Origin of the sequence: Streptococcus sp. CF8_Ac1-9 (assembly GCF_024295565.1) — a bacterium.
Taxonomy (GTDB): domain Bacteria; phylum Bacillota; class Bacilli; order Lactobacillales; family Streptococcaceae; genus Streptococcus; species Streptococcus parasanguinis_X.
Genome location: NZ_JANCOY010000002.1, coordinates 1 through 461,373, shown reverse-complemented (window position 1 = coordinate 461,373; position 461,373 = coordinate 1). Strand labels below are relative to the sequence as shown.

The 461,373-nt window shown below is 42.5% G+C and carries 399 protein-coding genes, 3 tRNA genes, 8 pseudogenes and 3 riboswitches (1 of these 413 only partly in view); of the genes and pseudogenes, 87 read left to right on the top strand and 323 right to left on the bottom strand.

Going from position 1 to position 461,373, the window contains the following annotated elements; all coding sequences use genetic code 11:
• A protein-coding gene (locus tag NML76_RS05635) for an FtsX-like permease family protein (protein WP_254732936.1) crosses the window boundary here: on the bottom strand, positions 1 to 320 show its beginning. The gene continues 2,404 nt to the left of window position 1, outside the view; the window shows 320 of its 2,724 coding nt (coding positions 1-320); the start codon lies at positions 318 to 320; the stop codon falls past the left edge of the window.
• 13 nt (positions 321 to 333) lie between these two features.
• Entirely contained in the window at positions 334 to 1,035 is a 702-nt protein-coding gene (locus tag NML76_RS05630) for an ABC transporter ATP-binding protein (RefSeq protein ID WP_195623471.1), read from the bottom strand.
• 169 nt (positions 1,036 to 1,204) lie between these two features.
• Between NML76_RS05630 and NML76_RS05625 the strand changes: the two genes are divergently transcribed.
• Together NML76_RS05625 and NML76_RS05620 are read left to right on the top strand one after the other, a co-directional pair.
• Positions 1,205 to 2,551: an Nramp family divalent metal transporter gene (locus tag NML76_RS05625; protein ID WP_003013089.1), complete on the top strand. Its 1,347-nt coding sequence runs from the start codon at positions 1,205 to 1,207 to the stop codon at positions 2,549 to 2,551.
• A gap of 493 nt (positions 2,552 to 3,044) precedes the next feature.
• Entirely contained in the window at positions 3,045 to 3,587 is a 543-nt protein-coding gene (locus NML76_RS05620) for a TetR/AcrR family transcriptional regulator (protein WP_070595249.1), read from the top strand.
• A gap of 416 nt (positions 3,588 to 4,003) precedes the next feature.
• On the opposite strand, the gene tehB is transcribed toward NML76_RS05620, so the two are convergent.
• The 15 genes from tehB to NML76_RS05545 all read right to left on the bottom strand — a co-directional run bounded on the left by tehB (position 4,004) and on the right by NML76_RS05545 (position 17,431).
• Entirely contained in the window at positions 4,004 to 4,864 is an 861-nt protein-coding gene (tehB, locus tag NML76_RS05615; protein ID WP_045759711.1) for an SAM-dependent methyltransferase TehB, read from the bottom strand.
• Between the two features lie 130 nt (positions 4,865 to 4,994).
• Positions 4,995 to 5,462, bottom strand: coding sequence for an SsrA-binding protein SmpB (smpB, locus tag NML76_RS05610; RefSeq protein WP_129824036.1), 468 nt, complete (start codon positions 5,460 to 5,462; stop codon positions 4,995 to 4,997).
• On the bottom strand, positions 5,425 to 7,785 hold the full coding sequence (rnr, locus tag NML76_RS05605; RefSeq protein ID WP_254732934.1) for a ribonuclease R: 2,361 nt from the start codon (positions 7,783 to 7,785) through the stop codon (positions 5,425 to 5,427). The genes smpB and rnr overlap by 38 nt, the downstream gene beginning before the upstream one ends.
• Before the next feature lie 96 nt (positions 7,786 to 7,881).
• Positions 7,882 to 8,115 (bottom strand): preprotein translocase subunit SecG, encoded by a 234-nt coding sequence (gene secG / locus NML76_RS05600; protein WP_003008189.1) that lies wholly within the window; start codon positions 8,113 to 8,115, stop codon positions 7,882 to 7,884.
• Between the two features lie 41 nt (positions 8,116 to 8,156).
• Entirely contained in the window at positions 8,157 to 8,306 is a 150-nt protein-coding gene (gene rpmG, locus NML76_RS05595; protein ID WP_003005699.1) for a 50S ribosomal protein L33, read from the bottom strand.
• Positions 8,296 to 9,495: a multidrug efflux MFS transporter gene (locus NML76_RS05590; protein ID WP_277612641.1), complete on the bottom strand. Its 1,200-nt coding sequence runs from the start codon at positions 9,493 to 9,495 to the stop codon at positions 8,296 to 8,298. The genes rpmG and NML76_RS05590 overlap by 11 nt, the downstream gene beginning before the upstream one ends.
• A 16-nt stretch (positions 9,496 to 9,511) precedes the next feature.
• Positions 9,512 to 10,108 (bottom strand): dephospho-CoA kinase, encoded by a 597-nt coding sequence (gene coaE, locus NML76_RS05585; RefSeq protein WP_023918753.1) that lies wholly within the window; start codon positions 10,106 to 10,108, stop codon positions 9,512 to 9,514.
• Positions 10,109 to 10,933: a DNA-formamidopyrimidine glycosylase gene (gene mutM / locus NML76_RS05580; RefSeq protein ID WP_254732932.1), complete on the bottom strand. Its 825-nt coding sequence runs from the start codon at positions 10,931 to 10,933 to the stop codon at positions 10,109 to 10,111.
• A 48-nt stretch (positions 10,934 to 10,981) separates the two neighbouring features.
• Positions 10,982 to 11,881: a GTPase Era gene (era, locus tag NML76_RS05575; protein ID WP_003004993.1), complete on the bottom strand. Its 900-nt coding sequence runs from the start codon at positions 11,879 to 11,881 to the stop codon at positions 10,982 to 10,984.
• 29 nt (positions 11,882 to 11,910) lie between these two features.
• Positions 11,911 to 12,309 (bottom strand): diacylglycerol kinase family protein, encoded by a 399-nt coding sequence (locus NML76_RS05570; RefSeq protein WP_021153635.1) that lies wholly within the window; start codon positions 12,307 to 12,309, stop codon positions 11,911 to 11,913.
• Positions 12,290 to 12,787, bottom strand: a complete 498-nt coding sequence (gene ybeY / locus NML76_RS05565; RefSeq protein ID WP_003005431.1) for an rRNA maturation RNase YbeY — start codon at positions 12,785 to 12,787, stop codon at positions 12,290 to 12,292. The genes NML76_RS05570 and ybeY overlap by 20 nt, the downstream gene beginning before the upstream one ends.
• 96 nt (positions 12,788 to 12,883) lie before the next feature.
• Positions 12,884 to 14,620, bottom strand: coding sequence for a tetracycline efflux ABC transporter Tet(46) subunit B (gene tetB(46) / locus NML76_RS05560; RefSeq protein ID WP_254732930.1), 1,737 nt, complete (start codon positions 14,618 to 14,620; stop codon positions 12,884 to 12,886).
• Position 14,621: 1 nt separating this feature from the next.
• Positions 14,622 to 16,346 (bottom strand): tetracycline efflux ABC transporter Tet(46) subunit A, encoded by a 1,725-nt coding sequence (gene tetA(46) / locus NML76_RS05555; RefSeq protein ID WP_254732928.1) that lies wholly within the window; start codon positions 16,344 to 16,346, stop codon positions 14,622 to 14,624.
• Positions 16,347 to 16,738: 392 nt separating this feature from the next.
• Positions 16,739 to 16,811, bottom strand: a tRNA-Thr gene (locus tag NML76_RS05550).
• A gap of 50 nt (positions 16,812 to 16,861) precedes the next feature.
• Positions 16,862 to 17,431, bottom strand: coding sequence for a GNAT family N-acetyltransferase (locus NML76_RS05545; RefSeq protein ID WP_254732926.1), 570 nt, complete (start codon positions 17,429 to 17,431; stop codon positions 16,862 to 16,864).
• Between the two features lie 200 nt (positions 17,432 to 17,631).
• Between NML76_RS05545 and ald the strand changes: the two genes are divergently transcribed.
• A complete protein-coding gene (gene ald / locus NML76_RS05540; RefSeq protein WP_254732924.1) occupies positions 17,632 to 18,744 on the top strand; it encodes an alanine dehydrogenase in 1,113 nt (370 codons plus the stop codon).
• A 47-nt stretch (positions 18,745 to 18,791) separates the two neighbouring features.
• Here ald and NML76_RS05535 read toward each other — a convergent pair whose 3' ends face one another.
• The 7 genes from NML76_RS05535 to rplK all read right to left on the bottom strand — a co-directional run bounded on the left by NML76_RS05535 (position 18,792) and on the right by rplK (position 23,731).
• Positions 18,792 to 19,787: a PhoH family protein gene (locus tag NML76_RS05535; protein WP_049490841.1), complete on the bottom strand. Its 996-nt coding sequence runs from the start codon at positions 19,785 to 19,787 to the stop codon at positions 18,792 to 18,794.
• Between the two features lie 79 nt (positions 19,788 to 19,866).
• On the bottom strand, positions 19,867 to 20,082 hold the full coding sequence (locus tag NML76_RS05530) for a YozE family protein (protein ID WP_003005127.1): 216 nt from the start codon (positions 20,080 to 20,082) through the stop codon (positions 19,867 to 19,869).
• A 10-nt stretch (positions 20,083 to 20,092) separates the two neighbouring features.
• A complete protein-coding gene (gene cvfB, locus NML76_RS05525; RefSeq protein WP_254732922.1) occupies positions 20,093 to 20,947 on the bottom strand; it encodes an RNA-binding virulence regulatory protein CvfB in 855 nt (284 codons plus the stop codon).
• A gap of 99 nt (positions 20,948 to 21,046) precedes the next feature.
• On the bottom strand, positions 21,047 to 21,604 hold the full coding sequence (frr, locus tag NML76_RS05520; RefSeq protein WP_003005165.1) for a ribosome recycling factor: 558 nt from the start codon (positions 21,602 to 21,604) through the stop codon (positions 21,047 to 21,049).
• A 19-nt stretch (positions 21,605 to 21,623) separates the two neighbouring features.
• Positions 21,624 to 22,355, bottom strand: a complete 732-nt coding sequence (gene pyrH / locus NML76_RS05515; protein ID WP_003005706.1) for a UMP kinase — start codon at positions 22,353 to 22,355, stop codon at positions 21,624 to 21,626.
• 163 nt (positions 22,356 to 22,518) lie between these two features.
• The gene (rplA, locus tag NML76_RS05510; RefSeq protein WP_003005355.1) at positions 22,519 to 23,208 is read right to left on the bottom strand and encodes a 50S ribosomal protein L1; all 690 of its coding nucleotides are present in this window, start codon (positions 23,206 to 23,208) and stop codon (positions 22,519 to 22,521) included.
• A gap of 97 nt (positions 23,209 to 23,305) precedes the next feature.
• Complete coding sequence (rplK, locus tag NML76_RS05505) at positions 23,306 to 23,731, bottom strand: 50S ribosomal protein L11 (RefSeq protein WP_003005369.1); 426 nt, start codon at positions 23,729 to 23,731, stop codon at positions 23,306 to 23,308.
• A 160-nt stretch (positions 23,732 to 23,891) separates the two neighbouring features.
• On the opposite strand from rplK, the gene NML76_RS05500 reads away from it, so the two are divergent.
• Positions 23,892 to 24,236 carry a DUF3397 family protein gene (locus NML76_RS05500; protein WP_195487778.1) on the top strand — a complete coding sequence of 115 codons (345 nt, stop codon included), beginning with the start codon at positions 23,892 to 23,894 and terminating at the stop codon, positions 24,234 to 24,236.
• A 298-nt stretch (positions 24,237 to 24,534) separates the two neighbouring features.
• Here NML76_RS05500 and NML76_RS05495 read toward each other — a convergent pair whose 3' ends face one another.
• The 7 genes from NML76_RS05495 to NML76_RS05465 all read right to left on the bottom strand — a co-directional run bounded on the left by NML76_RS05495 (position 24,535) and on the right by NML76_RS05465 (position 32,971).
• The gene (locus NML76_RS05495) at positions 24,535 to 26,853 is read right to left on the bottom strand and encodes an HAD-IC family P-type ATPase (protein ID WP_254732920.1); all 2,319 of its coding nucleotides are present in this window, start codon (positions 26,851 to 26,853) and stop codon (positions 24,535 to 24,537) included.
• 8 nt (positions 26,854 to 26,861) lie between these two features.
• Positions 26,862 to 27,248, bottom strand: coding sequence for a VOC family protein (locus tag NML76_RS05490; RefSeq protein WP_195487780.1), 387 nt, complete (start codon positions 27,246 to 27,248; stop codon positions 26,862 to 26,864).
• A gap of 66 nt (positions 27,249 to 27,314) precedes the next feature.
• On the bottom strand, positions 27,315 to 29,675 hold the full coding sequence (locus tag NML76_RS05485) for a DNA translocase FtsK (RefSeq protein ID WP_254732918.1): 2,361 nt from the start codon (positions 29,673 to 29,675) through the stop codon (positions 27,315 to 27,317).
• A 151-nt stretch (positions 29,676 to 29,826) separates the two neighbouring features.
• Positions 29,827 to 30,330, bottom strand: a complete 504-nt coding sequence (locus NML76_RS05480) for a hypothetical protein (protein WP_227038054.1) — start codon at positions 30,328 to 30,330, stop codon at positions 29,827 to 29,829.
• Positions 30,323 to 31,189, bottom strand: a complete 867-nt coding sequence (locus NML76_RS05475) for a hypothetical protein (RefSeq protein ID WP_254732916.1) — start codon at positions 31,187 to 31,189, stop codon at positions 30,323 to 30,325. Before NML76_RS05475 ends, NML76_RS05480 begins: the two co-directional genes overlap by 8 nt.
• A 69-nt stretch (positions 31,190 to 31,258) precedes the next feature.
• Positions 31,259 to 32,023 (bottom strand): hypothetical protein, encoded by a 765-nt coding sequence (locus NML76_RS05470; protein ID WP_201089564.1) that lies wholly within the window; start codon positions 32,021 to 32,023, stop codon positions 31,259 to 31,261.
• 42 nt (positions 32,024 to 32,065) lie between these two features.
• A complete protein-coding gene (locus tag NML76_RS05465; RefSeq protein ID WP_201089562.1) occupies positions 32,066 to 32,971 on the bottom strand; it encodes a hypothetical protein in 906 nt (301 codons plus the stop codon).
• A 222-nt stretch (positions 32,972 to 33,193) separates the two neighbouring features.
• Between NML76_RS05465 and NML76_RS05460 the strand changes: the two genes are divergently transcribed.
• Positions 33,194 to 34,039, top strand: a complete 846-nt coding sequence (locus tag NML76_RS05460) for a peptidylprolyl isomerase (RefSeq protein WP_201089560.1) — start codon at positions 33,194 to 33,196, stop codon at positions 34,037 to 34,039.
• Positions 34,040 to 34,350: 311 nt separating this feature from the next.
• Here the strand turns inward: NML76_RS05460 and NML76_RS05455 are convergent, their stop codons facing one another.
• The 8 genes from NML76_RS05455 to tmk all read right to left on the bottom strand — a co-directional run bounded on the left by NML76_RS05455 (position 34,351) and on the right by tmk (position 40,407).
• Complete coding sequence (locus tag NML76_RS05455) at positions 34,351 to 35,892, bottom strand: ABC-F family ATP-binding cassette domain-containing protein (protein ID WP_227038056.1); 1,542 nt, start codon at positions 35,890 to 35,892, stop codon at positions 34,351 to 34,353.
• Between the two features lie 363 nt (positions 35,893 to 36,255).
• Complete coding sequence (locus NML76_RS05450) at positions 36,256 to 36,609, bottom strand: arsenate reductase family protein (RefSeq protein WP_070595289.1); 354 nt, start codon at positions 36,607 to 36,609, stop codon at positions 36,256 to 36,258.
• A 5-nt stretch (positions 36,610 to 36,614) separates the two neighbouring features.
• A complete protein-coding gene (locus tag NML76_RS05445) occupies positions 36,615 to 37,106 on the bottom strand; it encodes a methylated-DNA--[protein]-cysteine S-methyltransferase (RefSeq protein ID WP_254732914.1) in 492 nt (163 codons plus the stop codon).
• Positions 37,090 to 37,671, bottom strand: a complete 582-nt coding sequence (locus NML76_RS05440; RefSeq protein ID WP_061590779.1) for a GNAT family N-acetyltransferase — start codon at positions 37,669 to 37,671, stop codon at positions 37,090 to 37,092. The genes NML76_RS05445 and NML76_RS05440 overlap by 17 nt, the downstream gene beginning before the upstream one ends.
• Before the next feature lie 17 nt (positions 37,672 to 37,688).
• Entirely contained in the window at positions 37,689 to 38,546 is an 858-nt protein-coding gene (rsmI, locus tag NML76_RS05435; protein ID WP_201036727.1) for a 16S rRNA (cytidine(1402)-2'-O)-methyltransferase, read from the bottom strand.
• Positions 38,547 to 38,548: 2 nt separating this feature from the next.
• Positions 38,549 to 38,869 (bottom strand): DNA replication initiation control protein YabA, encoded by a 321-nt coding sequence (gene yabA / locus NML76_RS05430; RefSeq protein WP_014713697.1) that lies wholly within the window; start codon positions 38,867 to 38,869, stop codon positions 38,549 to 38,551.
• A 9-nt stretch (positions 38,870 to 38,878) separates the two neighbouring features.
• On the bottom strand, positions 38,879 to 39,772 hold the full coding sequence (locus NML76_RS05425; protein ID WP_254732912.1) for a DNA polymerase III subunit delta': 894 nt from the start codon (positions 39,770 to 39,772) through the stop codon (positions 38,879 to 38,881).
• Entirely contained in the window at positions 39,769 to 40,407 is a 639-nt protein-coding gene (tmk, locus tag NML76_RS05420) for a dTMP kinase (RefSeq protein WP_205011643.1), read from the bottom strand. The genes NML76_RS05425 and tmk overlap by 4 nt, the downstream gene beginning before the upstream one ends.
• 149 nt (positions 40,408 to 40,556) lie before the next feature.
• Between tmk and NML76_RS05415 the strand changes: the two genes are divergently transcribed.
• Positions 40,557 to 41,444, top strand: a complete 888-nt coding sequence (locus NML76_RS05415) for a YitT family protein (protein ID WP_254732910.1) — start codon at positions 40,557 to 40,559, stop codon at positions 41,442 to 41,444.
• A gap of 366 nt (positions 41,445 to 41,810) precedes the next feature.
• Here NML76_RS05415 and NML76_RS05410 read toward each other — a convergent pair whose 3' ends face one another.
• From NML76_RS05410 to NML76_RS05350, 13 genes are all read right to left on the bottom strand, one after another.
• Positions 41,811 to 42,467: a CBS domain-containing protein gene (locus NML76_RS05410; RefSeq protein WP_254732908.1), complete on the bottom strand. Its 657-nt coding sequence runs from the start codon at positions 42,465 to 42,467 to the stop codon at positions 41,811 to 41,813.
• A 174-nt stretch (positions 42,468 to 42,641) separates the two neighbouring features.
• Entirely contained in the window at positions 42,642 to 43,352 is a 711-nt protein-coding gene (locus tag NML76_RS05405; RefSeq protein WP_003005434.1) for an ABC transporter ATP-binding protein, read from the bottom strand.
• Positions 43,352 to 44,116 (bottom strand): ABC transporter ATP-binding protein, encoded by a 765-nt coding sequence (locus tag NML76_RS05400; RefSeq protein ID WP_003005595.1) that lies wholly within the window; start codon positions 44,114 to 44,116, stop codon positions 43,352 to 43,354. The genes NML76_RS05405 and NML76_RS05400 overlap by 1 nt, the downstream gene beginning before the upstream one ends.
• Complete coding sequence (locus tag NML76_RS05395; RefSeq protein ID WP_003008278.1) at positions 44,116 to 45,063, bottom strand: branched-chain amino acid ABC transporter permease; 948 nt, start codon at positions 45,061 to 45,063, stop codon at positions 44,116 to 44,118. The genes NML76_RS05400 and NML76_RS05395 overlap by 1 nt, the downstream gene beginning before the upstream one ends.
• Before the next feature lie 3 nt (positions 45,064 to 45,066).
• A complete protein-coding gene (locus tag NML76_RS05390; protein WP_021153669.1) occupies positions 45,067 to 45,936 on the bottom strand; it encodes a branched-chain amino acid ABC transporter permease in 870 nt (289 codons plus the stop codon).
• A gap of 81 nt (positions 45,937 to 46,017) precedes the next feature.
• Entirely contained in the window at positions 46,018 to 47,175 is a 1,158-nt protein-coding gene (locus NML76_RS05385; RefSeq protein ID WP_003008282.1) for an ABC transporter substrate-binding protein, read from the bottom strand.
• Positions 47,176 to 47,283: 108 nt separating this feature from the next.
• Positions 47,284 to 47,562: a DUF2129 domain-containing protein gene (locus NML76_RS05380; RefSeq protein ID WP_003013098.1), complete on the bottom strand. Its 279-nt coding sequence runs from the start codon at positions 47,560 to 47,562 to the stop codon at positions 47,284 to 47,286.
• A 278-nt stretch (positions 47,563 to 47,840) separates the two neighbouring features.
• A complete protein-coding gene (locus NML76_RS05375; protein WP_003008286.1) occupies positions 47,841 to 48,431 on the bottom strand; it encodes an ATP-dependent Clp protease proteolytic subunit in 591 nt (196 codons plus the stop codon).
• 128 nt (positions 48,432 to 48,559) lie between these two features.
• On the bottom strand, positions 48,560 to 49,189 hold the full coding sequence (gene upp / locus NML76_RS05370; RefSeq protein ID WP_003005574.1) for a uracil phosphoribosyltransferase: 630 nt from the start codon (positions 49,187 to 49,189) through the stop codon (positions 48,560 to 48,562).
• A gap of 219 nt (positions 49,190 to 49,408) precedes the next feature.
• Positions 49,409 to 52,069, bottom strand: coding sequence for a magnesium-translocating P-type ATPase (mgtA, locus tag NML76_RS05365; protein ID WP_150906416.1), 2,661 nt, complete (start codon positions 52,067 to 52,069; stop codon positions 49,409 to 49,411).
• 207 nt (positions 52,070 to 52,276) lie between these two features.
• A riboswitch (M-box (ykoK) riboswitch) is annotated at positions 52,277 to 52,434 on the bottom strand.
• Between the two features lie 35 nt (positions 52,435 to 52,469).
• Positions 52,470 to 53,633: a MalY/PatB family protein gene (locus NML76_RS05360; RefSeq protein ID WP_254732906.1), complete on the bottom strand. Its 1,164-nt coding sequence runs from the start codon at positions 53,631 to 53,633 to the stop codon at positions 52,470 to 52,472.
• Position 53,634: 1 nt separating this feature from the next.
• On the bottom strand, positions 53,635 to 54,732 hold the full coding sequence (locus NML76_RS05355; protein ID WP_254732904.1) for a cystathionine gamma-synthase: 1,098 nt from the start codon (positions 54,730 to 54,732) through the stop codon (positions 53,635 to 53,637).
• A gap of 407 nt (positions 54,733 to 55,139) precedes the next feature.
• Positions 55,140 to 56,768, bottom strand: a complete 1,629-nt coding sequence (locus tag NML76_RS05350) for a polysaccharide biosynthesis protein (RefSeq protein ID WP_254732902.1) — start codon at positions 56,766 to 56,768, stop codon at positions 55,140 to 55,142.
• An 87-nt stretch (positions 56,769 to 56,855) separates the two neighbouring features.
• Between NML76_RS05350 and NML76_RS05345 the strand changes: the two genes are divergently transcribed.
• Complete coding sequence (locus NML76_RS05345) at positions 56,856 to 58,301, top strand: UDP-N-acetylmuramoyl-L-alanyl-D-glutamate--L-lysine ligase (RefSeq protein WP_134974246.1); 1,446 nt, start codon at positions 56,856 to 56,858, stop codon at positions 58,299 to 58,301.
• A 38-nt stretch (positions 58,302 to 58,339) separates the two neighbouring features.
• Here NML76_RS05345 and NML76_RS05340 read toward each other — a convergent pair whose 3' ends face one another.
• The 7 genes from NML76_RS05340 to NML76_RS05310 all read right to left on the bottom strand — a co-directional run bounded on the left by NML76_RS05340 (position 58,340) and on the right by NML76_RS05310 (position 65,688).
• The gene (locus tag NML76_RS05340) at positions 58,340 to 58,990 is read right to left on the bottom strand and encodes a DUF1803 domain-containing protein (protein ID WP_254732900.1); all 651 of its coding nucleotides are present in this window, start codon (positions 58,988 to 58,990) and stop codon (positions 58,340 to 58,342) included.
• A 190-nt stretch (positions 58,991 to 59,180) separates the two neighbouring features.
• Positions 59,181 to 59,759, bottom strand: a complete 579-nt coding sequence (locus NML76_RS05335; protein WP_254732898.1) for a TetR/AcrR family transcriptional regulator — start codon at positions 59,757 to 59,759, stop codon at positions 59,181 to 59,183.
• Entirely contained in the window at positions 59,759 to 60,460 is a 702-nt protein-coding gene (locus NML76_RS05330; protein ID WP_049472484.1) for an MBL fold metallo-hydrolase, read from the bottom strand. The genes NML76_RS05335 and NML76_RS05330 overlap by 1 nt, the downstream gene beginning before the upstream one ends.
• Positions 60,461 to 60,730: 270 nt before the next feature.
• The gene (locus NML76_RS05325) at positions 60,731 to 61,243 is read right to left on the bottom strand and encodes a YiiX/YebB-like N1pC/P60 family cysteine hydrolase (protein WP_049472483.1); all 513 of its coding nucleotides are present in this window, start codon (positions 61,241 to 61,243) and stop codon (positions 60,731 to 60,733) included.
• Between the two features lie 63 nt (positions 61,244 to 61,306).
• Positions 61,307 to 62,242: a manganese-dependent inorganic pyrophosphatase gene (locus tag NML76_RS05320; protein ID WP_003005572.1), complete on the bottom strand. Its 936-nt coding sequence runs from the start codon at positions 62,240 to 62,242 to the stop codon at positions 61,307 to 61,309.
• Positions 62,243 to 62,366: 124 nt separating this feature from the next.
• The gene (gene pflA / locus NML76_RS05315) at positions 62,367 to 63,161 is read right to left on the bottom strand and encodes a pyruvate formate-lyase-activating protein (protein WP_003005017.1); all 795 of its coding nucleotides are present in this window, start codon (positions 63,159 to 63,161) and stop codon (positions 62,367 to 62,369) included.
• Positions 63,162 to 63,375: 214 nt separating this feature from the next.
• Positions 63,376 to 65,688 carry an endonuclease/exonuclease/phosphatase family protein gene (locus NML76_RS05310; RefSeq protein WP_254732897.1) on the bottom strand — a complete coding sequence of 771 codons (2,313 nt, stop codon included), beginning with the start codon at positions 65,686 to 65,688 and terminating at the stop codon, positions 63,376 to 63,378.
• 111 nt (positions 65,689 to 65,799) lie between these two features.
• On the opposite strand from NML76_RS05310, the gene treR reads away from it, so the two are divergent.
• Positions 65,800 to 66,510 (top strand): trehalose operon repressor, encoded by a 711-nt coding sequence (gene treR, locus NML76_RS05305; protein ID WP_049514292.1) that lies wholly within the window; start codon positions 65,800 to 65,802, stop codon positions 66,508 to 66,510.
• A 180-nt stretch (positions 66,511 to 66,690) separates the two neighbouring features.
• Here treR and NML76_RS05300 read toward each other — a convergent pair whose 3' ends face one another.
• The 6 genes from NML76_RS05300 to NML76_RS05275 all read right to left on the bottom strand — a co-directional run bounded on the left by NML76_RS05300 (position 66,691) and on the right by NML76_RS05275 (position 74,004).
• Positions 66,691 to 67,494 carry an ABC transporter ATP-binding protein gene (locus NML76_RS05300; RefSeq protein WP_014713718.1) on the bottom strand — a complete coding sequence of 268 codons (804 nt, stop codon included), beginning with the start codon at positions 67,492 to 67,494 and terminating at the stop codon, positions 66,691 to 66,693.
• Between the two features lie 9 nt (positions 67,495 to 67,503).
• Entirely contained in the window at positions 67,504 to 68,397 is an 894-nt protein-coding gene (locus NML76_RS05295; RefSeq protein ID WP_003005682.1) for an ABC transporter permease, read from the bottom strand.
• A gap of 10 nt (positions 68,398 to 68,407) precedes the next feature.
• Positions 68,408 to 69,385 carry an ABC transporter substrate-binding protein gene (locus tag NML76_RS05290; RefSeq protein WP_214259958.1) on the bottom strand — a complete coding sequence of 326 codons (978 nt, stop codon included), beginning with the start codon at positions 69,383 to 69,385 and terminating at the stop codon, positions 68,408 to 68,410.
• A 407-nt stretch (positions 69,386 to 69,792) separates the two neighbouring features.
• Entirely contained in the window at positions 69,793 to 71,142 is a 1,350-nt protein-coding gene (locus tag NML76_RS05285; RefSeq protein WP_214259957.1) for a hemolysin family protein, read from the bottom strand.
• 115 nt (positions 71,143 to 71,257) lie between these two features.
• The gene (locus tag NML76_RS05280; protein WP_254732895.1) at positions 71,258 to 72,739 is read right to left on the bottom strand and encodes a M protein trans-acting positive regulator PRD domain-containing protein; all 1,482 of its coding nucleotides are present in this window, start codon (positions 72,737 to 72,739) and stop codon (positions 71,258 to 71,260) included.
• Between the two features lie 137 nt (positions 72,740 to 72,876).
• Positions 72,877 to 74,004: an AI-2E family transporter gene (locus NML76_RS05275; protein WP_003008322.1), complete on the bottom strand. Its 1,128-nt coding sequence runs from the start codon at positions 74,002 to 74,004 to the stop codon at positions 72,877 to 72,879.
• Between the two features lie 74 nt (positions 74,005 to 74,078).
• Between NML76_RS05275 and NML76_RS05270 the strand changes: the two genes are divergently transcribed.
• Complete coding sequence (locus tag NML76_RS05270; protein WP_254732893.1) at positions 74,079 to 74,870, top strand: ABC transporter ATP-binding protein; 792 nt, start codon at positions 74,079 to 74,081, stop codon at positions 74,868 to 74,870.
• 211 nt (positions 74,871 to 75,081) lie between these two features.
• Here NML76_RS05270 and NML76_RS05265 read toward each other — a convergent pair whose 3' ends face one another.
• The 7 genes from NML76_RS05265 to trmL all read right to left on the bottom strand — a co-directional run bounded on the left by NML76_RS05265 (position 75,082) and on the right by trmL (position 81,136).
• Positions 75,082 to 77,136, bottom strand: coding sequence for a sodium:proton antiporter (locus tag NML76_RS05265; protein WP_254732891.1), 2,055 nt, complete (start codon positions 77,134 to 77,136; stop codon positions 75,082 to 75,084).
• A 12-nt stretch (positions 77,137 to 77,148) separates the two neighbouring features.
• Entirely contained in the window at positions 77,149 to 77,403 is a 255-nt protein-coding gene (locus tag NML76_RS05260; RefSeq protein ID WP_254732889.1) for a hypothetical protein, read from the bottom strand.
• Complete coding sequence (locus NML76_RS05255) at positions 77,396 to 77,953, bottom strand: class I SAM-dependent methyltransferase (protein ID WP_125826897.1); 558 nt, start codon at positions 77,951 to 77,953, stop codon at positions 77,396 to 77,398. Before NML76_RS05255 ends, NML76_RS05260 begins: the two co-directional genes overlap by 8 nt.
• The gene (locus NML76_RS05250; RefSeq protein ID WP_254732887.1) at positions 77,937 to 78,896 is read right to left on the bottom strand and encodes a TIGR01212 family radical SAM protein; all 960 of its coding nucleotides are present in this window, start codon (positions 78,894 to 78,896) and stop codon (positions 77,937 to 77,939) included. The genes NML76_RS05255 and NML76_RS05250 overlap by 17 nt, the downstream gene beginning before the upstream one ends.
• A 53-nt stretch (positions 78,897 to 78,949) precedes the next feature.
• The gene (locus tag NML76_RS05245) at positions 78,950 to 79,600 is read right to left on the bottom strand and encodes a phosphatase PAP2 family protein (protein ID WP_254732885.1); all 651 of its coding nucleotides are present in this window, start codon (positions 79,598 to 79,600) and stop codon (positions 78,950 to 78,952) included.
• Positions 79,590 to 80,162 carry an ECF transporter S component gene (locus tag NML76_RS05240; RefSeq protein ID WP_324252899.1) on the bottom strand — a complete coding sequence of 191 codons (573 nt, stop codon included), beginning with the start codon at positions 80,160 to 80,162 and terminating at the stop codon, positions 79,590 to 79,592. Before NML76_RS05240 ends, NML76_RS05245 begins: the two co-directional genes overlap by 11 nt.
• Before the next feature lie 201 nt (positions 80,163 to 80,363).
• A riboswitch (FMN riboswitch) is annotated at positions 80,364 to 80,513 on the bottom strand.
• Between the two features lie 80 nt (positions 80,514 to 80,593).
• Positions 80,594 to 81,136 (bottom strand): tRNA (uridine(34)/cytosine(34)/5-carboxymethylaminomethyluridine(34)-2'-O)-methyltransferase TrmL, encoded by a 543-nt coding sequence (trmL, locus tag NML76_RS05235; protein ID WP_254732883.1) that lies wholly within the window; start codon positions 81,134 to 81,136, stop codon positions 80,594 to 80,596.
• A gap of 333 nt (positions 81,137 to 81,469) precedes the next feature.
• Here trmL and trkA point away from each other — a divergent pair, with 333 nt between their 5' ends.
• Entirely contained in the window at positions 81,470 to 82,825 is a 1,356-nt protein-coding gene (trkA, locus tag NML76_RS05230; protein WP_003008340.1) for a Trk system potassium transporter TrkA, read from the top strand.
• Between the two features lie 5 nt (positions 82,826 to 82,830).
• Positions 82,831 to 84,270, top strand: coding sequence for a TrkH family potassium uptake protein (locus NML76_RS05225; protein ID WP_049474017.1), 1,440 nt, complete (start codon positions 82,831 to 82,833; stop codon positions 84,268 to 84,270).
• Between the two features lie 75 nt (positions 84,271 to 84,345).
• Here NML76_RS05225 and yidD read toward each other — a convergent pair whose 3' ends face one another.
• The 14 genes from yidD to NML76_RS05155 all read right to left on the bottom strand — a co-directional run bounded on the left by yidD (position 84,346) and on the right by NML76_RS05155 (position 93,789).
• On the bottom strand, positions 84,346 to 84,588 hold the full coding sequence (gene yidD / locus NML76_RS05220; RefSeq protein ID WP_024056192.1) for a membrane protein insertion efficiency factor YidD: 243 nt from the start codon (positions 84,586 to 84,588) through the stop codon (positions 84,346 to 84,348).
• Complete coding sequence (locus NML76_RS05215) at positions 84,585 to 85,316, bottom strand: pseudouridine synthase (RefSeq protein ID WP_003005375.1); 732 nt, start codon at positions 85,314 to 85,316, stop codon at positions 84,585 to 84,587. The genes yidD and NML76_RS05215 overlap by 4 nt, the downstream gene beginning before the upstream one ends.
• A complete protein-coding gene (gene scpB / locus NML76_RS05210) occupies positions 85,306 to 85,875 on the bottom strand; it encodes an SMC-Scp complex subunit ScpB (protein ID WP_254732881.1) in 570 nt (189 codons plus the stop codon). Before scpB ends, NML76_RS05215 begins: the two co-directional genes overlap by 11 nt.
• Positions 85,859 to 86,578 carry a segregation/condensation protein A gene (locus NML76_RS05205; RefSeq protein ID WP_024055478.1) on the bottom strand — a complete coding sequence of 240 codons (720 nt, stop codon included), beginning with the start codon at positions 86,576 to 86,578 and terminating at the stop codon, positions 85,859 to 85,861. The genes scpB and NML76_RS05205 overlap by 17 nt, the downstream gene beginning before the upstream one ends.
• Positions 86,578 to 87,309: a site-specific tyrosine recombinase XerD gene (gene xerD / locus NML76_RS05200; RefSeq protein ID WP_254732879.1), complete on the bottom strand. Its 732-nt coding sequence runs from the start codon at positions 87,307 to 87,309 to the stop codon at positions 86,578 to 86,580. Before xerD ends, NML76_RS05205 begins: the two co-directional genes overlap by 1 nt.
• Positions 87,306 to 87,767: a cyclic-di-AMP-binding protein CbpB gene (cbpB, locus tag NML76_RS05195; protein WP_003008353.1), complete on the bottom strand. Its 462-nt coding sequence runs from the start codon at positions 87,765 to 87,767 to the stop codon at positions 87,306 to 87,308. Before cbpB ends, xerD begins: the two co-directional genes overlap by 4 nt.
• On the bottom strand, positions 87,764 to 88,285 hold the full coding sequence (locus NML76_RS05190; protein WP_254732877.1) for a metallophosphoesterase: 522 nt from the start codon (positions 88,283 to 88,285) through the stop codon (positions 87,764 to 87,766). Before NML76_RS05190 ends, cbpB begins: the two co-directional genes overlap by 4 nt.
• Entirely contained in the window at positions 88,258 to 89,238 is a 981-nt protein-coding gene (locus NML76_RS05185) for a nucleoside-triphosphate diphosphatase (RefSeq protein ID WP_049488452.1), read from the bottom strand. Before NML76_RS05185 ends, NML76_RS05190 begins: the two co-directional genes overlap by 28 nt.
• The gene (gene racE / locus NML76_RS05180) at positions 89,235 to 90,029 is read right to left on the bottom strand and encodes a glutamate racemase (protein WP_254732875.1); all 795 of its coding nucleotides are present in this window, start codon (positions 90,027 to 90,029) and stop codon (positions 89,235 to 89,237) included. Before racE ends, NML76_RS05185 begins: the two co-directional genes overlap by 4 nt.
• A gap of 77 nt (positions 90,030 to 90,106) precedes the next feature.
• Positions 90,107 to 90,352 carry a YneF family protein gene (locus tag NML76_RS05175; RefSeq protein ID WP_049492475.1) on the bottom strand — a complete coding sequence of 82 codons (246 nt, stop codon included), beginning with the start codon at positions 90,350 to 90,352 and terminating at the stop codon, positions 90,107 to 90,109.
• A gap of 55 nt (positions 90,353 to 90,407) precedes the next feature.
• The gene (locus NML76_RS05170) at positions 90,408 to 91,658 is read right to left on the bottom strand and encodes a diaminopimelate decarboxylase (RefSeq protein ID WP_003008367.1); all 1,251 of its coding nucleotides are present in this window, start codon (positions 91,656 to 91,658) and stop codon (positions 90,408 to 90,410) included.
• Positions 91,659 to 91,753: 95 nt separating this feature from the next.
• The gene (locus tag NML76_RS05165; protein ID WP_003008369.1) at positions 91,754 to 92,440 is read right to left on the bottom strand and encodes a Bax inhibitor-1/YccA family protein; all 687 of its coding nucleotides are present in this window, start codon (positions 92,438 to 92,440) and stop codon (positions 91,754 to 91,756) included.
• Positions 92,441 to 92,468: 28 nt separating this feature from the next.
• Complete coding sequence (locus NML76_RS05160) at positions 92,469 to 92,960, bottom strand: HD domain-containing protein (protein ID WP_151190822.1); 492 nt, start codon at positions 92,958 to 92,960, stop codon at positions 92,469 to 92,471.
• A gap of 82 nt (positions 92,961 to 93,042) precedes the next feature.
• Positions 93,043 to 93,789, bottom strand: coding sequence for an RNA methyltransferase (locus tag NML76_RS05155; protein ID WP_151190821.1), 747 nt, complete (start codon positions 93,787 to 93,789; stop codon positions 93,043 to 93,045).
• Positions 93,790 to 93,862: 73 nt separating this feature from the next.
• Here NML76_RS05155 and NML76_RS05150 point away from each other — a divergent pair, with 73 nt between their 5' ends.
• Both NML76_RS05150 and yidC read left to right on the top strand, forming a co-directional pair.
• Positions 93,863 to 94,141, top strand: a complete 279-nt coding sequence (locus NML76_RS05150; protein ID WP_023918900.1) for an acylphosphatase — start codon at positions 93,863 to 93,865, stop codon at positions 94,139 to 94,141.
• A 77-nt stretch (positions 94,142 to 94,218) separates the two neighbouring features.
• A complete protein-coding gene (gene yidC / locus NML76_RS05145; protein WP_003008377.1) occupies positions 94,219 to 95,136 on the top strand; it encodes a membrane protein insertase YidC in 918 nt (305 codons plus the stop codon).
• 160 nt (positions 95,137 to 95,296) lie between these two features.
• Here yidC and greA read toward each other — a convergent pair whose 3' ends face one another.
• The 18 genes from greA to NML76_RS05055 all read right to left on the bottom strand — a co-directional run bounded on the left by greA (position 95,297) and on the right by NML76_RS05055 (position 116,759).
• Positions 95,297 to 95,779, bottom strand: a complete 483-nt coding sequence (greA, locus tag NML76_RS05140) for a transcription elongation factor GreA (RefSeq protein WP_003005389.1) — start codon at positions 95,777 to 95,779, stop codon at positions 95,297 to 95,299.
• 57 nt (positions 95,780 to 95,836) lie between these two features.
• Entirely contained in the window at positions 95,837 to 97,354 is a 1,518-nt protein-coding gene (gene mltG, locus NML76_RS05135; protein WP_173018901.1) for an endolytic transglycosylase MltG, read from the bottom strand.
• Positions 97,355 to 97,425: 71 nt separating this feature from the next.
• On the bottom strand, positions 97,426 to 97,935 hold the full coding sequence (locus NML76_RS05130; RefSeq protein WP_173019408.1) for a GNAT family N-acetyltransferase: 510 nt from the start codon (positions 97,933 to 97,935) through the stop codon (positions 97,426 to 97,428).
• Between the two features lie 12 nt (positions 97,936 to 97,947).
• Positions 97,948 to 98,364: a GNAT family N-acetyltransferase gene (locus NML76_RS05125; RefSeq protein ID WP_118227890.1), complete on the bottom strand. Its 417-nt coding sequence runs from the start codon at positions 98,362 to 98,364 to the stop codon at positions 97,948 to 97,950.
• Positions 98,365 to 98,445: 81 nt separating this feature from the next.
• On the bottom strand, positions 98,446 to 99,780 hold the full coding sequence (gene murC / locus NML76_RS05120; protein WP_118227889.1) for a UDP-N-acetylmuramate--L-alanine ligase: 1,335 nt from the start codon (positions 99,778 to 99,780) through the stop codon (positions 98,446 to 98,448).
• 9 nt (positions 99,781 to 99,789) lie between these two features.
• Entirely contained in the window at positions 99,790 to 100,440 is a 651-nt protein-coding gene (locus tag NML76_RS05115; RefSeq protein ID WP_118227888.1) for a cystathionine gamma-synthase, read from the bottom strand.
• A 55-nt stretch (positions 100,441 to 100,495) separates the two neighbouring features.
• Positions 100,496 to 103,594, bottom strand: a complete 3,099-nt coding sequence (locus NML76_RS05110; RefSeq protein WP_118227887.1) for a DEAD/DEAH box helicase — start codon at positions 103,592 to 103,594, stop codon at positions 100,496 to 100,498.
• Positions 103,595 to 104,192: 598 nt separating this feature from the next.
• On the bottom strand, positions 104,193 to 105,503 hold the full coding sequence (gene der / locus NML76_RS05105; protein ID WP_031575509.1) for a ribosome biogenesis GTPase Der: 1,311 nt from the start codon (positions 105,501 to 105,503) through the stop codon (positions 104,193 to 104,195).
• 57 nt (positions 105,504 to 105,560) lie between these two features.
• Positions 105,561 to 106,274 (bottom strand): nitroreductase family protein, encoded by a 714-nt coding sequence (locus tag NML76_RS05100; RefSeq protein ID WP_049492441.1) that lies wholly within the window; start codon positions 106,272 to 106,274, stop codon positions 105,561 to 105,563.
• The gene (dnaI, locus tag NML76_RS05095; RefSeq protein WP_003008404.1) at positions 106,271 to 107,170 is read right to left on the bottom strand and encodes a primosomal protein DnaI; all 900 of its coding nucleotides are present in this window, start codon (positions 107,168 to 107,170) and stop codon (positions 106,271 to 106,273) included. Before dnaI ends, NML76_RS05100 begins: the two co-directional genes overlap by 4 nt.
• A complete protein-coding gene (locus tag NML76_RS05090) occupies positions 107,171 to 108,349 on the bottom strand; it encodes a DnaD domain protein (RefSeq protein WP_049492437.1) in 1,179 nt (392 codons plus the stop codon).
• Positions 108,350 to 108,823 (bottom strand): transcriptional regulator NrdR, encoded by a 474-nt coding sequence (gene nrdR, locus NML76_RS05085; RefSeq protein ID WP_003005476.1) that lies wholly within the window; start codon positions 108,821 to 108,823, stop codon positions 108,350 to 108,352.
• Positions 108,824 to 108,987: 164 nt separating this feature from the next.
• Positions 108,988 to 109,800 carry an endonuclease/exonuclease/phosphatase family protein gene (locus NML76_RS05080; protein ID WP_049492433.1) on the bottom strand — a complete coding sequence of 271 codons (813 nt, stop codon included), beginning with the start codon at positions 109,798 to 109,800 and terminating at the stop codon, positions 108,988 to 108,990.
• Positions 109,801 to 109,885: 85 nt separating this feature from the next.
• Entirely contained in the window at positions 109,886 to 112,078 is a 2,193-nt protein-coding gene (locus tag NML76_RS05075) for a PTS transporter subunit IIBC (RefSeq protein ID WP_049492508.1), read from the bottom strand.
• A 236-nt stretch (positions 112,079 to 112,314) separates the two neighbouring features.
• Positions 112,315 to 113,013, bottom strand: coding sequence for a response regulator transcription factor (locus tag NML76_RS05070; protein ID WP_049492430.1), 699 nt, complete (start codon positions 113,011 to 113,013; stop codon positions 112,315 to 112,317).
• Positions 113,014 to 113,022: 9 nt separating this feature from the next.
• On the bottom strand, positions 113,023 to 114,447 hold the full coding sequence (gene gndA, locus NML76_RS05065; RefSeq protein ID WP_003004949.1) for an NADP-dependent phosphogluconate dehydrogenase: 1,425 nt from the start codon (positions 114,445 to 114,447) through the stop codon (positions 113,023 to 113,025).
• Positions 114,448 to 114,616: 169 nt separating this feature from the next.
• Positions 114,617 to 116,095 carry a flotillin family protein gene (locus tag NML76_RS05060; RefSeq protein ID WP_003008427.1) on the bottom strand — a complete coding sequence of 493 codons (1,479 nt, stop codon included), beginning with the start codon at positions 116,093 to 116,095 and terminating at the stop codon, positions 114,617 to 114,619.
• A 124-nt stretch (positions 116,096 to 116,219) separates the two neighbouring features.
• Positions 116,220 to 116,759 carry a DUF177 domain-containing protein gene (locus NML76_RS05055; RefSeq protein ID WP_156671850.1) on the bottom strand — a complete coding sequence of 180 codons (540 nt, stop codon included), beginning with the start codon at positions 116,757 to 116,759 and terminating at the stop codon, positions 116,220 to 116,222.
• Between the two features lie 204 nt (positions 116,760 to 116,963).
• Between NML76_RS05055 and NML76_RS05050 the strand changes: the two genes are divergently transcribed.
• The 3 genes from NML76_RS05050 (at position 116,964) to NML76_RS05040 (ending at position 119,326) form a co-directional block, all read left to right on the top strand.
• On the top strand, positions 116,964 to 117,824 hold the full coding sequence (locus NML76_RS05050; RefSeq protein WP_254732873.1) for a helix-turn-helix domain-containing protein: 861 nt from the start codon (positions 116,964 to 116,966) through the stop codon (positions 117,822 to 117,824).
• 111 nt (positions 117,825 to 117,935) lie between these two features.
• A complete protein-coding gene (locus tag NML76_RS05045; protein WP_254732871.1) occupies positions 117,936 to 118,112 on the top strand; it encodes a hypothetical protein in 177 nt (58 codons plus the stop codon).
• Complete coding sequence (locus NML76_RS05040) at positions 118,109 to 119,326, top strand: MFS transporter (RefSeq protein ID WP_049492423.1); 1,218 nt, start codon at positions 118,109 to 118,111, stop codon at positions 119,324 to 119,326. The genes NML76_RS05045 and NML76_RS05040 overlap by 4 nt, the downstream gene beginning before the upstream one ends.
• Positions 119,327 to 119,355: 29 nt before the next feature.
• Here the strand turns inward: NML76_RS05040 and htpX are convergent, their stop codons facing one another.
• Both htpX and NML76_RS05030 read right to left on the bottom strand, forming a co-directional pair.
• Positions 119,356 to 120,252 carry a zinc metalloprotease HtpX gene (gene htpX, locus NML76_RS05035; RefSeq protein ID WP_118095475.1) on the bottom strand — a complete coding sequence of 299 codons (897 nt, stop codon included), beginning with the start codon at positions 120,250 to 120,252 and terminating at the stop codon, positions 119,356 to 119,358.
• A 1-nt stretch (position 120,253) separates the two neighbouring features.
• Positions 120,254 to 120,814: a LemA family protein gene (locus tag NML76_RS05030; RefSeq protein ID WP_023918932.1), complete on the bottom strand. Its 561-nt coding sequence runs from the start codon at positions 120,812 to 120,814 to the stop codon at positions 120,254 to 120,256.
• 70 nt (positions 120,815 to 120,884) lie between these two features.
• On the opposite strand from NML76_RS05030, the gene rsmG reads away from it, so the two are divergent.
• Positions 120,885 to 121,598: a 16S rRNA (guanine(527)-N(7))-methyltransferase RsmG gene (rsmG, locus tag NML76_RS05025; RefSeq protein WP_049492417.1), complete on the top strand. Its 714-nt coding sequence runs from the start codon at positions 120,885 to 120,887 to the stop codon at positions 121,596 to 121,598.
• Positions 121,599 to 121,814: 216 nt separating this feature from the next.
• On the opposite strand, the gene NML76_RS05020 is transcribed toward rsmG, so the two are convergent.
• The 29 genes from NML76_RS05020 to NML76_RS04880 all read right to left on the bottom strand — a co-directional run bounded on the left by NML76_RS05020 (position 121,815) and on the right by NML76_RS04880 (position 150,055).
• Positions 121,815 to 122,717 (bottom strand): carbohydrate kinase family protein, encoded by a 903-nt coding sequence (locus tag NML76_RS05020; protein WP_118227886.1) that lies wholly within the window; start codon positions 122,715 to 122,717, stop codon positions 121,815 to 121,817.
• An 83-nt stretch (positions 122,718 to 122,800) separates the two neighbouring features.
• Positions 122,801 to 123,553, bottom strand: coding sequence for an SDR family oxidoreductase (locus NML76_RS05015; RefSeq protein WP_049492410.1), 753 nt, complete (start codon positions 123,551 to 123,553; stop codon positions 122,801 to 122,803).
• Between the two features lie 153 nt (positions 123,554 to 123,706).
• Complete coding sequence (locus tag NML76_RS05010; protein WP_049492406.1) at positions 123,707 to 124,480, bottom strand: nucleoside phosphorylase; 774 nt, start codon at positions 124,478 to 124,480, stop codon at positions 123,707 to 123,709.
• 162 nt (positions 124,481 to 124,642) lie between these two features.
• Positions 124,643 to 125,548, bottom strand: a complete 906-nt coding sequence (locus NML76_RS05005) for a DUF4299 family protein (protein ID WP_254732869.1) — start codon at positions 125,546 to 125,548, stop codon at positions 124,643 to 124,645.
• 99 nt (positions 125,549 to 125,647) lie between these two features.
• Complete coding sequence (locus tag NML76_RS05000; RefSeq protein WP_254732867.1) at positions 125,648 to 126,631, bottom strand: rhodanese-related sulfurtransferase; 984 nt, start codon at positions 126,629 to 126,631, stop codon at positions 125,648 to 125,650.
• A 150-nt stretch (positions 126,632 to 126,781) separates the two neighbouring features.
• Positions 126,782 to 127,273: a DUF6773 family protein gene (locus tag NML76_RS04995; protein WP_254732865.1), complete on the bottom strand. Its 492-nt coding sequence runs from the start codon at positions 127,271 to 127,273 to the stop codon at positions 126,782 to 126,784.
• A 10-nt stretch (positions 127,274 to 127,283) separates the two neighbouring features.
• A complete protein-coding gene (locus tag NML76_RS04990; RefSeq protein WP_049492393.1) occupies positions 127,284 to 127,766 on the bottom strand; it encodes a DUF6773 family protein in 483 nt (160 codons plus the stop codon).
• 28 nt (positions 127,767 to 127,794) lie between these two features.
• Entirely contained in the window at positions 127,795 to 127,989 is a 195-nt protein-coding gene (locus NML76_RS04985) for a helix-turn-helix transcriptional regulator (protein WP_254732976.1), read from the bottom strand.
• Between the two features lie 125 nt (positions 127,990 to 128,114).
• Positions 128,115 to 128,702, bottom strand: coding sequence for an MptD family putative ECF transporter S component (locus NML76_RS04980; RefSeq protein WP_049492390.1), 588 nt, complete (start codon positions 128,700 to 128,702; stop codon positions 128,115 to 128,117).
• A gap of 12 nt (positions 128,703 to 128,714) precedes the next feature.
• Positions 128,715 to 129,407: a methionine ABC transporter permease gene (locus NML76_RS04975; RefSeq protein ID WP_003008487.1), complete on the bottom strand. Its 693-nt coding sequence runs from the start codon at positions 129,405 to 129,407 to the stop codon at positions 128,715 to 128,717.
• Positions 129,404 to 130,471: a methionine ABC transporter ATP-binding protein gene (locus NML76_RS04970; RefSeq protein ID WP_045759787.1), complete on the bottom strand. Its 1,068-nt coding sequence runs from the start codon at positions 130,469 to 130,471 to the stop codon at positions 129,404 to 129,406. The genes NML76_RS04975 and NML76_RS04970 overlap by 4 nt, the downstream gene beginning before the upstream one ends.
• Positions 130,464 to 131,837 carry a M20/M25/M40 family metallo-hydrolase gene (locus NML76_RS04965; RefSeq protein ID WP_003013394.1) on the bottom strand — a complete coding sequence of 458 codons (1,374 nt, stop codon included), beginning with the start codon at positions 131,835 to 131,837 and terminating at the stop codon, positions 130,464 to 130,466. Before NML76_RS04965 ends, NML76_RS04970 begins: the two co-directional genes overlap by 8 nt.
• A 72-nt stretch (positions 131,838 to 131,909) precedes the next feature.
• On the bottom strand, positions 131,910 to 132,773 hold the full coding sequence (locus NML76_RS04960; RefSeq protein ID WP_254732864.1) for a MetQ/NlpA family ABC transporter substrate-binding protein: 864 nt from the start codon (positions 132,771 to 132,773) through the stop codon (positions 131,910 to 131,912).
• Between the two features lie 24 nt (positions 132,774 to 132,797).
• Positions 132,798 to 133,625 carry an amino acid ABC transporter substrate-binding protein gene (locus NML76_RS04955; RefSeq protein ID WP_003008501.1) on the bottom strand — a complete coding sequence of 276 codons (828 nt, stop codon included), beginning with the start codon at positions 133,623 to 133,625 and terminating at the stop codon, positions 132,798 to 132,800.
• 120 nt (positions 133,626 to 133,745) lie between these two features.
• Positions 133,746 to 134,891: an amidohydrolase gene (locus tag NML76_RS04950; protein ID WP_254732862.1), complete on the bottom strand. Its 1,146-nt coding sequence runs from the start codon at positions 134,889 to 134,891 to the stop codon at positions 133,746 to 133,748.
• A gap of 145 nt (positions 134,892 to 135,036) precedes the next feature.
• Positions 135,037 to 136,125 carry a DUF4352 domain-containing protein gene (locus NML76_RS04945; protein WP_254732859.1) on the bottom strand — a complete coding sequence of 363 codons (1,089 nt, stop codon included), beginning with the start codon at positions 136,123 to 136,125 and terminating at the stop codon, positions 135,037 to 135,039.
• Positions 136,126 to 136,280: 155 nt separating this feature from the next.
• Positions 136,281 to 137,192: a DMT family transporter gene (locus tag NML76_RS04940; protein WP_049492378.1), complete on the bottom strand. Its 912-nt coding sequence runs from the start codon at positions 137,190 to 137,192 to the stop codon at positions 136,281 to 136,283.
• Positions 137,193 to 137,287: 95 nt separating this feature from the next.
• Entirely contained in the window at positions 137,288 to 138,331 is a 1,044-nt protein-coding gene (locus NML76_RS04935) for a 2,3-butanediol dehydrogenase (RefSeq protein WP_021153756.1), read from the bottom strand.
• 133 nt (positions 138,332 to 138,464) lie between these two features.
• Positions 138,465 to 138,848 (bottom strand): hypothetical protein, encoded by a 384-nt coding sequence (locus NML76_RS04930; protein WP_118095490.1) that lies wholly within the window; start codon positions 138,846 to 138,848, stop codon positions 138,465 to 138,467.
• Positions 138,849 to 138,947: 99 nt separating this feature from the next.
• Positions 138,948 to 140,390, bottom strand: coding sequence for an Asp-tRNA(Asn)/Glu-tRNA(Gln) amidotransferase subunit GatB (gatB, locus tag NML76_RS04925; protein ID WP_003005611.1), 1,443 nt, complete (start codon positions 140,388 to 140,390; stop codon positions 138,948 to 138,950).
• Positions 140,390 to 141,856: an Asp-tRNA(Asn)/Glu-tRNA(Gln) amidotransferase subunit GatA gene (gatA, locus tag NML76_RS04920; protein WP_254732856.1), complete on the bottom strand. Its 1,467-nt coding sequence runs from the start codon at positions 141,854 to 141,856 to the stop codon at positions 140,390 to 140,392. Before gatA ends, gatB begins: the two co-directional genes overlap by 1 nt.
• On the bottom strand, positions 141,856 to 142,158 hold the full coding sequence (gene gatC, locus NML76_RS04915) for an Asp-tRNA(Asn)/Glu-tRNA(Gln) amidotransferase subunit GatC (protein WP_002884769.1): 303 nt from the start codon (positions 142,156 to 142,158) through the stop codon (positions 141,856 to 141,858). The genes gatA and gatC overlap by 1 nt, the downstream gene beginning before the upstream one ends.
• 119 nt (positions 142,159 to 142,277) lie before the next feature.
• Positions 142,278 to 143,771, bottom strand: coding sequence for a glycosyltransferase (locus NML76_RS04910; protein WP_254732853.1), 1,494 nt, complete (start codon positions 143,769 to 143,771; stop codon positions 142,278 to 142,280).
• Complete coding sequence (locus NML76_RS04905) at positions 143,768 to 145,051, bottom strand: accessory Sec system glycosyltransferase GtfB (protein ID WP_254732851.1); 1,284 nt, start codon at positions 145,049 to 145,051, stop codon at positions 143,768 to 143,770. The genes NML76_RS04910 and NML76_RS04905 overlap by 4 nt, the downstream gene beginning before the upstream one ends.
• Positions 145,052 to 145,077: 26 nt before the next feature.
• A complete protein-coding gene (locus NML76_RS04900; RefSeq protein WP_201036764.1) occupies positions 145,078 to 145,965 on the bottom strand; it encodes a glycosyltransferase family 2 protein in 888 nt (295 codons plus the stop codon).
• Positions 145,952 to 147,175 carry a glycosyltransferase family 8 protein gene (locus NML76_RS04895; protein ID WP_254732849.1) on the bottom strand — a complete coding sequence of 408 codons (1,224 nt, stop codon included), beginning with the start codon at positions 147,173 to 147,175 and terminating at the stop codon, positions 145,952 to 145,954. Before NML76_RS04895 ends, NML76_RS04900 begins: the two co-directional genes overlap by 14 nt.
• A gap of 112 nt (positions 147,176 to 147,287) precedes the next feature.
• Entirely contained in the window at positions 147,288 to 147,866 is a 579-nt protein-coding gene (locus tag NML76_RS04890) for a cysteine hydrolase family protein (protein ID WP_049490805.1), read from the bottom strand.
• A complete protein-coding gene (codY, locus tag NML76_RS04885) occupies positions 147,866 to 148,654 on the bottom strand; it encodes a GTP-sensing pleiotropic transcriptional regulator CodY (RefSeq protein WP_024054997.1) in 789 nt (262 codons plus the stop codon). The genes NML76_RS04890 and codY overlap by 1 nt, the downstream gene beginning before the upstream one ends.
• A 186-nt stretch (positions 148,655 to 148,840) precedes the next feature.
• Positions 148,841 to 150,055 (bottom strand): pyridoxal phosphate-dependent aminotransferase, encoded by a 1,215-nt coding sequence (locus NML76_RS04880; protein WP_021153766.1) that lies wholly within the window; start codon positions 150,053 to 150,055, stop codon positions 148,841 to 148,843.
• A 208-nt stretch (positions 150,056 to 150,263) separates the two neighbouring features.
• Here NML76_RS04880 and NML76_RS04875 point away from each other — a divergent pair, with 208 nt between their 5' ends.
• Positions 150,264 to 150,716, top strand: coding sequence for a universal stress protein (locus NML76_RS04875; RefSeq protein WP_003008541.1), 453 nt, complete (start codon positions 150,264 to 150,266; stop codon positions 150,714 to 150,716).
• 304 nt (positions 150,717 to 151,020) lie between these two features.
• On the opposite strand, the gene NML76_RS04870 is transcribed toward NML76_RS04875, so the two are convergent.
• Positions 151,021 to 152,421: a Cof-type HAD-IIB family hydrolase gene (locus NML76_RS04870; protein ID WP_049473128.1), complete on the bottom strand. Its 1,401-nt coding sequence runs from the start codon at positions 152,419 to 152,421 to the stop codon at positions 151,021 to 151,023.
• A 62-nt stretch (positions 152,422 to 152,483) separates the two neighbouring features.
• On the opposite strand from NML76_RS04870, the gene NML76_RS04865 reads away from it, so the two are divergent.
• Positions 152,484 to 153,446: an asparaginase gene (locus NML76_RS04865; protein WP_049473127.1), complete on the top strand. Its 963-nt coding sequence runs from the start codon at positions 152,484 to 152,486 to the stop codon at positions 153,444 to 153,446.
• 198 nt (positions 153,447 to 153,644) lie between these two features.
• Here the strand turns inward: NML76_RS04865 and recG are convergent, their stop codons facing one another.
• The 8 genes from recG to manA form a co-directional block, all read right to left on the bottom strand.
• Positions 153,645 to 155,660, bottom strand: a complete 2,016-nt coding sequence (gene recG, locus NML76_RS04860) for an ATP-dependent DNA helicase RecG (protein ID WP_254732847.1) — start codon at positions 155,658 to 155,660, stop codon at positions 153,645 to 153,647.
• Between the two features lie 58 nt (positions 155,661 to 155,718).
• Complete coding sequence (alr, locus tag NML76_RS04855) at positions 155,719 to 156,831, bottom strand: alanine racemase (protein WP_118396579.1); 1,113 nt, start codon at positions 156,829 to 156,831, stop codon at positions 155,719 to 155,721.
• Positions 156,818 to 157,183 carry a holo-ACP synthase gene (gene acpS / locus NML76_RS04850; RefSeq protein ID WP_003005615.1) on the bottom strand — a complete coding sequence of 122 codons (366 nt, stop codon included), beginning with the start codon at positions 157,181 to 157,183 and terminating at the stop codon, positions 156,818 to 156,820. The genes alr and acpS overlap by 14 nt, the downstream gene beginning before the upstream one ends.
• 86 nt (positions 157,184 to 157,269) lie before the next feature.
• Complete coding sequence (locus tag NML76_RS04845; protein WP_118095502.1) at positions 157,270 to 158,298, bottom strand: 3-deoxy-7-phosphoheptulonate synthase; 1,029 nt, start codon at positions 158,296 to 158,298, stop codon at positions 157,270 to 157,272.
• Between the two features lie 52 nt (positions 158,299 to 158,350).
• Complete coding sequence (gene secA / locus NML76_RS04840; protein WP_021153773.1) at positions 158,351 to 160,870, bottom strand: preprotein translocase subunit SecA; 2,520 nt, start codon at positions 160,868 to 160,870, stop codon at positions 158,351 to 158,353.
• 174 nt (positions 160,871 to 161,044) lie between these two features.
• On the bottom strand, positions 161,045 to 162,889 hold the full coding sequence (locus NML76_RS04835; RefSeq protein ID WP_155198784.1) for an APC family permease: 1,845 nt from the start codon (positions 162,887 to 162,889) through the stop codon (positions 161,045 to 161,047).
• Positions 162,890 to 163,264: 375 nt separating this feature from the next.
• On the bottom strand, positions 163,265 to 164,005 hold the full coding sequence (locus tag NML76_RS04830; protein WP_254732845.1) for a MerR family transcriptional regulator: 741 nt from the start codon (positions 164,003 to 164,005) through the stop codon (positions 163,265 to 163,267).
• A 279-nt stretch (positions 164,006 to 164,284) separates the two neighbouring features.
• Positions 164,285 to 165,229: a mannose-6-phosphate isomerase, class I gene (gene manA, locus NML76_RS04825; RefSeq protein WP_003005297.1), complete on the bottom strand. Its 945-nt coding sequence runs from the start codon at positions 165,227 to 165,229 to the stop codon at positions 164,285 to 164,287.
• 115 nt (positions 165,230 to 165,344) lie between these two features.
• On the opposite strand from manA, the gene queG reads away from it, so the two are divergent.
• The gene (gene queG / locus NML76_RS04820) at positions 165,345 to 166,484 is read left to right on the top strand and encodes a tRNA epoxyqueuosine(34) reductase QueG (RefSeq protein ID WP_070675223.1); all 1,140 of its coding nucleotides are present in this window, start codon (positions 165,345 to 165,347) and stop codon (positions 166,482 to 166,484) included.
• A 21-nt stretch (positions 166,485 to 166,505) separates the two neighbouring features.
• Here the strand turns inward: queG and NML76_RS04815 are convergent, their stop codons facing one another.
• The 8 genes from NML76_RS04815 to NML76_RS04780 all read right to left on the bottom strand — a co-directional run bounded on the left by NML76_RS04815 (position 166,506) and on the right by NML76_RS04780 (position 176,213).
• A complete protein-coding gene (locus NML76_RS04815) occupies positions 166,506 to 167,132 on the bottom strand; it encodes a GNAT family N-acetyltransferase (RefSeq protein WP_070505233.1) in 627 nt (208 codons plus the stop codon).
• Positions 167,133 to 167,215: 83 nt separating this feature from the next.
• Positions 167,216 to 167,731 carry a phosphatase PAP2 family protein gene (locus NML76_RS04810; RefSeq protein ID WP_049506491.1) on the bottom strand — a complete coding sequence of 172 codons (516 nt, stop codon included), beginning with the start codon at positions 167,729 to 167,731 and terminating at the stop codon, positions 167,216 to 167,218.
• Between the two features lie 710 nt (positions 167,732 to 168,441).
• On the bottom strand, positions 168,442 to 170,202 hold the full coding sequence (locus NML76_RS04805) for an ABC transporter ATP-binding protein (protein WP_070662686.1): 1,761 nt from the start codon (positions 170,200 to 170,202) through the stop codon (positions 168,442 to 168,444).
• Positions 170,195 to 171,997 (bottom strand): ABC transporter ATP-binding protein, encoded by a 1,803-nt coding sequence (locus tag NML76_RS04800; RefSeq protein WP_129823961.1) that lies wholly within the window; start codon positions 171,995 to 171,997, stop codon positions 170,195 to 170,197. Before NML76_RS04800 ends, NML76_RS04805 begins: the two co-directional genes overlap by 8 nt.
• Positions 171,994 to 172,440: a MarR family winged helix-turn-helix transcriptional regulator gene (locus NML76_RS04795; RefSeq protein WP_070505237.1), complete on the bottom strand. Its 447-nt coding sequence runs from the start codon at positions 172,438 to 172,440 to the stop codon at positions 171,994 to 171,996. The genes NML76_RS04800 and NML76_RS04795 overlap by 4 nt, the downstream gene beginning before the upstream one ends.
• Before the next feature lie 135 nt (positions 172,441 to 172,575).
• Entirely contained in the window at positions 172,576 to 172,986 is a 411-nt protein-coding gene (locus tag NML76_RS04790) for a peptide deformylase (protein ID WP_070505238.1), read from the bottom strand.
• A gap of 247 nt (positions 172,987 to 173,233) precedes the next feature.
• Entirely contained in the window at positions 173,234 to 174,133 is a 900-nt protein-coding gene (gene scrK, locus NML76_RS04785; protein ID WP_003016958.1) for a fructokinase ScrK, read from the bottom strand.
• 160 nt (positions 174,134 to 174,293) lie between these two features.
• The gene (locus NML76_RS04780) at positions 174,294 to 176,213 is read right to left on the bottom strand and encodes a sucrose-specific PTS transporter subunit IIBC (protein ID WP_151378715.1); all 1,920 of its coding nucleotides are present in this window, start codon (positions 176,211 to 176,213) and stop codon (positions 174,294 to 174,296) included.
• A 377-nt stretch (positions 176,214 to 176,590) separates the two neighbouring features.
• On the opposite strand from NML76_RS04780, the gene NML76_RS04775 reads away from it, so the two are divergent.
• Positions 176,591 to 178,045, top strand: coding sequence for a sucrose-6-phosphate hydrolase (locus tag NML76_RS04775; RefSeq protein ID WP_134974208.1), 1,455 nt, complete (start codon positions 176,591 to 176,593; stop codon positions 178,043 to 178,045).
• Positions 178,026 to 178,991, top strand: coding sequence for a LacI family DNA-binding transcriptional regulator (locus tag NML76_RS04770; protein ID WP_049471835.1), 966 nt, complete (start codon positions 178,026 to 178,028; stop codon positions 178,989 to 178,991). The genes NML76_RS04775 and NML76_RS04770 overlap by 20 nt, the downstream gene beginning before the upstream one ends.
• 70 nt (positions 178,992 to 179,061) lie before the next feature.
• Here NML76_RS04770 and nusB read toward each other — a convergent pair whose 3' ends face one another.
• The 7 genes from nusB to uvrA form a co-directional block, all read right to left on the bottom strand.
• A complete protein-coding gene (gene nusB / locus NML76_RS04765) occupies positions 179,062 to 179,493 on the bottom strand; it encodes a transcription antitermination factor NusB (RefSeq protein WP_003008602.1) in 432 nt (143 codons plus the stop codon).
• The gene (locus NML76_RS04760; RefSeq protein WP_003005404.1) at positions 179,486 to 179,875 is read right to left on the bottom strand and encodes an Asp23/Gls24 family envelope stress response protein; all 390 of its coding nucleotides are present in this window, start codon (positions 179,873 to 179,875) and stop codon (positions 179,486 to 179,488) included. Before NML76_RS04760 ends, nusB begins: the two co-directional genes overlap by 8 nt.
• A gap of 36 nt (positions 179,876 to 179,911) precedes the next feature.
• Entirely contained in the window at positions 179,912 to 180,472 is a 561-nt protein-coding gene (gene efp, locus NML76_RS04755; protein WP_003005479.1) for an elongation factor P, read from the bottom strand.
• A gap of 165 nt (positions 180,473 to 180,637) precedes the next feature.
• Positions 180,638 to 181,744, bottom strand: a complete 1,107-nt coding sequence (locus NML76_RS04750; protein WP_003008607.1) for an SPFH domain-containing protein — start codon at positions 181,742 to 181,744, stop codon at positions 180,638 to 180,640.
• 8 nt (positions 181,745 to 181,752) lie between these two features.
• Positions 181,753 to 182,700, bottom strand: coding sequence for a TIM44-like domain-containing protein (locus NML76_RS04745; protein ID WP_129823959.1), 948 nt, complete (start codon positions 182,698 to 182,700; stop codon positions 181,753 to 181,755).
• Between the two features lie 56 nt (positions 182,701 to 182,756).
• Positions 182,757 to 183,824: a Xaa-Pro peptidase family protein gene (locus tag NML76_RS04740; RefSeq protein ID WP_049482983.1), complete on the bottom strand. Its 1,068-nt coding sequence runs from the start codon at positions 183,822 to 183,824 to the stop codon at positions 182,757 to 182,759.
• Positions 183,821 to 186,646: an excinuclease ABC subunit UvrA gene (uvrA, locus tag NML76_RS04735; RefSeq protein ID WP_254732843.1), complete on the bottom strand. Its 2,826-nt coding sequence runs from the start codon at positions 186,644 to 186,646 to the stop codon at positions 183,821 to 183,823. Before uvrA ends, NML76_RS04740 begins: the two co-directional genes overlap by 4 nt.
• A 121-nt stretch (positions 186,647 to 186,767) precedes the next feature.
• Between uvrA and NML76_RS04730 the strand changes: the two genes are divergently transcribed.
• Both NML76_RS04730 and NML76_RS04725 read left to right on the top strand, forming a co-directional pair.
• Complete coding sequence (locus NML76_RS04730; protein WP_031576884.1) at positions 186,768 to 187,712, top strand: magnesium transporter CorA family protein; 945 nt, start codon at positions 186,768 to 186,770, stop codon at positions 187,710 to 187,712.
• 28 nt (positions 187,713 to 187,740) lie between these two features.
• Positions 187,741 to 188,418: a DUF1129 domain-containing protein gene (locus NML76_RS04725; RefSeq protein ID WP_031576885.1), complete on the top strand. Its 678-nt coding sequence runs from the start codon at positions 187,741 to 187,743 to the stop codon at positions 188,416 to 188,418.
• A gap of 34 nt (positions 188,419 to 188,452) precedes the next feature.
• Here the strand turns inward: NML76_RS04725 and NML76_RS04720 are convergent, their stop codons facing one another.
• The 4 genes from NML76_RS04720 to rpsF form a co-directional block, all read right to left on the bottom strand.
• Positions 188,453 to 188,974 carry a GNAT family N-acetyltransferase gene (locus NML76_RS04720; protein ID WP_129823956.1) on the bottom strand — a complete coding sequence of 174 codons (522 nt, stop codon included), beginning with the start codon at positions 188,972 to 188,974 and terminating at the stop codon, positions 188,453 to 188,455.
• A gap of 230 nt (positions 188,975 to 189,204) precedes the next feature.
• Complete coding sequence (gene rpsR, locus NML76_RS04715; protein ID WP_000068664.1) at positions 189,205 to 189,444, bottom strand: 30S ribosomal protein S18; 240 nt, start codon at positions 189,442 to 189,444, stop codon at positions 189,205 to 189,207.
• A 41-nt stretch (positions 189,445 to 189,485) separates the two neighbouring features.
• Positions 189,486 to 189,983, bottom strand: coding sequence for a single-stranded DNA-binding protein (locus NML76_RS04710; RefSeq protein ID WP_129823955.1), 498 nt, complete (start codon positions 189,981 to 189,983; stop codon positions 189,486 to 189,488).
• 20 nt (positions 189,984 to 190,003) lie between these two features.
• Complete coding sequence (rpsF, locus tag NML76_RS04705) at positions 190,004 to 190,294, bottom strand: 30S ribosomal protein S6 (protein WP_003005040.1); 291 nt, start codon at positions 190,292 to 190,294, stop codon at positions 190,004 to 190,006.
• Positions 190,295 to 190,593: 299 nt separating this feature from the next.
• On the opposite strand from rpsF, the gene NML76_RS04700 reads away from it, so the two are divergent.
• From NML76_RS04700 to NML76_RS04690, 3 genes are read left to right on the top strand one after another with little or no spacing between them, the layout of a single operon-like run.
• Positions 190,594 to 191,646: a bifunctional glycosyltransferase family 2/GtrA family protein gene (locus NML76_RS04700; protein ID WP_254732841.1), complete on the top strand. Its 1,053-nt coding sequence runs from the start codon at positions 190,594 to 190,596 to the stop codon at positions 191,644 to 191,646.
• Positions 191,633 to 192,535, top strand: coding sequence for a phosphodiester glycosidase family protein (locus tag NML76_RS04695; protein WP_254732839.1), 903 nt, complete (start codon positions 191,633 to 191,635; stop codon positions 192,533 to 192,535). Before NML76_RS04700 ends, NML76_RS04695 begins: the two co-directional genes overlap by 14 nt.
• Positions 192,516 to 192,923: a hypothetical protein gene (locus NML76_RS04690; RefSeq protein WP_129824127.1), complete on the top strand. Its 408-nt coding sequence runs from the start codon at positions 192,516 to 192,518 to the stop codon at positions 192,921 to 192,923. Before NML76_RS04695 ends, NML76_RS04690 begins: the two co-directional genes overlap by 20 nt.
• 64 nt (positions 192,924 to 192,987) lie before the next feature.
• On the opposite strand, the gene NML76_RS04685 is transcribed toward NML76_RS04690, so the two are convergent.
• The 5 genes from NML76_RS04685 to hutI all read right to left on the bottom strand — a co-directional run bounded on the left by NML76_RS04685 (position 192,988) and on the right by hutI (position 208,616).
• A complete protein-coding gene (locus tag NML76_RS04685) occupies positions 192,988 to 197,484 on the bottom strand; it encodes an SGO_0316/SGO_0317 family LPXTG-anchored serine peptidase (RefSeq protein WP_129823952.1) in 4,497 nt (1,498 codons plus the stop codon).
• Positions 197,485 to 197,569: 85 nt separating this feature from the next.
• Complete coding sequence (locus NML76_RS04680; protein ID WP_129823951.1) at positions 197,570 to 201,958, bottom strand: SGO_0316/SGO_0317 family LPXTG-anchored serine peptidase; 4,389 nt, start codon at positions 201,956 to 201,958, stop codon at positions 197,570 to 197,572.
• A 226-nt stretch (positions 201,959 to 202,184) separates the two neighbouring features.
• Positions 202,185 to 204,302, bottom strand: coding sequence for a bifunctional metallophosphatase/5'-nucleotidase (locus NML76_RS04675; protein ID WP_195189377.1), 2,118 nt, complete (start codon positions 204,300 to 204,302; stop codon positions 202,185 to 202,187).
• 390 nt (positions 204,303 to 204,692) lie between these two features.
• Positions 204,693 to 207,077, bottom strand: a complete 2,385-nt coding sequence (locus NML76_RS04670) for a phosphoketolase (protein ID WP_195189376.1) — start codon at positions 207,075 to 207,077, stop codon at positions 204,693 to 204,695.
• 291 nt (positions 207,078 to 207,368) lie between these two features.
• Entirely contained in the window at positions 207,369 to 208,616 is a 1,248-nt protein-coding gene (gene hutI / locus NML76_RS04665; protein WP_037608072.1) for an imidazolonepropionase, read from the bottom strand.
• Between the two features lie 199 nt (positions 208,617 to 208,815).
• Here hutI and NML76_RS04660 point away from each other — a divergent pair, with 199 nt between their 5' ends.
• The 8 genes from NML76_RS04660 (at position 208,816) to hutG (ending at position 218,973) form a co-directional block, all read left to right on the top strand.
• Positions 208,816 to 210,846 (top strand): urocanate hydratase, encoded by a 2,031-nt coding sequence (locus tag NML76_RS04660; RefSeq protein ID WP_049490357.1) that lies wholly within the window; start codon positions 208,816 to 208,818, stop codon positions 210,844 to 210,846.
• A gap of 83 nt (positions 210,847 to 210,929) precedes the next feature.
• Positions 210,930 to 211,829: a glutamate formimidoyltransferase gene (ftcD, locus tag NML76_RS04655; protein ID WP_254732837.1), complete on the top strand. Its 900-nt coding sequence runs from the start codon at positions 210,930 to 210,932 to the stop codon at positions 211,827 to 211,829.
• A gap of 12 nt (positions 211,830 to 211,841) precedes the next feature.
• Positions 211,842 to 212,471 (top strand): cyclodeaminase/cyclohydrolase family protein, encoded by a 630-nt coding sequence (locus NML76_RS04650; protein ID WP_024054843.1) that lies wholly within the window; start codon positions 211,842 to 211,844, stop codon positions 212,469 to 212,471.
• Positions 212,472 to 212,506: 35 nt separating this feature from the next.
• Positions 212,507 to 214,180, top strand: a complete 1,674-nt coding sequence (locus tag NML76_RS04645) for a formate--tetrahydrofolate ligase (RefSeq protein WP_155172492.1) — start codon at positions 212,507 to 212,509, stop codon at positions 214,178 to 214,180.
• Positions 214,181 to 214,195: 15 nt separating this feature from the next.
• On the top strand, positions 214,196 to 214,774 hold the full coding sequence (locus NML76_RS04640) for a HutD family protein (RefSeq protein ID WP_155172494.1): 579 nt from the start codon (positions 214,196 to 214,198) through the stop codon (positions 214,772 to 214,774).
• A gap of 21 nt (positions 214,775 to 214,795) precedes the next feature.
• A complete protein-coding gene (locus NML76_RS04635) occupies positions 214,796 to 216,139 on the top strand; it encodes an APC family permease (protein ID WP_155172496.1) in 1,344 nt (447 codons plus the stop codon).
• Between the two features lie 217 nt (positions 216,140 to 216,356).
• Complete coding sequence (hutH, locus tag NML76_RS04630; protein ID WP_155172498.1) at positions 216,357 to 217,898, top strand: histidine ammonia-lyase; 1,542 nt, start codon at positions 216,357 to 216,359, stop codon at positions 217,896 to 217,898.
• 82 nt (positions 217,899 to 217,980) lie between these two features.
• Entirely contained in the window at positions 217,981 to 218,973 is a 993-nt protein-coding gene (gene hutG, locus NML76_RS04625; protein ID WP_155172500.1) for a formimidoylglutamase, read from the top strand.
• Between the two features lie 143 nt (positions 218,974 to 219,116).
• Here hutG and NML76_RS04620 read toward each other — a convergent pair whose 3' ends face one another.
• The 10 genes and pseudogenes from NML76_RS04620 to NML76_RS04575 form a co-directional block, all read right to left on the bottom strand.
• Entirely contained in the window at positions 219,117 to 222,053 is a 2,937-nt protein-coding gene (locus tag NML76_RS04620; RefSeq protein WP_254732835.1) for an AAA family ATPase, read from the bottom strand.
• A gap of 132 nt (positions 222,054 to 222,185) precedes the next feature.
• Positions 222,186 to 223,061 (bottom strand): methylenetetrahydrofolate reductase [NAD(P)H], encoded by an 876-nt coding sequence (gene metF / locus NML76_RS04615; RefSeq protein ID WP_118227861.1) that lies wholly within the window; start codon positions 223,059 to 223,061, stop codon positions 222,186 to 222,188.
• A 113-nt stretch (positions 223,062 to 223,174) separates the two neighbouring features.
• Entirely contained in the window at positions 223,175 to 225,424 is a 2,250-nt protein-coding gene (gene metE, locus NML76_RS04610; protein WP_118227860.1) for a 5-methyltetrahydropteroyltriglutamate--homocysteine S-methyltransferase, read from the bottom strand.
• Positions 225,425 to 225,729: 305 nt separating this feature from the next.
• Entirely contained in the window at positions 225,730 to 227,337 is a 1,608-nt protein-coding gene (locus NML76_RS04605) for an alpha-glucosidase (RefSeq protein ID WP_254732833.1), read from the bottom strand.
• A 68-nt stretch (positions 227,338 to 227,405) separates the two neighbouring features.
• A complete protein-coding gene (locus tag NML76_RS04600) occupies positions 227,406 to 229,637 on the bottom strand; it encodes a glycoside hydrolase family 31 protein (RefSeq protein WP_254732831.1) in 2,232 nt (743 codons plus the stop codon).
• Between the two features lie 120 nt (positions 229,638 to 229,757).
• A pseudogene (locus NML76_RS04595) lies at positions 229,758 to 229,853 on the bottom strand (CPBP family intramembrane glutamate endopeptidase); the annotation flags it as partial.
• Positions 229,854 to 230,028: 175 nt separating this feature from the next.
• Entirely contained in the window at positions 230,029 to 230,694 is a 666-nt protein-coding gene (locus tag NML76_RS04590; protein WP_155172508.1) for a TrkA family potassium uptake protein, read from the bottom strand.
• 9 nt (positions 230,695 to 230,703) lie between these two features.
• Complete coding sequence (locus NML76_RS04585; protein ID WP_155172510.1) at positions 230,704 to 232,086, bottom strand: TrkH family potassium uptake protein; 1,383 nt, start codon at positions 232,084 to 232,086, stop codon at positions 230,704 to 230,706.
• 31 nt (positions 232,087 to 232,117) lie between these two features.
• Positions 232,118 to 232,882 (bottom strand): nucleoside phosphorylase, encoded by a 765-nt coding sequence (locus NML76_RS04580; RefSeq protein WP_254732829.1) that lies wholly within the window; start codon positions 232,880 to 232,882, stop codon positions 232,118 to 232,120.
• Positions 232,879 to 233,448 carry a sugar O-acetyltransferase gene (locus NML76_RS04575; RefSeq protein WP_031574556.1) on the bottom strand — a complete coding sequence of 190 codons (570 nt, stop codon included), beginning with the start codon at positions 233,446 to 233,448 and terminating at the stop codon, positions 232,879 to 232,881. The genes NML76_RS04580 and NML76_RS04575 overlap by 4 nt, the downstream gene beginning before the upstream one ends.
• A 177-nt stretch (positions 233,449 to 233,625) precedes the next feature.
• Here NML76_RS04575 and NML76_RS04570 point away from each other — a divergent pair, with 177 nt between their 5' ends.
• Both NML76_RS04570 and NML76_RS04565 read left to right on the top strand, forming a co-directional pair.
• Positions 233,626 to 234,369: a DeoR/GlpR family DNA-binding transcription regulator gene (locus tag NML76_RS04570; protein WP_070588684.1), complete on the top strand. Its 744-nt coding sequence runs from the start codon at positions 233,626 to 233,628 to the stop codon at positions 234,367 to 234,369.
• Positions 234,370 to 234,381: 12 nt separating this feature from the next.
• Complete coding sequence (locus NML76_RS04565) at positions 234,382 to 235,191, top strand: Cof-type HAD-IIB family hydrolase (RefSeq protein WP_070588681.1); 810 nt, start codon at positions 234,382 to 234,384, stop codon at positions 235,189 to 235,191.
• Between the two features lie 100 nt (positions 235,192 to 235,291).
• On the opposite strand, the gene NML76_RS04560 is transcribed toward NML76_RS04565, so the two are convergent.
• Both NML76_RS04560 and NML76_RS04555 read right to left on the bottom strand, forming a co-directional pair.
• Complete coding sequence (locus tag NML76_RS04560) at positions 235,292 to 236,239, bottom strand: AEC family transporter (RefSeq protein ID WP_049506358.1); 948 nt, start codon at positions 236,237 to 236,239, stop codon at positions 235,292 to 235,294.
• Positions 236,240 to 236,321: 82 nt separating this feature from the next.
• Positions 236,322 to 237,947: a malolactic enzyme gene (locus NML76_RS04555; protein WP_070466726.1), complete on the bottom strand. Its 1,626-nt coding sequence runs from the start codon at positions 237,945 to 237,947 to the stop codon at positions 236,322 to 236,324.
• 392 nt (positions 237,948 to 238,339) lie between these two features.
• Between NML76_RS04555 and NML76_RS04550 the strand changes: the two genes are divergently transcribed.
• The 4 genes from NML76_RS04550 (at position 238,340) to NML76_RS04535 (ending at position 244,258) form a co-directional block, all read left to right on the top strand.
• Positions 238,340 to 238,690 (top strand): helix-turn-helix domain-containing protein, encoded by a 351-nt coding sequence (locus NML76_RS04550; protein WP_070595451.1) that lies wholly within the window; start codon positions 238,340 to 238,342, stop codon positions 238,688 to 238,690.
• A 111-nt stretch (positions 238,691 to 238,801) separates the two neighbouring features.
• Positions 238,802 to 239,677, top strand: coding sequence for a LysR family transcriptional regulator (locus NML76_RS04545; protein ID WP_129823942.1), 876 nt, complete (start codon positions 238,802 to 238,804; stop codon positions 239,675 to 239,677).
• 301 nt (positions 239,678 to 239,978) lie between these two features.
• Positions 239,979 to 241,397: a VWA domain-containing protein gene (locus NML76_RS04540; RefSeq protein ID WP_238676484.1), complete on the top strand. Its 1,419-nt coding sequence runs from the start codon at positions 239,979 to 239,981 to the stop codon at positions 241,395 to 241,397.
• A 149-nt stretch (positions 241,398 to 241,546) separates the two neighbouring features.
• Positions 241,547 to 244,258: a DEAD/DEAH box helicase family protein gene (locus tag NML76_RS04535; protein WP_254732827.1), complete on the top strand. Its 2,712-nt coding sequence runs from the start codon at positions 241,547 to 241,549 to the stop codon at positions 244,256 to 244,258.
• A gap of 53 nt (positions 244,259 to 244,311) precedes the next feature.
• Here the strand turns inward: NML76_RS04535 and NML76_RS04530 are convergent, their stop codons facing one another.
• Positions 244,312 to 245,349, bottom strand: a complete 1,038-nt coding sequence (locus tag NML76_RS04530) for an alcohol dehydrogenase catalytic domain-containing protein (protein WP_254732825.1) — start codon at positions 245,347 to 245,349, stop codon at positions 244,312 to 244,314.
• Between the two features lie 78 nt (positions 245,350 to 245,427).
• Positions 245,428 to 246,333 carry a cation diffusion facilitator family transporter gene (locus tag NML76_RS04525; protein ID WP_254732823.1) on the bottom strand — a complete coding sequence of 302 codons (906 nt, stop codon included), beginning with the start codon at positions 246,331 to 246,333 and terminating at the stop codon, positions 245,428 to 245,430.
• Positions 246,334 to 246,465: 132 nt separating this feature from the next.
• Between NML76_RS04525 and NML76_RS04520 the strand changes: the two genes are divergently transcribed.
• From NML76_RS04520 to NML76_RS04510, 3 genes are read left to right on the top strand one after another with little or no spacing between them, the layout of a single operon-like run.
• Positions 246,466 to 247,005 carry a TetR/AcrR family transcriptional regulator gene (locus NML76_RS04520; protein ID WP_254732821.1) on the top strand — a complete coding sequence of 180 codons (540 nt, stop codon included), beginning with the start codon at positions 246,466 to 246,468 and terminating at the stop codon, positions 247,003 to 247,005.
• Positions 247,006 to 247,020: 15 nt separating this feature from the next.
• On the top strand, positions 247,021 to 247,491 hold the full coding sequence (locus NML76_RS04515) for an HXXEE domain-containing protein (RefSeq protein ID WP_254732819.1): 471 nt from the start codon (positions 247,021 to 247,023) through the stop codon (positions 247,489 to 247,491).
• 44 nt (positions 247,492 to 247,535) lie between these two features.
• Positions 247,536 to 247,868: a glucuronide permease gene (locus NML76_RS04510; protein WP_254732817.1), complete on the top strand. Its 333-nt coding sequence runs from the start codon at positions 247,536 to 247,538 to the stop codon at positions 247,866 to 247,868.
• A 48-nt stretch (positions 247,869 to 247,916) separates the two neighbouring features.
• Here NML76_RS04510 and NML76_RS04505 read toward each other — a convergent pair whose 3' ends face one another.
• The gene (locus tag NML76_RS04505; protein WP_195189366.1) at positions 247,917 to 248,855 is read right to left on the bottom strand and encodes an AEC family transporter; all 939 of its coding nucleotides are present in this window, start codon (positions 248,853 to 248,855) and stop codon (positions 247,917 to 247,919) included.
• A 214-nt stretch (positions 248,856 to 249,069) separates the two neighbouring features.
• Here NML76_RS04505 and NML76_RS04500 point away from each other — a divergent pair, with 214 nt between their 5' ends.
• Both NML76_RS04500 and NML76_RS10235 read left to right on the top strand, forming a co-directional pair.
• Positions 249,070 to 249,231 (top strand): hypothetical protein, encoded by a 162-nt coding sequence (locus tag NML76_RS04500; RefSeq protein ID WP_001062367.1) that lies wholly within the window; start codon positions 249,070 to 249,072, stop codon positions 249,229 to 249,231.
• Between the two features lie 14 nt (positions 249,232 to 249,245).
• On the top strand, positions 249,246 to 249,374 hold the full coding sequence (locus NML76_RS10235; RefSeq protein WP_002878297.1) for a hypothetical protein: 129 nt from the start codon (positions 249,246 to 249,248) through the stop codon (positions 249,372 to 249,374).
• Between the two features lie 81 nt (positions 249,375 to 249,455).
• Here NML76_RS10235 and NML76_RS04495 read toward each other — a convergent pair whose 3' ends face one another.
• The 6 genes from NML76_RS04495 to NML76_RS04470 form a co-directional block, all read right to left on the bottom strand.
• Positions 249,456 to 250,256, bottom strand: coding sequence for an energy-coupling factor ABC transporter ATP-binding protein (locus NML76_RS04495; RefSeq protein WP_214254591.1), 801 nt, complete (start codon positions 250,254 to 250,256; stop codon positions 249,456 to 249,458).
• On the bottom strand, positions 250,243 to 251,079 hold the full coding sequence (locus NML76_RS04490) for an ABC transporter ATP-binding protein (RefSeq protein ID WP_254732815.1): 837 nt from the start codon (positions 251,077 to 251,079) through the stop codon (positions 250,243 to 250,245). Before NML76_RS04490 ends, NML76_RS04495 begins: the two co-directional genes overlap by 14 nt.
• Positions 251,055 to 251,846 carry an energy-coupling factor transporter transmembrane component T gene (locus NML76_RS04485; protein ID WP_192832128.1) on the bottom strand — a complete coding sequence of 264 codons (792 nt, stop codon included), beginning with the start codon at positions 251,844 to 251,846 and terminating at the stop codon, positions 251,055 to 251,057. Before NML76_RS04485 ends, NML76_RS04490 begins: the two co-directional genes overlap by 25 nt.
• Positions 251,846 to 252,448: a hypothetical protein gene (locus NML76_RS04480; protein WP_003008715.1), complete on the bottom strand. Its 603-nt coding sequence runs from the start codon at positions 252,446 to 252,448 to the stop codon at positions 251,846 to 251,848. The genes NML76_RS04485 and NML76_RS04480 overlap by 1 nt, the downstream gene beginning before the upstream one ends.
• Positions 252,449 to 253,051: 603 nt before the next feature.
• Positions 253,052 to 257,884, bottom strand: a complete 4,833-nt coding sequence (locus NML76_RS04475) for a Cna B-type domain-containing protein (RefSeq protein WP_254732813.1) — start codon at positions 257,882 to 257,884, stop codon at positions 253,052 to 253,054.
• A 302-nt stretch (positions 257,885 to 258,186) separates the two neighbouring features.
• On the bottom strand, positions 258,187 to 259,242 hold the full coding sequence (locus NML76_RS04470) for an acyltransferase (protein WP_049490427.1): 1,056 nt from the start codon (positions 259,240 to 259,242) through the stop codon (positions 258,187 to 258,189).
• A gap of 118 nt (positions 259,243 to 259,360) precedes the next feature.
• On the opposite strand from NML76_RS04470, the gene pabB reads away from it, so the two are divergent.
• The 4 genes from pabB to NML76_RS04450 all read left to right on the top strand — a co-directional run bounded on the left by pabB (position 259,361) and on the right by NML76_RS04450 (position 263,837).
• Positions 259,361 to 261,088: an aminodeoxychorismate synthase component I gene (pabB, locus tag NML76_RS04465; protein WP_254732811.1), complete on the top strand. Its 1,728-nt coding sequence runs from the start codon at positions 259,361 to 259,363 to the stop codon at positions 261,086 to 261,088.
• A complete protein-coding gene (locus tag NML76_RS04460; RefSeq protein ID WP_254732809.1) occupies positions 261,088 to 261,702 on the top strand; it encodes an alpha/beta fold hydrolase in 615 nt (204 codons plus the stop codon). Before pabB ends, NML76_RS04460 begins: the two co-directional genes overlap by 1 nt.
• A 419-nt stretch (positions 261,703 to 262,121) precedes the next feature.
• Entirely contained in the window at positions 262,122 to 263,030 is a 909-nt protein-coding gene (locus NML76_RS04455) for an ABC transporter ATP-binding protein (protein ID WP_049497968.1), read from the top strand.
• Positions 263,031 to 263,084: 54 nt separating this feature from the next.
• Positions 263,085 to 263,837, top strand: a complete 753-nt coding sequence (locus NML76_RS04450; protein WP_254732807.1) for an ABC transporter permease — start codon at positions 263,085 to 263,087, stop codon at positions 263,835 to 263,837.
• 20 nt (positions 263,838 to 263,857) lie between these two features.
• On the opposite strand, the gene NML76_RS04445 is transcribed toward NML76_RS04450, so the two are convergent.
• Together NML76_RS04445 and NML76_RS04440 are read right to left on the bottom strand one after the other, a co-directional pair.
• The gene (locus NML76_RS04445; RefSeq protein WP_049497969.1) at positions 263,858 to 264,745 is read right to left on the bottom strand and encodes a sensor histidine kinase KdpD; all 888 of its coding nucleotides are present in this window, start codon (positions 264,743 to 264,745) and stop codon (positions 263,858 to 263,860) included.
• Positions 264,745 to 265,434 carry a response regulator transcription factor gene (locus tag NML76_RS04440; RefSeq protein ID WP_254732805.1) on the bottom strand — a complete coding sequence of 230 codons (690 nt, stop codon included), beginning with the start codon at positions 265,432 to 265,434 and terminating at the stop codon, positions 264,745 to 264,747. Before NML76_RS04440 ends, NML76_RS04445 begins: the two co-directional genes overlap by 1 nt.
• 204 nt (positions 265,435 to 265,638) lie before the next feature.
• On the opposite strand from NML76_RS04440, the gene NML76_RS04435 reads away from it, so the two are divergent.
• Positions 265,639 to 266,172: a hypothetical protein gene (locus tag NML76_RS04435; RefSeq protein WP_023919090.1), complete on the top strand. Its 534-nt coding sequence runs from the start codon at positions 265,639 to 265,641 to the stop codon at positions 266,170 to 266,172.
• A 114-nt stretch (positions 266,173 to 266,286) separates the two neighbouring features.
• Here NML76_RS04435 and NML76_RS04430 read toward each other — a convergent pair whose 3' ends face one another.
• The 16 genes from NML76_RS04430 to NML76_RS04355 form a co-directional block, all read right to left on the bottom strand.
• The gene (locus tag NML76_RS04430) at positions 266,287 to 267,726 is read right to left on the bottom strand and encodes a 6-phospho-beta-glucosidase (RefSeq protein ID WP_023919092.1); all 1,440 of its coding nucleotides are present in this window, start codon (positions 267,724 to 267,726) and stop codon (positions 266,287 to 266,289) included.
• Positions 267,727 to 268,358: 632 nt separating this feature from the next.
• Positions 268,359 to 268,706: a VOC family protein gene (locus tag NML76_RS04425; RefSeq protein WP_195623411.1), complete on the bottom strand. Its 348-nt coding sequence runs from the start codon at positions 268,704 to 268,706 to the stop codon at positions 268,359 to 268,361.
• A 154-nt stretch (positions 268,707 to 268,860) separates the two neighbouring features.
• A complete protein-coding gene (spxB, locus tag NML76_RS04420) occupies positions 268,861 to 270,636 on the bottom strand; it encodes a pyruvate oxidase (protein WP_195623412.1) in 1,776 nt (591 codons plus the stop codon).
• 630 nt (positions 270,637 to 271,266) lie between these two features.
• Positions 271,267 to 273,489, bottom strand: coding sequence for a heavy metal translocating P-type ATPase (locus NML76_RS04415; RefSeq protein ID WP_254732803.1), 2,223 nt, complete (start codon positions 273,487 to 273,489; stop codon positions 271,267 to 271,269).
• Positions 273,490 to 273,499: 10 nt separating this feature from the next.
• Entirely contained in the window at positions 273,500 to 273,871 is a 372-nt protein-coding gene (locus tag NML76_RS04410) for a cupredoxin domain-containing protein (RefSeq protein ID WP_009731652.1), read from the bottom strand.
• Between the two features lie 18 nt (positions 273,872 to 273,889).
• Positions 273,890 to 274,285, bottom strand: coding sequence for a CopY/TcrY family copper transport repressor (locus NML76_RS04405; RefSeq protein ID WP_073949806.1), 396 nt, complete (start codon positions 274,283 to 274,285; stop codon positions 273,890 to 273,892).
• A gap of 421 nt (positions 274,286 to 274,706) precedes the next feature.
• Positions 274,707 to 275,339: an SGNH/GDSL hydrolase family protein gene (locus NML76_RS04400; RefSeq protein ID WP_254732801.1), complete on the bottom strand. Its 633-nt coding sequence runs from the start codon at positions 275,337 to 275,339 to the stop codon at positions 274,707 to 274,709.
• The gene (locus tag NML76_RS04395; protein WP_254732799.1) at positions 275,340 to 276,188 is read right to left on the bottom strand and encodes an HAD family hydrolase; all 849 of its coding nucleotides are present in this window, start codon (positions 276,186 to 276,188) and stop codon (positions 275,340 to 275,342) included. It abuts the gene before it with no gap.
• Between the two features lie 607 nt (positions 276,189 to 276,795).
• Entirely contained in the window at positions 276,796 to 277,512 is a 717-nt protein-coding gene (locus tag NML76_RS04390; RefSeq protein ID WP_254732795.1) for a DUF554 domain-containing protein, read from the bottom strand.
• A 23-nt stretch (positions 277,513 to 277,535) separates the two neighbouring features.
• Positions 277,536 to 279,200 carry a hypothetical protein gene (locus NML76_RS04385; RefSeq protein WP_254732792.1) on the bottom strand — a complete coding sequence of 555 codons (1,665 nt, stop codon included), beginning with the start codon at positions 279,198 to 279,200 and terminating at the stop codon, positions 277,536 to 277,538.
• Positions 279,201 to 279,203: 3 nt separating this feature from the next.
• On the bottom strand, positions 279,204 to 280,547 hold the full coding sequence (locus NML76_RS04380) for a CapA family protein (RefSeq protein ID WP_254732789.1): 1,344 nt from the start codon (positions 280,545 to 280,547) through the stop codon (positions 279,204 to 279,206).
• A gap of 193 nt (positions 280,548 to 280,740) precedes the next feature.
• Entirely contained in the window at positions 280,741 to 280,944 is a 204-nt protein-coding gene (locus tag NML76_RS04375) for a hypothetical protein (protein ID WP_080976658.1), read from the bottom strand.
• A gap of 196 nt (positions 280,945 to 281,140) precedes the next feature.
• Complete coding sequence (locus tag NML76_RS04370) at positions 281,141 to 282,025, bottom strand: XRE family transcriptional regulator (protein ID WP_024054557.1); 885 nt, start codon at positions 282,023 to 282,025, stop codon at positions 281,141 to 281,143.
• Positions 282,026 to 282,412: 387 nt separating this feature from the next.
• Positions 282,413 to 283,348: a peptide-methionine (R)-S-oxide reductase MsrB gene (gene msrB / locus NML76_RS04365; protein WP_254732786.1), complete on the bottom strand. Its 936-nt coding sequence runs from the start codon at positions 283,346 to 283,348 to the stop codon at positions 282,413 to 282,415.
• A gap of 273 nt (positions 283,349 to 283,621) precedes the next feature.
• A complete protein-coding gene (locus NML76_RS04360) occupies positions 283,622 to 283,978 on the bottom strand; it encodes a helicase BlpT (RefSeq protein ID WP_368077138.1) in 357 nt (118 codons plus the stop codon).
• Positions 283,979 to 284,256: 278 nt separating this feature from the next.
• The gene (locus NML76_RS04355) at positions 284,257 to 285,192 is read right to left on the bottom strand and encodes a dihydroorotate oxidase (RefSeq protein WP_003016837.1); all 936 of its coding nucleotides are present in this window, start codon (positions 285,190 to 285,192) and stop codon (positions 284,257 to 284,259) included.
• A 299-nt stretch (positions 285,193 to 285,491) separates the two neighbouring features.
• On the opposite strand from NML76_RS04355, the gene gdhA reads away from it, so the two are divergent.
• Entirely contained in the window at positions 285,492 to 286,838 is a 1,347-nt protein-coding gene (gdhA, locus tag NML76_RS04350; protein WP_003004977.1) for an NADP-specific glutamate dehydrogenase, read from the top strand.
• 278 nt (positions 286,839 to 287,116) lie between these two features.
• Positions 287,117 to 287,437 (top strand): hypothetical protein, encoded by a 321-nt coding sequence (locus NML76_RS04345; protein ID WP_254732782.1) that lies wholly within the window; start codon positions 287,117 to 287,119, stop codon positions 287,435 to 287,437.
• Between the two features lie 193 nt (positions 287,438 to 287,630).
• On the opposite strand, the gene NML76_RS04340 is transcribed toward NML76_RS04345, so the two are convergent.
• Positions 287,631 to 288,479 carry a mechanosensitive ion channel family protein gene (locus NML76_RS04340; protein WP_254732779.1) on the bottom strand — a complete coding sequence of 283 codons (849 nt, stop codon included), beginning with the start codon at positions 288,477 to 288,479 and terminating at the stop codon, positions 287,631 to 287,633.
• A 137-nt stretch (positions 288,480 to 288,616) separates the two neighbouring features.
• Here NML76_RS04340 and NML76_RS04335 point away from each other — a divergent pair.
• A pseudogene (locus NML76_RS04335) lies at positions 288,617 to 288,775 on the top strand (serine/threonine transporter SstT); the annotation flags it as partial.
• An 89-nt stretch (positions 288,776 to 288,864) separates the two neighbouring features.
• Here NML76_RS04335 and NML76_RS04330 read toward each other — a convergent pair.
• From NML76_RS04330 to NML76_RS04310, 5 genes are all read right to left on the bottom strand, one after another.
• A complete protein-coding gene (locus NML76_RS04330; protein ID WP_254732776.1) occupies positions 288,865 to 290,196 on the bottom strand; it encodes a sodium:alanine symporter family protein in 1,332 nt (443 codons plus the stop codon).
• A 102-nt stretch (positions 290,197 to 290,298) separates the two neighbouring features.
• Positions 290,299 to 290,393: riboswitch (glycine riboswitch) on the bottom strand.
• Positions 290,394 to 290,522: 129 nt separating this feature from the next.
• Complete coding sequence (locus NML76_RS04325; protein ID WP_254732774.1) at positions 290,523 to 291,941, bottom strand: C69 family dipeptidase; 1,419 nt, start codon at positions 291,939 to 291,941, stop codon at positions 290,523 to 290,525.
• A 159-nt stretch (positions 291,942 to 292,100) separates the two neighbouring features.
• Positions 292,101 to 294,440: an endonuclease MutS2 gene (locus tag NML76_RS04320; protein WP_254732772.1), complete on the bottom strand. Its 2,340-nt coding sequence runs from the start codon at positions 294,438 to 294,440 to the stop codon at positions 292,101 to 292,103.
• 73 nt (positions 294,441 to 294,513) lie between these two features.
• Entirely contained in the window at positions 294,514 to 295,068 is a 555-nt protein-coding gene (locus NML76_RS04315; protein WP_049506576.1) for a CvpA family protein, read from the bottom strand.
• A 10-nt stretch (positions 295,069 to 295,078) separates the two neighbouring features.
• Positions 295,079 to 295,369: a hypothetical protein gene (locus NML76_RS04310; RefSeq protein WP_049471900.1), complete on the bottom strand. Its 291-nt coding sequence runs from the start codon at positions 295,367 to 295,369 to the stop codon at positions 295,079 to 295,081.
• A gap of 136 nt (positions 295,370 to 295,505) precedes the next feature.
• On the opposite strand from NML76_RS04310, the gene rnhC reads away from it, so the two are divergent.
• The 3 genes from rnhC (at position 295,506) to NML76_RS04295 (ending at position 299,556) form a co-directional block, all read left to right on the top strand.
• Positions 295,506 to 296,402, top strand: coding sequence for a ribonuclease HIII (gene rnhC / locus NML76_RS04305; protein ID WP_254732770.1), 897 nt, complete (start codon positions 295,506 to 295,508; stop codon positions 296,400 to 296,402).
• A 3-nt stretch (positions 296,403 to 296,405) separates the two neighbouring features.
• The gene (gene lepB, locus NML76_RS04300; protein WP_014713905.1) at positions 296,406 to 297,056 is read left to right on the top strand and encodes a signal peptidase I; all 651 of its coding nucleotides are present in this window, start codon (positions 296,406 to 296,408) and stop codon (positions 297,054 to 297,056) included.
• Between the two features lie 67 nt (positions 297,057 to 297,123).
• Positions 297,124 to 299,556, top strand: a complete 2,433-nt coding sequence (locus NML76_RS04295) for an ATP-dependent RecD-like DNA helicase (RefSeq protein ID WP_254732768.1) — start codon at positions 297,124 to 297,126, stop codon at positions 299,554 to 299,556.
• Between the two features lie 231 nt (positions 299,557 to 299,787).
• On the opposite strand, the gene dinB is transcribed toward NML76_RS04295, so the two are convergent.
• Positions 299,788 to 300,894 carry a DNA polymerase IV gene (gene dinB, locus NML76_RS04290; RefSeq protein ID WP_049486357.1) on the bottom strand — a complete coding sequence of 369 codons (1,107 nt, stop codon included), beginning with the start codon at positions 300,892 to 300,894 and terminating at the stop codon, positions 299,788 to 299,790.
• Between the two features lie 261 nt (positions 300,895 to 301,155).
• Here dinB and pflB point away from each other — a divergent pair, with 261 nt between their 5' ends.
• From pflB to NML76_RS04260, 6 genes are all read left to right on the top strand, one after another.
• Complete coding sequence (pflB, locus tag NML76_RS04285) at positions 301,156 to 303,471, top strand: formate C-acetyltransferase (protein ID WP_003005386.1); 2,316 nt, start codon at positions 301,156 to 301,158, stop codon at positions 303,469 to 303,471.
• 418 nt (positions 303,472 to 303,889) lie between these two features.
• Positions 303,890 to 304,648 carry a threonine/serine exporter family protein gene (locus tag NML76_RS04280; RefSeq protein WP_254732766.1) on the top strand — a complete coding sequence of 253 codons (759 nt, stop codon included), beginning with the start codon at positions 303,890 to 303,892 and terminating at the stop codon, positions 304,646 to 304,648.
• 4 nt (positions 304,649 to 304,652) lie between these two features.
• Positions 304,653 to 305,120: a threonine/serine exporter family protein gene (locus NML76_RS04275; RefSeq protein ID WP_003005049.1), complete on the top strand. Its 468-nt coding sequence runs from the start codon at positions 304,653 to 304,655 to the stop codon at positions 305,118 to 305,120.
• A gap of 106 nt (positions 305,121 to 305,226) precedes the next feature.
• The gene (locus NML76_RS04270; protein WP_101770620.1) at positions 305,227 to 305,457 is read left to right on the top strand and encodes a hypothetical protein; all 231 of its coding nucleotides are present in this window, start codon (positions 305,227 to 305,229) and stop codon (positions 305,455 to 305,457) included.
• Between the two features lie 186 nt (positions 305,458 to 305,643).
• Positions 305,644 to 306,816, top strand: coding sequence for a hydroxymethylglutaryl-CoA synthase (locus tag NML76_RS04265; RefSeq protein WP_254732764.1), 1,173 nt, complete (start codon positions 305,644 to 305,646; stop codon positions 306,814 to 306,816).
• A complete protein-coding gene (locus NML76_RS04260) occupies positions 306,816 to 308,078 on the top strand; it encodes a hydroxymethylglutaryl-CoA reductase, degradative (protein WP_254732762.1) in 1,263 nt (420 codons plus the stop codon). Before NML76_RS04265 ends, NML76_RS04260 begins: the two co-directional genes overlap by 1 nt.
• Before the next feature lie 307 nt (positions 308,079 to 308,385).
• On the opposite strand, the gene NML76_RS04255 is transcribed toward NML76_RS04260, so the two are convergent.
• The 9 genes from NML76_RS04255 to NML76_RS04215 form a co-directional block, all read right to left on the bottom strand.
• Positions 308,386 to 309,213 (bottom strand): PrsW family glutamic-type intramembrane protease, encoded by an 828-nt coding sequence (locus NML76_RS04255; protein ID WP_254732760.1) that lies wholly within the window; start codon positions 309,211 to 309,213, stop codon positions 308,386 to 308,388.
• Positions 309,206 to 310,867 carry a C69 family dipeptidase gene (locus tag NML76_RS04250; protein WP_045759881.1) on the bottom strand — a complete coding sequence of 554 codons (1,662 nt, stop codon included), beginning with the start codon at positions 310,865 to 310,867 and terminating at the stop codon, positions 309,206 to 309,208. Before NML76_RS04250 ends, NML76_RS04255 begins: the two co-directional genes overlap by 8 nt.
• 411 nt (positions 310,868 to 311,278) lie before the next feature.
• Positions 311,279 to 312,283 (bottom strand): type 2 isopentenyl-diphosphate Delta-isomerase, encoded by a 1,005-nt coding sequence (fni, locus tag NML76_RS04245; RefSeq protein WP_003008820.1) that lies wholly within the window; start codon positions 312,281 to 312,283, stop codon positions 311,279 to 311,281.
• Positions 312,280 to 313,287 carry a phosphomevalonate kinase gene (locus NML76_RS04240; RefSeq protein WP_003008822.1) on the bottom strand — a complete coding sequence of 336 codons (1,008 nt, stop codon included), beginning with the start codon at positions 313,285 to 313,287 and terminating at the stop codon, positions 312,280 to 312,282. The genes fni and NML76_RS04240 overlap by 4 nt, the downstream gene beginning before the upstream one ends.
• Complete coding sequence (gene mvaD / locus NML76_RS04235) at positions 313,277 to 314,227, bottom strand: diphosphomevalonate decarboxylase (RefSeq protein WP_049522756.1); 951 nt, start codon at positions 314,225 to 314,227, stop codon at positions 313,277 to 313,279. The genes NML76_RS04240 and mvaD overlap by 11 nt, the downstream gene beginning before the upstream one ends.
• Positions 314,209 to 315,087 (bottom strand): mevalonate kinase, encoded by an 879-nt coding sequence (mvk, locus tag NML76_RS04230; RefSeq protein ID WP_049498558.1) that lies wholly within the window; start codon positions 315,085 to 315,087, stop codon positions 314,209 to 314,211. The genes mvaD and mvk overlap by 19 nt, the downstream gene beginning before the upstream one ends.
• A 172-nt stretch (positions 315,088 to 315,259) precedes the next feature.
• Positions 315,260 to 316,201 (bottom strand): serine hydrolase domain-containing protein, encoded by a 942-nt coding sequence (locus NML76_RS04225; RefSeq protein WP_037613944.1) that lies wholly within the window; start codon positions 316,199 to 316,201, stop codon positions 315,260 to 315,262.
• A 10-nt stretch (positions 316,202 to 316,211) separates the two neighbouring features.
• Positions 316,212 to 316,979 carry a CppA N-terminal domain-containing protein gene (locus NML76_RS04220; RefSeq protein ID WP_024055030.1) on the bottom strand — a complete coding sequence of 256 codons (768 nt, stop codon included), beginning with the start codon at positions 316,977 to 316,979 and terminating at the stop codon, positions 316,212 to 316,214.
• Positions 316,980 to 317,085: 106 nt separating this feature from the next.
• On the bottom strand, positions 317,086 to 318,366 hold the full coding sequence (locus NML76_RS04215) for an HdeD family acid-resistance protein (protein WP_037599405.1): 1,281 nt from the start codon (positions 318,364 to 318,366) through the stop codon (positions 317,086 to 317,088).
• 98 nt (positions 318,367 to 318,464) lie between these two features.
• Here NML76_RS04215 and NML76_RS04210 point away from each other — a divergent pair, with 98 nt between their 5' ends.
• The 4 genes from NML76_RS04210 (at position 318,465) to NML76_RS04195 (ending at position 323,898) form a co-directional block, all read left to right on the top strand.
• Complete coding sequence (locus NML76_RS04210; protein ID WP_251457492.1) at positions 318,465 to 320,753, top strand: Xaa-Pro dipeptidyl-peptidase; 2,289 nt, start codon at positions 318,465 to 318,467, stop codon at positions 320,751 to 320,753.
• Positions 320,754 to 320,842: 89 nt separating this feature from the next.
• Positions 320,843 to 321,352, top strand: coding sequence for a DUF536 domain-containing protein (locus NML76_RS04205; protein ID WP_255309074.1), 510 nt, complete (start codon positions 320,843 to 320,845; stop codon positions 321,350 to 321,352).
• Positions 321,353 to 321,405: 53 nt separating this feature from the next.
• The gene (locus NML76_RS04200; RefSeq protein WP_251457495.1) at positions 321,406 to 321,999 is read left to right on the top strand and encodes a 3'-5' exonuclease; all 594 of its coding nucleotides are present in this window, start codon (positions 321,406 to 321,408) and stop codon (positions 321,997 to 321,999) included.
• A 324-nt stretch (positions 322,000 to 322,323) separates the two neighbouring features.
• Positions 322,324 to 323,898 carry an ABC transporter ATP-binding protein gene (locus NML76_RS04195; protein WP_251457498.1) on the top strand — a complete coding sequence of 525 codons (1,575 nt, stop codon included), beginning with the start codon at positions 322,324 to 322,326 and terminating at the stop codon, positions 323,896 to 323,898.
• A 292-nt stretch (positions 323,899 to 324,190) separates the two neighbouring features.
• Here NML76_RS04195 and NML76_RS04190 read toward each other — a convergent pair whose 3' ends face one another.
• The 17 genes from NML76_RS04190 to NML76_RS04110 form a co-directional block, all read right to left on the bottom strand.
• Positions 324,191 to 324,490, bottom strand: coding sequence for a YbaB/EbfC family nucleoid-associated protein (locus NML76_RS04190; protein ID WP_003005613.1), 300 nt, complete (start codon positions 324,488 to 324,490; stop codon positions 324,191 to 324,193).
• Positions 324,491 to 324,568: 78 nt separating this feature from the next.
• Entirely contained in the window at positions 324,569 to 325,720 is a 1,152-nt protein-coding gene (locus NML76_RS04185) for a site-specific integrase (RefSeq protein ID WP_254732758.1), read from the bottom strand.
• 1 nt (position 325,721) lies between these two features.
• A complete protein-coding gene (locus tag NML76_RS04180; protein ID WP_003005186.1) occupies positions 325,722 to 325,970 on the bottom strand; it encodes a DUF3173 family protein in 249 nt (82 codons plus the stop codon).
• 16 nt (positions 325,971 to 325,986) lie between these two features.
• Complete coding sequence (locus NML76_RS04175) at positions 325,987 to 327,099, bottom strand: CHAP domain-containing protein (RefSeq protein WP_254732756.1); 1,113 nt, start codon at positions 327,097 to 327,099, stop codon at positions 325,987 to 325,989.
• Positions 327,100 to 327,115: 16 nt separating this feature from the next.
• The gene (locus NML76_RS04170) at positions 327,116 to 327,340 is read right to left on the bottom strand and encodes a hypothetical protein (RefSeq protein ID WP_006149326.1); all 225 of its coding nucleotides are present in this window, start codon (positions 327,338 to 327,340) and stop codon (positions 327,116 to 327,118) included.
• A gap of 1 nt (position 327,341) precedes the next feature.
• Positions 327,342 to 329,228 (bottom strand): conjugal transfer protein, encoded by a 1,887-nt coding sequence (locus tag NML76_RS04165; RefSeq protein ID WP_254732754.1) that lies wholly within the window; start codon positions 329,226 to 329,228, stop codon positions 327,342 to 327,344.
• An 11-nt stretch (positions 329,229 to 329,239) separates the two neighbouring features.
• The gene (locus tag NML76_RS04160) at positions 329,240 to 331,744 is read right to left on the bottom strand and encodes an ATP-binding protein (protein WP_254732752.1); all 2,505 of its coding nucleotides are present in this window, start codon (positions 331,742 to 331,744) and stop codon (positions 329,240 to 329,242) included.
• Between the two features lie 13 nt (positions 331,745 to 331,757).
• Entirely contained in the window at positions 331,758 to 332,168 is a 411-nt protein-coding gene (locus NML76_RS04155) for a conjugal transfer protein (RefSeq protein ID WP_006149323.1), read from the bottom strand.
• A gap of 2 nt (positions 332,169 to 332,170) precedes the next feature.
• Positions 332,171 to 332,395, bottom strand: coding sequence for a TcpD family membrane protein (locus NML76_RS04150; RefSeq protein ID WP_003005585.1), 225 nt, complete (start codon positions 332,393 to 332,395; stop codon positions 332,171 to 332,173).
• Positions 332,396 to 332,404: 9 nt separating this feature from the next.
• Positions 332,405 to 333,400 carry a conjugal transfer protein gene (locus tag NML76_RS04145; protein ID WP_254732750.1) on the bottom strand — a complete coding sequence of 332 codons (996 nt, stop codon included), beginning with the start codon at positions 333,398 to 333,400 and terminating at the stop codon, positions 332,405 to 332,407.
• 11 nt (positions 333,401 to 333,411) lie between these two features.
• The gene (locus tag NML76_RS04140; RefSeq protein ID WP_049522778.1) at positions 333,412 to 333,969 is read right to left on the bottom strand and encodes a conjugal transfer protein; all 558 of its coding nucleotides are present in this window, start codon (positions 333,967 to 333,969) and stop codon (positions 333,412 to 333,414) included.
• A 1-nt stretch (position 333,970) separates the two neighbouring features.
• Positions 333,971 to 334,204, bottom strand: coding sequence for a hypothetical protein (locus NML76_RS04135; protein ID WP_000456042.1), 234 nt, complete (start codon positions 334,202 to 334,204; stop codon positions 333,971 to 333,973).
• A gap of 14 nt (positions 334,205 to 334,218) precedes the next feature.
• Positions 334,219 to 335,451, bottom strand: a complete 1,233-nt coding sequence (locus NML76_RS04130) for a replication initiation factor domain-containing protein (RefSeq protein ID WP_254732748.1) — start codon at positions 335,449 to 335,451, stop codon at positions 334,219 to 334,221.
• 207 nt (positions 335,452 to 335,658) lie between these two features.
• The gene (locus NML76_RS04125; RefSeq protein WP_254732746.1) at positions 335,659 to 337,347 is read right to left on the bottom strand and encodes an FtsK/SpoIIIE domain-containing protein; all 1,689 of its coding nucleotides are present in this window, start codon (positions 337,345 to 337,347) and stop codon (positions 335,659 to 335,661) included.
• A 13-nt stretch (positions 337,348 to 337,360) separates the two neighbouring features.
• Positions 337,361 to 337,822, bottom strand: coding sequence for a hypothetical protein (locus tag NML76_RS04120; RefSeq protein ID WP_006149314.1), 462 nt, complete (start codon positions 337,820 to 337,822; stop codon positions 337,361 to 337,363).
• A 21-nt stretch (positions 337,823 to 337,843) separates the two neighbouring features.
• The gene (locus NML76_RS04115; protein WP_254732744.1) at positions 337,844 to 338,140 is read right to left on the bottom strand and encodes a cytoplasmic protein; all 297 of its coding nucleotides are present in this window, start codon (positions 338,138 to 338,140) and stop codon (positions 337,844 to 337,846) included.
• A 34-nt stretch (positions 338,141 to 338,174) separates the two neighbouring features.
• The gene (locus NML76_RS04110) at positions 338,175 to 338,357 is read right to left on the bottom strand and encodes a hypothetical protein (protein ID WP_006149311.1); all 183 of its coding nucleotides are present in this window, start codon (positions 338,355 to 338,357) and stop codon (positions 338,175 to 338,177) included.
• A gap of 652 nt (positions 338,358 to 339,009) precedes the next feature.
• Here NML76_RS04110 and NML76_RS04105 point away from each other — a divergent pair.
• The 5 genes from NML76_RS04105 to NML76_RS04085 all read left to right on the top strand — a co-directional run bounded on the left by NML76_RS04105 (position 339,010) and on the right by NML76_RS04085 (position 344,696).
• Positions 339,010 to 339,351 carry a helix-turn-helix domain-containing protein gene (locus NML76_RS04105; protein WP_215194940.1) on the top strand — a complete coding sequence of 114 codons (342 nt, stop codon included), beginning with the start codon at positions 339,010 to 339,012 and terminating at the stop codon, positions 339,349 to 339,351.
• Positions 339,352 to 339,357: 6 nt separating this feature from the next.
• Positions 339,358 to 340,959 carry a Rib/alpha-like domain-containing protein gene (locus NML76_RS04100; RefSeq protein ID WP_215194939.1) on the top strand — a complete coding sequence of 534 codons (1,602 nt, stop codon included), beginning with the start codon at positions 339,358 to 339,360 and terminating at the stop codon, positions 340,957 to 340,959.
• A gap of 85 nt (positions 340,960 to 341,044) precedes the next feature.
• Complete coding sequence (locus NML76_RS04095) at positions 341,045 to 341,905, top strand: ImmA/IrrE family metallo-endopeptidase (protein WP_215194938.1); 861 nt, start codon at positions 341,045 to 341,047, stop codon at positions 341,903 to 341,905.
• Between the two features lie 8 nt (positions 341,906 to 341,913).
• Positions 341,914 to 342,600, top strand: a complete 687-nt coding sequence (locus NML76_RS04090; RefSeq protein WP_215194937.1) for an XRE family transcriptional regulator — start codon at positions 341,914 to 341,916, stop codon at positions 342,598 to 342,600.
• A 512-nt stretch (positions 342,601 to 343,112) separates the two neighbouring features.
• Positions 343,113 to 344,696 carry an ABC transporter ATP-binding protein gene (locus tag NML76_RS04085; protein ID WP_013904653.1) on the top strand — a complete coding sequence of 528 codons (1,584 nt, stop codon included), beginning with the start codon at positions 343,113 to 343,115 and terminating at the stop codon, positions 344,694 to 344,696.
• A 9-nt stretch (positions 344,697 to 344,705) separates the two neighbouring features.
• Here the strand turns inward: NML76_RS04085 and NML76_RS04080 are convergent, their stop codons facing one another.
• Positions 344,706 to 345,569 carry a helix-turn-helix domain-containing protein gene (locus tag NML76_RS04080; RefSeq protein WP_041818440.1) on the bottom strand — a complete coding sequence of 288 codons (864 nt, stop codon included), beginning with the start codon at positions 345,567 to 345,569 and terminating at the stop codon, positions 344,706 to 344,708.
• Positions 345,570 to 346,723: 1,154 nt separating this feature from the next.
• Here NML76_RS04080 and NML76_RS04075 point away from each other — a divergent pair.
• Positions 346,724 to 346,792, top strand: a pseudogene (locus NML76_RS04075) (peptidylprolyl isomerase); the annotation flags it as partial.
• 244 nt (positions 346,793 to 347,036) lie between these two features.
• Here the strand turns inward: NML76_RS04075 and NML76_RS04070 are convergent.
• The 5 genes and pseudogenes from NML76_RS04070 to NML76_RS04050 form a co-directional block, all read right to left on the bottom strand.
• A pseudogene (locus NML76_RS04070) lies at positions 347,037 to 347,321 on the bottom strand (hypothetical protein); the annotation flags it as partial.
• Between the two features lie 22 nt (positions 347,322 to 347,343).
• Positions 347,344 to 347,811 carry a hypothetical protein gene (locus NML76_RS04065; RefSeq protein WP_254732742.1) on the bottom strand — a complete coding sequence of 156 codons (468 nt, stop codon included), beginning with the start codon at positions 347,809 to 347,811 and terminating at the stop codon, positions 347,344 to 347,346.
• A 269-nt stretch (positions 347,812 to 348,080) separates the two neighbouring features.
• Entirely contained in the window at positions 348,081 to 349,130 is a 1,050-nt protein-coding gene (locus NML76_RS04060) for a crosslink repair DNA glycosylase YcaQ family protein (protein ID WP_254732740.1), read from the bottom strand.
• A 517-nt stretch (positions 349,131 to 349,647) separates the two neighbouring features.
• Positions 349,648 to 350,010, bottom strand: coding sequence for a hypothetical protein (locus tag NML76_RS04055; protein WP_254732738.1), 363 nt, complete (start codon positions 350,008 to 350,010; stop codon positions 349,648 to 349,650).
• 301 nt (positions 350,011 to 350,311) lie between these two features.
• Positions 350,312 to 350,674: a MerR family transcriptional regulator gene (locus tag NML76_RS04050; protein ID WP_215194932.1), complete on the bottom strand. Its 363-nt coding sequence runs from the start codon at positions 350,672 to 350,674 to the stop codon at positions 350,312 to 350,314.
• Positions 350,675 to 350,955: 281 nt separating this feature from the next.
• Between NML76_RS04050 and NML76_RS04045 the strand changes: the two genes are divergently transcribed.
• Positions 350,956 to 351,711 (top strand): SDR family oxidoreductase, encoded by a 756-nt coding sequence (locus NML76_RS04045; protein ID WP_023919441.1) that lies wholly within the window; start codon positions 350,956 to 350,958, stop codon positions 351,709 to 351,711.
• Positions 351,712 to 351,890: 179 nt separating this feature from the next.
• Here NML76_RS04045 and NML76_RS04040 read toward each other — a convergent pair whose 3' ends face one another.
• The 6 genes and pseudogenes from NML76_RS04040 to NML76_RS04015 form a co-directional block, all read right to left on the bottom strand.
• Positions 351,891 to 352,502, bottom strand: a complete 612-nt coding sequence (locus NML76_RS04040; protein ID WP_023919439.1) for a Fic family protein — start codon at positions 352,500 to 352,502, stop codon at positions 351,891 to 351,893.
• Positions 352,495 to 352,683, bottom strand: a complete 189-nt coding sequence (locus NML76_RS04035; RefSeq protein WP_000171299.1) for a hypothetical protein — start codon at positions 352,681 to 352,683, stop codon at positions 352,495 to 352,497. The genes NML76_RS04040 and NML76_RS04035 overlap by 8 nt, the downstream gene beginning before the upstream one ends.
• 408 nt (positions 352,684 to 353,091) lie before the next feature.
• Positions 353,092 to 353,724 carry an ABC transporter ATP-binding protein gene (locus NML76_RS04030; protein ID WP_023919434.1) on the bottom strand — a complete coding sequence of 211 codons (633 nt, stop codon included), beginning with the start codon at positions 353,722 to 353,724 and terminating at the stop codon, positions 353,092 to 353,094.
• A gap of 1 nt (position 353,725) precedes the next feature.
• Positions 353,726 to 355,741, bottom strand: a complete 2,016-nt coding sequence (locus NML76_RS04025) for a bacteriocin-associated integral membrane family protein (protein WP_215194931.1) — start codon at positions 355,739 to 355,741, stop codon at positions 353,726 to 353,728.
• A 102-nt stretch (positions 355,742 to 355,843) separates the two neighbouring features.
• The gene (locus NML76_RS04020) at positions 355,844 to 356,140 is read right to left on the bottom strand and encodes a lactococcin 972 family bacteriocin (protein ID WP_215194930.1); all 297 of its coding nucleotides are present in this window, start codon (positions 356,138 to 356,140) and stop codon (positions 355,844 to 355,846) included.
• Between the two features lie 314 nt (positions 356,141 to 356,454).
• Positions 356,455 to 356,550: pseudogene (locus NML76_RS04015) on the bottom strand (PhrA family quorum-sensing system peptide); the annotation flags it as partial.
• A 919-nt stretch (positions 356,551 to 357,469) separates the two neighbouring features.
• Here NML76_RS04015 and NML76_RS04010 point away from each other — a divergent pair.
• The 4 genes from NML76_RS04010 to NML76_RS03995 all read left to right on the top strand — a co-directional run bounded on the left by NML76_RS04010 (position 357,470) and on the right by NML76_RS03995 (position 361,672).
• Positions 357,470 to 358,318 carry a helix-turn-helix domain-containing protein gene (locus NML76_RS04010; RefSeq protein WP_215194929.1) on the top strand — a complete coding sequence of 283 codons (849 nt, stop codon included), beginning with the start codon at positions 357,470 to 357,472 and terminating at the stop codon, positions 358,316 to 358,318.
• A gap of 484 nt (positions 358,319 to 358,802) precedes the next feature.
• Positions 358,803 to 359,693: a C39 family peptidase gene (locus NML76_RS04005; RefSeq protein WP_215194928.1), complete on the top strand. Its 891-nt coding sequence runs from the start codon at positions 358,803 to 358,805 to the stop codon at positions 359,691 to 359,693.
• 161 nt (positions 359,694 to 359,854) lie between these two features.
• On the top strand, positions 359,855 to 360,526 hold the full coding sequence (locus tag NML76_RS04000; RefSeq protein WP_061455979.1) for a YiiX/YebB-like N1pC/P60 family cysteine hydrolase: 672 nt from the start codon (positions 359,855 to 359,857) through the stop codon (positions 360,524 to 360,526).
• Positions 360,527 to 360,538: 12 nt separating this feature from the next.
• Positions 360,539 to 361,672, top strand: a complete 1,134-nt coding sequence (locus tag NML76_RS03995) for a hypothetical protein (protein WP_070505544.1) — start codon at positions 360,539 to 360,541, stop codon at positions 361,670 to 361,672.
• 104 nt (positions 361,673 to 361,776) lie between these two features.
• On the opposite strand, the pseudogene NML76_RS10230 reads toward NML76_RS03995, so the two are convergent.
• Positions 361,777 to 362,010: pseudogene (locus NML76_RS10230) on the bottom strand (AAA family ATPase); the annotation flags it as partial.
• Positions 362,011 to 362,192: 182 nt separating this feature from the next.
• The gene (locus NML76_RS03985) at positions 362,193 to 362,555 is read right to left on the bottom strand and encodes a hypothetical protein (RefSeq protein ID WP_049472622.1); all 363 of its coding nucleotides are present in this window, start codon (positions 362,553 to 362,555) and stop codon (positions 362,193 to 362,195) included.
• A 1,368-nt stretch (positions 362,556 to 363,923) separates the two neighbouring features.
• Between NML76_RS03985 and NML76_RS03980 the strand changes: the two are divergent.
• Positions 363,924 to 364,270 (top strand): annotated as a pseudogene (locus NML76_RS03980) (IS3 family transposase); the annotation flags it as partial.
• A gap of 95 nt (positions 364,271 to 364,365) precedes the next feature.
• Here NML76_RS03980 and NML76_RS03975 read toward each other — a convergent pair.
• The 5 genes from NML76_RS03975 to NML76_RS03955 all read right to left on the bottom strand — a co-directional run bounded on the left by NML76_RS03975 (position 364,366) and on the right by NML76_RS03955 (position 367,285).
• Positions 364,366 to 364,803: a protein-export chaperone SecB gene (locus NML76_RS03975; protein WP_215194927.1), complete on the bottom strand. Its 438-nt coding sequence runs from the start codon at positions 364,801 to 364,803 to the stop codon at positions 364,366 to 364,368.
• Positions 364,800 to 365,090, bottom strand: coding sequence for a hypothetical protein (locus tag NML76_RS03970; RefSeq protein WP_215194926.1), 291 nt, complete (start codon positions 365,088 to 365,090; stop codon positions 364,800 to 364,802). Before NML76_RS03970 ends, NML76_RS03975 begins: the two co-directional genes overlap by 4 nt.
• Positions 365,084 to 365,638, bottom strand: coding sequence for a hypothetical protein (locus tag NML76_RS03965; RefSeq protein ID WP_215194925.1), 555 nt, complete (start codon positions 365,636 to 365,638; stop codon positions 365,084 to 365,086). Before NML76_RS03965 ends, NML76_RS03970 begins: the two co-directional genes overlap by 7 nt.
• 578 nt (positions 365,639 to 366,216) lie before the next feature.
• Complete coding sequence (locus NML76_RS03960) at positions 366,217 to 366,912, bottom strand: LrgB family protein (RefSeq protein ID WP_003008843.1); 696 nt, start codon at positions 366,910 to 366,912, stop codon at positions 366,217 to 366,219.
• The gene (locus tag NML76_RS03955; protein WP_041818372.1) at positions 366,905 to 367,285 is read right to left on the bottom strand and encodes a CidA/LrgA family protein; all 381 of its coding nucleotides are present in this window, start codon (positions 367,283 to 367,285) and stop codon (positions 366,905 to 366,907) included. The genes NML76_RS03960 and NML76_RS03955 overlap by 8 nt, the downstream gene beginning before the upstream one ends.
• 236 nt (positions 367,286 to 367,521) lie before the next feature.
• On the opposite strand from NML76_RS03955, the gene NML76_RS03950 reads away from it, so the two are divergent.
• Positions 367,522 to 368,694 (top strand): NAD(P)/FAD-dependent oxidoreductase, encoded by a 1,173-nt coding sequence (locus NML76_RS03950; protein ID WP_195623435.1) that lies wholly within the window; start codon positions 367,522 to 367,524, stop codon positions 368,692 to 368,694.
• 121 nt (positions 368,695 to 368,815) lie between these two features.
• A complete protein-coding gene (gene gla, locus NML76_RS03945) occupies positions 368,816 to 369,688 on the top strand; it encodes an aquaglyceroporin Gla (protein WP_195326997.1) in 873 nt (290 codons plus the stop codon).
• Positions 369,689 to 369,737: 49 nt separating this feature from the next.
• Here gla and NML76_RS03940 read toward each other — a convergent pair whose 3' ends face one another.
• The 10 genes from NML76_RS03940 to tsaB all read right to left on the bottom strand — a co-directional run bounded on the left by NML76_RS03940 (position 369,738) and on the right by tsaB (position 376,840).
• Positions 369,738 to 370,400: a hypothetical protein gene (locus NML76_RS03940; RefSeq protein WP_195623436.1), complete on the bottom strand. Its 663-nt coding sequence runs from the start codon at positions 370,398 to 370,400 to the stop codon at positions 369,738 to 369,740.
• Positions 370,401 to 370,503: 103 nt separating this feature from the next.
• Entirely contained in the window at positions 370,504 to 370,830 is a 327-nt protein-coding gene (locus NML76_RS03935) for an AzlD domain-containing protein (protein ID WP_229099265.1), read from the bottom strand.
• Positions 370,817 to 371,512, bottom strand: coding sequence for an AzlC family ABC transporter permease (locus NML76_RS03930; protein WP_195623437.1), 696 nt, complete (start codon positions 371,510 to 371,512; stop codon positions 370,817 to 370,819). The genes NML76_RS03935 and NML76_RS03930 overlap by 14 nt, the downstream gene beginning before the upstream one ends.
• A 109-nt stretch (positions 371,513 to 371,621) precedes the next feature.
• Positions 371,622 to 372,206, bottom strand: a complete 585-nt coding sequence (locus tag NML76_RS03925) for a hypothetical protein (RefSeq protein WP_195623438.1) — start codon at positions 372,204 to 372,206, stop codon at positions 371,622 to 371,624.
• Positions 372,207 to 372,212: 6 nt separating this feature from the next.
• Positions 372,213 to 372,881, bottom strand: coding sequence for a DUF443 family protein (locus NML76_RS03920; protein WP_195623439.1), 669 nt, complete (start codon positions 372,879 to 372,881; stop codon positions 372,213 to 372,215).
• A gap of 118 nt (positions 372,882 to 372,999) precedes the next feature.
• On the bottom strand, positions 373,000 to 373,557 hold the full coding sequence (locus NML76_RS03915) for a hypothetical protein (RefSeq protein WP_195623440.1): 558 nt from the start codon (positions 373,555 to 373,557) through the stop codon (positions 373,000 to 373,002).
• A gap of 45 nt (positions 373,558 to 373,602) precedes the next feature.
• Positions 373,603 to 374,583 carry a hypothetical protein gene (locus tag NML76_RS03910; protein WP_195623441.1) on the bottom strand — a complete coding sequence of 327 codons (981 nt, stop codon included), beginning with the start codon at positions 374,581 to 374,583 and terminating at the stop codon, positions 373,603 to 373,605.
• A 136-nt stretch (positions 374,584 to 374,719) separates the two neighbouring features.
• Complete coding sequence (gene tsaD, locus NML76_RS03905) at positions 374,720 to 375,730, bottom strand: tRNA (adenosine(37)-N6)-threonylcarbamoyltransferase complex transferase subunit TsaD (protein ID WP_118396417.1); 1,011 nt, start codon at positions 375,728 to 375,730, stop codon at positions 374,720 to 374,722.
• Positions 375,720 to 376,160: a ribosomal protein S18-alanine N-acetyltransferase gene (rimI, locus tag NML76_RS03900; protein ID WP_155170335.1), complete on the bottom strand. Its 441-nt coding sequence runs from the start codon at positions 376,158 to 376,160 to the stop codon at positions 375,720 to 375,722. The genes tsaD and rimI overlap by 11 nt, the downstream gene beginning before the upstream one ends.
• On the bottom strand, positions 376,157 to 376,840 hold the full coding sequence (gene tsaB / locus NML76_RS03895) for a tRNA (adenosine(37)-N6)-threonylcarbamoyltransferase complex dimerization subunit type 1 TsaB (RefSeq protein WP_155170271.1): 684 nt from the start codon (positions 376,838 to 376,840) through the stop codon (positions 376,157 to 376,159). Before tsaB ends, rimI begins: the two co-directional genes overlap by 4 nt.
• A 292-nt stretch (positions 376,841 to 377,132) precedes the next feature.
• Between tsaB and NML76_RS03890 the strand changes: the two genes are divergently transcribed.
• Together NML76_RS03890 and NML76_RS03885 are read left to right on the top strand one after the other, a co-directional pair.
• Positions 377,133 to 377,363, top strand: a complete 231-nt coding sequence (locus NML76_RS03890; RefSeq protein ID WP_003008866.1) for a DNA-directed RNA polymerase subunit epsilon — start codon at positions 377,133 to 377,135, stop codon at positions 377,361 to 377,363.
• 3 nt (positions 377,364 to 377,366) lie between these two features.
• Positions 377,367 to 379,049 carry a ribonuclease J gene (locus NML76_RS03885; RefSeq protein WP_003003107.1) on the top strand — a complete coding sequence of 561 codons (1,683 nt, stop codon included), beginning with the start codon at positions 377,367 to 377,369 and terminating at the stop codon, positions 379,047 to 379,049.
• Positions 379,050 to 379,301: 252 nt separating this feature from the next.
• Here the strand turns inward: NML76_RS03885 and glnA are convergent, their stop codons facing one another.
• The 16 genes from glnA to rsgA form a co-directional block, all read right to left on the bottom strand.
• Positions 379,302 to 380,648: a type I glutamate--ammonia ligase gene (gene glnA, locus NML76_RS03880; protein WP_003008870.1), complete on the bottom strand. Its 1,347-nt coding sequence runs from the start codon at positions 380,646 to 380,648 to the stop codon at positions 379,302 to 379,304.
• Between the two features lie 39 nt (positions 380,649 to 380,687).
• Positions 380,688 to 381,047 (bottom strand): MerR family transcriptional regulator, encoded by a 360-nt coding sequence (locus NML76_RS03875; RefSeq protein WP_014713966.1) that lies wholly within the window; start codon positions 381,045 to 381,047, stop codon positions 380,688 to 380,690.
• Between the two features lie 67 nt (positions 381,048 to 381,114).
• The gene (locus tag NML76_RS03870; protein WP_070676019.1) at positions 381,115 to 381,648 is read right to left on the bottom strand and encodes an aromatic acid exporter family protein; all 534 of its coding nucleotides are present in this window, start codon (positions 381,646 to 381,648) and stop codon (positions 381,115 to 381,117) included.
• A gap of 268 nt (positions 381,649 to 381,916) precedes the next feature.
• Positions 381,917 to 383,116, bottom strand: coding sequence for a phosphoglycerate kinase (gene pgk / locus NML76_RS03865; RefSeq protein ID WP_031573909.1), 1,200 nt, complete (start codon positions 383,114 to 383,116; stop codon positions 381,917 to 381,919).
• Between the two features lie 204 nt (positions 383,117 to 383,320).
• Positions 383,321 to 388,084, bottom strand: a complete 4,764-nt coding sequence (locus NML76_RS03860; protein ID WP_080980946.1) for a bacterial Ig-like domain-containing protein — start codon at positions 388,082 to 388,084, stop codon at positions 383,321 to 383,323.
• 233 nt (positions 388,085 to 388,317) lie between these two features.
• Positions 388,318 to 389,328 (bottom strand): type I glyceraldehyde-3-phosphate dehydrogenase, encoded by a 1,011-nt coding sequence (gene gap / locus NML76_RS03855; protein ID WP_003003093.1) that lies wholly within the window; start codon positions 389,326 to 389,328, stop codon positions 388,318 to 388,320.
• A 278-nt stretch (positions 389,329 to 389,606) separates the two neighbouring features.
• On the bottom strand, positions 389,607 to 391,688 hold the full coding sequence (gene fusA / locus NML76_RS03850) for an elongation factor G (RefSeq protein ID WP_003003071.1): 2,082 nt from the start codon (positions 391,686 to 391,688) through the stop codon (positions 389,607 to 389,609).
• Between the two features lie 415 nt (positions 391,689 to 392,103).
• Positions 392,104 to 392,574, bottom strand: coding sequence for a 30S ribosomal protein S7 (gene rpsG / locus NML76_RS03845; protein WP_003003105.1), 471 nt, complete (start codon positions 392,572 to 392,574; stop codon positions 392,104 to 392,106).
• A gap of 19 nt (positions 392,575 to 392,593) precedes the next feature.
• The gene (gene rpsL, locus NML76_RS03840; protein ID WP_003003125.1) at positions 392,594 to 393,007 is read right to left on the bottom strand and encodes a 30S ribosomal protein S12; all 414 of its coding nucleotides are present in this window, start codon (positions 393,005 to 393,007) and stop codon (positions 392,594 to 392,596) included.
• Between the two features lie 205 nt (positions 393,008 to 393,212).
• On the bottom strand, positions 393,213 to 393,782 hold the full coding sequence (locus NML76_RS03835; protein WP_247923765.1) for a hypothetical protein: 570 nt from the start codon (positions 393,780 to 393,782) through the stop codon (positions 393,213 to 393,215).
• A 23-nt stretch (positions 393,783 to 393,805) separates the two neighbouring features.
• Positions 393,806 to 394,621, bottom strand: a complete 816-nt coding sequence (purR, locus tag NML76_RS03830) for a pur operon repressor (RefSeq protein ID WP_049491697.1) — start codon at positions 394,619 to 394,621, stop codon at positions 393,806 to 393,808.
• Positions 394,622 to 394,756: 135 nt separating this feature from the next.
• Complete coding sequence (locus NML76_RS03825) at positions 394,757 to 395,701, bottom strand: 3'-5' exoribonuclease YhaM family protein (protein ID WP_037608119.1); 945 nt, start codon at positions 395,699 to 395,701, stop codon at positions 394,757 to 394,759.
• On the bottom strand, positions 395,688 to 396,938 hold the full coding sequence (locus NML76_RS03820; protein ID WP_049497101.1) for a DNA recombination protein RmuC: 1,251 nt from the start codon (positions 396,936 to 396,938) through the stop codon (positions 395,688 to 395,690). Before NML76_RS03820 ends, NML76_RS03825 begins: the two co-directional genes overlap by 14 nt.
• Position 396,939: 1 nt before the next feature.
• Positions 396,940 to 397,572 carry a thiamine diphosphokinase gene (locus tag NML76_RS03815; protein ID WP_247923764.1) on the bottom strand — a complete coding sequence of 211 codons (633 nt, stop codon included), beginning with the start codon at positions 397,570 to 397,572 and terminating at the stop codon, positions 396,940 to 396,942.
• A complete protein-coding gene (rpe, locus tag NML76_RS03810) occupies positions 397,565 to 398,224 on the bottom strand; it encodes a ribulose-phosphate 3-epimerase (protein ID WP_003002958.1) in 660 nt (219 codons plus the stop codon). The genes NML76_RS03815 and rpe overlap by 8 nt, the downstream gene beginning before the upstream one ends.
• A 14-nt stretch (positions 398,225 to 398,238) precedes the next feature.
• Positions 398,239 to 399,117 carry a ribosome small subunit-dependent GTPase A gene (gene rsgA / locus NML76_RS03805; RefSeq protein WP_254732736.1) on the bottom strand — a complete coding sequence of 293 codons (879 nt, stop codon included), beginning with the start codon at positions 399,115 to 399,117 and terminating at the stop codon, positions 398,239 to 398,241.
• Between the two features lie 248 nt (positions 399,118 to 399,365).
• On the opposite strand from rsgA, the gene NML76_RS03800 reads away from it, so the two are divergent.
• Together NML76_RS03800 and NML76_RS03795 are read left to right on the top strand one after the other, a co-directional pair.
• Positions 399,366 to 399,448 (top strand) — tRNA-Leu (locus NML76_RS03800).
• Between the two features lie 4 nt (positions 399,449 to 399,452).
• Positions 399,453 to 399,541, top strand: a tRNA-Ser gene (locus tag NML76_RS03795).
• A 173-nt stretch (positions 399,542 to 399,714) separates the two neighbouring features.
• On the opposite strand, the gene NML76_RS03790 is transcribed toward NML76_RS03795, so the two are convergent.
• From NML76_RS03790 to NML76_RS03775, 4 genes are read right to left on the bottom strand one after another with little or no spacing between them, the layout of a single operon-like run.
• Positions 399,715 to 400,797 carry a DUF6287 domain-containing protein gene (locus NML76_RS03790; RefSeq protein WP_021153979.1) on the bottom strand — a complete coding sequence of 361 codons (1,083 nt, stop codon included), beginning with the start codon at positions 400,795 to 400,797 and terminating at the stop codon, positions 399,715 to 399,717.
• A gap of 8 nt (positions 400,798 to 400,805) precedes the next feature.
• Positions 400,806 to 401,840 carry a hypothetical protein gene (locus tag NML76_RS03785; RefSeq protein WP_021153980.1) on the bottom strand — a complete coding sequence of 345 codons (1,035 nt, stop codon included), beginning with the start codon at positions 401,838 to 401,840 and terminating at the stop codon, positions 400,806 to 400,808.
• Positions 401,841 to 401,852: 12 nt separating this feature from the next.
• A complete protein-coding gene (locus NML76_RS03780; protein ID WP_021153981.1) occupies positions 401,853 to 403,031 on the bottom strand; it encodes a hypothetical protein in 1,179 nt (392 codons plus the stop codon).
• A gap of 1 nt (position 403,032) precedes the next feature.
• Complete coding sequence (locus NML76_RS03775; protein WP_021153982.1) at positions 403,033 to 403,449, bottom strand: hypothetical protein; 417 nt, start codon at positions 403,447 to 403,449, stop codon at positions 403,033 to 403,035.
• Between the two features lie 317 nt (positions 403,450 to 403,766).
• On the opposite strand from NML76_RS03775, the gene NML76_RS03770 reads away from it, so the two are divergent.
• The gene (locus NML76_RS03770; protein WP_021153983.1) at positions 403,767 to 404,084 is read left to right on the top strand and encodes a helix-turn-helix domain-containing protein; all 318 of its coding nucleotides are present in this window, start codon (positions 403,767 to 403,769) and stop codon (positions 404,082 to 404,084) included.
• A 477-nt stretch (positions 404,085 to 404,561) separates the two neighbouring features.
• Here NML76_RS03770 and rsmA read toward each other — a convergent pair whose 3' ends face one another.
• The 33 genes and pseudogenes from rsmA to NML76_RS10255 form a co-directional block, all read right to left on the bottom strand.
• Positions 404,562 to 405,437, bottom strand: coding sequence for a 16S rRNA (adenine(1518)-N(6)/adenine(1519)-N(6))-dimethyltransferase RsmA (gene rsmA, locus NML76_RS03765; protein WP_021153984.1), 876 nt, complete (start codon positions 405,435 to 405,437; stop codon positions 404,562 to 404,564).
• 19 nt (positions 405,438 to 405,456) lie between these two features.
• Positions 405,457 to 406,170: a hypothetical protein gene (locus NML76_RS03760; protein WP_024055120.1), complete on the bottom strand. Its 714-nt coding sequence runs from the start codon at positions 406,168 to 406,170 to the stop codon at positions 405,457 to 405,459.
• Positions 406,171 to 406,258: 88 nt separating this feature from the next.
• The gene (locus tag NML76_RS03755) at positions 406,259 to 407,668 is read right to left on the bottom strand and encodes an SseB family protein (protein WP_254732734.1); all 1,410 of its coding nucleotides are present in this window, start codon (positions 407,666 to 407,668) and stop codon (positions 406,259 to 406,261) included.
• Positions 407,669 to 407,800: 132 nt separating this feature from the next.
• On the bottom strand, positions 407,801 to 408,391 hold the full coding sequence (rnmV, locus tag NML76_RS03750) for a ribonuclease M5 (RefSeq protein WP_254732732.1): 591 nt from the start codon (positions 408,389 to 408,391) through the stop codon (positions 407,801 to 407,803).
• A complete protein-coding gene (locus tag NML76_RS03745; protein ID WP_195623450.1) occupies positions 408,363 to 409,133 on the bottom strand; it encodes a TatD family hydrolase in 771 nt (256 codons plus the stop codon). The genes rnmV and NML76_RS03745 overlap by 29 nt, the downstream gene beginning before the upstream one ends.
• A gap of 125 nt (positions 409,134 to 409,258) precedes the next feature.
• A complete protein-coding gene (rpmH, locus tag NML76_RS03740; protein WP_003003086.1) occupies positions 409,259 to 409,393 on the bottom strand; it encodes a 50S ribosomal protein L34 in 135 nt (44 codons plus the stop codon).
• A 147-nt stretch (positions 409,394 to 409,540) separates the two neighbouring features.
• Positions 409,541 to 410,170 (bottom strand): ribonuclease P, encoded by a 630-nt coding sequence (locus tag NML76_RS03735; RefSeq protein ID WP_150906605.1) that lies wholly within the window; start codon positions 410,168 to 410,170, stop codon positions 409,541 to 409,543.
• A 75-nt stretch (positions 410,171 to 410,245) separates the two neighbouring features.
• Entirely contained in the window at positions 410,246 to 411,193 is a 948-nt protein-coding gene (gene jag / locus NML76_RS03730) for an RNA-binding cell elongation regulator Jag/EloR (RefSeq protein ID WP_023919242.1), read from the bottom strand.
• A 15-nt stretch (positions 411,194 to 411,208) separates the two neighbouring features.
• A complete protein-coding gene (locus NML76_RS03725) occupies positions 411,209 to 412,024 on the bottom strand; it encodes a YidC/Oxa1 family membrane protein insertase (protein WP_247923771.1) in 816 nt (271 codons plus the stop codon).
• A gap of 1 nt (position 412,025) precedes the next feature.
• The gene (gene rnpA / locus NML76_RS03720; RefSeq protein WP_070449427.1) at positions 412,026 to 412,367 is read right to left on the bottom strand and encodes a ribonuclease P protein component; all 342 of its coding nucleotides are present in this window, start codon (positions 412,365 to 412,367) and stop codon (positions 412,026 to 412,028) included.
• Between the two features lie 78 nt (positions 412,368 to 412,445).
• Positions 412,446 to 413,123 carry a CPBP family intramembrane glutamic endopeptidase gene (locus tag NML76_RS03715; protein ID WP_247923758.1) on the bottom strand — a complete coding sequence of 226 codons (678 nt, stop codon included), beginning with the start codon at positions 413,121 to 413,123 and terminating at the stop codon, positions 412,446 to 412,448.
• Between the two features lie 85 nt (positions 413,124 to 413,208).
• Positions 413,209 to 414,102, bottom strand: coding sequence for a TDT family transporter (locus NML76_RS03710; RefSeq protein WP_247923757.1), 894 nt, complete (start codon positions 414,100 to 414,102; stop codon positions 413,209 to 413,211).
• A 546-nt stretch (positions 414,103 to 414,648) separates the two neighbouring features.
• Positions 414,649 to 414,873, bottom strand: coding sequence for a preprotein translocase subunit SecG (locus NML76_RS03705; protein ID WP_003003038.1), 225 nt, complete (start codon positions 414,871 to 414,873; stop codon positions 414,649 to 414,651).
• 1 nt (position 414,874) lies between these two features.
• Positions 414,875 to 415,066, bottom strand: coding sequence for an accessory secretory system protein Asp4 (gene asp4, locus NML76_RS03700; protein WP_003003066.1), 192 nt, complete (start codon positions 415,064 to 415,066; stop codon positions 414,875 to 414,877).
• Positions 415,059 to 416,414: an accessory Sec system glycosylation chaperone GtfB gene (gene gtfB / locus NML76_RS03695; RefSeq protein WP_254732730.1), complete on the bottom strand. Its 1,356-nt coding sequence runs from the start codon at positions 416,412 to 416,414 to the stop codon at positions 415,059 to 415,061. The genes asp4 and gtfB overlap by 8 nt, the downstream gene beginning before the upstream one ends.
• Positions 416,398 to 417,912 (bottom strand): accessory Sec system glycosyltransferase GtfA, encoded by a 1,515-nt coding sequence (gtfA, locus tag NML76_RS03690; protein ID WP_134974401.1) that lies wholly within the window; start codon positions 417,910 to 417,912, stop codon positions 416,398 to 416,400. The genes gtfB and gtfA overlap by 17 nt, the downstream gene beginning before the upstream one ends.
• 11 nt (positions 417,913 to 417,923) lie before the next feature.
• Positions 417,924 to 420,308 (bottom strand): accessory Sec system translocase SecA2, encoded by a 2,385-nt coding sequence (gene secA2, locus NML76_RS03685; protein WP_080674705.1) that lies wholly within the window; start codon positions 420,306 to 420,308, stop codon positions 417,924 to 417,926.
• 25 nt (positions 420,309 to 420,333) lie between these two features.
• A complete protein-coding gene (gene asp3, locus NML76_RS03680) occupies positions 420,334 to 420,804 on the bottom strand; it encodes an accessory Sec system protein Asp3 (RefSeq protein ID WP_023919257.1) in 471 nt (156 codons plus the stop codon).
• Complete coding sequence (gene asp2 / locus NML76_RS03675) at positions 420,801 to 422,345, bottom strand: accessory Sec system protein Asp2 (RefSeq protein ID WP_254732728.1); 1,545 nt, start codon at positions 422,343 to 422,345, stop codon at positions 420,801 to 420,803. Before asp2 ends, asp3 begins: the two co-directional genes overlap by 4 nt.
• Positions 422,338 to 423,927 carry an accessory Sec system protein Asp1 gene (asp1, locus tag NML76_RS03670; RefSeq protein WP_254732726.1) on the bottom strand — a complete coding sequence of 530 codons (1,590 nt, stop codon included), beginning with the start codon at positions 423,925 to 423,927 and terminating at the stop codon, positions 422,338 to 422,340. Before asp1 ends, asp2 begins: the two co-directional genes overlap by 8 nt.
• A gap of 8 nt (positions 423,928 to 423,935) precedes the next feature.
• Entirely contained in the window at positions 423,936 to 425,153 is a 1,218-nt protein-coding gene (secY2, locus tag NML76_RS03665; protein ID WP_070594466.1) for an accessory Sec system protein translocase subunit SecY2, read from the bottom strand.
• A 224-nt stretch (positions 425,154 to 425,377) separates the two neighbouring features.
• Positions 425,378 to 426,382, bottom strand: coding sequence for a sugar transferase (locus tag NML76_RS03660; RefSeq protein WP_070594465.1), 1,005 nt, complete (start codon positions 426,380 to 426,382; stop codon positions 425,378 to 425,380).
• 187 nt (positions 426,383 to 426,569) lie between these two features.
• On the bottom strand, positions 426,570 to 430,685 hold the full coding sequence (locus NML76_RS10260) for an LPXTG cell wall anchor domain-containing protein (protein WP_254732724.1): 4,116 nt from the start codon (positions 430,683 to 430,685) through the stop codon (positions 426,570 to 426,572).
• Between the two features lie 39 nt (positions 430,686 to 430,724).
• Positions 430,725 to 431,375 (bottom strand): accessory Sec-dependent serine-rich glycoprotein adhesin, encoded by a 651-nt coding sequence (locus tag NML76_RS03650; RefSeq protein ID WP_254732722.1) that lies wholly within the window; start codon positions 431,373 to 431,375, stop codon positions 430,725 to 430,727.
• A gap of 197 nt (positions 431,376 to 431,572) precedes the next feature.
• Positions 431,573 to 439,096: an accessory Sec-dependent serine-rich glycoprotein adhesin gene (locus NML76_RS03645; protein WP_254732974.1), complete on the bottom strand. Its 7,524-nt coding sequence runs from the start codon at positions 439,094 to 439,096 to the stop codon at positions 431,573 to 431,575.
• Between the two features lie 181 nt (positions 439,097 to 439,277).
• The gene (locus tag NML76_RS10220; protein ID WP_302851180.1) at positions 439,278 to 445,391 is read right to left on the bottom strand and encodes an accessory Sec-dependent serine-rich glycoprotein adhesin; all 6,114 of its coding nucleotides are present in this window, start codon (positions 445,389 to 445,391) and stop codon (positions 439,278 to 439,280) included.
• Positions 445,392 to 445,627: 236 nt separating this feature from the next.
• Positions 445,628 to 447,085: a glutamate--tRNA ligase gene (gene gltX / locus NML76_RS03625; RefSeq protein ID WP_045759959.1), complete on the bottom strand. Its 1,458-nt coding sequence runs from the start codon at positions 447,083 to 447,085 to the stop codon at positions 445,628 to 445,630.
• Positions 447,086 to 447,471: 386 nt separating this feature from the next.
• Positions 447,472 to 448,254, bottom strand: coding sequence for an alpha/beta hydrolase family protein (locus NML76_RS03620; RefSeq protein ID WP_045759960.1), 783 nt, complete (start codon positions 448,252 to 448,254; stop codon positions 447,472 to 447,474).
• Positions 448,255 to 448,324: 70 nt separating this feature from the next.
• Complete coding sequence (locus tag NML76_RS03615; protein WP_003008950.1) at positions 448,325 to 449,986, bottom strand: ribonuclease J; 1,662 nt, start codon at positions 449,984 to 449,986, stop codon at positions 448,325 to 448,327.
• Positions 449,987 to 450,189: 203 nt separating this feature from the next.
• Entirely contained in the window at positions 450,190 to 450,732 is a 543-nt protein-coding gene (locus NML76_RS03610; RefSeq protein ID WP_045759961.1) for a hypothetical protein, read from the bottom strand.
• A gap of 791 nt (positions 450,733 to 451,523) precedes the next feature.
• Entirely contained in the window at positions 451,524 to 452,288 is a 765-nt protein-coding gene (locus tag NML76_RS03605) for an ABC transporter ATP-binding protein (protein WP_021154011.1), read from the bottom strand.
• A complete protein-coding gene (locus NML76_RS03600) occupies positions 452,285 to 453,151 on the bottom strand; it encodes an ABC transporter permease (protein ID WP_003008955.1) in 867 nt (288 codons plus the stop codon). The genes NML76_RS03605 and NML76_RS03600 overlap by 4 nt, the downstream gene beginning before the upstream one ends.
• Before the next feature lie 162 nt (positions 453,152 to 453,313).
• A pseudogene (locus tag NML76_RS10255) lies at positions 453,314 to 453,388 on the bottom strand (LPXTG cell wall anchor domain-containing protein); the annotation flags it as partial.
• A gap of 458 nt (positions 453,389 to 453,846) precedes the next feature.
• Here NML76_RS10255 and NML76_RS03595 point away from each other — a divergent pair.
• Positions 453,847 to 457,734 (top strand): glycoside hydrolase family 66 protein, encoded by a 3,888-nt coding sequence (locus tag NML76_RS03595; RefSeq protein WP_254732720.1) that lies wholly within the window; start codon positions 453,847 to 453,849, stop codon positions 457,732 to 457,734.
• A 435-nt stretch (positions 457,735 to 458,169) separates the two neighbouring features.
• Here the strand turns inward: NML76_RS03595 and NML76_RS03590 are convergent.
• The coding region (locus NML76_RS03590) for an SspB-related isopeptide-forming adhesin (RefSeq protein WP_254732718.1) at positions 458,170 to 461,373 on the bottom strand (3,204 nt) is incomplete at its 5' end.

Below are 461,373 nucleotides of genomic sequence, written 5' to 3'. Positions count from 1 at the left end.
GCAGAAAAGAGTCGAATTGCCTTTCCTGTTCCTTTCACTGTCAAATCCAGCAGGGAACCAAATTCGACACGCGCTCCTTTGACTCCTAAAAGTTCCTCTTGGTCTGCCTGGTCTAATCCCAAGTCCCCCATGACAGCAAGATCTAGCATTTTTTGTTGCTGAATAAACTGGTTAGCCGTTCGGTGCATATTTGGAGTAGTCACCTTTAAGCCAACCAAGGCCAAGCTTCCCAATAACATCAAGGTTAAGATGGAGAGAAAACGTCCTTTTGAATGTGTAAAGGAAGCAAATAGATCCTTCCAATAGACTTTTCGTTTCATGCTACCACCTCTTCTAATATTCTAGCGTAGCAATATCTTGAGGAAGCTCATTGATTTCTACCGACTTGACCTTGGCATCATGCATGCGAATCACACGGTCTGCAATCGGAGCTAGGGCACCATTATGGGTTACGATGATGACCGTCGCTCCCTTTTTTCGAGACATATCCTGTAAAATCCCCAATACTTGCTTACCCGTCTGGTAATCCAAGGCTCCCGTCGGCTCATCACAAAGGAGAATTTTAGGGTTTTTAGCCACTGCCCGAGCGATCGCCACCCGTTGTTGCTCTCCCCCTGACAATTGGGCAGGAAAATTATCAAGACGATTGCCAAGTCCTACTTCTTTCAAAACAGCTTCCGGATCTAGAGCATCAGAAACAATTTCTGAAGCCAACTCAACATTCTCCTTAGCTGTCAAATTAGGGACCAAATTATAAAATTGAAAGACAAAGCCAACGTCATCTCGTCGATAATCCGTTCGTTGATGGGAATTGAGCTTAGAAATATCCACCCCATCAATCAGGACCTGTCCTTCGTCATTCGTGTCCATCCCTCCTAAGATATTGAGAACTGTTGATTTTCCAGCTCCTGACGCCCCTAAAATAATGACCAATTCGCCTTTTTCAATCTCAAAAGAAACATCCTGATTAGCGAGAATCTCCGTTTCTCCACTCGTATAGCGCTTGTAACAGTGCTGCATTTCGATGTAGGCCATTTTCTCTCTCCTCCCTCCTATTTCCTATCTATATTATAGTCCTTTTCGAATTGATTACAAAGAAATCGAGGCATCAACAATAGTAATTCTTCCTCATTATCATGAAATATCATAAATTTTATGCTATAATTGGAGACAAATTGATTTATTCTTAGAAAGAAGGCTCATCATGAGTTTACAACAGTTTGAAAGGAAATCACTTCAAGAAATTAACCAGTCTATTGACGTGCCAAAAGGCATCCCCTTTTGGAAGACTCTTCTACTCTTTTCAGGACCAGGAAGTCTGGTAGCTGTCGGCTATATGGATCCGGGAAACTGGATTACCAGTGTGGTCGGAGGGGCCCAATACCGCTACCTCCTCTTATCAGTGGTTCTTCTCTCGTCTTTGATCGCCATGCAGTTGCAACAAATGGCTGGGAAACTAGGGATTGTCCATCGTAAGGACCTGGCCCAAACAACCGCCCATCATTTGCCAAAATGGCTTCGCTATACCCTTTGGATTGTGATTGAGCTTGCCTTGATGGCGACAGATTTAGCAGAAGTCATCGGATCAGGGATTGCCCTTCACCTCCTCTTTGGCTGGCCCTTGCTCTTTTCCATCCTGATCACCATCTTTGATGTCTTCCTATTACTAGGACTCATGCATCTAGGATTTCGAAAGATCGAGGCCATCGTATCAACCTTGATCCTCACGATCCTTGCAATTTTTGGCTATCTGGTATTCCTATCGAAACCAGATATCGGAGGAATCTTCGCTGGCTTCCTCCCTCAAAAAGAAGTGCTGGGAATCGGTCTTCCAAAAGGAAATGAAGCCTTGACCTTGGCGCTTGGAATCATCGGGGCAACCGTAATGCCCCACAACCTCTATCTCCACTCTTCCATTTCGCAAACGCGAAAGGTGGACTACAAAGATCCAGCAGATATCAAACGGGCAGTGCGCTTTATGACCTGGGATTCAAATATTGAATTGAGTTTGGCCTTCGTCGTCAACTCCCTCCTCTTGATTCTTGGAGCGGCCCTCTTCTTCGGTCACGGGGATAAGATCGGTGCTTTTTCTAGCATGTACAATGCCCTCAAGGATAACCACATTGCCGGTGCTATCGCTAGTCCCTTCTTGTCCACCCTCTTTGCCATCGCTTTGTTAGCCAGTGGTCAAAATTCAACCATAACTGGGACCCTAACTGGTCAAATCGTTATGGAAGGTTTCTTACGATTCCGACTGCCACAATGGGTGGTGCGTCTCATGACTCGGATCATCGCCCTTCTTCCTGTCATCATCGTTGCGATCTTATTTGGAGACCAAGAACATGTCCTTGATGACCTTCTAGTTTATTCTCAAGTCTTTCTATCAGCGGCTCTTCCTTTCTCCATTTTCCCTCTTGTTTATTTCACCTCCAACAAGGAAATCATGGGAGAACATGTCAATGCGAAATGGAATACTTTCTTAGGCTATCTCGTTGCGATTGTCTTAACTATCTTAAATTTCAATTTGATCGTGACAACTTTTATCAAATAAAGAGAGAGTGGGACAGAAATCGGTAATTCGTTAGAATTCGATTTCGTCGTCCCACCTCCGCACAGTTGAGTAGGGCTGTAAAAGCTGATGAAATCAGTGTAGTAGAGCCCACTCAACCACTGCGTCTTGCTCGACAATCCAAAAACAATTGAGAGGCTAGGACTTGTGTCCCAGCCTCTTTTTGTTTATTACACTCCCTTTTCCATCTTGCTCCTCCATTTCCTAAAAATTTCCTGACCATTTTTTTAGGAGGGAATTATTTTAAATCACTAATTATTGTGAGATTTTCACAAAATCTTGTCAGGGCCCGTCATTCATAAACTTGTAAATTTTTTGTACACTTTTCGTTATCTGTACAAAAATGAGAATTGTTGTCTAATTTATTCTTTTGGAGTATAATGCTATTTGTTAGTGTCGTGAAATTATTTAACAGATAAATTATTTTAACGTCAAATAAATAAGAATAAATTTATACAACTACAGAAAGGAACATATGGTACGCCAAAGACAAACAACAACCAAGTCAGACTTACGAAATGCGCTCTCAAAACTCCTCTTGCAACAACCTTTTGAAAGCATCACTATTCGACAATTAACCGAAACAGCTGGCATCAATCGAGGGACCTTCTACTTGCACTATGTCGATAAATACGACATGTTTGAGCAAATGAAAATGGACATGATGCAAGAATTGGATAGCCTCTTCGTTGAGGGAAGCCCTGTCAAGGTGAACTTTCTCAATGTCTTGACTGCTATTAAAGACAATTATGATTTTATTTATGCATTGTCCCAATCCTGTTGCTCGGACTTCCGTAAATTGGTAAGAAGTTTTACTCTCCATGCACTAGACGATACTCCTCATTCTAAAGAACACATCATTTCAGACTTTCAAGTTCCATACAAGTATGGGCTAGAAATTTTCATCGCTACGATTGAATCTGTGATTGTGACCTGGTTAGAATCCGGTGCCAAGGAAGAGCCAATCGAAATCGGTACGATCATTCTTAGCGTCTGCGACTTTGCTAACTGGAACTAAATTCCCCAACCTTTTCCTTCCTTTATGGAGAAGGTTTTTCTTTTTGGCAAATAAACAACATTCAGATCACCTTGTCCAACTTGTTTGTAGAAAGCAAAAAGGCAGGATCCTAACATCCTACTTTTAGAATGTAGACAAATTACTTTAAAGTAAAATAAGTTAAGCGATTTTGCAAAAAAAAATAAAAATGAGTTCCAATTTTTAAATCGATTCAAGAAAATACCGAAACTTTCCGCTGTGAGAAAAGTGCCTGAAACAATAACATTTCAGGCACTCGGGAGTTTTGAGACCCTAGGCTCAAAACTAAGTCTTGGAACTTCGAAGAAGTTCACTGACGTCCGTACTCACCTAAGGAAAGTTTTTTATATGACTTTGTCTTCAATCTGAAGGCAGGATCTTAACATCCTGCTTTTTCTTTATTTTTTCTTTGCCAACATGGTTGCAAATCGAAGTTGAATCCGATGGCCATTTTCATCTCGACGATGGAGATGGCCTGGATTTTCATTGTACTTGACCAACTCCCAATCCTTGTAATACTCCGCCAATTCTCCTTCTTTAAAGGTGAACGAGAAGGGCATCTGGCAGGGATAATCTTCCGTATCCATGGCACAGACAATGAGATTGTAGCCACCTGGATTGGTATGCTCTTGCATATTGCGGATAATCGCTGGAATCCGATCAGCCTCTAAAAACATGAGGACCACAGTCGATATGATGAAGTCATAGTTTTGGGTAAGAGCTGCAGCATTGATATCATAGAGTCCCACTGGCATCTCTAGATCTTCCTCAGCGACAATACTTTGTAAGATCTCAAGAGCCAGTTCATTTTGATCCACTGCTGTCACGTCAAAGCCATGTTGGGCCAAAAAGAGGGCGTTGCGGCCTTGCCCGCATCCTAGATCCAGCGCCTTTCCAGCTGGGACAATTCCCACTGCTTCTAGCACTTCTGAATGGACAGGATTGGTGTTGTATTTTTTGGGGAAATAGTCTTTTGGCTCACAGTAAAATTCTAGGTACCACTCCACATCGTCAGTCGCCGCTTCGACACGATGCCAGGCCTGGGGCTCGGCCATGGGGTTCTCTGCTCCTGCTTCAAAGAGGTGGCTCGCGATTTCTTCCCCCTCTTCGGTCAATTCAATAAATCGTAACTGACCCTTTAAAACAGTAATCTTTCCCCAGGTTCCTACCTTGGTATTGTGCTTTCTTTGAAGAGCTTCTGGCATGGTATCCTTGGTCCAGATAGGCATGCGCTTGTAAGCAATCAATTTTTGTGTCATGCTGCTTCTCCTTTTTCTTTCTGTACCCTTATCATACAGAAAAAAATTCCTTTTTACAAGTTGGAAAAAGGAGAGCCCATCTCCAAGAAAAAAGACAGATCTGAAACGAGTTTCAAAACTGCCTTTTTCTTTAACGTGTATTGTATTGTTTCATGACCCGTGCGATGTCTCGGTTTTGTTCCCGACGTTTGATGGATTCACGCTTGTCATAATCATGTTTCCCTTTAGCAAGCCCCAAAAGCAATTTGGCATAGCCGTCCTTGAGATAGACCTTCAAAGGCACCAAGGTCATTCCGGTCCCTTTGGTGTCTTGGTCCAGCTTTTGGATTTGCTTTTTATGAAGAAGGAGCTTGCGACGACGGTCTGGATCTTGGTTCCAGATATTGCCTTCCTCATAAGGGGCAATGTGGACATTGCTAAGCCAAACTTCGCCATTTTTTACTTGTGCAAAGCCATCTTTCAAGTTAATGTGTGCTGCACGGACACTTTTGATCTCTGTCCCCGTCAGCACCATCCCTGCTTCAATCGTATCCACGATGGTGTAGTCATGTCTCGCCTTTTTATTTTGCGCGACTACCTTTCCTTCGCCCTTTGCCATGTTTGGCTCCTTTCTTTGCTACTTCCTTGTAAAATGGTTTCTTCCCTTTTTTCTTTTTGGATTTAGAGGAAGAATCTTTCCGCTTGTCATCTTTTCTAGCAGTTGATCCCTTAGAAACTTTTTTGTCCTTGCGTCTGCGATCCCGGCGATTGCCATCTCGGTCACGTCCTTTAGACTTGAGGCCTTTTTCAACGACATCCCATTCACTTGGAATATAAGAGAAATCAATCTCTCCGGTCATCTTGTCGGCTCTTTCTACCTTGATTCGGATTTGCTGACCGACACGGAAGGTCACTCCGGATTTTTCCCCGCGAAGGGTTAGATCTCGTTCGTTAAAATGGTAGAATTCAGGGAGATTGGTAATATGGATCAAGCCTTCAACCGTATTTGGCAACTCCACAAAGAGGCCAAATTTTACCACACTGGAAACCACGGCATCGTACTCTTCCCCAACATAGTCTTCCATGTATTCTGCCTTCTTCATGGCTTCTACTTCGCGCTCCGCATCAATAGCTCGACGTTCCCGACTAGAGGATTGGCTGGCAATGTCCGGAAGGACTTGTTCAAAGTGTTCAGCTACTTCTTGGGATTTTCCATATTCGCGCACCATTCGATGAACCATCAGGTCCGGATACCGACGGATGGGACTGGTAAAGTGGGTATAATACTCAGCAGCAAGCCCATAGTGGCCATGGTTATGCTCTGAGTAGCGAGCCTGCTGCATCGAGCGCAACAACATCATCGAAAGGACATCTGCATAGGGTTCCCCTTCGACCTTGCGCATAATTTCTTGCAGGGCTTCTTGGCTCATCTCACTAGCCGTTCCGTAGATTTGGATCCCGAAGCTAGAAGCATAATCGATAAACTTCTGTACTTTTTCTGCCTTTGGATCTTCGTGGATCCGGTAGATGAACGGCAGTTCTAGTCGTGTAAAGTGCTCCGCCACTGTTTCATTGGCAATCAGCATAAAGGACTCGATCATCCGCTCAGCAATTCCTCTTTGACGAAGGACGATATCGACCGGTTTTCCTTCTTTATTGACCAGGATTTTAGCCTCATTGGTATCAAAATTAAGGGCGCCGCGACGAATCCGCATGCTTTCTAGAATGCCATGCAAGGTGGCCATTTGATGAATACTTGGGACAATTTTCTTAAAGGTTTGAGCCTTTTCTTCGTCGCCCGCTAAGATATCATTGACGTCGCTATATGTCATTCGGAAGGTTGTATTGATCACTGTTTGGGTAATGGTATGCTTGACGACCTTGCCATGAGGATCGATCTCCATGATGGCAGACTGGGTCAGGCGGTCCACATTCGGATTTAAAGAACAGATCCCATTGGAGAGACGCTCTGGCAACATGGGTACTACTCGGTCGGTCACATAGACAGAAGTCGCCCGATTAAGAGCTTCCTTGTCGAGTGCTGAACCTTCTGTAACATAATAAGAAACATCTGCGATGTGAACACCCAGCTCAAAGTTGCCGTTCTTGAGTAGCTTGATATGGACTGCATCGTCCAAGTCTTTGGCATCTGCCCCATCGATGGTAAAGGTGATCTCCTCTCGCAGATCTAACCGTCCCTCTAAATCCTTTGCAGACGGTGCATCTGGAACATTCTCGGCCTCTTTCAGCACTTCTTCTGGAAATTCTGAGACAATGTCCATGGATTCTAACACTTCCAAGACATCGATTCCTGGATCTGTCACATGACCGACCACATCCCGCACAGTCGCCACAAAATAATTGTGCTTGCGGCTCGGGTATTGATCAATTTCGACCTTGAGGATTTCGGTCCCTTCCAATTGAATGGCTGGCTTCTTCACATAGATCAGCTGGCTGATCTTTTGATTTTTCGAACGAATGTAGCCGGCATATTTAGGTTTTTCCTCATCCAGAACGATTTGTCCAACTACCGTTTTGATGCTATGCTCCAAAACATCAATAATCTTAGCTTCTGCTGCTGTTCCTTTGTTTCGGTCTGCCACCTTGGTAATGACGATCTCAACGGTGTCACCATCGATAGCGTGGTTGACATCATTTCGGCCAACAAAGAGGTCCTCTTCTTCGCCTTCTAAACTGACAAAGCCAAAGCCATTCTTATGCGCATGAAAGATCCCCTTGAGGGTAATAGCTGGGGCCTTCTTTTGAGCCAAACGAAGAGAGCCATCATCTTCGAATTTCAACTCATGACGGCGTTCCATCAGAGAGATGGTTTTGACCAAGTCACGGAAATCCTTAGACCCTTCCTTTCCTAGAGCTGCTGCCAGATCATTGATCTGGGCCTTGTCATGCTCTTGTAAATATTCTTTAATACTTGTTTTCATTGATTTATTTGCTGGTTATCCAGCCTCCTTTTTTCTATCCACTTGTGTCTTTGTTTTACAAAATAAAAATAGGCAAAGACATTGTCTGAGCCTATCTTATCTACTAGAAAGTACCATTAAGATCATCGCGATCAATAACCAAAAGAAGATCATAATAGCTGTTAAACGCTGCATCACGGCTTCAAACCCGCGCGCTTTTGAACGTTCAAACAAGTCATTTGAGCTTGCGTCAAAGACGTTGCTCGATTGGTTTTTTGTTGGTTGCATAAAAATTGCGATAATAATCAATACTGATAATACTAGTAAAATAGTTGTTAATGCTCCGCTCATATTCAAAACTCCTTAAAATCTTCACTATTATACCATGAAAATCATTTTGATTCAATATGTAAGGTTACTTTTCTTTCCTTGGGACAATACTTCAAGACCTCGATCTTTTCAGGATGGGTTTTGGTATTTTTACTGGTCAAATAATTCTGACTCCCACAGCTGGTGCAGGTCAATTGAACTTTAATTCGCACGTACGTCTCTCACTTTCAAATACTTTCTAAATAAGAATAAGAGGAACATCAAATCGGTAAAAGCCAAAAGGGCTGTACCGTAAAATACCCAATGATAGCCAAAATGCATGAAAATACTCGACCCCATCATTGGCCCTAATACACCACCTAAGTAATAAAAGAGCTGGTTGTAGCTAAAGATCCGAGAAATCCCTTCAGGAGGGGTTAAACGATTCAATAATGCAGAAACTCCAGGTAGTAGGGCTCCTGTCCCGATCCCAAAGAGGAAGCGTAAAATCCCTAATTGAAGGGGTGATTGCGCTTGGGCACAAAGGATATAGAGACAGCCACTATAGAGAAGGGCGATTAATAAGAGCCGGTGATTCCCGATTCGGTCTCCGAGTTTTCCCATCCAACCTGAAAAGAGCATACTAGAGACTCCCATAGCTGAAACAATCATCCCCGATACAAAGATCAGGTTATCTCTTTGTCCCAAAGCTCGCACATAAAGAGGCAGGATCGGAGAAATAGATTGGGCGATCATTTGAATGGTCATGCTGGTCAAAAAGAGGCCCAAGAGAATATCCTTCTGCTGAATGGACATGAGCAACTCCCAACTGGATTTTTGTTCTTCTTTTGGAAGGGGCTCATAGTCTTCCTCAATGCCCCAGAAGGTTAAGAGGGAAACCAAAAATAAGAAGAAGCCGACCAAGAGAAAGACATTGCGCATGCCTAGATTTTCAGCAATGAGTCCCCCAATCAAAGGCCCCATCAAGGTTCCAGCCACGACACCAGTCGATAAAGTCCCTAGAGCGTAGCCAGATTGGTCCTTTGGAACTTGACTGGCAATCAGGGCTGTACTATTGGGGACAAAGCCTGAAAAGACCCCATTGAGCAAGCGTAGGACCAAGAGCCAAAAGACGGATGGTACAAAGGCAATGCCTCCCATGGTCAGTGTCATGGCAATGGAGGCTCTAAGCATCATGGGTTTTCGACCATAGCGGTCGGCTAAGCTCCCCCAGATGGGAGACATGATCGCAGAGGTCACAGAAGAACTCGCAACGGCTATGCCAGCATAAAGGGGAACAGCCTTGCCCGTAACACCCAACTCTTCCACAAAGAGGGCCATAAAAGGAACGACTAAAGAAAGGCTGGCTCCGATGAAAAAGCAGCCGATCCAGGCAATATATAGATTTTTACGCCAATTGATTTCTCTTGTGATAAGATCATCTTCTTTCTAATTGTTGTAGGGCTGCATCTAATTGGGCATAGAGGGCCGTTAGATCGTCATTATTGTCTAAGACCAGATCTGCATGGGCGCTTTTTTCATCTAGCGGCATTTGAGACGCAATGCGTTCTTGGGCCTGCAGTTCTGATAAGTGGTTGCGTTCCATCAGGCGTTTGAGCTGGGTTTCTTTTGATACAGCTACCAACCAGACAGATTCAAACCACTCTTCATAGCCTTGCTCGATTAAGAGTGGAATATCCATAAAAAAGAGATCGGATTGTGCAGCTTGTCTATCTCTTACCTCAGCTAGAGCCTCACGAATAAGCCTGCCTTGGACGCGATTGGACCAGTTTCTTTCACTAGGATTTGAAAAGATCCGCTGACCCAAAGCGACGCGGTCCAGCTCTCCTTCTTTGGTAAGGATCTCTCTCCCAAAATGATCTACTAAGACACGGTAGAGAGCTCCTCCTGGTGCTTGCAAGTCATGGACCACTCGATCAGCATCAATGACAGGATAGCCTTTTTCTCTCAAATAGGAGGTGACAGTGGACTTTCCTGAAGCAATCCCTCCTGTTAATCCGATGATTCTTGCCATCTAGTTCTCCTTTTGGCAGTGAGGGCAAAAATGGGTTCCACGTCCCCCCAGCTGAATTTTTTCAATCGGTGTTCCGCAGCGCAAACAAGGCTGGCCTGTTTTCCCATAGACCTGGTGTTCTTCCTGCATGGTGCCATCTTCTCCAAAAGCATTGCTGTAGGAGCGAATGGTAGAGCCACCCTTTTCAACAGCCTGAGCAAGCACGGCAATCGTTTCTTTGCGAACGGCTTTGGCTTCTCTAGCAGTCAAGCTTTGACCCAAACGGGCTGGATGAACCTTGGCTCGATAAAGGACCTCATCCACATAGATATTGCCCAGACCAGCCACTAATTTTTGGTCTAAAAGAGCTGATTTAATGGGTTTCTTTGATTTTTTAAGAGCTGCTTGAAAGGCTGGTTCTTTAAAATCCACTTCCGTCGGCTCTGGACCAATTTTTTTCGCCAAAAAATAGCTGTCGACAAGCTCAGGTGTGAGGACTTCCATGGTCCCAAACTTGCGGACATCTTCATAGACCAGAGTGCTACCATCTGTAAAATGAAAGAAGACATGGGCATGCTTGCGAAGAGGAACCTCGTCTGGATAAAAGAAATACTTACCTTCCATTCGCAAATGCGAGATGAGTACCAGATCCGTCAGATAAAATAAAAGGTATTTCCCACGGCGCCCCATGACCCGAATTTCTTGACCTGGAAGATCTTGACAAAAAGCATCCAGATCCGTCTGAATCATCTTAGGATACTTTACTTCCACGGACTGGATGGTTTTTCCAAGAATTAATTTCTCAAGACCGCGTCGAACGGTCTCTACTTCTGGTAATTCAGGCATAGCTTCTCCTTCTCTAAAAACAAGAAGCAGGCTTCTGCCCACCTCTTCTTAATATTCTTTTTCGTTGTAGCCGAAATCGGCAAGATCCAATTTCTTATCCCGCCAATTTTTCTTGACCTTAACCCATGTTTCTAAGAAGACCTTGTCCCCTAGCATGAGTTCGATATCCTTACGCGCGAGGGTTCCGATCTTCTTAAGCATAGCCCCGCCTTTTCCGATGACAATGCCTTTTTGGCTATCGCGCTCGACCATGATGGTTGCACGGATATGAACCTTATCGGTTTCTTCATCCCGCTTCATGGAATCCACCACTACAGCAACAGAGTGAGGAATTTCTTCCCGCGTCAAGTGCAAGACCTTTTCTCGTATCATTTCAGAGACCAAGAAGCGCTCTGGGTGGTCAGTGATTTGGTCGGCAGGGAAATATTGGAAACCTTCTTCTAAGTTTTCACTTAAAATATCAATCAAACGCGAAACATTGTTTCCTTGAAGGGCTGAAATCGGCACGATTTCCTTGAAATCCATCTGACTACGGAAGTCATCGATTTGCGCCAAGAGTTGGTCAGGGTGCACCTTGTCGATCTTGTTGACCACCAGAATAACCGGCACCTTAGCAGCCTTGAGGCGCTCGATGATCATGTCATCGCCCTTCCCACGTGGCTCATCTGCTGGCACCATAAAGAGAACGGTATCCACTTCTCGAAGGGTGCTATAGGCCGACTCCACCATGAAGTCTCCAAGCGCTGTCTTGGGTTTGTGAATCCCTGGGGTATCGATAAAGACGATCTGTTCCTTATCCGTCGTATAAATCCCCATAATCTTATTGCGCGTTGTCTGCGCCTTGTCACTCATGATGGCAATCTTTTGCCCCATGACGTGGTTCAAAAACGTTGACTTCCCAACATTGGGACGTCCTAAAATGGCTACAAAGCCTGATTTAAATGTCATATTATCCTTTCACGAGGGCATACTCCCTCTTATCCAAATACCAAGGCCCAGAATTTGGGCACAAAAATCACCAGTCCTGTTAGTAGGGCAAAACCTGATACGACAAGGACTGCTCCAGCCGCCATGTCTTTGGCATTCTTTGCCAACATGGAGAAATGGTAGTTACTAGCTAAATCCACCACATTTTCAATGGCTGAATTCATAATCTCAAAAGCAATCACCAAGGTGATGCTGAGCAATAAAAAGAGCCATTCTGTCGCAGAAATCCTAAATACCAAACCAGCAAGAATTGCTGCAAGGGCTGATAAGGCATGCTTGCGCATATTGCGCTCTTCCTTGATCGAAGTAAAAATTCCTGTTATCGCAAACTCCAGGCTTGAAGTGAAGTCCCGATTTTTCCATTTTCGCTTATTGTCTTGTGAGTCCATAGGCTGTCAAAATCTCTTCCTGTAAGCCAAACATTTCCTTTTCTTCCTCCGGCGTATAGTGATCATAGCCATTGATGTGAAGAAAACCATGCACTGCTAAAAATCCCATTTCGCGCTCAAAGCTGTGGCCATATTCTTCGGCTTGCTCACGCGCCTTGTCAATTGAAATAAAGAGCTCCCCAATATAGGTATCGAATTCAGCCATCATCTCTGCCAATTCTGGATTTTCTGCAAGGTCTTCTTCGTCAAAAGAAATCTCCATCTCTGGCTTGTATTCTAAACTGATGACATCCGTCGGACGATCCGTATCACGGTATTCAAGATTTAGTTCATGACTGCGTTCATTGGTCACAAAAGTCACAGCCATTTCCTTGTCTTCTTTCCCAATTTTTTGAGCAGCAAATTCTAAAATTTCTTGCGTTTGTTTTAAGATTTCGTCAGAGACTTGACCAGTCTCATCTACCATTTCAATATACATCTGGATCACCTCACTATTATCACTTCATTATAGCATAAAACCAGCCTATATACTAGATACAGGCTGGTTTTCAATCTTTTTCTTTGCAGGACAATCTTACACCACTGTTTGCTGGATGGCATTCATCTGGGCATAGATCCCGCCTTGTGCGACCAGTTCCTCGTGTCTACCACGTTCCACAATGCGTCCTTCAGATAAGACAAAGATCTGATCCGCATCTTGGATAGTGGACAAGCGATGGGCAATGATAAAGGTGGTCCGGCCCTTTTGCAGGACTGCCATAGCCTTCTGAATGATTTCTTCTGTTTCTGTATCAATGTGAGAGGTTGCCTCATCTAAAATCAGAATTTGCGGATTCATATAGAGCGTCCGCGCAAAGGATATCAATTGGCGCTCACCACTTGAAAAGGCGGATCCTTTTTCTACGACTGGATGGTCGATCCCCTTTTCAAGGCGCTCTACAAAGGGCCAAGCTCCGACTTTTTTCAAGGCATCTTGGACCGCATCCCGATTAATGTGATCCTGACTCATGGCCACATTACTAGCAATGGTCCCTGTAAATAGATAAGGATCCTGCAGAACAATCCCCATATGGCTTCGTAGGCTCTCACGAGAGACTTGGCGAATATCTTGACCATCGATCAAAATCGCCCCTTCTTGAGGATCATAAAAACGATAGAGCAGGTTCATAATCGAAGACTTACCCGATCCAGTATGGCCCACCAGAGCGATGGTTTGACCTGGACTAGCCTGAAAGGCAATATCCCGCAGAACTGGCTTGCCTTCTTCATAGGCAAATTGAACGTCGTCAAACACGACTTCTGCCTTTTCTATCTTCAGTTCCGATGCACCATCGGCCTCTAAGGGTTGGTCTAAGAAAGCAAGGACGCGGCTCCCCGTTTCTAAGGATCGCCGAATATTTGGGAATTGACGACTGAGATTGGCCATGAGATCAAATAGATTAATGACATAGTTAATATTGATAAATAAGAAACCAGCCGTCACACCGATATTACCCTCTAGGAAAGAAATCCCAGCGATGGTCAAAATGCCTGCAATCACTAAAAACTTGAGCAATTCCGTCAAGGTCCAAGAAGCAATAGAATCGGCTAAGAGGATTCGATCATTGGCTCCTAACATCTTCTGGGTAGTGGCTTCAAACTCCTCTACCACACCAGGCTCTTGATGATAGAGCTGAATCATACTGGCACCATGCAAGAGTTCATTGACCTGGGTATTGACCTCGCTTCGCGCATCAAAGAAATCCTTCATCGGCTGGTCCGTCATGACCTTGTAGAGATACTGAATCCCATAGAAAATTGGAAAGACCAAACACAAGAGAAGGCCCATCATAGGACTTAGGTAAAAGAGAATCCCTAGGATAAAGAGAAAGCGAACCAAATAAATGACTAAAATCATACAAGAGTTATAAAACTGGGTCCGCAAGGTCTCCGTATCATTGACAATTCTTGTCGCGATCTTCCCAGCCGGTTTATCATCAAAATAAGAAATAGGCAGCCCTTGCATGACTTGAAAGGCTTGATCTCTCAGACTAGCGGTTACTTGATTACTTCCATGTAGCAAGATCCGATTTCCCATGTAGCTAATCAGCTGCCCCAGGCTCAAGACCAAGAGATAAAATCCTCCCATCTGAAGCAAGTCACCTTGCCCGCCACCGTGGGTCAGTGCGGTCAAAGGCCCATCGATCATCTTTTGGAGAAGAAAGGGTGACAATTCAGAAAAAATAGTGGCTAGTAAGAGGCAAATAAAGCCAGCAAGAAAGACAGTTGGATAAAGCGTGATCCTAGATAATAATCGTTTCAAAACTTTCATCTTATTCTCCTTCCTGTTTTTGTTGCCGTTGGTATTGTTCATAATACCAGCCTTCTTGAGCCAATAAATCACTAGCTCTGCCTTCTTCTACAATCTGTCCTTGATCCAAGACGATGATCCAATCCGCCTGATGAACAGCAGACAAGCGATGAGAAACAATAATGGTCGTCTTGTCTTTTCGTTCCTTTTGAAGCGTGTCAATAATGGCCTGTTCAGTCTTAGCATCTACTGCCGAAAGGGAATCATCTAACAGCAAGAGCTCTGCATCTCTTAAGAAGGCACGTGCCAGAGAAATCCGCTGTTTTTGACCTCCTGATACAGAGACCCCTTTCTCACCGATCAAGGTGTCCATTCCATGAGACATCCGCTCGAGATCATCCGCAAAAGCAGCCTGGGCTATTGCTTCTACCAAGTCTTCTTGGCTGGCTCCTTTTTTACCAAGCGCTATATTCTCACGGATAGACTTGGAAAATAAAATATGTTCTTGGGAAACATAGCCAATTTTATCTTCAATGGAGTGTCGGTTGTAGTCCACGATCGGTTGCTGGTTGATCAAGAATTCTCCCTCACCAACTGGGTACTGCCGCAAGAATTGTCGAACCAGGGTAGTCTTTCCTGCACCGGTACGACCAACAATTCCAACCGTCTGTCCTTTCTGAATGGTCCAATCAATGCCTGACAGGCTCTTTCGCTCAGCACCAGGATAGCTGAAAGAATAGTCCTTAAACTGCACCAAATCAATCTGTTCTAGGTAGTGAGAACCATCTGGCTCCAGATCATCTGTCTCATCAATCACTTCTTTTAATTTTTTATAGGACATTTGCCCTGTCTGGTAGACCAAGATCAGGTCCGCCATCATCCACATAGGCTCAATTAAAAAGACCAAATACAGCTGTAAAGCCAATAATTTACCAAGGCTCAACTGCCCGCTTGCCAGGGACTGGCCTCCAAATAGCAGGAGCAAGACCGTCGAGAATCCAATAAACAACAGAGCTAAAGGTCCAAAAGAATACTGGATAGAAGCAATTTTGTCTCCTGTTTTGGAGAGACTGGCTGTTTTCTTCTGAAACTGTTTGACCTGCTGATCCCGTCTACTATAGGCCCGCATGACCCGGATCCCTTCGATGGACTCCAAAACTTCATCGTTCAACTGAGCGACCGCTTCTCGGTTTTGCTCAACATACTCCTCCTGCTTTCTACTCAAAAAATAGGTAGAGACGACGAGGAAGATCATGGGAATAAAGGAAATCAAGGTTAATTGCCAAGAAATGAAAAACATGGTCGGAATAATAAAGGCAAACAAGCCACCGCCAAACAGGAGCACCATCATCCCGTAACCAGCCATATCAGCCATGCCATCCACATCTGTCGTGAACCGCGTCAAGAGATCTCCTGAACGGAATTTCTCAAAAAAGGGACGCCGCATAGCTACTAGCTTACGAAACGCTTGTCCCTGAAGGGTCGCCTTGAAATGGACTGACGACTGAAAAAGTCGCAACTGCCAATAAAAAGCCGTCAGGTAATTGAGGATAGCTGATCCCACCAAGAGGACCATATCCCATACAAAGTTGGATTGCGTCAGCGTCTGCTGACTCAAATGATCCACTAAGCGCTGGATGACTTGCGTCGGGATCAATAAGGTGTAATCATAAAGAATCAGGACCATAGCGATCTTCACATATCGCCACTTGCGCTCCCTGATATACTCCCAAATAGCTCTGATCATATATTCTCCTTTTCAAAATGGCACAGAAAAACCCAAGCAAGGAGCTGAGAGCAGTCTCAGTCCACACTTGGGCCTTCTGATGCCTATCACCAATTCAGTTAAGGCAGGCAAAAATGCATACAAAAAACCCAAGACAGACTCCTCCATCTTGGGTTCCATTTATAGTTTACATCGAACTCAACTGAGATTGGAGAAGCTGTGTATTCAATTGTGTCATCAAAACATCTACTTTGTTCATGATGGTTTTCTCCTTTCTCTTTGTTGTTCTAACTTTACCACGTATTTCTGTGCTTGTCAACGTTTTTTTGAAAATTGTTGAAAAAACCGGACTTTTAAAGATGGACTCGCAAAAAAAGAAGCCTAGATCTTCTCTAAGCTTCTCTCTTCTGATATGCTAGTTGCCGGGATTGAACCGGCGACCTCATCCTTACCATGGATGCGCTCTACCGACTGAGCTAAACCAGCAGTACCTATCTACTATATCATGGAGATAGGCCTTTTGTCAATATCCTGACTCATTTTTCTGACAAATATTCTTCCTTAGTGAGGACATAATGAACTCTTGTCACCATTCTCCCTTCTTCATGCAGGTCTAGCATCGCGTAGGGCTCCTCGTGAGAATATTTCATCCCTGATTTGGCCATCACCCGTCCAGAAGCTGGGTTGTCCTGATCATGAACAGCAATTAGCTTGTTCATCCCTAACTGTTCAAAAGCCAAGGCAATGACTGCCTTGGCAGCCTCTGTCGCAAGACCTTGGTTCCAATAATCTTTATTCAGAACATAGCCGATACTCCCCTTCTTCAGACAAAGATCCAAATCCAGCAAATCAATCGTCCCGATAAATTTTCCATTTTCTTTGAGTTCGATCCCCCATCTTCCAAGTGGGCTCGCTAGGTAAAAGAGGGCAATATTATTACGCGTCTCTTCTATACTTTGATTGGTTGCAAAGGTATAGCGCGTAACTGTCTCATCAGAAGCATACTCAAACATAGCCGGTGCATCATCAAGAGTGACCGGACGCAAGTGCAAACGCTCTGTCTCCACTTCACGATAAGCCGCTAACTTCACATATAAATTTTCCATTTGACACTCCTTCTTTAGGAATTAGTTTAGCAAATAACCTAAAGGAAGGCAAGCTCAAATTTTTCTTGCTTTTTAACCCACTTTTCTATACAATAAAATCAATCAAAACAATCAGATAAGGAGTGAAAAGGTCATTGAGTCAAGAGAGCCATCTCACACCAATGGCCTTTTTACACCTAAATCTGAGCAAGGAGGCAAAAATGCTCATTGGAATTCCTAAAGAAATTAAAAACAACGAAAATCGGGTCGGTTTGACACCTGCAGGCGTACAAAGCTTGGTGAAGAAAGGTCATCACGTTTTGGTGGAAACAAATGCTGGACTTGGTTCTGGCTTTGCGGATGAAGATTACACGAAGCAAGGGGCAACCATTGTTGCGACTGCTACAGAAGCTTGGGCCGCTGAGATGGTGGTCAAAGTCAAAGAACCCCTCGCTGAAGAATATGGCTTCCTTCGCGAAGACCTCTTGCTCTTCACTTACTTGCATATGGCCGCTGCACCAGAATTAGCGGACGCTATGGTCTCAGCTAAAACAACTGGGGTGGCCTACGAAACCGTTCGTGACTTAGATGGACAGTTGCCACTCTTGGTGCCAATGAGTGAGGTGGCTGGACGGATGGCCGTGCAAATCGGTGCTCACTTCCTGACCAAACAAGAAGGTGGATCAGGAGTCCTCCTAGGTGGGGTGCCAGGTGTTCCCAAAGGAAAAGTTACCATCATCGGAGGCGGGGTCGTTGGAACCCACGCAGCTCGTATCGCCCTTGGACTCGGTGCCCAAGTGACCATCTTAGATATCAGTGCTAAACGTTTGGCTGTTCTGGAAGATGTCTTTGGTCACCAAATCCAAACCCTTATGTCCAATCCATTTAACATTGAAGCCAGCGTCCGTGATGCCGATGTTGTCATCGGAGCTGTCTTGATTCCTGGTGCGAAAGCTCCTAAATTAGTGACAGACGATATGGTTAAACAAATGCGTCCCGGTTCAGTCATCGTCGATGTGGCCGTTGACCAAGGTGGTGTTATCGAAACAGCAGACCGTGTCACAACGCATACGGAACCAGTTTACGAAAAACATGGCGTGCTCCACTATGCCGTTGCCAATATCCCAGGGGCTGTCGCACGTACCTCTACTATCGCCCTTACCAATGTGACCCTTCCTTATGTTGAATCCCTGGCTGACAATGGCTTCCACAAGGCAATTGCCCTCGATGAAGGCTTGCGCCAAGGTGTCACTACTTACCAAGGCCATATCACAAGCCAACCTGTTGCTACTGGTTTAGAGCGCGACTTCACACCAATCGATGAATTGGTTTAATTTCTAACATAAAAAAGGCAAAGATCTGATGATCTTTGCCTTTTCTTTTATTCTTCTTCTTCCACATCCGGTTTTTCTTTGAGGACTGGATTTGGAATGGGCTCATAGGCCCGAATAATCTCTGCTACTACTGGATGGCGAACGACATCCTTGGCAGAGAAATGCACAAAGTCAATTTGAGAAATGTTCTTCAATTTCTCCTGAGCATCAATCAAGCCGGATTTGACATTTCGAGGAAGGTCAATCTGGCTAGTATCTCCATTGACAATCATCTTAGAGTTAAAACCAAGACGGGTCAAAAACATCTTCATCTGCATGATGGTGGTATTTTGCGCTTCATCGAGGATGACAAAGGCATCGTCCAAGGTCCGCCCCCGCATATAAGCCAAAGGCGCAATCTCGATAATCTCCCGCTCCATCATCCGAGTGGTTTGGTCTTTCCCTAAAATCTGGTAAAGAGCATCATAGACCGGACGTAGATAAGGGTCTACTTTTTCTTTAAGATCCCCTGGTAGGAAACCAAGGCTCTCTCCAGCTTCTACAGCAGGACGGGTCAAAATGATCCGCTTGACCTGACCACGCTTGAGGGCAGTCACGGCCAAAGTCACTGCTAGGAAGGTTTTCCCAGTCCCCGCTGGTCCAATCCCAAAAGTGACATCATGGTTCTTGACACTATCGACATAGATCTTTTGACCAAGCGTTTTAACCCGAATGGGCTTGCCGTAACTATCCTTAATAATCTCTTCTTCATAGAGAGCGATGAACTTATCCAATTCCCCATTTCTCACCATGGTAATGGCGGTCACCACATCTGGCGTACCAATGGTCATACCACGGTTAACGAGGACCAAAAGAGCCTGGATGACTTGACGAACTTGCTCGCAGGTTTCTTCTTCCCCAATGATTTGGACGATTTCTGTCCGGGCGTGAATAGTTACCCCAAATTCTTGCTCCATCAAACGGAGATGGCGTTCGTTAGATCCAAACAAATGAAAGAGATCGTCTGGATGCGTTAATGTAATTTCAACTGAATGTTCTTGCAAATAAAGAACCTCTCTACTTGTGTTTTTCTATTATTATAACAAAGAGGCCGAGAAAAAACCATCCTCGACCTGTCCTTTTCTAGTGGGCTTGGTATTCTTCCCAAATCGCATCAAAATCGCCAAGATTAAAGGAAAAGCTCGCATGCTCTTCTAGATAGCGACTGACCTCGTCAAAGTCATCTGTATGCTTGGGAAAAGCAGACTCGTGAAAAGCAAGATCTGCTAGAATGGCCTTAGGAGCATTGCTTTTAGGATTACGCTCCGTCATCAACCAAGTATAAAATGATTTTCGCATAAGCCTCCTCTTAGATCAACTCTGTTCCAAACTGGTCTTGCTTGATTTTTTTGGCCTTCATCAAACCACCCAAAGCCTTTTTGAACTGACCTTTTGAAATCCCAAAAGTTGCCTTGATCTCTTCTGGAGATGACTTATCATTCAGGGTCATAAAGCCACCATTGGCTTCCAAATAGGTCAAAATCATTTGGGCATCGTTTTCCAACATTTCAAACGAGCGTGGCTTCAAAGATAGATTCAAGGTCCGGTCTACCTCCCGAAATCCGATGACGCGAGCATTTAAGACCTCTCCCAAACGAGGTTCTGCATAGCGCTCACTTGGGTGGATAAAGCCCAGCATATTGTTCTCTGGAAGGTAAACAAAGGTTCCAGACAATTTCAAGCGGTAGACAATAGCTGGCCAGTTTTGGTTTTGCATATTGTTATAGGCTGGACGAGCCAAACGCTGGAAATCTTCCTGGTAGGCTAAGATTCCCCAAATCCGATCTTTCTTATCAACTTCTAAGCGAATATAGAGACGATCGCCCTTTTTAGGCCATAGATCTTTGATCTCCGGTAGGATATCTAGTGAGACAACAATCTGCTTATCTGGAAGCCCTGTGTCCACAAAGACTCCCAAATCCTTGCGCACTTCCGTAACCGTTCCCCAGCCAAAGCTTTCTTGAGTTGCTGTGACTTCAAGTGTGGTGAGTCGGAGCTTTTGCTTCATATCTGTATAGGCAAAGCCCTTGACACATTCTCCGACTTTGTGTGGGCCTTCTGCTTTATCAAGCGCGTAGGTCTGGCCATCTTTTTGAACAAAATAGAAGTGATCATTTTCATCGATGACCATTCCCATGATGTAGCTTGCTAGATTCGTATTCATGTTTCCTTCTTTCCTCTTGCCTCTTCACAAGAATAATGGAAATAAAACCCAGCCAGCAGTGCCAACTGAGTCTTTCTTTCCTGTAATGGTTGGGATGGATTAAACTTCCATCAATTCTTTTTCTTTGTGCGCTGTCATTTCATCCACATGTTTGACAGCATCATCCGTAACTTTTTGGATCTCTTTTTCAAGACCTTTCAATTCATCTTCTGTGATTTCTTTTGCTTTTTCTTGTTTCTTCGCTTCATCCATAGCATCACGACGGATGTTACGGATCGCTACTTTAGCATTTTCACCAACTTTTTTCACTTCTTTTGCTAAGTCACGACGAGTTTCTTCTGTCAAAGCTGGGATGACCAAGCGGATAACAGATCCATCGTTGGCTGGAGTGATTCCAAGGTCAGAAGCATTGATGCTGTGCTCGATGTCTTTCAAAGATGATTTATCAAATGGTGTGATCAACAAGACACGCGCTTCTGGAATTGTGATAGATGCCAATTGGTTCAATGGTGTTTCTACTCCGTAGTATTCTACAAAAATACGATCCAAAAGACTTGCATTTGCACGTCCAGCGCGGATGCTACCAAATTCACGTCCCAAACTTTGGTGAGACTGAGTCATTCTTTCTTTTGCTTTTTCTACGATTGGGTTTGCCATAATCTTCCTCTATTTTCTATTATTTTTCTACGTTATTTGATACGGTTGTACCGATATTTTCACCAAAGACAACGCGTTTGATATTGCCTGGTTCATTCATATTAAAGACAACCAAATCAATGTCGTTGTCCATGGAGAGAGTAGAGGCTGTTGAGTCCATGATGCGAAGACCTTTATTGATCACATCGCGGTGAGTCAATTCCTCAAATTTCACAGCTGAAGCATCTTTTTTCGGATCGGCATTGTAAACACCATCGACCCCATTTTTAGCCATGAGAATGGCATCTGCTTCAATCTCAGCTGCACGAAGGGCTGCGGTCGTATCTGTTGAGAAGTAAGGAGAACCGATCCCTGCACCAAAGATCACGATCCGATCTTTTTCAAGGTGACGAAGGGCACGACCACGGATATATGGTTCTGCAACTTGTTGCATAGCAATCGCAGTTTGAACACGGGTATCCACGCCAACTTGTTGAAGCGAATCAGCCATCACAAGGGCGTTCATGACAGTACCAAGCATACCTGTGTAGTCTGCTTGAACACGATCCATCCCTGCTTCAGCAGCAGGTTCTCCACGCCAAAGGTTTCCCCCTCCAATCACCAAGGCAATTTCAATTCCAAGTTCATGAACTTCCTTGATTTCTTGGGCCATATTTTGGACAGTTTTGATATCGATTCCGACACCACGTTCGCCAGCAAGAGCCTCACCAGATAGCTTGATTAAGATACGTTTATACTTAGGTTCTACCATTTTCTCTCTCCTTTTTTGATCTGTATTATTTTACCATAAATTACGTTTTTTATATAGTCATATCCATCAAAATTTTCTTTTTTCCATCCGATTAGTTTTACCAACTGTAGCAAATAAAAATGGAGTACAAAAAAAGCTACCCGAAGGCAGCTTTTCATTTCAATTAAAGTGAGTTAACATCCACTTTGATACCAGGACCTTGAGTTGTAGTCAAAGTCAAGCTAGTTACGTAAGTACCTTTAGCTGTAGCTGGTTTTGCTTTTTGGATTGTGTCGTTGAAAGCTTTAAAGTTTTCAACCAATTTAGTATCATCGAATGAAACTTTACCGATGATCGCTTGAACGATACCTGCTTTATCAGCACGGTAAGTGATTTTACCACCTTTAGACTCTTCAACTGCTTTCGCAACATCCATTGTTACTGTACCAGTTTTAGGGTTTGGCATCAAGTTACGTGGTCCAAGGACACGTCCAAGACGTCCAACAAGAGCCATCATGTCAGGTGTAGCGATAACAACGTCGAAGTCCAACCAACCATCGTTGATTTTCGCAACAAGGTCATCTTCACCTACGAAGTCTGCACCAGCAGCTTTTGCTTCTTCAGCTTTTGCACCACGTGCAAATACAAGTACGCGAGCTGTTTTACCAGTTCCGTTTGGCAATACCATTGCACCACGGATTTGTTGGTCAGCTTTTTTCACGTCGATGTTCAAGTTGTAAGCAACTTCTACAGTTGCGTCAAATTTTGCAAAGTTAGTTTCTTTTGCAAGAGCTACAGCTTCTTCTACGCTGTAGACTTTTGTGCTGTCGATTTTTTCAAGAGCAGCACGAAGTTGTTTGCTTTTTTTAGCCATTTTATCTTTCTCCTTGTAATGTGGTCATATCGATTTTCATCTCCCACGTCACTCGTCATTTGATCAAGTGTATTGCGGGCAAATAGGATTGTTACAATTAGTCAGTAACAGTGAATCCCATAGAACGAGCAGTACCTTCGATCATACGCATTGCAGACTCAATGTTTGCAGCGTTCAAATCTGGCATCTTAGTTTCAGCGATTTGTTGTACTTGTGCACGAGTTACAGTTGCAACTTTCGTTTTGTTCGGTGTACCTGAACCTTTTTCAACACCTGCAGCTTTTTTCAAAAGAACAGCAGCTGGTGGTGTTTTTGTAACGAAATCGAATGATTTGTCTTCATAAACAGTGATAACAACTGGGATGATCATACCAGCTTGATCAGCTGTACGAGCGTTAAACTCTTTAGTGAATCCCATGATGTTGATACCTGCTTGACCAAGCGCTGGACCAACCGGTGGAGCTGGAGTAGCTTTACCAGCAGGGATTTGCAATTTTACAAGTTTTTCGACTTTTTTAGCCATTTCTTAAATCCTCCTTTGTGGTTTTGGCGGTAATTACAGATTTTTACCTCCCACAAGTATGCTTTGTGCATACCTTTCTATTATACACGATTTCTCTTTTTTTGCAAGAAAAAATTAAAATATAGTAAACTTTTTTTTCATTTTATGATAGAATGAAGCTATGTTAATCAAAGTTGCTTCTGTATTATTTATTTTTTTAACGCTGATTCTGAGCGGCATCATTGTTCACCTCTTTAAACTCCAAAAAAGAGGATGGCGATCTACCGATATTGCCTTTCCTTTATTTGCCTTGGAGTACTACCTGATCTCAGACAGCGCCTTTTACCACAGCCTCTTACCACTATTAGCCTTGAGCCTTTCGCTTTTGGCCTTGGGGCTAACGATTTATTTCTTAAAAAAGAAAAAGTGTTTTTATTATCCTAAATTTATCAAATACTTCTGGCGCGCTGGGTTTCTGATCACCTTCTTGCTCTATCTGATCCTAACCGCTAGTTTATTTATCTAATACCAAAAGACAACTCTATCTTTGGAGTTGTTTTTTTATAAATAACCCTGATGATACTGCATAGACTGAAGTCATTTTAATTTTAAATTCTCCAAATATTTACTGAAACTTTTCGACGTGAGAAAAGTGCTAGAAACACGATTGTTTCTAGCACTCGGGAGTTTTGAAACTTTAGGTTCAAAACTAAGTCATGGAACTTCGTGGAAGTTCGCTGACGTCCGTACTCACCTAAGGAAAGTTTCAAAATTATCTTTTTCTTCAATCTGAGACAACTCTATCTTTAAGAGTTGTCTTTTTTTTATTTCTTTCGATGAAAGAACCAGCCCACTAGTTTCTTGAATACTTGAATCAAGAAGAGAGCAAGAACTGCCATGATAGCGCAGATAACCAGCGTTTGAAGCCTCAAGGGGCTCATGTTAAAGAATCTCCCTAAGATACTACTTGAAACCAGGAAGGCTAGGATATTTCCTAGAAGAACCAGTCTCTTGTAGTGATTGAGAGGCTGGGATTCTTGATAGATGATGGTAAAGCCAACGAAGGCCATCAAGCAGATGGCTGCACTTGAGAGTTCTTCCGACCTCATGCCAAATGTTGAAGAGAGCAATACCAAACTAAAGATCAGTATAAAATCCGTCAAGGCAGCAGGTAGCGCATTTTTAAAGACCGTTTCGATAAAGCGTCCTTTGATGCGCTCGCTATTGGGCTCAAGCGCTAGAAAGAAACCTGGAATCCCAATCGTAAAACCACTGATCAAAGACATCTGCGACGGCATGATGGGATAGGTAAAGGCTAAGAGCGTCACTGAAATAGCCAACAAAATAGAAAAGATATTCTTGATCAAAAAGAGACTGGCTGATCGTTGAATATTATTGACCACACGCCGACCTTCTGCCACGATGGACGGCATCTTCCCAAAGTCAGAATCCAGTAAGACCACTTGCGCCATCTTCTTGGTCGCATCATTTCCAGATTCCATCGCAATACTACAATCCGCTGTTTTGAGGGCCAGAATATCGTTGACGCCATCTCCGGTCATCGCTACCTTATGCCCCTTTGCCTGCAAGCCTTCAACAAGGCTTTTCTTTTGCTCTGGGGTCACCCGACCAAAGACCGTATATTGGCTCGCTGCTTGGTGCAAGTCTTCTTCCGTCAGTAAGCTTCTGGCATCGATTAGATTCTCTGCTCCTTCAATGCCTGCTTTTTGTGCAATAGCTGAAACCGTAGCTGGGTTGTCCCCTGAAATGACCTTAATGGTCACTCCTTGTTGTTTAAAGTAGGCGAAGGTTTTTTTGGCATTTTTTCTCAAAGGATTGGAGAGAATGATCCAGGCCACCAAGTCTACAGGAGCCTCTAAAGTCTCTCCCAGGTGTTCTCCCTTATATTTCCCAAAGGCCAAGACCCGATTGCCTGCCTGAGTAGCAGGAGCTATCTCTTGTTCAAGCTCAGAGAAGCCCTCTCGTAAGACAAATTCTGGTGCCCCTAATACATAGATCCCAGATTCAAAGATAATCGCCCCATACTTTTTCTTAGACGTAAAGGGCTGAATGTCTTTAGCCTTCCAAGGCTGGCTGACTGGAGTCTTGTGAAATTTTCGGATGGCATCCATGGTATCGTTTTGATCCATACTAGCCTTGACATACTGAGCTAGTGCTTCCAAGTCTTGAGCGTCTTTAACTGGACGAATCTCTGTCACTTCCATCCCCGGCTCTGTAATGGTCCCTGTCTTATCGACACAAAGAACATCCACGCGAGATAAGGTCTCAATCCCCTTCATACTATTGAGCAGGACCTTTTCCTTGGCTAATCTGACAGCACCCAGAGCCAGCGCCAAGGTCATCAATAGATACAAGCCTTCCGGAATCATCCCGATCAAGGCCCCGACTGTTGAAGTCACACTGAGCTTGAGACTATCGCCTAGGCTGATATAGCTGCGAAGAAAAAGGAGCGAACCTAGCGGAATGATGAGAAGGCCGATGATCCCCACGATTCGGTTGACCGCATGGACCATATCAGACTCCTCATGAGACTTGACCTGCTTGGCTTCCAGGCTCAATTGGTTGATGTAGGAGTCGTTCCCAACTTTATCCAATCGCGCCAGTCCTTGACCAGCGATCACAAAACTACCTGACATGAGTTCGTCTTGTGCTCCTTTTTTGACCTCATCGGCTTCACCTGTCAATTGCGACTCATCGACTTTTAGCTCGCCCTCCAGCAAGACCCCATCCGCATAGATCTGATCTCCAGCTTGAAAGCGAACCAGATCGCCCTCCACCAGCTGATCGATAGGTAGAGCGACTTCTTTTCCTTCTCGAAGAACGATCGCCTCACTCATATGCAGAAATTGCATCTGACGCAAGATCCGTCTAGAGCGGACTTCCTGCACAATTCCTACCAAGGAGTTGACCACGACGACCGGGACAAACAAGAGATTGTTCCAAGACTTCACCGCTACCAGCAAGACCGCCAAGACCAGGAAAATCAGATTAAAGTAAGTAAAGACATTGTCTCGAATGATCTGCCCAATACTTTTTTCTGTCTTAATCGTGACCTTATTTTGCTTGCCCTCTTGGATCTTTTTCGCTACTTCTTCCTGACTGAGTCCTTCTAATCTAACCATTGCTTTCCTCACTCATGTATTTCCAAGGGCAATCCTTCTGGATCGAAGAAAAATGCCATCTTCTTACCATCAAAGTCATCATAGCGAAGGCCTGTATTTGCAATACCTAGCTGATCCAATCTAGCTAGATACGCCTCGACATCGTCCACTTTAAAGGCCAGATGACGTAGTCCCGCATGCTCGGGCAAGGGGAGCTTTGGACGTTCTGGGGCCGTCGGTTTGATAAAGAGTTCTAAAGTCAATTCCCCTTGGCGGAGATTGATCAAGATATCTCCGCGTTCGGGACGGTCATACTCACTGACAATCGCAAAGCCCAACTGGTCCACATAAAAATGCAACATAGCGTCGCGATCCCGTCCAATGATGGCAATATGATGAATCGTGTCTAACTTCATCTGGTCCTACTTTCTATTTTCTATAAAAAGAAAAGGGAGTGGGGCATATGCCCTTTTTCCCTATCCTTATGATTGTTGCAATACTTTTCGAGGCTTGGTCCCTTCAGCTGGTCCAATCACACCCGCTGCTTCCAACTCTTCCATGAGGCGAGTCGCTCGGTTAAAACCAACCGATAAGCGGCGCTGAATCATCGAAGCACTGGCTTTTTGGGTCTCGATGACGAGCGCTTTGGCCTCTTCAAAGAGAGGATCACCCTCGTCTGAGCCACCCATACCTCCATCAAAGTCTGACTCCGATACTTCTCCTGGATCAAAGGCATCATCATAATCTGCTTCTGCCTGCTCTTTGACAAAGTTGACAATCCGCTCCACATCGTCATCTGAGATAAAGGATCCTTGTAGACGGATTGGATGATTTTCATCGATCGGTTTAAAGAGCATGTCCCCACGACCGAGCAGTTTCTCAGCTCCATTTTCATCCAAGATGGTCCGTGAGTCGGTCCCAGATGATACCGCAAAAGCAACACGGGAAGGCACATTGGCCTTGATCAAACCTGAGATAACGTCAACCGATGGCCGTTGGGTTGCAAGGATCATGTGGATCCCTGCTGCACGAGCCTTCTGTCCAAGGCGGATAATGGCATCTTCCACTTCTTTACTTGCGACCATCATCAAGTCTGCCAACTCATCGACAATGACCACAATCAATGGAAGGGGCACTTGCTTCATCTCAGACTGGGCATTGTACTCCACCACCTTGGCATTAAAGCCAGCAATATTACGAGCACCCACTTTCGAGAAGAGCTCATAGCGATTTTCCATCTCATCAACGACCTTCTGCAGGGCCCGACTGGCCTTGCGTGGGTTGGTCACCACTGGAATCAAGAGGTGAGGAATATCATTGTAGACAGAAAGCTCCACCATCTTTGGATCGACCATCATAAACTTGACTTCGTCCGGACGGGCCTTCATCAAGATACTCGAAATAATCCCATTGACCGCTACCGACTTACCAGATCCGGTAGAACCCGCTACCAAGAGGTGGGGCATCCGAGCCAAATCAAAGGTTCGTGCCGAGCCATCTACAGCCTTCCCAAGAGGAATCTCAAGGAGTTTAGCTGGATCTGTTTTGGACTGCTCCCACAATTCACGGAAGGAAACGGTCGCAATCTCTGAGTTAGGCACTTCAATCCCGACCAGAGACTTCCCTGGAATCGGTGCTTCAATCCGCACATCCTTAGCAGCTAGGGCCAAGGCCAAATCATCTGCTAGGTTCGAAATGCGATTGACCCGCACACCGACAGCTGGCTTGACTTCATACTTGGTAACAGAAGGACCGATTTCTGCCCGCTCCACTGTCGCCTTGATATTGAAGCTTGCAAAGGTCTCTTCCAAAATGCGGATATTCTGACGAACGATGTTTTTCTCTTTGGATTGATTTTTGGGCTTGTCAGGTGCGAAGAGATCAATGGTTGGAAGCTTGTACTGGAGCAATTCCTTAGGTGTAAAATCCACTTGAACTTCTTCCCCATCGTCTTCGAATTCTTCGGCTACCGGAAGCTCTTCATATTCTTCAGGCTCTTCCGGCCATTCTTCATCTGGCAGGTAGATTTCTGGTGTTGCTGGTGCAACAATCTCAGCTTCTGGGAAGGACTCTGTAAAGGGCTCTTCCGCCAACACTTCTCCTGTTTCAGGATCTACAGGGTGCCCTTCCATAGAAAGGGGAGTTGAAAGAGCAGCTCTTGCTTCTTCTTGCTCTCTTTCAGCTGCAGCAGCTTCCTCAGCAGCTCTCGCTTCCTTTTCAAGGAATTTCTGCTCGCGACGTTCTTTGCGTTTTTCCATAGAAGCATGGAAAGCTTCGGACCCCTTTTCAAACAAATCATAGATGGAGTAAGGGCTTATCAAGAGGATCCCCAATCCGATAAAGAGAAGACCGATAAAATAAGAGCCAATATTTGAAAACAGGAAGGAAATCGGAGCATAAAGAAGGGCACCGATCATACCACCACCGGCAAAACTCTCCACCCGCAGATGAATCAAGTCTGCCATGATTCTTGAAAAAGTGACCTTGATTCCATTATTGTCTAAATGAAGGGAGGATACAAAGAAGGCCTGAAACATCAAAAGAACCCCAACAAAGAAGCTTAGGAATCCTGAAATCACCCCTTCGTGTTTATCCAGCCATTTAAAGGCATAAAGGTAGAAGAAGGTCGCTAAAATAGCCAAATAAGCCAAACTTCCGACAAAAAGACGGATCAAATTATAGGCTAAGACCCCTACTGCCCCCAATTTCAAGGCCGCAAAAATTAAGACCAGACTAATCAGAATGGTCGCAATCATGCGATGAATTGCTTTTTTTCTTTCTAATTCTGCTTTGGACAGTCGTCTTGTCGACCGTGTTTTTTTTGATTGATTATTGTTTGCCATAACCTTTATTATATCACATTTCCAAGCTAGTTCTCTAGTAAAATCATTTCCTCAATTTTGCAGTATAAAGTAAAAAACAGCACCGAGTAGGCACTGTTCTTTAGAGCTGTTTAGAACGATATTCAATGATGTTCAAATTCCAAAATGGATCTTACTCAGATTTTTTATCCTCCGGTGTGATGGTATCTAGAACTTGATCGACTTTTTGCTCTCTTTCCAATTCGTTATCCATTTGAATGATATCGATTTGATCTTGTACATTTGTTTGTTGGACTTGAGGTTTGAATGACGAGGCAAATCCTACTCCAATCACCAAGAGACTCGCTCCAAGGACACAAAGCCTTTTGACATGCCAAGCCATTGGCAAAGGAATTTTCGCTCGGAAACCTGATTTCTTGACCCAATCCGGATGGTCTAACATCACGCGATTTGCTGCTATCAGAGGCTTCATGTAGCCAAAGAGCGCAATGACCGTTGTCAAACCAATACCCCGAAAACGATTCTGATTCGATGGAGAAACATGGTTCACTTCCATCAGAACCATACCCGTAATCACTAAATTAATGACCAGTAATAAGCCCAAAGATCTCCATAGACCTTCTCTACGGTAGCATTTCAATTCATCAAACGACATCTCTTCAAAATGTTTATTCATGTTTCAAGTACTCCTGGTGTTTCTTCAAATACTTTTTGCCATACCATTCTTCCAGCGATTTCCCTTCGAACTCGCGATATTCCTCTGAATATTTATTTCGATAATAACCATACAGTGAATAGGGTAACATCATCACTACTTCCATACTCAAAACAATAATATTTGCAAAAAATACCATTCCTATAAATGAGATGGTTCCTAAAAAATCACCTTTTACTTCTCCAATTTTGGGGAAAAGAAATTTCAGAACCATCCAACCTGCTACAATTATTCCACCTAGTCCAGCAATGACTTCTATGATCTTTTGCTGTCTAGCAGTTACACTAGGATCCTGCACTCCATAAAGACGAATTTTTAGCGATTTCATTCTAAATTGGACAATCATAAACAATATGATTCCGGTAAGAACATAGAAAAAAACCCAACCCAAAATCGTAAGGTATCTACCTATGACGGTGATAAAAAACAAATTCAGAGCAAGCACCATCCAAATCAGATACAGATTCAAATTCAAGATACTAGTATAAGGAATCTTTGCATCATATTTTCTACGCAGATTTTTTCTACAAACAAGAAACCATAAAAACCAACACAAGAAAAACAGCCAGAGTGGATAGAAATTGATCCCCCAGGTTTCAACTGGTGCATCTGGATCAGGGTGATGAGTTTGCGACTCCATTAATGCAGAAAATCCAAACATGAACAGTATCCCCATAAATGAAAATAGTTTCCTCGCAATACTAAATGGCTTTGTGTAGATTTTTCGGCTATTTGTGTCCTTGACCATATAATCGATAAAGCCATCATGACGCAAACGACGGCTCTCATAAAAATTGGCCCTAAAGATTGATTTTTTCATTCTTATCTTCCAATAACTCCTTATATTTTTTCAGGCTCTTTCAATTAATGTCTATTTCGATTGTAGGACTTACAGATGACTGAATTCATCCTTCAAGTATCGTTTAGCCTTTCGAACGATATAGAGCGACTCATCTTCTGAAACCAACTTGCGAAAGAGCTCTTCAGCTCTAGACTGATCTCCTTTGAGAGCAGCATTCAAGGCTTGGTAGTAGATGATTTCCAACTGCTGGTACTTGAAGTCATTGCTTAAGTCTTCGAAATAATCATTGCTTTGGTGCGCAATGGTTAAATCATAAAGAGCGAGACAGACCTCTTTTGTTTTCTCAGCCAGTGTAGGGTCTGTAATGGTCAATTCATTTAACTGAGCCTCTAGCTCTTCTCTAGTCAAATCAGGATCTGTCAGGACAGTCGATCGCATGAGGTAACTCTCAAAAAAGTTCTTATATTTCTGCGGTAGTTCCTTCTGACTAAGTGCCTCCCTAGCTTCCTCTATAACAGCATCGAAATCTCCCATCATAAAAGAATAGGCGACCGATGTTAGCTTCATATCTATCTGTAAAATGGGCTTTTTCACATTCTTGTTCAACTGAAGGTATTGCTGCCAAAAAGCTAAATCTAAGTCTACATGGAGAATGGTGTTACACTTGTTGGTGTAGCTCTTCTTGAGCAAGTGGATGAATAAAAACAAGCCTGCAAGGACCAATAAGAGGCCCGCAGTCTGAAGAAGGGGATCTCTGACCAATAATCCTATACAAACAATCAGAAGCATTGCCAACAAGCCAGCAGATCTAATATAGAGTCTATAGTTTTTGCGCATTTGACCATAATTCATACACATCACTCTTTTCTATTCCTGTTTTCAATGTGGCTAGATTCAATCCTGTAATTCGCCATCTTTTCCATTGTAGTATTGTTTAAACTCTTCATAAGAATGGATTTCATGCTCCTGTCCATCTTTTGAGTAGTAAGCATCTATCTTTACTCCAGAGATTCGATCTTGACCGATATAAGCAAACCAGTGAAGTAGTTGGTCAAAATATTCCGCATTAGACATAGAGTCTTGACGTGGGTATAAGATGTAACCTTCCTTTGAAAGCTTTTCTTTCAATTCAGGATGTTCTTTAAAAATATTTAGATTTACGCTATTCTTATCTCTATACTCATTAAGCTCTATTCTTGACCCAATACGATACCCTGAATTTTTCACTACCAAACCACCTAAATTAGTATAGGAAGTAAGGATTGCGTCAATAGTTGACACTTCTGTATCTATACTTTCGGATTCAATAAATTCATGATGATCTAAATCATAAAATAATTCATATGATTTTTCTGAATCCTTTGACTCATAATAGCGAAACCATACAAGACTTTGACCTTTATTATTTATCACATCGAAATTTTTCGAGTAAGCCTTTGGAAATTTTTTTCGAATATCTTTTATGAAATCAACTTTCGTTTCTGCCATATCTCTACTTATATCATAATATCGAAATCCAGTATATTCTTTCTGTAAATTGTTTTTGTCTTGTTTTTCATTATAATTAAAACTGACCAAATAACGATTCCCTACAAAATAAAAATCTTTAGCTAGAATATACTCGTTATGATCGCCCCAGTATGATACATTCTTAATATCCCCTGCTTCTACATATGTTGAAGCAGATTCAGTTTTCTTGTGATGATTCGATTTTGGATAAATCAATACGAGTACACACCCAAAAATAAGTAGCAAACTAAATATCACTCCTGCCATCTTACTCTTTAAACATTTTTTCATTCTTTTCCTCTACAAAACCTATCGTTTTTTTCTTAAACCAATCAACTTATCTCCCATCATACCGAATTTTCTATCTCAACGCAACTTCCTTTTTAACTAGTGATTTATCAACCCTTGTCAATCTTGAAATAACTCTAGTGAATAGAGATTTCCATCTAAATTTGAAAGTATCGCAAAATTAAGGTACAATAGAGAAAGACAACTATGTTGGAAAGGAAGAATATGAAAAAATTAATCGCACTACTATTATTTTCCGGCTTGGCTTTAACAGCTTGTTCGTCCAATAAGACAGACGCTAACTCTTCAAGCTCAAGCAAAGAAAAGACAGAGCAGACAGCAACTTCTAGCTCTAGTGAAAAAGATCAAAAGAAAATTGAAGAAGATCAAAAGAAATTAGAACAACTGCGCAAAGATTTTAACGACGCCATGACCAATGAAAATGCCGTCTTCCCACAACTTTCAACTGACGTGGCTGAAGACGAAGCGGAGGTTAAAATCACAACGACAGAAGGCGACATCACTGTGAAGCTCTTCCCTAAATATGCCCCACTTGCAGTTGAAAACTTCTTGACCCATGCAAAAGAAGGCTACTACAATGGCTTACTTTTCCATCGTGTCATTAACAACTTTATGATCCAAACTGGGGATCCTAAGGGAGATGGTACTGGTGGTGAATCCATCTGGAAGGGCAAAGACAAATCCAAAGATTCAGGTACTGGTTTTGAGAATGAGTATTCTCCATACCTTTACAACCTTCGTGGAGCCCTAGCCATGGCCAATTCTGGTCCAAATACCAACGGTAGTCAATTCTATATCAACCAAAATAAGGAAGATATTTCTAGCAAGCTCCCGACTGATCGCTTCCCAGCTAAGATTATCGATGCTTATAAAAATGGTGGAAATCCAACCCTTGATGGTGGCAACTACACTGTCTTTGGGCAAGTCATCGATGGCATGGATGTGGTGGATAAAATTGCGTCTGCCGAAACTGATGATAAGGACAAACCAAAAACAGACATCAAGATTGAAAAAATCGAGATTTTAAAAGACTATAATTTCAAAAAATAATGAAAAGAGAACCGCACGGTTCTCTTTTTAAAATATTGATAAACATTTTACATAAAATTACCTAATAGATTCATTGGTAAATAAAATGAATTCTAATTATTTAAGACATTCATCTACTGAAACTTTCCGCTGTGAGAAAAGTGCCTGAAACAATACAGTTTCAGGCACTCGGAATTATTGAGACCTTAGGCTCAATAATTAGTCATGGAACTTCTACGAAGTTCGCTGACGTCCGTCCTCACCTAAGGAAAGTTTCTAAGAAGTATGTAACGTCAATCTAAAAAGAGAACCGCATGGTTCTCTTTTTGTGTTTACGTTAATTCATTAAAGTCCCAGATTTGGTCCATCCAGCCTTCATAGAAGTCTGGCTCGTGGCAAACCATGAGGATCGATCCCTTGTATTCTTTCAGGGCCCGTTTCAATTCTTCTTTGGCATCTACATCCAAGTGGTTGGTTGGTTCGTCTAGTACCAAGACATTGTTTTCACGGTTCATCAAGAGACAGAAGCGTACCTTGGCTTGCTCTCCACCGGATAATACCTGAATTTGGCTCTCGATATGTTTAGTGGTCAACCCACAGCGGGCAAGAGCTGCACGGACCTCTGCTTGGTTGAGAGCTGGAAAGGCATTCCAAACTGCCTCTAGCGGTGTCTGACGATTGCCCCCTTCGACCTCTTGCTCGAAGTAGCCAAGTTCTAGGTAATCTCCACGCTCTACTTCTCCAGCGATAGGTGGGATGATTCCCAGCAAGCTCTTCAAGAGAGTGGTTTTCCCGATCCCGTTGGCACCGATGATGGCTACCTTTTGATTGCGCTCAAACGTTAGGTTCAAAGGCTTGGTCAAAGGACGGTCATACCCAATCTGGAGACCCTTGGCCTGGAAGATAAAGCGTCCCGGAGTACGGGCATTTTTAAAGTCAAAGGATGGCTTTGGTTTCTCACTTTGCAACTCAATGAGTTCCATCTTGTCCAGCTTCTTCTGACGAGACATAGCCATATTCCGTGTAGCCACACGCGCCTTATTACGGGCTACGAAATCTTTCAAATCAGCAATTTCTTTTTGCTGACGCTCATAAGCCGCTTCCAATTGCGATTTCTTCATTTCATAGACTTCAAGGAATTGGTAGTAATCTCCTGAATAGCGGGTTAACTGCTGATTTTCCACATGGTAGACGATGTTGATCACATCGTTCAAGAAAGGAATATCGTGGGAAATAAGGACAAAGGCATTTTCATAGTTCTGCAAGTAACGTTTGAGCCAATCGATGTGCTCCGCATCCAAGTAGTTGGTTGGCTCGTCCAAGAGAAGGATATCTGGTTTTTCAAGGAGCAATTTAGCCAAAAGGACCTTGGTCCGCTGCCCACCTGAAAGGGTCGTCACATCGGTCTCCATGCCAAAGTCCATGACCCCAAGAGCACGCGCCACTTCATCAATCTTGGCATCCAAGGTATAGAAATCCCGACTCTCTAACCGATCCTGGAGCTCTCCGACTTCTTCCATGAGAGCATCCATATCCGCTCCATCCTCAGCCATTTCCATATAGAGGTCATTGATGCGAGCCTCTGCTTTAAAGAGTTCATCAAAGGCTGTCCGCAAGACATCGCGCACCGTTTGCCCTTCTTTTAGGACAGCATGCTGGTCCAGATAGCCCGCGGTCACATACTTAGACCACTCAACCTTCCCTTCGTCGGGTTGCATTTTGCCGGTCACGATGCTCATGAAGGTGGATTTCCCTTCACCATTGGCTCCAACCAAACCGATATGCTCTCCCTTTAACAAGCGGAAGGACACATCCTCAAAAATAGCCCGGTCTCCAAAGCCATGGCTTAAATTTTTCACCTCTAAAATACTCATGATTGACTCTCTTTCATTGATTTCACTCGTATGATTATATCATCTTCAATACAAAATTAAAAGGGAGTCCAACTCCCTTTAGAATATATAAAAATAAATTATAAGTAAGATAGGTTACGCGATTTTGTCAAGAAATCAAAATAAGTTCTAACTTATGAATCTCATAAAGAATATACCGAAACTTTTCGCCGTGAGAAAAGTGCTAGAAACATTATTGTTTCTAGCACTCGGGAGTTTTGAGACCTCAGGCTCAAAACTAAGTCATGGAACTTCTTCGAAGTTCGCTGACGTCCGTACTCACCTAAGGAAAGTTTCTGGCATACTTTTATTATAGTTCTAAAGAAAATCCAACTCCCTTTTCTTTTACAAATCTAAGTCTGCGTATGGTTTCCGGTAACCTACTTGAACCACTTTTCCGTCTTTGACAAGTAGGGGGCGCTTGATCAGCATACCGTCGCTAGCCAAAAGATCCGCTGCTTCTTCTATTGTCAGTTGATCTACCTTATCTTTCAAGCCAAGTTCCCGGTATTTCATCCCGCTGGTATTAAAGAAAGATTTGATCGGTAGGCCAGACGCTGCCATCCAGTCTTGCAATTCTTGACTAGTCGGTGTTTCGGTTACAATATTTTGGCTCTGAAACTCACATTGGAGACCGTCCAATTCTGATTTAGCCTTTCGACAAGTCGAACATTTTGGGTATTCAATAAAGGTATACATCGATTTCATTTCTCCTTCCAGGTAATTCCTTCGTGTTGTAAGAGCCAGCGTTTACGATCGAGTCCAGACGCATAGCCTGTCAATTCTCCATTTTTTCCCATCACGCGGTGACAAGGGACTAGAATTGTCAAGGGATTGCGTCCAACAGCCTGTCCTACGGCCTGGGCTGAACCACAAGAAAGATCCTGGGCAAGCTGCCCATAGGTCTTAGTCTCACCATAGGGGATCTCTTGCAATAACTGCCACACCCGCTCTTGGAAGGCTGTCCCTTGCGGCGCTAGTGGAAAGCTGATCGCAATTGGGGCCCCAGCAAAATAATGGTCCAACCACTCTATTACCTTCTCATGGTAGGGATGGAACTGCTCCAGCGCCCCATAGGGATCAGGCGCCTCTTCTTTCGGATCATAAAAATCAAGCTCTACAAGGCCTTCCTTACTGACAATGATCGAAAGAAGTCCCATAGGGCTCTCATAGAATTGTTTAAGATAGAGTGTCATTGTAGGCCGCTTCTGCTCTTTGGTCCCAGCGGTCCTCTTCTGAGACCACTTGGAATAGACTAGTTTCTGCTTTTCGTTTGATCTTTTGATATGCCAAACGGACGCCATCAATTGGGACTTTTCCACAATAATGGTAGCCCAATTTTTCAAGCAAATGTTGCATGACTAGATTATCCGGGTGCGTATCGCAACGGAAATCCGGCCCTTTTTCTCCTTCGATTAAACCTTGAAGGAAGGTCTGAGCCACCCCTTTGCCAGCAGCTTCTTTAGCTACAGCGACACGATGAAAGGTAACATACATATAGTTGTCATGCTCCCACTTGCCATCGTAAATCTCATGATAGGCCGCTTCATTTCCCTTGTGGACGGCAGCATAGGCGACGATTTCCTGATCTTCAACGGCTACATAACCACGACTTTCTAGAATATCCTCAAAAATGATCTCTTCATCTGGATAACCATCCTGCCACTGATCGACCTGTCTTTGAGCCAGACTTTCCTTAGCATCTTGGATGATTTCCATAATTCGCTGGATCTCATTTGGATAAGCCATTCTAATTTCCATCCTGCTTCCAACCTTTCCTAGTCTTGATGGTAACGAGCATAGAGCTCACTCTTTTGCAGGCCATATTGTTTGGCGACCTGTTTAATTGCTTGATTTTTCTTCATGCCCTCTTGGACCAAGGTGTCGATCTCTTGAATCAAGTCGACCTCTTCTAGGTCTAGCTCTTCTTCCTTGGCTCCTTCGACGATCAAGAGACACTCCCCTTTGAGGGGATTTTCTTCAAGAAATGCGACTAACTCAGAAATACTGCCACGAGTATATTCCTCGTAGATCTTGGTCAATTCACGAACCAGGACGACCGAACGATCCCCATAGACAGCCAACATATTCTCTAAGGTCGCCTTCACCCGATGGGGCGACTCATAAAAGATCTGAGTCTCAGGGTAGGCCACTTTTTCTTGGAAAAAGGCCTTTTGTTGCCCCTCTTTGCGAGGCAGAAATCCATAAAAAATATGAGGTTGAGGGGCTAGGCCACTGGCAATCAAACCCGTTATACCTGCACTAGGACCAGGCACAGCTACGACAGGAATCTCGCGTTCAATCGCTGCCTTGACCAAATCATGACCAGGGTCAGAAATACTAGGGAGTCCTGCATCTGAGACTTGCGCTAAGTCTTTTCCAGATTCTAAATGGGCGATCAGATCAGGAATTTTCTCCATGGCATTGTGCTCATGAAAGCTAGTCTGGGGTGTCGTAATCTCAAAATGCTTGAGCAAGAGGCCTGTATTTCTAGTATCCTCAGCTGCGATCAAGTCCACATCCTTTAAGGTCTGGACCATGCGGTAACTCATATCCTCCCGGTTACCGATCGGTGTTGGGACCAGGTAGAGGACCCCTGTTTTCTTTTCCCCTTTAAAACTTCGTTGGATCTGCATGCTTACTCCCTAAATAACAACTCGTCACAAAACATACACTCTTCATCGTTCTCACGGCGTTGGCCGTAGGAATAGGTGCAAATATGAAAGCCGTCGTTGTAAATTCGTTGCAAATTTTCACGACCATGGTGTTGTGACTTTGCGGATGCGGTCTTCTCAACTTCCCCCAAACGCTCTCTCAATTTATCATTTTCTAAGCGAAGAGCTGTATTTTCTTCGATGACTTGTTTCAAATTTTTCTTGATGGCTTCGACTTCAGCCAAGGTGACCAACAAATTCTGAGAAAAGCCGTCTAAAGCATCAAATAATTCTTTTTTATTCATTCTGACTCCTTAACTTTCTAAGCTCAAAACCATATATTCTAGAGCATTTTGAAAAGAAACATTGGCCTTCCACATGGTGCGAGCAAGACTCAATTTTTCCAGCAGCTGCTGGGATCTGCTCAAGCGCAACTGCTCTTCTAAAGCCAACTCCATCAATCGAAAGGCTTGGCTTTGTTTTTCCTTATCATCTGCTAAGCTCACCAATCGAGTCACTTCCAAATAGGCGCTATTCAAATTGGAGTGACAACGTTCGATGAACTGATTACAAACTTTCGCCAACTCAAAAAAAGTAGCATTCTTTTTTTGCTGCTCTGCCTCTTCAAGACTAAAACTAAATCGAGCTACTAGACTTGCCTGCGATTTAATCAAACCTTCTTTTTCTAGACGTTCGGTAAGGTAGGCTTGCTTTTTAGGAAAATGGACCTGCTGGGCCCGACTCTTGATGGTCGGTAAGATCAAGTTTTCATCGGAAGTCAACAAGAAGAGATAGATCTCACTCTGGGGTTCTTCCATAACTTTTAAGAGAGAATTGGCCGCATTGGTATGCATCTTATCCGAATCTTGGACGATAAAGACCTGCCGACTGCCTTCAAATCCTGATTGAGAAAAGTCTTGAACCAGCGAGCGAATACGGTCAGTCTTTATGATCTGGTTGATTGGACGCACGATCTTTACGTCTGAGAATTCTTCTTCAGCAATCAAGCGACAGGATCGGCATTTGCCACAAGGCCAGACTCCCTGCAAATCTTCGCAAAACTGACTTTGAGCTAGCAAGAGGGCCATCTCAAAACTGGCAAACGAACCTGTAAAGAGATAAGCATGACTGAGCTGTTTGTGTTCTAGGATCTGGGTGAAGCGCTCCACCAATTCTGGCTGGAGTTGTTGGATCTCTTCTAGATTCATTTCAATGTCCCCAAGCGATTTTCTAAAACAGCCAAGACATCCGTAAAGACTGCTTCAAAAGATTGACTGGCATCGATTTTCACGATGCGCTCTGGTTCCTTTTCATACAAGGCCAAATAACCTTGTCTGACTTTTTGGTGAAGCTCCAATCCTTCCAAATCCAAACGATTGACTTCCCTCTCTTGGTTTTTCGCAATTCGTGCGAGCCCTTCTTCGACATCCAGATCAAAGTAAAGGGTTAGGTCTGGCTTTAAGCCATCTGTTGCGAATTGATTGAGCCACTCGATGTCTTCCACACTCAGACCGCGACCATACCCTTGATAAGCTACCGAGCTATCAATAAAGCGGTCCATCAAGACAACCTTCCCAGCTGCAAGGGCTGGCAAGACACGTTCCACCAAATGCTGCCGGCGACTAGCAATATAGAGCAACAACTCGGTCTTGGCATCCATACTAGTATGGTCTGGATCCAAAATGACTTGGCGGATCTTTTCGGCAATGTCGACACCACCTGGTTCACGGGTTGTAATAAAAGGAATTCCTTTTTCTTCAAGTAGAGGCAAAATGGCTTCTAGGACCGATGATTTTCCCGCTCCTTCTGGACCTTCAAATGAAATTAATGTACCGTTTACCATAGTATCCTCTTTCTGTTTTTCTTCTTTTTATTTTACCAAAAATAAGGGTAAAAATCTTGTATTTTAGGAGAGAAAATTTTTCAAAGTCATTTTCATTTTTTCACTTTTTTGTTACAATATTCTTATAAAGTTTTAGGAGACAACCTATCATGTTTAAATTTAAAGATATTCTGGCTATCATTTTTGGGGCCGGCATTTTTTCATTTGGGATCTATTTTTTGGTCATTCCCTTTCACTTCTATGAAGGAGGAGCGACAGGGATTACCTTGATCACCTATTACCTCTTAAAAGTCCCCGTATCCCTGATGAACTTACTGATCAATATCCCTCTCTTCATTCTGGCTTGGAAACTGCTGGGTAAGAAATCTCTTTATCTGAGCTTACTGGGGACCTTTTCAGTTTCGGCATGGATGGCAATTTTTGAAGCTATGCCCCTCAGCCACCACTACCATCACTTCATCTTTGAAGCCTTTAAAGGAGATATTCTGCTTGCCTGTATCGCCTCAGGGGTTGTGCTTGGTTTGGGTCTAGGGATCATCTTCAATGCTGGAGGAACCACGGGAGGAACAGATATCCTCGCTCGCATCTTTAACAAATACACTTCCCTCAGTATGGGAAAGCTCATGTTGATTGTAGATGCCATTGTTCTGACAACTGTGGTCATTGTCTTCCAAGATGTCCGTACAGCTATGTATACCCTCTTCTTTATCCTGATTGACACCCTTGTGATCGACTTGATTGGAGAAGGTGGTTTTGCTGGAAAAGGCTTCCTTATCGTTACCTCTAAACCAGAAGAAATTGCCAAAAAGGTTTCTGACGATCTGGGTCGCGGGATTACCTTTATCCGCGGGATGGGCTATTACAGCCGTAAGGACCTGGATATCGTCTACTGTGTCGTTTCACGGAATGAGATGAAACAAATGAAAGACATCATCAATCAGATCGATCCATTCGCCTTCATCACCATTTCTGAAGCCCATGAAATTCTCGGCGAAGGCTTTACTTTAGATAAAGAAAAACAACCCATTACCCGTTAATAGAAATAAGGCTAGATTTTCATCTAGCTTTTTTTCTATTTACGATTTTCCTTAGGTGAGTACGGATGTCAGCGAACTTTTACAAAGTTCCATGACTAAATCAAGATACAATCCGCGACCCGTATTCAATTAGTTTTGAGCCCCTTCGCTTTTTAATTTCTAAGCTCAGGCTAAAACAGTTCCCCAAACTGTTTTACTCTCAAAAATTCCGAGAGCATGAAACAAGTATGTTTCATGCTCCTTTCTCACGGCGGAAAATCTTAGAATACACGTCATAATTAATAAAATCATAATTATTTTTACAGAATTTATTAAGTTACTTTATACAAAAATCAGACTGGATTGTCATCCAGCCTGATTTTTTTATTAAATAGCTTTTGCGATTGTTCGAGTGATTTCATCAACTTTCAAACCGTTGGCTTCAAATTTACTACGGATTCCTTCTAGATCTGTCACCCCATCAATTTGGACTTCGATAACGACACGATCGTCTTTGGTTGGGATATTGACTGTATTGGCGATGTTATACCCCTCTTCTACAATCAAGTGAATGATTTGTTCTAGAACGCCAACCTTATCTTCTGTCACAAAGCGAACACGAACTCCTTCTTCTCCATAGCCCGATACTTCAAGGAAGGCACGGAAAATATCACGGTCTGTGATGACACCAGATACTTGGTCATTGTCCACGACTGGAAGAATTCCCACCTTGTTCTTATACATGAGGTAGGTCGCATCTTCTAAGCTGGCAAATTTAGAGACGGTAATGACATCGCGAAGCATGACATCTTTAACCTTGGTCTTGTTCAACAGATAGTTCATCTCGAAAATAGACAAGCTTGTTGCTTTAGATGGACTTGCTTCTGCAATCGTACCTTCTGTCACCAACCCAACCAATTTATCGTTTTCAATGACTGGCAAACGGTGCAAACCTTGTTCGCGCATCAAATCTGCCGCATGGGCAATTGTAGTATCTGGACTAATGTAAACCACTTTACGTGTCATAAAATCTTTAACAGCCATAACAAGTTCTCCTATGCTTTTATTAGTTTTATTATACTTGATTTTAAGAATGATTTCAAACGCTTTCAGCAGTTTTCTCTTGTTTTCAAAATTTAGAAAAATCAAACAAGAGGGATGAAAAAAGAAAGGTCTTCAGGACCTTTCTTTTTAATATTCTAGTGAACTTTAGAAATCTTATCCACCAAGGTAGGCCTTGCGGACTTCTTCTGAGGCTAAGAGTTCTTTTCCTGTTCCAGTAAGAACGACTTTCCCTGTTTCCAAAACATAACCGCGGTCTGCGATGGCAAGAGCCTTGTTGGCATTTTGCTCGATCAAGAGAACAGTTGTCCCTTGTTTTTGGATATCTTGGATGATATCAAAAATTTCTTGGATAAAGATTGGGGCCAATCCCATAGAAGGTTCATCCAGAAGCAAGAGTTTTGGCGTTGACATAAGTGCACGACCCATTGCAAGCATTTGTTGTTCCCCACCAGATAGGGTTGCTGCATCTTGGTTCTTCCGTTCTTCCAAACGTGGGAAACGAGAAAAGACTTTCTTCAAGTTAGCTTGATTTTCTTCTCGATCTTTTTTCAAGAAAGCTCCCATCTCCAAGTTTTCCATAACGGTCAAGCCTGGAAAGACGTGGCGGCCTTCTGGAACTTGAGAGAGTCCTGCTGCTACAATCTTTTGAGCCGGAACCTTTTGAATCTCCTGACCCAAAAATTCGATTTTCCCAGCACTTGGACGCACCAAACCTGAAATGGTACGAAGAATAGATGTTTTCCCAGCACCGTTAGCACCGATAAGAGAAACAACTTCCCCTTCGTTTACCTCGAAACTGACATCACGGACAGCCTGGATCATGCCATAGTGTACAGAAAGATTTTCAACTTTTAACATAGACATTAGGCTTCACCTCCTAGATAGGCTTCGATTACGCGTTTGTTGGTCTTGATTTCATCTGGCGTACCATGGGCAATCAAGCGACCATATTCCAATACATAAATCCGTTCTGTTACTTCCATGACCAAGCTCATATCGTGCTCGATCAACATGATCGTAATATTGAATTCTTTTTGAATGCGACGGATCAATTGGGTCAATTCTGCTGTTTCTTGAGGGTTCATCCCTGCAGCAGGTTCATCCAAGAAGAGGATTTTTGGCTCTGTAGCAAGGGCACGAACGATCTCCAAGTGACGTTGTTGTCCGTAAGCTAAGTTTTTGGCCAAGGTATCTGCTTCTTTTTCCAAACCAAAAATCGCTAACAATTCAAGAGCTTTCGCTTTCAAAGCTTCTTCATTCTTGTAATAGCTTGGCAAGCGGAAAAGACTCGCAAAGACATGTGGTTTATGGTGATTAGCAAAGGCAATCAAGACATTGTCCAAAACGCTCAAATCTTTAAAGAGACGAATATTTTGGAAAGTACGTCCCAGACCACCTGCAGCGATTTTATAGGGTGCTTTACCATTTAGCAACTGACCATCTAAGGTAATGGTCCCTTCACTTGGTTCATATACCCCTGTTAGGAGGTTGAAGAGGGTTGTTTTCCCGGCACCGTTGGGTCCGATCAAACCAACCAATTCCCCTTCATTAAGTTCCATGGTCACATCCCCAACGGCTGTCAAACCACCAAAGTTTTTTGTTAAATTTTTTACTTCAAGAAGTGCCATTAGTTAGCCTCCTTTTTTGAGAGTAGTTTTTTCAAGCTGAATTCCCATGTTCCAAGAAGACCACCTGGACGGAAGATCATCACGAGAATCAAAGCCAATGAGTAAATGATCATACGGACACTTGAGAAGTCTTGAAGCACCATGTTCAAGATACCTAAGACGATGGCTGCTACAACTGTTCCTGACATTGATCCTAAACCACCAAACACGACAATGATCAAGACATTAATGGTATTGGTGAAAGAGTAATCTTTCGGAACAACAGAGCCGATAAAGCCGGCTTGGAGAGATCCAGCAATCGCCGCTGTGATCGCACCAAATACAAAGGCGATGACTTTGACCTTGGTCGTATTGATCCCAACAGATTCTGCCGCGATTTCGTCTTCACGAACAGAAAGGGTAGAGCGTCCAATTGGACTGCGTAAGAAGTTAATCGTAAAGATCGTTGTAATCACAACAAAGAGGTAAACCAATTGCCAAGTTGTAAAGGCTGGCAAACCAAGGATCCCAGCAGCCCCATTGGTGAGAGTACCACCATTAACGATCAAGATCCGGATGATTTCAGAAACCCCAAGTGTCGCAATCGCGAGGTAGTCCCCTTTCAAACGAAGGGTTGGAACCCCAACGATCAAGGCAACGACACCAGCAATCAAAGCACCTAAAACCATCGCGCCAAAGAAAGCCCCATAGGTTGGTGATTTGGAACCGAGAATAGCTGCAGAGTAGGCACCAATCGCCATAAATCCGGCATGGCCGAGTGAGAATTGACCTGAGAAACCAACGATGAGGTTCAAGCCAACTGCAAGGATAATATTAATTCCGATTTGTTCTAAAATTTGGATATAGAAGAGGTTGAGCACACCCGCTGCAACCAAGACTTGGATCAAGGCAAAACCTGCGACCAAAAGACCAAGCCAGACTAAATTCACTTTTAAATTTTGTTTCATGGCTTACACCTTCTCTTTCACATTTTTACCGAGGATACCTGCTGGACGGATGAGCAAGATTACAATCAAGATGGCATACACAATGGCATCACGGAAGTCTGAAAGACCGATCGCTGTAGCGAAGGTTTCCAACAAACCGATAACAAATCCACCTAGGGCAGCACCTGGAATGATTCCGATTCCTCCAAGAACCGCTGCGACAAAGGCTTTGATCCCTGGTGTCATCCCCATCAAAGGCTCGATCGAGTTGTAATACAAACCAATCAAGACACCACCAGCACCTGCCAAGGCTGATCCCAAAGCAAAGGTAAAGCTGATCGTACGGTTTACGTTAATCCCCATCAATTGAGCAGCATCACTATCGACAGATACAGCCCGCATGGCTTTCCCCATCTTTGTCTTTTGAATAATAAATTGAAGAGCGACCATCAAGAAAACAGACACTCCCAAGATCATCAACTGAATATTGGAGATTGAAATAGGACCGAAGTTGTAACGAACTGTTTTAATCACTTGCGGGAAGGAACGGGTATTGGCCCCTACGAAGAAGACCATCCCATATTCAAGCAAGAAGGAAACCCCGATGGCTGTGATCAAGGCTGCAATCCGAGTCGAATGACGAAGCGGACGATAAGCCAGGTATTCAATTACAACCCCTAAAATAGCTGTCCCAACCATGGCTAGGAGCAAGGCTACAAAGAAGTTCACTTTCCACGAGTTCAATAAGAAATATCCCATAAAGGCACCTACCATGTAGATATCCCCATGGGCAAAGTTGATCAATTTGATAATTCCATACACCATGGTATAACCAAGGGCCAAGAGTGCATAGACACTTCCCAAGATTAGACCGTTCACTAATTGCTGGAGCATTTGAACCATCCTTTCTAACAATAAAGAGCGAGGCCAGGAATTTTCATTCTCCCAGCCTCTTGTACAAACAACAAATGATAATTATGGTTTAACAGACTCAACAGATTTGACTTTACCATCTTTCAAGCCAATCATAAGAGCTGATTTAACCGGGTTGTGGTTCTTGTCAATTGACATTGTACCAGTCACACCTTCCAAGTCTTTCAACTTCGCAAGGTTATCTTTCAATTCGACAGAGTTCTTAGCACCTTTAGATGCTTCGGCAACCATGTAAACTGAATCATAAGCCAAAGCTGCGAACATTGAAGGTTCTTCATTGTATTTCGCTTTGTATGCTTCTACGAATTTCTTGGCTTTATCAGTCATTTCACCTTCAGTAGAGAATCCAGCTACGTAGTAGATGTCTGTAGCTGCAGCAGGTGTTGCTTGTTCAACGAATTTAGCATCGCTAAATCCATCCCCACCAATGATTGGTTGTTTGATTCCCATACCACGCGCTTGGTTTACGATCTTACCAGTTTCTGTGTAGTAACCTGGAAGAACAATCGCATCGAAGTCTTTATCTTTGATTTTTGTAAGGGCAGCTTGGAAGTCTGTATCCTTAGATTGGAAGGTTTCTGTTGCTACGATTTCACCTTTGTAAGATTTCTTGAAGGCTTCAGCAATCCCTTTAGCATAGTCAGATGAGTTATCGTAGTAAAGAACGACTTTCTTCGCTTTCAAGTTATCCGTTGTGTATTTAGCAATGATTTGTCCTTGGAAGCTATCGATGAAGGTAGCACGGAAGAGGTAATCTTGACCTTTTGTCAAATCATCTTGAGTTGCAGATGGTGTAACCAATGGAACACCTGCTTTACCAGCATTGGCAACCGCTGCTGCAGTAGCACCTGAAGTTGCAGGTCCTACAAGAGCGTTCACTTTTGATTGAGTGACAAGGTTTGTAGTGACTGTAGCTGCTTCAGCTGTTTCAGATTTGTTATCTTTATCTGTGACAACAATCTTCTTACCGTCAGCTCCACCCTTAGCGTTGATTTCATCAACGGCCAATTGAGCACCTTTTTGTTCAGCGCTACCGTAGGCTGCTACTTCACCAGTTTTTTCAAAGTTAAAACCGACTTTTAATTCTTTGCCGATTTCGTTACCAGTTGTGTTTGAACCTGAAGTAGAAACTTCACCACAAGCAGCAAGAAGAGCGACACTTGCAATGGTTAAAAATGAAAGAGCAAATTTTTTCTTCATTTGTAATGATCTCCTTAAATGAATCTTAAATTAAATACATTAAGAATATACCGAATTATCTGACAATTGTCAATAAAAAAAACGCAATCCATCAAATGATTGCGTTTTCTAACCTTCTGTGACCACAGATGGGGTCTCCAATCGTTGTAAACTTCCTACAAAATCTGTATCTAAATCTTTGAGATGGCAAGGCAAGACCTTTTTGACATAACGTTCTTTCTTTAAGTCTTCCATGACTTGATCAGCCTTGTCACTGTCCACATACAATTGGACATAACGGCATTTCTTAGAATGGTACAAGACATCTCCGACTGATTGTAATTTTTTCCCATCTCGATTGTAATACAATTTTACAATCAAGCCTGTTCTTTCTTGTTTTTCAAACATGGTCAATCCCTTTCTCGTTCTGTTACTAGTATATCAAATTTCAAGAAAAAGAACTACTCTTTTATGAGAGCAAAAAAAGAGAGTGGGACAGAAATCGGTAATTCGTTAGAATTCGATTTCGTCGTCCCACCTCCGCACAGTTGAGTATGGCTGTAAAAGCTGATGAAATCAACGTAGTAGAGCCCACTCAACCACTGCGTTTTGCTCGACAATCCAAAAATAATTGAGAGGCTAGGACTTTTGTCCCAGCCTCTTGACGGACCTTCCCATAGGATGGTTTAGTCCAATTTATTATTGGCCATGATTTCATCAATAAAGCCATATTCAAGTGTTTCTTGCGCGCTCATCCAATTGTCACGTTCCGCATCAGCATGCACTTTTTCAATGGATTGACCTGAATTTTCCGCAAGGATTTTTTCCAAGTTGTTCCGTGTTTTGAGCAAGTGTTCTGCTGCGATCGCCATATCGGTTTGTTGGGTACCACCACCAGTACCACCCATTGGTTGGTGAATCATGTACTCGGCGTTTGGCAACATGAAGCGTTTGCCCTTCGCACCGCTTGAAGCGATAATTGTTCCCATAGATGCTGCCATCCCCATAACAATGGTTTGGACATCTGACTTGATAAAGTTCATAGTATCTACGATGGCAAGACCTGCTGAGACAGAGCCACCTGGGGTATTGATATACATATAGATATCTTTTGTATTATCTTGGGCATCCAAGAAGAGCAATTGAGCGATAATGGAGTTAGCCATTTGGTCCTCAACTGGTCCTGTTACCATGATAATTCGATCTTTCAACAGACGGGAATAAATATCGTAAGAACGTTCTCCACGACTGGTTTGTTCAATAACTACTGGAATCATCTATTCTTCTCCTTTAGTATCCATTCATTCTCACGATTCGTGAGGTTCAAAGTATATGTGCTATTATAAACAAATGGTCAAAAAAGGTCAAATCTTAAGCACCTTTCGTACGAATCATGAATGGCTTCTTATTTGGTACCGAATAAACGGTCACCTGCATCTCCAAGACCAGGAACAATGTAGCCATGTTCATTCAAATGATCATCGAGGGCTGCTGTAAAGATATCAACATCTGGGTGAGCTTCTTGAAGAGCTTTCACCCCTTCTGGCGCTGATACTAGGCAGACAAACTTGATATGGCTAGCGCCACGTTTTTTCAAGGAATCAATCGCTAGAATAGCGGATCCACCCGTAGCAAGCATCGGGTCTACTACAAAGATACGACGTTGATCAATATCTTCTGGCAATTTCACCAAGTATTCAACTGGTTTCAAGGTTTCTTCATCACGGTACATCCCGATATGGCCAACCTTAGCAGCTGGTACCAAACTCAAGAGACCATCAACCATCCCAATCCCTGCACGAAGAATTGGGACAATAGCCAATTTCTTCCCTGCGATTTGTTTTTGAACGGTTTTGGTAATAGGAGTTTCAATCTCAACATCTTCAAGAGGCAATTCACGCAACACTTCGTAGCCCATCAACATAGCAATTTCATCTACCAATTCACGAAAGGCCTTCGTAGAGGTATCCGTGCGACGGAGAATAGACAATTTGTGTTGAATCAGTGGATGTGTAATAACTTCTAATTTTCCCATTTTGAGATCCTTCTTTCTAAGCTGTTATTATTCAAAAAAGAGCTATGATAAAAGCGGAGTCAAGCTCTACTCTTTCTTTCAGTCCCTCTTTGATACTCACAGCACATGGAAATCTTCATTTCCAACTTTACATTCCTCTTATTATACCAAATTTTACCAAAAAAAGAGAGCCCTTACACTTAATTTTTTAAGTTCGGACTCACTCTTTCTATCAATCAATTACAACCATTCTTTGTATTTCTTAATATAGATACGTTTGACAACCGTCACACTCAGCATATAGAGGACGATAATAGCAAACAATAGAACAAAGTACAATCCATTTAGTTGGCTCAACTTCAAGATAGAAGCCAAAGGACTATATGGAAGGGAGGTTACAAAGAAGGCTGCTGCTAGGGTCGTCACCACGACTGAGAAGGCTGGACGACTTTGGATAAATGGAAGTTTTGGTGAACGCAACATATGAATAACCATGGTTTGAGACCACATAGATTCAATAAACCATCCAGTTTGGAACACCATGATAAAGGCTGCTGCATCTGCTGCTCCATGGTTGTAGCCATGACCTAAAATCATTGGGACAACAAGGAAATAAAGAAGCATGTAGGTAATAATATCAAAGACAGATGAAATTGGACCAATCCAGGCCATAAAGCGCATGATGGAGTTTGCTTCCCAGATACGAGGTTTCTTGAGGAATTCCTTGTCGACATTGTCAAAAGGAAGGGCGATACAAGAAAGATCATAGATAAGATTGAGCACAATCAAATGAACGGGAGCCATTGGAAGGAAAGGCAAAAAGATGCTGGCAAAGAGCAGAGAAAAGATGTTCCCGAAGTTAGAAGAGACCGTCATCTTGATGTACTTGGTCATATTGGCATAGACCTTGCGGCCTTCAACCAAACCTTTTTCAAGGACCATCAAGTCCTTATCCAGAAGGATGACATCTGCCGTTTCCTTGGCGATATCCACAGCGGTATCCACGGAGATCCCAACGTCTGAGACCTTCATGGATGGAGCATCGTTGATCCCATCTCCCATGTACCCCACCTTGTGGCCATTTTTCTTAAGGCTAAGAATGATCCGCGCTTTTTGATCGGGCGATAATTTGGCAAAGACTGTTGTTGTTTCCACAACTTGCGCTAACTCTTGGTCTGTCATCGTATCGATTTCGCTTCCCAAAAGAATCCGCTCGACATCTAGTCCTACTTTTTCACAGACAGCTTGGGTGACCTTTTCATTGTCGCCAGTTAAGATCTTAGTGGTAACCCCATATTCTGCAAGAGCTTTGATCGCTGGAGCTGCAGAAGGTTTTGGTGGATCAAGAAAGGCCAGGTAACCGGTTAGGATCATGTCTCCTTCATCTTCAACACTAAAGATTTCATTTTCGTCCAAGTCGGTTTTGTAGCTGACGCCCAAAACACGAAGACCTTGTTCATTTAATTGAGCGACCTCAGCGAGGACTTCTTGACGGACCTCGTCTGTTAATCGTTTGATATCACCCTTGTATTCAACATAAGTCGATACAGAGAGCATTTCTTCCAAGGCCCCCTTGGTCACCATGCTAACCACACCATCTTCATCTTTGACAATGACACTCATGCGACGACGTTCAAAATCAAAGGGCAATTCATCTATCTTATGGAAGGTTTGATCTAGATCGCGGACGATTTCATGTTTCTTGGCTTCTTTATGGGTTCGATTGATAATCGCCCGGTCCATCAAATTTTTTAGCCCGGTTTGGAAATAGGAATTCAAGTAAGCCCGGCGAAGGACTGATAGATCCAAATCGCCATGGATATCAAGCGGATACTCCAAAACGATTTCATCTTGGGTCAAGGTTCCTGTCTTATCTGTACACAAAATATCAATAGCCCCGAGGTCTTGAATGGCATTGAGTTTTTTGATAACGACTTTTTCCTTGGCCATGATGATGGATCCCTTAGCAAGACTCGCTGTAATAATCATCGGCAGCATTTCAGGAGTCAAACCAACCCCAACGCTGAGGGCAAAGACACCCGCTTCTAACCAGTCACCGTCTGTGAGGCCATTGATCACAAAGACGACGGGCACCATCACTAACATGAGCCGAATCAAGAGCCAAGAGATGGTATTCATTTCTCTCTCAAATGAGGTTGGTTCGTCATAGGTGTTGATGGTTTGCTCAATAGCGCCCATCATGGTTTCATCCCCCACGACCAAGACCAAGGCTGTCGCCCGCCCTGAGATGACATTGGTCCCCATAAAGGCCAAGCTTTCACTCTCCAAGAGACTATCTAAATTTTGACTGTCGGCTTTTCTGAGACAAACCTTTTCAACAGCATCACTTTCCCCTGTGAGGCCAGATTGTTGGACAAAAAAGTCACGAGAATCAATCAAGACCACATCTGCTGGGATCATATCGCCGGCACTCAGTTTGATCACATCTCCGACAACGATTTCATCGATCGGAATTTCTTGTTCTGATCCATCACGCAGAACGGTCGCTGTATTGACAATCATACGTGATAAGTTGCTGGCAGCTTTGTCGCTCCGCAATTCTTGAATGAAGCGGATCCCACCAGAAATCAAGACCAAGGTCACAATGATGATGGAGGTCGTTGGATCCTGTTCACCTGGTTTTGCTAGCCAGACATTGGTGATGAAGGAAACCAGCGCAATGACCAACAAAATCACCGTAAAAGGATTAATAATCGATTCATAGATCTTTTTGATCATGGAATCTTCTTGACCTTTTGTGATGACATTTTCGCCATAAATATCGCGGTTTTCTTCTACTTGATCGTCAACTAAACCAAGGGCACTGGTTTTGTAGTCGGCAAAGGTGCTTTCAAGTGGTTCTTGAAGAGCAGCAATGAGTCTTTCTTTATTTGTTTGCATTGGTATCTCCTTTTTCAATCAGGAGCCAATCACTTTTGGAGTCCCTACGACACAAATCAGCGATTGGCTGGTTCGGTGCGGTTCGGGATGATCGTCAATTTGTATCATAGCTCTCTCCTTTCTCTTTTCTTGGTAAGGCATAAAAAAGAGTCCTACCCTCGATCGGTAGGACTCATGAAACTCGTCATTAATTTTTCAATCAAAACTCTCAAAAAACTGACCGTCCAAGCTTTAGCTCCGCAAGGCAATGAAATGAGCTTAGTCTTGACCTTTGCGATCAGGACTGTTAACCAACGAGTAGTGTCTCCACTGCTTTGCGGTAGTCATCCGTATCCTTGTGGTAGCCTCACCTACCGTATTTCGAGTTTATTGTACTCCTTCACTTACAGAAAGTCAACACTTATTTGAGAAAAGTTTCCACCAAGCGTTTGGTGATTTCTTCAATGAGGGTGAAAGGGGCTGCTACATTGAGGCGAGCATGCAAGTTTCCTTCTTTTCCAAAATCTGTTCCACGGTTCAAAATCAATTTGGCTTGGTCATGAATTTTAGCATGCAGCTCATCATCGGTATAAGGATAGGCTGAAAAGTCCAACCAAAGAAGATAGGTTCCTTGGGGTTTCATGACACGGATTTTGGTCTTTGCATGCAATTCATCTACCACATAGTCGATGTGTTTTTCAAAGACTTGCTTGAGCTCTGTCAACCAAGGTTTACCATGGCGATAAGCCGCTTCTGTTGCAATATAGCCCAATCCTGAGATTTCATGTTGGTTATTGGCCAATTGCCGTTGTTTAAAAGCCGTACGAAGCTTTGGATTTTCAATGACCACATAGGAATTTTTTGTTCCTGCAATATTGAAAGTCTTGGTTGCACTGGTTAAGATCAAGCTGAAATCTTTAAAGCTTGGATCAACTGTGTTAAAGCTGGTATGACGGTGGCCAAACAAGGCCAAATCTTGGTGGATCTCATCTGAAACGAGAAGGACACCATGTTTTTGACAGAGGTGGCCGATTTTTTCCAAGACTTCACGATCCCATACACGGCCTCCAGGATTGTGCGGATTACACAAAACATAGAGTTTAACTTCTTGCTCCACAATGTCTTTTTCGAGCTGATCAAAATCAATTTGGAAAAGACCATCCTTTTCAACTAATGAATTTTCGATCAATTTTCGACGATTGAGTTTGACACTTCTGGCAAATGGAGGATAGACCGGCGTATTGATTAAGACAGCATCCCCTTCCTTAGTAAAGGCTTGAATAGCTGTTGAAATGGCTGGAACAACACCTTCGATAAAGACGACAGCTTCCTTGTCAAAGGAATAGCCGTGCTCTTCTTTTTCCCAATCAAGGATAGACTGGTAGAGGGTATCCGATGCGTAGGTGTAGCCATAGACCATTTGGTCCGCATAACCGATCACCGCTTCTCGTACTTCTGGAATGACATTAAAATCCATGTCCGCGATCCAAGCCGGGATGATTTCTGGATCTGTCTCTGTTTCTTTCCACTTGTAGGTATGGTGGGTCAAGCGATTCGGTAAAGTCGTGAAATCATATTTGGTCATCTTAAGCCTCCAATGCTTGTTTCAAATCTTCAATCAAATCATCCGCATCTTCGATTCCGATGGACAACCGAAGAAGATCATCTGTCAAACCATATGAATGGCGAACTTCTGCAGGAATGTCCGCATGAGTCTGAGTGGTAGGATAAGTGATCAAACTTTCAACTCCGCCAAGGCTTTCTGCAAAGGTGAATACTTGAAGGGAATTCAACAAGTTTGGAATTTTTTTCTCATCTTGAATTTTAAAGGAGACCATTCCACCTTTTCCAGTGTAGAGGACTTCTTTGACCTGAGGGGAGGTTTTCAAAAACTCGACTACCTTGCGGGCATTCTCAGTGGAGCGCTCCATCCGGATAGAGAGTGTCTTGAGACCACGGATCAAGAGATAGCTGTCAAACGGGGAAAGAACAGCACCTGTCGTGTTCAAATTGTAAAAGAGTTTGTCATACAGATCTGCATCATTTGTCACGACAACACCAGCCAAGACATCGTTGTGACCAGCCAGGTACTTGGTTGCTGAATGAAGAACAATATCCGCTCCCTCTTCAATCGGACGTTGATAGATAGGGCTATAGAAAGTATTGTCCACCACGACTTTGGCACCTTTTGCATGGGCCAATTTAGCTAAATGAGCAATATCAAATTCCAACATCAATGGATTGGTTGGTGTTTCAATATAGAGGACATCCACCGGATCATGATCTAGATGATGGATCAATTCTTCTTCTGTATTGGCATAGGTGAAAGTGAAACGACCTTCTTGCTCTTGTTGGTTAAACCAGCGGAAAGAACCGCCATAAAGGTCACGAACGGCCAAGACTTTTGAACCAACTGGAAAAATGCTAAAAGCTAGCACAATGGCTGACATTCCAGAACTTGTCGCCAAAGCATAATCTGCACTTTCGATAGCTGCCAAAGTCTTCTCAGCTGTTGCGCGTGTTGGATTTTTCGTACGGGTATAGTCAAAGCCTGTAGACTGACCAAATTCTGGGTGTTGGTAAGTCGTAGAGAAATGCAAAGGAGTCGTCAAAGCTCCCGTTGCTTTATCCGACTTGATTCCTGCCTGTGCCAAAATCGTATTGATATTGCGTTTTTTACTCATATTGCCCTCCGATAAACATTCAATCTAACTGCTTACTATTTTATCACTATTATGAGGAGAGCGGTTTTCCCATTTTCAAGACCTAGCTATAGTTTCAAACTATAAGAAAAGGCTGGTCATTTATGTCCAGCCTGAGAATATATACAAACAGTTCTTCTTTACAAATCTAAGAAATTCTAAAAAAATTTATACGTTAGAATTATTCAATCATCTACTGAAACTTTCCGCTGTGAGAAAAGTGCCTGAAACAATATAGTTTCAGGCACTCGGAATTATTGAGACCTTAGGCTCAAAACTAAGTCATGGAACTTCTTCGAAGTTCGCTGACGTCCGTACTCACTTAAGGAAAGTTTTCAAGATAACTTTGTCCTCAATCAGAGACTGGACATAAATGTCCAACCTCTGATTTATTTGATGCGGAATTTTTGTCTGAAACGTGCAGCTTGACCTCCGATAAAGCGGTCAAAATACCGTAGCCATAATCCTAAGGCTCCATAGATAACAACTCCTAATCCGCCAATGACGATGATATAAATCATGCTCGATACACGGCCATTTGGTGGGAAAATCCAGCCCAAAATCAAACCGGCGATCAAGACTCCAAGTAGCATCACCACAGTCAGGATAGAACCAAGCAAGGTCCGCTTGAAGACGATGGTTCGATTAAACTGAGTGATGGTTTGGATCTCTCGATACATGAGAACGATTGGCACCATTAACGCAATGGTCGTTGACAAAAGTGGTCCATAAGAACGAAAAACCAAAATAAATGGAATTTGTAGGACCAATTTCACCACTACACCATAAAGGAAGTAGCGGATGGCCTTACGATTTTGAAAGAGGGCTTGAATCATTGGCGATAAGACCGTGTAAAGACCGAGAATTACGGTCTGCAACATCGCTACGATAAAGAGTCCTAAGGCCAAGCCATCGGGTTGCCCATAAAATACCGTATAAAGTGGTTTTGCGACTGCTACTGCACCAAAGGTGGCTGGAAGCAAGAAAGCGAGCAACATGGTCAAGTTATCCTGTACGAGCTTCCCAGCCGCTTTTAGATCCCCCTTCACATAATTCTCTGTCAAAAGAGGAATCCCAACTCCCCCAATCGAAGTCGCTACTGCGATCAAGATCATGGTAATTTTGTTTGGATTAGCAGAGAAATAACTAAACATGACCAAGAGCTGCTTTTGACTATAGTCTGTAAACCAAGACATGACATTGATAAAGGTCATCTGGTCAACAATTTGGAAGAGCTGAATCGCGGAACCTGTGATAATAAAAGGAATGGCCTCACGAATCGTATCGATCAAGAGAGCCCGAGTGTCAATCCCTTCACTTCCCTCTTGCTTTCTAAAAATAGAAGAGAGCAAACCTGTCTTTGCAAGGTAATAAAAGAGCACCAGAAGGCTCGCTCCCATCCCGATAAAGGCCGCAAAGGTCGACTGCGTCACAGCCTGCACGTAATCACCTGAGCCAATCTTCATAATGAAGAAGGTCGTGAGCAACATCCAGATGACCCGGATGACTTGTTCAGCGATCTGGCTAATGGCGTAAGGCTTCATGTTGTTAAAACCTTGGAAAAATCCCCGAATGACACTCATCGAAGGAAAGATCAAGACAGCCCAAGAAAGGCTCTGCATGATCGGAATCAACTCTTTTCCCCCACCTGAAAGACTCGCAAAGACAGGAGACAAAAGATACATGAGAATGGCAAATCCAAGGCCTAGAATTCCCATAAATTTCAAGAAGCCCCGAATCAAAGCAAAGCTATGATCGGCTTGGTCCCGGGTATTGTATTTGGCTACTTGCTTAGCAACAGCTACGGGTACTCCGGCTGTCGAAATTAAGAGAAACCAAGCATAGATATTGTAGCCCATTGTAAAAAGACCATTGGCTTGTGGCCCATATTTCCCCATCCAAATATACCAAGGAATAATATAAGCGGCTCCTAGCAAACGGCTGATAAAGTTGCTGGCTGTCATCCAGGCAGTCCCGCGTAGCATCTGGGCTTGCTGGTCATTTTGTTCGTGACTCATTGGTGTCCTCTTTCGTTTCTTCTTCTCTTCATTATAAACTTTTCCATGACACTTGTAAAATAGGGACTTTAGGTTTACAATAGTTTTATGATTACAATTGAACAAACCCTCAACATTTTAAAACAAGACCAAAATTTCCGAGAAGTTCTAGTAAATGGGGAGTACTACTACCATCTAGAAGGAACAAGTTTTGATGCTATTAGCTATGATAGCCGGAAGGTTTCTGCTAGTACCCTCTTTTTTGTTAAAGGGGCCAACTTCAAAAAAGAATACCTGGAACAGGCTATTTCTAATGGACTCGGCTTTTATGTCTCTGAAAAAGATTATGAAGTTGGTATTCCTGCCATCCTCGTCAATGATATCAAACAGGCCATGAGCTTAATCGCCATGGAATTCTATGGCCACCCTGAGAAACAATTAAAACTGTTGGCCTTCACAGGGACTAAGGGAAAGACAACCGCGGCCTATTTTGCTTACCATATTTTGGAACAAAGTCACCGACCAGCTATGCTGTCTACCATGAATACAACACTGGATGGTAAAAACTTCTTTAAATCGACCCTGACAACGCCAGAGAGTTTGGATCTTTTTGCCATGATGGCTGAGGCAGTAGCGAATGATCGGACCCACTTGATTATGGAAGTTTCCAGTCAAGCTTATCTGGTAAAACGGGTTTACGGTCTGACCTTTGACGTTGGTGTTTTTCTCAACATCAGTCCAGACCATATTGGACCGATTGAACACCCAACTTTTGAGGATTATTTCTACCACAAACGTCTCCTCATGAAGAACAGCCAAGCCGTAGTCATCAATAGCGATATGGATCATTTCCAAGTTTTAGCGGACCAAGTCGCGAACCAAGACCACGATTTTTATGGAAGCCAGTCTGAGAATCAAATTGAAAACTCTAAGGCCTTCAGCTTCTCAGCCACTGGTAAATTAGCTGGAAACTATGATATCCAACTGATTGGTCACTTCAACCAAGAAAATGCTGTGGCTGCCGGACTTGCCTGCCTTCGCCTAGGTGCGAGCCTCGAGGATATCCAAAAAGGGATTGCTAAGACGCGCGTTCCTGGCCGAATGGAAGTCTTGACTCAGAAAAATGGAGCCAAGGTCTTCATCGACTACGCCCATAATGGAGATAGCTTGAAAAAACTGCTCTCAGTTGTTGAAACCCATCAAACCGGGACCATTTCACTGGTCCTTGGATCAACTGGGAATAAAGGAGAGAGCCGCCGCAAGGACTTTGGCTTACTCTTAGAAGACCATCCTGAGATCCAAGTCTTCCTCACAGCGGATGATCCCAACTATGAAGATCCTTTGGCTATCGCTGAAGAGATTAGTAGTTATATCACGCGACCTGTCGAAAAAATCGCAGATCGCGAACAAGCCATTCAACTGGCTATGGCAACAACCAGCAAGCCTGAAGATGCCGTCATTATCGCCGGAAAAGGAGCGGATTGCTACCAAATTGTCAACGGCGTAAAAGAAGAGTATCCAGGTGACGCCGCCATCGCTGAACGTTATCTATAATCAAAAAAACAAGGCTAGGAAGTTTTCCTAGCCTCTTTCTATTGTTTGATAAACATCAGTCTTTCCTTATCCAAGTCCACTGCTAATTCATATTTGCCTTCATCATTTTTGCGGATATAGCATAAGATTTCTAAACTATCGACAAAGATGTCCTTGCGCTTTTGCTGGACTACTTCTTTTTTGAGAAATTTGAGCAAAAAGCTAGTCATATACTTGAGAGCATACTCAGGATTGACATCGCCCAAAATAGCATAGAGCTTTTCTTGCTCCTCTGTCAATGGATATTGGTGGGCAACCTTGTAGAAGTAATTGGAAAGGGTCTGTGCATTTCGTGCAAAGTCCGTCTCCTCTATGAGAATCGCTTCATTGGTCGTGTTGCGGAGTTCCGTTTGGAAGACCTTGGCTTTTAATTCTTGATAAACTGCACTGTCCTCTCGAACAAAGACCTCCTGATCCAAGTCAACAAGATCAGCTGACTTCAAGAAGGGCAGGTTGAGGGTGTAGCGTTTATTTTCTCGAAGGATGAAGCCCGCTTTGATATACTCCTCCATCAGCTTATCCACTGGTTGATCTGGAAATTGGGCCTTGATTTGCCGCAGGATCACATCGTCGTGCTGATCCAAAAAGTTGATCAAGTCCTTGAAAAATGGCTGACGTGTCAAACGTATGGGATTAATGATTGTAATCATGAATAGGTCTCGTTTACTGTTTTATCGGTTCGTTCTTATTGTAACATAAAAATTAGTTTAAGCGAAATCAATACCAAAGGACAAAATCTTCAATTTATAGATAGGCAGGCAAGAGGGGAAAATAAGGCAATAAAAGAACTTAGTTTTTTCAATCCAAGTTTACTGTAGAAGCCCCATAAGTTATTCCAACTCATTTCATTTCTATTATTTTAAAAGAAATAAAATCAGTCAGTAGTTGCTTAATGCATTCTGGACATTCTTCATTGTCCCTACTGTAGATACTCACTAGGCCATGTAAAAAAATAAAGATTCCACTACGAATATTTAGCACTTCTGCATCAGATAAGTCTTTCGGTAAAAAGACATCAATAGCTTCTTCCAATAAACGATAACTTTTCATTCTCAATTGCATCAACGGTTGCGAACAATCGCCTGGATCTTCATGCTCTCCACGGTAAAAAATCAATAATTCATAAAAACTTCGTTCTCTAAACCCAAAATCCACATATGTTTGACAGATTTGGAGCAGACGTTCTTTATCAGTCTGCTTGGAATGGCTGATTTCTAAGCAAGTATGATAGAGATGAGTTAACGGTTTTTCCGCTACTGCATATAAAATATCCTCTTTCTTTTTAAAATACTGATAAATAGCTGTATGTGAACATCCTGCAGCTTGAGCAATCTGCCTAATTCCCACCTTCTGGTAAGGTTCTTTTCGGAAAATTTCCTCTGCTACTCTGATAATTCTGGACCTTGTATCCTTTGCCATTACAAACTCCCTTTAAACCCATTCAATGCCTCAAAATCTCGTACTGCATCTTTTACCTCACTACCATGACAAACACTAACAAGTGCCTGCGGATAACTATTGAGAATTCTTTCACCACTAGCTAAAGCTTGTCTCATATCTGCTGTATATCCTTTCATTGGTGGACGCAACTTTCCACCTCTCGTAGCTGTGAAAAGATCTCCAGCGATTAAAACTTGATCCTCTTCATGGTAATAAACAACATGACCAGGGGAATGCCCAGGAGAAAATAGGGGTTTTAGTCCTGCACTACTTATCAAGTCTTGACCTTCTTGACTTTCAACAGTTATAAAAGTAGCCGGATCAAAAATCACTTTTTCCGTCTCTTTTCTATTAGGAAAAGGTTCTTTGCCTGAAATATAGGGGAATTCCTTCTCACTGATTAAAGTCGGGATGTTCCCAAAGTGCTGTCTAAGATAGAGCAAACCTTTGATATGATCTGGATGTCCATGGGTCAGAAAAATTGCTTCAATTTTTTGTGGGAGTAAAAACTGGGCAGCGTACTTCTCCATTCCTCGCATTCCCGTATCAATCACATAAAAGCGACCAGATGATTCAACTAGCCATATGCTGACAACAAAAATGCCCAATTCGAACTCAAACTTATTTATATGTGGACTGATTTGTTTTGTACGTGTTAATAAACGATACAAGAAAGACATATTTACTTCCTCCTTTAATTTCCAGAAAAACTAACCAGTGGTTAGTTTTTGCTGCAGTATATCATATTTTATCTGTCTATACAAGAAACATCCAGAGGATATTAAAATAAAAAATACAACTTTTACAAGTTGTATTCTAAGGTAGAACATATTTTTAAAATCAGGAAATAATATATCGAGACTTTCCGCTGTGAGGAAAGGATTAAAAAATTATTTTTCTTTAGTTTGATGTAACTCTTATAAACTGTATCAAAGTTTCAGATTGTTATTTCATGAATCCAAATCATCCAAATACCTTTCTTTAAAATGTAGCAGTGGAGATTGGGCTAACTGACTCGGGTTGGTCCCGGGCTGATCTAGAGGAACGGCTAGACCGAGCTCCTTGTAGTAATCCAGCCAGAACGGACTAATCTCCTCTTCCTCATCTCCAAACTTCATGGGAATGGTTTCAAAAATAGGAAGTAGTTCAGCAATGAACTGGGAACAGTAATAACCATCTCCATCCTGATAAAAGGACGCATTGTAGGGAGCCCCTAAAAGACTCTCTGCTCGCTTTTTGACCTCTGGACAATCAATCTCCGCACAGCGATAAAGGTCATATACTTTCTCAGCTTCAAAGAAATCTTCAGGGGACTGGGAAAGGACGCCACCTTCTACCGTGGCATGATAAATGAATCCGTCCAAAAAGATGGCCACATGGCTATAGTTGCCAGTTGATGCCTGGATGGCCTGCCCTATATCCGAATCATCTTTCACAAAGATTAAATCACCATTTTCTAGCATATTTCTCTCCTAGAAAAAAAGGAGCCGAAACTCCTTTTTAATAATGGGTTTCCCCATTTATCATTATGCATTAAAGCTTTCAGTCAATTGAGGAACCACTTGTTTCTTACGTGAAACGGCACCTGGAAGGAAAGCATGATTGTTTTCAAGTTTGAAGTTGAAGGCTGCTTCTACCTTGTCCATGTTGGCACCAAGAGCCAAGATTTCTGAGTTTGAGTTGACGATGTCTGTAATCATCAAAACAAAGTCAGAGTAGCCGTTAGCTGCATTGGCAGCTTGGATAGCTGCTTCGATTTCAGCTTGGCGTTCCAAAACTTCCGCAATATCAACTGTGTTCACTTGAGCCACACGAACGTTATTTCCGTTCAATTCAAAAGTCTTAGCATCGATGTCGATCAATTCTTCTGCTGATTTGCTTGCCAAGTTAGTACCAGCCTTGAGCATTGCAAGACCATATTCTTCCAAGTTGACACCAGCCAATTCAGCCAATTCTGGCGCAATCACTTTATCAGATGGGTGTGTTGTTGGAGATTTCAAAAGAAGGGTATCTGAAATCAAACCTGAAAGCATCAAACCTGCCAATTCTTTTGGCACTGCTACACCGTGTTCTTTGAACATGCGGTAAACGATAGAAGATGCTGATCCTACTGGTTCCAAACGCATGTAAAGTGGGCTGGCAGTTTCAAAGTTAGCCACACGGTGGTGATCCACTACACCGTAAACTTCTACTTCAGCGATATCTGAAACAGATTGTTGGAATTCGTTGTGGTCTGTCAAGATGACTTGCTCTGCACCTTCTGCTTTAGCTGATGTGATGACGCGTGGTGCTTCCACACCAAAATAGTCCAATACGAAAGCTGTTTCTTCATTTGGAGTTCCAAGAGCCACTGCTTCTGTATCCAAACCATAAGCTTCTTTTGCAAGATAAGCAAAAGCTACAGATGAGCCGATAGCATCTGAGTCAGGATTTTGGTGACCAAAAACGAGAATTTTTGACATGTTTCTACCTCTTTATTTCATTTATAGATTCACTCTATTTTAGCACGTTTTGCCATTTAAAGAAAGGGAATAGTTGTGCATTTCAATAGAAAAGACAGCTGGAAGGCCCAACTGTCTATACTTTTTATCCTTTGACCCGTTTCAGGTAATCTTGGTAACTTTCTGTTTCCATCAAATCTTTTGCATTTTGGACCCGTTCTTTTGTCGGTGGTTTCACACCCTCCAATTTGTACGGAATGCCCAATTCACGCCATTTGAATTCCCCCATAGTATGGTAAGGAAGGATCTCAAATTTATCAACATTTTTAAGGGTTTTAACAAATTTTCCAAGCTCGATCAAATCATCATCTCGGTCTGTCAAACCTGGGACTAAAACGTGACGAATCCAGACTGGTTTTCCAATATCAGATAAGTACTTGGCACAAGCTAAAATCGTTTTATTGGTATGGCTGGTCACAATTTTGTGTCGTTCATCATTGATTTCCTTGATATCCAGAAGCACCAAGTCTGTCACCGCCATCAAGCGGTCGAATTTTTCCAAATAACGAGGTGTATTCCGGAAAGGAAGGGCACAGGTATCCAAGGTACAATGAATGCCCAACTCTTGAGCCTTGGTGAAGAGGGCAATCAAAAAGTCAATCTGCAAGAGGGCTTCTCCTCCACTGACAGTGATTCCCCCTTTTTCGCCCCAAAATCCACGATAACGGAGGGCTTCTTCTAGAACATCATCCACTGTCCGTTCACGGGACTTGTTGGTTTCCATTGCCCAAGTATCTGGATTGTGGCAGTATTGACACCGCATTTGACACCCTTGAAGGAAGACAATAAAGCGGATCCCAGGCCCGTCTACTGCACCAAAACTTTCTGTTGAGTGTACCATTCCTGTTACTTTTCCATAGTCAACTGTTTCATTTTCCATTGAGGAACCTCTTCTCTTGAAAACGTTTTATGATTTTATTATAACACGATTCCATCTATTTTAAAGAGTTTAAGCTTCTTTTTGAAAAGAAACTGTTCTTTTCAGTGTTTTTCATTGTCCTAGTACAGTTTCCAATATGGGACTATCTGTCCTGTATTTTAGGATAAAAAAAGGAGCCAGCGACTCCTTTTTTAGATCTTTCTTATAAAACACGTTAGTGAGTAGTCTTTCTCTTTTTATACAAGACAAGACTCATCGTAGCTACTGCCACTCCAGAAAGAGCTAGATAGCTTGTTTCTTGTCCAGTAGATGGAAGGATTTTCCGTTTGCCTGGTGTCTTCGTTTCTGTTGCGACCTCTTCCTTGTCGTCTTGTTTCTCATCTTCGTTCTTGCCCTTCTCTTTGCTTTCAGATGGTGAACTCTTTTGTTCATTGGCTTGAGCCTGATGAGGGACTAGTTGAGATCCTGTATTCGATGAGGAAGGGCTGGTTTGATCCGTTGGTTGTCCTGTATTCCCTTGTTGATCATCCGTCGGCGTTCCTGGAGTTTGTGCTCCACTAAAGTCGATTTGGACCAAGACAGGATCATGGTCTGATGCACGACCGTGTTCCTTCATAAAGGAAGCATTGATATGGACTGGTTCAAACCTTGCTTTGGCTGCCATGTTGTTTGAGATAAAAATGTTATCCAAAACTTGATTGCTTCCACGGTAGAAATAAGAATAGCGATCCCCTGCATCATGTTGGGCCATTAAGTTGGTCAGTTCGTTGCCCGCAAGGATCTGTGCTGTGGTTGAGAAATCGTAGTCATTAAAATCACCCGTCAAAACAAAGGTGGTCTTCGGATTTTGCTTCAAGCCTTCTTGAACGAATTGATGGATGACACTGGCTTGTGCTTCACGAGTTGGCAAGGTATGTTCCACTGCTGGTTGACTTGCACCATAAATAGCATCATCTCCGATTTTTGATTTCAAGTGATTGGCAATCACCACAACTGGTTGACCTTTGAATTCAAATTCAACGGCTAGGGACTTGCGAGTATGATCAAACGATGGGTCATTAGGGGCAATCCGAGCTGGATTTTTAACCAGGTGTCCCTTGTCAAATTGTGCTGCCTCGTTGCTAGTTGCTGCCTCTTTTTTGGCTAAGGTTACGCGTTCTGGATTGTAGAGGATTCCCAAACGAATATTGGAACCAGGCTTTCCTCCGTCAGCGCCATCTACTGGAGCAACCTCCGTATACTCATAGCTCTTGCCACCCAATTCCTTGATCCGATTGGCTAGTTTGCGTCCACTTTCAACACCACTGGTCGTTCCGTCATCCACACTACCATTATTGTCCTGCACTTCGATCAAAGTAATGATGTCTGGATTGTGAATTTCATGGATAAAGGAATTGGCAATCAGCGTCACCTTATCCTCTGGGGTTTCATTTTTGGCATTGTTGGCCGAGAAATTTTCAATATTGTAGGAAGCGATGGTCAGCTTGTCCTCACTTGGTTGGGTTTGAGCTGCTTGACGCTGCAAACCACCATCTTGGACTGTCAACTGTTGAGTAGGTTCTAACTTATAAAAGCTATTCCGATACGTTACCACTCCTGTTACGTCTTCTGTAAAGTAATCCTTGGCTTTTGCGAAAAATTGATTCCCAACATAAATCGGGATCGTCGCTGTATTTTGCGCATGTGGTCGTAGATTCAGACCCCCAATATTGTTTAAAGGAAGGCCTGTGAAATCTTCTCCCAATACATAGATATCTCCTTTGTACTGGGGACCAAGGACATGCGGTTTCTTCACCACTGTGAGCATTCCTTCCAGGCTTTCCCAATAATCGAGGGCATCGGTTTCTGGAGCATAAGCAGTCGGATTAGGCTTCACATCTGCTGGCATGCCTGCAGTGATATTCACAGCTTCTGGAAGAGGGGCTGTCCCATCTTTTGTGATCCAAGCATCGACCAGCATGGTCACCGTTAAACTATTCGTTGGTTCCTTAAAGGTTTTCCCAGCTCCCAAGGTAACCTCTTCCATATAGCCTTCCTTGACGGTACCAGTGATTTTCACCTTGTCACCGACTTTCACCTTGTATTTGGAAACAACATAAATCCCATCTGAAGTACGGCTATTCCCATCCGACTCAATATCTTGGGCATAAAAACCATAGCGGTCTGTCTTAGTCACCACTGCATTTTTGATGGCTACCTTTTGGCCTTCCAGTGGAGAGCGTTGCGATTCCCCTTGAATGTCCCCGACCTTAACCGTTTTCTCCTCAGTAGCGTCTGAGGAACTGCTAGATGTCTCTTCTTTATCACTCGAAGCTCTCGTCGTAGCTTCTGTAGTTGTTGTTGTAGCAGAAGTCGAATGATTTGTCGAGCTTTCCTCGCTGCTAGTGTTCGTCACAAGCGCTGACTCTGAAGTCGAAGCTGTGGTCTCGTCTGCAACTACCGTGAGGGCACTGCTAAAGACCCCCAACTGACTAGCCAATAAGGTGGCTACTCCCAGTAGGCGAATCTTTTTACCGTTTTTTCTCATGCGTTTCTCCATCCCTAAAAATTTTTCCTCTTTTATTATAAGGGAATGACTTTGCATTTTCAAGCGCTTTCAAAAATGTTATTCAAAAAAACAGACAAGCGAGTCCAAATCATGAAAAAATACCAACAAATCTACCAAATTTTAAAAGAGCAAATACTAGAAGAAAAATATCTAGTCGGGGATTTTCTGCCTAGTGAGAACGACTTAAAAGAGCACTACCAGGTCAGTCGCGATACCATCCGTAAAGCCCTCAAGCTCTTGCAGGAAGAAGGCTTTATCGAGACTGTTCAAGGAATGGGGTCGCAAGTTTCTAGACAAGCTCACTTTGACTTCCCCGTTTCCCAATTAACCAGCTATCAAGAAATCGTCAAAGCTTCTGGTCTTCACTCAGAAACCAATGTCATTCGTTTGGAAAAAATCAGTATCGATGAAAAAGGAGCTAAAAAGACAGGTTTTCCCCTTCACCGTTTGGTTTGGAAAGTAACCCGGCAACGGGTGGTGGATGGTGTCGCTTCAGTCTTAGATATTGATTACCTAGATAGAGAGCTCACCCCTGGCCTTACTAAGGAAATTGCCCAGCACTCTATCTACCACTATATAGAAGAAGACTTGAAATTGCAGATTGGCTATGCTAAGAAAGAAATCTTGATTTCACCAATCGATAATCGCGATAAAATCTTACTGGATCTTGGAAAAGACCAACACGTGGTGACGGTCCGCTCCCAAGTTCACCTAGCAGACGGTCGGCAATTCCAGTTCACCGAAAGCCGACACAAATTAGACAAGTTTCATTTTGTCGACTATGCAGAGCGGAGAAAATAAAGGAGGCTGGGACAAAAGTCCTAGCCTCTCAATTATTTTTGGATTGTCGAGCAAGACGCAGTGGTTGAGTGGGCTCTACTACGCTGATTTCATCAGCTTTTACAGCCCTACTCAACTGTGCGGAGGTGGGACGACGAAATCGAATTCTAACGAATTACCGATTTCTGTCCCACTCTCATTTTATCCTAATACCAATTCATCACTCACCAGGGTTTCACCACTGTTTTGTTGGAAGAGGCGCATCAAATCTTCAACCGTTAGGTTTTTCTTTTCTTCTCCTTTGACGTCGACCACGACCTTGCCTTGGTAGAGCATGATCAAGCGGTTGCCGTATTCAATCGCATGGTTCATATCATGCGTAATCATCAAGGTTGTCAAATCATGGCTTTCCACGATCTTTTGGGTCAATTCCATGACCATTTCACTAGTCTTTGGATCGAGCGCTGCGGTATGTTCATCCAGAAGCAAGAGTTTTGGTCTAACCAAAGCTGCCATGACCAAGGTCAAAGCTTGACGTTGCCCACCAGACAAATATTGGGTATCTACCTTGAGACGATTCTCTAAACCGATATTCAGTTCCTTCAAGGCTTCACGGAACAATTCGCGATCTTTCTCCCGAACTCCCCAGCTCAAACCACGAGATTTCCCCCGACGTTGGGCAATGGCCATATTTTCTTCAATGGTCAAACGAGAAGCCGTCCCCATCTTAGGATCTTGGAAGACACGCGCAATATCTTTCGCACGCTTCCGAACACTCGTATTTTTAATGGAGTTACCTTCTAGCAAGATATCCCCTTCATCCACGACTAGATTTCCTGCCAAGATGTTCATCAAGGTTGATTTCCCAGCTCCATTTCCACCGATAACCGAAATGAAATCCCCTTCTTCTACTTGGAGATCCAAGCCTTTTAAGACATGGTTTTCATTAACCGTTCCTGCTTCAAATGTCTTATGAATGCCTTCAATTGATAATAATGTTGCCATACTTTTCTCCTACTTATTTCCTAACTTCAATCCGCGAACACGAAGACGTTTTTGCGCCTCAGGAGCGAACAAGACAATCGCGAGCAAGATCGCATTGAAGAGACGAACCATATTTTGATCGAGATTTGGGATCTCATAAATATTTAAGATAATCAAACGGTAAACAATGGCTCCAACCCCGATGGAAAGCAAGCGCCAACCAATGGTCAATTCGTGGATTAAAACTTCAGCGATAATCACAGCACTCAAGCCGACTACGATCGTCCCTGTACCAGAAGTCACATCTGAGAAACCATCATTTTGTGCAAACATGGCTCCACAAAGGGCAATCAAGCCATTGGAAATCATGTAGCCCAACATCTTCATGTTATCTACATTGACCCCATTGGCCTCACTCATTGGAATGTTATCACCAGTCGAGCGCAAAACCAAGCCAAGTTGCGTCTTCATTAAGAGGGTCAATAAGATACAGACGATGATCAAGCAAGAAATACTAATCAAAAAGACTGCTTCTTCATTGGACAAGCCCAATTTCATGACACTTTTGAAAATGGTACTGGCATCGCCAATAGAGAGGTTGGGTACTCCCCCCATGATTTTAATATTGATAGAGTAGAGACCGGTCAAAGTGACAATCCCTGTCAAGAGGGCTGGAATTTTCATTTTTGTATGGAGAATCCCAGAAACCAATCCTGCGATCATTCCTGCCAGAAAGCCCAACAAGGTTGCAAGCCAAGGGTTTCTTCCTGCTTGAATTTGGGAAGCTACAACTGCTGCCCCAAGTGGAAAGGCTCCTTCTGCCGTCATATCGGCAATATCTAAAATTCGAAATGTTAAGTAAACACCGATCGCCATGATCGACCACAATAAACCTTCTGATAAACTTGATAAAACGAAATTCATCTCAAACCTCCTATTTTTCTACCTTCAACGAGCTAATATCAATTCCAAGCTCTTTAGCCATCTCTTTATTGGTATGCAATTCTAATTTTTCAGGTGTTTCAACTGCGACTTTCCCAGGTTTCTCACCCTTCATGATGCGAATGGCCATCCGAGCAGCTTGTCTTCCCAATTCCTCATAATCGGTACCAAAGTTGTACAAGCCACCAGTAGTCACCATCTCAGCAGACCCACCAAAAACGGGCACCTTATGGCTGAGGGAAACCTGTTTTACAGTGTCCATTGTAGAAGAAATGATGTTATCCGTCGGAACAAAGACGATATCTGCTTCTGACATGATACTGTCTGCTGCAGCCTTCACATTGTTACTATCGAGGATGGTTTTTTCAACCACTTGATAGCCTTTAGCTTCAAGGATCTTCTTCGCATTGTCTTTTTGGACAACTGAGTTAGGCTCACTTTGCGTATAGAGGATCCCAACTGTTTTCGCCGTTGGAAGCACTTGCTTAATCATGTCTACCTGTGTAGAGATCGCATCGTCTGACTGGTCACTTGTCCCTGTGATATTGCCACCAGGCTCTTTCAAGTTTTTCACCAATTTCGCTGCCAATGGATCGGTCACAGCTGAGAAGACAACCGGTGTTGTTTTCGTCGTATTAGCCAAACTTTGAGCTGATGGTGTTGCAATCGCAAAGACGAGATCACTTTCTTCCGCCAATTGTTTGGAAATGTTTTTCAGATTTCGTTGCTCCCCTTGAGCATTTTGGAAATCAATCTGGATATTTTTCCCATCCACATAGCCAGCTTTCTTCAACTCTTCGATAAAGCCTTTTCGTGTCGCGTCGAGTGACTTATGGGTGATGTACTGGGAAATCCCAATCCGAAAGACATTGTCTTTTTTAGCATCCTTCAGATGGTGTAAGGTCACCAATGATGTTAACAAAAGTCCTACAACCAGGACAGGTGCTAGTAATTTCTTTACTACTTTCATTTTTTGACTCCTCTTCTGCAAATAAACAAAAAATCCGCTTAGATCATTCTCTAAACGGATGCTTGAAATTCTCCAACAAGTTACAAAACCTCGGTCCATTTAGATACTAGCTCTATGGACCATCATCAAAAATCTTAGCCACATAGATACAAACAAATTGCTTGGGTTGTTTGCATCCATGAGATCATGTCTACAAACACTATCTAAAGTAGCTAAAGTAAAATTTTTGAGTTGAAATGGCTTGTTGCTTCATGTTTATTTTCTGCTTTCTTTATTTATGGGTATTATCTTACCTTAATTTTTTTTAGCTGTCAAGAATATTTCAGAAATTTTTCAAATTTTTTGAAAATTCAACTAACCCCGACAAGAAAAAAATAGAGGCTGGAACACGTCCATGCCTCTATTATCTAATCTTCTTTTGATTTGGTTTCTTCATCATCTTCGACGATTTCAGAAATTTCAACTTTCACCTTGGTCACACGACCGTTTTTCACCTTGTCATTAGTCAAGATCAAGTGTTTCTTTTGACTATCGACTTCACAGCTGAGGCGTTCTTTCAAGGATGGAATCCGCCCAACTTCAGTCAAATAATACCCTGCAATAGTATCCACATCATCACTTTCCAACTCAACGCCAAAGTATTCATTAAAGTCGTTTAGTGACATGGCTCCTTGCACGACATAAGTATTATCCCCAATTTCAAAAACATCAATTTCAGCTTTGTCAGTCTCATCGTCAATTTCACCGACGATTTCTTCCAACAAGTCTTCGAGGGTAACCAATCCAGACATCCCACCGTATTCATCGAGCAGAATGGCCATTTGATTTTGCGTATTGCGCAATTCCTTCAAAAGATCATCCACAAAAATGGTTTCTGGAACAAACAAAGGTTCTTGTAAAATCTTTCTTAAGACAATATTATCAAAGCCATTGATAAATCCTTCGTTCAAGAGACGTTTGGTATGGATGAGGCCGATGACATTGTCCTTGTCATCATCATAGACAGGAATCCGTGAAAAGTTTTGCTTAAGGATACTTTCAATAATTTCTTTAGTATCATCATTGATATCAACCATGAAGGCATCTGTCCGTGGGACCATGACTTCACGCGCTACCATTTCATCTAATGAAAAGATCCCTTGGAGCATCTCAATCTCGTCAGCATCCAGTGTTGCTTCACTATTGGTCAGCATATACTCGATTTCATCCCGCGTCATCTTTTCATCCGGATCATCGAATTCCATTGGCGTGATACGGCTCAAAAGGTTGGTCGACGCTGAAAGCAACCAAACAAAGGGGCTGACAATTTTTCCTAATAGAATCACAATCGGAGCTGTTCGAACAGCCAACTCATCTTTCAAGTTCATAGCGATTCGTTTCGGATAGAGTTCGCCAAACACGATCGAAATATAAGTCAAAAATGCTAGAGATAAAAAGCTTCCAGTTGCAAGAGCCGTTTTAGTATTGCCCATCCATCCAGCAATGACATGACCGAGACTTTCTGCAAGACTCGCCCCAGATAAGATGGTAATCAAGGTGATCCCCACCTGAATAGTGGATAAGAAATGGTTCGGTTGTTCCAATACGCTAAGAAGACGAATATATTTTTTATCTCCTTCTTCAGCCTTTTGCTCTACACGAGAGCGATTCAACGATACCATTGACATTTCAGCCGCCGAGAAAAAGGCGTTCAATAATGTCAAAACAATCAATAAAATAAATTCCAGTAAAATTTCCTGACTGCCAGGGTCTTCCATGGATAATTTCCTCCAGTATATAATATCGTATATTATACCACAAAATAGGAGAGCCTGCATTCTTCTATAAAATTTTCTTTTTTTACCATCAAAAAATCAGGAACAAGTCCTGATTTTAGTGTTCTGCACTGGTAAAATCATAAAAGAAGGCATTGAGTTTTTCAACCAGCTCAAGCGATGAGAGACTACTTGTACAAATAAAAGGTTTTTTCTTTAATTCAGGCATCATAAAGTTGCCCACCACCACATCTGCATCCGAAGCTTCAATATCATCCACTGTCAGATTGTACTTGATCATCTGCGTAAATTCAAAGTTATCCGTACAATAGAAATCAAGGAAATCGATCATGGATTTGGCATGGTGATCGTCAAAACGACTGATAATCAAGACCTTAATAGACTTCCGACGGCGCAACAACTGCGGTAAGAGACGTTCCCAGTGAGTGTAGACCGTGTAGATCATGTGCTTGATGATCTCTTCGTTCAGATCATGCTTCATGGTCTTCATATAAGTGATGATATGCTCCTTCAAATCATCATAGAAGGCTGGGAAGATGCTCATGAAATCTTCGTTGGTATTGGTCTTGGTATCAAATAAGAGGAACTCCGAGAACAATTCCTTCCGACCTAAGTGAGCCGTATTGTGAACGTGCATCAACATCTCATCAAGATTTTCAATGTCTAAATCATAGGTATAGCATAGATCCTTGAACATATCTCTGATGAGCGTCGTTGATTCTTTGGCATAAGGATCTGTTTCTGCAGCTTCGATCAAGCTTTCTGGACTGAAATAGAAATTCTCTTGAATAAAGATAATAAAGAACTGCTCCAGCACTTTTTCATTCAACTCGACACCCAACTGCAAGCTAAAGTAGCGTAACATCTCCTCGACATTGGTCACCCCTTGATACTGGTCCTTATACACATCATAGTTCGTTGGTATGTCAATAAAATAGCCCTGCTTAATCCGTGACAAGTAGACTGTCAAGAGAACTTTATAAGACCTGAGTACAGAGAAGGTCAATGGATAGCCATAGAGTTTGAAGAAAAAGGTGATCAAATCGGTCACCGCCTCTTCCTTAAATTCTGGGAAAGGCCACTCCATATAGTAATAACGTTCCGCAAAATATTGGGCATAAAAGAAACGAACGTCAATCTCATCTCCGACAAGATTCAAGGGTTTCAAATCAATCTTTACATTGTATTTGGTTTGAAGCTTCTGATTAATCGTCCGAATCAAGCGGTAGAAAGATTGGTAACTCAGATCAAACTTTCTGCAAATATATTCATTGGAAACATCCTTGTTGAAAAAGAGATATTCAATCAAAGCAAAGGCTTGTGATTCTTTTAAAAAGTGATGATAGATCACTTCTAGCCCAACCGAATCCTCATAACTGATCTTGATCCCATTGGTAGATGATTCAATTAAAAAGTCATCAAATGTACTACGAAGATTAGACAAATCTTCTTTTAACGAACGTTCTGTACAATCCAAACGCTTGGCCAACTCTTTCAAGTGGAACCATCTTTTTTCCTTAATCAGGATTTCCAACAATTGCAATTGGCGTCTCTGTTTTTTCGATAAGAGCAGTCTCATCTTTCCCTACCTAATTTCATATTTTCTTTCAAAATTACTTATATTTTAACACATTTCATAGCACTTGTTGACTTTTTTCCAGCATTTTTCAAAAAAATGTACAAAAAAGACTCCAAGGCCCATATAGGCGCTAGAGTCTAAGATTTATTAATGATGCCAAATTCTTCTTTTTTCTTCTGCTCCTTGGCAGCACGGTGGTTATCATAAAGATTTACCAAGAATTTTACAATTTCTTTTCCAATCGAATAGACTGGAATCGCAACGACCATCCCGATAATGCCGTAAATATTACTTGAGAGCAATAAGAGAACCATAATGGTAATCGGGTGAACCTTCATCACGCCTCCAACGATACGCGGATAAAGAATATTCCCATCGATCTGCTGGATAATCAACATGTAAATGACTGCTTTGATCATCATATCCATATCTGTGAAGGCATAGGTGATGATCATCGGAATCAACCCGATGGTTGGTCCTACATATGGAATGAGGTTGGCCAATCCAGAAAAAATGGCAAAGACCAAAGCGTACTTCAATCCAATAAAACTATAGCCAATGTAGGCTAGGGTTCCAATGATAAAGGCATCGATCGAAATCCCACTAATATAGCGAGAGACCGTTTCATTCAAACTAATCAAGAGGCTTGAAATGTGGAGTTTGTCATTGCGTAAAATGGTCCGCTCCAACATCGGTAATAACTTCTTCCCATCGACCAAGAAATAAACTAAGAAGACAGGGGTCATGATCAAGATAAAGACCGTATTGACAATAGTGTTAACCACACTTCCTAAACTGTTGGTCACACTATTCAAGAGATTTTGTAGGATATCCATATAAGAGAGATTCAACTGCTGAATCGTCGACTGGATATTCACATTCTGGAACAAAGGATTGGTCGAGAGTTTTCGAACCAAACTTTGAACTTCCCAGTAAAGTCCTTGAGTTGAATTGATCAAGCTGGTTAACTGATTAATTAAGATAGGGAGCAGATAAAAGATCCCTAAGCCAATGATCCCAAACAAGAGGACCAAGGTGATCAAAATCCCAAACACACGCTTGATTTTTAAGTGTTTTTCCAACAATTCAACAATCGGATTGGTAATGTAATATAAAAAACCTGCAATTAAAAATGGTAAGAGGATGGTATTCAGAACAGATACAAATGGAGAAATCAAAGTCCCCATTGATTTCCAAATATAGAAAATCACCGTCAATAATAAGATCTCACATGTCCAGAATAACAATTTACTATTTCGAAACATTCCTTACCTCCTGTTTTCTATTCTACCATATTTTATGATAGAATAAAGGAGATTTTAATCAAAAGGATGAAGTTATGAATAATTTGATTGAACTACAAGACGTCAATTTGATCCGCAATGGAAAAGCCCTTTTAAAAGAGATTAATTGGCAAGTGAAAGAAAATGAATGTTGGGCCATTTTAGGCCTCAATGGGGCAGGAAAATCGACCCTCCTCAAACTTCTCATGTCTGAATACTGGGCTAGTTCTGGCCAGGTAACTGTCCTTGGAACCCGCTTTGGAGAAGGGGGCATTCCAGAGTTGCGGAAGCGTATTGGGATCGTTAGCTCCTTTATTTCAGAAAGACTGCCAGAACATCTTTTGACAGAGCAAATTGTCCTAACTGGTCAATACAAGAGTAGTATTTTATATGCTGCATACGGGGAGGAAGAACTAAACTGGGCTCGGGATATGCTAACTTCAATTGGAGCTAGCTCTTTGATCGGTCGCAAATACCGGGAGCTCTCCCAGGGAGAAAAGCAGACAGTCCTCATTGCACGAAGCCTCATGGACCAGCCAGATCTGATCATCTTTGATGAAGCCTCGAGCGGGCTTGATCTCTTTGCCAGAGAAAAACTCCTCCGTCAGATCCATCATATCAAACAACTGGATCACGCGCCTACCATGATTTATGTCACCCACCATGCCGAGGAAATTACAAAAGACATGACCCATGTCCTCTTACTCAAACATGGCCAAGTGGTCAAGCAAGGACCAAAGGAAAAGATCCTAACTCCCCATGTCCTTAGCCAATTTTATGAAGCACCAGTATCCCTTATTGATCTTGGTGATGAGCGACTCTTTGTCAAACCAGAAATCGCACACTGAAAAGAAAATGAATAAAGCAAAAAGAGAGTGGGACAGAAATCGGTAATTCGTTAGAATTCGATTTCGTCGTCCCACCTCCGCACAGTTGAGTAGGGCTGTAAAAGCTGATGTAATCAGCGTAGTAGAGTCCACTCAACCACTGCGTCTTGATCGACAATCCAAAAATAATTGAGAGGCTAGGACTTTTGTCCCAGCCTCTTTTACTCTTATCTCAACGATTCCGTGCATACTCGATCAAATCGTATGGAAGCGTATTGGCACTTTCTCTTAGGGAATAGCTTTCTAATTCATTGACATTTTGTCGCATACGGCGCGCTTGCTTGGCAGTAATCAGGTGTTGCGCTTCATATTCAAAAATAATCTTACGCTCCAAATAATAGCCTCTCAACATTTCATCGATATTATTTGGTTTCACGCGATTAATAACCCGCTCCACAAAGGCCCCACTGGTAATAATAGCTGTCTCTCTCAGACGAGATTCTTGTAGGAAAGAGATCAAACTGCTCCGATAAACCCCCTTGAGGTCTTCCAAACTTTCGATAATGATTTCCGTATTGGCCAGATAAAGGGCCGCAATCTGGTCATAATCAATGGCCTCTAACTTACTGTCTTCTCGGGTCCACCAGTTTCGCAAGCCAGACCCAAAAGTTAAGATCTCATGAACTAATAAACGCAAGAGACGGAAAGACACCAAGAGGTAATAGGTTAAACGAGACGAAAGATTGCGATTGACACGTTGCTCCATATTGCGAAGATAGCGTTGGTAGACGCGGTAGCCCCGCTCTCGAATCTTCCCTTCTTCATAGGCTTGTTCCAAGCCGTCACTTTCAATACTCAAAATCAGGAGCTTCAACTGTTCCCAGTCCTTTTGAATGAGCCTGTTTTCTTGGCCTAGAATCAAGTTTTCTATGCGACCATGGTAGTTATCAATCGCCGCGTACAAGGGACCCTTGTGCTTGCTATTCTTTAGGTCTGCTTCTAAATCCATGACGACATCATTTAAAATCGCGATCTGCATCAGGTAGTCATTGGTTTCTTCCTTGTCTTCTGATAATTTTGGAAGTACCACTAAGCCTGCAATAAAGCTAACAAGGGTAACTCCTGCCACTAAAAAGAGTAGGATAGGGTATTCTTTTTCGATCTTGGTTGGAATCAAAAGAATCGTCGCAATCGAAACCGTTCCCTTCACACCCGAAAAAGTCAGCAATAAGGCATCTTTTAGATAATTTCTCAACGATTTTTTTAATCGAGCCGTTCGGAACCAATAAAAGAGGTAAACCATGACAAAACGAATCAAAAAGAGCAATGCTGTCAACAAAAAGACAGAAAGAACTAAAAGCAGATTATTGTAAATGGGACTACTTAAGATGGGCTTGGAAATCATTTCCAATTCCATTCCTAAGATGACAAAGACCGACCCATTTAAGATAAAGTTGACCGTATTCCAGACAGTATGACTCACAGTATCTACCCGCGCTTCAAGGAGGGTAATGTGCTTAAAGCGACTGGCTTTTAGGATCCCTGACACAACTACTGCAATGATACCAGAGACATGGAGTTCTTCTGCTAAGAAGAAGGTCAACAGTGGGAGACTCAGTTCTAATAACAATTCACTAGCAATATCACTAGCGCGAACACTCAAGAGTAAGGTTTGCAGCCACCGGTTCACAAAGGCCGTCAAGATCCCCACCGCAAATCCTCCAATGATGGAGATTCCTAAGGAAACCCCTGCCTCTCCAAGAGAGAAACTTCCGGTCGCAAGGGCTGCCAAGGCCACTCGAAAGGCGACTAGACCAGAGGCATCATTTAGTAACCCTTCGCCTTTTAAGATATTCGAAACCCGCTTTGGAAAGCTAAAGCGCTCAGACAGGGAAGCAAAGGCTACTAAGTCTGTTGGTCCAAGGGCTGCCCCGACTGCCATACAGGCTGCTAAAGGAAGGCTCAGCCACAAGGAGTGAGCTGCCCAGCCCAAACTAATGGTTGAGATAAAAATCACTGGAAAAATCAAATAAAGAATGATGCGCCAGTGTTTCAAGACAGAAGTAATATCTGCTTCTTCTGCTTCTCGAAATAAGAGAGGGCCAATGACCAAGGCCAGAAAGAGCTCGGTATCCAGATGAAAATTTTCTTCTGGGACAAAGAGGGCCCAACCAATCCCTAGTAAAATTTGAATCAGGGGCAGAGGAAGGCTCGGCACAAGTTTATTGGTGGCATTTGAGACGATCAAAATCATCGAAAAGATCACTGCATAAAGGAGTAGTTCCATATCACTCCCTCCCTAGCGTTCTTTGCAACAGGTCTCAAATTGCTGTTTTAACTCCGCAATCTTTTGGTCTGTCTTGCTTACATCCTTGTGCTCAATCTTCTTTTGGCATCGTTCCATCTCAAGCGAAACCAATTTCTTTTTTATTTTGAGCATCTTTTTGGTCATATGAGCTTCATCATAAAAACCCATTGCACGCTCGTGGATGGTTGATTCGACAAAATGATGTCTCAATCCTTCAATTTTATTCTTTAAATATTCTTTATCCATGACGGTAGCTTTCTAATTTTTCGATCATGACCAAAAACGGTGGCTGATTCACTTGATTCAGTGTCCGGTAGATGGTCGCTGTATAGTCTTTTTGAGGAAGCTGACTAACAAAGTCCAGCACTGCATCACGCTCGATGTCTCCTCCCTCATGACCATAATAGATCATAATAGCCATTCGCCCACCTTTTTCTAGGCGAGCACAGATTTTCTCCATCGCTTCAATCGTGGTAGCAGGAAGAGTAATGACCGACTTATCTGCAGATGGCAGATACCCCAGATTAAAAATAGCTGCTTTGAGGGTCTCCACATATTGGTCCACATGCTGGTGGCCATCCAAAATCAACCGGACATGTTGAAGACCCAACTTTTCCAATCGTTCTCGGGTATTTACAAGTGCTTGTTCTTGAATATCAAAGGCATAGACCTGGCCTGCTAGTTGGGCTAAAAAGGCCGTATCATGTCCATTTCCCATGGTCGCATCCACCACCACATCTTCTTTGGTGATGACTTCTGCTAAAAATTGATGGGCCATTTCAAGTGGTCGAAGCATCAGCAGTCTCCTTTTCTTCTAGCTTACATCCTTGGGTACTTCCACGCCGACGCATTTCAGTTTCAATGGCGTTTAGGACTTCCCATTTGTTGAGGCTCCACATAGGGCCAATCAACATATCCCTTGGCGCGTCCCCTGTAATCCGGTGGATGACAATGTGTTTGGGGATGATCTCCAACTGGTCACAGATGACCTTGACATACTCCTCCTGGCTCATGAGTTGAAGTCGTCCTTCATGATAGTCCCGTTGCATCCGTGTATTGGTCATCAAATGCAAGAGGTGTAACTTGATGCCATCAATTTCATTATCGGTCACACAACGGCGAACATTTTCCACCATCATCTCATGCGTCTCCCCAGGAAGGCCATTGATCAAATGGGATACGATCTCTGCCTTGGGGACCCGTTTGCGAATACGCTTGACTGTTTCAACATAGAGATCATAACTATGGGCCCGATTGATCAATTCAGAAGTCGCTTCATAAGTCGTCTGAAGCCCCAACTCGATCGTCACATGCATGCGCTCTGTCAGCTCTGCTAGGTAGGCTAAGGTCTCATCTGGTAAACAGTCCGGACGCGTACCAATGTTGATTCCTACCACTCCTGGTTCATTGATGGCCTGTTCATACCGCTCTCGAATGACTTCCACTTTATCGTGGGTATTGGTGAAATTTTGAAAATAGACCAGGTACTTCTTCACATCTGGCCATTTCCGATGCATAAAGTCAATCTCTTTGTAAAATTGTTCTCGAATCGGAGCTTCTGGGGCCACAATGGCATCTCCTGAACCCGAGACCGTACAAAAAGTACAGCCACCGTGGGCGACTGTTCCGTCTCTATTGGGACAATCAAAGCCTGCATCAATAGGGACTTTAAAGGTCTTTTCTCCAAATAAGGTTCGATAATAATCATTCAAGGTATTGTAGGATTTCATACTTTTCATTATAGCAAAAAAAGAGTCGAACTCAAAACGCGAGTCCAACTCCTAGTTGTTAGTTATTTTTGCTTCCCTGTAAAGCGCCATTGAAACCGCAAGCGATCGTACAAGGGGTACTCAAATTGCAAGACAGCAAGGCCCAAAATCATACTGCCGAGAACGTCTGATGGATAGTGGACCCCGACATAAATACGGGAGACCACAATGGTCACAATTCCCATAACCAGCAAGCCTTGAAGGCAATAGCGGGCTGTTTTATGTTTTACATGTTGGCCGATTATGATGATCAAACTTCCCAAAACAAGGGTAGATGCCAGTGAATGACCACTCGGGAAAGAAAAGCCTTTTTCCTCTACTAGATGAAGAATACTTGGTCTCGGTCTCTGGTAGATATTCTTTAGAAGAAGAACCAAAAGACCAGTCAATACCAGATTGCTTCCAAAAAAGAGGGCTTCACTGTACCATTTCTTATAGGCAAAGACCGCTAGCAGAAGACCCACCCAGATGACAATGATCTTGGTATCCATGACATGGGTTACCTTGGTAAAGAAGGCCGTCAGTGTTGCAGGCAGATCGCCTCGAATAGCAGATTGGATCGTGCTATCAAAGCCTGTTAATTGTTGCGGGTAAAAGCGAATCACATACCCGAGAATCACAAAAATGAGAAGGGCGAAGCTTGCCTTCGCCCAATGTTGTTGTTTATTTTTCATATTTTTTCAAAATCGGTTGCAATAAGGTATAGATCAACCCAAATGCGATGGCCCAAATCACCCCTTCGATCAGGTTAAACGGTGCAACCATTGCGGCTAAATAGTGGACAAGACCTAGTGTTTTCGAAATATCATAGTTCATAAAACGAGCATACAAAGGGATTGCATAGACATAGTTCACCAATACCATCGTAATACTCAAGCTGATCGTTCCAACAATCGTTGCCAGGACAAATCGACCATGGGTCCGTTCCTTGTTCCAAATCCATGCAAAAGCAAGAACAAAAACAAGAACACCAATGATATTGATTGGTAATCCGATCAAGGTTTCAAGCCCCTTATTATTGAGGGCTAATTTAAGGACAGATCGGATCAAGGTCACCCAAACGGCACTTTTAAAATCCAATAGGACCAAGGCCAACAAAATGGCGATGATACTCAAATCAATTTTGAAGAAATCTATCAAGAAAGAAAATTGATAGAACATCAAAATAAAAGATAAAGCGGATAAAACAGCCACTAGGGTCAGTTTACGTGTATTTGTCATAACAGGTTCCTCCAATTTTTTAAAAATTAGAGAAGCTGGAAAGACGTCTACTCCATCATTCTACTCTAAACTATTTAAACAAAGCTTAAACTAGAAACCATTCTAGTTACTTTAGCTGATCTCCATCGAAACATGCCGTTAGTCAGTCTTAGATTCCACGTACTATTCCCATGCATCAGCTCTAAACAGATCAGAATAGCTGTCAGACTATTCGTCTCTCGTCTTCTCCCATCCAGACTATACTGTCGGTTGTGGAGTCACACCACATCAGCTTGCGCTCGCGGACTTCTTTTAGAGTACGGAAAAGAACATTTCCTCGTAAAAGTCACCGCCGGTCGGGAATTACACCCTGCCCTGAAGACCCTTTTATGATAACAAAAAAAACTTGCCTAGGCAAGTTTTTGTAACGTCATGGATTACATGGTTTGGATTTTAATTTTTCGTCCTTATTTGAGCTTGTCGTGCTCATAACGATGGCTCAACTCCAGCCCCTTAAAGCCTTGCTGACGGAGTGCCTCATAGACAATCATGCAGACGGTATTAGAGACATTTAAACTACGGACATGCTCATCATTCATCGGAATGCGAATAGCCTTCTCTTCGTGCTGGCGCATAAAATCTTCCGGCAATCCTTTATCCTCGCGTCCAAACAAGAAATAATGGGAGTTCCCATCCTGATAAGAAACGTCCGAATAGGTCTGATTTGCAAACTTAGACACCAAGTGCACCTGACCGTCACGCGCTGCTTCCATAAACTCTTCTAAGCTATCATAGAAACGGACATCCAGCTTGTCCCAGTAATCGAGTCCTGCTCGCTTCATCTTGCGATCATCGATCGGAAAAGCCATGGGACGAATAATATGTAAGGGGGAATTGGTTGCCGCACAGGTCCGTGCAATATTGCCCGTATTTTGTGGAATCTGAGGTTGGAACAAGACGATGTGGTTTTGAGCCGCTGACTCTTGGTAGTCTAGTTCTTCAATATTCATACTCGATCTCTTTCTGATAAAAAAATAGCCACACTGCCCGGAGTCAAGCTCAGCAAACAGCGTGGTTACAGCTTCATTAACTTAACTCACAACAGGTTTGAGGTAAATCAACGAAGGTACTTTTTAAGTATATCACTTTTGAAGCTCCTGTCAATAGTTTTTTTAGATTTTTTTAAGAAACTTTATCAAAGTTTTCGATCCCTCCTCATTCTTCTATTTTGACAATTTTTCCCACTTGTTCTTAACTTGGTAAGATTCCTCCAGAAAGTCCTTAAAAAAGATGAATTTTTCTTGAAAATAGAGTATGATAGAAGCATACTCTGGAGGTATTCTATGAAAATTATTGTTGTTGGTGGAGGAAAGGTCGGAACGGCCCTTTGTCGTTCTCTCGTTGCTGAAAACCACGATGTTATTTTGATCGAAAAAGACGAATCCGTTCTTAACCATATTACCAAACGGTTTGATATCATTGGAATTTTAGGAAATGGGGCAAACTTCAAGATCTTGGAGCAAGCAGATGTTGAAGACTGCGACATCTTCATTTCCATGACCGAGTACGATGAAGTGAATATGGTCTCTGCTGTTTTGGCTAAAAAAATGGGAGCCAAAGAGACTATCGTTCGGGTGCGGAATCCGGAATATTCCAATTCCTACTTCAAGGAAAAAAATATCTTGGGCTTCTCCCTAGTTGTCAATCCGGAATTGCTGACAGCTCGCTATATTGCCAATATCATTGACTTCCCAAATGCCCTTTCTGTGGAGCATTTTGCCAATGGCCGAGTTGCCTTGATGGAATTTAAAATCAAGCCAGATAGCAATCTCTGCAATATGAGTCTATCCCAATTCCGGAAGAAATACGGAAATGTCATTGTTTGTGCAATCGAGCGTGGCAACGAACTCACCATTCCAAACGGAGACTTTGTCTTGCAACCTCAAGACAAGATTTTCGTAACAGGTAATCGGATCGAGGTCGTTCTCTTCCACAACAATGTTCGCCCTCAGGTCATTAAGAGCATGATGATCATTGGTGCTGGGAAAATTGCCTATTACCTACTCAACATTCTTCAAGATGTGCGCCGCAAGATCGATCTCAAGGTCTTAGAGGTCAATCGCGAACGGGCGGAATTCTTTAGTCAGGAATTTCCTGATCTCTATGTCGTCCATGGAGACGGAACTGCTAAAGACATTCTTTTAGAAGAGAGTGCCAATAACTTCGATGCTGTGGCTACTTTGACAGGGGTCGATGAAGAAAACATCATCACCTCCATGTTCTTAAATTCTGTCGGAGTCAAAAAGAACATTACCAAGGTCAACCGAACTAGTCTGTTGGAGATCATTGGCGATCAAGATATGACCAGTATCGTTACGCCAAAACGCATCGCTGTAGATACCATTATGCACTTTATTCGTGGACGCTACAATGCACAGTTCTCAAACCTAGAAGCCTTGCACCATGTCGCAAACGGCCGGATTGAAACCTTGCAGTTCCAAATTAAGGAAGACAATAAACTAACCCAATATCCCCTCTCTGAATTGAAATTGAAAAAAGGCGTCTTGATCGCTGCCATTATTCGAGACGGCAAGGCTATTTTCCCAAATGGAGATGACCGTTTGATGGTAGGAGATCGGATTATCGTAACCACCTTGATTCAAAATGTCACAAAAATCTACGATCTACTTGAGAGGTAAGCCTGATGAATAGAAGCATGATTCGTTACCTCTTGTCCAAGCTCCTCTTAATCGAGGCAGCTCTCCTGATCGTTCCCTTAGTCGTCGCTACGATCTATCAGGAACCTGCCAAGGTCTTTGTCTCTATTGGGGCAACCATGGCCATCTTACTTGGGCTGGGGCTACTTGGTAGTTTTCACAAACCAAAGGACTTTCACATTTATGCTAAAGAAGGAGTCCTGATTGTAGCCCTCTGTTGGATCCTCTGGTCCTTCTTTGGCGCCCTTCCCTTTGTCTTTTCGGGACAAATTCCCAACATTATCGATGCCTTCTTTGAAGTCAGCTCTGGCTTTACAACAACAGGGGCAACGATATTAGATGATGTGGGTGTCCTCACCCATTCTCTCCTCTTTTGGCGCAGTTTCACCCACTTGATTGGGGGGATGGGAGTATTGGTCTTCGCCCTTGCAATTATGGACAATAACAAGAACAGCCACCTTGAAGTCATGAAGGCAGAAGTTCCTGGTCCAGTTTTTGGGAAGGTCGTTTCCAAATTAAAAAACACAGCTCAAATCCTCTACTTCTTGTACTTGGGCTTGTTCTTCCTCTTTGTGGTTCTTTATTTCCTTGCTGGTATGCCCCTTTATGATAGTTTTGTCATCGCCATGGGAACGGCTGGAACCGGGGGCTTTACCGTTTTTAACGACGGAATTGCCCACTACAATAGTAGTTTAATCACCTATTTGGTCAGTATCGGGGTTTTAGTCTTCGGGGTTAACTTTAACCTCTACTACTTCCTCATGATCCGAAAATTCAAGGCCTTCTTTAAAGATGAGGAATTGCGGACCTATATCACCATCGTCCTCGTGTCCAGTGTCTTGATCGCGTACAATGTCCTTCATCTCTATGCCAATGTCGCTAAGAGTTTTGAGATTTCCTTCTTCCAAGTTTCCAATATCATCACCACTACCGGTTTTGGTTATGGAACGACGGAAAAATGGCCTCTCTTTTCTCAGTTCATCCTCTTGATGCTGATGGTTGTCGGTGGTTCTGCTGGATCGACCGCCGGGGGGCTAAAAGTCATTCGGTGCTTGACCTTATGGCGAATCGCAAAAAATCAGGTTCTTTCGACCTTGTCTCCGAATCGCGTTCTGACCTTGCATGTCAATGATACGGTATTGGATAAGGATACACAGCATCAGATCCTCAAGTACTTTACAATATACAGTTTTATCACGATCGGCCTACTCTTTGTAGTCAGTCTAGACAATAATAACTTCATGACGGTTGTCAGCGCTGTCTTTAGTTGTTTCAACAACATTGGACCTATGATTGGAACAGGTCAAACCTTCTCCATCTTTAGTCCGATTTCAAAACTGTTACTTTCCTTAGCCATGATTGCCGGACGACTTGAAATCTATCCAATGATTCTTCTCTTCCTCCCTAAAACATGGTCTAAACGCTGATAGACAACTCTAGTACAAAATCAACACCCTTAGAAAAATAATTTCTAAGGGTGTTTCTGTTTATTTGCGATCGTCCTATTTTGATTCTTCATTTCGCTTCAGACTAAAATGGTCTGGCAAGGGGTCTGGTCCCGCCTGGCTTCCAGGATGGCAACGTAGAATCCTTGCAATCCCCATCAAGACACCTTTCACACCAAAACGTTCAATCGCTTGGATCATATAATTGGAACAGGTCGGTTGAAAGCGACAAGAAGGCGGAAATAGGGGAGAAATCCATTTTTGATAGCCTCTGACCAGTGCAATCAGGATTGTTTTCATGCTTTTTTAGATTTAGTTACTGCTAGATTGTGCAGTTGGCTGATTTCTTTTTTGTTCAAGCGACGGTATTCACCCGGACGTAGTCCTGAGACGTCCAAATTTCCAAACTGGGTCCGGGAGAGTTTATCCACTAAAAGTCCGACAGCTTCAAACATCTTTTTAACCTGGTGGTTACGCCCTTCATGAATGGTCAACTGAACCACTGAACGGTTCTTTTCAACATCCACTTTTAAGATCTCGTAAGTCGCTGGCTTGGTTTTCTTGCCATCAATGGTCACCCCTCGTGTCAAGGGACGCAAATTTTCCTTATTGGCAATCCCTTTGACACGCGCCACATAGACCTTATCAATCTCATTACGTGGGTGAATCATCTCATCTGTAAAATCACCATCATTGGTCAAAATCAAGACACCAGATGTATCCCAGTCCAAACGTCCCACTGGGTAGATACGCTCTGGCACTTGAGATAAAAGGTCAACGACTGTTGTCCGCCCTTTATCATCCGATACACTAGAGATGACGCCACGTGGCTTATTTAAAAGATAGTAGACCTTTTCTTCGTTGTAGATTGGAGTACCTTCTACTTCAACCTGATCACCGGTCTTAATAATGGTCGCTAATTCACGCACAACTTGGCCATTGACCGTCACCAAGCCTTGCTTGATCAGTTCTTCGGCCTTGCGACGACTAGCCACGCCTGCATGGGCAATATATTTGTTAATTCTCATCTAGTTCCTCTGTTCTCTCTGAAAATAATTGACCTTCTTCTGGATCGATGTCCACTTCCTCAACCTTTGGCAATTCCTCCAAATGATTGATCCCCATGTAATCCAAAAAATACTCCGTCGTAACATACAAATTAGGACGCCCGAGGACTTCTTTTTTTCCATCTTCACGGATCAGATCAAATGACAGTAGTTTGGTAATAGCACCACTGGAATTGACGCCTCGAATGTCATCGACCTCCACGCGGGTGATCGGTTGCTTATAAGCAATGATTGACAAGGTTTCAAGGGCAGCCCGAGACAAACTTTGGTTCATAGGCGTTCTAGAATAGTCTCGTAAAACCGAAGCGTAGTCTGCCTTTGTCACCAATTTATAACGGGAAGCTGTCTCCATCAAACACAGACTGGTATCTGAGTCCTCCTGGTATTTTTGGGCCAATTTTTCTAAACTTTGCACCACACCTGTTGGGGGTAAAGAGAGAAGATCTGCGATTTGTCTGGCAGTAATTCCTTCTTCACCCGCTACAAATAAGAGTGCTTCAATTTCAGCTAATTTGCTCATGTTCAATCCTATTTAAGTAAATTTCTCCAAAAGCCCTATCCTGTACCACTGTGACCTCTTGAATCTTGATTAATTCAAGGGTTGCAAGAAATAGGGTAATGACCTCTTGGAGATCCGCTGCTTCTAGAAACAAGTCCTGCAAGAGAACTTGTGAACGATCGTGGAATCGGTGACGCAGCTGGTCCATCAGATCCTCAATCTTGTATTCATCCTTGACAATGGTTGTATGGTTCTGGCGGAATTCTTCTTTTTTCTTGGTCAATAGTTTTGAGAAAGCCAAGAAGAGATCCACCGTGGTGCGATCATGAAGTAATTCGGTATCGTCATAGACCAATTCCATCTTCGGTTTCGAATAATAGAGGGCGCGCTCCTCGTGCTGCGAGGCCATCAACTCTCCTAATTGCTTGTAAGTACGGTACTCTTCCAGTTGAGAAAGGAGGTCCTGCTCTAGATCCTCTGCTTCATCCATCTCCTCTGCGACCTTAGGAAGAAGTCTTCGACTCTTGATCAAGGTTAGTTGACTAGCCATCAGCATGTATTCCCCTGCCACCTCTAGTTTCATTGCCTGGAGAGTCGCCAGATAAGCCAGATACTGTTCAATCACCTCAATCAAGGGGACCTCATAGATATCCATCTGGTATTTAGAGACCAAGTGGAGCAAGAGGTCCAAAGGCCCTTCAAAATCTTTAATTTTAATATCCATTATTTATATTTTTCTAATGTCACCATGGTTTTTAGGCCCAATTCACGCGCAATACTAAAGAGATCCACACCGAGTTCACGTTGTTTCAAAATATATTGCTCACGAATCGATTGTGCCGAAAGGTCTTGATTCCCTTTTTCGATCAAGAAGGCTTCTAATTGTCGGAATCCCCACTGACGGGAGTATGATTTTCCTTTATTATCAAAAAGATAAACACCATCTAGGAAGAGTTGCAATTCATCCAGTAACGGCTCTGGAACCTTTAAAACCCGTTTTTGGCCATCTTTGCCCACTCGAATGACATGAAAGTCCAGCTGAATATCTTCGACTTTGACTTGGAGGATCTCACTTGGCAATAAGCCCATCTCCAGAATCAACAAGGCCATCAAGCGTCCCTGAGAGTTGGTTGATTCTTCCCAAAAATGGGTCAGATCCAACAATTCCCGATCATGGGTTTTGGCCGGTTGAATTTTAGGCAAGACCAAACGATGGTATTCAGAAATAAAGCGTTCTTGATACAAATAATATAAAAATTGGTTGACGGCGGATAATTTTCGTTTTTGGACCGCCGGTTTAAAATCTTTAATCGAAGCTTGGTAAATTCTCAAATTTGTGGGCGTCACTTTTCCATGGATCGACTCAATAAACTGGTCCAAATCATAGAAATAGGCTGACTGAGAATTTTCACTTAATTCTTTTTGATCAATAAAACTTGCAATAAATTCTTTCATTTTGGAATCATCTCGTATTCATTTGAAAAATTATGCATGAGCGAATTGATGGCTTTGAGGATCGATTTCCGCGTAATAATCCCTTGGAAATAACCTTCTTCATCCACCACTGATAAGAAGGAGTCATCCACCAACTTGTGAAGGACTTCTGTCAAATTGAAGTCTAAGCCGATGACCCCGACCTCCTTCTTTGCAACGTCTACGATATCCATCGAAGCAAAAGTCTCCTCAGGAATCTCGTGTTTCAATTGATAAGATAGAATATCCGTTAGGGAGATCGTCCCCACAAACTTGCGTTCATCCGTCACTACCGGGATGCGACTATAGCTAATCTGACTCAACAGCAAAACCGCATGGTCTACATTGTGGGTATCAATCAAGACCGCTAAATTTTTGGCAGGAGTTAAGAACGTCTCTTCCTGCGCCAGTAAGAAACGCTCAAATTCCTTTGCTATCATCTGCTAAACTCCTTTGTCAATTCAGGGTACAATTCATGATCTCGCGTATAATACTCTACCTTGAAGTTCGAATCGGTAATCTCTATCTTGGCATACAAACACTCGCGAATCAGACCACGAGGTTGGCTAATGGATCCAGGATTCACAAAGAGGGTTCTTCCTTCCTTCCAAGCATCTGGGATATGAAGGTGGCCGTATAGACAGATATCTGCTTCCTCCTCTTGGGCCCACAGATCCAATTTTTGAAAACTAAAATTGATCTGGAAGAGATGTCCGTGGGTCTGGATGATCCGTGTTGGCCCCAGTTGGGTCACCAAGCGTTCCGGATAGCCTTCATAAAAATCCATATTTCCTTGGACAACGTGGATCCCTTCCCAGACAGGATCATCACTTTTTAGTTCAGAATCCCCATTGTGAAAGATCCCATCGACCTGACCTAGGTATTTTTCTTTAATAGCTTCAACAATGGAGCGGTCTCCATGCGAGTCACTCATAACGATGATTGTTTGCTTTGCCATGATGGAAATACCTCCAATAACTTTTTAACAGCTAAAGCACGATGTGATTGTGTATTTTTTTCTTCTAGCGTTAATTCAGCAGCAGCACGGCCCGTTTCCCCAACTAAGAAGAGAGGGTCATATCCAAAGCCATGTTCCCCTTTGGGCTCAAAATTAATATACCCTGGCCAATCTGCTTCCACCACTAGGCTTTCCTTGCCTGGTCTTGCAACCACCAAGGTCGTATGGAACTGAGCTGAGCGATCTTTCAAGTCAAAAACCATGGCCAATTCGTGCAACAATTTCGCATTGTTTTCCGCATCTGTCGCACCAACTCCCGCAAAGCGAGCTGACCAAACTCCTGGTAAGCCTCCCAAGATATCCACCTTCAAACCTGAATCATCCGCTAAGACTGTTTTCCCAGTTAGCTCTGCAATGGTTTCAGCTTTTAGGCGGGCATTCTCTTCAAAGGTCATACCTGTCTCTTCGACTTCTGGAAGCTCTGGGTATTGATTGAGATTTTCCACTTCAAAGCCCAGCTTTTCAAACATATTACGGAATTCTTTGGTTTTTCCCTCATTTCGAGTCGCAATAAGAATCGTATCTTTGACCTTGTCTTGACCCAAGAAGGCTTCCAAATCCACCCCATCACTTGGCAAATGCAAATAGAGCAATTTCCCTTTTTCAACCAAGAGCAAGGCTCCTTGACGCTGTACAATCTCAAAAGCTCTTCCCTTGACTTCATTCAAGATTTCGGTCAAAAAGGTTAGAAAACGGAAGGCTGAACCATAGCGCATCACCGATAGATTGAGAGGGAATCCTTCAGGATCCTTGGCAAAGAGAAGTTCCAGCTGGTCTAACAGAGTGGAAGCTTCCGCAGGAACTTGACTAAATTGGTTGTAGTCTGCATCTTCTCCCCATTGGGCAATATACCAATCTTGGGGATCTTTGTATTCAAATAGTTTGTCACTCATAAATTTATGTGCTCCACATTCACTGAACGTTCTAGCCATTTTTCGGCAATCGCTGCAAAGCTATTGGCATTTGCAGTGGTATAAAAGCGGTGGGTCTGCTCTAAGAGTTCGCGACTCTTATTGAGCTCAAAATAGTTTAATAAAACGGAAATATCCCGAACACACTCTGCCCCACTATCAATCAATTTGACATCCGGTCCCATCACATTTTGAATGATCGGTTTTAAAAGGGGATAATGGGTGCATCCCAAGACTAAGGTATCAACCTTTCCAACTAGTGGTTTTAGGGTTTCGTAAACCACCTTTTTGGTCACACTGGATGCCAACTCGTTTGATTCTACTAAAGGAACAAACTTGGGACAAGCTAAACTGCTGACTTCCATGTCTGGTGCCAGACTTTGAATCTTCTCTTTATAAATTCCAGAAGAAACCGTCATCGGTGTCCCAATGACCCCAATTTTTTGATGGGTCGTCGATTTAATGGCTGCCGAAGCTCCGGGCAAAATCACTCCTAAAACGGGAATATCAATTTTCTCCTTGACTTCTTCCCAAACAACTGCCGTCGCTGTATTACAGGCTAAGACAATCATCTTGACATTTTTGGTCAGAAGGAAGTTCACCATCTGCCAAGTATACTCGCGAATTTGGTCTGCTGGTCTAGGACCATAAGGTGCACGCGCTGAATCTCCAATATAGACGACATCTTCGTGAGGAAGCTGACGGAGCAATTCGCGGACAACAGTTAGGCCCCCTACGCCAGAATCTAAAAAACCAATCGGTCGGTTATCCATATCTCTTCCTTCCAAAAGGAGGGACTAAGAAATTCCTCCAAGCCCCTCTCATTTATTATCGTGAGATTGCCCCACTCTTATTTTTTCTTGCTTTTCGCCATTGCTGATTTTTGTTGGTTCACAATTTGGCGATAGACTTGTTGAACTTTTGCTTCGCTTGGACGTTGGCCGCTGGCACCTAAAAGCGTACGGACTGCTTCAACATTCAAACGTGGGTTTGATGCAAATTCTTTTTCAAATTGACGACGAAGCAAGAACATTCCTGCAACCATCCCACCAAAGAAAGCTAAAATAATCAACAAAATTCCTAAAAAGAGATTCATAAAATTTTCTCCGATCCATTATTTTTACATAACTATCATTATATCAGACAATCGCTTATTTTTCAATGTCAAAGCCGTAGAGTGTCGCAAGATAATCTTCTGGTTTTTCTGCTCGACGAATCAAACGGGCCTGCCCATCTTCTTGAAGCAAAACTTCTGCAGAACGCAACTTAGCATTGTACTGATACCCCATTGAAAATCCATGGGCTCCAGTGTCATGGATCACAAGTAAATCTCCAATCTCCGTCACGGGTAGTTCTCGTTGTTTGGCAAATTTATCGTTATTTTCACAGAGACTTCCCACGACATCAACCACTTCAGTTGGTCCATCTGGACGATCCATATTGGTAATATGGTGATAAGCACCGTACATAGCCGGTCTGAGAAGATTCACAGCAGAAGCATCGACGCCAACATAGGTCCGGTAGGTTTTCTTTTTATGAGTGACTCTTGTTACCAGGAGGCCGTGTGAAGCCAGCATAAAGCGACCAAGCTCGGTATAGATTTTCACATGACCAAGTCCTGCCGGTTTGAGAATCTCATCAAAAACGCGATGCACACCTTCCCCAATAATGGCAATATCATTTGGTTCTTGCTCTGGTTTGTAATTGACCCCAACTCCACCAGAGAGGTTGATGAAGCCCAAGTGGACACCTGTTTTCTCGACGACTTCTACTGCCAATTCAAAAAGTTGACGCGCTAACTCTGGATAGTAGTCGTTGGATACAGTATTAGAAGCCAATAAAGCGTGAATACCAAACTCTTCCACACCTAGTTCTTTCAACTCAATAAAGGCTTGAATCAATTGCTCCTTGGTCATTCCAAACTTGGCTTCTTCCGGATTGTCCATAATATCGGTTCCCAGTTCAAAAACTCCACCAGGATTATAGCGGCAAGAAATGACCTTGGGGATGCTGGTCACAGACTTCAAGAAAGCAATGTCTTCATAGGCATCCAGATTGATCGTTGCCCCTAATTCTCTAGCATAGACAAATTCATCAGCTGGCGTGTTGTTAGAAGAAAACATGATTTCTTTTCCACTAAAGCCCAGTTTATCCGCCATTAACAATTCGACATAGCTGGCAGTGTCGACACCACATCCCTCTTCTTGCAAAATTTTTAGGATCGATGGGTTAGGAGTCGCCTTGATGGCAAAATATTCCTTAAATCCTTCATTCCAAGCAAAAGCTTGATGGAGGGCACGAGCCGTTTCACGAATTCCTGCTTCATCATAGAGATGGAAAGGGGTAGGGAATTCTTGGGTCAGGCTTTCTAATTGTTCACGGGTTACAAAAGGTGTTTTCATAAGCGCTCATTTCTATACTTTAGTCACTATTAGTATAGCACAAGTCGGAAGACAAAAAAAGCCGAGGCAACTGCCCCAGCTCAATCTCTCTTTGATTAGTCGTTTCTTCCGAAGATACGAAGAAGGCTGATAAAGAGGTTGATAAAGTCAAGATAAAGTTCCAAAGCCATCGCTACTGCCCAACCTGTAGCAGGTTGACCATTTGTTTGATCATAGACATAGCGAATCTTTTGGTTATCCCAAGCTGTCAATCCTGCAAAGAGGAAAACAGAGATAATACTCAAGATATAGTCCATTCCAGAACTTCTCAAGAACATGTTCACAACAGAAGCGATGATCACACCGATCAAGACACCCATCAAGGCGCGTCCCATACCAGACAGGTCTTTTTTCACGACGCGTCCGATAGCTCCCATGACAATAAACATCAAGGCACTGACCAAGAAAGCCTTATAGACAGTCGCTTGCATGTAGCGAGCAATGATAAAGCTCAAGGTAAAGCCATTCAAAGCTGAGTAGATCAAGAAGATCGGAAGAGCAGACGGGCTATTTTTAACAGCCTTCCCACTTGCAACAAAGACCAAGATCAATTCTACAACCACTGCTGCATAGTAAACCATGGGTGCTGTTGTCAAGATTTGAACGAAGAAATCTTGAAAGACCGTCATCATCAGGCCAGAGACAAGGGCTGAAATCCCAACACCGATCCCAACTAATGAGTAGATTTTGTTATAAAAAGCATTCAATCCACTTTGTTCTTGGATTACTGAATCATTATACATATAAACAAGTTCCTTTCAAATTTGTTTACTATGATTTTAACATTTTTCGATGAAAAAATCTCCTTTTGGCCATCTTTTTACGCCAAGGTTCTGAAGCTTCCTTAACAGCCCAGTATTTATCCACCATCGTCACTACGAAGGATTCTTTGTAGCGAGGCGGAGCAAGGGTAGCTCCCCACATGTGTTTAATAATGATGTCTTCTTCCTTGGCATTGAGTTCTGTGATCTTTCGTGCATTTCTCACGGCAATGCGGGGATGGATCCAGGCGTGACTTTTCGTAAACTTGGTCTCGCGCCAATCATAGTAAAAGAGGTCATGCAAGAGGCCACCCCGAGCCGTACTTTTAGCATCCCAACCAAATTTTTTAGCCAGTTTATAGCTTGTATAGCTTACATGAATGGAATGCTCCAAACGATTGGAATGAATATGGTGGGGAATGTCTGCTAATTTTTGAACCTTCGGATGCTGGATCAAATGTCCCACATAGGTCATGTATTCTTTGTCACGATGATATTGCATCAGATCACCACCTTTCGTTGATAGGCTCTCCCAATAAAACATCCATCAACTTCTTCTTACAGGTTAAGTATACTTCTTTTTCTCAAAATTTCCTTAAAGAAAACATCAAAATTCCAGCTGCCACTGCAACATTCAAACTCTCTGCCCGACCTGGCATGGGAATATGAACCAGCTGGTCTGCTTGTGCCGCCATTTCCTGGCTGATGCCATTTCCTTCATTGCCCATAACCAGGATAAACTGATCGGTCTGAGGAAGCTGACGGTAATCAATGGACGCATCTGAAAGGGTCGTTGCAAGTACTGGTAGATGAGATTCTTTAGCTTGTTCCAAAAGTTCTTCTCGATCCAGTTTCCAGATAGGAATATGAAAATGACTGCCCTGCATGGATCGAAGGGTCTTGAGACTGTATAGATCAGCGGAGGCTTTCGATAGCATGACACCATCAAAGCCTGCTGCATCTGCTGTTCGAATCATCGTCCCTACATTGCCAGGATCCTGTACATCCTCCAAATAGAGGAAGCGTCCTTGTAGCTGATCCCGAAGCTCTGGCTGCTCTAGAAGAATCTCTGCGACAATCCCTTGAGGAGTCTTCGAATCTGCCAAGAGGCTTAAGATCTCCGGAGTCACGATAGTGACTTTTTGGATGTCCTCTACCCGGTCTAAATAGGCTTCTAAAACAAAGACCTGCCGAATCTTCGCATGATTTTCTACTGCCTCTTCAAACAGATGCCAGCCTTCAATGAGATAAGAATCTGTCCGGTATTTTTTTTGATGTAATTTTTTAGCATTTTTGATTACATTATTGGATTTAGACGTTATAATATTCATAGAACTATTATAGCACAAAGAAAAAGAAGAAATCATGCCTCAGATAGATTTCTTCGAGTCAAGGAGGTCGCACATGCAAAAGGTAAAAATGATTGCCCAAGGACGGGTTCAAGGGGTTGGCTTTCGCTGGGGAGTGTACAGTCTTGCTTTAGAGATCGGTGGGATTACTGGCCGTGTCTGGAATAATGACGACGGAACGGTTGGCATTCTGGCCCAGGCAGAGTCTAGTAGCCAAATGGCCAAATTCATTCAAGAAATTCGCAAAGGTCCTACACCTTTTGCACATGTGACTTATTTAGATGTTACGCTCGCAAACTTTGAAAACTATACAGACTTTAAAATTGCAAATTAAGACTAGAGAACTATTGTGTATTTTCAAAAAAAACAGTAGAATAGAAAGGTAACATTAAAAAAAAGAAGGAACTATTTGTGAAAAAAAATAAACTTGCATTACTTGCATCGATGGGACTAGCTTCGCTTGTCTTCTTGTCAGGATGCGTGAGTGTCGATCGGAAAACTGGAAATCCGACTGGACTGATCTGGAATCTTCTTGGCCGTCCAATGGGCGAAGCCATCAAATTCTTTGCCAACAACCTTGGCTTGGGCTTTGGGATCGGGATTATTATCGTCACCTTGATCGTGCGGTTAATCATCTTGCCACTTGGTTTGTACCAATCATGGAAGGCAACCTACCAATCTGAAAAGATGAACTACTTAAAACCTATCCTTGGGCCAATCCAAGAGCGCATGAAGAACGCTAGCACACAAGAAGAAAAGCTATTGGCGCAACAGGAATTAATGGCTGCTCAACGTGAAAATGGAGTTAGCATGTTTGGTGGAGTTGGGTGTTTGCCACTCTTGATCCAAATGCCATTCTTCTCTGCTCTCTTCTTTGCAGCTCAGCACACCAAAGGGGTAGCAGATAGTAGCTTCCTTGGCATTGCTCTTGGTAAACCAAGCTTGCTCTTGACGGCTATCGTAGCAGTTCTTTACTATATCCAAAGTATGCTTTCTCTTCATGGAATTGAAGATGAAACCCAAAAGGAAAGCATGCGTAAAGCATCACTGATGAGTCCGATTATGATCGGTGTCTTCTCATTGATCTCTTCAGCCGGAGTGACTCTTTACTGGGTAGTCGGTGGGGTGATCCAAATTATCCAACAATTTGTCATCAACTACTTGATTCGTCCAAATCTTCGCAAACGGGTCGCTGAGGAATACAAAAACAATCCTCCAAAAGCGACTAGTCACCGTGTGAAAAAAGACGTCACACCAACTGCGACCACACAAATTCAACACAAACCAAAAAACAACCGCAATGCAGGAAAACAACGCAATAGAAAGTAGTACAAACTACTAAATTCTAGCGAAAATAGAGCAGCACTTGAACCCTTGGGTTCAAGTGCTTTTTTGATACCGTTCAGTCAGTCAACGTAGAATTTTCACCCTCACAAGGAGATTAAGAGCACAAAAAAATAGGCCCTCTTGGAGGGCTTGCGTTTTATAGTTACGCTGTTTTTTCTACGTTCAAAATTTTCACTTGGTAGCTTCCAGCTGGTGTCTCAACAGTGACAACGTCACCTGTCTTCTTACCAATCAAAGCGTGACCGATTGGGCTTTCGTTAGAGATCTTTCCTGCAAAGGCATCTGCCCCTGCTGAACCAACGATGCTGTATACTTCTTCATCTGTTTCGCCAACTTCTTGAACTGTAACGGTTTTTCCGATCGCAACTTCGTCTACTGCAACAGCATCACTATCGACGATTTCCGCATAACGGATTTTTGTTTCCAAGCTAGAGATTTGACCTTCCACAAAAGCTTGTTCATCTTTTGCTGCTTCGTACTCAGAGTTTTCTGAGAGGTCACCATACGAACGAGCGATCTTAATCCGTTCCACCACTTCAGGTCGACGGACCAATTTCAATTCTTCTAATTCTTGTTCCAATTTTTCTTTTTCTGCTAGGGTCATTGGGTATGTTTTTTCTGCCATTATTCTTCTCTTTCTATTATTTGAATGAAAAAGCTGTGGACGCGCCACATGCTTTTTCTAGTTTGAACTTGCTTGTGTCAATTTACTATTGACATGTTCTTCAACATTTTTATTGTGTTCTTCGTATGTCTTAGCGAAGAAAACTTCACCATTTTCGACATTTGCGACAAAATACAAGTAATCGGTCTTACTTGGGTTCACCGCCGCTTCGATCGCTGATACTCCAGGGTTATCCACTGGGCCAGGCATCAAGCCGGTATTCTTATAAATATTATAAGGTGAATCCAGCTCTGTATTGATCGTTGCATCTTCTTTTAAGGTCGTCTTTTGACCAAGTTTCCCTTCTGCATAAAGAATTGCAATATTACTTTGCAAAGGCATGTCTTGGTTCAAACGGTTATAGAAGACACTCGCGATATCTTTGCGGTCCTGATCCGTCGCCCCTTCTTTTTCAACCAAGGAAGCAAGAGTCAATACTTCGTTTACATTGATGTTCTTGCTCTCAAGTGTTTCATAGTATGGGCTTAAGTTTTGATCCATTGCCGCAAGCATCTGATCGATCATCTCTTTCACTGTGGTATCTTTCCCATAGTTATAAGTAGCTGGGAAGAGATAACCTTCTAAACGGTAGCGAACACCAGAATCCTTACTTGGCAGATTCGCCAAGAGCTTAGGATATTTGGCCACCATCTTCTCAATAAAGGCATCGTCTTGGACAGCCTTCAAGAAATCTTCTTTCTTGAATGGAGTCTTGCCTGCCTTCTTAGTGGAGACATCGGCGGTGATAGCCGTCGCAATCTGATCAATCGTATAGCCTTCTGGAATCGTGACCTTTCCAAGAACTGGAGCCTGAGGAGTTTTGGTTCCCTCTTCTTGCAGTTTTTGGATGATGGTTTCTAGATCCATGCTCTTTTGCAAATTGAAATAACCGGATTTGAAATTGCTATAGTTCTTGAACTTGGTATAGTAGTTAAAGAACTGGCCATTTTTCACGAGTCCTTTTTTCTCAAGGATCGCGCCAATCTCACGATTACTTGAACCTGCTGGAATCTCAACCGTTACGAATTCTGTTGCATTTTTATCCATCGGCTTGACAGCTGAATGGATATAGGTCACAGCAAAGATCCCTGTAGCCACGATCACAATCAGCAAAAGGCTGACCACTGTCCGCACAATTCGTTTAGCGATTTTATTTTGTTTCTTTTGTTTTTGTTGGCGCTGGTTACGAGAAGAGCGCGATAAGCTTTCCTCTACCGGTTCCTGACTTGGTTCTTTTGGAGCAGGCTTTGGAAGCTCACTCTTTTCTTCCACAGCAGGAGTCGCCTTTTCTGGCTCCACTGGTTCTTCTTTGGGAGCCAACGCAGATTCTTCTACTTTTGGAGGTGGTGTTGCTTCTTCCTCCTCTTTCAGTGAAGAAGGGGTTTCAATGCTTCGATCAGGTAGATCATACTCTTTTTCGATCTTTAGAAGTTGCTCATTGGCCTCTTCTAAGTCTCTGAGGATCTGCTCTTTGAAGCTTAATAACTTCTCACTGTCTTGTGATTTATCAGTCAAATAATTGACCTCCCTCATCATAATCCTTAATATTATATCTTAAAAGATTTAGAAAAGCAATACAAATCGATCTTCTTCTTCAAAATACCTATTTAATCAAGGTTTTCGTTTTCCCAGACCAGATTGTACCAAACTTCACCCGCATATTGGGATTCTGAAAGACCTTCATTGGTAAATCCTTGCTTTTCGTAATAAGGAATCAAATAATCATGACAGGTCAAATTGATCCCTTGGCGATTATCTTTCACCGCAATCTCTTTCATTGCCTCAAGCAAGAGGGTTCCAACCCTTAGCCCTTGGGCTTCTTTAGCAATGGATAGACTCGTAATGGAAATAAAGCCCTGTTCTAGATGGCTTAGATCTTCAACCTCTGAAAAAGAGGAATCGATCAAATAGCGCTCCGGTCTAACAGGTCCTTCTAAATAGCCTAAGATCTGACCTTGGCACTCTGCTACAAGAAATGTCGTTTGAATCTTTTCGATGTGATCTTTTAAAATCTCACGCGCAATCGCTTCTTCTTCTGAGAAATTTTCAAGCTCAATGCGCTCGATGGCATCCAAATCCTGCAGCTCTGCCTGTCTAATGTGAATCTTTTCTTTCATCATTTACTCCTTCTATCGTTCCCAAACCATATGGACACCTCGATCAGACTCAGCTTCATCTCGAAATCCTTGCTGGGAAAAATAAGATAGTAAGTCTTCTGGGCAATCGATCCAAATGGCTTCCTTTTCCTTTTGAACAGCTAGATCCTTTAAAGCAGCGATCAAAATAGAACCATAGCCTTGACCTTGAAAGGCTGGTCTCACTGCTAGTCGCAATACAATTAGGTCTCTTTTTAAAGGCTGGTCTTCTGTCGCCAACAAGTAAGCCACAGCATCCCCCGCCTGCTCTGCAAGCAAAGAAATGGCTTCCTTCGAACCTAGCGCTTCCTCAAGAGTGGCCTTGTGCTTCTTTTCTTCATTGTCATGAAGTTCTTCTTCTAGCAACAGCAACTGTTCTTGATCAGCTGGGGTGATTGATCGAATCATCATCCTGCTTTCCTCATCTCATACTCCTTCAGTGGACAGATAAATTTGAGTCTGGAACCAATCGATTCCAGACTCAATCATCTCTTATTGTACACTATGTGTCAAACTAGATAATAAACGCTCAAATGAGTATTCATAGGTTTGAATATCTCCTGCTCCCATAAAGACATAGACCGCATTTTCATGGTCAAGAAGAGGAGAAACATTCTCAGCTGTAATAATCGCTGAACGTTTGACAATTTTTGCTTCCAAATCTTCAACTTTCACATCGCCGTGATCGACTTCCCGTGCAGAACCATAGATCTGTGCCAAGTAAACAGCATCTGCTTGATTCAAGGCTTCAGCAAATTCATCCAACAAGGCAATGGTCCGTGTAAAGGTATGTGGTTGGAAAATAGCCACAATCTCTTTACTTGGGTATTTTTGACGGGCTGCATCCAAGGTTGCAATAATTTCCGTTGGATGGTGCGCAAAGTCATCGATGATCACTGTTCCATTGACTACTTTTTCAGTAAAGCGACGTTTCACTCCAGCAAAGGTCTTCAAATGCTCGCGGACTAAATCTAAATCAAATCCTGCAATGTAAAGCAAACCAATGACTGCTGTGGCATTCATGATGTTGTGGCGGCCAAAAGTTGGGATATGGAATTGTCCCAAATCTTCTCCACGGAAATGAACGTTGAAGGTTGAACCAGTCGTTGAACGAAGCAAGTTGCTTGCCACAAAATCGTTCGTCTCCTTATCAAAACCATAGTAATAAATTGGTGCTGATGAGGTAATCCGACGCAATTCTTTGTCTTCTCCGTAGATGAAGAGGCCTTTGCTGATTTGTTTGGCATAATCGTTAAAGGCATTAAAGACATCTTCTAAGCTCGTGAAATAATCTGGATGGTCGAAGTCAATATTGGTGATGATACTGTATTCAGGATGGTAAGGCATAAAGTGGCGTTCATACTCATCTGATTCAAATACAAAGTATTTGGCTGCTTCAGAGCCACGACCTGTCCCGTCACCAATCAAATAACTGGTATCAGTGATATTTGATAAGACATGCGAAAGCATCCCTGTTGTTGAGGTTTTCCCGTGTGCTCCGGCAACCCCCATGCTGACAAAGTCACACATAAATTCACCAAGGAATTCATGGTAGCGTTTATAGGTTAGGCCATGCTCATCTGCATAAGCGATTTCCACATTGTTATCTGGACGGAAAGCATTCCCGGCAATGAGGATCTTGTCGCCTTCCAAATTTTTAACATCAAATGGATAAATTTGAATTCCTGCTTGTTCCAAGCCACGTTGCGTAAAGTAATACTTCTCAACATCTGACCCTTGAACAGTATGTCCCATTTGGTGAAGCATGAGGGCTAAAGCACTCATCCCTGCTCCTTTAATTCCAATAAAATGGTATGTGTTAGACATGTTTTCTCCTTATTCTTGATCTAGATGGGTTAAATCCAATTCTTGTTTGATTGGCTGTGGTTTCAACTTGTGTTGATCTTTATTGTATATTTGGCTAGTCTTTAAGAAATCATAATTGTTTTTCTTTTCAGTCGGTTCTGCCACTTCTGGTTCTCCTGCAGATTCGAACTCTGCAAGGATCAACTGATCTTGTCGCAATCGTTTGCTATATTTCAATAATTCACCCGGATTTTCCTTTTGGAAGGGAGCTGTTGGCTGGCCAGGTTTCCGTTCTGAAACAAACGGTTTTTTCCGCTTACTTGTAGTAGCTGCTGGATCCGTTGTCAGATAGGGGGCTGTGCGTTTCTTTTTCAGATCTTCACGCGCACGCTCTCTCGCTTCCTCTGCATAACGATTGGCAGGGCTTTTTTTATCAATCGGCTCTTTAAAATCAGGTTTTCTTACTGGCCGTCTTTTCGGTAGGGGCTCTTCTAGTGGTTGATGGTAAGGATGCTTGGGTTTGGTATTTTCAGCAATCGGTTGCCATTCCAAATAATTTTTATCCACATAGTCGCCTGTAATGTTACTAATCAAATCTGTTTCATCATACAGGTTCATGTGGGGCATCTCTGTTAACATCAACTCATTATCCCCTACTTGAGGAAAATATTTTTCTGTCATGCTTTCTTCCTTTCGACACTCCATTAATTATAAACTATTCACAGAATTTTTCAAGCTATTCTGACGGAATTCCAAGAATCTCACGAATTTCCTCAACCGATAAGCTGGATCGTGTTTCCGTTCCATCTAAAATCGTCGAGACCAAGTGTCTTTTAGAAGCTTGCAGTTCTTGGATTTTTTCTTCAATCGTGCCCCGGGTAATCATGCGGTAAACTTCAACATTTTGTTCCTGTCCCATTCGATGGGCACGTCCAATAGCCTGGTCTTCCACTGCAGGATTCCACCACAAATCGACTAAGATGACCGTATCGGCACCAGTGAGGTTTAATCCGACCCCTCCAGCCTTCAAAGAAATGAGAAAAGCATGGCGCTCACCTGCATTAAAGGCATTGGTCATTTCTTGACGATCTTTAGCGGGAGTGGAACCTGTGATTTTAAAGGAGGTCATGCCAAGCTGGTCAATTTCCTGCTCTAGGATATCCAGCATGCCTCTGAATTGAGAGAAGATCAAAACCCGGTGTTCGCCATCCTTGATTTGCCCCAAAAGATCTCGAAGGCTCTCCAATTTCCCACTATCTCCTTGATAGTCCTCCATAAAGAGGGCGGGGGTATCACAGATTTGGCGAAGGCGCATGAGGCCAGAGAGAATTTCCACCTTGCTCCGATTTAGTTCTTCCTCGCTAGAGCTTCGAACCCGATCTTGAATTTGTTTTAATTGAGCCAAATAGATCGTTTTTTGACTTTCATCCAACTCATTGTGGTAGGTTGTTTCAATTAAGTCCGGTAATTCTTGGAGCACTTCATCTTTTTTCCGTCTCATGACGAAAGGTTTGACAAAACGCGCAATGGTCTCAGGACTCAATTTTTGAAATTCTCTTTTAGCTGGGAAGAGCCCTGGAAGGACAATTTGGAAAATAGACCAGAGTTCACCCACATGATTTTCAATCGGTGTCCCAGATAAGGCAAACACATGCGGAACCTCAAAGCCACGTAAGTGTTGGGCAATCTTGGTTTGGGCATTTTTCATGACCTGGGCTTCATCTAGAATCAAGTACTCATACTGATTCTTCTGGTATTCCTCCACATCTTGACGGAAAGACGCGTAACTAGTGATAACTACCTGTGGATTGGTTGCGATGAGTTCATCTCGGTGTTGCTTGAGACCATAGACGACTGCCACTTCCATCTGAGGAGCGAATTTTGAAAATTCTTGTTTCCAATTGTAGATGAGACTAGATGGAGCTAGAATCAAGATTTTAGTTTCTTTTTTTGCAACACTGGTCAAGAAGGAAATAGTCTGCAGGGTTTTCCCAAGCCCCATATCATCCGCTAAAATACCACCAAAACCATAATGATTTAACATGGAGAACCATTTGACCCCTGTTTCTTGGTAATCCCTTAGGGTCGCTTGGATTGTCATCTGAGGGAGTTGGAAGTCTTCTGGATGAGTCAAATCATGAGCTAAATTTCGAAATTCTTCTGAAAAATGAACATTGTCTTGATCTGCCAACAAATCAGATAGCTGATAAGCGGCAATCCGGCGGGCTTGTAGTTTCCCACCCTTGCTCATTTTCGCCCGCAGATCTGCTAGGGCTCGACTGATTTTCTTGGTTTCTTCATCAAAAACAAGGACCTTCCCTGTATGGCTGACAAAATAATCTTCTTGCCCCACTAAAGCTTTGAGGACCTGGTCCACTTCAGCTGGATCCACACTTTCAAAGTCAAAACCGATCTCCAGTAGACTGCCATTGGTTTTAACATCAATTTTTGGGCGCTCCACTTGATAAAGATCTAAAAGGCTATCAGAGAGGGTAATCTCTCCTAAGGCTTCAAAAGTCGGGATCTGTTGGTGAAAGAATGGATAGATTTGCTCACTTGATAAAGGACTTCTTTGGGAAGAAAAGTCGTCTGTAAAGCCTGCTGCTAGCATGGTTGAAAAGACTTCTTGCTCCTTATCGAAATCACTAGAATAAGGAAGATTGAGAAGTTCCTCACGCGTGGTCACCACACGATCCTGGTATTGAAAGACAACATCCAGTAATACAGTCTGATCCTGTGCTAGATCAAAATGAAATTCCGGAGTGAAATCGTGGATTAAAAAGCTGGTCGGTGCGGTTATTTGTCCCAGTTTTTTGAACTCTTTTAAACTATAGGAAAGCTTTGTTTGGTCCGTTGGATCAAAATGCAGGCGTTTTTTGCGATCCTGATCCATTGGAAGATCTTGGATGGCCTTCCATAGGGTTCGCTGTTGGGGCGTCAGGTGATAGAAGACACCATTTCGAAACAGGTAAACAGCAGACTCGACAACCTTCACTTGTGGCTCAGTAATGATCAATTCGTAAAAATCACCATGGTCTTCCACCTGAAAATGAAAGAGATCTTCCTCCCCATGGACATCCTGAAAATAGACTTCAGAAAAATCATACATGCTATATTGCAAAAGGAAGGAATCCAAATTCATTAGTAATTCTACAGCTTCTTCAAAGAGAGTCGGTGGAAAATAAAGATGGCGCCCAGCATTGGGAAAGAAATCTTGCTCTTTTGATCCACTATCTGTGACCAAGCCTTGTAGGAAATTGATCACATCCTGACTAGGACCATCAAATTCTAAGTAAGAAATAGGTTCATAGTAACTTTTTCCAATTGCAAAATGGCTTTCTTTCTGAATGGTCTGCAAAAAAGCTAGTACATCTCTGATCACATAAGAGCGCTCGTCTGGCAAGCGACGAATGCGAAGGGTCCACAAGAATTGACCAGAGTATTCATCCTCCTGCCCGACTGCTGATAAGACATAGCGTGTTTCTTTCTTTTCGATTTTTGGAAGGACCTGGTCTAAAAACAAACTTCCAAAAGAGACCTTCTCCTGCGTTTCTTCAGTCGCCGTGGCGTCTTCTTCAAGACTTGCAAGAGCTGCTTTCCCACTGTCATCATTCTTCAAAAAAGCTTCCACAGCTGCTAGATGTGTACAGAATTTTTTCTTTTGAAAGAAAGCACAGCTACAAAAAACAGCATCGTCGTCCAAACTGTACCGCAAGCTTTCTTCTTCCACCCGAAAATATAGGTATTTTTCTTTTACTTCCTGAAGGGAAACTTTCCCAGCTTCATAGAGAAGGCTCCCTTGTGAACGAACCTTCCCAGGAATTAATTTTGCCATGTTTACCACCTTAGATTAATCCCTTTATTATACCATATTTAAGATAAAATTAGAAAAGATAATTTTACTATTAAAAGGATTTTAACTTACTTTTAGAAAAAAACTGAGACAGTCTTGTCCCAGCTTTTCACCTGATTTCGTAATAGAGTTACCTCAATCAGCTATCCATGATTTTTCTCTTTTAACCGTCTGAGCGAACAATAGACAGAATAGCTAAATAGAGAGGAGAAAGATCCCGATAGCCCACAAAAAATACGACCTATTTTTTAATAAAATCCCCAACAATAGGATCAAGAGCTCCAAGCTTACGATCGAACCGAGAAACAAGAGATACAGATAGATTTTAAATAATAAGTACACAAACCTAAAGCTCTCATGATCTTCATGAGTTTACTCTACTCATCCTTAAAAAAGCATAAGGAATAAAGAATATCCGGACTATGAAACTATGCATCTGACTATCCTCCACTTCATTTTACCAGCTTATTAAAAAAAGCAACGCTTTTGCGCTACTTTTAGTTGTTTTCATAGTTGGAAGAATGAGCGTTTTATCATTTGAAATATCCTTCTCCACTTTGATCCATTTGTCTCATATTCCCTACTTCCGTTTTCGCGCAATCAAATGGATTGGAGTTCCTTCAAAAACAAAGGCCTTGCGAATTTGGTTCTCCAAGAAACGGAGGTATGAGAAGTGCATCAGTTCTTCTTCGTTAACAAAGACCACAAAAGTTGGCGGCTTGGTTGCCACTTGTGTCGCATAGAAGATCTTGAGACGTTTTCCTTTGTCGGTCGGCGTTGGATTAATGGCAATGGCATCCATAATCACATCGTTCAAGACAGCTGAAGGAATTCGTGTATTTTGACTCTCACTGATCTGTTTAATCATCTCTGGCAACTTGTGCAAGCGTTGTTTGGTTAAGGCAGAGACAAAAACAATCGGCGCATAAGAAAGGTATTGGAATTGATCGCGAATGTCATCTTCCCACTGCTTCATGGTATGGTTGTCTTTTTCAATGGTATCCCATTTGTTGACAACAATGATCATACCTTTACCAGCTTCATGAGCAAAGCCAGCGATCCGTTTGTCATACTCCCGAATCCCTTCTTCGGCATTGATAACCATCAAAACCACATCTGAGCGGTCGATGGCACGCATGGCACGCATGACAGAATATTTCTCAGTGTTTTCATAGATTTTACCAGATTTGCGCATACCAGCTGTATCGATCATGGTAAATTCTTGGCCATCTGCATCGGTAAAATGGGTATCGATGGCATCCCGTGTGGTTCCAGCAACAGGGCTTGCGATGACCCGGTCTTCTCCAAGGATCGCATTGATCAAGCTTGATTTCCCAACATTTGGACGACCAATCAAGCTAAATTTGATGATATCTGGATTTTCTTCTTCTGTGTCATTCGGAAGATTTTCGATGATGGCATCGAGCACATCCCCAGTTCCGATCCCGTGGACAGAGGATACCGGTAGTGGCTCGCCCAGTCCTAAGGCATAAAAGTCATAGATATCATTGCGCATCTCTGGGTTATCCACCTTGTTGACTGCAAGAATCACCGGTTTATGGGTCTTATACAAGATACGAGTGACATATTCATCCGCATCCGTGATCCCTTCTTTTCCAGAAACAACAAAGACGATCACATCTGCTTCGTCCATGGCAATTTCTGCCTGATGCTTGATTTGCTCCATAAATGGGGCATCTACGTCATCAATTCCCCCCGTATCGATGATACTAAATTTTCGATTCAACCACTCAGCTGTTGCATAAATGCGGTCACGAGTGACTCCTTCTACATCCTCAACGATGGAAATCCGCTCACCGGCAATCCGGTTAAAGAGTGTAGATTTTCCGACATTGGGACGGCCTACAATCGCAATAGTTGGTAGGGCCATGATTTCCTCTTTTCTAATGAAAGGCGAGACCTCGGTTCAAGAACGCCTCTCTTCATTTCATAATAGTTTGTGTTTTTCTAGTAGTTTTTTGGTCTCTTCTTGTTCAGGTTGACCAAATTGAGCTGCAAGGCGCTCGCTCCAGCTGTCTGTTGCACGCGCTCCAGCATAATCTGCCTGAACCTTGTCATAGGCAGTCACAACTGATGGGTCTTGTTCTTGGTATTCTTCTTCAAAAGCAACCTGCTCCAATGGCAAACGTGGTTTCACTGCATGCTGCTGATTAGGTACTCCGAGAGCAATCCCAAAAACAGGATAGGTATAGTCTGGCAGACGGAAGAGTTCTGCGACTTCTTCTGAACAGTAGCGCAACATGCCGATAATCACTCCACCATAGCCGAGACTTTCAGCTGCCAATAGCGTATTTTGAGCTGCTAGAGCCGCATCCACTGAGGTGATCAGTAAGTTGTCCACCCCTTCAGGATGGAAATCCTGCTCATGAAGTTTGACAGCTTTTCCAGCGCGGTTTAAATCCCCAACAAAGAGGAGAAAGACGGCTGATTGGCGAATCGCTTCTTGAGGAAGAAAGTCGTAAAGAGCTTCTTTCTTTTCCTTGCTTTTGACCACAATCACAGAATAAGACTGAAAGTTTTTCCAACTTGATGCCATCTGCCCAGCTGATAAAATTTCCTTGAGGTCAGCTTCTTTGATGGCTTCTTCCTTAAAACGGCGAACAGAAAAATGAGATTTCATTAAACGGATGGTTTCATTCATCGGCGATTGACTCCTTCCAGATGGATTTCCTTGGCTAAAAATTTCACGCGCTCCATGACCCGTTTGGCCTGCCAGGTTTCATCTCCATTACGCGAAGCTGCAAAATGACGTTCCAACTCTTCAAAATTAAAGTTAGAAGTAAAGAAGGTTGGGAGATTTTCCTGCATTCGGTGCTGCAAAATCACTTGTAAGATTTCATCTCGCACCCAGGCTGACATCTGTTCCGCACCTATATCATCGAGAATTAAAATTTCGGCTTTTTTCACCTGATCGACGGTTTCTTTGACCAAGCCTGAACTGATGGCATTTTTAACATCGATAGCAAAACTTGGAAAATGAAGTAGGGTAGTAGAGGCCTGGCGTTTTTCGGATAAATCATGAGCCAAGGCTGCCATCATGTAGCTCTTTCCTACTCCGAAATCACCATAGAGGTAGATCCCCTTTTGATATTCAGGATAGTTGGCCACAAAATTAGCTAATTCTTCAAAGGCCTCAAATCGCCCCTTATCATCGAGTTCCACCTTGGCTAGACTCGCTTCTTTCAAGGTTGAAGGGAGATTGATCAAGTTGAGACGTTGGTTGATCGCAGCTCGTTTTTGGGCTTCGATTAACTCTGGCGTTTCCTCATAAGCGACATCCGCATAGCCTTCATTCATGGTGAGGATGGGCTTATAACCTTTGGCAATATAATCCGGATCTCCCAATAAGAAACGGTTGCGTTCACTAATGTATTGATTAAATTTTGAAATACTCCGTCGAATTTCTTGTTCAGACAAAGACTGGTCCTTGATAAAGGCAGCCACTTCTTGGTCTGCCAAGATCTGTGCGACCAAATCCTCATAGTTAAATTGACGCGCACGGTTCATGTGAGACATGGTTTGACCTACACTTTCCATCTACTCACCTCCTTGATTCAGTTTTTCTAATAGGCGTTGTTTCTCTTTAGCAAGATCCACCTTTTCTGCTTGACTGGTTTGATTTTGATAGTTTGGTTGGCTCCACTTGGGAACATTGCTGTTCTTGCCCTTGGCTGATGTAGGACTCGTCCCCTTGTTTCCTTGAGCTTTAGCTTGTTCCTGGCGTTCTCGAACTTTTAAAATCGCTAGTTCTGCACTGTTGACCCCTTGATAAGAAAAATCATTTCCCACCTTCAAAGCATACTTTTCATTGAGATTAGCAGACTGGGTCTTGTTAAAGGTCAACAACAAGATAATATTGATCACCTCGTCTAGTAAGCCTAGATCAGCTAACTTGGATAATGTCTTGCGTTCGCTCTGCGTAATGGTCGCATTGCGCGCCTTCTTAATCTCTGCTAGAAATTGTAGGCTGGATTTTGCCTTAGCTTCCCTCAGAATGGTTTCTTCCTGACGGCTATAGGACATGCGTGGTTGCTCTTGGCTCGCCTGAGCCAACTTTTGCTTCATTCTCTTTGGAGAGACAATCCGGTCTACAGCTGTTTCTTTCGCTAAAAGATAAGTTTCATACCAGGTCCATTGTTGCTCTTCTGCGATGGCAAAGAGGGCTAGGGTTGCTTCTCCTTCATCCACAAAACGAAGTCCATCACGCCCCATCATTCGCTTAAACATCTCCATATCAAACTGCTGTTTCTTACTTGGAAGAACAGTCACCTCCCCAGCATCTAGTCCAAAGACTTGCGAGAAGGAAACTTGCCGTCTAGTCCCTAAAGAGCGTGCTGGGAGCAGATCCTCCACGGCCTTTTCCCCAATCTTTTTTTCAAGCAAGCGTTTGAAAACAGCATTCGAAAAAAATTGTTCTGAGGCAAGAGGAGCATGTAACTGGATGGTGATCCCAACTTCTTCCTCATAGAGATCGATCAACCCCATAGCAATTAAGCGATCAAAGGCGAGTAGCAACTGTGGAAATCCTATATTTAAGTGATTGAGGATTTGAGCAAGTAAATATTGTTTTTCACCCTGATCATAAGAGGCGAGCAGATAACGATAAACTGCTACTGTTTCCGTCTCCAAAATAGGCAGGTAATACTGCTCCAATGCAGCCCCTGCCGGTGGAAGAAGATTATTTTTTAAAAATGCGAAAGGCGTATTGGGCTTCATCTATTTTTCCTTTTTCTTCTTGGTTCCCTTCGTAATTTGTTTCAAGAGGGTCTCTAACTCACCGACATCCTTGAAACTCCGGTAAACACTAGCAAAACGGACATAGGTGATCTCATCTAGATCTGCTAACTCATCCATGACCAACGAACCAATATATTCACTGTTGATTTCATTATCACTTTGGCTGCGAACCTTTTGCTCGATCCGGTTTACAATTTCTTCGATTTCGTCACTAGAAACAGGCCGTTTTTGAGCTGAGCGGATAATACCATTAAAGATTTTATCACGAGAAAATTGCTCGCGTGTCCCATCCTTTTTGACGACCACTAGAGTCCGCTCTTCCACTCGTTCGTAGGTAGTAAAGCGATAATGGCACTCTTCGCATTCCCTGCGACGACGGATGGTATTCCCATCTTCAGCTTGTCGACTATCCACCACACTAGACTTACTTCCACCACATTTTGGACAACGCATTTGCTACCTCCTTAAACTGTTTTAACACTTCATTTTACCATAAATTGAATCGTAAAGAAAGCAGAAGAACAGGAGAATCCCCTATGCTTGCTCCTCATTGATCCATAAAAAAGAGTCGAAGGACGATTGAATAAAATCGTTTTCCTTTCGACTCTCCATTTATATTAAAGTGATAATTCGGCTTCTAAGCCATAGTGATCACTGACATGGGGTTTGTTTTGATCATCAAAAATGACATGTAGACGCTGGATGTCCCATTCTGGACTTGCAAAGACGTAATCGATTCGCAATGGAACTTGATTATCCGTCCAGCCATCGATTCCAGGACCTACAGTATAAGTCCCCTTTGTTTCTTTAGCTTCGATAAAGCTGTCTTGAAGCTTAAGGGAACTGGATAGAATCGTCTCATACCCTTCTTGACCGGCAGGATTATTGAAATCACCAGCTAGAATAAAGGGTTTGCCTACTTGGCTGAAGTAGTTCTCAATGCGTGGCCACTCAAATTGGAAACCTTTGTCCCACCAAGAAAGATGGACGCTGGCAACAGCAATCTCTTTGCCATCTACACTTGTATGGGCAACGGCTACTCGACGAGTATGGTAGTCCGTTGGATCATCCATATTGGATACCAAAATCTCATCCGCCTTCAAGGGTTGACGCGAAAGAACGGCCACACCCTCATTGAGGTGATCATAGCCAATATGGTTATAAGCCCAAGTCCAATAATAGTGGAGTCCTTGAGCAGCTAACTCTTCTACCAATACGCGAACAAAGTGATCTTTGTGAATGGCTACAGATGATGGCAAGGCTTGATAATACTCATCTGTTTCGACTGCTTCTGAGCCCATTTCTTGATTGACCTCTTGGAAACAGATCACATCATATTGCGCTTCCAAAATTTGTTCCTTGAGGGTTTCAAATTTTTGCTGAGCATTCTCTTCCATCCAACTATGGGAATTTAATGTTAAAAATTTCATCCCCTGATTTCTCCTTCTCTCCAAATCAAGAAACGGCAAGAGGCCGGGTGCACTGCCCCAACCTCATTTTCTTTGCCGATGTCTTTTATAATTCTACTGTTGCAACTGGCGCATTTGCTGCCAATTTACCAGTATGTTCGACCTTAACGGATTTAATCGCATCTGCATTTGTGAAGACAACAATTGTTGAAGTTTCACGACCAGCTTCACGGATCGCATCAAGGTCTGCTTCTACCAAGAGGTCTCCAGCAGCCACTGTTTGACCTTCAGAAACTTTAACCTCAAATGGTTTTCCTTCAAGACTAACAGTATCTAGACCGATGTGAACCAAGACTTCCAAACCATTATCTGTTACCAAACCAAGGGCATGTTTGGTTGGGAAGACGCTAGTAACTTTACCAGCAACTGGTGAAACGATGTGGCCATTTTCAGGCTCAACCGCAAATCCGTCACCCATCATTTTTTGTGAGAATACAGGATCTTTCACATCTTCGATGTTGATCACTTCACCATCTGCAACGGAATGCACTTCATCAGTTACCCCTTTAAAGGTTGCTTCAGCTTTTTGAACTGCTGTCATTTGGCTAGGAAGTGTTTCAGGAATAACTTCACCTGAATCAAGAACGTCTTGGATATCAGATTTCAATACGTCAGCTTTAGGTCCGTAGATCGCTTGGACCCCTTGTCCTTTCATGACAAGACCCATAGCGCCTTCAGCTTTCCATTGTTCTTCTGTTCCTACTTTTTCAGCATCCTTAACGGTTACACGAAGACGAGTCATACATGCGTCAACGTCGACGATGTTAGCACGTCCACCAAGAAGGTTGATAATGTTAATGACTTGTGAGCTTGCTGAGCTTGTAGCAGCACCTGCTGCTGCACCATCTCCTGCAGGGGCATCATCATTTTGTTCATAGTTACCGTTACGTCCTGGAGTTGCATAATTGAATTTCTTAATCATGAAGTTAGCAATGAAGTACATGATAAAGGCAAAGAGGACTGTTACCCATACAAAGTTAAAGATATCTAATGCCAAACCAGCGTTGATGGCCATTGGGGTACGTGTCAAGAACTCGATTGAACCGAATGAGTGGACACGAAGGTGAACCAAGTCAGCCATTGCAAAGGCAGCACCTTGAACAAAGGCGTAGATCAAGTACAATGGTGTTGCAATGAACATGAACATGTATTCAATTGGTTCTGTAACACCTGTCAAGAATGTAGCAAGGGCAGTTGCAAAAAGCATCCCTTTGTATTTTTCTTTCTTATCTGGGTCCACATTGCGATAGATAGCAACTACAACCCCCATCAAGATACCAAATGATCCAATCATTTGACCAACTTTGAAACGAGCTGGTGTGTACGCATGAAGCAAGTGTTGGTATTGGCTAGGATCTGCCTTCTTCAAGTTAACAAGGTCTGTTACCCAAGCTAACCAAAGTGGATCTTGTCCAAATACAGTTGTTCCTTTGGCAGCACCTGTAAGAACTTGGTAGCTACCACCCAATTGAGTATAGTTGATTGGAATGGTCAACATGTGGTGAAGACCAAACGGCAAGAGAAGACGTTCCAAGGTACCAAACAAGAATGGTGCCAATACTGGAGCTGTTGATTGTGAGTTGGCGATCCAGACACCGAATCCATTAATTCCTGATTGAACCACTGGCCACAAGGCTGCCAAAACCAAGGCTGTAAGAGCTGAACGAACGATAACAACGAATGGGACAAAGCGCTTCCCGTTAAAGAAAGAAAGGGCTTCTGGAAGTTTACGGTAGTTATAGTATTTATTGAAAGCAGTTGCTCCAACAAAACCTGAGATAATCCCTACAAACACCCCCATATTAAGTGCCGGTGCCTCAAGGACACTAATGAAGTAGTCTGCAACTTTAATTGATCCACCTAAGATCGTATGAACGGTAGCATCCTTATCAGCCAACATTGCAGATGTAACTCCAAAAACTGCACCGGTAATACGGTTAATCAAGATGAAAGAGAGACCAGCCGCAAAGGCACCCCCAGCACGCTCTTTGGCCCAGCTACCACCGATAGCGAGTGCAAAGAGGATGTGAAGGTTACCGATAACCCCCCAACCGATTTGTTCGAGAATCCCACCTGTAATAACAAGTGGAGATAAATTCGGGTTGATCATAGGGATTGATTTCCCGATTGAAATCATCAACCCAGCAGCTGGCATGACAGCGATAACGACCATCAAGGCCTTACCAAACTTCTGCCAGAATTCAAAGCTAAATAAACTTTTGAATGATCCTTTATTCATCATTCAACCTCCTTATATTGTTTAAGGCTTTTGTTTTTAAGAAAACGTTTGCGCTTAATTTGTTTCTAGTATACCACATTTTAAAAATTTGTAAAGCCTTACATTCATTTTTTTCTCTAAATTTTATCTTTTTTTATCTTTTTTTAGCCAAATCCTTTTTAAAACACATCCTTTCCAAACGCAAACGTTTCCCTTGAGTCATAAAAATATTCGAACCCTCTAAGGGTTCGAATATTTTATTCTAATGTGTCTTGCATGGCATAGCCAATCCCACGAACGGTCTTAATATAGCTTTTTTGACCGGGTAGATCAATTTTCCCACGGAGATAACGGATATAGACGTCCACAATATTAGTCTCACCTGTACTCTCGTACTTCCAGACACTTTCCAACAACTGATCTCGTGTCACCACCCCTTTGCTTCCCATCAGAGTCGCTAAGAGATCATACTCTCTGCGGGTTAAACTAATCATGTCTTTCCCACGATAGACGGTATGGTGTTCCACATCAATGCGCAAATTGCGGTATGATGTTGGGATTTTCATCTGGCTACAATGTTGGTCAATATAATCACGTCCTCTAAAAATGGCTGTGATTTTATCTACCAAATCGCTGATAATAAAGGGTTTAACCATATAGGAAACGGCAAAGCGCTGAATACTCTCTTTGTGCTCAGCAATTTTTTCGCGGCTATCCAAAACAATCAAAACAGAAGCTGGGCGAATCCGACTGATTTCCTCTGCGAATGTTTCACCAGACATATCTGACAAATCGTAATTAAACAAGATCAGATCATATTTGGTCGCAGCAATCAAGGCCAGACCCGCTTTTCCATCCTCGACCACATCAACTTGATACCCTTCTTTTTGAAGTTCCAAATCAATGAAGCGCGCGATTTGCTTCTCATTTTCTACTAGTAGAACTCGTTTGACCATAGAGCAAGATTATTTTTCGTCGTACCAAGAATAGTGGAAGGTACCTTCTTTGTCTTTACGTTGGTATGTGTGAGCACCAAAGTAGTCACGTTGTGCTTGGATCAAGTTCGCTGGAAGATCCGCTGAACGGTAGCTATCGAAGTAAGTGATGGCTGCTGAGAAGGTTGGTACAGGTACACCTGCTTGAACAGCAAGAGCTACAATGTCACGAACTGATTGTTGGTACTTAGCAGTGACATCCAAGAAGTACTCATCCAATAGAAGGTTAGCAAGATCTGCATCGCGGTTGTAAGCATCTGTGATCTTTTGCAAGAAACGAGAACGGATGATACATCCATCGCGCCAGATAGATGCGATGTCCGCAAATGGCAAGTTCCAGTTGTTTTCTTTAGAAGCAACACGCAATTGCGCAAAACCTTGTGCGTAAGAGATGATTTTTGAGAAGTAAAGGGCTTGACGAATTTTTTCGATCAACTCAGCCTTATCTCCTTCAAATTTGAATGCAGCTGGTTTTGGAAGAACCTTGCTAGCGTGTACACGTTCTTCTTTGTAGGCAGAGATGTAACGAGCAAATACTGACTCAGTGATGAGTGACAATGGTACACCAAGGTCAAGCGCTGATTGGCTAGTCCATTTACCAGTTCCTTTGTTTCCTGCAGCATCCAAGATGTAGTCTACGATTGGTCCATCTTGACCTTCGTCGTCTTTGCGTTTCAAGATATCAGCAGTGATTTCGATCAAGTAGCTGTCCAATTCACCCTTGTTCCATTCAGTGAAGATTTCAGCCATGTCTTCTGCAGAAAGACCAAGCAAGTGTTGCATGAGGTCATAGCTTTCTGCGATCAATTGCATATCCCCGTACTCGATACCGTTGTGGACCATTTTCACGTAGTGACCAGCTCCATCAGGACCGATGTAAGTCACACATGGTTTTCCATCTTCAGGCGCTTTTGCAGAGATTTCTTCAAGAACGTCAGCTACCAAGTCATACGCTTCTTTTTGCCCACCAGGCATGATTGAAGGACCTTCAAGGGCACCTTTTTCCCCACCAGATACACCAGTACCAATAAAGTTGATTCCTGAGTTCGCCAATTCTTCATTACGACGGATGGTATCTTTATAGAAAGTGTTTCCTCCGTCGATCAAGATATCACCTTTGTCCAAGTGTGGAAGAAGGGCTTGGATGGTTGCGTCTGTACCAGGTCCGGCTTGAACCATGAGCATGATACGACGTGGTTTTTCGATAGAGTTTACGAAGCTTTCGATATCATAGCTTGGCACAAAGTTTTTATCAGGATGGCAAGCAATTACATCTTCTGTTTTTTCTTTACTACGGTTATAAATGGCAACTGTGTAGCCACGAGATTCGATATTAAGGGCAAGGTTACGACCCATTACGGCCATACCAACAACACCAAAGTTTGCTTTAGTCATGTGACACTCCTCTTTATAGTTTGCCTTTATTCTACCATTTTTCCTCCTCAAAAGAAAGCAGAAAATAGCTTCCCACCTTCTCTAAGAGGGAGAAGATCATGCAAGTCATTTGATCTTAAAAACAAAAGTGCCCGAGAAACAGTTCTCAGACACTTCTTGATGAATGTCATTAATCTTCTTTTGAAGCTAACTCCTCTGCTTCAATGACCGGTTGTTCTCCTTCTTTGAGTTTATTGACCGTCATATTAACTCCAAGAGCTCCTGCTAGCAATTGACGAATATCAAATCCAGCTCCTTGAGAGACTTGGTCGATACTTTGCATAATATCGCCCACCATCTTAGAAGCATTGCCTTCCCCGTACATGGTGATCTTATCAACCTTGGTTAATGGTTCAGCGACAGCACGCGCAATTTCAGGCAACTTGTCAACGACCATTTCAGTAATGGCTGCTTCTTGCATTTTCTTCATGGCTTCGGCCTTTTGGTCCAAACCTTTGGCTTCGGCTTCCAGTTTCAAGCGAATGGCTTCAGCCTCGGCACGACCTTTAGCCTCAATAGCTTCGGCCTCTTGCAATTGGGCAAATTTCTCAGCTTCGGCTTGGGCTTTTCGAGCTTCGGCTTCTTTTTGTGTTTCGAAGAGTTCTGCTTCCGCCTTGCGTTGGCGTTCAATCAATTCTGCTTCTGCAGCTTGTTGACGCGCATATTTTTCAGCTTCAGCTTGTTTGCGGATGTTGGCATCCAATTCTTGCTCACGAACCTTAACTTCGCGCTCTTTGACTTCCGCTTCTTTTTCCTGTTTCATGATATTAGCTTCGGCTGCCACGCGCTCTTGTTCACGACGTTGCACCTCTGCCTCAATCCCTTTAGCGGCATCCGCTTTTGCTTGGGCAATATCTGCTTCTTGCTTGAGGGCTGCTTGTTTGAGTTTTAATTCGTTTTGTTTTTGCGCAATTTCAAGATCGGCTGCGACGCGTTTGTCGTTAGCCAATTTATCTTGTTCTGCTTCAACTTCCTTGCGTTCACGTTCTGCTTTGGCTTTGGCAATCAAGGCATCTTTCTTAATGGTTTCAACATTTTCAATCCCGAGGTTATCGATGACTCCCCCTTCATCAGAGAAGGATTGAACCGTAAAGGCGATGACTTCTAGACCCATTTTTGCCAAGTCTGGTGCTACGTTGTCCTGCACTTTTGAGGCAAACTCTTGACGGTCATTGACCATCTTACGGAGCTCCATCTGACCGATCACTTCCCGCAGGTTTCCTTCCAAGACATCTTGGACAGAATTGGAAATATCTGTCGTATTCCAGTTCAAGAAGTTTTCTGCAGCCCGGGCAATCATTTCATCGGTTGTACCGATTTTTAATTTAACAGCTGCATCGGCACGGACGTTAATGAAGTCCAGTGTTGGGACTGCTTCTGACGTCCGAACATCTGTCGAGAATTGCTCAATATCAAGATAAGAGCGTTGTTCGACAAAGGGAATCATAAAGCCAGCTTTCCCACGCAAGTGACGTTGCTTCCGAAGACCGGTAATGACCACGACTTCGTTGGGTTTAGCATTGACATACCCTTTGACCAACAAGATCAATACAAGAATGGCTACGATTACAACAGTAATCAACCAACCTGGAATAAATAAAGTATCCATACTTTTTCTCCTTTTTTAGAGGTCTCCCCTCTGTTGTTTATTAATCCTAGTATATCAAAAGAAGGCCTTTCCTCAAAGAAAAGACCTGTATTTATGTTGAGATTTTTAATATGTCATCCCTAGCCTATTCTTCCTCAAATAAACCTTGGAGACCAGCGAAAGGACTGTTTTCTTCTTTCTTAATCGCTTGAGCGGCTTGGTATTCTTCTTCGGATAGGATTTTCCAATCATTGCCTTCGATAAAACCTTGTCCAGCCTCTTCTTCTGGAGTGAGAACCTTGAGAGGAATATTGAGCAGGATATTATCCGCTACGCTTTCACTCAGGTCAATCTTCCCACCTTCGATTGGAAGGATCAGATCTTCCTCAAGAGCTTCGATATCTGCGTCAGACTGTACATCCTCCGCAAACACTTCTGTTACAGGATAGCTTTCTTTTATCTCAACAGGCTCCATGCTTCGGCTAGATGCCAAAACGATGGTGTAGCTCAACTGATAATCCAAGATATAGAGGCCTGTATCATAGGCAACTCGTCCTGTCGCCGTCACATTCTTTAAATCAAGAATTTCTGGATTACGCTTTTGCAATTCTTTGAGCAAATCCAACTCTTGATCAAAGGCTAGTCCTTCAGGATTTTTACGGATTTCTTGTGTAAATAGGTTCATTCTTTTGTCCTCAAATCTTCTAGATACTACTAGTATATCATGAAGCTGCCCCTCAACCAAGAAGTCTCCTCAAAAATTTGTTATAATCATGAAAAAAGATACAGTAACTAGGCCAATTGGTGTTGTACACAAGGTCCCACCATCTCTTGGACAAAAGAGGGTCACTGGCTAGGGCATTGAGCAATGTTAGATAGAGGAGAATTCATGAAAGATATCGGAGCAGTTTTTCGGCAAATACGTGAAAGTCGCCACATCTCTTTAGAGGAGGCTACGGGTGGCGAATTTTCACGCTCCATGCTATCTCGATTTGAAAGAGGGGAAAATGACCTGACCACGCAACGGTTTTTTCAGGCCCTTCAACAGATCAAAACAAGTCTCAGTGAGTTCTCTCATCTAGCAGGGATCGATCAGCACTCTTTTATTCCCAAATTGTTGAAAGAGCACTATGAGAACATGAGCTTGGAACATGATCAAGCCTTGTACCAAAGCTACCAGCTAGCCTATCAGAAAGATCACAAAAAAGAAGACTTATTAGCCAGCATTATTCTCAAGGCCCAAATGCTTGGCAACTATCCTGAGGTAGAGTTGGCCGCTAGCCAAGAGGAACTAGATTTCCTCTATGACTATCTCTTCTCTGTCATGATCTGGGGAAATTTTGAGTTAAGCCTATTTTCACTGACCTCTCCTCTTTTCTCTAGTCAGCTCTATCGACAATACACAGAGGAATTGGTCCAACGGGAGGACTTCAAGCTTCTCCTAGACTCTTCTCTGCCTGCCCTCAACTCTATTTTTCTCAATGGTTTTTTTCTGGCCATTAGTTCAAAAGAATTTGAAGATGCAACCTATTTTGATCAGCTGATCAAGGACCACTTTTACTCTGAAAACGAAGCCTACCTTCGGACGGTTTATCTCTATGCCAAAGGGGAACTTCTCTATCGAAAGGGAGAAAAAGAAGCTGGTCTAGAAAAGATGGAACAGGCCATCCAGGTTCTCTCTATTCTGGATTGTAAGGACAGCGCCATCTATTACAGACAGGGCATGCAGGAACTCATCAAAGAAACCTAAAAAACTCACAGATCTACTCTGTGAGTTTTTGTTGAAAATATGCAACATTAATTTTTTCTTGCTTTTTAGGTTTACAATAGGACTATCAAGTAAAGAAAGAAGGTTCTTCCCATGATGACCAAACTAAAAAACCACTTCCTCCGCTTTCTTCTCTCACATACCTGCGTTTATCTGAAGGATCAGGAACTAGCTCTCTCTGAAAAGGAGAAGTTGGATCTCTTCAAACAGATCTTTCGATCTATCAAACAAGTCATACCAACTGATCACGTGAAGGAGGAAGGCTTATGAAACTCTTAGTCCGTAATAAGATTTTTGCCTTACTTAGTCTTTCTCGCTTTTTGAATACCCTTGGTGCTGCCATCTACAATCTGGTCTTTGTGGTCTTTGCTGCCAGCATGCCACAACCGAGTCTGGCGGTTGGCATTGCCAATCTCATTGTATTTATTCCTAGCCTCTTTACCATTTTTGTCGGAATGAAGGCTGATCGCACGAAGAAAAAAGCTAACTGGTTGATCCGCATTGGCTATCTTCAAGCCAGCCTCTTCATCCTTATTGCTCTCATGACCAAGATTCCGGGTTACCTTGCCTTTTCGATTGTTTGCTTCTTAAACATTGTTTCAGATTGTTTGAGTGATTATCGCGGAGGTTTGCAACTCCCTATCATGAAAAAGAACATCCCCGACGAGGATTTGATGGAGGCCTATTCCTTCAACCAACTGCTTAGCATGGTCTGTTCGATTTCTGGACAAGCTCTAGGAGTTTGGCTGCTAGCTATCAGCCATCAAAATTTTGCTATGGTCGCTTCGATCAATGCCGTGACTTTTCTCCTGTCTTCCACTTGTCTCCTGATGAGAAAAAAGCAGCTGACACATGCTCCCGTCATTGAGCCCAAAAGTAAGAAATCTTTGGTACACGATTGCCAAGAGATGTACCAGAACGCAAAAAGTATTTTTGCAGATGAGGAGGTTCACCACTTTGGCAAGTTGCTCTTCTCATTGGTTCTCATCAATGCCCTAGGGGGATCCATCTCTGGTATCTACAATTTGCAACTGCTTCACTCCCCCTTCTTTCAGTTGAGTTTTAGCCAATCCCTCTTGATCTTAGAGGCTGTGACTATTTTAAGCATGGTCTGGGCTAGCTTGACACCCCATGACTATTTTTCCAAACAATCGCTCCATCATATCCTCCTGTGGATCGCAGGTGGGCTGACCATGCTTGGGCTCACAAATATCCTGGTACACTGGGACATTCTTTCTCTTCTACTCATCACTTTCCTTGGTTATCTTGTAGCAAAAATCAACCCAAAAGTTTCCAGTCTTTTAATGAGCAAATTGCCTGCTGAAAAATTAGCTTCTACCTCTAGCTTTTTGGGACTGATGGTCAGCTTTGCCATGCCACTTGGGACAGCTCTCTTTTCTAGTCTAGCTATCTGGAGCCTTCCCCTAGCTTGGGGGACCTTTGCCATGCTTGGTTTCACTACCCTCCTCTTAACAACCAAATAAAAAGTCCACCGTTTGGTGGATTTTTTTTTTTACATTTTTCTTAGGCGAGCCACCCGTTCAGCAATGGGTGGGTGGGTATAAAAGAGTTTTTGCAATCCGGATTCTTTTTTTGGATCGTTGATAAAAAGAGCACTGCTCGCATCATCGACATGTCGTTGCATTGGTTCGCTATTGTCTAGCTTTAACAAAGCATTTATCATTCCTTGAGGATTCCGTGTCAATTCAACACTTGAAGCGTCTGCTAGGAACTCCCGTTGACGAGAAATGGCTAACTGGACCAAGGTCGCTGCTAATGGTGCTAAAACGATGGCAAGCAAGGAAAGGATCAAAATTACAATCTCCAAACCACCGCTACCTTCTCGATCATCGTCCCGGCTACGACCACCGCCCCACCACATCATCCGGCCACCAATGCTAGAAAGCATGGTGATGGCACTGGCAAGGGCCACTGCAATCGTAGAGATGCGAATATCGTAATTGCGAATGTGGCTGACTTCATGTCCGATGACTCCCTCCAATTCCTCACGGTTCATCACAGCTAGAAGACCTGTCGTTGCTGCAACAGCAGCATTTTGAGGATTGGACCCTGTCGCAAATGCATTCATAGAAGGATCATCTACAATATAGACCCGAGGCATGGGGATCTGAGCTACCATAGCCATATCTTGTACAATATGGTAGAGCTGAGGGGCTTGCTCTTCCGTCACTTCACGCGCCCCATTCATCCGCATGACAACTTCCGTGGATTGGAAAATCATGCTAAAGGCATAAATCCCACCAATAATCAAAGCTAGGATGACGCCACCAAGGGAGGAGCCTAACCAGAGGTAACCAACGGCTGCTCCGATAAGAGCTAAGAGTATGAAAAAAGCAATAAGGAGAATCCAGGTTCTCCTTTTATTGCTTGCAATTTGGTCAAAGAGCATATTAGTCTCCTAATCCGCTAAAGTCCACCTTTGGTACTGCTTTTTCTTCTTCAGGCACTTGAAGAAATTCAGCTTGTCTGAAGCCGAACATTCCAGCAATTACGTTTGTTGGGAAAGTTTCCAACTTGACATTGTAATTGCTTGTGACACTATTGTACAATTGACGAGCATAAGAAATTTTGTTTTCTGTGTTGGTCAATTCTTCTTGCAATTGCATGAAGTTGGTGTTGGCTTTCAAGTCTGGGTAATTTTCAGCCACCGCAAAGATGCCTGCTACTTGGCGTGAAAGAGCATCACTGGCTGCCATTGCTTCTGCAGGTGAAGAAGCTTGCGCTACTTGTTGGCGAAGTTGAGTCACTTTTGCTAGTGTATCTCCTTCGTACTTGGCATAGCCTTTAACGGTTTCGATCAAGTTTGGAATCAAGTCATTCCGACGTTTCAATTGCACATCAATTTGACTCCATGCTTCACGAGTTTGCATCCGGCTTTTCACCAAACCGTTGTAAACTCCTACTACAATCAACACAAGGACCACAATGATCCCAAGAATAATCCAAATCATTTTATTGAATTCCTTTCATTTCTTTCTACCAGTATATCAAATTTCCCTTATTTTGTGGTAAAATAAAAGCATGAAACCAGAAGAATTTTATGTCCGTTTAGCCGATCTCGGCTTTCCATTAACTGATCGTCAAAAAGAGCAATACGAACGCTATTTCGAGCTCCTCGTGGAATGGAATGAAAAGATTAATCTCACTGCCATCACCGAAAAAGACGAAGTCTATCTCAAGCATTTTTATGATTCGATCGCACCCATTTTACAAGGTTTGATCGAAAACCAACCCATCCGTCTCTTGGATATCGGAGCTGGCGCCGGCTTTCCAAGCCTACCCATGAAGATCCTTTTCCCTGAGCTGGATGTGACCATCATTGATTCCCTTAATAAGCGGATCAATTTTCTCCACTTGCTGGCTGAAGAGTTAGGTTTGAGCGGAGTTCATTTCTACCATGGACGTGCGGAGGACTTTGCACAAGATAAGGCTTTTCGTGCCCAATTTGATATCGTAACTGCCCGCGCTGTTGCCCGCATGCAGGTCCTCTCTGAACTGACCATTCCTTACCTGAAAGTAGGAGGACAACTTCTTGCTCTCAAGGCCAGCAATGCTCCAGAAGAGTTGGAAGAAGCCAAAAATGCCCTTAACCTGCTCTTTAGCAAGGTTGAAGACAATCTACAGTATGAATTGCCAAACGGGGATCCACGCTATATCACTGTTGTCGAAAAGAAAAAAGAAACCCCCAATAAATACCCAAGAAAAGCAGGTATGCCCAATAAGCGGCCATTGTAGTAAGATACAAAGGGCTAAGAGGATAAAAGTCAAATAAGAGGCTGGGACAAAAGTCCTAGCCTCTCAATTATTTTTGGATTGTCAAGCAAGACGCAGTGGTTGAGTGGGCTCTACTACGCTAATTTCATCAGCTTTTACAGCCCTACTCAACTGTGCGGAGGTGGGACGACGAAATCGAATTCTAACGAATTACCGATTTCTGTCCCACTCTCTTTTTTATTTTTGTTTCAATTCTGTTCGCAGGGCTTCTTGCTGCTCTTTTGTCAGATGAACGCCCTTACTTGCAACAATCTGGCTAGAGACTTTGTTGGCAAAGCTTAAGGCTTGCGCGATGTCTAAGCCTTCTAGACGAGCGGATATAAAGGCTCCTACATGGCTATCTCCAGCGCCTACTGTATCGACGACTTCTGTTGGAAAACCGTCTGCCTCATACCAGTTGCCATCATAGGCAACCGCTCCGTTTTCACCCAAGGTGACAATGACTATTTGTCCCGTTCTCTGATACAAGTGTTCGATGGCTGGCTGGATCTCTCTACACCCTGAAAAAGCCAGTGCTTCAGCCTCATTAACATGGAGAATTGGATGCAGATCATAAATGGCTTCCAATCGATCCTTTGGAATCAAGAGTCCACGTGGCCCAGGTGCGAAAATCACCTGGCCTTCTAGTTGCGAAACAGACTGGACCAATGCAAGACCAGTTGGCTCCTCGACTTCAAGGCCACATAAGTAGATGTAATCAAACCGATCTGTCTCAATCTCTTTTAGCCACTCTGCTTGGAAGCTATACTCCACTCCGTGGTCCGATAAGAAGGTCCGCTCACCATCAAACTCTACAAAGCAGTAACAGCAACCATTGGCCCCTTCTAATGAGATGCTAGAGGAAATCCCTAATTGTTTCAATTCTCTCCGAATAAAATCACCATATATTCCAGAACCGACTGGCGAGACAAACTGGTAGGGTTGCGACAAAAAATGAAGGATATTAACGACATTAAAGGCACAACCTCCCACAGACCATTGCTGGTGATCAATATGGGCATCTCCTTCACGACTTGGCAAACGATCCAAGTAGATCATCACATCACAAACTGTAGAACCAATAATTAACGCAGCTGTCATCTTTTTCTCCTTACTTTGCCTTCTATTATACCAGAGGAAACATAAAAAACAACCAACCCCTTGTGGAGTGGTTGCTTCTCTTTTTAATCACGATAAACGGGTTGAGGGCCAAAGGTTTGGGAAACCGGCATGATTTCAATCCGATTGACATTGACATGCTTGGGCTGTTGGATCAACCAAGCTACGGTGTTAGCAATGTCTTCAGGTTGAATGGCATGGGCATCACGATAGAGGGCTTCTACCCGTTTTTCGTCTCCTTTAAAGCGAACAGAAGAGAACTCTGTCCCTTCACAAAGACCGGGTTCAATATTGCTGACACGAATCTTCTTGCCAGCTAGATCCGCCCGAAGATTGAGGGAGAATTGCTTGACAAAAGCCTTGGATGCCCCGTAAATATTGGCCCCTGGATAAGGCACAGTTCCTGCTGTAGAGCCCAAATTGATAATATAGCCATCATTTCGTTCCACCATCTGGGGCAAGATTTTCCTTGTCAGATAGGTCAAACCAACAATATTGGTCTGAATCATGGTCAGCCAGTCTGCGACCTCTGCTTCATAAGCTGGGGCGAGGCCTAGAGCCAAGCCAGCATTATTGACCAAAACATCCACTTTCTCCCAAGCTTTTGGCAAACTGGCAAGTGCATGATCTACCTGAGAAAGATCCGTCACATCCATTTGCAGGGGATAAAAGGCTTCTCCCAACTCTTCTTGGAGGGCCTGTAATTTTTCGATGCGTCTAGCTGATCCGATCACACGATATCCATCTGCTACTAAACGACGGCAAATCGCTTGACCAAAGCCAGCTGAAGCTCCTGTTACTAAAATCGTTTCTGACATGTCATTACCTCCATGGATTGTAAAAAAATTCAGATTGAGCAGATCCATCAGGTTCTGTCTCGAATTAGAATCTAGATGAACCATCCCTCACTTGCAAAATTACTTCTTGTATTGGAAGGAAAAATCCTTCAGTTCAATCATTACTTCTTTCATTTAGTTCGCCTTTTCCCATAAGAGCGCAAATTGGATGGCTAACTCCGCGATTCGATCCTTGCTATCTAAATCCTCATGACTAGATAAGGTTCGGATATCCCATTTTTCTTCCGAGAGGTGGTCAGCTGCATAGAAGAAATGGCAGAGCTCAAAGCCCCTATAAGCTGCTAAGGCTGCCACTGCCGAACATTCCATATCCACACAGATGGCTCCCGCTTCCTTTCGTCGCTTCATCTTGTCGATGGTTTCCCGGTAGGGTGCATCTGTCGTCCACACTTTTCCTGACTGATAGGAAACCTTGTGGCTTTCAAGAAAGGCTTGGAAGAGAGGAAGGTTTTTCTTGTTTACTTCCACTTCATCACTAGCCGGAAGATAGTGGTAACTGGTCCCCTCGTCGCGAAGAGCAGCCGTTGGAATGATGATGGAAGTCGCTTCGATATCACGGTCTAAAACCCCACAGGTTCCAAAGAGCACCAGTTTTTCCATCCCAAATTGAATCAGGTCCTCTATAATCCCCACACAGGAAGCAGCCCCAACTGGTGCATTAAAGGCACCAATCTGTTGGTCTCCAATAGTGATCCCATAGACCACGACTTCAAAATTGGCCATGGAGGTTCTTGCAATGACCTCATGTTCATAATTTTCAAGGAGGCGAGCAAAAGTTACTCTTGAAAAGCAAGAGATGACTACTTTGGGAAATCCTTCAATTGGTTGGTGTAAGTCTTGTGGATTGATAATCGCCTGTCGATTGGCATCAAATTCTTCTAACAGCATTTCGTGCACCTCTTTCATTCTACTTCTAGGCCCCTATTATACCATAATTAGCCTAGTCATTGGTTTTTGATCAAAGGAAGAAGCATAAAAAAAAAAAGAACTGCTCCCAGACGTTAGATTTTTCGGATCAAACGTCGGAAGAACAGTTCACTTCGATATTTTTTACTTGTTCTCCAATTGCGCTAATTCTAGCAATCGTTCTTTGGACAATTTTTTAATTTCAATTTGACTAGCATCAAGCAACTGGAATTCATCTGGCTCTAGTGCTTCCAGTAGACTCTTCAGAGCAAGAGAACCAATTGGATGGTAACTTTCTGGCTTATCAGGATCTCCATCGATCGCAACCAATAGAACTCGCCAATCAATGATACCCGCTAAGCCCACAATTTCTACATATTCTGCAGGAACATGTGGCACGCTTGGCAAGACCGTATCCGTATCTTCTGTCAAGCTATAGCTAGCTAAGAAGGCTCCTGTCTCCTCCTGTTGATAAAAACGGACTTGACTGAAATAAGCTGCACTATATTGAATCTTCTTGATAAAGGCAGAGTAGGCTTCTAGTGGATGGACATGGTTCAAGACTTCCTGCACTGTATCCCGATCCAAATAAACCAGATGAGCGAAGCCTTGTACTTCAAACTCTTTTAGATCTTTTTCTTTCGTCAAATTACCCAGCGTTTCTAGGATGACGACTTCATAATCAAAATGGAAAATAGAATCTGGAGTATAGCTCACGCCGTCGCTGGCCACAATCTCCGTTCCTAATACTTCTGCGAGGCGACTAAGCCATCGAAGGGCCAACTGCCAATCTTCTTCTATCGCAAAAGAGGGCACCTGAATCTGATAAGACTCTTCCTCATCAAAATAGCGTAACTGCAGAGGAAGACCGCTCTTACCAAATACGATACAGTTCAAACCTTCAAAATCATTTAAGGGACGATGAAGGGTGGCAGGATCATAGTTGTAGGTCGTCAACCCTTCCACTAATTTAAGAACTTCCTGTGCTGCGAGTACTTTCTGATAGCCAAATAAGCTCTTTTTATTTTTGATTGAAAACACGATACTCATTTGTTTTCTCCTTTGTGAAATCGCTTACCTAAAGTATAGCACAATTTTCAATCAATTTCCATATAAAAACAGCCTGAGCTTTCAGACTGTTTGTTTCCATTATGCAGGTGCTCCATCAAGCGTCTCACCGATAAGGGCTAAACGCTCACGAACTTCTGCTTGTGACAAGTTGTGTTCTTCTACATAGCGATTGCGAGGGTGAACTCGGCACTCATGTGAGCAGCCACGGAGGTACTTGTCTTCGTTTTCTTCTGAGGTCAAGATGCGACGGTTACAGAAAGGATTTCCACAGTTGACATAGCGTTCGCATGGTGTTCCATCAAACCAGTCTTTTCCGACAACGCTTGGATCGACATGGTTGACATCGACTGCAATCCGCTCGTCAAAGACGTACATTTTCCCATCCCACAGTTCGCCTTGAACTTCTGGGTCTTTCCCGTAAGTGGCGATTCCGCCATGCAATTGACCAACATCTTTGTAGCCTTCACGCACCATCCAGCCAGAGAATTTCTCACAGCGGACTCCACCAGTACAGTAGACGACAACACGCTTGTCCATGAATTTTTCCTTGTTATCACGAACCCATTGTGGCAATTCACGGAAGTTACGGATGTCAGGACGAATAGCCCCACGGAAGTGACCAAGATCGTACTCGTAGTCATTCCGAGTATCAAGGACGACTGTATCTTCGTCTAGAAGAGCATCTTTAAACTCTTTTGGAGACAAATAAGCACCTGTCGTTTCAAGAGGATTGATGTCATTATCGAAATTATCATCTTCTAAACCAAGGTGGACAATCTCTTTCTTATAACGTACAAACATCTTCTTGAAGGCTTGCTCTTCTTCCTCATCGATCTTGAACCAGAGGTCTTCCATCCCTGGAAGGCTTTGAACGTAGTCCATGTATTTTTGCGTTGTTTCATAGTCACCAGAAACGGTTCCGTTAATCCCTTCGTCAGCGACTAGGATACGACCTTTAAGGCCGATTGATTTACAAAAAGCCAAGTGATCAGCCGCAAATTGTTCTGCGTTTTCGATGGGAACATATTTATAGTAAAGTAATACACGAATAGGTTTTGCCATGTCATTCTCTTTTCTAAGATTAAATTATCAGAATTTTTCATTCAACTATACCAGTATACTCTCCCAAGAAAACGAATGCAATTTATTTGACTGAAAAATAAAAGCCTGGTTTCCCAGACTTTTATACGACGAAACCAAGGTTCCAACTTTCTACTCTTCCTTTTCCAACTGATCTAGATAGGCTTCATAGCGTTTTTTCTCAACTTTTGCAAGAAGCATTACAAGGGTATTGACTCCCCATACAATTGGAAGATTCAGTAAAAAGGTAATAGGTAGTACCAGTAAGATTTTTGAATGGAAGGGATTTGCCTGATAGACAGCTTGGTTTAATTGAAAATTTTGAGCCCAGATGAACAAGGAAAGAATAGAGGTTACTGCTACAATTCCCGTCACATTTAGATAGCTATAACTGATAAATTTCACACCCAATCGTTGACAACGAACAGAGTAATACAATCCTGAGACGATGAGTAAGGCTACCACCATGATTGGACTGAGCCCCACCTTAGATGTAAAAATGGATCCCACACTAAAAACAGTTAAGGCAAGGAAAAGAAAACCGGCTGTCTCAGCACCAGCCTTATTAGCTAAGCCTTCTTCTCGTTCATCTATGATTTGTTTGTTCAGCAATTGTAATCTCATTGCTTTCTCCTTATTCTTCATCCTCTAACTCTGCCTCGATCTTCTCTTGTTTTTTCCGATTGATAAGAGCAAGTGGTTTTTCAAGCAGATCTGTCAGGATGGCAAAAACGATGATTTCTAATAAAATTTTGATCAGATACTTGGGACTCAAGATAAAGCTCGTTGCCTCTCGCTTTCCAATCACATCCATGGCTATCATCAGCACAGCAAAGACTAGACCTGACCCAAGGCGACTCAACCAGCTATCTTTTTCTAACACATCTCGGATATCAATCCCTGAACTGATCCTTCTTAGCAGAGCATAAGCCCCCATGGCAATCAGAAGGAACATCTCGGGGAGATAAGCGACTAGGTCTAAGTCCAGGATACTGGACTTCACAAAGGCAGATAGGGCAATAAAGCAGGTCATGCCAAGGACAAGTTCTCCTGCGATTTTTCCATCAAGTAGCATAGTCCGTTCATCTTTTACAATTGGTTCTTTCTTTTGTTTCATATTCTTCCTCTTTCTATTATTAAAACTGTTACTCCCAGAACAGTTGATCCAGCGTCTTATCCAAGGTCTTACAGATGGCAAGGCAGAGACCGAGGGTTGGGTTATACTTTCCCGCCTCAATCAGACCGATGGTCTGGCGCGTCACTCCAATGGCATCTGCAAGATCCCCCTGGGTCATATCATGCTCGACCCGGGCCATTTTTAATTTGAGATTTTTCGCCACAGGCTTTTCCTTTCTTATTTTTATAGCTCTATTATACACTATATTTTCTATTTTGCAATATATATCTTGCATTTTGTAAAAAATATTTTTTACAAAACAAAAAAAGCCTGGTTTCCCAGGTTTTCTTAGTTTCCTCTTCTTTTTGTTAGAAATGACTGTAGGATATATGATAGTCCCCATCCTAATCCAGCACCCAATATGACCGTGAGGACAAACCAAGTGATGGTCGCTAGATCTGGTGATACCATCACCCGATTGACATAGTCTATCGATTTACCACGATCCAGTAACGACATGCGGTAACTGGCTGGATAGAACCACATCATAAGAATGGGCCCTGTCGTCGCAAAGGCAAAAATGACAAAAGACAAAGCATTTCGTAAATTCGAGCGAAAACGACCACTTAAGGCGACCATTTCCGCAAAACTTCCGGCGATCAAGGCTGGAATAAAGGCCCCTGCACCATGACGCGAAAAGAGGAAGAAGGATCCAATCACGCAGCCAACTATAAAGATAGATCCAACTCCTTTTATTTTTTCTAGATAATAGCGGTAGATCATCCCGCCAAACAAGGCTGAAAAGGCAGGAGCATAAAACATATTTCCTTGATGATCGACCAGATTTCCAACTAAGACCCCCAGTCCAATCGCAAGAAAATAGAGGAAGATGAAGGCTCCAACTTGTTTTATTTGATTCACATTTATTCTATTCATTGGATACTGATCCTAACGGTGGCTAATTTTCTTCGAAAGGAAGTCCCCGATAAATTGGACCAGAACGATCAGAATCAGGATCAATAGGGTCGCCACAAAGATGACATCATTGTTAAACATGTTTTTCCCGTAGTTGATGGCTAAGGTTCCTAATCCTCCAGCACCAACGGCACCCGCCATGGCGGTTTCTCCAATCAAGGAAATGATGGTCACTGTTGTTACACGGATCAAATCAGGAAGTCCTTCACGCAGGTAGACACCGACAATATCCCAGAAGGTTGCCCCACTGGCTTGTGCTGCTTCAATCACGCCTCCATCCAATTCTGACAAGACTACTTGGACTTGGCGAGCAAAGAATGGAAAGACAGCCAAAGACAGCGGAACAAGGGCCGCTGTAGGACCGATGGTATTTTTCAAGAGCAAGTAGGTCAAGGGATTAATAAAGGCCAACAAGATAATGAAAGGAATGGCGCGGAACAAGGAAGTAATCTTATCCAAAATTTGGAAAACGATTCTATTTTCGATGACACCTCCTGGACGGGTCAAGACTAACAAAAGTCCTGTCACCAAACCTAAAAATCCACCAATAATGAAGGAAATAACGGTCATGTAAAGAGTCAAGTAAATAGCGGTTCCCCATCCATACTGGCCAGACCACCCTAATTTATAGACATTTGGTAAATATGTTTGAATTAACTGGATCATGCTTTTCTCCCATCTTTCACAATAGTCACGGAAACTCCTGCATTTTCTAACTCAGCTTTGGCCGTTTCCAGATTTTGATTTTCACCTGATAAGATGACCACCAACTCTCCAACAGGTGTGTTATCAAGGATCTCGATGTTCCCAAATAAAATGTTGGCAGATACTTGGTACTGCTTGTAAATATCATTGATGATAGCTGTATCTGTCACAGAACCTGCATACTTGAGATGCGCCAAAATCGAATCATCAGGCAAGTTCTTCACAATCGCTTGTTGATTGATTTTCACCATGGCTTCATCAATTCCTGTTGCAACCGTGATAAAGTCTTGCGTCAAAGCATTTTTCGGATTCGAGAAGATATCTAACACAGACCCTTCTTCAATCAGTTCGCCATTTTGCATGACAGCTACCCGGTTGGCAATATCTTTGACAATTTGCATCTCATGGGTGATCAAGACAATGGTTAAACCAAGTTTTTTATTCAATTCTTGCAACAAAGCTAGAATTTGTTTGGTCGTCTTTGGATCCAAGGCTGAAGTTGACTCATCTGAAATCAAAATTTTTGGATCGTTGGCAAGGGCACGCGCTATCGCCACCCGTTGCTTTTGACCACCAGACAATTGGGCTGGGTAATTTTCTGCACGGTCAGCTAGACCAACTAGATCCAACAATTTCGCCACTTTTTCATTCTTTTGTTCTTTATTTAAATTTGAATGTTTAAGAGCGAAGGCTACATTTTCTGCGACGGTCATTTGAGCCATCAAGTTGAAGTGTTGGAAGATCATCCCGATATCCCGACGTTTCTCTCGAAGAGCAGCCGGTTTTAAGGTCACCCGATCTTGGTAAATCACATCCCCATCCACAGTGATGGTTCCGGCACTTGGAACTTGTAAGAGATTGATCACCCGAACCAAGGTCGATTTCCCGGCTCCAGAATAACCTACAATCCCATAGATATCACCTTCATTGATATGAATGGTCACATCTTTGACAGCTTGGATCTGACGTTTCTTTTGCTGGAAGGTCACATCAATGTGGTCCAGCTGAATCATTGCTTTACTCATAACTTGCTATTAACTCCTTTATCAATTCAATATGGGTGTAATAATCGGCGATTTTCACATTTTCATCGCCCCCATGGTCCCGGCTATTGGCATTCCCAATTCCAAAGGCTGCCATCGGCACCTGCAAAGCCTCAAAGACCGTATGCATGGGGCCTGTCCCTGCTGTTGTTGGAAGAACAGAAACTCCTTCTCTATAGAAATCTTTGGCCAGCCGTATGACATTTAAAATCGATGGGGCACTCATATCACTTCGGTAACTCATTTCACCGAGAGTATAGACCAATTCGACCTGATCATAGCCATTTTTCTTCAATTGTTGCTTGATCTTTTCTAAGACATCCTTGGGATCTAGACCTGGAACCAAGCGCACCTCCATCTTGGCACGCGCCTCTGCCGGAAGAATCGTTTTAACACCTTGTCCTTGGTAACCAGAGCCAAAACCTTCAATATTCAGGGCTGGTTCAAAATAGAAACGACGCAGGAATTCTTTTCGGTCTTCCTTCAAGATTGGAAGGGTTAGACCATAGGTTTCCGCTACATCTTCTGGTCCTTTGTTGGCATATTGCTCGATCAAAGCTAGTTCGCGTTCATTGGGTTCTTGGATCTGATCATAAATCCCATCCACCAAGATTCGGCCTTCTTTGTCACGAAGACTGGCGATAGCATTTAACAAATACCAAGAAGCAGAGTCCACCACGCCACCATAGCTGGAATGGATATCCACTTCTGCACTCTTCACCACCATATCAAAGGTGACGATCCCTTTGCTACCACCGGAAATTTCCAACTGACCCTGATTATTTCGGGTACCTTGTTCCCACACTAAGAGGTCTGCCCCACGCAAGTGTTTCTTATGTTTGGCCAAGTATTTATCCAAGTCAGTCGATGCAGACTCCTCTGCCCCTTCGATAATAAAGGTGATATTGACTGGCAAATCGCCACTTTCACGAATGTATTTTCGAAGAGCTGTGAGACGAGCTGTGATATGCCCCTTATCATCATCAACCCCTCGACCGTACATGGTTCCATAATGAACTGACAAGGTGAAGGGATCTCCCGTCCAAGGTTGGTCTCCATCAGCTGGTACCGTATCATAGTGGTTATAAAAAATGATGGTTTTGGCTTCAGGATTTGGCGAGAAAAATTTGGCAATCACAAAAGGAGCTGTATAGCTATCATCAACTTCGACTTTGGCTCCTGCAGCTGTAAAAATTTCCCCCAAATAGTTGGCCACTTCCTTGAGACCAACTTGTTGGGCAAAGATGGATTTTTTTGAAATCAATGTTCGCAACACTTCAAAATAATGTTGTGCGACCTCATCATTTTCAAATTTACGGATTTGTTCCGCTTCTGTTGCAAAAGGCATGCATTCCTCCTAATACACGATAAGAGGTAGAGAATTGCTTCTCCACCTCCTTCATACACTTGAGATCAAATCTTAGAAGACTGGTTGGTCCATTCCTTCTGAAGATTCTTCGATCACTTTCTTCACATTGTCTTTGTGATAGGCTTTGATGATTTCTTTGATTGCTTTTGCTTTATCAGATTTTTCCCAATCTTTCTTAGCAGCGATCACGTTGTACCATTGTTTTGAGTTGTTGTCTTTCTTTTCAACATAGATAGCTTTTTTGAAATCAACGCCTGCTTCACGAACGAAGGTATTGTTGATGACTGCAGCATCTACTGATGGAAGAGCAGATGGTGTTTGTGAAGCATCCAATTCAGAAATCTTCAAATCTTTTGAATTTTCTTTGATGTTTGACACGTTTGCCAATTGACCATCTTTGGTATCCAATTTAATCAAACCAGCTGATTGCAAGACATACAAGGCACGGCTTTCATTTGTTGGGTCATTTGGTACAGCGATTGTTCCACCTTTAGGAATTTCTTTAATTGAAGTGTATTTGTTTTTACCGTTTTCTGTACCAGAGTAAAGACGGATTGGAGCGATGTAAGTATCTGCTACTGCAACAAGGGCTTTGTCGTTTTTAGAATTCCAGTTATCAAGGAAGTTGTAGTGTTGGAATGCATTGATATCTACGCTACCATCTTTTACAGCCACGTTTGGTTGTGAGTAATCTGTAAATTGAGTGAATTCCAATTTGATCCCTGTTTTAGCGTCATCCAAGTTCTTTTGAACTTGATCCCAACGAGCTTTTTCAGTATCGCTCAACGTCATGACACCTACTTTTACAGTTGTTTCACCATCTTTGCTAGATGATTTTGAAGAACCACATGCTGCAAGAGCAAATGTTGCAAGAGCTGCAAGAGCTGTTAAACCAAGAATTTTTTTCAATTTCATTTTGAAGTCTCCTTTAATTAAATATTATTCTTTAATATCTTTTGCTTCTGGTAGGTAAGTTCCACCAAAGTATTTTTTAGACAGTTTTTCAAGGGTTCCATTGTCGTAGAGTTCCTTGATACGTTTATTGACAAATTTTTGAAGATCTTTATCTTCTTTTGCAATAATTGGATACACATAAGGTTGTTGGTCGCTTGGAAGCTCGATAACCTTCAAGTTGTCATAGCCTTGATCACGAATGATAGTATCTACTGAGATCCGTTCGAAGATCTTGTAATCTGTACGACCATCCGCTAAATTAGCCATGATGGTTTGAATGGTTCCATCTGTGTATTGCAAGTCAGTTGGATTATCTGAATGTTTTTTATTGTAATCTTCTAATTGTTTAGCAGTAGATGTTCCTTGAACAACTTCTGTTTTCTTGCCACCAATGTCATCCAAAGATTTAATAGAAGAATCTTTTGGTACGACCAATACTAATGGATTACGAGCATATGGATTTGGATAGAGGTATTTTTCTTCCCGCTCTTTTGAGTAGCTAATGTTGTTGGCACCGATTTGGAAACGGTCACTATCTAAGCCAGCGAAGACTGAAGACCACTCTGTTTTGTTAAAGTTTACTTCATATTTGTCTGAACCTTTGAAGATTTCACGCAAAACTTCGATTTCATAACCGGTTAGCTTGCCGTCTTTTTCTTCGTAAGAGAATGGTTTGGTTGTTCCAACAGTACCAACTTCAATGGTTTTCTTACCACTGGCTGATTTACCAGATGAACATGCTACTAAAGCACTGGTTGCAAGGACTGCAACTAATCCTAAAGCAGAATACTTAATCACTTTTTTTAGATTCATAGGATCTCCTTATTCGTTTCAGGCACATAAAACGCCATTTTAAAAGTATTTTTTAATTTTATCAAAAAAGCATTTACTTGCCTAATATATATTTTTTATGGAGGTGATAGTTTTTCTTTATCACACATCTTTGGCCTTAAAATACCGCAATAAAGCTTGCGCATTTTCAACATAATAGGGAACCGAAACCTCAAAGGCTGCATCATCGATGGTCATGTGATCATGATGGAGGTCTGGCGCATCCGGCTCTCCATTCGAACCAATAAAGGCAAAGACTCCAGGAATTCGCTCTTGGTAAAAGGCGAAGTCTTCTCCAGCAGTAGAAGGATTTGCTGGAATCACTTCAGCCAAGTCTTGTGAAGCTTCCCAAACCACCTGCGTCAATTCCTCATCGTTAAAGGTAACGGGAGGTGTCACACCCCACTCAAAAGCTACATCTACTTCCAGACTTTCTGCAATGTGTCGAATGATGGAAATAAAATGTGCCTTCAAGTCTCTTTGCACACTTGGATTAAAAGAACGAATGGTCCCTTCAAAATAGCCTGATTTTGGGAGCACATTCCAGGTTGAGCCCACATCCAGGTGCGTAATGGACAAAACAGCTGTTTCAAAGGGAGAAACGGTCCGTGAAATTAATAATTGTACATTCTGAACCATGGTTGTGACGGCCGTTACAGTGTCAACTCCCAAATCTGGTCTCGCAGCATGGCTACTAACCCCTGTCACGGTAACCTTGAATTTCTCAACCCCTGCCATCATAGCTCCAGCATTCAAGGCAAGTTGCCCTGCTTTTAGCTGGGGAATGTTGTGAAAACCAATAATTCCTTGAACATCCTCCAACAGTCCTGTTGCCAAAACATCAGAAGCACCTTCTGAGATTTCTTCTGCTGGCTGAAAGATCAAGCGTACAGTTCCTTCAAGCTGGTCTTCTTTTTCCTTGAGAAGAGCTGCTGCTCCCAGAAGACTGGTTTGATGAAAATCATGGCCACATGCATGCATGACTCCTGGATTCTGACTTTGGTAGGGCAGATTCGTTTGTTCCAAAATTGGAAGGGCATCGATATCTGCTCGAAGTGCCACCACCGGTTGGCCGGAACCAATTTCTGCAATCAGACCAGTTTTTAGTCCACTCTCTAAAATACGGATCCCCAACTCTTCTAAACGCTCTTTTAGAAAGGCGGTTGTCTGGTATTCTTGACCAGACAATTCTGGGTGTTGGTGGATATAGCGGCGAATCTCTGCTAACTCTTCATAAGAAAAAGCCACAAGCCTTCATCTCCTTTCAAACTTAAAATTATTTTATCACTAATAGGTGTTTCCGTCTAATTCCTGTTTCTTGGGTTTTGATATAGTTTAAAGCTATAGATAAAAACACTCCTAGATTCATATCCTAGGAGTGCCAACTTCAGCATTAAGAAAGATTTCCCTCGAATTTTTCCATAAAGCTATCACTATTGTAGGCTTTTTCTACTTCCCATTTGCCATCTTTCTTAACAAAGGTCAACTGGAAGTCGTATCGATCCGGCGTCGTTAAAGGACGATCTGCAAGAGAAGCCATCATTTCCTCTCTATAGGCTTTGTTTTGAGCCTGATTCGCCTCGATGATCCCTGGATAGTCTTTTCGATGTTCCTGATAAAAGGTCTGCATGTGGTTTAAGATCGTCTTTTCCATGCTGACTGTCTCAGGATTCAAGCTAATGACTACCTTGTCTGGGAAGTATTGTTTGACCTTATAGGTTAATTTCGCGCGCTTAGCATTTTCCTTTTCATAAGCATCGATAAACTGAGTTACTTCTTCTTCAGGGAATTGGTAATCATGTAGTTTACGAGTAAAATCAGCCGCAAATTTCGCACGGAAATCACTGCGTTCCTTTTTCAAATCGGTTCCCAAAACAAAAGCGTCATCCTTTTTGACCTTTCGTTGGCCACTGAAGTAAACTTGATTGATATATTCATCTGCTAGAATAGTAGAAGCTTCCACCTTGTCCTCATACTGAGAAGAATCCACCGCAAATTTTAAAGGCTTGGAATTTTTATCAGAGCTATAGTTTTTTCGTTCATACTGCACTTCGTACTTCTTGCCTTTTTCGACTGGAAAAACGATATAGCCGGTTAATTTTTTATCCTTAGCCAACTGATCACTCTTGAGCAATTGGAAGGCTTCCGTTTGGTCATAAATTCCTGACTGCAATTTGACCTTGTTATTATCCGCATCGTAAATAGTGATATCTGAATCTGACACGTTGATAGATTCTTTGGCAACATTTTTAAATTCTAATTGAAGGGCTAAATAGGTTCCGTCTTCTGAGTCATTGAGGACAGGTGGTTTGATGTATTGCCCTCCTTTTAAACTCACCTCGACTTGACCGTCAGATGCGGAGCTTTTCGCTGCTTTTTCTGTCTTTGCTTGCTGCGAATTTGTCTTTTGAGCAGTAGTTCCACAAGCTACTAGACTCAAGGTCGCCACAGCAAATAAGGTCCATTTAAAAATCTTTTTCATTCTCATCTCCTTAAAAAAGTTTTGTTCTATTTTAACATCTTTTTCTAGCTATGTATACGCTATATAGTGATAACTCTTCCCTCAAAGGGCGAGGATTACAAAAAGGCCAAGACTTTCGTCTCAACCTTTTAACTGAAAAATAATTGATCTTGGTTTCACAAGATTCCTTTTTCTTTTTGAATCATGAGATCCTTAAGGGAAATCAAGAGGACCGCAAGGAGGATCATAGCCATCCCGATAAAATCAATGGCAAAGAAATGTTCATTCATAATGGCAAAGGCAAAAAATACAGCTGAAATAGGCTCAATAGCTGCAAGAAGGCTACCTTTGACCGGTCCAATCAGAGTTGTCCCTTTCAAAAAGACCGTATAGGCAAATATGGTCCCAATCACCACTAAGCCAACTAAGCCCATTAGATTATCCATGCTATATTGGCCATGAAAAAGTCTTCTTCCTGTGAAGGGAATCATCACAAGTCCTGGAATGAGCATACCGATACCAATCACCAACATACTACCCCATTTTTGAATTAACTGAATAGGCAGAATGATGTAGAGGGCATAGGCAAAGGCAGAAACAAGTCCCCAAGCTAGCCCTTTAGGAGTGATTGCCAATTGATTGAGTTGACCATGGGTTGCAATGAGAAAGGTCCCTGCGATGGCTAAGATCATCGAAAAGATTTCCGATACCGTAGGAGCTACCCGGTCCTTAACACAAGAATAGGCCAAAACTCCAATGGGACAGAGATATTGCAAAACAGTTGCAGTACCTGCATTAGTCGCATCAATCGCTTCTAAATAAGTCAATTGGGTCATTAACAATCCCAAAAATGCAAATAAAAGCAAGGGGATGTATGACGAGCGGTCTGTTAGAAAGGCCTTTACTTTTTCCTGGTCCGCTAGATATGCAAGAAGCAGTAGTACAGCTCCTGAAAACACTAAACGAATTGTTGTCAAACCAATTGCTGTAAATCCATGAGCCATAAGGTACTGGCCGCAAGCTCCTGATAAACCCCAAGCGATCCCAGCAATCAAGGTCATGAGCGTCCCCTTCATCGTCTTTGACATAGTCCCCTCCCAAATCTGTTCCTTACTTTTATTGTATCACAAAAGGCCAAAACGAAACGTTTCAGCCTTGCTTTATTTCATATAAATTTATTCGCTTATTCAGGTTGAACCAAGATCTTGATTTGGGATTTATCTTGTGTTAATTCAACAAATCCTTCTTCAACGATATTTTCCAATTTGATTTTCTTAGTAACCAATTTTTCAGCAGAGAAGTAGCCTTGTTCCATCAATTCCAAGACTTTAGGGAAGATGTGACGGTAGGCAATAATTCCTTTGAGAGATTTTTCTTGGATGGCGAATTCATTTGGATTGATGCTGGCTTCACGTTCCCAAATCGATACAACCATACATTCCCCAGCTTTATGAACAGCTGCAAGGGCTTGGCCTAAAACAACTGGAACCCCAGTAACTTCATAAGAAACATCTGCTCCACCACCTGTTAAACGATGGATGGCTTCTACAATTGTTTCTCCTTCTTCTGGACGAACAACGATCGCTCCCAATTCTTCTGCTTTGGCTTGGCGTTCAGGAGACAATTCAACCGCATAGATTTTTGATGCTCCTGCTGCACGAAGGGCTTCAACGATCAAAAGACCAATTGGGCCTAAACCAAAGATAACAGCTGTATCTCCAGTTTTCAATGCAGATTGACGAACTGCATACACAGCAACAGCAGCAGGTTCTGTAAGAGCGGCTTGTTCATAGCTCAAGCTATCTGGAATCACATGGACAAGATCACCATCAAGAACACAATATTTAGCAAAACCACCATCTGCAGCGAGGCCGACGAAGTTCAAGTTTGGATCGAGGTTGTAATCACCAATTAAGTTGTGCTCTGCAAGAATTGGTTCGATAGTGACACGATCGCCAACTTTGACACGAGTCACATCACTTCCGACTTCTACAATCTCACCAGAGAATTCATGTCCCAAAGTAACCGGTGCTTTTTGACCAGAATAAACATGTTCTTCTGTTGGAATGAAGATCGGACCATCCAAATATTCATGCAAGTCCGTACCACAGATCCCTGTGAACTTAACTGCCACCTTTACTTGATGTGGTTGTACTTCAGGTACTTCCACCTCTTCGATACGAACGTCTTTTGCTGCATGCCAGCGAGCTGCTTTCATAGTAGCCATATGATGATCTCCTTGTTTTCACCTTTTTTGTTTTCTTTTCAAGAAACTTTATATTTAAAATTGTAAACGTTTTCTTTTTGTTTGTCAAGAAAAAACTGAAGATGAAAAAGAGCAGCCCTTTGACTGCTCCTTCTTATTTCTTCTTGATCCGAGAGGATTCCAATCTCCACCCAACAATCCAACCAAGGACTAGGAGATAATTTTCAAGCGCACCGATCCCATTGACCGGCAGATGATAGTGAAAATAACTGAAGAGATGATTAGTACCGATCCCAAGCCCACCTAGGATCAAAGCCAATAGAACCGTTCGAAGATAAAACCAATCGTATTTGAGATTGACAGCAATCAGGATCACAAGGACCGCCACATTCCAAATCCCAATCTCCCGTTGCCAACCGACAGAAATACCATATCCCGAATGACTTCCCATATAGGATGGAAAGAATAGCTGGAAGATAATCGCTCCAGTCATGGCGATGATAACCAGGATAAATAAGACTCTTAAAAATTTGTTCATGTAACTCCTCCTAATGCCAGTTGATATGTAATGGTCTTTCCTATTCTAACACAATTTTATGGATAGTAAAAACCAACCTCTCGGCTGGTTTTTTCTCTATTACTCTTCTTTCAACTTCGCCAATTCTTGAGCAAGTAACTTGAGGGCTACTTGTGGGTTGGCTTGACCTTTGGTTGCTTTCATGAGGAAGCCTGTAAAGGCCTTGTCCGCATTCCGTTTCCCTGACTTGAAGTCAGCTACGGCTGCTTCATTGTCTGCAAAGACTTGGTGGATGATTGGTATCAAGACTTCAGGATCTGAAATCTGTACCAGACCAGCTTTTTCGACGTATTCACGCGCGCCGCCACCGTTTTTCGCCAAGTGAACGAAGACTTTCTTGGCAATCTTAGATGAAATGGTTCCATCTTCGATAATGGCAATCATTTCAACCAAGTTTTCTGGTGTCAATTGGATTTCTTCCAGCGTTTTGCCTTCTGCGTTCAAGAATTGTGCGACTTCCCCTTGGAGCCAGTTAGACACTTGTTTGGCATCGCCACCAAGGGCTACAGCTGCTTCAAAGAAGTCAGAAGTAACTTTCGTCGCTGTCAATTGGTTGGCATCATAGTCAGACAAGCCAAGCTCTGCCACGTAGCGAGCACGACGGTCTTTTGGAAACTCTGGCAACTCAGTACGCATTTCCTCGATCCACTCATCTGAGATTTCAAAGAGTGGTAGGTCTGGTTCTGGGAAGTAACGGTAATCCGCAGCTCCTTCTTTGACACGCATAAGAATCGTGCTCTTATTGGCTTCATCATAACGGCGTGTTTCTTGACGAATGACACCACCTGAACGCAAGATTTTCGCTTGACGCTCAACTTCGTATTCAAGACCTTTACGGACGTTTGAGAAAGAGTTCAAGTTTTTCAACTCAGTCTTGGTACCAAATTCCTCTTGACCATATGGGCGAAGGGAAATGTTGGCATCCACCCGCATAGATCCTTCTTCCATCTTGACGTCTGAAATACCTGTGTACTGGATGACTTCTTTCAAAGCTGTCAAATAAGCGTAGGCTTCTTCTGGAGAACGCATATCGGCTTCAGAAACGATTTCAATCAATGGAACCCCTTGGCGGTTGAGGTCTACGTAAGAGAATCCATCTGTTCCGTGGGTGTTCTTACCGGCATCTTCTTCCAAGTGGGCCCGTTCAATCCCGATTTTCTTAGTTGAGCCGTCTTCCAATTGCACTTCAATCCAACCGTTATATCCGATTGGCTCGTCAAATTGCGAAATTTGGTAGGCCTTTGGATTATCAGGGTAGAAGTAGTTCTTACGGTCAAAGTGCATGTGCTGATGGATATCCATATTCAGCGCCAAAGCAGCCTTGATACCAGCATCCACAACACCCTTGTTCAAGACAGGAAGCACCCCTGGGAAAGACCAGTCAATCACATTGGTATTGGCATTTTGCTCGTTCCCAAAGTGAGCAGAGGTTGGTGAGAAAATTTTTGAGTTTGTATTCAATTCAACGTGGACTTCAAGTCCGATGACTGTTTCAAAGTTCATTAATTGTCACCTCCGAAAATAAGGGGTTGTTGCTTGTGGTAATCCGTCGTTGCTTCAAAGGCAGCTGCAGCTTGGTAGATGGTTTCTTCAGAATACTTCGGACCAATCAACTGCAAACCAACTGGAAGACCTTGCGCAAAACCTGCAGGAATCGAAATCCCTGGAAGACCTGCCAAGTTGACTGGAATGGTCAAGAGGTCAGCCAAGTACATGGCAACCGGATCATGGTTGAGCGAATCCAAATCAAAGGCTACACTTGGAGCTGTTGGACCAAGGATAAGGTCGTAATCTGCAAAGACTTTTTCGAAGTCTTGGATAATGAGGGTACGGACTTGACCAGCTTTCTTGTAGTAAGCATCATAGTAACCAGATGACAAACTAAAGGTACCAAGCATGATACGGCGTTTGACCTCATCGCCAAAGCCTTGACTACGAGTGTTCACGTAGATATCATCCAAGTTCTTGGCATCTTCCGCACGGAAACCATAGCGAATACCGTCGAAACGTTGCAAGTTTGAAGAAGCTTCAGATGAAGCGATGATGTAATAAACGGCAACCCCGTATTTAGAGTGTGGAAGGCTAACTTCTTCGACAGTTGCTCCCAATTTTTCAAAGTGTTTGGCCGCATTAAGGATAGTTTCTTTGACTTCTGGGTCGATCCCTTCCCCAAGGTATTCCTTCGGAAGGGCAATCTTCATGCCTTTAATGTCTTGACCAATCTTAGAAGTAAAGTCTGCTACACGAACAGGTGCAGATGTTGAATCCTTGGCATCTTCACTAGCAATAACATTAAGCAAGAGGGCATTTTCCTTAACCGTTGGAGCGAAAGGTCCAATTTGGTCAAGTGAACTACCAAAGGCAATGAGACCAAAACGGGAAACTGTTCCATAAGTTGGTTTGAGACCAACAATCCCGTTAAAAGCAGCCGGCTGGCGGATAGAACCACCTGTATCTGAACCAAGGGACAAACGGACTTGGCCTGAAGCGACAGAAGCTGCTGAACCACTAGAAGATCCACCAGGCACCTTGCTGTGGTCCCATGCATTCTTGGTTGGTCCATAGTAAGAAGTTTCACCAGATCCACCCATGGCAAACTCGTCCATGTTGGTCTTCCCGATGATAATCATATCTTTGGCTTTCGCATTGGCAACAGCTGTCGCATCAAAGATTGGCTCGTAGTTATAGAGCATTTTTGATGCCGCAGTGGTCAAGATGCCATCTGTTGAGATATTGTCTTTGACTGCAAGTGGAATCCCTGACAGGAGGTTATCTGCATCGATTCCTTTTTCATCAATAGCCTTGGCTTGTGCAAGGGCAGCTTCTTCTGCCACCGTTACAAAGGCATTGACGGCTTCTTCACGCGCCTTGATATCGTCAAGCGCCGCTTGTATCAATTCCGTTGCCGAAATTTCCTTAGAGACAAGGAGGTCGTGCAACTCTTCAATGGTTTTATTGTTGAATGACATTAGGCATCTCCTCCATCTTCTAGGATAGCTGGTACCTTGATGTAATAGTTATCTTTTTCAGGTACATTTTTAAACAAGCGGTCACGGTCAGTCCCTTTTTCAGCAACATCCGGACGCAATACGGTCTTGCGGTCAGCCATGGTCGTTGTTGGGGCAACACCTGTCGTGTCCACTTCTTCCAACAATTCCACCATGTCGACAATTTTCGATAAGGTTGTCGCAAACTCAGCTGTCTCTTCTGGAGAGAATTTCAATTTTGAAAGATTGGCAACGTGGGTTACCTCTTCTTGCGTAATTTTCATCTTGCTTCCTTTCGTGAAATGATGATTTTTCAATACCCTCTATTTTACCATAATTTAGCCCAATTTGCTTGCCTTAGAAAAAATCTGTAGGACTTTTTTGTCGCCACAGATTCTTCTTTTTATATTTCTTTTCCGCCGAATTGCCCCATCTCCATTAGAGTCTCTCTCCAGACTTCCTGGACGTTAGAAGCGAGGTAGGAAGAGGCCAAGTCATAAGAAGCCTGATGAAATGGAGCGAGGTCCCTTTCAAAGAGCTGGACCAGCTTGTCCGCCAACTCTTTCACCAACTCTTCTTCTGGCACTGTCTCGCTATAAGGTACCAAAAAGCCATTTTCACCCTCTTTTATAAAAGTCGGATTGCCATAACGAGCATCAAAGCCCAGCAAGGCCAAACCTGCTCCAGCCGCCTCCATCAAGGTCAAACCAAAGGTCTCCCACTGAGAAGTGGTGAGGTAGGCTTGGTAGCAAGGATAGATCTGCTGAAGATCCGCATGACCGCGTAGGTGAATATAATCTTGTGCTGCAAGCTCCTGAATCAGGTGGCGCAAGTTGTCCGCTTCTCCACCCTTCCCATAAATATCAAACTGAAGGGCTGGGAGTTTTTCATGAGCTTGGGCCACTACTCGAATAGCCAAATCGATGCGTTTTCTTGGATCCAAACGGGAAGCTGTGAGCACACTAAAGGGAGGTCGATCTCCTTGTGATTCTGTCAATTCTTCTAGATGCCCAACCGGAATGCTATAGATTGGAATTCCTTGGCATCCTTGTTTAGCAAGTGTCTGCTCCAAGACTTCTTTTTGAAGATCCGTTGCCGTGATGAAATAATCGAAGCGTTTAGCATACTTGAACACATAATAATATTCATAATTGAGATGGCCATTTTCAAATTCATGCTCCGAATGAAACACCATGGCGAGCTTTGAAGAAGCAGGTTTCTCCAACAAAGGGCGAGCAAAATCCATGCGCGAAGCCCGGTCAAGCAGAATCAGATCTTCTTCTTTTAGCGACAGCTGCGACAAAAAACGTCTCATCACTTCTGTATGGTTGGTCAAAATCTCAGACCCCAGTTTATAGAGCCAGCTTCCACCTAACCTCGATTCTTCAAAAGCGATAGTCCCATCTTGATGGTGATAGATCCGTCTGACAACACTACCATACTGAAAATACTCTGTGACAAGTTTACAAGCTCCATAATACTCTCGCTTGATCCTATTTCCAGCCAAAAGATAGTCTACATAGCGGACACAGTTTGGATGATAGGGATCCAAATGAAAGCTCAAGGCGTTTCCATCCGCAAATTGGTAGCGAATGACTCTTTCCGTTTTTTCAACAACATCCAGACGAGTCAGTTGAAACTCCATTTGCAAGGCCCCTACCGACTTTTGAGGGACCGTAGTCTGTTGATCCGTAAAAGTTAAATGGGCAAAAAGCAGTTCCTCATCCCGGTGCCCCAATGAGAGGTAATAGGCCAATTTTTCTGGAGTGGGCCAAGTGGTAAAGACAAACTTCGCTGCCACTCCTAGTCTCCGGAGCATCTTTGCCCGAGAGGCTTGGGCAACATCAACCCCATTAGGTTCGAATCCCACTAATAGATTAAAGGTATAAATGGTCATGCGGTTCCTCCCTCTAATCGCTTAAACAGCTCTTCCAAAGCTTCTTTTTCAGGCAATTTCAAGATTCGTGCCTGCTCTCTTACCAATTCTTTGTGGGTCTCTGGATGCTGGAGCAAGGTATCTAGTTGCTGTTTCATTTCTTCGACTGAATCTGTAATCGTGCTCAATTTTTTATAAGCTTCATGGTGCACGGTAGTCTTCAACCCAAACAAGACTTGCCCATTTTCAAGAGCATGAAGACTACTACTCCACACTTCTTCTCCCTGGTTGCAATCCAGATAAATAGAGCAGCTGGATAACAAGTCCTCATATTTGTCCAGCGAAATCCCTGGATAGAGGCGCACATTGGAGCGAGTTGCTAAGTCTGTTAATTTTGGCCCCATAGCCGTCAAGGCTGCAATGTGAAAGGTCACTTGTGGGAATTGATGGACTAGGCTAGATAGGCCTTCGACCTCTTGAGAAGCCGTCATGACCAGAGCTTCTGGTTGAAAACTTTCCTGCTCCACATCTACCAGCCCTGACAAGACTGTGATTCCGTCTGTTTTCTCCCTCAACAGACCATCTTCTACCAACAAAATCTGACTGACTTGTTCTTTGATCTCGTCTAGATCATGCGCATTACTGGCACAATAGGCGAGTCTTTCCTTTGGTATCTCTTTCACAACATCTAGCAATGCCTTGTCCATCAAAAGAACGGCTTCATCTTCCGGCAAGACTTGTTCTAGGACAGCTCTTTGCAGCTCTTTCTTACTGGCATACAGGCGATCCCGTCCCTTAGGAGTTTGAAGTAAAAAGGTTCCTTGTGAGACAAAGTGAAGCAAGACTTCTTCTTGCTGACGGTTCAAATAGATGTCTAAATAGGGTTGACCAGCTTCCGTAAGGAGACTCCGTTTGCTTCTCCAGCCATAGCGGTTGTAGACATCAATCGATATGATCTCCTCTCCCTGACCAAACCACTCCACTCTATCAACCGTTCGGGACAAGATATCCTCTCGCAAAACCACGTTGGCACGACGTTCCTCACCATCAAAAAGATAGGTTGTGATCCCCAGTGTCCAACATTCCCATAATTCTGGAACTGCTAGATCATTGAAAAATAAAGGTTTTCCAATTTTTGATGCTGGGTCTTTTTGGGTAAAAAAGGTCGCAAGACTCTCTGTCTGTTGGTCCAAATCTGTTTCCAAATTGGTCACAAATACCCGATAGGGCTGGCCAAGTTTGTCCAAGTATTTTTGCAAACGATCCAGCTCTCTGGTCTGCTCTGATGCAATAATGAACATGCTGATCCTTTCTCATCAATAAGGGGTTAGTCCATCGTTTCAATAAAACGGAGGTTGGTCACCACGCGCTCATAGGTTTCTGACCCTTGCAAGCCTGCTTCCTCTAATTTTTCAAGGGCCCGTTTCAAGCGCGTTTTATAGATATAACGATGCCAAGTCAAATCATAGCCCAACATCCCCAGTAGAGCCAACTTCTCCTGCTTAGCTTCCATCTCATCGACGACTCGCTTTTCTGTCCAAACCTGGGACAGAGTATCTGCACGCCCCACGCGATACCAATAAATACATTTCTCCGTATGAACTACCCGATGGGCTTTTAAGAAGAGCTTGTACATCAGGAAGTTGTCTTCAACATTTTTTCCGACTGGAAAACGAAGCCCTTCAAATAAGCTACGCTTATAGAGCTTCATCATGGCACAAGCCCAGGCCATATCTCTGGTCTCCTGGATGGCATCCTGGTCCATGATCTCACGTCCCTCATAAAGGGTCTCTGAATAATCGTCGTCCGTTACCTTGATCAAGTATTTGCTACTACTGTCATCATAGAGGTTATAGTTGGCTACGGAGACATCCGCATCATACTTCTTCAGTTGACGATAGAGCACTTCTACATAATCCTCCGTCACCCAGTCATCTGGATCAATAAAGGTGATATAATCACCAGTCGCCAACTCAATCCCTGTATTACGGGCAGCAGATAAGCCCCCATTTTCTTGACGAACGTAGCGGATGCGCGCATCCTTCCTAAAAAATTCTTTACAGATCTCTTCTGACTGGTCTGGCGAACCATCATTGACCAGGATAATTTCAAGGTGAGGGTAAGTCTGATGGACAACCGTTTCCAAACATTGTCTCAAATAAGCTTCTACATTATAGATGGGAATGATGATACTCACTACTTCATTTGTTTCCATGCTTCTTCTCGTTTCTCTTTAAATAATCGTGAATCGCTGCCACCATCTCCTGCACCTGATCATCCGCAAACACTTGGTTCTCTCCATTCTCTACATGATTGGTTCCTTCAAAAGAAAAAATCGGTAAGCCCAATTGATGGATCCTTTGCGTCACCTGATCCACCTCATCGTAAGGATTGATATCCAGATAGAAATCCAATTTTTCTAGGACCTTTCGACTGGTCAAGGGATCAAAAGAGGGATAAAGAAAGAGGTTGGGGTAGCGTTCCAATTGCACCAAGTTAAAACCAAAATGGCTATGGGCAAGGACATGAATCGCTACGTCTGGCAACTCTTTTAACAAAGTCTCCAACTCGTGTATATCTGCTGTATGGGTATAAATGGCAGCATGATAAGGAAATTCTCCCACTAGGTCTTGATAGGTTTGCTTCAAAATCGGTTTTCGAAGCAAAATCTCCTCCCAAGAGAGGGCATAGTAAAACCACCATTGTTCCCGAAAACGATTGAAGCGTTTGGAGGTCCATGGTTTATTATGAGAGGTGTAGTGAATGACCGCCGGAATCCCTTGAAAGGCATCGTACCAGTCTAGATCTCCATAGAGGTATTGATCCTTATCAGAACCTACTTGTAAATTATAGGTCCAAGGTAATGGATACCACGCATTTTTGAAATACAGATTCAAAATTCCTTGATCTCCATAAACATGTTGATGATGCTTGCGAGTTAGGTCAAAAAGAGCCTCTGTCACTTGGTGATCTTGCCACCAAGTCTTATCAATCAGCAAAAGTCCCGCATTAAAGCCATCTGTCGTCGTTGGCTTATCGACCACTGCACCCAGTCCATAACCTTTTAGATCAACCTCAAATAAAGGCGATAAATCCTGTGTAAAGATCATGTCACAATCCAGATAGAGGATCCGTTCTTCCTCCACAAACTCTGGAATAGCGTAACGGAAATAGGTCGCATAGTGAATATGGTCGCTTGGAAGCGAGAAGGATTGGAATTGCTCAGAAGACATCCGACAATTGATCACTTCTGAATCCAACTGGCGCAAGCGCTGATTCATGATAGTAAACCACTCTGTTGGTAGATCTTCATTCAAGACATAAATTTTTAACTGGTCCTGATAGGCACACAGTGACTTCATAGCGGTTTCCAACTTTTCCATATAAGATAGATCCGCTGAAAACACGACAGCTTTTTTACTCATAACTCCCCCTTATTTTCTTCCATTAGAATACCATTTTCAAGAGAGGAAGACAATTTCTAGGCCCGAAAAAGAGGCCCAGACAAATGTCTATGACCTCTTTTACAATCTTTTCTTATTTAGTATCTAATACAGCTAGTGCGCTGTCTACCAAGCTTGCCCCTAAGACATGCTTGAAATGATTCAAGGCAAACTGGTGATTTTCAGGAGTGAGTGATGCCACTGCAGGTTCCACGACTTCGATCTGGTAGCCGAGATTGTAGGCATCAACCGCTGTATGGAGGACACAGATATCAGTCAAGACCCCAGTCAAAATAACGGTATCTACATGGCGTTCCCGCAGGCGGATATCTAGATCCGTTCCTGAAAAAGCAGAATAATGACGTTTGTCCATCCAAAAGACGCGTGGATCCGCTTTGTGCTCCCGATAAAAATCTGCTAAAGGGCCGTACAAATCACGTCCGCTAGTCCCAATGATATTATGAGGTGGGAAGAGCTTGCTTTCAGGATGAAATGGATCCTCTACATCATGCGCATCAATGGCAAAAAAGACATAGGCTCCTTGGTCAAAGGCCAATTGGGTCACCTGAGCAATAGTCTCAGAAATGGCTTGTGCAGGAGCACCTGCCGTAAGTTTACCATCATCTGCTACGAAATCGACAGTGTAGTCAATTGAAATCAAAGCTTTTGTCATTAGTAATCTCTTTTCTTAATTTCCTCAAAGATATCTGGAATCAACACTTTGAGATAGGTTCCCTTCATTCCAAGAGAACGGCTTTCAATAATACCAGCTGACTCCAATTTCCGGAGTGCATTGACAATCACAGAGCGGGTGATACCAATCCGATCTGCAATGATAGAAGCAGTCAACTGTCCCTCATTTCCTTTCAATTCACTAAGGATGGCAGAAACAGCACGCAATTCAGAGTAAGACAAGGTATTGACAGCCATATTCACCGCTGTCCGACGACGAATATTCTTCTCGTCTTCCTCGCGTTGGTAGTTCAACATTTGAATCCCTACCACGGTACTCGCAATCTCAACCAAGATCAAATCATCATCCGCAAACTGTTTATCATTGCGCCAAATGATCAAGGAACCCAATCGAATCCCAGAAACATGAATAGGCGCAATGGTCGTCAAGCCATCAGGAAATTCAGACTTGGTTTCGACCGGAAAGATACTCAAATCATGGTCCACATCTAAATTAGCTTCTGTATCGTAGACCAAACTAGCTGCCTTGGCATAATCTTCTGGTAATTTTTTATTTTGAAAGAAAGCTTCTACCCGGTCATTGTTGGTCTTGTAACGCATGAAATAACCAAGAAGGGTTCCCTTGCTATTAATGATACAGGCATTACAGTGGATAATATCCGCTAATTGTTGGGCAATATCATTGTAAGGCATCTCGAACTGCAACTGTTCATCAGTCCGTTTCAAGATGGATGTAATTTTACGTGTCTTTTCTAATAAGTTTGCCATAATAAACCTCACATATAGTCAGCTCAAGTATATCATATAAGTGTGGGAATTTCAATCAAATTATCTGAAAATTATTTATTTTTTCTACAATTATGCGCAATTCAGAAAAATGTCGATTCGATGACATGGATTTTATAAAATGAATCAAAAAAGACTGAAGACCTTCATCTTCAATCTTTCATCTGATTAGCGTTTGTATTGTTTCAAGAAACGAGTCATTTTTTCTTGAATTTGAGCTAACTCATCGACACGTGGAAGGTAAACGATCCGGAAGTGATCTGGATCTTTCCAGTTAAAGCCGCGGCCATGAACCAAGAGAATCTTTTCTTGCTTCAAGAATTCTAAAACAAATTGTTCATCATCATCCACGCGGTACATGTCCCGATCAATCTTAGGGAAGATATATAGACCAGCCTTTGGCTTAACAGCTGAGAGGCCTGGAATATCATTGATGGCCTTGTAGATAAAATTGCGTTGTTCGTAGATGCGACCACCTGGAAGCAAGAGTTCATCCACAGATTGGTAGCCTCCAAGAGAGGTTTGCACAACATGTTGAGACAAGACATTTGAACAAAGACGCATATTGGACAACATGTTCAAGCCTTCGATATAGCCCTTCACGTGATGCTTTGGTCCGGACAGAACCATCCAACCAACACGGAAACCGGCAATCCGGTGAGATTTTGACAAGCCATTCATACTCACACAGAAGAGATCCGGCGCTAAACTTGCGATAGCTGTGTGTTTTTCACCATCCATGACCAAGCGATCATAGATCTCGTCCGCAAAGATGATCAAGTTATTTTGACGAGCAATCTCTACAATCTCAAGCAGGATCTCATCTGGATAAAGGGCACCTGTTGGGTTATTCGGGTTGATGACAACGATAGCTTTAGTGTTTGAGGTGATTTTCGACTTGATATCTTCAATATCTGGATACCAATTTGCTTCTTCATCACAAAGATAGTGAACGGCATTCCCACCAGCTAGGCTGACGGCTGCTGTCCAAAGAGGATAGTCCGGCATGGGAACCAAGACCTCATCCCCATTGTCAAGCAGTCCTTGCATGGACATGACGATCAGCTCACTCACTCCATTCCCAAGGTAAATATCATCAATATCCACATTTGGAATTTTTTTCAACTGGCAGTACTGCATGATAGCCTTGCGGGCTGAAAAGATCCCTTTTGAGTCTGAATAACCTTCACTATCACGCGCATTCATGATCAAATCATGGATGACTTCATCTGGAGCTGTAAAGCCAAATTCAGCAGGATTCCCTGTATTCAAACGGAGAATTTTTTCTCCATTTGCGCGCATGCGCATGGCTTCTTCCAAGACTGGACCACGAATATCGTAAGCGACATGTTCGAGTTTGCTTGATTTATTATATTCCTTCATATTCTGCCTCGATTCACGAAATTATCTCTATTATACCACTAGTTGAAATAGAGTACAAACCGAGGACTTTAAAAATTCTGCAAAATTATAGCAGAAAAGAGAGACTTTACCTTTACATTCTAGCTTAAAAGAGATAAAATATAAGTGTATTAAGAATAGGATTTCCTTCTATTCTATCCATGTTTTCAAGCTATAAGGAGGTAGGATTATGTCTCAAAAATACGAAAACATTATGGTCGCTGTCGACGGTTCTCATGAAGCAGAATTAGCCTTTGAAAAAGGGGTTAACGTTTCTCTTCGCAACGGCTCTAAATTGACTATTGCCCACGTCATCGATACCCGTGCCCTTCAAAGCGTCTCAACTTTTGATGCTGAGGTCTACGAAGAATTGCAAGAAGAAGCCAACGAATTGCTCAAGGGCTACAAGGAACGTGCTGAAAAAGTCGGCGTTCAAAATGTTGTGACTGTTGTAGAAATGGGAAATCCAAAAGTCCTCTTAGCCAATGATATCCCAAGTAAGGAAGGGGTTGACCTTATTATGGTCGGAGCTACCGGACTCAATGCCTTCGAACGGTTAATGGTCGGATCCTCCTCAGAATATATCCTTCGCCACGCCAAAGTAGACTTACTAGTGGTACGTGATAAGGATAAAACCATGTAAGAAAGAAAAAGTTTGGAACAAAGGTTCCAAACTTTTTGAATGTAGACAAACTATTGTTTTACATAAAACAGCTAGATGATTTTCAAAAAATGACTTTTATTTTTTGAAGATAAAAAACTTTCCGCTGTGAGAAAAGTGCTAGAAACATTATTGTTTCTAGCACTCGGGAGTTTTGAGACCTTAGGCTCAAAACTAAGTCATGGAACTTCGTAGAAGTTCGCTGACGTCCATACTCACCTAAGGAAAGTTTTTCAGAAGACTTTATCTTCAATCTGAAAGTTTGGAACTTCTGTTCCAAACTTTTTTAGTTGTCTTTTTTTGCTTCTTTTTGTTTTGCATGTTTTTCGTAGGCCTTGAGCTGGCGATCGAGTTCTTTTTTGATGGCTGGTTCCGGGGCGTATTTTTCTTCCCAATCATCTGGCTTCAGAATTTTGTGGGTTACTGGATCAAAGTGCGCCTTTCCATCTGGGAAAATCTTGCCCATATTGGCCCGGTGAACAATCTCAAAGACCTCTTCAGGATCAACTCCCATTAGTACAAAGCTACCATAAGTCAGATAGAGGGTATCAATTAAGGCATCAACCTGCCCTACCATGGAGATCTCAGCTGGATGCTTGCTCCGAACCTTATCTGCAGCCTTATCCAAGGCTTCGTGAAGAGCTGCTACCGAGCGGTCAAATTCTTCCTCACTTGTGCTAGCTGCTCGGACAAATTCAACCAACTCCTCTTGCTTGAACATGGTTCGATAAAGGGCGTCTTGAGGCTGCCAAACAACTGGTTTCTCCTGGGTTTCCCCATCCATCACACCATGGAAGGTTTTGACCTTATTGAAGTGATCATCCTTAGAAAGAAAGAGTTCTTTCTCTGAGAGAATACCAAAGTGTTGCAGGGCCTTTTGGATGCCATCCTTGCCATTACTAGTCGTGGTATGCTTGGCAATTGCCTTGACACTGGTCGTCCCATTTCCCATCGCAATAGACAAGCCAACACCTGACAGCATCTCTAAGTCATTATCAGAATCTCCAAAAGCCATCACTTCATCGATGTCAAAGCCAAATTCCTGACCAACGATGCGGATCCCTTCTAACTTGGAAATCCCTGGGTTGAGGACATCTGCTGCAAAAGGACTAGACCGTGTGAATTTCAGATCCGGAAACTCTTTTTCAATTTTTGCAGTCTCCTCTGGACTCGATAAGATCAACACTTGGTAGATTGGTTCTTGCGCTAGTGCATAGAGGGTATCCTGATCTTGTGGGACGACCTTGCTGACCACTTTGTTAAATCCACGACTGACTGTACGGGCCATTTTGCGGGGCACAAAGCGACTGGACCAGGTTGAAATAGGACTCATCCCAAAACTCATGATCCGAGAACCGAATACCCCATCCTTGGTACCGAGAGCAATTTCCTTGCGGTGTTCTCGAGCATAGTCAATTAGTTGGTGCAGACTCTTTTTATCGATTGGACTGGTAAATAGCACGCGGTCCTTGGTCAAAATATACTGACCATTATAGGTCACGGCAAAATCAAAGCCATAGCGTTCCATAAACGGTTTGACAAAGGCCGGTCCCCGCCCTGTCGCAAGGCCTACATAGATCCCTTCTTCCTTTAAAGACTGAATAGCTTTTTCTGTTGATTTGAGGACCGCTCGACTATCATTCACCAAGGTTCCATCGATATCAAAAAAGACTGCTTTTATTTCCATGTCTACTGTTTCTTTCTTTTTATGATAAAATAAATTATATCACATATTCCAAGGAGCTTCACATGTTTAAGAAAATTTTAGCACTACATACCGGAGGGACCATTTCGATGGCGGCAGATGACTCTGGGGCAGTGATTACCAATGAAGTCAATCCCATGACCCAAGTTACTTCACCAATTGAAGGGATTGCAGTCACCTCAGAGGACTTCTTCAACCTTCCCAGCCCTCAAATGACTCCTCGTCACATGTTAGCCCTGTATCAAAAAATCAAAGAGGAAGCTCACAACTATGATGGCATCGTTATTACCCACGGAACAGATACGCTGGAAGAAACGGCTTATTTCTTGGATACCATGGAGTTACCAGAGATCGCTGTGGTCATTACAGGAGCTATGCGAAGCTCCAATGAGCTAGGAAGCGATGGCGTCTATAATTTTCTGACAGCCCTTCGAGTGGCTGCCGATCCAAAAGCACGTGATAAAGGGGTCTTAGTCGTCATGAACGATGAAATTCATGCGGCTAAGTACGTCACCAAAACCCACACCACCAATGTCAGCACCTTCCAGACACCAACCCACGGACCACTAGGTTTGGTCATGAAAAAGGAAATCCTCTTCTTTAAAACAGCCGAGCCAAGGGTGCGCTTTGATCTCGATACCATCGATGGTTTCGTTCCGATCATTGCTACCTATGCAGGGATGAAAACCGATCTGCTGGATATGCTGGATCTTTCAAAGCTCGACGGCCTCATTATCCAAGCCTTTGGAGCAGGAAACATCCCTAAAGAAACGGCACATAAACTCCAAGAATTCATGGATGCAGGCCTTCCAATCGCTTTAGTATCCCGTTGCTTCAATGGAATCGCTGAACCCGTCTACGCATATGAAGGAGGAGGCGTCCAACTCCATCAAGCAGGTGTCTTTTTCATCAAAGAATTAAATGCCCCCAAAGCGCGCATCAAACTCCTCATCGCCCTCAATGCCGGCCTAAAAGGACAAGAACTCAAAGACTATATCGAAGGGTAAAATAAGATACAAAGGGCGTAGCGGATACAGTCAAAATAGGGAATACGACGAAGAATCCAAAAGATTCTAGGAGGATTCATCTTTTTGACACAATCCGCAGCCCGTGTTCAATTAATAAGATACAAAGCCCGTAAAATACCATCTTAAAGGGAGTGGAGTGGAATCCAAAGAATTTCCTCTCTACTCCCTTTTTATATTTTAGTCTAAATGTTCTTTCTTTTCTAAGTAAAGCGAGAGCAGATGCCAATCGGGGTGTTCGCGCCAATCTGGCGTGGCTACGATCTGGCTGGCGACTTTCCGCGCTTCTTCCAGAATGGGATAATCTTCTACCAAATCAGCCACTTGAAATTCTGGAATCCCAGATTGACGGGTTCCAAAGATTTCACCTGAACCCCGCATTTTCAAATCTTCTTCCGCTAGAACAAACCCATTGGTCGTCTCTGTCATGATTTTCATGCGCTGCTTGCCACTATCTGTCTTAGGATTGGCTACTAGAATAGCATAGGATTGCTTGCTTCCCCGACCAACCCGGCCTCGAAGCTGGTGAAGTTGGCTAAGACCAAACCGATCTGCATCCATAATGACCATAACGGTCGCATTGGGCACGTTGACTCCTACTTCAATAACGGTCGTAGACACCAAAACATCGACTTGGTGCTCTTTAAAGGACTGCATGATAGCATCTTTTTCTTCACTTTTCATCTTCCCATGAAGAAGAGAAACGCGTGCTCGCTGTCCAAAGAAGGTCTCTAGCTCTTCTTTGAGGGCAAGGGCGTTTTTCAAATCTAGCGCCTCTGACTCCTCAATCAATGGAGAAATAAAGTAGGCTTGAGAACCTTTGCCAAGTTCTTTGACTAACCAGTCGAGGACCACTTCTAACTGCTCATGCTTGACCCAACGTGTGATGATTTCCTTGCGTCCCGCAGGCATCTGATCAATGATGGACACATCCATATCTCCAAAGGCTGTAATAGCCAAGGTCCGGGGAATAGGGGTAGCCGTCATCATCAGGACGTCTGGATTTTGTCCCTTTTCTCGAAGAATACGACGTTGGGAAACCCCAAAGCGATGCTGTTCATCAATAATGACCAAGCCTAGATCTTGGTAGTGAACTCCCTCTTGAATCAAGGCATGTGTCCCCACAATCAATTGGGCTTTTCCTGAGGCGATCTCTTCTAAGACTTCTCGTTTCTCAGCCGCCTTTAATCCTCCTGTTAGAAGGGCAATTGGCAAATCTGGAAAAAGATTTTGCAAGCTTTCCTTGTGTTGCTCTGCCAAAATCTCCGTTGGAACCATCAAGGCAGCTTGCTTCCCAGCGCTTAAGGCTGCATACATAGCAAGACCGGCCACGACTGTCTTCCCGCTTCCCACATCCCCTTGTAAGAGGCGGTTCATATGATAAGGAGAGGCCATATCTGTCAAGATTTCATTCAGGCTGTTTTCTTGAGCTTGCGTTAGCTCAAAAGGAAGCTGTTTTTTTCGTTCTGCTAATTTTTCTGGATTCCAGGCCAAGGAAATCCCTTGGCTGGCATCGTGATTTTCTTCTTTTAGCACTTGGAGTTGCAGCTGGAAAAAGAGGAGCTCTTCAAATTTTACCCGGCGAAGGGCTTGCTTGTACTCTGCCAGATCCTTAGGAAAATGCATAGCTTGCACTGCTTGGGAACGAGACATAAGTTGATAACGATCCCGCAAGACTTGGGGTACATTCTCTTCTAAAAGCTGGTCCAAACCCTGGTCAAACGCTATTTTGATCAATTTCACCAGGCTGTTTTGGCTGACTCCTTGCGTCACTCGATAGACCGGTTGCAAATCATCTTCCACTTGAGCCAGGAGTTTCATCCCTGTCAAACTGCCTTTGGCCTTGTCCCATTTCCCAAAAATCGCCACTGTCTGCTGAACCTCAATTTTGTCTGCCAGGTAGGGTTGGTTGAAAAAATTAACCGCAATGACTTGGTCTCCCTGTTTGATGGAAAAACGCAAGCGATTTCGTTTGTAGCCATAATATTGGACATTGGCTGGCGTTGCTACCAGCCCAGAGATGACGGCTTTTTCCCCATCTTCCAACTCTAAAACATTGCGTGTTTTGAAGTCTTCATAGCGAAAGGGGAAATACAAGAGTAGATCTTCTAAGGTTTCAATCCCTAATTTTTTAAATTTTTCCGCCGATTTTGGACCGACGCCAGGCAGTACGGATAAGGGTTGGTGTAAATTCATTGTTCCTCCTTTCTTTTATAAAAAAGCAGGTTCTTCAGGGAAATCCCACCTGCTTTTTTTATTCTTCACCTGCATAGTCACGAGGAATCCGATCACTCAAGAGACAGACTACTTCATAATTAATGGTACCACGGTAATCCGCAATCTCTGTTGCCGTAATTTCTTTCTCGCCGTCTCGGCCAATCAGGGTAACCTTGGTCCCCAGAGGTAATTCTTCTGGAAGGCGAACAGTAATCTGGTCCATCGAAACCCGGCCTACAATAGGGCAAAACTCACTCTTAATCAGCACTTGGAAATTTTGCATCTCTCGAATCCAGCCATCCGCATAGCCGATAGGAATCGTCCCGATCCATTGGGCATCTTCCGTCGTATAGGTGGCCCCGTAGCCAATATCTTGACCGGCTTCTAACTGTTTGACATGAACCAATTCGCTCACCAAACTCAAGGCTGGCTTGATTTCATAAGGCAAGGCTAGAACAGAACCACTTGGATTCAAGCCATACATGACATCTCCCAAGCGCACAGCTGTGAAAATCGTATCTGCATGCCACAAAGAGGTGGCTGAATTACTAGCATGAACAATCGGAGGAAGGGTTTCAAGAGCAGCCAATACTTCTTTGAAAAACTGGTATTGCGCTTGAAATTTTCGATCATCTGCCTCATCTGCTGTCGCAAAATGAGTAAAGATCCCTTCAATCTCAGCTCCAGCTGCTAAGAGGAGGCGTTCAGCCTCTTTGATCTCTTCGATAGTTCTGAATCCAATCCGCCCCATTCCTGAATCCACCTTAATATGGACCTTCAATCCTGAAAGATCTGCTTCTTGTCCAAGCAATTGGTCCAACCAAGCAAGACTAGCCACCGTTAAGCGGATCTCATGCTCTTTGGCTAGATTCACTGTTTCACTTGGCACAACTCCCAAAATCAAAAGAGGGTGTTGCAAGCCTTCTTCACGGATTTCGAGGGCTTCATCCATATTGGAAACACAAAAAGCATCTACCTGAGGCGCCAATTTTTTGGTCACCGCAACGACCCCATGACCATAGGCGTTGGCCTTGACGACTGCATATTTCAAGGCTTGACTCGGAATATGGTCACTGACTTGTTGCACATTAAAGGCAATGGCATCCAAATCGACTCTAGCAACAGTTGGTCTATGTTTACTTGCTTTCATTTTCTTCCTCCAAAATGACACTGGTCGACACTAGGTCTCCCTTGTGACTGATCGAAATCCATACCTTCCCAGAAAAAGGAGACTTGGAAAAATAGGGAGCTCCGTGGGCATCATTTAAAATTTCTAAATCTTGAAAACCAACTGGTCCAATCCCTGTTCCCATTGCCTTTGAAAAGGCTTCTTTGGCGGACCATCGGCCCGTTAAATATTCCATTTTCCGTTTTCCAGACAATTCCTCAAAGCGCTCTCGCTCAGCCTCGGTTAAAACTTTTTCAGCGAATCGAGTATTCTTCTGATAGGCTTTTTCAATCGCAGCGATCGATTCGATATCGATGCCATGTCCTTTGATCATCTTGTTTTATCCTTATTTATCGTTTCAGTATCGTTTTACTGACAAAAGAGAAGGGGCTAAAGAATCACTCCTTCCGCCCCTGCCTTTTACTTATTCATCGTTGCAATTTCTTTGACCAAGGCCTGTGTTTTTTCCCAACCCAGGCAAGGGTCTGTGATGGATTGACCATAAACCACTGGTTCATTTTGACGGCCATCTTCTAGATAGGATTCAATCATGAAACCACGAACTAAAGTTGCCAAATCCTTGTGCCAAGCACGGTTCATCATGGTTTCTCTCACGATGCGTACTTGCTCTTCGAATTGTTTGCCAGAATTGTCATGGTTGGTATCCACCAGGATGAAGGGATGTTGCAAGCCCATTTCGCTATAGCGTTTTGCTGCCGCTAGCAAATCTTCATAATGGTAGTTTGGAACATTCTTACCACTCGCATCCAAGCCTCCACGAAGGATCGCATGGGCTAAAGGATTTCCTGATGTTTCCACTGCTTGGGCATTGAACAAAAAGTTTTGGGGATGTTGGGCTGCATAAATCGCATTGAACATGACAGAAAGATTTCCAGAGGTTGGATTCTTCATGCCTGTCGGAGCAGAGATCCCACTAGATACAAAGCGGTGCTCCTGGTCTTCAACTGAACGAGCTCCAATGGCATGATAAGAAATTAAATCCTCAACATAAGGAAGACTTGCTGGATAAAGCAACTCATCCGCAGTTGTCAAACCAGTCTCGGTAATCACACGGTAGTGGAGATGTCGGACTGCTTTCAAACCATCCACAAAGCTTGGTGCTGCATGTGTATCTGGTTGGTGCATCAAGCCTTTATAGCCATCCCCATTGGTCCGAGGTTTAGCCGTATAGACCCGCATCACAATGAAAATTTGATATTTCACTTGCTCTTGCAAGTCTGCCAAACGACGGGCATACTCCATCACAGCTTCTTCATTATCAGAAGAGCAAGGCCCGATCACAAGAAGGATCCGTTGGTCTTCTCCTTTGATAATAGCTTCCAATTCTCGATCACGCACTTCTTTGCGCTCCAAGGCTGGACCTTCCAAGCGGTAAAGCGAAGTGATCTCTTGCTCATCAATCTTATTGCTCTTCGTAATGAATACCATACAGCCTCCTTATGCTAGCTAGACCCATCCTCTTTCTATTTCAGAGGAACTCTTAAAATTTACGTCCGTGACAGTTTTTAAATTTCTTGCCTGAACCACAAGGGCACAAATCGTTGCGTTTCACTTGTGACAAGTCAATATCTGCTGGAATATCTTGTTGTTGCGCTGCAATGTTGCGAGTCGCAGTTGTTGAAATACTGTGTTCCGTACGTGGACGTTCTTGTTCGTGAATTTGGGCTTTCATCATGAGACGAGTCACATCAAATTCAATCGATCCGATCATATCGTTAAACATACGGAAACTTTCTGATTGGTATTCTACCACTGGGTTATTTTGCGCATACCCACGGAGTCCAACCGCATTTCGCAATTGATCCAAAGCATCGATATGGTCCGTCCACTTGCTGTCCACCACGCGAAGGATCAAGACTTTTTGGAATTCTTGCACAGACTCTTCGTCACGCAATTTCGCTACTTGGCTAGCATAGATTTCTTCTGCACGTGCATACAAGTAATCGATGACTTCCTTGTCAGATTTTCCTTCAATATCGCTTGCAGAAATCGTATCTTCCGGAACCAAATTGTATTTGGCAAAGTTCAGAATCGCTTCAACGCGTTCTTCCTTACTTGAGTGGCTGGCTCCTTCAACAATCCGTTTGATGGTCCGTTTGATCATGGCCTTGATTTCAGGCGCCAAATCACGGTTAGCTGTGATGACATCATAGCGTTCAGCGTAGATAATTTCCCGTTGTTCCCGCATCACGTCATCGTATTGAAGGACTTGTTTACGGGTATCGTAGTTGTTTCCTTCAACCCGTTTTTGAGCACCCTCTACCTGACGGGTGAACATGTTTGAACGGATCACTGATTCTTCTTCGCTCAACTTGAAGCGATCAAGCACTGCTTTGATCCGTTCAGAACCGAAACGACGCATCAATTCATCTTCAAGAGACAAGTAGAATTGAGATTCACCTGGATCCCCTTGACGTCCTGAACGTCCACGAAGCTGGTTATCGATCCGACGGCTTTCGTGACGTTCTGTCCCGATGACACAAAGTCCACCGAGTTCGCGAACCCCTTCACCAAGCTTGATATCGGTACCACGCCCGGCCATGTTGGTCGCAATGGTAACAGCACCACGTTGACCAGCGTTCATGATGATTTGCGCTTCTTTGTAGTGGTTTTTCGCATTTAAAACTTCGTGAGGGACACCTGCTTGAACCAACAATTGAGAAAGGTAATCACTGGTTTCAACCGCAACGGTACCAACTAGAACTGGTTGTCCTTTTTCATGACGAGACTTGACATCTTCCACAACAGCCTTGAATTTTGATTTCAAGCTTGGGTAGAGAAGGTCTGGATGGTCAATACGGGCAATCGGACGGTTGGTTGGAATTGGAATCACGCGAATGTTATAAATTTCACGGAATTCTTCTTCTTCAGTTTTCCCTGTCCCTGTCATCCCTGACAACTTCTTGTACATACGGAAGAGGTTTTGGTAAGTAATCGATGCAGATGTTTTGGTTTCTTCTTGAACTGGAACACCTTCTTTGGCTTCGATCGCTTGGTGAAGGCCATCCGAATAACGACGTCCTTCCATGGTCCGACCAGTAAATTGGTCGACGATCAAGATTTCTTGATCTTCGCTGACCACATAGTCGATATCCAAGATCATGATGTAGTTTGCACGAAGGGCATTGTCGATAAAGTGAGTCAAAGCTACGTTTTCAATATCGTACAAGTTTTCAAGATTAAAGTAGCTTTCTGCCTTATCGATTCCTGAATCAGACAAACCGATGGTTTTAGATGGGACATCGATAATGTAATCGTCCTCTGTCAAGGTCTTCACATAAGCATCCGCCATGTGGTAGAGCTGGCTCGTATCAGAAGCTGTCTGACCAGAAACGATCAATGGAGTACGCGCTTCGTCAATCAAGATGGAGTCTACCTCATCGACCAAGGCATAGTTCAATGGACGTTGAACCATGTTTTCTGCACGCACAACCATGTTGTCACGCAAGTAGTCAAAACCAATCTCTGAGTTGGTTGAGTAAGTGATATCACAGAGGTAAGCTTCTTTTTTCTCAGCTGGAGATTTCGCTGCAAGGTTGATCCCTACTGAAAGGCCAAGCCATGAGTAAAGTTCTCCCATCTCTGTTGCATCCCGCTCGGTCAAGTATTCATTGACGGTAACAACGTGTACCCCTTTGCCAGACAAGGCATTCAAGTATACCGGCATGGTGGCTGTCAGGGTTTTTCCTTCCCCTGTACGCATCTCTGGAACGTCACCATGGTGAAGGACGATTCCCCCCATGACCTGAACCTTGTATGGGAACAAACCAAGAACCCGTTTTGCAGCTTCACGAACAACTGCAAAAGCCTCGTACAAGAGATCATCCAAAGACTCACCATCTTGGTAGCGTTGCTTAAACTCAACTGTTTTCGCTTTTAATTCGTCATCCGTCAAAGCTGCCATTTGGTCTTCATAAGAAAAGACCTTATCAGCCATTTTTTCAAGGCGTTTGATTTCGCCTCGATCATTTTCAATAATTGTTTTTAATAAATTTGCCATTTTTTTCCTTACTTTGAATTTTTCAAAATCTAAAATGTTCTTTTTATTCTAGCATTTTTTAAACATTTTTTCAAGATCAAGGCTGTATCTTACAAGACTTTCGAGTGGTTTTTTTCGTGTGAGAAAATCCAAAAAGATGCCTGCTCAAGCAGACATCTTTTCTATATACGGTGTTTATTCAGACAAATGGTAAGAATAGCTTGCCACAACCACTTCTTCATGCCAACGAAGTGCATACTTCAATTTCAAACTCATTTGGTTGTGGAGAATATTTTGCCAATGTTTTTTAGGGATAAATTGAGGGACTAGGACTGTAACGGTGTTGCCTTTTTCCTTGGCCTCCTCAGCCACTTTTGAGACAAATTCAACTGTTGGCTGGATAATATCCCGGTAACTGGTCATGACATTTTCAAAGCGAATATGAGGGAAATAGTGCTTAAATTCTTCTGCTACCTCAGCGTCTTTAACCTTGGTTTCTTCCGTTGAGACGTGCATAGCTATAACATCGTTTCCTAGGCTATTTGCATAACTCATAGCTCCCACACTTACCTGAGTGACATTCCCAACAAGGACAATCACGGTATTGCCCGCATAACTTGTCTTTTCGATCTTACCTCCCAAGCGCAATTGAGCCGCAACTTTATCATAGTGATTACGGATACTCAAGAACATCCAAAGCAAGAGACCAATAATAGGGAAGAAGGGCCAGATCTCACGCAAACGGAATAATAAGAGGATCAAGACAATTCCATAACAGATGGCTGCCCCCAGGATATTGGCAAGCGAATACTTAAGAAATCCTTTTTGATATTGGCGTTTCCAGTGGATCACCATCCCTGTTTGAGAAAGGGCAAAAGGAATGAAGACCCCAATGGTATAAAGCGGAATCAAGCTTTCTGTTTGTCCATCAAAAATCAAGAGCAAGACGATGGCACCAATCGCCAAGGTCAAAATCCCATTAGAATAGCCCAGACGATCCCCTTTTTCCATATACATGTGTGGCATGTATTTATTTTTAGCCATGTTAAAGGCCAACATTGGAAAGGCGGAGAAACCGGTATTAGCCGCAACTGCCAAGATCAAGGCTGTTGATAATTGGAAGATGTAAAAGAAGGCTTGTCCAACTGGGGAATTCCCTAAGATGGCTTGGGCCATTTGGGCTAGAGTTGTTACCCCTTTAGCCGGAACGACACCCACCCAGTAATTGAGGAAGGTAATCCCTGCAAACATGATCCCCAAAATCAAAGCCATAATGGTCAAGGTAGAAGCTGCATTCTTTGCTTTTGGTTTCTTAAAGAAAGGAACCGAATTGGAGATGGCTTCAACCCCTGTTAGGGAAGCGGATCCACTCGTAAAGGCCCGCAATAAGAGAATAATACTAACCCCTGAAATGGTTTGACCCACATGAGCAGTTGCGTTATAGGCCAAGTGACCCGTCAAGATTTGGATCACACCATAGCCGATCAAGGCAATGGTACTGACAATGAAAAGGTATACCGGAATCATCAATGATGTCGCTGATTCACGTAGCCCCCGAAGGTTCATCAGCATCAAAATCAAGACCAACAAAATGGAAATGTGAAGATTATAAGGATGAAGAGATGGAATCGCTGACGTGATGGCATCTGCACCGGAAGACACAGATACTGCTACTGTCAGCATGTAGTCGACTAAGAGACTACCACCAGCGATCAAACCCGCTTTGGGAGACAAGTTCTCCGTAGTCACCATATAGGCCCCTCCCCCTTGAGGGTAGGCATGAATGACTTGGCGATAAGAAATCGTTAAACTAGCTAGGAGAACCAGGACCACAATCCCAATTGGAATGGACCACCAAATAGCTCCTGCTGATACGGTCATCAAGACCAAGATAACTTGCTCTGGACCATAGGCAATAGAAGAAAGTGCGTCACTAGAGAGCATGGCCAAAGCCTGCATTTTCCCTAGCAATCCGCCTTCACCTTCTGCACCAGATTTCAACGGACGGCCAATAAACCATTTTTTCAATGTTGAAAACATAAAAAACTCCTTGAAAAAAGATCATGAGGCCGGGAATTCCCTGCCTCTTTTTCATAAAACTGGGGTTATTCTACTCTTTTTTTTCAAGACTGTCAACTGAAATTGTGAAATCTTCGTAAAGTTTTCATTGTGTTCATTTATCCAACCTCTCTTAGATCAGCCAGCTTCTTTTCAAATTGATCCAAGCAAAAAACGAGGCTAGGACAAAAATCCTAGCCTCTCAATTATTTTTGGATTGTCGAGCAAGACGCAGTGGTTGAGTGGGCTCTACTGCGCTGATTTCATCAGCTTTTACAGTCCTACTCAACTGTGCGGAGGTAGGACGACGAAATCGAATTCTAACGAATTACCGATTTCTGTCCCACTCTCTCTTTTTTATTTGGGTTGATGTGCCACATAGTGGGCAATGACATCCGAAGTGTACTGGGCTGTGCCAGCTCCAAACTTGTCGATGTTTTCCTTGAATTCTGGGTTATAGACATAGCCTTTGCCGATATGGCCAAAAACCTCTATAGAGCAGTCAAATCCATACGTTCGAATTGCTTCTAAAAGTTTAGCTGCCTGATTTTGATTTTCATTTGCGGATACGGATAGACCATCTTTGAGATTTTGCGCCAAAGTTTGAAAAACTTGGTTGAAGGCTTCCGTAGCCTCATCTTCACGCCCCTTTTGGCGCTCAAGCGCTTGGTCCATGACTTCTTGACCGTACTTCTCTACCGCCTCTTGCTGGTATTTTTGAGTATCTTGGTAGCTAAATCCAGTAAATTTTTCCTCAATTGTCATTTGTCTTTCTCCTTTTTGTTCTTGAATGGTTTTTTGCAAGGTGGAAATCAAGGTATCTAGACGTTCTCTTTCCTGAGTTAAATAGGTTAACTGCTTGGTTAAATGGGGCAATAAGTTAGACTTTTCTTCGGCTAAGAGTTCTGCTATTTGGTCTAAAGAAAATCCTAGATACTTGTAGTAGAGAATCACCTGTAATCGTTCTAAATCTTCTTGACTGTATGTCCGATAGCCATTTTCAGATTTGACAGGGACGAGAAGTCCTATCTTGTCATAGTAGTGCAAGGTCTTGACAGAGACACCTGACAGCTCTGCAGCTTCTTTGATATGGTACATGATTTCCTCCTTATACTCAATAAAAATCAAAGAGCAAACTAGGAAGCTAGCCGCAGGTTGCTCAAAGCACTGCTTTGAGGTTGTAGATAGAACTGACGAAGTAAGTAACATATATACGGTAAGGCGACGCTGACGTGGTTTGAATTTGATTTTCGAAGAGTATTACAAGGATAGTATAACCCCTCCCCTTAGGTCAGAGTCAAGACTTAACATAAAAATTGTTTTCAGATAAAAAAGGCTTGAGTTGTTCCACAACTTTTAACTCAAACCCTTTCTTTTTTATGGATGACTCACGATCAATTCTAAACCTTGCCCTTCCAAAGTCCAAGATTCAACATCGCTCGGTAAGATAAAGTGACTTCCTTTTTGAATAGGATAATCCTTCCCATCTACCGTCAATTTCCCTTCTCCGGCTAAGACGCTCAACAAGCTGTAATCAGCGGTCTTTTCAAAATCAGCTTTTCCAGTTAGTTCCCACTTGTAAACAGTAAAGAAATCACTGGCAACCAAGGTGGTCATACGAAGATCATCGATCACAACTGTATCTGGATGGCTATTGGCAGGCTCTCCAATGTTCAAGACATCAATTGATTTTTCAAGATGAAGCTCCCGCAAGTTTCCTTGAGCATCCTTGCGGTCAAAATCATAAACCCGGTAGGTGGTATCACTCGACTGTTGGGTTTCAAGGATCAAGATTCCAGATCCAATCGCGTGCATGGTCCCGCTTGGCACATAGAAGAAATCTCCAGCCTTGACAGGAACCTTTGTCAGTAAGGCATCCCAGTTCTTGTCCTCAATTTGCTGACGGAGTTCTTCTTTTGACTTGGCATTGTGTCCATAGATAATCTCGGACCCTTCATCGGCCGCAATCACATACCAACACTCGGTTTTTCCAAGTTCTCCTTCATGCTCCATCGCATAGGTATCATCTGGGTGCACCTGTACACTAAGCCAATCGTTGGCATCCAAAATCTTTGTTAATAAAGGAAAGACAGGCTCTTTACGATTACCGAATAATTCCCGGTGTTCTTGATAGAGCTGGTCCAATCCCATTCCTTCGTATGGACCATTGGCTACTTTAGAAACTCCATGTGGATGGGCTGAAATCGCCCAAAATTCCCCGACATGGTCGCTCGGAATTTCGTAACCAAATTCTTCTTTCAGACGAGTTCCTCCCCAAATTTTTTCCTGCATGACTGAATGTAAAAATAATGGTTGTCCCATAATATCCTCCTCGCATTTCATGTTTCTATTATACAAAAAAAAGAAAGTTTTTGAAAGCCCTTTCCATTATTTTCCTCTCTCGCCAGAAACTTCATTTTTGTGTATAATGAAAGGGATGACACTAAAAGAAAACATTATCCAACTGGCGCATTCTATTGGGATATCAAAAATTGGCTTTACAACTGCTGATGACTTCGCTTATTTGGAAAAATCGCTCAGCTTGGCCGTTGAGGAAGGACGGAATTCTGGATTCGAGCATAAGAATATTGAAGAGCGCATCCACCCCAAATTAAGTCTCTCCTCTGCCAAGACCATCATCTCAATCGCTGTCGCCTACCCCCACAAACTCAAGCAACAACCTCAAAAAACAGCCTATAAAAGAGGAAAATTTACGCCCAACAGTTGGGGATTAGACTACCATTATGTTCTTCAAGACAAGCTCAACCGCTTAGCTGCTGGGATTGAAGAAATGACGCAGGATTTTGAATACAAGGGCATGGTCGATACTGGAGCACTGGTTGATACGGCTGTCGCCCAACGAGCAGGGATTGGCTTTATCGGAAAAAATGGCTTGGTCATTTCAAAAGAATACGGTTCTTACATGTTTCTGGGCGAATTGATTACCAACCTCGAAATCGAACCGGATCAGCCAGTCGACTATGGTTGTGGAGACTGTCGGCGTTGTTTAGATGCTTGCCCAACCTCCTGTTTAATCGGGGATGGCTCTATGAATGCCAAACGCTGTTTGTCCTTCCAAACCCAAGACAAGGGCATGATGGACCTAGAATTTCGCAAGAAAATTAAAACGGTCATCTATGGATGTGATATTTGTCAGATTAGTTGCCCTTATAACAAAGGGCTAGATAATCCCTTAGCAACGGAAATCGATCCTGATCTGGCTCATCCAGAGTTGATTCCTTTTATCGAGCTGTCCAACGGACAATTTAAGGAAAAATTCGGACATGTTGCTGGAAGTTGGCGAGGCAAGAACATCCTCCAGCGCAATGCCATCATTGCACTAGCCAATGCCAATGACCGTTCGGCCATCCCTAAACTCCTGAACATCATCGAAACTTCACAAAATCAGATCCATATTGCAACGGCTATCTGGTCTTTAGGGCAACTGCTCCGTGAAGTCACGCCGGACCTTGTTGAGCTCTTACGGAATATCAAACATCCGACCGATGCTATCATAGAAGAACGAACTGCTTTCTTTGAAAAATTCGGCATTCAAGCAGATTCACAGCTACAATGAAAAAACACTAAGGTTGTATCCTTAGTGTTTTTTTAGTTCCTTCAAGAAATACCAACTACCCATCTCTACTTGGTTAAAGCTAATCTCACTTGAATAGACTTCCTTGTAACCATTTTTCGTGTAAAAATAGACATTTCCTTTGGTATTGGTATAAAAGGCTAGTTTTTCACCTTTGATCTCTTCCAAGAAAGGCTCAATTCCTTCTGTCATAAAGCGACTGCCATAGCCCTGCCGTTGGTGTTTAGGGGCGACTGCGAGAAGCATCAAATACCAATCAAAGTCTACATTTTGCTCCAATTCCTTATCCGTGTCCTCCATAAATTTAAAGTAGGACAACATATTCTTCAAGGAAATAAACTTGAGCAAACCGAATCCCCCATTTAAGAGATAGGCCCGAAAAGGAATCGGTCCCTTTTGCAACAAGGCTACCGCATAAATTTCATCGTTTTTTTCTGCCACAAGGCAAATATGGTGCTTGAGAAAAACCTTTACCAGGATGCGCATCATTGCCTCAACAAAGGCAGGATATTGCTTGGGATCCCGAACCAAATCCTTGATGACTTTTAAAAATAGATAGTCCTCAAAGGCTGTACTGGCTACTCGAACCACCTGATCCAGATCTGCTTTTTCTGCTTTTCTGTACTTCATCTTCTCTCCTATTCTAAGTCCACTTTCCAGTATACACTATGATACGCTGTTAGACAAAGGTCAATTTTCAGCAATTTGTTCATTCAAGCCAGCAAAAAGAGTCCTCCCCAGACGAGTCCCAGCCCCCAAGCGACGAGGACATCCTTGGGATAATGAACCCCTCCAAGAACTCGAACAAGGGCTAATAGAAGAGATAGGAGCATGGAGCACATTCCTAGCGGAAGAGACAACTGACAGACACACATGGAGATAATGGTCGCCGAAAAAACATGTCGGCTAGGAAAGGAATGACCGGATGAATTTTTTTCTAATAAGGGTTGAATCTCCCATTTTTCATAAGGTCTCGGAACATTGACCCAATGACGAAAGAGGCTAAACAAGACAAAGCCCGAAGCTGGAATCCAGATAAAAGGCCAGATGCCTCCCATTGAAGTTTTCTTTAAAAATAGCCAACAAAAGACCAGGCCGTAGATGCCTGGCATGGCGAACGTCAGGATTCGATTCGTCCTTTGAAGGACCTGCACACGATGTGGCTTTCTCGTAAAAGGCAGGGTTAGCCAACGATAAAATTTCGGATAATCTTGAAGATTGGGCTTCATGTTGGCACTCCTGTCTTTCATCTTATTTTATACTACTAGTATACGCGATCCTAAGAAAGCCTGTCAAGCCAGGCTTCTTTTTTATCTTTTCTTCCTTCTTTTTCACATGATTTAGCACTAAAATCTGATGATTTATCATTTTCCTGTCTCCAAGAAACGTCTTTTCCATTACTATTATCGATAAAAAAATGAGGCTGGGACAAAAGTCCTAGCCTCTAAATTGTCTTTGGATTATCGAGCAAGACGCAGTGGTTGAGTGGGCTCTACTACGCTGATTTCATCAGCTTTTACAGCCCTACTCAACTGTGCGGAGGTGTGACGACGAAATCGAATTCTAACGAATTACCGATTTCTGTCCCACTCTCATTTTTTCACTTTGTATGTTACGCCCTTTGTATCTTGTTGGAATTGCGACAGGACGAAGGTGGATCGATACCATCCACCTGAGGAGTTAGTGAGTCGTGTCGGCAAGGCACCATTGTGCTTGCCATTACACGAATTGAACACGCCCTAAATGCTGGGTGAAAAACGCTAACTATACTAGCACTAACCTCCAGACACAGTAGCTGATTGGATTCTTCTCTCGCCCATCAGCTCGGAAGAATCCTAATCAGCCTTGTGGGGGTAGGACGACGAATCGTCCACAATCGCATAGCTTCTGTCCTACTCCCTATTTTGACTGTATCCGCTACGCCCTTTGTATCTTGTTGTTACGCTACTTCTTCTGTGAATTGGCTATTATAGAGATCAGCATAGAAGCCATTTTGGCTCATGAGTTCTTGGTGGTTGCCTTGCTCGATAATATTTCCATCTTTCATCACGAGAATCAGATCCGCATTACGGATAGTGGACAAGCGATGGGCAATGACAAAGGAAGTTCGGCCTTCCATGAGTTTGTCCATGGCTTTTTGAATCAACTCTTCTGTTCGGGTATCGACAGATGAGGTTGCTTCATCCAAGATAAGAAGCGGGGCATCCTTCAAGAGGGCACGCGCAATGGTCAAGAGTTGCTTTTGACCAACGGACAAGGTCACTGAATCATCTAATACAGTATCATAGCCATTCGGCAAGGTCCGAATAAAGTGATGGACCCCAACCGCTCGGGTTGCTGCTTCGACTGCTTCATCTGAAATATCGGTTTGATTAAAGACTAAGTTTTCCCGAATGGTCCCTTCAAAGAGCCAGGTATCTTGCAAGACCATCGAAAAAGCATCATGAACTTCTTCGCGACTCATGGCCTTAGTATCCACACCATCGATGGTAATTTTACCAGCTTGAATGTCGTAAAAACGCATCAAGAGATTGACCATGGTGGTCTTACCAGCACCTGTTGGACCAACAATAGCGACCTTTTGTCCTGGCTTCGCTTCAGCTGTAAAGTCATGGATAATAGTCTTATCTGGTGAATAGCCAAAACGAACATGCTCAAATTTGACATGACCTTTTGTTGTTTCCAATTGACGTGTTTTTTGGGATTCGTCTTCCATTTCTTCTTCGTCTAAGAATTCAAAGACACGCCTCATAGCAGCACTAGCTGATTGCAATTGGGTAATTCCTTGGGCCATTTGACCAATTGGTTGGGTAAAGATGCGGACATAGGTCATAAAGGCCACAATGGTCCCGATGGTAATATCCCCATTAATGGTGAGGGCAGCCCCTACGATACAGACCATGACATAACCAAAATTCCCTACAAACTGCATCAAGGGCATCATAATCCCAGAGAAGAATTGGGATTTCCACATGCTTTGATACAAATCTTGATTGATGGCATCAAAATGATCTTTGGCTTGATGACGGCCATTGTAGGAAATAACAACATTATGTCCACTATAGATTTCTTCAACATAGCCTGAAACTTTGGCAAGATTATCTTGTTGCTGTTTAAACAAAGGCTGACTCTTGACCATAATGATGCTGGAAAGAGCAAAGCCGGCAAAGACGGATACAATCGCTGTGACAGCTAAGTGCCAGTCCGTCTTAAACATCATAAAGATAGATCCAATCAATAAGACGATAGAGGAGACCATTTGAACCAAACTTTGGTTAAAGGATTGGGTCATCAAATCCACGTCATTGGTCACACGAGACAAGGTATCTCCTTGTTCATGGCTATCAAAATATTGGAGAGGTACACGATTGATCTTTTCAGCGATGGCATTTCGCAAGCGTTCTGCGAAGCGCTGAATCATTGTTGAGATAATGAAACTACTGCTGTAGGACACCAGTGCTCCAACTCCATAAAGGATGGCTAAGGTCAGGGCAATCGAAGTGATTTTGTCAATATCAATGGCGCCTCCCATCCCTTTTGTGATGGTATCCGTGATTTCTTTTAACTTATCCGGTCCAATAACCGTGATAATACTCGATACGATTGAAAAGAGGATAGCAACTAGGAAAAATAGGTGGAAGCCCTTCAAATAGGGAGAAAGTTGTCTCCAAAGGGACGAATCTTGTTTTGTTTTATGCATGTTCCAACTCCTCCTTAGACAATTGTGAATAGGCAATTTCTTGATAGACTTCATTGGTCGCAAGCAATTCTTTGTGGGTGCCTTGACCGACGACCTTCCCTTGATCCAAAACCAAAATCAAATCTGCATCCATAATGGTCGAAATGCGTTGGGCAACGATCAATTTGGTCGTATCTGCCAGCTCTTCTTTCAGAGCTTGGCGCAAGATACGATCCGTTTTGTAATCTAGGGCTGAGAAGGAATCATCAAAGATGAGGATCTCGGGCTTGCGTGCCAGGGCACGCGCAATGGCCAAACGTTGACGTTGACCTCCAGAGAAGTTGCTTCCTCCTTGCGCTACTTCTGTATCCAAGCCCTTCTCTTTTGTGGCAACAAACTCTTTGGCTTGGGCCAATTCAAGAGCTTTCCAGATGGCTTCATCCTCTAATTTTCCTTGGCTACTTTCTCCAAATTCCATATTGGAGCGAATCGTGCCACTAAAGAGCACTGCTTTTTGGGGAATGTAGCCGACTTTATTGTTCAATTCTTGGTGGCTATAGTCCTTGACATTGACGCCATCCACTAAGATCTTTCCTTCTGTCGCATCGTAAAAACGTGGAATTAAATTGACCAGAGTGGATTTACCAGAACCAGTTGATCCAATGAAGGCAACAGTTTGTCCTTTCTGAGCTGAGAAGGTCACATGTTCAATCACCGCACGGGAAGTCCGTCCATAGCGGAAGGAAACATCTTGAAATTCTACTGTACCTGCTTGGCCTGTTGTTTCTTTTGACTCACTTGGGAAGGCTACAGACGGTTCAAGAGCCAAGACCTGATTAATCCGTTTTGCGGATACTAGTGCACGAGGAAGAATAATCAAGATGGCCACCATCATCATAAAGCCAACGACAATCTGCATAGCGTAAGAAGAAAAGGTGATCATATCTGAGAAGACCTTGGTCCGATCCGCTAATGCAGGACTGGTGAAGATCTTTGTAGGATCTTTTGGCATGGCGATATCATTGATCAAGTGCGCCCCAATCCAGTAGATAGCAAGGGTCAAGCCACTTGATACCACTGTCATGACAGGGTTCATCAGAGACATCAAACGATAAACAAAGAGATTTAGACGGGTTAAGCCCTTGTTTTCAGCCTGGAATTTCTCATTTTGATACGCTTCCGCATTGTAGGCGCGAACGACCCGCACCCCAGTCAAACTCTCCCGTGTCGTCGCATTCAAGGCATCGGTCAAACCTTGAACCTTTTGCTGGCGTGGAAAGGCAATCAGAACCAGAACAGAAAGCAGAATCAAGACCATCAAGACCGCAATCCCAACAGAAGTTGTCCAGGCACTGCTCTTGCCCCAAATCTTGGTCAAAGCCCAAATCGCCATAATGGGACCACGCGTCACAACTTGCATCCCCATCACAATCATGATTTGTAACTGGGTCAAATCGTTGGTCGTCCGAGTCAAGAGAGAGGGAACGGAGAATTTCTTGATCTCAGCATCAGAGTAATCCATCACTTGATGGAAAATCTCTCCTCGAAGTCGCATCGTAAAGCTGGCAGCGACTCGTGATGCTAGAAAGCCCACAAAAACTGCCATCAAAAAGCTTCCAAAAGAGAAGAGCAACATCTTACTCCCTGGCTCCATGATATCAGAAACCTTGGTCCCCTCCTTAGCTAAGAGGGTCGTAATATCGGATAAGTATTCCGGGGTCTTTAAATCCATCCAAACTGCCAGACAGATAAAGACCGTACTAAGGGCAATCATGCTCCATTCTTTGGCGGTTAAGCGCCGAAACATATTGATCATTCCTCGCTCCTTTTTTTCATATTCTCATAAAATTGATGCATGACCTTGAAAAAGGTGGACAATTCTTCTTCTGATACACCCGCTACTAGACTCTGCTCCACTTCCTCAAAGAATTGCTTCATGTCATTCAAATTGGCTTTCACACTGTCTGTTAGGTAGACATACTTGGCCCGTTTATCGGTCGGACTAGCCTCTAAATAAATAAACCCATTTTTCTCCATTCGCTTGATCAGGCTACTGGCCACGGATTTTGAGATATGAAGTTCCTGCTCAACATCCCGAATCAAGGTCACTTTTCCCTCTTTTTCACGATGAGATAAGAATCTCAATACCTGACCTTGTGGTCCTGCGCTAAATTCAAACCCACGCTTCTTAGCCTCTCTTTCCACCATGAGGTGAATGAGATGGCCAATTTTTTTTAATTCTTGTAATGGCTTTTCCATCATTCCTCCAAATAGTTCTCTTAAGAACCTTAAAGTTACTATGAGAACTATTTTAGCACAAAAAAGATCCCTGTCAAGAAAAAAGTTTCTATAAGAACTAAAAAAATGGAGCCCAATCGACTCCATTAATGACTTCTAGATAATAATGCCTTCTAGATGATCCATTTCGTGCTGACAGATCTGGGCTGGAAAACCTGACAACTGAATTGTTTTTGCTTTCCAATTCACATCTCGATAGGCCACTGAAATCTCCTCATAACGAGTGGTCGGCCGACTCCCCACCAAGGACAAGCATCCTTCTTCTGTTTGGTAAGGCTTTTTCTTTTCAAGGAGAACAGGATTAAACAGGACCAAATTTTCACTTCCCATTCGGATGATAATCGCCCGTTTTTTCACCCCGATCATATTAGCCGCTAAACCCACACACTCAAGGAGATGAGCATTTAAAGTGTCCTGCAAATCCAAAGCCAAGGTGCGATCCTCAGGTGTCGCTTCTTCTGACTTTTGACCCAAGAATAAGACATCTTTTACAATATTCTTTTTCATTCCTTCCTCACTTCTTGATAGGTAGACGAAAGAAGAGAGTGGGACAGAAATCGGTAATTCGTTAGAATTCGATTTCGTCGTCCCACCTCCGCACAGTTGAGTAGGGCTGTAAAAGCTGATGAAATCAGCGTAGTAGAGCCCACTCAACCACTGCGTCTTGCTCGACAATCCAAAAATAATTGAGAGGCTAGGACTTTTGTCCCAGCCTCCTCGCTCTTGTTTCTAACCTCTAAGAGACAATTGCTGCTTATTTTTTAAGTTTCTCGCTCACTTCTTTTGCAAGGACAAAGTTCCCCAAGGTCGCTGAACCATTGCCAGCAACTGCAGGTGTCACAATATAATCTCTCACATCAGGTACAGGGAGGTAACCGTTCAAGAGGGCAGTAAATTTCGTGCGAACACGATCTAACATATGTTGTTGAGCCATGACTCCTCCTCCAAAGACAATGACGTCTGGGCGGAAGGTAACTGTCGCATTCACTGCTGCTTGTGCGATGTAGTAGGCTTGAATATCCCATACATTGCTGTTGAGTTCAATGTTTTCTCCACGAATACCTGTACGAGCTTCAAGACTAGGACCAGCCGCAAAGCCTTCCAAACAGCCATTGTGGAAAGGACAAACACCCTTGAATTCTTTTTCCACATCCATTGGGTGTTGGGCCACATAGTAGTGCCCCATTTCTGGGTGCCCAGCTCCCCCGATAAACTCGCCACGTTGGATGACACCAGCTCCGATTCCTGTTCCGATTGTATAGTAAACCAAGTTTTCGATATGGCCACCCGCATTATTGCGTGCGACCACTTCGCCATAGGCAGAGCTATTCACATCTGTCGTGAAATAGATAGGTACATTCAAGGCACGACGGAAAGCCCCAACGATATCTACATTGGCCCAATTCGGTTTTGGAGTCGTTGTGATGAAACCATAAGTGTTTGAATTTGGATCGATATCAATTGGTCCAAATGAACCAATCGCAAGCCCAACTAAATCCTCAAATTTTGAGAAAAATTCAATACACTTATCAATCGTCTCAATTGGCTTGGTTGTTGGAAATTGTACTTTTTCCACAACATTATAGTTTTCATCACCAACCGCACAAACAAATTTTGTACCGCCGGCTTCCAAACTTCCATATAATTTTGTCATGTTGGCTCCTTTTTTATTATGAAAAATATCCTGTATTTATTATAGCATATTTTGTAGTCAATCTTTTTCTCTTCTCTAAAGAAAAAACACACCTTTTTTTGAGAAATAAAATTCAAGGACTGGAGATGATAGACCAGTCCTTGAGAACTTATTATTTCGATTAAGCTTTGACTTCGATGATCGCATCACCCTTCGCAACAGATCCAGTTGCAACAGGTGTGACAGAAGCAAAGTCAGCCGTGTTAGTGACGATCACCATAGTTGTGTCTTCAAGACCAGCTGCGGCAATTTTCGCTGCATCAAATGTACCAAGGACATCACCAGCTTTGACTTTATCGCCTTGAGCTACTTTTTGATCAAATCCTTCACCGTTCATTGATACTGTATCAATACCAACGTGGATCAAGATTTCAGCACCATTAGCTGTCTTCAAACCGTAAGCATGACCAGTTGCGAAAGCAATAGTTACTTCAGCATCTGCTGGTGCATAGACAACGCCTTCAGTTGGTTTGATGGCAATTCCTTGTCCCATCGCTCCACTTGAGAAGACAGGATCATTCACATCAGCAAGTGCTACAGCACTACCAACGATAGGAGAGATGATGGTTTCGTCTTGAAGAGATGCTGGAATAACTCCAGTTGTTTCTTCTTCAATAATTGCACCAGCTTCTTTGTCCTCTGCAGGAACTGATGAAGCTTCATCTTCATAACCAAACATATAAGTCAAACCGAAACTTAGTGCAGTTGTAAATACAACCATAAATACATATTTCAATAATTGACCATTTAGATAGAGAAGTGTACCTGGAATAATTGTAATACCAAATCCTGTACCAGCCAGATTTAACATAGATGCAATCCAACCACCTACAGCACCTGCTCCCAAAGCAATAACGAATGGTTTCACATAACGCAAGTTCACCCCGAAGATTGCAGGCTCAGTAATACCTAGCAAAGCAGAAATAGTTGCTGGGAATGCTAAAGCTTTCACTTTTTGAGATTTAGATTTTACTGCCACTGCTAAAGTAGCACCAGCTTGCGCAGTCATAGCTGCTGTAATGATTGCATTAAATGGATCTTTTTTATCTGCAGTAATTAATTGTGATTCAAGAAGATTAAAGATATGATGGACGCCAGTAACGACAATCAACTGATGAACCCCACCGATAAGAAGCCCTGCAAGTCCGAATGGTAAATTTAAAATAAACTTAGTTGCATTCAGTACATATTCTTCAATGCTGTGGAAGAATGGACCAATAATAAACAAAGCGAGGAATGACATGATTGTTAATGTGAATAATGGAACCAATAACAAATCTAAGACATCTGGAATTTTCTTATGGAGCCACTTTTCAAGTTTCGCACCAATTAGACCAACGAAGAAAGCGGGAAGAACTGAGTTCTGGAATCCAACCACATGATGGAAGATACCAAAGTATGTTGCTGCTTTAGAAGGATCTTCCGCTACAACCCACGCATTTGGAAGTGTCGGACTAACCATCATCAAACCAATTACAATCCCAAGAACAGGATTTCCTCCGAATACTCGGAACGCAGACCATGAAATCAAGGCTGGGAAGAAGGCAAACGCGGTATCAGTTAAAATTGTTGAATATGTATAAAAATCAGTAGATTTAAATGCGTCTGCTGTTGTACCAAACAAAGCCAAAACCTGGTCTTGAGCAATGGCACCACGAATCCCCATAAACAATCCAGTCGCAACAATTGCTGGTAGAATTGGAACAAAAACGTCTCCAAAGGTACGGATCGCGCGTTGGAACCAGTTTCCTTGTTTAGCGGCTTCTGCTTTCATTTCATCTTTTGATGATGTTGGTAAGCCAAGAGCTACTACTTCATCATAGATCTTGTTTACAGTACCAGTACCAAAGATGATTTGGTATTGACCTGAGTTAAAGAAAGCACCTTGTACTTTTTCAATGTTCTCAACAACATCTTTGTTGATTTTTGATTCATCTTTTACCATCACGCGAAGACGAGTCGCACAGTGAGCAACACTGCTAACGTTCTCAACCCCACCGATTGCATCGATGACCTGCTTTGCAATTTCTGTATTTGACATTTTGCAAAAATCTCCTTATTTTTTGTAATGTAAACGGTTAAATCGTTTCTACGTTTTTAATTGTACCACGTATTGAAAATATGTCAAGCGTTTTGCAGGATTTTTTTGAAACTTTTTTGGACTTTTTGACACCTTTTGACAGTATGAAACTATTTTCATTTTAAAACAGGCCTGTACTACGCTTTTTAGCACTTTAAATCAGACTTTTATTTTCATTTTCTTTCATATTTTCATAAATTTTCAACTTCTCCTCTTTTCTTCAGGCTGCAAAATAGCTGTCAATCGTTTGACATTTTTTGCCATTTTTTTCATTTATCGCTTGCATTTTTAATAGGAAATCGGTACTATGGAAGTAAGAAAAAATTCGGAGGAATAAAATGGAATGGACAACTGAACGTCGTTACAGACGTTACGAAGACTGGACAAAAGAGGAAAAGCAAGCCATCCAAGATCATATGGCCAAATCTCCTTGGCATACACACTATCATGTTGAGCCAAAAGCTGGTCTCTTAAATGATCCTAACGGTTTTTCCTACTTTGATGGAAAATGGATCTTGTTTTACCAAAATTTCCCATTTGGTGCAGCCCATGGGTTAAAATCATGGGTACAAACAGAAAGTGAAGACTTGGTTCATTTCAAAGAAACTGGTGTAACGCTTCTTCCAGACACAGATCTGGATAGCCATGGAGCTTATTCCGGATCAGCCATGCAGTTTGGTGACAAACTATTCTTATTCTACACCGGAAATGTTCGTGATGCAGAATGGGTTCGTCATCCTTACCAAGTAGGTGCTTTGATGGATAAAGACGGCAAGATTGAAAAAATTGACAAAATCTTGATTAATCAACCGGCTGACTCTACGGATCACTTTCGTGACCCACAGATTTTTAATTTCAAAGGTCAATTCTACGCTATCGTTGGTGGTCAAAACCTTGAGAAGAAAGGATTCATCCGTCTCTATAAGGCTGTAGATAACGACTATTCCAACTGGGTTACAGTCGGTGACTTGGATTTTGCAAACGATCGGACAGCTTATATGATGGAATGTCCCAACCTAGTCTTTGTAGGAGACCAACCCGTTCTCCTATACTGCCCTCAAGGCTTAGATAAAGCCGTTCTTGATTATGACAATATCTATCCAAATATGTACAAGATTGGGGCAAGCTTTGACCCAGAAAAGGCCAAAATGGTTGATGTATCTGAATTGCATAATCTCGACTATGGTTTTGAAGCCTATGCGACTCAAGGATTTAATGCTCCCGATGGACGTGCCTATACTGTTAGCTGGCTAGGTCTTCCAGACGTTTCTTATCCAACGGATTCCTATGACTACCAAGGAGCTCTCTCACTGGTCAAAGAATTAACCATCAAAGATGGCAAGCTCTACCAATACCCAGTTGAAGCCATCAAAGACTTGCGCGCTGAGAGTGAGGAATTTGCCAACAAGGCACAAACCAAGAACTGCTATGAATTGGAATTGCAGTTTGAAAAGGATAGCCAGAACGAAATCGTCCTCTTTGCCGATGCAGAAGGAAAGGGCTTAGTTCTCACATTTGATCTGGCTAAAGGATTGGTCACAGTCGATCGTAGCCAGGCTGGTGAGCAATATGCCCAAGATTTCGGTACGAGCCGTAGCTGCACAATCGCTAACCAAGCGACAACCGCTAATATTTTTATTGACAATTCGATATTTGAAATCTTTATCAATAAAGGAGAAAAAGTATTTTCTGGTCGGGTCTACCCACATGCAGATCAAAATGGAATCTTGATCAAGTCTGGAACCCCTACTGGAACTTACTACGAACTTGATTATGGTCGCAAAGCTAACTGATGTCGCCAAACTCGCCGGTGTCAGCCCTACTACTGTCTCACGGGTCATCAATAAAAAAGGATACCTGTCTGAAAAAACGATCCAAAAAGTCCAAGAAGCCATGCGAGAATTGGGCTATAAACCTAACAATGTTGCTCGTAGCCTCCAAGGAAAATCAGCCAAGTTAGTCGGCTTGATCTTTCCCAACATCAGCAATGTTTTCTATGCTGAATTAATCGACAAACTAGAGCACCAACTCTTCAAACACGGCTATAAAACCATCATCTGCAATAGTGAACACGACTCCGAAAAAGAGCGCGAATATATTGAGATGTTGGAGGCTAACCAGGTAGATGGCATCATTTCAGGAAGTCATAATTTGGGCATTGAAGATTACAACCGGGTAACTGCTCCTATCATTGCTTTTGACCGCAACCTCTCCCCAGAAATTCCGGTTGTCTCTTCAGACAACTACGCTGGCGGGGTGCTTGCAGCAGAAACTTTAGTAAAAACCGGAGCCCGAAATATTATCATGATCACAGGGAATGACAACTCCAACTCCCCAACAGGCTTGCGTCATGCGGGGTTTGCATCGGTTCTACCTGAGTCCATGATCATTAATGTTTCCAGTGATTTCTCCCCTATTCGCAAAGAAATGGAAATCAAACAGATTTTAACCCACCACAAACCAGATGCCATTTTCGCCTCCGATGATTTGACGGCGATCTTGATCATGAAAGTCGCTAGAGAATTAGATATTCAGATTCCCCAGGATTTGAAAGTGATTGGTTATGATGGAACCCAGTTCATTGAGACCTATACACCTGAACTGACAACCATCCAACAACCCCTCGAAGACATTGCTATCCTCATGGTGGATCTTTTACTCCAAAAGATCGAAGGAAAAAAAGTAGCGACTACCGGTTATTTCTTGCCCGTTAGTCTCCACTCTGGAAAAAGTGTCTAAAAGCAGTATCCCCTCAGTAGAAACTGTGGGGATATTTTTCACAAAAAAAGAGCCATCGGCTCTTTTTTAATTATTCTTCTGTCACAAATTGACTGAGGACACCGTTGACAAATCGTGAAGAGGTTTCATCTGAAAAGGCCTTGGCCAATTCCACCGCTTCATTGACTGCGACGATCTGTGGTGTATCAAACTCTGTCATTTCGTAAATTCCCAGACGAAGGATGTTTTTCTCTACCAAGGTCAAGCGCTCAACAGTCCAGCCGGTTTTCAAATGTTGACCGATTTGCTGGTCCAGTTGATCTTTGGATTGGTAGACACCCGTCACGAGATTCATGAGAAAGGCAGGAAGATCGACTTCTTTGTCTTCTGCTAGGTCCTTATCATGTAGATAAGCAAAACGACAAGCTTCAACAATGTCTCCATCGTATTCCAAGGCCATCAAGGCTTGGAAGGCGCGCTCACGCAAATCTCGACGTGATTCTAATAAAATTTCATCAGTCATTGAGGAAGTCCTCATTAAACAAATCTTTCAAGTCTGGTTTTGGAGATTTTTCCGTTGCGATACCAACAACGTGAATGTTGACAGCATCCAAGGTTACATCTGCCATATCATAAACTGCAGACTTGACCGCTTTTTGAATGGCTACAGCGACAGATGGTACAGCCACTCCGTATTCTAAATAGAGATAGATGTCTACTGAAACTTGACCATCTTCTTCTGTATGAAGGTAGACGCCACGTCCAAGGGAGCGTTTGGATAAGCTATCTGAAACACTCTTGTTTTCAAGCGAATAGACACCCTCTACTTTTGCTGTCGCAATCGCAATAATTTTTTCTAATACACGTGGTGCAATAACGATGTCACCAAATTGTTCAGTTGCCATAGAAGTTCCTTTCTATTTGACACCCTGAGATGTCTCTTATGCACGAGAAACGTAAGTTCCTTCAGTAGTGTTAATGACCAATTTTTGTCCAGCTTCGATGAAGTCAGGAACGTTTACGACCAAACCAGTTTCCATTGTAGCAGGTTTACCAGAACCAGTCACTGTAGCACCTTTGATAGATGGTTGAGTTTCTGCAACAGTTAATTCAACAGTTGTAGGAACTGTTACACCGATTACTTCGCTTCCGTAGAATTGAATTTTTACTTCTGAGTTTTCAAGGATGTAAAGCAATTCTTGTTCTACGTTCACAACTGGAATTTCATATTGGTCATATGTTTCCGTGTTCATGAAGTAGGCTGTATCATCCATTTTGTACAAGTATTGAGCTGGAACAGTTTCGATAATCGCTTGTTCAAATTTTTCTTCTGGACGGTAGCTAGTATCAAATGTTGAACCAGTACGGACATCACGCAATTTCATACGCATGATAGTGTTTCCTTTACCTGGTTTGTGGTGGCTAGCTTCCAAAACGCGGATCAATTTTCCGTCAGCTGTTTCAAAAGTCATACCAGCTTTCAATTTACTTGCTTCGATCATGTTTTATTACCTCTTTTTTAAAAATAGATTACTCTTTATTGTAACACACTATTTGATTTTTCTCAAACAGCAATTTTCTCTTTTTAGGAAGGCTAGAAGGCGGAGAGAGATTGTAGGAACGAGTCCTTAGAATCTCTACATTTCCACCACCAGCTTCACAATTCCTTATTGGTCTACAGGCACAATATTGCCATCAGCATCTTTGGTGACATGGACATATTTTCCATCTACTTCAATGTAGAAGGTATGAGGCTTGTCTTGAGCTGGAGAGGCTTGCTTTTGAAGGTCATTGCCAAGTGCTTGACCCAAGTTCATCCCCATAATCATGTTCATGCCATTGCCACCTTCATTTTTAGCAGCTGCGACCAAGGCCTCATTGCGAGCACGACGCTCTTCGATTTCAATGGTATTGTACTTCATCGCTGCCAATTCACTGTCCAGTTTATTGACCTTTGCCATACTGTCTGCATCGTAGCTCAAATCTTCGATGAGGACATTGGTTAATTCGATACCATATAATTCTGTCCACGTTTTGTTGACTTCGCGTTTTGCAACTTCATTGAAGACATCTTGGTCCGCATTGATATTGTAGATGTCTGCCTTATTTTCAGCCGTATATTTTGAAATGGCCACTGCAATTTTTGGTGCTAGATTTTGGCGCAAGGTTCCCTGAGCCACATCTTCCAAGGTAAATGGCTTATCTGCAGTGATTTGACGACTGACTGCACTGATGTAAAAGAGTACAGGATCTGCCACTTTAACATCATAAAGACCATAAAAACGAATGCTAAGAAGTTGTTGGTAACGGTCGCTAAAGTACTCAACTGGATTTTGAGTGCCAAATTTATTTCCTGTAAAAGGTTGCATCCGCACAAAAATAATTTCTTGTTGGGTGACCACTTGGCCTCCAAATGAGAAACGATTCTTGAACTGATCCCACGTTCCTTTCACACCACCCTTTTCAAACAACCAGGCATTTTCACCGGCTTGCCATTCGTGACTTCCTGCTTCTAGAAGGTCTCCTAGAAAAGTTCCATTATTGACCAAGAGAGCAACATAGCCTTGAGGAACAATGACAACAGAGCCATCTGTCAATAGACCTGTATTTTGGTTGCTCTGGCGAGAGCGCCCATCTGGATCTTTGGTCAAGAGCTGTCCCTTAATGGCCAAAGCTGTTGCTGGAACAGCTTCTGGCAAGGTAATGGCTTCCTTAAATTTACTATCTTGAAAACTTGAAATGCCCGCTGAAAGGGCTGCTTTAATAAATCCCATACATTCTCCTATCTGTAGAATTCAATTTCATCCACAACTTCGTAGACATCCAAGACCCAATCTTTTGGATTGTGCTTCAAGGATGCTTGGCAATATTCACACTTGTCGATTGAATCAATCGTCAATGGCGCACCACAGTTCGGACAATGATCACTAACGACTTCTGAATTCTTAATGATCTCTGTCTGAGCTCCATGTTCACGGAGGAAGACCATGCGGTAAACGGTAAAGAGATCTTTGGTTGGATCCCCTTCGATCACACGGCCCGTTTCATCATTTCGGATGTAATCTCTCATCGTCGATGACAGAATGACTTCGATGCGGTCATTACCTTCTGGATTTTCGATAAAGTCTTTGATCTTTGAATCTTCCACACGCACGCGCTCTAGAACATTGGTTGTTTTGGCACGAATATGTTCTTGTAACTGCGTCAAGTGCTGCTCATAAAGACTCGTACTTTCTAAATTCCGTACGGAATTCCAATCTTTTTCTGTCCAAGCAGACTGCAATTGAAGATAAACCAGCTTGACTTGCGACAAGAAGCGGTCTTCATCAAACATTGGATCCAGTTTACGGATGCGGCGAATCGCTTCATAGTTGTTTTCAATTGGTCGACCGGCCCGCTCTTCGGTTGTCCGTTTTGGACCACTATTTGAAGAGAATGATTCATCACTATCATTAGCCTCTTTTGCAATATTATAGACAAATCCAATCAATCCAATGATGGCGACAACTGCTACCGCCCCACCAGAGTCTGATCCAGAACTAGAACTGTAGCTACTGGATCCACCAGACCAGCTACTGCCACCAGACCAGCTACTACCACCACCACCGCCAGAATGAATAGTGCTACTACCACCACTATGCGTATTTCCGACACCAGCATGGGCAGAAGGAGCAAATGCAAATAGAAGGGCTACTAGAAGAATTCCCAATACTAAAATTCGTTTTTTCATAGGCCTCATTTCTTATCTTTGTTTGTTACACAGGGGTTAAGAAAATACTGTCTATTTTATAGGACAATCAATTCTTTAGGAGCAAGAGTCAAGACTTCACAGCCAGTTTCTGTAATCAAGAGGTCATCTTCGATCCGCACGCCAGAGAGACCTTCGATATAAATACCTGGCTCATCTGTTAAGACCATCCCTGCTTGAATCGCTTCTTTAGACGTTTGGCTGAAGTATGGTTCTTCGTGGATATCTAGCCCAATTCCATGACCGATTCCATGAGTAAAGTATTGACCATAGCCGGCTGCCTCGATCACATCACGTGGGATTTTATCAAAATCACGGAAGCCAAGTCCATCTTTAGCCGCATCAATCAAGGCTTGATTAGCTTTCAAAACGGTTTCGTAAATTTCTCTTTCCTTGTCGCTGACATGTCCTGCATAGATAGTCCGTGTCATATCGCTGACATAGTGGTTATACAAGCAACCAAAATCAAGGGTCAAGGCATCTCCTGCTGAAATCACCCGATCACTTGGAGTCGCGTGAGGCATGGCAGAGCGTTCACCAGCTGCTGAAATAATATCAAATGATACACCAGAAGCTCCCAACTCCCGCATTCGAAAGTCGAGGAAAGTCGCTGCTTCCAACTCTGTCGTTTTCCCTACCTTGATATAGTCTAAAATATCATGGAAGGCTTGGTCAGAGATGCTACAAGCTTTTTTAATGGCCGCAATCTCCGTTTCATCCTTAATTAAGCGCAATTCCATTACAAAATTCGCTAGGGATTGAAGGCTGATGCCACTGAAAACAGAAGCCATACGGGCATGATAGGCTACCGTCACTTCGTCCTCAAAACCAAGTTCTTTGATTCCAAGGTCCTTGACGATCTCTGCAGCTGCAGTCAACTCATCGCGGGTTTCCACAATCTCTACAAAGGGGAAACAAGTCGCATGGGCATGAATGGTGTAGCGCGAATCTGTAAAGAGTACCACACGTTCTTCTGTCACCAAAGCGGTCCCGTTTGAACCCCAGAAATTGGTCAAATAATAAACATTTTTCAAATTGTTAATCAACACCGCTTTAAGGTTTTGGGCTTTCATTTTGTTTCTTAAGTTGCTGATCCGTTGATTCATTGTAATTTTCCTTTCAAATATTGTCCTGTGTAGCTAGCAGGATTTGCTGCTACTTCTTCTGGTGTTCCGGTCGCAATAATGGTTCCACCACCGACACCACCTTCGGGTCCTAAATCGATGATATGGTCTGCTGTCTTAATGACATCCAAATTGTGCTCAATCACAAGGACCGTATTGCCATCATCCACAAATCGCTCTAAGACTTTGATCAAGCGAGAAATGTCTTCGGTATGGAGTCCAGTCGTTGGTTCATCCAAGATATAGAAGGATTTTCCTGTAGAGCGCTTGTGCAATTCAGAAGCCAACTTCATCCGTTGCGCTTCCCCTCCTGATAGAGTAGTTGCAGGTTGCCCTAGCGTTACATAGCCCAGGCCCACATCTTGGATGGTCTTGAGTTTGCGTTCAATTTTTGGAATGTGCTTGAAGAATTCAACTGCCTTATTGACCGTCATATCCAGCACTTCTGCAATATTTTTTTCCTTGTAGTGGACTTCGAGGGTCTCACTATTGTATCGACGTCCATGGCAGACTTCACAAGGGACGAAGACATCCGGCAAGAAGTGCATTTCAATCTTGATGATCCCATCTCCTGAGCAGGCCTCACAACGCCCGCCCTTGACATTGAAACTAAAGCGGCCTTTTTTATAGCCCCGAATTTTGGCTTCATTGGTCTGAGCAAAGAGATCGCGAATGTCATCGAAGACGCCTGTATAGGTCGCTGGATTGGAACGAGGAGTCCGACCAATCGGGCTTTGATCAATGTCGATCAAGCGATCGATATGCTCAATCCCCTGAATGGTCTTGTATTTCCCTGGTTTTTCCGAATTGCGGTTGAGCTTTTGAGCGATGGCTTTTTTCAAGATGCCATTGATCAAGGTCGATTTTCCAGAACCGGAAACTCCAGTGACTGCGATGAATTTTCCTAGAGGAAAGCGCGCTGTGATGCCTTGTAAGTTATTCTCACTGGCTCCTGTAATTTCAATAGAACGACCATTCCCCGAACGGCGCTCTGTTGGAACTGGAATCTTGCGTTTGCCGGACAAGTACTGTCCAGTGATGGATTTGCTGTTGCGAGCCACCTGCTTTGGAGTTCCTGCTGCAACGATCTCTCCCCCAAAGACACCGGCACCTGGGCCGACGTCGATCAGGTAGTCTGCCTCTCTCATGGTATCTTCATCATGTTCGACGACGATCAAGGTGTTGCCTAAATCTCGCATCTTCTTGAGACTGGCAATCAAGCGGTCATTGTCCCTTTGATGGAGGCCGATAGACGGCTCATCCAAAATATAAAGGACACCAGAGAGGTTGGAACCGATCTGGGTTGCCAAACGAATGCGCTGGCTTTCTCCACCCGATAAGGTCCCAGCCGATCGTGACAAGGTCAAGTAATTGAGCCCCACATTGTTTAAGAAGGTCAAGCGATCCTTAATCTCTTTTAGGATCGGTCTTGCAATCGTAGCTTCATTGTCCGTTAAAACCAACTGATCCACAGCTTTTAAGTGGTCCGCAATTGATAGATCTGACACTTCCCCGATATGCATCCCCTTTTCTCCTCCGACACGAACAGAGAGAGCTTGGTCATTGAGACGGTAGCCATGGCAGGTCGCACAGGTCAATTCGTTCATATAAGAGCGCATTTGGTTGCGGGTGAAATCACTATTGGTCTCACGGAAACGACGGTGAATATTGTTTACGACCCCTTCAAAAGGAATCTCAATATCGCGAACCCCACCAAACTCATTTTCATAGTGGAAGTGGAATTCCTTCCCGTTTGACCCATAGAGGACCAAGTCCTTTTCTTCTTGAGAAAGATTGGAGAAAGGCTGGTCCATATCAACGCCAAAGTGGATCATGGCCTGTTCTAACATCTGTGGATAGTAGTTGGAGGAGATCGGATTCCAAGGAGCGAGGGCTCCTTCGCGAAGGGTTAAGCGATCATCTGGCACCACCAAATCCAAGTCCACCTCTAGCTTTATGCCCAGCCCATCACAGTCTGGACAAGATCCGAAAGGCGCATTGAAAGAAAAAAGGCGGGGCTCTAATTCAGGAACGGTAAAGCCACAGACTGGGCAAGCATAATGCTCAGAAAAGAGTAGCTCCTTGCCATCCATGGTATCAATCACCACATAACCATCCGCAATCCGAAGAGCTGCTTCAATCGAATCAAAGAGCCGCGAGCGGATTCCCTCTTTGATCACGATTCGGTCCACAACCACTTCAATCGTGTGCTGCTTGCTTTTAGATAGTTCTGGAACCTCTGTCACATCATAGATCTCACCATCGACCCGCACCCGGACATAGCCGTCTTTTTGCACCTTTTCAATGATATTCTTGTGCTGGCCTTTTTTCTTGCGAATAATAGGGGCTAGAATTTGCAGGCGTTGGCGCTCTGGTAATTCTAAGACTTGATCGACAATTTGCTCAACCGAAGAAGCTGTAATCGCTCCATGCCCATTGATACAATAAGGCGTCCCTACACGCGCATAGAGCAAGCGCAGGTAGTCATTGATCTCTGTTGCCGTCCCCACTGTAGAACGGGGGTTTTTACTGGTCGTTTTTTGGTCGATGGAAATAGCTGGACTCAAGCCGTCAATGGAGTCCACATCTGGTTTTTCCATATTTCCCAAGAATTGCCGGGCATAGGCCGATAAGCTCTCCACGTAGCGGCGCTGACCTTCTGCATAGAGGGTATCAAAGGCCAGACTGGACTTTCCAGAACCAGACAAACCCGTCACCACGACTAATTTGTCCCGTGGAATTTCCACATCTATATTTTTTAAATTATGGGCGCGTGCCCCATGAATGACAATTTTATCTTGCATGTTCTTACTCTAATCACCTTTTTGTTAACCTCCATTATAACAAATTTTTTAGTATTCTTTTATCCAAAACCGTCCTTTTTCTGATATAATGTTAAGGTGTAAAAAAACAAGGGGAGGCACCATGAAACAGGTCTTTTTATCGACAACGACTGAATTTAAAGAAATAGAGACGCTGGAACCCGGTAGCTGGATCAACCTTGTTAACCCTTCCCAAAGTGAATCGATGGAAATCGCCTCTGCTTTTAACATCGATATTGCCGACTTACGGGCACCACTCGATGCGGAAGAAATGTCTCGTATGACCATTGAAGATGAGTATACCTTGATCATCGTCGACGTCCCCATCAAGGAAGAGCGGAACAATCAGACCTACTACGTGACCATTCCGCTAGGAATTATCCTGACAGAAGAGGCTATCATCACGACCTGCTTGGAGAAATTGCCACTTCTTGATATCTTTATCAACCGACGCTTGCGGAATTTCTATACTTTTATGCGGTCGCGCTTTATCTTTCAGATCCTCTATCGCAACGCTGAACTCTACTTGTCTGCGCTTCGTACCCTGGATCGAAAGAGCGAACAGATTGAAAGCCAATTGCACAAATCAACGCGTAATGAAGAGCTGATTGAGTTGATGGAGTTAGAAAAAACCATCGTCTACTTTAAGGCCTCTCTGAAAACCAATGAGCGCGTGATCAAGAAATTGACCAGCGCCACTAGTAACATCAAGAAATACTTAGAAGACGAAGATCTGCTGGAAGATACCTTGATCGAAACCCAGCAGGCCATTGAGATGGCGGATATTTATGGAAATATCCTCCACTCCATGACCGATACTTTCGCATCGATCATCTCCAACAACCAGAACAACATCATGAAGACCTTGGCCATGGTGACCATCGTCATGTCCATTCCAACCATGATTTTCTCGGCCTACGGAATGAACTTCAAAGACAATGAATTACCGCTCAATGGAGAACCAAACGCCTTCTGGCTCATCATTTTCATCGCTTTTGCCCTGACCGGGTCTCTCGTCGTCTACCTCATCCATAAAAAATGGTTCTAACACCTACTAATAACACTAAGGAGTATTTATGTCTCAATTTGATTTGAATCAACTCAGCAAGAAAAACCAAGAATTTATCCGTATTGCCAAACACCAATTGCTTGAAAACGGGAAATCAGAGGAAGAAGCAGAAAGCCTCATCCAAGAAATCCTTCCAGCTATCCATGAAAACCAAGGAAAAGGGATTCCGGCACGGACTCTTTTTGGAGCTCCAACTGTTTGGGCGAATTCTTTCAGTGAGAAAGAACGCTATGAAAAAGAGCATCCGAAATTAAACGATGCTCCCTCTCTTATGATTTTGGATTCCTTCCTCTTTATCTTTGGTGTCTTTGCTGCGATTAGCGCCTTTATGAACTTGGTTGCACCGCGTCGTACTGGCTATGGTTTGATCACCTTGATCCTTGGAAGTTTGACAGGGGCTCTGCTCTTGTATCTCATGTACTACTTCTTCTATCAGTATATGGATGGCACCAAAGATCGTAGCGAGCGTCCTTCTCTTTGGAAATCCATGCCGATTCTTGTTGGAGTCATGTTCCTTTGGGTCATTGTCTTGTCCTTTACTTCCTTACTCCCACAAGTTCTCAACCCAACTATTCCAGATGTTTTTGCCATCGTTTTAGGAGCTCTAGCGCTTGTCCTTCGCTTCTACCTCAAGAAACGCTTTAATATTAAAAGTTCGAGCACAGCACCTGCAACTCGACGCTAAAAAGAAACGGATGAAGTTTTCATCCGTTTTTGTTTTACTGTATTTCCCTGTTCAACCTTTTTGAAAAATAGAGGACTAAGTCATCATTGTTTTCACAAGAACTGTAAGGGGCCAAGGGGCGATCCCTAAACCAAACCCCAGATCCATCTGGGATATAGCCCTGTTTGACATACAGTCTTTGAGCTGGGCCATAACCCGAGTGTAAACCAACCCCTAAAGTAACAATCTCTGATAGTAGCCGGACTCTTTTTTCTGCCTCCTCTAAGAGTTGATTCCCAATCCCTCGATTTCTAAATGGTTCAAAAACATTAAAATCAGATAGTTCAGGATAGACTCCCACGAAAGGGCCGTGCTTGGCAGCAGGCAATATAGTGATATAGCCTGCCACAAATCCATCCGACTCAGCTACTAATACGTCCCTCTCTCTATTCTCCTGCTCCTGAAAATAGCTAGTCAAGATATCCTCTCTACCTGGCCACCCTTGGTGGATAAAGGCTTGAGAGATGTGCTCAATATCTGCCTTTATCATCCTCCTGATGATTACACCTTCCTTCATGTTGCGCTCCTTGATACCTTTCTCTTCATCATTATAGCATAATTAGAGCTTGGGAAAGGTCAAAGAGGTCCACCGGACCTGAAAAAAAGACCCTTATGGGTCTTACTCGCTTTATTGTTTTCAAGCTCGTGAAAAAGAGGTCCACTGGACCTGAAAAAAAGACCCACCCGGGTCTTAATTCGCTCTCTTATTTTCAAGCTCATGAAAAAGAGGTCCACCGGACCTCTTTTTTAATCTTCGTTTACGAAAGGCATCAAAGCCATTACGCGAGCGCGTTTGATAGCTGTTGTTACTTTACGTTGGTTCTTCGCTGAAGTTCCAGTTACACGACGAGGAAGGATTTTCCCACGTTCTGAAACGAAACGGCTAAGAAGCTCAGTATCTTTGTAATCGACATATTCGATTTTGTTTGCTGCGATGTAATCAACTTTTTTACGGCGTTTGAATCCGCCACGACGTTGTTGAGCCATGTTTAATTCTCCTTTATAGTTTTAATTCGTTAAACCCATTCTTAGAATGGAAGATCGTCGTCTGAGATATCCATTGGATTGGCTCCAAATGGATTTTCTTCACGACCAAAGTTTGGCGCTGCATTGCTTGGTTCTGATCCACCAAAGCTTGGGGTTGCATTTCCAGCATAACCACCATTACCTGATGAATAGCCACCACCTGCATGCCCTTCGCGTGCTGCACGGCTTTCCAATAGTTGGAAGCTGTCTGCTACGACTTCAGTGACATAAACACGTTGACCTTGCTGGTTTTCGTAATTACGTGTTTGAATGCGACCGGTAATCCCAATCAAAGCACCTTTCTTAGCCCAGTTGGCTAAGTTTTCTGCTTGCTGACGCCAGATCACACAGTTGATGAAATCGGCTTCGCGCTCTCCATTTTGACTCTTGAAGTTGCGGTTGACAGCTAGGCTGAATGTAGCAACTGCTTGATTGCTTGGAGTGTAGCGAAGTTCAGCATCACGGGTCATACGACCGACAAGTACAACATTGTTAATCATAAGTCACCTCTGATGATTTCTTACGCGTCAACTTTTACGATCATGTGACGAAGAATGTCACCGTTGATTTTTGAAAGACGGTCGAACTCGTTAAGAGCTACAGCGTCGTTCGCTTCAACGTTTACGATGTGGTAAAGTCCTTCACGGAAATCTTGGATTTCGTATGCAAGACGACGTTTTTCCCAATCTTTTGATTCAACAACAGTTGCACCGTTGTCAGTCAAGATAGAATCGAAACGTGCTACCAAAGCGTTTTTAGCTTCTTCTTCAATGTTTGGACGAATAATATAAAGAATTTCGTATTTAGCCATTGATAATGTTCCTCCTTTTGGACTAATGACCCCCTGTCTTTGCAAGGGGTAAGTGAGGTTTACTCACAAGAAACTATTATACCAGACTTTTCGAACAAAGGCAAGAATTATCTTTAGGATTTAAAAAATGATTTCGGACGTTCCCTTCTAAAGGAAAGAAATGCCCTAAAAAATGACATTTTATAGTAGAAACTACTCCCCTTCTTCCTCTCCTTTCCTTAAAGAAAACTGATATCAGTTAGCTTTAAGCTTGAGTCTTTATACTAGCTACAACAAATCTCAAGAAACGAGGAACGATTATGAATTATCTTATCATCCCCGCCTATCAACCGGATCTGAATCTTGTCAAACTGGTTCGCTTGGTCCACGCTAAGAGCGATCTTAACATCATCGTGGTCGACGATGGGAGTGACGCTGACAAGAAAGTGATTTTTGACAAATTGGAGGGTCTTGCGACAGTTCTGACTCACGAGCACAACCAAGGAAAAGGGCAAGCTCTCAAGACTGCTTATGCCTACATCCTAGAAAGAGGCACCTATGGAAGCATTGTTACAGCTGATGCAGACGGTCAGCACAAAATTTGGGATATTTTCAGGGTTGTTAACCAATCTCAAGAGCATCCTGGAACACTTATTCTAGGAGCCCGCGCCTTCTCTGGAAAAGTTCCTTTGCGTTCTGCTTTCGGCAATAAATTGACCCGCTTCTTGTTCAAGCAACAAACCGGAGTGGCGGTCAGCGATACCCAAACAGGCTTACGGGCTTTCACTACGAATCTCTTGCCTTTCATGCTTGAGGTTGAAGGACAGCGTTATGAGTACGAAATGAATGTACTCCTCGCAGCTAGCAAGGCCTTCCCCATCGTGGAAGTTCCCATCGAGACGGTCTACATCAATGACAACGAAGGCTCCCATTTTCGACCTATCCGAGATGGCCTCATGATCTACAAGGACATGTTCAAGTTTGCCCTCTCCTCTCTGAGTAGTTTTATCGTTGACTATCTGGTCTATGCTTTCTTCCTTTTCGTGATGATGGCCGTGCCCATTAGTCTACGTATTCTCCTAGCTAATGGGATCGCTCTTGTGACGAGTTCCATCTTTAACTACTCGACCAATAAGCACCTAGTCTTTAAGAATAAAGACAGCGTCGCTAAAACTGGAAGTGGTTACTTCGGCCTAGCTCTCGGCCTCTTTATTCTCGATACGCTCTTGATTCGACTCTTCTATACTGCTTTCGGGCTCAATCTCTTGATCAGTAAGATTGTCGTCGGCTTCCTCCTCTTTCTGGTCTCATGGGTGATCCAGAAAAAAGTGATCTTCAAAGAAAGGACTGCTCCCCACCATGAAATTCTTTAAAAAATCCTACACCTATGCTGCCTGCTTTGGCCTTCTTTTGACCAGCAGTTTTAGCTACTCGATGCTCAAGACCTTTGTCTTATCCGATGCCATCCAAACCGTAAAAGCTACGACTACGGACACCAAGGCAGCCAAAAAAGCAGCTGCTTCAGCTACAACGACTGATACTAGCTATTCAGATGACAATATCCAGGTAAGCCTAACAGAAAAAACGGTTGAAAATACCCAGGTTTACATTGCAGATATCACAGTCAGCTCATCTGACTACCTCAAAACAGCCTTTGCACAAAATACTTACGGAACCAACGTGACTGCTAAGACCTCTGTCACAGCCGCCAACAACAGTGCCATTCTAGCAGTGAATGGTGACTATTACGGAGCTAACAGTACAGGATACGTCATCCGAAATGGAGTGGTCTACCGCGATACCGTTCGGGAAGATTCAAGCAATGGTGACCTAGCCATTTACAAGGATGGTTCCTTCAAAATTATCTACGAAGATGAGATCTCTGTGGATCAATTGGTCAAAGACGGGGTCGTCAATCTTCTCGCTTTCGGTCCTTACTTAGTTGAAGATGGAGAAATTACTGTCGATACGAACTCAGAAGTTGGACAATCCATGGCATCCAACCCACGGACAGCGATTGGGATCATCGATGAAAACCACTACATTATCGTCGTGTCAGACGGACGAACTTCAGAAAGTGAAGGCCTGTCTCTCTACCAATTAGCAGAAGTGATGAAGTCTTATGGCGTTAAAACAGCCTACAACCTGGACGGAGGTGGATCTTCTACCCTTTACTTCAATGGCCAAGTTATTAATAAACCAACAACAAATGGTACTATCTCAGAAAGGGCGGTGAGTGACATTGTCTACATCGGTTACTAATCCTATTAAACAACGCTTGAAAAAGACCATCCTATGGTACATTCTTATCTCGGCTTTCTTCTTTGTCGGAAGTCGCATCTACGAACACTTTAGTTTTGGCGAAACCTCTGCCTTCATGCACTACCTCTTCTTGATTCCTTTGATCGGTGGCGCCCTACTAGTGGCTCTACAGTTGATAGTGAAAGGCTTCTCTCGACTGAGTCTCAATCTTTGGAATTCAGGAGTGGCTACCCTAACAGCCGGAGCCCTCTACCGAGGGATTGTCAACCTCTCTGGTCGATCTACCACAATGGATCAACCCTATTATTACCTTGGAGTTGCCTTTCTAGCACTAGCTCTGATCAGCCTCTTCTTTGTCCGCAGTGTCTGGGTGGAGAAAACAGCCTAAGATCAAAAACGTCCGTTTCTTAAAAGAACGGACGTTTTTTAGGGTAAGTTAACGGATGAAGAACTTAACCTTCACGTTTTTTGCTGGCTACAAATCCCGCTAAAGCTAGTGAGGTCATGCCAAAGAGGCTAAGGACGGTTGAAGCCAATTCATCTTGACCTGTTTTTGGAAGACCAGTTGCTGGTGTAGCTGTTGCTTCTGCTTGGCCACCTGTATGATAGGTAACAGCGACTGGTTTGTTTGTTGCCACTTCTTTTGTTTCGATTGCAGCTGGTTGAGCTGGAGTTACTGGGCCTTTGGATACCGCTAGTTGGCCTGGGGTCACTGGGGTTTCTGAGTGACGACTTGGCACTTCATCTATCACTAGTGTCGGATTTTCTGGTTGAATCCATGGTTCTACAATCGCTCCACTGTGCACCTCTGGGGTTGGCTTGATAACGTCTTTGACCAAAGAAAGAAGATGATAGTTGATCCGATTGCTCACTTCATAAAGGAAATCATTTTCCGCAACATGATAGCCTGCCGGGAGATCGACATGAACACGATAGGAACCGTTCATCAGCATCGTCTCAAAGCGCAGCAGATCATAGATGCTTTGTGGAAGAAGTCGGCTGATACCGTCATTCCCTACCACTTTTACAACCGTTCCGGCTGGGACTGGCTGATCAAATCCAATGGTCAATTTGTTTTCATCTAAATAATGGAAGGCAAAGGTTACTTTTGGATGTGGATTCTCTGGTGAAACAGTCACCTTTTTCACCAGCTCTGTTCCCCAATCATAATGGTAATCAGATAGGGTGATCTTGGCTGTATAAGTACCAAAAGGCAAGTCTGGGAAGGTACCACCATTGTAGGAAACATTGAACTCTCCTTCCACTACACGTCCTTGGTCGTCCACCACTTGGTAACGAACGACGGATGGATAATAAGAAATGACTTCGCCACTGCTATCTGTGAAGACGACTTCTAAGGTGCCCTTTTCAGCCTTCGGTTTTTCAGACGCTGTCTCACTTGGTTGTTCATCTGAACCGGCTTCATTCGTCGGAGTCGTTGCCTCTACTTTCTTTCCTTCAATGTCCATCTCAGTGGTATTGTAGACCTTATCCCAGATGGTATAACGAACAGTAGAAGGGTCCACTCCTTCCGGAAGAAGATAGCTACCATCCTCTTGGGGTTCCAAGGCCACTGTTTCCCCATCTTTGACGTAGGACAGATAAGTCCCTGCTAAGCCACTACCGGTTTCAAGTACCTTACCTGGGCGGAAAATCCGTGTTGCTGGATCGTACTGAGCACTTCCAGACTCGATGCTTGGAGCCGTATTGTCAATCTTAACCTTAAAGTTAAGCTCTTGTTGCTTGGCCCCTGAAGCAGTTGGACGGTAGGTAATCACAAATTGGTATTCCCCATCTGGTAATTGCTTGCCGTCTTTGTCCAAGCCTTCCCAAGAGATTTCATAAAACTCTTCACTACGATTCCCAATCCGGTAACTCCAGTCCGTCTTACGGTGGACTTCATTTCCGACCTCGTAAATCGGGTTAGTACGAGCTGTGTCCTCCTTCTTGTAAACTGATAGGTGGACATTTTCAACATTGCGAAGCATGACGGCTTTGACCTTGATGCTATCAAAGCTGGAATCATTGTTTGGAGAGAAGTAAAGTTGGTCCCCATCAAAGCGATCCCCATCCTGGCCAAGAGTTTTGGCTACAGATTCTCCATTTTCATAGACATAACTGATCAAAGATGTAAAGTGATTGTCTGGATGACGCTCTGGCGTTTCTGGGACCTTTTCATCTGGATAATCCGTCTTGTCCTTGTAGTAGTAAAACGGCTTGTCGCTACCTGTATATTCGTAGATAGGCTTTTCAATGCCACGCAGATTTTGGTAATCCCCATGGAAACCAACATAAGGGAGGCTGACCAGATGTTTTTGGGTGCTGGCATCTTTAACCAGTACAAAACCTTCTAAGAAATAGCCGTTTGGCATTTGCTTGCTGAGCTCTTCCTTATACTTGCTTGCATCAACTGCTACGTGGATGGTCCGCTGACCATTGGCTGGGATAGTGACCGTTTCCTTACCGTCTAAAGTTTCTAATAGACGAGGATGGAGGGTGAATTTGCCATCTTGAACTTGATCTGTCTGAAGAGTGGTTTCATATCGAACAGACTTATCTTGATTGGAAAGATTGTGGATGGTCACATCAAATTCAAAGGTATCTGTGACATTGCCAAGTGTCAGGCTACTTTTAGCATCTTTTGCCGTCACATAGAGATCACCTAGTGCCGCAGCTGTGACATCCATAACCCCCGCTCCTTGCTGACGAACAGAGGAATAGGCATGCGTTTCCTCATCTACATGAGGGATCGCTGTACTCATAGTCATTTGTTTGACTAGAACCTGTAGTTGTTCTGGGCTAAGATGAGGGAAGCGCTCCTTCAAGGCTTGTTTCACCAGTGCAGTGGCTCCGGCAGCATGAGGAGAGGCCATACTGGTCCCCCTATCCATATAGTACTCTCCATTATTAACAGATGAGTAGATCATCCCTCCTGGAAGGGTGACATCCGGTTTGAGATCCCCATCAGCGGATAGCCCCCAAGAGGAGAAGTCAGATAGTTGATTGGCTGCATCGTAAGGCACCCGTTTGAATTTATTGGCAATATGGAGTTGGTAATCATTGGCATGTTGAGCCAAAACAAGTCCAGCAGCGTGACCAATAACCCCAACCGGGAATCGTTCTCCGAGCCCTTCTAAGTCAAAGCTTACAGGATTATTTCCCTGCTCTTTAGTCTGGTAGAAGATCACCCCTGTAGCACCAGCTCTTTTCAGCTCTTTGACCTTATCCACATCCGAAACTTCGCCACCTCGCTCCGTAAGGACTAAGTGCCCATTGATACTATCAGCTTGGTAGTGGTCGATCCCTCCCTTTTCCACATGGAGATAGCTTTGAGGGATAGTCGTCCGAAAAGCGTCACGTTCTACAAAGGAGTGCATCGGAATTTTGCCCTCTGGGAAGTCTTTTGAATCTTTTAATGCATCTACGGTCAAGCTTGCTTCTGTCGACTCATGCTTGGTCAGACTATTAATAGACGCGACTGAGATGACATTTGGATTGACGGAAGGCGTCCCTGTCATTCCGTAATCTGGTGTGGTGGCCAGTGGCTTGCTGTGCCAGAAGCCATTGGTCGCCATATTGGTAGAGGCGACTGTAATGGTTACTCCCGCCTTTCTTGCTGTATCAAAGGCCTGGCGAGTGATCTCTCCGACATCATAAACAGAGCCTGAAGCTGTTCCCAAACTCATATTGATGGAATCCGCCCCTAATTTGACCGCATCTTCTACCGCTTTAGTGTAGATGAAATTTTGAACTTGACCTCCCTTGGTATCTGAGAAAACACGTAGAAACATCAGTTGGGCTTCTGGAGCAACACCACGGATAATTTCACCATTTGGAGAAGGTTGAGAAGCGTTTCCCACAGCAGTTCCTGCTACGTGAGCCCCGTGTGAAATTGGATCGTCTTCTTTGACATTGTCATCCATATCACTGTAGTTATGAATGTAGACAATTTTATTGTTGTACCATTTGCCATAAGTGATCCCCGCTTTTTTCTTAGCCTCTTCAATTTCCGCTTCACTCTTGTACTTGGCCTTACTGATATCTGTCAGACGAAAAACATCATGAGCAGGGTCCACACCGGAATCAATGATCGCAACTACCTGCCCTTGACCCTTGATTCCCTTATCCCAGAGGGGTTGTAAATTGATCAGACTATTTTCTTCACTGACCTTGGTCGTAGTTGAAGTCGGTGATGCAGGTGTAGGCTGTGTTTCCGCCACTCTGGTCCGACCAAGTGGAGCATAATCTACAGCATCTACACGCGCTAGTCCCCGAATCTTTTTAGCATCTCCATAAGTCGTCTCTAGAGCCAAGCCGTTAAAAAGCAGATTAAAGTCATATAATTTTTTAAATTGAATGGATTGCTTTTCGAGCTCTTTCAAAAACTGTTCATGATCCTGATTGGTTTTTTCGATGCGAGTTTCTTTTGAAGTCGGAGATACTTCTCCAATGCCCTCAGAAACCTTTTCTTTCAAGCGAACCAGCACCTCAACTGGGCTTGTTTCTTCTAAATTTTCCTTTACTGGCTCAATAGAAGTCGTAATTGGAGTAGCAACCCCATTTTCTTTTGGCGCTTCCGCAACAGAAGGCGAAGCCTTCTCTGCTTCTACTTGATTTGTAGCCGAACTGCTTGTATCGATTGAAGATGAAGGTAGAGACTGATTTGTCTTTTCCTTACTCTCAATCTCAGCTGTAGCAAGGTTTTTAGAAGCAGTATCTTCTATAACTGAAGTGGGCATACTGTCCTTAGTAGCCGAAAGTGGTTCTGCTGTTTTCTCATCTGTTGCTGCGGTTTCTGGCACCACTACAGAAGGCTCTACGACAGAGGGTGTTGGTACGATCGTATCAGCTGAAACGGCTGAACCCATTAGAAAGGTACCAATCAAAACAGAAGCGACTCCAATTGCGTATTTACGAATGGAAAAACGCTGTTGTCGATGAAATTCCATAAAAACTCCTTTTTACACACTAGGTTAAGGTAGCTTCACACTACCTTAACCCTTATTTTATTCTTGCAACTAAACTAATAGAAGATTATCCTTGATCTGGACGATTTTTCTTCAAGCGGATAGCACCAAAAGTGAGAAGAAGAACCATCAAACCTACCATCCCTGTTTGTTCATTTTCTTGCCCTGTATTAGGAAGAGAAGGTGATGATTGACTTGAGACCTCTTTAGTCGATGGATCCATTTCTGATACTCTTTCACGATCTTTCTGGAACATTGGACGGATATCTGTCTGTTTCGCGACTATTGGATGCGTCTCGTTTCCATCTGGCCGTTTTCCTTTTTCACCTTCTTGCGTCGTCGTTGACGGTTGAGGAGATGGAATAGGAGAAGATGGGATAATTGGATCTTCTACCTGGTCATCTGAAACTTCGACAAAACTGGTCAAGTAACGATTGATACGCTCACCAACTGTATAGAAGAAGTCGTTTTCCACTGCACGATAACCTTTTGGTAGATCAATATGGATCTGATAGTCTCCATTCTCCAGGATCTTTTCAAAGGTCTTTGGTTCATAAAGAGTTTGTTCCAACTCCACTTTCTGACCGGTCTTTTTATCGATGGCAAAGACGCGGGTACCGTTTGGAAGTTCTTTATCAAAGACGAGATCAAAGCGATTTTTGTCAATATAGTGGTAGACAAATTTGACCACACCTTCTGGATGCTCTTTGCTCAATTCAACTGTTACCGTTGTTGGAGAAGCCCAAGAGTAATTTTGGTCTTGGCTGACAACTTTTACAGTATAGGTTCCAAATGGAAGAGTTGGTAATGGATCTTCATAATAGCTGTTAAATTCCTTGTCAATCCGATTTCCTTTGCTGTCAAACACTTGGTAACGCATCATTTCTGGATATTGATTGGTCGCCTCTCCCTTTTCATTGACAATTTGTACTTCTAAACGGCCGACCGTAGCTTCACTAGTTTCATGTGTTGGACTTGCTTCCTCTGTTCCGGCTTTTTCAGTCGTACTTTCTTCCGAGACAGCCTTTCCATCCAAAGTCAAGGTATTGGTATTATTGACCTGATCCCAAATATAGAAACGCACTGTTTGTAGATCGACTCCTTCAGGGATGAGATAGGTTCCATCTTCGTTTGGAGTGATTTCTACTTCCTGACCATCTTTTTGGTAGGAGAGGTATTTACCAGCTAGCCCACTACCCGTTTCAACAATCTCACCTGGCTTAAAGAGTCGGGTTGTTGGATCATACAGATCCTTGGTGTTAGCCAATTGTGGCACTTGCTTATCGACCTTGACCTTTAAGACAATCTCTTGAGGTTTGGCACCAGGTGTGCTTGGACGATAAGTGACTACATATTGATAGTCCCCATCTGGAACAAGCTGATTGTTATTGTCCTTGCCTGCCCACTGTGTCGCATAAAGAATCTTACTACGATCGTTGATCCGCCAGCCATAATCTGATTTTTTCTGGCTCTCATTGCCTTTTTCAAAAATTGGATGTTCTCTCTTGATGTCATTCGCACGATAAACTGTCAGGTGAATATTGTCCACATTTCTTAAGACCACTGCATTGAGTTTGACACTATCATAGGATCCATCATCATTTGGCGAGAATACGAGACTATTTCCATCGTAATGCCCATCTTTTTCTCCCAGGACAACCTGTACTTCTTTGCCCCCGCGCCAAATAGTGCTGACCAAGGCTGTAAAGTGATCTCCTGAGTCTTTTTCAGGGTGTTCCGCTTTTTCATTTGCGTAATAATAGAATGGTTTTTCATCCCCAGTGAAGGCATAGATAGGTTTTTCAATTCCTGGTAAATCTTGATAGTTCCCTTTAAAACCAATATATGGAAGACTCACTAACTCTTTCTTGGTTTTGGCATCTTTAAAGAAGACAAAACCTTCTAAAAAGTAACCGTTTTTCATTTGATTGGTGAGCTCACTTGTATAGTTACTAGTATTCACAGAAATCGGAACCGTCACACTTCCCATAGCTGGTACATGAATGGTTTTTTCACCTTCTTGATCCAGTAGTTGGCGCATCTTCAAGGTAATACGTCCATTTTCCACTTGATCCGTATTAACGACCGTATGGTAAGTAAATTCTTTTGCTTCTGAACTAAGATTATGCACAGTGACATCAAACGTGAAGGAATCCTTGACATTGCCAAGAGTCAGACTGCTATTTGTTCCTTTTCCACCTGTTACAAAGACATCGCCAAAGGCTGCAGCTGCAGCATCCATAAGACCAGATCCTTGTTGGCGGACAGAGGAGTAGCTCTTGCTTTCCTGATCAAAATGAGGCTTGGCTGTACTCATGACTAACTGGCGTAAAAGCGTATGAATTTGCTCTGGACTATAATTTGGGAATCGTTGTTCCAAAGCTTGCTTGATCAAGGCTGTCGCACCTGCCGCATGAGGTGTCGCCATACTCGTACCTGCATCCATATCATAGGAACCATCTGGAATCGCTGAATAAACCATTCCCCCAGGAAGGGTAACATCTGGCTTGAGTTTTCCTTCAGCAGAAAGCCCCCAACCAGTAAAGAAGAGCATCTTGTTTGCTTCACTATAGGGTACTTTCTTAACTTCTTGATGGAAGGTCAGCTTGTACTCTCCAGCATGAGAAGCTAGCTCTTTTCCGATAGAATGACCAAGTACACTGACAGGATAGAAGGATCCCCAATACCCCATGGAAAGATTTTGAAGAGTATCTCCTTGTTCCTCATTTTGATAAACTAGAACCCCTTTTGCTCCAGCTTGTCTGAGGGCATTGACCTTATCTTCATCTGTTACATCGCCACCACTTTCAACCAGGGCAATTTGGTCTTTTACAGCAGCATTTCGATAAGTGTCTTCTCCGCCTTTTGGTACTGAAACATATGTTTGAGGACCTTCTACTGGGAAGATCAACCGATAAACGGGTAAATCGACCAAGCCGTTTTGGAATTCTTTTTTATCCTTTAAAGCTGGGATTTCAAGGCGAATGGTCGTTTCGTGATTGATATTATTATTGAAGGCGCCAATGGCAAGAACCCCATCTTCAATGGAGGGTTCATCGATCGTTCCTGTATCTGGAGCATCTGCTTTTGGTTTGGCCTGCCAATAACCACTTACAGCATAGTTTCCTGCTGCGGCATTGATAACAACACCGGATTTACGAGCGAATTCAAAGGCTTGACGAGTTAAGGGATTAGTGTCTGCTTCAGACCCATTGACCCCACCAAAACTCATATTGATGGTATCTGCACCTAGTTTAACCGCATCCTCAACTGCTTTGGCTACGATAAATCCTTGTTCCGTCATTCCTTTCTTATCAGAGAAAACACGCATAAAGATAAGCTGAGCTTCGGGTGCGACGCCTTTTAAATATTCACCAGTTGGGACTGGTTTTGTCGCATTCCCCACAGCCGACCCTGCCACGTGGGTCCCATGTGAACGCGGATCATCTTCTCGAATCTCATCGTTCATATCAGAGTAATTGTAGGCATAGACCACCTTATCGTTGTACCATTTCCCATAAGTAATGCCTGCCTTTTTCATTGCCACTTCCATCTGCTCTTTATTCTGGTATTTGGCTTTGCTTTTATCGGTTAAACTAAAGAAATTATGGTGGACGTCAAGGCCTGTATCTAAAACGGCTACCACCCGACCTTGGCCCTTGATTCCTTTGTCCCAAAGGGGTTGCAGATTGATCAATTCATTCTCATCACTCACTTTTGTAGGAAGAAGGGTGTTCTGCTTATTTGAGCTAGGCTCTCCATCCGTTCTAGCCGTCAATGGGGTAATTTCCACCTTTTCAACACGTGCGAGTTGCCGAATCTTCAAAGCATCCTTGTACTTGGTTTCTAAAACGAATCCATTAAAAACCAAATCAAAATCTGCCAATTTTTTGTACTGAATTCCTTTTTCCTTCAATTCATTTAATACAGTTTCCTTGATTGGAGCATTATTCTGGATCTGCTCTGCAATACTTGGAGACGTTGCCGTCTCTTGCTTCTTCGTCTCCAAGCGTACCAAGGCCTGAACAGGGGCTTCATCTGCCACAGTTTCTGAAGTACTTTCTTTATTTTCTACTGGATTCGCTTCTGGAATAGATTGATCCTGCTGCTCTTTCTTTTCAACAGCTTCTTTTTCAGGTATAGGATCCGAGACCGGTTTTGTTGGAGTCTGTGAAGGGGCTATCTCAGGAGTTTTATCAGGTATAGGTTGCTCTTGTGAAGAAGTTTCAATACTGACTTTATCAGTTGGAAGAGCTGCAGCTGAGTCTTTGTCCTGACCAGCTGTCGGATTTACTGCCTGACTTTCTTCTTTTGCTACGATAGCAGGAGTATTCAGTTGCCCTTCCTGCTCCTCAGCCAAAACAGTCGCACCACAAAAAAGGCATCCGACAAGTACCGATACCAAACCGACTGCATATTTACGGAAAGAAAACCGTTGTTGCCTTTCACTTCTCATCTACATGACCTCCTATGTCATTATTATATTTGTAACCGGTTGCTTGTTTCCATTTTAGCTCTTCTCTCTATCAAAGTCAATAAATTATAGTAAAATTCCTAAGGTATAATAAATGATTGATTCTTCTGAAAATTCCACCCATAAATAAAAAAGGAGCTCCCCGTTGGGAGCTCCTGATTCTTTTTATCGAGAATTTTTTGACCCTTTTTGCTAGTCTCTTTTTCTCTTAACCTTCACGTTTTTTGCTGGCTACAAAGCCTGCTAAAGCTAATGAGGTCATACCAAAGAGGCTAAGGACTGTTGATGCCAATTCATCTTGACCTGTTTTTGGAAGACCAGTTGCTGGTGTAGCAGCTACTTCTGCTTGACCACCCGTATGATAAGTGACAGCGACTGGTTTGTTTGTTGCCACTTCTTTTGTTTCGCTTGCAGCTGGTTGAGCTGGAGTTACTGGGCCTTCAGGTTGTGGAGTTGGGGTAGTTGGGGTAGCAGGAGTTACTGGAGCTACAGGATGAACTGGATTTACAGGACTTACTGGATCAACTGGCGCTGGCTGTGGTTCCGGTTGTGGTTGAGGAGTTGGTTGTGGTTCTGGAGTAGGTGTTTCTTCTTCCACTTTTTCCACAAAGGTCTTGTTGCCCAAGATTGAAGCAGACAACTTTTTCCCTGCCTTATTCACATCTTCGATGTATTGGATAAAGACTTCAGTATCCGGATTAATCGCACCGATCAATTTTGTATCACGGAAGACTGAGAAGCCATCTCCGCCACCATACAAGAAGTCGTTGATAATCGCCTTGTAGGTCTTGTTGCGATCAATTTCAGTTCCGTCTGCCTTGTAAGCTTTCACGACCTTATATGGATTTTCTTCTGTTGCATCGGCTGGTTTCGTATAGGTGTACTTGATCCCTGCCATTTGCAAGAAGTAAAGCTCTTTCTCATCATATTGTTGGTCCAAAGCTTTATAAATTTGGTCTCCGGTAATTTCGACTACTTGAAGGATATTTCCAAATGGTTGCACTGCTTGAGCTGCACCCCAAGTGACTGTTCCGTCTGGTTTCACCACGAGGTCTGCACGAATTCCTCCATTATTGGTGAAGGCAAAGTCAACATCTGGATAACCTGATTTTTTGGCAATATCTAGTTGCGCTGCTGTGACCAAATCTCCAACAGCACTTTCTTTTTGCGCATTCAATTCACGGGTAATATTTTCAGCTTTTTCTGCTGTACCGATTTTTGCTTCTGTTACTTTTTTAACCGTCGCATTGGCATCATCGATGATCGCTTGAACCTTGGCATCTTTTGCTTTGCCTTTCGATGGATCTACCGCAATAATCTTAGCAGTTGGAGCTTTGACAAAGTCAGCTGTATCCGTATCTAGGACCCCACGGACATCCGAGTAAGCTTTCCCTTGAGACGTACCTTGAACAATCAAGGTATTTCCAACCATCCCGTTTGTATATTGGTGGTTATGACCTGCAAAGACGATATCCACTGAGTTTTCAGGATAGATTTGATTTAATTTTTTGATCATGTCTGCAGCAGGACCTTCTGCTACACCATTCTTACTAGTGGCAGCAACGTGAGCCAAGACAGCAATCGCATGAACCCCTTGGTCATTTAATTCACGCGCATATTTAGCAATCGATTCTGCTTCATCCAAAACCCGGTATTGTTCATGATTTTTACGCAAAACAAGATTTGGGAATTCTGTCGTAACAACCCCGATAAATCCGACCTTAACGGTCTTGTCATTGACTGGGATTTCTTTGATGGTATAAGGTTTCCAGTCAAATGGGATTTTGTTGGTATCCTTGTCGACCAAGTTGGCAATCACGACTTCTTGTTTAGAAGCTTCATGAGGATATTCATCGACGATCTTATTGAATTGACCAGGTGTTGGGGCTTCTCCCTTCATGATCCGGTTGAATTCACCAAGTCCTTCGTCAAACTCGTGATTTCCAAGGGTTCCGTATTCAAAGTTCATTTCATTGAAGACTTTTACAGTTGGTTCATCTTGAAGGAGGGCAGAGTTGGCTGGACTAGCGCCGACCATATCTCCCGCTTGCACACGGATGCTGGCATTAGGCGTTCCGGCATTCTCCGTTTCAAAGTCTTTTTGCGAATCGTTCAAATAGGTTGCCAAAAGTGGGGCTGTTCCTGCGTTTTTCACAGTTTCGCCTTCTAAACGAGCTGTCCCTGTTTGTTCCAAGGCACCGTGGAAGTCATTAACGCCCATGAACTGTACGGGCAATTCGTCTGCAAAAACGCTATTGATCGCAAAAACACTAAGACCCGCAGCGACCGCTAGGATACTGCTTTTCAAGATAATTTTTTTCTTCATAGAATACTCCATTTTCTAATGTAGAACACTTCTCCAAAAAGGAGAATGCAGAACAGTTGATTTGCTGCAATCAGCTCTTCCATTTTACTATTTTTTCGGTTTTACTTCAATATTTTCCTAGAAACTCTTACAATTTTATTAGAAAAACGCTTGATTTCCGAACATCTATTCTCATCCTCTTCCTTTTGTTACTTGCTGTTCCTCACGAAAGAGGCTGGGACAAAAGTCCTAGCCTCTCAATTATTTTTGGATTGTCGAGCAAGACGCAGTGGTTGAGTGGGCTCTACTACGCTGATTTCATCAGCTTTTACAGCCCTACTCAACTGTGCGGAGGTGGGACGACGAAATCGAATTCTAACGAATTACCGATTTCTGTCCCACTCTCTTTTCTTATTTATTCACGTTTTCCCATTTCCAGTTTTGAACTTCTGGAATGTCGTCTCCGTTTTCACGGATGTAGTCATGGTGGAAGGCGATTGTTTCATCCATTTGAGCTGCGAATTCAGCTGCTTCTGCTCCAAGAGCTGCATTAGCTGCATCTTGTGCCAAGTGGAAGCGATCCAACTCAGACATCACACGCATATCAAATGGTGTGGTGATATCCCCGTTTTCACGGTAACCATGCACGCGCAAGTTATGGTTGTGACGGTTGAAGAAGATATCACGGATCATGCCTTCGTAACCATGGAAGGCAAAGATGACTGGTTTATCAGTTGTGAAGACTTTGTCAAATTCTTCATCTGAAAGCCCACGCGCATCAACGGATGGGTGACGCAATTTCAAGATGTCGATAACGTTGACAAAGCGGATCTTCAATTCTGGGAAGGCTTTGTGCAAGATTGTGATGGCTGCAAGAGCTTCTAAGTTTGGCTCAGTACCTGCGGCTGCAATAACAAGATCTGGCTCTTCATCTGCTGAAACAGTTGATGCCCAATCGATCACCTTGTATCCTTCACGAACCAATTCTTCTGCTTCAGCTGCTGAGTAGAATTGAGGACGTGGGTGTTTAGAAGAAACGATCAAGTTGATCACATCTTCTCCCTTGAAGGCTTCATCCATTACCGCAAGCAAGCTATTGGTATCTGCTGGCAAGTACTCACGGATATATTCAGGAGTTTTCTCAGCCAAGTGAGTCAAGATACCTGGATCTTGGTGAGTGTAGCCATTGTGGTCTTGTTGGAAGACAGTTGAAGTTGCAATCAAGTTCAAGGCTGGGTAGTTTTTACGCCATGTTGTATGGGTCTTAGACTTACGCAACCATTTGAAGTGTTGAGTGATCATAGAATCTACAACACGAAGGAAGGATTCGTAAGAAGCGAAGAATCCATGACGACCTGTCAAGACATATCCCTCAAGCATACCTTCTGCTTGGTGCTCTGACAATTGAGAGTCAATGACACGTCCAGCTGGGCTCAAGGCTTCATCGTAGTCTGGTTTCATACGTCCTAACCATTGACGGCTTGTACGAGTGAAGACTTCTTGAAGACGGTTTGATTTGGTTTCGTCTGGACCAAAGATACGGAAGTTATCTGGGTTCGCATCTACCAAGTCTGCCGCATACTTACCAAATTCGATCATGTCTTGAGCCATGATTTCACCTGGTGTATTGAATTGAAGGGCATGTTTCTTCCAATCAGCTGTGTTCATTGGTTTGATCACACCAGCATTTGTGATTGGGTTCATAGCCATGCGACGGTCACCTTTTGGTGCAATTTCAGCAATTTCAGGAACTAGTTTTCCAGTTTCGTTGAACAATTCAGCTGGACGGTAAGATTCCAACCATGAAAGAAGAGCATCGACATGCTCCATGTGGTGAGCATCTACTGGGATTGGCACTTGGTGCGCACGGAATCCACCCTCGATAGGTGTTCCTTCCCATGCTTTTGGACCAGTCCAACCCTTAGGAATACGAGCAATCAAGACAGGATATACTGGTTGAGTTGCTTCTTCAGCAGAACCTTTACGAGCTTCTGCTTGGACTTTCTTGATTTCTTCAATTGCTTCGTCCAATTTTTCAGCGAACAAAGCGTGTGCAGCTTCGTGGTCGTCAGAAATAGCGGTTACGTCTGCAAAGATTGGTTTCCATCCAAGACCTTCAAAGAAGAGGGCCAATTCTTCGTCTGTTTTGCGTTCAAAGATCGTTGGGTTGTGGATCTTCCCTCCGTTGAGGTAGAAGATTGGAAGGATAGCCCCATCGTTGACTGGGTTCAAGAAGGTATTTGACAACCATCCTGCCATCAATGGACCTGTTTCACCTTCACCATCACCGATAACTGTGGCAGCAATCACATCTGGATTATCCAATACAGCACCTGCAGCGTGAGAAAGGGCATAACCAAGCTCTCCACCTTCGTGGATAGATCCTGGTGTTTCAGGCGCCGCGTGAGAAGCGATCCCTCCTGGGAATGAGAAGATCTTACACAAGTGTTTGAAACCTTCTTCATTTTGAGGGATATTTGGATTCAATTCAGTATAAGAACCATCTAAGTAAGAGTTCGATACCATTACCTGTCCACCGTGACCTGGTCCTTCAATGTAGAACATATCCAAGTCATATTTGTTGATGGTACGGTTCAAGTGAGCATAGATAAAGTTTTGCCCTGGTACAGTTCCCCAGTGTCCGATTGGGTGAGCCTTCAAGTCGTTTTCAACGACTTCGCGCTTCAACAACGGGTTATCTTTTAAGTACATTTGAGCAGCTGAAATGTAGTTGGCTGCACGCCACCAAGCGTCTACTTTATCCAAGTAAGCTTTGCTGTTATAATCGACAGTCATCTTGTCTCCTCACAATTTCTAGACAGGTCTGTTGAACAACCTGTTCGTTTGATCAATAGTTTAAACAATCTGTTTTCACGACAAACAGATGATATTGAAGAAAATATTCAATATTACTTCTATTCTATCAAGAATTTCCCTTTTTGTACATCAGAAAGTAAGAAAAATATTCTTTGAACGTCAAATTTTAATTTCCCACTAAAGTGGTTCCATTCCCTACAGGGATAGGTTTTAAAAAAAGACTTTGCTGATTTTTGCAAACCAGCAAAGTCCCAAATGAAATGGAGTAGGTTAAATGACTTTTTGACCTTTCTTGTAGACATCTGTCACTAGATTTGTCGCAAAGAAATAGAAGAGATAATCTAGATTTGGTGCATCAAAGATGGTAATGTCAGCCTGTTTGCCAACATCGAAAGAGCCGATTGTTTTAGCACGATCTACTGAATAGGCTGCATTGATGGTCACTGCATTGAGAATTTCTACTGGAGTTAGGCGCATCATGAAGCAACCCAGATGCATGGCAAACTGGAGATTGGCTGTTGGACAAGACCCTGGATTGCTGTCCGTTGTTAGGGTGATGGCCATCCCAGCGTCCAACATCTTACGAGCCGGTGCATAGGTATCTTCCATGAGGCTGAAGGTTGTAGCAGGCAAAAGATTTCCAATCACTTTTGCTGCAGCTAATTTTTGAATGCCTTCATCGGTAATCACCATCAAGTGTTCTGCACTAGTAGATTCCAATTCAGCCGCCACATCAACACCACCAATGGATTCGATTTCATCGGCATGGATCCGTAGCTTGAAGCCCATCTCCTTAGCCTTTGAAAGAAGATAGCGAGATTCATCTGCTGTAAAGACACCTTTTTCACAGAAGATATCACAGAACTCAGCTAGCTTTTCTTCCTTCACTTTGGGAAGCATTTGCTCCACAATGAGATCTAAATATTCTTGGGAACGGCCCTTGTACTCTGTGGGAATCGCATGGGCTGCCATAAAGGTTGATACCAGATCAATTTCATGATCCCGATCCAATGCAGCCACAACATCCAACTGGCGTTTTTCAGTTTCCCAATCCAAACCATAGCCACTCTTGGCTTCGACAGTAGTCACCCCATGACGCAACATGTAATCCAACAGTCGTTTGGACTTGTCATAGAGATTGTCAAAAGAAGCTTCCCGTGTCGCCCGAACCGTGCTCAGAATTCCACCGCCTTGGGCGAGGATGTCTAAGTAAGAAACACCCGCTAATTTTTTCGCAAATTCATGTTCACGACTACCTCCATAGACCAAGTGGGTATGGCAGTCAATCAGGCCAGGAGTCGCAACTTTTCCTTCACAGGATTTCACTTCCGTATGGTCATCAATCAGTTCTGGATCTGGTTGACCTGTCCCAACTGCAAGAATTTTTCCATCCTTAATAGCGATATAAGCATCGGAAAGGATTTGCGCTTCTGCCATCTCCTTGCCATAGAGAGGATGACCCAGATCATTCGGACAAAACAATTGGTTAAAGTGGGTTAATAGGATATCAGCAGACATATGAAACATTCCTTTCTATTTCCATTGTTATTCATTTTACAATTCTACAGGAAAAGCGTCAAAAAAAAGTCAAAAAGTTTTTCCCTCATTTTTTTTTGCTTTATTAAAAATTATATTTTTTTTTGACTCTTTATTGACGTTTCTTCGATACAATAAAGAAAATACAAATTCACAGTCCAACTATAAGGAGGGTTCTGCTATGTCATTTATAGACGAGAAAGAAATTGCAGCTGCTATGTCTGTCAAACTTGACTTTGATGTCCTACCTGAAAAGGCGACTTTTCAAGAAGGCATTCGTCGTGCACCGGATAGAGGCTTCCGCTTAACGCAGGCTCAGACCGAAATTGCCCTTAAAAATGCTTTGCGTTACATTCCTAAAAAATTCCACCAAGAGTTGATCCCAGAATTTCTGGAAGAACTGAGAACTCGCGGTCGGATCTATGGCTATCGCTTCCGTCCAAAAGATCGGATCTACGGAAAACCAATCGATGAGTACAAAGGAAAATGCACAGCTGCTAAGGCTATGCAGGTCATGATTGACAACAACTTGAGCTTTGAAATTGCTCTTTATCCATATGAATTGGTCACTTATGGGGAAACAGGATCTGTCTGTGCCAACTGGATGCAATACAACTTGATCAAGAAATACTTGGAAGTCATGACAGAAGACCAAACCTTGGTGGTTGAATCTGGTCACCCTCTTGGCCTCTTCAAATCGAAACCAGAAGCTCCTCGTGTCGTCATTACCAACGGTCTCTTGATCGGTGAGTATGACAACATGCGCGACTGGGAAATTGCTGAAGAGATGGGAGTGACCAACTACGGTCAGATGACGGCTGGTGGCTGGATGTACATCGGTCCACAAGGGATCGTTCACGGTACTTTCAACACCCTTCTCAATGCTGGTCGTCTCAAACTCGGTGTGCCTGATGATGGCGACTTGACCGGTAAACTCTTTATTTCATCTGGTCTCGGTGGAATGAGCGGAGCTCAAGGGAAAGCAGCTGAAATCGCAAAAGCGGTGGCCATCGTCGCTGAAGTGGACCGCTCTCGGATCGAAACTCGTCACTCTCAAGGCTGGATTAGCCAAGTGACAGACAGTGCCGAAGAAGCTGTGAAATTAGCTCAAGCAGCACTGGAAGCTGGTGAATCCACTTCGATTGCCTACCATGGTAATATCGTAGACTTGCTCGAATATGTCAACGAACACCAAGTCCATGTTCATCTCTTGTCTGACCAAACCTCTTGCCACAACGTTTATGATGGTGGCTATTGCCCAGTTGGCATTAGTTTTGAAGAACGGACACGTTTGCTGGCAGAAGACAAAGAAACCTTCCGCCGTTTGGTTGATGAAACCTTGGCTCGTCACTTTGCAGTGATCAAAGCCTTGACAGCTAAAGGTACTTACTTCTTCGACTACGGTAATGCCTTCATGAAATCCGTGTACGACTCAGGCATCAAGGAAATTTCTAAGAATGGCTTGGATGACAAAGACGGCTTCATTTGGCCATCTTACGTAGAAGATATCATGGGACCTATGCTCTTTGACTATGGTTATGGTCCATTCCGTTGGGTCTGCCTCAGCGGTAAACACGAAGACTTGATTGCAACTGACCATGCAGCCATGGAAGCGATCGATCCAACTCGTCGCTACCAAGACCGCGACAACTACAACTGGATTCGCGATGCGGAAAAGAACCAACTGGTGGTTGGTACACAAGCACGTATCCTCTATCAAGATTGCATGGGCCGTGTCAACATTGCTTTGAAATTCAATGAACTCATTCGCCAAGGCAAGATCGGACCGGTCATGATCGGACGTGACCACCACGACGTATCTGGTACAGATGCTCCATTCCGTGAAACATCAAACATCAAAGATGGTTCGAACGTCACTTGTGACATGGCGGTTCAATGTTACGCTGGTAACGCTGCTCGAGGTATGAGTCTCGTCGCTCTCCACAACGGTGGTGGTACTGGTATCGGTAAAGCTATCAACGGTGGATTTGGTCTCGTCCTAGACGGTAGCCACCGGATCGATGAAATCATCAAGTCTGCCATTGCCTGGGACACTATGGGTGGGGTTGCTCGTCGGAACTGGGCACGGAATAACCATGCCATTGAAACAGCGATCGAGTACAACCGTCTCCATGCAGGAACAGACCACATCACCATTCCGTATCTGGCAGATGAAGATTTGGTCAAAGAAGCCGTTCAAAAATTGTTTTAACATCAAAAAATAAAAACTGAGAAAGGGGAGGAAAATGCAAAGACTCCTCCTCCCCAACTTCTCCTATAAAAAGAGGTAATCATATGGCAAAAATTGTTGAGTGTATTCCAAACTTCTCTGAAGGACGCAATCAAGCTGTGATCGACGGATTAGCAGCAACAGCAAAAAGTATTCCAGGTGTCACTTTACTAGACTACTCGTCTGACACCAGTCACAACCGCAGCGTCTTTACACTCGTTGGGGATGAAGAAAGCATTCAAGAAGTGGCTTTCCAATTGGTGAAATACGCTTCTGAAAACATTGATATGACCAAGCACGAAGGCGAACACCCTCGTATGGGGGCAACAGACGTTTGTCCATTCGTTCCCGTTAAAGATATCACTACAGCTGAATGCGTTGAGATTGCTAATAAAGTGGCCGAACGCATCAATCGTGAATTAGGTATTCCAATCTTCCTTTACGAAGATGCTGCAACTCGCCCAGAACGGAAGAACTTGGCTAAAGTGCGTAAAGGACAATTTGAAGGAATGCCAGAAAAATTGTTGGAAGAAGACTGGAAGCCAGACTACGGTGAACGCAAGATTCACCCAACTGCAGGGGTTACAGCTGTCGGTGTCCGGATGCCACTCGTTGCTTTCAATATCAACCTTGATACAGACGACCTAGAGATTGCCAATAAGATTTCTAAAATCATTCGTGGATCAAGCGGTGGATACAAATACTGTAAAGCGATCGGTGTCATGCTAGAAGATCGCAACATCGCCCAAGTCTCCATCAACATGGTCAACTTGGAACAATTCCCATTGTATCGTGTTGTGGAAACCGTTCGTTTCGAAGCACAACGTTACGGTGTTCACATCATCGGAACAGAACTTATCGGACTCGCTCCTGCTAAGGCTTTGATCGACTCTGCTGAATACTACTTACAATTAGAAGACTTTGACTACAGCAAACAAGTCTTGGAAAATCACTTGTTGGGTTAGAAAGGGAGTTCTATGAAACTAGTTGACTTAAGTATTACGGAGTTTGCCAAGGTCCTTGGTTCGGATGCTCCAGCTCCAGGTGGTGGTTCTGCTGCTGCCCTATCCGCTGCAAATGGGATTTCCCTTACAAAAATGGTCTGTGAACTGACTATTGGTAAGAAAAAATACGCTGAATTTGAAGACCACATCAAAGGGGTTCACGAAAAAAGTGCCCAACTCCAAGACCAATTACTAGAAGCCATCGACAAAGATACAGAAGCTTTCAACGTTGTATCAGCAGTCTTTGATCTTCCAAAGGAAACGGAAGAAGAGAAAGCCGCTCGTCGTGAAGCCATGCAAAAAGCTTTGAAACATGCGACAGTATCTCCTTTCTCTATGATGGAGCTCATCGTTGAAGCGCTTGAAACAACAAAAGAAGCTGTTGGTAAGTCCAATACCAATGCGGCGAGTGACTTAGGAGTGGCTGCTCTCAATCTCAAGGCTGGACTTCAGGGGGCTTGGCTCAATGTCCTGATCAACATTTCAGGAATCAAGGACCAAGACTTCGTCCAAGAATACCACGGCAAGGGACTCAAACTCCTCCAAACCGGTTCTGATCTTGCAGATAATATTTACCAAACCATTTTAGAAAGTCTATCTTAAACCTAGCAAATAAAAATAAAGAAAGAAGGGATTCTATGGTTTTATCGGATATTGAAATTGCCAATTCTGTCCAAATGAAGCCCATCACCGATATCGCTGCTGAACTTGGATTGACCGAAGACGATATTTCGCTCTACGGAAAATACAAGGCAAAAATTGATAGCAACCAACTGGAACAACTCAAGGATAAGGAAGATGGAAAGCTGATCCTCGTGACAGCCATCTCTCCGACACCTGCTGGAGAAGGAAAGACAACCACCTCTGTTGGATTAGTCGATGCTCTCTCAGCTATTGGTGAAAAAGCCGTCATTGCTCTCCGCGAACCGTCTCTTGGCCCTGTCTTTGGGATCAAGGGTGGAGCTGCCGGTGGCGGGTACGCCCAAGTGGTTCCAATGGAAGATATCAACCTTCACTTTACCGGAGACTTCCATGCCATTGGGATTGCCAACAACCTCCTTGCAGCCTTGATTGACAACCATATCCATCACGGCAATGAGTTGGGTATCGATTCTCGTCGCATCACCTGGAAACGGGTGGTCGATATGAACGACCGTCAACTCCGTCATATTGTCGATGGCCTTCAAGGAAAAACAAACGGGGTTCCTCGTGAAGATGGCTTTGACATCACCGTGGCTTCTGAAATCATGGCCATTCTCTGTCTCTCAGAAAATATCCTTGATCTCAAAGAACGCCTTGATCGCATCATTATCGGGTACAACTACCAAGGACAACCGGTCACAGCCAAAGACCTCAAGGCTGGAGGGGCCATGGCAGCTGTCCTCAAAGATGCCATCCATCCAAATTTGGTGCAAACCTTGGAGCATACTCCTGCCATCATCCACGGCGGACCATTTGCCAATATCGCCCACGGCTGTAACAGTGTGCTGGCTACTAAACTAGCCCTCAAATATGCAGATTATGTCGTGACAGAAGCTGGCTTCGGAGCAGACCTCGGTGCTGAAAAATTCATCGATATCAAGTGCCGCATGGCCGGGCTCAAACCTGCTGCCGTTGTCCTCGTCGCAACCATCCGTGCCCTCAAAATGCATGGTGGAGTTGCCAAAGCGGACTTGGCTACAGAAAATGTCCAAGCCGTTATCGATGGTCTACCAAACCTCGACAAACACTTGGCCAACATCCAAGAAATCTATGGCCTACCTGTAGTCGTTGCCATTAACAAATTCCCACTGGATACAGAAGCGGAACTTGAAGCTGTCTATGAATCTTGTAAGAAACGTAATGTAGATGTTGTCATTTCGGATGTCTGGGCGAATGGTGGAGCTGGTGGCCGTGACTTGGCTGAAAAAGTCATTCAACTGGCTCAAGAAGAAAACCACTTCTCTTATGTCTATGATGAAGAAGACAGCATTGAAACAAAATTGACCAAGATTGTCACAAAAGTTTATGGTGGTAAAGGCATCAGCTTAACACCAGCAGCCAAACGCGAACTGAAAGAATTGGAAGCTCTGGGCTTCTCAAACTACCCAATCTGTATGGCCAAAACCCAATATTCCTTCTCAGACGATGCGAAGAAAATGGGAGCACCAAAAGATTTCACAGTTAAAATCAGTAACCTTAAGGTGGCTGCCGGAGCTGGCTTCATCGTAGCTCTCACTGGTACCATTATGACCATGCCTGGCCTACCTAAAGTTCCTGCCAGTGAAAAGATTGATATCGATGCCCACGGCAATATCACTGGTCTCTTTTAAGAAAGAAGGCGTCCTATGGTGACTCTCCTTCATCTTACCCCCGCAGATTATCAAATTTCTACCTGGTCCGGTGGCCAAACCACCCAACTCTTTCTCTCCCCAGAGGGAGGAAGCTATCCAGATCGGACCTTTGACTTCCGCCTCTCTACTGCAACGGTAGAGGTTGAAAAAAGTACCTTTACCGATCTCACGGGCTACCACCGAATCTTGATGCCCTTGAATGCCTCCATTAGGCTCACCCATCACCATAAAGAAGTGGTTTTGAACCCCTTTCAAAGCTACTTCTTTGATGGGGGAGATCCTGTATCTAGCCAAGGGACTTGTCAAGACTTTAATTTGATTTACAAACCTTCTTATCAGGGGCATATGAGTGCTATATCCCCAAAAGAGAGTGTCAAAAGTCAGAGTCGCTATCAATTGATCTACGCTCTCTGTCCACTAACACTCGAATGGGGAAACAATCATTCTCAAACTCTCCAAACTCACGAGCTCCTGGTGATCGAACAAGCATCTCCTCTTCAAGAGATGACAATCACGTTTTTACCCCATCAGTCTGGGGAGCAACCGATTGCTATCTGGACTGAACTACAATAATGTTCACAAAGGAGAAACATTATGAACGGAGCACATAAACAGTCGATTGAGGAACAAGAAAAAGCGAAATTCAGCTTTAGTGGTGCCACTCTATACGGTATCAACGCCGTAATCGGATCTGGTATCTTCCTCCTCCCTCAAAAAATATATTCTGGCCTTGGACCAGCTTCTCTAGCTGTCATGTTCGGAGTAGCCATTCTCGTCATGCTACTATCAGCCTGTCTGGCTGAAACGGCTGGCTACTTCGATAAAAACGGTGGAGCTATGCAATACTCAAAAGCCGCTTTTGGAGATTTCGTTGGCTTTAACGTTGGGATTCTCGGTTGGGCCGTTACTGTTATCGCCTGGGCTGCCATGTTAGCCGGCTTTGCTAAGATCTTCATCATTACCTTCCCAGCATTTGAAGGCTACAACCTTCCGATCAGTGTCGGTATGCTGATTCTCTTGAGTCTGATGAACATCGCCGGTCTGAAAACCTCTAAGATGTTCACTCTGACAGCTACTGTTGCAAAATTAATTCCAATTGTCCTCTTCTCACTCTTTGCCATCTTCTTCATTCCCGGTGGCGTGAGCAAGGGCAACTTCACACCTTTCCTTCAATTGGAAAGTGGAACAAACCTCTTCAGTTCTATTTCTAGTACAGCCGTCTACATCTTCTACGGTTTCATCGGATTTGAAACCATGTCTATCGTTGCAGGGGAAATGCGCAACCCTGAAAAGAACGTTCCCCGCGCTATTCTAGGTTCTATCAGTATTGTATCTGTTCTCTACATGTTGATCATCGCTGGAACAATCGCCATGCTTGGTGGTCGCATTATGCAAACTGGTGCACCAGTACAAGACGCATTTGTCGAAATGATTGGCCCTATCGGAGCTCCACTCGTTTCTTACGGAGCCCTCATTTCAATCGCCGGTCTAAACATCGGTGAATCCATCATGGTCCCTCGTTTTGGTGCTGCCCTAGCAGATGAAAAACTCTTGCCAGCAGATCTTGGAAAAACAAACTCTAAGAATGCTCCAGTCATTGCCATTATCATTTCCGGTGCCTTTGCGTTCTTACTCTTGTTATCTGGATCTTTCGAATCATTAGCAACTTTCAGTGTTGTCTTCCGTTTCTTCCAATACATTCCAACAGCTTTGGCAGCCATCAAACTCAGAAAAATGTACCCAGACAAAAAGGTTACCTTCCGAGTACCATTTGGTCCCGTTATCCCAGTTCTAGCCGTTGTGATCAGTATCTTGATGATTGCAGGGGACAACCTAATGAACTTTGTTTGGGGGGCCATCGGTCTCGTGATTGCAAGTGGACTTTACTTTGTTTTCCACGGCGATAAACTACATAAATCGAAAACCCTTCCTCACTAATTTTCTTTACACAGTAGATGGGAACAGAGACGGGAGCGAAGCTCGGTTTTGCTCCCTAACCCATCTAGGACTCCACGAATGTCAAACCTGAGCCCTTTTCTCTAAGACTCTTCTCAAATTTCTTAAGATCAATAGACAATGGGCTCATGTTTGGTATTCAAACTGAAGTAAACACATCTACTTCCCCAGAACAACTATTCATAATCGGAGGTTTTATATGACTCAATTGATTCATTTAGATGGCAATAGCTTAACACTCGAAGAAGTCATCGCTGTAGCTCGGCACGGTGCCCAATGTGAGCTTGATGAACAAGCCAAAGAAGCCGTTATCGCATCCCGTAAAATCGTTGATGACATTGTCCGCGAAAAACGAGTCGTCTACGGTGTGACCACTGGTTTTGGTTCCCTCTGTAATGTCAGCATCTCTCCAGAAGATACTGTTCAGCTGCAAGAAAACCTGATCCGGACTCACTCATCTGGCTTCGGTGATCCACTTCCTGAAGATGCCGTTCGTGCTATCATGCTGATCCGTATCAACTCGCTCTTGAAAGGCTATTCTGGCATTCGTCTGTCAACCGTTGAAAAACTGTTAGAATTGCTCAACAAAGGAGTCACTCCTTATATTCCTGAAAAAGGATCACTCGGAGCTTCTGGAGACTTAGCACCACTTGCTCATATGGTTTTACCAATGTTGGGTCTTGGACGCGCCTACTACAAAGGAGAACTTCTCAGTGGTCAAGAAGCCCTAGATCGTGCTGGAATTGAAAAGATCCAATTGGCTGCCAAAGAAGGGCTTGCCTTGATCAACGGTACAACCGTCCTAACGGGTATCGGTGCTCTTGCGACTTATGATGGTATCCAATTGCTCAAACTCTCTGATATCGCTGGTGCTCTCTCAATGGAAGTTCACAATGGAATTACCAGTCCATTCGAAGAAGACCTTCATACCATCCGCCCACAAAGTGGACAATTGGCAACTGCTCGCAACATCCGTAACCTTCTTGAAGGAAGCAAGAATACCACTGTTGCGACTCAACAACGGGTACAAGATCCTTATACACTTCGCTGTATCCCTCAAATACATGGAGCCAGCAAGGATTCTATTGCTTACGTAAAAGAAAAAGTTGAAATCGAAATCAACTCTGTCACAGATAACCCAATCATTACCAAAGAAGGACACGTCATCTCAGGAGGTAACTTCCACGGTGAACCAATGGCGCAACCATTTGACTTCTTAGGCATTGCCCTTTCTGAAATTGGGAACGTATCTGAACGTCGGGTGGAACGCTTGGTCAACAGCCAACTCAGTAAATTACCATCCTTCTTGGTCAAACACCCTGGACTCAACTCAGGCTTCATGATTACCCAGTATGCTTGTGCATCCCTTGCATCGGAAAATAAAATTTTGGCTCACCCTGCTAGTGTCGATTCTATTCCATCTTGTGAAAACCAAGAAGATTTCGTCAGCATGGGAACGACTGCCGCTCGTAAAGCAGCAGAAATCCTTAAGAATTCACGCCGCATCGTTGCTACTGAAATTATGGCAGCCTGCCAAGCCTTGGATCTCAAACCAGAAAATCATGAACTTGGTAAAGGTACAAAACCAGCCTATGACATGATTCGCAGCAAGGTGGCCTTCATTGAATTTGACAAGGACATCGAAATCTTCGAAGAACTCAATAAAGCATCTGCTGTTGTCGAAAGTGAAGAATTCTTAGCAACCATCGAAAAAGCAGTTGACTTAAGCATTCAATACTGATACAGTAAGAATAAAGCAAAACAGAGGCTGGCGATCTTCTCAGCCTCTGCCTGCTTTCAGAAAAATAAGGGAGGCGACAAGCTTGCTCACAAACTACTATCCAATGACCTACAGCTACTACCAAGGTAGCATCGAGGACAATCCCTACACGGCCAAATGGGGAATGGTCACCAAATTTTTAGACCTAAACGACGGGACCCTCACTCCATTTGAGGGGATGACCTTTGGGATCATCGGCTTTAAGAGCGACAAAGGAGTCTATATCAATAATGGGCGTGTAGGAGCAGTCGAGGGCCCTACAGCCATCCGTTCTCAAATCGCTAAACTTCCATGGCACTGGGGAACCAATGTGACAGTGTATGATGTGGGAAATATTGACGGGCCTAACCATTCACTAGAAGAACTCCAAGAAAGTCTCTCACAAGCGATCCAGCGCATGTACCAATTAGGGATCCAACCCATTGTCCTAGGAGGCGGTCACGGAACTGCTTACGGCCACTATCTAGGGATTCAATCCAGTTTAGAAAAAGATGAACAACTGGCTGTGATCAATCTGGATGCCCACTTTGATTTGCGACCTTACGACCAAACCGGTCCCAATTCTGGAACAGGTTTTCGTCAAATGGCTGATCATGCGAAAGAAAAAGGTCAGGACTTCCCTTACCTCATCCTGGGGATCCAAGAGCACAATAATAACCTCTTCCTCTTTAATTACGTTGCTAAAACACCAAGCATTGATTTTTTAACTGGCCAAGATCTCTTCCAGATGAGCCACCAAGCCATTCTGGATCGAATCGATCAATTTTTAGAAAACCAAACCGCGATCTATCTGTCTATTGATATGGATTGCTTTGCGGTCGGCTCTGCTCCCGGTGTTAGCGCCATCCAATCACTTGGTGTCGATCCTAAACTAGCCCTCCTGCTTCTCCAACACATTGCTGCTAGTGGTAAGCTAATCGGATTTGATGTCGTGGAAGTTTCTCCTCCTCATGACATTGACAATCATACTTCAAATCTTGCTGCGACCTTTATCTTTTACTTGACCCAAATATTGGCGCAACAAAAACTGAACTAAGAAGATTTCTACACACATAAAAAGCATAGAAACACCCATTACTAGGGTATTTCTATGCTTTTTCTTCATTTTCAGACACAACGATTTTTGCCTGAAAAGAGGACAGACCACTTAGCCTTCTCTTATGATTTAGGCAAGAGACACTACAGGTCTTTTAATTTCTTAAGAAACTGACGATCTCTGTATAGATTCAAGTGTTGCTCTGCCACCTTCTTGTAGTAATTCTTATCTTCTTTCAAGAAGGTGCTCAGGGCAGGAGCGAGCTCTTCTCCCTTCTCCTTTTGATCAGATAAGAAAGCCAATAGATAATGAACCATCCCCTTATCCCGCGAATTGGCAGATGGATTCATCGTCCTTTCTTTTCGAGCCAGATAATCCGCAACCTTCTCCTGATCCCCTTGCTGACAAGCAATCAAGGATTGGTAAAATTCGAGCAATTCTTCCTTCCAAGGGAAACGAACACTGGATAAAATCTTCTGAGCTCTGTCAAAACAGCGGCGAGCTTGAATCAAATCTCCCTTCCAATAATAGGCGATCCCAAGATCAATATCAAAGACGACACGGACAGAATCAACAGCTTGATCTCCCACCAAACGCAGAACCTCTTCTAAGTGGGTGACCGCTACTTGGAAATGCCCTCTCACTTGCTCGATTTCAGCGAGGTAGGCCAAAGAAGCTGCAATTTGAATGGCATACTTGGCCTGCATGCTATTGGTCAAACTAAAGCAATCAATGGAGCGATACAGATGCCGGGTCGCCTGCTCCTCATCCCCAACCATCAGGTGATACAAGCCCTTCAAACGCAACTGGATCGCAATGACCTCATGATTATTAGCTTGGATGGCATCTTCCAAAGCCAAATCTGTATAATAGGCCATCTCAGAGATATTTTCCGTTTGAATGCAATAATAAATGATTTGCCGATAACCCTCTAAGAGGAAGTCGGATTGCTTGAGTTCCCGCGCATAGGAGATGACTTTTTGGATATCATGAATCCCCTTTTGATACTCCCCACTTCGAATAAAATAGCGACCTTCTAGGTACAAGTAACGCAGTTGTAAATGCTTGTATTCTCTATCTCTTTGGTGCCTTGAAAAGAGGTTATCTAATTCTTGGCGAATGCGGGATAGCTCTCCAAAAATGTCCAAATGGCTATTTGTACCATCTGATAGGAACCCCTCATCTACCTTGGAATAAATCGGAAACAGCTCATGCTCCAGCTGAAGGATTTCTTCTAAATAGGTCAACTCAAACGATAAGGAGCGCAAGAGATTTTGCGATTGCTTGTATTGGTAGGCAATTTCCTTATAAAGAGGAAGGTCCGTCGAATCTTCTAAAGTTTCTTCCAATTTTTGCGCAATTTGTTGGTGGAAGAGCCGCCGTCTAGCTGGCGAAAGAAGATGGTAAAAGTACATGGCTACCAATTGCTTGCAGAATTGAACCATGAGAGCCTCTCCTTCTTCTACGATTGAGACGATCGCTCTTTCAGATAAAGGCTCGATTAATTCAGTCAAAACAGGAAGCTCTGTAGCGGTCAATTCTGCCAAGATAGACAGGGAGATTGGCTTATGAAAACAAGATAGGTAGTGTAGAAGAGCCTCTTCCTCGCTGCCCATATCCCCAAGCTCCTGAGTAAGATAAGCTTGAATGATATCAGGCAAGGGTTCTAAATTTTCATTTTCTTTCCACTCTTCGATATAGCTGGACAGCAAGAACGGACTGCCTTCACTCCATTCGACCATCTGCTCCATCACTGCCGGCTCTATTGCTCCCAGTTCCCCTTTCAAGAGAGCACGACTTTCACTTGGATCAAAATTGGTCAACTCTAGTTGAGACAGCCTTTTCTCTACCTTCAAGCTCCCCAAGAAGTTGACGAAGGAAGCTGGCAGAGGCTCTTCAGCTGTAAAAATTAGTTGCCATTTCTCCTGGTTTCTTCTTTCCTCTAGTCGTTTCACTTTTTCTAGAGACACTGCATCAATCCACTGGGCGTTTTCAAGCAGAATCAGGAGCGGTTTTTCTTTGCTAAGGCTCTGAAGCTGATTCCATACCGAAATGAGATCATCCTCCTCTTCCAGAAGGGAAATCCCCATCTCATCCCCCAGTTTCTCTAGCGCTTGTCTGAGATCATTCCAGCTGCTTCCTTCGTATCGTTGACTAGTAGCTCTTCCTTCCACCTTGATAAAGTTAAAACTGCGATTGGACATCAAGACCAACTGCCGCAAGAGACGTTTCTTGCCTGTTCCAGATTGCCCCATCACGAGAAAAGGACCAACCGCTTCACCCGTCTCGACTAAGGAAAGGTATTCCTCGAGTTGCGAGAGTTCTTGTTTCCGACCAAAGAAAGAAAGTTCACGAATATTCAAGCGATTGGTCAGTTTATGAGTTCGTTTGGCTTCCAAAACCGAGTGATAAAGTTCCTCAATTGCTCGACTGGGACGCACACTGAGCTCGCGATCCAATAAATCGACTAGCTTATAATAGGTTTCAAAAAATTTTCCTAGCTGATGATGGAAGCTATAATACTCCATCAAGAGCTGGTAGTTTTTCTCTTCAAATTCATCCAGCTCTACCAAATGATGGAGCAAGAGTTCTATACTAGGATCTGCAAAACCGACCTGCTCAATTTTTTGATAGCAACTTTCGACATAGAGCTTCCTATAAGCATCTCGTTTGCGAGAAGCCCACTGGTCAAAGTCTTCATCATCCTTGACATAGAAGCCCTCTAGAAAGTCTCCCCGATAAAGATCCAAGGCACTTAGTGGATCTCTTTCAAAGAGCTGAACATCCAAAGAAAGACTCAACTCAGGATTAAGAGCCAAACTACTTCTGCTTGGTGAGACAATGATATCTCCTTCAAAGATTTTATTGGCTTGGTAAACCGTATTCCGTAAGTTTTTGCGAGCTACTTGGTTTTCCTTATCTCCCCAAAGGATACCGGCGATTTCATCACGGTTGACTTGGCCCATGACCGCTAAATAATAAAGCAAGGCCTCCATCTTCGAAAAAGAAAACCGAATAGTTTTCTGATTGAAAACAACCTTAGGGGGTCCAAATAACTTTAACGTGAGATCTTTCTTCATTGCAAGCGCCTCCAAAAACTTCATATTAATACTATAAAAAAAAAGTTGGCTTTTAGCAAGTGATTTATCCAAATAAAAAGAGATTGAGAACGATTCTTTCTCAATCTCTACACTTCCTACTAAAAGTGTTGATTAATTCACTTCAAAATTCGGTTGATGATCAAATAAAGCCTTTGTTGCTTGGTAGACGTGGTAAGCGACATCTTCATTGTTCATGGTGTAAAGGTGGACTCCAGCCACATCTTGAGTAACCAAATCAACAATTTGATCGACTGCATAAGCAAGTCCTGCTGCTCTGAGTGACTCAGGATCATGCTCATACTTGTCCAGAATGGCTTTAAACTTCCGTGGGATATGAACATTTTCACAAGTCTTAAGGAGACGAAGGGCCTGATTGCGATTGAGAATCGGCATCACTCCTGCATGAATAGGAACATTGATCCCAGCCAAGGTACACTTATCTTGAAAATCATAGAAACGCTCATTGTCAAAGAAAAGTTGAGTGACCAAACTAGAGCATCCTGCATCTACCTTCTTTTTAAGATTTTGAATATCTGAAATTTGGTTTGGAGAATCTGGGTGTCCCTCAGGATAGCAGGCACCAATCACCTCAAAATGGGGCGCTTCTGTTTTGATAAATTCAATCAGATCCGTTGCATAACGAAAGTCTTTTAAAGGTTCCACACCAGGGATAATATCCCCACGCAGAGCCAAAATCCGATGAACCCCTACTTGATCTAACTCATGAAGAGTATCGGCCACTTTTTCCTTGCTCAAATAAACGGCTGGCAAGTGAGCAATTGTCGGAATAGACAATTCATTTTGAATATAATTGGCTAAAGCAACCGTCGTCTCTTTGATATTGTATTTATTATTGCTAGCGGTCACACTAATAAAGTGAGGAGCTAGCTCCTGCATATTTGCCAAGGCACGTAAGAGTTTGGCATTGCCTACTTCAGGATTTGGAGGAAAAACTTCAAATGACAGAGACGGTGTGTGTTGTGACATATTCTATCCTTTTCTTTTGTTTCTTTGATCAAGAACTCTGAGCCACTATTTCTAGGATAAGGGAACGATTCGAAAACCCTCTACACGATGATAGAAGGTCCTCGAAACAGTTCTTACAAGTGTTCACGCGCTTCTTTAGCGGCATTAACGAGTTTGATCAAGCTTTCTTTTGTTTCTTTAATTCCACGAGTCTTCAAACCACAGTCAGGGTTGATCCAAACTTTGCCACTTGGTACTTTAGCCAAGATTGCTTCGATGGTGTGATCAATTTCACCGTCTTGTGGGACACGTGGTGAGTGGATATCGTAAACCCCAGGTCCAACTTCTGTTTGGAAGTTTTTGGCTTTCAACTCATCCAAGATTTCAAGGTTTGAACGGCTAGCTTCAAATGAGATAACGTCCGCATCCAAGTTATCGATCGCTGGGATGATATCTGTAAATTCTGAGTAACACATGTGAGTGTGGATTTGGGTATCTGGCGCTACAGTTGAGTGTACCAAACGGAAGGCTGGAATCGCCCAGTCAAGGTAATCTTCGTACCAGTCGCTACGACGAAGTGGCAATTTTTCACGAAGAGCAGCTTCGTCGATTTGGATGATTTTCACACCTGCAGCTTCAAGGTCAAGAACTTCATCCTTGATGGCAAGAGCGATTTGAAGAGTAGAATCCTTGATAGAGATGTCTTCACGTGGGAATGACCAGTTAAGGATGGTAACAGGTCCAGTCAACATCCCTTTAACAGGTTTGTCCGTACGGCTTTGTGCGTAGCTAGACCATTTCACAGTGATTGGATTGAGACGAGTGACATCACCCCAGATGATTGGTGGTTTCACCCCACGCATACCGTATGATTGTACCCAACCGTTTTTAGAGAAGAGGTAACCTGACAAGTTTTGACCGAAGTACTCAACCATGTCGTTCCGCTCGAATTCACCGTGTACAAGCACGTCAAATCCAACTTCTTCTTGCCATTTGATCCATTCGTCAATCGTTTCAGCAAGGAAGGCATCGTATTCTTCTTGTGTCAATTCACCCTTACGGAAGGCCAAACGTTTAGCACGAACTTCCTTGGTTTGAGGGAATGAACCGATGGTAGTTGTTGGAAGTGCTGGAAGCTTGAAGGCTTCTTTTTGGATTTCTTCACGTTCTGTGAAAGCTGGCAAACGAGTGTAGTCTGCTTCTGTCAAAGCTGCGATGCGAGCATGAAGTTCAGCATTTGCTCCAACGCGTTCTGTTGCAAAGAGTTCTTTGTTGGCAGCAAGAGCTTCCGCCCCTTGACCATTGCGGATAGCATCCAAGTCACGCAATTCACCCAATTTTTCAACCGCAAAGGCGAAGTGGTTCAAAATAGCTGGTTCAAAATCTTCGTTAGCCGTTGTAAATGGCACATGAAGAAGGGAGCAAGAAGTCGTCAAGACAACCTTTTCAGCTGGAACTTGATCCAAGATTTCCAAGCTCTTTTCATAGTTATTGCGCCAGATGTTTTTCCCATTCACAATACCAGCATAAAGGGTCTTATCAGCTGGGAAGCCACCTTTCACCAATTCAAGTGTTTTCTTCCCTTCAACAAAGTCAAGACCGATACCATCTACTGGCAAGTTTACAAGGTCATTGTAGACATCACGAACATCACCAAAGTAAGTTTGGATCAAGACTTCAAGACCTTTCTTGTCAGCCAAGAGTTTGTTGTAGAGGTTCAAGAAGAGAGCTTTTTCTTCAGCTGTCAAATCTTTAACAAGAGCTGGCTCATCGAGTTGAATACGAGTCGCACCAAGCTCAGCCAATTTGGCAAAAACTTCTTGGTAAGCAGCAACCAAGCTGTCTACGAAGTCCTCAGCTTTCACACCATCTTCAAAGTCAGATAATTGAAGGAATGTGAATGGTCCAACAACTACTGGACGAGTGTTGATCCCCAATTCTTTGGCTTCTTGGTACTCATCAAAAATCTTGTGACCAGCCAATTTCACTTCTGTTGTTTTTTCAAATTTAGGAACAATGTAATGGTAGTTCGTGTTGAACCATTTTTTCATTGGAAGGGCACGCACATCCCCTTTTTCACCTTGATAACCACGCGCCAAAGCAAAGTATTGTTCAAGGTCTGTCAAATCCAAGTTTTGAACAGATGCAGGCACGACGTTGAAAAGGAAGGCTGCATCAAGAAAATTGTCGTAATGTGAGAAGTCATTTGAAGGAATCTCTGAGATGCCTTGTTCTTTAACAATGTTCCAGTGTTTAGCACGCAAGTCTTTAGCAGCTGCCAAGAGCTCGTCTGCTGAGATTTCTTTTCTAAAGTATTTTTCAGTTGTAAATTTTAATTCACGGAATTCACCCAAACGTGGGAAACCGATAATTGTAGTTGACATGTTGTGTCCTCCAAAAATTCTAATTGACACTATCATATCAGAAGATAGCCGTCTTGTATAATTGCTTTTACACGAATTTTGATATAGCCAATAACTATAACATGGATTTAATGTGCCTTGAGACTAGAAATTAAAAGTAAAAACTAGGACTTCTTATAAATATTTCCTATAACCCAAGCATCCCCAAAACCATTTTTGAGCGGATTGCACTAGAAGAACAGCCCCAAAAAAGTAAAGCAGGCCTTCTCTATTGAGAAAGACCTGCTTCTACGAGGAAGTAATTCCCTCTATTTTTCTTACTTTTATTAGGCTAATTTGACACAGAAGGCATCCCAAGGTGCCAACCTGCCTGATTCGAGGACTTGTTCTACTTTGGTATTGGCAATGAGAACCTCTTCAACCCCATTGACGAGCGGTAAGTCTTGCTCTTGACTGGAGAGATTGACAACCACCAGATAGGCTTGCTCTCCTTCTACCCGCTTGTAGGCAAAAACCTTGTCTGCTGCGTCCACCAATTCATAATCAGCAGTCACAAGCCAAGGGTGTTCTTTTCTCAAAGCAATGAGGGCTTGGTAGGTATAGAAAATGGAGTCTGGATCTGCTAGGGCAGCCTCCACATTGATCTCTTTGTAGTTTGGGTTGACCGCAAGCCATGGACGACCTGTCGTAAAGCCAGCTTCTGCTTCATCATTCCACTGCATCGGTGTCCGGGCATTGTCCCGACCAATATGACGAATTTGATCCATGATCACTTCGAGCGGAATCCCTTTTTCTAAGGCTTCATGAGCATAGTTGATTGACTCGATATCTTCTACGTCCTCAAGGCTCTTAAATGGATAATTGGTCATCCCGATTTCTTCCCCTTGATAGATATAAGGAGTTCCCTTCATCAAGTGAAGCAAAATCGCTAAAGCCTTGGCAGATTTGACACGGTAGTCGCCATCATCCCCCCAAGTTGACACAATCCGTGGCAAATCGTGGTTGTTCCAGAAGAGGGAATTCCAGCCTTCCTCTTCTCCTAATTCCGTCTGCCACTTGGTGAAAATTTCCTTCAATTTAGGCACATCCAATTCCTTAGCGTAGTGCCACTTTGGTTGACCCGGTTGGTATTGAAGGCCGATGTGTTCAAATTGGAAGACCATGGACAATTCTTGATTTTTTGGATTGGAGTACTGCTTGGCAATCTCTGGAGTCGCCCCCCAAGTTTCTCCTACTGTGAGCAGATCCTTATCGCCAAAGGTCGCTTGATTCATTTCTTTCAAGTAAGGATGGAGCATGGGACCATTGCTGATGATTTCCTGATCTGGGATCTTACCGATCATATCGATCACATCCATACGGAAGCCACCAATTCCCTTGTCAATCCAGAAATTCATCATGTCATAGATCTGATGACGGAGTTCCTCATTTTCCCAGTTGAGATCTGGTTGCTTCTTACTAAAGTTATGCAGGTAGTATTGGCCTGATGCTTCATCCAATTCCCAAGCAGAGCCACTAAAAGCAGAAATAATACCATTGGGCTCATCGCGCCAAATATAGAAATCCCGCTTTGGACTGTCTGGGTTTTCACGTGCCTCAATAAACCAAGCATGCTCATCAGAGGTATGGTTAACCACCAAGTCCATAATGATTTTGATCTTGCGTTTATGACCTTCTGCGATCAATTCTTCCATATCTTCCATGGTACCAAAGATGGAGGCAATATCCTCGTAATCCGAGATGTCATAGCCGTTATCATCCATGGGACTCTTGTAGACTGGTGAGAGCCAGATGGCTGTAATCCCAAGCTTTTCCAGATAGTCTAGCTTGCTCGTGATCCCCTTGAGATCCCCGATGCCATCGCCATTACTATCCTTGAAACTTTTTGGATAAACTTGGTAAATTACGGCATTATGCCACCATTTTTGTTCCATTTTTTCTTCTCCTTTATGATTGTGAAATCACTTTCATCATACAAAAATAGGGGTGAAATTGCAAGAATTTAAAAGTCTTCATTCTCTTCACTGGAATAAATCACTTCAAAGAGACGTTGGCGCAAGCCTTCCTCCAAAGGCGTGATGACCTTCATCAACTGTTTCCAATCCTTGGCTCTTGAACAAGCCGCAAATAATTCATTTTTCCTATCGTAGGCCAGGTTGGCAGATTTTAAGAGCTCAAACATCCGATCTTCTTTGGCAATCGGACGCGATTGCAGCTCACCCATCGCAATTTCCTGACTTTGATTGTCCACTAAGATAGGGGCTGTATCAAAGGTATGGAGCAAGAAACGGTGCTGTCTCTTTTCAGGAAGCAAGGCTAGATCACCTGTTAAATCCAGACTAATCTTTCTTTCATCCCAATCGACTGTTAGGCGGGTTTCAACCTTGCTAGCTCCTTCTCCTTCGACGAGTACGAAGGAACGATTGTCACCTGGGAAGAGATGCCAGTCCAGCATTTCTGGAAGGTCTACTCCTGTCTGTGGTTGTGCATCCATAGGGATGATGGCTCCCGCACGTGCAAAGACTGGAATATCCTGGCTGGTCCTAAAGACCGTGAGCTTGCCTCTTCCTTCATACTTCCAATCATGGAAGAAATCATACCAAACGCCATCTGGGAACCAAACACTCACAGAAGCACTATGAAAGACAGGATCCAGCGCTTCGGTAATTGGCGCCACCATGAGTTCACTGCCAAAGAAATATTGATTCTTAGCTTCATAAGCCTCTTCTTCGTTTGGGTAGTGGTAATAAAGGGGTTGAACCAAGGGCAGCCCTTCTTCGTGCGTCGCAACATTCATGGTGTAGAGATAAGGCAGTAAGCTATGGCGCAGGCGCAAATACTGCTTCATCAAGCGACAGGTCTCTGGCGAGTAAAACCACGGTTCCTTGCTGTTAAAGGCATTACAAGAACTATGAAGACGATTAATCGGGCTAAAAACCCCAAACTGCAACCAACGAAGAGCCAAGTCTTCATCATAGTAGCCCCGCATATGGCCACCGATATCATGACTCCACCAGGTGTAGCCGATATTGGAAGCTGTGCTGGTAAAATAGGGTTGAAAGGCTAGGGATTCCCAAGTCACAATAGTGTCCCCTGAAAAACCAATCGGATACCGATGACTGCCAGGACCCCCATAACGCGATAAGATGAGACCAGCTTGGCCTTTTCGACAATTGTCTAGATAATGATAGTGATTTAACAACCAAAGGGGATCCATCTTGCCATGACTACCTTGTTGCCAATCAATCCACCAAAAATCCACTCCCTGATCTTCCAAAGGATGGTGGACATCTTCGAAATAAGCTTCGCGAAAGGCTGGACTATAAAAGTCAAAGCTAGCCGCTTCTTCCTTTTCCGCATCCAGTCCCAAGCGTTTTGCGACCATGGGATAAGCATCTTCGAAGGCGCGAATTCCATCTGCCGGATGGACATTTAAGGTCACCTTTAAACCACGCTCATGCAGGCCATTTAAGAAGGCAGCTGGATCAGGAATCAAATCCCGGTTCCAACTATAGCCAGTCCAACCACTTCCAAAGCGAGCAGGAATCGCCGTCTTGTGCCAATCCATATCGATCACACTGACTGCAAGAGGCACCCCTTCTGCTTTGAAACGATCCATCAAATCTGTGTACTCCTGACTGGTATAAGGCCAATAGCGACTCCACCAGTTTCCCAGAGCATAACGTGGCAAGAGGGGTGGCTGTCCTGTCAGATGGTAAAAATCTTTCAAGGCACCTAGATAATCGCGCCCATAACCGAAGAAATACAGATCCACCTCTGGATAGGGCCGTGCTCTAAACCCACTTTCGTCATCATACAAGTAGGAAGCAGAATCATCTAAAAGAGCATAGCCTGCTTTGCTTAAGATTCCATCTTCCAGCTCCATAGCCCCATCGACCTCGTCAAGCGTCCGACTGGTCCCCTTTAAGGTCTCCGGCTGATCTCCATAGTACCACCGGCTCCCATAGACTGCATACTGACCCTTGAGTTCAATATAAAGTCGATCCGGTGCAAACCGTCCTTTTTCAAAATGGAGGTGGAGATGCTCAGTATGAAGATCAAGGACCTCTTCTGTCTCTACAACCTCGCAGGCAACAGGTCCAAAATCACGATTTTGCACAACTTGCGTCTGACCATCTTCAAAAACACCATCCTCTGAGTATTCCAAGCGCACCAAAGATTCCGTTAATACGGAGATTCGGTAGTTCTCTCCCTGTATCACTGATCCTGCCATTTGTCGTTCCTCCGCTTTTTATCTGCTTCGCCTCACCATGTAAGCGTTTACGATTTTACTATAGCACTCAAAAAAAAGCCTGTCAACACCTGACAGAGCCTTTCCTAACATTTTATAAGATCAACTTCCCCAATGGATCAAGAGATACATGAGACTCGATCCAAACATATCTGCCAAGGCATGCATGAGGAAAAATGGCAAGAGATTCTTGACGACCTTGATGACGGACGTTAGGTGAAATTATCCGGTGGATGATTTCAGCAATCAAGGAAGTTCCATGACTAAATTAAGATACAGAGGGCGTCTGCGGAGTAAAAATTAAAAATCATTTTTCTGCAGAATCATTTCACCTATTTTAGTTAAAAAATAGGTGATCAACATTCTGAAACGATTAGTCTAACAAGTCTTGGATTCTGTCCAAATACTGATTGTCTGTCACTGCCATCACGTGTACCTCAGCTGGCCAAACAAAATCTGGGCCCAGCTGGCTCCGTAGGGGCTGGTCTTCTCCATCTCGATAGCCGATGATATTGAGTTGATATTGGTCTCTGATTTCCAAGTCTCGGATACTTTTTCCTACCCAGCTAGCTGGAACCGTAAACTCGACCACCACCACTTCTTCATCCAACTGGAAAACTTCAATCCGATGTTGGAAAAGAATCATTTTAGCGAGGGACATGCCTGCTTCTACCTCCGGCAGGATAACCAGATCAGCCCCAATCTTTTCCAGAACTTCTTTGGTCACTTCGTTTTTGACCTTAGCAATGACGTGCTCGACTCCAAGCGCCTTACAGTGCATGACAGCCAGCACACTGGACTCCAGATTTTCACCGGTCGCGATCACGACTGTGTCACAGTTCCCAATATCTGCTGCATCCAAGAGGTCCATTTCTGTAATGTCTCCAACAATTCCAGTCGTAATCATGGATTCATATTGGTTGATCACATCTGCGTGATCATCAATCGCAATAATATCCACATCCTGGTCTTGCAGGGTTTTCAGGACACTCTGTCCAAAAATTCCTAATCCTAAAATTCCAATGGTTCGATTCGCCATGAGTTTCTCCTATCCGATAATGATGTCTGCCTTGGCATACTGCAAGGTATCTGCTTTCTTGGCTTGGTAATTGTTCAAGCTAACCATGAGGGTCAAAGGGCCGATCCGACCGATAAACATAAGCACCATGATGATCCCCAGCCCTGCTCCATTTAAGGTCGAGGTCACATTGGCTGTCACGCCTACTGTCGCTAGAGCCGATACTACCTCAAAGACCAAATAAATAAAGCGTTGGCCATCCGGCGTCACCAAACAGATTCCTAATAGACCCACTAAGAAGGTCAACTGGAAAATCACCGCCGTCCCAAAGGAACGTTGGACAATGTCTGGTGAAATCGTACGTTTTCCTAAATTGGTATGTGGTAGCCCCAATAGTTCCTTCCGAGCCAGGAGCAAGAGGACCAGGAAGGTGGTGATCTTCATGCCCCCTGCTGTCCCGCCTGGCGCTCCACCTAAAAACATCTGCAAGAGATAGACGAAGAGCGTCACTGGTCGGACTGCTGTATAATCTAAGGATGCAAAACCAGCTGTCCGCATGCTGACGGTTTGGAAGAAGCTGACCAAGATCTTCTCTCCTAATGGAAGGGCCCCAATGGTTGCCGGATTATCAAACTCGGTCAAAAGACTAGTCACTGTCCCAAAGAGAAGGATCGCCGCTGTTAACCAGAGAACCACCTTGGTATGGAAGCGAAGAGTTCGCCGTCCCGATTGATTACGGGCCTTGGTGGCTAGGTCAAACCAGACCATGAAGCCCAAGCCCCCAGTAATAATAAGGGCAGACAAGGTCAGATTGACCAACCAATCGGTCTGGAAGCTCATCATGCTATCGCCTCCAAAATTATCAAAGCCCGCATTACAAAAGGCCGAGACCGCAACAAAGATGGAGTTAAAGATCCCATGGCCCCAGCCAAAGCGAGGGATAAAGCGGGTCATGAGGAGCAAGGCCCCCACCCCTTCGATGGTAAAGGTCGTAATAAAGATGGAGCGGACAAAACGGGCTAAGCTCTGGTTATTGCTAAAACTAAAACTGTCCCGAATGGTCTGCCGGTCCTTGTAACTAAGTTTTTGGCGACCTTCCATAAAGAAGAGACCAATAAAGGTCAAGATCCCTAGGCCTCCGATCTGGATCAAGAGCATACAAATCAATTGCCCCCAACCATTATAGGTCGAAGCCACCGACTGGGTAAAGAGCCCCGTCACACAGACCATGGAGACCGCTGTAAAGAGGTGGTCGATATAGCCTGCTTTTGAGCTCGCTTGCTGGACAAAAGGCAGACTCAATAATAGCGAGCCCACCAGGATAACCAAGGCAAAGCTGAGAAAGATTCGCCTTGCCGGAGACAGGCTTTTAATTTTGGCCTGCCATTGTTTAAAAAATAATTTGACTAACATAGCTTCATTGTATCATAAAAAGTGAAAAGACCTACAAGTGATGAACCATCTCTAGGCACAATTCTAGGGCCTTCTCAAAAGCTTCAGCCCCCCAGTCACGCTGGTCATAATTTTCCAGGTCTGCAAGAGAATCTGCGGTAAATAGGAGCAAGCCCCAAACTACATCACGAAGCTGGGCGACTGCTGCAAGTGAGGCACACTCCATCTCCACAACACGGCACCCTTCTTCAATGCGATAAGCTACCTTGTCAGGTGTTTCTCTATAAAAACCGTCCGTCGACCAGGTCATGACCTCTTGATAAGGAATATCTTTTCCTTTCAAGACAGTTTCGATGGCGGTCAGTGCACGACTGTCCACCTCTATATAACGGGAGGGCGCCACATAATGGTAACTGGCTCCCTCATCTCGCAAGGCCTTGGTAGGGATCAAGAAGGCATTTTCTTCTATGTCCACCAAGACCCCACAGCTACCTGCCGATATAATCTTCTTCACCCCATAGCCAATCAACCAATCCATGAATTGGGCAGCAGCTGCAGATCCAACTGGCGCTTGGGCCAAGCAGATTTCCTCTCCTTGGTGCTCCATAACATAGACCGGATAGACCTTGGTAGCTGAGACAAAGCTAGCTACTTGTTTGGCTCCAACAGCTTTGGCAAAGCGATCAATCTCATCCTCCAGGAAAGCATAAACACATTTTTCGGGTAGGTGCAGGTCTAACCCCTCATGGGTCGGCATAATGACTGCCTGCGGATTGTCGTCAAACTCTAAAATGGGTATTTCATGTTTATGGATCATTGTTTCTCCTTTTTGACGAGTATTTCTTTAATGACACGGGCTGGGTTTCCTGCAAGGACCACATTGTCTCCAAAGGACTTGGTGACCACTGCCCCAGCGCCAGCGACCACATTATCACCCAGCGTCACTCCAGGAAGGATAGTAACGCCTCCTCCTGCCCAGAAGTTGTCTCCTATCGTAATCGGAGCTCCGTACTCGAGACCAGAATTGCGCTCGTCTGGATCCAGTGGGTGCAAGGGCGTCAAAAATTGGCAATTGGGACCAATCATGGCATTATTGCCGATCGTAATGGGACAAATGTCCAACATGGTCAAATTGTAATTGGCATAGAAATTTTCTCCTAGATGGATGTTGACCCCATAATCCACAAGAACCTGACGATTGAGATAGAGGTTTTCACCGGTTGATCCAAACCACTCTTTGATGATAGCTGCCCCTTTTTTAGGATCCACCTCTTGGTTAAAAGCTTCTTGTTTCTCCCGAGAGGATTGGGCCAAAGCCCGTAATTCAGGGTCCGCAGGTCTATAGTAGTCACCCGCAATCATTTTTTCATATTCACTGGCCATAAGGAAACCTCCACGTTATTTTGACATATTATAGCAGAATTCCCCCTTTAAAACAAACGTCAGAATAAGGGTTTGCAAGAAAAAAGATCGTAAACACTTAAAAAAACTTAACAAAACTTGCATCCACTTACAAAATGGTGTACAATGAAGACAAGAACAGAAATAAGGAGCGAATTCATGTACCAGGAACAGCGACTCGAAAAAATATTAGAACTCTTAGAAGAGCGAAAACAGCTATCGGCTAAAGAAATGGTTGATTACTTTAAGGTTTCAAAAGATACTATTCGCAGAGACTTTGCCCTTCTTAGCCAACGCCAGCTGGTCCGCAGAACCCATGGTGGTCTCCTTCCCTTAAACAAAGAACCCGGCCCTTCTTATCTAGACCGTAGTCAGAAAGCCAACAAGGAAAAGACTGCCATGGCTCAAAAGGCCCTGCAATTGATCCAAGATGGACAAGTGATCTTTCTCGATGTTTCCACCTCGATGACCCTGCTTGCTGGTTTGCTTAATAAGGAAGTCACAATCTATTCGCATTCCCTTGACAATGCCATCCAGCTCAGTAGCCATTCCCAGGTTGACTTTCATCTTTTAGGAGGAAAATTCTACCCTAAAAACCGCTTCTACTATGACGCGAATCAAGCACAAATACTGGACAATCTTCGCTTTGATCTCGCTTTTTTTGGAGCGAGTAGCTTAGCCAATGGCGAAGTCACCTTTGAGGATGCTGAAGACGTTGCCGTCAAGTCTCTCGTTTTTGAACGAGCTCGTACCAAGATCCTTGTGGCAGAAAGCAGCAAGTTCTCCCAAAATGCCAACTACTATCTTGCTCGTCTCAAGCAATTTGATTATTGGATTACCGACCAAAAACCAAGCCCTGAAATCCTTAAACAAGTCGGCAACGAAACCACTATTCTCTATTAGGAGGTAATCTTTATGTCTCACATTCGTCTCATCATCAGCGATATCGATGGCACCATCTTAAATGACCACCATCAGATCGATCCACAGTTAGCATCATTGATCCCGGATTTAAAGCGTGAAAAGATTCCTTTCGTGCTGGCCTCTGCTCGCTCTCCAAAAGGGATGGCACCCATTGCCAAAGAGCTCGGCATAGAAGACTGTCCTATGGCCTGCTACAATGGAGCCTTGATCCAAAAAGGAGAGCAGGTTCTGTTTGAGCATCCCTTAGACAAGATTGAAGCCCGTCAATTTATTGATTGGGCCAACCAACACTTTCCTCAGGTTTCGATCAACCTCTATAGTGGAAAAGACTGGATGACCGATCATCTCGACCAATGGAGCCAAGAGGAGGCCCGGATTACAGGAGAAAAACCTATCATTCTTCCCCTATTGGATCCTTTACTGGATGCGACAAAGCCCCTCCACAAATTGCTCTTAATTGGGGAAGCAGAAGAGATCCAAGCCCTCTATCGTGCTATTTCTACCGACGACTTCCCTTCTACCGCCTTTTATCTCTCCAAAGCCAACTACCTAGAAGTCACGGCTAAGCACGTCTCTAAAGAGGATGCTCTGGTTGAACTCGCCAACCACTACCACTTGATCTTAGAAGAAGTCCTCACCATGGGGGACAACTTCAATGACCTTCCTATGCTCAAAAAAGCAGGCATCGGGGTCGCTATGGGCAACGCTCCTCAAGAGGTGAAAGACGGAGCAGCAGTCGTGACAAAGACCAACAATGAAAACGGGGCTGGGCAAGCGGTTGAAACCTATGTGTTGATTTAGTCATCCGTTTAAAAAGGACGTCGAGTATAATACCCGACGTCCTTTTATAGATCTATTGACGAATGTATAGCACTAAAACTACACCATTTTCATATAAATGCTATCCCAACAATGTCTGCAGAATTGGAACCACAATCACAAATAAGACTGTGCTGAGAGTGACCACATTCGTTGAAAACTCAACATCACCTTTACCTTGATTGGCAAGGATAGGAAGAACTGCCAAGGCTGGTGTTGCTGATTGAATCATAAAGGTTCTAAATTCTGGTGCCACCATATTTGGAGAGAAGAACTTCAGAACCAAGAGCATGATGACCGGTGCAAGAATAAAACGACCAACCAGTGTGATAATGGTATCTTTATCAAAGCGAATCGTCTTAAGTCCTGCCTTAGCTAGGACGATACCGATATAGACAAGAGATAAGGGCGTTGTTAAACTACCAATATAAGTCAAGGTACTTTCCGCAAAACTTGGAACAGGAATACGCAACACCAAAAAGACGAGGGCTACGAGAAAACCTAATAAAGGAGCTGGGAAAAGCTTCTTCCAATTAAATGTTTGAGCCTGTTTTGAAGCCCCTTCTTTACTATCAGAAGTCATCAGATAGACACCTAATGTCCAAGTAGATACTGTATTTGTAATATAATAAACCAAGAAGTAAGGAAGGGCTTGATTTCCAAACAAAGCGATATTTAAAGGCAAACCAATAAATATGGTATTGGCATTAACAAAGGTATTAATCATAGTCCCTCGACGACCTGGGCGCACTTTAAAAACTTTCACTGCGATAAAGGCCGCTAGGTAACCAAGAATGAAGGCGATAAACGTGTACAACAAACCGCCAGACAAGCTAATCAGCTTATCTAAAGTTAAATATTTAAGAACAGAGGTGAAAATTGCAACAGGCATGGCCACGTTCATAATGAGCTTAGACAAGTCATTTCCGAAACTCTCTTGGAACCAACCGCGGACTTGCAAGAAATAACCAAGAATGATGATGACGATAATGGGTACAATACTCTGAATTGACGTTAAAAAGATTTCCATAGTCTCCCTTTCTATCTAACAAGACATACACAAAAGGTGTACGAGGCATCCCGTCGCACTCGTACACCCCATTCCCATTTACTTATTTATATTCTGGGTACCATTTCAAATCACGGACCGCTTTAGCCATATCTGTTTCTTGAGCACGCGCAAGACCTTGTTCTTGCGCTTTTTTAGCAACTGCTTCTGCTACTTTGATAGACACATCAGCTACATACTTGAATGGAGGTAAGACTGGTGCTCCTGGTTCGCCTGGATTGACAATACCACTCAATGAATGTGCGGCAGCTCCAATCATTTCATCCGTCAACAGACTCGCTTCAGAAGCCAGCATACCAAGTCCAAGACCTGGATAAATCAGTGCGTTATTCGCTTGACCAATCACGTAGTCCACACCTTTATAGGAAACTGTACCAGCTGGAATTCCTGTTGCAACAAATGCTTTTCCGTCTGACCATTCGATCAAATCTTTGGCACTTGCTTCAGCTAGTTTGGTTGGGTTTGACAATGGGAAAATGATAGGACGTTCAGTGTTTTCACACATAGCTTCTACAATTTCTTTTGTGAAAGTATTTGGCTGAGTTGAAGTTCCCACAAGAATGGTTGGTTTAACCGTCTTCACTACTTCAAGAAGGTCCGTCAACTGATCTGCATTGGCAAAATCAGAACGTTTCTTAGCAAATGGTTTTTGTTGCGGCGTTAAGTCATCCATATCATCAAAAAGGAGACCTTGTTTGTCGACCATAAAGAAGCGTTTATAAGCTTCTTCTTCAGGCAGACCTTCACTAACCATTTCACGAAGGACACGAGAAGCAATCCCTGCACCAGCAGTCCCACCACCATAGCAGAGATAAACTTGATCCGTTAATTTTTCACCTGTAATATCCAATGCCCCAAAGATCCCACCAAGGGTTACAATACCAGTTCCTTGGATATCATCGTTAAAGGTTGGGATTTGTTTTCGATATTTTTCAAGGATGTTGGCAGCATTTAAGCGACCGAAATCTTCCCAGTGAAGGTAGAGTTTAGGGAAAAGACGTTCTGCAGTTTGGACAAATTGATCGATAAAATCATAGTAACGATCACCACGCACACGTTCGTGGCGATTTCCCAAGTAATTAGGATTGTTACGAAGTTCTTCACGATTGGTACCTGCGTCAATGACCAAAGGAAGTACCATTGAAGGATCAATTCCTGCAGCTCCAGTATAGACCATCAGTTTCCCAACAGAAATATCGACACCATTTGTACCCCAGTCACCAATACCGAGAATACCTTCTGCATCTGTCACAACAATAAGACGAATTTCACGATCACCCGCTGCATTTTTCAAAGTCGCTTCGATATTTTCAGGGTGATTGATGTCAAGATAGGCCGCATATTGTGGGTCTACAAAAAGATCGCTATAGCCTTCGATGGTATCGGCAATAGTTGGATCATAAACAATGGGATTAAACTCTTCCAAATGTTGAGCAAATAGGTAGTAAAATAGAGTACGATTTGTATTAAAAATTTCCATTAGGAACAAACGTTTTTCCAAATCATTAACCTTTGTTTGCATTTGCGCATAAGTTTGCGCTGCTTGTTCTTCAATGGTTTGAACGTAAGGTGGTAGGAGGCCAATGAGACCTAGTTGCTTACGTTCCTCTAAAGTAAAGGCAGTTCCTTTATTGAGGAAAGGGTTGTTTAAAATATCATGTGCAGTCATCATGTGACCTCCTTATTAGTTTAATTTATTATACCACTTATTTGCATTAAATGACACTTTGTTCTATATATGATACAATATGAATGAATCACTCAATGAAAGTTCAGGCGATACAACCGAAAATGATGCGATTTCAATAGATAACAAAATAATAGGTTTATCCATCACTTCCTAGATAGTCACGGTCATCTCTTAAAAAAGCCTGTTCCTTTCCACCTTTTAGAAGGTTATTCTCATCAAAAGATCCACTGTTTTCAGGTACTCTTTTTTCCACTTATGATGATCAATACCTATAAAAACCATAGATAATAAATCTAAAATATGTTTGTTATAAAATACTTTGTTTTGTTTAAGGTGTTATTTTTGTCATTTAAAACTTGTATTCTGGTTACATGAAAACAAAACATTATTTACAACGGTATATAGCGCAAAAGGTCAAATATTTGCGAAAAAAACAAAACATGAGTCAAGAGGAGCTATCGGAACGGGCAGATCTTGGATTAAAATACATCAATCAATTGGAAAATCAAAACGTGAATCTGACCATTCACAGTCTTGAAAAAGTCATTGCTGCTCTTGAGTTAACGCCTGAAGAATTCTTCAATTTTAATTCACTCGAAGTGTCTTCAGATTCTACCGACAGCCTTTCACTTAAGAGAGTAAATATGAAAATTAAGCAACTTCCAGTTGGAAAAAGGGAGAAGATCCTAACGATTTTCGAAGATCTTTTAGATAGCCTTTAATGGTCCTCTGACTCACCTCAGATTGTAACAAACAAAAAATCATATAGTCAAATTAGCTATCACGGATAATTTTTGCTTATCCATGTCTGTCTATTTAGAAGAGGGAGCCCAATGAATCTTAAGGACTTTTATTATTTTCTTGATCTTAGTCAACAGCAATCCTTTACTGGGGTTGCCCAAAAACACGGGATCAGTCAACCATCCGTTTCCTATGCGGTTAAACGACTAGAAAAGGAATTTCACTGCCCATTAATCGCGCACGATCCTTCTCACCGTACTTTCAAATTAACGCCCCAAGGAGAAATCTTGCTACGACATATTCATAAGATCTTACCTGAGATCCAAGGGGCTAAAAAAGAGATCCTCCGGAGTCTTTCTCAATTCAATACGATTGGTTTCCCACCAATCATCATTGACTATCTTGTCCGAAAACAACCCGCCTTTATCAGTAATGTTGCAGCTCTTCAAAGTATCCATCCTGTCCAAGAAGGGTCTGTTGAACTTTTAGAAATGCTTTCCAAAGGAGAACTAGATGCTAGTTTTTTAGGGAGTTTAGAACCGATTAAAGATCATCGCTTCCAGGTAAGAGAAATGGCCAAACGAGATCTCTTCTATATCCTTCATCACAACCATCCACTAGCCTCAAAAAAAGTATTACAATTTTCAGACGTCATCGATGAAGATTTTATCATTCCAGATGAGCACTTTGTTCATTTAAAAGCCTTTGAACAGTTGAATGAGCGCTATCACCATGAGGCTACGCCCTTCTTTCAGACGGATGATATTCAGCTTCTAAAACAACTCCTTCGTAAACAAGTGGGGATCAGTTTACTAGCAGATCTTGCACTAACAGATGGTGAAGAAGAACTGATCGCAATTCCGATGGCAGAAAATGAACGGATTAGTTTTTACGTTTCACTAGTTGAACCGAAGGAAAGTAATCTCAAACCGGAGGTCATCCAATTCTTTGAAAAATTACTAAACTAGTCGTAGTCTTTGTTCTTAGTGCTAATGCAGAAACATAAAAAAAGTGACTAGCTAGTATTTTTTACGACTAAAAAAAATAGTAGAAATGCCGATAAAATAAGGATTCCTGCAAATTTGTGGGAATCCTATTTTCTTTTATACACTTTGTATATTTAAATTATTTTGTGTATATTTTTCTTGTTAGGCTTTTTATTAATAATTAGGGATATAAAAGTAGACAAAACCCTTGATTATTATACCGTTGACAAGTTTTTCAAAAACCTGTATGATAGAAAAAAGTTTATTAAAAAGGGGACGTATTTTGAAAAAATATACTATTTCACGTAAACAAACTTTAACTTTAGCTTCCGTTGTTTTAGGAACTGTCTTCACAGGAACAACTATTGCTTCTGCTGATGACGTTGCACCTGCAACAACCCAAGCTACTCCTGCAGCTACTACAGCAGCAAAATCGCCTATCACGGCTGCAACCGAAGAAATCAACGCCAAAGCCAATACACCAGTTGTTCCTGTTGATAAAGCAAAAACTGGGGATGTTATCGCTGTGGACGTTAAAAAAACTGGCCCATCTGCTAAAACAGACGGTGCAGATACAACCACTACCTCAACAGCAACCATCAAAACGACTAGCTTAGCAGATCAAGACACACCTGTTGGCACTTCAAAACCAGTCTCTTCTACCAAGACAGCTACATCCACTAAAGAAACAGCTGACTACACTGAGACAACAACTGAAACAGTCAATAAAACAACTGTGGTCGAAGTTACAAAAGAAGCCGATATCGTCAATAAAAAAGAAGTTCAAGGAACATCCGACATCGTCTTTGTCATCGACAAATCAACTTCAATGGATTCTCACATCAGGGATACGATGAAGAATGTCGAGACCTTCGTTCGCAATCTATCGGCAAAAAATATTCAAGCTCGTTTAGGATTGGTTGAATACGAAAGAGCTAGTGAAGTTAAATACCATGATTTCAATGGATCTAAGTTCACAAGTGATACAGAAAGTTTCATTTCTGCTTTGAAAACCATTAAAACTAAAGGCTACTATGAAAATGCTACTGTTCCATTGCATCATATCGCTACTTCAGGAGACTACAACTGGGGGACTGGGGCAAACAACCATCGCTTTGCTTTCTTGATTACAGATGAGGACATTGATCTTACAAAGGATACACCAACAAAAGAAGCGACACTGAAAGCCCTTAAAGATGCTGGTATCTCTTTGACAGTGGTTGGTGAAACACGTGAAAAAAAAGACTTTGATCCATTGGTCAATGGAACAAATGGTCTCTACTTAGATATCGACAAAAACTTTGCTAACTTGTTGAACGTTCAATTTGCCAATAAAGTCGTTGAAACTGTCCAAAAAGGTCGTGTCTTCAAAGTCCAAACAGACAAGTATGAGTTGATCTCAAAAACTCATCGTGTGGCGAAAGTAAAACCACAAACTCCTAGCATCCAAACGCCTGCAACACCGACTCCTACTCCTCAAAAACCGGCTGTTGTAACCCCTGCGAAACCGACTGTATTCACACCTGCTAAAAACGAGCCTGCCAAAACAGCAGTCTATATCGCACCTGCAGCTCTTCCTCAAAAAGAAGCAAGTCTTCCAAATACAGGAAGCAAGACCTCAATTGCCTTGACAACTCTTGGCCTTGGTCTTCTTAGCATGAGTGCTGCCTTTGGCCTCTCTCGTAAAACAAAGAAAGACTAACATGAAAAGCCTAATCCGTTGATTGGGCTTTTTATCACTCAAAATTTCCCCTTTGCTATTTTCATTAGAAAGCGGAAATCTTCAACTTCTACCAAGAGATTCTTGTCCTCCACTATGATATAATGGGGACAGTACAAGGGAGGAAACCAATGTTACAAGAACTAGCCTTTACAGGCCAATGGAGACACTATCAAAAACGCGTTCTCGATAAGAGCGACGCTTTTATGGCGGATGGCCACCTGCATTTGGTAGCAGCTCCTGGCTCTGGAAAAACAACCCTGGGAATCGAATTTATCAGACGCTTTGGTCAGCCAACCCTGATTTTGGCTCCTACAGTCACCATTCGTCAGCAATGGGTGGACCGGATTATCCAGGCATTCTTGAGTGATGAAAGCCAAGCGCAGCAACTGATCTCACAAGACTTAAAACATCCTAAGCTGATGACAGTGGCTACCTATCAGGCCCTACACAGCGCCATGAACCAAGTCGTCGGTCAATCACAAGCTGAGGATACCGATGACCAGGCAGAGATTGAAACATTTGATTTTAAAGGCTTTGATATCTTTACTACCTTCAAAGCCATCTCACTCGGGACCCTTTGTTTAGACGAGTGTCACCACTTACGCAATGAATGGTGGAAGAGCTTGGAAGCCTTTCGTCAAGCCTTCCCAGACTTAAAGATGATCTCCCTCACCGCTACCCCTCCCTATGAAGGGGATCCCGCCCTTTGGGATCGCTATATCCGCATGTGTGGTGAGATTGACGAGGAAATTACGGTTCCCGAATTGGTCAAGGAAGACACCCTTTGTCCTCACCAAGACTATGTCTACTTTGCCTTTCCAACCAAGGAAGAGCAAGAGCAATTGGATGCTTTTAGCCAACAAAAGAATGCTCTCTTGCAGCAACTGACTTCCGATCCCCTCTTTTGCCAATACCTCCAAAACTGCCAAGCCTTATCGGGTCAGATCAGCGATGATGAATTGCTCAATGAGCCCCAGTATCTCTCTGCTACCCTGATCTTTCTTCGAAGCAAAGGAATCGACTTCCCCAAACGTTTCCAGGACCTCTTAGGAGCCAAGAAACTACCTGCTTTCACCATGGACTGGCTTGAAATTCTCCTGCAAGGCCTGCTCTTTCAGGTACCTCACTGGTACAATCTACCTGAGGAATACGAGAAGCAAGTTCTCCATGAACTAAAAGCAGCCAGCTTGATCGATCGAAAACAAGTCAAACTGGTCCGCAACAAAAAACAAGACCTTCTGCTCAACCAATCCCTCGGAAAACTCAATGCGGTTCGAGAGATTTTCAAGGCGGAATACCAGGCGCTTGGAAGTCAACTGCGCCAACTGGTGCTAACAGACTATATTCGCCAAGATTTTGAAGTTCATCTCGGAGATAAGGACGTCCAATTTACTCAATTGGGAGTACTCTCCTATTTTGAATCGATTCGCAGGGAAAGCTTAGAGCAAGCAACTCCTCCTGCCATCGCTGTCTTAACCGGTAGCATCGTCATCATACCAACGGTCGCTAAGCCAAGATTAGAAGACCTTCTAGGAGGGAATCGACTGAATTACCAAAGTGTCGGCCAATTATCTCCTGATGACTTTCTCAAGGTTCGCTTGGTTGGTTCTCAACATGATTTGGTGACAGCCGTAACCCAGCTCTTTCAAGAGGGGCTCATTCAAGTCGTCATTGGAACCAAGTCTCTTCTAGGGGAAGGCTGGGATGCACCTTGCGTTAATTCCCTGATCCTAGCGAGCTTTGTCGGCAGCTTTATGCTCAGCAACCAAATGCGAGGTCGTGCCATCCGAGTGTGGCCTGAGGATCCAGACAAGACCAGTAACATCTGGCACCTAGTCTCCATCAATCTTTCTCTAAAGAAATGGTATGAAAAGTCCGATCTTGAAAAGGAAGAAATCGAGGCTATCACTGATCAACTGAAAGAATACAGTCCTGATCTGGAGCTCTTAGAAAGACGGATGAAGCAATTTTTAGGCCTCCATTACAAGGAGCCCTTCATCGAATCCGGTATCGAACGCCTAGCCTTTGACAATATCCGCTATACCAAAAAACAGCTGCAAAAACTCAATGAGGAAACCTTAGAGCGCTCCACCCATCGCCAAGAGCTCCGAGACGGCTGGCAAAAAGCCCTTCCGATTCTGGAGAATATGGAGATTGCAAATGAGGTCCAAGTGGATAAACACTTCCTGCCCCTAGCCCTATTTTTTGACGCCAGGAAGCTAGCTCGTTGGCTGACGGCCGCCACTTTGACCGATGCTTTCGCCAACCTTTTTTACTATTCACATAGAGGAGGAAATAAAGCGTCTCTAATTCTTCTAGTCGTTTTAGCTGTTCTCGCTCTACTTGCTTGGCTCCGCTACTATCTCTATAAGAGCCCTTATAAACGGTTAGAAGTCTTCGGCCAGGCTATTCACCAAGCCCTGCTCCTTTCTGGGCAGATCCAGACTCAAGCAACCCGCATCCAAGTCCTACGAGATCGAAAGGATGCCATCAACACGCTGATTTATTTGAAGGGCGGAACCATGCGGGAGAAGGAACTCTTCTCGCAAACCATGATCGAGTTTTTCGCACCGATTGAAAATCAGCGCTATATCCTGAAAGCACAGGAAAAGGTGTCCGATCAGACAGAATATTTCGCTGTACCAAGCCTCTTTGACAAACGAAAAGAAGATGCCCAAGCCTTTGTGGCGCAAATCCGAAAGAGCCTGGGTAAGTATGACCTCGTCTATACCCGAAGTGCCGAAGGCCGCGCCATTCTCCTTGATGCGCGCATCAAGGCCCTAGCCAACAAACAAGAGCGCACCTTCACCAAGAAACAAGTGATGTCGGATTTGAAATAAGAAACTATTTCACTACAAAAAATCTAGTAGATGATTTCTACTAGATTTTTTCGTTACTCTAAAACAATCATAGCCTTAATAGTCTTGCGTTCATCCATGTCTTTATAGGCTTGATCAATCTCATCCAAGCTATAGCTATGGGTAAAGACACGTCCTGGATTGATATCGCCATCAAGGACAGCCTTAAGCAAGAACTGCTTGTCATAGGTGGTAACCGAAGCCGCTCCACCTGCCACTGAGATATTTTGGGCAAAGGTCGAACCAAGGGCACGGTTATTGTAGTGTGGCACACCGACAAAACCCATGCGCCCTCCATTATGGAGAACACCGAGAGCTTGGTCGACAGCTGCTTCAGTACCCACACATTCAAGAGCTGCATCTGCTCCACCACCGAGAATTTCTCGCACCTTGGCAATGCCTTCTTCACCACGTTCAGCCACAACCGCTGTCGCACCTGACTCCAAGGCCATCTGTTGCCGGTCTTCGTGGTGACTCATGAGGACGATTTGCGATGCTCCACGCATCTTAGCTGCAATAACAGCACATTGGCCCACGGCACCGTCACCAATAACCACGACTTTGTCACCTTTTTGCACATCTGCTACACGCGCCGCATGATAGCCCGTCGGCATGACATCTGCTAGCGTCAAGAAGGATTTAAGCATAGCTTCTGTATAATCAGAAGGTTGCCCTGGAATTTTGACAAGAGCCCAGTTAGCGTATTCGAAGCGCATGTACTCTGCTTGAACCCCATCAGACCAGTTGGTGCCGATATGGCGGTCACACGTCCCATCATAGCCTGCACGACAGGCATCACACTCCCCACAGCCATGGGTGAAAGGCGCGATGACAAAGTCTCCTGGTTTGACCGTTGTAATGGCTTCTCCGATTTCTTCGACGATACCAATCGCTTCGTGGCCACTATTTTGATGACCTGCTTCAATATCAGGATTGCGGTAGCTCCATAGATCGGATCCACAGACACAGGTACGAACGATGCGGAGAATGACATCATCCGGTGCTTCGATGCGTGGACGTTCTACTTCTACTAGACCCACTTGCCCAGCTTTTGTATACACTGTTTTCTTCATAGGATTAACCTACTTTCTATTGCTTACTTATCTATAGTATACACTTTTTATCGAGCTTCTGCTCATACCAACTCGTCATTAATGGTGGTGATAATCATGCCCATGACCTTGATCCACTTCCAGTTCTTCGATATTTCGCTTATGGGCGCGGTGGGTCGCCAAGTCTTCATCCACTTCGATGGTAACATTTTGAAATCCACTCTCTTTGAGCAAGTCTCGGATAGACTCTTTACAGACCTCCATGTGGTTGACATGCTCTAGACAAACATGGACAATGGCGTTCTTTTCCAGCCCATCCATGGTCCAGAGATTAAGCTGATTGATACTAGCCACATGGTCCAACTGCTCCAAATCACTCTTCACTTGCTGGATATCTACTCCTTCTGGCACAGCATCGAGAAAAATCTTGAGCGTGCTCCAAAAACGTGGAATTGCTTTTGACAGAATAAAGATGGAAATGGCAAGAGATAAGAGCGGATCCAGAATATACCAGTCGGTAAATCGTAGAACAATGGCCATTAGGATAACAGCCACCCAACCCAAGGTATCTTCCAGAAAATGCAGGCTGAGAATGGATTCGTTCTTGGTTTGTCCTTTGCGAATGACGAGACTCGCTAGCACATTGATGCTGACGGCTATGATTCCTAGCCAAAGGATGCCCTCATCGTTGACAGGTTGTGGATGAAAGATTTTCGTTATATTTTCCAAAATAACCAGAACGGACCCTGTCATGAGAATCACTGCCGTTACCATGGCCCCTAAAAGGCTAAAGCGCTTGTAGCCCAAGGTATAGCGGCTGTCTTCTTCGCGATTGGAGATACTTTCCAAAAAGGCAGAGATCCCAATAGCGATCGCATCCCCCAAGTCATGGACCGAATCCGCAAGGACCGCACTGGATCCAAAAATCCCTCCTGCAATAAACTCAACAATGGCATAACTCAAATTCAAGAAAAAAGCGATCCAGACCGCATGTTTTGTCTTCATAATCCTATTTCCTTTGTTATAATAGATTCATGAACATCATGTTCATTATCATTATCTAACATTCACAACAGAAAGGATAGGGGCAAACCGTTTAGGGTGTACGTTACTGAACAGTTTGTTCAAAGTGTCCATATGACTGCACAGGATCGTCGCATCACCAAAACTCGAAAAGCTATCTATCAGGCTTTCTTACACTTACTCAACCAAAAAGACTACGAAGCCATCACGGTTCAGGAAATCATTGACCTTGCTGATGTGGGGCGCTCAACCTTTTACAGCCATTACGAGAGTAAGGAACTATTGCTAGATGAACTCTGCCAAAAGCTCTTTCACCATCTCTTTGAGCGTGCTGAACACCTCTCACCACAAGACTACCTAGCCCATATCTTTCAGCATTTCAAGAAAAATCAAGACCATGTGACCAGTCTCTTGCTCTCTAAAAACGATTATTTTATCCGGCAACTGCGAAAAGAGCTGGGACACGATGTCTACCCAATGGTAGCCGACGAACTCATCAAGGCCCATCCAACTCTCCCTCACTCTTACCTCAAACACTTGGTCGTCAGCCATTTCATCGAAACCCTGAGCTGGTGGTTGAAAAAAGGCAAAAATTATAGCGAACAAGAAGTGATCCAGTTTTATTTGGAGATTTTAAAAGTGGGTTCGAACTAGAAAGGAGCATTTTCAATGACCAGCGTGCAATTTTACTTTCTATTTCCAGCCCTATTCATGCTTCACGAACTGGAAGAAATCGTTTGGATGCCATCCTTTGTCAAAAAAATATCAATCCAGTATCCAAACAATCGAATCCTATCTTATTACACTCCTTTTGCTTTCAATACCATTGTCTTGGAGCAATTTCTGATCCTAATGACGTCGCTATATCTTAGTTACCAGTTTAATAACTATAACATTTACGCAAGCATCATAATCGCTTATATCTACCATGTTTTCGGACATCTGATTCAAACAATCGTTATACGAAAATATGTGCCTGGATTGTTGACAGGGATTCTAACGAGTTTGTTTTCTCTATACTATCTCACCCCTAACATTCCCATCGAACTCTTTGGATACTCTCTTTTGACTTTGTTGGTTATCATTTTGAATCTTGTATTATCATTTGTGGTACTTCATAAAATGAGTCGTAGGTCTTGATATATAATCCTCATATCCAAAATCTCTTCTTGAAAGGAAAACGTATGTTCTTCTCCATTCTTCTCGGCTTTTTTACAGCCTTCTTTGCCCTTGCTTTTGTTCTTCTTCACTTATTGGCTTCTCTTTCTGAAGTTAAAAAAGGGAATCACACTCTAGGAAATACATTTCTCCTCATCGGAAGTAGCCTTGCGACCTTATCTCTCATCCTCTACTTCTTTTTACCGATTGTCGCTCTAGTCCTTTGGCTGATCGGCTGTGGTTTGATTTGCTACGGGGCCTATTGGAATGGGAAACACAAAGAAAACTTCCACCCAGCCCACCACCTGATTCGGGTGGGCATCGCTCTGGTCCTTACCATCTTGTTAGCCTTGTTATAAGAAAAGCTCAAGTTTTCAAAAAACTTGAGCTTTTGTAGTTTCTATTTGTTAAGCCATCAACAGCATGAGAATAGGGATCACCACCATGGTTGCAAGGGTCGTCTCTGTCACCATGACGGCTGCATAATCACTATCAGCTCCGTAAAGTCTGGCAACAACTGGCGCATTGGTCATCACAGGCATGGCGGACTGGATGATAAAGACTTGCTTCATCAAGCTTGGAAGAGGCACCCAGTAGACGATGGAGGCCATCAAGAGAGGGGCAACCAGGAAGCGACCTAGTAGAATCAATAGCTGATCTTTTCCCAGAACCAACTGCTTCACGCCTACATGAGACACTGACAAACCGATGAATATCATGGATAAGGGGGTCGTTAAATTGCCCAGATACTGCAAATCACTGGCTAGAAAAGCTGGCAACTTGATCTGCAGCATCACCATGACTAGACCTAAGAGAAAGCCCATGAGGGGCGGAGAAAAGACTTTTTTCAGACTGGTTTTGAGATCAAACTGCGCTTCTCCCTCACCATCCCGCTGGATGAGATAAGTTCCCAAAGTCCAGAAAAAGGTCGTATTACACATGTAATAGATCAAAACATAGGGAATGCTGGCATCTCCAAAGAGGGCTTGGTTAATGGGAAGCCCTACGAAAATCGTATTGGAATTAAAAAACATGGAAATAAAGAGGCCACGACGGTCCTGTCTTACTGCAAAGATCTTGGCTACTGCTGTCGCTATTCCAAGCAAAACGACCATAGACAGGGCAGGAAATCGCAATGCTGGCAACATTTTTAGAAGGTCAGCTGCCGTGAAGCGCTGTGTGATGGTGTAGAGCATGTAGCAGGGCAGAGCAACTTGAGTGACTAGCTTTGCGATCAAGCCACGTGACTTGTCATCAAACCAACCTTTTTCACCGATAACAAAGCCTACTAAAATCATCCCTAGGATGACAAGGATACCGGATATACTCCTCAAAAAGATGTCCATGTTTTCTCCTTTTCCTTCTTTGAAATGAGAGTTTTTCTACAAGGTCTCAAAAACTACTCTAGTATATCACAAAAAGAGGTGGGGCAACATGCCCACCTCTTGTATTTTATTGATTGTTACTAGTATCCTTTCTTAGTTGCCTTACTCCATTGGTACCAACCAACGAGACTGTTGATAAGGTAAATCAAGAAAAACCAATAAAATGGTGGGGACTATGGCGAAAATAGATGATTCAGTTAAAAAGAAAGTTCCAGAATTGCGATTTAAAGGATTCACGGATGAATGGGAACAGCGTAAGTTGGGAGACGAAGTTCGAATAGTGATGGGACAGTCTCCTAATTCAGAAAATTATACTGATGATCCTAATGGGCGCTAAAAATGCGAAGACCTATGAAGACCTATTTTGTATTAGTCAAACAAAAGATCCAAAAGAAATGGTATATGATTATGACCATGAAACAAAGTAAAATCAAACCGAGTGATCTGAGGAAGCACCCGATGATCATGAAACGTTATTAAACACAAAAGTCACCCATGTGAGTTCTTGCCAGAAGCTGAAGTTAATCCTTCAACCTGGAAAACCCGCAGAGGTGACTTTTTCTATACATCTCGATTTTTCTGGTAATAATCATTGACCGATAAATATGTCTGTGAATCACCCAGCGACTCCGCTATGTCCATAATCCGCGGTGGTAGTAATCCCACTCGCTGGACAAGTTCGTGATCGCTGAACAATTCCCGTGGACTGCCGGCGAAGCCAAACTTCCCGTGTTCCATAACATACACCGACTCAAACTCGGCGGCGACCCAATCCATGTCATGGGTGATGGTCACAACTTGGTGGCCCGAATCAGCCAACTGATGGAAAATTGCGGTCAACTTGCGCCGGCTTTCCCAATCAAGCGACATCATCGGCTCATCAAATAAATAAATCGCCGGATCCACTGCCAAAACTGTGGCAACGCTTAACAGCTTGCGTTCCGACAATGACAGGTCATATGGACTTTCAGCTGTTTTATCATCCAAGCCAACTCTTTTTAGAGCCGCTAAAGCCCGCCTCGTAATCGTGTCGCGGTCATCCATGACCTGCGCGACACTCCACTCCACCTCTCGTTGAACGGTCGGGTTGAAAAGCTGATCGTCAGGATTCTGAAAAGTAATCCCAACCTTCAGTAACTTTTCGACTGGTTTAAGATCATTAAAATTTTCTCCATCGATCTTAATCACACCGGTTTGTGGTGTCAGCAAGCCCGTCAACAATTTGAAGAGCGTTGATTTGCCGGCACCATTTTGGCCGACAATCGCCACCATCGGATCGGCGAAGTGTTTGTCTTCAACATCCAAGCTAAAGGACCGTTCCGGATAAGTGAACGTCAGGTGGTTCAGTTCAATTGTGGGCATAAAAAACCTCCTTCAGTTCAGCGTCATTCACCGGATACCTGCCATCAGCCAAGTGCCAATCCATTTTTTGAGCAAGTTGCTGGATTGTCGGGGCTGGAATCTGCCAGTCAGCTGCCAAATGATTAAACACCTCACCCGGCCTGCCCTGGGCTACCATTTGACCCTCGTGCAGCACCCACACAACGTCGGCGACTTCGCACAAATCGTCAATTTCACTGGTGACAATGAAGACAGTCGTCTCTTTGACTTGGGCCAGCCATTGGAAAAATTGTCGGCGGCCAAGGGGATCCATCTGACTGGTCGGATCATCCATAATCAAAACAGCCGGGTTAGCTGCAATCGCCGTGGCAATTGCCAACCGCTGGCTCTGACCACCGGAAAGGCTATCGGGACGCAAATTCAGCTGTTCAATCAGCCCCATTTGCGTGGCAACTTCTTCAACCCGTTTTTGAATCAGTCCTTCAGCCATTCCCTGATTAATCAAGTCAAAGGCGATTTCATCGGCAACCGTGTCTGCCAACCCGCTTAGTTGGCCAGCTGGATTTTGCAGTACAACTCCATTCATGGCATTATAAACGGGCCAATTGTCGGACACTCGCTGGCCAAACATGTGCCAGTCGCCCTCAATCTCAGCAGACACCATTTTGGGAATGACCCCTGCCAGCACATGGCACAAAGTCGATTTGCCGGAGTGGCTATTCCCGATAATCCCAACCACCTGGCCGGTATGAACCTCCGCGTTAATCTGACGCAGTTGTGGTTGCTCAGTACCCGGATAACGGGTGGTCAAATTTTCAATTACAATCCGTTTATCTTCGTCCATATCTTCCACCCAATCAATAAAATTGCCAATCCAGTCAGACCAATGTGCAGCGTCCGCGACAGGCGATACACGCGCTGGGAGGTTCTGACAGTCCGGTTGAGATTATCAAAACCTCTCAGTTGGAGAGAAATCGACCGCGCCATCGATTGATCCAAGGTCTTAATCACCAATGGAATTAGAACCGGCAGGACTGACTTTAATTTCTGAATCAACGTTTTTTGCGGATTGGTTCCGCGAACTTTTTGTGCCTGCTGGATTTTCCGCATATTGCGCATCATTTCCGGCAAAATATAACACACCGACATCAGAACGTAGACGGTTTTATAAGACAATCCGGACAGTTCCAAATAGGCCGCGTTTTCTGAAATACTCGTGGTCACCATAAAAAAGCCACTGGTCAAAATAATCACCAATACTCGACAACCCAGAGTGGTGGCGTAAATCAGGCCTTCTTTGTAGAACGACACCCCAAGCACAGAAAACAGCACAGTTTGATTCCGACTGTAAAATAACCCTTGGATGATCAGCATGGTGCAAATCAGAAACAAGCTGAATCCCAGCGCCTTAAAGATGGTAGAACTCAATTTGGAAAATAACAATAGCAGTGTTGCGACAAGAATTAATCCGGCCTGAAGCAATAAATTCATACTGGCAAAGCTCAACAACGTCATGTCCACGATGAACAAGAGCTTAGTAATCGGATCGATCACCTGGTACCACTTGAGCTTGACCCGTGGCGCTCCAGAAATCAATGTTTGATCAGTCATCATTTATCACCGCTAAAGAAGTGCACCATCCGCTTCGGCAGCTGACGATAGATGAAGAAGGCCAGGTAGGCCACGCAGACTTTATCCAAAATATCCAAGACAAACTCATCGATAAATGAGGCCAGCCACACTGGTGCATGATTGGCGACCATTACCGCAAACAATGAGTCACCCCAAGCGATACCGGTCTGACCACCCCAAAAGATGACGTTGAGTGGCGTTGAAATGACAGCTGAAACGATGGCAATAATAATAGCAGAAACAAATACTCGTCGCGCTGACGAGAACCACCCATTGGCGTGCAAAACTCCGACAGCAATCCCAATTCCGATGCTGGTAATCGCATACACGGTTGAAATTGGCGATAAGGTCAGCCCATAGATCACGTTGTTGATGAAACCACTGATGGCACCGGCAACCGGCCCAGCCAACATGCTGGCAAGAAAGGTTCCCAAAGACCCCAGCCAAACGGGCAACTTTAACCCCTCCGCCAAGGCTTTGGCAACGTAGTTAATCCCCACGGCAGCGGGAATCAAAGTCATGGTGGCAGCACTTAACTTAAATTTCCACATACTGGTACGATGAATCGGTTCTGTTTTCATAATCTTCTCCTTTTGTTTTTAAAGAGCCGTGTCTGTTTAGACTTTCGGACGCAACGCTCTATAGATTTTTGATTTGAACCGCTTCACCTTTCACATATCCCTTAGTCGACATCAGGGTTTCTCTTGAAAAGGATTGTTCAACAGTTCACAACTAATCATACGCCTATTTCATCAGAAGTCAAGAATTTTCTGAAGTTTTCTTGAAAACGTTCGGGAATTGAAAAATAGAGCAAGCGCCCATGAGAACGATCGCTAGACGATTAAAAGAGACCACTATAAAAAAACAAACACCATTTCTGGTGTTTCTTGAGAACAGAAACAAACTGTTCTTTTATATAAATCTAATAACTTCTTTAAAGTTTTATTTATTAGTGTTATTCGACCATCTTCTGAAACTTTCCTCTGTGAGAAAAGTGCTAGAAACAATAATGTTTCTAGCACTCGGAATTATTGAGACCTTAGGCTCAATAATTAGTCATGGAACTTCTTCGAAGTTCGCTGACGTCCGCTCTCACCTATGGAAAGTTTCTAAGATGACTTTGTCTTCAATATGAACAAACACCATTTCTGGTGTTTGTCTCATTTTATAAAGGAAGCACTAGCTTATTTTTTCTTTTTCTTCAAAATATAAGCTGCAATGCTTGCCAAGACAAAGGCTAAAACTAGGCTAATAATAGAGATGGTCGTACCCGTATTTGGTAAGAATCCTAAGATCTTGCCTGGTTTCTTCGGCTCTGGTTGACTTGGTTTTTTAGGTTCAGGTTGACCCGGTTTCTTTGGTTCAGATGAACTTGGAGGAGTTGGTTGTTTTGGAGTTTCTTTTGGAACATGCTTGTTAGTAATCACAGCATTTCCTTTACCATCCTCGTCGTTACGAGCTTCATAGCCCTTTGGAAGATCTACTTCTTCCACACGATAGCTGATCGCTTGGCCAGCTTTCTTTTCAGGCAACTTGCTGAAGGTGTGAGTCCACTTATTATCCGCAGACAATTCAACCGGATCTCCAACTTTTTCATCATTTGCATACAATTGAACCTTAATGGATTTTGGACGGAGACCATCTTGGTCATTGGCATCATCCCATTTCTTCGTGACTTTCATCTCTGTCAAAGCTGGTTCATGCGTATTGGTCAAGACAACATTGGCCTTGTCCTTATCATTTACCGTTACTTTGTAACCATCTGGGACAGTTACTTCTTTGACTGTATATGCAATTGCTTTTCCAGCTGCCTTGGCATCAAGGTTTTCAAATGCACCTTTCCAGTCATTCGCGGCTGAAAGTTCTAATACTTGGTCTGTTGGAAGGCCATCTTTGTACAATTGAACTTGAATGCTGGCTGGACGGAGACCATCTTGGTCGTCTCCATCTTCCCATTTCTTGCTCACTTCTACTTTGGTCTTTTCTGGTTCGTGCGTATTGGTCACGACTACTTGACCTGGGTTCGTAGCTTCGACGGCTTGTGTGTAGCCTTCTGGAACATCGATTTCTTTGACTGTATAGTTGATAACTTGGCCAGCTTTCTTCTCGTCTAAGTTTGAGAAGGTATGGGTCCATTTGTTATCTGCTGACAATTCAACAGCCTTACCAACCTTTTGATCACCAGCATACAATTGAACCTTGATTGTTTTTGGACGAAGGCCATCTTGGTTATTGGCATCCTTCCAGTTTTTCGTAACAGTCAGGCTTGTCTTACCTGGTTTGTAAGTATTGGTAATTGTAGTGCCATCAATCTTAGTGGTGTAATTGTCCACTTTGTCTTCTGTCACTGTGTAGACAACTTTTTGTCCATCTTTATAGACTGGTAGATCTGAGAAGGTATGAGTCCATTCATCTCCTTCACCAGTCAGATCAAGAGCTTGGACCTCTGTTCCATTTGCCAAGAGGTGAACTTTGATGGTAGATGGGCGAAGACCATCTTGGTTTTGTGCATCATCCCAGACTTTCTTGACTGTAACCGTCGTGGTCTCAGGAGTGCGCTTGTTAGTGATGGTGGCTTTTCCATCTGTGAAGCTAGCTTCTTCTGTATCGACCGTATAATGAGTCGGAACTTTCACTTCCTTAACAGTGTAAGTATTGAGCTTGCCATCACTGTCTTTATCTGGAAGATTCGTAAAGTGGGCTTTCCAGTCTGTTGCGGCTGAAACCGTGACTGGTTTTCCTTGAGCTTTGCCATTCTTATAGAGTTGGAATTCCACACTTTCTGGGCGAAGCCCTTCTTGGTTGTCTTGGTCATCCCAAACTTTTGAAGCTTCAAGATCGAGATACTTGATATCTGCTTCATTAGCGATCTCAACTGGGACTGCTTTTGAGCCAACTGCTTTTCCATCCACCGTGACGTGGTAGATTTGTTTGTCCGCATCATAGGTAACAACCACGGCATGTTCTGTTTCATCCAACTTGTAGTTTTCAGGTGCTTTGGTTTCTTTGAGCGTATAGGTTCCTTCTGTTAAGGTGTTAAAGGAAAGTTCCCCTTTTTTATCAGAAGTTTCCGTCGCAACAACCGCGCCATTTGCATCAGTTAAGGTAAATTCAGCACCTTCAAGAACTTTCTTAGGATCATCCTTGTCCACCTTCTTGACGTGGAAAGCAGCCGAGAAGATTTGTGCAGTTACGGTATTAGACTCACGATTTCCTTCATGACCTTTCGCCTTGTAACCAAACTGGTTATGGGCTTGAACAAGACCAGAACGACCGCCGTTATCTTCATTATCTTTGGTGCGTTTTTGCATCAAAGCCTTGACTTCATCAGTCAATTCACTTGGATTTACAACTGGGACACCAAAGCTTGCTTCTCCACGCGCAGGAATCGTAGTACCAGCATTTGCAACTAACTTGATTCCTGTTACTTGACTGTAATCAGCCACAGCTGTCGTCCAAATATCTTTGTCAGCAGCTTGCGCCATGGTATCTGTCGTAACGCCTGTATCAGTTGTATAGTAGACCGTCCATCCTTCTGGAGCTGTCACTGGTCCACGAAGGCTGACCGTGTATTCTGTCATCCGACCAGATCCGTCTAGTGTGTTAACGTCTTTTACTTTTGGTAGGACATCATAGACGACTCCGTCTTCTACTGCCTTATCCGTATTATTTTTAATGGTGAGTTTGTAGTTAAAGGTTTCACCTGGTTTGAAGGTACGTGTCACAATCGAAGCGTCTGACAGGTCATCATTTTTAGCGATATATTTGCGTGCATAGATTCCTTCAGCAGCAACAATCGTATAGTTTGATTCCGCATATGGAATTTTATCCGTTGTTGAACCATTTCCGTTCAGATCATACACATCTTCCGTGACCCGATCAGGGTTGGCATTTTCAAGATCGTGGATCCCATTTCCAGCGACATAAACTTTATTGGTGAAGGTCCCACCATCGTCTTTCCCTTTCAGATCGGCCACGATAAATGGTAGACGCACGCGATTAAGATCTTGAAGAGAAGTTTTAATAAACTCTTTTTGATCCAAATGCATGATGAGAGCTGTCCGTCCAGAATTGTGGTAGTTTTCAATGACATCGTAGCTCTTTAAGAATTTCATACCTTTTTCATTAGAGGCAAGGTTTCTCTCAAAATCTTTATAGTCGACTTTAAGGGTATTTGGATCATAAAGATCAATGATTCGCAGGTCTCCATAATCCTTATCAGGATCTAAAACTACTTTGGTTGCCATCAAACCAAAACGAATATTTTGTCCATCAGTATAACGAACATCATTGTAATCCGTCGTTTTTGAAATCTCAAAGCTTTCCTTCAAAGGAATCAGCTTAAAGGTCCAATCTGATGTTTGGTCTTTAGCAATATTTGATTGTGTTTGATAAGTGACACGACCTGTATTCTTGAATTCATTCTTGGTCGCATCATTTTCATCGTAACGAGTCTTTTCTGGATCTTTGAAGCTTGTATAGGTATTGAGGCGAATTCCTTGACCAGATTTTAGGACAAAATCATCCTTCATTTCCATCCGCCAACCGACAACGGTTCCATACTTGCTTAAATCAATCAAGCCATTGCCATCTTTGTCTGTTTCCGGCTGAATTTCTTTTTGGCTACCATCTTCTAAAGTAAGGATGATGCGTTTCACATATTTGCTGATATACTCACCAATACCGTAATTTCCTTGCATAAGACGAGCGTAATCAATCTTGGTGAATTTTAACCGAGAGTCCACTGTCTCATCATAGAAAACAAAATTCTTTTGTGTCGAAGGAGTTTTATTATCAAAAGCGATGATCCATTTATAGTTTGCTGCTTTATATTCAGTTGAATCATAGACATCACCATCTGCTTTTTTGGCAAAACTTCCAGCCCCTTCCAGGTCACGAGAGGTCAAGCGGAAAATAAGAGAATCTTCAGCTGTAATATCCGGTTCTCCCTCTCCACGATTGGCAGGAATTCCCACAATACTTCCTGAGTTTGTCAAATCCTTACTAAGGACGTCTTTGAGAGTCTGGTCCTTTTCCAAAACTAAATCAGGAAACTTCAAGTAAAGGTAACTTGTATTCTTGATTTTTGCCATGAATTCTTGGTGATAAGCTGCTGGATTACCGTTTGCATCTGCTGTAAACGTCTTAGAAACGGTGCCATCTCCATTATCTACCCAACCTTCAGACTTAGCTGTATCTAAAACTGCTGTCCGGGTATTGCCATTTTTATCTGTATAGGTTGGCAACTTATCGGTAAGCGTTACTGATTCTAATTGACGATATTGTCCCCCATACTGTCCTTGCATTCCCTCCAATTGAAATGCAAATGGAACAGATGATGGGGTTTCAATATAATTTTTTCCGTCAGCCCCTTTGACAACACCAGGCATGGCTTCCGCATAGTCCTTGGACATGGCTTCGTTCAAGTTTTGGTTGATATACTTGGTTAAGCGATAGTCATTGTACTTGGGTTTCCAAATGATATCATTGAGTTTTGCTTCTTGACCATTGATATTCAAGGTACCCGTAATATCCAATGAATAATTGGTCGGTGCATAACCGACTTTAAATTTTCCAATAAATGGTAAAGTCAGGACCTCTGACTTTTGGTAATTGTTAAAGTGAAGTGTGACTTGATAATCATCTCCAACTTTTGTAACCGTTGGTTTGTCATGCTCTGAAGCACTATTGAAGTCAGGGAAACTAACTTCTCGTAAGTACTTTCCAGGAACCTTCAAGGTCACCGTTACTTCATTAATATCCGTTGTCAAATTCTTAGGGGTGATCTGGATATAACCAGACATGGTATCCCCTGTGTAATAGGACATCCCATCTGGATGGTTCTGTTTATCCCCATACATAAGGGTAACATCCAAGGCCCCATTATCCCCGACTGCTAGCTCATTGGCAAAGGCTGTGATCGCCCCTTGACCAAGCTGGCCTAGCATCATGAAAATTGTTAAAATGGCAAAACCTTTTTTCAAAAAGTCTTTCCATAATGAACGAAGCTTTTTCATGTCTTATCTCCTTTACTTTTGTTAGCCTTCCAAAAGGCCCTCCCTTTAATTTTATCACTTATTTTTTAAAATATCCTTTGCTTTTCAAATTAAATCATCACTATTCAATAATATAGACATTATTTGCAATGATGTCTATATTATAAATCACTATCTGGTACTGATTTCCCCTTTCTTCTATCCAAGGGCAAGAAAATAAAACATTTATAAACAAGGAGGAGCAGTCTGCCAATTCTTATTCTTCCTTGATTTTCTTCATACAAAAAAACTCAAACACATCTGCTTGAGTTTTGTACACCCTACTATTGGTTGATTATTTTATCTAACTCTTCACCATTTGAAGGAATCTTTTGTTTTTCCCTTCTCTCTCGTACCCACAGCATAGCTAGTCCAAAAAGGTGACTACCAAACAAGGCAGTCACAAAAATCAGCTTGCCCCTGTCTGGATAAGAGAGAGGGAGGCTGCTAAAGCCATAGCGAGCCCACTCGATAAAGATCGGATGCGAAAAGTAAAGGGCTATACTCATTTGCTTTAAATACTGTAAATCATAGCTTTTCAAAAAGGACGATCGCAGGCAGGCATTGACCAAATAAACGGTCACAAAGGGAAGAAGAAAGAAAAAGTTCTTATCAATTCCTTGGTGTTGAAAAATAATGATCCCTTCTAGACAGAGCAATCCAAAGGCAAGAGCTAGCTTTTGCCAACGGTGAATTCTAAAAGTTTGTGCATGAAAATGGTCATACAGATAATAACCCATATAAATAAAAATGGGCGTGTAAAAGAGACCATTTCGCGCTGTAAAAAATAGGTTGCTGTAGAGCTGGTAACCCTTGAGAAGACTTGTGGTATCCAGATAAGCCGAATAGGTCTCGATCAAGCCCCAGCAGTAAAGAAGAAAGGTGATCAACCCCGTCCAAACCATACCTAGGCGTTTGACCAATTGATTGACCAAAAACAAGCCCAGCAAAAAAGCAGGAATATACCAGAGTTGGTAGCACATTCCCAAGTAGACCAGAGCAATCAAGATTCCTGCTGGAAAGAGATAAACAGGAAGATGGAGACTAGAGAAAAAGAGCCAGGCATAAGGGAGGTAAACGAAACTCCAAAACAAATAGTTTTTTACGATTTTGACCAGATATGCCTTCATTTTCTTAGAATTCCCTAGGGAGTGTTTGAGGAAAAAGCTGGCACAGACGATAAAAAATGGCACCGCTAGCCGGCCGAGCATACTCTTGAGACCAAAATGCAGTGGCTCATAAGAGGTCAAGCGACCACTATGCACCAAAATCACTGCAATCGCAAAGAGGTATTGAAAAAAGCTGATACTAGAGGTGTTATAGAGGGGATTCTTTTGCATAGTCCTACTCCTTGCCCAAAGCAGTTTCTATGGTTATTTTAGCATGAAAGGGAAGGCCAAGCAAGGAATCTTACATCCTTATCTACCTTTTTTCCTCTATTTTTGATATACTCAAAGCATGCATAAACAAACCATTATTGATTTTAAAGAGCTTGGATTGCGCTACCTTTTCACCAAGCCCATAAAGGAATTAAAAACTAGAAACCTCGACCAGGTAGAGGATCTTCTTAGAGAAGTCGAAGCCTACCAGGAGCAAGGCTTTTATGCTGTTGGCTATGTCAGCTATGAGGCTGCTCCTGCTTTTGAGAAGAAGTTTGCTGTCCATCCAGCCCCTCTTATGGGAGAGTATCTCCTCTATTTTACTATCCACGAGAAGGTCGAAACCCTTCCTTTTCCAGAGGACTATGAAGCTGTGGATCTTCCAGCCAATTGGAAGGAAGAGGTAGAGGCGCCTGCTTATCAAGAAGCCATCGAGACCATCCATCACCATATTCGCCAGGGAGATACCTACCAGGTCAACTACACTGTCCAGCTTTCTCAAGAGCTAAAAGCAGATCCTTTGGCCATCTACAATCGCTTAGTGGTAGAGCAAAAGGCCCATTACAATGCCTTCATCCAGCACGATGATGTCTCTATCCTCTCCATCAGTCCTGAGCTCTTTTTTGAGCAAGACGACCGGCTACTGACCACGCGCCCCATGAAAGGAACGACGCACCGTGGTCTCACCAACCAAGAGGATCTTCAAGAGGCTGCTTGGCTAGAAGCCGACCCGAAAAATCGAGCAGAAAACATGATGATCGTCGACCTCCTCCGCAATGACATGAACCGGATTTCGGAGATTGGAAGTGAGCAGGTGACCCATCTCTGCCAAGTCGAGCAATACTCCACTGTTTGGCAGATGACCTCGACCATTGAAAGTCGCTTACGAGCTGAAATCGACCTGATCCAAACCTTCCGAGCTCTCTTTCCTTGTGGCTCGATTACAGGAGCACCGAAGATCTCCACTATGGAAATCATCCAAAAGACGGAGAAGTCTCCTCGAGGTGTCTACTGTGGAACGATCGGCATCCTTCTTCCAAAAGGGAAACGGATTTTTAATGTAGCCATCCGGACCCTTCAAATGCAGGGGAATCAAGCCATCTATGGCGTGGGAGGAGGCATCACTTGGGACAGCAAATGGGAAGGTGAATACCAGGAAACCAAGCAAAAATCGGCTGTCCTCTACCGGCAAGAACCTCGCTTTGAGCTCCTGACGACTGGCTGCATCCACCAAGGAGAGTTGACTTTCCTCGACCAACATGTAACACGCTTGAGAGAAGCTAGTCGCTACTTTGCATATCCTTATGATGAGTCGAAGCTCCTGAAAGAACTTCAAGAAGAACTCGCTCATTTAGATCTCAACCTTGACTATCGTTGTCGGATCGCCTTGCAAAAAAACGGGACCTTCCACCTAGTAATCACGGAGCTGACAGACTTGCCAGCTAGCTATCTACAGGCCCAACTGACAGAGCAGAAGCTTGATTTAGCGACGCCATTTACTTATTTCAAAACGAGTCAGAGAGACCATCTAGGCCAGTCAGATCACGAGCAAATTTTCCATCTGCCAGACGGAACCTTGCTAGAGACGACGATTGGCAATCTGGTGCTGGAAATAGAGGGACAACTCTATACTCCACCAGCTCACCTCCCCTTACTCGATGGCATTTATCGGCGTCATCTTCTTGAGACCCAGCAAGTTGAAGAAAAACTCTTAACTCTGAACGATTTAACAGACGCTGATCGTATTTATGCCTGCAATGCTCTTCGTGGTCTCTACGAACTCGATTTTCAAAGAAAGGATTCCTGATGAAACTGATTTTTTTACATGGACTAGGGCAAGATGTCCTCTCTTGGCAAGGAGTCCAATTTGCACTTTCACCCTTGCACTCCAAAACTTTTGATATTTTCTCCCATCCAAAAGAAAGCTATCAGGAAGTCAAAGAAAGGTTGATGGAGCGCCTCCAGCAAGAAAGCGAACCCTTTATTCTGGTAGGACTCTCACTAGGTGGCGTGCTCGCTCTTGATCTCTCAAGACAAGACTTCCCGCAACTCAAGGGCTTAGTCCTTGTAGGAACACAATACAAACTTAACACCAATCCCCTCTATCGGCTCCAGATCCTTCTCTTTCGTCTACTTCCCAAGCATGTCTTTGAAAAGCAAGATGCCAATAAACAACAGATGCTTCAAATCTTGACCGAATTAAAAGGGCTCAATTTAACCGATACCGTTAAAGCTTGCCCTCTTCCTAGCTTGGTTGTTTGTGGTAGCAGAGATTGGGCCAATCAATCTTCTTCTAAAAAATTGGCCAAACTCCTGCCAAAAGGTCGCTATCAAGAAATCGCAGACGGAGGTCATCTACTCAATACCGAGAAACCCTATGAACTCGCGCAAGCCATCAAAGAGTTTGTTGCTGAATTTTAAAATGAAGAGGCTACATTAAAAAAACAGTTCCTCTTAATGTAGATAAAGTATATTTTCATGTTACATAACTTAAAAAATCAAGAAATTTAAAGAAATGTTTATTTTCTTAAGTTACTCATGAATACCTTGAGGCTTTCCACTGTGAGAAAAGTGCCTGAAACACAATTATTTCAGGCACTCGGGAGTTTTGAGACCTTAGACTCAAAACTAAGTCTTGGAACTTCTTTGAAGTTCGCTGACGTCCGTACTCACCTAAGGAAAGCCTCTAGGAAAACTTAGTCCTAAAGTCACGGCTAACTTTTTAAAAGTTAGTCGTTTTTTTAGAAATATTTGAGAATTGCTTGATAGTTATTTGAAAAGCAAGCTGTATACTAAGAGTGTAAAGAAAACAACTAGTCATTTGGACGAAGGAGAAAACCATGGAAAAAGTATTAGAAATTTCCCATTTGAGTAAAAAGTTCGGTCATCAATACGCCTTAAATGATGTGAATCTCACCATTCGCAAAGGCGACGTCTACGGCCTGATCGGTAAAAACGGGGCTGGGAAAACCACCCTCATCAAGGTCATCACCCAGCTGATTCAAGAAACTGACGGAAGCGTCTCTCTCTTTTCTTCTACAAATCGCTCCCAGTGGACGCAAGCCCTAAAACGGGTTGGTTCCGTCATTGAGAGTCCTGTGGCCCATAAGCATATGACCGCTTATCAAAACCTGGTCTATTATTGCAAAGCTCGCCATATCCCCAACCCTGATCAGGTCATCAAAGAAACCTTGAACTATGTCGGCCTGAATAATACGGGTAAGAAGAAATTCCGCGATTTTTCACTCGGGATGAAACAACGGTTGGGAATTGCGATTGCGCTCATTGCCAAGCCCGACTTCCTCATTTTGGACGAACCCATCAATGGTCTCGATCCTGTCGGAATCAAGGAATTCCGTCAGATGATCAAGCGCCTCAACGATGAACTCGGCATGACCATCCTCATTTCCAGTCACATCCTGTCCGAACTTTATCTGGTTGCCAATCGTTTTGGTATTGTCGACCAAGGACGCCTGATTAAAGAAATTAGCAAGGCTGAATTCGAAGAACAAGGAGAAGATTACATCATCCTCAAGACTAGCCAGCTAGCCCTTGCCAGTCAACTGATCCAGGATCAACTCCATCACCGTATCAAAGTCATCGATAAGGATGGAGAAATCCATATCTTCGGCCAGACTCACGATATTAAAGTCATTGTCAAAGCCCTCGTTCAAGCAGATATTGACGTGGATGAAATCTACTATGCCCGCCAAGATCTGGAAAAATTCTTTACGGACTTGGTAGACTAGTCAACCCACCGTCTTGCATTACTTATCCCACATATTTCATTTAGGAGATTTATCATGTTGCATACCATTCAAGCAGATTTTTACAGACTTTTTCGCTCTAAAGGTTTTTGGATTACAGAAGCCATTCTCGTTCTCAACATCCTGTCTGGAGTCATCTTTGGAGCTACCGGCCACGTCGGCGTCAATACGGAATCCAAATTACCCCAAGCAACCGAAGTTTGGACGGGCTTTAAAGCCTTGACCAACTACTCTTCCAGCATCAGTGTGACTATCCTCTTTACCATTATTGTCATCACCTTGGTTCTAGGAACAGACTTAACGCAAAACTTATACAAGAATAATCTGGCCTATGGGGTTTCGCGCACCAGCTACTACTTTGCCAAAAGCGCCGTTGTCCTGACCATTGCCCTCTTCCAATTTCTCGTTTCTTATGGTCTCGTCTTCTTGATCGCGACCCTCTACAATGGACTTGGCACCATGCCAGAGCACTTCCTTGCTCATTTTGGTCTGACCGTGCTGATTCAGTTCCTTGCCACCCTGGCTTGGGTCAGTATCATTTCCTTCCTTCTTTATGCTAGCCAATCCATCACCCTAGCCTTCGTTGGCTACTTCATTGGAAATATCCTCTTAAGTCTACCTGCGCTTTTCTTTAAAGATATTGACATTCTCCACTATCTAAACTTGGAGTTTCAATATTCCATGGTCCAAAGTACGACAGCAACGAACAACACTCTCTCGATTGCCCTTGGATTCATCCTTGTTTTCGGATTCTTGGGACTCGCTACTTTTAAACACAAAGATTTATAACAAAAATGCTTGAGCGGTGCTCAAGCATTTTTTCTTAGTGTAATGGTCAAAACAAACCAGTCTGCTTCCGTCGCCAGTTGCAAGTCGCCGCCTAAGATCTCTACAAAATTTTGAATAATGTAGAGACCCAAGCCAGAAGACTCTTCTGTATCCGACAGATTTTCAGAGTAGAATCGACTAGCCAGTTGGTCTAAATGTTGGATCGGTTGTTGCACAATATTGCGCAATTCGACCCGAATCGTGTCCGCGTCCGACATCAAGGTCAAACGCGCCTGCTCCTTTCCATGTTTGAGGACATTGCTGAGCATATTTTGCAAGAGGCGCTCCCAAAGCTCAGGATCGGTCGCATAATGAAGATGCTCTTCTAGCTCCACCTCTAAGGCAATCCCCGCCTCAGTCAAGCTATCGTAATACTGGAACAACTGCTGGGTCAGGACTTGGCTGAGATCGACGTCTGAAAGCCGAGGCTGAATAGCTCCCTCCATCAAGCGTCTATATTCCAAGAGAGATTCCAGGCGTTTTGAGACGACTTGAAGATTGGAAGCAATTTTCTTCAGCTTTTCCTCTTCCTGCATCCCACCCTTGATGATTTGTTGGGTATAGCCCGATGCAATGGTCAAAGGCGTCCGGATATCATGAGCAATATTACTAATGGCCATATCCAAGGTCTTTTTCTCTTGAAAGGCAATCCGATTGGTCCGCTCGATCTGATCAAAGAGATCACTGACCTGCTTGGTCAAGGCAACCAATTCTTTTTTTGAAACACGTGACGTTAACCGTACCCCACTCCCATTTTGGAGCTTCTGTTGAATCTGCTCCTGCAAATCCTTTAAAGCAGAAAGCAAGCGAACATAACCCAGTCCCAAGAGAAGGACAAGGACGACAAGAATTAGAACTAAAACCCACATTACTTGTCTCCTTTCAAGCGAACACCCAAGCCCCAGACCGTTTCAATATAGTCCTCATCTGGGTCAAGCTGGGCAATTTTCTTTCGAAGATTGCTCAGTTGGGCATTGAGGGTATTGTCTCCAGGCAGATAGACTTCTTCCCAGACCGCTTCATACAATTCTTCCTTGGTGAAAATCTTCTTTGGATGCGCCAGTAAGGTTTCAAAAATTTGAAATTCTTTTTTACCCAAGCGAAGCGTCTGTGCGCCAGACTCCAGTTCAAAGATTTCTGGATTCAGAACCAGATTTTTAAAAGAGAGCTTTTGCGACGCTTGAGCTTCCTGTGCTACCGTCGGTTGATTTCGCAACTGCACCGTCACCCGAGCCGCCACTTCGTCCAGATTAAAGGGCTTGACAATATAATCATTGGCACCTGCAAGGAGATACTGGCTAATGAGGTGTTTGTCTCCCAGAGCCGTCATCATGATAACCGGCACCTGACTCTGCAAACGGATCTCCTCCAGGACCTGGTCCCCATTCTTCCCTGGAAGCATGATATCCAGAAGAACCAAATCAACGGCTTCTTGCTGGAAGAGCCGCAGCCCTTCTGTACCCGAAAAGGCTTGAAGCACCTCATGGTCTTCGCTTAACAAACTATACAAAATTTCTTGGATATCATTATTGTCCTCGATTAATAAAACCCGTGCCACTTGCCTCACTCCTTTTTTCTTTTCTTGCGAAATCAGTTCTATTCCCCTAGCCTATCAAATAAAAGCTCCTTCGTCAATGAAAATCTGACTAAAAGCCTATAGTCCCCAGGTAGATCTGCATGTTAGATCATCACAAGATGAACTTGACGATCCTTTCTTTCAAAGGGTATAATAGGACCAATGACACAATAGGGAGACTCATCTATGAAAAATAATGCTAAAACTAAAATCAGTCTTGTATCCATCCTTGTCATCCTGGGCGTTGCTGCAAGAATGATGCGAGTCATCCACCGACAACAAATCAGGGAGCAAAACAAACAAACCATCCAAACAACTAAAAAGGTTGCAGAGTTTCAGAAAACACTAGACGAGGAAGAAACGAAGAAACGGAACGAAACCTTCAACAAGATTTATAATGAATCCCTTGTTCGGACAAAATTTGAGAACTGGCAAAAAGTCGATGAACTACATGGTTTGGGACAAAGAACTGGGCAATTTTATATCTATAACTTTGAAAAAAAAGAAGAGATTCTCTTAGAGAATACAGATCAAGCATTTGTTCTACCCATTCGAGACAAGAGCAATAACGTCACATTTGAGGCCATCTTTGCCCACAAGGACGGTCAGTGGCACATCATGAAGCCAGACGGAAGTTCTCAGTTGCAACTAGGAGCAGCCAACATTTCCGCTGAATCTAAGTTTGTCATCGAGAACAATGTCTTAGATTACGACCAGTAAATCCGTAATGACTTGGCTAAACTACATACAAAAAGCTTAGAACCCCAGCTTGTGGTTGGGATTCTAAGCTTTTTCGTTTATAGGAGAGAGTCGGCCAGCAAGTACCGAAAACTTTTATTCAACAGAAGCTCCATTGGTCGCAATGACTTCTTTGTACCAATAGAAGGATTTCTTACGGGAGCGCTCCAAGCTTCCCTTGCCTTCGTTGTCCCGATCGACATAGATAAAGCCGTAGCGCTTCTTCATTTCTCCTGTCCCAGCAGAGACCAGGTCAATACAACCCCAAGTCGTATAGCCCCAGAGGACAACGCCATCTTCATGGATGGCCTCCCGCATGGCTTTGATGTGGGCTGCTAAGTAGTCAATCCGGTAGTCATCCTCAATCTCCCCGGCTTCATTTGGTGTATCAACTGCCCCTAGTCCATTTTCAACGATAAATAGAGGCTTTTGATAACGATCCCAGATGGTGTTGAGGGTAATGCGGAGACCAAGAGGGTCAATCTGCCAACCCCATTCTGTGCTTTCTAGGTAGGGATTCTTCAGAGAGGCAAAGATATTGCCCGCTGTTTTTTCCCTTTCAGCTGGATCCCCTGAAGCGACCCGACTGGCATAGTAGGAGAAGGAAATAAAGTCTACCGTGTGTTCTTTCAACAATTGCAGGTCCTGCTCCGTCATCTCAACTGTGATTCCCTGACGCTCCCACTCTTTCTTGGCATAGTTAGGGTATTCCCCACGCGCCTGCACATCGATAAAGAAATAGTTCTTACGATCTTCTTCTAGACCAGCCCATACATCCCGCGGAGCACAGGTATGCGGATAGTTTTGCCCAGCTGCCAACATACAGCCGACCTTGTTGTCAGGATCAATCTCATGGGCTAGCTTGGTGGCAATGGCTGAAGCGACCAATTCATGGTGAGCCGCCTGGTATTTGACTTGCTCCTCATTCTCCCCTTCTTCAAAGCAGAGACCCGCTCCCATAAAAGGCGCATGAAGGATCATATTGATTTCATTAAAGGTTAGCCAGTATTTGACCAAGCCCTTGTAGCGAGTGAAGAGGGTCCGGCAAAGACGTTCATAACATTCCAACATCTTGCGACTACGCCAACCTCCATACTCGGTAATCAAATGCATGGGACAGTCAAAGTGGGTAATGGTCACCAAGGGCTCAATGCCATACTTGCGACATTCCTTAAAAAGATCTTCATAAAACTGTAGACCTGCCTCATTCGGCTCTAGTTCATCTCCTTGTGGGAAGATCCGAGACCAGGCAATGGACAAACGATAGGTTTTAAAGCCCATTTCCCCAAAGAGAGCAATGTCTTCCTTGTAGCGATGGTACATATCAATGCCATCCTTAGCCGGATAAAAATAGCCCTCTTCAAAGTCAAACATCTTTTTCTGACCCGTAATAATGGCGTGACGATCAGGCCCAATCGGCACCACATCCACATTGGCCAAGCCACGGCCATCTTCATTATAAGCTCCCTCACACTGGTTGGCAGCTGTCGCCCCACCCCAAAGGAAACCATCTGGAAATTGAAGTTTGTCGGTCATCTCTCTACCTCACTTGATTTGATAGTTCTATTATACCCTTCTCTTTCCAAAAAATCCTACAAGATCCTATGAAAAACTAAACCTATTCTAAGGTTATTTCTGTTCACGTGCAACACAAAAAGGCCGGATGGCTCCGATCTTTCAGAATGTATACAAATTGTTTTTCACCTAATTTAATATCGGCTTTTCTGAAAAATAAGAATGATTCCTTTTTTTTAATCGTAAAGAATAAACTGAAACTTTCCGCCGTGAGAAAAGTGCTAGAAACACTATTGTTTCTAGCACTCGGGAGTTTTGAGAGTAAAACAGTTCGGGGAACTGTTTTAGCCTGAGCCCAGAAATTGAAAAGCGAAGGGGCTTAAAACTAATTGAACACTGGCTGCGGATTGTGTCAAAAAGATAAGTTCTCCTAGAATCGAAAGATTCTGCGTCAAACTTCCTATTTTGACTTTATCCGCAGACGCCCTTTGCATCTTGATTTAGTCATGGAACTTCTTCGAAGTTCGCTGACGTCCGTATTCACATAAGGAAAGTTTCAAAGAAGACTTTGTCTTTAATAAAAAAGACCGGATGGCTCCGATCTTTTTAAGTTCTACTCCAAGAACGTTTAAATTTTTTGATAATAGAATTACCTACTTCATACGATAAAAATCAATCACTAGACCTGCTGGACCACTTACTAGCAGGGATTCGGTTCCCCAATCGGTTACAACTGGACCGTTCAAAACCTGGATACCAAGCTCTTTCAATCGTTGGTAGTTCTGGTCTACATCCTCAACTTCAACGTGAAGAATGATTCCTGACTGGAAATTTTCCAAAGGAACCAAATGATTTTGTGATAACATGAGACAGTGACTGCCAATCGTGAACTGAGCAAAACTGTCGTCAACATAATCGGCTTTTTTATCCAAAATACGCTCCAAGCTAGCACAAACTTGGGTAACATCTGAAACGATAATATCTAATTGATTTAAATTCATTTCTTATCCTCCACAAAAAGACCGGATTGCTCCGATCTTTTCAAGTTTCTCTCTATGAAAATCAATGAATAAACAAGGCATCGAACCGCAGACAGTACTGGAGTACGGCGAGGTGAAGATAACGCAGTTTACATTTGATTTTCCACGAGAGGAATTATTTGATTGCGCGTGATTGCAACCCTTCTTCTTCCAAGAAGAGGCGGAATGGTACGAGTTCTTCTGCTTCGTATTTTTCCTTGAAGGCTTTGATTGCTTCTTCTGAGTGTTGTTTTGGATCCAACTCAAGAACTTCTACTGGAAGTGGACGGTGTTGCGTGATGCGAGCATCGATGACAACTGTCTTACCTTCTTTGTTCAATTTAACAGCTTCAGCAACGACTGCGTCGATGTCTTCGATACGGTCAACTGTAAATCCAATAGCTCCTTGAGCTTCAGCGATTTTCGCATAGTCAGCATTAGGGAAGTCACAACCAAACAAGTGTTTGTTTGTGTCTTCGTATTTGTCCTTGATGAAGGCATATTTACCATTTGAGAAGACAACGTTGATAACTGGAAGGTCGTATTGAACGTTTGTGATAACGTCTGGGTAGCACATGTTGAATGCACCGTCACCCATGATGTTCCATACTTGGCGATCTGGATTGTCTTTCTTAGCAGCGATACCACCAGGAAGGGCAATACCCATTGTCGCAAAGAGTGGAGATGTACGCCACATGTTCTTAGGTGTCATGTGAAGGTGACGAGTAGATGTTTGAGTAGTGTCACCTACGTCGATTGAGTAGATAGCGTCTTGATCAGCATGTTTGTTGATGGCATTGTATACTTGGTACAATTGAAGCGCACCCTCAGTTTTGCCTTCGAGTTTGTTCATGTAGTCGCGCCAGTTTTGGTTGTTCTTAACGTTTGCACGCCACCATGGAGTAGACTCAACTGGATTCACTTTATCAAGGATTGCTTTGGCTGCTTGACCTGCATCACCAAGGATTGAAGCGTCTAGGGCATGACGTTTACCAAGTTTGTAAGGGTCGATATCCACTTGGATGAATTTTTCAGTGTTCTTAAATGCTTCGTATACTTCAGCAAATGGGAAGTTTGAACCAAGGAAAAGAACTGTGTCTGCTTCAAAGACCACTTCGTTGGCTGGTTTCCAACCAACACGGTAAGCAGAACCTGTCAATCCTTCATAGTTCCATTCGAAGGCTTCAAAGTTTTTACCAGTTGTAATGATTGGTGCTTTAATCTTGCGTGACAATTCAGTGATGACATCACCCGCACCAACTCCACCGAAACCAGCGTAGATCACTGGACGTTCAGCGTTGTTCAAGATTTCAACAGCTTTATCGATTTCCACTTCGTTCAAGGCAGGAGCGATAAAGTGACGTTCATAAGAACCTGATCCGTAGTAAGAGTTTTCGTCAATTTCTTGGAAACCAAAGTTTACTGGAATTTCAACAACGGCTGGACCTTTTTTAGAAACGGCAGCACGGCAAGCTTCGTCGATTACTTTTGGTAATTGTTCTGCGTAAGCTACACGTTTGTTGTAAACAGCGATACCGTTGTACATTGGGTTTTGGTTCAATTCTTGGAAGGCATCCAAGTTCAATTCGTTAACTGGACGTGATCCAAGGATAGCAAGGAATGGAGTGTTATCCATAGCTGCATCGTAAACACCATTGATCAAGTGAGTCGCACCAGGTCCACCTGAACCAACTGCAACCCCGATAGAGCCACCAAATTTAGCTTGCATAACCGCTGCAAGAGCACCAGTTTCTTCGTGACGAACTTGCAAGAAACGGATATCTTTGTCTTCAGCCAAAGCGTCCATAAGTGAGCTAAGTGTTCCAGATGGGATACCGTAGATCGTATCTACGCCCCATGTTTTCAATACATTAAGCATTGCTGCAGATGCAGTAATTTTTCCTTGAGTCATTCTAACTCTCCTTTAATTCTATTTTGATCCCTTAAAATGCAGCATAGCGCTTCTACTTCATCTTTGCGATCATCTCGCCTTGAAAATGAGTTTTTTCTGACTTTTCTCATGAAAACGATTTACAAAACGATTACAGTATTAATTTATCACAAAGAGATTCACATGTATAAGGATCTGCTCAGAGATGCTCAATCCCTATTCCATAACAGATCCTCTTTTTGAGAAATTTTCACAAACTATCCTACAATAGGGTTTTATACTATATTTTCTTACCTGCCCTTTTCCCTTAGAGCTGTAAGGAAAGATAAAAAAGTACTACAGAATGCTGTAGTACTCAAATTGAAGGCAAAGTATTTTTAAAAAAACTTTCCTTAGGTGAGTACGGACGTCAGCGAACTTCTTCGAAGTTCCATGACTTAGTTTTGAGCCTAAGGTCTCAAAACTACCGAGTGCTTGAAATGATAATGTTTCAAGCAATTTTCTCACGGCGGAAAGTTTTTGGTATTTCTTGATTCAATCTAAAAATTGGAACTCATTTTTCTTTCTTCGTTGAATCACTTAACTTATATTACTTAAAAAGTTTTTCTACATTTTAAGCGATACTGCATGCTATACCACTTTTTATTTTCTTTAATCAATCTTTGCGACATTGAGGAGCAGAGAGCTAGTCAAAACAGACAAAGAACTAAGGGCCATAGCAAGACCTGCTAGTTCTGGATTGAGGGTCAATCCCAGTCCTACAAAGACTCCAGCAGCAATTGGAATCCCAAGGATATTGTAGATAGAGGCCCAGAAGAGATTGAGTAAGATCCGACGGAAGGTCTTTTGACTCATGTCAAAGGCGCGCACAACGCCAAGCAAATCATTTTGCGTGAGCACGATGCCACCGGACTCGATCGCAATATCCGTTCCAGATCCCATAGCGATCCCCACATCTGCGATCGAAAGAGCAGGAGCATCATTGATCCCATCTCCGACAAAGGCGACCTTGCTAGCTTCTTGCAGTTTTTGGATGGCGCTAGCTTTTTCTTGAGGAAGGACATCAGCAATGACGGTGTCAATTCCCACTTGCTTAGCAATAGCTTGGGCCACCCGTTCATTATCCCCCGTTAACATGACCGTTTTCAAGCCCCGTTCTTTGAGCTTTTTGATCGCTTCTTTTGAGCTGGCCTTCGGAGCATCTTGAATGGCAATCAAGCCAATCACTTGCCCATCCACAGACAAACTGATCACTGTTTTAGCCTGCTCTTGCAAGTCTACCATCCGTTTTTCAAGCTCCGGATCCATCGCTGTCCCGTCATGAAGTTTGCCATTTCCCAAGGTCACCAACTGCTGGTCGATCTGACCTTGGACCCCTTTTCCTTCAATCGCTTGGAAGTTTTCCACAGGGGATAACACCAAACCTTTTTCTTCTGCTCGTGATAAGACCGCTTGCGCTAGGGGATGTTCTGAAAAAGTTTCAAGACTAGCAGCCAGTGTCAAGACACGCGCTTCATCTCCTACAACATCGGTTACAAGTGGTTGGCCAATGGTAATAGTCCCTGTCTTATCAAATACAACGGTTTGAATCTTTTGCACTTCTTGAAGAACTGTTCCATTTTTAATCAGAACCCCCATCTTGGCACTACGGCCGGTTCCGACCATCAGGGCTGTTGGGGTTGCTAAACCAAGGGCACAAGGACAGGCAATAATGAGGACAGAGACTGCATAGAGCATGGCCTCTTGAAGCGACGCGCCCAGAAGCACGGACCAAACCCAGAAAGTCGCAATGGCCAAAATCGTCACCACTGGAACAAAGATACCTGAAATCTTATCCGTCAGATCTTGAATAGGAGCACGACTGGATTGGGCCATTTTGACAAAGTCCACAATTTGAGATAAGAGGGTCTCACTACCGACTTTTTCAGCCTTAAAGAGAATGGTCCCATTGCTGTTGATAGTGGAGCCAATCACTGCATCACCAACTGATTTTTCCACAGGTAAGCTTTCACCTGTCACCATCGACTCATCAATGGTCGTACTTCCTTCTACAATCGTCCCATCAACTGCGATCTTTTCCCCAGGACGGACCCGAATCAAGTCACCAATTTGGATATCTTCTGCCGCCACCTCGACATAGTTCCCATCACGGAGAACTTGAGCCGTTTTTGCCTGCAAATCCAACAATTTTTCCACAGCCTCGGAGGCATTGTTACGCATCCGTTCTTCAAAGATTTGCCCTAAGAGGATAAAGAAGATGATAAAACCCGCAGCCTCAAAGTATACTGGCTGACCAGTAAAAAGGGCAAATACACTATAGACATAGGCTACCAGGGTTCCAAGAGCTACCAAGGTATCCATATTGGAATGGTGCTTCTTAAATGAGGCCCAGGCACTCTTGATAAAAGGAACTCCTGCTACCAACATGATCGGCGTTGTCGCTAGAAAAGTCCCCCAGCGACTGACTGAATGGGAGACAAATCCTGCCATCATCCCGATCATCAAGATCAATAAAGGAAGAGTAAAGATACTAGTAATCCAAAAGCGACCCAGTAAACCTAAGACACGACGGCGTTTTTCCACAACCGTGTAGGAACCCTTTTGCATCTTCATTCCACATGAAAACTCGAAGTCCCCTGTTTCTGTCGGGGTAAAGGATATCACCTTATCCACACCGACTTCCAAAGGCTCTAAAATCCCCTGATCTTCAAATAAAATTTCCTTGTAACAGCCGGAAGGATTGACCCGATGGAAGGTGATTTCAGCAGGGATCCCTTTTTGAAGTTGAAATTCCTTTGGACTATAGCCTTTTTCTGCTGTAATACGGATCTTTTGCACTCCGTTTTCCACAACTGCTTTTTGTTTTTCTACCATACCTACTCCTTTATTCCACAATCATGTGACCATGCATCATGTTCATTCCACATGAATACCCATATTCGCCCGCTTTTTCTGGCGTAATTTCAATGACATGTTTTTCACCTAAAGGCAAATCTTCATGAACGCCAAAATCTGGAAAGATCACTTGAGCCAGACATGAAGATGGATCCTTGCGATTAAAGATGATCCGGGCTGGAACATTCTTTTTCAGGACAATGGTTTCAGGCGAATAGCCCCCCATGACTTCGACTTCAATTTCTTGATAACCTGATTTCTGACGAGCGTGGCCGCTTACCTTTTCATGCTCTGCAAAGAACCACCAAGCAATAAAAGCAACCAAAAGTAAACAAACAATACTAATCAACAATCCAAACATGGAATTTCCTTCTTTCTATTACATACAATTGCAAGGGACTGTTTCGACAGCCTCTGCTTTCTTTTCTTCCAGGACCTGCTGCAGCTGATTAAGATCTGCAAGCGTAAAGTCACTCTCCTGAATCAAGTTTTCAAGCACCTGGACAATTCTTTTTGAGCAAACCTTGTCTTTCACCTCCTCAACCACCAAGTCTAAACTCTGGTCCTGCTTCAACAAAGCCGAGTAGACAAAGGCTTTGCCAGATTTTTCTCTGGTCAGACAGCCTTTCTCCACCAAGCGCGTCAAGAGGGTCTTGATGGTCGACTTCGACCAGTCAAAGCGCTCGGACAAGACGGCGATCAAATCCGTGCTGGTCTGCTTGCCTTCCATCCAGATAATCTTCATGATGCGCCATTCCGCATTGGAAATTTGCATGGCTTCTCCTTTCTAAATCTACATTTGTAAATCTTATGATGCTATTCTACTCCTAAGATTTACATTTGTCAACCAAAAAGACAAAAAATTTTCCTCTTGGAAATAGAGGAAGGGTGACAATCTGTTTTTACAAAAAATCATCTAAGGAAATCTAAAAAGAAATAGAATTGATTTCAATTATAAGAACCATTCAAATATTTCCTGAAACTATCCGCCGTGAGAAAAGTGCTAGAAACACTATTGTTTCTAGCACTCGGGAGTTTTGGAACCTTAGGTCCAAAACTAAGTCATGGAACTTCAAAGAAGTTCGCTGACGTCCGTACTCACCTAAGGAAAGTTTTTAAGAAGACTTTATCTTCGATCTGAAATTTTTCTTTGAAGATTTGTCTGATTGGGCTTTTTTCGCTCCCTATTTTTGTCTCTATAATATCTCCTGCAGAGCTTGGGCTAGGATGCGGTAACCAGCCACACTTAAATGGAGGCCATCTGTCGTATAGGCTTCTGCCAACTGCCCCTTTTCATCCAATAAAGACGAATACACATCAATATAGCTGACCTGGTGGTAGGCCTGGGCCAATTCGCGATAGGCCTGGTTGAGGGCCTGAATTTTTTCATTGGTCCGCACATAGACCTTTTGTTTGTAGCGCTCATCTCGACTCACCGGTAGAACCGAGATCAGGTTGATGTGGGTCAGCGGAAAGTCCCGCATAATTGCTTGTAAGACCGCTTCTACATTGTCTAAGGTTTCCTTTTGAGGAAATTCTTTTCCGATATCATTGGTCCCGATCAAGAGAAAGATCTGATCCACCGCCGTTCCAAAGACATGGGCGTCTAGATGCTCACGAAGGAGATCCGTCTTATAGCCTCGCACTCCTCGATTGACCATGTGTTTGGGACTTTGTAATAGTTCATGAATGGGGAAATACTCCACGATGGAGTCTCCGATAAAGATCAAACCAGGCTCCTTCAGAGGGGCTTGATTAAGTTCCCGATAGGTTGTTATGATTTTCTCCTGCTCCTTTAAGAGCCAGTCTTCTAACAGTTGTACCGCCATCTAATTCTTTCCTTTCACTTGTTCCCAGGGGGTCAATCCTAGATACTCTTCGATCACCTGGTAGACACCACCTTCTTGATGGCTAGGCGCTAGATGATTGGAGACAGCTTTGACAGCTTCTTCTGCATTAGCCACAGCATAGGAGTGACCTGCCATTTCAAGCATTTCGATGTCGTTTCCGCTATCCCCAAAGGCCATGACCTGGCTGGCATCAAGCTGCCACATCTCCATTAATTGAGCCAGACCCCAGGCCTTGTGAATGCCTGCTTGTAAGAGATCCATGCTGCCAAAACCGCTCGAAACCGCCATCAGCTGATCTCCAAAAGCTTGCTGGACTTCCCGACACACTTGATCAAGACGATCCAAGCCAACCACCAAACTCATTTTAAGCACCTGATCAAATAGATCTGCTGTCAATTCCGGGACAAATTTCATCCGCTTGTACAAGGCTTCAATCACTTCCGGCTGCATGAATTTCTCAACTTCTGTAAAGACTGTGCCTTCCTTAGCAAAGCCACCATTAACAGCTGACACAACCAGCTGGTCCGAAATTTCCCGCCCCTTAAAATAAGTAAGAACCGCTTCTACTAGCTCTCGATCCCAGAATTTCCCAAGAATCATCTGGTCATCCTCAAAAATCCGAGCTCCATTGGCTACGACTAGGGTCACCCGTTTGACCAAAGGACCCAAGAGCTGGCGCATGCGATGGAATTCATTTCCCGTCGCAATGACAAAGCGAATCCCTTTTTGATCCAAGTGGTCCAATAGCCTTTCCAGACGCGGAAGATCCACCTCACCTCGCTCATCTAATAAGGTTCCATCCATATCTGTTGCAATTAGTTTGATCATAACTCACTCACCCTTCACCTTCGAAATGAATCCAATCTTCACTCCTGTTTCTTATTTTATCACATTTAAAAGAATTCCTTTCTTTTAGGAGCACCTCCATTTTTCTAACAAGACTACAAGGGCAAGCAAAAAAAAATAACCAGTCTTTACCGGTTAGCTTTAGAATGAGACAAACTATTTTAAAGTAAAATAAGTTAATCGATTCTAAAAGTAAGTAAAAATGAGTTCCTATTTTTAGAATGAATCAAGAAAATACAAAAACTTTCCGCTGTGAGAAAAGTGCTAGAAACACGATTGTTTCTAGCACTCGGAAGTTTTGGGAGTAAAACAGTTTAGGAAACTGTTTTAGCCTGAGCCCCAAAAACGAAAAGCGAAGGGGGCCAAAACAAATTGAACACGGGCTGCGGATTGTGTCAAAAAGATAAGTTCTCCTAGAATCTAAAGATTCTTCGTTAAACTTCCTATTTTGACTTTATCCGCAGACGCCCTTTGTATCTTGATTTAGTCATGGAACTTCTTCGAAGTTCGCTGACGTCCGTACTCACCTAAGGAAAGTTTTTGATATGACTTTGTCTTAAATCTGAAGCTCCTGCTTAGCTTCTATTTTTTAACCAACAAAAGCCCAAATAATGGCAATCAGAACTGCTGGAAGGAGATTGGCGACCTTGATTCGTTTGCCCCAGATAAGATTGATCCCTACACAGAGAATGAGGCTGGAGCCAACTAGGGACAGATTCGAAAGGGCTTGTGGAGTCATGATCGGTGCGATCAAATGGGCCAAAAGCGTTATCAAGCCCTGAAGGATCACAAGTGGTACCACCGCAAAGATTGCGCCCTTCCCTTTTGAAACGGTCAAGACCAGAACGATAACCATATCGAGAATAGCCTTGGCCAACAAGGTCGAGGTGTCGCCTGTCAAGCCATCCTGGACAGCTCCGACCACCGCCATAGCCCCGATACAAATGGTCAAGGCCGTGGTCATAAAGGCATCGACAAAGCTGGTATCGCTTTGGTTGCCCGTCTTTTCCTTCAGCCAGCTTCCCAGGCGCTCAAAGCCCTCCTCAATCTTCAAGAGTTCCCCGATAACGGTCCCGATCACTAGACTCAGAATCAACATCATACTTCCGTGACTTTTCACATGACTTCCATGCACCACCAGCATCTTTTCCAAGGTCCCTGCAATGCCCAAGACAAAAACAGCAACTCCTGTCACTTTCAGAAGGGTCTCATGAAAATCTTCTGACAAACGTTGACCGATGAGCAATCCTAAAAGCCCACCAAATACGACCCCTAAGGCATTATAGAGGGTCCCTAAACCGATCATTTACAAACTCCTTCGTTCATTTCTCATTCTTTTTCAATTTCTTTCAAAGACCAATGCCCCGTCTCTTCATACTGGTCAATCAAGTCCTTGGCTGTTTGCGTAATCTCCTCTGGATAATGTAAGCTTTCTAGGGTATTGACCGCATTCTTAGTCACGGCTGACCCTGGCTTGATCTGGTAGTCAAAGACGATCTTGCCATCCACATAGCGACTATCAAAATGGTAATTATCATTGACCTCACCAGAGGCTGCGACCAGCTCAATATCATGACTGGAGATCATGTAGAGGCAGTTTTGGGCAGCCAACCAGCGGACAATCCCAAGGCCTGATCCGATCCGCTCGATAGTATTGGTCCCCTTAAAGAGCTCGTCAATAAAGAAATAGTGAAAACCAGGCTTTTTCAGATGCTGAATCATACGTAAAATAGCTTTACTCTCAGTGATAAAGTAGCTATCTCCAACTTCAATATCATCGCTCACATCCATAGCCGTTAGGACATGACCATAGGGAAGGGCTAATCTTTCGCCATAGGCAAAGCCTAACCCTTGAGCCAGAATGGCATTGATGGCGACAGTTTTCAAATAGGTCGATTTCCCGGACGCATTGTCCCCACTGATGACCATATTTTTTTGAAAATGCACATCATTCGCAATCGGATTTGACAGCAAGGGATGATAGAGCGTCTCGCCCTCAATGCCACCCGTCTCTGTAAAGACTGGCTGGCAGACCACTTCTAGATCCCGCTTATGGCGCAAGAGACTAATGGCGACTTCCATCTCTCCAAGGAGATCCAGAAGTTTCTGGGCCTCTTTTTGATGAGCTTTCACCTGATTGTAAATATAGACCTGAGCGATCTGCGGGAGTAAAAAGAGAACGTTGAGGTAGAGGAGAACAATTTCCATCTCAGAGGTCCCCGTTGGACTCTGCAAGACACTGGCAAGGATCCGCGTTTTCTTAAAGGGTTTGACCGCTTGCTTTAGTTCTTCTTGTTGTGGCAAGGCTAGATGGCTCAAGCGTTCTGCCGAAGCAAAGATGCGGACCAGATAGCTAACATTATCCAGACGGATTTTATTGGACCAATTGCGCAAACTCGAAAAGACAATATTAAAGACCACACTGATCACCAAGAGGGTAATGGCACCGACTGGCTCAAAGGGGATGGCAAAGAGACAGACAATGGGAAGGCAGGCCAAGGCTAGATAGAGGGGCAAACCTGCATAATGCTTGCCGGGATTTGCGACAATGCTCCGCGCCATGTTGTGGTTCTTCTTGCCCAGTTGGTTGAAAATGACCTGGACCTTGAGGCGCAAATCAGGATGCTCTTCAAAGAAGGCTTCTAAGTCATGAAGCTGGTCCTGAGGCTGGAATTCCAGCAGGCGCATTTTTTGATAGAGAGCCTCTGCTCCAAGGCTCGATTGGGTATAGTTGAGCTGATCAAAGACCGCATCCAAAGCCAAATCATGCCAGGTCTGATCATCCACTTGGCTATCGATCGTCTGTCCCTTAGCTGGATAAGTCAGACTATCTATCAAACTTTCTTCTGTGTCTTTCTTGCGAAAGAAAGGCGCTCCATCCCAAGCCTTCTTCAGTTTTTGCTTGAGGCGGATAGCCGTAAGAAATTTGGTTGCCCAAATCACCACGATCAATCCTAGGATCCCAAGCGGGATCCAGTTCACATTTCCTTCCATGCTCTATTCCTTTCCACTCTGAGGCCAGTCCAAGTGAACATGTTCCTTCATTTCTCGGTAAGCCGTGTCCACTCTCTCCTTGGTCTCCTCATCCAGCTTGTCGCGGTATTTGCCACCCTGGATAAAATCTTCCAAAATATAGGTCTGGTACTTGTACAAGTCATAGCCTTCAGGAGAATAGGTGCCCTTCGGAGTCCGACTGACCCAGGTTGGATGAGCAGTAGCCGTCTTAATCCGTGTCTTGCGACCAACCTTTTCGATGGTCACATCCATCAAGACTCCTCGCTCTGTCCATTGGGCAGTCTCCACATCTCCCATCGTTTCCAGACGCTGATTGGACAGGAAATTCCCCATCGAGTAGATGATGAGCTTGTTTTGACCATCTTTATTGACCACTTCAGCAGGCTCCACAACATGGGGATGCCCACCAAAGACGATATCAGCTCCCCAAGAAACCATCTTGTGGTAGAGCTCTTTTTGCTCTTCTGTCGGCTCCAATTGGTACTCAATTCCCATTTGGGGCATGACAATGGTGATATCGGCCTCTTGCTCTACCTTTTGGATCTCCGCCTTCATCCGCTCTTCATCCAGATCAGACAAGACATCTGCTTGCTCCTCTGGAGTAAGGGTCGTTTCCATTCCATTAAACCCATAAGCGTAGGCTAGAATAGCAATCTTGATGCCATTCACTTCCTTGATCACCAAGGGGGCCTGGCCTCTCTTTTCATGCGTGTAGACACCGACAGGGGTGATGCCTGCATCTTCAAAGGCTTTGGCTGTCGAATAGACCCCTTCTAGACCTGAATCCAGGATGTGGTTATGTCCCAAATCCATGACATCATAACCAGCATCCTTGATGGCTGGTACGACTTCGCTCGGCGCATTAAAGAGAGGATAACCTGACAAATAGTAATTCGGGTTAATGGTTCCCTCAAAATCGCCTAAGGCCAGATCCGCCTTTTGTAGCCAGGGTTTGACATACTCATAATTTTCATGAAAATCATAGGTCCCATCTTCTTTTTGTGCACTCATATAGACCAGATCATGATAGAGCTGATCTCCATTGGCCATGATCCGAGCTGTATGAGGAATCTGATCAGCCGGTGTCTTGGCCTTGTACACAACCTCTGGCCGTTCGGTTGCGGTGATCGGAAAGCCTTGGAACTTTTGCACCCACAAGATAGCATTGGCCACGATAAAAACGACTGACAAGAGCACATAGACAAACTGTTCATTGGTCAGCTGAATCTTTGAAAAGAGACGATCAAAAGCCCAATCAAAGGCCGCCGATAGCTCTTTCCCCATCGTTTTGATGGTCCCTTTCACACTCTCCAACTTCTCTAACATTCCTACCTCTTCTTCGTACCTAGTTTCTCCAATGATCCGCCAACAAATTGAGCTGTCATTGAAATACTTTCTCTTCATTGTATCACAATTTTTAAGAAGAGAAAAAAGAGAGCAGGACAGAAGCGCTATTGTTTAGAAACGCTTCATCGTCCTGCTCCTGCACAGTTGATGGATTCATGTAAATGATCGATCATCACTTCTTATCGTTTGATTTGGACAAGCTGATTGCAACCATGACAAGACTTAGGAAAAAGGCCGAAAGTAACCCTTTTGTCGTCCGATTCATAAAAGGTTGATGGAATATAAAATGATTATAGGCAGTAAATCCTAATCCAATCAGAGTTACCATAGCTGAAAGCGTAAAAATCATTCGCCACAAATTTCTATTTTTCATCATAAACTCCTTTTCTCTAAAATGAATGTTTGGGAAATGAATCAACTAAAAAATCGTCCTACAACATCCAAAATATACCGATTCAACAAACAGTTATATATTCTACTGTAGGAAATAAAGTTTTCTGATATCTTTGCCTTTGTTATGATTTCAGTCTAACATAAAATGAAAAAAGCAACATGACTTAAACGTCGGGTTGCTAAAAATCGTTCTTTTTTTCTTCTAATAATCTTTGTACAAGCACTTCATCATCCAATAATTCAGCAAATGTAATTGCCTTTCCATACAACTCCTCAGATTTCTCCTTGTTCTTTTCCACATGGAGCATATATTTTGCTTTAAACATATAAATAATAGGTTTGTAATAAACATGTCTCGTCTTATCAATTACATCTTCGAAAGTTTGAATATATTTAAGCGTATATTTTTCTTCCAACTGAGCTAGCAAAACAAGCAATATTTTTTCCAACTGTGTCAGGTATTCCTTGTCCCCATAATCTATGTCAAGCATTACTTTATCAGCCAACTCCTGAAAATACCTTTTATCTTCTAATCCTACAGCACAGCAAAAAAAGTAGAGTTCAATAATTAACAAATCATTAACCGTATAAATTGTTTTCTTTAAGATTTGTTGAAAGTATTCTTCTAAAAGAGCAAGACCATATCTCACATCAGAACTATTATAAATATCTAGACGCGCTTGAATCACATCTATAAGTAATTGTTCATCCTCTGGAAGACGATCGTAGTAACATTCCCCAATTTCTTCTAAAATCGCTAGTTTCCGCTCAATTCGTTCTCGATCCGCATAGGTCGGACTATCTACCAATTCTTTCTTTAACCTTAGATAATCTTTTGGTATTTCAATTTTGTCAATATCAACAATATACTGAACCTCGACATTCAGTTTTTTCGCTAAATATATTAATTTGGGTACAGTTGGCATAGCCTGACCATTCTCAATTCGGGCTAATTGCCGAATAGTCAATTCAGATTCATCATCGCAAATATCTGCTTGTGTATATTTTCTATCTAGTCGTGTAGATTTTATTTTTTTCCCAATCTCTTTTTTTAAATCTTTCATCACCAGTACATCTCTACAAATTAAATATTATACTAATTTTAACACATATTTTGTTAGAATAACGAAAACCTTTTCATATTTTCCTTAAAAAGCACCCTAACTTGAAAATCATGCTCCTTATTTATAAAAGTGGCTTCTGTCTCTTAGAATGTGGATTTTTTTCTTACCTAAGGCAACCCAAGGGGTATTGCAGAAAACATCATCACGATTTTCAACTGATACAAACATCTACTGAAACTTTCCGCTGTGAGAAAAGTGCCTGAAACAGTGATGTTTCAGGCACTCGGGAGTTTTGAAACTTTAGGTTCAAAACTAAGTCATGGAACTTCTTCGAAGTTCGCTGACGTCCGTACTCACCTAAGGAAAGTTTCTAAGATGCTTTTTCTATTATCTCAAAGCTTTTAACAAATATCCATAACCTTCTTGCTCCATTTCATCTTTTGGAATAAAGCGCAGAGAGGCCGAATTGATACAATAGCGAAGACCTCCTTGGTCTTTTGGTCCATCTGTGAAGACATGTCCTAGATGGGCATTGCCTGAGCGGGAACGAACTTCGATCCGCTCCATACCGTGGCTTTGATCTTGGTAATAGTGGATAACATCTTTGGCAATGGGACGAGAGAAACTTGGCCATCCACAGCCAGAAGCAAACTTATCCTTGGCAAAGAAGAGAGGTTCCCCAGTCGTAATATCCACATAGATCCCCTCTTCAAAGGTCTGATCATAGGCATTGTGGAAAGGACGTTCCGTCGCGCTTTCTTGAGTGACTTGGTACTGCTCTGCTGTCAGTTTCGCCTTTAGGATTTCTTGATCTGGCTTCTGATAAGCTGCTGGATCAATCAAGGGCTGCTCAGCATCCGTCACATCGATATGGCAATAGCCTCCAGGATTCTTCTTGAGATAGTCTTGGTGGTAATCCTCAGCTAGGATATAGTGGCGCAAGGGTTCCAACTCAACCGCGATTTTGTGGCCCAGTTGCTTCTCTTCTTCCGCAAACACTTGGGCGATCACTTCACGGTCTGCTTCGTCTGTATAATAAACACCCGTCCGATATTGGCGGCCTCGATCATTTCCCTGCTTGTTAATGGACAAGGGATCAATCACCCGGAAATAGTAGAGCAGAATCGCTCGTAGGCTGATTTTATCTGGATCATAGATGACCTGAACGGTCTCTGCATGATCCGTTTCCTTGATCAGTTGGTAGTTGGTCGTTTCTACCTGGCCATTGGCATAGCCCACCGTCGTCTCTTCTACACCGGGGATCCGTGAAAAATACTCCTCCAAGCCCCAAAAACAGCCACCTGCTAAATAAATCTCTGCCATCTTTCTTCCTCGCTTTCCGCATTCCCTAAAAGGAACACTTCTTATCTATTAGCTCCATCATAATCCAAGAGCCTCAGATTTTCAAGGATTCTGCATCAAAAATCCCTTCTACTATATGTAAAAGGGATTCAATCCTTCTTATTTTTCAAATAAGAAAAAGAGCGAGTAATAAAAGTTCCAAAACGATAGGATTAACTGATGTAGAAAATCATGAAGGACTACCATGACCAACACCTCCTCTGAATATCTGTAGACAAGCACCAGGCACATCAACTACAAAAGCACCGTCGGTCCGTAGACCTGTAACTGAGGCTTCACAACCTCGTAATGCCAGTGATCATAAGCTCGCCAAGTTTGAAAGGTCTCTTCGTTCAAAGCTAGCCCACCCAGACCAATCAATAGACTGGCAGTCTGATAAAACTTTTCTAACTCAATCAACAGACGATTGTCTACCCGCCTAGCCTTTCGTAAACCTTTCAACATCTGATCTAGATTTTCTCGAAATCGAAAGGCATCTGGACTGGGGGTGAATCCTTTAGAAAAGGCTGTTTGAAGAAGGGTGATCGTCGTTCTTGCTTCTTGAATCACATCCCTTTCTTCCATAGAAATCACCTTCCTTTTCACCTCCATTGTACACCTTTTTCTCTCTATAAAAATGGAAAATTCCTAAAACTAGGAACAGAATGAGGTTGGGTCAAAAGTCCTAGCCTCTCAATTATTTTTGGATTGTCGAGCAAGACGCAGTGGTTGAGTGGGCTCTACTACGCTGATTTCATCAGCTTTTACAGCCCTACTCAACTGTGCGGAGGTGGGACGACGAAATTGAATTCTAACGAATTACCGATTTCTGTCCCACTCTCATAAAAAACTTCCCCAAGTTTCCACTTGAGGAAGTTTTTTTCGAAAGATTAGTCAATGTAGTGCAATTTCCCACGGAAGTCTTCTAGACTTTGGTAGCCTTTTTCTTCCATGATGGCTTTGAGTTCCGCAGTGATGCGGTCAAAAGCTCCTACTCCTTCTTTATGCAGCGTCGTTCCGATTTGCACCATACTAGCCCCACAAAGGATATGCTCAAAAGCATCGCGACCAGTCAAGACACCACCTGTCCCCACAATCTGAATTTCTGGGTTCAGACGTTGGTAAAAGGCATGGACATTGGCGAGAGCCGTTGGCTTGATGTATTCACCACCAATCCCACCAAAGCCGTTCTTCGGACGGATCACCACGGATTCATCCTCGATGTAGAGGCCATTTCCGATCGAATTGACGCAGTTGACAAACTTGAGCGGGTATTTGTTAAAGATCGCTGCTGCTTGATCAAAATGAACGATATCAAAATAAGGGGGCAACTTGATCCCTAGAGGTTTTGTGAAATAGGCAAAGACCTCAGACAAGATCCGATCTGTCGTATCAAAATCATAGGCGATCTGAGGTTTCCCAGGGACATTGGGACAAGATAGGTTCAACTCTGTCAAGCCTTTAAAGTCACTGTCTTGCACCTTTTTCAAGATGGTATGAGTTTCTTCAGGAGACATGCCGACGAGAGATAAGAAGAAGGTCCGGTCAGGATCCGTTTCTTGCAACTCCAATAAGTAATTCAAATAATAGTCCAACCCTTGGTTAGGTAGTCCCATCGAATTGATCGAACCAAGCGGCACATCTTGGTAGCGTGGCTCTGGATTACCAGCACGGAATTCTAAGGTCGCTGTCTTGGTCACAAAGGTCCCAGCAGCTGAGTTCTTCACTTCTTCTAATTCCTCAGTGGTCATACAGGCTACACCTGCCGCATTCATCAAGCAGTTGTCAAATTCAAAACCAGCAATTTGCGTCTTTGTCGATACCATCTTGTACTCCTTTTTTGAAACACCACCAACAGAATCGTTCGGGATGCTCTCTATTTTCTTCTTTCATTATACCATCACTTGGAAGCTTCCGGACAATCAAAGCTAAAAATTCTTCCAAACATTCGGACTTTCCTAGTCGCGATAAAATTTTCAGAAAATTCAACTTTTTTCTTTACAAGCCAAAAAAAGTCTGCTATAATGATCCATGTAATAAAACATGACATTGTTTGTCAACTGTCTCAAAGCCACTCCCCTAGCGGGTTTGCTGGTTTTCGTTTCATTCACAAAGGAGAATTAACATGACAACTGCTAAAGAATATATCCAAAGCACTTTCGAAACTGTAAAAGCTCGTAACGGCCACGAAGCTGAATTCCTTCAAGCTGTTGAAGAGTTCCTCAGCACTTTGGAACCTGTATTCGAAAAACACCCTGAATACATCGAAGAAAACATTTTAGCTCGTATTACAGAACCTGAACGCGTGATTTCCTTCCGTGTTCCTTGGGTTGACCGTGAAGGAAATATCCAAGTAAACCGTGGTTACCGTGTTCAATTCAACTCTGCTGTAGGTCCTTACAAAGGCGGACTTCGTTTCCACCCAACTGTTAACCAAGGGATCTTGAAATTCCTCGGATTCGAACAAATCTTCAAAAACGTCTTGACTGGTCTTCCTATCGGCGGTGGTAAAGGTGGATCTGACTTCGATCCTAAAGGAAAAACAGACGCTGAAGTGATGCGTTTCTGCCAAAGCTTCATGACTGAATTGCAAAAACACATCGGTCCTTCTCTTGATGTCCCAGCTGGTGATATCGGGGTTGGTGGACGTGAAATCGGATACCTTTACGGTCAATACAAACGCCTTCGCCAATTTGATGCTGGTGTCTTGACTGGTAAACCTCTTGGTTTCGGTGGTAGCTTGATCCGTCCAGAAGCAACTGGTTATGGTTTGGTTTACTACACTGAAGAAATGCTCAAAGCCAACGGCGACAGCTTTGCTGGTAAGAAAGTCGTGATCTCAGGTTCTGGTAACGTTGCTCAATACGCTCTTCAAAAAGCAACTGAACTTGGTGCAACTGTTATCTCTGTATCTGACTCAAACGGTTACGTGATCGACGAAAACGGTATTGACTTCGACCTTCTTACAGACGTCAAAGAAAAACGTCGTGCACGTTTGACTGAATACGCTGCTGAAAAACCAACTGCTACTTACTACGAAGGTTCTGTATGGACTTATGCTGGTAACTATGACATCGCTCTTCCATGTGCAACTCAAAACGAAATCGATGGCGATGCTGCAAAACGTTTGGTCGCTCAAGGTGTGAAAGTTGTCTCTGAAGGAGCAAACATGCCAAGTAACATCGATGCCATCAACGTATACAAAGAAAATGGTATTCTTTACGGACCTGCTAAAGCAGCCAATGCTGGTGGGGTTGCTGTATCTGCTCTTGAAATGAGCCAAAACAGCCAACGTCTTTCATGGACACGCGAAGAAGTGGACGGACGTTTGAAAGACATCATGACCAACATCTTCAATACTGCTAAAACAACTGCAGAAACTTACGGTCTTGGTAAAGATTACCTTGCAGGTGCCAACATCGCTGCCTTTGAAAATGTCGCAAATGCGATGATTGCACAAGGTCTTGTATAATCAATCGATATTTTTCTTTGAGACCTTCGGGTCAAAGCCTCTCAACTCCTGAAACCAGTATGTTTCAGGAGTTTTTTTGTAGCTACCAACCTCTATCAAGTCAACCCGACCAAGGGAGAAAAGCCATTTTTAAGACAAGGGGCTTGACCTTCTGTAGCGGTGAGATGTAAGTCCTCTCTTTTTCTGTATCTTTTTCTAAAAAAATTTTATTTTTTTTACTTTACCCCCTTGCATTTTTAATAAATTAGTATTAAACTATAGCAAAAGGAGGTGTGCTTATGTTTCTTTTAGCTCAAGAAAAATCAGATACGATCGAATTCCTTAAGTCTGAATTGATGCAACTGCTTTCTGATATGCGTCAGGAGATTGCAGCAAGCCGTCAAGCACAGACTTGTACTGCTTGCCAGCATATCCAACACTGCATTAACAAGATCCAAAGGGCAAAAAGTTCTGTAGCCATAGCCCTTCCGATCGAATCATTGGATCTCGAAATCACTGCCCTATTGCGTAAGCAATTATTGATCTTGCCACCTGAGGCTCGAAAGATTTGGGATCAGATTAAATATTTGGATGACAAATACTGCCACTTAAGATCGTAACATCGATTAAAAAAGAGGCTGGGACAAAAGTCCTAGCCTCTTAATTGTCTTTGGATTGTCGAGCAAAACGCAGTGGTTGAGTGGACTCTACTACGCTGATTTCATCAGCTTTTACAGCCCTACTCAACTGTGCGGAGGTGGGACGACGAAATCGAATTCTAACGAATGACCGATTTCTGTCCCACTCTCTTTTTTACATGATCCCGTTCTTTCCTGTCGGTAGGTTAATCCCTGCTTCCATCAAGGCATCATGATAGAGTTTATAGTATGTATGATAGACAGTCGTCTGGGTTCCATTTTGCGCAGTCATCGCAATGCGGAAGGAATAACGACCATTTTTTTCAATCTGTGGGCCTAAAATGGTAGGGCCTGTCAACACTTCTGGGTGTTTGTCTTGTTGAGACTGATTGACCTGAGCGATGACCTGATAGATCTTATCGAGATCGGTATTCGCATCTAGCGGAATATCTACCAGCACGCGCATATCGCCGCGCGAGAGGTTGCTGACGACAGTGATATTGCGGTTTGGGACAAAGTGGAGAGTCCCGTCAAAATCACGTACTTGAGTTGTCCGAATTCCCACACTGCTAACGATGCCGGCAATATTAATAGAACCATTGGTAAGTCGGACATTGTCCCCCACATCCAGCTGGCGTTCTAAAAGGATAAAGAAACCATTGACCAAATCGGAAAGGAAGCCCTGGGCTCCCATCCCGATAGCCACCCCAGCAATCCCAGCACCAGCCAATAGACTAGAGACTGGAAGACCGAGGATCGACAAGATCCAGTAAATCAAGATAAAATACAAGCAGTAGTTCAAGAGACTCTCTACTAAACGGAGAATGGTTTTTTTACGGGCTTCATCCTGCACCGTATACTTAAAAGAAGGGGTTAATATCCGCTTGACCAGGCTATGGATGACCTTTTTAGCGATAAAAAATAAGAGAAAGACAAAAATCAGGGAGATGCATTTTGAAATTAGGTCATCAAAAATCTTTGTCCAGTCTATTTTACTGAAATAACGTTGGAAAGCTTGACTCATTTATTCGGGCCTTTCTAACAAAGAATAGTATGATTATATCAAATATTCGGAAATAAGGCTATTTTTTAAAAATTTCATTGCTTTTACCCCCTAACTATCGTATAATATTCCTTAATTATTTTTTAAAGAGGCCTTACATGATTCATCGACTGATTACCACTTGGAATAAAACCAACCTTATGAAAAGAATCGCAATCGGTATTGTACTTGGAGTCATCCTAGCACTTATCTTCCCGAAAGCAACTGGGATTGGACTCCTAGGAGAGTTCTTCGTTGGAGGGCTCCGTGCCATCGCCGAAATGAGCAGCTGGCCAAAGGAAAAACGCTATTAAAAGATCCTATCTCAAATAGACAATAAAACCCAGACCTCGCGATCTGGGTTTTCTTATTTCTTAAAGTAGCGTTTACTTTCTTTGATAATGACAGGTGACAGAGCTAGTAGGGCAATCAAGTTGGGCAGAGCCATGAGCCCATTAACGATATCCGCAATCACCCAGACCAGATCTAATTTTAGGAAACCACCTAGTCCAACCATTAAGACAAAGAAAGCCCGGTAGAGGTTGATATGTTTGACACCAAATAGGAATTCGAAACACCGTTCTCCGTAGTAAGACCATCCAAGAATGGTCGTTGTCGCAAACAGCACCAAGCACAGCGTTAAGATAATACCTCCAACTGGGCCAAAGACACCTGTAAACGTATCCTGAGTCAAGGTACTCGTGCTGCCCTTCGCCATCCACTCACCTAAAACCAAGAGCGAAAGTCCTGTCAAACTACAGATGATAATGGTATCAATAAAGGTTCCTGTCATCGAGATCAAGCCCTGCTCGACAGGTTCATTGGTCTTCGCAGCCGCTGCTGCAATGGGTGCAGATCCGAGACCCGATTCATTGGAGAAAACTCCACGCGCCACCCCTTTTTGGATAGCCATTTTGACCGTTACTCCTGCAAAACCTCCCATGGCTGCAGTTCCTGTAAAAGCACCAGAAAAGACTGCTTTTAAGGCTGGAAGCAATTGGTCCAGATGCAAGGCAATGATCGTGACAGTCGCAAAGATATAAGCAGCAGCCATAAAAGGAACCACTTTTTCAGAGACTTTGGAAATCCAGTGAATCCCTCCAAAGATGATGGTCGAAACCACCAGAGCAATCACTACACTAGCCACTTCTGGAGCTGTCCCAAAACTAGCTTGAAGGGATCCCGTAATGGAATTAACCTGGGTCATGGTTCCGATTCCAAAGAGGGCCACCAGCACTCCTGCAACCGCAAAGAAAATAGCCAATGGTCGCCACTTCTCTCCCATCCCGTGAAGAATGTAGTACATCGGACCACCTGAGATATGACCGTTGTCATCCTTGGTCCGATAACGAATGGCTAAGAGCCCTTCTGCATACTTGGTCGCCATTCCAAAGAAGGCTGCCATCCACATCCAAAAGAGGGCACCTGGGCCACCCGTCTGAATCGCTGTAGCCACCCCTACAATATTCCCTGTCCCTACAGTAGCTGCTAGAGCTGTCGCAAGGGCTCCTAAGCTCGAGATATCCCCGTGTCCCTCATCTTCTGTAAAGATCAGGCGAAAAGCTTTTGGAAGGTAGCGTATCTGAAGCAAACCCAAACGAAGGGTTAGGTAGATCCCTGTCCCTACTAAAAGCACTAAAAGTGGGGCGCTCCACACTAGATTATAGAGCTGCTGAAAAAACTGCAATACATGATCCATTTTCTGTCTCCTTTTTCATCGACCGCTCGACAGAAAAGAGAAAAAGAAAGAGCACATGTCAAACATGTACTCTGGTCCTGCTTAAAATAGGGGACTTCCCCTATCTTTCGCTCTGTCCTTTTACCTGAGAGTTTGAGTAGATGTATCCTCTACCTTGCCCCTTCGGTGCCATTTCTGGTCTCTCCAGAGTTCCGTCCATTCACAGTCACTCACGCTCCTGCAAACTTCATTCGGTCGTATATAATTTTCTCTATTTTAATCGATTCTCAAAAGTTTGTCAATCGTTTCTGAAAATATCTTGTAAACTACCTGAAAATACACAGTTTTTAATCACTCAAGGAGAAGTGATTGGTCATGAGGTTGCTAGCATCGAGCAAAATCTTGTCCAAGAGTTGATCTGTCGCTTCCTGGATTTGATCACTCATAGCTTGGTTTTCCGCTTCAAAATCAACAGTTTCACCTGCTGCAAGTGCACGATCGACCTTATTGATGCGCGCATGTCCCCAGGCCATTGTCGTTTCTTGGTAATCATCCAAATCACCAACATGGTGAGCATAGTGAGGATCTGCTAGTCCCGCAATAATCCGGTTGGCCCAGTAGAAGGAATCCGTTGTTACCTTAGCCGTCGTATTGGCAAAGTAGTCTGGCGTCGTATCCACTTGGGTAAAGAAAGGAACGGCTGTATTGTAAGGCATAGAACCATAAGAAATCCATTGGATGCCTGTCGTTTCTTGTGGTTTATTGGGACGCAATTGCAGAATCGCTGTCTGGCTGGTCCGGTTGATCCCGATCGTCCGGAAGGTCCGCTGAGTCACGTGATCGCCTTCAGGGCCATAAGGATCGTAGATGGTGTCTTGGTAATGGTTGCTCAAGACATATTTGACATCTTCAATCGTTACCTTGCGATAAGGTTTTTGACACCAAGGAATCTCAAAGCTCCGTGGATCCTGCTTGATTTCAGGATTGAGGAAACGCTGGATGGCCCAAGCCCGCGGTGTATTGTAGTGACGGTCCTTGTCTTTTTGGCTACCAAAGGCATAGCGTGGATTAAAACCTTTCCCTTCTTGATCCAGAATCAAATGGTGCTCTGTGACAAAACGTTCAAGATCCGGGTCACAAAGAAACTCATCTGGATTTCCAAATTCAAAATAATCACTTCCCAGTTGGTTTGGGTTGGTCACATAGGCATCATCTGGAACACGGCGCGCCATCCAGTGGTGACCTCCGATGGTTTCCAACCACCAGATTTCATTCACATCTGAAATCGCAATCCCGTTAGACTCATAAGTTCCATACTCTTCTAAAATCTTCCCGAGACGCAAGACCCCTTCGCGGGCGGTCTTAACATAAGGCAAGACCAAGGTCAGCATGTCTTCCTCACCGATGCCACTCTCTACAAGAGGATCTGCCCCTAGCACACGGCTATTGGTCGTAATGGTCTCTGTCTCACTCATGGCTACATTATAGACATTGATCCCAGCTTCTCCCCAGATCCCGTCTTTAGGAATGGCATCTGGAACCACTGTATAGCGAACTGGATTATCTGGTAAGTCGATTTCAAAAGTTGATAAAACCGACTTGTAATGACGCGGTTGATCTTCTGGTTTGACCACGATCAATTTCTTGGGCGTAAAAACGCCATTTTGAGAATCCTCTGTTCGTGCTACAATGGTCGAACCATCATAGCTAGCATTTTTTCCGACTAGAATCGTTGTACACGAATCTGCACTTTCACGTTTACGCATGCGTATCCTCCCAAATCATTCATTGCCTCTATTATAGCACTTTTAAAAGGGAGGACCTACTGAAAATCAGATTTAAAAGTGAATCCTTTTCAACAACTTTCAATCATTTTCATTATGTCAGATTTTAAAAATCCTAGCTGATAAACAGCTAGGATTCGATTAGCCTTTAAACGTGACAATGGTTGCGCCACTTCCACCCGCATTTTGGGGGGCATATTCAAAACTTTTGACATGTTTGTTGCGACGGAGGTACTTGGTCACCCCTTCACGGATAACTCCCGTCCCGATCCCGTGGATGATATCGACTTGGGCCATGTTGTTGAGCAGGGCCTGATCGATAAAGCCATCGAGCTCTTGCATAGCCTCTTCATAGCGTTTTCCACGGAGGTCCAGACGCACTCTTGGCCCACTCGTGTTCGAACGTTTGACGACATTCACCTGGCGTTTCTTAGGTTGAGCCGCTTCTTTTTCAGCCTTGATGAGGTTGAATCCTTTTTCTTCCAAGGTCATCTTGATCAAGCCGACTTGCGCCTCCCAGCGGCCATCTTTGAGTTGCTTGACCAGGGTTCCGCGTTGGCCATAGCTGATAACCAAGATTTCATCACCTACCTTAGGAGCACGCGCTTTTTTAGCTTTTTTCAAGACCTTGTTTTTAGAAAGGTCAACGGTTTCAGGCGCTAGTTTTTTCAACTGAGCCTTGGCCTCAATGATCTCATGTGGTTTCAACTGGGATTTGGCGTGAAGACCTTGAAGGATACGGTCACTCTCTGAGAGGGCCATGTCCACAATTTCCTTGGCCTCTTCTCTTGCCTTATTGAGCTCTGTTTCTCTCTCTCGGGTCAGTTCGTTATAGAGTTTTCGAAGAGCGCGATTGAATTTGAGATTTTCTTGCTCGACCTCTTGAATGGTATCTAAGCGCTTGCGACTTTCTAAGGTCTGCGCCTCCAATTTTTCAATAATCTGATTGACATCGTTATCCGTATTGGTCATCTTCATGGCATCCTGGATAATGGTCTCAGACAAGCCCAAACGGCGGGCGATCTCAAAGGCATTGGAGCGACCAGGAACTCCTTGCATGAAGCGATAGGTCGGACGCAGACTCGCTGTGTCAAATTCCATACTGGCATTTTGCACTCCTGCAGTCTCAATTCCATAAGCCTTGAGCTCTGGATAGTGGGTCGTCGCCATGGTCTTAATCCCGCGTAAGCGCAGGTCTTCTAGGATGGCAATAGCAAGGCCAGCCCCTTCTTGAGGATCGGTTCCAGCTCCTAACTCATCCAGAAGGATCAAGGAGGCGGTATCTACCTGATGTAAGATAGATACGATATTGGTCATATGACTGGAGAAGGTCGACAAGCTCTGCTCGATCGATTGTTCATCTCCAATATCTGCAAAGACCTGTGAGAAGATGCCCACACGACTACCTGGATCCGCTAGGATGGGAAGACCAGACTGGGCCATAATTTGCGCTAGTCCCAGCGTTTTTAGCATGATGGTTTTCCCCCCTGTATTGGGACCGGTAATCACGATTTCAGTCAAGTCCTCGGTAAAATGCAGGTCATTCGCGACGGCATTTTCAATCAAGGGATGACGTAGTTGCAAGAGCTGAATAGAGCGATTACTGCTAACCTCTGGTACCACTGCCTTGAAATCACGCATAAACCGATACTTGCCCTTGATCAAGTCCAAGTGACCGATAATCCAGGCGTTGTTAGCAATCTCTGCCGCATGGGGGCGCAGGCTGTCAGACAATTCCTCCAGAATCTGAATGATTTCATACCGTTCATCTGCCCGGTGGTTGGCGATTTCTTCATTGAGATTGACCACTGCACGAGGTTCGATATAAACGGTATTCCCACTGGCTGAGATATCGTGGACCACCCCTGCAATCCGGTTGCGATAGGTGTTTTTTACCGGTAGAACATTGCGTCCATTCCGGCTAGCAATCACAGCATCCGCCAACATATCGGCCTTGCTTTTCAACAGGTCTTGTAGAATCTCTCTGACCTGGTGTTCATTCTCTTGGATGCGGCGACGAATTTTGGCCAATTTTTCGCTAGCAAAAGACTCGACAAAGCCTCCTTCGTTGATAGCTTGAAGCCCACCTTGTAGGCGAGGAAGATCCACCAAGTTGTCAAAGAGGCGATGGAGCCTTTCCAGACGAACATTTTCCAAGTTTTCGTAGAAATCCTTGAGCTCATGTGTCACCCGAAGGACTGCTTTTAGCGCTAATAATTCATCGATATTGAGGGCCGCTTCCATCTCCAAACGCTTGGCCACTGGACGGACATCTTGAATGGTCGACACGGCAAAGCGAGGCTCTTCCAAGAGGATCTGCTCCATATCTTCTAGCTCAATAAAGGCCGTTTCGATAGTTTCTTTTTTATCGGTTGGAGTAAGGACTGCTAGCTCCATCTCCCCTTGTTCTGTCTGTAGATAGGGTTCAAAGAGTTGCTTGACCTTATCAAACTCCAGAGTATCTAAGATTTTTTTATTCATGTTTCTCCTACAAAAAAAGTGAGCGTCCTTCCTTGAGTCGGACTTGTCTCACTCCTTTCTTCATTTTTACTCCTTAAGCTCCGATAATCGCAGTCACCCACAAGTTGTGGAACAGGCTGGAACTGATCGGGGTATGAAGGATGATAAAGCGGATCAATCCACTTGCATTTAGTCTATTTTGGATGGAAGCCATGGGAACTGTTGAGAGAATAGTCAAGCCCATCTGGATCACCAAGAGGGTTATCACGACGGCGATCACACCCGCTCCAATTTGATACTTGCGATCCTCCAATTTTTCTGGCTGGGGAACCAAGTGCATAAAGATTCCAATCACGCGGCCGATCAAATAAACCAGCACAAAAATCAACACATAAGCTAACCCTGCATAAAAGATGTCATCTAATTGAAACAGGTAGCGGTTGGCATAAAAATAATTCACCGATTGCTGGGTGGGACTCGAAAAAGGAACCCATAGAGACAAAACCTTAGCCAGTCCCTTGTAGCTACCACCTGCAATCAAGAGGGCCACCAAGGTCACTAGAAAGTAATAGGACTGGAGGATGATGCCTCTTGCATAGCCAATATAAAAGCTCCATGCCAAAATCAATAAGATTAAGAAAGTTAACATGTATCTCCTCTTATTTAGATGATTTATCCTTTAAGTCGTCTAAAGCTTTGCGACGAAAATCATCTAATTCTGTTTCTTTGTCGTCAAACTCAATCTCGCGATTCAGCTGCATGGACAAACTATTTACTGCCAATAAGATGGCGATGGTTTCATCATCGGCCTCTGGCATTTGTTCCTTAATTGCTTGGTATTTTTCTTTCGCAACACGTTCGACTTCTTCCATAAACAAATTATCATGGTTGGTTGTTAAAGTGAGCGCTTTGTTTCCAAATGTAAATTTATATCTATTTAAACTCGCCATAAAAATCACCTCACGGTATTATACCAAAAAAGGCTAGCTTTGTCAGTAGCAAAGCCCCTCTTCACAGGGATTTTCCAGTGGATTCTTTCTTTCTTTTTGCTCCCTCTCTCCCTGAATTTGTGGTACAATAGTGGTTATGGAAAGTATGACACTCACTCCAACACAGGAGCAAATCCTTGATTTTGTCCATACCTATCGCAGTTCTCTCACTCAAAGCAAGAACCCTCATATGGATTATTTCTTTCGACTAGAGGGAGCGACCGTTTCGATCTACAAGTCTGGAAAGGTCCTGCTCCAGGGCAATGACCTCACTCCTTACCTGGCCTTTTTCGGGCAAGATAATGGGAACCCTAAGCGTTCTACTTCATCCGCACGACAAGATCTAGCCATGATCGGAACCGATGAGGTCGGAAACGGCTCTTATTTTGGTGGACTCACCGTCGTCGCATCCTTTGTCACACCTGACCAGCACGACTGGCTCAAAAAGCTTGGTGTTGGGGATTCGAAGACCTTGGATGATCGAAAAATTCAGCAATTGGCTCCTCTCCTTGAGGAAAATATCCAGCACCAAGCACTCTTATTGTCTCCAAAGAAGTACAATGAAGTGATCGCTTCTGGTTACAATGCTGTTTCGGTCAAAGTAGCCCTGCACAATCAGGCCATCTACCTTCTGTTAAATAAAGGAGTCCAAGTAGAGCGAATTGTGATTGATGCCTTTACAACTGCTAAAAACTACCAAAAATACGTAAAAGCTGAAAAAAATCAGGTCACGCAAGCCATTGAGTTGGAAGAAAAAGCCGAAAGCAAGTATCTAGCTGTGGCAGTTAGCTCCATCATCGCCCGCAATCTCTTCCTTCAAAATCTGGAAGATCTGGGCAAGGAACTGGGTTTTAATCTTCCTAGTGGAGCAGGAGCTAAATCAGACCAAGTGGCCGCTAAATTACTTCAGACCTACGGGATGAAAGCTCTGGATTATTGTGCCAAACTCCATTTTAAAAACACAGAAAAAGCAAAGAAATTACTAGAAAGATAAGTCATGTCAAAAAGAAGTTCAAAACATACATCGAGCTCACCTGTGGTGAGATTCCTTAAAGAATGGGGCCTCTTCAGTATCATTGTTGGTCTCATCATCGCCTCTCGCATTTACCTCTGGGCTCCGGTCAAGGTAGATGGCCATTCGATGGATCCGACCCTGGCCGATAGCGAGTACCTCCTTGTGGTCAACCACCTCTCAATCGATCGTTTCGACATTGTTGTTGCCAGTGAAAAAGATGACGACGGTAAAACCAAGGACATCGTCAAGCGGGTCATCGGTCTTCCTGGAGATACCATCCAATATGATAACGATACCCTCTACATCAATGGGAAAAAGACTAATGAGCCTTATTTGAAAAACTATATCGCTCGTTTCAAAAAAGATAAATTGCAATCGACCTACACTGGAAAAGGCTTTGAAGAAAACGGAGAACTCTTCCGCCAACTGGCCAATACAGCTCAAGCCTTTACAGTGGACAAGGATGGCAATCCTAAATTTACTTTGAAGTTGCTTGACGATGAATATCTCTTACTTGGAGATGACCGGATCGTTTCAAAAGATAGCCGTCAGGTCGGAGCTTTCAAGAAAGAACAAATCAAGGGGCAAGCCGTCTTTAGACTATGGCCTATCTACCCTTTCAAAACTTATTAGTATAGATCAACAGACTGAGGCTGAGACAAGTATGTCCCAGCCTTGCTTTATAAAAAGGAAAGAAATGATGGAATATTATTTTTCTGGTACTATTGAGCGCATTATTTTTGAAAATCCTAGCAGTTTTTTTCGAATCCTCTTGCTCGATATCAGCGATACCGATGCCGAAGACTTTGATGATTTTGAGATTATTGTGACGGGTACTATGGCAGATATCATGGAAGGCGAAGACTACACCTTCTGGGGGGAGCTGGTCCATCATCCTAAATACGGAGAACAGCTCAAAATCAGTCGCTATGAGCGTGCCAAACCCTCTAGCAAGGGCTTGGTGAAATATTTTTCCAGCGATCACTTCAAAGGAATTGGTCTCAAAACAGCCCAAAAAATCGTGGACCTCTATGGGGACGATACCATTGACAAAATTTTGGAGGCCCCTGAAAAATTAGAAGAAATCACAGGCCTCTCCAAGAAAAACCGCCTGGCTTTTGTGGAAAAACTCCGTCAGAATTACGGAACGGAGCGCATTCTCGCCCAACTAGCCAACTATGGCATTCCCAATAAATTGGCCTTTCAGATCCAAGATTTTTATAAAGAAGAAACCCTCCAGATCGTGGAGCAACAGCCCTACCGATTGGTGGAAGATATCCAAGGCATGGGCTTTAAAATCGCGGACCAACTAGCCGAAGAATTGGGGATTGCAAGTGACGCCCCTGAGCGGTTCCGCGCGGGCCTGATTCACAGTCTCTTCAGCTACTCTATCGAGACTGGAAATACCTATATTGAAGCCAAAGACCTCCTGCGCTATAGCATTGACCTTTTGGAATCAGCGCGTCCAGTAGAATTGGATCCTTCTACTGTCGCCCAAGAATTAGGCCACCTCATCGAGGAAGACAAGGTCCAAAATGTGGATACCAAGATCTTTGACAATAGCCTTTTCTTTGCGGAAGAAGGGATTCGCAGTCATATCGGTCGATTGTTGGAAAAAGGAAAGTCGACTTCATTTGACCCTGAGAAAATCAACCAGGCGATTGAGGAGGTTGAAAAAGATTTGGGGATTCGCTACGATGCGATTCAAAAAGAGGCGATTCACCAAGCTATCCAAAACAAGGTCTTTATCCTCACAGGGGGTCCTGGGACAGGAAAGACAACTGTTATCAATGGGATGATCAGCGTCTATGCCCAACTCCACCAGTTGGATCTTCGCAAGAAACAAGACCTCCCGATCCTCTTGGCTGCCCCAACAGGACGGGCAGCTAGACGCATGAATGAGCTGACAGGACTTCCGAGCGCCACCATTCACCGCCATTTGGGGATGACAGGAGATGATGACACCAGCCACTTAGAGGACTATTTAGACGCAGACTTTATCATTGTGGACGAATTTTCCATGGTCGATACCTGGTTGGCTAATCAATTACTTAGCAATATTGCAACAGATACCAAACTCTTGATTGTGGGAGATGCCGACCAATTACCATCTGTCAGCCCTGGTCAGGTCTTGGCTGATCTCTTGCAGATCCCAAGCATCCCTCAGACCAAACTGGAGCATATTTTCCGTCAGAGTGAGGACTCGACCATTGTCTCACTAGCCGGAGACATTCGCCAAGGCAAGCTTCCTCAAGATTTCACAGAACGAAAAGCTGACCGCTCTTATTTCGAAGCCGGAAGTGAACACATCCCTAAGATGATCGAACAAATCACTTCCGCTGCCCTTCGCAGTCAAATCCCTGCTCGAGATATCCAAGTCTTGGCACCCATGTACAAGGGCCAGGCCGGCATTGACAATATCAATACGCTCATGCAAGACCTTCTCAATCCAGCTGTCAAAGATCAGGTCGTCTTTGACTCGCCAGACTGCCAATACCGCGATGGGGATAAGGTCATCCATCTGGTCAATGATGCAGAAAGCAATGTCTTTAACGGAGATATCGGCTACATCACCGATCTTCTCCCAGGAAAATATACAGAATCCAAGCAAGATGAATTGACCATCCAATTTGATGGCAATGAAATCGTCTACCCGCGCAATGAATGGTACAAGATTCGCTTAGCCTATGCAATGAGTATTCACAAATCGCAAGGAAGCGAGTTTCCGGTAGTGATTCTACCTATTACCAATCAAAGCCACCGGATGTTGCAGCGTAATTTGATCTATACCGCCATCACGCGCTCTAAGAGCAAACTGATCCTCTTAGGGGAATACAGCGCCTTTGATTACGCTACTAAAAATACCGGTACTGCGCGCAAGACCTACTTGGTGGAGCGCTTCAAGGACCTGGATGGAGGTGAGGCAACCAAAGACTCTTCTCCAGCTGTTGCCACAGCTTCTGCTACAGTCGAATCCGCACGAAGCAAGGAAGGGACTGTTGTAAAGAAGGCTGAGCCTGATGAACCGACTGTCTATCGACTGACTGAAGATAATCTCCACACCATCTCTCCTATGATCGGACTGACTGAAGAAGAAATTGCAGCCTTTTTTGATGTCAAACAACCTAATTGATACCCCAAAAATTAAAATAATATATTTTTTAAGGCTCATTCAAATACAGCTGAAACTTTCCGCCGTGAGAAAAGTGCTAGAAACACTATGGTTTCTAGCACTCGGGAGTTTTGAAACTTTAGGTTCAAAACTAAGTCATGGAACTTCGTAGAAGTTCGCTGACGTCCGTACTCACCTAAGGAAAGTTTCTAAGATGACTTTGTCATCAATCTTAGGCGACTAGTGAACAAACTAGTCGTTTTCTTTTTCTTCCACTAAAGGCAACTCGGTATGATCCACGAAATTGGTCATGGTGACACCCAAGAGGCGGATTCCAGTATTTGTCGATTCGATTTCTTGAAAAATTTGGCGAGCGGAACGATTGATCCGCTCAGCCTCTCGTGTTGGCTCCGTCAATGTCATTCGCTTGGTCAGGGTGGTGAAGTCTCCATAGCGCACTTTTAAAACCAAGGTCTTTCCTTGCTTGCCGTGTTTTTCCAGCGATTGGGCTACCTTACTGGACAGATTGGCAATTTCTTCTAAAATATCATCTTCAGCATAAAGGAGCTTGCGGTAGGTCCGCTCTTTTCCGATCGACTTGCGGATGCGATGGCTCTTGACAGGGCTATTGTGAATCCCTCGCGCCTTACGAAAGAGATCATAGCCAAAGCGCCCAAATCGATCGATCAAGGTCATCTCCGGGATAGCTAAAAGATCCGCGCCAGTATAGACCCCCATCTCATGCAGCCGCTCCACTGTCTTCTTTCCTACCCCGTGAAATTTGGCAATGTCCATCTGGCTCAGGAAATCCTCAGCATCCTCCGGCAAGACCACCGTTAGGCCACGGGGTTTTTGGTAGTCACTTGCCATCTTGGCCAAAAACTTATTATAAGAGACACCCGCTGAAGCTGTGAGATGCAGCTCTTCCCAGATCGCATGCTGAATCAAGCGAGCGATTTTGACAGCTGATTTGCTCTGGATTTTATTTTCCGTCACATCTAGATAGGCTTCATCAATACTCATAGGCTCGATCAGATCTGTATAGCGCTTGAAAATCTCACGAACCTGCTCGCCCACTTCTCGGTATTTTTCATAATTTCCAGAGATAAAAATCGCTTGAGGACAAAGGTCCAGCGCTTCTTTGGAACTCATGGCCGAATGAATCCCATATTTCCGTGCTTCATAGTTACAGGTCGAGACCACACCTCTCCCTCCCGATTGACGAGGGTCCTGGCCAATTACGACAGGCTTCCCCTTTAAACTAGGGTTGTCTCTTTCTTCGACGGCAGCAAAAAATGCATCCATATCAATATGAATAATCTTGCGACTCGTATCATTCACCAATGGAAATATCAGCATTTTTTACCCTCCTTTTTTTCTATTATAAGAAGAAAATTTTAGAATTGCAAAAATCGTCCCTTCCTAAAAACATGAAAATTGATGGAAATTCGTGTTCATTTTCAAAAATGTAGTACAGTATCACAGAAGAGTTGAAACTGTATTATAAAAGAATCTGCTATTTTTCGCAATTTGTCTTTGTGTAACCGGTTTCTGTATGGTATACTACTATTGTAAGTGCAACAGATATAGTTGCTAGAAAGACAATAGAGGAAAATAAAAATGGTTGTTAAAACAGTCGTTGAAGCACAAGATATTTTTGACAAAGCCTGGGAAGGCTTCAAAGGTGAAGATTGGAAAGAAAAAGCAAGCGTTTCTCGCTTCGTTCAAGCTAACTACACACCTTATGATGGAGATGAAAGCTTCCTAGCTGGTCCAACTGAACGTTCTCTTCACATCAAGAAGATTGTTGAAGAAACAAAAGCTCATTACGAAGAAACTCGTTTCCCATACGATAACCGTCCAACATCTATCGCTGATATCGCAGCTGGATATATCGACAAAGAAAACGAAGTCATCTTCGGTATCCAAAATGATGAGTTGTTCAAATTGAACTTCATGCCTCGTGGTGGTATCCGTATGGCGGAAACTACTTTGAAAGAAAATGGATACGAACCAGATCCAGCAGTTCATGAAATCTTCACAAAATACGTTACAACTGTAAACGATGGTATCTTCCGTGCTTACACTTCTAACATCCGTCGCGCTCGTCACGCTCACACTGTAACTGGTCTTCCAGACGCTTACTCTCGTGGACGTATCATCGGGGTTTATGCTCGTTTGGCTCTTTACGGTGCTGACTACTTGATGGCTGAAAAAGCAAACGACTGGAACTCTATTACTGAAATCGATGAAGAATCAATCCGTCTTCGTGAAGAAGTAAACCTTCAATACCAAGCACTTCAAGAAGTTGTTAAATTGGGTGACCTTTATGGTGTAGACGTACGTCGTCCTGCCTTCGATACAAAAGAAGCGATCCAATGGACAAACATCGCCTTCATGGCTGTCTGCCGTGTGATCAACGGTGCTGCTACTTCTCTTGGACGTGTGCCAATCGTTTTGGATATCTACGCTGAACGTGACTTGGCTCGTGGTACTTACACTGAATCAGAAATCCAAGAATTCGTTGATGATTTCGTTATGAAATTGCGTACTGTTAAATTTGCTCGTACAAAAGCTTACGACGAATTGTACTCAGGTGACCCAACCTTCATCACAACATCAATGGCTGGTATGGGTAACGACGGTCGTCACCGTGTTACTAAGATGGACTACCGTTTCTTGAACACTTTGGACAACATCGGTAACTCTCCAGAACCAAACTTGACAGTTCTTTGGACTGACAAATTGCCATACAACTTCCGTCGCTACTGTATGCACATGAGCCATAAACACTCTTCTATCCAATACGAAGGTGTAACAACAATGGCGAAAGACGGATACGGTGAAATGAGCTGTATCTCATGTTGTGTATCTCCACTTGACCCAGAAAACGAAGAACAACGCCACAACATCCAATACTTCGGTGCTCGTGTTAACGTTCTTAAAGCTCTTCTTACTGGTTTGAACGGTGGTTACGACGATGTTCATAAAGACTATAAAGTATTTGACATCGATCCAATCCGTGACGAAGTTCTTGAATTCGAATCTGTTAAAGCAAACTTCGAAAAATCTCTTGACTGGTTGACAGACACTTACGTAGATGCTTTGAACATCATCCACTACATGACTGATAAGTACAACTACGAAGCTGTTCAAATGGCCTTCTTGCCAACTCACCAACGCGCTAACATGGGATTCGGTATCTGTGGATTCGCTAACACTGTTGATACTTTGTCAGCAATCAAATACGCTACTGTTAAACCAATCCGTGACGAAGATGGCTACATCTACGATTACGAAACAATCGGTGAATACCCACGTTGGGGTGAAGATGACCCACGTTCTAACGAATTGGCAGAATGGTTGATCGAAGCTTACACTACTCGTCTTCGCAGCCACAAACTTTACAAGAACGCTGAAGCAACTGTTTCACTTCTTACCATCACTTCTAACGTTGCTTACTCTAAACAAACTGGTAACTCACCAGTCCACAAAGGGGTATACCTCAACGAAGATGGTTCTGTGAACTTGTCTAAATTGGAATTCTTCTCACCAGGTGCTAACCCATCTAACAAAGCTAAAGGTGGATGGTTGCAAAACTTGAACTCACTTGCTAGCCTTGACTTTGGTTACGCAGCTGATGGTATCTCACTCACTACTCAAGTATCACCACGTGCTCTTGGTAAAACTCGTGACGAACAAGTTGATAACTTGGTAACCATCCTTGATGGATACTTCGAAAACGGTGGACAACACTGTAACTTGAACGTTATGGACTTGAACGATGTTTACGAAAAGATCATGTCAGGTGAAGACGTTATCGTTCGTATCTCTGGATACTGTGTAAACACTAAATACCTCACTCCAGAACAAAAAACTGAATTGACACAACGTGTCTTCCACGAAGTTCTTTCAATGGATGATGCCTTGAACTAAGATTCAAATAGGTCTTAAAACCCAGTCGGAAACGGCTGGTTTTTTCATCCCCATCGCAAGAGTATTCTGAATTTTGAAAGAGTTTAAGAGCCTACTATATAGAGTTTGACAGCGCTTTCTCCAAGTGTTATAGTAGAGCTGTAAATAAGATAGAAGGGGTGATCCTATGTTTTTAACATTTATTTTCGCTATTATTTGGCTCTTTATCCTGATTGCACTGATCTTTTTAGCAACCCTTCTCGTCCAGGATAGCACCGTGCAGCACCACCACCCGAGTTAGCGAATGATAAGCCTAAACAATAGCTATTCTAAACGAATTCAGAAAGGATAAGAAACAAACTAGAATTGTCAGATTTTAGTTCTGTCTCTCGTCCTTTTTTGCTATAATAGAAACAGATTATTTAGTAAGAAGGAAATTATGGAAGAGTCAAAACAGATCAACCAAGTGATCGACGTCCTGATGTTAGCTGGAACCCTCCTGATCGAGAGCGGTTCTGAGATTCACCGGGTCGAAGATACCATGATCCGGATCGCCCATTCACAAGGAATCGTCGATTGCAATGTTTTAGCGATGCCAGTCGCTATTTTCTTTTCAATCGAGAATGCCAATGTCACGCGCATGAAACGGATCTTGCGGACCAATTACAATATCGAAAAGGTCTGTGACGTCAATCAGATCTCCCGTCAACTCGTCTCTGGAGAGATAGATCTCGAGCAAGCCTACAAAGCCCTGAGCGAGTTGAAAATGAAGCGCGTTCCTTATACCAATCTCCAGTTGACCATTGCGGCAACTCTTAGTGCGCCTTTCTTCTCCATCATGTTTGGAGGAAATTTCTATGATGCGATTGGAGCGGGTATTGCGACTGTCTTTGCCTTTGCTTTTTCTCTTGTCGTTGAGAAATACGTTCGCATTCCTTTTGTCACTGCCTTTGCGGTCGCCTTTGTCTTTGGTTTTTTGGCCCATATCTGGACGCGCTATAGTGGTTTTCCTTCCAATACCGATCTCATTATCGCAGGCTGTGTCATGCCCTTCGTTCCTGGAATCGCTATGACCAATGCCGTCCGCGATCTGATGAATTACCACCTCAACTCTGGGATGAGCAAACTCTTTGAGACTCTCCTCATTACTCTTGCACTTGGTGCCGGTACAACCGTTGCCCTCGTCCTTATGAAATAAAATCATGAACCTAACTGAATTTTTAATCCAAGCGGTGGCCAGTTTGATTGCCATCATCACCTTTTTAATCGTCCTAAATGTGCAGCGCTCCATGTTGATTCCTGGAGGAATCCTAGGCATGGGCATCTGGCTACTTTACTATATCCTAAAAGGGCCTACCAATGTCATCGTTGCTACCTTTATCGCAGCCATTGTCGGCTCCTGTATCAGTCAGATTTTAAGTATCATTCTCAAGACGCCTGTCGTGGTCTTTATGTTGTCCATTCTCGCGCCCTTGGTTCCTGGATATATTTCCTATCGGACCACTTCCTTCTTTGTCAGTGGCCAATATCGCCAAGCAGTAACCAGCGTGACCCTAGTGGTTATTCTGGCCTTGGTGATCTCCATCGGGATGGCTAGTGGCTCCGTTGTCTTGAAACTCTACCATTCTTACCAACGCCATCAAAAAAGAAAAATGACCAATGCCAACTAGCATTGGTTTTTCAAAACTTATCTATGTAATCGCTTGTATTTTTGTTTAAAAGGAGTACAATGATAGTGAAATAACAAATCCTTTAAAGGATGCGAGGTGCTGTATGATGGTAAACAAGTATATCAAGTATCTTCCTTGGATGATCCTAGGAGCCTTCCCCTCCTATCAATCAGCGACTTACTATGCCCGTAATTCATTTGACTTGTTCTATCTGACCTTGAACTTTCTGATTGTGTACATCGCTTTAATCGTCTTCTATGAAAAAGTTCTAAGAGACAAATGCAAAGAACTCTTCATACGAATCATGAGCAATCCTAAAAAAGATAAGCAAGGATAAGAGTTGAAAAGCCATCTAAGGATGGCTTTTTTTATAGATTTTCTATTTTTTCTTTGAAACATTGCAAAATCGGTCCCGAGAATGATTTCCTTGCTGATCTAGCTTTTTCAAGGGAGTTTTACCCTTAAATATGGTAAAATAGTAACGAAATATACTAGTAGATATCAAATAAAAAAGAGGTTAAGAATGACAATTGGGATTGATAAGATTGGTTTTGCGACGAGCCCTTATGTCTTGCGTTTAGAAGATTTGGCTGCTGCTCGTGATACTGATCCCGAAAAACTGAGCAAGGGTCTTCTCTTAAAAGAACAAAGTGTTGCACCGATCACAGAAGACATCGTCACATTGGCTGCTACTGCAGCAGAGGATATTTTAACAGACGAAGATAAAGAAGCGATCGACATGGTGATTCTTGCGACAGAATCTGGAATTGACCAGAGTAAAGCTGCTGCTGTGTTTGTTCATGGCTTACTAGACATCCAGCCTTTCGCCCGCTCTTTTGAGATGAAAGAAGCCTGCTATGCTGCGACTGCTGCCTTGGATTATGCTAAACTCCATGTTGAAAAATTCCCACAGAGTAAGGTTTTGGTCATTGCCAGTGACATCGCTAAATACGGAATTGGAACTCCTGGAGAACCAACACAGGGGGCTGGAGCTGTTGCCATGCTGATCAGCCAAAATCCTCGTATTCTATCTTTTAACGATGACAATGTTGCCCAAACACGCGATGTCATGGATTTTTGGCGTCCAAATTATGCGACAACTCCCTTTGTGAATGGGATTTATTCAACGCAACAATATCTAGATTCTCTGAAAACAACTTGGGCGGAATACCAGAAACGGACTGGCCTTGCCTTGACAGACTTTGCAGCTGTCTGCTTCCACTTGCCTTATCCGAAATTAGCTCTCAAGGGCTTGAAAAAAATCCTGGATAAGTCAGTACCAGAAGAGAAAAAAGATCAATTACAATACAACTTTGATCAATCGATTCTATACAGCCAACGCGTGGGAAATATCTACACTGGATCTCTTTTCCTAGGCTTGCTGTCACTACTGGAAAATGACCCCCAACTCAAAGCTGGGGACCGAATCGCCCTCTTTAGTTATGGAAGTGGAGCGGTTTCTGAGATCTTTAGTGCCAACCTTGTTCCTGGTTTTGAGCAACTCTTAGATCACAAACGCATGGAAAAACTGGACCAACGTACGGTTCTTAGTGTTGCTGACTACGAGCGACTCTTTTATGAGGAAGTAGATCTGGATCCTAGTGGTAATCAAGTGTTTGAGCCTGCTACGCATCAAACTTTTGCTTTGACAGAGATCAAGGAACACCAGCGCACTTACCAGAAAGTAGAAAAATAATGGCACGATTACCAGGTTTTGCAAAACTTTCTCCCACAGAACGCATAGAGGCCTTACTGAAGGAAGGCCTCTTAACTTGGGATGAAGCACAGATCTTAAAAGAACAAAAGGGACTCCCACTTTCTATTGCAGATCAATTGACGGAAAATGTCTTGTCGACTTTTGACTTGCCTTTTAGCCTTGCTCCTTATTTCCTGATCAATGGTCGTGACTATGTCCTTCCCATGGTCACAGAAGAACCATCCGTGGTCGCGGCTGCCAGCTTTGCAGCCAAGCTCATCCAACGTTCGGGCGGCTTCACCACCCAGGTGCACCAGCGCCAAATGATTGGCGAGATTGCTCTGACGGATGTTGAAGACATGGAAGTTGCTAGCAAGCGCATCCTAGAAGATAAGGAAGCTCTTCTTCAGCTGGCTAATGAAGCCTATCCTTCTATCGTCAAGCGTGGAGGTGGAGCGAGAGATCTTTGGGTCGAAAACAAGGGGGACTTTCTTATTGTCTACTTGGCTGTCGATCCCAAAGAAGCCATGGGGGCCAATATGCTCAATACCATGTTAGAAGCTCTGACCGATCGTATCCAGGAACTCTCTGGTGGTCAGGCCTTGATGGCAATTTTATCCAACTTGGCTACTCGCTCTTTAGTGAGTGCACGGTGTGCCATCGATTTTAAAGCACTGAGTCGAAATCCTGAGGAAGCCACTGAGATTGCCCACCGGATGGAGTTAGCCAGCCAACTGGCTCAAGTGGATCCTTACCGTGCAGCCACACATAACAAGGGAATTTTTAACGGGATTGATGCCCTGGTCCTTGCGACAGGCAATGACTGGCGGGCCATCGAAGCAGGAGCCCATGCCTATGCTGCACAAAGTGGTTCTTACAAGGGCTTGAGTCACTGGACAAGTCAGCCGAAAGAGAAAAAACTCTATGGAGAGATCACCCTGCCAATGCCGGTTGCGACAAAAGGAGGCTCGATTGGCCTCAACCCAACGGTTCAAGTCAGCCACCGCTTGCTAGGAGAGCCTTCTGCTATTGAATTAGCAGGTATCATCGCTTCGCTCGGTTTGGCGCAGAATTTCGCAGCCCTCAAAGCCCTTGTCACCACAGGGATCCAAGCAGGACATATGAAACTCCAAGCACGCTCCCTAGCCCTTCTAGCAGGAGCAAAGGAAGAGGAAGTTCCCCGATTGGTCAACCAACTCCTTGAAAACAAACCCTTTAACTTAGAAAAGGCACAAACACTCTTACAAGAATTGAGAAAATAAAGAACTAAGACAAGCTAATTCTTTAGCAAATTAAGTCAAGTGATCCTGCAAAGAAATAAAAATAAGTTCTAATTTTTTAAATGAATCGAGAATATAATGAAACTTTCCGCCGTGAGAAAAGTGCTAGAAACACTTTTGTTTCTAGCACTCGGAATTATTGAGACCTTAGGCTCAATAATTAGTCATGGAACTTCTTCGAAGTTCGCTGACGTCCGTCTTCACCTAAGGAAAGTTTCTAAGATGATTTTATCTTCACTTTGAGAACTAAGACCCACGTCTTAGTTCTTTTGTGTTTGAAAAATATTTCTTATTGTTTTAAAAATGGCAACTCGGGATGTTTCTTGGTATAGAGCGCCACTTCGATAAAGGTCCCTACTTGGACGGCAAAGAGTAGTCCGACGAGAAGATTAATCCGATGGTCTGTTTCATAAAACGGAGAGTTCCATAAGAAGTGATTGGCTACTGTCGAGAGAACACACCAGAGCCCAAAGATTTTTTCCTTTTTCTGAGTCACTTGAGACAACAAGAGGAAGACACCAACGGATACAACAGCTGTATAGAGGGCATGTGAAGCTAATCCACCAGAGATCCGGTTAATGGCCTCAGTAACCGCAGCTAATTGGCTGGTTTTGGTTTGGCGGGCAACGTACCCTAAATCCTCAATGATTTGAAAACCAAAGCCAGAGCCCAAGCCTGCAATTAGAATCGCTTTTAGATCTTTCTTGCCAACCATCAAGACAACCCAAAAGGCAACTAGAGCCTTAAAGAATTCCTCTGAAAACGGGGCCGTCAAAGCATCCGTCCACTTGTTAAAGACAGTGGCATCCTTGATCACATGGCTATTCATAATATCAATCAAGCTATTGCCTGAAAAGCTCAACCAGCCTGCTACGAAGGCTCCTCCAAACATGGCAATCCATAAGAGATAGGTTGGAACAGACAACTGCTTGGCCAATCGTTTTGAAAAGAGATAGAGCGGGATAATAATAGCAGCTAAAACAGACAAGTTTAAGACCAAGTCTCTGCCTGCAGACTGGCTAAATTCTTGTTGAGAAAGATGACCGAGTTCAAACTCCAAGCCAATTCCTGCCAACAGTAGAAAAAGATAGATCGAGGCTCTTTGAATTTTAGTCATCTTGTTTTCCTCCCTTTTGTTTCTTTGAGCGAATCAGGTAGATCACAATCGCTAGAAGGGTTGCCCCGAACAAGCCTGCTGCTAGAATGTAATCATAGTCAAAATCAACGAGATCAATCTTCTCTTCATAAGCAGCATCTTCTTCGTCATCTAGATCCTGCAGGGCACTTTTTCCGTGTTCATCTGCTACCTTTTGTTCTGCTTCTTTTCTGATTTCTTGCAAGCGTTCGAAGGTTTTCTCAGCTCTCGCCAAGCTTTCCTCTGTTGCCTTCTTACTAGCTTCTTCAGGCTGAGAAGCAAGGGCGATTTGTTCCTGATCACTCAGATCTTGTTCGACCATCCACTGAGACTCCAATCGTTCCATTTCAGTACGAATCGCCCCATCTTCGAATAAATCTGGATACTTGGCCACAAGGTCATTGATTCTTGAAATGGTCCAATACCAAGAGCGATCATTGTAATGATCCCCTAATTCTTGGTAGGCTTGATAGGTGTTGAGAATATTGCCATAGTAGGGTAGGTATGGAGCATTTCGTGGACTACCCATCGACAGCCACATGGTGCCTCCACCTGCACTTGCTGGGACATCATCTTTCAGTTGGAAAATATGGGCCTCCATGACATTTGGATTGGAAATAGGGTATTTATAAACCGCATCAAACTCTCCTTTTTTCGGAATGCCTTTTCCATCCAACTCCATTTGATCCTGTGGTTTATATTTGGTTCCTTCCAAACGATTGCGTTGGAGATTCATGGCATCGCGGAGGGTTAATTTTCGATCGGTTGTATGAAGAAGGTCAAAGGACGCATCGTCATATTTAACAGGAGAGCTTGGGTCTAGCGATTTGATTCCCGACCAAACCCGAGAGCGATCTGCTTCTTGCAAAGGCGGATTATAGGATTGAGAAACGTGGAATTTTTCATCCACTTCCTTATAGCTATTGGCTTTTTTGGCGACTTTTTCAAGATCTTTTGAAGCGATCGTGCGTTCGGTATCTGATAGATCGACATGCCCTAAGAAGAAGGTATTTGGAAAGACCGCAAATCGATCCTCTGGGAAGAGAATCGCTGCATATTGATGGCCAGATAGGATTTCCATATACCAGACGCCTTCTTTATCGGCAATGGTCACAATATTTCCTTCTGCAGCGCCTTTTTCTTCGACGATCTTAGCAATGAGTTCAACCCCTTCTCTTGCGGTTTTCACACTAGGGAGAACGATACTGGTCAAGCCCGATTCTGCGAGGCCATCCTTGACGTAGGGATCCACTTTTTGGATCTTGTCATTTGCTGAAGCAGATACAGTGGCAGAAATGGAAACCCCATATTCATTGAATCCTGCTTCGTCAAAAATTCCCTGATCAGGGGTGACATCTGGAACCGCTGTATACTTATAGCTAATCTCTGGCAAGGGATATTGAAAACCGTTGGCAGCATCCTCAAAGATGGCTCCTTTTTTATTGTAGACACGCTCTCTGACCACAAAATTTTTATTATGGTTGGGCTCTAAATCTTCGGTACGACCTACCAAGGTCGAACCGTCGGCCGTCAGTTTCTTCCCGATGATGAACCCTGTACAAGCCTCAACAGGTTGAGCAATCAACAAAAGCGGAAGCAAGGCTGCTACAGCTGATCGAAAATAGTGCTTCTTCATCCTAAACTCCTTTTTAAAAATGTTTTTCCTTATTTAGTATACTCTTTTACAAGCCTATTTTGCAAGCGATTCCAGCAACCGTAAACAATTCGTAAACTATCAGAATTTTTGAGGAGAACACTTTTTAAAAAAAAGAAAGAATTGGCTTATTTTGCCAATCCTAAACGAATAGGAACTAATTTTTAAGTAAAATAAGTTAAGTGATTCTTCAAAGAACTATAAAAGAGTTCTAATTTTCAAAATGAATCATAATATACGAAAACTTTCCGCTGTGAGAAAAGTGCCTGAAACGTTTTTGTTTCAGGCACTCGGGAGTTTTGAAACCTTAGGTTCAAAACTAAGTCATGGAACTTCGTAGAAGTTCGCTGACGTCCGTACTCACCTAAGGAAAGTTTCTAAAATGATTTTTCTTCATTTTCTCTGTTGATTCGCTTGCCACAATTTTCCATAGAGGAGATAGTCGACTTCACGGAGCTCTTTCAGGTTCTGACAACCGAGCGCACAAAGGAGCAATCTGAGGTCTTCTTTCCAGCCTTGGACAAGGACGATTACTTCTTCAATACTCTTAGTCTCTACCATCTCAAGAAAAACGCGGGAAAGTCCTACGCCACGTGCTCCAAGGACCAAGGCCTTGACCATATCAAGGGGATGACGAATGCCCCCACTTGCTAGGACCTCAACCTGATCTATCTGATCCTGTAACTGTAAGAGACACTGCGCAGTTGATTGTCCCCAATCATCCAGATAAGCGCGATTGCCACCACGACGATTCTCAATATAGGCAAAACTAGTGCCACCACGACCAGAAATATCGACGGTTTTGATCCCAGCATCTAGCGCTGCCTGAACTGTTTTGGGATCCATACCAAAGCCAACTTCCTTCAGGACTACAGGCACTGGAAAGCCCTGCCCATAGCTCTTGAGATGGTCTTTCCAAGTGTGGAAAATCCGCTCCCCTTCGGGCATGAGCAACTCTTGCATCAGATTCACATGGACTTGAAGAAAGAGGGGGTGTAGCTCTTCCACTGTCCGCAAGCCCAAATCTGGCTCTTTATCGATGCCAATGTTGGTTGCTAAAAGAAGATGAGGATGGTCTTTTTTGACCGCATACGATTGATCGTTCGGATCCTTCAGCCCTGCGCTGTAAGAGCCAGTCACAAAGAGAATCCCACAGGCTTCGGCTACTGCTGCCAACTTTTGATTGATCTCTTTGGCCCGTTTACTCCCGCCTGTCATAGCATTGATATAAAAAGGGACCTCCCAATCACGCCCTGCGAAATGGGTTGTCAAATCAATCTCCGCTAGATCCACAAGGGGGAGGGATCGGTGAATCAGCTCGATCTCATCAAAGCTATTATAGGAGGAGCTTTGCTCCAAGGCATAGCGAATATGCTGGTCTTTTCGATTTTCGCTCACGAATCTCCCATCCTTTCTTGGTAAATGACTTCAATATTCTTTTCCTTCCAGCGCTCTATCAAGGTCTGAGTCTCAACTGGGTCAAAAATAAGGGCGATTCCACAGTCGCCTCCTCCAGCACCACTGGATTTGGCACAGACAGAAAGGCCCTCTGTCGCTTCTTGCAGCTCTTTTAGAGCTGGGGTATAGATCAAAGGGTTCAAAGACTTTAGGTTCTTATCGGCACGTTTGATACTGGTCTCAATTTCTTTTTTGTTCCCTTCACGGAGACCTTTTTCAAGAATCTTCACTGCGCTCTGACTTTCTTTGAGAAAGACTTCATTAATCGCTCCCTTGACCTGGCGGATCAAATCACTTGAAATCGCTGGTTCCTTGGTCCAACCAACCAGAAAATCATAAGAGATGGCTGGCTGGATCGAGCAGATCTGGTAGTCCCAATCCAGGTCTAAAACTTGTGAAAGAGGCTGAGAAGTCAAGACTTCATGCAACCAAGCCCGATCAAAGGATTGGTAATAAATCAAGTCCTCGAAGGCGATACAAGCCAAATCGCCCATGGAACCATTGTCCCCTCTTTGCACCAAGACCACTGCTGCTAGTCGAAAGAGCAGATCTGGACTTAAGTCTAGTTCATACAGAGCAGCCATGGCCTTGATCACGAGCAAGACCACACTTCCGCTGGAACCAATCCCATACTTTTTCCCCTCTTCGCCCAACGTCCCTCTAAGGTGAAGATCAAACGGTTTAGGGGCTATTCCCTGATCTTTCAGCCACTCTTCCATGAGCCGAATGGTCTCTTGAATCAAGGCGTAGTCCTTATTTGGGGTCAAATCCACCTGGTAACCAAAGAGATCTGAGGCTAGCTGATAGCTTCTAGATTCTTGGATAGTAGCTGACAGATAAATGGGAATAAACTGAATCACGGCTCCATAGCCAGGCGTTAGCACTGCGTATTCTCCAGCTAGATAGAGCTTGCCTCCAGTCTGTACCTGATACTTAGTCTTCATCTTGAGGGTCCTTTGTCTTAGATACGATGGTCCGATAGCGGGCGTCAAATAAAGGCACCAGCTGATCCAAGTCTTCTTCTAAACAGAGAACCTTAACGTTTGGCCCTGCATCCATGGTGAAGTAACAAGCATGGCCTGCAGCTCGAAGCTCACGGACAAATTCCATAGCTTTGTGGCTTTCTTCTGTCAAGTAGCTAAAGGCTGGAGTGGCTGTTCTAGTCGTCGCATGCATAGCAAGGGCATTGCGCTCTGTCAGCTGACCGACCCGTTCAAAATCATTGCCAGCTAGATAGTCCAGCATGTCCTTGTAATCTTGTCGAGACTCTTCGATCCATTCTTTGAAATTAGTCGAGGTCTCCATGCAACGTTTCATCCCTTCCCGGCTGGAAACGGGCTTTTGCTTGTCATTGAGGACCAGCATGATCATAGCCAGTTTTAGGTCTGTTTTGACCTTATAAATTTCTCCACTTTCTTTGTCCCAAGCTGCTAAGGGTCCAAAGAAAGAACGTGAAGAAGAACCCGAAGCAAACTTGGCTTTTTGAGCTAATTCCTCCTGACTCAAGCCCAAATCATAGTACTGATTGCAAGCCTTGACGAGAGCAGAGAGGCCGCTTGAGCTAGAGGACAAACCGGCTGCAGTTGGCATGTTGTTGCTGGTATCCACCCGAACAAATCCTGCTTCATCTGCTGGCTTCAAGCTATCAATCACAGCTCCAATTTTGGCTTGCTCAGCTGGATTTTGGAATTCCCCATCGATGTAAAATTCATGCGCAGTCGCATCTGCTGGTAAGGGAGAGAGACTCGTCTCTGTATACATATTCTCTAAGGTCAACGAAATCGAACTGGTCGAAGGGACCATCTGTTTGGCATCTTCTTTTCCCCAGTATTTGATAATCGCGATATTGGCATAGGACTTAGCCTTTACAGGTTTTCGATCCATGTATGGTGCGCTCCTTCTTTTTCTAATGCATGGGCAATGGTTGCTGCTTCACGAGAATCCTTGACGAGGGCAATCACACAGCCTCCAAGGCCGCCTCCGCTCATTTTAGCACCTAAGGCCCCATTTTCAAGGGCAACGGCGACCAGGTGGTCTGCTTTTTCACAGCTGACCCCTACGGCTCTCAAGTGGTCATGACAAGTAGTCAGAGCCTGTCCTAGGCTCATTAGATCATTCATTTTTAGAGCCTCTTCCACCTGCTGGGTCAACTGACCAATCTCATGGAAATGGGATAAAACTTCCTGCCCTTTGGCTTCAACCTTTTGAATCGCCTCACGGGTATTGCCGTGAATCCCCGTATCCGCAATCACCAAACTCGCTTTTATACCCAGCTCCAGCGGGTAAAAGCCGACATTCCGGATGAATTTAATGGCTTGATCGCTCAGACAAGTCTTGGCATCCAGACCGCTTGGATTCATATGGGCAATGGTTTCTGCTCGATTGACCAGGATTTCTAAGGTCTCATCGTCCAGCTCCTCTTGATAATAGTCAAAAACTGCACGAATAGCTGCGATACTGACCGCCGCAGAGGACCCCATCCCCCGTTTTTCCGGTACCATAGACTGAATCCGACAGCGAATCCGGGCCTCACGAATCCCGAGGTGCTCAAGAGACGCAAAAACCGCCATGGACAATGTGTCATCTTCAAACAAAATCCATGGACTGTCTGCCGGGATGATCTGGCAGATCACTTCGATATGATGGAGTGGCAGGGCAATAGCCGGATAACCATAAACCACCGCATGCTCTCCAATTAAGATAATTTTACTATGCGCCTTTCCGACGCCTATCTCTTTATGCATATTCATCTCGCTCTACTAAGGTCATTACTATTTTAATATAAATCAGCCAAAAAAGCGATGCTTTTGAAGGAAATCCAACCTAAGACGGAGTCCAAAAATGAATCACCCAGAAGAGCTCCTTCTTATGGACAGACAAGAAAAGGCCGGGATCCGTCATCCCAGCCATCCATTTCTATTTTTCACATTCTTGTTTGATCAAGTCCATCAAAGAGTTGCGGTCTAAGATCCATTGGGCCCGTTCGTCCTTCTCATAGGTCCGGTTAGACAAAAAGATCACAGCTTCCTGCCTCTTTCGATTGTACATGATGAAGGTTCCAGTATAGCCCGTATGATCCAACCAGTCACCCTCTAGATTCCATCCGAGAGCGCGGGTCTTGCCCTCTTCACGCGCAAAATTCTGAGACAAGTCACGCGCAAAATCATCCTTCAGATAATGCTCTAAGAAGCGCTCTAGATCAGCAACAGTTGAAAAAAGTCCAGCACTTCCCGCATGACAGCCCAATACTCTCGCTTTGGGATCATGAACACTTCCAGAAGCAAGGCCACGGACCGTTGGCACCGCCTTTTCGACCGGTCCAAACCGTGTCTCTGTCATCTTCCAAGGTGTAAAGATCAGCTCTTCAAATAAACGATCCAAGGGCTGGTGAAACCTGTCTTCTAACCAAAAGCCCAGCAGAAGAAAATTGACGTCGGTGTAATGAAAACTCTTGTCTTCTTTCAACTGCAAATTTTCAAGAGCTGTTTTCAACTGTCTCGCATCCAATTGATCCCGGTTGGGGATAAAAGGATCCAGCCCAGAAGTATGGGTCAAGAGTTCCCGGATGGTCGTCTTCTCATGAGCAAAACGCGGGTAAAACTCTTTAAAGGGACGATCGAGCGGAAGCTCCCCTTTCGCATACAAAAAAGCACAGATGGTAGCGACTCCGACGACCTTACTGACACTGGCCAAATCATAGACCAGGTCAGCCACTACTGACTCTCCTTTTTCAGGATCCGCTAGTCCCAGATAGTGCTCACTCCACTGACCCTTGCGGTAAAGCGCAAGAGAGGCACCTGGATAGATGCCTTCTTGGATTTGTTCGGTAATTTTTTCGATGATTGCATTCACGCTCATCACTCCATTCTTATTCTTCATAAGAAATATGGACCTGATCTTGATTGGCTTCAAACCAGAGTTCAATCTGACTTGGATCTTTGGCAATCAAGAAAGTTCCCTTACGGTGCACAAAATCGACAGTTTCTCCCAAGCGTTCTTTCACGACTTCCACATCAAAAGATGCCAATTCGACCTTGATCATGCTCAAATCCCAAGTCACCTTGTTCTCCACTTGGAGATCTTCTCCTTGAGCTTCCTGCAAATGGATAAAGTGGGCCAAAGCTGGCAAGTTGCTATAGAACTTCTCAGCCTCAGCAAAATCGGCCACATTGACCTCAAGAAAGTCCACATCAAAGCTGGTCAAACCTTTGAAATCTTCTGGCACGTCAACAAGAGGCGCTTTCTCCAACGGTTCTAGGCTTTCAAGATTTTCTTCAGCATGCACGAAAATGGTATCTCCTTGAGGAGACACAACTTCAAAGGCGCGACCATTAGCTCCTTGGTAAAGGGCGCTTGTTTCTGGCTGGCGGGCCAACAAATAATCAATTTCTTGAGCTTGTGCCACTTTCACCACGATGCGACCCAATTTCTTTGGACCTTCGACCTTACGCGAACGCATACTCGGTGACTCTTCTAAGACAATTTTCTCTACTTTTGAGGCATCTCCTAAAGATAGGAGAGCTCCTTCTTCCACTAATACTTTCATTCCCAATGTCTCTTCATAAAAGCGTTGATTGACATTTCGGTTATTCACTTTCAAGACTGGGATCACTCTTACGATCTGATTTGCTGTCATACTTTCCTCCAAGCACTTTTTATTGTAAAAGATTTTCTGGCTTTTTACAAGAAATCTTGTGCAAAAAAGACAGATTTTTCAAAAATAAAAATCTGTCTTTCTTTTTTTAGTATACTGTTCGTGTATGGACCCGCCCGTTTGGAGCTTCAAATTCGTATTCTAAGTAATCCTGATAGGTCCCTGGTGCAATCACTCCACGCACATCTAATACAGCCGTTCCTGCCTGTCCCACAATGGAATCTGCTAACAGGCAGCAATTAGTAGACAGAACAAAGTAAGATTTAAAACGCGAAGAAGTAAATTTATATAGCTCAGCCCCTAAATCATATTTCAATTTGTAAGCGTAGGTCGGCTGACCGTCTTCCAGTAACCTCCTAGGTGGATCCCAAGGTTCTAACAACTGATCAATTTCAGCTAGACGCTTCTCTACTGCCTGATTCTCTTCTTCGGTAAGGGATAGGCTGTAGCCAAACAGCGTCTTTTGACTCTCTTTTTTACATAGTTCGATGTATGGTTCCTTATCCACTTTAAACAGTACGCCATCCCCAATCGTCCCAAATAGACGCTCTGAAAAGGGATCGTAACTTCCGTAAGAAATGACCTTCCCCTGATAACAAATATCTACATGCCCAATCGCTCCAAATAAGTTGCTGTCAGAAGTATGAACCAAAATTTCTAATTCCCTTGCCTCTTCTTCTTTTTTCACCAATCGATAAGGGCCTGTGTGTCCCGCCGAGCTCCCTTTTTGAAGAAACTGGTTAAACCGTTTTAACTCCTTAGCAGGGATAAAGGCTGCAAAGATAACCGGTAGGCTAATACGAAAGCGACGTTTTAACTCTTGGCCTTGTTGGTCTTTGTCAAATAAAATACCATCTCGAATATTAGAAATCCCCAACAAGACCAGATAAGCCCCCAAGAGGATAAATTGGAAGTGCCCATCTGAACCAGGTTCCAAGACAGTTGCTAGACCAAGCCCACCGTTTAAAAGCGCATCCCATAAATAGAGCCAGCCTCCTTTTACCCGATTGGCCTTATAAAGCCAAAATGTGATCCCATAGACAATGGCACTCCCCAACTGATATGCCCCTAAACAAATCACAACTAAGTTTACGGGCAGACTACTCAGTCGATTCAACCAGATCAACGCAAGTGAAAGAAAAATAAACCAAATAGAGTGGCTATAGGAAATAGACTTGCTACGTAACAAAAAGCGAAGAAGAAAGCTTCCTAGTCCATCAACTAAAAAGTAAATGGCTAATAGATCCAAGGAAAATTTGGTGAAACCAACGCCGTTTCGAAAAATGAGAATCCCAAAAATGACGGCAAGAACCCCAAACAATAAGGTCCGTCTTCTTGCAACTTGTTCAAAAGATATTTTTTTCAATATTCCTTCTCCTTATAGACGAAAGGTCTTTAGACAAATACTATTTTATCAAGTATAATATAAGAAGTAAAGAAAAAAGAAACTGATAAAAGGAGCAGTCTATGAAATACAATCAATATAGCTATCTATCTGTTGACCAAAAAGACATTCTTAAGGAACTAAAAGAAATTGGGTTTGACCTTCCCACCCACCTCCCAGAAAAAGAACTGTTTGAATGGTTTGTCCGCAAGGTTTACTTCACCTATAAAGATACAGATTATCCCCTCTCTAACCTAGTGGTGGATTCTAAAACAGACTTTTTAACGTATATCCAATCTGACTGCGAATGGTCTCCGAACATTTTTTACACAGTAGCCCTCCAATTACTCGGTTTCCGCTATTTTATTGATTTTGAAGATACGGATAGCTTCTTGAAAGAAGTCCAATTTCCGATTGAGTATGGAAACTTGGTAGAAAACCTCTATCACCTTCTCAATACTCGAACAGTAAAAGGAAATTTACTCATCGATCAGTTGGTCAGCGATGGCTTGATTCCTGAAGATAACCAGTATCACTATTTTAACGGCAAGAGCCTCGCAACCTTTACGAGCCATGATGCCATCCGCGAGGTCGTCTATGTGGAAAGTCGGGTCGATACCGACAAAGATGGTCTGCCAGACTTGGTCAAGGTCAGCATTATCCGTCCTCGCTATGAAGGCAAGATTCCAGCTGTTATGACCGCAAGTCCTTATCACCAAGGGACCAACGATAAGGCCAGCGACAAGGCCCTCTACAATATGAATGTCGACCTCGAGGTCAAAGAACCTCATACCATTCAAGTAGAAGTACCTCAATTAGAATTGGTGGATCCTGTCGGTTCAGCTGAGCTAGTCGATGAAGCTGAAGAAACTCTCACCCATATCAATTCCAGCTATACCCTCAACGACTACCTCCTTCCACGCGGCTACGCTAATCTCTACGTATCTGGAGTGGGGACAAAAGATTCGCAAGGCTTGATGACCAATGGAAATTACCAACAAATCGAAGCCTACAAGAACGTTATCGACTGGCTCAATGGCCGTTGCCGGGCCTTTACAGATCACACACGCAAACGCCAAGTCAAAGCTGATTGGTCTAATGGAAAGGTCGCAACCACCGGGATCTCTTACCTTGGAACCATGTCTAACGGCCTTGCGACCACAGGTGTGGACGGTCTAGAAGTCATCATAGCAGAGGCTGGGATCTCTTCTTGGTACAACTACTACCGCGAAAATGGTCTCGTGACAAGTCCTGGCGGCTATCCAGGTGAAGATTTTGATTCCCTTGCCGAATTGACCTATTCACGCAACCTTTTAGGTGGGGATTATTTACACCACAATGCGGCCCACCAAGCCGATCTTGATCGCGTCAAAAAAGAGCTGGACCGCGCTTCCGGAGACTACAATCAATTCTGGCACGATCGCAATTATCTCCTACATGCTGATCGAGTCCAAGCAGAGGTGGTCTTTACCCATGGCTCCCAAGACTGGAACGTCAAACCGCTTCACGTCTTTAACATGTTCCAGGCCCTTCCAGCAAACATCAAGAAACACCTCTTCTATCACAATGGTGCCCATGTCTACCTCAACAACTGGCAGTCCATTGACTTCCGTGAGAGCATGAACGCCCTCCTCTCTAAAAAATTGCTGGGCTACGATTCAAGCTATGAGTTGCCAACTGTCATTTGGCAGGACAATACAGGAGAACAAAGTTGGACTTCCTTGGATGATTTTGGCAATCAAACAAGTCAGCGAACCTTCCTACTCGGAGATGGTGAAAAAGTCATCCAAAACCGCTACGAGACAAAAGATTACGAGCGCTATGGTAAGGCTTATCCGACCTTCTTAACGGACCTCTACCAAGACAAGGCCCAACAGGTAACCATCGATCTTCCAATCGAAGAAGACCTGCACCTCAACGGGAAAGCTCGCCTTCACCTACGACTTCACTCCAGCACCAATAAAGGCCTTCTCTCAGCCCAACTCTTAGAGCTTGGAAGCAAGAAATACCTCCAACCCTATCCTGCAGTCTTATCGGTCCGTACACTGGATAACGGTCGCTACCATATGCTAGACAACTTGACCGAGTTGCCATTTAAGGAAGCGGGCCAACGAGTCATTTCGAAAGGTTATCTCAACCTCCAAAATCGTCATGATCTCTTAGAGGTTGAGGACGTGACGCCAGGCGAGTGGATGGAATTTGACTTTGATCTCCAACCAACCATCTACAAGCTCGAAAAAGGAGCGACCCTTCGCCTGGTCCTTTACACAACGGACTTTGAAATCACTGTGCGTGATCAAACCGATTACCAACTCACCATTGACTTAGCACAATCAAGCCTCCATCTTCCTGAAATGACAGAGGTCCACTAATCGTGGTATCAAGGCTTAGCCTTTCTTTGCTTCATTTGACAGCTTAGCCTACTTATGTTACTATCTAATAGAGTATTTCATAGAAAAAGATATTAGAGGAAGTTATGGCGATTGAAAAAACTGTCAGCGAAATTGCTGAAATTTTAGGAGTCAGCCGCCAGGCGGTCAATAACCGTGTCAAGGCGCTGGCTCCAGAAGATACCCAAAAAAACGAAAAAGGGGTTACCGTTGTAACCCGTAGTGGCTTGATTAAGCTCGAAGAAATCTACAAAAAAACTATTTTTGAAGATGAGCCAGTCAGCGATGATGTGAAGCAACGCGAATTGATGGAAATTTTGGTAGATGAAAAAAATGCTGAAATCGTCCGTCTCTACGAGCAACTCAAAGCCAAAGACGAGCAACTCGCTAAGAAAGATGAACAGTTGCGCGTGAAAGACGTTCAAATTGCTGAAAAAGACAAGCAATTGGACCAACAACAACAATTGACTTTACAAGCAATGAACGACCGCGATACCTTGAAACTTGAACTCGAACAAGCCAACGAAAAAGTTCAAGAGCAAGAAAGCAAAGGTTTCTGGGCACGCGTTTTCCGTCGATAATCCGGGGCTGGATCCTACCAGTCCCTTTTCTTTTCTACCACAGGAGATTTCCCATGAAAGCATTAGAAGATTATATCGCCTTTGATCTCGAATTTAACCAATACGAAGGCGCCTATCAGATCATCCAGGTGTCTGCCGTACGTTTTACGAACGGTAAAGAAGTCGATCACTACGACTCCTACGTCTACACCGATAAGCCCCTAAAAAGCTTTATTAACGGCCTGACTGGCATTACCCAGGACAAGATCCAAAATGCCCCACAACTAGAACAGGTCCTCAGCGAATTCAAGGCCTTTGTAGGAGACCGGCCCTTGATCGGATACAATGCCAAAAAGAGCGACCTACCCATCCTACTTGAAAATGGCTTGGATCTAGAAGACCAGTACGCTGTCGATGTCTTTGACGAGGCTTTCGAACGTCGTCCATCTGACCTCCACGGCATTAAAAATCTCCAACTCCACACCGTTGCAGAATTTTTGGGAGTTGCAGGAAAATCACACGATAGCTTAGAGGATGCCCGCATGACAGCCCTTGTCTACCAACAATTCCTCGAATTTGATCAAGGCCGCACCCTCCTTGAAGAGCAAGAGAACTTCTTCACCAACCCCTTCGGAGGCTTGGACTTATCCGGATTTTTTGATGAATAAAAAAAGGCTCAAAACTGAGCAGTACTCCTAGAGTTAGATGTTTTCATATCTTTCTTTGGGGGTGCTTTTTATTTCATTTCTGTAAAGATTGACTAAAGCAAATTTTCATCCGACAGACAAGTAGAGCATATTCAAAGTCTTAACTTAAAATATTAGTTATTAAAGATTTAATCATTTCTAATTTTTTGAATATTCATTGACCAGACTTATTCTTAGATGTATAATGAGCATGTAAAATATATCACAAAGAATAATATGTAATAAGATTTAATGATTACATCTGATATTTCTCAACCATAGGGTTCTATTTTCTAGGAGAGATTTATGATTAATATCTTTAAATATCTTGATAAAAAAACAAAATACCTAACCATTATTGGAGCACTGGCAAATGGGGGTCTCGCATTAGGGCAACCTTTGGTTGTTGCCAAAGCACTATCGATAGATCAAAATAACCTTACCTATTCCTCTATTTGGAAATTTGCCCTCTTTGGTTTTTCTGTCTATTTCGCTTTGTATAGTCTTATGTTATTTTGTAATCATGCAAATAATGTCTTTCGACGTGAAATTCACATGAATATCCGAATGGCATTATTTCATAAGTTAATGGAAGACAGAGAATATAGTGAAGATGAAAAGATTACCATGCTGACACAGGATATGGAATTTCTAGGAGATAACTTTTTTGAACGCTATATGTCTATTTCATGCTGGGGATTTGGAGCACTGATTACGGCGATCTATATTATTACCCAAAATGTTTTATTGGGTTCTATCTTTGTTTTCTTCACGATCTTACGTCCCATTCCACAATTCTTGATGAATAATAAGCTAAAGAATTCAGGGGATGAAATGTCTCAGGGAAGAACAGCTGTTCATAACCAAATCTCTGATAGCATTCGAGGAGCTCAAACCTTGCGAATGAATCAAGCCTTGCCTGAAAATTCTCAACGCGTTTGGAATATCAACCTACGTTATCAGCGAGCCATTCAAAAGTTTGTTTTTACCCATAATATTGTTTTCTTTTGTAATGGTTTTATGGTCTTTCTGAGCCAAGTACTCCCCTTGGTATTAGGGTTCTTCCTTGCTATGCAGGGTCATCATGTTTCAGTGGCTAGCCTGGTTGCTATGTATATTGCTGCTGGTCAACTGGTAGGACCTATCCAAAATATCATGTATGATGTGGTTGAAGTACAAGGAGCCAAAACAACGGCAGAAAAGATTTTCGGAATTTTAAATCGAGCAGATGATAGTGAAACGAACAATCATTCGATCTCTCAAGTAGAAGAACTAGAAATTTCTCATTTAAGTAAATCTTATAATGGTAGAGAGATTATTCGCGATCTTAATCTAGCCATTCGACAAGGCGAAAAAGTCCTCATCAAAGGGCCAAGTGGCTGTGGGAAATCAACCCTCTTTCGAATGATCACAGGAGAAGAAAAGCCGGATGCCGGAATGATTACTTGTCGTACAAGGGATGGAGTTAAAACAAGTCACTTTGTTCGTCAGGTAGGCATTATCAGCCAGCATCCTTTCCTCTTTAATGATACTATTCGCTACAATCTCAGTTTGGGACAAGAGTTTTCAGATCAAGAATTAGAGACTGTTTTAAGACAAGTCAAACTCGACCATGAATTAACTGATGGGCTTGATTTTGTAATCACTAATAACGGAGAAAATATTTCAGGCGGACAACGTGTCCGAATTGAACTAGCCCGCTTCCTACTTCGTAAAAAGGATATTTTATTAGCAGATGAGGTAACTGCAGCTCTTGATTCAGAAAATAGCCAGATGGTTCGAGACTTGATTTTCTCACTACCGATGATGGTGTTAGAAATCGCTCACCATATTGATAATGAAAGTCGATACGATCAAGTCATTGAATTAAGAAAAGAATAAAATTGCTGACATAAACCTAAAAATATATCGTTAGTGTTTCAAAGAAAGAAAATACTAAAACTTTCCGCCGTGAGAAAAGTGCCTGAAACAATAACGTTTCAGGCACTCGGAATTATTGAGACCTTAGGCTCAATAATTAGTCTTGGAACTTCCTGGATTGCTGAAATCATCCACTGGATAATTTCACCTAACGTCCGTACTCACCCAAGGAAAGTTTTTAATATGACTTCGTCTTCAATCTGAAAAAGGCTCAAAACTGAGCCTCTTTTGAGTTAATGAAAACTTCCTTAGCTTAAAATGGTAATTTCCCTGCGAAAGCACCGAGTTTTTTCTTAGTTGCCGCATCAATTTCTTCAATGGCAGCATTGATGGCTTGAACCGTCATATCAGAAAGCGTTTCTGTATCTTCTGGGTCGACCACTGCGGCGTTGAAATCGATGGAGACAACCTTCTTATCACCTGTAAGAGTTGCAACAACCAAGTCTTGAGCAGATTTCCCTACAAATTGAGTTGCGGCTAATTCCGCTTGGCTTTGCTCCATTTGCTTTTGCAATTTTTGAGCTTGCTTCATCATATTTTGCATATTCATCATAAGATTTTCTATATTCCTTTCGTATCAAGGGTTTAGACCCTGTTGCTTAATTTTTACTGCCCACTTCTGCCCATTTTTTTAAAAATCGTCAAATGCGTTAGCGACTTCTTTTTGTTGTGATGGGAACAAATGTGAGTAGACATTTATTGTTGTATTGATAGAACTATGCCCTAGTCTTTTCATCAGTGTGAAAAAGATGTAATCCTTTCCTTCTCCTCTCCTCAATCCCTGATTTATCAAAAAGGCTACATGTGAATGCCTAAAATCATGGTTTCGAATCAATTTGAAGTCTTCTGGCAATCGTTTCTTGAATGCTGCTCTAAAGTTAGAGACATTTGGAGCAGTCATAGGTTCCCCTGAAAATTGGAAAATCTGCAAATCATCTGTTGAATCAGTTAGCTTAGACAGCCTCTTACTTTGTACTGACTTCCAGGTCTTCAACTCATCCACAAAAGCTTTATGGATATAGATTTCTCTATTTGATTGAGTCGTCTTTACAGATCCAATATGTATTTTCCCATTGCGATAATAGGCTGACTTACGGATTTTAATATATCCCTCGTTAAGAAAAACATCTCTCCAAGTTAAAGCAAGTGCCTCCCCCATACGAATTCCCGTAAACATGAGTACACGATACAGAAGTTTAAAAGGATACTCACTTTCTTCAAAATAAGATTCAAACTCCTTGAATTGTTCAGGAGTATAATAAGACATTTCTTTATGCTTTTCTGGAAGTTTCCGAATAGCATCACATGGATTATCCTGTCTATATCCTTTCGAAATGGCAATATCAAACAACTTATGAACAAAAATCATTTGTTGGTTGATATGCATTGGTGTAAGTGTCCCACCTTTTACACTTGGCTGTTCAATTAGCCAATCTCGATATTTTTTTACATCTTGAATGGTAACTGAAGACATATCAGCATATTCAAAGAATCGCGATACATATTGGGTATAGTATGAGTTCTGGGTATCTACTGTACCTTTTTTATTTCCACGAAGCTCATCTTCTTCTTTTAACATTACATAAAGAGAGGAAATGGTAAGTTTTTTTGTATTCTGTATCTGATTTAGCTTATGGATACGGTAATAAGCCTCATATTCCTCTGCTTCTTTTTTCGTTAAAAAATTAGATTTACGATGTCGTATACGTTTGCCAGTTAAGGAACTTTTACCATCACTAATATCAACTAGCCACAGTCCATCGTCCTGTTTAATTACCGCCATGCTATTTTTCTCCTTCAGTCATGACAGCGCTTTGAAGGTTCCCCTCAATTATATCATTTTTTAATTGTATTTGAAAACCAAGAATGGATTCAACTGTGATAATTGGTACACGTCCAATACGTTTGTTCTTATACCATTCAAATCCTTCTTGTACAAGCTGGCTCTTAGCTTTTCGTATTAATTTACTAGCTTGTGTTTCAGAATATCCAATCAATTCCATTAAATCATTTTTATCCACAACTTGAATCATCTATATCTATTCCTTCCTAATGTCCTAAAACATATGTAAATTGTTTGGCAGTTTCTGCGTCAAAAGTACGGTAACTAATAATTCCTAATCCCTTAACATTACATTCTGAGACGAGAATTGAACCGTCTGATTTGACTTGCTCCACAAATGAAATGTGTCCGTATATTGGATCAGCTCCAGCTTGTCCAGGGCTAAATGAAACTGCAGAGTGTTCTGTTGGAGTATGAGTTGTTGTGAAACCTGGCTTATTCATCCATTGTCCACCATTTCCCATAAATGGATCAAAGTTGACTCCAACTTGTTTTCCACGGTTGAAGACATACCAGGTACATTGTCCCCATGGATAAGTGCTTGTGATGTAGCCAGTAGTGTCAATAGCTGTTGTCAGACTGTAACCTACCGGTATATCATTTGAAGTGACTCCTCCACCATCTCTAGTTTTTCCTGTAGTTTGTTCAGGAGCTTTTGGTGTTCCTCCATGTTCATCAATGAAGGCATCCAGTTTTTGCATGGTTTCTGCACGTCTTTTTCCCGATCCTGTAGTATCTGTGAAATAGACTCCACCATCAGTTGATGGATTGAGTGTTCCATTCGCAAATTTCTTAGCCTTGTCATCTTGAATTTTGAAGGTTTGGTTTTTATTTCCAATGATGGTTTGTTGGGTTAGTCCGACAACAGCAACCTCATCATTGAAATGATTTGCGTATTCTGGATTGGAGTCATAGGCCCCAAAACCAAACATATTAGCTCCAGGATTAGTGGCAACTCCAGCAGTTCCAAGGGAACTTTCATTCAGTGCGATCGCAACGATTCCACGGACATCAAGATTAGATTTAGCTTCCCATTCGAGGAGCTTTTTCCCATTAATTCGGTTCTTATCATAGGAGATTCCTAAAGTATCTAAAAAGCCGTCTAATTGCTCTGCTGTTATACCGAAGCGATGGACAAGTAAGTTATGGGTATAAGGATCTCCATCTGACCAATGATCCGCATAAGTCACTCCATTTTGGGATTGGGGGGAGCCATTCGTTCCACCACCTCCGACAGCCCCCATAAGGATAATGATAATGAGGACTGGTAGAAAGAGAGGAATGAGACTAGCTAATAGAAACCATTTTAGTTTTTTCATCGAATCTCCTTTCTAATCAATGTCTTATATAAGCAGTGAACAAAACAGTCCCAAAACGCCATTTCGCATCTAAAACGACTGAATAGGACTTAGTCTGTAGGATGATTTGGTCTCTTTCTTGTTCTGAGACTGGAAACAAAAGAAGGAAATCGACTGAGCGTTTTCCTTCTTGGTAGGCTTGATAAAGAGTTTCTTCAAGAACTCTTGGAAAAGCAGTTCTTGAGCGTATCTTGGTATTCATATTATTCTCCTCTAAGTTGTTTTAAGCGTTCTGTTAATCGGTCTCTTCGTTCAATATTGGCTCTCAATTTATCATCTCGTGTCATGGTTTTTCTATAAGCACGAGTGAAGGCATTGGATCCTTGGGCTTTGTACATGGCTTGAGGATCTTTATATTCCTCTAATTTGTGCTCAATACTATTAATGCGGAGTTGTTTAAATGGAGAAATCCACTCTTCTTTAAGAGTTTGAAATTCCTCGTTTGAACTTGGTGTTGGCTCTACTGTGATTGGGGATTCCATTGAAGGAGTTGATGGTGTTTTTTCTTCAACTGGTTTAACCCCTTGTGGCGTTGGCTTTATTTTCGGAATGCTTAGTTCTGGAGCATCTGGACTTATTGGAGTCTCAAGTGTTTCTGTTGGGAGCACTTCAATAGGTTGGTGCTCTGTTTCCTTATTGGTAAAGAAAGATCCGACATTTTGGAAGTGACTCTTGGCATTCATCACCATTCCAGCTCCGAAACCAGCACCTGCTAAGGCAAAGTTCCCAAGGTGTTGAGCAGATGAAAGACTTCTCGATGGTACTTGTGAAGCCACCTCTCTGGTCTTTGTGACCCCTTTTTCAACTTTGTTTCCAATATCATTCGCAACCATACGTGCTTTAGATCCAAGAATGAATTGAATCAGTTCAGCTTTGTATTTCCATAGAAGGAAGTATACAAGTCCTTTTGAGACAACTGAAATGAGTAGTTTAAAGACAAGGCCAAAGATAATCAAAGACGGAAGTGTTTTAAGGATGCCATCAAAACCTGTAATGACAATGTTTTCGATCATTTTTTCAATATAGAATACTAAAAGCGTTAATAAACTCGTGATAGCTGGAAAAAGCAGCCCACCAAACATGACTTTCAGAACTCCAAAAATCAAATCTTGCATTCTTGGTACGAAGGACATCAATAGCACAATTGGAAAGAGCAGGATCATCATCAGAACGAGTGTCTGAGCAATGACATTTAACATCTGAATCAAGATAACGGGGATCGCTAATACAAAGGCTTCACAGATTTTGAAGATCACATAAAACATACGAGTAAAGATGAAATCTGGCATTGCCGAAACCCAACGGTTCTTTTCACCATCATCATTGGCTCCATTTCCTAGTTCATCTAGATATTTATTGCGATCTTTAGACTTAACTGCTTTAAAGTTTCCATTCTTATCGCCTGTTCCTAATACCTTACTATCGTCAAAAGTTTCTTGTTTCCCATCTTGACTGTTCTTGTATTTTCCATTTTCTTGACCTGTATTGACAAAGACGTAGGCTTTATAAGAGGTTTCCGCAATATAGCTATCTGCCATGGAATCACCAATTTTAATGGATTTATTATTGCCATATTCCACCTTGATATTCGTGATGTTTTTAGTGACATCTTTAGAAACGTTATTGATGGTATCAAGCAGATAAAGGCCACCAGACGTCCCTGCGATGGTTCCAAAATAACCAAAGCCAAGGATGAGTACCAGAAAAACATGAAGTAGAGTCCTTGAAAAAGCTCCTTTCGAAAAGAAAAACTGGTAAAAGAGATAGAAAGCTAGGATTAGAAGCAACATTGAAACGAGAGATTGCTTGGAAACTCCACTTCCATTTGAACCGATAAATCCTTTCCAGATATTCATCGCTCCATTAAATACATAGTTCTTATAGCTAGAGTAGAGATCAATTTTTTCAAGAATTCGAATCAGCAAAGAAAAGAAGCCCACCACTGCGTTTAGAATGAAAAAGAAGAAGTTGACGAAAAGCTCATTAATCAGAACCCAAGCCCCGTTAAAGGAAGCGAATCCAGTAGGCTCCATATAGGACTTGAGAGAGAAGATATCGACTCCTCTTAGTTTGTCAAAAGCTTCTTGCATGGATTCACCTCCTAACTAGCGTATTTATTTTCAAGACTTGATGATACCGTAGCTTTCATTGGTTTTAGAAGCATATCAATATCTTCAAAGATGTTGTGTACGGAAATCATGTTGAGATTGCCATACACGTCATAGTACAGGCATTGGCCAGAGATCATATTGTCAATCCATTCGAGATTGCTTTCAGTGACTTCTAGATTGACGTGTCTTAAGATATCTTCCCGTTCAGACTTTTCATAAAAGGCAAAGATGGTCCCAAACCCCGTTGTATCATCGTCGTTTTCTGCATCATGTACAGATTGAGTAATCAATGCCAAGGTATTGTTTTTGGAGCGTCCAATCCGACGCATATTTTTGATAACGGCTTTTCCTTCTGCGGACTTCATAAGAATCCAAGCTTCGTCAAAGAACTCAATGGTGTCTTCATTTTCATTTCGTTCTCCAAAGTGGGTACAGAAGGCACCAAGCGCAAACATGAGGGCAATAGAATTGCGTTCATGATCTGAAATTTTTGTGGAATCGTCCTTTGGTAGTTTGAGGTTATTGACCTCTAGAATGGTCACTCGTGATTCATAGTTAAGTCCTTGAGTGGTACCATCTGAAAAGGCTAGTTCCAAGATAGAGTTTGTGACAATTGAGGTCAGGTAACGTCCAACCGATGCAATTTCAGAGGAAGTGGAGTCTCTAAGTACTTTTAGGACGTGTTTAAAGCCGACTTTCTCACCAGCGACTCGTTTCTCTACAATCGCATTAATAGCTTCTGTAATCGCTGTTTTCTGGTCCATTGTGACATCATCTACGGCTTGTAGTAGAAACTCAAGCATATTTTTTGCGACCTCTACAGCTTGTTCTTTATCTAGTACGACAATAGGATCTAAAACTCCGTGGTTAGATGGAAGCGAGCTATCCAGTGTCACAAAGTTAAAGTTCTCAATCTGTCTCTTTCGTTCAGGGTAGAGTCGTGCGAATTCAGGTGAGTTGATCACTTCTTGATAGTGATTTCTAAGTTCACGTTTAGGGTCGATATAAAGTGTTTTGACATTCTGCAAAGCCACACTTAAAAAAATGATCTGTGCAAGGAAGGATTTTCCTTGACCTGTTGCCCCCGTGATGATGATGTGTGGGTTCTTGGTAATCTTTCCAGCGATATCTTCTTTATTTCCGACTGTCGCATTATAGAGGACAATGTTCTTTGAAGAATCGATGGCTTTCGCAATGTTATCCCAACGTCCTGTCCAGTTGTCTACTCGGCCGATATACCAACCGATACGGTTTCCAGAAGAAGTATTGGTGAAGGGCATGAGTTCTGAAAATCCACGAGCTGTGACCATATGTGTCCAGGTGCGAGTTTTCTTTTGAAGATTTTCTCCATAGAGTAGAGCTTGAAAGAGATAAGGTCCGTCTTGAGAGGCTTCGCTAATTTCGACTCCCATATCGTCAAAGTAGTTTAAAACCACTTGCCGTCTTTGACGAAGCTGATTGACACTAGAAGCAGAGACGATAAGATAGGCTCCATATTCTATGATGTCTTCCTTGTTTCCGACTTTCTTCATTAAGTCTTTTAAGGAGATGGATCCCATAATGATCTCGTCTTGTTGGACAGTATCGGTATTTTCTGCCTCCTCCATGATGTTTCTGTAACGTGTATTTGACCGTCCCATTCGACCCTTGATTTTACCAGTATCAATGAACTCCGCTTTGATTCGTAGTTCTACGGGAAAATTCAAACGTTGGATAAATTCACCTAGGTGAAAGCCATTGAATTGAACAGGAAATTTACCTACAGGAAGAATAGTCACAAAGGAAGATCCATAAGGGCTTTCTAGCTTGAGGAAGCCGCCTTTTAAGACTTTGATTAAGGTATCAGTGATATTGAATTGAGCACGATTGGCCAGTACCTCCTTCTTGTAGTGAGGGATATAGCGGAGGTATTGCATCCGCTGGTAATAAAAGAGTTCTTCATTGGATAACCGTTTTGCCCGAAGGACGGAGAAGGCTTGGAAAATAGTGAATTCATCACTTTTATAGTCTTCATACCAAGTGGGACTTAATTCATATTCATAGCCAAGACCCTTTGCGATCTTTTCTGTGAACTCATTAAAGCTCTCATAGGCTAAATCTTTGACGGTAGCTCCATGATTTTGTTTGCGTAAGGTCACGCCCACGACCCAGTCAAACTGATAAGGGATCTCCATTTCATCTGTTAGACGATCCACTGTGTAGAGAAGAAGTTCTTCTCCTAGTTCACGACTATCATCTGCGAGAGCATCTGAAAAGTCCCGCATTTTCTCTTCTAAGAGATAGTCTTTAGGGATTAGAGATATTTCAAAGAACTTGTTTTTCTGGAGCTTTTTCATCATTTGAGCAACAGTGATTTTATGTTTACCCTTTTTCTCATCATCTGTAATGGTGATGGGAGTGTTAGGAATACGATAATACGCAACAACAGTTTGATCTTTTTTGAGAGCTAGATTTTCATGTGTTTCCCTAATAGGATAAGTTAAAGTAATACTCATAGGTCCTCCTTTTCTATAGATTTGTTTTTTCAAAGACAATTTCTTCTACAGGCTCTATTCGATCTTCATGGTAGATAGCTTTTTTGTTTAGCTTAAAGTCCCAGAAGTAAATCAGGTAATCTCCAATAAAGACGTGCATCTTTTTACCGTGAGGCTCGTACTCAGTATAGAACTTGGCCAATTTGTAAGGGAGATACCAATAGAGCAAGAGAGAAATTGAGTGAGTGATTTTTGCGAGTGGCACAAAGATAAATCCTCCAAAGAGTAACATGGCCACAAAGACGATGATAAAAACAATGAAAAAGGACAACTGCATCGGTGTCGCAAAGTACCATAGTCGAGTGCCCTTTTTTGTCTTGATTTCTTGGATCCAATAAGGAGCATTTAAACCCTTACTGTAATCATACAGTCTTTCTTCATTCATACTTAAAGTCCTGATTCAATACCGAAGAGTCGCAGGAACCAGCCGACTGCTTTTAGGATATCTTGTCCTTTCGCAATAGAAACAATAACGGCATAGAAACCAACGACAGAGAAGAGTTGAAGCCAAGAGCTGTTTCGCCAAGCCTTGATCGCTAAGAGCACGGCAATGGCTGTCAGGATCCAAATTCCATCGCCCTGGAGGAAGGTTCGTAGATTGTCTGTATTCATAGAGTTCTCCTATTCTTTATCATTTGCATAATTCAGTGGAATTGTGTGCTCTAGTTTTGTGACATAGTAGGTCTTTTCTTTTTCTGAGAGAGTAAAGGTGAAGTTTTCCGAGTGAGTGGTTCCCCCGACCTCAAAGGTTGCTTGGACATAAGCGATTAGATTCTGACCATCTTTTTTAAGATAGGTATAATCAATCGTTTTGAAGGTGGTATTGGCTATAATATCTACATCCTTAGCAATCAGATTGAGGTTGTCTTGGTTAGTAGTATAGTTGGTAAAGAAGACTTTGAGGAACTTTTCAACCTTCTTACGCTGACCATCTGAAAAGTGATCATTAGCGGTTAGTTGTAGCTGATCGTCTTCGCTAAAGTGGCCAGCTTGTGAAGATTCAATAGCAGAGAACCAAGGAAGGCCGGAGATATAGTATTTCCCATCTTTTTCATCAAATGGAATATTGAAACCTGTCACAATTTCTTTTTCTTCTGTGTTATTATCCCGACGGATAATTTCCTTGTATTTAATCTTATAGGTCGCAACTTTCCCTTCTACAGTCACTAACTGAGAATAGAGGAGTTCACTAGGATTTCGAACTTGACCTTGGGCTTTCACATCAGGAATGAAGTTGTAAAAGCTATTTAGGTAGTCTACTTGAGCTTGTTGTTTATCTCCTTCTTGTGGAAGAGTGAAATAGGCATAGACGTAGTCATTCAAGTAGTACTGGAGTTTGTAGTCATATTTTCTACTAGACTCCATTGGCTGTGCCTTTTGTTTTTTAGTAGCCTCCACTTGAGCTTGTAGTGCTCCTACTTTATTTGATAGTGTGATAGCACGAATAGATCCCAAGAGACCAACAAAAAGGAGGAAAGAAATTCCTCCTATGACTGCGATATTGACGGTCTTTTTATTGGTGACTTTTAGTTTTGGTGGACCTCCTTTTTTCTCCACCTTTTTAAAGTGTGAGAGGTATTCTTTTGCTTGAAGCAAGTATCGTTTGGCTTTATCCATAGATCCTCCTTTTAGAGAGCAGCAAGTTCAATGAGCTTTGAGCCCTTTGCATAGAGTCGCTTATTGGCTTTTTCGATCTCGCCGTTAATGTAATAGTAGCCTCGCAACTCAGTTTGGAGTTGTTCGATCAAGTCAGGCTTTAGGTCTTTGGCTTCTTCTTTTTTTAGGAGACTATTTAATTCTCCAGCTTTGGTCCAAGCCTCTCTGTGATCTTTCTTTTTAAGTAATTCTCCCAGTTCATTCGTGACTTGAGAGACTTTCTTTTCAAAAATAGTTTTAGTGGCCATTTCAATTTCCTTTCTAAATGTTTCTTGGTTTTCTTTGATGGTCTTTTGAATATAAGCAATCAGTGAGGGGCGCATTTTCTTATTTACGCTCAACACTTGACCATCTAGTGTGAAACAGGCATGTTCATAGTTATAGAACCCTCTACTATCTGGAAGATCTTCTGTGCACCTGCCAGCACATTCGTAGTAGAAGTCCTTGCCTTTTCGTAAGAGGATATACATATTCCAGAATTCGTGTTCTGGAAGAAGCAGAAAGTCTGCTTGATAAATCTTCTTTAACATCTCAAGAAGCCTCAAGCAGATCATCGTATCCTAGAGCTTGGTAGATAAAATCTGAATCAAACCAGAGCCAGTCATTGATTTGTCCTTCTGTTGGCGTATCACCAGAGAAGATATCTTCACAAATGACAGTTAGGGTATCTACTCCACCACGTTCACGGACGGTGTTTAAGGTCGTTAGTCCACCGGACCAGGCTTTAAAGTTTTCTAGTGAATTGATTTGAACTTTGTATTCCATATAGTTTTTCCTTTCTAGTGTTCATAGTGTTTATTGGCTTTGAGAAGTCGTAACATGGCTTTTCCTCGATCAGTAATCTCTCCGCTGTTCTGAATCATCTTCATGTATTCTGTTTGGAGGATCTTGTCTGCTTCAGTGACTAGTGCAAGAGAGTTAGCAACTTGATAGGTAAGCCAGCGAATCGTTCGCTCAATACTGTATGGTTGTGGGTTGGTTGAGAGTTTTAAGGGTTCGACACCCCCAAAGAGCCGTTGCCATTTTTCATCAGGTTTATAGGCTCCGAAACGAGTAACTCCATCATAGACTTGGATTTCTTTATTGACGATACCTCTTGCGATTTCTCCGAGATCTACACCATTGATGTATTCCTCCACAATGCCTTGAGCTTTCTGATCTGAAAAGCGGAGTTCATAGCGATTCCAGATACCAAAAATCTCCAAGGATTCGTCCAAGGAGATGTTTTCCATTCGAGCTATTTCATAGCGCTTTTCATAAAAGTTGAAGTAGAGTTGACTTTGACGACTTCCAAAATAAATGGACAAGCCGTGATTAGCTTCCATGTCTTCATTATCTGTGAAAGATCCACCACCCGTGATATTCCATTTCTTGATCGTATCTAGAACAATTTCTTTGGAATAGAGTTTATCAATCAATTTGGGAATTTGAATTTGTTCGTCCTCGTGACCATAACCCTTATAGAGTTCATCTAAAGCGATATCGAGACGCTTTACCCGAACATCTTCATAGGAATAAAGAATATTTTGAAGAAAGATCTGCCAAGTGATCCCCTTGTCTTCTAGAAGCAATTCCAGCTCACGACATCCTTGACCGGATAGTTGAAGACAAGTTTGGTAGTCATTAGTCACAGACTTATCAAAGAAATCAAAAATCCAGATATTTCCTCGTTGCCACAAGTGGGTATAGTTCATGAGACGGGTTTCTTGGTCTGTAAATTCGCTTAGGTGACAGTGAAGGAAGTTTTCACAGAAAGCGTCTAAATCCTTTAATCTCGGAAAGGTCAATCGTAGATAGTCTATCTGAGCCCGAAGTCTGTTTTTATCGCAGTCTTGATAGTAACCGAGTCTTTCTTTTAGTTCCCTAAACTTATCAATCGTTAGCCCTCTTTCGCCTGTTTCATAAGAGCGGTAGGTTCGTGTAGGAAGATCAACAGCTTGTGCAAATGCTTTTTGACTAAGTCCTGTTTGTTTTCTGAAATTCTTAATATGAAAAGGACTAATTTTGTCCATTCATTGCAACACCTCTTTCTAACGAAGTGACACACTTTTTTGACGAAAGTGACACACTTCATAAAAATTGAAAACCCAACTCCCACAAGGAATGAGGAGGGGTGGACTTGGCGTTTTTGCCAAATGTAACCCCCCTATTAGAAAACGGGGGTTGAAGTTTCATCATGGCCTAGAAACTTCGGGCTACGGTCTGCGCCTGACCTGCGGTCAGGCTTGCCCTTGCCCTTGTCCTAGCCCATGATGAACAATCGTCGCTTCAACTGCTTTTGGATAAGACTTGCGTCCTCCCTCTTCAAATTGAGCGAGGATTTCAAGAAGAAGTTTTTCTTGAAAAGGATCCACTAGAATAGCGGATACAGTCCGTTCAAAGATGATCCCTTGTTCTGTTAAGAGATAGATAATCTTGCGTAAGGTTGGCATTTTAAGATTTTGTTCGTCTGCGAATTCTTTGAGTGGTCTCTTGTTTGATTCGTTTTCTATAGCCTCCTCTTCCTCTATAGGATCAATTGTTTCAACCGTTGGTTTATATTCTTCAAATACTGAGAATTCTTCTCCTTCAAACTCCATGATGGGAATGTTAGAGTAGGCATCATAGAAGGAAAAACCTTGATCAAGCGGTACATAAGGAGAGAAAAATTCCCCAGCCAGCTCACCGTTGTTTGCGATATAGCCCCGTCCTTTGACCTTGACTCCATTAATTTCATCTAGCTTTTTAAACTCTTTGGTTTTATTGGCATCTCCAAACATCATGTCATAGCCTGTTGATTCCAAATGACCGACGGAAAGACGCTTCATAAAGTTATCCCGAAGAGCCGTTTTGATAAATTCTCCATCGGGCCGTTGCATAGCAAAGATGATAAAGATACCAGCTTGACGACCTTCTAGAACTAATTGTGAGAGATATTCCATCAGTTCTGACTGTTGGCTATAGTCACGGTCAATCTTGGCCATAAGAGCTGCCCACTCGTCCACGAGAATGAATTTTGGTTTCATGTCATAGTGAGTAAAGTTCTTTCCAGCTTGAAATTTTGGCGAAGTAGACATCCGTTCATAGCGTTTTTCCATGAACTCTACATTGTCTTTAAAACAGTTAATGATAGCTTCTTTACTTGTATAGACTCGACCATGAAAGACTGGAATTTTTCTTAATCCAGCTAGATCCGAATTCTTTGGATCACAGATATCGACAAAGCCGACTTTAGCTAGTGCATAGATTATGGTCATGAGAACAACGGTTTTCCCTCCACCAGTTCCACCACCGATGAGAAGATGAGGTTCTTCAATATAATCCCAAGATACATCTTTCATGAGCTGGAGTTTTGAGCCCTTGACTTTTACTTCATCGATGGTGATTCGGCTATCAATTCGGTTAATAGCAATTTCATACTTGATAAAGCGATTATCAAAGGTTTTATTACGAAAGTCCCCGTTAAACATGACTTCAAGAGTGGCTCCAAGGTTGAGAAAGCGATCTTGAAATTTATTACCTTCTAGAATGAAACTCACTTCAATCTTGTAGCGAGACTGTTTGATATACACTTGAGGCAAGGCGATTTTTTCAATAATCTTGTTTTCACGCTTGACCTTTTTAACGAGATAGAGGTTATTCTCTAACAAAAAGCGAGAAAGAATTCGAAGGCTGTTGAGTTTTTGAAAAAAGAGCACCTTCCTGTAGCAAATTCGATTGATAAAACAAGCAAGGAGTAAAGAAAAGAAAAGCCCAGCTCCTAGAAAATATCCTTGAGGTAAGGGATGGACTTTTAATTCTTCTAGATGTACGTAGCTGTAATAACTAATAGCCAACAAAAAAGGAAACCACCAGATAAACCATGTGATTCCCTTTAGCTTACGATGAAAAACTCGAACTCTTTTTCCCCGATAGGTAAAGAGTTTCATCCTGCATCACCTCCTAGTTTTCTTTCTTATTTTCTACTGGTTTGTTTTCTTTAGTCGGTGCGCCTCCAGCTTTTTTCTTGATTTTAGAAGCAAAGAGCTTATAGATATCATTACGATTGACGTGGGTATGAGTGATAACAATATCTTCTAGTTCAACTTCTTCTCGGTATTTAATACCCAGGTCTTCAATTTCAGACTCAGACATATCTGCGATGGTGAAAAAGAGGGTTTCGTGCTGGACAGAAGAATGAATCCCTACCACAATCCCACGGATTTCTCCAGTATTGACCTGAACAAATGATCCATCAGGATTACGTTGTGAGCGATCCACTTCAAAGATGATATCAGGGCCTTCAATGCCTCGGAAAGTCAGTTTTCCAAGGACAGCTGGGACATCTAACCCGTCTGTAATGACACGATAGGTCTTGTCAGCAATCTGTAGTTTTTCTCCGTAGTTTAATCCAATTTTAGCCATGTGATTTTCTCCTTTTAATTCTTATTTTTTAAGTACCAATTTTTCCGCAAAGACATTGAGATAAGGTGCAACAGTATTACCATTTAGAGCAGTGTCTGGGAAAAAGATTGGGTTAACCACTTCTACTATAGAATCTTCTGGAATGACCGTTGTAGAGGCTGGTGTAATGACATGAAAGGCACCGTGCTCTGCGCTGTTTAGAATGTGGCGTTGGTATTTGCCTTCTTTTCCAAAAATAAATTTAGGAGCATTTCCCAAACGTTCGTAGTAAGCAGGGCCAACAAATTCTGGTTTCATTTTAAGTGTTTCTGAGATCATAAGATTTTCCTTTCTGAGAGTAAAATAAAAAGAGTTAAGCTAGTTGCTTCACTCTTGAGTAATAGTGGGTAAATAGTTTTCGTTTAAACATACGACTATAGAATTGAATATCCCCATGAGCATAGCCATTTCTACGAGCATCTTGAGCCAGATGGTCTAAATCAATTTGAGCTTGAGCATAGAGTTTAGCTTGAAGTTTATCGGATTCACTAAACATACCATAGGTAAATTCATAGTTATCATAGAGTCGTTTACATTGTAGTGCGAAAAAAGTTTGTCATATTTTTCTCCTTTATTGTAATAAGTAAAAAAGCTACTAAGTGAAAAAAGGAAGAACTTAGTAGCTTGAGAGTAGGTCTATCCTAGTAGATAGACAGCAGTAAAGAAAAGTTATTTGGTTGAAGGATCCCTCCTTCACGGTGGCAACGTTTAGCAAGGTGCTTTGCGTCAATTACCATCGCTTTCCCAGCCAATCTCTTTAGGTAGTCTTGATCATACCCAAGGGATTCTCTTACGCCCTTTGGCGAAGCCAGTTCACTTTACTATTCGGAAAAGTGCTAAAGTCCGAAATGCGTGGAAGCCCACAAATATTTGTTTTCTATCTTCACTTCAACCATAAAACGGACTTGACTTTACCTATCAAATAGATTACAATAAAGGTACGAAGTTTAGTGTAGTTTGATAGTCAGTCCTCTGGTTGTCAGACGCACTTTTTATTTAATTGTCAATGATCGTGATTTAGCCTTGAAGATAAGGTTATTATTTTCAATCGCTATACAACTATCAGTTGTTGGTTATATTATACAACCAATAGTTGTAAATGTCAACGATTTTCTGCAAAATTTTAAAATAATTTTTTGAGGTCACATATGGAATTCGCAGAACGCTTGAAAACACTAAGGAAACAAGTAAAACTAACACAAGCTCAAATAGCTGAAAAACTAAATATCTCCCAACAGGCATATGCTTCATGGGAGCGTGGCGCCAAAAAACCAACACAAGAAAATCTCGTTAAAATTGCACAAATTCTTGATGTATCAATTGATTATCTAGTTGGAAACTCAGAAGAAAAATCAGATGAACTAGATAATATTGAATTGTTATTCCGTATGAACTCAAGAGGTTTAACTGAGAAAGAAAAAGAAATTTTCAAAAAAGAGTTGATCGAATTTATGGAAAAGAGAAAAAAGGCATTTGGCAACAGGGAGTGATATTCTATGCTTGAAAAAATTGACTCAAATTTTATTAGTAGCAAGATTAATAACATAAATGGAGTTTTTCATGTGGAGCTAAAAGATAGTTTTCTCCGTGATGTAGTTGAATTACTCGATGTTTGTAACATCAGAACCAATCTATTCATAGAAAAATATTTAGATTTGATTGTAGACTTAAATCAAGAAATATTAAAAAACCAAGCATTGCCTCCCAAAAAAAGAGAAAAATATCTTGTCTATAAAAAGTATGATAATCGACATAAATTCGAATTAGAAGGAAATACATTCCAATTTGAGTTCAATTTTGACTATAATGAGTTGAAATTGGTGATGTCTCATTTTGACAAATTGAAGAAAAGTAGAGATATTACAGCAAAGTATGATTTGGTCGTTCCTTTACTAATGTGTATACTAGCATTAGTGAATCATAAATATCTTTCATTACTTGTTCTATCTCTAGCACAAATATTTTCTTATTTTTGGTGTAAGTGTTCTTACCAAAATGATACAATAATTTGGGTTAACGAAAATTCAATAGATTTTTTGAGGAAGTTTTATAGAAGTAGAATAATCCCCGCGAAAAATCAATTATATTACTTTCTTAATTGGTTGAATATGTGGCTTTTTGGTCTTATGTTAATAGTTTTTGACCTAAATATATATACAAATGGTATAAGAAAAGTTGTTTCTCCTCATATTCCAAAGTGTATTATTAATTGTATATCAAGTTTCAGTAGTTTCATTAAATCTTTTTGTTCAAAAAATATTATAGACATATATATTTTTTTAAAACCTTTTTTAAAGAGCGGATTAATGATTATAATATTAGGAATAGTTTTATTTCTTATTTTCTATTCTATTAGATATTTATTGAAACTTTTTTCTCTGGATTTGTGGAATGGTTCATTTCTTTCTTTATCAATATTATTAATTGGCTTTGTAAGTAAAAGCGATTGGGCTGTTGTGGTTTTAATAATGGTAATAGTGAATCAGATTTTTTCTAGTGAAATACTCTTCTTATCAACAAAAATTAATTCAGAAAAAGCAAACTTATTAGAAAAGAACCTAAAAACATTTGATGTGAGAAAAAAAGAAATTAGACTCAAATTACAGATTAATTTATTAATTTTATTTTTCTATCTATTTGTTATCGTATTTAATAAGTCAAGATTTTTATATTATTTCTATAGTAATAATAATTCAGCACCAAATGGTATTATAGAGTTGTTTATTACAGGTATAGAACGTTTATTGATATTATTAATGTTGTACTATCTTATTTCTTATCCAAAATTTGGTTTTTCAAAAAGAATGGACAAGATTAAAATCATTATTAATTATGTTGCAGATAAATTATATACAACAGATGATATTCAAGTACCTGAATTTAGAGATAAATTAGAGGTGTATAAAGGAGAAGAAATAGAGCCAAAGGATGTAATAAAAAATTTATATGATCTCCCTGCAGATATAAAGGTAATATGGTTAAATAAACCAGACTGGAGAAAACAGCATAATAACTGTACTGGAGAAGTTTTGGTTATATACCCTAATAGATCAGCCTATTCTCATAGAGTCGATCTTTACCGATTAGAAAAAAATTAGTGGACATCTGTCCACTTTTTTTATACAATATACTCAACCAAAATGGTTTAGTTTTGTAATTTATACTTAAGGGAGGTATCATTCTTTGGATGAATTGTATACAAGAATAAGTAAGTCTACAAAACATGTGTTATATCAGTACATGAAGGATCATGATATTTCGTTACTAAATTATAATTTTAATTACTTCTTTCAACACTGTATTCAGGAATATCAGATTCAAGTGATTAGTCATCATTTTTCAAATCATAAGATTGAAGGATTAACTGTTATTGATGAATTAGGTATTAGTTTTTCTTATGAAAAGGATAATCCAATTGTAAAGCAGAATTTTACTCTGTGTCATGAGCTAGGACATTTTATCCTAGAGCATGAAGGCAATTATTTTACTGAATCTATTGATAATCAGGAGAACCTACTAGAGCGTGAAGCGAATATTTTCTCTGCTGTAGTATTAATGCCTGACATTGTTTTGTTGTCAAAGATTTATTATAGTTGCGACACCTTTCAACACATTCAAAATAGCCTCGATGTCTCAAAACAGGCATTGTTCTTTCGCCTTTTAGATCTTCTTAGAGAATATTATCCTGAAAAAGAAAATACCATTAGGCAGGCTATCGATGCTTATATTGATGGACAAAATGCCACACTACTCCTTTTGTTTCACAGCATCAAAGAACATATTATAAAGGAGTTTAACAACTACCAGACTTCTCTCATCAATAAGATAGAGCTATCTGTGAGCAAAAGAGGTTTTGTAACTAGTCAAGAGTATCCAGAACTTCTAGATCAAGAGAATTGGAAAACAATAAAGACTTGCCGAAAGAATTTAAAAGTATGGCTCATTTATGACAAAGGAAAATCTATAGCTTATGTTTGGGATAAAAATAAGCTAACGGACAAAGAAGCAAAACAAAAAGCTGAATTGAAATTACTATTAATGTGAGGGAAACGATGTATCAGCCAGAAAAATTAAAGGCTCGTAGAAAAGAGCTAAAAATGACTCAAAAGGATATTGCAGATCAGTTGGGAGTCAGCTATCAAGCCTATTCCGCATGGGAGCGTGGAGTAAAACAACCGTCTAGAGAAAAAGTAAAGCTTTTGGAGCAAATTCTAAAAGTGCCAAAAGGTTATTTTACGGAGATAGAAATCGTCAGGATATACAATGCTTTATCAGATGAAGGAAAAGATCAAGCACTTAGTTATGTTAGAAGTCTAGTTCAAAAAGAACAATGTAAGAAAGTTGTTTCGATATCAGAAAAACTATACGAATACCATGTTTACGAAAAAATGTCTGCTGGTATCGGTTCATCGGTTTATAACGATCAGAACTATGATACTGTTTATTTTGATAAAGAACTAGCCCATGATTTCGCCTCATGGATTTCTGGTGACTCAATGGAGCCCAAATATCAAAATGGCTCTGTGGCTCTCATTCGTGAGACAGGATTTGATTATGATGGTGCAGTATATGCAGTAGTCTGTAATAATCAGACATACATTAAAAGAGTTTACCAGGAAGAACAGGGTTTACGGTTAGTTTCTATCAATCCAAAATATCGAGATATTTTTCTTTCGTATGATGAAGATCCTAGAATTGTAGGGATTATTGTAGGGAATTTCTTACCTGTTGAACAGTGATATTGTTAATGTAAAATAATAATAGTGTATTATTTTTTCTAGACAGGGTATAAGTGGAAGAAAAGATGAATAAAATGGAGAAGACTCTAATGGTTCTTCTCCATTTTTTTATCTAATTGGTAATGTTGAAAATCGGAAGTGAAATGATACTTTCAAAGAATTCATTTTGGACACTAGCAAACGAAATAGAGCCCTGATGCAAATCAACAATTTGTTTTGAAATTTTTAGCCCAATTCCAGTCGTTCTAATTTAGGATACTGACTACGTCAGTTCCATTTCAACCTTAAAACAGTGTTTTGAGCAACCTGCGGCTAGTTTACTAGTTTGCTCTTTGATTTTCATTGAGTATAAATAAAAATATGAGTTCTCCTCTTATTTTAAAAAATAATTATTTTATAATTTTTTTATACTTAGTGTAAACTATTCAGTGCGTCCCAAATACGGGAGGTTTGTTTCTGATTTTCATATTTGGATTATAATACTCTCATCAGAGTTACTTAAGGAGTAAGATATGAACCAGATTATGAAACAATATAAATTACTATATTTCTTGCTTATTTTATTAAGTCTGACAAGTGCTCTTTTAATGACATTCTTCTCTCTCCAATTAGGAAGAATACTTGATAGTATATCTAATTCAAATAGTGGATTACTCTTTCATATCACTATTTGTGTAAGTTCGATTTTACTGTGGTTCTTGATTTCTTGTTCCTATTCCTATCTTAAAAACCAATATGTAAAAAAAGTTATTTTAGATCTAAAAAGGCGTCTCTTATTACATTATTTATCGCGTGAATTTAACCAAATTGACAACCGTAACCATTCAGATTTCTTAAATAATATCACCAAAAACAGTGACCTTATTCAAGAAAATTTATTAATCCCTAAAATCTCTCTAATTGCAAATTTAGGGAGCCTTATCATGAGTGTGGTTGCTATTATTTATATAGAATGGCGATTAGCATTAGTCTTTCTTTTATTGTCGAGTCTAACGATTTTTCTATCACAAATTCCTGGAAAGTTAATGACTAAATCAACAAATAATTATTCTCTACAAAATAATCACTATTTGTCAAAAATGACAAACTTTATTAATGGTTTTGAACAAATTAAGTTATTAAATATTCAAAGCTGGACCCAAGAAAAAATTCAGGAAATCAGTTTAGAATTTGAAGAGTCCAGAAAAACATATCAATTCTTAAAAGACTTAGCTTCAACTACTGGAATTTTACTAAGTTTTGGCTCTCAACTATCCTGTATGGTTGCTGGTATCTTTTTTGTAAGAAATAACTTACTGACTATTGGATTACTAGTAGCAAGTATTCAATTATTAAACGGTGTTTTTGCTCCATTACAATCTATTCTTTACAATAAAAATTTAATCAGCAGTAGCAAGTCCATTATTGATAATATCCAAGAAAATTTATATGAGACAAATCATGAAATTTTCCATAAAACAAGGACAATTGATTGTGATAACATTTCGACCATTTCTATTAGCCAATTACATTATGAAATTGAAAATAAAATATTATTTGATCATTTTTCCTATGAATTTAAAAAAGGCAAACGCTATGCGATTATAGGTGCTTCAGGAGCTGGGAAAACAACTTTAGTAAAATTAATACTAAACTATTATTCCAAAAATCTTTATGATGGGGAAATAAAAATCAACGGAAAACAGAATATTGATATTCCCTCAGAGGAGTTATATAAAGATATTGCATTTGTGCAAAAAAATGATTTTCTGATTGAAGGAAATATCCTAGAGAATATCAAACTGTCCAGAAACCTTTATTTAACTGAAAAATTAAGAAAAGCCTTAGGATTTAATGAAGACTTCCTTAATAAGAGTCTATCTCAATCAAATCAAACCATTTCAGAAGGAGAAAAGCAACGAATTGATTTAGCTAGGTTTTTAGCCAAACCATATTCTGTATATATTTTTGACGAACCTACAAGCAACCTTGATCCAATAAAAGCCAAAGCAATGATGGACTACATTCTATCCATTAAAGATGCAATTGTTATTGTCATTACTCATGATCAAAATCCAGAAATATTGGAAGAGTTTGATCACGTTATTACCCTATAGATAAATGGCCTAGTCTACTAAATGAATGATGTGTTTCTCAAAGTATTCTTTGTAATTTTTGTAGATTGTTTTATTGAAGAGTTCGAAAATTTTTAAAGCTTCTTCGATTTTTAAAAGTGATTTTTGATTATGATAGAATTTCAGTTCCAAATATCCATCTAAATACAGCAAAATAGTTTGTTCAAAAAAATCTGTGGAATCCGCTAATATATTCTTCGTAGCCTGTTTTAAAAATAAAGATTCCTCATATAAGTCGTTCTCAATCATTATAATCAAAGAATTGAGAAGTAGTTGAATGAGAGATTGTCTATTTTTAGGTATAGAGCTATACAACTTCCCTTTTTTGAGCGCCTCTTTGGCATATCTAAATAATAAATCTGGAGATAGAACACGACAGCAATTTCCAAGGATGAGCGTTTCGTAATAACCCCAGTTTTCAACAGAAAATAAATAGTTTGTAAGATAAGAGGCGTCTTGACGACTCAATTGATGATTCTTATCCATTCCCGAAACAATACTTTCAATGAAAATAGCATTTAATTTATGGTAATGAGAATTTGTCCTATGAAAAAGTTCTATTTCTTTCTCTACCATATCTAGTAATGCTTGAGAATCTTCATTATATGCGGCCTGTTTAACAGAAGCTATTAAGGTATTAAAATCCGAAGGTTGATAATGATTACAGATAAGCAGAAATTCCTCTAGTGTTACTCCTATTCTTTCAAGAAGATACAATAACTTAAAGACAGAAATCTCTGTTTCTCCTAATTCAAATCTAGATATTTGAGATTTTGAAATTTCAGCACCTGCTAATGAAGAAATAGAAATTCCCTTTTCTTCTCTTATTTTCCTATAAGTTTCACCTAAAATCATATTTATCTCCATTTACCATAAAAAATCATTAGAAAGCGTGACAGATTATGAAAAAATACTATCAAATCTTTTTATTATTATTATTTGATATTATCATTATTATTGGATTATATCAATAAAATTAATGAGTGTGTGAAAATTCAATACTAGGAGAAAATGAAATAAATATTTCCACAATAAAAAGTATGATATCAAGTTTTTTGGAAAGCCTCTGTTTGTAAATTATTTTAACTCACAGTTGATGATTCCACAAATTGAAAAGTTTTAAACTTAGCATTTAAACGCTCAATTTTAATACGTATTACAACTATCTCTATTAAACTTCTTATCCTCTACAGTCGATACATGCTTTTTAGAACTTTTTAAAGGAAAAAAGATATCTCATGAATATTCATAGTATCTAAATAACAAAAACAAGTAATTGCTCTGACAAACTTGACCTATACTTTCTTTAAAAAGAGTAAAATCATGTGTATGACCGTCTCAAAAAACTAATTGACAGGCACGAAGTGTCGTTAAATCGATTATGATTGTGTCTTTATGGTGTATATCTTTTTCCAGGATAATTCTTACTTTGGTTTCTTTTAGGACATTGAAATAGGACTTTCTGTGACATCAATAGCTATAGTGACACTTGTTAATTTTAAGTTTTCTAAGTCAAATAGACTTGAGGAATGAAGAGTGTATTCTACGAATGTTAATGTTCACTAGTCCAAGACCAAAATCAAAAAACTAGAAGATGTTGAGTTGATTAATAGCATAAATAATGCAAGTTCAGAATTAACTGTTTTTCTAGACTTAAAGTTTTTGTGCCTCCTCCTTTACAGTGTTTGGATTTATAAGTTGTATCTAGACAGGATATCTTTGTTGGGAAGGTATCCTTTTTGACACTAATAAATAATTTAAAGTTCTCAGGAGTTAGTTGCATGGTTTTTCGTAAATAGTTTTCTTAACTATAGTATAGCATAGTACAGTATGGCACTTTATTTTTTCCAATAAGTCTATTATACCCCAAGGACAGCTGGTTTTAATTTTTTCTCTGAACTGTACGATTTTGCGCCAGAAATGTAGGAATTACCTTTCGTTGTGATGTGATAAAACTTACAAATCTTTTTTGTTATTCTTGACCTAGTTTTTTAGAAAGAAGGTCTAAGATGTTAAATAAAGTCAAAACTAAAGCCTTAATTAGTGTTGGAGCAGTGGCTGCAACTAGCTTTATTCTCTGAATCTTGCATGATAAGAAGAATAAAGAAATAAAAAGAAAAATCAAAGTGTTTGTTTATCGGCAATCATCACAATTCGGTTTTTTAAAATAGGATGGTATATTTTGTTTCTTTGACCAAACTATGACCAAAATTTGAACAAAAAATAGATTTGACTTTCGGTTAATAATAAGCTTAAAAGTTTTTTGAAGGAATCTATTTAACACAAAAAAACACCTATTCGGGAAAATAGGTGTGAATGATGTTATTTATATCCATATTGTTTTAGTGCGTCATTATATTCTTCGCTATCTTTAAGATAGTAGTCGTGCTTAACTCCACTAATATCAACAGAAAAGACCCCATCTTTAAATGAATATTCTTCTGTTCGACTTGCTATATTTTGTCCAGTTAATTCAATCGTATTCTTTTGTTTGTTAATGGTAAAGCTGTCGGCTTCTCCATGCTCAATGGAAGCATTATTTCCTTTAACAGTAAACGCTAACTCGTTTCTTTCATTTGAGATCCAATAATACTCACCATCTAAAGATTGGAAAAAATCAAATCATTAGTTATAATATTTCAATTAATTGAATCGTTGAATTCTTTAAATAATTATAAAGATTCGATTTTTCTTTTAGATAAGAGTACGACTGTGGTGCATAAAAATTTTTATCGATTTTTCTTAAAGTACTAATTTTTATTGGAGAGTCAAATAGATATACTTTATTAATTGGAATAGCATATCCTTTTTTATTTTCACCTAAATATGAAATAATATTATCATACGTACTATCACCAATTTGACTTGCAAATTTAGCAATATTTTCACTTGAATCACACTTTGGTACCCCAAATTCAACAATTCCTGCAATTTCTTTTTTTGTCTTAGAGATGTATATGAAAGCATATGATTTTTGATTTAAAAATCGTTTTCTATACTCATATTTCTTTTCCTTTTTTTGCATTTTAACAAAGTATTCTTCATTTAAACTCAAAATAATTTTATTGTTCTTTTTAAGAATATCTATTAGATTCATACCTTACCTCCAAATAATTTTACACAATTATACATACTACAACAACTAAAATTTTTCATTTTTATTTACACAGTTATCAACTATCACTTATTCAATATGTTTAATTAGTTCCTTAAAATATTGAATACTATAATTTCTAAAAAATTTTGATGGAGTTTCAACCCAAGAAAGGACCTCATTCCACAGCAAATCTAGCCTGTCATTTCCATACACATTCATAAATTTTTCATAATTTAAAAAAATATTGTATGCACAAACACGCTTTCATATTAAATATCCAACAAACTCCAATTAAAAATTATTTTTCTTCTTACCATCCAGTTTGAAAAATTCTTTAATATAATTTCAATTTTTGCTCGACTTTCTTCAGTCATGTACGCCTCCAGAACTGAAATATCAAATCTAATAGAATTTACAGATAAACGAAAGCTCCACTTACCCGCAAAGTTTTCATTCACAAATAAGATTGGGCTAATTTGTCCTCCGGCACCCCATACTATTTTATGATATTTTTTTGGTACAAGTATGTCCTTTCGAGCATAAGCTACGAGAAGTGGATCAAATTTTCCCAGCAAAGTAATGTTCATAGCATTAGGATCTCTTTGTTTTAACTCATGTTTTTTATAGTAAAAGGTATCTCCTTCAAATTCAAACTTTTCAAGTCTCTTTAAATCTAATTCATTATTCCAAAATTTTTTAGTAGTATCAAAAAAATGACATAAATCATCAATTGTTGCAGGACCGTAAAACTCAAAAAACAAATAAGCAATTTCATTTTTAGAAAAACACTCCGTAGAACGATCCAAATTATAACATACTTTCTTTTCTTCCTTCTCGTTGAATTTTAAATAAATTTCACTATTTCTTGACAACTCCACAAATAATGCTGACCATTCAAAGACTAATTTCCAGCGATCCTCATATTTCTTTTTTAAATCATTCATGAGTATATCTTTACGATTAGTTAGACAATGAAAATTTTCTTTCTCTAAATCTATATTCATACTTTTTTTATCAAAATTTTTTTTTACCCATGTATTCGGCATTAAAAAACCATTAATTCTTTTCCAAGTTCGAATATTATAAATGTGCAATGTGTCACGTTGTCCCCAACCTAATATCATTTCATGTCTTTTCTTAAACTCATTTATATCCTTCCCTCTACTATTATTCAATCTATTATAGATATTAAAAATAGCATGATTATAGTATTGCGATTGAATTCCAAAAGCCCTTGTAATTAGACTATCAAAATTATCTATCTTTTCAATCAAACCAGTATTATGTAACCTTCTATAAATAATTTCATTCCTATCCATATAATCCCCTATAGTCATATTTAATCTAAACCTGCTAGTCTTTAATATACTATACAATAAAATCAGTTAAATTTAAAGCATCCTGAAGTAATTACCCACGACTTACGCATGAAAAGTTTCTCTTCACTCTTTTGTGCCCTGGCATCGTTTTTAAAAAATTATGCTCAAAATACTTCTTCTCTATCCATAGGTGGATAGGGTTTTTCGTTGTTCATTACACGTACTAAACATTCAACACTAGATTGCAGATGAAACATTTCATATTTTCTCTCTACTTCATCTCGAGAATTCCATAGTCCTTCTAGATGTCGCTTTATATGCCAGACCGCTCTTCTAATATTTTCTTCTTTTAAATTATTCATGAATACATTGTGTAATAAAATATAATCCAATTTCTTTGATTAAACTAATTTGCATGAAATATAAACTATTCGGTTAAGAATAAGCTTAAAAGTTTTTTGAAGTAATCTATTCAGCACAAAAAAACACCTATTCGGTAAAATAGGTGTGAATGATCTTATTTATATCCATATTGTTTTAGAGCCTTCTTATACGCTTCGCTACCTTTAAGATAGTAGTCATGCTTAACTCCACTAATATCAACAGAAAAGACCCCATCTTTAAATGAATATTCTTCTGTTCGACTTGCAATATTTTGTCCAGTTAATTCGATCGTATTCTTTTGTTTGTTAATGGTAAAGCTGTTGGCTTCTCCATGCTCTATGGAAGCATTATCTCCTTTAATAGTAAATGCCAATTCATTTCTTTCACTTGATATCCAATAGTATTCGCCATCCAGAGATTGTTGCTTATTTTTAGTGCAAGCAATTAGCGTAATTATTGATAATGACAACAATAATATGCTGACAAATTTTCTCATGTTTCTCGCCTCCTTTTATAATATTACTATACCAAAATAATGTTACAAAACTGTATCAATGTCTGTTATAATGGAAATTTCAAATAATGTCCATTATAACAGACATTGGTGAATTTATAAAAATGTCTATATTTGGCTATACTTTCACTAAATCTTTACAACTATAGATAAAAAATGTATACACTTCTATTTTACAAGTTCAACTTAAGAAAATCCAATTTACAACCATTTAACAAGTAATATAAAAAGAGTTCAATTTTATTGTCAATCCCTTTTTTAGATAAAGAAAATAATAATGGTGCTAATTAGGATTAATACCTAAATAAGTTTTAATTTTCTTTTCAAGAAAATCAATATGTTGGTTAATTTCAGTTTGTTGCTTATGAAGTTCATCAAGTTGAAAAAATAGTAGTCTAAGTCGTTGAGGAATTGTGGAGTCTCCTTTATATCTTAGGTCAGCGTATTCTTGCATATTTTTAATAGACATTCCCGTCTTTTTTAATCTAATAATGAATTGAGTCCACGCTATATCAGAGTCATCATAGTATCTACGATTATTTTCTTCTCTGTGTGAGTAAATCAATTTTTCTTGCTCATAGTATCGAAGTGTGGAAATAGAAAGTCCAGTTTTTTTAGCAAATTCTCCAATAGAATAGTGAGTCATAATATTTCCCCCCCTTTTTTTATTATTTTAGCATAATTTTTAAAAAATCAAAAAATTTTCAGTTTTCTCTTGACATAAAGTGCACTTTACTATGTAAAATACATAGCATCAAAGGAATTTGATATAAAGCTAGGAGAGGAGGTAATACCATATAGACGAAAAATTGGTTTGAAGGAATAGAGAGCTCCAGAGGGGCTTAGTGATAAGGCTGTCAAGAACCTTGATGGGAGCAGCGACTCTTATAAAAAATGCAAATAGCAATCTGTAAAGGAGAAAATAGTATGGAACAAACGAAGAATTATACTTGTATTACTGGAGCCAGTGCTGGTATAGGAGCGGAGACAGCAAGACAATTTGCAAAATTAGGAACGAATCTTATTTTAATTGCTCGGCGTCAAGAACGACTAGAAAAATTGAAGCAAGAGATTTTGAACCATTATCCGGATTTAGATGTTGTTATTAAAGTTGTTGATTTATCGAAGTCCAGTAATGTTTTTGCTCTTTATGAAAGCTTGAAAAAATATCACATTACTACTCTAATAAATAATGCTGGTTTTGGAAATTATGATAAGGTTGAATCTCAAGATTTAGAAAAGATAATAACATTAATCCATCTAAACATTGAAGCTTTAACAATTCTATCAACTCTATATGTGAGAGATTATAAAGATTGTAAAGGCGCTCAATTGATTAACTTATCATCTAGAGGCGGATACATGATGGTTCCAAATGCAGTTACATACTGTGCAAGTAAATTTTATGTCAGTGCTTTTACAGAAGGCTTGGCATTGGAACTAGAGGCAAATCAACATCAATTAAAAGCTAAGGTTTTAGCTCCAGCTGCCACAAAGACGGAATTCGGTCAAGTTGCTACAGATTCTAAAGAATATGATTATGATGAGCATTTTGCTAAATATCACACAAGTGAAGAGATGGCACAATTTTTGATGGAATTATATCAAAGTGACAAAGTTGTTGGTTTAGTTGATGTTACAAATTTTGAATTTCATCTTAGCGGACCACTACTTAAACATTAATTATTTTAATAAATATAGATAATGTGGTATCGATTAATAGTTGCAGTCGTTTTATGATAAGAAGAAAGCTTCTGAAATCTAACGTTTCAGAAGCTTTTTGTCTTTAAGTTTTGAGTAAGTTATAATTTTCTGTGATATTTAGGATATTTAAAAAAATACAAGTGTTTTTGTAGATTAATTTACAATTTTTCCAGTATTTTACCAAGTAGTTCTTCTAACTTTCCTAAGTCCCCATAGACTGTCCCATCCATATAAAGATTGTAAACTTCATCATCTTGTTCCACGCGTATTTGTGCAGAGTATCCTTTTGATAATGCTAAGGAACGAATGACTTCTCGTTGAGTTCGTCCATTCCCTTCTCGAAAGGGATGGAAATAATTAAGATTATCAAGAATTTTTGCTAATTGTTTAATAATCTCATCTTTTGAATTAGCAGTTTGATAATAGTTATGAATAAGGCGGTTTATATATGCTTGGGCAGTACTGAAAGATTGTATTGACATAAAAGGATTCCCATTTTTTGAGATATTCACCTTGCGAAATTGTCCCGCCCAAGCATAGACATCTTGAAATAAATATTTATGAATGACTAAAATATCACTAATGGAGTAGACTTCTATGGTTTTCAAGCGCAAGTCTGCAAGCCTTCTAGTAACGAATAAATGCTCATTCCGGTAGGCTTCTTCAATATTTGTAATATTTTGTTTGTTGATTAAGACTGTAGAATTTGGATAGGTATATTGGTGATTGGGGTCAATGTACTCATAGCCTTCGTATTGATTTTTAACCAATATTCAATTCCTTTCGTTTGTTGATAACATAAGTTTTTAAATCAATCACATCTTGAACAGTAGGTTCATAATTTTCAATCATTGATGACCCAATAGCATACCAGACGGTATCGAAATCTGAAAAGTTATCAAAGGGAATCCCTAAAATTGTTAATTCTTCTTTATTTACATCAAGAGTCATGGCACACTTCCTTGTATAGCGTTATCTTTATTATACCATAAAATCGGTATTTTTACCTAAAGGGATAGAGACCAAAAGATATATGTAAGCGTATAGATTAATACTTATGAAACGGTTGTAGGAGGAAAATCTCTCCTACACTATTATTGATTCTGAGAGAAAATCGCAAAATATCATCTACCAAACTTTCAATTATTAAGATTTTTTGCAGTTTATCTGAATTAGAATCGCAAGGCTTCTCAATAATATAATTGTCGAATTTTTTCATTCTAACTTCCTCTCCACTATTTCTTCCTTTATCAAGAAAAAGTTAGCTCAATATTAATAAAGTACAATTCTAAATTAACTCCAATTATTGATTCATGATAATATTTCAGTAACTCATCGTGTAATTAAAAACAAGGATTTTTATTTCAAACGATCCATCGTGATCACTTCATCAGCCATCTCCCAAATTGCCGGATTATGTGTTGCGATAATGATTAGTCTATTATCATCTCGAAGAGATAGCAAAATCTCCATAATCAACTGAGAGTTTGCTGGGTCTATTGAAGCTGTTGGCTCATCTGCCAGAATAAGGGGTGGATTCTTTAAGATAACTTTTGCCAAGGCAACCCGTTGCGATTCTCCGCCCGATAACTCAAAGATGCGCTTATCTAAGTCAAGATAAGCCAGGCCGACCTGTTCTAAAGCCTGCTTCTGCCTCAACCGCTGTTCCGACCGACTCAACTTTTGACCAATGAGACCTAGCTTAAGGTTTTCTTCAATACTTTGGTTTTCAATTAAGCCAAAGTTCTGGAAGAGGTAGCCCAATTCGTGACGGAAAAAATCACTCGATTTATATTTGGCCAAGTCTTTACCTCGGTAAAAAATCGTCCCATCATAAGATTCTAATTTCCCAATCATGTTCATCAAGGTTGTTTTTCCGCTACCACTTGAACCAATTAAGGCATAGACTTTTCCAGCCTCAAATGTCATTGAAAGATTCGAAAATAACTCTCGTTCTCCAAAAGATTTACTCACCTGTTTAAGTTCAATCATATTAACCTCCCTTCAAAACAAGCATGGACATCTTGTTTTCTTTCTGCATTTGGACATGTAACTGTAAAAGAGATAGACCAGTAAAGAGTAACGAGACTAAGAAAGCAACTACTATCTCTACCTGAAGAAATACACTCGCAACAAATCCCAGTAAAAACACACCCAGTTGAGCAAAGAGATAAGTGCGATGGATTTCTAAGAACCTGAGACCTGCAATGCGTTTGATAAAAATGGCACGTCTAAATTCTTCGAAGTAGAGCCTATTCATAGTGTTAAACAACAAGATTGAAGTTGCAATCCCAAGCACAGCTCCTGCTAGCATTACCCAAAGTTCCCTCTGGATATTATCCAATAATGTGATGTAGTTGTGGTAACCTGTTTGCATTTCTGAGACCCAATTTTTAATGCCTTGTCTCTGGATAAGCTCCTGGGCATCAGACAATTGATTAAAGAGAACGTAGTTCTGTACTGCGTCTACCCAAAACAAAATGGACTGTGGACCAGTTGATTGGGGTGTTATAACAATGATGATTGGATCTTTCAAAAACTGCTGGTAAGAAATAGGGGTCGTATTATACACAAATCGATCCTGACCTGATTCCAAATAACCCACCGTAGCAGTCATTTGCTGTCGTTCATCTTGACTAGACATGCGACTGGTTAAGTCGTCTTCAAAAACAGATTTATAATGTTCTTCCTCTGAACGGAGGTGTTCAGGCAGCAATAAGACAAACTCCCCTACATCAAGGTGATTCATCTTTTGCTCAATAGTTGTATCTACAGGAATGTTTTGACGCTCCAAGTATTGCGGTGTGACGATAAGGACATTGCCATTCGGGCTGTAATCGTGCCATTCTGTAGAGGTTGTCAAGTTTTTGGAGGAAGCCATGCCATTTTGCAAAGTACGTTCAATTAACTGGTGTCTAGATAAGAAAGCCTTTTGTTCTGAAACAGCCAGATCCATCAATTGATACCAAGTTCTGAGTTTCCTTTGAGTTTGTTCATCAAAACCAGGACTCGTTCCTTCACGGCTGATTGATAGGGTAATCAGTTGCCTTTCCTGACTCCAAACCTCTTGTCCAATCCGATGCTGTTGCCAGGCTTGGGAATACTTTAAGCTACTCCCTATTCCCAGCGTTACAATAATAATCGCAAATAGTTGACCGATTAAAATCAAACTAATGATTCCTCTGACAGGCACTTGCCCTTTTATAATCTGCATCAGGTGTATCTTTTTTATCCCAACTGCGAAGAGTTGAGCGAAAAACAGGGAGATCGACAACAAGATGAGATTATAACTGAGCAAGCCTTCTCCTATGGTCGTTAGGGATTGCGTTGGAAGCGACAGAATTTTTTGCATAAGAATGGCGAGCACGCCAGCTAAACTGAAACCAATAGCTATCCCTTTCAAATCCTCACCAACTGGTCTAAGGAAAATGGACCACCGTTTCTCTCCTGAAATGAGGCGAATGCCCGACGACCGTAATTGGCTAATTTGACTAATTAAAGTCAGTGCTACAAAGGTTAAGATGAAAATCAATAGACTGATTAACTGAAATCCGTTACTAAAGATAGCCATTAACGTAGATAGTTTAGATGGAATTATCAGGTGCATGTTAGTCAAGCCAAGTTGACTTAGCTCCTCCCTTAGCAAGTGAATATCTAGGTGTCCATCGAATACAAAATAGTTTGTTTCAACACTACTACTTTGAGCATCTTCTAGATTTTTTTCCTGGAGCCCATCAGGCAACTTTCCGTTCCCAAAGGTCGTATAAGAAAAAACTGTAGTACCTTCTGAGTTAATATCTTGGTGTTGAATCGCAATAAAGCTATCCGTTTCTTCTGCTAGTTTTTCCAAGCGTGTAGCAACATGCTGAAAAGTTGTTTCAGGGGAAGAATCACGTACAACAACGTTGGGGTAATAATGGGAGACATATGTATCAGTCCAAATGGTAAATACCCAAACAAAGAACAAACTAGCAAGCAGGTTGGATATGAGTATAAATAATTTTTTCATAGTGCATTCCTTATTCTAAAATAGAGGACAGAAATAGCCCTGCCCCCTACAAACTAACAAGCTTACTAAACTATTGATAAAAGAATCTTCTTCAATTATTCTTTACCATCCCGCATCAAATGTAACTTGCTCCCCAAAATCTGTATTAACAAACGCATAGGCCGCAACATGTGCTCCTTTATAAACTATTTTTTGGTTGTCACGTCCATTACTTCCAACATAGGCCCAGTGATACCGTGAACCATGATAATAATTCGAATATGCTCCCCAATTATTTGGATCATGATGGCCTCCATAGTTCCACTCGCCACCACGGTGAGAAAATGCCAAAACAGGAGAAGCCAAACTAAATGCCAAAACGGCAATGGATGATGCAACTACTTTTCTAATTTTTAACATATTATTACTCCTCTGAATGAAATATTATGAAAATGAGCGAAATGCAACTACACATTTTAATTAGAAATCTCAGTCTGAATTATAGTATCCTATTTTTTCCTCCTTTCTAACTGCACGTTCCTTTCTACAGACAGAGACCTAATTTTATAAACCAATCTTAAATACTTTAGATTTTGTAACTCATAATTTTCAACAGTTGGTTAGCTATGAAAGCATTTTATCAAACATCTCCATTCTTATATCTATCTGATATTGTTACAAGCTCTCATCAGAATACCTTTCTCTAAATAGTTGAATTTTAAAGTAATACGAAATCAATCAGCCTTCCCAACATCAAGACCATTGGACTTCTTTTGTGATTGCACTCGAATCTAAAATTATTTATTCTTCTGAATAAACTGTTGGTAAGGGAAAACTTTTTGTTAAATAAGGTTATCGTTACTATTAACCACATATAGTTTTTAACCAATCAACTATATGTGGTCTAAGTAATGGGATTAAGAATAGACCTACAATGATACCTAAAATAAATATTAGAAACATTTTTTTGAAGCTTCGTTTGTTCATCTATGGACACATCCCTGAATGGTCGATTACGACTCCAGGACATGTGTACGGACCACTTTTGGGAATTACAACTTGTCTTGCGCCGTTTCTTACTTGTTGTAAAATATAATTGTGAATATTACGTAATCCCCAAGCAACTCATTCCGAAGGCGCTTTTCCTGTCACATACGTTATTGTTCCATCTATAACCCAACCAACAAAAATTCCTCCAAAAAAGATTGCTGTAGCGCCTATAGCTCTACGGTCTTCTGTTTTTATTAGAGCACTTTTATTGTTAGGAATTATTTCATTTACACTTACCGTTAAAGTAAGTAGGGGAGAGCTAGTGTAGATAATAGCGATAAAAAAGTAATTTTTTTAATTATTTTTTTATAGTTACCCTCCTAATGTTATTTTGTACAGTGGGATGCTATATAGAAAAACGAGTTTCCTTACTTAAATTAATTCAGTTTTCCCTATGTTTTTCAAATCTATTTTGTATCCTCTTGAAACGAAAAATCAATCTTCATATACAGTATTTTGTTAGATAGTAAAGTTCTAATACTAACAAATCTGTCCCCTAGTTATCTCCTTTCAATTAATGGAATCCCCACCATCTCCAAATATCTAACAAGTTGAAGAGTGGGAGTGATGCTACAAAAAATAAATAAATAGTGATTTTTTTCACGTTTTTCACCTCTTTCTTTAATATATATGATATACTAAACATATATCGAAATGTAAAAATGTCACATATATACACATAATTAGAGGTGAGTTGTTATGCGTTGGGATTACGGTACGATCTATAAAAAAATACGGAAATCAAAACATATTAGCCAGGAGGAAGTTTGTCAGGGTTACATTTCAAGAGCGCACTTGTCGCGTATTGAATCGAACCAAGTGGTACCGAGTTTTGAGTCGATGGAGCATCTTCTAAAGCAAGTTGGCTTAGATTTTGAAGAATTTCGATATATATGCCATTCCTACCACCACTCCGATAGGGAAGAAATTATCTTATTAGCAGAAGATAACAATGCCTACCAATCAAATGATAAATTATTGGAACTGAAGAATAAGAGTGTAGCTTATTTAAAAAAACATCCTAATGATATTCCTGTGTTAAATATACTAAAGAGAGTAGAAGTCATTCTTTGTTTAAGAGAATCTGGTCCAGATGAGAAGGTAAGAACGATGGCCACGGAAGCATGGAACAAAATTAAAAATCAGGATGTCTGGTATCATAGTGACCTCAAATTAATTGTCGTTATTTTATTCACACTTCCACTAGAAACAGTGATTTCTATCTGTGATGAAGTTATAGATAGGCTGAATGATTACTCTGATTATACAGAGATTCTTCCCACCAAGTATAAATTACTCTCTAATTTAGCTAGTATTTTTCTGTGGAATGGTTTGATGGAGAAGTGTACTAGTATCAGTTATCTATTGTTAGATACGGCCCAAAAAAGTAAGCGATATGATTTTCTAGGAAATGCTAAAGTGACACTTGGAATTTGTTTAACTGATAAAAAGTTGGTCGATGAAGGATTGCAACTACTCGAATTAACGGATGAACAAACACTATTGGAAGCATGTCAATCAGATGTGAATCGCTTTTTCAAAAAATGAGTTTCTAAATGGATTCAGTCATAAAACAGTTTGAAGATACAATCAACATGTTATTCTGTGCATGCTCAATGGATATTGGGTAAGGGATAGAAATCTATACATTATCCCATTAGATCAGCTAGTTAAGCAATAGAAAGAATGATCATTTAATTTAATAAATAATAATTTTAAATTGCACCCAAAATGTTAGAATTCATCTAACATTTTGGTTTTTTTTTAATATAAAATACAATAATTTTCAATTATCGAATAAAGAGATTTCCGTTCAGAAGGCTTTGATAACATAGTTTGAACCACTAAATACTGGGGAAAATATTTTGAGTTCATTTGTCTAAGTATAAAATGTGTATATAAGAGACAATTTGACATTTGCTTTTTTATTTTGTGTATTATTATTCTAGAAAGAAAAAATAGATTTCAATTTTAAAATCGTTCGTTATCTTTTTATTGTAGATAAATAGGTATGGTAGAAAGGAGAAAAATCATGAGAAAAGTTCATTTATTCCTTGTACTTCTGACTTTGCTTGGTTTATCTGGCTGTAAAGAGACAACAAAAGAAAGTAAAACAAGTACTTTCAGCTCTCGTAAGGTCACACCCTCTTCATCAACAACAGTTAGTGTAAAAACAAAGGAGCGTACAGAACCTAATCCTCCAATGCCAGCAGAGGTAGCAGAGCGATTAAAAATTAAGGAAGGCAGTACGGAAGTCGGAACTCAGCAAACTTTGCCATCTTCAACCAAGGAACAAGTTTCAATACCAGAGAATACGCAACCTTCTCAATCGGTCAAACAAGAAACATCGTCCAAAGAGAATCAAGGAATCCGAAAACTATTGCCTATTTCTTTAAAACTTCAAGAAGAATGGTATTTCTGTGCTCCTGCGACAGTCCATATGATGCTGGCTAGTCGAGGGGTTAGCGTCTCTCAACATCAATTGGCTAAGGAAATGGGGACTTATAATCCCTATGGGACTCATAATCGAGATGCGATTCGCGTCTTGAATCAGAATCTATTTGGCTATCCAGAACCAAGTGGAAACCAAGCAGGTTATCGACTAGCTACTGTAACAGACGCTCGTCCAGATTCTGAAGATATCCGAATCTTTAAAGAACGCGTGCGCAAAGATATCGATGATGGGTATCCTCTCTATTACACCTTCAATGTGGCACAAATCTATCCTGGAAAAAGTGGGGAACATAATGTTGTTGGAGTTGGCTATGAATTGACAGCAGATGGTAAGGACATCTCAGCAATCTATTATCTAGATCCCGATACACATGTACAGGATCCAACCTATGGAGGGTTGAAGAAACTGACACCAGAGGAGCTGTTAGCAGCCATGGCTACGTGTGGTGAGAAAAATTATGCTTGGTGAAAAAGTAAGTCGTGAAATGGATAGAGGTGATTTAAATTTCAAGAAATAAGAGTTGATAATATAATATTAAGATTGTATCAAAATTAAATTCGTGAATTAGAAAAGATGAATTATGTATTCCGCAAATCAGTTAAAAGATTATGCTTCATTAGGTGAAAAAAATGAGAAAATTTACAAGAATAATCATAATGTCGATGGTATTCATTCTTAGTTTTCAAAATATAAAAATTGTGAATGTAGATACAATTAGTAATACCGAAAGTAGCGATAAAAAACAAAGTATTCTAAATGATATTCCAAATAAAGAAATAGAATATAAAGAGTACGGTCTAAATGCTCCTGTATTAGGTGATTTAAAAACAATGGAACGGACAAGTGTTGGTTCGTGGAGCTGGCGAGACGGTCTAATTTGTGTAACAGATCAAGGTTTTGGGGTAGGCCCCTTTAATACTTGGCATGCTGGAATAATTGCGCCACAAAAAAATTACTCTGTTGCAGAGGCAGCTAATAGTAATAGTCCTGTAAGATTAAGAAAAGGAAAGTGGACTCAAGGAACTGTTTGGCAAGTAGGAGTAAAGACAACAACTATTCAACAAGATTGGAATGCCGGTCATTGGGCAGGTGAGCAGGTAGGAAAACCCTATAATTTAAATTTTTGGAATGCTCGACAAACAAATAGTTTTTATTGTTCTCAACTTGTATGGGCTGCGTATTACTACACATCAGGAATCGATTTGAATAAAAGTGACAATGATCTTGGCTCAGCAATTGCAATTCATCCGGGTGAATTTGTTAAAAATTCTAAAACAACTATTGTATACAGAAATAGATAGTAGGAATGATATATGAAACGCTCTTATCTTTTTGGGATTTTATTTCTATTCTTCCTTTTGCTTTCTTGTTCTAAGGTCCAAACACCAATGTTTCAAGTTGATCCAGAATCGAATCTTTACTTGGTCACCTCAAAAAGTATTCAATCATATACTAAGAAAGAGAATAAGCTCGAGTTACATCGAGTAGAAAAAATTGATGTAGCAACGTATGTTAATCTCTGGTTTTCGTGTTTAAACAGTGGTGATAAGATGATCATAACTGAAGGTGATGATTTTGCACCAATAGATCATCAAAATATCATTTCAATTGATTTTTCTAAAGGTGAGATGAGGAAAAATCATACTAAGAATTATGCAATGATGGGATCAGGTATCTCTTCTAATTACTTTTATACTGCTCAAACAGATGCAAACTCAGGAATATTAACAGTCTTTTCTCTTAATGGAAAGCAAGTTTTTCAGAAAAAATTTAACCAAATGACAGCAATTTCGAGTCAGATTGTTGCAAATAATTCTAACGTATATGCTGAGATTGCTTATCAAGATCCAAAACGAAATCGTCCAGAAGGCGTGTTGGATTCAGATTTAATAGTACTAAATGAAAAAGAGCATTGGAAAGAAAAAGATAGAATTCGATTAACTTCAGATGGTAAAAAGGTTGAAATGTTAGAAGGCTTGGCAATTGTCAAAGATAGGGCATTCGTAAGTATCTCTGCAATTCGTGATACAGATACTTTTGAGAAGGTGGCAGGAAACCAATTGTTGTCAGTCGATTTGCACACTGGAGAAAGGAAATTATTTACCTTACCCAATCCTTATCCTAATATGCTTTATCCAAGCCCAGATAATCATTACCTTGTCGTCAAGCACGAGGTAGAAGGAAAGAATATTTTATCTGTTCTTGATTTACAAAATGAAACTATAAAAGCCATTGTGTTGGATGACGATTCAGGTGAAACACCAGAAGAAATAAATTCTCTTACAATTTCAAATGAAAATATGTTGTATCTAGCTACTGGTCGACATTTATTACAATATAGTCTCAAGGATGCTAAGTTGATTGAGAAACAGAAATTGAAATTGGGAAAAGATGATTTTCCAATCGGATTAAGAATCGTAGAAAAAGACTTAGGGTCAAATAAATAATAAACAGCACCCCAAAAGATAGATGTTATAATCTATCTTTTGGGGTGTTTTGTTATGAAAATTAATATGTAGTAGAATGAAAATCTGTGCTATTACCCTATTCTTCATTGACTAATTTTTAGGCTTACCACTTGATCAGCTTGTTTCCAAATGGTTGGATTATGTGTTGCAATAATGATCAGACGTTCCTTATTTTTTAATGTTAGGAGCAAGTCCATAATCTCCTGTGAGGTCTCAGGATCAAGAGCGGCAGTTAATTCATCTGCCAAAATTAGAGGAGGATCTTTTAAAATGATCTTTGCTAAGGCTACACGTTGTGCTTCTCCCCCAGATAGCTCTTCTAATATTTTCTTCTTTTAAATTATTCATGGATCAATTATAGAATAAAGTACTATATAATTTTTTGATTTAATTATTTGGTAAGAAATATAAACTATTTGGTACAAATTGATAAGTCCAAATAGATAAATCATCTAAAAAGCACTAAAATACACCTATTCGGTAAAATAGGTGTATTTTCTTATCTATAACCAAATTCTTTAAGAGCTTTCTTATATGCACTGCTACCTTTTAAGTAGTAGTCATGTTTCATTCCACTAATATCAACAGAAAAGACTCCATCGTTAAACGAATATTCTTCTGTCCTGTTTGCAATATCTTGTCCAGTTAACTCAATGGTTTTCTTCTGTTTATCAATACTAAAGTTATCAGCTTCTCCATGCTCAATAGAACCTTTGTTACCTTTTATAGTAAATGCTAATTCATTTCTTTCGTCCGATATCCAATAATATTCACCATCCAACGATTGTTGATTGCTTTTAGAACATGCAATTAATAGAACTGCCATTATTGACAGTAGCAAAACACTTATAATTTTTTTCATATCCTTCGCCTCCTTTTGTAATATTATTTTACCAAAATAATATTACAAAATTGTGTCAATGTCTGTTATAATGGAAATTCAAAACAATGTCTGTTATAACAGCAAATAAGTATTATTCAAAATATTATCTTGTATATTATATAGGCTCCCAAATTTTTCCTTTGTAAGAAATTTTTTAATTGTGTATTCCTACTAATTGTGATATAATCTTTGTAGAGGAATAATTGTGCGCTTTTTATAAAAAGTGTATCATGTAAAATATAGGAGAATCGTTATATATACTTGTCGCTGAGAAGTATGGAAGAAATCTTAGCTCGAATAGGCTGAGATATGGTAATGTGTGCTCAGGACAATACCTAATTTGAGTTAGGTTTGTTTTTGGGCGTTTGCTACCACCTGCATACTTTCATCAAGGCAGAATTATAGGACGGTTTTTTATTTTTTCCTCTTAGATGTATATTAAATGGTTAATTTCTCCACTTTCTTTTGAACTGAAAGGGAATCTATGATCAAATTCAAAAATAAACCATTAATTGCTCTTCTTGTTACTATGCTATTACAAGTGATTATTTTTCATACTTCCACTTGTATCTCTGCTTCAGCTAAAGTTTTGGATACTTACACATTAGTGTCTATCTTGGGATTTATATCCAATTTGCGGTTTAACAAAAACAAACCTCAAAGCAAAACAAAGGCATCTGGAATAGTCCTATTATTTCAATTTGTCTTATTAACAACTCACATTCTTTTGATGCTTGTTTCAACACATAGCAATTCATACATTTCTTGTCTGAAGTTACTTTCAAAAGTGCTACCACAAATGATTTCTACGTTGGACAAGATGTATTGTTGCACGTCAACCAGTTTGCTAACAAACAAAAAAAGAAAACGGCTACGCAAAAAAATGCGCAACCGTAACTAAGTAATTTACTCCTATTTGTGGAGAAGTAAATCATTTTGTAGTTTATTGCCGTAAACCACAAAACTATATACATCGATAGCTACTTCATTTATATGGAGTAGTTTTTTAATACTATTGATATTGTCATTATATAACTTAATAAATAATAACTATACTATAATACTACATTTAGAACACTTTGTCAATAGAATTAAGATATTTTTCTAAAAAGTAATTAATTTCCCATACTCATCCTTCAAACACTTTGTCACTGTCCATTTACTGTCCAATATGATGTAATACATCTATAAATTGTTGATTTTATCGAATGCAAAATAGCTTAAAATCAGTATTTTGATAAATAACAAGACTTTAAGAATCTTAAATTAAGTGTTGCATAATGCAGAGATTTTTTTATGTTATTACAGTTATTAAACTGTTGAAAAATAAGTATTCTCTAGTAATAAACAGAAGAATACTATGAGAACACTATTCTACATAGTGATCAGGATTGGTAATACCAACACCAGTATTATCAACGCTTTATAGAGAGTAAAGGTATTGAGCCCTAAATGTCACGTAAGGAAAATAGTCCAGACAACGGCATGCTGGAAACTTTCTTTGCTATTTTTAAATCTGAGATGTTTTATGCTTATGAGAAGACGTTTCAGTCACTTGAGCAATTGGAACAAGCCATCAAAGACACATTGATTACTACAACAACAAACGAATTTTTATCGCTCTGAATATAAAATGGAGAGAACGACGATCGTCCTCTCCAGATGTTAGCTTTTATTCAACCCACTACAGTTGACAAAGAGTAAGAAAAACCCTAGAAATCTTCCAAGATTTTATATTATGATAGGGAAGAACTTTAATTGATTTTACAAGCCTTTTTCATTGAATATCTTATTTTGTATTATTAGATTTAGATAGATTTTGCATAAGATCGTATACGTTAATTGCCGGAATCTGTACATTTTGAATTCCAAACATCCCTGTTGTAGCTGATATATATGATCTGACGTATGGATATAGGATGCTAATCATGTTCGGGAAATACTTTTCAAAAACGTTCATATTTGACGTTTGATCACAGTCAGTAAACATCCCTTGAACAACAATTTCAATATGAAAAGGTTTGTTATTTTCTATATAAAATTCATCAAATAATTCAACTGATAATTCCACAACACCTGAATGGATATCATCTTTAGCTAAACTAGGTGTTGGTGATATCAAAATATCGACATCTTTTATCTCAGACAAATCAATTGCCTCGTTAATTGAATAATTTAAAGATTTGACTCTAACATTTTTTAAAATTAATTCACTATCTATGCTCATGCAGCATCACCTAATTTATTCATTTCTATATTTCTAATATTTGCAGAGTTACTACCCAATTTTGATTTAATTAAAAATTCAAAGTTGATGTGTTCAACACTAACTTTAGTTTTTATCTTTGGATATATACTATGATTCAAATTAGATAAATATCCGCTTGGTAATTGAGTTTCTTCGTATTTTTCAATTTGTCCATTACTATATATAATAGATGGCTCTTTTTGGTCTACTTCAAAATGAACATCTGCACCTTTTAAAAGCTCTATTAATTGTTCTCTACTTAACATATTTTACCTCCTTCATGTACCAATCGAATTAATTCTATATCCTCAAACGGGATTACGCTCTGATCAATAATACACAACTGATCAGATAATAAGTTAAAGCCAGCACCGTTTTCCTTCAAACTTGTTTTAGTTGAGTCAAAGGTTCTATGAACTGCTTTATATCCCTTGTTTTTTTCCAAAAACATATCAATTACCTTGCAATTTTTTTCATGTATATCTTTAAATTTGATAGTTATTTTCTCTCTATTCAAGGATTCAAAGAAATCTATAGCAAAATTATCAAGTTTATCAAGGTCTTTCTCAGTATTTAAATCTAATAATTCTGAGTCTTTTAGTTCAACCTCACATCTTAGCACTACTGGACTTGTTTTTTTATTAGGTCGATTATGCTTCGCCCACCATTTAGCCTTTTCATAATCATTAATAAAAAAATAAACTCCTTGCCCCAACCAATGATTCGATCGATAGGTGAATTTAAACTCCTTAGAAGATTGAATTTGTTTAGAATTACTTTCGCCAGTACCATGGTAACATTGATATTTAATCAATTTTTGACCTCAGTTCTCGCCACTAAATTATAAAATTATTTTTTATATTATATAGACTAATTTTCTATATACGATTCTAGTATATCATAAAACACTCATTACGTGTATCAATTTATTTTAGAAATATTTATTTCAATACCTTGATTTTAGGTAGTGTAAAATAAGTTATATAAACACAAAAAGGAATAAATCCGTTAGTCCACAAACATATAAAAAAGAGGCATTTAATCCTCTTTTACTCTCCTTCAAACACTCTGTCACTGTCCATTTACTGTCCAATATAATGTAATATTATTGAATATCGTTAATTTTTTTGAACTCTAAAGCCTTTAAAATCAAGATTTCTAATGATATCAAGACCTAAAGAATCTTAAATTAAGTCTTGCATATTCATCATAGTAATGACATTCCTTCCAACTTCTGAAATTTACAGTTCATTATACCATTTTTTAGACGCTTGGAAAAGCTTTGGATAGTAATCATGAAAAGCTTCTTTCACTCCGGATTGATTTTTAAGCTTTCACTACAAAATGAAAGAGAGCCTTTTTGAGCCTCTCTCAGAAAAATAATAAATTGTTTTAGGATAAAATCATCGAAGCCACAATTGGACTAATGAATACATACAAAATTCCTGTGATCCCAATTGCCAATCCTGCCATAGCACCGGCCACATGACCATACTTAAACGCTGTCCCTGTTCCTACTGCATGTCCTGTTCCGCCAAGGGCTAACCCAATAGCTACTGGATCTTTTATTTTTAACAGTTTCAATATCGTTGGGCCCAAGACACTTGTTAATAATCCAGTTGCTACAACTACCACAAGAGTGATGGTCGTAATTCCTTGCATTTTTTCAGTAATCCCAACTGCCATTGCAGTCGTAACTGATTTTGGAAAGAGCGAAATGGCTAGAAAGTACTTCATTCCAAATGCTTTCGCGATCAATGCTGTAAAAATCGTATTCACAATAACTGCCACTGTCGAGCCGATCAGAATACTCCGTGCATGATGCTTCATCAAATGGAAACTCTTATAGAGAGGAATCCCCAAGGCGACTGTCGATGGTCCAATCAACTGATTTAACAGGGAACCACCGACATAGTAATCTTTATAAGAAATTCCTGTAATCATTAAGAATAAGATAACGATAACTGTAGCCACTAAAAGTGGCGTTGTTATTGGATGAGGATACCTGCGGAAAATTAACATTCCAATCAAATAAGCCCAAATAGATAAGACAATCCCAAATAAAGGATTACTCGCAAAATTAGCCATGCTTGCGTCCCCCTTCTGGATAATCACCTTCAAAACGATTTTTTATAAAACTAACCACAATTGCAATTAAAGCCACATTGATAACCAAGGCTCCAACTAGAATCAACATGATCGGAAATAGATAAGGAGCAATCACATGAAATTTATCCATGATACCGACAGCAGGGGGAAGAAATAAAATCGTCATGTTTGCTAATAAAAAATTTCCTACCATATTGACGTGGCGCATGCGTAGTAACTTAAACTGCAATAATAAAAATAGGATCAACAGCCCGATCATACTTCCAGGAATTGGTAAGTGCAACCCATCCGAAATGATTTCACCAATTAATGAAATCGTGAATATAATCGTCAGTTGTACATATAATTTCATCTTCATCTCCCTTTTTTTGGATCATTTCCAATAAGGATTCGTATCCTCGCTTCTGCTTACTTAGAAGTAAACATCCATTTATCCCTATCAGTTTACTCCTTTTCGGAAAATTTGCAAGCTTTTTTCTAAAAAAATAAAACAAATTACCAAAAATTGAAGCTACTATTTTGATTCATGACATCCATTTTATGATACAATGAAACCAAAAACGGTTAAGTTACCATGAAAGGATCTACATGACTCATTTTCACACCATTGTCATCGGTGGTGGCCCAGCAGGTATGATGGCGACCATTGCCAGTGCCTCTTATGGCCAACCTACGCTACTGATCGAAAAAAATAAAAAGCTCGGTAAGAAACTCGCTGGTACCGGAGGAGGCCGCTGTAATGTCACGAACAACGGGACCTTAGACGATTTGATGGCCGGTATCCCTGGAAATGGCCGTTTTCTTTACAGTGTGTTTTCCCAATTTGATAATCATGATATCATCCAATTTTTCACCGATAATGGCGTCAAGCTAAAAGTCGAAGATCATGGTCGGGTCTTTCCTGTTAGTGATCAATCCCGCACCATTATTCAAGCTTTAGAGAATAAGATCCTTGAGCTAGGTGCTAGCATTGCCACCAACTGTGAAGTGGTTTCTGTCACCAAGCCCGAGGACGTCTTTATCATCAAGTCTTCTGAGCATACGTGGACAGCTGACAAGCTAGTCGTTACAACTGGTGGCAAATCTTACCCATCGACTGGCTCTACGGGTTATGGGTATGAGATTGCCCGTCACTTCAAGCATACCATCACCGATCTCGAAGCGGCAGAGAGTCCTCTGTTGACAGATTTTCCCCATAAGGCCTTGCAAGGAATCTCGCTAACAGATATCACACTGAGCTATGACAAACACATGATCACCCACGATCTTCTCTTTACTCATTTTGGACTTTCGGGTCCTGCAGCTCTTCGGATGTCCAGCTTTGTTAAGGGCGGGGAAATCTTGTCTCTGGATCTCCTGCCAACCACTTCTTCTCAAGATCTAAAAGACTTCCTCGAAGAGCATCGAGAAAAGGCCATTAAAAATAGCCTCAAAACCCTTCTTCCTGAGCGTCTAGCTGATTTCTTAGCCCAAGGATTCCCTGAAAAAGCCAAACAGCTGACTCCTAGTCAGACAGAAGAGCTGATCCAAAAGATAAAAGAAATGCCCATTCCAGTCACTGGTAAGATGTCTCTAGCCAAATCCTTTGTGACCAAGGGAGGGGTTAGCCTCAAAGAAATCAACCCTAAAACCTTAGAAAGTAAGCTAGTTCCTGGACTCCACTTTGCAGGAGAGGTCCTCGATATCAATGCCCATACAGGCGGTTTTAATATCACATCCGCCCTCTGTACCGGTTGGGTAGCAGGAAGCCCTCATTACTGATAGAAATTCACTAACTTTATTATTCATCTATTGAAATAAAATTTTTAAAAATTCTTTACAAGTTAGTATTTACTTGATAGAATGGATTGGTATAAAATTTATAAAGGAGATTATTAGAATCATGGATTTTGATTTTAGTGTTAAACTCATGACTGAGTTTTTCGGGACAGCATTGCTACTTATTCTCGGAAACGGTGCTGTTGCAAACGTTGAATTAAAAGGAACTAAAGGTCATCAAAGCGGATGGCTTGTCATTGCGATCGGGTACGGAATGGGTGTCATGATGCCAGCCTTGATGTTTGGTAACGTTTCAGGAAACCACATTAATCCAGCCTTTACTCTTGGACTTGCGGTTAGCGGACTCTTCCCATGGGCCAATGTTTTACCATACATCGCTGCTCAACTTCTTGGAGCTATGTTTGGACAATTGGTTGTCGTTGCTGCTCACCGTCCATACTATCTCCAGACTGAAAATCCTAACAACATCTTGGGAACATTCTCAACGATTTCTAGTTTGGATAAAGGAACTCCTGAATCACGTAAGGCTGCTACCATCAATGGTTTTATCAACGAGTTTGCAGGATCTTTCGTCCTTTTCTTTTGTGCACTTGGATTAACCAAGAATTTCTTCGGTGCAGAAGTTGCAGGCCTTGCACAAAAAGCTGCTACTGAACAAGGAGGAGTCTTCGATGCTACCTCAACAGCAGCGAAATTGGCTTTATCACAAGCACATGCCCCTGGTCTAGGAATTGCTCACTTGGCCCTTGGTTTCCTTGTTATGGCTCTTGTCACATCACTCGGTGGTCCTACTGGACCTGGTTTGAACCCTGCACGTGACTTTGGTCCTCGTTTGGTTCACGCCTTCCTTCCAAAGTCTGTCTTAGGAGAGCACAAGGGTGATTCTAAATGGTGGTATGCTTGGGTACCCGTTGTAGCCCCAATTCTTGCTGCTATCTTAGCTGTACTATTGTTCAAAGTTATCTATCTTGGATAATCTAATGACTAAAAAGACGAACTCGATGTCCTATCGAGTTCGTCTTTTTTTATTGTTCTTTGGTTAATGAAAAGCGGAAATCGTTGTATTTGGTGTAGTCAAATTCTGTATTGAGATCTGTTGTAAACACAATCGGTGTATAGTGTCCTTCTTCCAAGATAAAACCAGGTTCAAATCGGAAGTTGGCTCCACCTAAGCCTGTAATCCCAGGGAGCAAGGCATCCGCACCATCAAATCCTTCAACATTCCAATAGTAGATATTTCCAGTCGCTTGGACAGCTTTTGCTGTATAGGTCGCTGTCCGAGTTGGTTCGCTATCATTTTTGAAGCTAACCACTGTTGTCACATTACCATTGGCATCCACTGTCATTTTAATCGCATCTGCTTGTGGACTAGATCCTACCCAAGTTCCCACCAGTTCTGCAGGAACAGTAGCTTGCGTCGTAGCAGACGCATTCTCGCTCTTACTAGAGTCTTTTGTAGCTGTCGCGCTACTTGCTTGAGTCGAAGAGCTAGCTGTATCTTTTTCCTGAGAGGAAGATGCTGCACTCTTTTTGCTAGTACTTTTGGCTTTTTTCTCTACCTTGCTGGTAGATGCTTTCTCGGATGAGGAAGCTGTTTTTTTATCCTTTGCACCACAACCACCGAGAGCTAGACCAAGTGAAGCAGCTACCAGAACAGCGGCACTCCAACGGAAGATTGATTTTTTCATAAGATCACCTCTTTATCTTTATGACTCCCATTATACTCTAATTATTACAAAAATCAAGTTTTTTTTGTAATAATTGTCATTTTTCTGTAACATATTTTTGTATTTAAAATACCAATCGTAAGAGGGCGATCAAGACAATCCCAAATAAGACGGTTCCCATCAGGTTTTTGTAACGAAAGGCTACAAAGAGACTGGGAATAGTCACCACGAGGTCCAACCAGTGGAACTGAGGGAGGTTTCCAATTTTCCCATCTACTAAGCTCGATAACACCAAGGCAAAGATAATGGAAATGGGTAGGTATTTGAGAAAGCGGGTCACAGGATCCGGCAGTCCCTTGTATTTGACTAAGAGAAAGGGCAAGATCCGAGGAATCCAGGTAACAAGTGCTGAGGACAGAATGGCCATGAAGGTCGAACTATTCACGCGCATCACAGACCACCCCCACAAAACAGCCAATCAAGGTCGCAGCTAGAACAGCTAGCGGTTGCGAAACAAAAAAGAGAAAGAGAAAGAAACTCACTGTGACTGCTAACAGCACCAAGAGCATGGTCTTGGTCTTTTCTGTCAGTTGCATTCCTTGAAACTGAGCTGCGAAAATCCCAATAAACATAGCTACTAAGGCAAAATCAAGCCCAAAAGCCTTTGGATCTGGTAGAAGAGACCCTAGAGCTGTTCCAAGGACAGTGGCACTGATCCAGGCCACATAACCCACTAGATTGTTCCCATGCATCCAAGGAACTGTGATGGTATCCGTCTTTAACTTCTCACTCAAGTAGACCCCATAACTCTCATCGGTCAGGAGGCTCCCAATCCCAATGCTATGAGCGAGACTAGCATCCTTAAAGTCAGACGACGTATACAGGCTCATCAACATATTGCGGAGATTGATCAAAAAGACCGTCAGGGCCATATTGAGGATCGAGGAATGAGCTGCAATCAGGGAGATCATGGCAAACTGGGCTGCGCCTGCATAGACCAATACACTCATCAAGGCCATCTCCAAAGGAGAAAGATAGGGAGATGCTACCACACCGCAAGCCAAGCCAATACTGATATAACCTAGAGCTGTCGGCAACGCATCCTTCACCCCCTGCCAAAAATCTTTTTCCACTATCTCACTCCTTTCTGAATCATTGACCTCTATTATAACACAAGAAAAAAGGTTGAAAAAGGAGATCTGGTATAGAAAAGATAACCTCTCATTATACTCCTATCTCTACCTACTGATTTACTTTTAAATCTGATATCTCTAATGACATCTTTTCTTCTTGTGTCATGGTCTCGACAATTTGTTTTTGCTCGCTTGATATTGGCAAGGTCAAAATCGTAGCAGATTGATCCGGCAATGCTCCACTGTCACTAATTTTATAGCCAATCCGTTGATTTTGATATATGAATTGCCCATCATATTTCCAATTCAATGAAAACTCAAAATCCTTATCAATTTGAAATCCAGCTTTGTTAATCAATAGAAAAACAGCATATTCTTGTTGATTTGATGAAAAAGTTGATCCAGTAAAGTTGATCGATAGGCTTCCTTGATTTCCAAGTTCTGGATGTTCCTTGGTTAATTTCTTCCCTAATTCAATTACATTTGATTCTTTTCCTTCATACTGTGGTCCCACCACAAACTGCAAGCCTTTTTCATTTTTAACAGTTGAAGACTCTTTTGAGATCTGCTCCGTTTTGCTTGGCGAAGAATCTTTTGATTCCTGTCGAGACTGGGCGCATGCTGTTAATGATAGAAACGCTACAATCAAAACGATCGTTTTTTTCATCGTTTCTACTCTTTTTTTCTTATCCATTCAATTCTAATTACTTTTTTCAATGATTACCTCTTCTACACTATCAAGCCTTAAATTCCCTGTTTTAGCTCCTAAAAGAACTGGAACTTTACCAAATTCGAAGGTCAATAGAAAAGCCGTAAGAATACCGCCTATCACCAAAAAGATCCCCTCTTGTCCATTATTGTTGAATAAATACATGGCTAAACAGGCCAGTAAGACAACATTTAATAGATGGGCATCAAAAATTTGCTTTCTTTCTGGTATCGGCTTGAAAGTCACCCTGTATCTCTTAGTCGCTGTAGGAAATAGATTCTTAACTTTTTTACGAGCCTTTGCTATAGAAAATCGAAAGAACGCAAAAGATATAAGCATGGCAACCATGAATAAGACCATCTTTAGAAAAATTTGCTGACTAATATCATACTCACTGAATAGATTTTGTAAGAGTCTATAAACCACTCCAACAAATGGCTGGACTATAATGGCTGCTGTCCCTCCTTTTATTTTATTGATGGGTGTGCCTGGAATTGTAACCTTTTTATCTACTTCCATCATCTCAACAGTGATCTCTTCCGTTGGCAACCCCCAATAATAGAGCTTAGGCTTCATGGTACTAGCATCTAACAGAAAATTTTTGCCATTGTACTCTACCAGTTGGTGACAGAAAATACTTGTTTCTTTATATTCTAACATCCTATTTACTTCCTACATGCTTTCAACATAGCATCCTAGACGGTCTGATCAAATCCAGCTTTCTTCTCCCAATCTTCCAGATAAGGCTTTACTCACTCAATTCACCACCTATGCTATCTCATAAACTTTCCTCATCTTTCTTTTCTACTTTTTTAGCAATGCTCTCCATCATATCAGGCCATTTGGATAATTGGTAATCAAATTTGAACATAAATATCACTATAAAACTAATCATCAAAAAGAGTGATGCAATGGTTTCATTTCCGATGACAAACAAAAGAATAGCGGCTACAGTTAGGAACCTAAAAAGATTGACCAGAAATGTAAAGTACACCTTCCGTCTCTTTAATGCCTTGATGAACTTCTTGCACTGATCCTCATCCAACTTGGATGGCTGTAATTTCAGGCTTGCATGGTAATATCGAACGATCCACGCAGCTAAGAAGTAGGAGATAACACCTAAAATTGGAATCGTTCCAAGTCGTACCAACTGATTGTCAAATATTCCAGCCTCCGCTAATCCATCCGAAATTTTGTTGATAATAAATAATGTAATAGGGAGCAATACATAAGACCAGTAGTTAGGAGAAGATGTCTCTTCTAGTATGACTTTTTCCTCCCAAACAAAATGGTAATTCTTGTTCTCCCATATCCCTAAATTAATTATTGTTTGCATAACAACCTCTTTTTCACTCTCCTTGTATGTTTTCTAAATATTCTCTCAGTACCAATTTGAAATAGGTTTACCGTTATAATACTGTTGAATCTCATCGAACTGAGAGATTTTCGTATCTTTATTTTCTACACTCAGTTCTTTAGGTAGATAGGCATAATCGTACACAGAGGAACCTAATTTAAGAAATTCTGTTTCTAGATCTATCAGTTCTTTCCCATTCGTAATCACACCATTCTCAGAATTAATCACTTTATATGCAAAACCTTCTGGTTTTGAAAAGAGGTTAAATGCAGTCGGATAGGATGCCTTTAAATTGATATTCCCTTTGTAAGATTCCTCCTTCCAAAAACCATTACCAAACGGAAGAACTCCAGCAGTGTAGCCTTTAAGGGTAGAAATGGAGAGATACACTCTATTTTTCTCATTTACGTCTTCTTCCGTTATTTCTTTATCAATTTTAAGGGTTTTAAGATTAAGTAAGAAATAACGTGGCTGAGTTTGCTTCATAATTTTAATGATAGCATAGTCATTCCCATTCATTTTTCGAAGAGTTGGAAAAGATCCATAGAGCTCGAAATCATCATTTTTTACATACTCCACCATCATCTTCCAAAGATCGACTTCCTTTCGTTTCGCCTTACTCCCTGTCAAATCATAAATCTCTAAATGGGCATATTCATCCGACTTCATTTTTTTCGATGGAATAATACCTCTTACTCTGTTTCTTTGTCTAACCAAATAATTAGAGTTCGCCTCAACCCAATCTGATGAATCGGGAGACTTCAAAGATTTCTTCCGTTCTTTTTCATCAAACTTCCATTCGACCACAAGCCCATTTTTAGCATGTATAAATTGAAAGTCTTTAATATCGGATTTCGCATTATAGACCGAAAATTCGTATGACTCTTTACTCTTATCACTTTTTTCAATTTTCTTTTGTGATTCGCATCCTGCAACCAGTAGCAAACAGACCGCAAAGACAAGCATCGTACCAATTCTATATTTAGAGCTCTTCTCTTTCTTCATATCTATTCTCTCCCTCCTCAATCTTTCATTCCTTCTATCATACCGAATTTTCTTTCACCTCGCAAATCCGCTACTAGTTGGTGAGATCCCAGCAAAAAAGCCATTGGACCTTGTACATCCAATTGGCTCCTTTTTCTTATTCGATTCCTTCAAAGGCTAGGCTTGGTTTGGCATTGAGGTCCCAGCCTGCGAAGTTTTCTTTGTTCCACTCGCTGACACTGGCATAGGCGATCATCCCTGCATTGTCCCCGCAGAGGCGCAGTGGCGGAATGATAACCTTGACATCTGTGATGTCAGAAGCCAAGCGTTCACGGAGACCTTGGTTGGCTGCGACCCCACCAGCGACGACTAGAGTCTTGACCGGATATTTCTCCAAAGCCTTTTTGGTCTTGGCCATGAGAATGTCTAAAACGGCTGCTTGGAAACTCGCTGACAAGTCCGCATTGGAAAGGCTTTCTCCTTTTTGCTGGGCATTATGGTGCAAATTGATAAAGGCCGACTTAAGCCCTGAAAAAGAAAATTCCAGATTGTCTTCCTTGATCATGGCCCGTGGGAAATCGTAGATATCAGATCCTTGGTGGGCCAGCTGATCAATTTCACGTCCTGCTGGATAGGTCAAGCCCATCACGCGCCCGACCTTGTCATAAGCCTCTCCTACAGCGTCATCACGGGTCTCTCCGACGATCTTATAATCTCCTGCTTCACTGACGTAGACCAGCTCTGTATGTCCTCCACTCACCAGCAAGGCTAAGAGCGGAAACTCTAAGGGCTCCACGCTTTGAGCAGCCATCAAGTGCCCCGCCATATGATTGACAGGAATCAAAGGAAGGCCGTGCGCCCAGGCAAAGGCCTTAGCTGCAGCCAAGCCGACTAAAAGAGCCCCAACCAGGCCTGGGCCGTAAGTAACGGCTACAGCAGTGACCTCGTCTTCTGTGATCCCTGCTTCTTCTAGGGCTTCTTCAATACAAGCGGTGATGACTTCTACATGGTGACGGGAGGCTACCTCAGGCACCACTCCACCAAAACGCTTGTGACTTTCGATTTGACTGGCAATGACATTGGACAAAAGTTGGTCGTCATTTTTCAAGACAGCCACGCTGGTCTCATCACACGATGTCTCAAAAGCCAAAATATATCTATCTTTCATTCGGGTTCCTCTTCATGATCACGGCATCCTCTATCGGATCGTGATAGTAGTTTTTCCTCCGTGCAATTTCTTCAAAGTGCATTTTTTTGTATAGGCCTTGGGCCGGTTGATTGGACACGCGCACTTCTAAGAAAATCTCTTTTTGGTCCGGCAGCTGCGCGAGTAACTGCTGGGCTAGGCCTCGGCCCTGAAAAGCGCGCTTGACCGCAATCTGCAAGACCTCTGCTTCATAGAGAGTCTCTTGAATGGCGACAAACCCAAGGACTTGCCGCTCCTCATCCAGGGCTATGAAATAAGTACTTGATGCCTGCTCTAAATCAGCTTGGATCTGCTCCAACTTCCAGGGGCTGTGGGTATAGACATCTTCCATCACAGAGAGAATAGCGGCTGCATCCTGAATTCGCCCCTTTTTGATTTCTACTTTGATCATAAACGCTTGATGTAGGAGGTCGTTGTTTCCGTGTGGTCTTTGAGCCAATTTTCCTCTGCTTCGACCCGTTTGAGATAATTAGGGACAAAATCATGGAGGCTTGCAGGCGCTTGTTTGAGGCCGAGACATCCGATTTTGACTGCATTTGGCAGGGTTTCATAGTAAGTAGCCCTTGGCAGGCTAGAGGCAATCTGCTCCTTAAAGGGAGTGATTTCTCCGACAAAAGTGACCTGCTCACTTGTTGCTGCACGATCTAGGACTTCCTCAAATGGAAAATGCCCTTCTGGTGCAACCAGCTGATCTTCTTGGTAAAAACCTGCATAAACGTTGTTTCGACGGGCATCCATGACAGGAACTACCAAACCTTCTAGATCATCTGGCACTAGGGCTAAGAGGCTCGAAACCCCGACCAACTCAATCCCTAAGGTATGAGCCAAGGTCTTTGCGGTTGCGACCGCAATGCGCAGCCCAGTGTAGCTCCCAGGACCTTCTGCCACCACGATACGATCCAAGTCCTTGGGTGTCAAGTCAATTTGTTGCATCAAAAAATCGATGACCGGCATCAAGGTGATACTATGATTCTTTTTAATGGTTAATGTTGTTTCTGCAAGTAGAGTCTCATCTTCTAAAATCGCTACAGAAAGAGCCTTACTCGAGGTATCAAATGCTAATAATTTCATTTCCTACTCCTCTTGAACTGGATTATATTATACTACAAATTCCCTTCAAATCCCAGCGAAACTCTCCTCTAGAGCGCAGGATTTTCCTATCCAAAACCGCTCAAAAGCTTCTCTATTATAGGTCTTTGCCTCTCTGACTTTTCCAGTCTATCTTTTACTTACAGGCGAATTTATGATATAATGATAATTAATTGTATCGAATCAGGTCCACTGGTTGCGAGTAGGAAACTCTAGTGATTGCACTCCTCCGCAGCTAACAAATGGACCGAAATAATGAAAGGAAAATTACTTCATGATTTACAAAGTTTTTTATCAGGAAACAAAAGACCGCAACCCTCGTCGTGAAACAACGCATGCACTTTATCTCGATATTGATGCACCAAACGAACGCGAAGGACGCATCCAAGCACGTCAATTGGTTGAAGCAAACACAGATTTCAACATTGAATTTATCACACCACTTTCTGAGCAACACCTTGCTTACGAGAAAGAGTCAGGTGCTTTTGAACTAACGGAGTACTAATCCATGGCTTATACCTTAAAACCTGAAGAAGTTGGTGTATTTGCCATTGGTGGACTTGGAGAAATCGGAAAAAATACCTACGGGATCGAATACCAAGATGAAATCATCATTGTCGATGCCGGGATCAAATTTCCAGAAGATGACCTCCTTGGGATCGACTATGTAATCCCAGATTACTCTTATATCGTTGACAATATCGATCGCGTCAAAGCGGTCCTCATTACCCACGGGCACGAAGACCACATTGGTGGGATTCCTTTCCTTTTGAAGCAAGCCAATGTCCCTATCTATGCTGGACCTTTGGCGCTTGCCTTAATCCGTGGAAAATTAGAAGAGCATGGCCTTCTTCGTGATGCCAAACTCTACGAAATCAACCAAAACACTGAGCTTCAATTTAAAAATCTTAAAGCAACCTTCTTCCGTACGACTCACTCGATTCCAGAACCTTTGGGAATTGTGATTCACACCCCTCAAGGAAAGATTGTCTGTACCGGAGACTTCAAGTTTGACTTCACACCTGTTGGGGAACCAGCTGACCTCCATCGCATGGCAGCTCTTGGAGAAGAAGGCGTTCTCTGTCTGCTCTCAGACTCAACCAACGCGGAAATTCCAACCTTTACCAACTCTGAAAAAGTGGTTGGCCAATCCATCATGAAGATCATCGAAGGGATCCACGGGCGCATCATCTTTGCTTCCTTTGCTTCAAATATCTTCCGTCTCCAACAAGCTGCTGAGGCTGCTGTCAAGACCGGTCGCAAGATCGTCGTCTTTGGACGCTCGATGGAAAAAGCCATCGTCAACGGAATTGAGCTTGGCTACATCAAGGTCCCTGCTGGAACCATTATCGAGCCAAATGAGATCAAAGACTATGCGGCCAATGAGATCCTGATCATGTGTACAGGAAGCCAAGGGGAGCCAATGGCAGCCCTCTCTCGGATTGCCAACGGAACGCACCGCCAAGTGCAACTCCAACCAGGAGATACCGTGATCTTCTCTTCTAGTCCAATTCCTGGAAATACAACCAGTGTGAATAAATTGATCAATACGATTTCTGAAGCGGGTGTAGAGGTCATTCACGGAAAGATCAACAACATCCATACTTCTGGACACGGGGGGCAACAAGAACAAAAACTCATGCTCCGCTTGATCAAACCAAAATACTTCATGCCTGTCCATGGTGAATACCGGATGCAGAAGATCCACGCAGGACTTGCGCGTGATTGCGGAGTGGAAAAAGACAATATCTTCATCATGAGTAATGGTGATGTCCTCGCTCTTACAGCCAACTCTGCTCGGATCGCAGGAAGCTTCAATGCTCAAGATATCTATGTCGATGGAAACCGCATCGGTGAAATCGGGGCTGCTGTCCTTCGTGACCGGAGAGACCTTTCTGAAGACGGTGTTGTGCTTGCTGTTGCGACTGTTGACTTCAAATCGAAGATGATCCTGGCTGGACCAGACATCTTGAGCCGTGGTTTTATCTACATGCGTGAATCAGGAGATCTGATTCGTGAAAGCCAACGCATCCTCTTCAATGCAATTCGCATCGCCTTGAAGAACAAAGATGCCAATATCCAAACCGTCAATGGTGCGATTGTTAATGCCCTTCGCCCATTCTTATACGAGAGCACGGAACGTGAACCTATCATTATCCCAATGATTCTCACACCAGATGACGAAAATTAAAAAAACAACCAGTTGAGACCACTGTTTCGACTGGTTTTATAGTGACCTTTTGAGGATCAAAAAGAGAGTGGGACAGAAATCGGTAATTCGTTAGAATTCGATTTCGTCGTCCCACCTCCGCACAGTTGAGTAGGGCTGTAAAAGCTGATGAAATCAGCGTAGTAGAGCCCACTCAACCACTGCGTCTTGCTCGACAACCCAAAAATAATTGAGAGGCTAGGACTTTTGTCCTAGCCTCTTTACTCTTGTTTCTTAATAAAGATCTAAATAGTTGTCTACTTCCCATTGGGATACGAAGGTCGCATAGCTTGCCCATTCGATTCGTTTGGCTTCAAGGAAGCTGGTGTAAATGTGTTCACCCAAGGCAGCTTTCACCACTTCGTCTTCTGTCAAGGCTTTCAAAGCATTGTGAAGGGTAGAAGGTAAATCTGTGATTCCAGCTGCTCTACGTTCTTCCGGTGTCATCACATAGATATTTTCTTCGATCGGAGCAGGTGCTTCGATTTTATTTTCAATTCCGTGAAGGCCGACTTCAAGCAAGACTGCCAAGGCTACATAAGGATTGGCCATTGGATCTACGGAACGCAATTCCAAACGAGTTCCCATACCACGTGATGCTGGCACACGTACCAATGGGGAACGGTTGCGTCCTGCCCAAGCGATATAAACAGGTGCTTCATATCCAGGAACCAAACGTTTATAAGAGTTGACGGTTGGGTTGGTCACGGCTGTAAAGTTGTAGGCATGCTTGATCAAACCACCCAAGAAGTGATAAGCAGTTTCTGACAATTGCATTCCACGTGGATCTTCTGGATCAAAGAAGGCATTGTTGCCATCTTGGTCAAAGAGAGACATATTACAGTGCATACCTGATCCGGCAATTCCAAATTTAGGTTTAGCCATAAAGGTTGCGTACAAACCGTGTTTACGAGCGATGGTCTTCACAACGAGTTTAAAGATTTGGATCTTATCACAAGCGCGAAGAACTTCGTCATACTTAAAGTCGATTTCATGCTGACCAACGGCTACTTCATGGTGGCTGGCTTCTACTTCAAAGCCCATCTTGGTCAAGACATTTACGATTTCACGACGAGTGTTATCTGCAAGGTCTGTTGGAGCCAAGTCAAAATAGCCACCTTTGTCGTTTACTTCAAGAGTTGGATCTCCATTTTCGTCCAACTTGAAGAGGAAGAATTCTGGTTCTGGACCAAGGTTAAAGGATTTGAATCCAAGTTCTTCCATATGACGAAGGGCCCGTTTCAAGTTGCCACGTGGGTCTCCTGCAAATGGTTCTCCTTCTGTCGTATAGACGTCACAGATCAAGCCAGCTACGCTACCATTTTCATCTCCCCAAGGGAAGACTGTCCATGTATCCAAATCTGGGTAAAGATACATATCTGACTCGTTGATACGGACAAATCCTTCGATAGAAGAACCATCAAACATGGCTTTGTTTGAAAGAACCTTGTCCAGTTGCTCATCGGTAGCTGGAATTTCGACGTTCTTCATGGTTCCCAAAATATCAGAGAACATCAAGCGAATAAAAGTAACATTTTTTTCTTTTACTTCACGGCGAATATCTGCAGCAGTAATTGACATTTTTGTCTCCTTAAAATAGATTACAAGCTTATGAAATGATCAACGAAATTGACCATATGGCGATGGGGAAGATGTGAAGCGACTTTGCTGAAGAATGTCACGATGAAGAGCCTTACGAATGGCTTCTTGGCTGACCACCTTGGTTTGCTCTTGCTCTTTTTCCGCATATCTCTTCTTGATATCCGCAATATTCAAACCATCTGAAATATAATCTTTGATCTCAAGCAGACGGTCCATATTGTCCAATGAATACATGCGGCGATTGCCTTCTGTTCGATCAGGAGAAATTAACCCTTGATCTTCATAATAACGAATCTGACGAGCTGTCAAGTCGGTCAACTTCATAACACTTCCAATCGGAAAGACTGCCAGCGAGCGTCGTAATTCCTTTTCCTTCATACCATTCCTCTTTCTATTCTATTATATCGAAAAAAAAATCTATGTCAAGATTAAATGTTATATAATCTTACATAGCTTTTTTGTGTTTCTTGAGAAAATCGCGAATGCGATCTACGTCCGAATTGACCAAAATCGCAACGAAAACGCCAATAAAGGTCTCAAATATTCGGGCAAAAACATATAAGAAGGTTTCTCCGTTAGGAATTGAGAGGGTAATGATCAGCATTGCCGAAACTCCTCCAATAATTCCTGCTTTGTTATTCATAGCGACATTTGTCATAATGGTTAACATGGTCGCTATGGGTACAAAAATAAGAGTCACCCAATACGCCCCATGAAAGAGCGTTTTTAAAAGGAAGAACAATACAGCATAAAAACCTCCGATACTGTTGCCCATGACACGCGAAGCCCCGAAGTGGACACTCTTATCAAAGTCTTCCCTCAAACTAAAAACAGCTGTCAAAGTTCCGATCTGAAGGCCTCGCCAGCCAAATATTCCAAAAATAAGTAGTACAATAAAAACGGCAATCCCTGTTTTAAAGGTTCTCATCCCCAAACGGAATTTGGACCAATCAAATTTGTGTCGTTTAAAGTAATCCATGGTCACCTATCTTTCTATTTCTATTATTCTACCATATTTTCAGAAAGGAGAGAACAGATATCAGTAGAAAGAAAAAAGAGAGTGGGACAGAAATCGGTAATTCGTTAGAATTCGATTTCGTCGTCCCACCTCCGCACAGTTGAGTAGGGATATAAAAGCTAATGAAATCAGCATAGTAGAGCCCACTCAACCACTGCGTCTTGCTAGACAATCCAAAAATAATTGAGAGGCTAGGACTTTTGTCCCAGCCTCTTTCATTTTATTTAGTTTATTTGTCTGTAAGAGCAGCCAATCCTGGAAGTTCTTTACCTTCAAGGAGTTCCATAGAAGCACCACCACCAGTAGAGATCCATGAGAATTTGTCTGCACGGCCAAGGTTGATCGCAGCAGCAGCTGAGTCACCACCACCGATGATTGATTTAACGCCTGGTTGTTTCACGATAGCGTCCATCACACCGATTGTACCAGCTTGGAAGTCAGGGTTTTCAAATACACCCATAGGTCCGTTCCATACAACTGTTTTCGCACCAGTCAATTCTTGGTCGAATTTAGCGATTGATTTAGGACCGATATCAAGACCAAGGAATCCTGGATCTACTGCTTCACCTTCAGTGTCTTTCACTTCAGTGTAGTCAGCAAATGCGTTCGCTTCTTTTGAGTCAACTGGCAAGATCAATTTGCCGTTTGATTTTTCAAGAAGAGCTTTCGCCACATCCAATTTGTCTTCTTCTACAAGTGAGTTACCGATTTCGATACCTTGTGCTTTGTAGAATGTGTAAGTCATCCCACCACCGATAAGAACTTTATCAGCTTTTTCAAGCAAGTTTTCGATAACACCGATCTTGTCTGAAACTTTTGAACCACCAAGGATGGCTACGAATGGACGTTCTGGAGCTTCAACTGCTTCTTTAATGTAAGCAATTTCGTTTTCAAGAAGGAATCCAGCAACAGCTTTTTCAACGTTTGCTGAGATACCAACGTTAGATGCGTGTGCACGGTGAGCTGTACCAAATGCATCGTTTACGAAGATACCATCTCCAAGTGATGCCCAGTATTTACCAAGTTCAGGATCGTTTTTAGATTCTTTCTTGCCGTCAACATCTTCGAAACGAGTGTTTTCAACCAAGAGAACTTGTCCATCTTCAAGAGCGTTAACAGCTGCTTCCAATTCAGCACCACGTGTAACACCTGGGATAAATTGAACTTCTTGACCCAATTTTGCAGCCAAGTCAGCAGCTACAGGAGCAAGTGATTTACCTTCTTTATCTGCTTCTTCTTTAACACGTCCAAGGTGAGAGAAGAGGATTGCACGTCCACCTTGTTCAAGGATGTACTTGATAGTTGGAAGAGCTGCAGTGATACGGTTATCATTAGTGATCACGCCATCTTTTACAGGAACGTTGAAGTCAACACGAACGAGAACTTTTTTCCCTTTCAAGTCAACGTCTTTAACAGTCAATTTTGCCATTAGATATGACTCCTTCTTTTTTTAATACATGATAATTATATCACAAAAGCTGTAAAAGAGGTAGAAAAATCCAATGCTTTTCCCCTCTAATTCACAGGATCCGAACGACACTTCTAGATACAAGATCAAACCTCTCTGGTTTTCACCAGAGAGGTTTTTTTTGAGAGTGACTTTTTAAGTGAACAAAAGAATCTTGTAAAAGAATTACTCTTCTTTCTTCTTACCAGCCAAGAGGAAGCCTCCTAAGGCTGCTAGGAGAACAGCTTCAGCTGCAAAGGAAGCTTCTAGGCTTGCCGTATTTGGTAAGTGTTCCGATTGACCTTCTTTGCTGGCATCTTTTGTTTCTTGCTGAACCGTTGGCTGTAAGTTCACTCCTTGGTGGGCACTTAACAACTGATGGATCTCTTGATCGACCATATCCTTGTGTTCTTCCTCCTGATGATCCGCTTGAGTAGAAGTCGTTGGGGCCAACTGATCCACTTGAGAAGGCTCTGTAGGCTTCAATGGATTAGCTGGATCCGGAGTCACTGGGGCAGCTGGTTGAACAGGCTGATCTGGTTTAGCCGGTTCTTCTGGTTGGATCGGTTGGTCTGGTCCTTCCGTTTTGGCTGGCTTATAGACAATCGCATAGTGGGTAAAGTGAGGAGCTGTAAAGATGACCACATCTCCGACTCTCTCAAAGGCCAAGGATTGAGGAGCTTGACCTTCTGGGAAGAAGAGAACTTGCTCCACTTCTTTATCCTTATCCACAGGGATTTTCACAAGGGATGGATGGTGCGTATCGATGTCTTGACCGCTTGCATCCACGCCTTCAATATCAAAGACGATTCCTTCTCGGCCCTTCAGCTCTTCTTTTTCTGTCTGATTGGCTTCAACTTTTGCGACTTTTAGTCCTTTGACAACGGTTGGCTCTAAGTTGGAGAATTGAACTTCGACTCCAGTCGCAGGGTCTACAAAGACCGCTGGCTTATCTTCTTTCAGGAGCGCAATCAAGGTCTCTAGACCTGTCTTAGCTGTTTCAAGCGCTTCAGGAGTGAGCTCTGAAGAAGCTAGGAGCTCTTTATTTTTCTCCAGGAGTGCCTGCAAAGCCTCTCCAGAAGGGTGATTTGGCTTGCTTGTTAATAGAGCAGTCGCTTCTGTTGTCAGAGCAGAGAGAGCTTCTTTTTCTTTTGTTAGATTGGCTTGACCATCCAAGGCTTTCAAGAGAGCGGTCAATTGGTTCAACTGCTCATTGACTTGATCTTGTGTGCTGGTATCATGCTCTTTCAAGACTTTTTCAGAAGCAGCCATTCCAGCCAGCAAAGCTTCTTTGACTTCAGGAGTCGCAAAAGTAAAGTCTACTTTGGCTTTTGCAGCTTCAGCTTCAGCCAATTTTTGCTTAAGGTATTCATCGTTGAGAGCTGGTTTTGGATTCACGAGGACATCAAAGCTTGTACTAGCTCCTTTGTAATGGACAGTGATGGTTTGACGACCTTCCTTGGTCGTATCAAAGCCAGTCACTTCAACCCCTTCATCTGTCAAGGCATGCGTTTCGGTCGTTTCATCTTCAAAGACGACTGTAAAGCGTCCACCCTCCTTCTCCAATGCTTCTCCGACAATATATTCCACTTTTGGTTTGTCGGTCAATTCTAGACCAGCAACTGCTTTTTCACCTGCTTCCTCTGCACTGACCACAAAAACAGTGAGGGTCTTATCCAATTTCTGACCAAGGTAAGAGACTTCTAGGTGTTGTTCTCCAAGCTTGCTACTGTCAAATCCATGAATCTCTACACCTGAGTTGGTGAGATTGACCAGTTGATCTGCTTGGCCATCTTTATAATGAACGCGGAGAGTCGCCCCTTTCAAGGAAAGGGCATCGCCTTCCCGGTAAACCTTCTTGCTCAATCCATCTTCAAATTGAAGTCCCGCAATTTCTTTATCATTCTTTGGAACTTCGATCGCCAAAACATTACTGATATCTTTACCAGGAACTTGTGCACGATAGTAAAGAAGAGACGGGGTTGATTCAAAAGCCAGCGGTTTAAAGATGAGATTTCCAGCTTGATCGGCTGTCATGGTCGCAATTGGACTAGTGGCTTCTTTATCGGCATAAAGAGTCAGAGTGGTATCGGCCGGAACATCTTTGAAGCCGACTTGGACAAAATGATTACCTAAGTTTTGCGCTGCAGCATGTTTCATCGGAATATTGACCGTTTCAGTATCCAGACTTTCATACATCTTCCAGTTGTAAATCCGGATGGCTTGCCATGGGGTGCCGTTATCTGCCGTAATGACATGGAGACGCCAGTCTTGAGCCTTGATTGGATGGTCGAGTGTAATGTCGGACACATGGGCTTTATTGCCACGAACTTCCTTAGCAAGCTTCCATTCACCCGCTTCATCCTTGTAGTAAAGGTCGAAGTCACGGGTATTCATCTTGCCATCGTCGACAGATTCTCCACCCGCACCGGCATGGTCCATGACCCAACGAACAATGGTCCGTGGTTGTGTCAAACGAATATCGACGGTTCCACTCAATTGAGCAGAAGACCATTTATCTGAAAGACTGGTAATGGTACCATTTAACATACCTTCGATGCCTTCACTACCATCCGCATCCGGGAAGCTCGAACCGATCACTTTGGCTCCGATGACCACGTTTGGCGCTAAAGCTTTTGGTAGACTGGTATCTGACACGGTCATGCCCCAATCAAAGGCTACAGTTCCCGCATCCGAACGTTGACCATTCTTTCCAACTGCCACAACCTTGAGTTCCTGAGTGGTTCCTTCAGCACTTGCTGAACGGCTAACTTTTGGTAGATAGACGGTTGTCGCAGAAGACCCTGTTAAGAGACGCCAGTTATCGCCATCTTTTTCATAGACTTCATAATAATCCGCATCTGCTACCCCTTTAAAATTGAGGACTGCTTCTGCTTCTTGCGCATTTTGTAGGCGTTTTGCTCGAACGGATACTTCTGCTGGAGTCGCTGGTTTCTCTTGGTTTGAAGTAATCGACAATTGGCCGAGATTAAATTTGTAGTCTTTAACATCCGTATCATGGTCAAAGAACATCTTCACAGCATAAATGGTCTTGCCAGCCAAACTTCCCAAATCAAAGGTTTGAGTAGACCAATCCGCACTCGGTGTCAATTCTTTCCATTCGTATTCAGAGTAGTCTTCTTTGGTGGCAACAGCTACCCAGGCAGCTGCTCCGATCCCACCTTTATGACTGACGCTCAATTTTGTCGTTTCTGTCACAGGAATCTTGGTCGAATAGAGCATGACATTTTGACTGCTATTGGCTTTTAAATCTCCTTCAAAGGCTAGAGAATTTCCTCCATTGTAGGCTTGATCAAAATCATAACGACCTTTCAATGGCGCACTATCCTCACTATGCTCTACCCACCAACGCCATGTTGGAAGGTAGCCAGAAACAGAACGGTAGTTCCACTCCCCTTCTTTAGAAATCTTGCCATCCACAAACCAGTGTTTTCCGTGTCCAGTATTAAAGGAAGTATTGAAATCTTCACTAGTGATTGGGGTTTTGTCCACTACTAGATTGGACATACCGTACCAAGATTGGTCTGCTGGTTTTCCTTTAGTCGGATCTCCTTGGAAACCTGTCCAGAATAGATCTTCATGGGTATGGTATCCTTCTCCAGTCTTTCCTAGCCCTGTAATCGTATCTGGCGCATAAAGACCAAGGGATAGACGCAACTTGCCATGTTCATCTAAAATGGCATTCCAGTCTACATTAGTCTTATAAGAGCCTCCTTTTTGGAGCTCGAGTCCAGCTAGAACATCATAAGGATTCCGATGAATCCATTTAGCTGTGCTGATGGAATAATCAACTTCTGATTTGCCCCAGTTAAAGTTAGCAAAGAAAGTATCAACTGGATTTTCCCCGTTTTCAGGCTGCATGAAATTGTAGTTGTATTCTCCCAGCGCATTCTCATGGTAACGACCATATTCATAGGTCATAGCATCATACCAGGAATACTTAATCGGATAGTTCAGACTCTTCGCATATTCCTTGGTATAAAGAAGAAAATCTCTCAATTTTGGACCCAATGGTTCTACAAGATTTCCGGTCGTTTCTTGGTTGATAAAGTAACCATCAAAGCCATAGTACTTGGCAAGTTCGACTAATTTACGGGCGATCGGGAAAGTTTTAGAGCCTTCACTATCTTCTTTCAAGGTTTCTGCAAAATGTTCTTGATCCTTGATGCTGCTAGACCAGTTATAAAAGATTGTTCCATAAATAGGAACCCCATTTCGGTGGGCAGCATCGATCACATCTGCTGATGGAACCAGCCCTTCCCAAAAGACCATGGAATCCAAATATTGCCAGTAATCAAACGCATAGGCTTTAAACTCTTCCCCGCCGACAGACGCATGATCCTTTGCTTTGGAGTTCATATTTGACAGTGCTTGGATCTTCGCTTCAGGGTTGGCTTGTTCATTAATTTGTTTTCCTTGGAAACGACTCGCAAGTGGGACGCTTGCTCTGTTCATATCGTCATCCACTCGTTTTCCTGGTTCCCACTTCAAGAGATCGTCCCAGGTATCGAACTTAACTTCTTTGGGTCTCAATTGTTTTTCTTCATTGGTTGGTAAATCGGCCACTTTTTCAGCAGCAACTTTTGGTTTTTCAGTCTCTGAAACAGCTGGATGATCTGTAGTCGTCGAGCTAGCTTCTGTACTCGTAGGGCTAGCCTCCGGAGTGACCGCTTCTGCGACTGGTTTTTCCGTTTCTGCAGAAGGTAAGGCCGCATCTGCAGTATAGACGCCAGCTTCTCTCACTAGATGATTGACGTCTTCGGTCGTTGCTGAAGAGCTTTCCAAGGGTTGTTCACTAGTAGAAACCGTCTCATCTGCAGAGACAGCACCTGTTCCTAAAAATGCTAACCCAATCAATGCGGAACAAACCCCCACACTGAATTTTCGTATACTAAATCGTTCTTTCTTTTCAAATAGATGACCGTTCATCTTGACCTCCTTGTATGGTTTTTTCTTTTTCTTGAGCGATTTCCATTGGCTCCTTTCTCCACGACCTGTAATCGCTTTCATTTTCTTGTATTAGAAATCTCCAATCAAGAATAGGATACCCTAATCTATTTAGCACTGTCAATCTATTTTGGCAATTCCTATAATATGATGAGAAAGCTCTAAAAAAAGTACAAAAAAAGAGGAGGTTTCCCTCCTCTCATCATACGCATGAATTATTTAGCAATTTTTGCGAAGTATTCAAGAGTACGAACAAGTTGTGCAGTGTAAGACATTTCGTTGTCATACCATGAAACAACTTTAACCAATTGTTTACCGTCAACGTCAATAACTTTAGTTTGAGTTGCGTCAAACAATGATCCGTAAGACATACCTACAACGTCTGAAGAAACGATTGGATCTTCAGTGTAACCGTATGATTCGTTTGAAGCTGCTTTCATAGCTGCGTTCACTTCATCAACAGTAACGTTCTTATCAAGAACAACTACCAATTCAGTAACTGATCCAGTTGGAACAGGAACACGTTGTGCAGCTCCGTCCAATTTACCGTTCAATTCAGGGATAACCAAACCGATTGCTTTAGCAGCACCAGTTGAGTTAGGAACGATGTTAGCAGCACCAGCGCGTGCACGACGAAGGTCACCTTTACGGTGTGGACCGTCAAGGATCATTTGGTCACCAGTGTAAGCGTGGATAGTAGTCATCAATCCTTCAACAACACCGAAGTTATCTTGAAGAGCTTTAGCCATTGGAGCCAAGCAGTTTGTAGTACATGAAGCACCTGAGATAACTGTTTCAGTACCATCAAGAATATCGTGGTTAGTGTTAAATACGACTGTTTTAACATCTGATCCACCAGGAGCAGTGATAACAACTTTCTTAGCACCACCAGCATGCAAGTGTTTTTCAGCAGCTGCTTTAGTAGCAAAGAAACCAGTTGCTTCAAGAACGATTTCTACACCGTCGTTAGCCCAGTCGATTTGTTCTGGATCACGTTCAGCGGAAACTTTAACGAATTTACCGTTAACTTCGAATCCACCTTCTTTAACTTCCACAGTACCGTCGAAACGACCTTGAGTTGTATCGTATTTCAACAAGTGTGCAAGCATAACTGGATCTGTAAGGTCGTTGATGCGTGTAACTTCAACACCTTCTACGTTTTGGATACGACGGAAAGCAAGACGTCCGATACGACCGAAACCGTTAATACCAACTTTAACTACCATTCGTGATTTCCTCCTTATGAAAATCAAAAAATTTTTTTGTGAAAAGAGTAACTTGACACAGCGCCAAACATCTTTTAACAGTCTCTATTATATACTTTATTGCATTAAAAAGCAACTATTTCCCAACGAAAAGCAAGATTTATCATAGATCACCACCTCTTTTATTAAAGTTTTTCACAAAGTCTTGATCGATAGGAAAAGCACTTTTTTACTTGTATTCACTCTTGGAACAAAGAAAAACTCTTCCCGAATGGGAAGAGTTTCTTAGCTTTGGTAAATTAAGCTTCACCTTTAGCTTTTTTAATGATTTCTTCTTGTACTGATTTTGGTACATCTTCGTAGTGGTCAAATACCATCATGAAGGTACCACGTCCTTGAGTTGCAGAACGAAGAACAGTAGCGTAACCAAACATTTCAGCAAGTGGGACATAAGCACGAACGATTTGGCTTGCACCGTGTGCTTCCATACCATCTACACGTCCACGACGAGCAGTTACGTGACCCATAACATCCCCAAGGTTTTCTTCAGGAACTGTGATGGTTACAAGCATCATTGGTTCAAGGATAGCTGGTTGTGCAGTCTTAGCAGCTTCTTTAAGCGCAAGAGATGCAGCGATCTTGAAGGCAGTTTCAGATGAGTCGACATCGTGGTATGAACCATCGTAAAGCTTAGCTTTCACGTCAACCATTGGGTAACCAGCAAGAACACCGTTCGCCATAGATTCTTGAAGTCCTTTTTCTACTGCAGGGATGAATTCACGTGGAACCACACCACCGACGATAGCATTTTCGAACTCGAATCCTTTACCTTCTTCGTTTGGAGTAAATTCGATCCAAACATCACCAAACTGACCTTTACCACCAGATTGACGTTTGAAGAATCCACGTGCTTGTGTAGAAGCGCGGAATGTTTCACGGTAAGATACTTGAGGGGCACCAACGTTAGCTTCAACCTTGAATTCACGTTTCATACGGTCAACAAGGACATCCAAGTGCAACTCACCCATACCAGAGATAACTGTTTCACCAGTTTCAGGGTTTGTTTCAACGCGGAATGTTGGATCTTCTTCAGCCAATTTTTGAAGGGCGATACCCATCTTGTCTTGGTCTGCTTTAGATTTAGGTTCAACCATCAATTGGATAACTGGTTCTGGAACTTCGATTGATTCAAGGATGATTTTTGCTTTTTCATCTGTCAATGAGTCACCAGTTGTAGTATCTTTCAAACCAACGGCAGCAGCGATATCTCCAGAGTAAACTGTTTCGATTTCTTTACGAGTGTTGGCGTGCATTTGAAGGATACGTCCGATACGTTCACGTTTACCTTTAGAAGTGTTCAAGACGTATGAACCTGAGTTCAAGACACCTGAGTAAACACGGAAGAATGTCAAACGACCTACGAATGGGTCAGTCATGATCTTGAAGGCAAGAGCTGCAAATGGCTCTTCATCAGATGCTGGACGTTCTTCTTCTTCGTCTGTATCTGGGTTTACACCCTTGATTGCAGGGATATCAAGTGGGCTTGGAAGGTAGTCAAGGACTGCATCCAACATCAATTGAACCCCTTTGTTCTTGAAGGCAGAACCACAAAGTACTGGGTAGAATTCAACGTTGATTGTAGCTTTACGGATACCAGCTTTCAATTCTTCGTTTGTGATTTCTTCCCCTTCAAGGTATTTCATCATCAAGTCTTCATCAGTTTCAGCAACTGCTTCAACCAATTTTTCACGGTATTCTTGAGCTTGTTCAAGGTATTCAGCTGGAATATCTTCTTCAAGGATATCTGTACCAAGGTCGTTAGTATAGATTTCAGCTTTCATCTTGATCAAGTCAATGATTCCGCGGAAGTCATCTTCAGCACCGATTGGCAATTGAATTGGGTGAGCGTTTGCTTGAAGACGGTCATGAAGTGTGCTTACTGAGTAAAGGAAGTCAGCACCGATTTTATCCATCTTGTTAGCGAATACGATACGTGGAACTCCGTATTCAGTTGCTTGACGCCAAACTGTTTCAGTTTGAGGCTCAACACCTGATTGTGAGTCAAGAACGGTTACAGCACCGTCCAAAACGCGGAGTGAACGTTGAACTTCGATAGTGAAGTCCACGTGTCCTGGTGTGTCGATGATGTTTACACGAGTGTCTTTCCATTGAGCTGTTGTAGCGGCAGATGTGATGGTGATACCACGTTCTTGCTCTTGCTCCATCCAGTCCATTTGTGACGCACCTTCGTGAGTTTCACCGATTTTGTGAATCTTACCAGTGTAGTAAAGGATACGCTCAGTTGTAGTTGTTTTACCAGCATCGACGTGAGCCATGATACCGATATTACGAGTTTTTTCAAGTGAAAATTCGCGTGCCATGAGGTTTGTTTCTCCTATATTTTTTATTTCTATATTCTATTATAACATGATTTAATAAAAACGGATAGGCAGGACCTACCCGTTCTCAGTGTTTTCATGCTAAGTTTTGGTTCCAACTTGTAAGAAGAGTTGAATTGGGTCCAAGAGCTGACGAAGCTTAATTGAACTCGGGCTAAAAGCTCAAGTTAACTGATTTGAACCCGAGCGAGGCCCGGTGCAAAAAAGATAAACTGCTTTGTGTTCACGGAACACTGCATCAGTTTCCTATTTTTGCCTTGGGCCTTTGCCGCTATTAGTATCATAATTGAACCCGGGCTAAAAGCTCGGAAAATAGATAAGCTTTCCTAGAATCCTTGATTCTTCGTCAAGCTTCCTAATTTTCAGTCGCTTTTTTAACGCCCTCAGTATCTTAATCTTACCAGCGGAAGTGTGCGAATGCACGGTTAGCTTCAGCCATACGGTGAGTATCTTCACGTTTCTTAACAGCTGCACCAGTGTTGTTCGCTGCATCCAAGATTTCTTTTGCAAGACGATCAACCATTGTGTGTTCACCACGTTGACGAGCGATTGTTACCAACCAACGAAGTCCAAGTGTTGTACGACGTTCTGGACGAACTTCAACTGGGACTTGGTAGTTAGAACCACCGACACGGCGAGCACGTACTTCAAGTACAGGCATAATGTTTTCCATAGCTGTTTCGAATACTTCAAGAGCGTCGTTTCCAGTAGCTTCTTTAATTTGTTCGAAAGCTCCGTATACGATTGAAGCAGCTGTACCACGTTTACCATCAAGCATAACGCGGTTGATAAGACGAGTAACTAATTGTGAATTGTAAAGCGGATCTGGCAATACATCGCGTTTAGGCGCACGGTTTTTACGACTCATTTTTCTTTATCCCCTTTCCTTATGCTTTTGGTTTTTTAGTACCGTATTTAGAACGGCCTTGTTTACGATCGTTTACACCTGCAGTATCAAGTGCTCCACGGACGATATGGTAACGTACCCCTGGAAGGTCTTTTACACGTCCACCACGAAGAAGAACCACGCTGTGTTCTTGCAAGTTGTGTCCGATACCTGGGATATAAGCAGTTACTTCGATCAAGTTGCTCAAACGTACACGAGCGAATTTACGAAGGGCTGAGTTAGGTTTTTTAGGTGTCATTGTTCCAACACGAGTTGCAACACCACGTTTTTGTGGTGAAGAAACGTTTGTTTGAACTTTTTTATGACTGTTGTAACCAACGTTCAAAGCTGGTGATTTAGATTTTTCTACTTTTGATTTACGCGGTTTGCGAACCAATTGGTTAATTGTAGGCATCTACATTCTCCTGTGAAATTTTTTATTTTTGGTGATGGTACACTTGGTGACAGCTACCATCTGTGTGTACTTTTGCAACATTTGTCAGCACGTCCCTGTACACTCTTGAGAGACCAAAAGTAAAAAGTACCGTCTATTATTATAACATGACGGCACTTTGATTGCAAGATGTTTTTTTATTTTTTAAAGAAGTCGAAAAAGTTCATTATTGACCAGCTTCAGCAGGTACTTCTACCCCTGCATCTGCAGCCGGAGCATACTGTTGTTGTTGCTGTTGTGGTTGAACTGTCGCATTGGCTCCAGCTACTCCAGCATTGGCATTAGCATTAGCATTAGCATTTGCGTTGGCATTAGCGTCTGTTTGAGTCTGCTGTGTTGCCGCTGTGTCGCTCTCATAGGTCAGTCCATAATAGTTAGCGATGTATTGAATACGGGCTTCAAGCGATTGCTTTTGAGTCGCATCTTTGACTTTCTTCACAGCAGCTTGGGCAGCGTTCACAGAATCTTGACTTGGCGTTGTTTCCATTTGAACGACTGCTTTTTCAGCAGCTTCTGTATTTTTCTTTTCTTCCTTCTTTTCTTTTTCTTCCTTTGTTTCCTTTTTCACTGGAAGGGAACCTGTTTTTTTAGCAGGTTGAATTTCTGTCGTTACCTGGGCAGCCGTATTCTTTTTAACGGTATACAAACCAGCTACCAAAATAAAGGATAGAGACAGAACTGTCACCAAGCGAATCCACAAAGGACTATTATCAAATCGATCTAAAATTCTTTTCACTTTTTGATCCTCCTTTGTTGCTCTTAATCAAAGATATTCCCAACTTCGACACTCAATTTATTTTCTTTTACATCGATGTTGGTCACGCGCAATAAGGATTTGTGTTCAAAGAATTCCCGGTCGGTTGCAGCATTATCCGCAAAGACAGCTACTCCTGCTAATTCAGAATCAAATTCAGACAAGAGGCTGACCATTCCGTTAATCGTTCCGCCACCTTTAAGGAAATCATCGACAATCAAGACTCGGCTTCCTGCTTTTAGGCTCCGCTTTGAAAGGAACATTTTCTCAATACGATCCCCACTTGAGCCGGAAACATAGTTGACACTAACGGTTGACCCTTCAGTGATTTTCAAATCACGACGGACAATGACGAATGGAACATTCAAGACATTGGCTACTGCATTAGCTAGAGGAACTCCCTTAGTCGCTACGGTCATGACAGCATCAATCTTCTTGCCCCGGAAGGCTTTGGCAATGATGCGGCCGATCCGATTCAAAATCTTCGGATTGCTCAAAAGATCAGACAGGTAAATGTAGCCACCAGGAAGGATACGATCACTTTCAGACAGTTGCTTGCAAAGATCTTCGACGATTTCTTTGGATTCTTGATCTGAGATAGACGGTGTAAAGATAACACCTCCACCAGCTCCTGTAATGGTCTCAATATTTCCGATTTCCATCTCTTCAAACGCACGCTTAATGATCACGATATCTTCTGAGATGGAAGACTTGGCAGACTCATACTTTTCCGCAAACGTATTGAGGCTAGTCAATTCATAGGGATGGTTGATCAAGTAATTAGAAATTACGACCATCCGTTCACTTCTTCTTAATTTCATTTTCTCACCATGTAGTTTTTTCTATCATTATACCATAAGAAGCGAAAAAAACGAACATTCTGATTTACAGAAGGCCGTTTTTTCCTGATTATTTTATTTTTGGCAGAATCATTCCCGTATTTATCCCTGTTTTTACTAGTCGAGATTCGGTTTATAGAAGGAACGATTTTCCATGGCGAAGATTTTATTGGTCATTTCGCCAGGACCAATTAAGCCAAGGGCTGTTGTCATCATCATCATTTCCGCATCCAAATTATCGATCATATGAATAATCTCTGCTTCCATGATCTTTGGACGAACAGGACTACCGTATTCGAGCAAGCCATGGTGACTCAAGATCACATGGCGAAGGACGATGACTTCTTCTTTTTGGTCATCAATCTTCAAGTCTTGCAAGACCTTGGTGATTTCTTCATCGATCAGTGCAATGTGGCCGATGAGGTTGCCCCGAACAGTGTATTCTGTATTTTCAGGCCCCGTCAACTCGATCACCTTGGCCAAATCGTGTAACATAATCCCTGCAAAGAGCAAGCTCTTATTCAACTGAGGATATATATCGCCGATACTATCTGCCAAGCGGACCATGGTTGCCGTATGATAAGCAAGGCCTGCTTCAAAGGCATGGTGGTTGGTCTTAGCAGCTGGATAACTATAAAACTCTTTCTCATATTTCCCATAGAGGGCCCGGACAATCCGTTGCCAGACTGGATTTTCAATTTTGAAAATCATGTTTGACAGGTATTCATGCAATTCCTTGGGATCTACTGGTGGTTTTTCCTTAAAGTCTGCTGGATTGTTGGGCTCTCCTGCTTGGGGCAAGCGCATGTTTAATTGGTTGACTTGCGGAGTATTATTGTAAACTTCTCGACGTCCAGACATATGGACCACGCGCCCAGCCATAAAACTCTCTACATTGTGGGGTTGGGCATCCCATAGTTTACCTTCGATTGTACCGGTCTCATCCTGGAAGACAAAGGCGAGGTAGTTTTTCCCGGCCCGCGTTTGACGCACTTCTGCTGACTTGATCAAATAGAATCCTTCGAACAATTCATCTTTTTTCATTTGGTTAATTTTGACCATCATCTTCTCCATCTTCTATATATACATCTAGTCCCAGCAGGTCCTCATCGCTTTCGATTTGGCGGAGTGTCCGCTCGATGGCACTGGTACGTCTGGTTAGCAAATCATCAATATTATTGGAAGCATTCTTTAAATGGCGCTGAGTCTTGGCCAGAATCCCTCCAAACTTATGGAATTCTGATTTGACCGATCCCAACACCTTGCTAATGTCATCTGCGCTCTTTTGGATGTTGAGCGTTTTAAAGCCAACAGACAAGGAGTTCAAGAGGGCTGATAAGGTACTTGGCCCAGCCACTAAAATTTGTTCGTCCCGACGCAAGCGGTCGAAGAATTCTGGATTGCGAACCACTTCGGAATAGAGGCCTTCAGTTGGCAAAAAGAGAATTCCGAAATTCGTTGTCGCTGGTGGAAAGAGGTATTTTTGTTGGATATCCTTAGCAAAACGCTTGATACTAGCAAGAAGGGCCTTGCGGTAACGCTCGATCTCCTCTTTCTCTCCTGATTCATAAGCTTCTTCCAGACGATAGTAGTCTTCCAGTGGGAATTTAGAGTCAATCGGCAGATAGACTGGCTCCTCTCCTTGTCCTGGAAGCTTAATAGCATACTCCACACGCTCACTGGATTGGGGAACGGTGACAAACTCCCGCTCATACTGGGCTGGGGTCAAGATATCTTCAATGATTTGACCCAGCTGCAATTCGCCCATAATCCCACGCGTCTTGGTGTTGGAGAGAACTTTATTAAGGGTTCCGACATCCCGCGCCACTGTCTGCATTTCTCCCAACCCTTTGTTGACCGACTCCAATTGTTTTGAAACCGTCTCAAAGGAGGTCTGCAAGCGGTGCTGCAAGGTTTTCTCCAATTTTTCTTCTACCGTTTGGCGCATCTGTTCTAGCCGCACTTCATTGGACTCTTGGATCTGGCGCATGCGCTCATCTGTTTTGTCCCGATTTTTAGTAAAGTGCTCATTCATCTCAGCGCGCAGAGCCGTCGTCTGCTGGTGGATCTCCACTCTCATCTCGGTTAAGCGATCTGTCAGGGCAATCTCTAACTGCTGATTGGCAATCTGGCTTGCTTGTCTTTCTTTTTCAAAACGATAGTCCAACTGGTCTGTCAAATGATCCTCATGGTCTTCCAGCATCTCTCGTAAAGCCGGTCTTGTGTCGTCTGACCGTTGCAAGAAATAGATGAGGAGGCCCAGATTGAGTAGGCCAATCAGAAGCAGAATGATATTCATATTAACCTCTGTCTTTACTATAAACAATGACAAGATAGCCACGATCAAGACTCACTTGAATCGGTTGATCCAAAAATTCATTGGAGCCATACATGGCCTTCAAAAAATAATTCTCCTGATGGAGCGGATACTTGGCCCCTGTGATCTCTAAGTGGCCTTGTCCGACAGGCATAAAACCAACATAGGACATGGCAGGATCTGGCTGAATCTCATGGCAACCAGCTGGTCTGTAGATCAAGCGATTTTGACCGTCGACTAATTGGATCTGCTCCATGTAGGGAGCTAGGTCTGGATCGGTCGGCAAAAAGATATTGGACAAGAAGTGATCCAAACGACCGCCAAAGGCACCATAAACGGTGACACCAGCCTCTGGATAGGCCTCAAAGGCCGCTTTTAAGGCCAATTCCAAATCCGTATCGTTCTTTTCAGGGATGGATTGAATAACCTGCTTGGCTTGGGTTTGGATCTGGCGCAAATCGGTCTCAGAGACAGAATCGAAATCCCCCACAGCTATATCTAAAGGCAGACCTTGTTCCAGTAACTTCAAACAGCCACCATCAACGCCTACATAAACGTCATGATCTTTTGGCAAGAGCGCGCTGTCACCTCCTGCCAGTATTGCGATCTTACCCATTTACAGCATCTCGGAGCGTTTGGACGCGCTCATTGACATCTCCATTAAAGACATAAGAGCCTGCTACAAAAACATTGGCCCCGGCTTCTTTTGCTTGGGAAATACTTTGACTATCAATTCCACCATCCACTTCGATATCAAAGTCTAAGCCTTTTTCTTCACGAAGAGCGGCTAATTCGCGCACCTTGTCCATGGTTTCAGGCAAGAAGGCTTGACCACCGAATCCTGGATTAACGGTCATGACCAAGACTTGGTCCACCAAGTTCAAGACATGTTTGATACTGTCTACAGGAGTCCCTGGGTTGATCACGACACTAGCCTTCACACCTGCTTGACGAATTTTTTGAAGAGCTCCGTGAATATGGGGAGTAGCTTCTACGTGGATGCTGATGATATCAGCACCTGCACGGGCAAATTCTTCGATATGGTGTTCGGGATTGGTGACCATCAAGTGGCAATCAAAGACCAACTTGCTATGTGGACGCATGCTCTCTACGACACCAGCTCCAAAGCTGATATTGGGCACAAAATGGCCATCCATGACATCGATATGGGCATAGTCAGCTCCAGCTGCTTCTAAGCGTTTCAATTCACTTTCAAAATTGGCATAATCGGCACTCAAAATTGAGGGTGCAATTTTCATTGTTTTCATCGTTGTAGTGTCTCCTATTTTGGCATTTTTTTCGAAACTTTTTTATAGGTTTCTCGACGGTTTTCAATCTCACTTAGAAATTGCAAGTAATCCTCATAACGGAAAGGCGCAATTTCCTCTCTTTCAACGGCTGGTTTCACCGCACAAGCGGGCTCATGCGTGTGGGTACAGGTACGAAATTTACAAGAGTGGCTCACATCGGCGATCTCTGGAAAGGCTTGATTTAAGTCTTCACTGGTCGTCACTTCATAATCGAGGGAGGAGAAGCCTGGCGTATCTGCGATCTTTCCTCCATTTAAATGGTAAAAGCTGACAGCTCGGGTCGTGTGTCGACCGCGCCCCAGACTATCTGAAATCTCACCCGTTTCAAGCTCTAGATCCGGAGCGATTTTATTGAGCAAGGTCGATTTTCCTACACCGGTCTGTCCAATAAAGACCGTGGTTTGATTGGTCAAAAGGGGCAAGAGTTCCTCAATTGACAAGACAAAATCATAGCCAATTGCTTGATAGATCCCTTGGTAGTAGTGGATGTCTTCCATATCTTCTAACAAGTCCAGTTTTGAAATATAGACAATGGGATGAATCCCCTTATGCTCCAAAAGAACCAGAAAACGGTCTAAAAGATTGGCGTTGAAATCTGGCTCCTTAGCTGACATGATCACTACTGCCTGATCAATATTGACAATAGGAGGGCGCACGAGGCTATTTTTTCGAGGCGCAATGCTCAAGATGTAGCCTTCTGAATTCTCTTCAGCAGAGAACTCCACCTGATCCCCCACATAAGGAGTCTGTCCTTTTTTTCTAAAATTTCCACGAGCCCGTGTCTGGTAAATGTGACCATCTGACTCCACGTAGTAAAAGCCAGCCAAGGCCTTGACGATTGTTCCTTGCAAATCGCACTCCTTTGAGATTAATACTATCTATTATACCAAAAAATGAGAAATAAGGCTGGATTGCTCAATAAGAAAAAACGAAAAGTGAACCTCTCCGGACGCTTTTAGAAACGAATAGGTTCGTTTTTTAAATGGATAGAAACAGAAGACGGAGTATCTGTTATGACTTGTCTTTTAGCAGAATTCGGGAAAGGGCACCTTCCTTTTTTTCCTTGGCATTTTTCCTAAAAAGTGTATAATAGAACTATGCGGAGGTGGTGGAACGGCAGACACGCATGCTTCAGGCGCATGTGCCCCTTCGGGCGTGAGGGTTCAAATCCCTTTCTCCGCATCTTGGAAAGGTGGCCCAGCTCGGTACGGCACCGGACTCGAAATCCGGCAAGTGGATTTTCTTCACGCGCGGGTTCAAATCCCGTCCTTTCCTTACGATACAGATAAGAGTCTGGGACAAAAGTCCTTTAGCTCCAAAAAAGCAACGGATTTGCCGTTGCTTTTTTGGTACTAGGCGACTATTGCCCCAGACTCTTTTTTTAATTTATGGGATATTATTGTCGACGTACTTTATTTATATAAGTCAGTAATTGGAGGAGTAGCTGATTAATTCGATATATGATAATAGACATCGGAGGTGTCAATTGGCTGTGATTGAACAGCCATAATTCTAATTTGATTTTTATCAGAATTATCTATACCACTTCTCGTAATAATGCTAGTTCCAATAGGGTATATAATTATACTACCTCCTGAAGAATTTGAACCTACTTGTAAACCAATTATACCATTAGTTCCTCCAGCATTAGCACTGGTAATAGTCCCTAAATTTACCAACCCTTTATTATCAAAGATAATTTGTTGCCCTGATGCATTTTGCCAAACTCCTGCAATGCTTGTATAGTCTCCTCGTAGGATTGCATCGGTATCAATACCCTGTATCTCTGGTTGTGGTGTACTTTCTTGTTGCTGTAATTTTGGTGTTGGTGCTGGTATAGCTTCTGTGACCACCCAAAATTGAAATTTCTCAGAATCTTCCATGATTTTAACTGTGAAAGTGATTTTCATTCCTTCTGTCCAGCCTGTGGTGAGTGATTTCATGATTTGGATCTCAATACCTGAGATAGGAGCATTGCTAGCCTTAACCCAAATGGAGTAGTAAGGATTAAGTTTCTTGAAATGTCCCGAATAATCCGCCCATTCGCTTTGTCTAAAAAGTTCTGCTGTGAAACGGTATCGTTGCCCCGTCTTAAGCGTTCCATCGTTCTCCATATCTCTTAGAGCCTCTGCTGAGGTTTCAATCACAGGTGCCTCTGGTTCACTGCTAGAAGAGGAGGAATTTGAGGAAGAACTTCTGTAAGAAAATTCAGAGGTGTTTTTCTTTGAAGAACTTTGCTTTGTGACAACTTGTGTGGAGTCGTCCCTGTGATTGAGAAACCAAAGACTTGTACCGCCTATCACAAGAGCTACAATTGTCACTATCACTGTGTAAATCCATGGCTTACGTTTTTCACGCACTTTCATCACTATGATTTGATCTTTGTTCTGGTAAACCTCTACTATATCATTGACTTTGGGCTTGAATGAAAGTTCATTCAAGGCAACTTTTGTGGTTTCACCTGTGTTGAGAAGGATATGTGCGTGTGTAACCGTGATGCTAATGATTTTGTGTTTAGATCTTAGTTTCATGATATTTCCTAGTTTTCGTATATGAATCCAATCATAAATGGAACAGGTTTTGGTAGTTCGATTCCTTCGGTAAGGGATTCATTGTCGTCAGATAGACCTCCTGTATTACCATATAGAGTAATTTGGTCACCTAGATGAATTGGTTCCTCGTAATTAACGTCAAATATAGTAACTAGAAGTATTTTATTTTCGTCATTATCTACGGCAATTTTTAGAGTACGGCTAGCAAATCTTTTGACTTCTTGCAATACTTTTCCTTTAACTTTAGCTTGTGTTCCGTTAGGGATTTCGTTATTGCTCCACTTTTCAAAATTAACTGGTATATAGTCAGATTTATTCTTCTCTGTAGTTGACAATTCAGATGAAGAGTCATCAGCAGAAGAACTTGAAGTAGGGTTATTTATATTCTTAGCTGTATAGTAGTTATCTGCGATAATTTCTTCAATCTGTTGCTGAGAAGTTTTACCATTGATACCAATAATGTCATCCTTATGTACATCACCTAAATACTTACTTTTAGGTATTTTCACAGTAGCTGTAACAAGATTTGTATGTTCCTTGTTAAAGATGTTATTTGCATTGTTATTAAATATAAACTCATCCAGCTCACCGATTTGGAAAGTTACATAGTTACCAGATTCCTCTGGTTCACTCATAACTTTTCCATAACCTTGTACAGTGAGTCCTCTGGCTCTGAGATAGTTATCTATGGTTTTAAATCCTTTGGTAGAGTCCACATGGTTAAATGTTACTAAGTAAAAGATACTAAAAACTACTAGTATGCTCAGAGCAGATAATATTGAATAACGTAAGAACTTTGACTTGTTTTTGGGGGTTGATTTTACTATGGGAGAGTTTTGCCGTAATTTTTTTGTAGAATGGAGATTAGATGATTTAATGATAATATCTCCATAAACTTCAACTATTTCACCGATTGTGAACTCTGAATCTAGCGATGAATGAGTAAATTCTTTCATCGTACCGTCATTAAAACCAACGTAGATATTTGTATCTGTTATCTTAATAATTTTTCCTATATTCATTTTTATTATCTCTTAATCTTTTCGTTCTACGCCCTGAACACTTCCACTATTATTAGCACTTAACACATTGACACCATCAATAGTGACTACAGAACCGAATAAATTAACTGTATCTCCCACTTCCATTTTCCTATAGTGTTTTTCGATATATTCTTCTGTGTCTCTTGTGAGCAATATTTTTAATTCATCTTCATTTTTGAAGTAAAATTCATTAATTTCTTTGTCTTCCGTTAAATCAAACCATATCGGTCTTACTTTGATAATAGTACCAAGAATTGTATCAGTGTCTTCAATCTCTTCAACCACACCCAGTGTCTCAAAGCTATCTTTCTCTCGATTAGATATATATTCATCAAATGTCATATCAGCGGTAAAAACATCAATTATCTTAATAGCTATTGAGTCAGAATCTTTTACTATTTTCCCTTCCATGGTTACCCATTTGTTTCCAGATGGGGAGTGTTCATCTGGATTTTTTATGGTATTGATTTTCAGTGTTTCTCCCATATATTTTGCACCATAGTCGACTCCATTTACTTTTAACACCATAATATTCTTAATTTCAGTTGGACTGTCCTCCATCATCGGTATATTGAACTCAGCTTGTATAGATATACTTTTACCGATGTTATCTTTGAGCAACTGATTTAGTTTGGAAGAACTAGAGAGTTCTTCTGTTTTGCTTGTCTCCATGCGACTAGTTGAGTTATTTGTATTTGTTAATGTGTGGTGTGTGAGTGAAGCAATGATTAGGATGGCTAATGAAAGTACAAGATATATGACTGTAGTTAGTCTAGGGAAGAGATTTTTCTTGAATAGGGATAGAATCAAAAGAAACAGATTTAAGATACTAAGCACAAGAGGGAATAAAATGAAAACTATTGTTAGGATATTGTGCAGATAGTTAGTAAAGTCTGTAAAGGCGAGCTGTAGCATTGTAAGAAGAACAAGGAGTATGAAAATAACAATGATATTGATTCTAGTTGTTAGAGATAGTCTCTTGAATCTATTTTTAATAGAGTCTGACTTAACAGGAAGATTAGATTTTGTTACAAAATCTCCATAAACCTCTACAGGATCTCCTAATACAGGTTTAAATTCAAGAGATGTGCGTGAAATTTCCTTGACAGCACCATCTTCATATCCAATATATACTGTTGTATCTGTGATTTTAATTATTTTTCCGTTCATTTTATCCCCAAGTAGTAGCACCGATAAGTGCACCTATCCAAATACCTAGAATCATTGTTCCGATTGAAGCAATCATAATGATAGTCCCTTGTTCCTTATCTCCTCTACTACGCACAAGATAGCCTAAGATGATGCCAATAATTCCAAAAACTAAAGGTAAAAGTAGAAGTGAGGTGCCAGTACAAATCCAACCCCAAACTTTTAATGCAGTTGTATTGCTTGGTTTATTCTCAGCGGTTTGTTGAAAAGTAGATTTTCGCTTGATAATGTAACTGCCCTCTGTGCCATAAACTTCCACTTCATCTCCAACTTCTGGGAGAAAATCAAAATATTCCCTTTCAATTTCAAGGAGAGTTCCATCGGTTTTTCCAAGGTATATGGTTTCGATATTGTCTTTTAAAACTTTATAAACATTCATTTGATTTTCCTTTTCTATTTTTCTAGTCAACTTTTTTAAATATTCCCATGCTTTAACTAGTGTCGTTGGTAAATAGTTTGAATATCATTTTTTATGACTCTGTATTGTACTTTCTTTTTTACATTATGACTTTCTATAGTAGTTTTACATATTAAAAGTATGTTTTTTTATCATAAAAAGACTTATTTGTATTTAATTATATCATAAAAACACATCTAGAGTATTTTTTATAAAAAAATAAATACAATAACGCCCTGACGTTTTGAGCGAATAAAGGGTAGCCTATATCTTATAGAAAGAACATAGGAGAATAAAGCATGTCGTTGAGCGAAAATGTTTCCAAACGAATCTATGAGTTAAGGACAAATAAAAAGATGACACAGGAGAAGTTAGCAGATAAAGCAGGCATGGATGTCAATGCTCTGGGACGAATTGAACGTGGGCAAAATAGTAATATCAAGTTGGAAACTTTAGACAAAATTATCCGTGCTTTGGAGATAGACTATAGAACCTTCTTTTCATTTTCTGTGAGTGAGGACACTTTTTCTAAAATTGCGTCCAAGCTATCGCTAGTAGCTGACGAGGAAAGATTTCTGGAAATATTTGATAGAATACTGGATATTGAGTTAAAATGAGTAGAAATTAGGTATAAATAAAAAGTACCAAACAGTAATTTCTACTTGCCTGCTGAACTCATCAGTAATGAGAATTTTTGTACTCTTTTTGTACACTTTGGAGTAAAGTCTAGTATTTTTTTAATTTTTTATCCGGAGAAAATTCCTTGTGAATAGTCGAATAGAAGAGTAGCTAAAAGCATTTATGGGGGATAAGGTGGGCGACCAAAGTCATGACATAGGGCGTAGAAGCGACTATCCTCCAATGTATTCATTACTTTTTCAATAGTAAAGACGAGATAGTCTTGTGGCAAGAAAGAACTGATTTTTAGTGGTAAAGTTTTTTGATTTGTGTCATAGCGAATATGCATGAGATATATTTTTTAAATGACTTACTGATCAATTCTATTTGACCAAGGCTATCGAATCCATGCAAAAAGCAACGGCAAATCCGTTGCTTTTTTTGAGCCAGGGGATTTTTGTCCCAGCCTCTTTCTTTTATTTTATTCCTGCTTCTAGAAGACCATCTGCTAAGCGGGCGAAATCTTCTAAGCTAAGAGCTTCTCCTCGCACAGATGGTTGCAGGCCTGCAGCTTCAATCCCTACTTCTAGTTTGGCTTTGATTTCTTCGGTCTTGCCAAAGCGACTAGTCAAGTTGTTCCAAAGCGTTTTGCGGCGGTGGACAAAGCTAGCCTTGCTGACAGAGAAGAAGAAATCTTCATCCTTGACGGCCACTGCTGGTTCTTCGCGACGCACCATCTTGAGGATGGCAGAGTCGACATTTGGCGCTGGCACAAAGACGGTGCGTGGTACGATAAAGGCCACCTTAGCTGTCATATAGTATTGGACTGCAATAGACAAAGACCCATAAGCCTTGGTGTTGGGCTCAGCTGAAATACGGTCGGCCACCTCTTTTTGCATCATGACCACAAATTCTTGGAAAGGAATTTTAGACTCAATCAAGTGCATGAGGATGGGAGTCGTGATGTAGTATGGAAGGTTGGCTACTACCTTAATTGGAAGTTCTGGATTTTTAAACTCTGCGATGTACTGGTTGAGATCCACCTTGAGGATGTCTTGGTTGACAACCGTCACATTATCAAAATCACGCAAGGTATCCGCTAAGATGGGAACTAAGCGGTCATCAATCTCAAAGGCCATCACTTCTGCCGCATTTTCTGCCAAAAACTCAGTGAGAGCTCCAATTCCGGGACCGATTTCGATGACATTGACCTGCTTATCAATCTCAGCCGTATCCACAATTTTTTGAAGGATGTTGGTATCGGTCAAGAAGTTCTGACCGAAGGATTTTTTAAAGGTAAAACCGTGACGCTCCAGCACTGCCTTGGTCACGCTATAATCTGCAATTCTCATGTATTCTCTTTTCTATTTATTAGCTAAAAACAATATATAAAACCCACATAATTCCTAGTGCCAACACAATCCAAAACACTAAAAGAACACGAGACTTGTTCCCTTGTGAATCGGCTCCAGTCATATCGATCGCTTTCTTATCTTCTTGGGGGTTCATTTTCTTCAGTTCACCCTGATAGGCAACCGAATCTAGAATATTGTCTTCTGGCAATAATTCTGAAGCATAATAATCAGGAAAGCCCATAGCAAGACCAATTAAGTTCTTTTCTGTCAAAGAAAAATCTAAATCTTTGGGTTGATTTTCCCGAATAGCTCGTATATTTTTTAACAGTTTATCAGAAACAACAGACACTTGGTCCATAAAAACAACATCTAAGACATCAAATCCGAGCACATCACCATCTTTTACGTTTGCAAGAATATAACGAACAAAGGCATCATATAATTGTAAGGTCTGAGAAGCATTTTCTTCTAAAAAAGACCGATTTTGGAGGGCGTTTTGCTGGAATTTTTCAATAGGAAGCAAGATATCTACATTCTGCTCTTGGTAAAATCTTTCTGCTTGTTCTTCATCTTCTTCAAGTTCTTCTGCTGTTTCCCAGAGAGCAATAGGAGCTTTTAAATCTTCTTCATCCCAAAACAATTGCCAAAAATAAGGTATCGTGTAAATTCCCTCTGTTAAGATACGAGCTTCATCTCCGTTTTTTAAGTAAATATAACTTCTATTCGCCATTCCATTTCCTTTCAAAATCTTTGAAAAAGGTTAGTGGTTCAGGTAAGATGTAGATAAAACTATATAGTTTCCCAATGAAAGAAACTCTCTAATCTTTATCTCTGCCTTCTAGTTCCTCACTAAACTTTTGCATTTCCTTAAAAGCTGTTAGGCTAACATAGGCACCCGCTTCATAATACTCCGTTGGATTTATGGCATAGTCAAAGCCTTCAATCATGCCACCAGCTTCTTCAATCATGCCATTCCACTTTTCATCAAAGACCATTCGCAGACGTTTCCAATCAGTAAATACTGGCACAGAATTGCGCCCATCTTTTCCTTCTCTGACTGGGATGCTGAACTTAGCGTCTTCTTTCAATACAAAGGAGTTGGCTCCCTGACTCTTATCGGGGAATCCCGAAGTAGCATTTAAAGGAATGAGGAGTTTGGCTTTTGGCATGGCTGCTGAGAAGAATTTATAATAGAGCTTATATATTACTTCTTCGTCATCTGTTGTAGGCTTATCCATCTGCCCCATCAACAGCATCCATCTTACAATATCAGGATTCATAACAGGAACTTGTATCTCTGGTAGGTTCGAAAAATCTGGTTTCTGAACCAAAACAGAAGCACTAATGCTGACTTCCTTGGTATTAAAGGCTGCTCCCAAAGCTCCATTTAAGTAAAAGGCTGTCCCAAGAAAATTCTCAATTCCTTTTTTATCTGCTGTATTTTCAATCAGTTTCACAACTGAATTTGGTCGACGATCAATGGTTTCCTTAAATTGGTGATACCAACACGGCGTATATAGCATGATCATCGGGTCTGAACAGAGATAGCCCTCTTCACCTTTATCATAGGTCGTTGAGAAAAGATACGCTTCCCCCGTTTTTTCTGAAAAGACCGCGTAAATCGAATCTGCTGCTAACAACTTGTCCTTGACGATTTCTGCTAGGCGTTCTAGCTTTCGAGTGTTAGCTTGATAGCTTTCTTCACTTTCAGTTTTCTGATTTTGACGGCACTCCCATAAAAAGAGGCGCAATATTTCTATGCTATCATCAAGACTAGCGGCTTGATAGTCTTGATTGGACATTTGACCTTTTTGGACAATTACAAACGCGTTATAAAGAGCATCTGTATAGCTTGATAGCCGTTGTTCCTCATCGACACCATAACTATAGAGAACACTTCCCTTTTTAAGATTAACCAAGGAAGTTTCCATATCGATGACCAAATGAGCTAGAGATTCATCCGTGAGAACATCTACATCCTTATTTTGATTAATGAGTTTTTTCACGACTACAGAACCAAGAGCGTCCATACCTTGATCGGGATTGCAAAATTGCAGACAATCCCCAACCTTGAGTCCGCCCTCTAAGCTCCCAATAATCAATAACTCATTCGTCTCCTTTATCGGAAATAGTTCTAGAACTCCCAAGCATGTTTTGTCAATTGACTCTACTGTTTTGTTTGTTGCTTCAGTTGTTTCTGTCTTTTTTAAAAAATCGAAGATTCCCATAAATTATCCTCATTATCTACACTCATAACAAATCCTATGGAGTCACTTTTCTAATGCTTGCAACCAAGCCTGATTAAACCGTATATACTTACTTCTATTGCGTCATCTTCCCCTTGCTTTTGGGGGAGTTTCTCAATTCTCATAACTTTTCATGGTAGCTTCAACCTCAGCCAAACAAATTCCAAACAATTCCAAGCGTTTGATCAATTGCTTGCCATTGCAGTAGCCGATGCGCAAGGCTTCGCCTAGATGTTCCCGTCGTTTGCGACTATCGCTTCCCATCAACAGGCCAAGCCGCATCAAGTCAGTCTTTGTGATATCAAAGAAATTCTCATCTTCGTAAGACCCGACCAGTCCAGCTAGGGCTTTTTCTAAGTCTTCAAAGCTGGCATGTTCTACTCCCAAGGAACGGCCCTTGGTTTTTGATTTGGGCACCGCTTCACCACGATTTAAAAAGGCATGTTTGGCCTGGGGCACCTCTTGCATAATGATCTTGCGAATTCGCTCGCCATTATAGTCTGGATCGGTAAAGACAATGACCCCACGCAACTCTTGCAAGGTAGCAATTCGTTCCAAGTCATCTTGATCGATCGCAGAACCTCGCGTTTCATAGGTATCCACCTCATAAAAACGGCGGAGATTGGCTGTGTCGTCCTTGCCCTCCACGACAATCACTTCTGGTATTTTTCTTTTCTCAGTCAAGGCCAAATACCTTTCTTGCATTGTCATAGGTTGCCTGAGCCACTTCTTCTGTTGTTAAGCCACGTAGTTCTGCAATGAAGTCTACTACATAACGAGTGTAGGCTGTTTTATTTTCTCGACCACGTTTGGGAACTGGTGCCAGGTAAGGGGCATCTGTTTCAACCAAGATCTTGTCTAACGGAAGGCCAGCTGCCGCTTCTTGGACATCTGTGGCTTTCTTAAAGGTCACCACTCCAGAAAAGGAAATCATCATTCCCAAATCCATGAAGCGTTTCGCTTCTTCTAAACTTCCTGAGAAAGAATGCATGATCCCACCGCGAGGACCGACTCCTTCACTCTTGATGATGGCATAAGTATCTTCTAAAGCATCGCGTGTATGCACCACAAAGGGGAGGTCCAAGTCCTTAGACAATTGAATCTGACGCCGAAAAACCTTTTCTTGGACATCTTTTGGTGCTGTCATCCAGTGGTAATCCAGACCGATTTCTCCGAGTGCGACAACTTTAGGATGTTTTAGCTGTTCAAGTAAATAGGCCTCCACTTCAGGACTATAATCTCCTGCCTCAGTGGGGTGCCAGCCAAGCGTGAGATAGAGTTCTGGATATTGATCTGCCAACTCCATGGCACGCTCAATCGTCGGTTTGTCAAAACCAACGATATTGTGGGCTACAACCCCCATTTCCTTGGCCAAGTCGAGCTCTTCTTGTTCTTTTCCTGCGAATTCTTCCACATTAAGATGGGTGTGGGTATCAAAAATCTGCATGATCTTCCTTTTCTTCCGAGTTTTTCTTCTTTCTATTATAGCAGAAAGCGCCTCTAAATTCACTTTCGGACAAAACAAAAACCAGTAGTCTCGAGTTTCTACTGGTTTTTAGGTTTTTATCTGAATTAGGCAGCCAAAACTTTGCGTCCTTTACGACGACGAGCTGCCAATACGCGACGACCATTTTTAGTTGCCATACGGTGACGGAAACCATGTTTGCGCGCACGACGAAGTTTACTTGGTTGATAAGTACGTTTCACGATGAATACCTCCTCATAGATTTTGTATTCGTTTAGCCGGCTAGTTGTGATCAGTTACTAAACATACTTTACTATTCTATCTGATTCACGCCTGTTTGTCAATAGCTATGGCAAAATTGTTGCAAATACAGGTCGGAGAACACCTTTCTACACCTGACGGGTTGCCAAGTAATAGGGTTCCAGAGCCACCAGTGCCTCTTGCAACTGATCCAGGATATTCTCTAGGGAACTCTCCTCAACTAGAGAAACATCGTATTTAACGAGGACCTTACGAACCGCCCCTTCTGCTACTGCTTGTAACAGATCATGGCGATTCTTTTCTGTTCCTTCTACCCTTTGACTCTCTCCATTTTTCTGGGCGAAATAATAAACTGGCTGAGTGATGGGAAGGGTGAGAACCATGTGTTGTTTTTGAAGACTCTCCTCATCTTTTTTTCGCTCGATAAAACTCACCTCTAAGGAAACTCCAAAATCAGCTGCATCTCCATAGAGCCTCAAGGCAAACATAGGTTCTGCCATCGTCCCTTCTCCTTTTAGATAGGCCCAAAAATGAGGCCGCAAGACCTGGGCCTGGTTCATCCATTGGCTGGTCCGATCCTGCTCCAAGTAAGGGTGACGCTGCTGAAAGGCCGAGACCAAATCGGTGAATTCCTTACGAGCCGCTTGAGCTAAGACACGATACTGCTCCATCTCCGAGGCTAGCACCCCTGCCTTTGCTGGTGCCTGATATTTCATCCCTTGAAGTTTTAAAAACTCTCGAATCGCTGCAAATGCCATTTGCTTCCTTTCTAAACCTAAAAAAGGAGAGATCGGCTCAATCCCGTCTCTCCCTTATGGGAAATAATAGCTAGATTATCCTTCGATGTCTACCACCACGTAACGGTTTGGTTCTTCCCCTTCAGAGTAGCTAGTGACTCCTTCCATCTTAGAGACGATCCGGTGAATGATTTTGCGTTCACTGTTTGACATCGGATCTGTCTGTTGGGCTTGCCCATCTTCGAGGGCACGTGTTGCCAACTTCTGAGCATAGCTTTGAAGAACTTCTGCCCGGTGTTCTACATAGTCATTCACATTAATGGTAATGTAAAAATTCTTTGAGTAGCGGTTATAGAGGTAATTTTGCGCCAAAAGTTGAAGAGCCTTCAAGACTTTTCCGTGGTAACCAATGACACGTCCTGGTTCATTGGTATCAATTTGCATATTGACTGTACGGCGGTTGTGACTACTTGAGATGGTCGCATCCACATCCATTTCATCGACCACTGTTTGAACATAGGCTGTCACATCATCTACGACTTCTTCGATGTTGTAGTTTTCCTCTACCTCGATACCAAGGTTTGAGAAATCAGATTCGCTTGATTCTTTTATCGCTGGTTCTTTGACTTTTTCAAGGATATGTTCATGTCCTTTTTCTTCAAGAACGGTATCCGCTTCTTTGTCATGTTTCAGGATTTCGGTCTTGATTTCTTCAGAGACAACTTCTCCTTCTTCTTCGACCTTTTTGATCGCTGCAACGACGCGTCCGAGATCGACCGTTGCTTCGCTCACCGTCTTCACCGGTTCGTTTTGTGCATTGATCTCATCTGGGACACCTTTGACAGCTTTTTGATTGGCTTTTACAACAGTTGTTTCTGCAATGGGCTCAATCTCTACTTGGGCTGGTTTTTTCCCAAACAAGCCAAGAAAACCTTTCTTTTCACGCGCTACAACCGTAATATGTGCCTTCATACGAGGAATATCTAAATCGTTCAGACCTTTTTGAATCGCTTCTTCAACAGTTGCTCCAGTATATAGGACCATATGTCCACCTCTTTCTTATTTTTTCTTTTTCTGTGCTTTGTTTAGGGCACGGCGTTTTTGTTTTTCCATGTCGCGCGAAGCTTGCTCTTTTGCTTCACGCTCTGCAATAATCTTGAAGGGGTTGTTCAAGAGATAGGTTTGCCCGACTTGGTAAGCATTGGAAGTCACCCAGTATAGTGCGACCCCGCTGGCTGAGAACAAGGCAAAGAAGAAGATCATCACAGGCATCACATACATCATGGTTGTCGCACTACCATTGCGCTCTGGCATGGCTTTATTGGTCAACCAACTGCTGAAAAATGTGAAGAGTGCTGCAAGAACCGGCAAGATATAAGTCGGGTCGATCGCGCCAAGGTCCAACCAGAGGAAGTGACCGACTTTAAGGAATTCGACACGGCTCAGCGCTTGGAACAAGGCCATCAAGACCGGCATCTGAATTAAGAGAGGAAGGAAGGCTGAAGACGTTTTGACACCTTTTTCCTTGTAAAGGGCCCGCATCTCTTCAGAAAGCTTAGTCCGGCTATCGAGATCCTTCCCAGGATACTTAGCTTGCAATTCCTTGAGGAGGGGTTGAATTTCCTGCATTTTGCGAGTTGAATTCATTTGATATTGGAAGAGAGGCAAGAGGACCGTCCGAATGACAATGGTAAAGACAATAATCCCAACACCGATACTGCCACCAAACGACAAGAAGCGGATGGCTTCTGCAAAGAAGTAGACGAAGCGTTCCCAACCACCTGTCGATTCGGCTGTCACTTGAGAGGTCCCACAAGCTGTCAAGACCATTAAGGCCGCTCCTAATAATCCAATTAACTTCAGTTTCTTTTTCACATTATTCCCTTTCTTGGTAGACATGCGCTAATTTTAAGACATGTACGAGATTTTTCTCTACTTGATGGAAGTCGAGCTCCTCCACTCCTTTACGAGCAATGACGACAAAATCATCGGTCGTAAGGCAGGCTTGGTGTTTGATCAAAACATGGCGAATCAAACGTTTGATGCGATTTCTGGTCACAGCATTTCCCAGTTTCTTACTAACAGACAGGCCGACTCGAAAATGCGGTTGGTCTTTGCGCAAGCGGTAAACAACGAATTTCCGATTGGCAACATTTTGACCACTTTTAAAAATAGCATTAAAATCTTTGTCACGTTTGACGCGGTAGCTTTTTTTCAAACCTCCACTCCCTCTATTAAATTTATTCTATTATACCACATTTTCAAAAAAAACCAATCTCCCTTAGGAAATCGGTTGCTACTGGAATACGGATAAAAGCAATGGCAAGGTATAATAGAGATTGAGCAAGATATGGCCTAAAATCGGAGAAAGAAGCGACTTGCTCCGATAATAAAGAGTCCCAAAAATCAAACTCGGTAAGAGATAAATAATAAAAGCTCCTAGCGAAAAAGGATGATGGACAAAATGTAGCCCACTATAGATGAGGGCTGGAAGCCAAATCTCAGCATAGAGTTTCCAGCCTTTGAAGTAGGCATTCACCAAGGCTCCACGAAAAATCAGCTCTTCTGTCACTGGCCGGATGACGACCATTGCGATCACCAGGATAAGCACCCCTGTGGGACTAATTTCCCGTGGAAAGAGACTCAAAACGGCTGCTCGTCCTTGAACAAAACCACTGATGAAGTAGTCCAGCCAGTAAACCAAACAGGCCGCAAAAACGGCTTCTATCAGAGCTTGAAGAGGATTCTTCCCCAGCTTAAACTGCGCTTTTTTAGAAAAACGATAGACCAAAAATCCTGTAAATACTGCATAGAGGCCTTCTAGGCCAAATAAGGTCCAATAATAGCTATTGGCGCTTGCTACACTATTGGAGACATACTGGGCCAAGGGGCGAAATTGAGGCCGAACATAAAAATAAAACAAGAGCAGAAAGAGGGGATACAGCAGTGAGAGCTTTCCTTTGATGAATTTCATAGATACCTTTCCTATAAAGTCTGACAAATCGTATAGTGCATCTTACCATAATCGTGACAAGGTTTCAATGAAAAAGGATGCCTTCCTACTCTCTGAGATAGGCCACATAACCACCTAAGACAGCGACTAAAATCAAGAGACAAAGAAGAGTTTCCAGCCATACGAGAGCTGTCAAGAAAGGTAGTTGCAACAAGCCTTGGGCCATTTTCAAAGAGGTCGCTGTGATAACTGTTGGAAAGGTCAGAGCTGAAAAAGCAGGTTGAAAACCTTCTTTGATCATTCTCGGTAGACGCGTCAACACAAAGAAATAAAAACCTTGTGAGGCAACTACCATGATCAGTAAGAACCAGACAGGAAGGCTCGCTCCACCCACACGAACCAGAGCTGCTAAAAGAAGGGAAAAGGGAGCGCAATAGATGCCTTCTTGGCCCAACAGATGACTGGGCAAGGGGGACTTCTTCAAATCATGATAGATAAGGGGATAAAGAAGAAAGGTCAAACCAAAACCAATCACTAAAGCGAGATAAGCAATCTCTCTTATTCCTACAACTGGATAAGTCAAGGCTGCTACTGCAATGCCCACATAGAGAACGGTCCAACTGGGAGTGGCATTGGCTCTTGGTCGCGCTAGGACATGGGTCTTGGTAAAATAGAGAATCAAGCCCAGATCCAATAGAAAGGCAGACCACCAGACCAACTGTGATAGACCTCCAAAGGCGGGAAAGAGGCGCAAAAGATAGGTGGATAGAATCATCCCTGCCATGGGAAAGGTCGCCATCCCAGATAAAAGAGCTGGTTGTTGGAGTTCTATCTTGGTTTCTTGCCAGCGAATTGCATGATAAACCACAAAGAAAAACCAGAAGAACAAACCTGTCAGACTAAAGGCGTGAGCAAGGAAGGGTAGCGAGTCTGCAAGAAGGTTTCCAGCGCCAACCAGTCCTAACAGACAGCCTGAAAATACTAAGGGGATCTTTTTCATCGGAAGCTCCAATCATGTTGTCGCTTTCAGTATACCATAAAAGAGAAGGAAGCAGGATCAAAAAGAGTGTGGGACAGAAATCGGTAATTCGTTAGAATTCGATTTCGTCGTCCCACCTCCGCACAGTTGAGTAGGGCTGTAAAAGCTGATGAAATCAGCGTAGTAGAGCCCACTCAACCACTGCGTCTTGCTTGACAATCCAAAAATAATTGAGAGGCTAGGACTTTTGTCCCAGCCTCTTCAAATTGTAGATAGAGTCATCTTAGAAACTTTCCGCCGTGAGATAAGTGCTAGAAACATTCTTGTTTCTAGCACTCGGGAGTTTTGGAACCTTAGGTCCAAAACTAAGTCATGGAATTTCCTCGAAGTTCGCTGACGTCCGTACTCACCTAAGGAAAGTTTCAATAGATGTCTAAGTAAGCCTAATAGTTGATATCTCTTTAATTTTTTAAGTATCATTTAGGTTGCATTATGTAAGAAACAGATAGATTACATTCTAAAAGAAGTTGGAGAATACCAACTTCTTTTTATCCATTCTATTAGAAATTAGGCCTGTACGACCATCATATAAAGAAATAAGGATACGAGAAAGACAATACTAACAACAAGGGTCGCTAGCTTGAGTCCACGGTGGGACCGCCAGTAACTTGGTTTTCCTAGGTTACTGGTCGCATCTGTTGAAAGCGATTGTTGTTGGCGAGGCTGCAGGGTGATCAGAACCACAAGAGCGAGGGATAAGATCGAGATCCCGATTGCAAATACCATTTCCATCTTAGGATCCTCCTAACACTCTGAAGAGGGTAAAAATAACTCCCAGCAGAATCACCAAACCAATGATCACATTAAAAGTAACATTGATCTTTTCAGAACGTGTCGTCTTTTCTTTTTCGGCAGGACGGCGTTTGAGAGACTCCATCCGTCCTTCTACTTCTTTGTAAAATAAATCTTTCTTACGATCACTCACTGTGTCCACCTATCCCTTCTTGCAAGCGAGCTTTGAAAACAGCTGGCTCAACGCTACTTGATTGGGCAATTTGTTGTGCGACGGCTTCTCTGTAGTTATCCACAGATTGGTAGATTTCCTGGATACGGGCCACCATATCTGCTTCTTTTCCTTGATCAAAGATATTGGCTTGTGCGAGGAAGTGGCGGTCATGCAGGGTATGGCTAAAGGTAAGGATGACTTGCTGGTGTTCGAAGGCCTTGCGAACAATGCCTTGTACCTCTGCATAGTGGTTGATATCCAGATAAATACTAGAGACCTTAAGCAACTCTTTGATCCGCTCTTGACTGATATTTTGGTACAAGACCACATTTGGGTAGCGGACCATAGACAAGAGGCTCGCAGACATCTCCGTCAAAGCTGCTACACGGAAGGTCACATTTGGCAAGTTCTCTACTAGGTAGGTCAAGGCTTCGATCTGATCCGAATTGGTCAAGACAAAGGCGTCTTTACGGATATCGTCTTTCACCTTGAAATCATACAGGTAGCCAAGGGGACCAAAATAGCTATGCTGATCTTGCGAGGTCAACTGCAAAGCACGATGATAGGTCGCGTTTTGCGGAATCAAGATCTTCTTGGTCCGGATTTCTGGGCTCTTTAGAATCAACTGCATGTTGCCCGGAAGGCTGTCGTGAAGAGGCTCTTGCCACACCAGGACGTCGCGTCCTTTGATGCCTTTATTGCCCAGCTGGAGACTAATGCTAAAGGAGGTAGCCAGCGTATTGTAGACCAAACCATCTAGATCAAAACCACGATACTCTAGATAAAAGACAAAGTAATCTAAGCGATTCTTGAAAATTCGCATGGGTTGATGGTACAAGGTCAAGATCAAATCCCCTGTTTGGTGATTTTCTGTCAAGCGCTCGGTATCCCCTTCAAAATAAGTAGTCACCAAATACTGTCCCTGATCGCCACAAGTCGTTACGGCAATCTTACGACCGTATTGGTCGTAGTGCTCAATCATGACCACTTGTCCCTTGTCATCTAACCACTCTAAGCGCTCGACGATGCGTTTGTAGGAAGCAGCGTGGTACACAATTCGAGCCTTTTCTTGACCATAGTAGGTCACTTTTCCCGAACTATTATCCCCAGAAACTTCCCAGAAATCAGGAACTGGAACTTCATTAAAGTAGCGTCCCCGCTTCTCTCCTTTTGCTTGTCCTAAGAAATAGATAAATGGAGACTCGACACCGTCTGGTAAGAAACCATTTGGCTCCAAAACAACGGTCGGGTGGTCAAAGCCAGACTCTTTCATAGAGTGGAGCAAGTCTTGGCTTTCACGAGAATAACTATCAAATACGTTCAGCATGTGTCACCTCTTCTATCAATTGTGCCCAAGCTTCTTCTACTCGGCTGGTCAAAAAGTCTTCTGCACGCGCATAAGATGCTTGACGCATGCTGGCTAGATCATCCTTTTTGTATAGCTGGATGATTTTCTCCGCAAAGGCAGAAGCAATCTGGTCGACCACTTGATCTGCTGAAGGCGGAATGAGATAGCCATTTTTACCTTCTGTGACAAAGGTTTGGTTGCCATAAGGAACATCAAAACCGATGATCGGAAGTCCAGAACCAATCGCCTCCATCAAGGTCAACCCAAAGCCTTCGCTGGTCGACGCGGACAGGTAAACTTCATAGTTCTTATAAATTTCTTCCAGATTGGCATGTCCTTTGAGATGGATATAGTCTGCCGCTCCCAATTCATCAATCAGAGAACGCAGCTTGCCTTCTTCTCCACCTTTTCCATAGATGTCAAAAGACAGTTCTGGCAATTCTTTTTTGGCGCGAACCACTGCTCGCACCAACCAGTCAATATGCTTTTCTGTCGCCAAACGTGAGGCAGTAATCATAGAAAATGGGGTGCGATTTTCGTTTTGTGGCAAGCTTGCAAGACTCCCAACCGGAATGGTATAGATGGCCGGCTGATGGTTGGTGTATTTAGCAAACTGCTCAGCCAAGATTTCTTTTTGGCGATCAGTCGCGACAATAAAGAAGTCTACCTTGTCTGCATTGGTAAATTGGTACTCGTAGTAGTTGTTCCACAGGATATACTGATCATCAACATTATTGGCACTGAAGTGCTCGGCGTGAACGACCACACCCAGACGGGCTTTTTGCGCTTCTTCAAAGATAGGCTGACCGATATTAGTTTCCCGATCCAAAATCACCAGATCTTGTTTGGTCAATTGAAGAGTTTGCATGAAGTAGCGGATCAATTCTTGGCGACCAACTAGGTAGCGATCTGGGAAACGATAAATTTCGCGGCCATCTGCCATCTGCATGCTGTAGGCAACCGTCCCGTCTTCATTGTAAAAACGGCGCTCAATCAAGTTGGCTTGATTGTTTTTGGGAATAAAGTACTCAGTACAATAGCGGGTATAGGAGAAATAATCCTTTCTCACCAAAATTCCTCTAGACACGTACTCGCAACGTTCAACATAGGGACTGTTTTCTGCGCGCAGGTAGCAGGTCAAAAAGTTGTCCTGGTCCTCATAAAAGAAGCGCTTGATCTTACCATCGACTTCTTCACGAGTCGGTTTTCCGGCAAATCCTGCTAAGACCTGATCAATGGTATAGGTCGTTGGCGCAATTTTTATATCTGTAAAATGGCTATAGAGCCAGATGATTTCATCATTTTTAAAACCGATATTTTCTGTTAAATGTTGGATATTATCGGCTAGAATCATATCCATAAAGACAAACTTGGCTGGTTGATGGATATTGCGTAACAACTGGGCACGGTAGGCCTGGGCATACTCAACACCACTGCTGGCCCAACCGATTCCAAGGTTGATATTGTATACTGTCATAATGTCCTCTTTTATGGGAAATGCAAGACAATTTCCCCTTTTTTATTGATTTCTACTCGACTCAGTAAGAGATTGCGGACCATTTGTTCTTTGGCCGCCTCTTTCATTCGTTCAAAGGATTGGTAGGCTTCTTGGAAAAATTCTACCAAAGGGTTTTTCTGACTGGTGTACTGACCAGAGAGCGCCATGCGCAATTGTTGCAGATAGTCTACCTGCTCGACCCAGTTTTCATCGATAGCTTTTAGAATGGCCATGCGCTGGAATTGGGCGATCACCTCATCGGTGCCTAGGATCTCATACTTAGCTTCTAACTCACTTTTAGCAATCTCCCATAAGAAATTTTCTTTGGTTTTCTTGCTACGGAAGGTTTGGTGGGCCTTTTCTGGATCCACTTGGTAGCTCACATTGTCTAACATATAGCGATAAAAAGCTACCGGTTCCTTGTATTCTTTTTTATGGGCTACACTTGAAAAGACGGAACGAAGCACTTTTTCAACGATATCATCCAAGCGTCCTTCTTGTTTGATCAAGCGGTCGCGCTCTTCGTAGACGATGGCACGCTGAATGTTCATGCTTTCCGCAAATTCTAACGTCATCCGACGACTGGCCTGACCAGAACTTTCACTAGCATTTTGGGCCCGTTCCACCAAGTTTCTATACTTGCGCTTGGTCAGAGCTTTGGCTGAACCAATCCGCTCATCCACATCATAGTCTTGATAGGTATCCTGGATCCAGTCTGGCCCCCAGTTTTTCATCAAATCGTCTTCCAAAGAGACGAAGAACTTGGTCAAACCGGGATCTCCTTGGCGACCTGAACGTCCCCGAATTTGAAGGTCAATCCGCTGGTTCATCATCCGCTCAGTCCCAACAACCACCAAGCCACCTAACTCAGCGACTCCTGGTCCCAACTTGATATCGGTTCCCCGACCGGCCATTGAGGTCGCAACCGTCACAGCTCCTTTTCGACCTGATTCCTTAATGATCTGGGCCTCTCGAGGAGCATTGTTGGCATTAAGAAGATTGTGTGGAATCCCTTCCCGCAAAAGAAGATTCGAGTAAAGAATCGACATCTCAACGGATCCGGCAAAGACCAGAATCGGATTGCCCTTTTCGTGGATCTTCTTCACATAATCCAAGGAAGCCACGATTTTCTCTGGCAAGGTCTGATAGATTTCATCTGGCAAATCCTTGCGGATCTTCTTGCGATTGGTTGGGATCTTGATCACTGACATGGCATAGGTATCAAGAAACTCTGCCTCAGCGACCTTCCCAGTCCCAGTCATGCCACCCAACTTCCGAAACATCTTAAAGAGGTTTTGGTAAGTAATAGAAGCCATGGCCCGTGTTTCTTGGGTGAGCTTGAGACCCTCTTTGGCTTCAATCGCCTGGTGGAGTCCTCCTTGCAAACGGGTCATTTCCATCAAGCGCCCCGTCGCCTGGTCTAGTAAGACAATCTCCGGTTGCCCTTCGACATTGGGATGGATGACATAATCCTTATCCTTAATAAAGTTTTTATTGGCCTGCAGGGCTAAGCTGATATGGCGGACCAAGTCACGGTATTGGGGATCATAGAGGTTGGGAATGGCTAGAAAGGCTTCTGCTGCATGAGCTCCTTTTCGAGTCAACCAAACTCGTTTCTTTTCTTCATCAAACTTGAAGTCTTCCCCTTCTTTGAAGGTTTGGATCAGGGTATCAATAATCCCATAAAGGTTGGACTGAACCCGAGGAGAACCAGAAATAATCAAGGGAGTCTGAGCACTATCAAGGAGCACCGAATCAATCTCATCAACAATGGCGTAATTGAAGTCTGCCAAAAATTGGCCATCTGCAGAAGCCGTCAAGTTCTCTGTTAAATAGTCAAAGCCCAGACTAGTATTAGTCGTATAAATGACATCTGACCGGTAAATCTCCCGTTTGACTTCTGGATCTAATTCTTCGTCTTCTGATTGTTTCAAGGGAACTCCAACAGTCAAGCCCAAAAAGCGGTAGACCTGTCCCATCTCTTCTGCATCCCGAGTTGCCAGATAGGTATTGGTCGTAATAACCATGACCCCTTTGCCCTCTAAGGCATTGAGATAAACCGGCATAGTTGCCGTCAAGGTCTTTCCTTCACCGGTATTCATTTCAGCGACATTGCCTTGGTGGAGGACAATCCCTCCCATGACTTGCACGTCATAAGGAAACATGCCCAAGACCCGTTTATCAGCTTCCCGCGCAACTGCAAATGCTTCCGGTAAGAGATCATCCAAGGTCTCACCCTCTGCTAGACGTTCCCGAAATTCCACAGTCTTCTCCTGTAGTTGTTGATCCGTCAAGCGGGCCATGTCATCCTTCCAGCTATTGACTTCTTTTAAGATTTTTTTGATGTTTCTTAATTTAACGTAATCCAATGTAATCCTCTTTTTTTGCAGTGATGTTCGTCTATTCGAGAACTTCTGCTCCCTCAGACGATATTGGTTGAATCGTGAAATAGTGGAAGGTAAACTCTTGCAAACCTGCACTGAGCAAGCGTACTTCATAGGCGTATGCTTGATCTGGATAGGTAAACGGCAAGCGACCTTCTGCGGTTACTCGACGGCCAACGACCTCTCCAAAGCGATCTTTGAAGACGATTTCTACCATAACGGTATGAGCCGGAGTCGCTTCCATCGTGATAACCAGTTCATAATCTTGCTCTCTTTTGAGCAGAGGCAGACTAGGAATTTGACGAGTTGCGCCAAAATTTGTCTGCGAATGCCAAGTTTTCAGCACTTGACCAGATGGCATGAGGGGGTTCTGAAACTGAACGCTTCCTTGGGCAGTCGCCTGAATGGTCGACCCCCAAAGATAATCTGCTAGAACAGTATCGCCCCAGTAGATTCGTCTGCTTTCATTTTCTTTTATTTTTATCATTGGTTTCTTCCAAAGTCTCTTTCCATGATTTCTTTGTACTGGGTCACAAACCACTCAATGATCGGACCACTCGCATCGTTGTGTCGACCAGCACGACTAGTGCTGATAATACGAACCGGCAATTCATACAAGGTCTCTAAAATATCTGGATAAGCCTGCTGGTCGTAGTCATCATCTCTCATATAGGCAAGGGCTAAAATCGTATCCTTGAAATCTGCCTGGTTAAACCGGTCCCAGAAGCGTTGATTGAGCTGACCGATCCCTTCTTGCGACACTTGACCAATGATCAACTGCATCATATCCAAGGACGTTCCAAACTCATCTGGGCGTTTAAATTTCAGGTTGGCAGCGACATCTCCCAGGTTGACAATGGGTTTTCCGACCAAGATCGCATGAGGAGAATAAAGAGCCCCATAGTAAAGGGCACCAAAGGTCCCCATGGACAAGCCAGAGAAATTCATATCTTTTGGCTCAAAGCCGAGCAAGTCCAAGTGCTGATCAATAAAAGCAGTGATTTGACTTTCCAATTCTTCTGAGCCCATATAGAAGGATCCACCTTCCAGTCTTGGGTCAGAAAAGAGAATAAAGGGACTCCCCATCGCACGCATCATCCCAAACCCTTCAAATCCTTCAGCCGGACGATACCCAGAAAAGTAAATGTTTAAAGGTGGCTTCAGATCGCCAGGATGGAAATAAGCAAAAATTTCTTGGCGTTTGTGGTCCCGTAGCGTCTTAGCTCCTACGGTCATCTCTCCTAAAGGACCATGTGACAAGCGCTTATGTAAGGCTCCGATCGTAAGCGTCCCTTCTCCTTTTGCTTCCAGCGAAAAGGCTAAGTAATAAGGTTCTGCTCCGTCCAATTCTAGTGGTTGCTCCATCTCTTCTTCTGAAAAGACTGCATCTTTGACCCACTCTCCCAGAGCACCAAAGCGGTAAAATTGAATCCGCAATTGCAGCTGACAGCTTGGATCTTTTTCATATTCCAACCAAAAATTGATGGGACGACTCGCATCATACACGTAGTTGTAGACCCACTGAGCAATCGGTGTAAACTCTTCACCGTATGATCCATCTAGCTTCAGAAAATGTTGCCCCAGCACCGTTTGCTGGCCAGCAAAATCCGGTCTCACTAGCAGGTCACGAACCGTAAAGGCATCTCCATATTGATTGTCGTATAAAAAGCGCTCTAAGACATAGAGAAATTGATGCTTATTTGAGAAATCCCAGGGTCTTGCTTGCTTGAGTCTTAAGAGGTGGGCCAATTCGTCAGAAGGCGCCTCTAGTTCATGGCTTTGATCATAAAAAACAGTATAAGGCTGGAAATAAGCCAGGTCTTCTCCTAAAGCTAATAAATCTTCTGGCTTTTCCAGAATCAAGGCTTTGAATTTGGAGATTTCCTCTTCTTCCATATACTCTTTGAGCGATGGAAGAGTGGTAGCTTGAAAAAAGTGCCAGCCTAGTCCAGCAGGAAGCTCCACTTGATCCTGCCAACTGCTTGAGCCGATTTGGAGAATATGGGGTATTTGTTGTTTTTTATCCATGACGTTCTTTCATCCATCCTTCCCATTTCTCGATCAAGCGTTGACCGGTGTATTCTTGAATTTTTTCGATCGAGTAGACCAAGGCTTCGTTCCAAGGCTTCAATTCCAATAAAAAGTGAGTAATCGCCTTTTCTAATTCCTTGTCTCCCTTTGATAAGACATAACCATTTTTCAAATGATCGACATATTCTGTCTGGACGCGGTTGACCTGTGGAATCCCAGCAGAGATCCCTGCAATCTGCGTATAGAGGTTGGGTTCCTCGCTTAAATCTACGATCAAGCGTGTTTTTTCCAACTCTTGAATAATGTCATTTTCATTTGAAAAATTCTTAACTACAAAGCGATAGTCCGGTGCATCTTGTACGGACTCTTCATCGATGATCTGGTTTTCCCCAAGCCCTTCTATTTGGGCTGGTGATTGAACCAGATGCAAATCCTGCTCGCTAGCGATCAATTCCTCGAGTTGCCCTTCTAATTCCTTAACACGCTCCGGCGAGCCATTGTAAAATGCAAAAACAACTTCAAATAAAGGATGTTGCACCAACACTTCCAGAACCTTCTTGAGCTGGCTCTTACTTGGAAGCTCGGCTTCGTTGACATAAAAGTAAATCTTTGATTCCTTACGTTCCTGACTAGATCCCAAACGGAGGCGGGAATCAAAAGAGGTAATCCGGTGTGTCTTTTGAGCCAAGCTAGGAGAAAAGACTCCAATCGCTTCTTTGGTTTTTTCACTATCTGTGATCAAGAGCTGGGCATCAATCATATCAAAATAGAGGGCAAAGTTTTCGGCAGACAAGGGCTGACGATCCCCATAGAAAGACAAGACTTTCTTGACGCTACTTGCCGTATCTTGTAAAAAGGCCAAATTTGCTGGATGAGCTGCCAAAACCAACTGATCTCGTCCTGGAACCAAGGTTGCTAGCTGCTCTTTCATTTTTTCAGCGACAACGTCTCCCATATTGGCATAGCTTTCTTTTTTGAAGGCATGAAAGAAAGCTTCATTGACCATGACGGAGTGGTTCTCTTCGATCAGCATCTCTCTCAAAACCCATTGCCCATCAAAACTCAGATACTCTTGGAAATAGGGTTTTCCCTCATTGTAGTAGATTCTACTAGAGATAAAGCCACGATCATCTAAGTACTCGATGTAGCTGATCTCGTCATTCTTATAACGGGTCAAAGAGAGAAGGTTTCCATCCACTCCCATATCAAGTTTCGCTAGGTGGTGGCCCTTTCGAAATGCCATCACCAAAAAGGGAGTATAGGAAAAAGTGGTCTCACTCGGCCATTCGATGTCCTGAAGCTGAACTGGGCGCATAGCCAAATCAGACGGAACCTGTTGGATCTTATCAAAAATCGAAAGCACATCTGTCTCTAACAAATCTTGGCGGTGCAAAAAATAGCGCAGTTGTGGACTATATTGAGGCAACAATAAGATCCGATCCATTTCTGCTTCTTGAAAAATACGAACTTGATTAATGGTATCGTCAAATTCAATGGACTCTCGCATCCAGTACCAAGGGGTAGCTGTTTGCTGCCAGATGCGGTCCGTTCCATACCAGGCTGGTACAAAATAATACATGGTTACTCCTAGAATATTCTTGTATAACGTTGATTCACACGAAGGGCACGAATTTCTTCTCGGATATTGTAAATCATCCCGACAAACATGAGGAAGGTTCCTGGAATCATGGTCAAGCGCAAGAGATCCTTATCCCATAACAGGAGAGAAAAAGGAAGCGCCGTGAAGAGGATCAGATACAAGGTCCCAAAAACCGTCAAGCGTAGCACAATTTTATTGATATAGCGACGTGTATCTGCTCCAGGATAGACATGATCGATATACTCGGAAGCCTTCATCATCTTATCTGCAATTTCTTCTCCGTTTACATTGACAAAGGCAAAAGCAAAAGAGAGAAGGGCGATCATCAGAATGTAAAGAAGGATCCAAATCGGATCTCCCATCACCAAGTGTTTGGCTAAACGAGCAGCCCACTTGGCATTGGAATCCATAGACAAGATCAAGAGCATGGCATACTGAGGAATGGACACCAAGGTCATGGCGTACATAAAGGGCATCCCTCCTGCTGGGTTGAGCTTGATATCCAAAAAAGTATAACTTTTCAAGTTGTTGTGGATCCCTAATTTATTGACAGGAATCTGGTACTTGGAATATTCCACCAAGACTGCCACATAGACAAAAATCAAGATAAAAATCACGCCCAGAACATAAGCGATCTCTGGGATATTATTGACACTTGAAAGGGTCTGCATCACATCTTCTGGCAGGTACATAACCATCCCAGCCATCATGATCACAACAGAACTTCCAAGGCCCAAAGCGGCATTTAGATCGGAGAGCCAAACTAAAAAGAAGGCTCCGGCTACCATAATCATGGTATTGACCGCAATGACAAGTCCGGGGTTCAACCCTGTCTTCAAGGGGAGATACATGGCCACTGCCAAAGACTGGACGATGGCGAGCGCCAAGGTCACGTACATCTTTCGCCGCTCCACTATCTCCGTGCTGGTTTTTTCGAGGTTAAAGCGTTTTGAAACGGTAAACATCCGCCACAAAATCATGGAAGACATCCATGGGGATAGACCGATCGAAAAGATCGACATCCCGCGGAGATTTCCCCCCATCACAGCGCTTGAGAGCTGCAAGCCCGTTGTCGTTCCCTCATTGAGTCTCAAGGCCTTTGATAAGTCAACAAAAGGCAGGGAAATTTTACTTCCCAAAACATAAATAAAGACGAAAAATATCGTCCAACAAAATCTCTTTCCTACTTCAGATCGTTTTAACATTTCTTTTAAACTTTCTCTTACTCATTTTGACTCTTCCACCAGGGAAACAGCCTTTAAATATGTGCCTTTAGAGCATTTTATCTCAACTTATTTTACCATAATTTGCGACTTTTCCAAACTCATTTGTCACTAATATTTGATAATATTTCAAATTCCCCATTTGGTACCGTATTCAACAAAAAATCCTTCAGATGTTTATCTGAAGAATCTGGTTTACTTGGACATTATTCTCCTAAAGCCATGATGGTATCGACGAATAATTTCTTTGTAAAATAGCCATTGCGGATCAAATAAGAAGTATAGTGAGCCTTTTGGACCATTTGGGCATACGCTTCTTCTGTGCAGTCTTGAACCAGACGATTAGCTTCTTCAAGACTGGATGCTACAAAGCCAAGCCCTTTTTCTCGAATATAGTCTGCATTTGACAAATAGTCTGGCACGACTACCGGAAGACCTGCGGATAAGTAAGTCGATAATTTGTAGGAAATATTTTCTTTGTAGTAATCTCGCTCATCCTCGGGGTTCTCTGAATTTCCCCAGACCAGCCCAAACCCCCCCTTAGAAAGCTCCAAAAGCAACTCTTGCTTAGTTCGCCACCCTTCAATATGGACCTTGGAATAATCAACTCCTTCAACTGGTTCGGTATAAACATGAAGGGGTGTATCATATTTCCAGTCGATGATATGTGGGAAACGTGAAGGATTTCCTGAGAAGATCAGTTTTTTCTCAAATTGCGGAGTATAGAGGTCCAAACTATGGGTCAAATCCCACAACTTTTGGACCACATATTTTTTCACTGTGAGTCCTTCTGATACTAGACGATGGTACATTTGCTCTGACGGAACAACGACCAGATCACTCTGATTGTACATGTCGATATAGTTGGGCATTAGGTAATAATTGCTCTCAAACATGAGTGGTGGAACATCATGGATAAACATGACCAGCTTGGTTTGAAGGAGTTTTAACTTATCAACCAAACGGCGGTCCCACTCAATTCCATTCCAAGAAGGAGATTGAACGAAGACAATATCCCCAAAAGCAACGCCTGCTAAAATCCCATCCATTCGCGAGTTCAATTCGCTAGCTGGTTCATTGCTATGATCATAAAAGTAGATCCCTAATTCATTAACCCCAAGTTCACGAACGACATTCATAATATCGTTTTGTGCCATCAGGGCAACACTTTTCGAAGATTGCCCAAATAGATTTGTAAAATGGATTTTCATCTCTTTCCTCTGACTCTTCTTTTTTAATCCCATATTTTCTGAAGATATGAAGGCAAACAGAGCTTTTCACAAAGTAACCTTTTTCATATCCCTCAACGAAAACTTCCTCATTCATTATAACATATTTCCCAACTTCTTAGACATTCTAGATCAATAAAAGACCGGTTCATTCCGGTCTTTTAAGGTTTTATTTGCCATCTTTTTTCCGAATTCCTAAAAGGGCTAATCCAGACAGAAGAATGGAAGCTCCTGTAGCAAGAATATTAGATGAAGGATGGGCACCTGTCTCTGGAAGAGCAGGTCCTGAAGAACGTGTCGCACTTAGCGAGCTTGCATCTGATGGAGATTCTGAGTAAGAGGTGTCTAACGAAGACACGACAGACTCCGAAGAACTTGTCACAGCAGAGAAACTTGACGCATAAGACACACTGATCCATTCAGAAATTTCCTGCGATAAGGATTGACTCTCTGTTGATGATGCGCTTATAGAATCTGAAACACTCGTCAAAGGAAATTCAGATACTGGCATGGACGTTGAAGCCGATTCGCTTGCTGAAAGGAGCGAAGTTGATTGGCTATAGGAGTCTGATTTTGAAACAGATGTTGATGCTAGAGATTCTGAATGGGATGTCCATTGTGAAGCAGATAGACTCTCAGAAACGGATCGAGAGAACGATCCAGACTCTGAAACCTGCGATGCAGCTACGACATGAGAAGTTGAAGCCGATTCGCTTGTCGAAGCAGAAGCTTGAACTAATGAATCTGATTGACTTGCTGAGACTGATTCTTGTACCAGCGAGTCTGATTGGCTAGCTGAAACCGACGCTTGTACTAAGGAGTCGGATTGACTGGCCGAAACGGATGCTTGGGCCAACGAATTTGATTCACTTGCCGAAACGGATGCTTGGGCCAAGGAGTCAGATTGACTTGAAGAAACTGATTCTTGAACCAAGGATTCAGATTGACTTGCTGAAACGGATGCTTGAATCAGCGAGTATGATTGGCTAGCTGAGACCGGGGCCTGAACCAAGGATTCTGACTGACTCGCGGAAACTGACTCTTGGACCAACGACTCGGATTGACTTGCTGAAACGGATGCTTGGGTCAAAGATTCGGATCGACTAGTTGAGATCGACTCTTGGACTAGCGAATCGGATTGACTCGCTGAAACGGAGTCCTGAATCAACGAGTCGGACTGACTAGTAGAAACGGACGCTTGAACCAAAGACTCGGATTGACTAGTTGAGATCGACTCTTGGATTAGCGATTCTGATTCACTTGCTGAAACGGATGCTTGGGCCAAGGAGTCGGATTGAATTGCCGAAACGGATTCTTGAACCAAGGAATCTGACTGACTCAACGAAACGGATTCTGACAGCTTTTTGCTCATCGAAATAGATTGTGACAAGGAAATCAGTTGAGAAACCACTTCCTCCGATCCAACCGCCGATGTTGACTGCGATTGAGACACAGAAATTGATCTAGATACTAAATTAGATAAGGATACCGACTGACTCAACGAAACAGATTTCGAGGCTTTTTCAGACTCACTCTTAGATGCTGATGCTGCTTTTGATTGTGAGTCGGATTGACTCGCTGAAATCGACTCTTGAACCAGCGACTCAGATTGGCTTGAAGAAACTGATTCTTGAACCAACGAATCAGACTGGCTGGCCGAAACGGATTCCTGAAGCAAAGACTCTGACTGACTTACTGAAACCGACGATTGAACCAAGGATTCTGATTGGCTAGACGATACAGATGCCTGAACCAGCGAGTCTGATTGACTCGCAGAAACTGATTCTTTAACCAGCGAATCGGACTGGCTGGCCGATACAGATGTCTGAACCAAGGAATCTGACTGACTGGCGGATACAGATTCCTGAACCAACGAATCAGACTGGCTGGCAGATACGGATTCACGAATCAAGGAATCTGACTGACTCGCTGATACAGATTCTTTAATCAAGGAATCTGATTGACTTGCAGATACGGAGGCTTGTACCAGTGACTCTGACTGACTAGCTGAAACTGACTCTCGAACCAAGGATTCTGATTGACTGGCAGAAACTGATTCTTTAACCAGTGACTCTGATTGGCTAGCGGAGACTGAGGCTTGAATCAACGAGTCTGATTGACTGGCTGAAATCGACTCTTGAACTAGCGAATCTGATTTACTCGCTGAAATGGACTCTTGAATCAACGACTCTGACTGACTGGCGGAAACTGATGCTTGAATCAAGGACTCTGACTGGCTTGCTGAAACCGACGATTGAACCAACGAGTCTGATTGACTAGCAGAAACTGAGGCTTGAACCAAGGAGTCTGACTGACTGGCGGATACAGATTCTTTAACAAGCGAATCGGACTGACTGGCAGAAACTGATGCTTGAATCAACGACTCAGACTGGCTTGCTGAAACCGACGATTGAACTAACGAATCCGATTGACTTGCTGAAACCGACTCTTGGACTAGAGCCTCCGACTGACTAGTGGAGATCGATTCCTGAACCAACGAGTTGGATTCGCTTGTCGATACAGATTGTGACAAGGAAATCGAGGTTGAAACCTGTGAATCTGATTGACTGGCGGAGCTAGATGCTTGTGACAAGGAAACGGACTCACTGACCGAAACAGATTGAGAAGATGAAATGGATTCTGAAACTAGTGACTCTGAAGTTAAAATCGAGAAGTTTTGAGATTGTGAAGTAGATTCTGACGGTGTCATCTTCCGATAGTAATAATTCACACTCGTTAAGGGGTATGAATCTACTATTTTTTTGATCGTTTGTTTGAAGTTGGAAAAACCATCTGCTCCTTGAGGTGTTGCATCTTCTCCAACGACCATGGTCGTATTTTTATCGAGGTAGGCCGATTTTGGAAGTTCCGTGAATGGTTTTGGAACAGTATATTCTATTCCTGTTTTCTCATCAGTGTATGTAACTGTCTCCTTACTAGAGAACCAACCTGTAATATCCAACTCAAAATGTTGGTAATCTATTCGTTTTGGTGTGACATTTAGGAAGTAGTCCTTGTTTTTACTTTCAACTTTACGAGTTCCACCTAAATCTGAAAGGTTATCCGTATTATCTTGTTTAAATTCTTTTTCATAAACAAGTGTATATACATCGGTTACCTTAGCATTTCCTACATCACCACTACTAACATCATGTATTTTAGAAGGATCTAAAACATAGTAGCGAAGAGAATAATCACCATTTTGATTAAGGGTGACAACTTCACTTTTAATGAAATGCTCACGCGCATCCCCTAATAGTTCAATTCTTGATTTCCCATTCTTACTATTATCGAACACCCCACTTTTACGATTCGGGAACACGGTGTGCGCTGGGACCTGTACATAACCAGGAAATTCGCGTGGATTGGAAGCTGTATAATGCTGGCCTTCCAATCCGTAGATTCTATACTCTAGTAAGGATCTTTCTTTCCCCGTTGGTTCATATTGCCCATTAAACCATCTACCATTCGGGTCCACTTCTCTATAGAAGGTCGATTGTTGTCCCATCATAGATGGAATTTTGATACTAGGATACGTCCTAATCAATTGCCCTTGATTCTCAGGCGTCATGACATCATAAATACTCCGGAATAAGAAAGCCTGTTCCGGAATAAAATTCGTCAGCATTCCAAAGGTCCCATTACCTGTAGAAGGTTCCGAATTAAAAACCTTGTTCCCAAGGGGAGCCTGACCAATTAGTACTTCTTTTGGTAATTGAATATCTTGGCCATATCCTTCTGGAGATACAGTTTGTGAAAAAATTTCAGCCCCATCTGATTTTCGGACAATGCGGAAATAAACATCCATTGCCTTATGCTTTTCCGGATCTATCTCACTGATATCAATCGACATAGTCGCATAGTAACCAAGTGACTCTCCTTGTTTATTCACAAAGTCCCAAATACCAAATGTATAACGATTGGTGTAGGGTTCACCTAAAAAATTTTTCAACTCTTCAGGCGAAAATCTTAAGAGATCTTTATCTAGATGAGGATCCTTAGCATATCCTGGTGTGTCAAGTGTAGGATCTTCTACACTCGCACCATTGGGATCTTCTGGGTTCGGGGTCATATCCAATACATCATCAGCCAAGTATGTTTCCTCAGCTAGAGGAGCCAACTGAGCAGAGATCGCAGGTTTCCCATCTATATTCGTATTTCCCACAAAACCTGCAGCTGTCAAGGTCGTCATCATCTCATCGACAGCTTTCTCCAAGCGATCGCGCTGGTCAGCATAAGCTTGCGCACTGGCATTGGTGTGGATCAAGTTATTGCTTGCAGCCACTTCGGCCTGCACTTTGTTAATGACCGCTTCGACCACTGCTCAGCGATCGGTGTCCGTCATTTTAGATGCGTAATTCCCTGCAATTTCTTGAAGCAATTCAGCTTCAGAGGTATTTTGTTCTAAAACAGTGGCTTCTTCTAAACTAGTCGGCTCTTCAATACCTGCTTCTGACTCTAGAGCTTGAGCAGACTCGCTAAGTGCCGTTGATAATGCAGTTGATCCAACTTCGCTTAAGGACAAAGAGGTGGATTCACTGATCGAAGCAGACGCACTCTCAGATGTAGAAAAACTAGTTGATTCTGAAACAGAGATGGATTTTGAAGGCTGACTTGAAGTTTTCGCTAAGACCACACTATCCACTTCTGCCAAGGTTTCCTCTTTTGTCTCGGAAACCGTTGGTGCAAGTGATGTTACATCCTCCGCCTTAGCAGTCGTAGCAAGCACAGCACCACCAAAAACAGTCCCTACCGTAATCAAACCTTTTAAGAAGGCTTGGTTATGCTTATGACTTTCTATTTGATCTTGCTGCACGTTGGCAATGATGGTCTCCTCCACTTGCCCACGCACCACGCGAAAGAGGCCTAGAGCAGCTGTTGATGCTCGAAGCCAATTTTTTCCTGATTTAATTAATTTGAAGCGTACGACACGATCTGTTTCACGAAAGTTTCCTTTTGAACGCTTAAATTGCATGATATTCCCCTTACATTGTAGTCATTATTCATTATACAGCAATACTACGTAGATTCAAGTAATTTGCTACAAAAAACTTATATATTATCGTTTAATTTTCAAATTTTTTTGTAACACATTAAAAACACCTCATTCTACTAGAAAAAAAGTGAATCTCCTATGAGATTCACTCGAAAAAAATGATATTTCCTACTAGATCAGTTCCCCTTCTTTTTACGTCGGGTAAGTCCAGCAATTCCAGCTAACCCTGTAACTACCCCAAGAAGAGCTGATGTTACAGATCCTGTTTCGCCAGTATTTGGAAGCACCACAGACTGGCTGTGTTTTTGTGATCCACTTGCTGATTCGGATGCAGACAATGACTCTGAATGAGAAATTGATTGGCTCATTGAGTTAGAGTATGAACCGCTACCAGATGTTGATCCTGATTGTGATTGACTCACTGAAACTGAAGTACTTACTGATGTTGAAGTTGATTCAGGGGCAGAGGTACTCAATGATGCTGACTCAGATGCAGATACTGATGTCGAAACTGAAACCGAAGTAGAGACTGACTGGCTTTCTGATACTGAACTGCTCAACGATGCTGACAATGACTCAGAGGCTGATGCTAATTCAGAAGTAGAGACAGATTCAGAGGCTGAAACCGACTCAGACGCTGAAGTTGATTCTAATGTTGAAACCGACTCAGAGGCTGACAATGATTCAGAGACTAACTGACTTTCTGATACTGAAGTGCTCAACGATGCTGACAATGATTCTGATGTCGAGATTGATTCAGACGTTGATGCTAATTCAGAGGCTGACGCTGATTCGGACGTTGAAACTGATTCTGAAGTAGATACCGATTCAGAGGCTGATACTGACTCGGAGGTTGATACCGATTCAGATGTTGAGACTGATTCAGACGTTGATACTGATTCAGAAGTTGACACTGACTCAGATGCAGATGCTGATTCGGACGTAGACGCCGACTCTGATGTCGAAACTAAAACTGAAGTAGATGCCGATTCTGATGCAGACACTGACTCAGAGGTAGAAACTGACTCAGAGGTTGAGACCGATTCAGACGTTGAAACTGATTCAGACGTTGAGACTGACTCTGACGTCGAGACTGACTCTGACGTCGAGACCGATTCAGACGCTGAGACTGATTCGGATGTTGACACTGATTCAGATGTAGATACTGATTCAGACGTTGAAACTGATTCAGACGTTGAAACTGATTCAGACGTTGAAACTGATTCAGATGTAGATACTGATTCTGATGTAGATACTGATTCTGAGGCTGATACTGATTCAGACGTTGAAACTGATTCTGAAGTAGATACCGATTCAGATGCTGAAACTGACTCAGACGCTGACACTGATTCGGACGTTGAAACTGATTCAGACGTCGATGAAGAATCAGACGTTGAAACTGATTCGGATGCTGAGACCGACTCAGAGGTTGAGACTGATTCGGATGCTGAGACCGACTCAGAGGTTGAGACTGATACGGATGCTGAGACCGACTCAGAGGTTGAGACTGATTCGGATGCTGAGACCGACTCAGAGGTTGAGACTGATTCGGATGCTGAGACCGACTCAGAGGTTGAGACTGATTCGGATGTTGATACTGACTCAGACGCTGACACTGATTCGGACGTTGAAACTGACTCCGATGTCGATGCTGACTCAGATACAGATACTGACATCGAAACTGAAACCGAAGTAGAGACTGACTGGCTTTCTGATACTGAATTGCTCAACGATGCTGACAATGATTCTGATGTCGAGATTGATTCAGACGTTGAAAGTGATTCAGAAGTAGACACTGATTCAGACGTTGAGGCTGACTCAGACGCAGAAGTTGATTCCGATGTTGAAACCGACTCAGAGGCTGACAATGATTCAGAGACTGAAACTGACTCAGATGTTGAGACTGAAACTGAAGTAGAAACTGACTGACTTTCTGATACTGAAGTGCTCAACGATGCTGACAATGATTCTGATGTCGAGATTGATTCTGATACAGAAACCGATTCAGACGTTGAAACTGATTCGGACTCTGAGACTGATTCTGATGTTGAAACTGATTCAGAAGCAGAGGCTGATTCTGATGCTGATACCGACTCAGATTCAGAGGCTGACGCTGATTCGGACGTAGATACTGACTCAGAGACTGAGACTGACTCAGATGTCGAGACTGATTCAGAGGTTGAAACTGACTCAGACGCTGATACTGATTCGGACGTTGAAACTGATTCGGAAGTTGATGCCGATTCAGAAGTCGAGACTGATTCGGACGTTGAAACCGACTCAGACGCTGACACTGATTCAGACGTTGAAATTGACTGACTTTCTGATACTGACTCGGATTCTGAAACTGATTCTGATGTTGAGACTGACTCAGACGTCGATACCGATTCAGAGGTTGAGACTGATTCTGATGTAGAGGCCGACTCAGAGGCTGATGCTGACTCAGATACAGAAACTGATTCAGACGTTGACACTGATTCTGATACAGAAACCGACTCGGACGTAGACACTGATTCGGATACAGAAACCGATGCAGACGCTGAGACTGATTCAGACGTTGAAACCAACTCAGAGGCTGAAATTGACTCGGATGTTGATACTGATTCAGAGGCTGAAACCGACTCAGACGTAGAGGCCGACTCAGAGGCTGAAACCGACTCAGACGTAGAGGCCGACTCAGAGACTGATGCTGACTCAGAGGCTGACGCTGACTCAGACGCTGATTCAGAAGTTGACGCTGACTCGGACGCAGAGGCTGATTCAGAGACTGAGAATGATTCTGATGTTGAAACTGACTCAGACGCTGAAACTGATTCAGAGGTTGAGACAGACTCGGATGCAGAAACCGACTTAGATGCAGAAACTGATTCGGATGTCGATTCCGATTCAGACGTAGACACTGATTCAGATACAGAAACCGACTCGGATGTTGATACTGACTCGGACGTTGAAACTGACTCAGACGTTGATACTGATTCGGATGTCGAGAGTGATTCAGAAGCAGATGCAGATTCGGATGTTGATACTGACTCAGACGCAGAAGCTGATTCGGATGTTGATACTGACTCAGACACAGAAGCTGATTCGGATGTTGATGCCGATTCGGATGCAGATGCAGATGCCGATTCTGAGGTCGACACTGATTTGGATGTTGAAACCGACTCAGACGCTGAAACTGATTCAGAGGTTGAGACAGACTCGGATGCAGAAACCGACTCAGATGTAGAAACTGATTCTGAGGTTGAAACCGATTCGGATGCTGATGTTGATTCGGACGTTGAGACCGACTCAGAGGCTGAAACTAACTCAGAGGCTGACGCTGATTCAGAGGCTGACGCTGACTCAGATGCAGAAACTGATTCTGATGTAGATGCCGATTCGGACGTTGAAACTGACTCTGAAGCCGATATTGATTCAGACGTTGAAACTGACTCGGACGTTGAGACTGATTCGGATGTTGACACTGATTCTGATGCAGATGCAGATGCCGATTCTGAGGTCGACACTGATTTGGATGTTGAAACCGACTCAGAGGCTGAAATTGACTCGGATATTGAGACAGACTCGGATGCAGAAACCGACTCGGATATTGAAACTGATTCGGATGCTGATACTGACTCAGAGGTTGAGGCTGATTCGGATGTTGACACCGACTCAGACGTAGATACTGATTCAGAGGTTGATGCTGACTCGGACTTAGACACCGATTCTGAGGTAGACACCGATTCTGAGGTTAACGCTGACTCAGACGTCGAGACTGACTCAGAGGTCGAGACTGATTCAGAAGCAGAGGCTGATTCAGAAGTTGACACTGACTCAGACGCAGAAGCTGATTCGGATGTTGACACTGACTCAGATGTAGATACCGACTCAGACGTCGAGACTGACTCAGATGTAGACACTGATTCTGACGTTGACACTGATTCCGACGCTGAGACTGACTCGGAATCTGATGCTGACTCAGAGGTTGATGCTGATTCAGAAGTTGACGCTGACTCGGACGCAGAGGCTGATTCAGAAGTTGACGCTGACTCGGACGCAGAGGCTGATTCTGACATTGAAACCGACTCTGAAGTCGAAACTGACACTGAAGCAGAGACTGACTGACTTTCAGATACTGAGGTGCTCAACGATGCTGACAATGATTCAGAGGTCGAGATTGACTCAGACGTTGAGACTGATTCAGATACAGAAACTGACTCAGAGGTAGATGCCAACTCTGAGGTTGAAATTGACTCAGACGTAGATACAGATTCAGAGACTGAAACTGACTCAGAGGTCGAGACTGATTCTGAGGTTGACGCTGACTCAGACGTCGATGCCGACTCAGACGTCGATGCCGACTCAGACGTTGATACTGATTCTGACGTTGAAACCGACTCTGAGGTTGAGATTGATTCTGACGCTGACTCGGACACTGACACAGATTCAGACGCTGAGACTGACTCCGATGTTGATGCCGATTCAGAAGCAGACACTGATTCTGAGGCTGAAACTGACTCAGATGTAGAAACCGATTCGGATGTTGATACTGATTCTGATGTAGATGCTGACTCGGACGCTGAGACCGATTCAGAGGTTGATGCTGATTCAGAGGTTGATGCTGATTCTGAGGCTGAAACTGACTCAGAGGCTGATACTGATTCAGATACAGAAACAGACTCGGAAGTCGATACTGATTTGGAAGTCGACACCGACTCAGACGTTGAAACCGACACCGAAGTAGAGGCTGATTGACTCTCTAATACGGAAGTGCTCAACGATGCGGATTTTCTAGTGGACTCACTCAAAGATACTGATGCAGACTCAGATTGCGATTGGCTTACGGATTTTGAAGCAGACTCGCGAGTCGATTGACTTAGTGACTCTGATACCGACTGTGAAAGCGATGCTGATGCTGACTGACTCACTGAAACAGAGGCGCTCGTTGAAGCGGATGTCGAACTTGAGACAGACTGGCTAACCACCTTGGATACACTCGCCGATACCGAAGCAGACTGCAAGGCACTGACACTTGCAGAAGCTGATTCAGAAACCTTCTCAGATTCAGATTTTCTTGTCGATACAGATTGACTCGTTGAAGCGGATTGAGATTGAGAAATCTCCTTGCTCAACGATTGACTGCGAGATAGACTTGCTTGAGCTGAAACACTTGCCGACGCTGATTGGCTCAATGAAACTGACAAACTTTGCGAGCGGACCGAACTCAGTGACTGGCTTAATGAAACGCTCTGCTGAGCCGATACGCTCTGTGATTGCTTCGCACTTAAAGACTGACTGATCGATTGCGAAGTCTTCGCAGATGCACTCTGACTGTTTGATACAGACTGACTGTGATCGCTATCTGACAGTTTCACCGCTACGACATTGGTCGTACTATCTTTATAAGTAATGGTGACTGTACCATCACTATTAACCGTATAGGACTTAATCCGGTTAGCTACCTCTGGGTTGACTGCCGATACAGCTGCAATCACCTTGCTCTTATCTGCATCTGTCAATGCAGTTAGACTCGTCACCTGAATAGTGCTTGTCGGCGCCACACCTGGCGTACGATCAGCGAGACGCCCTTGGGTAATCCGAATCTCACCCAAACCGTTTGGACGGTTCATATTGGAGGCATTGTCAATAGCCGCGACGTTGCGTTGCCATGTATTTCGGTAGGTATGGTAAAGATCATCCTTCAAATGAATGGTCGTTGTGATGGTTGCAGGGTTCGCACTGGTAGCCGTAATATCACCCGTGATAGGAGCAATATCACCCGTTCCATACTGGCTGCCACCAAAGAAATTCCCGTTCAAGGCATTGTCATTCAAATCGGCTCTTGCAACGACTTTCATTTCTTTCAACTTGCCACTGTCATCAGTAGCTGTAAAGGTAACTACCGCATCATCACCAGCGTAAATAGTATAATTCTTCCCACCACCTTCAAGAGGGGTTGATTTCGGTTCCACACCATTGACGGTCAACTTAGCCGTCACTTCAGGACGCGTTCCGTCAGTTACAGCCACGGAATTACTGGCATCGGAATACACCGCATAATCACCATACATGATGCGAGCTTTGGCTGTTACACCACCCGTTTGCAAGGGAGCATTCGGTGTTAAGATCGCTTGTCCAGAAGCATCCGCTACTGCTGTTCCGATTTCATCATCATTGTTATACAAGACAACGGTCGATCCAGGCTCAGCACCGGTCACTGTTACAGGCGTTTGGGTGTAGGCTTTCTCCAGCAAGCGTGTCTCCACCGTTGGTGCTGCAAGTCGCTTCACTGGAGCCGTCACATCATTTGTAGTGTTATCTTTATAGGTAATGGTCACCACACCAGATGATGAAACGGAATAAGATTTAAAGTCCTTTGAAGTCGCAATATTTGGATTAGTAGCTTTAAACGCTTCCCAAACCTTATCTTTTTCAGCCTGGGCCAAGTTAGTAGTATCATTAACAAAAGTCGCTGTCGTCACAGCCGTAATCGGATTACGAATACCATCATTTTGCGGCAAGACCTGGATTCGTAGCGTACGTGTCACTGACTGCTTAGCCGTATTCGTCACTACAAAAGAAAGATTATAAATTTTTCCAGGCGTTACGACTTCTGTCTGGCCAACAGTTCCCATAATATTAAATGCTACTGCACTATTTCTTAGTGCCGACGTCTGAGGAAAATTGATGCCATTCACACGATCACTACCAGAAGCGTAGCCAAGGCTTTTAATACTATTTCGTGTAGGAATGGTTTCAACAACATTATAAGCCTGATTGATGTAGTCAGAGTTATAAACAGAAATCAAGGCATTGTTAGCCGGACCTAAATTATACTGGGGTGCACGGAGGCTGGTATCTGTGTCAATACGGTTCCCATTTCGAGGGTCGCGCTGACCAGATGTCGCGCGCAGCACCGCGTTGACCAAACGATTCCGAGCGGTTTTTGCTTGACTTTCCACGGCATCGATTTGAATTGCCGGATTGGACAAACCTACACGAATAGCCTCCAAAGCCAGATCTCCATTTTCAATAGCAGTTTCTGTCCCAGGGATTTCCAGAGCCTGTGCCCGATAGGTATATAAATCCAAAGCTAAGACTTGCAGACGCTTCACCTGGTCTTCCGAGCGAGTGGTCTGAGCCACTACTTCTTTCTCGCTCGTTTCAGGAGTAGCTACATGAATAGTATTATTCTCTGAGAGAGTGCTACTAGCAATTTCTGAAGTAGACGGACTCGCTGAACCACTGACAAGATGAGATTCACTCAAAGACACCGATTGAGACAGAGAAAGGCTGTCACTAGCTGACTCTGAAAATGAGATAGATTCACTTATAGATTGACTGGCTGACACAGAATCTGAGTTTGACGTCGTCCCCAAGACAAGACTATCCGAACCCGCTACACCGGTCGACGGGCTGATTTCTGATCCAACAGTCACATTCATTTCATTTTCCTCAGCAAATACTGGATTGGCAACCGTTGTCGCTCCAGCCAGCGCCCCTAGCACAACCATCCCTTTGACCAGATCAGCAGGCATAGAGTGTGATGATGCTTCATATTGAACCACGATATTTTCATCCACACCACCTCGCAGGACGCGAAATAGGCCTAACCGCGAGACAGATGCCCGTACCCAATTCTTTCCTGATTTGATTAATTTATAACGTGTGATTCGCTCCGTTTCGCGAAAATCACCCTTCGAACGTTTAAAAAACATGTCCGCTCCTTAAAAATAAGATATCGAGTTATTATACACTAATTTTCCCCAAAAGTAACTAATTAAGACTAGTTTTTAACATAAAAAACAGCACACAAAAAGAGAACCCGGAGGTTCTCTTTTTGGATCCTTTTTCATTTCCCACATACCTGAAATGACCGAATCAAATTAGGGTAGAAGATTATTTTTCATCTTCTTTTTTGCGGTTTCCAAGTGCTACAACCCCTGCAACCCCTGCAACTGCTCCAAGAAGAGCTGAAGCTACAGATCCTGTTTCACCAGTATTTGGAAGTTGTTCAAGAGCTGGAGCTGGTTTAGCTGGTTGCTCAGGAACTGGGTTCACTGGTGTATTAGGTGTTGGATCTACCGGTGTGTTTGGTGTTGGATCCATTGGTTTATTAGGTGTTGGATCTACCGGAGTATTTGGTGTTGGAGTTGGTGGCACCGGAGTATTTGGTGTTGGAGTTGGTGGCACTGGAGTGTTTGGTGTTGGAACGTTTGGAGTCTTCACAAGTTTGTAAACATAAGTAACGTTCTTATCACCTTCGATAACTTTACCAGTTGTTGGGTCAGTTGTTGTCAAGTGACCTTCACCGTCAACGTTACCTACTGGGTAGTTACCTTGTGGTACCAATTCATAGACTTTACCATCTGCAGTTGTGATTGTCTTAGGACGGTTATCCACAACTGTATCGTAGTCTTTACCTACTGGTTGGTCTTTTTCATCCACTACTGAAGTCTTGATCGTGTTACCATTTTCATCTACATAGTGAACGTATACATTACCCTTAGGTTGTACAGGTTCTTCGACAAGTTTGTAGATGTAAGTAACGTCTTTACGTCCTTCAACCACTTTACCAGTTGTTGGGTCTGTTGATTCAAGGTGACCTTGAGTATCTACTTTACCAACTGTGTAGTTTCCGACTGGTACGATTTCGTAAGTTTTACCTTCGAATCTAATGTATTGTGGACGGTTGTCTTCAACAGTGTTGTAGTCTTTACCTACTGGTTGGTCTAACTCATCTGTTACTGATTCTTTAATGGTGTTACCTTCAGTATCTTTGTAGTGTACGTATACGCTACCCTTAGGTTGAGTTGGTTCTTCCTTCACTTCTTTGTAAACGTAAGTGATGATTGAACGTGGTTTATCAACTTTACCTTTAATTGGATCAGATGATTCTAAGTGTCCATCGCCATCAACTTTACCTACTGGGTAGTCACCTTTCGGTACGATCTTGTAAGTCTTACCGTCTGGAGTCTTGATAGTATTAGGTTTTTCACCTTCCTCAGTTGTGTTATATGGTGTGTCATATGGTGAGTTTGGTGTGTCTTGACGAGGTTTTTGAATTTCTTTACCATTTTCGTCTACGTAAGTGATGATGACGTCACCTTCTTTAGGTTTCGTTGGATCTTCTTTCAATTGGTAGACATATGTTACGTTCGTATCTTCTTCAGCAACTTTACCAGTTGTAGCATCATCACCTGTCCAGTGACCTTGATCGTCGACTTTACCTACTGGGTAGTTACCAGCTGGTACCAATTCGTATGTCTTACCTTGGAACTCGATCGTGCTTGGACGGTTGTCTACTACTGTATCGTAGTCCTTATCAACTGGTTGATCTTTTTCGTCAGTTACTGATTCTTTGATCTTGTTACCATTGACGTCAACATAGTGAACGTATACGTTACCCTTCACTTCTTTATAAACGTAAGTGATAGTTGATTTAGGTTTATCAACTTTACCTTTAATTGGATCAGATGATTCAAGGTGTCCGTCACCGTCAACTTTACCTACTGGGTAATCACCTTTTGGTACGATCTTGTATGTCTTACCATCTGGAGTCTTGATTGTGTTAGGTTTTTCACCTTCCTCAGTTGTGTTATATGGAGTATCATATGGTGAGTTTGGTGTATCTTGACGAGGATCTTTAATCACTTTACCTTTTGTATCTACATAAGTGATGATTACTTCACCTTGTTTAGGTGTTTCACTTTCAGAATTTGATGAAGAATTAGATGCTGATTGTGATACAGATGTAGAAAGCGATGTTGAAGCCGATGTGCTCAATGATGCTGATTGGCTTGCAGATACTGATGCTGATGCTGATGCCGATGTGCTCAATGATGCTGATTGGCTAGCAGATACTGATGCTGATTCAGAAGCTGATGTGCTCAATGACGCTGATTGACTAGCAGATACTGATGCTGATGCTGAAGCCGATGTGCTCAATGATGCTGATTGGCTTGCTGATACTGATGCTGACTCAGATGCTGATGCGCTCAATGACGCTGATTGGCTTGCTGAAGTAGATGCTGATGCTGAAGCCGATGTGCTCAATGATGCTGATTGGCTTGCTGATACTGATGCTGACTCAGATGCTGATGCGCTCAATGACGCTGACGCTGACTCAGATGCTGAAACAGATTCAGACGTTGATGTTGAAGCTGATACTGATGCTGACTCAGACGCTGATGTTGATTCAGAAACTGATTGGCTTGTTGAAGCTGATTGTGATTCTGAAATAGATTGCGATGCTGATTCAGATGCAGAAGCTGATTCGCTCAATGATGCTGATTGGCTCGCAGATACTGATGCTGATTCAGAAGCTGATTCGCTCAATGACGCTGATTGGCTCGCAGATACTGATGCTGATTCAGACGCTGATGTGCTCAATGATGCTGATTGGCTCGCAGATACTGATGCTGATTCTGATGCCGATGTGCTCAATGATGCTGATTGACTTGCTGATACAGAAGCTGATGCTGAAGCCGATGTGCTCAATGATGCTGATTGACTTGCTGATACGCTTGCTGATGCTGAAGCCGATGCGCTCAATGATGCTGATTGACTTGCTGATACGCTTGCTGATGCTGAAGCCGATGTGCTCAATGACGCTGATTGACTAGCTGATACAGAAGCTGATTCTTGCGCTGACGTACTCAATGACGATGATTGACTCGCAGACACACTTGCTGATTCAACAGCTGATTGGCTCAATGATGTAGAAGCTGATTCAGACAATGATGTAGAAGCTTGTTCTGATACAGACTGTGAGTTAGATACAACTTCTGATAATGATTGTGAAGCTGATGTTGATGCTGATGCTGAATTTGAACCTGAATCTGATTGTGATTCCACTTTCAACTTATAGATATAAGTAACATTCTTCTCACCTGAAGCCACTTTACCAGTCGTATCATCATCACCTGTCCAGTGACCTTGGCTGTCAACTTGACCTACTGGGTAATTACCAGCTTCTACAAGTTCGTAAGTCTTACCTTCGAACTTAATTTCTTTAGGACGATTATCTACTACAGTATCATAATCCTTCTCAAGTGGTTGATCTTGCTCATCAATAACAGATCCCATGATCGTATTTCCGTTAATATCTTTATAATGAACAAAGACACTTCCAACTTCTTCATAAACGTAAGTAATGGTAGATTTTGGTTTGTCAACTTTACCAGTAATAGGATCTGAAGATTTCAAATGACCATTTTCATCAACACCTCCTACTGGGTAATCACCTTTAGGAACAATTTTATAGGTCTTACCATCAGTTGTCTTGATGATATTTGGTTTTTCACCTTTTTCAGTTGTATCATATGGTGTGTCATATGGTGATTTAGGTGTATCTTGACGAGATTTTTGGATTTCGTTACCTTTCGTATCTACATAAGTGATAACAACTTCACCTTCTTTTGGTGTTTCTTTCACTTTATAGATATAGGTTACATTTTTATCTTGTTTAGCAACTGAACCTGTAATATCATCTGAAGATTTTAGGTGACCATCTGAGTCAACTTCACCAACAGTATATGTACCTGCTGGTACCAACTCGTAAGTTTTACCATTGTACTCAATTGTAGCTGGACGATTATCTTCTACTGTATCATAGTGTTTATTGATAGGTTGTTGATTTTCATCTGTTACTGAAGCTTTAATAGTTGTTCCTTCAGTATCTTTATAGTGAACGTAAACATTCCCTTTTTCGTCTGTCTTCTTGTAGTAGTGTACTGTATCACCAGATGGTTTTTCATTAGCAGCTGGAATTGAGAATTGGTTACCAAATCCACCTGTTGTCTTCACTGGATTACCTGATGAATCAGTCTTAATTGTCTTACCATCAGCTAACAAGGCATACTTCGTACGACCACCGATAACGTTTTGTGTATTACCACCAGTTGCTGAGTTTGCAGTTCCTTTCGGTTCATCCGTAAACATGTAATCTGCTTCGTTATAATGACCTTTTGCATACCAACCTGTAATGTAAACAAGACCTTCATCTGGCTTATCAGGATTATGCCATGGAGAAACAGACAATTGGTAATCACCATTCTTACTATTTACAAGTACTTTATCTGTTTCCATATTTGTTGCAGAAGGAATATACTTCTCACCTGCTTTAATCACTGGAGTAGTGTAAACAAGGGTGTAACCATTAGTATCTGTATTGTTAGCCATAGTTGACTCATTGAATGTAGATACAGCTGATGGATCCAATACATAGATCTTAGTTACTGTTGAACCATCGTTAGCTACTACTTCACGAATACGTTTAACGTAATAATGAGCACGAGTTCCCTTTAACTCAGCGTACTTAGTACCTACAGAGTTCCCAAGTTCACCAGATGTAGTTGATGAATCAGCTTGTTGGTACAAAACATAACCTTCAAATGAACGTGGGTTTGAAGCTGTATAGTTTTGACCTTGGATACCTGTCTGTGTATATGAAGCAAGTTCTGTTTCATTACCAGTTGGTTTATAGCTTTGAGTTGTTGTATCTGCTGAAGAGCGTGACGCATCATAAGTTGATGAGGTTGTATCAACTACTTTATAGTGAGTTGTTTGATTCATCTTAGTTGATGGTACACCGATTTGTACGTTTGGTTTAGTCTCACCTTGGTTGGCAGGTGTCAAGTAGTCGTATACTTGTTCTGTAGTATTAGCGAATGCAACATCTTCATTCTTTTTGATAATCACATCAACACTTGCAGAACCACCATCGGTTGAAGCATTGTATACAAAATATGGGTAGTATGTATTAGATGAAAGATTACCAAGGTTTACTTCTTTACCAGAGTTAGCTGAAGTCAATGTTGTATTTGCAACTTCGCTTCCTGTATTCTTGTCTACCAAACGAACATAAACATCAGGATTGTTTGTGCTTGTTGTCTTATCAACTGACAAAGTTACATAGTAATTTGTGTTATAAGCTTGGTTGTAAGATTTAAGGTTCCAAACACCGAATGTCAAACGATCTGAGGCTGGGTCAGCTGAGTAACCTGAAGGAATTGTAGTCGCTTTATCAGTAAGTGTCGCTCCATTGGCATCGTCCATTCCTGGAGTTGCGTCAACACCTGCTGCAAGCGTGTTAGAAGTAGAGATAGCATCCAACTGTGCTGAAATTGCTGGAGCGCCGTTTACTGTTGTGTTTCCAGTAAATCCTGCTGCAGTCAAGGTTGCCATCATGTCATCTACTGACTTGCTCAAACGTTCGCGTTGGTCTGCGTATGATTGAGCTGAAGCATTAGCGTTGATCAAGCTGTTGCTTGCTGTCAATTCTGTTTGAACTTTAGCGATAGCAGCTTCAAGTGCTGCTTTCTTTTCTGGAGCTGAAACAGTTGCTGAGTAGTCTCCTGCAATCTTGTTCAACAATGCTGCTTCTGAAGTGTTTTGTTCCAAAACAACTTTATCATCAGCTTTCGCTACTGTTGTAGTGCTTTCTACACTTGCTTCAGAGCCAGCTGCTACAGTTGATTCGCTTGAAGCTGCTGAAAGTTCTGCTGAACCTTGTTCGCTCAATGAAGCTGAGTGAGATACAGATACGCTTGTAGAGGTTGAAGCACTTGCAGATGCAGAAGCGCTAGCTGATTCTGTTGTTGACTCAGTTGTTGATTCTGTTGTTGATTCAGACTGAGATTCTGTTGTTGAAGTTGTACCAAGTACTGTACTTCCTTGTTCTACAAGAGCTTCACTTGAAAGCTCAGATGCAGTTGCAACATCTGATCCAATTTCATCAGCTTTAGCAGTGTTTGCTACTGTAGCTGCACCAAAAACAGCCCCAGCTGCTACAATCCCTTTGAGCAAGCCACGGCTTGTCATTTCTTTCACTGATACTGCGTCTTCACGCACTTCAGCTACAACAGTCTCTTCGACTTGACCGCGAATGACTTTCAAAAGACCAAAGTTAGAAGTCGCAGCACGCAACCAGTTTTTACCTGATTTGATCAATTTGAAACGAGTCACACGATCTGTTTCACGGAATTCACCGTTCGAACGTTTAAAAAACATTTCTGTCTCCTTATTACTTTTTTTATTTCCCTAACATTATAGACTAATCTGTCGATTTTTGGAAGCAATTATCCTTAATTATTGCTATTTTTTTATAATTTTTGTTTTAGATAGTAATAAAATCGTTTTCAGTAGGATCAATTTGTCAAACCGGGGCAATTTTTTGAAAAATCCTATAATACTTTTACTTTAGAGGTAAAACAAAAAGCCCCATTTAATAGGGACTTTTCTGATAATTATCTGATTTTTTCCAACATGTTTTCAATGTGTTGGATGGATTTTTTGCGTCCAAGCAAGTAGATGGTATCTGGCAATTCAGGACCATGCATTTCACCTGAAACGGCGATACGGATTGGCATAAAGAGATTCTTCCCTTTGATCCCAGTTTCTTTTTGAACCGCTTTGATTTGTGGGAAAATATTTTCTGCCACAAACTCATCGTCTGACATGGCTTCCAATTTCGCTTTGAAGGCTTCAAGTACAGTCGGCACGGTTTCACCAGCCATGACTTCTTTCTCAGCTTCTGTCAATTCTGGGAAGTCTGAGAAGAAGAGGTCTGTCAATGGAACAATTTCGTCCACTGACTTCATTTGTGGTTTGTAAAGTTCCACCAATTTCTCAGCCTTGTCTGTCAAACGTCCTGCCTCTTCGAGGAATGGTTTGGCCATTTCAAAGATAGTCGCAAGATCTGCATTCTTGATATATTCATTGCTCATCCAGTCCATTTTCTTTTGGTCGAAGGCCGCTGGAGACTTGCTGAGGCGGTTTTCATCAAAGAGCTGGATAAGTTCTTCGCGAGAGAAGATTTCGTCTTCCCCACCAGGGTTCCAACCAAGAAGAGCGATGAAGTTAAAGACTGCTTCTGGAAGGTAGCCCTTCTTACGGTAATCTTCGATAAATTGAAGGGTATTCGTATCACGTTTAGACAATTTCTTACCAGTTTCAGAATTGATGATAAGTGTCATGTGACCGAATTCTGGTGCTTCCCAACCAAGGGCTTCATAGACCATGAGCTGTTTTGGGGTGTTAGCAATGTGGTCGTCTCCACGGATCACGTGAGAGATTTGCATGTCGTGGTCATCGATGACAACAGCAAAGTTGTAAGTTGGGTAGCCATCTTTCTTCTGGATGACCCAGTCACCACCGATATTGCCACCTTCAAACTCGATATCGCCTTTGACCATATCATGCCACTTGTAGATACCAGACTCATTCACTGCCAAACGAACTGTTGGAATCACACCCGCTGCTTCACGTTCTGCGATATAAGCTGCTTTTTCTTCTTCGCTCATGCCAAGGTATTCGTTGATGTAGCGAGGTGTTTCACCTGCAGTTTCTTGGCGTTCACGTTCAGCCGCTAACTCTTCTTCAGTGACGTAAGATTTGTAGGCTTTTCCTTCGGCCAAGAGTTGGTCAATGTATTTTTGATAGAGTTCCAAACGTTCAGACTGGCGGTAGTTTTCATGCGTCTCTGGGCTTTCATCCCAGTCCATGCCCAACCAACGAAGGTTTTCAAGCTGTGAACGTTCGCCGTCTTCGACGTGACGTTTGCGGTCTGTATCCTCGATACGGATGATAAAGGTTCCACCATGGTGACGCGCATACAAGTAGTTAAACAATGCTGTACGAGCATTTCCGATGTGTAGTAGCCCTGTTGGACTTGGTGCATAACGCACACGAATATCTTTTGCCATATTTCTCTCCTCTTATCTTGTTCGCTATTTCTAGCTCATTTTTCAATCGTTCCTATTATACCACAAAGAAAGCAGGACTGAAATGAATAAGTGACCTTTCTAGCCTTTCTTGCTATATATATGAAAAAAGCCAGAACAAATGCTCTGACTGATATCTAATCTATTGGTATCTTATTAAACGAACACGGGCTGCGGATTGTGTCAAAAAACGCAAGCTGAATAGCAATTAATTCAAGACACAGTAGCTGATTGGATTCTTCTGTCGCTTTCTAAGCTCAGAAGAATACCTAATCAGCCTTGTGGGGGTAGGACGACGAAGCGTTTATAAATGATATCGCTTCTGTCCTACTCCCTATTTTGACTGTATCCGCTACGCCCTTTGTATCTTATTTTAACCGTTCTTCCAATTCAAAGTCGATTGGTAGGGTTTGTAAAAAGTGCTCCAACTCACGTTCCCAGTAGAACCATTCGTGCTTACCTGGGCTGTGGGTATAGGTGACATCCAAACCTAACTTTTCTAGTTCCTTGACTTCAAAATTATTGGCCTCATAAAGGAAATCCTGCTCCCCACACCAGATCCAGAGTTTGGTCTTCTTATCTGAAAACTTCTTGGCAGCAGTCTCTAGCGAGTAGGGACTGGTCGTCCAATCCTCAATCTCTCCAAAGATCCCCTTCCAAAAAGCTGGTTGTTCCAAGTCATTGTTTTCAAAATCCCGATCGTGGAAACTCAGAGCACCGGAAAAACTAGCCGCATGGGAGAAACGATTTGTCTTGAGAGCCAAGAGCATTGATCCATAGCCGCCCATGGATAGGCCAGCAATAAAGGTCTTCTCCCGTTTCTTGGTCATATTAGGGAAGAAGCGAGAAAGAGTCGCTGGCAATTCCTCCGCAATGGCCGTGTAGTAGTTGTAGCCATACTGGGTATCTGTGTAAAAGCCATTATTGGTATTAGGCAGGACCACGATCAGATTGGTATTTCGCAAAATGCGCTCCACATTAGTCCGCTTCAACCAAGAGTGGTGGTTGCCATTCATCCCGTGCAAGAGATAAAGGACCGGAATATCCGTATCCGCTGGATCTTCCACGCGCGATGCATCGGGATAAAGGACGGACACGCCCCACTCCATCTTCAAGGCTTCTGAATAATACTCAATCTGCATAACTGCCATTTGATTTCCTCTTTCTACTGTTAAAAACACTCGGCAAGCCTTCGGCCGCCAAGCGTTTCCATTTCTTCTATTATTTTACTTCCATCACGACTGGTAGGATGGCTGGACGGCGTTTGGTTTGTTCAAATAAGAACTTAGACAAGTTGTCGCGTACCAAACCTTTTAACTCACCCCAGTCAAAGCTGTCTTGCGCCAAATAGTCTTCAACGCTTTGGTTGACCAATTCGCAACTTTCACGAAGAATATCCCGACTCTTCTTGACATAGACAAAACCACGGGTGTGCACGCGCGCTTTGGAAATAATCTTCTTCTCTTTGCGATTCACGGTGAGCGCCACGATAAAGATCCCGTCTTCTGACAAGACCTTGCGGTCACGAAGGACGATATTGCCCACATCACCAATGGCATTCCCATCGATCATGACATCTCCAGCTGAGACGCTACCGGCAGGGACGAAGTCCCCCTTTTCGTACTCCATCACAGTGCCGCGTTTTGGAATAAAGATATTTTCAGGCAAGATACCGACTTCCATCGCTACTCGTGCATGGGCATCCAATTCGCGGTATTCCCCTTGGATCGGGAAGAGGTATTTAGGACGAAGAAGGTTGATCATCAACTGCAAGTCCCGTGCGTTTCCGTGACCAGACACGCGCAAGCTTGACGTGATCAATTTGACAATGCCACCTGCTTGGTAGATCATGTTTTCCACACGAGCCACCACAGCTTCTTTAGCAATAGATGGTGTTGTGACAACGTAGACCAAGTCCCCATCTTTGATTTCCACATAACGGTGACGGCCAATAGACATCTTGCGCAAACCGTTGATCGGCTCACCCATCCGGCCTGTTTCCAAAATGATCAATTCATGATCTTCAAAACGGCTCATTTCTTTTGGCTTGATCAAGAGTTTTTCGTTGGCAAGAGACAATTTGTTCAAGCGAATAGCTGTGCGGACGATGTTTTCCACATCAAACCCTGTCAAGACCACTCGACGGCCAGTCTCAGCCGCAGCATCAAAGACCTGCTGGATCCGAGAAAGGTTGCTGGCTACCGCAGCTACGATGACACGACCATCCCAGTCTGCAATCGTATCTAAGATGGCATCGCCTACTTCTTGCTCACTGGCAACTTGAATATTACTATCCGCATTGGCCGAATCACTCAAGAGAGCGAGCACGCCTTCGCGTCCAATCTCAGCTAGACGAGCAAAGTCTGTCGCGTATGACTCGCTGGCAGTTTGGTCAAATTTAAAGTCTCCTGTGTAGACGATATTGCCCTCAGGAGTGCCAATCACAATCCCGATACTTTCAGGGATGGAGTGGGTTGTTTGAAAGAAAGACACGACGGCATCGCCAAAATCAATCTCAGAATTTTGATCAATAACATGGAAGTCGTTGAATTTCTTCACACTGTCATTGCTTTTCACAAAGAGTTTAGCCAACTCAATGGTCAATTCTGTCCCGAATACAGGGACTTTCGCTTCCGCCAAAAGATAAGGCAAGGCCCCAATGGCATCCGCATGACCGTGGGTCAAGAAAACACCCGCAATGCGGTCCTTGTTTTCAAATAGATAATCCATGTTGGGGATAACGACATCCACCCCAAGTTGCTCATTTTCTGGATACTTCAAACCTGCATCCAAGACAAAAATCGAATCGTTCACTTCGGCAACGTAGAGATTTTTCCCATTTTCTCGAACACCGCCAAGAGTGACTAATTTAATACTACTCACTGTTGTCTCCTTTAGTGTGATTATTTTAATACTTACGGTCCTTGGTTGCCCAAGTCGAATTACAGCTTTGCAAATACTTGCATATCCACTCTATTATACAATTTTTTTCTCTTTTTTTCAAAAAGCTTTCCACAGCAAAAAAGTCCTCTCATCTGAAGTAGATGAGAGGGCTTCTAGGCGCCTATTTTTAGGGGGAAAAGACCCTAAAGATGGTAATCTCCCCGTTTATTTTCAATGATCCGCATAGCTGCCTTGATCACATGAAACTTGCCTAACAATTCCTCTAGGCGCTTACTATTTCGCTCGCTCAATTGGCCGTTCTTGACCGCTTGGGACAGGCGATAAAAGTCATCCAAGTCCTCCCCAATGTTTTCAAACAGCTCTTTGGCTTCCTTGAGTCGGTAGCGATTGACTAGGTGGTTCACATCTTTTTTGAAGGAAGCGACATTGTTTTCGTGAATGTTCGTATAAGCTTCCTCTTCATCCTTAGATTCTTGGTAATTAACCGCCTTAAAACAGGTGATAAACTCCCGACTTTTGATATTGCAGACAAAGATGACGCCATCACTGGCTACATAGGCTTCTGTGTTGGCGGGTTGAACCACATTACTATCATAAGGAGAGAGGGAGGAGAGGTGTTGGTTGATCCACTTATTCAAGTGCTGATCATCTACGCCAAAGCGCTCAAAAGCTCTTTGCCGAAAATGGTCACGACAACTATATTCTTGCGCATACGACAATCCCATACTCTCACCTCCTCCTGAGTATTTTATAAAAATGGCCTCCAGTCTTACGGGACTAGAGGCCTGGTCTGCTTCACTGACTTGGTGCAATTAACCTTTTGGCTAACAAAACAATGTTTATGATGTTGATTTCATTTAATAGTATTTGTGTAAAATACCAGAGGTTTTCTTTGCTATCCCAAATCCAAATGATTAGTTTTCGACTGGACGCATTGAAGTTTGAAAACCTTTATAAAAAGCTTCTACCTACTATTTCCACGTTTTCTTATGTCTCCGGACAAACTAAGCAGGCTTGCCCGACCGTCCAACCGATCCGACACACACGACATAACTGCTCTTTTACGATAAGAGCATGAACAGCTATCAGCAAAACAGGCCTAAAACGAAGTAACCTAAATTTCAACTCGATAAGGCATTGGTATCAATCCCTTCTTCATCTTTCTAACTATATTATACTCACCTACCTGAGTAATTGCAAGCGATTTCAGCTGAAACTAGTTCCTATTTTTATGTGGTTTTCTTCTGATCTCTTTCTAAGCTTTTTTGTTGTATAAGGCAGTCATTGAAGGGACGACGTATATTTATAAACAGTAACTTGTGTTTTAGAAAGAGAAAAAGCTAGAGAACAAGCTCTCTAGCTTAGCATGTAGACAAGGCACAGTAGCTGATTGAACTCTTCTCTCGCTTGATCAGTTCGGAAGAATCCTAATCAGTCTTGTGGGGGTAAGCGCCATAAACGATATCGCTTCTGTCCTACTCCCTATTTTCACTTTGCATTTTACGGGCTTTGTATCTTATTCTTTCTCAAATAATTCATAGTAGTCTGCGATGGCCATTTGGGCTTTTTCTTCTTGATTGAGATCTTGGACGATATGTCCATCTTTCATCACAATCAAGCGATTGCCATATTTCAAAGCATCTTCCATATGGTGGGTGATCATAAGGGCAGTGAGAGCATCTTGTTTCACAAACTCATCCGTCAAGGTCATCAGAGCCTGGCTGGTTTTCGGATCCAAGGCTGCAGTGTGTTCATCTAATAGCAAAAGTTCTGGACGTTTTAGTGTCGCCATCAACAAGCTCAAAGCTTGACGTTGCCCCCCTGATAGAAACTCAACTGCTGTATCGATATGATTTTCCAAGCCATTGCCGATCTTAGCAAGAACTGTTTGAAACTCTTCTTTATAGCTTGCCAAGTGACGCGGAATCAAACCACGTTTTTCTCCACGAAACTTCGCTACCAAGAGATTTTCTGCCACTGTCATACGAGGCGCTGTTCCCATTTTAGGATCTTGGAAGACACGAGATAGGTACTTAGCTCTCTTCTCAGGAGAGTAGTTGGTCACATCTTCCCCTAGAATATAGATCTTCCCGCTACTAACTGGAAGTGTCCCAGCAATGGTATTAAAGAGGGTTGATTTTCCAGCTCCATTGCCCCCTAAAATCGTGATAAAATCATGCTCTCGAATTTCCAAGGAGACATCATCCAGAATGACTTTTTCTTCATTCATCCCATTGCTTACAGCTTTGGTTACATTTTTTAATTCTACAATTGCTGTCATTTACTGAGTTTCGCTCCTTTCATGATTTTTCCCTTAAAGGTTGGAATCATCAGACAGATAGCCAAGATCAAGGCACTGAAGATTCGGATATAGCTGGTATTGATGCCAAGCGCAATCACGGCCCAAATCAAAAATTGGTAGGCGATTGAACCGATTGCAATACTGAGCAAGCGCTCTGTCAAGGTGACATTTGAAAAGAGAACCTCTCCAATAATGAGGCTGGCAAGCCCGATAACGATGACACCAATCCCACGTGAAGCGTCCGCATAGCCTTCTTGTTGGGCCATCAGTGCACCAGAAAGAGCAATAATCCCATTTGAAATGACCAAGCCCATCAATTCCATCCGGTCAGTGTTGATCCCAAAACTTTTGGCCATGTCTGGATTGTCCCCTGTCGCAATATAGGCTTGACCCAAGCGTGTATCCAAGAAGAAGATCAAACCAAGGATCACAAGCGTTACGAAAATCAAGCCAATCAGAATCTCATTGAACCCACTGGCAAAAGGAAGAAATTCCTGAATTTTTTTATAGCCCAAAAGTCCCAGATTAGCCCGCTGCATGACAAAGAGAATGACCGAGTTACAAGATGTCATCACGAGGATCCCTGACAAGAGTGTCGGGATTCTTCCTTTTGTGTAGAGAAGACCCGTCGCAAGTCCCGCTAAGCATCCTGCTCCAATAGCAGCCAGCGTCGCAAGGAGTGGATTGACCCCTTTGGTAATCAAGGTTACCGCCACCGCTCCTCCAAGCGGGAAGGACCCTTCTGTCGTCATATCTGGAAAATCTAGAATTCGGAACGTCATAAAGATTCCTAACCCTAAAATGGCCCAAATCAAACCTTGTGAAACAATTGAATTAATCATAGTTTCTCCCTTCGATAATAGTAGTTTAATTGTATCACAAATATGGAGGAGAACCTATAGGAAATTGTCATCAATTCCCTTTTCATGCTTTATAAAAAAACCAAAAGGTTGTGCCTTCTGGTTTTTAATCGTGAGATTTTTTTTAAGGATTAAAAGAAAATCTTAGTCTTCTTTTTTCTTTCGAGTAAGACCAAAGCCTGTTGCGATCACACCAAGTAAGCCAAGGCTCGTAAGAGCTGTTGCTGATTCCCTTTAGTAATAAGGTTTGTACAAGCATTTCTCCTCTATTTACTTTTATCACTAATTTGTACCTTTTTTTAAATGCGAGGAAATTTTGTGTCAAACGTTTTCCGTTTGTTCATTTTTCTGAATCAAAAACCTTTATTTAGTGCGGTTTTCTAATAATTTCATGAAAGTTTACATGCTAGCTTTCATTCTTAAATTGACACTATCTAGTGAAATGTCGTATACTTATTGGCATCGATAGAGAGTGGGACAGAAATCGGTAATTCGTTAGAATTCGATTTCGTCGTCCCACCTCCGCACAGTTGAGTAGGGCTGTAAAAGCTGATGAAATCAGCGTAGTAGAGCCCACTCAACCACTGCGTCTTGCTCGACAATCCAAAAATAATTAAGAGGCTAGGACTTTTGTCCCAGCCTCAGCAAACTATACAAACAGTATGTGGGAGAAAAAAATGAATCAACAAAAAAATAGTGTCTCTGAAAAAGGGCACGGCTATTTCCGCAAACGCAACAAGGCATTGGTCTCTATGATTACCCTTTTTGGAGCCTTGATGGTAAGCTCTGTTGCCATGGCTGACGAGGTCAACAGCAATCCGACTTCTGAGATTTCAGCAACCGCTCAACCAGTAGCAACCAACACCAGTGCTCCTACCACTACTAGTGAGGAAGTTGCTACGACGGAAGCAACTTCTTCTCCATCGGAATCAACAGCAACTGTAACTGCCACTCAACCGGTCAGTGCAACTCCAGCAACTACTTATAATACTCCAAAAATCACCAACGACGTCACCTTTGATAAAGCGACTTATAAAAGTGGGGAAGACGTCCGCATCTCTATCAACAACCCTGAAGTGGTTTCATCTGATGTCACTGTCTCTCATTTAGATCAGGTCATTTATGAAAAGAAAAACGTTGAAGGTGGCGAACTGACAATTCCAAGTACTGTCTTTTCACCTAATGCTGGATTTATCGTTGATGTCCTTGGTAAGAAAGCAGATGGCTCCCAAGCCTTTCATAAAGCAGCGGGTCTTGCTGTTGAAGATGACTGGACGATCTACCCACGTTATGGGGTGGTTGCCGGCTCTAAAGACAATCACAACTCCATCACCAATGATCAGGTAGAAGGCTACAAGAACAGTATTGACCAATTGGCCAATATGCACATCAATAACTATTTCTTCTACGATGTCTACAATACACCTGCCAACCCATTCCCAGCAAATGTTGAACGTTTCACTCAAGACTGGGCGACTTTCTTAATTCCAAATAGCGAAACAGATCCTGACAAGCGCAAGTCTTACTTACCTGTCATCGATACAGAAGCAGTCAAAGAGCTGGTGGCTCATGTCCATACAACTGGTGCCAAAGCCATGCTCTATAACATGATTTACGCAGTTTCCCTCGAAGAAGGGGTTCCAAATGAAGTGAAAAGCGCCGTTGTTCGCAATCTAGAAGACCATTTTAACTTTGGTAAAAAGGGGGATGTCACAGCGACCGATATCCAACAATTTCTCGATCCAGGCGATCCAAATTGGCAAAAATTTATCATTGAAGTCATGACCAAAGCCATGAAAGAAGGCAATTTTGATGGATGGCAAGGGGATACCATGGGCTCTAACTGGGTGGAAAAAGTCAGTGAACCCGGAAAAGGTTTCTCTTTGAGCGAACACTATCCAGAACTAGCCACAGCTGCAACAGAGGCCCTCAAAAAAGAAGGCTATGACTTCATGATCAACGATATCTCTACTGGAGATGCTGATCGACTAGGAAAGACCAATGTCTCTGCACCTTATGCGGAAGTTTGGGGAGATAGCATTGCCTATGACTCTACCTACCAAGCCTTGACGCGTCTCACCGAACGGATGCGTGATTTATACAAGGGGAAATCTCCTATCATCGCAGCCTATACCCATCGTGGTAAAAATGCATCAACCCTCAGCAAAGACAACGAATTGCTGACAGATGCCATCATCGCAGCGAGCGGTGGTTACCATATGACGACTGCAGCCCTCAATACTTCTCAAGATGCTAAAGGTTTTGGGGTGATCCAAGCAGAATGGTATCTCAATCAAAACCTACCAGTCAATGCCGACTTTGCCAATGCAGAATTCAACTACCAAGAATTCATCGTTGCTTATCAAGAACTTCTCCGTGGGCGCGACACCTTGGCGCATGATACTCGTCGAATTGTAGACAATACAAATGTACTGGTAAACGGCAACTTCATCGGATCCAACCTGGATAATGCTGACGGGGTTCAACCTGGAACCGTTTATACCATTACAAAAGAAACCAAGACGGGTGATCGGATTGCTCACTTGATCAATTTGGTCGGCATCACTGAAAACAAATGGAACAGCTCTGTGAATACAACCGAAAAATTGACCAATATTCAAGCTTTTGTTCCACTCGGAAAAATCACAAAAGACCAGGCTGAACACGCCAGCATTTACTGGGCAACACCTGATGCTGTTGAAGGAAAATACAACATCAAGCTTCGGGAAACAAGCGCAAATGTTTATTATGACGGAGGGGCTGGCCAATGGATGGCTGCTATCGATGTTCCTAGTCTAGATGTATGGGATATGCTCTACGTCAGACTCAATGAAGCCGCTCATGTTCTTTATCAAGACGAAAACGGAGTTGAGCTCGAACGTTCCAGTGACTTGGTTGGTCATACAGGTGAAAAGATCAACTACTCTACAAAAGAAACCATTGCCAACTATTTGAAGAAAGGCTATGAACTAGTAGAGAATGGCTTCGATGCAGACGGACAACCAAACTTTGACCGCGATGCTACCAACACCAATGAAGATGGCGTTCAAGAGTTTATTGTCCGCTTGGCACCAAAAATTGTGGAATTTTCTGCAACACAGCCCATCCAAGCAGGTCAAGTTGTTCCAGGAGATAGCGAGGGGCGTGTCTATCCAACTCCTCTAGCTCCAGCTGGTCAAACAACGGCTGATCTGGATCATTTATCTGAAACAGTGACACGTACAGTGACCTATGTGACAGAGGACCAGGATGGATCTAACCGCCAGCCTGCAGGAATAGCTGATCAAACTGACAGCCTTCATTTCACTCGCAAAGGTACCATCAATTTGGTGACAGGCGAGACGCAGCTTGAAGACTGGACAGCTCAAGACGGCACAAGCTTTGCAGCTCTTGAAAATCCCGTCAAAAAAGGCTATGTTGTCGTAGCAGAAGAATCGACTGATGTCGCCTCTTCTGATCTGACAAAAGCAGGAGAACATACTGGCATTCATGCTGATGCAGCAGATATCACAGATACGGTCATCTATCGCCCAGTCGGGGCTTATAGGATCAGCTATGCTACTGGTAAAGAACCAGCTCATGCTCAAAAAGAGATCACTTATCTAAACGATCCCACAAATCCAACCGCCATCGCATCTCCTACTACCATCCTTCCTTACGTGGAAGGGTTAGAGCCAAAAGATGCTCGTGGACAAGTCTTAAACCTTATGGATCCACTTGACGAAACCAAAGGCTATCTTCTTCCAAGCCCTGAGTCTCCAACAGCTGATACCGCTATTTCCTATGCTATCGCCAAAGGATCGGTCAGAGTACGATTCCTCACTGAGGGAGGCGACACTGATCTGCAAGAGGCGCAAGACCTTGCTACAGAGGTAGATTTCGGCACCAAGTACACCAGTGAGGCCCCAACAGAAATCACAAAAGATGGTCGTATCTACCATCTAGTTGGACACCGTGCTGATTCTGCTGATCCAAGTGGCACAGTCACTAAGGGAATGAAAACTGTCATCTATGATTACAAGTTAGCTACAGGAACGGTCATCGCGCGATTTGTCATCCAAGATACTAACACTGAATTGCAACCAGAGCTTGCTGTTGCAACAAATGTGGACAATGGAACCCATTACGTCGCTAGCGCACCAGATGAAATCTCCTACGACGGCCACATCTATGAACGGATCGGTGCAACTGAACAAACTGGGAACGTAGAAGTGGGAACAACCATCTTGATCTTTGCCTACAAGGTCAAAGAAATCCCTACTCCACAACCATCCCCAGAAACCGAAAAAGAAGAAACAGTCAGCCCTCTTCCTTCCGTGACAAAAGCAAACACGACTGATGCTCATGAAGAAAAGGGATCAGCACTTCTCTCTAACAAAGAAGAGGAGAAACCTCTTGAAACAACAAGCCAAAAAGAGGAACTCCCTGAAGTTGTTCCTAACACCCCTCAAGAAGGAACTCATCTACCTGCAACAGGTGAAGAAACCTCTCAGCTAGCCCTACTTGGACTTGGCCTCTTAGCAGGTTTGTCCAGTCTTATCCCTTACAAAAAGAAACAAGAGTAGATCCCAAACACAAAGAAACTTCCTATGGAATTCTGTTCCAAGGAAGTTTTTTTATATTTATACAACTCATTCAGAGTCTAGATCCCTTTTATGAGGGTGACTGACGACAATAAGGGTGTGAAGTACTACCACTCCAAACCCTACTGTATCCCAATTCAAAGTGGATTCATTCCCCTTGTTGCCGGCAGTTTGAAAGATCAAATTGCTTTACTAGTATACTGTTTTCTCTACTTCAAGTCAATGGAATTTTACTGAAACTAGTAACCGAATGAAATGAATATATAGAATTTTACTGAAACTTTTTCATCACATTTATGCATGTTTTTCTAAGTTTCCAATACCAAACAAAGAGGCCTTGCTCTTTCGAGCAAAGCCTCTTCCTGTTGGATCTAAAATTGTCACCTCATCAACAAGTTTGTCGATGTCACCTCAATTTTAGTCTTCGCGTTTTTTGCGTTTTGCAAGTCCCGCAAGGCCAACCATACCAAGTGCAGCACCTAACAATGCAGCAGATGCTGATTGTTCTTCACCAGTTTCAGGAAGTGCTGGAGCTGGAGGAGTTGTAGGTGTTGGTGGCGTTGGTGGTGTTGGCGGTGTTGTTGGTGGTGTTGGTGGTGTATTCGGTGGTGTTGTCGGCGGTGTATTCGGTGGTGTTGTTGGTGGTGTATTTGGCGGTGTTGTTGGTGGTGTATTTGGCGGTGTTGTTGGCGGAATAACAGTGTTGTTAAACTCTGTATCTTCTGGCAACTGAGTAATAGCCGTCAATACTTTACCGTCTTTGTTAATCATAATACCCACAGTGGCAACCATCTTATCGTATTCGATGCTAGAATCTGTGCCACGGATTTCTTCTACATGGTAGAGATGAGTTCCTTCTTCACCACGTTTGAATTCAAGATTTGAGAAGGTGATCTTACCAGCCGCATCATTGGTTACGGTTTCGATCACATTTCCTTTTTCGTCCTTCAGAACGAAGCTGAATTCACCAGCCTTCAATGCACGACCTTCCAATTTCTTAGTGAATTGGAATTGAACCTTAACTGGAATGTTGACTACACGTTTTTCAGTTGGTTTTTCTGGTTTTTCTACAGTCTTCTTAGTTGGATCGTATTGGTGTACGATTTGTGAAGCTGTATTTTCAATGTCCACACCATCTTGAGCAGATTGTTTAATTTCTGCAGGAATTTCAAACTTGTAGTAACGTCCAAAGGCCAACTTAGTTGTGTCGATCACTTGTGTATTTTCTGCGTCTCCAAGTGACTTAGTCAAGTCTGCTTTAGATGTTGCAGTAATCACACCGTTTTCAACCTTGATATCAAACTTAGCTGTTACATCTTCTCCTGTTACAGAGTCGTATGCCTTAATATCAGCTCCGTTGACAGTCAAGTTCGCACTATCATATTTATCTGTAACACCAACAGATTGAATATTGTGTGCTTCAGTGAATTTAGTTGTATCCAACCATACTTGGTAGTATACTTTATCACCTTTCTTGAGTGTCTTCGTATTGATGTTTTGAGCTTCGTTGTTGGCAGTACCATCCGCATATGGGTTGGCATTTGTGTCCGCAACTTTATGTTCTAACTCGTTATCATCATCGAGAAGTTTCACACCTGTAAGATCGAATTTAGATTCGTTCAAGATGTATTTCTCTGGATTGAAATCAGGAGTTTCTGGAGGACGAACAGTGTTATTGAATTCTTTATCCGCTGGATCCGTTACCTTAGTAAGGAGAGCTTTCGCAGTTCCATCATGAGAAACTTTAACTGTCACAACTGCTTTCATCGTGTCATAAGTAACGGTTGTATCAGTTCCTTTGACTTCTTCTACAGTGTAGTTGTAAGTTCCTTCTTGACCTTTCTTGAATTCAAGAGCTGAGAACTTAACGTTACCAGATGCATCGTTCTTCACAGTTTCAAGAGTCTTACCATCTTTATCCTTAAGAACGAAGCTGAATTCGTTAGCTTTAAGCTCACGGCCTTCCAAACGTTTCGTGAAGTTGAATTCTACTGAAACAGGGATGTTCACAACACGTTTTTCAGTTGGTTTGTTTGGTTTCTTCACTGTCTTGCTTGTTGGATCGTATTGGTGAACGATTTGAGCTGCAGTGTTTTCAATATCTGCACCACCCTTAACAGTATCTTTCACTGTTGCTGGGATGTCGAACTTGTAGTAACGTCCAAACGCAAACTTAGTTGTGTCGATCACTGGAGTATTTTCTGCGTCTCCAAGTGACTTAGTCAAGTCCGCTTTAGAAGTTGCAGAGATCACACCGTTTTCAACCTTGATATCAAATTTAGCTGTTACATCTTCGCCTGTTACAGAGTCGTAAGCTTTGATGTTTGCAACATTGATGTCAAGCTTGTCTTCTTCGTAGTCATCAGTAACACCAACAGATTGGATGTTGTGCGCTTCAGTGAATTTCGTTGTATCCAACCATACTTGGTAAACAACCTTATCACCACGTTTCACTGTCTTAGTATTGATGTTTGCTGCTTCATTATTGTCAGCCTTATCAGCGTAAGGATTTGCGTTTGTTTCCGCAACCTTGTCTGCCAATTCTTTATCATCATCAAGAAGTGATTTACCAGTAAGGTCGAATTTCTCAGCGTTCAAGATGTATTTCTCTGGGTTGAACTCTGGAGTTTCTGGAGGAGTCACCTTGTTGTTAAATTCTTTATCCGCAATGTCGCCAACTTTCGCGATCAGAACTTTAGCTTTTCCGTCGTGTGAAACTGTGACTGTTACATTCGCTTTCATGGTGTCGTATGTAACGGTTGCGTCAGATCCTTTAACTTCTTCTACTGTGTAGTTGTGTACGCCTTCTTGACCTTTCTTGAACTCAAGTTTAGAGAACTTAACGTTACCATCTTTATCGTTCTTCACAGTTTCAAGAGTCTTACCTTCTGAATCTTTAAGAACGAAGCTGAATTCATTGGCTTTAAGCTCACGACCTTCCATACGTTTAGTAAAGTTGAATTCCACTTCAACTGGCACGCTGTTGACACGTTTTTCAGTTGGTTTTTCAGGTTTTTCAACTTTCTTAGTAGTTGGGTTGTAGTAGTTGACTACTTGAGCAGCAGTGTTTTCGATGTCAACTCCACCTGCAACGTCAGCTTTCACTGTAGCTGGGATATCAAACTTGTAGTAACGTCCGAATTCGAATTTAGTTGTGTCGATCACTTGTGTGTTTTCTGCATCGCCAAGTGACTTAGTGAAGCCATCTTTAAGGGTTGCAGTGATCACACCGTTGTTCACAGTGATATCGAATTTAGCTGTTACATCCGCACCAGTCTTACCATCATAAGCTTTGATTGCTGAACCATCAACATCAACTTTAGCTTCATCGTAGTCATCTGAGATTCCTACTGATTGGATATGGTCTTTGTTGTTTGCATCAAATTTAGTTGTATCCAACCATACTTGGTAAACAAGTTTTTGACCTGGTTTAACTGATTTAGTATTGATATTCGCTTTTTCGTTATTAGATGCATCGTCCGCATATGGGTTCTCATTGGTATCTGCGTACTTGTCTGCCAACTCTTTATCATCATCTAATAATGAAGTTCCAGTCAAATCAAATTCTTTTTCGTTTAGAACATATTTTTCTGGATTGAATTCTGGAGTTTCAGGAGGTGT

Excerpts from the sequence above, each read along its gene's own strand:
- NML76_RS04605 (WP_254732833.1), bottom strand. The coding sequence starts at position 227,337 with ATGGAACAAAAATGGTGGCATAATGCCGTAATTTACCAAGTTTATCCA.
- NML76_RS04320 (WP_254732772.1), bottom strand. The coding sequence starts at position 294,440 with ATGAATAAAAAAATCTTAGATACTCTGGAGTTTGATAAGGTCAAGCAA.
- NML76_RS04730 (WP_031576884.1), top strand. The coding sequence starts at position 186,768 with ATGAAACAGGTCTTTTTATCGACAACGACTGAATTTAAAGAAATAGAG.
- NML76_RS03715 (WP_247923758.1), bottom strand. The coding sequence starts at position 413,123 with ATGAAATTCATCAAAGGAAAGCTCTCACTGCTGTATCCCCTCTTTCTG.
- lepB (WP_014713905.1), top strand. The coding sequence starts at position 296,406 with ATGTCAAAAAGAAGTTCAAAACATACATCGAGCTCACCTGTGGTGAGA.
- NML76_RS05300 (WP_014713718.1), bottom strand. The coding sequence starts at position 67,494 with ATGGCAACATTATTATCAATTGAAGGCATTCATAAGACATTTGAAGCA.
- NML76_RS03940 (WP_195623436.1), bottom strand. The coding sequence starts at position 370,400 with ATGAAAAAATCAATCTTCCGTTGGAGTGCCGCTGTTCTGGTAGCTGCT.
- NML76_RS05325 (WP_049472483.1), bottom strand. The coding sequence starts at position 61,243 with ATGCTAGAAAATGGTGATTTAATCTTTGTGAAAGATGATTCGGATATA.
- NML76_RS04080 (WP_041818440.1), bottom strand. The coding sequence starts at position 345,569 with ATGATTTTAGGTGAAACTTATAGGAAAATAAGAGAAGAAAAGGGAATT.
- NML76_RS04375 (WP_080976658.1), bottom strand. The coding sequence starts at position 280,944 with ATGATGAAAAATAGAAATTTGTGGCGAATGATTTTTACGCTTTCAGCT.
- NML76_RS10220 (WP_302851180.1), bottom strand. The coding sequence starts at position 445,391 with ATGTTTTTTAAACGTTCGAACGGTGAATTCCGTGAAACAGATCGTGTG.
- NML76_RS04870 (WP_049473128.1), bottom strand. The coding sequence starts at position 152,421 with ATGGAAATAAAAGCAGTCTTTTTTGATATCGATGGAACCTTGGTGAAT.
- purR (WP_049491697.1), bottom strand. The coding sequence starts at position 394,621 with ATGAAATTAAGAAGAAGTGAACGGATGGTCGTAATTTCTAATTACTTG.
- NML76_RS05175 (WP_049492475.1), bottom strand. The coding sequence starts at position 90,352 with ATGAATCTCTTTTTAGGAATTTTGTTGATTATTTTAGCTTTCTTTGGT.
- hutH (WP_155172498.1), top strand. The coding sequence starts at position 216,357 with ATGACTCAATTGATTCATTTAGATGGCAATAGCTTAACACTCGAAGAA.
- NML76_RS04975 (WP_003008487.1), bottom strand. The coding sequence starts at position 129,407 with ATGATCCAGTTAATTCAAACATATTTACCAAATGTCTATAAATTAGGG.
- NML76_RS05060 (WP_003008427.1), bottom strand. The coding sequence starts at position 116,095 with ATGGATACTTTATTTATTCCAGGTTGGTTGATTACTGTTGTAATCGTA.
- NML76_RS04055 (WP_254732738.1), bottom strand. The coding sequence starts at position 350,010 with ATGAGAAAATTTGTCAGCATATTATTGTTGTCATTATCAATAATTACG.
- NML76_RS04060 (WP_254732740.1), bottom strand. The coding sequence starts at position 349,130 with ATGGATAGGAATGAAATTATTTATAGAAGGTTACATAATACTGGTTTG.
- NML76_RS04485 (WP_192832128.1), bottom strand. The coding sequence starts at position 251,846 with ATGACTGATCAAACATTGATTTCTGGAGCGCCACGGGTCAAGCTCAAG.
- acpS (WP_003005615.1), bottom strand. The coding sequence starts at position 157,183 with ATGATCAAAGGACATGGCATCGATATCGAATCGATCGCTGCGATTGAA.
- NML76_RS04635 (WP_155172496.1), top strand. The coding sequence starts at position 214,796 with ATGAACGGAGCACATAAACAGTCGATTGAGGAACAAGAAAAAGCGAAA.
- NML76_RS04510 (WP_254732817.1), top strand. The coding sequence starts at position 247,536 with ATGTTCTTCTCCATTCTTCTCGGCTTTTTTACAGCCTTCTTTGCCCTT.
- NML76_RS04035 (WP_000171299.1), bottom strand. The coding sequence starts at position 352,683 with ATGACTCTTGATGTAAATAAAGAAGAATTAACAATTTTAGGGATTCCC.
- NML76_RS04685 (WP_129823952.1), bottom strand. The coding sequence starts at position 197,484 with ATGGAATTTCATCGACAACAGCGTTTTTCCATTCGTAAATACGCAATT.
- rpsF (WP_003005040.1), bottom strand. The coding sequence starts at position 190,294 with ATGGCTAAATACGAAATTCTTTATATTATTCGTCCAAACATTGAAGAA.
- rplA (WP_003005355.1), bottom strand. The coding sequence starts at position 23,208 with ATGGCTAAAAAAAGCAAACAACTTCGTGCTGCTCTTGAAAAAATCGAC.
- pflA (WP_003005017.1), bottom strand. The coding sequence starts at position 63,161 with ATGGAAAATGAAACAGTTGACTATGGAAAAGTAACAGGAATGGTACAC.
- secG (WP_003008189.1), bottom strand. The coding sequence starts at position 8,115 with ATGAGCGGAGCATTAACAACTATTTTACTAGTATTATCAGTATTGATT.
- NML76_RS04480 (WP_003008715.1), bottom strand. The coding sequence starts at position 252,448 with ATGAAAACAGAACCGATTCATCGTACCAGTATGTGGAAATTTAAGTTA.
- cvfB (WP_254732922.1), bottom strand. The coding sequence starts at position 20,947 with ATGAATACGAATCTAGCAAGCTACATCATGGGAATGGTCATCGATGAA.
- NML76_RS05050 (WP_254732873.1), top strand. The coding sequence starts at position 116,964 with ATGAAAGATATCGGAGCAGTTTTTCGGCAAATACGTGAAAGTCGCCAC.
- NML76_RS05330 (WP_049472484.1), bottom strand. The coding sequence starts at position 60,460 with ATGTCTTTCTTGTATCGTTTATTAACACGTACAAAACAAATCAGTCCA.
- NML76_RS03755 (WP_254732734.1), bottom strand. The coding sequence starts at position 407,668 with ATGGGAATCTTCGATTTTTTAAAAAAGACAGAAACAACTGAAGCAACA.
- NML76_RS05000 (WP_254732867.1), bottom strand. The coding sequence starts at position 126,631 with ATGGCAAAACCTATTCGTGTATTACTTTACTATAAATATGTTCCCATC.
- NML76_RS04050 (WP_215194932.1), bottom strand. The coding sequence starts at position 350,674 with ATGACTCACTATTCTATTGGAGAATTTGCTAAAAAAACTGGACTTTCT.
- NML76_RS04980 (WP_049492390.1), bottom strand. The coding sequence starts at position 128,702 with ATGAATAGAATAAATGTGAATCAAATAAAACAAGTTGGAGCCTTCATC.
- NML76_RS05275 (WP_003008322.1), bottom strand. The coding sequence starts at position 74,004 with ATGTTTCGAAATAGTAAATTGTTATTCTGGACATGTGAGATCTTATTA.
- gtfB (WP_254732730.1), bottom strand. The coding sequence starts at position 416,414 with ATGCTGAACGTATTTGATAGTTATTCTCGTGAAAGCCAAGACTTGCTC.
- NML76_RS04405 (WP_073949806.1), bottom strand. The coding sequence starts at position 274,285 with ATGCAAATTTCCAATGCGGAATGGCGCATCATGAAGATTATCTGGATG.
- NML76_RS05440 (WP_061590779.1), bottom strand. The coding sequence starts at position 37,671 with ATGGAAATTAGAATGGCTTATCCAAATGAGATCCAGCGAATTATGGAA.
- tmk (WP_205011643.1), bottom strand. The coding sequence starts at position 40,407 with ATGGTAAACGGTACATTAATTTCATTTGAAGGTCCAGAAGGAGCGGGA.
- asp1 (WP_254732726.1), bottom strand. The coding sequence starts at position 423,927 with ATGTATTATTTTGTACCAGCCTGGTATGGAACGGACCGCATCTGGCAG.
- coaE (WP_023918753.1), bottom strand. The coding sequence starts at position 10,108 with ATGGCAAGAATCATCGGATTAACAGGAGGGATTGCTTCAGGAAAGTCC.
- NML76_RS03645 (WP_254732974.1), bottom strand. The coding sequence starts at position 439,096 with ATGTTTTTTAAACGTTCGAAGGGTGATTTTCGCGAAACGGAGCGAATC.
- NML76_RS04210 (WP_251457492.1), top strand. The coding sequence starts at position 318,465 with ATGAAATACAATCAATATAGCTATCTATCTGTTGACCAAAAAGACATT.
- scpB (WP_254732881.1), bottom strand. The coding sequence starts at position 85,875 with ATGAGCAAATTAGCTGAAATTGAAGCACTCTTATTTGTAGCGGGTGAA.
- NML76_RS05250 (WP_254732887.1), bottom strand. The coding sequence starts at position 78,896 with ATGAAAAGTATGAAATCCTACAATACCTTGAATGATTATTATCGAACC.
- trkA (WP_003008340.1), top strand. The coding sequence starts at position 81,470 with ATGAAAATTATTGTTGTTGGTGGAGGAAAGGTCGGAACGGCCCTTTGT.
- NML76_RS03760 (WP_024055120.1), bottom strand. The coding sequence starts at position 406,170 with ATGGCGAATAGAAGTTATATTTACTTAAAAAACGGAGATGAAGCTCGT.
- yidD (WP_024056192.1), bottom strand. The coding sequence starts at position 84,588 with ATGAAAACAATCCTGATTGCACTGGTCAGAGGCTATCAAAAATGGATT.
- NML76_RS04085 (WP_013904653.1), top strand. The coding sequence starts at position 343,113 with ATGAACCAGATTATGAAACAATATAAATTACTATATTTCTTGCTTATT.
- NML76_RS05395 (WP_003008278.1), bottom strand. The coding sequence starts at position 45,063 with ATGAAACAAAATTTAAAAGTGAATTTAGTCTGGCTTGGTCTTTTGGTC.
- NML76_RS04995 (WP_254732865.1), bottom strand. The coding sequence starts at position 127,273 with ATGAGATTACAATTGCTGAACAAACAAATCATAGATGAACGAGAAGAA.
- NML76_RS04505 (WP_195189366.1), bottom strand. The coding sequence starts at position 248,855 with ATGGACATCTTTTTGAGGAGTATATCCGGTATCCTTGTCATCCTAGGG.
- NML76_RS04065 (WP_254732742.1), bottom strand. The coding sequence starts at position 347,811 with ATGAATCTAATAGATATTCTTAAAAAGAACAATAAAATTATTTTGAGT.
- NML76_RS05445 (WP_254732914.1), bottom strand. The coding sequence starts at position 37,106 with ATGACACTCTATCTTAAACAATTCTATGAGAGCCCTATGGGACTTCTT.
- NML76_RS04125 (WP_254732746.1), bottom strand. The coding sequence starts at position 337,347 with ATGAAACTCTTTACCTATCGGGGAAAAAGAGTTCGAGTTTTTCATCGT.
- NML76_RS05115 (WP_118227888.1), bottom strand. The coding sequence starts at position 100,440 with ATGACAGAAAAATATTTTCCTCAAGTAGGGGATAATGAGTTGATGTTA.
- mvk (WP_049498558.1), bottom strand. The coding sequence starts at position 315,087 with ATGCATAAAGAGATAGGCGTCGGAAAGGCGCATAGTAAAATTATCTTA.
- NML76_RS05010 (WP_049492406.1), bottom strand. The coding sequence starts at position 124,480 with ATGCTGTTAGAAGAATTTGATGCCAATCGACAGGCGATTATCAATCCA.
- ftcD (WP_254732837.1), top strand. The coding sequence starts at position 210,930 with ATGGCAAAAATTGTTGAGTGTATTCCAAACTTCTCTGAAGGACGCAAT.
- NML76_RS05215 (WP_003005375.1), bottom strand. The coding sequence starts at position 85,316 with ATGAGAATTAACAAATATATTGCCCATGCAGGCGTGGCTAGTCGTCGC.
- NML76_RS03910 (WP_195623441.1), bottom strand. The coding sequence starts at position 374,583 with ATGAAGAAAGAGAAGAGCTCTAAATATAGAATTGGTACGATGCTTGTC.
- greA (WP_003005389.1), bottom strand. The coding sequence starts at position 95,779 with ATGGCAGAAAAAACATACCCAATGACCCTAGCAGAAAAAGAAAAATTG.
- NML76_RS05265 (WP_254732891.1), bottom strand. The coding sequence starts at position 77,136 with ATGGAACTACTCCTTTATGCAGTGATCTTTTCGATGATTTTGATCGTC.
- NML76_RS03770 (WP_021153983.1), top strand. The coding sequence starts at position 403,767 with ATGTCGTTGAGCGAAAATGTTTCCAAACGAATCTATGAGTTAAGGACA.
- NML76_RS05460 (WP_201089560.1), top strand. The coding sequence starts at position 33,194 with ATGAAAAAATTAATCGCACTACTATTATTTTCCGGCTTGGCTTTAACA.
- NML76_RS04280 (WP_254732766.1), top strand. The coding sequence starts at position 303,890 with ATGGAAGAGTCAAAACAGATCAACCAAGTGATCGACGTCCTGATGTTA.
- NML76_RS05190 (WP_254732877.1), bottom strand. The coding sequence starts at position 88,285 with ATGGCAAAGCAAACAATCATCGTTATGAGTGACTCGCATGGAGACCGC.
- NML76_RS05360 (WP_254732906.1), bottom strand. The coding sequence starts at position 53,633 with ATGACCAAATATGATTTCACGACTTTACCGAATCGCTTGACCCACCAT.
- NML76_RS05620 (WP_070595249.1), top strand. The coding sequence starts at position 3,045 with ATGGTACGCCAAAGACAAACAACAACCAAGTCAGACTTACGAAATGCG.
- NML76_RS04380 (WP_254732789.1), bottom strand. The coding sequence starts at position 280,547 with ATGTTAGAGAAGTTGGAGAGTGTGAAAGGGACCATCAAAACGATGGGG.
- NML76_RS04415 (WP_254732803.1), bottom strand. The coding sequence starts at position 273,489 with ATGGTAGAAAAACAAAAAGCAGTTGTGGAAAACGGAGTGCAAAAGATC.
- NML76_RS04190 (WP_003005613.1), bottom strand. The coding sequence starts at position 324,490 with ATGATGAATATGCAAAATATGATGAAGCAAGCTCAAAAATTGCAAAAG.
- rnr (WP_254732934.1), bottom strand. The coding sequence starts at position 7,785 with ATGAAAACAAGTATTAAAGAATATTTACAAGAGCATGACAAGGCCCAG.
- htpX (WP_118095475.1), bottom strand. The coding sequence starts at position 120,252 with ATGCTCTTTGACCAAATTGCAAGCAATAAAAGGAGAACCTGGATTCTC.
- NML76_RS04880 (WP_021153766.1), bottom strand. The coding sequence starts at position 150,055 with ATGAAGGAATATAATAAATCAAGCAAACTCGAACATGTCGCTTACGAT.
- mvaD (WP_049522756.1), bottom strand. The coding sequence starts at position 314,227 with ATGGATCGAAAACCTGTAAAGGCTAAGTCCTATGCCAATATCGCGATT.
- NML76_RS04445 (WP_049497969.1), bottom strand. The coding sequence starts at position 264,745 with ATGTGGGTTTTAGTTCTAATTCTTGTCGTCCTTGTCCTTCTCTTGGGA.
- NML76_RS04590 (WP_155172508.1), bottom strand. The coding sequence starts at position 230,694 with ATGGCGAATCGAACCATTGGAATTTTAGGATTAGGAATTTTTGGACAG.
- NML76_RS05125 (WP_118227890.1), bottom strand. The coding sequence starts at position 98,364 with ATGATGATTCGATCAATCACCCCAGCTGATCAAGAACAGTTGCTGTTG.
- NML76_RS05170 (WP_003008367.1), bottom strand. The coding sequence starts at position 91,658 with ATGAAAACACCTTTTGTAACCCGTGAACAATTAGAAAGCCTGACCCAA.
- NML76_RS05005 (WP_254732869.1), bottom strand. The coding sequence starts at position 125,548 with ATGAGTATCGTGTTTTCAATCAAAAATAAAAAGAGCTTATTTGGCTAT.
- NML76_RS05245 (WP_254732885.1), bottom strand. The coding sequence starts at position 79,600 with ATGAAAAATAAACAACAACATTGGGCGAAGGCAAGCTTCGCCCTTCTC.
- NML76_RS04810 (WP_049506491.1), bottom strand. The coding sequence starts at position 167,731 with ATGAAGCCCAATCTTCAAGATTATCCGAAATTTTATCGTTGGCTAACC.
- NML76_RS04240 (WP_003008822.1), bottom strand. The coding sequence starts at position 313,287 with ATGAAGACTAAGTATCAGGTACAGACTGGAGGCAAGCTCTATCTAGCT.
- NML76_RS05410 (WP_254732908.1), bottom strand. The coding sequence starts at position 42,467 with ATGGCTGTTAAAGATTTTATGACACGTAAAGTGGTTTACATTAGTCCA.
- NML76_RS04580 (WP_254732829.1), bottom strand. The coding sequence starts at position 232,882 with ATGATCCATAAACATGAAATACCCATTTTAGAGTTTGACGACAATCCG.
- upp (WP_003005574.1), bottom strand. The coding sequence starts at position 49,189 with ATGGGAAAATTAGAAGTTATTACACATCCACTGATTCAACACAAATTG.
- NML76_RS03960 (WP_003008843.1), bottom strand. The coding sequence starts at position 366,912 with ATGGCTAATTTTGCGAGTAATCCTTTATTTGGGATTGTCTTATCTATT.
- NML76_RS04310 (WP_049471900.1), bottom strand. The coding sequence starts at position 295,369 with ATGGCGAGTTTAAATAGATATAAATTTACATTTGGAAACAAAGCGCTC.
- NML76_RS05630 (WP_195623471.1), bottom strand. The coding sequence starts at position 1,035 with ATGGCCTACATCGAAATGCAGCACTGTTACAAGCGCTATACGAGTGGA.
- tsaD (WP_118396417.1), bottom strand. The coding sequence starts at position 375,730 with ATGAAAGATAGATATATTTTGGCTTTTGAGACATCGTGTGATGAGACC.
- NML76_RS03970 (WP_215194926.1), bottom strand. The coding sequence starts at position 365,090 with ATGTTAAGTAGAGAACAATTAATAGAGCTTTTAAAAGGTGCAGATGTT.
- NML76_RS03875 (WP_014713966.1), bottom strand. The coding sequence starts at position 381,047 with ATGAAGGAAAAGGAATTACGACGCTCGCTGGCAGTCTTTCCGATTGGA.
- uvrA (WP_254732843.1), bottom strand. The coding sequence starts at position 186,646 with ATGCAAGATAAAATTGTCATTCATGGGGCACGCGCCCATAATTTAAAA.
- NML76_RS04435 (WP_023919090.1), top strand. The coding sequence starts at position 265,639 with ATGAAAAATAATGCTAAAACTAAAATCAGTCTTGTATCCATCCTTGTC.
- NML76_RS04775 (WP_134974208.1), top strand. The coding sequence starts at position 176,591 with ATGGAATGGACAACTGAACGTCGTTACAGACGTTACGAAGACTGGACA.
- NML76_RS04100 (WP_215194939.1), top strand. The coding sequence starts at position 339,358 with ATGCTTGAAAAAATTGACTCAAATTTTATTAGTAGCAAGATTAATAAC.
- NML76_RS04005 (WP_215194928.1), top strand. The coding sequence starts at position 358,803 with ATGAGAAAAGTTCATTTATTCCTTGTACTTCTGACTTTGCTTGGTTTA.
- NML76_RS05320 (WP_003005572.1), bottom strand. The coding sequence starts at position 62,242 with ATGTCAAAAATTCTCGTTTTTGGTCACCAAAATCCTGACTCAGATGCT.
- NML76_RS04175 (WP_254732756.1), bottom strand. The coding sequence starts at position 327,099 with ATGAAAAAACTAAAATGGTTTCTATTAGCTAGTCTCATTCCTCTCTTT.
- NML76_RS04695 (WP_254732839.1), top strand. The coding sequence starts at position 191,633 with ATGAAATTCTTTAAAAAATCCTACACCTATGCTGCCTGCTTTGGCCTT.
- NML76_RS05055 (WP_156671850.1), bottom strand. The coding sequence starts at position 116,759 with ATGAACCTATTTACACAAGAAATCCGTAAAAATCCTGAAGGACTAGCC.
- NML76_RS05290 (WP_214259958.1), bottom strand. The coding sequence starts at position 69,385 with ATGAAAGTAGTAAAGAAATTACTAGCACCTGTCCTGGTTGTAGGACTT.
- der (WP_031575509.1), bottom strand. The coding sequence starts at position 105,503 with ATGGCCCTACCAACTATTGCGATTGTAGGCCGTCCCAATGTCGGAAAA.
- gltX (WP_045759959.1), bottom strand. The coding sequence starts at position 447,085 with ATGGCAAAAGATATTCGTGTGCGTTATGCACCAAGTCCAACAGGGCTA.
- NML76_RS04180 (WP_003005186.1), bottom strand. The coding sequence starts at position 325,970 with ATGATTCAAGTTGTGGATAAAAATGATTTAATGGAATTGATTGGATAT.
- NML76_RS05185 (WP_049488452.1), bottom strand. The coding sequence starts at position 89,238 with ATGAGTGACAAACTATTTGAATACAAAGATCCCCAAGATTGGTATATT.
- NML76_RS04555 (WP_070466726.1), bottom strand. The coding sequence starts at position 237,947 with ATGACTGCACATGATATTTTAAACAACCCTTTCCTCAATAAAGGAACT.
- NML76_RS05205 (WP_024055478.1), bottom strand. The coding sequence starts at position 86,578 with ATGGATATTAAAATTAAAGATTTTGAAGGGCCTTTGGACCTCTTGCTC.
- rnhC (WP_254732770.1), top strand. The coding sequence starts at position 295,506 with ATGGAAAGTATGACACTCACTCCAACACAGGAGCAAATCCTTGATTTT.
- NML76_RS05155 (WP_151190821.1), bottom strand. The coding sequence starts at position 93,789 with ATGAATATTATAACGTCTAAATCCAATAATGTAATCAAAAATGCTAAA.
- alr (WP_118396579.1), bottom strand. The coding sequence starts at position 156,831 with ATGAAAGCAAGTAAACATAGACCAACTGTTGCTAGAGTCGATTTGGAT.
- NML76_RS03925 (WP_195623438.1), bottom strand. The coding sequence starts at position 372,206 with ATGGATAAGAAAAAAAGAGTAGAAACGATGAAAAAAACGATCGTTTTG.
- nusB (WP_003008602.1), bottom strand. The coding sequence starts at position 179,493 with ATGACTGATGAAATTTTATTAGAATCACGTCGAGATTTGCGTGAGCGC.
- NML76_RS05150 (WP_023918900.1), top strand. The coding sequence starts at position 93,863 with ATGCAAAAGGTAAAAATGATTGCCCAAGGACGGGTTCAAGGGGTTGGC.
- NML76_RS05255 (WP_125826897.1), bottom strand. The coding sequence starts at position 77,953 with ATGCTTCGACCACTTGAAATGGCCCATCAATTTTTAGCAGAAGTCATC.
- NML76_RS04160 (WP_254732752.1), bottom strand. The coding sequence starts at position 331,744 with ATGAGTATTACTTTAACTTATCCTATTAGGGAAACACATGAAAATCTA.
- NML76_RS04725 (WP_031576885.1), top strand. The coding sequence starts at position 187,741 with ATGTCTCAATTTGATTTGAATCAACTCAGCAAGAAAAACCAAGAATTT.
- glnA (WP_003008870.1), bottom strand. The coding sequence starts at position 380,648 with ATGTCAATTACTGCTGCAGATATTCGCCGTGAAGTAAAAGAAAAAAAT.
- NML76_RS05465 (WP_201089562.1), bottom strand. The coding sequence starts at position 32,971 with ATGAAAAAATGTTTAAAGAGTAAGATGGCAGGAGTGATATTTAGTTTG.
- NML76_RS05490 (WP_195487780.1), bottom strand. The coding sequence starts at position 27,248 with ATGAAGTTAGACACGATTCATCATATTGCCATCATTGGACGGGATCGC.
- NML76_RS03975 (WP_215194927.1), bottom strand. The coding sequence starts at position 364,803 with ATGAGCATAGATAGTGAATTAATTTTAAAAAATGTTAGAGTCAAATCT.
- NML76_RS03735 (WP_150906605.1), bottom strand. The coding sequence starts at position 410,170 with ATGGCATTTGCAGCGATTCGAGAGTTTTTAAAACTTCAAGGGATGAAA.
- NML76_RS04145 (WP_254732750.1), bottom strand. The coding sequence starts at position 333,400 with ATGGATAAAGCCAAACGATACTTGCTTCAAGCAAAAGAATACCTCTCA.
- NML76_RS04620 (WP_254732835.1), bottom strand. The coding sequence starts at position 222,053 with ATGAAGAAAGATCTCACGTTAAAGTTATTTGGACCCCCTAAGGTTGTT.
- spxB (WP_195623412.1), bottom strand. The coding sequence starts at position 270,636 with ATGACTCAAGGAAAAATTACTGCATCTGCAGCAATGCTTAATGTATTG.
- NML76_RS04345 (WP_254732782.1), top strand. The coding sequence starts at position 287,117 with ATGTTTCTTTTAGCTCAAGAAAAATCAGATACGATCGAATTCCTTAAG.
- racE (WP_254732875.1), bottom strand. The coding sequence starts at position 90,029 with ATGGATAACCGACCGATTGGTTTTTTAGATTCTGGCGTAGGGGGCCTA.
- NML76_RS04120 (WP_006149314.1), bottom strand. The coding sequence starts at position 337,822 with ATGGCTAAAATTGGATTAAACTACGGAGAAAAACTACAGATTGCTGAC.
- nrdR (WP_003005476.1), bottom strand. The coding sequence starts at position 108,823 with ATGCGTTGTCCAAAATGTGGTGGAAGTAAGTCTAGTGTGGTGGATAGT.
- NML76_RS05130 (WP_173019408.1), bottom strand. The coding sequence starts at position 97,935 with ATGAAAGAAAAGATTCACATTAGACAGGCAGAGCTGCAGGATTTGGAT.
- NML76_RS04700 (WP_254732841.1), top strand. The coding sequence starts at position 190,594 with ATGAATTATCTTATCATCCCCGCCTATCAACCGGATCTGAATCTTGTC.
- recG (WP_254732847.1), bottom strand. The coding sequence starts at position 155,660 with ATGAATTTACACCAACCCTTATCCGTACTGCCTGGCGTCGGTCCAAAA.
- NML76_RS04645 (WP_155172492.1), top strand. The coding sequence starts at position 212,507 with ATGGTTTTATCGGATATTGAAATTGCCAATTCTGTCCAAATGAAGCCC.
- NML76_RS05385 (WP_003008282.1), bottom strand. The coding sequence starts at position 47,175 with ATGAAGAAAAAATTTGCTCTTTCATTTTTAACCATTGCAAGTGTCGCT.
- NML76_RS03815 (WP_247923764.1), bottom strand. The coding sequence starts at position 397,572 with ATGGGTAAGATCGCAATACTGGCAGGAGGTGACAGCGCGCTCTTGCCA.
- pyrH (WP_003005706.1), bottom strand. The coding sequence starts at position 22,355 with ATGGTAGAACCTAAGTATAAACGTATCTTAATCAAGCTATCTGGTGAG.
- NML76_RS05480 (WP_227038054.1), bottom strand. The coding sequence starts at position 30,330 with ATGAATAAACATTTTGAAGAGATGTCGTTTGATGAATTGAAATGCTAC.
- NML76_RS03605 (WP_021154011.1), bottom strand. The coding sequence starts at position 452,288 with ATGACAGCAATTGTAGAATTAAAAAATGTAACCAAAGCTGTAAGCAAT.
- rsmA (WP_021153984.1), bottom strand. The coding sequence starts at position 405,437 with ATGAGAATTGCAGATTATAGCGTGACCAAGGCAGTGCTGGAGCGTCAC.
- pgk (WP_031573909.1), bottom strand. The coding sequence starts at position 383,116 with ATGGCAAAATTGACTGTTAAAGACGTTGACTTGAAAGGGAAAAAAGTT.
- NML76_RS05380 (WP_003013098.1), bottom strand. The coding sequence starts at position 47,562 with ATGTTTGAAAAACAAGAAAGAACAGGCTTGATTGTAAAATTGTATTAC.
- NML76_RS05455 (WP_227038056.1), bottom strand. The coding sequence starts at position 35,892 with ATGAGTATTTTAGAGGTGAAAAATTTAAGCCATGGCTTTGGAGACCGG.
- NML76_RS04265 (WP_254732764.1), top strand. The coding sequence starts at position 305,644 with ATGACAATTGGGATTGATAAGATTGGTTTTGCGACGAGCCCTTATGTC.
- trmL (WP_254732883.1), bottom strand. The coding sequence starts at position 81,136 with ATGAATATTGAAGAACTAGACTACCAAGAGTCAGCGGCTCAAAACCAC.
- NML76_RS04795 (WP_070505237.1), bottom strand. The coding sequence starts at position 172,440 with ATGGAAAAGCCATTACAAGAATTAAAAAAAATTGGCCATCTCATTCAC.
- NML76_RS04225 (WP_037613944.1), bottom strand. The coding sequence starts at position 316,201 with ATGAGCGTGAATGCAATCATCGAAAAAATTACCGAACAAATCCAAGAA.
- NML76_RS03600 (WP_003008955.1), bottom strand. The coding sequence starts at position 453,151 with ATGATTAATTCAATTGTTTCACAAGGTTTGATTTGGGCCATTTTAGGG.
- NML76_RS04530 (WP_254732825.1), bottom strand. The coding sequence starts at position 245,349 with ATGAAGAAAACAGTGTATACAAAAGCTGGGCAAGTGGGTCTAGTAGAA.
- NML76_RS04660 (WP_049490357.1), top strand. The coding sequence starts at position 208,816 with ATGTCATTTATAGACGAGAAAGAAATTGCAGCTGCTATGTCTGTCAAA.
- NML76_RS04550 (WP_070595451.1), top strand. The coding sequence starts at position 238,340 with ATGAAAACAAAACATTATTTACAACGGTATATAGCGCAAAAGGTCAAA.
- NML76_RS04410 (WP_009731652.1), bottom strand. The coding sequence starts at position 273,871 with ATGTTTGGATTGTTGATTAGTATTGTTTGTTTACTTTTGGTTGCTTTT.
- secY2 (WP_070594466.1), bottom strand. The coding sequence starts at position 425,153 with ATGTTAAAACGATCTGAAGTAGGAAAGAGATTTTGTTGGACGATATTT.
- smpB (WP_129824036.1), bottom strand. The coding sequence starts at position 5,462 with ATGGCAAAGGGCGAAGGAAAGGTAGTCGCGCAAAATAAAAAGGCGAGA.
- NML76_RS05020 (WP_118227886.1), bottom strand. The coding sequence starts at position 122,717 with ATGACAGCTGCGTTAATTATTGGTTCTACAGTTTGTGATGTGATGATC.
- NML76_RS04130 (WP_254732748.1), bottom strand. The coding sequence starts at position 335,451 with ATGGACAAAATTAGTCCTTTTCATATTAAGAATTTCAGAAAACAAACA.
- NML76_RS03660 (WP_070594465.1), bottom strand. The coding sequence starts at position 426,382 with ATGAAAATCCATTTTACAAATCTATTTGGGCAATCTTCGAAAAGTGTT.
- NML76_RS05425 (WP_254732912.1), bottom strand. The coding sequence starts at position 39,772 with ATGAATCTAGAAGAGATCCAACAACTCCAGCCAGAATTGGTGGAGCGC.
- gatA (WP_254732856.1), bottom strand. The coding sequence starts at position 141,856 with ATGTCATTCAACAATAAAACCATTGAAGAGTTGCACGACCTCCTTGTC.
- rsmG (WP_049492417.1), top strand. The coding sequence starts at position 120,885 with ATGAAACCAGAAGAATTTTATGTCCGTTTAGCCGATCTCGGCTTTCCA.
- NML76_RS05485 (WP_254732918.1), bottom strand. The coding sequence starts at position 29,675 with ATGGCAAACAATAATCAATCAAAAAAAACACGGTCGACAAGACGACTG.
- NML76_RS04470 (WP_049490427.1), bottom strand. The coding sequence starts at position 259,242 with ATGCAAAAGAATCCCCTCTATAACACCTCTAGTATCAGCTTTTTTCAA.
- NML76_RS03825 (WP_037608119.1), bottom strand. The coding sequence starts at position 395,701 with ATGGTCAAAATTAACCAAATGAAAAAAGATGAATTGTTCGAAGGATTC.
- NML76_RS05110 (WP_118227887.1), bottom strand. The coding sequence starts at position 103,594 with ATGGCAAAATTAATTCCTGGGAAGGTTCGTTCACAAGGGAGCCTTCTC.
- pabB (WP_254732811.1), top strand. The coding sequence starts at position 259,361 with ATGCATAAACAAACCATTATTGATTTTAAAGAGCTTGGATTGCGCTAC.
- NML76_RS04960 (WP_254732864.1), bottom strand. The coding sequence starts at position 132,773 with ATGAAATTGAAAAAAATTCTTGGTTTAACAGCTCTTGCAGCTCTTGCA.
- manA (WP_003005297.1), bottom strand. The coding sequence starts at position 165,229 with ATGGGACAACCATTATTTTTACATTCAGTCATGCAGGAAAAAATTTGG.
- NML76_RS04325 (WP_254732774.1), bottom strand. The coding sequence starts at position 291,941 with ATGCGTAAACGTGAAAGTGCAGATTCGTGTACAACGATTCTAGTCGGA.
- mutM (WP_254732932.1), bottom strand. The coding sequence starts at position 10,933 with ATGCCTGAATTACCAGAAGTAGAGACCGTTCGACGCGGTCTTGAGAAA.
- NML76_RS04315 (WP_049506576.1), bottom strand. The coding sequence starts at position 295,068 with ATGTTAACTTTCTTAATCTTATTGATTTTGGCATGGAGCTTTTATATT.
- NML76_RS05495 (WP_254732920.1), bottom strand. The coding sequence starts at position 26,853 with ATGGTTAGATTAGAAGGACTCAGTCAGGAAGAAGTAGCGAAAAAGATC.
- NML76_RS04990 (WP_049492393.1), bottom strand. The coding sequence starts at position 127,766 with ATGAAACAAAAGAAAGAACCAATTGTAAAAGATGAACGGACTATGCTA.
- msrB (WP_254732786.1), bottom strand. The coding sequence starts at position 283,348 with ATGGCAGAGATTTATTTAGCAGGTGGCTGTTTTTGGGGCTTGGAGGAG.
- NML76_RS04805 (WP_070662686.1), bottom strand. The coding sequence starts at position 170,202 with ATGCATAAAACAAAACAAGATTCGTCCCTTTGGAGACAACTTTCTCCC.
- NML76_RS04875 (WP_003008541.1), top strand. The coding sequence starts at position 150,264 with ATGTCTCAAAAATACGAAAACATTATGGTCGCTGTCGACGGTTCTCAT.
- NML76_RS04720 (WP_129823956.1), bottom strand. The coding sequence starts at position 188,974 with ATGAAGGAAGGTGTAATCATCAGGAGGATGATAAAGGCAGATATTGAG.
- NML76_RS04970 (WP_045759787.1), bottom strand. The coding sequence starts at position 130,471 with ATGAGTAAAGCAATGATTCAGCTGGACCACATTGATGTGACCTTCCAG.
- NML76_RS04460 (WP_254732809.1), top strand. The coding sequence starts at position 261,088 with ATGAAACTGATTTTTTTACATGGACTAGGGCAAGATGTCCTCTCTTGG.
- NML76_RS03870 (WP_070676019.1), bottom strand. The coding sequence starts at position 381,648 with ATGGATTACTTTAAACGACACAAATTTGATTGGTCCAAATTCCGTTTG.
- NML76_RS04965 (WP_003013394.1), bottom strand. The coding sequence starts at position 131,837 with ATGCCTTTTGCAACAGAAGCGGAACAAATCCGTAAATTTGAAAATGAT.
- NML76_RS04675 (WP_195189377.1), bottom strand. The coding sequence starts at position 204,302 with ATGAAGAAAAAAATTATCTTGAAAAGCAGTATCCTAGCGGTCGCTGCG.
- NML76_RS05040 (WP_049492423.1), top strand. The coding sequence starts at position 118,109 with ATGAAACTCTTAGTCCGTAATAAGATTTTTGCCTTACTTAGTCTTTCT.
- NML76_RS04760 (WP_003005404.1), bottom strand. The coding sequence starts at position 179,875 with ATGGCAACTGAACAATTTGGTGACATCGTTATTGCACCACGTGTATTA.
- gla (WP_195326997.1), top strand. The coding sequence starts at position 368,816 with ATGGATTTTGATTTTAGTGTTAAACTCATGACTGAGTTTTTCGGGACA.
- tehB (WP_045759711.1), bottom strand. The coding sequence starts at position 4,864 with ATGACACAAAAATTGATTGCTTACAAGCGCATGCCTATCTGGACCAAG.
- cbpB (WP_003008353.1), bottom strand. The coding sequence starts at position 87,767 with ATGATAGCAAAGGAATTTGAGCGTTTCTTACTGGCGCAGGAAGAGACG.
- NML76_RS05350 (WP_254732902.1), bottom strand. The coding sequence starts at position 56,768 with ATGAGTCACGAACAAAATGACCAGCAAGCCCAGATGCTACGCGGGACT.
- efp (WP_003005479.1), bottom strand. The coding sequence starts at position 180,472 with ATGATCGAAGCAAGTAAATTGAAAGCTGGTATGACTTTTGAAACAGCT.
- NML76_RS05090 (WP_049492437.1), bottom strand. The coding sequence starts at position 108,349 with ATGAAGCCCAATACGCCTTTCGCATTTTTAAAAAATAATCTTCTTCCA.
- NML76_RS04895 (WP_254732849.1), bottom strand. The coding sequence starts at position 147,175 with ATGAGTAAAAAAGCTGTCGTGTTTTCAGCGGATCTATCTTATATGGAA.
- NML76_RS05335 (WP_254732898.1), bottom strand. The coding sequence starts at position 59,759 with ATGGCAAAGGATACAAGGTCCAGAATTATCAGAGTAGCAGAGGAAATT.
- xerD (WP_254732879.1), bottom strand. The coding sequence starts at position 87,309 with ATGAAAGAATTTATTGCAAGTTTTATTGATCAAAAAGAATTAAGTGAA.
- NML76_RS05375 (WP_003008286.1), bottom strand. The coding sequence starts at position 48,431 with ATGATTCCAGTAGTTATTGAACAAACCAGTCGTGGAGAACGTTCTTAC.
- NML76_RS04330 (WP_254732776.1), bottom strand. The coding sequence starts at position 290,196 with ATGGATCATGTATTGCAGTTTTTTCAGCAGCTCTATAATCTAGTGTGG.
- NML76_RS04455 (WP_049497968.1), top strand. The coding sequence starts at position 262,122 with ATGGAAAAAGTATTAGAAATTTCCCATTTGAGTAAAAAGTTCGGTCAT.
- NML76_RS04170 (WP_006149326.1), bottom strand. The coding sequence starts at position 327,340 with ATGAATACCAAGATACGCTCAAGAACTGCTTTTCCAAGAGTTCTTGAA.
- NML76_RS04535 (WP_254732827.1), top strand. The coding sequence starts at position 241,547 with ATGTTACAAGAACTAGCCTTTACAGGCCAATGGAGACACTATCAAAAA.
- ald (WP_254732924.1), top strand. The coding sequence starts at position 17,632 with ATGCTCATTGGAATTCCTAAAGAAATTAAAAACAACGAAAATCGGGTC.
- rpsR (WP_000068664.1), bottom strand. The coding sequence starts at position 189,444 with ATGGCTCAACAACGTCGTGGCGGATTCAAACGCCGTAAAAAAGTTGAT.
- NML76_RS04930 (WP_118095490.1), bottom strand. The coding sequence starts at position 138,848 with ATGAACAAATTTTTAAGAGTCTTATTTATCCTGGTTATCATCGCCATG.
- NML76_RS04955 (WP_003008501.1), bottom strand. The coding sequence starts at position 133,625 with ATGAATCTAAAAAAAGTGATTAAGTATTCTGCTTTAGGATTAGTTGCA.
- rpe (WP_003002958.1), bottom strand. The coding sequence starts at position 398,224 with ATGAAAACAATGAAAATTGCACCCTCAATTTTGAGTGCCGATTATGCC.
- NML76_RS04275 (WP_003005049.1), top strand. The coding sequence starts at position 304,653 with ATGAACCTAACTGAATTTTTAATCCAAGCGGTGGCCAGTTTGATTGCC.
- NML76_RS04830 (WP_254732845.1), bottom strand. The coding sequence starts at position 164,005 with ATGTACCATATCAAAGAAGCTGCAGAGCTGTCAGGTGTCTCTGTCAAG.
- NML76_RS04650 (WP_024054843.1), top strand. The coding sequence starts at position 211,842 with ATGAAACTAGTTGACTTAAGTATTACGGAGTTTGCCAAGGTCCTTGGT.
- gatB (WP_003005611.1), bottom strand. The coding sequence starts at position 140,390 with ATGAACTTTGAAACAGTCATCGGACTTGAAGTCCACGTTGAATTGAAT.
- NML76_RS04025 (WP_215194931.1), bottom strand. The coding sequence starts at position 355,741 with ATGAAAAAATTATTTATACTCATATCCAACCTGCTTGCTAGTTTGTTC.
- NML76_RS04525 (WP_254732823.1), bottom strand. The coding sequence starts at position 246,333 with ATGAAGACAAAACATGCGGTCTGGATCGCTTTTTTCTTGAATTTGAGT.
- NML76_RS05470 (WP_201089564.1), bottom strand. The coding sequence starts at position 32,023 with ATGAATTATGGTCAAATGCGCAAAAACTATAGACTCTATATTAGATCT.
- NML76_RS05500 (WP_195487778.1), top strand. The coding sequence starts at position 23,892 with ATGTTAATCAAAGTTGCTTCTGTATTATTTATTTTTTTAACGCTGATT.
- NML76_RS03745 (WP_195623450.1), bottom strand. The coding sequence starts at position 409,133 with ATGCAGATTTTTGATACCCACACCCATCTTAATGTGGAAGAATTCGCA.
- NML76_RS04475 (WP_254732813.1), bottom strand. The coding sequence starts at position 257,884 with ATGAAAAAGCTTCGTTCATTATGGAAAGACTTTTTGAAAAAAGGTTTT.
- NML76_RS04390 (WP_254732795.1), bottom strand. The coding sequence starts at position 277,512 with ATGATCGGTTTAGGGACCCTCTATAATGCCTTAGGGGTCGTATTTGGT.
- NML76_RS04940 (WP_049492378.1), bottom strand. The coding sequence starts at position 137,192 with ATGTCAAAGACGATGAAGGGGACGCTCATGACCTTGATTGCTGGGATC.
- scrK (WP_003016958.1), bottom strand. The coding sequence starts at position 174,133 with ATGACAAAATTATATGGAAGTTTGGAAGCCGGCGGTACAAAATTTGTT.
- NML76_RS04135 (WP_000456042.1), bottom strand. The coding sequence starts at position 334,204 with ATGGAATACAAAGTTCAAATCAATTCACTAGAAAACTTTAAAGCCTGG.
- metF (WP_118227861.1), bottom strand. The coding sequence starts at position 223,061 with ATGTCACAACACACACCGTCTCTGTCATTTGAAGTTTTTCCTCCAAAT.
- NML76_RS03935 (WP_229099265.1), bottom strand. The coding sequence starts at position 370,830 with ATGCGCGTGAATAGTTCGACCTTCATGGCCATTCTGTCCTCAGCACTT.
- NML76_RS03710 (WP_247923757.1), bottom strand. The coding sequence starts at position 414,102 with ATGAAAAAGATCCCCTTAGTATTTTCAGGCTGTCTGTTAGGACTGGTT.
- NML76_RS04425 (WP_195623411.1), bottom strand. The coding sequence starts at position 268,706 with ATGAATTTAAATCAATTAGATATTATCGTTTCAGATGTTACCCAAGTT.
- NML76_RS05405 (WP_003005434.1), bottom strand. The coding sequence starts at position 43,352 with ATGTCTATGTTAAAAGTTGAAAATCTTTCTGTACACTATGGCATGATC.
- NML76_RS04905 (WP_254732851.1), bottom strand. The coding sequence starts at position 145,051 with ATGTTCATTATTGCATCAGAGCAGACCAGAGAGCTGGATCGTTTGCAA.
- NML76_RS04295 (WP_254732768.1), top strand. The coding sequence starts at position 297,124 with ATGGAATATTATTTTTCTGGTACTATTGAGCGCATTATTTTTGAAAAT.
- dinB (WP_049486357.1), bottom strand. The coding sequence starts at position 300,894 with ATGCTGATATTTCCATTGGTGAATGATACGAGTCGCAAGATTATTCAT.
- NML76_RS04360 (WP_368077138.1), bottom strand. The coding sequence starts at position 283,978 with ATGGAGGTGAAAAGGAAGGTGATTTCTATGGAAGAAAGGGATGTGATT.
- NML76_RS04395 (WP_254732799.1), bottom strand. The coding sequence starts at position 276,188 with ATGATCAAACTAATTGCAACAGATATGGATGGAACCTTATTAGATGAG.
- NML76_RS04500 (WP_001062367.1), top strand. The coding sequence starts at position 249,070 with ATGGCGAAAATAGATGATTCAGTTAAAAAGAAAGTTCCAGAATTGCGA.
- NML76_RS04355 (WP_003016837.1), bottom strand. The coding sequence starts at position 285,192 with ATGGTATCGACAAAGACGCAAATTGCTGGTTTTGAATTTGACAACTGC.
- NML76_RS04780 (WP_151378715.1), bottom strand. The coding sequence starts at position 176,213 with ATGTCAAATACAGAAATTGCAAAGCAGGTCATCGATGCAATCGGTGGG.
- mgtA (WP_150906416.1), bottom strand. The coding sequence starts at position 52,069 with ATGCAAACAAATAAAGAAAGACTCATTGCTGCTCTTCAAGAACCACTT.
- NML76_RS05345 (WP_134974246.1), top strand. The coding sequence starts at position 56,856 with ATGATTACAATTGAACAAACCCTCAACATTTTAAAACAAGACCAAAAT.
- NML76_RS05045 (WP_254732871.1), top strand. The coding sequence starts at position 117,936 with ATGATGACCAAACTAAAAAACCACTTCCTCCGCTTTCTTCTCTCACAT.
- rpsL (WP_003003125.1), bottom strand. The coding sequence starts at position 393,007 with ATGCCTACAATTAACCAATTGGTTCGCAAACCGCGTAAATCAAAAGTA.
- NML76_RS05070 (WP_049492430.1), bottom strand. The coding sequence starts at position 113,013 with ATGGTCAAACGAGTTCTACTAGTAGAAAATGAGAAGCAAATCGCGCGC.
- NML76_RS05570 (WP_021153635.1), bottom strand. The coding sequence starts at position 12,309 with ATGGACTCACAAGACAATAAGCGAAAATGGAAAAATCGGGACTTCACT.
- NML76_RS03780 (WP_021153981.1), bottom strand. The coding sequence starts at position 403,031 with ATGAACGGAAAAATAATTAAAATCACAGATACAACAGTATATATTGGA.
- NML76_RS04575 (WP_031574556.1), bottom strand. The coding sequence starts at position 233,448 with ATGGCCAGTGAATATGAAAAAATGATTGCGGGTGACTACTATAGACCT.
- NML76_RS04185 (WP_254732758.1), bottom strand. The coding sequence starts at position 325,720 with ATGGCGGTAATTAAACAGGACGATGGACTGTGGCTAGTTGATATTAGT.
- rimI (WP_155170335.1), bottom strand. The coding sequence starts at position 376,160 with ATGATCAAAGTAGAAATCAAAAAGGGGCGAATTCAGGATGCAGCCGCT.
- NML76_RS04845 (WP_118095502.1), bottom strand. The coding sequence starts at position 158,298 with ATGGTATTCATTACGAAGAGCAATAAGATTGATGAGCAAGAGATCACT.
- NML76_RS04250 (WP_045759881.1), bottom strand. The coding sequence starts at position 310,867 with ATGAAGAAGCACTATTTTCGATCAGCTGTAGCAGCCTTGCTTCCGCTT.
- NML76_RS04150 (WP_003005585.1), bottom strand. The coding sequence starts at position 332,395 with ATGAATACAGACAATCTACGAACCTTCCTCCAGGGCGATGGAATTTGG.
- NML76_RS05225 (WP_049474017.1), top strand. The coding sequence starts at position 82,831 with ATGAATAGAAGCATGATTCGTTACCTCTTGTCCAAGCTCCTCTTAATC.
- rplK (WP_003005369.1), bottom strand. The coding sequence starts at position 23,731 with ATGGCTAAAAAAGTCGAAAAACTTGTAAAATTGCAAATCCCTGCTGGT.
- NML76_RS04900 (WP_201036764.1), bottom strand. The coding sequence starts at position 145,965 with ATGGAAACAAATGAAGTAGTGAGTATCATCATTCCCATCTATAATGTA.
- NML76_RS04200 (WP_251457495.1), top strand. The coding sequence starts at position 321,406 with ATGAAAGCATTAGAAGATTATATCGCCTTTGATCTCGAATTTAACCAA.
- fusA (WP_003003071.1), bottom strand. The coding sequence starts at position 391,688 with ATGGCACGCGAATTTTCACTTGAAAAAACTCGTAATATCGGTATCATG.
- NML76_RS04670 (WP_195189376.1), bottom strand. The coding sequence starts at position 207,077 with ATGACTGTCGATTATAACAGCAAAGCTTACTTGGATAAAGTAGACGCT.
- NML76_RS04640 (WP_155172494.1), top strand. The coding sequence starts at position 214,196 with ATGGTGACTCTCCTTCATCTTACCCCCGCAGATTATCAAATTTCTACC.
- NML76_RS04195 (WP_251457498.1), top strand. The coding sequence starts at position 322,324 with ATGATTAATATCTTTAAATATCTTGATAAAAAAACAAAATACCTAACC.
- NML76_RS03650 (WP_254732722.1), bottom strand. The coding sequence starts at position 431,375 with ATGCAATTTAAGCGTTCAAAAGGAAACTTTCGTGAAACAGATCGTGTC.
- NML76_RS04815 (WP_070505233.1), bottom strand. The coding sequence starts at position 167,132 with ATGAAGTACAGAAAAGCAGAAAAAGCAGATCTGGATCAGGTGGTTCGA.
- NML76_RS04520 (WP_254732821.1), top strand. The coding sequence starts at position 246,466 with ATGACTGCACAGGATCGTCGCATCACCAAAACTCGAAAAGCTATCTAT.
- NML76_RS04945 (WP_254732859.1), bottom strand. The coding sequence starts at position 136,125 with ATGAAAAAGATTTTTAAATGGACCTTATTTGCTGTGGCGACCTTGAGT.
- NML76_RS04340 (WP_254732779.1), bottom strand. The coding sequence starts at position 288,479 with ATGAGTCAAGCTTTCCAACGTTATTTCAGTAAAATAGACTGGACAAAG.
- NML76_RS05625 (WP_003013089.1), top strand. The coding sequence starts at position 1,205 with ATGAGTTTACAACAGTTTGAAAGGAAATCACTTCAAGAAATTAACCAG.
- NML76_RS04000 (WP_061455979.1), top strand. The coding sequence starts at position 359,855 with ATGAGAAAATTTACAAGAATAATCATAATGTCGATGGTATTCATTCTT.
- NML76_RS05530 (WP_003005127.1), bottom strand. The coding sequence starts at position 20,082 with ATGCGAAAATCATTTTATACTTGGTTGATGACGGAGCGTAATCCTAAA.
- NML76_RS04450 (WP_254732807.1), top strand. The coding sequence starts at position 263,085 with ATGTTGCATACCATTCAAGCAGATTTTTACAGACTTTTTCGCTCTAAA.
- hutI (WP_037608072.1), bottom strand. The coding sequence starts at position 208,616 with ATGTCTGCTGATATCCTATTAACCCACTTTAACCAATTGTTTTGTCCG.
- metE (WP_118227860.1), bottom strand. The coding sequence starts at position 225,424 with ATGTCAACTACAATTATCGGTTTCCCACGTTTGGGTGAATTCCGTGAA.
- NML76_RS04565 (WP_070588681.1), top strand. The coding sequence starts at position 234,382 with ATGTCTCACATTCGTCTCATCATCAGCGATATCGATGGCACCATCTTA.
- NML76_RS04740 (WP_049482983.1), bottom strand. The coding sequence starts at position 183,824 with ATGAATCAACGGATCAGCAACTTAAGAAACAAAATGAAAGCCCAAAAC.
- treR (WP_049514292.1), top strand. The coding sequence starts at position 65,800 with ATGAAAAAATACCAACAAATCTACCAAATTTTAAAAGAGCAAATACTA.
- NML76_RS04600 (WP_254732831.1), bottom strand. The coding sequence starts at position 229,637 with ATGGCAGGATCAGTGATACAGGGAGAGAACTACCGAATCTCCGTATTA.
- rsmI (WP_201036727.1), bottom strand. The coding sequence starts at position 38,546 with ATGCAGATCCAACGAAGTTTTAAAGGGGAAAAGAAAACAGGGGTCCTC.
- NML76_RS05355 (WP_254732904.1), bottom strand. The coding sequence starts at position 54,732 with ATGAGTAAAAAACGCAATATCAATACGATTTTGGCACAGGCAGGAATC.
- NML76_RS05075 (WP_049492508.1), bottom strand. The coding sequence starts at position 112,078 with ATGAATAAAGGATCATTCAAAAGTTTATTTAGCTTTGAATTCTGGCAG.
- secA (WP_021153773.1), bottom strand. The coding sequence starts at position 160,870 with ATGGCAAATTTATTAAAAACAATTATTGAAAATGATCGAGGCGAAATC.
- NML76_RS03955 (WP_041818372.1), bottom strand. The coding sequence starts at position 367,285 with ATGAAATTATATGTACAACTGACGATTATATTCACGATTTCATTAATT.
- NML76_RS04890 (WP_049490805.1), bottom strand. The coding sequence starts at position 147,866 with ATGACAAAAGCTTTGATTTCAATTGACTACACTGTCGATTTCGTAGCA.
- NML76_RS04255 (WP_254732760.1), bottom strand. The coding sequence starts at position 309,213 with ATGACTAAAATTCAAAGAGCCTCGATCTATCTTTTTCTACTGTTGGCA.
- NML76_RS04010 (WP_215194929.1), top strand. The coding sequence starts at position 357,470 with ATGCGTTGGGATTACGGTACGATCTATAAAAAAATACGGAAATCAAAA.
- NML76_RS05270 (WP_254732893.1), top strand. The coding sequence starts at position 74,079 with ATGAATAATTTGATTGAACTACAAGACGTCAATTTGATCCGCAATGGA.
- yabA (WP_014713697.1), bottom strand. The coding sequence starts at position 38,869 with ATGAATAAAAAAGAATTATTTGATGCTTTAGACGGCTTTTCTCAGAAT.
- mltG (WP_173018901.1), bottom strand. The coding sequence starts at position 97,354 with ATGATGAGGGAGGTCAATTATTTGACTGATAAATCACAAGACAGTGAG.
- NML76_RS04140 (WP_049522778.1), bottom strand. The coding sequence starts at position 333,969 with ATGTTAAAGAAGATTTATCAAGCAGACTTTCTGCTTCTTCCAGAACAC.
- gap (WP_003003093.1), bottom strand. The coding sequence starts at position 389,328 with ATGGTAGTTAAAGTTGGTATTAACGGTTTCGGTCGTATCGGACGTCTT.
- NML76_RS05015 (WP_049492410.1), bottom strand. The coding sequence starts at position 123,553 with ATGTCAGAAACGATTTTAGTAACAGGAGCTTCAGCTGGCTTTGGTCAA.
- tsaB (WP_155170271.1), bottom strand. The coding sequence starts at position 376,840 with ATGAAATTATTAGCATTTGATACCTCGAGTAAGGCTCTTTCTGTAGCG.
- NML76_RS03595 (WP_254732720.1), top strand. The coding sequence starts at position 453,847 with ATGAATCAACAAAAAAATAGTGTCTCTGAAAAAGGGCACGGCTATTTC.
- NML76_RS05285 (WP_214259957.1), bottom strand. The coding sequence starts at position 71,142 with ATGGAAGACCCTGGCAGTCAGGAAATTTTACTGGAATTTATTTTATTG.
- NML76_RS04110 (WP_006149311.1), bottom strand. The coding sequence starts at position 338,357 with ATGTTTAGTGAATCCGATAAACTTCAAGCTAAACTCTATGCTCAAGCT.
- NML76_RS03860 (WP_080980946.1), bottom strand. The coding sequence starts at position 388,084 with ATGAACGGTCATCTATTTGAAAAGAAAGAACGATTTAGTATACGAAAA.
- murC (WP_118227889.1), bottom strand. The coding sequence starts at position 99,780 with ATGTCTAACACATACCATTTTATTGGAATTAAAGGAGCAGGGATGAGT.
- NML76_RS03920 (WP_195623439.1), bottom strand. The coding sequence starts at position 372,881 with ATGTTAGAATATAAAGAAACAAGTATTTTCTGTCACCAACTGGTAGAG.
- NML76_RS04220 (WP_024055030.1), bottom strand. The coding sequence starts at position 316,979 with ATGACAGCAAATCAGATCGTAAGAGTGATCCCAGTCTTGAAAGTGAAT.
- NML76_RS04790 (WP_070505238.1), bottom strand. The coding sequence starts at position 172,986 with ATGAAAAAGAATATTGTAAAAGATGTCTTATTCTTGGGTCAAAAGTCA.
- NML76_RS05545 (WP_254732926.1), bottom strand. The coding sequence starts at position 17,431 with ATGGAAAATTTATATGTGAAGTTAGCGGCTTATCGTGAAGTGGAGACA.
- gatC (WP_002884769.1), bottom strand. The coding sequence starts at position 142,158 with ATGAAAATTACGCAAGAAGAGGTAACCCACGTTGCCAATCTTTCAAAA.
- NML76_RS03705 (WP_003003038.1), bottom strand. The coding sequence starts at position 414,873 with ATGGAAATGGTATTTGCAATCGGGATCTCGATCTTATCCCTCGCTCTT.
- NML76_RS05340 (WP_254732900.1), bottom strand. The coding sequence starts at position 58,990 with ATGATTACAATCATTAATCCCATACGTTTGACACGTCAGCCATTTTTC.
- NML76_RS05080 (WP_049492433.1), bottom strand. The coding sequence starts at position 109,800 with ATGAAATTTTTAACATTAAATTCCCATAGTTGGATGGAAGAGAATGCT.
- pflB (WP_003005386.1), top strand. The coding sequence starts at position 301,156 with ATGGTTGTTAAAACAGTCGTTGAAGCACAAGATATTTTTGACAAAGCC.
- NML76_RS03620 (WP_045759960.1), bottom strand. The coding sequence starts at position 448,254 with ATGGCAGTTATGCAGATTGAGTATTATTCAGAAGCCTTGAAGATGGAG.
- NML76_RS03950 (WP_195623435.1), top strand. The coding sequence starts at position 367,522 with ATGACTCATTTTCACACCATTGTCATCGGTGGTGGCCCAGCAGGTATG.
- NML76_RS04155 (WP_006149323.1), bottom strand. The coding sequence starts at position 332,168 with ATGAATGAAGAAAGACTGTATGATTACAGTAAGGGTTTAAATGCTCCT.
- gdhA (WP_003004977.1), top strand. The coding sequence starts at position 285,492 with ATGACAACTGCTAAAGAATATATCCAAAGCACTTTCGAAACTGTAAAA.
- NML76_RS03985 (WP_049472622.1), bottom strand. The coding sequence starts at position 362,555 with ATGAAAAAAATTATAAGTGTTTTGCTACTGTCAATAATGGCAGTTCTA.
- NML76_RS03820 (WP_049497101.1), bottom strand. The coding sequence starts at position 396,938 with ATGAATATCATTCTGCTTCTGATTGGCCTACTCAATCTGGGCCTCCTC.
- NML76_RS04800 (WP_129823961.1), bottom strand. The coding sequence starts at position 171,997 with ATGATCAATATGTTTCGGCGCTTAACCGCCAAAGAATGGAGCATGATT.
- gtfA (WP_134974401.1), bottom strand. The coding sequence starts at position 417,912 with ATGACAGTATACAATATCAACCTTGGAATCGGTTGGGCCAGCAGTGGT.
- NML76_RS03890 (WP_003008866.1), top strand. The coding sequence starts at position 377,133 with ATGATTTACAAAGTTTTTTATCAGGAAACAAAAGACCGCAACCCTCGT.
- NML76_RS04515 (WP_254732819.1), top strand. The coding sequence starts at position 247,021 with ATGACCAGCGTGCAATTTTACTTTCTATTTCCAGCCCTATTCATGCTT.
- NML76_RS03995 (WP_070505544.1), top strand. The coding sequence starts at position 360,539 with ATGAAACGCTCTTATCTTTTTGGGATTTTATTTCTATTCTTCCTTTTG.
- NML76_RS04105 (WP_215194940.1), top strand. The coding sequence starts at position 339,010 with ATGGAATTCGCAGAACGCTTGAAAACACTAAGGAAACAAGTAAAACTA.
- NML76_RS10235 (WP_002878297.1), top strand. The coding sequence starts at position 249,246 with ATGAAGACCTATTTTGTATTAGTCAAACAAAAGATCCAAAAGAAATGG.
- NML76_RS03885 (WP_003003107.1), top strand. The coding sequence starts at position 377,367 with ATGGCTTATACCTTAAAACCTGAAGAAGTTGGTGTATTTGCCATTGGT.
- NML76_RS04935 (WP_021153756.1), bottom strand. The coding sequence starts at position 138,331 with ATGGCTACTATGAAAGCAGCTCGCTGGCATGCAGCAAAAGACGTTCGT.
- NML76_RS04865 (WP_049473127.1), top strand. The coding sequence starts at position 152,484 with ATGTTTAAGAAAATTTTAGCACTACATACCGGAGGGACCATTTCGATG.
- gndA (WP_003004949.1), bottom strand. The coding sequence starts at position 114,447 with ATGACTAAAGCAAACTTTGGTGTTGTTGGTATGGCCGTAATGGGTCGT.
- NML76_RS04090 (WP_215194937.1), top strand. The coding sequence starts at position 341,914 with ATGTATCAGCCAGAAAAATTAAAGGCTCGTAGAAAAGAGCTAAAAATG.
- frr (WP_003005165.1), bottom strand. The coding sequence starts at position 21,604 with ATGGCAAACCCAATCGTAGAAAAAGCAAAAGAAAGAATGACTCAGTCT.
- NML76_RS04745 (WP_129823959.1), bottom strand. The coding sequence starts at position 182,700 with ATGAAAAAACGAATTTTAGTATTGGGAATTCTTCTAGTAGCCCTTCTA.
- NML76_RS04165 (WP_254732754.1), bottom strand. The coding sequence starts at position 329,228 with ATGCAAGAAGCTTTTGACAAACTAAGAGGAGTCGATATCTTCTCTCTC.
- NML76_RS04260 (WP_254732762.1), top strand. The coding sequence starts at position 306,816 with ATGGCACGATTACCAGGTTTTGCAAAACTTTCTCCCACAGAACGCATA.
- NML76_RS04570 (WP_070588684.1), top strand. The coding sequence starts at position 233,626 with ATGTACCAGGAACAGCGACTCGAAAAAATATTAGAACTCTTAGAAGAG.
- NML76_RS04045 (WP_023919441.1), top strand. The coding sequence starts at position 350,956 with ATGGAACAAACGAAGAATTATACTTGTATTACTGGAGCCAGTGCTGGT.
- NML76_RS04430 (WP_023919092.1), bottom strand. The coding sequence starts at position 267,726 with ATGACCGACAAACTTCAATTTCCAGATGGTTTCCTTTGGGGTGGGGCG.
- NML76_RS04545 (WP_129823942.1), top strand. The coding sequence starts at position 238,802 with ATGAATCTTAAGGACTTTTATTATTTTCTTGATCTTAGTCAACAGCAA.
- queG (WP_070675223.1), top strand. The coding sequence starts at position 165,345 with ATGACACTAAAAGAAAACATTATCCAACTGGCGCATTCTATTGGGATA.
- NML76_RS04585 (WP_155172510.1), bottom strand. The coding sequence starts at position 232,086 with ATGTTAGTCAAATTATTTTTTAAACAATGGCAGGCCAAAATTAAAAGC.
- NML76_RS03790 (WP_021153979.1), bottom strand. The coding sequence starts at position 400,797 with ATGAAACTAAGATCTAAACACAAAATCATTAGCATCACGGTTACACAC.
- NML76_RS05450 (WP_070595289.1), bottom strand. The coding sequence starts at position 36,609 with ATGTATACCTTTATTGAATACCCAAAATGTTCGACTTGTCGAAAGGCT.
- NML76_RS04115 (WP_254732744.1), bottom strand. The coding sequence starts at position 338,140 with ATGATCTCAGAAACACTTAAAATGAAACCAGAATTTGTTGGCCCTGCT.
- NML76_RS04680 (WP_129823951.1), bottom strand. The coding sequence starts at position 201,958 with ATGAGAAGTGAAAGGCAACAACGGTTTTCTTTCCGTAAATATGCAGTC.
- NML76_RS03775 (WP_021153982.1), bottom strand. The coding sequence starts at position 403,449 with ATGAATGTTTATAAAGTTTTAAAAGACAATATCGAAACCATATACCTT.
- NML76_RS04495 (WP_214254591.1), bottom strand. The coding sequence starts at position 250,256 with ATGCCCACAATTGAACTGAACCACCTGACGTTCACTTATCCGGAACGG.
- NML76_RS05475 (WP_254732916.1), bottom strand. The coding sequence starts at position 31,189 with ATGAAAAAATCAATCTTTAGGGCCAATTTTTATGAGAGCCGTCGTTTG.
- era (WP_003004993.1), bottom strand. The coding sequence starts at position 11,881 with ATGACATTTAAATCAGGCTTTGTAGCCATTTTAGGACGTCCCAATGTT.
- NML76_RS04750 (WP_003008607.1), bottom strand. The coding sequence starts at position 181,744 with ATGGGATTTATTAAAGCAGCCCTTTCAGCGGGCATTTCAAGTTTTCAA.
- NML76_RS05280 (WP_254732895.1), bottom strand. The coding sequence starts at position 72,739 with ATGAGACTGCTCTTATCGAAAAAACAGAGACGCCAATTGCAATTGTTG.
- NML76_RS03785 (WP_021153980.1), bottom strand. The coding sequence starts at position 401,840 with ATGAATATAGGAAAAATTATTAAGATAACAGATACAAATATCTACGTT.
- NML76_RS03610 (WP_045759961.1), bottom strand. The coding sequence starts at position 450,732 with ATGGGATTGTCGTATGCGCAAGAATATAGTTGTCGTGACCATTTTCGG.
- NML76_RS04370 (WP_024054557.1), bottom strand. The coding sequence starts at position 282,025 with ATGAAAGATTTAAAAAAAGAGATTGGGAAAAAAATAAAATCTACACGA.
- NML76_RS05400 (WP_003005595.1), bottom strand. The coding sequence starts at position 44,116 with ATGGCACTTCTTGAAGTAAAAAATTTAACAAAAAACTTTGGTGGTTTG.
- NML76_RS05295 (WP_003005682.1), bottom strand. The coding sequence starts at position 68,397 with ATGAATTTCGTTTTATCAAGTTTATCAGAAGGTTTATTGTGGTCGATC.
- NML76_RS05100 (WP_049492441.1), bottom strand. The coding sequence starts at position 106,274 with ATGAATGAAACCATCCGTTTAATGAAATCTCATTTTTCTGTTCGCCGT.
- NML76_RS05390 (WP_021153669.1), bottom strand. The coding sequence starts at position 45,936 with ATGCTCCAGCAATTAGTGAACGGTCTAATCTTGGGAAGTGTCTATGCA.
- NML76_RS04910 (WP_254732853.1), bottom strand. The coding sequence starts at position 143,771 with ATGACCATTTATACCTTTAATCTATTAGTGGGATTCGAACCTAATGGG.
- NML76_RS04400 (WP_254732801.1), bottom strand. The coding sequence starts at position 275,339 with ATGGCGGTACAACTGTTAGAAGACTGGCTCTTAAAGGAGCAGGAGAAA.
- NML76_RS05260 (WP_254732889.1), bottom strand. The coding sequence starts at position 77,403 with ATGGATAAAGAATATTTAAAGAATAAAATTGAAGGATTGAGACATCAT.
- jag (WP_023919242.1), bottom strand. The coding sequence starts at position 411,193 with ATGGTCCTATATACTGGAGCAACTGTTGAAGAAGCGATTCAAAAAGGT.
- NML76_RS04385 (WP_254732792.1), bottom strand. The coding sequence starts at position 279,200 with ATGGAAGGAAATGTGAACTGGATCCCGCTTGGGATCCTAGGATTGATC.
- NML76_RS04835 (WP_155198784.1), bottom strand. The coding sequence starts at position 162,889 with ATGTTTTCAACATTGAAAAAATGGTTTATTGGCCGTCCGTTGAAATCT.
- NML76_RS04490 (WP_254732815.1), bottom strand. The coding sequence starts at position 251,079 with ATGGACGAAGATAAACGGATTGTAATTGAAAATTTGACCACCCGTTAT.
- NML76_RS04020 (WP_215194930.1), bottom strand. The coding sequence starts at position 356,140 with ATGTTAAAAATTAGAAAAGTAGTTGCATCATCCATTGCCGTTTTGGCA.
- NML76_RS04030 (WP_023919434.1), bottom strand. The coding sequence starts at position 353,724 with ATGATTGAACTTAAACAGGTGAGTAAATCTTTTGGAGAACGAGAGTTA.
- NML76_RS04770 (WP_049471835.1), top strand. The coding sequence starts at position 178,026 with ATGGTCGCAAAGCTAACTGATGTCGCCAAACTCGCCGGTGTCAGCCCT.
- NML76_RS05310 (WP_254732897.1), bottom strand. The coding sequence starts at position 65,688 with ATGAGAAAAAACGGTAAAAAGATTCGCCTACTGGGAGTAGCCACCTTA.
- codY (WP_024054997.1), bottom strand. The coding sequence starts at position 148,654 with ATGGCAAACTTATTAGAAAAGACACGTAAAATTACATCCATCTTGAAA.
- NML76_RS05030 (WP_023918932.1), bottom strand. The coding sequence starts at position 120,814 with ATGATTTGGATTATTCTTGGGATCATTGTGGTCCTTGTGTTGATTGTA.
- NML76_RS04710 (WP_129823955.1), bottom strand. The coding sequence starts at position 189,983 with ATGATTAACAATGTTGTACTTGTCGGTCGTATGACCCGTGATGCTGAA.
- rpsG (WP_003003105.1), bottom strand. The coding sequence starts at position 392,574 with ATGAGTCGTAAAAACCGTGCGCCTAAACGCGATGTATTGCCAGATCCG.
- dnaI (WP_003008404.1), bottom strand. The coding sequence starts at position 107,170 with ATGGAAAGTGTAGGTCAAACCATGTCTCACATGAACCGTGCGCGTCAA.
- NML76_RS05160 (WP_151190822.1), bottom strand. The coding sequence starts at position 92,960 with ATGCAATATCATCGTGACAAAGAATACATGACCTATGTGGGACATTTG.
- NML76_RS04270 (WP_101770620.1), top strand. The coding sequence starts at position 305,227 with ATGGTAAACAAGTATATCAAGTATCTTCCTTGGATGATCCTAGGAGCC.
- NML76_RS03915 (WP_195623440.1), bottom strand. The coding sequence starts at position 373,557 with ATGCAAACAATAATTAATTTAGGGATATGGGAGAACAAGAATTACCAT.
- asp3 (WP_023919257.1), bottom strand. The coding sequence starts at position 420,804 with ATGATAAAAATAAAAGAAAATGAAAGCAGACGAATCTACTGGGGCGAT.
- rnmV (WP_254732732.1), bottom strand. The coding sequence starts at position 408,391 with ATGCAAGAAAGGTATTTGGCCTTGACTGAGAAAAGAAAAATACCAGAA.
- NML76_RS05165 (WP_003008369.1), bottom strand. The coding sequence starts at position 92,440 with ATGTATAATGATTCAGTAATCCAAGAACAAAGTGGATTGAATGCTTTT.
- ybeY (WP_003005431.1), bottom strand. The coding sequence starts at position 12,787 with ATGTATATTGAAATGGTAGATGAGACTGGTCAAGTCTCTGACGAAATC.
- NML76_RS05415 (WP_254732910.1), top strand. The coding sequence starts at position 40,557 with ATGTTTAAATTTAAAGATATTCTGGCTATCATTTTTGGGGCCGGCATT.
- asp2 (WP_254732728.1), bottom strand. The coding sequence starts at position 422,345 with ATGGATAAAAAACAACAAATACCCCATATTCTCCAAATCGGCTCAAGC.
- NML76_RS04560 (WP_049506358.1), bottom strand. The coding sequence starts at position 236,239 with ATGGAAATCTTTTTAACGTCAATTCAGAGTATTGTACCCATTATCGTC.